This window comes from Xanthomonas sp. GW (assembly GCF_014236815.1).
Lineage (GTDB): Bacteria > Pseudomonadota > Gammaproteobacteria > Xanthomonadales > Xanthomonadaceae > Xanthomonas_A.
Genome location: NZ_CP051189.1, coordinates 4263114 through 4717397 on the forward strand (window position 1 = coordinate 4263114; position 454284 = coordinate 4717397).

Annotated in this window: 399 protein-coding genes, 2 tRNA genes, 2 pseudogenes and 1 riboswitch (2 of these 404 running past the window's edge); of the genes and pseudogenes, 201 read left to right on the forward strand and 202 right to left on the reverse strand. The window is 68.3% G+C overall.

The window, feature by feature from the left end:
* The 4 genes from HEP73_RS18370 to xerD all read right to left on the reverse strand — a co-directional run.
* On the reverse strand, positions 1 to 6337 hold the 5' portion of the coding sequence (locus tag HEP73_RS18370) for an ESPR-type extended signal peptide-containing protein (protein WP_185821036.1). It extends 1883 nt beyond the left edge of the window; 6337 of the gene's 8220 nt are visible here — the first part of the coding sequence; it begins with the start codon at positions 6335 to 6337; the stop codon falls past the left edge of the window.
* 1107 nt (positions 6338 to 7444) lie between these two features.
* Positions 7445 to 11500, reverse strand: a complete 4056-nt coding sequence (purL, locus tag HEP73_RS18375) for a phosphoribosylformylglycinamidine synthase (RefSeq protein WP_185821037.1) — start codon at positions 11498 to 11500, stop codon at positions 7445 to 7447.
* Between the two features lie 210 nt (positions 11501 to 11710).
* Entirely contained in the window at positions 11711 to 12517 is an 807-nt protein-coding gene (locus HEP73_RS18380) for a DsbC family protein (protein ID WP_185821038.1), read from the reverse strand.
* Positions 12518 to 12638: 121 nt separating this feature from the next.
* Positions 12639 to 13613, reverse strand: a complete 975-nt coding sequence (gene xerD / locus HEP73_RS18385; protein WP_185821039.1) for a site-specific tyrosine recombinase XerD — start codon at positions 13611 to 13613, stop codon at positions 12639 to 12641.
* Positions 13614 to 13742: 129 nt separating this feature from the next.
* On the opposite strand from xerD, the gene HEP73_RS18390 reads away from it, so the two are divergent.
* The gene (locus HEP73_RS18390) at positions 13743 to 14216 is read left to right on the forward strand and encodes an RDD family protein (RefSeq protein WP_185821040.1); all 474 of its coding nucleotides are present in this window, start codon (positions 13743 to 13745) and stop codon (positions 14214 to 14216) included.
* A 213-nt stretch (positions 14217 to 14429) separates the two neighbouring features.
* On the opposite strand, the gene HEP73_RS18395 is transcribed toward HEP73_RS18390, so the two are convergent.
* The 3 genes from HEP73_RS18395 to lptF are packed head-to-tail and all read right to left on the reverse strand — an operon-like array spanning position 14430 to position 16955.
* A complete protein-coding gene (locus tag HEP73_RS18395; RefSeq protein WP_185821041.1) occupies positions 14430 to 14762 on the reverse strand; it encodes a hypothetical protein in 333 nt (110 codons plus the stop codon).
* Between the two features lie 4 nt (positions 14763 to 14766).
* Positions 14767 to 15873, reverse strand: coding sequence for an LPS export ABC transporter permease LptG (gene lptG, locus HEP73_RS18400; protein ID WP_185813979.1), 1107 nt, complete (start codon positions 15871 to 15873; stop codon positions 14767 to 14769).
* Positions 15870 to 16955, reverse strand: coding sequence for an LPS export ABC transporter permease LptF (gene lptF, locus HEP73_RS18405; protein ID WP_185821042.1), 1086 nt, complete (start codon positions 16953 to 16955; stop codon positions 15870 to 15872). Before lptF ends, lptG begins: the two co-directional genes overlap by 4 nt.
* 108 nt (positions 16956 to 17063) lie before the next feature.
* Here lptF and HEP73_RS18410 point away from each other — a divergent pair, with 108 nt between their 5' ends.
* The 3 genes from HEP73_RS18410 (at position 17064) to HEP73_RS18420 (ending at position 22101) form a co-directional block, all read left to right on the forward strand.
* Positions 17064 to 18545 carry a leucyl aminopeptidase gene (locus tag HEP73_RS18410; protein WP_185821043.1) on the forward strand — a complete coding sequence of 494 codons (1482 nt, stop codon included), beginning with the start codon at positions 17064 to 17066 and terminating at the stop codon, positions 18543 to 18545.
* 114 nt (positions 18546 to 18659) lie between these two features.
* Complete coding sequence (locus tag HEP73_RS18415) at positions 18660 to 19085, forward strand: DNA polymerase III subunit chi (protein ID WP_185823483.1); 426 nt, start codon at positions 18660 to 18662, stop codon at positions 19083 to 19085.
* Positions 19086 to 19197: 112 nt separating this feature from the next.
* Positions 19198 to 22101 (forward strand): valine--tRNA ligase, encoded by a 2904-nt coding sequence (locus HEP73_RS18420; RefSeq protein WP_185821044.1) that lies wholly within the window; start codon positions 19198 to 19200, stop codon positions 22099 to 22101.
* A 202-nt stretch (positions 22102 to 22303) separates the two neighbouring features.
* Here the strand turns inward: HEP73_RS18420 and HEP73_RS18425 are convergent, their stop codons facing one another.
* From HEP73_RS18425 to pssA, 4 genes are all read right to left on the reverse strand, one after another.
* Entirely contained in the window at positions 22304 to 23455 is a 1152-nt protein-coding gene (locus tag HEP73_RS18425) for a pectate lyase family protein (protein WP_255423548.1), read from the reverse strand.
* A 589-nt stretch (positions 23456 to 24044) separates the two neighbouring features.
* Complete coding sequence (gene rimI / locus HEP73_RS18430) at positions 24045 to 24458, reverse strand: ribosomal protein S18-alanine N-acetyltransferase (protein ID WP_458309694.1); 414 nt, start codon at positions 24456 to 24458, stop codon at positions 24045 to 24047.
* Positions 24459 to 24532: 74 nt separating this feature from the next.
* Complete coding sequence (locus tag HEP73_RS18435; protein WP_185821045.1) at positions 24533 to 25042, reverse strand: alanine acetyltransferase; 510 nt, start codon at positions 25040 to 25042, stop codon at positions 24533 to 24535.
* Positions 25039 to 25815 carry a CDP-diacylglycerol--serine O-phosphatidyltransferase gene (pssA, locus tag HEP73_RS18440; protein WP_185821046.1) on the reverse strand — a complete coding sequence of 259 codons (777 nt, stop codon included), beginning with the start codon at positions 25813 to 25815 and terminating at the stop codon, positions 25039 to 25041. The genes HEP73_RS18435 and pssA overlap by 4 nt, the downstream gene beginning before the upstream one ends.
* 78 nt (positions 25816 to 25893) lie before the next feature.
* On the opposite strand from pssA, the gene HEP73_RS18445 reads away from it, so the two are divergent.
* From HEP73_RS18445 to HEP73_RS18455, 3 genes are all read left to right on the forward strand, one after another.
* Complete coding sequence (locus tag HEP73_RS18445; protein WP_185821047.1) at positions 25894 to 26286, forward strand: DUF4124 domain-containing protein; 393 nt, start codon at positions 25894 to 25896, stop codon at positions 26284 to 26286.
* A 101-nt stretch (positions 26287 to 26387) separates the two neighbouring features.
* Positions 26388 to 28082, forward strand: a complete 1695-nt coding sequence (locus tag HEP73_RS18450) for a proline--tRNA ligase (protein ID WP_185821048.1) — start codon at positions 26388 to 26390, stop codon at positions 28080 to 28082.
* Between the two features lie 281 nt (positions 28083 to 28363).
* Positions 28364 to 28840: an H-NS histone family protein gene (locus HEP73_RS18455; protein WP_185813986.1), complete on the forward strand. Its 477-nt coding sequence runs from the start codon at positions 28364 to 28366 to the stop codon at positions 28838 to 28840.
* Positions 28841 to 28940: 100 nt separating this feature from the next.
* Here HEP73_RS18455 and HEP73_RS18460 read toward each other — a convergent pair whose 3' ends face one another.
* The gene (locus HEP73_RS18460) at positions 28941 to 30200 is read right to left on the reverse strand and encodes a threonine/serine exporter family protein (protein ID WP_185813987.1); all 1260 of its coding nucleotides are present in this window, start codon (positions 30198 to 30200) and stop codon (positions 28941 to 28943) included.
* Positions 30201 to 30298: 98 nt separating this feature from the next.
* Between HEP73_RS18460 and HEP73_RS18465 the strand changes: the two genes are divergently transcribed.
* The 4 genes from HEP73_RS18465 (at position 30299) to HEP73_RS18480 (ending at position 33904) form a co-directional block, all read left to right on the forward strand.
* The gene (locus HEP73_RS18465; RefSeq protein ID WP_185813988.1) at positions 30299 to 31411 is read left to right on the forward strand and encodes an ABC transporter permease; all 1113 of its coding nucleotides are present in this window, start codon (positions 30299 to 30301) and stop codon (positions 31409 to 31411) included.
* A gap of 79 nt (positions 31412 to 31490) precedes the next feature.
* Positions 31491 to 32306: an ABC transporter ATP-binding protein gene (locus tag HEP73_RS18470; protein ID WP_185821049.1), complete on the forward strand. Its 816-nt coding sequence runs from the start codon at positions 31491 to 31493 to the stop codon at positions 32304 to 32306.
* Between the two features lie 3 nt (positions 32307 to 32309).
* On the forward strand, positions 32310 to 33236 hold the full coding sequence (locus tag HEP73_RS18475) for an MlaD family protein (protein ID WP_179568569.1): 927 nt from the start codon (positions 32310 to 32312) through the stop codon (positions 33234 to 33236).
* Positions 33233 to 33904 (forward strand): ABC-type transport auxiliary lipoprotein family protein, encoded by a 672-nt coding sequence (locus HEP73_RS18480; RefSeq protein ID WP_185821050.1) that lies wholly within the window; start codon positions 33233 to 33235, stop codon positions 33902 to 33904. The genes HEP73_RS18475 and HEP73_RS18480 overlap by 4 nt, the downstream gene beginning before the upstream one ends.
* Positions 33905 to 34242: 338 nt before the next feature.
* On the opposite strand, the gene HEP73_RS18485 is transcribed toward HEP73_RS18480, so the two are convergent.
* The gene (locus tag HEP73_RS18485; protein WP_185821051.1) at positions 34243 to 34824 is read right to left on the reverse strand and encodes an alpha-ketoglutarate-dependent dioxygenase AlkB family protein; all 582 of its coding nucleotides are present in this window, start codon (positions 34822 to 34824) and stop codon (positions 34243 to 34245) included.
* A 113-nt stretch (positions 34825 to 34937) separates the two neighbouring features.
* Here HEP73_RS18485 and HEP73_RS18490 point away from each other — a divergent pair, with 113 nt between their 5' ends.
* Both HEP73_RS18490 and HEP73_RS18495 read left to right on the forward strand, forming a co-directional pair.
* A complete protein-coding gene (locus HEP73_RS18490) occupies positions 34938 to 36581 on the forward strand; it encodes an electron transfer flavoprotein-ubiquinone oxidoreductase (protein ID WP_185821052.1) in 1644 nt (547 codons plus the stop codon).
* A 66-nt stretch (positions 36582 to 36647) separates the two neighbouring features.
* Positions 36648 to 39479 (forward strand): rhamnan synthesis F family protein, encoded by a 2832-nt coding sequence (locus tag HEP73_RS18495; RefSeq protein ID WP_185821053.1) that lies wholly within the window; start codon positions 36648 to 36650, stop codon positions 39477 to 39479.
* Between the two features lie 23 nt (positions 39480 to 39502).
* On the opposite strand, the gene HEP73_RS18500 is transcribed toward HEP73_RS18495, so the two are convergent.
* Positions 39503 to 40135 (reverse strand): CoA transferase subunit B, encoded by a 633-nt coding sequence (locus tag HEP73_RS18500; RefSeq protein ID WP_185821054.1) that lies wholly within the window; start codon positions 40133 to 40135, stop codon positions 39503 to 39505.
* 1 nt (position 40136) lies between these two features.
* Positions 40137 to 40874 carry a CoA transferase subunit A gene (locus HEP73_RS18505; protein WP_003466795.1) on the reverse strand — a complete coding sequence of 246 codons (738 nt, stop codon included), beginning with the start codon at positions 40872 to 40874 and terminating at the stop codon, positions 40137 to 40139.
* A gap of 133 nt (positions 40875 to 41007) precedes the next feature.
* On the opposite strand from HEP73_RS18505, the gene HEP73_RS18510 reads away from it, so the two are divergent.
* Positions 41008 to 42354 carry a phosphohexomutase domain-containing protein gene (locus HEP73_RS18510; RefSeq protein WP_185821055.1) on the forward strand — a complete coding sequence of 449 codons (1347 nt, stop codon included), beginning with the start codon at positions 41008 to 41010 and terminating at the stop codon, positions 42352 to 42354.
* 40 nt (positions 42355 to 42394) lie between these two features.
* Positions 42395 to 43798, forward strand: coding sequence for a mannose-1-phosphate guanylyltransferase/mannose-6-phosphate isomerase (locus tag HEP73_RS18515; protein ID WP_179568585.1), 1404 nt, complete (start codon positions 42395 to 42397; stop codon positions 43796 to 43798).
* Between the two features lie 81 nt (positions 43799 to 43879).
* Here the strand turns inward: HEP73_RS18515 and rfbD are convergent, their stop codons facing one another.
* Genes rfbD through rfbB form a run of 4 tightly spaced genes read right to left on the reverse strand, consistent with a single transcriptional unit; the run spans position 43880 to position 47348 of the window.
* A complete protein-coding gene (gene rfbD, locus HEP73_RS18520; protein ID WP_185821056.1) occupies positions 43880 to 44797 on the reverse strand; it encodes a dTDP-4-dehydrorhamnose reductase in 918 nt (305 codons plus the stop codon).
* Positions 44794 to 45351, reverse strand: a complete 558-nt coding sequence (gene rfbC, locus HEP73_RS18525) for a dTDP-4-dehydrorhamnose 3,5-epimerase (RefSeq protein WP_185821057.1) — start codon at positions 45349 to 45351, stop codon at positions 44794 to 44796. Before rfbC ends, rfbD begins: the two co-directional genes overlap by 4 nt.
* Positions 45348 to 46235, reverse strand: coding sequence for a glucose-1-phosphate thymidylyltransferase RfbA (gene rfbA / locus HEP73_RS18530; RefSeq protein ID WP_185821058.1), 888 nt, complete (start codon positions 46233 to 46235; stop codon positions 45348 to 45350). Before rfbA ends, rfbC begins: the two co-directional genes overlap by 4 nt.
* A gap of 57 nt (positions 46236 to 46292) precedes the next feature.
* Positions 46293 to 47348: a dTDP-glucose 4,6-dehydratase gene (gene rfbB / locus HEP73_RS18535; RefSeq protein WP_185821059.1), complete on the reverse strand. Its 1056-nt coding sequence runs from the start codon at positions 47346 to 47348 to the stop codon at positions 46293 to 46295.
* A 236-nt stretch (positions 47349 to 47584) separates the two neighbouring features.
* Here rfbB and HEP73_RS18540 point away from each other — a divergent pair, with 236 nt between their 5' ends.
* The 13 genes from HEP73_RS18540 to HEP73_RS18605 all read left to right on the forward strand — a co-directional run bounded on the left by HEP73_RS18540 (position 47585) and on the right by HEP73_RS18605 (position 63897).
* Entirely contained in the window at positions 47585 to 48331 is a 747-nt protein-coding gene (locus HEP73_RS18540; RefSeq protein ID WP_179568594.1) for an electron transfer flavoprotein subunit beta/FixA family protein, read from the forward strand.
* Complete coding sequence (locus tag HEP73_RS18545; protein ID WP_185821060.1) at positions 48331 to 49287, forward strand: electron transfer flavoprotein subunit alpha/FixB family protein; 957 nt, start codon at positions 48331 to 48333, stop codon at positions 49285 to 49287. Before HEP73_RS18540 ends, HEP73_RS18545 begins: the two co-directional genes overlap by 1 nt.
* 16 nt (positions 49288 to 49303) lie before the next feature.
* Positions 49304 to 50293, forward strand: coding sequence for a lysylphosphatidylglycerol synthase transmembrane domain-containing protein (locus HEP73_RS18550; RefSeq protein ID WP_185821061.1), 990 nt, complete (start codon positions 49304 to 49306; stop codon positions 50291 to 50293).
* Positions 50294 to 50400: 107 nt separating this feature from the next.
* Entirely contained in the window at positions 50401 to 51789 is a 1389-nt protein-coding gene (locus HEP73_RS18555; RefSeq protein WP_185821062.1) for a UbiA family prenyltransferase, read from the forward strand.
* Positions 51789 to 53096, forward strand: coding sequence for an FAD-binding oxidoreductase (locus HEP73_RS18560; RefSeq protein ID WP_185821063.1), 1308 nt, complete (start codon positions 51789 to 51791; stop codon positions 53094 to 53096). Before HEP73_RS18555 ends, HEP73_RS18560 begins: the two co-directional genes overlap by 1 nt.
* Positions 53097 to 53098: 2 nt before the next feature.
* Entirely contained in the window at positions 53099 to 53827 is a 729-nt protein-coding gene (locus tag HEP73_RS18565; RefSeq protein WP_185821064.1) for an SDR family oxidoreductase, read from the forward strand.
* A gap of 1 nt (position 53828) precedes the next feature.
* Positions 53829 to 54773: an NAD-dependent epimerase/dehydratase family protein gene (locus HEP73_RS18570; RefSeq protein ID WP_185821065.1), complete on the forward strand. Its 945-nt coding sequence runs from the start codon at positions 53829 to 53831 to the stop codon at positions 54771 to 54773.
* Positions 54774 to 54788: 15 nt separating this feature from the next.
* A complete protein-coding gene (locus tag HEP73_RS18575; protein WP_185821066.1) occupies positions 54789 to 56039 on the forward strand; it encodes a hypothetical protein in 1251 nt (416 codons plus the stop codon).
* Positions 56040 to 56342: 303 nt separating this feature from the next.
* Positions 56343 to 58490, forward strand: a complete 2148-nt coding sequence (locus HEP73_RS22670) for a hypothetical protein (RefSeq protein WP_255423550.1) — start codon at positions 56343 to 56345, stop codon at positions 58488 to 58490.
* Positions 58484 to 60709, forward strand: coding sequence for a hypothetical protein (locus HEP73_RS18590; RefSeq protein WP_185821067.1), 2226 nt, complete (start codon positions 58484 to 58486; stop codon positions 60707 to 60709). Before HEP73_RS22670 ends, HEP73_RS18590 begins: the two co-directional genes overlap by 7 nt.
* Before the next feature lie 76 nt (positions 60710 to 60785).
* A complete protein-coding gene (locus tag HEP73_RS18595) occupies positions 60786 to 62090 on the forward strand; it encodes an NAD(P)/FAD-dependent oxidoreductase (protein ID WP_185821068.1) in 1305 nt (434 codons plus the stop codon).
* Complete coding sequence (locus HEP73_RS18600) at positions 62087 to 62488, forward strand: GtrA family protein (protein ID WP_185821069.1); 402 nt, start codon at positions 62087 to 62089, stop codon at positions 62486 to 62488. The genes HEP73_RS18595 and HEP73_RS18600 overlap by 4 nt, the downstream gene beginning before the upstream one ends.
* Entirely contained in the window at positions 62485 to 63897 is a 1413-nt protein-coding gene (locus tag HEP73_RS18605) for a hypothetical protein (protein ID WP_185821070.1), read from the forward strand. Before HEP73_RS18600 ends, HEP73_RS18605 begins: the two co-directional genes overlap by 4 nt.
* Positions 63898 to 63942: 45 nt before the next feature.
* Here HEP73_RS18605 and HEP73_RS18610 read toward each other — a convergent pair whose 3' ends face one another.
* Entirely contained in the window at positions 63943 to 64488 is a 546-nt protein-coding gene (locus tag HEP73_RS18610; RefSeq protein ID WP_185821071.1) for a hypothetical protein, read from the reverse strand.
* A gap of 785 nt (positions 64489 to 65273) precedes the next feature.
* Here HEP73_RS18610 and HEP73_RS18615 point away from each other — a divergent pair.
* Positions 65274 to 66203, forward strand: a complete 930-nt coding sequence (locus tag HEP73_RS18615; RefSeq protein ID WP_185821072.1) for a methyltransferase domain-containing protein — start codon at positions 65274 to 65276, stop codon at positions 66201 to 66203.
* A 6-nt stretch (positions 66204 to 66209) separates the two neighbouring features.
* On the opposite strand, the gene HEP73_RS18620 is transcribed toward HEP73_RS18615, so the two are convergent.
* The 11 genes from HEP73_RS18620 to HEP73_RS18670 form a co-directional block, all read right to left on the reverse strand.
* Entirely contained in the window at positions 66210 to 66710 is a 501-nt protein-coding gene (locus tag HEP73_RS18620) for a hypothetical protein (protein ID WP_185821073.1), read from the reverse strand.
* A 43-nt stretch (positions 66711 to 66753) separates the two neighbouring features.
* On the reverse strand, positions 66754 to 69051 hold the full coding sequence (locus HEP73_RS18625; protein WP_185821074.1) for a glycosyltransferase family 2 protein: 2298 nt from the start codon (positions 69049 to 69051) through the stop codon (positions 66754 to 66756).
* Positions 69052 to 71367: a glycosyltransferase family 2 protein gene (locus tag HEP73_RS18630; protein ID WP_255423551.1), complete on the reverse strand. Its 2316-nt coding sequence runs from the start codon at positions 71365 to 71367 to the stop codon at positions 69052 to 69054.
* Positions 71346 to 73463 (reverse strand): class I SAM-dependent methyltransferase, encoded by a 2118-nt coding sequence (locus HEP73_RS18635; RefSeq protein WP_185821075.1) that lies wholly within the window; start codon positions 73461 to 73463, stop codon positions 71346 to 71348. The genes HEP73_RS18630 and HEP73_RS18635 overlap by 22 nt, the downstream gene beginning before the upstream one ends.
* A 37-nt stretch (positions 73464 to 73500) precedes the next feature.
* Positions 73501 to 74868, reverse strand: coding sequence for an ABC transporter ATP-binding protein (locus HEP73_RS18640; protein ID WP_185821076.1), 1368 nt, complete (start codon positions 74866 to 74868; stop codon positions 73501 to 73503).
* Positions 74858 to 75691, reverse strand: a complete 834-nt coding sequence (locus tag HEP73_RS18645; RefSeq protein WP_185821077.1) for an ABC transporter permease — start codon at positions 75689 to 75691, stop codon at positions 74858 to 74860. The genes HEP73_RS18640 and HEP73_RS18645 overlap by 11 nt, the downstream gene beginning before the upstream one ends.
* A gap of 1 nt (position 75692) precedes the next feature.
* The gene (locus HEP73_RS18650) at positions 75693 to 76880 is read right to left on the reverse strand and encodes a cystathionine gamma-synthase (RefSeq protein WP_185821078.1); all 1188 of its coding nucleotides are present in this window, start codon (positions 76878 to 76880) and stop codon (positions 75693 to 75695) included.
* A gap of 82 nt (positions 76881 to 76962) precedes the next feature.
* A complete protein-coding gene (locus HEP73_RS18655; RefSeq protein ID WP_185821079.1) occupies positions 76963 to 78333 on the reverse strand; it encodes a pyridoxal-phosphate dependent enzyme in 1371 nt (456 codons plus the stop codon).
* A gap of 202 nt (positions 78334 to 78535) precedes the next feature.
* Entirely contained in the window at positions 78536 to 78760 is a 225-nt protein-coding gene (locus HEP73_RS18660; RefSeq protein ID WP_009575526.1) for a YdcH family protein, read from the reverse strand.
* 337 nt (positions 78761 to 79097) lie between these two features.
* Positions 79098 to 79994: an OmpA family protein gene (locus HEP73_RS18665; protein ID WP_458309630.1), complete on the reverse strand. Its 897-nt coding sequence runs from the start codon at positions 79992 to 79994 to the stop codon at positions 79098 to 79100.
* Positions 79991 to 80383 (reverse strand): DUF4398 domain-containing protein, encoded by a 393-nt coding sequence (locus tag HEP73_RS18670; protein ID WP_185814022.1) that lies wholly within the window; start codon positions 80381 to 80383, stop codon positions 79991 to 79993. The genes HEP73_RS18665 and HEP73_RS18670 overlap by 4 nt, the downstream gene beginning before the upstream one ends.
* Positions 80384 to 80482: 99 nt before the next feature.
* On the opposite strand from HEP73_RS18670, the gene HEP73_RS18675 reads away from it, so the two are divergent.
* The gene (locus HEP73_RS18675; RefSeq protein ID WP_185814023.1) at positions 80483 to 81631 is read left to right on the forward strand and encodes a PilT/PilU family type 4a pilus ATPase; all 1149 of its coding nucleotides are present in this window, start codon (positions 80483 to 80485) and stop codon (positions 81629 to 81631) included.
* A gap of 99 nt (positions 81632 to 81730) precedes the next feature.
* On the opposite strand, the gene maiA is transcribed toward HEP73_RS18675, so the two are convergent.
* Positions 81731 to 82390, reverse strand: coding sequence for a maleylacetoacetate isomerase (gene maiA / locus HEP73_RS18680; protein ID WP_185821080.1), 660 nt, complete (start codon positions 82388 to 82390; stop codon positions 81731 to 81733).
* A gap of 89 nt (positions 82391 to 82479) precedes the next feature.
* On the reverse strand, positions 82480 to 83469 hold the full coding sequence (locus HEP73_RS18685; protein WP_185821081.1) for a fumarylacetoacetate hydrolase family protein: 990 nt from the start codon (positions 83467 to 83469) through the stop codon (positions 82480 to 82482).
* Between the two features lie 375 nt (positions 83470 to 83844).
* Between HEP73_RS18685 and HEP73_RS18690 the strand changes: the two genes are divergently transcribed.
* The 3 genes from HEP73_RS18690 (at position 83845) to HEP73_RS18700 (ending at position 86342) form a co-directional block, all read left to right on the forward strand.
* Positions 83845 to 85203, forward strand: coding sequence for a DEAD/DEAH box helicase (locus tag HEP73_RS18690; protein WP_185821082.1), 1359 nt, complete (start codon positions 83845 to 83847; stop codon positions 85201 to 85203).
* Between the two features lie 131 nt (positions 85204 to 85334).
* Positions 85335 to 85694, forward strand: coding sequence for a 6-carboxytetrahydropterin synthase QueD (gene queD / locus HEP73_RS18695; RefSeq protein WP_185821083.1), 360 nt, complete (start codon positions 85335 to 85337; stop codon positions 85692 to 85694).
* A gap of 276 nt (positions 85695 to 85970) precedes the next feature.
* The gene (locus tag HEP73_RS18700; RefSeq protein ID WP_185814028.1) at positions 85971 to 86342 is read left to right on the forward strand and encodes a phasin family protein; all 372 of its coding nucleotides are present in this window, start codon (positions 85971 to 85973) and stop codon (positions 86340 to 86342) included.
* A 333-nt stretch (positions 86343 to 86675) separates the two neighbouring features.
* Here HEP73_RS18700 and bioD read toward each other — a convergent pair whose 3' ends face one another.
* The gene (gene bioD / locus HEP73_RS18705) at positions 86676 to 87371 is read right to left on the reverse strand and encodes a dethiobiotin synthase (RefSeq protein ID WP_185821084.1); all 696 of its coding nucleotides are present in this window, start codon (positions 87369 to 87371) and stop codon (positions 86676 to 86678) included.
* A gap of 188 nt (positions 87372 to 87559) precedes the next feature.
* Between bioD and HEP73_RS18710 the strand changes: the two genes are divergently transcribed.
* From HEP73_RS18710 to btuB, 3 genes are all read left to right on the forward strand, one after another.
* Positions 87560 to 88042 carry a GAF domain-containing protein gene (locus HEP73_RS18710; protein WP_179568652.1) on the forward strand — a complete coding sequence of 161 codons (483 nt, stop codon included), beginning with the start codon at positions 87560 to 87562 and terminating at the stop codon, positions 88040 to 88042.
* Between the two features lie 7 nt (positions 88043 to 88049).
* Entirely contained in the window at positions 88050 to 88466 is a 417-nt protein-coding gene (locus HEP73_RS18715; RefSeq protein WP_185821085.1) for a TfoX/Sxy family protein, read from the forward strand.
* Positions 88467 to 88492: 26 nt separating this feature from the next.
* A riboswitch (cobalamin riboswitch) is annotated at positions 88493 to 88709 on the forward strand.
* Positions 88710 to 88819: 110 nt separating this feature from the next.
* Positions 88820 to 90691 carry a TonB-dependent vitamin B12 receptor gene (gene btuB / locus HEP73_RS18720; protein WP_185821086.1) on the forward strand — a complete coding sequence of 624 codons (1872 nt, stop codon included), beginning with the start codon at positions 88820 to 88822 and terminating at the stop codon, positions 90689 to 90691.
* Positions 90692 to 91122: 431 nt separating this feature from the next.
* On the opposite strand, the gene gph is transcribed toward btuB, so the two are convergent.
* Together gph and HEP73_RS18730 are read right to left on the reverse strand one after the other, a co-directional pair.
* Positions 91123 to 91776, reverse strand: a complete 654-nt coding sequence (gene gph, locus HEP73_RS18725) for a phosphoglycolate phosphatase (RefSeq protein ID WP_185814033.1) — start codon at positions 91774 to 91776, stop codon at positions 91123 to 91125.
* A gap of 44 nt (positions 91777 to 91820) precedes the next feature.
* Positions 91821 to 92723 (reverse strand): LysR family transcriptional regulator, encoded by a 903-nt coding sequence (locus HEP73_RS18730; RefSeq protein ID WP_185821087.1) that lies wholly within the window; start codon positions 92721 to 92723, stop codon positions 91821 to 91823.
* A gap of 102 nt (positions 92724 to 92825) precedes the next feature.
* Between HEP73_RS18730 and HEP73_RS18735 the strand changes: the two genes are divergently transcribed.
* Both HEP73_RS18735 and HEP73_RS18740 read left to right on the forward strand, forming a co-directional pair.
* Entirely contained in the window at positions 92826 to 93461 is a 636-nt protein-coding gene (locus HEP73_RS18735) for an NAD(P)-dependent oxidoreductase (protein WP_185821088.1), read from the forward strand.
* A gap of 143 nt (positions 93462 to 93604) precedes the next feature.
* Complete coding sequence (locus HEP73_RS18740; protein WP_185821089.1) at positions 93605 to 94552, forward strand: MBL fold metallo-hydrolase; 948 nt, start codon at positions 93605 to 93607, stop codon at positions 94550 to 94552.
* A 76-nt stretch (positions 94553 to 94628) separates the two neighbouring features.
* On the opposite strand, the gene dinB is transcribed toward HEP73_RS18740, so the two are convergent.
* A complete protein-coding gene (gene dinB, locus HEP73_RS18745; protein ID WP_185821090.1) occupies positions 94629 to 95690 on the reverse strand; it encodes a DNA polymerase IV in 1062 nt (353 codons plus the stop codon).
* Between the two features lie 206 nt (positions 95691 to 95896).
* Here dinB and fabA point away from each other — a divergent pair, with 206 nt between their 5' ends.
* Positions 95897 to 96412: a 3-hydroxyacyl-[acyl-carrier-protein] dehydratase FabA gene (fabA, locus tag HEP73_RS18750; protein WP_185814038.1), complete on the forward strand. Its 516-nt coding sequence runs from the start codon at positions 95897 to 95899 to the stop codon at positions 96410 to 96412.
* Positions 96412 to 97620, forward strand: a complete 1209-nt coding sequence (gene fabB, locus HEP73_RS18755; RefSeq protein WP_185821091.1) for a beta-ketoacyl-ACP synthase I — start codon at positions 96412 to 96414, stop codon at positions 97618 to 97620. Before fabA ends, fabB begins: the two co-directional genes overlap by 1 nt.
* A gap of 54 nt (positions 97621 to 97674) precedes the next feature.
* Here the strand turns inward: fabB and HEP73_RS18760 are convergent, their stop codons facing one another.
* From HEP73_RS18760 to HEP73_RS18785, 6 genes are all read right to left on the reverse strand, one after another.
* Positions 97675 to 98523: an SH3 domain-containing protein gene (locus HEP73_RS18760; protein ID WP_185821092.1), complete on the reverse strand. Its 849-nt coding sequence runs from the start codon at positions 98521 to 98523 to the stop codon at positions 97675 to 97677.
* A 310-nt stretch (positions 98524 to 98833) separates the two neighbouring features.
* On the reverse strand, positions 98834 to 100858 hold the full coding sequence (locus HEP73_RS18765) for a M3 family metallopeptidase (RefSeq protein ID WP_185821093.1): 2025 nt from the start codon (positions 100856 to 100858) through the stop codon (positions 98834 to 98836).
* Positions 100859 to 100919: 61 nt separating this feature from the next.
* Positions 100920 to 102023 (reverse strand): PLP-dependent cysteine synthase family protein, encoded by a 1104-nt coding sequence (locus tag HEP73_RS18770; protein ID WP_185821094.1) that lies wholly within the window; start codon positions 102021 to 102023, stop codon positions 100920 to 100922.
* 131 nt (positions 102024 to 102154) lie between these two features.
* The gene (locus HEP73_RS18775) at positions 102155 to 102367 is read right to left on the reverse strand and encodes a heavy-metal-associated domain-containing protein (RefSeq protein ID WP_009609530.1); all 213 of its coding nucleotides are present in this window, start codon (positions 102365 to 102367) and stop codon (positions 102155 to 102157) included.
* A 43-nt stretch (positions 102368 to 102410) separates the two neighbouring features.
* On the reverse strand, positions 102411 to 104858 hold the full coding sequence (locus tag HEP73_RS18780) for a heavy metal translocating P-type ATPase (RefSeq protein WP_185821095.1): 2448 nt from the start codon (positions 104856 to 104858) through the stop codon (positions 102411 to 102413).
* Positions 104855 to 105298, reverse strand: a complete 444-nt coding sequence (locus HEP73_RS18785) for a heavy metal-responsive transcriptional regulator (RefSeq protein ID WP_185821096.1) — start codon at positions 105296 to 105298, stop codon at positions 104855 to 104857. Before HEP73_RS18785 ends, HEP73_RS18780 begins: the two co-directional genes overlap by 4 nt.
* Positions 105299 to 105511: 213 nt before the next feature.
* On the opposite strand from HEP73_RS18785, the gene HEP73_RS18790 reads away from it, so the two are divergent.
* The 3 genes from HEP73_RS18790 (at position 105512) to HEP73_RS18800 (ending at position 109258) form a co-directional block, all read left to right on the forward strand.
* On the forward strand, positions 105512 to 105976 hold the full coding sequence (locus HEP73_RS18790) for a CopL family metal-binding regulatory protein (protein ID WP_255423553.1): 465 nt from the start codon (positions 105512 to 105514) through the stop codon (positions 105974 to 105976).
* A gap of 115 nt (positions 105977 to 106091) precedes the next feature.
* Complete coding sequence (locus tag HEP73_RS18795; protein WP_185821097.1) at positions 106092 to 107933, forward strand: copper resistance system multicopper oxidase; 1842 nt, start codon at positions 106092 to 106094, stop codon at positions 107931 to 107933.
* 392 nt (positions 107934 to 108325) lie between these two features.
* The gene (locus HEP73_RS18800; protein ID WP_255423811.1) at positions 108326 to 109258 is read left to right on the forward strand and encodes a copper resistance protein B; all 933 of its coding nucleotides are present in this window, start codon (positions 108326 to 108328) and stop codon (positions 109256 to 109258) included.
* A gap of 199 nt (positions 109259 to 109457) precedes the next feature.
* On the opposite strand, the gene HEP73_RS18805 is transcribed toward HEP73_RS18800, so the two are convergent.
* Positions 109458 to 109931, reverse strand: a complete 474-nt coding sequence (locus HEP73_RS18805; protein WP_046978691.1) for a hypothetical protein — start codon at positions 109929 to 109931, stop codon at positions 109458 to 109460.
* 336 nt (positions 109932 to 110267) lie between these two features.
* Positions 110268 to 110996 carry a TetR/AcrR family transcriptional regulator gene (locus HEP73_RS18810; RefSeq protein WP_185821098.1) on the reverse strand — a complete coding sequence of 243 codons (729 nt, stop codon included), beginning with the start codon at positions 110994 to 110996 and terminating at the stop codon, positions 110268 to 110270.
* A 100-nt stretch (positions 110997 to 111096) separates the two neighbouring features.
* Between HEP73_RS18810 and HEP73_RS18815 the strand changes: the two genes are divergently transcribed.
* Complete coding sequence (locus tag HEP73_RS18815) at positions 111097 to 112227, forward strand: FAD-dependent oxidoreductase (protein WP_185821099.1); 1131 nt, start codon at positions 111097 to 111099, stop codon at positions 112225 to 112227.
* 170 nt (positions 112228 to 112397) lie between these two features.
* Here HEP73_RS18815 and glmS read toward each other — a convergent pair whose 3' ends face one another.
* Positions 112398 to 114227 (reverse strand): glutamine--fructose-6-phosphate transaminase (isomerizing), encoded by a 1830-nt coding sequence (glmS, locus tag HEP73_RS18820; protein ID WP_185821100.1) that lies wholly within the window; start codon positions 114225 to 114227, stop codon positions 112398 to 112400.
* A gap of 379 nt (positions 114228 to 114606) precedes the next feature.
* Here glmS and HEP73_RS18825 point away from each other — a divergent pair, with 379 nt between their 5' ends.
* From HEP73_RS18825 to HEP73_RS18895, 15 genes are all read left to right on the forward strand, one after another.
* Entirely contained in the window at positions 114607 to 115878 is a 1272-nt protein-coding gene (locus HEP73_RS18825; RefSeq protein WP_185821101.1) for an efflux RND transporter periplasmic adaptor subunit, read from the forward strand.
* 133 nt (positions 115879 to 116011) lie between these two features.
* Entirely contained in the window at positions 116012 to 116728 is a 717-nt protein-coding gene (locus HEP73_RS18830) for an ABC transporter ATP-binding protein (protein WP_185814049.1), read from the forward strand.
* A gap of 29 nt (positions 116729 to 116757) precedes the next feature.
* Positions 116758 to 118080, forward strand: a complete 1323-nt coding sequence (locus tag HEP73_RS18835) for an ABC transporter permease (protein WP_185821102.1) — start codon at positions 116758 to 116760, stop codon at positions 118078 to 118080.
* 16 nt (positions 118081 to 118096) lie between these two features.
* Positions 118097 to 119311: an ABC transporter permease gene (locus HEP73_RS18840; RefSeq protein ID WP_185821103.1), complete on the forward strand. Its 1215-nt coding sequence runs from the start codon at positions 118097 to 118099 to the stop codon at positions 119309 to 119311.
* 13 nt (positions 119312 to 119324) lie between these two features.
* Positions 119325 to 120635, forward strand: a complete 1311-nt coding sequence (locus tag HEP73_RS18845) for an ABC transporter permease (RefSeq protein WP_185821104.1) — start codon at positions 119325 to 119327, stop codon at positions 120633 to 120635.
* On the forward strand, positions 120632 to 121873 hold the full coding sequence (locus HEP73_RS18850) for an ABC transporter permease (protein WP_185821105.1): 1242 nt from the start codon (positions 120632 to 120634) through the stop codon (positions 121871 to 121873). Before HEP73_RS18845 ends, HEP73_RS18850 begins: the two co-directional genes overlap by 4 nt.
* 13 nt (positions 121874 to 121886) lie before the next feature.
* Positions 121887 to 123185, forward strand: coding sequence for an ABC transporter permease (locus HEP73_RS18855; protein ID WP_185821106.1), 1299 nt, complete (start codon positions 121887 to 121889; stop codon positions 123183 to 123185).
* 64 nt (positions 123186 to 123249) lie between these two features.
* The gene (locus HEP73_RS18860) at positions 123250 to 124476 is read left to right on the forward strand and encodes an ABC transporter permease (protein ID WP_185821107.1); all 1227 of its coding nucleotides are present in this window, start codon (positions 123250 to 123252) and stop codon (positions 124474 to 124476) included.
* Positions 124477 to 124525: 49 nt separating this feature from the next.
* Positions 124526 to 125827: an ABC transporter permease gene (locus HEP73_RS18865; protein WP_185821108.1), complete on the forward strand. Its 1302-nt coding sequence runs from the start codon at positions 124526 to 124528 to the stop codon at positions 125825 to 125827.
* Positions 125828 to 125864: 37 nt separating this feature from the next.
* Positions 125865 to 127091 (forward strand): ABC transporter permease, encoded by a 1227-nt coding sequence (locus HEP73_RS18870; RefSeq protein WP_185821109.1) that lies wholly within the window; start codon positions 125865 to 125867, stop codon positions 127089 to 127091.
* A 39-nt stretch (positions 127092 to 127130) separates the two neighbouring features.
* Positions 127131 to 128459 (forward strand): ABC transporter permease, encoded by a 1329-nt coding sequence (locus tag HEP73_RS18875; RefSeq protein WP_185821110.1) that lies wholly within the window; start codon positions 127131 to 127133, stop codon positions 128457 to 128459.
* A 1-nt stretch (position 128460) separates the two neighbouring features.
* Entirely contained in the window at positions 128461 to 129693 is a 1233-nt protein-coding gene (locus HEP73_RS18880) for an ABC transporter permease (RefSeq protein WP_185821111.1), read from the forward strand.
* Between the two features lie 17 nt (positions 129694 to 129710).
* Complete coding sequence (locus tag HEP73_RS18885; protein ID WP_185821112.1) at positions 129711 to 130883, forward strand: FtsX-like permease family protein; 1173 nt, start codon at positions 129711 to 129713, stop codon at positions 130881 to 130883.
* A gap of 157 nt (positions 130884 to 131040) precedes the next feature.
* Complete coding sequence (locus HEP73_RS18890; RefSeq protein ID WP_185821113.1) at positions 131041 to 132378, forward strand: sigma-54-dependent transcriptional regulator; 1338 nt, start codon at positions 131041 to 131043, stop codon at positions 132376 to 132378.
* The gene (locus HEP73_RS18895) at positions 132375 to 133727 is read left to right on the forward strand and encodes a sensor histidine kinase (RefSeq protein WP_185821114.1); all 1353 of its coding nucleotides are present in this window, start codon (positions 132375 to 132377) and stop codon (positions 133725 to 133727) included. The genes HEP73_RS18890 and HEP73_RS18895 overlap by 4 nt, the downstream gene beginning before the upstream one ends.
* A 95-nt stretch (positions 133728 to 133822) precedes the next feature.
* On the opposite strand, the gene HEP73_RS18900 is transcribed toward HEP73_RS18895, so the two are convergent.
* Together HEP73_RS18900 and glmU are read right to left on the reverse strand one after the other, a co-directional pair.
* A complete protein-coding gene (locus HEP73_RS18900) occupies positions 133823 to 134779 on the reverse strand; it encodes a right-handed parallel beta-helix repeat-containing protein (protein WP_185821115.1) in 957 nt (318 codons plus the stop codon).
* Between the two features lie 121 nt (positions 134780 to 134900).
* Complete coding sequence (glmU, locus tag HEP73_RS18905; RefSeq protein ID WP_185821116.1) at positions 134901 to 136265, reverse strand: bifunctional UDP-N-acetylglucosamine diphosphorylase/glucosamine-1-phosphate N-acetyltransferase GlmU; 1365 nt, start codon at positions 136263 to 136265, stop codon at positions 134901 to 134903.
* A 144-nt stretch (positions 136266 to 136409) separates the two neighbouring features.
* Here glmU and HEP73_RS18910 point away from each other — a divergent pair, with 144 nt between their 5' ends.
* Positions 136410 to 136793, forward strand: coding sequence for a GtrA family protein (locus tag HEP73_RS18910; protein ID WP_185821117.1), 384 nt, complete (start codon positions 136410 to 136412; stop codon positions 136791 to 136793).
* Positions 136794 to 136953: 160 nt separating this feature from the next.
* Here the strand turns inward: HEP73_RS18910 and HEP73_RS18915 are convergent, their stop codons facing one another.
* From HEP73_RS18915 to HEP73_RS18960, 10 genes are all read right to left on the reverse strand, one after another.
* A complete protein-coding gene (locus tag HEP73_RS18915) occupies positions 136954 to 137526 on the reverse strand; it encodes a chorismate mutase (RefSeq protein ID WP_185821118.1) in 573 nt (190 codons plus the stop codon).
* Between the two features lie 328 nt (positions 137527 to 137854).
* Positions 137855 to 138277, reverse strand: a complete 423-nt coding sequence (locus HEP73_RS18920; RefSeq protein WP_145705148.1) for a F0F1 ATP synthase subunit epsilon — start codon at positions 138275 to 138277, stop codon at positions 137855 to 137857.
* A gap of 144 nt (positions 138278 to 138421) precedes the next feature.
* Positions 138422 to 139828 carry a F0F1 ATP synthase subunit beta gene (gene atpD, locus HEP73_RS18925; RefSeq protein ID WP_185821119.1) on the reverse strand — a complete coding sequence of 469 codons (1407 nt, stop codon included), beginning with the start codon at positions 139826 to 139828 and terminating at the stop codon, positions 138422 to 138424.
* A 122-nt stretch (positions 139829 to 139950) separates the two neighbouring features.
* Complete coding sequence (atpG, locus tag HEP73_RS18930; protein ID WP_185814064.1) at positions 139951 to 140814, reverse strand: F0F1 ATP synthase subunit gamma; 864 nt, start codon at positions 140812 to 140814, stop codon at positions 139951 to 139953.
* Positions 140815 to 140931: 117 nt separating this feature from the next.
* Positions 140932 to 142479 carry a F0F1 ATP synthase subunit alpha gene (gene atpA / locus HEP73_RS18935; RefSeq protein WP_179568766.1) on the reverse strand — a complete coding sequence of 516 codons (1548 nt, stop codon included), beginning with the start codon at positions 142477 to 142479 and terminating at the stop codon, positions 140932 to 140934.
* Positions 142480 to 142626: 147 nt separating this feature from the next.
* A complete protein-coding gene (locus HEP73_RS18940; protein ID WP_179568768.1) occupies positions 142627 to 143154 on the reverse strand; it encodes a F0F1 ATP synthase subunit delta in 528 nt (175 codons plus the stop codon).
* A gap of 1 nt (position 143155) precedes the next feature.
* Positions 143156 to 143626 carry a F0F1 ATP synthase subunit B gene (locus HEP73_RS18945; RefSeq protein ID WP_185821120.1) on the reverse strand — a complete coding sequence of 157 codons (471 nt, stop codon included), beginning with the start codon at positions 143624 to 143626 and terminating at the stop codon, positions 143156 to 143158.
* Positions 143627 to 143743: 117 nt separating this feature from the next.
* A complete protein-coding gene (gene atpE / locus HEP73_RS18950) occupies positions 143744 to 144043 on the reverse strand; it encodes a F0F1 ATP synthase subunit C (protein WP_046978353.1) in 300 nt (99 codons plus the stop codon).
* 77 nt (positions 144044 to 144120) lie between these two features.
* Entirely contained in the window at positions 144121 to 144915 is a 795-nt protein-coding gene (gene atpB / locus HEP73_RS18955; RefSeq protein WP_185821121.1) for a F0F1 ATP synthase subunit A, read from the reverse strand.
* Between the two features lie 27 nt (positions 144916 to 144942).
* Entirely contained in the window at positions 144943 to 145308 is a 366-nt protein-coding gene (locus HEP73_RS18960; RefSeq protein WP_104558638.1) for an ATP synthase subunit I, read from the reverse strand.
* 432 nt (positions 145309 to 145740) lie between these two features.
* Here HEP73_RS18960 and HEP73_RS18965 point away from each other — a divergent pair, with 432 nt between their 5' ends.
* Complete coding sequence (locus HEP73_RS18965; protein WP_185814068.1) at positions 145741 to 146568, forward strand: porin family protein; 828 nt, start codon at positions 145741 to 145743, stop codon at positions 146566 to 146568.
* Between the two features lie 178 nt (positions 146569 to 146746).
* Here the strand turns inward: HEP73_RS18965 and HEP73_RS18970 are convergent, their stop codons facing one another.
* The 3 genes from HEP73_RS18970 to HEP73_RS18980 all read right to left on the reverse strand — a co-directional run bounded on the left by HEP73_RS18970 (position 146747) and on the right by HEP73_RS18980 (position 150823).
* Complete coding sequence (locus HEP73_RS18970; RefSeq protein WP_185821122.1) at positions 146747 to 147022, reverse strand: hypothetical protein; 276 nt, start codon at positions 147020 to 147022, stop codon at positions 146747 to 146749.
* Between the two features lie 85 nt (positions 147023 to 147107).
* Complete coding sequence (gene lpdA, locus HEP73_RS18975) at positions 147108 to 148913, reverse strand: dihydrolipoyl dehydrogenase (protein ID WP_185821123.1); 1806 nt, start codon at positions 148911 to 148913, stop codon at positions 147108 to 147110.
* A gap of 131 nt (positions 148914 to 149044) precedes the next feature.
* Positions 149045 to 150823, reverse strand: a complete 1779-nt coding sequence (locus HEP73_RS18980; protein ID WP_185821124.1) for a dihydrolipoyllysine-residue acetyltransferase — start codon at positions 150821 to 150823, stop codon at positions 149045 to 149047.
* A 245-nt stretch (positions 150824 to 151068) separates the two neighbouring features.
* Here HEP73_RS18980 and HEP73_RS18985 point away from each other — a divergent pair, with 245 nt between their 5' ends.
* On the forward strand, positions 151069 to 151827 hold the full coding sequence (locus HEP73_RS18985) for a hypothetical protein (protein ID WP_185821125.1): 759 nt from the start codon (positions 151069 to 151071) through the stop codon (positions 151825 to 151827).
* On the opposite strand, the gene HEP73_RS18990 is transcribed toward HEP73_RS18985, so the two are convergent.
* On the reverse strand, positions 151828 to 152370 hold the full coding sequence (locus tag HEP73_RS18990; protein WP_185823490.1) for a DNA-deoxyinosine glycosylase: 543 nt from the start codon (positions 152368 to 152370) through the stop codon (positions 151828 to 151830).
* A gap of 188 nt (positions 152371 to 152558) precedes the next feature.
* On the opposite strand from HEP73_RS18990, the gene HEP73_RS18995 reads away from it, so the two are divergent.
* Positions 152559 to 153191 carry an OmpW/AlkL family protein gene (locus HEP73_RS18995; RefSeq protein WP_179568786.1) on the forward strand — a complete coding sequence of 211 codons (633 nt, stop codon included), beginning with the start codon at positions 152559 to 152561 and terminating at the stop codon, positions 153189 to 153191.
* A 69-nt stretch (positions 153192 to 153260) separates the two neighbouring features.
* Here the strand turns inward: HEP73_RS18995 and HEP73_RS19000 are convergent, their stop codons facing one another.
* From HEP73_RS19000 to HEP73_RS19020, 5 genes are all read right to left on the reverse strand, one after another.
* Positions 153261 to 153824, reverse strand: coding sequence for a DUF1453 domain-containing protein (locus tag HEP73_RS19000; RefSeq protein WP_185821126.1), 564 nt, complete (start codon positions 153822 to 153824; stop codon positions 153261 to 153263).
* A 13-nt stretch (positions 153825 to 153837) separates the two neighbouring features.
* Positions 153838 to 154641 carry a MetQ/NlpA family ABC transporter substrate-binding protein gene (locus HEP73_RS19005; RefSeq protein WP_185821127.1) on the reverse strand — a complete coding sequence of 268 codons (804 nt, stop codon included), beginning with the start codon at positions 154639 to 154641 and terminating at the stop codon, positions 153838 to 153840.
* Positions 154642 to 154839: 198 nt separating this feature from the next.
* Positions 154840 to 155535, reverse strand: a complete 696-nt coding sequence (locus HEP73_RS19010) for a methionine ABC transporter permease (protein ID WP_185814075.1) — start codon at positions 155533 to 155535, stop codon at positions 154840 to 154842.
* On the reverse strand, positions 155532 to 156539 hold the full coding sequence (locus HEP73_RS19015; RefSeq protein ID WP_185821128.1) for a methionine ABC transporter ATP-binding protein: 1008 nt from the start codon (positions 156537 to 156539) through the stop codon (positions 155532 to 155534). Before HEP73_RS19015 ends, HEP73_RS19010 begins: the two co-directional genes overlap by 4 nt.
* 105 nt (positions 156540 to 156644) lie before the next feature.
* Positions 156645 to 157541, reverse strand: coding sequence for a DMT family transporter (locus HEP73_RS19020; RefSeq protein ID WP_185821129.1), 897 nt, complete (start codon positions 157539 to 157541; stop codon positions 156645 to 156647).
* A 107-nt stretch (positions 157542 to 157648) separates the two neighbouring features.
* Between HEP73_RS19020 and HEP73_RS19025 the strand changes: the two genes are divergently transcribed.
* Together HEP73_RS19025 and HEP73_RS19030 are read left to right on the forward strand one after the other, a co-directional pair.
* Complete coding sequence (locus HEP73_RS19025; RefSeq protein ID WP_185821130.1) at positions 157649 to 158131, forward strand: YajQ family cyclic di-GMP-binding protein; 483 nt, start codon at positions 157649 to 157651, stop codon at positions 158129 to 158131.
* 72 nt (positions 158132 to 158203) lie between these two features.
* Positions 158204 to 158764, forward strand: a complete 561-nt coding sequence (locus HEP73_RS19030) for a DUF1415 domain-containing protein (RefSeq protein WP_185821131.1) — start codon at positions 158204 to 158206, stop codon at positions 158762 to 158764.
* 79 nt (positions 158765 to 158843) lie between these two features.
* Here the strand turns inward: HEP73_RS19030 and HEP73_RS19035 are convergent, their stop codons facing one another.
* Complete coding sequence (locus HEP73_RS19035; protein WP_185821132.1) at positions 158844 to 159560, reverse strand: pseudouridine synthase; 717 nt, start codon at positions 159558 to 159560, stop codon at positions 158844 to 158846.
* A complete protein-coding gene (locus HEP73_RS19040) occupies positions 159557 to 160630 on the reverse strand; it encodes a class I SAM-dependent methyltransferase (RefSeq protein WP_185821133.1) in 1074 nt (357 codons plus the stop codon). Before HEP73_RS19040 ends, HEP73_RS19035 begins: the two co-directional genes overlap by 4 nt.
* 143 nt (positions 160631 to 160773) lie before the next feature.
* Here HEP73_RS19040 and HEP73_RS19045 point away from each other — a divergent pair, with 143 nt between their 5' ends.
* Positions 160774 to 161037, forward strand: a complete 264-nt coding sequence (locus tag HEP73_RS19045) for a hypothetical protein (RefSeq protein WP_185821134.1) — start codon at positions 160774 to 160776, stop codon at positions 161035 to 161037.
* Positions 161038 to 161247: 210 nt separating this feature from the next.
* Here the strand turns inward: HEP73_RS19045 and HEP73_RS19050 are convergent, their stop codons facing one another.
* The 5 genes from HEP73_RS19050 to HEP73_RS19070 all read right to left on the reverse strand — a co-directional run bounded on the left by HEP73_RS19050 (position 161248) and on the right by HEP73_RS19070 (position 165977).
* Complete coding sequence (locus HEP73_RS19050) at positions 161248 to 162579, reverse strand: PQQ-dependent sugar dehydrogenase (protein ID WP_185821135.1); 1332 nt, start codon at positions 162577 to 162579, stop codon at positions 161248 to 161250.
* Positions 162580 to 162685: 106 nt separating this feature from the next.
* A complete protein-coding gene (locus HEP73_RS19055) occupies positions 162686 to 162976 on the reverse strand; it encodes a DUF3247 family protein (protein WP_185821136.1) in 291 nt (96 codons plus the stop codon).
* Between the two features lie 70 nt (positions 162977 to 163046).
* Positions 163047 to 165050 (reverse strand): PAS domain-containing hybrid sensor histidine kinase/response regulator, encoded by a 2004-nt coding sequence (locus HEP73_RS19060; protein ID WP_185821137.1) that lies wholly within the window; start codon positions 165048 to 165050, stop codon positions 163047 to 163049.
* Between the two features lie 189 nt (positions 165051 to 165239).
* Positions 165240 to 165488 carry a hypothetical protein gene (locus HEP73_RS19065; protein ID WP_185814085.1) on the reverse strand — a complete coding sequence of 83 codons (249 nt, stop codon included), beginning with the start codon at positions 165486 to 165488 and terminating at the stop codon, positions 165240 to 165242.
* An 18-nt stretch (positions 165489 to 165506) separates the two neighbouring features.
* Positions 165507 to 165977, reverse strand: a complete 471-nt coding sequence (locus HEP73_RS19070) for a hypothetical protein (RefSeq protein ID WP_179568814.1) — start codon at positions 165975 to 165977, stop codon at positions 165507 to 165509.
* A gap of 207 nt (positions 165978 to 166184) precedes the next feature.
* Here HEP73_RS19070 and HEP73_RS19075 point away from each other — a divergent pair, with 207 nt between their 5' ends.
* A complete protein-coding gene (locus HEP73_RS19075) occupies positions 166185 to 166754 on the forward strand; it encodes a DUF3016 domain-containing protein (RefSeq protein WP_185821138.1) in 570 nt (189 codons plus the stop codon).
* Positions 166755 to 167070: 316 nt separating this feature from the next.
* On the opposite strand, the gene alr is transcribed toward HEP73_RS19075, so the two are convergent.
* Positions 167071 to 168144 (reverse strand): alanine racemase, encoded by a 1074-nt coding sequence (alr, locus tag HEP73_RS19080; protein WP_185821139.1) that lies wholly within the window; start codon positions 168142 to 168144, stop codon positions 167071 to 167073.
* The gene (locus HEP73_RS19085) at positions 168123 to 169430 is read right to left on the reverse strand and encodes a D-amino acid dehydrogenase (protein WP_185821140.1); all 1308 of its coding nucleotides are present in this window, start codon (positions 169428 to 169430) and stop codon (positions 168123 to 168125) included. Before HEP73_RS19085 ends, alr begins: the two co-directional genes overlap by 22 nt.
* Positions 169431 to 169578: 148 nt before the next feature.
* Between HEP73_RS19085 and HEP73_RS19090 the strand changes: the two genes are divergently transcribed.
* Positions 169579 to 170058, forward strand: a complete 480-nt coding sequence (locus tag HEP73_RS19090) for an Lrp/AsnC ligand binding domain-containing protein (RefSeq protein WP_185821141.1) — start codon at positions 169579 to 169581, stop codon at positions 170056 to 170058.
* A 640-nt stretch (positions 170059 to 170698) separates the two neighbouring features.
* Here HEP73_RS19090 and HEP73_RS19095 read toward each other — a convergent pair.
* Both HEP73_RS19095 and HEP73_RS19100 read right to left on the reverse strand, forming a co-directional pair.
* The gene (locus HEP73_RS19095) at positions 170699 to 171076 is read right to left on the reverse strand and encodes a baeRF12 domain-containing protein (RefSeq protein ID WP_185821142.1); all 378 of its coding nucleotides are present in this window, start codon (positions 171074 to 171076) and stop codon (positions 170699 to 170701) included.
* Between the two features lie 175 nt (positions 171077 to 171251).
* Positions 171252 to 171650, reverse strand: coding sequence for a hypothetical protein (locus HEP73_RS19100; RefSeq protein WP_185821143.1), 399 nt, complete (start codon positions 171648 to 171650; stop codon positions 171252 to 171254).
* Between the two features lie 138 nt (positions 171651 to 171788).
* Between HEP73_RS19100 and msrB the strand changes: the two genes are divergently transcribed.
* From msrB to motB, 4 genes are all read left to right on the forward strand, one after another.
* Positions 171789 to 172253 (forward strand): peptide-methionine (R)-S-oxide reductase MsrB, encoded by a 465-nt coding sequence (gene msrB / locus HEP73_RS19105; protein WP_185821144.1) that lies wholly within the window; start codon positions 171789 to 171791, stop codon positions 172251 to 172253.
* A 265-nt stretch (positions 172254 to 172518) separates the two neighbouring features.
* Entirely contained in the window at positions 172519 to 172644 is a 126-nt protein-coding gene (locus HEP73_RS22675; protein ID WP_255423555.1) for a hypothetical protein, read from the forward strand.
* A 161-nt stretch (positions 172645 to 172805) separates the two neighbouring features.
* Positions 172806 to 173660, forward strand: coding sequence for a flagellar motor stator protein MotA (gene motA, locus HEP73_RS19110; RefSeq protein ID WP_185814093.1), 855 nt, complete (start codon positions 172806 to 172808; stop codon positions 173658 to 173660).
* Positions 173661 to 173670: 10 nt separating this feature from the next.
* The gene (gene motB / locus HEP73_RS19115; protein WP_185821145.1) at positions 173671 to 174903 is read left to right on the forward strand and encodes a flagellar motor protein MotB; all 1233 of its coding nucleotides are present in this window, start codon (positions 173671 to 173673) and stop codon (positions 174901 to 174903) included.
* 337 nt (positions 174904 to 175240) lie between these two features.
* On the opposite strand, the gene HEP73_RS19120 is transcribed toward motB, so the two are convergent.
* Positions 175241 to 176083, reverse strand: coding sequence for a hypothetical protein (locus HEP73_RS19120; protein ID WP_185821146.1), 843 nt, complete (start codon positions 176081 to 176083; stop codon positions 175241 to 175243).
* A gap of 279 nt (positions 176084 to 176362) precedes the next feature.
* Here HEP73_RS19120 and HEP73_RS19125 point away from each other — a divergent pair, with 279 nt between their 5' ends.
* Both HEP73_RS19125 and HEP73_RS19130 read left to right on the forward strand, forming a co-directional pair.
* Entirely contained in the window at positions 176363 to 176896 is a 534-nt protein-coding gene (locus tag HEP73_RS19125) for a hypothetical protein (protein WP_185821147.1), read from the forward strand.
* Between the two features lie 8 nt (positions 176897 to 176904).
* Positions 176905 to 177189: a DUF4031 domain-containing protein gene (locus HEP73_RS19130; protein WP_185821148.1), complete on the forward strand. Its 285-nt coding sequence runs from the start codon at positions 176905 to 176907 to the stop codon at positions 177187 to 177189.
* A gap of 730 nt (positions 177190 to 177919) precedes the next feature.
* Here HEP73_RS19130 and HEP73_RS19135 read toward each other — a convergent pair.
* Positions 177920 to 178465: a DUF6630 family protein gene (locus HEP73_RS19135; RefSeq protein ID WP_185821149.1), complete on the reverse strand. Its 546-nt coding sequence runs from the start codon at positions 178463 to 178465 to the stop codon at positions 177920 to 177922.
* A 146-nt stretch (positions 178466 to 178611) separates the two neighbouring features.
* On the opposite strand from HEP73_RS19135, the gene HEP73_RS19140 reads away from it, so the two are divergent.
* Positions 178612 to 178857, forward strand: coding sequence for a DUF3297 family protein (locus tag HEP73_RS19140; RefSeq protein WP_185821150.1), 246 nt, complete (start codon positions 178612 to 178614; stop codon positions 178855 to 178857).
* 66 nt (positions 178858 to 178923) lie between these two features.
* Here HEP73_RS19140 and HEP73_RS19145 read toward each other — a convergent pair whose 3' ends face one another.
* From HEP73_RS19145 to HEP73_RS19155, 3 genes are all read right to left on the reverse strand, one after another.
* Positions 178924 to 179685 (reverse strand): ABC transporter permease, encoded by a 762-nt coding sequence (locus HEP73_RS19145; RefSeq protein ID WP_185814100.1) that lies wholly within the window; start codon positions 179683 to 179685, stop codon positions 178924 to 178926.
* Positions 179682 to 180629 carry an ABC transporter ATP-binding protein gene (locus HEP73_RS19150; protein ID WP_185821151.1) on the reverse strand — a complete coding sequence of 316 codons (948 nt, stop codon included), beginning with the start codon at positions 180627 to 180629 and terminating at the stop codon, positions 179682 to 179684. Before HEP73_RS19150 ends, HEP73_RS19145 begins: the two co-directional genes overlap by 4 nt.
* 262 nt (positions 180630 to 180891) lie before the next feature.
* The gene (locus HEP73_RS19155) at positions 180892 to 182529 is read right to left on the reverse strand and encodes a Na+/H+ antiporter (protein ID WP_185821152.1); all 1638 of its coding nucleotides are present in this window, start codon (positions 182527 to 182529) and stop codon (positions 180892 to 180894) included.
* 251 nt (positions 182530 to 182780) lie between these two features.
* On the opposite strand from HEP73_RS19155, the gene HEP73_RS19160 reads away from it, so the two are divergent.
* On the forward strand, positions 182781 to 183449 hold the full coding sequence (locus tag HEP73_RS19160; RefSeq protein WP_185821153.1) for a class I SAM-dependent methyltransferase: 669 nt from the start codon (positions 182781 to 182783) through the stop codon (positions 183447 to 183449).
* Between the two features lie 354 nt (positions 183450 to 183803).
* The gene (locus tag HEP73_RS19165; protein WP_458309695.1) at positions 183804 to 184349 is read left to right on the forward strand and encodes a fasciclin domain-containing protein; all 546 of its coding nucleotides are present in this window, start codon (positions 183804 to 183806) and stop codon (positions 184347 to 184349) included.
* A gap of 129 nt (positions 184350 to 184478) precedes the next feature.
* Here HEP73_RS19165 and HEP73_RS19170 read toward each other — a convergent pair whose 3' ends face one another.
* From HEP73_RS19170 to HEP73_RS19180, 3 genes are all read right to left on the reverse strand, one after another.
* The gene (locus HEP73_RS19170) at positions 184479 to 185939 is read right to left on the reverse strand and encodes a UdgX family uracil-DNA binding protein (RefSeq protein WP_185821155.1); all 1461 of its coding nucleotides are present in this window, start codon (positions 185937 to 185939) and stop codon (positions 184479 to 184481) included.
* 476 nt (positions 185940 to 186415) lie between these two features.
* Positions 186416 to 187660 (reverse strand): putative DNA modification/repair radical SAM protein, encoded by a 1245-nt coding sequence (locus tag HEP73_RS19175; protein WP_179568856.1) that lies wholly within the window; start codon positions 187658 to 187660, stop codon positions 186416 to 186418.
* Between the two features lie 99 nt (positions 187661 to 187759).
* A complete protein-coding gene (locus HEP73_RS19180; RefSeq protein WP_185821156.1) occupies positions 187760 to 188566 on the reverse strand; it encodes a DODA-type extradiol aromatic ring-opening family dioxygenase in 807 nt (268 codons plus the stop codon).
* Between the two features lie 180 nt (positions 188567 to 188746).
* Between HEP73_RS19180 and HEP73_RS19185 the strand changes: the two genes are divergently transcribed.
* Both HEP73_RS19185 and HEP73_RS19190 read left to right on the forward strand, forming a co-directional pair.
* On the forward strand, positions 188747 to 189658 hold the full coding sequence (locus HEP73_RS19185) for a LysR family transcriptional regulator (protein WP_185821157.1): 912 nt from the start codon (positions 188747 to 188749) through the stop codon (positions 189656 to 189658).
* A gap of 126 nt (positions 189659 to 189784) precedes the next feature.
* Positions 189785 to 190354, forward strand: coding sequence for a flavodoxin family protein (locus tag HEP73_RS19190; RefSeq protein ID WP_185821158.1), 570 nt, complete (start codon positions 189785 to 189787; stop codon positions 190352 to 190354).
* Between the two features lie 91 nt (positions 190355 to 190445).
* Here the strand turns inward: HEP73_RS19190 and HEP73_RS19195 are convergent, their stop codons facing one another.
* Positions 190446 to 191348 carry a LysR family transcriptional regulator gene (locus HEP73_RS19195; RefSeq protein WP_185821159.1) on the reverse strand — a complete coding sequence of 301 codons (903 nt, stop codon included), beginning with the start codon at positions 191346 to 191348 and terminating at the stop codon, positions 190446 to 190448.
* Between the two features lie 108 nt (positions 191349 to 191456).
* On the opposite strand from HEP73_RS19195, the gene HEP73_RS19200 reads away from it, so the two are divergent.
* The 11 genes from HEP73_RS19200 to HEP73_RS19250 all read left to right on the forward strand — a co-directional run bounded on the left by HEP73_RS19200 (position 191457) and on the right by HEP73_RS19250 (position 203069).
* Positions 191457 to 192539, forward strand: coding sequence for an aldo/keto reductase (locus tag HEP73_RS19200; RefSeq protein WP_185821160.1), 1083 nt, complete (start codon positions 191457 to 191459; stop codon positions 192537 to 192539).
* A 244-nt stretch (positions 192540 to 192783) separates the two neighbouring features.
* On the forward strand, positions 192784 to 193779 hold the full coding sequence (locus HEP73_RS19205) for an aldo/keto reductase (RefSeq protein ID WP_185814111.1): 996 nt from the start codon (positions 192784 to 192786) through the stop codon (positions 193777 to 193779).
* A gap of 97 nt (positions 193780 to 193876) precedes the next feature.
* A complete protein-coding gene (locus HEP73_RS19210) occupies positions 193877 to 194578 on the forward strand; it encodes a glycosyltransferase (RefSeq protein ID WP_185821161.1) in 702 nt (233 codons plus the stop codon).
* 83 nt (positions 194579 to 194661) lie between these two features.
* Positions 194662 to 195108 (forward strand): GNAT family N-acetyltransferase, encoded by a 447-nt coding sequence (locus HEP73_RS19215; protein ID WP_221899356.1) that lies wholly within the window; start codon positions 194662 to 194664, stop codon positions 195106 to 195108.
* 110 nt (positions 195109 to 195218) lie between these two features.
* Positions 195219 to 196235, forward strand: a complete 1017-nt coding sequence (locus tag HEP73_RS19220) for a 3-oxoacyl-[acyl-carrier-protein] synthase III C-terminal domain-containing protein (RefSeq protein ID WP_185821162.1) — start codon at positions 195219 to 195221, stop codon at positions 196233 to 196235.
* A 1-nt stretch (position 196236) separates the two neighbouring features.
* Positions 196237 to 197214, forward strand: a complete 978-nt coding sequence (locus HEP73_RS19225; protein ID WP_185821163.1) for an NAD-dependent epimerase/dehydratase family protein — start codon at positions 196237 to 196239, stop codon at positions 197212 to 197214.
* 154 nt (positions 197215 to 197368) lie between these two features.
* Positions 197369 to 198217 (forward strand): MBL fold metallo-hydrolase, encoded by an 849-nt coding sequence (locus HEP73_RS19230; protein ID WP_185821164.1) that lies wholly within the window; start codon positions 197369 to 197371, stop codon positions 198215 to 198217.
* Positions 198210 to 199391 carry an ATP-grasp domain-containing protein gene (locus HEP73_RS19235; RefSeq protein ID WP_185821165.1) on the forward strand — a complete coding sequence of 394 codons (1182 nt, stop codon included), beginning with the start codon at positions 198210 to 198212 and terminating at the stop codon, positions 199389 to 199391. Before HEP73_RS19230 ends, HEP73_RS19235 begins: the two co-directional genes overlap by 8 nt.
* Entirely contained in the window at positions 199388 to 200497 is a 1110-nt protein-coding gene (locus tag HEP73_RS19240; protein WP_185821166.1) for a hypothetical protein, read from the forward strand. The genes HEP73_RS19235 and HEP73_RS19240 overlap by 4 nt, the downstream gene beginning before the upstream one ends.
* Before the next feature lie 381 nt (positions 200498 to 200878).
* The gene (locus HEP73_RS19245; protein WP_255423556.1) at positions 200879 to 201991 is read left to right on the forward strand and encodes a GGDEF domain-containing protein; all 1113 of its coding nucleotides are present in this window, start codon (positions 200879 to 200881) and stop codon (positions 201989 to 201991) included.
* 64 nt (positions 201992 to 202055) lie between these two features.
* Entirely contained in the window at positions 202056 to 203069 is a 1014-nt protein-coding gene (locus HEP73_RS19250; RefSeq protein ID WP_185821168.1) for a Rieske 2Fe-2S domain-containing protein, read from the forward strand.
* Here HEP73_RS19250 and HEP73_RS19255 read toward each other — a convergent pair.
* A complete protein-coding gene (locus tag HEP73_RS19255) occupies positions 203059 to 206106 on the reverse strand; it encodes a bifunctional diguanylate cyclase/phosphodiesterase (RefSeq protein WP_255423557.1) in 3048 nt (1015 codons plus the stop codon). The two genes, HEP73_RS19250 and HEP73_RS19255, sit on opposite strands and share 11 nt — an antisense overlap.
* A gap of 470 nt (positions 206107 to 206576) precedes the next feature.
* Here HEP73_RS19255 and HEP73_RS19260 point away from each other — a divergent pair, with 470 nt between their 5' ends.
* From HEP73_RS19260 to HEP73_RS19300, 9 genes are all read left to right on the forward strand, one after another.
* Positions 206577 to 208391 carry a DUF6077 domain-containing protein gene (locus tag HEP73_RS19260; protein WP_255423558.1) on the forward strand — a complete coding sequence of 605 codons (1815 nt, stop codon included), beginning with the start codon at positions 206577 to 206579 and terminating at the stop codon, positions 208389 to 208391.
* On the forward strand, positions 208388 to 209083 hold the full coding sequence (locus HEP73_RS19265; RefSeq protein ID WP_185821169.1) for a WbqC family protein: 696 nt from the start codon (positions 208388 to 208390) through the stop codon (positions 209081 to 209083). Before HEP73_RS19260 ends, HEP73_RS19265 begins: the two co-directional genes overlap by 4 nt.
* Complete coding sequence (locus HEP73_RS19270; RefSeq protein ID WP_185821170.1) at positions 209080 to 210009, forward strand: glycosyltransferase family 2 protein; 930 nt, start codon at positions 209080 to 209082, stop codon at positions 210007 to 210009. The genes HEP73_RS19265 and HEP73_RS19270 overlap by 4 nt, the downstream gene beginning before the upstream one ends.
* Positions 209990 to 210625, forward strand: coding sequence for a class I SAM-dependent methyltransferase (locus tag HEP73_RS19275; protein WP_185821171.1), 636 nt, complete (start codon positions 209990 to 209992; stop codon positions 210623 to 210625). Before HEP73_RS19270 ends, HEP73_RS19275 begins: the two co-directional genes overlap by 20 nt.
* A complete protein-coding gene (locus HEP73_RS19280; RefSeq protein WP_185821172.1) occupies positions 210622 to 211290 on the forward strand; it encodes an acetyltransferase in 669 nt (222 codons plus the stop codon). Before HEP73_RS19275 ends, HEP73_RS19280 begins: the two co-directional genes overlap by 4 nt.
* Positions 211291 to 211375: 85 nt before the next feature.
* Complete coding sequence (locus HEP73_RS19285; RefSeq protein ID WP_185821173.1) at positions 211376 to 211753, forward strand: EamA family transporter; 378 nt, start codon at positions 211376 to 211378, stop codon at positions 211751 to 211753.
* The gene (locus tag HEP73_RS19290) at positions 211746 to 213353 is read left to right on the forward strand and encodes a hypothetical protein (protein ID WP_255423559.1); all 1608 of its coding nucleotides are present in this window, start codon (positions 211746 to 211748) and stop codon (positions 213351 to 213353) included. The genes HEP73_RS19285 and HEP73_RS19290 overlap by 8 nt, the downstream gene beginning before the upstream one ends.
* Positions 213335 to 214555, forward strand: a complete 1221-nt coding sequence (gene rffA, locus HEP73_RS19295; protein ID WP_345776842.1) for a dTDP-4-amino-4,6-dideoxygalactose transaminase — start codon at positions 213335 to 213337, stop codon at positions 214553 to 214555. Before HEP73_RS19290 ends, rffA begins: the two co-directional genes overlap by 19 nt.
* Before the next feature lie 58 nt (positions 214556 to 214613).
* The gene (locus HEP73_RS19300) at positions 214614 to 215534 is read left to right on the forward strand and encodes a glycoside hydrolase family protein (RefSeq protein WP_185821175.1); all 921 of its coding nucleotides are present in this window, start codon (positions 214614 to 214616) and stop codon (positions 215532 to 215534) included.
* Positions 215535 to 215565: 31 nt separating this feature from the next.
* Here the strand turns inward: HEP73_RS19300 and HEP73_RS19305 are convergent, their stop codons facing one another.
* The gene (locus tag HEP73_RS19305) at positions 215566 to 216486 is read right to left on the reverse strand and encodes an oxygenase MpaB family protein (RefSeq protein WP_185821176.1); all 921 of its coding nucleotides are present in this window, start codon (positions 216484 to 216486) and stop codon (positions 215566 to 215568) included.
* 224 nt (positions 216487 to 216710) lie between these two features.
* On the opposite strand from HEP73_RS19305, the gene HEP73_RS19310 reads away from it, so the two are divergent.
* On the forward strand, positions 216711 to 217328 hold the full coding sequence (locus HEP73_RS19310; RefSeq protein ID WP_185821177.1) for a hypothetical protein: 618 nt from the start codon (positions 216711 to 216713) through the stop codon (positions 217326 to 217328).
* Positions 217329 to 217798: 470 nt separating this feature from the next.
* On the forward strand, positions 217799 to 219892 hold the full coding sequence (locus tag HEP73_RS19315; RefSeq protein WP_185821178.1) for a TonB-dependent receptor: 2094 nt from the start codon (positions 217799 to 217801) through the stop codon (positions 219890 to 219892).
* An 807-nt stretch (positions 219893 to 220699) separates the two neighbouring features.
* On the opposite strand, the gene HEP73_RS19320 is transcribed toward HEP73_RS19315, so the two are convergent.
* The 3 genes from HEP73_RS19320 to HEP73_RS19330 are packed head-to-tail and all read right to left on the reverse strand — an operon-like array spanning position 220700 to position 223190.
* Entirely contained in the window at positions 220700 to 221104 is a 405-nt protein-coding gene (locus HEP73_RS19320) for a hypothetical protein (protein ID WP_185821179.1), read from the reverse strand.
* Positions 221105 to 221146: 42 nt separating this feature from the next.
* Positions 221147 to 221914: a LytR/AlgR family response regulator transcription factor gene (locus HEP73_RS19325; RefSeq protein WP_185821180.1), complete on the reverse strand. Its 768-nt coding sequence runs from the start codon at positions 221912 to 221914 to the stop codon at positions 221147 to 221149.
* On the reverse strand, positions 221907 to 223190 hold the full coding sequence (locus HEP73_RS19330; protein WP_185823495.1) for a sensor histidine kinase: 1284 nt from the start codon (positions 223188 to 223190) through the stop codon (positions 221907 to 221909). The genes HEP73_RS19325 and HEP73_RS19330 overlap by 8 nt, the downstream gene beginning before the upstream one ends.
* Positions 223191 to 223422: 232 nt before the next feature.
* Between HEP73_RS19330 and HEP73_RS19335 the strand changes: the two genes are divergently transcribed.
* Complete coding sequence (locus tag HEP73_RS19335; protein WP_185821181.1) at positions 223423 to 224637, forward strand: FAD-dependent oxidoreductase; 1215 nt, start codon at positions 223423 to 223425, stop codon at positions 224635 to 224637.
* Positions 224638 to 224652: 15 nt separating this feature from the next.
* Here the strand turns inward: HEP73_RS19335 and HEP73_RS19340 are convergent, their stop codons facing one another.
* Genes HEP73_RS19340 through HEP73_RS22505 form a run of 4 tightly spaced genes read right to left on the reverse strand, consistent with a single transcriptional unit; the run spans position 224653 to position 226007 of the window.
* Positions 224653 to 224871 carry a hypothetical protein gene (locus HEP73_RS19340; RefSeq protein WP_185821182.1) on the reverse strand — a complete coding sequence of 73 codons (219 nt, stop codon included), beginning with the start codon at positions 224869 to 224871 and terminating at the stop codon, positions 224653 to 224655.
* The gene (locus tag HEP73_RS19345; RefSeq protein WP_185821183.1) at positions 224852 to 225301 is read right to left on the reverse strand and encodes a type II 3-dehydroquinate dehydratase; all 450 of its coding nucleotides are present in this window, start codon (positions 225299 to 225301) and stop codon (positions 224852 to 224854) included. Before HEP73_RS19345 ends, HEP73_RS19340 begins: the two co-directional genes overlap by 20 nt.
* Positions 225302 to 225311: 10 nt before the next feature.
* The gene (locus HEP73_RS19350; protein ID WP_185821184.1) at positions 225312 to 225734 is read right to left on the reverse strand and encodes a hypothetical protein; all 423 of its coding nucleotides are present in this window, start codon (positions 225732 to 225734) and stop codon (positions 225312 to 225314) included.
* Between the two features lie 33 nt (positions 225735 to 225767).
* Entirely contained in the window at positions 225768 to 226007 is a 240-nt protein-coding gene (locus tag HEP73_RS22505; RefSeq protein WP_221899358.1) for a hypothetical protein, read from the reverse strand.
* On the opposite strand from HEP73_RS22505, the gene HEP73_RS19355 reads away from it, so the two are divergent.
* Positions 226006 to 227598, forward strand: a complete 1593-nt coding sequence (locus tag HEP73_RS19355; RefSeq protein WP_185821185.1) for an APC family permease — start codon at positions 226006 to 226008, stop codon at positions 227596 to 227598. The two genes, HEP73_RS22505 and HEP73_RS19355, sit on opposite strands and share 2 nt — an antisense overlap.
* Positions 227599 to 227617: 19 nt before the next feature.
* On the opposite strand, the gene HEP73_RS19360 is transcribed toward HEP73_RS19355, so the two are convergent.
* The 3 genes from HEP73_RS19360 to HEP73_RS19370 all read right to left on the reverse strand — a co-directional run bounded on the left by HEP73_RS19360 (position 227618) and on the right by HEP73_RS19370 (position 230593).
* On the reverse strand, positions 227618 to 228160 hold the full coding sequence (locus HEP73_RS19360) for a hypothetical protein (RefSeq protein ID WP_255423560.1): 543 nt from the start codon (positions 228158 to 228160) through the stop codon (positions 227618 to 227620).
* 181 nt (positions 228161 to 228341) lie between these two features.
* Positions 228342 to 228920: a hypothetical protein gene (locus tag HEP73_RS19365; protein ID WP_255423561.1), complete on the reverse strand. Its 579-nt coding sequence runs from the start codon at positions 228918 to 228920 to the stop codon at positions 228342 to 228344.
* Between the two features lie 14 nt (positions 228921 to 228934).
* Entirely contained in the window at positions 228935 to 230593 is a 1659-nt protein-coding gene (locus HEP73_RS19370; RefSeq protein WP_185821186.1) for a M28 family metallopeptidase, read from the reverse strand.
* Between the two features lie 292 nt (positions 230594 to 230885).
* On the opposite strand from HEP73_RS19370, the gene HEP73_RS19375 reads away from it, so the two are divergent.
* From HEP73_RS19375 to HEP73_RS22855, 7 genes and pseudogenes are all read left to right on the forward strand, one after another.
* Complete coding sequence (locus tag HEP73_RS19375) at positions 230886 to 232355, forward strand: glycoside hydrolase family 5 protein (RefSeq protein WP_185821187.1); 1470 nt, start codon at positions 230886 to 230888, stop codon at positions 232353 to 232355.
* 329 nt (positions 232356 to 232684) lie between these two features.
* Positions 232685 to 235579, forward strand: coding sequence for a M16 family metallopeptidase (locus HEP73_RS19380; RefSeq protein ID WP_185821188.1), 2895 nt, complete (start codon positions 232685 to 232687; stop codon positions 235577 to 235579).
* Positions 235580 to 235917: 338 nt separating this feature from the next.
* The gene (locus HEP73_RS19385; RefSeq protein WP_185821189.1) at positions 235918 to 236391 is read left to right on the forward strand and encodes an SMI1/KNR4 family protein; all 474 of its coding nucleotides are present in this window, start codon (positions 235918 to 235920) and stop codon (positions 236389 to 236391) included.
* 96 nt (positions 236392 to 236487) lie between these two features.
* Positions 236488 to 237273: a DUF72 domain-containing protein gene (locus HEP73_RS19390; RefSeq protein ID WP_185821190.1), complete on the forward strand. Its 786-nt coding sequence runs from the start codon at positions 236488 to 236490 to the stop codon at positions 237271 to 237273.
* A 460-nt stretch (positions 237274 to 237733) separates the two neighbouring features.
* Positions 237734 to 239425 carry an alpha,alpha-trehalase TreA gene (treA, locus tag HEP73_RS19395; RefSeq protein ID WP_185821191.1) on the forward strand — a complete coding sequence of 564 codons (1692 nt, stop codon included), beginning with the start codon at positions 237734 to 237736 and terminating at the stop codon, positions 239423 to 239425.
* A gap of 51 nt (positions 239426 to 239476) precedes the next feature.
* A complete protein-coding gene (locus HEP73_RS19400; RefSeq protein ID WP_185814135.1) occupies positions 239477 to 240172 on the forward strand; it encodes an AIM24 family protein in 696 nt (231 codons plus the stop codon).
* Between the two features lie 155 nt (positions 240173 to 240327).
* A pseudogene (locus HEP73_RS22855) lies at positions 240328 to 240459 on the forward strand (AIM24 family protein); the annotation flags it as partial.
* Positions 240460 to 240674: 215 nt separating this feature from the next.
* Here HEP73_RS22855 and HEP73_RS19405 read toward each other — a convergent pair.
* The gene (locus HEP73_RS19405; RefSeq protein WP_185821192.1) at positions 240675 to 241448 is read right to left on the reverse strand and encodes a lytic transglycosylase domain-containing protein; all 774 of its coding nucleotides are present in this window, start codon (positions 241446 to 241448) and stop codon (positions 240675 to 240677) included.
* A gap of 459 nt (positions 241449 to 241907) precedes the next feature.
* Positions 241908 to 242810, reverse strand: coding sequence for a hypothetical protein (locus HEP73_RS19410; RefSeq protein WP_458309696.1), 903 nt, complete (start codon positions 242808 to 242810; stop codon positions 241908 to 241910).
* Between the two features lie 389 nt (positions 242811 to 243199).
* Between HEP73_RS19410 and HEP73_RS19415 the strand changes: the two genes are divergently transcribed.
* Positions 243200 to 243979 (forward strand): transporter substrate-binding domain-containing protein, encoded by a 780-nt coding sequence (locus tag HEP73_RS19415; protein ID WP_185821193.1) that lies wholly within the window; start codon positions 243200 to 243202, stop codon positions 243977 to 243979.
* Between the two features lie 130 nt (positions 243980 to 244109).
* Complete coding sequence (locus HEP73_RS19420; RefSeq protein WP_185821194.1) at positions 244110 to 244580, forward strand: hypothetical protein; 471 nt, start codon at positions 244110 to 244112, stop codon at positions 244578 to 244580.
* Between the two features lie 250 nt (positions 244581 to 244830).
* Here HEP73_RS19420 and HEP73_RS19425 read toward each other — a convergent pair whose 3' ends face one another.
* The 3 genes from HEP73_RS19425 to HEP73_RS19435 all read right to left on the reverse strand — a co-directional run bounded on the left by HEP73_RS19425 (position 244831) and on the right by HEP73_RS19435 (position 248515).
* Positions 244831 to 246924 (reverse strand): NHL repeat-containing protein, encoded by a 2094-nt coding sequence (locus tag HEP73_RS19425; RefSeq protein ID WP_185821195.1) that lies wholly within the window; start codon positions 246922 to 246924, stop codon positions 244831 to 244833.
* An 85-nt stretch (positions 246925 to 247009) separates the two neighbouring features.
* Entirely contained in the window at positions 247010 to 247561 is a 552-nt protein-coding gene (locus tag HEP73_RS19430; protein ID WP_185821196.1) for an RNA 2'-phosphotransferase, read from the reverse strand.
* Positions 247562 to 247615: 54 nt separating this feature from the next.
* Complete coding sequence (locus tag HEP73_RS19435) at positions 247616 to 248515, reverse strand: AraC family transcriptional regulator (RefSeq protein WP_185814141.1); 900 nt, start codon at positions 248513 to 248515, stop codon at positions 247616 to 247618.
* A 306-nt stretch (positions 248516 to 248821) separates the two neighbouring features.
* Between HEP73_RS19435 and HEP73_RS19440 the strand changes: the two genes are divergently transcribed.
* Positions 248822 to 249181, forward strand: a complete 360-nt coding sequence (locus HEP73_RS19440) for a hypothetical protein (protein WP_185821197.1) — start codon at positions 248822 to 248824, stop codon at positions 249179 to 249181.
* 31 nt (positions 249182 to 249212) lie between these two features.
* Here the strand turns inward: HEP73_RS19440 and HEP73_RS19445 are convergent, their stop codons facing one another.
* The 4 genes from HEP73_RS19445 to HEP73_RS19460 form a co-directional block, all read right to left on the reverse strand.
* Positions 249213 to 250124: a CorA family divalent cation transporter gene (locus HEP73_RS19445; RefSeq protein ID WP_185821198.1), complete on the reverse strand. Its 912-nt coding sequence runs from the start codon at positions 250122 to 250124 to the stop codon at positions 249213 to 249215.
* A gap of 156 nt (positions 250125 to 250280) precedes the next feature.
* Positions 250281 to 251660, reverse strand: coding sequence for a D-serine/D-alanine/glycine transporter (gene cycA, locus HEP73_RS19450; RefSeq protein ID WP_185821199.1), 1380 nt, complete (start codon positions 251658 to 251660; stop codon positions 250281 to 250283).
* Positions 251661 to 251807: 147 nt separating this feature from the next.
* Positions 251808 to 252155 (reverse strand): hypothetical protein, encoded by a 348-nt coding sequence (locus tag HEP73_RS19455; protein WP_185814145.1) that lies wholly within the window; start codon positions 252153 to 252155, stop codon positions 251808 to 251810.
* A gap of 203 nt (positions 252156 to 252358) precedes the next feature.
* Complete coding sequence (locus tag HEP73_RS19460) at positions 252359 to 253234, reverse strand: DMT family transporter (RefSeq protein ID WP_185821200.1); 876 nt, start codon at positions 253232 to 253234, stop codon at positions 252359 to 252361.
* Positions 253235 to 253540: 306 nt separating this feature from the next.
* Here HEP73_RS19460 and HEP73_RS19465 point away from each other — a divergent pair, with 306 nt between their 5' ends.
* A complete protein-coding gene (locus HEP73_RS19465) occupies positions 253541 to 254377 on the forward strand; it encodes a class I SAM-dependent methyltransferase (protein WP_185821201.1) in 837 nt (278 codons plus the stop codon).
* A 173-nt stretch (positions 254378 to 254550) separates the two neighbouring features.
* Here HEP73_RS19465 and HEP73_RS19470 read toward each other — a convergent pair whose 3' ends face one another.
* Positions 254551 to 255444 (reverse strand): LysR family transcriptional regulator, encoded by an 894-nt coding sequence (locus HEP73_RS19470; protein WP_185821202.1) that lies wholly within the window; start codon positions 255442 to 255444, stop codon positions 254551 to 254553.
* A gap of 84 nt (positions 255445 to 255528) precedes the next feature.
* On the opposite strand from HEP73_RS19470, the gene HEP73_RS19475 reads away from it, so the two are divergent.
* Both HEP73_RS19475 and HEP73_RS19480 read left to right on the forward strand, forming a co-directional pair.
* Complete coding sequence (locus tag HEP73_RS19475) at positions 255529 to 256368, forward strand: NAD(P)H-dependent oxidoreductase (protein ID WP_185821203.1); 840 nt, start codon at positions 255529 to 255531, stop codon at positions 256366 to 256368.
* A gap of 74 nt (positions 256369 to 256442) precedes the next feature.
* Positions 256443 to 257534 (forward strand): DUF1615 domain-containing protein, encoded by a 1092-nt coding sequence (locus tag HEP73_RS19480; RefSeq protein WP_185823499.1) that lies wholly within the window; start codon positions 256443 to 256445, stop codon positions 257532 to 257534.
* Positions 257535 to 257563: 29 nt separating this feature from the next.
* On the opposite strand, the gene HEP73_RS19485 is transcribed toward HEP73_RS19480, so the two are convergent.
* Complete coding sequence (locus HEP73_RS19485; RefSeq protein ID WP_255423563.1) at positions 257564 to 257812, reverse strand: hypothetical protein; 249 nt, start codon at positions 257810 to 257812, stop codon at positions 257564 to 257566.
* A gap of 349 nt (positions 257813 to 258161) precedes the next feature.
* Here HEP73_RS19485 and HEP73_RS19490 point away from each other — a divergent pair, with 349 nt between their 5' ends.
* Positions 258162 to 258695: a hypothetical protein gene (locus HEP73_RS19490; protein WP_185821204.1), complete on the forward strand. Its 534-nt coding sequence runs from the start codon at positions 258162 to 258164 to the stop codon at positions 258693 to 258695.
* A 101-nt stretch (positions 258696 to 258796) separates the two neighbouring features.
* On the opposite strand, the gene HEP73_RS19495 is transcribed toward HEP73_RS19490, so the two are convergent.
* From HEP73_RS19495 to HEP73_RS19505, 3 genes are all read right to left on the reverse strand, one after another.
* Entirely contained in the window at positions 258797 to 259117 is a 321-nt protein-coding gene (locus HEP73_RS19495) for a DUF3817 domain-containing protein (protein ID WP_185816706.1), read from the reverse strand.
* A gap of 133 nt (positions 259118 to 259250) precedes the next feature.
* Positions 259251 to 260012, reverse strand: a complete 762-nt coding sequence (locus tag HEP73_RS19500; RefSeq protein ID WP_221899359.1) for an AAA family ATPase — start codon at positions 260010 to 260012, stop codon at positions 259251 to 259253.
* 162 nt (positions 260013 to 260174) lie between these two features.
* Entirely contained in the window at positions 260175 to 262262 is a 2088-nt protein-coding gene (locus tag HEP73_RS19505) for a beta-galactosidase (RefSeq protein WP_185821205.1), read from the reverse strand.
* Positions 262263 to 262722: 460 nt separating this feature from the next.
* Between HEP73_RS19505 and HEP73_RS19510 the strand changes: the two genes are divergently transcribed.
* Positions 262723 to 263940: a glycoside hydrolase family 30 protein gene (locus HEP73_RS19510; protein WP_185814153.1), complete on the forward strand. Its 1218-nt coding sequence runs from the start codon at positions 262723 to 262725 to the stop codon at positions 263938 to 263940.
* Between the two features lie 642 nt (positions 263941 to 264582).
* Here the strand turns inward: HEP73_RS19510 and HEP73_RS19515 are convergent.
* Entirely contained in the window at positions 264583 to 265206 is a 624-nt protein-coding gene (locus HEP73_RS19515; RefSeq protein WP_185821206.1) for a DUF2076 domain-containing protein, read from the reverse strand.
* Between the two features lie 326 nt (positions 265207 to 265532).
* Here HEP73_RS19515 and HEP73_RS19520 point away from each other — a divergent pair, with 326 nt between their 5' ends.
* The gene (locus tag HEP73_RS19520) at positions 265533 to 266756 is read left to right on the forward strand and encodes an acetamidase/formamidase family protein (RefSeq protein WP_221899360.1); all 1224 of its coding nucleotides are present in this window, start codon (positions 265533 to 265535) and stop codon (positions 266754 to 266756) included.
* A 175-nt stretch (positions 266757 to 266931) separates the two neighbouring features.
* Here the strand turns inward: HEP73_RS19520 and HEP73_RS19525 are convergent, their stop codons facing one another.
* Together HEP73_RS19525 and HEP73_RS19530 are read right to left on the reverse strand one after the other, a co-directional pair.
* The gene (locus HEP73_RS19525) at positions 266932 to 267147 is read right to left on the reverse strand and encodes a hypothetical protein (RefSeq protein WP_185821208.1); all 216 of its coding nucleotides are present in this window, start codon (positions 267145 to 267147) and stop codon (positions 266932 to 266934) included.
* A gap of 102 nt (positions 267148 to 267249) precedes the next feature.
* Positions 267250 to 268215 (reverse strand): polysaccharide deacetylase family protein, encoded by a 966-nt coding sequence (locus HEP73_RS19530; RefSeq protein ID WP_185821209.1) that lies wholly within the window; start codon positions 268213 to 268215, stop codon positions 267250 to 267252.
* Positions 268216 to 268389: 174 nt separating this feature from the next.
* Here HEP73_RS19530 and HEP73_RS19535 point away from each other — a divergent pair, with 174 nt between their 5' ends.
* Together HEP73_RS19535 and HEP73_RS19540 are read left to right on the forward strand one after the other, a co-directional pair.
* Positions 268390 to 269394: an alpha/beta hydrolase gene (locus HEP73_RS19535; RefSeq protein ID WP_185823502.1), complete on the forward strand. Its 1005-nt coding sequence runs from the start codon at positions 268390 to 268392 to the stop codon at positions 269392 to 269394.
* The gene (locus tag HEP73_RS19540; RefSeq protein ID WP_185821210.1) at positions 269391 to 270800 is read left to right on the forward strand and encodes a M1 family aminopeptidase; all 1410 of its coding nucleotides are present in this window, start codon (positions 269391 to 269393) and stop codon (positions 270798 to 270800) included. The genes HEP73_RS19535 and HEP73_RS19540 overlap by 4 nt, the downstream gene beginning before the upstream one ends.
* Before the next feature lie 39 nt (positions 270801 to 270839).
* On the opposite strand, the gene HEP73_RS19545 is transcribed toward HEP73_RS19540, so the two are convergent.
* Together HEP73_RS19545 and HEP73_RS19550 are read right to left on the reverse strand one after the other, a co-directional pair.
* Positions 270840 to 271535 (reverse strand): DUF4142 domain-containing protein, encoded by a 696-nt coding sequence (locus HEP73_RS19545; protein ID WP_255423564.1) that lies wholly within the window; start codon positions 271533 to 271535, stop codon positions 270840 to 270842.
* Between the two features lie 186 nt (positions 271536 to 271721).
* A complete protein-coding gene (locus tag HEP73_RS19550; RefSeq protein WP_255423565.1) occupies positions 271722 to 272642 on the reverse strand; it encodes a hypothetical protein in 921 nt (306 codons plus the stop codon).
* A gap of 243 nt (positions 272643 to 272885) precedes the next feature.
* Between HEP73_RS19550 and HEP73_RS19555 the strand changes: the two genes are divergently transcribed.
* Complete coding sequence (locus HEP73_RS19555) at positions 272886 to 273695, forward strand: hypothetical protein (RefSeq protein ID WP_255423566.1); 810 nt, start codon at positions 272886 to 272888, stop codon at positions 273693 to 273695.
* A 28-nt stretch (positions 273696 to 273723) separates the two neighbouring features.
* Here HEP73_RS19555 and HEP73_RS22730 read toward each other — a convergent pair whose 3' ends face one another.
* From HEP73_RS22730 to HEP73_RS19600, 9 genes are all read right to left on the reverse strand, one after another.
* A complete protein-coding gene (locus tag HEP73_RS22730) occupies positions 273724 to 275562 on the reverse strand; it encodes an XVIPCD domain-containing protein (protein ID WP_185821211.1) in 1839 nt (612 codons plus the stop codon).
* A gap of 28 nt (positions 275563 to 275590) precedes the next feature.
* A complete protein-coding gene (locus HEP73_RS22685; RefSeq protein ID WP_255423567.1) occupies positions 275591 to 276082 on the reverse strand; it encodes a hypothetical protein in 492 nt (163 codons plus the stop codon).
* A 97-nt stretch (positions 276083 to 276179) separates the two neighbouring features.
* Entirely contained in the window at positions 276180 to 276314 is a 135-nt protein-coding gene (locus HEP73_RS22690) for a SymE family type I addiction module toxin (protein WP_458309631.1), read from the reverse strand.
* A 104-nt stretch (positions 276315 to 276418) separates the two neighbouring features.
* Entirely contained in the window at positions 276419 to 276907 is a 489-nt protein-coding gene (locus HEP73_RS19575) for a hypothetical protein (RefSeq protein WP_255423568.1), read from the reverse strand.
* A gap of 102 nt (positions 276908 to 277009) precedes the next feature.
* Positions 277010 to 277126, reverse strand: a complete 117-nt coding sequence (locus HEP73_RS19580) for a SymE family type I addiction module toxin (protein ID WP_185823509.1) — start codon at positions 277124 to 277126, stop codon at positions 277010 to 277012.
* Between the two features lie 237 nt (positions 277127 to 277363).
* On the reverse strand, positions 277364 to 277963 hold the full coding sequence (locus tag HEP73_RS19585) for an XAC0095 family protein (protein WP_185821212.1): 600 nt from the start codon (positions 277961 to 277963) through the stop codon (positions 277364 to 277366).
* Between the two features lie 275 nt (positions 277964 to 278238).
* Positions 278239 to 279099 (reverse strand): HNH endonuclease, encoded by an 861-nt coding sequence (locus HEP73_RS19590; protein WP_185821213.1) that lies wholly within the window; start codon positions 279097 to 279099, stop codon positions 278239 to 278241.
* 5 nt (positions 279100 to 279104) lie between these two features.
* Entirely contained in the window at positions 279105 to 280640 is a 1536-nt protein-coding gene (locus tag HEP73_RS19595) for an AAA family ATPase (RefSeq protein WP_185821214.1), read from the reverse strand.
* 104 nt (positions 280641 to 280744) lie between these two features.
* A complete protein-coding gene (locus HEP73_RS19600) occupies positions 280745 to 280957 on the reverse strand; it encodes a type II toxin-antitoxin system HicB family antitoxin (RefSeq protein ID WP_185821215.1) in 213 nt (70 codons plus the stop codon).
* Positions 280958 to 281497: 540 nt separating this feature from the next.
* On the opposite strand from HEP73_RS19600, the gene HEP73_RS19610 reads away from it, so the two are divergent.
* Entirely contained in the window at positions 281498 to 282361 is an 864-nt protein-coding gene (locus HEP73_RS19610; RefSeq protein WP_185821216.1) for a hypothetical protein, read from the forward strand.
* 32 nt (positions 282362 to 282393) lie between these two features.
* On the opposite strand, the gene HEP73_RS19615 is transcribed toward HEP73_RS19610, so the two are convergent.
* The 4 genes from HEP73_RS19615 to aceE form a co-directional block, all read right to left on the reverse strand.
* Positions 282394 to 283257, reverse strand: coding sequence for a TIGR02391 family protein (locus HEP73_RS19615; RefSeq protein WP_185821217.1), 864 nt, complete (start codon positions 283255 to 283257; stop codon positions 282394 to 282396).
* 151 nt (positions 283258 to 283408) lie between these two features.
* A complete protein-coding gene (locus HEP73_RS19620) occupies positions 283409 to 284377 on the reverse strand; it encodes a hypothetical protein (protein WP_185821218.1) in 969 nt (322 codons plus the stop codon).
* Positions 284378 to 284480: 103 nt separating this feature from the next.
* Positions 284481 to 286586 carry a P-loop ATPase, Sll1717 family gene (locus tag HEP73_RS19625; RefSeq protein ID WP_185821219.1) on the reverse strand — a complete coding sequence of 702 codons (2106 nt, stop codon included), beginning with the start codon at positions 286584 to 286586 and terminating at the stop codon, positions 284481 to 284483.
* Between the two features lie 76 nt (positions 286587 to 286662).
* Positions 286663 to 289353, reverse strand: coding sequence for a pyruvate dehydrogenase (acetyl-transferring), homodimeric type (gene aceE / locus HEP73_RS19630; protein ID WP_185821220.1), 2691 nt, complete (start codon positions 289351 to 289353; stop codon positions 286663 to 286665).
* 168 nt (positions 289354 to 289521) lie between these two features.
* On the opposite strand from aceE, the gene HEP73_RS19635 reads away from it, so the two are divergent.
* From HEP73_RS19635 to HEP73_RS19655, 5 genes are all read left to right on the forward strand, one after another.
* On the forward strand, positions 289522 to 291531 hold the full coding sequence (locus tag HEP73_RS19635) for a SpoIIE family protein phosphatase (RefSeq protein WP_458309632.1): 2010 nt from the start codon (positions 289522 to 289524) through the stop codon (positions 291529 to 291531).
* Complete coding sequence (locus HEP73_RS19640; protein WP_185821222.1) at positions 291528 to 291968, forward strand: ATP-binding protein; 441 nt, start codon at positions 291528 to 291530, stop codon at positions 291966 to 291968. The genes HEP73_RS19635 and HEP73_RS19640 overlap by 4 nt, the downstream gene beginning before the upstream one ends.
* Positions 291965 to 292351 carry an STAS domain-containing protein gene (locus tag HEP73_RS19645; protein ID WP_185814168.1) on the forward strand — a complete coding sequence of 129 codons (387 nt, stop codon included), beginning with the start codon at positions 291965 to 291967 and terminating at the stop codon, positions 292349 to 292351. Before HEP73_RS19640 ends, HEP73_RS19645 begins: the two co-directional genes overlap by 4 nt.
* Before the next feature lie 614 nt (positions 292352 to 292965).
* Entirely contained in the window at positions 292966 to 293526 is a 561-nt protein-coding gene (locus tag HEP73_RS19650) for a PadR family transcriptional regulator (protein WP_185821223.1), read from the forward strand.
* A gap of 83 nt (positions 293527 to 293609) precedes the next feature.
* The gene (locus tag HEP73_RS19655) at positions 293610 to 294401 is read left to right on the forward strand and encodes a siderophore-interacting protein (RefSeq protein ID WP_185821224.1); all 792 of its coding nucleotides are present in this window, start codon (positions 293610 to 293612) and stop codon (positions 294399 to 294401) included.
* Positions 294402 to 295027: 626 nt separating this feature from the next.
* On the opposite strand, the gene HEP73_RS19660 is transcribed toward HEP73_RS19655, so the two are convergent.
* Positions 295028 to 295666 (reverse strand): YceI family protein, encoded by a 639-nt coding sequence (locus HEP73_RS19660; protein WP_185821225.1) that lies wholly within the window; start codon positions 295664 to 295666, stop codon positions 295028 to 295030.
* Positions 295667 to 295754: 88 nt separating this feature from the next.
* Entirely contained in the window at positions 295755 to 296345 is a 591-nt protein-coding gene (locus tag HEP73_RS19665) for a malonic semialdehyde reductase (RefSeq protein WP_185821226.1), read from the reverse strand.
* A 132-nt stretch (positions 296346 to 296477) separates the two neighbouring features.
* On the opposite strand from HEP73_RS19665, the gene HEP73_RS19670 reads away from it, so the two are divergent.
* Positions 296478 to 297452 (forward strand): mitochondrial fission ELM1 family protein, encoded by a 975-nt coding sequence (locus HEP73_RS19670; protein ID WP_255423569.1) that lies wholly within the window; start codon positions 296478 to 296480, stop codon positions 297450 to 297452.
* Between the two features lie 98 nt (positions 297453 to 297550).
* Here the strand turns inward: HEP73_RS19670 and HEP73_RS19675 are convergent, their stop codons facing one another.
* The gene (locus HEP73_RS19675; RefSeq protein ID WP_185821228.1) at positions 297551 to 299431 is read right to left on the reverse strand and encodes a S53 family peptidase; all 1881 of its coding nucleotides are present in this window, start codon (positions 299429 to 299431) and stop codon (positions 297551 to 297553) included.
* Between the two features lie 302 nt (positions 299432 to 299733).
* Here HEP73_RS19675 and HEP73_RS19680 point away from each other — a divergent pair, with 302 nt between their 5' ends.
* The 5 genes from HEP73_RS19680 to HEP73_RS19700 all read left to right on the forward strand — a co-directional run bounded on the left by HEP73_RS19680 (position 299734) and on the right by HEP73_RS19700 (position 304752).
* A complete protein-coding gene (locus HEP73_RS19680; protein WP_185821229.1) occupies positions 299734 to 300006 on the forward strand; it encodes a hypothetical protein in 273 nt (90 codons plus the stop codon).
* A 79-nt stretch (positions 300007 to 300085) separates the two neighbouring features.
* The gene (locus tag HEP73_RS19685; protein WP_185821230.1) at positions 300086 to 302383 is read left to right on the forward strand and encodes a TonB-dependent receptor; all 2298 of its coding nucleotides are present in this window, start codon (positions 300086 to 300088) and stop codon (positions 302381 to 302383) included.
* 77 nt (positions 302384 to 302460) lie between these two features.
* Positions 302461 to 303537, forward strand: coding sequence for a glycerophosphodiester phosphodiesterase (locus tag HEP73_RS19690; RefSeq protein ID WP_185823510.1), 1077 nt, complete (start codon positions 302461 to 302463; stop codon positions 303535 to 303537).
* 198 nt (positions 303538 to 303735) lie between these two features.
* Positions 303736 to 304329, forward strand: a complete 594-nt coding sequence (locus HEP73_RS19695; RefSeq protein ID WP_185821231.1) for a queuosine precursor transporter — start codon at positions 303736 to 303738, stop codon at positions 304327 to 304329.
* Positions 304330 to 304374: 45 nt separating this feature from the next.
* A complete protein-coding gene (locus HEP73_RS19700; protein WP_185821232.1) occupies positions 304375 to 304752 on the forward strand; it encodes a hypothetical protein in 378 nt (125 codons plus the stop codon).
* A gap of 91 nt (positions 304753 to 304843) precedes the next feature.
* Here the strand turns inward: HEP73_RS19700 and HEP73_RS19705 are convergent, their stop codons facing one another.
* Positions 304844 to 305005 (reverse strand): hypothetical protein, encoded by a 162-nt coding sequence (locus HEP73_RS19705; RefSeq protein ID WP_185821233.1) that lies wholly within the window; start codon positions 305003 to 305005, stop codon positions 304844 to 304846.
* 127 nt (positions 305006 to 305132) lie between these two features.
* Here HEP73_RS19705 and HEP73_RS19710 point away from each other — a divergent pair, with 127 nt between their 5' ends.
* Positions 305133 to 305360 carry a hypothetical protein gene (locus HEP73_RS19710; RefSeq protein WP_185821234.1) on the forward strand — a complete coding sequence of 76 codons (228 nt, stop codon included), beginning with the start codon at positions 305133 to 305135 and terminating at the stop codon, positions 305358 to 305360.
* Between the two features lie 90 nt (positions 305361 to 305450).
* Here the strand turns inward: HEP73_RS19710 and glnE are convergent, their stop codons facing one another.
* Both glnE and HEP73_RS19720 read right to left on the reverse strand, forming a co-directional pair.
* Entirely contained in the window at positions 305451 to 308279 is a 2829-nt protein-coding gene (glnE, locus tag HEP73_RS19715; RefSeq protein ID WP_185821235.1) for a bifunctional [glutamate--ammonia ligase]-adenylyl-L-tyrosine phosphorylase/[glutamate--ammonia-ligase] adenylyltransferase, read from the reverse strand.
* 603 nt (positions 308280 to 308882) lie between these two features.
* Entirely contained in the window at positions 308883 to 311243 is a 2361-nt protein-coding gene (locus HEP73_RS19720) for a hypothetical protein (protein WP_458309697.1), read from the reverse strand.
* Here HEP73_RS19720 and HEP73_RS19725 point away from each other — a divergent pair.
* Complete coding sequence (locus HEP73_RS19725) at positions 311242 to 312762, forward strand: acetyl-CoA hydrolase/transferase family protein (RefSeq protein ID WP_185821237.1); 1521 nt, start codon at positions 311242 to 311244, stop codon at positions 312760 to 312762. The genes HEP73_RS19720 and HEP73_RS19725 overlap by 2 nt on opposite strands.
* Positions 312763 to 313007: 245 nt before the next feature.
* Here HEP73_RS19725 and HEP73_RS19730 read toward each other — a convergent pair whose 3' ends face one another.
* From HEP73_RS19730 to HEP73_RS19740, 3 genes are all read right to left on the reverse strand, one after another.
* Positions 313008 to 313292, reverse strand: coding sequence for a GIY-YIG nuclease family protein (locus HEP73_RS19730; RefSeq protein WP_185821238.1), 285 nt, complete (start codon positions 313290 to 313292; stop codon positions 313008 to 313010).
* 723 nt (positions 313293 to 314015) lie between these two features.
* A complete protein-coding gene (locus tag HEP73_RS19735; RefSeq protein ID WP_185821239.1) occupies positions 314016 to 315089 on the reverse strand; it encodes a 3-deoxy-7-phosphoheptulonate synthase in 1074 nt (357 codons plus the stop codon).
* Between the two features lie 344 nt (positions 315090 to 315433).
* Positions 315434 to 318256, reverse strand: a complete 2823-nt coding sequence (locus tag HEP73_RS19740; protein WP_458309698.1) for a TonB-dependent receptor plug domain-containing protein — start codon at positions 318254 to 318256, stop codon at positions 315434 to 315436.
* 443 nt (positions 318257 to 318699) lie between these two features.
* On the opposite strand from HEP73_RS19740, the gene HEP73_RS19745 reads away from it, so the two are divergent.
* Positions 318700 to 318930 carry a hypothetical protein gene (locus HEP73_RS19745; RefSeq protein ID WP_185821240.1) on the forward strand — a complete coding sequence of 77 codons (231 nt, stop codon included), beginning with the start codon at positions 318700 to 318702 and terminating at the stop codon, positions 318928 to 318930.
* Positions 318931 to 318960: 30 nt separating this feature from the next.
* On the opposite strand, the gene HEP73_RS19750 is transcribed toward HEP73_RS19745, so the two are convergent.
* From HEP73_RS19750 to HEP73_RS19775, 6 genes are all read right to left on the reverse strand, one after another.
* The gene (locus HEP73_RS19750; RefSeq protein WP_255423572.1) at positions 318961 to 320247 is read right to left on the reverse strand and encodes a ComEC/Rec2 family competence protein; all 1287 of its coding nucleotides are present in this window, start codon (positions 320245 to 320247) and stop codon (positions 318961 to 318963) included.
* A gap of 104 nt (positions 320248 to 320351) precedes the next feature.
* Positions 320352 to 323186 carry a TonB-dependent receptor domain-containing protein gene (locus HEP73_RS19755; protein WP_221899361.1) on the reverse strand — a complete coding sequence of 945 codons (2835 nt, stop codon included), beginning with the start codon at positions 323184 to 323186 and terminating at the stop codon, positions 320352 to 320354.
* 190 nt (positions 323187 to 323376) lie between these two features.
* On the reverse strand, positions 323377 to 324384 hold the full coding sequence (locus HEP73_RS19760) for a FecR family protein (RefSeq protein ID WP_185821243.1): 1008 nt from the start codon (positions 324382 to 324384) through the stop codon (positions 323377 to 323379).
* Positions 324381 to 324959, reverse strand: coding sequence for an RNA polymerase sigma factor (locus tag HEP73_RS19765; RefSeq protein ID WP_185821244.1), 579 nt, complete (start codon positions 324957 to 324959; stop codon positions 324381 to 324383). The genes HEP73_RS19760 and HEP73_RS19765 overlap by 4 nt, the downstream gene beginning before the upstream one ends.
* A 175-nt stretch (positions 324960 to 325134) precedes the next feature.
* On the reverse strand, positions 325135 to 326784 hold the full coding sequence (gene groL / locus HEP73_RS19770) for a chaperonin GroEL (RefSeq protein ID WP_185814197.1): 1650 nt from the start codon (positions 326782 to 326784) through the stop codon (positions 325135 to 325137).
* A gap of 137 nt (positions 326785 to 326921) precedes the next feature.
* Positions 326922 to 327209, reverse strand: a complete 288-nt coding sequence (locus HEP73_RS19775) for a co-chaperone GroES (RefSeq protein ID WP_003470504.1) — start codon at positions 327207 to 327209, stop codon at positions 326922 to 326924.
* 274 nt (positions 327210 to 327483) lie between these two features.
* Here HEP73_RS19775 and HEP73_RS19780 point away from each other — a divergent pair, with 274 nt between their 5' ends.
* From HEP73_RS19780 to HEP73_RS19795, 4 genes are all read left to right on the forward strand, one after another.
* Complete coding sequence (locus tag HEP73_RS19780) at positions 327484 to 329253, forward strand: endonuclease (protein WP_185821245.1); 1770 nt, start codon at positions 327484 to 327486, stop codon at positions 329251 to 329253.
* A gap of 352 nt (positions 329254 to 329605) precedes the next feature.
* Positions 329606 to 329938 carry a divalent-cation tolerance protein CutA gene (gene cutA, locus HEP73_RS19785; protein WP_185821246.1) on the forward strand — a complete coding sequence of 111 codons (333 nt, stop codon included), beginning with the start codon at positions 329606 to 329608 and terminating at the stop codon, positions 329936 to 329938.
* A gap of 4 nt (positions 329939 to 329942) precedes the next feature.
* Positions 329943 to 332228, forward strand: coding sequence for a protein-disulfide reductase DsbD family protein (locus tag HEP73_RS19790; RefSeq protein ID WP_185821247.1), 2286 nt, complete (start codon positions 329943 to 329945; stop codon positions 332226 to 332228).
* Positions 332225 to 332794 (forward strand): TlpA family protein disulfide reductase, encoded by a 570-nt coding sequence (locus HEP73_RS19795; RefSeq protein WP_185821248.1) that lies wholly within the window; start codon positions 332225 to 332227, stop codon positions 332792 to 332794. Before HEP73_RS19790 ends, HEP73_RS19795 begins: the two co-directional genes overlap by 4 nt.
* Positions 332795 to 332919: 125 nt before the next feature.
* Here the strand turns inward: HEP73_RS19795 and HEP73_RS19800 are convergent, their stop codons facing one another.
* Complete coding sequence (locus HEP73_RS19800; protein WP_185821249.1) at positions 332920 to 334317, reverse strand: FAD/NAD(P)-binding protein; 1398 nt, start codon at positions 334315 to 334317, stop codon at positions 332920 to 332922.
* A 251-nt stretch (positions 334318 to 334568) separates the two neighbouring features.
* Positions 334569 to 335198: a glutathione transferase GstA gene (gene gstA, locus HEP73_RS19805; RefSeq protein ID WP_185821250.1), complete on the reverse strand. Its 630-nt coding sequence runs from the start codon at positions 335196 to 335198 to the stop codon at positions 334569 to 334571.
* Between the two features lie 142 nt (positions 335199 to 335340).
* Between gstA and HEP73_RS19810 the strand changes: the two genes are divergently transcribed.
* The 5 genes from HEP73_RS19810 to accC all read left to right on the forward strand — a co-directional run bounded on the left by HEP73_RS19810 (position 335341) and on the right by accC (position 338831).
* A complete protein-coding gene (locus tag HEP73_RS19810) occupies positions 335341 to 335664 on the forward strand; it encodes a winged helix-turn-helix transcriptional regulator (protein ID WP_185821251.1) in 324 nt (107 codons plus the stop codon).
* A 323-nt stretch (positions 335665 to 335987) separates the two neighbouring features.
* Positions 335988 to 336434, forward strand: a complete 447-nt coding sequence (gene aroQ, locus HEP73_RS19815) for a type II 3-dehydroquinate dehydratase (RefSeq protein ID WP_185814205.1) — start codon at positions 335988 to 335990, stop codon at positions 336432 to 336434.
* A gap of 105 nt (positions 336435 to 336539) precedes the next feature.
* Entirely contained in the window at positions 336540 to 337019 is a 480-nt protein-coding gene (accB, locus tag HEP73_RS19820) for an acetyl-CoA carboxylase biotin carboxyl carrier protein (RefSeq protein ID WP_185814206.1), read from the forward strand.
* A gap of 77 nt (positions 337020 to 337096) precedes the next feature.
* Positions 337097 to 337474 carry a four helix bundle protein gene (locus tag HEP73_RS19825; protein WP_255423573.1) on the forward strand — a complete coding sequence of 126 codons (378 nt, stop codon included), beginning with the start codon at positions 337097 to 337099 and terminating at the stop codon, positions 337472 to 337474.
* Positions 337464 to 338831, forward strand: coding sequence for an acetyl-CoA carboxylase biotin carboxylase subunit (accC, locus tag HEP73_RS19830; protein ID WP_185814208.1), 1368 nt, complete (start codon positions 337464 to 337466; stop codon positions 338829 to 338831). The genes HEP73_RS19825 and accC overlap by 11 nt, the downstream gene beginning before the upstream one ends.
* 229 nt (positions 338832 to 339060) lie before the next feature.
* Here accC and HEP73_RS19835 read toward each other — a convergent pair whose 3' ends face one another.
* A complete protein-coding gene (locus tag HEP73_RS19835) occupies positions 339061 to 339951 on the reverse strand; it encodes an AraC family transcriptional regulator (protein WP_185814209.1) in 891 nt (296 codons plus the stop codon).
* Positions 339952 to 340051: 100 nt separating this feature from the next.
* Here HEP73_RS19835 and HEP73_RS19840 point away from each other — a divergent pair, with 100 nt between their 5' ends.
* On the forward strand, positions 340052 to 340795 hold the full coding sequence (locus tag HEP73_RS19840) for an SDR family oxidoreductase (RefSeq protein WP_185821252.1): 744 nt from the start codon (positions 340052 to 340054) through the stop codon (positions 340793 to 340795).
* Positions 340796 to 340902: 107 nt separating this feature from the next.
* Here HEP73_RS19840 and HEP73_RS19845 read toward each other — a convergent pair whose 3' ends face one another.
* Positions 340903 to 341256, reverse strand: coding sequence for a hypothetical protein (locus HEP73_RS19845; protein WP_185814211.1), 354 nt, complete (start codon positions 341254 to 341256; stop codon positions 340903 to 340905).
* The gene (locus HEP73_RS19850) at positions 341253 to 342197 is read right to left on the reverse strand and encodes a hypothetical protein (RefSeq protein WP_185814212.1); all 945 of its coding nucleotides are present in this window, start codon (positions 342195 to 342197) and stop codon (positions 341253 to 341255) included. The genes HEP73_RS19845 and HEP73_RS19850 overlap by 4 nt, the downstream gene beginning before the upstream one ends.
* A gap of 205 nt (positions 342198 to 342402) precedes the next feature.
* Between HEP73_RS19850 and prmA the strand changes: the two genes are divergently transcribed.
* Positions 342403 to 343323, forward strand: a complete 921-nt coding sequence (gene prmA / locus HEP73_RS19855) for a 50S ribosomal protein L11 methyltransferase (protein WP_185821253.1) — start codon at positions 342403 to 342405, stop codon at positions 343321 to 343323.
* A 48-nt stretch (positions 343324 to 343371) separates the two neighbouring features.
* Here the strand turns inward: prmA and HEP73_RS19860 are convergent, their stop codons facing one another.
* Positions 343372 to 343839: a hypothetical protein gene (locus HEP73_RS19860; RefSeq protein WP_185821254.1), complete on the reverse strand. Its 468-nt coding sequence runs from the start codon at positions 343837 to 343839 to the stop codon at positions 343372 to 343374.
* A gap of 186 nt (positions 343840 to 344025) precedes the next feature.
* Between HEP73_RS19860 and HEP73_RS19865 the strand changes: the two genes are divergently transcribed.
* The 3 genes from HEP73_RS19865 to fis all read left to right on the forward strand — a co-directional run bounded on the left by HEP73_RS19865 (position 344026) and on the right by fis (position 345854).
* Entirely contained in the window at positions 344026 to 344394 is a 369-nt protein-coding gene (locus HEP73_RS19865) for a helix-turn-helix transcriptional regulator (RefSeq protein WP_185814215.1), read from the forward strand.
* 172 nt (positions 344395 to 344566) lie between these two features.
* The gene (locus tag HEP73_RS22695; RefSeq protein WP_255423574.1) at positions 344567 to 345466 is read left to right on the forward strand and encodes a DUF3426 domain-containing protein; all 900 of its coding nucleotides are present in this window, start codon (positions 344567 to 344569) and stop codon (positions 345464 to 345466) included.
* A gap of 115 nt (positions 345467 to 345581) precedes the next feature.
* A complete protein-coding gene (fis, locus tag HEP73_RS19875) occupies positions 345582 to 345854 on the forward strand; it encodes a DNA-binding transcriptional regulator Fis (protein ID WP_003471008.1) in 273 nt (90 codons plus the stop codon).
* Positions 345855 to 346157: 303 nt separating this feature from the next.
* Here fis and HEP73_RS19880 read toward each other — a convergent pair whose 3' ends face one another.
* The 8 genes from HEP73_RS19880 to HEP73_RS19915 all read right to left on the reverse strand — a co-directional run bounded on the left by HEP73_RS19880 (position 346158) and on the right by HEP73_RS19915 (position 354176).
* On the reverse strand, positions 346158 to 347132 hold the full coding sequence (locus HEP73_RS19880; RefSeq protein ID WP_185821255.1) for a phosphatidate cytidylyltransferase: 975 nt from the start codon (positions 347130 to 347132) through the stop codon (positions 346158 to 346160).
* Positions 347129 to 347761 carry a lysophospholipid acyltransferase family protein gene (locus HEP73_RS19885; RefSeq protein WP_185821256.1) on the reverse strand — a complete coding sequence of 211 codons (633 nt, stop codon included), beginning with the start codon at positions 347759 to 347761 and terminating at the stop codon, positions 347129 to 347131. The genes HEP73_RS19880 and HEP73_RS19885 overlap by 4 nt, the downstream gene beginning before the upstream one ends.
* Entirely contained in the window at positions 347758 to 348411 is a 654-nt protein-coding gene (locus tag HEP73_RS19890) for a CDP-alcohol phosphatidyltransferase family protein (RefSeq protein WP_185821257.1), read from the reverse strand. Before HEP73_RS19890 ends, HEP73_RS19885 begins: the two co-directional genes overlap by 4 nt.
* Complete coding sequence (locus tag HEP73_RS19895; protein WP_185821258.1) at positions 348411 to 349934, reverse strand: TIGR04222 domain-containing membrane protein; 1524 nt, start codon at positions 349932 to 349934, stop codon at positions 348411 to 348413. Before HEP73_RS19895 ends, HEP73_RS19890 begins: the two co-directional genes overlap by 1 nt.
* 13 nt (positions 349935 to 349947) lie before the next feature.
* Positions 349948 to 350382 carry a hypothetical protein gene (locus HEP73_RS19900; RefSeq protein ID WP_185821259.1) on the reverse strand — a complete coding sequence of 145 codons (435 nt, stop codon included), beginning with the start codon at positions 350380 to 350382 and terminating at the stop codon, positions 349948 to 349950.
* Positions 350379 to 351716, reverse strand: coding sequence for a phosphatase PAP2/dual specificity phosphatase family protein (locus HEP73_RS19905; RefSeq protein WP_185821260.1), 1338 nt, complete (start codon positions 351714 to 351716; stop codon positions 350379 to 350381). Before HEP73_RS19905 ends, HEP73_RS19900 begins: the two co-directional genes overlap by 4 nt.
* Positions 351713 to 353473: a bifunctional alpha/beta hydrolase/class I SAM-dependent methyltransferase gene (locus tag HEP73_RS19910; RefSeq protein WP_185821261.1), complete on the reverse strand. Its 1761-nt coding sequence runs from the start codon at positions 353471 to 353473 to the stop codon at positions 351713 to 351715. Before HEP73_RS19910 ends, HEP73_RS19905 begins: the two co-directional genes overlap by 4 nt.
* An 88-nt stretch (positions 353474 to 353561) precedes the next feature.
* A complete protein-coding gene (locus tag HEP73_RS19915; RefSeq protein WP_185821262.1) occupies positions 353562 to 354176 on the reverse strand; it encodes a CDP-alcohol phosphatidyltransferase family protein in 615 nt (204 codons plus the stop codon).
* A gap of 78 nt (positions 354177 to 354254) precedes the next feature.
* On the opposite strand from HEP73_RS19915, the gene purH reads away from it, so the two are divergent.
* The 7 genes from purH to yccS all read left to right on the forward strand — a co-directional run bounded on the left by purH (position 354255) and on the right by yccS (position 365777).
* Positions 354255 to 355841, forward strand: coding sequence for a bifunctional phosphoribosylaminoimidazolecarboxamide formyltransferase/IMP cyclohydrolase (gene purH / locus HEP73_RS19920; protein ID WP_185821263.1), 1587 nt, complete (start codon positions 354255 to 354257; stop codon positions 355839 to 355841).
* Between the two features lie 20 nt (positions 355842 to 355861).
* Complete coding sequence (locus HEP73_RS19925) at positions 355862 to 356719, forward strand: hypothetical protein (protein ID WP_185821264.1); 858 nt, start codon at positions 355862 to 355864, stop codon at positions 356717 to 356719.
* Between the two features lie 28 nt (positions 356720 to 356747).
* Positions 356748 to 358037: a phosphoribosylamine--glycine ligase gene (purD, locus tag HEP73_RS19930; protein ID WP_185821265.1), complete on the forward strand. Its 1290-nt coding sequence runs from the start codon at positions 356748 to 356750 to the stop codon at positions 358035 to 358037.
* Between the two features lie 126 nt (positions 358038 to 358163).
* The gene (locus tag HEP73_RS19935) at positions 358164 to 358838 is read left to right on the forward strand and encodes a uracil-DNA glycosylase family protein (protein ID WP_185821266.1); all 675 of its coding nucleotides are present in this window, start codon (positions 358164 to 358166) and stop codon (positions 358836 to 358838) included.
* A gap of 236 nt (positions 358839 to 359074) precedes the next feature.
* Entirely contained in the window at positions 359075 to 361174 is a 2100-nt protein-coding gene (locus HEP73_RS19940; RefSeq protein WP_185821267.1) for a TonB-dependent siderophore receptor, read from the forward strand.
* A gap of 97 nt (positions 361175 to 361271) precedes the next feature.
* Positions 361272 to 363395, forward strand: a complete 2124-nt coding sequence (locus tag HEP73_RS19945; RefSeq protein WP_185821268.1) for a TonB-dependent siderophore receptor — start codon at positions 361272 to 361274, stop codon at positions 363393 to 363395.
* A gap of 159 nt (positions 363396 to 363554) precedes the next feature.
* Complete coding sequence (gene yccS / locus HEP73_RS19950; RefSeq protein ID WP_255423815.1) at positions 363555 to 365777, forward strand: YccS family putative transporter; 2223 nt, start codon at positions 363555 to 363557, stop codon at positions 365775 to 365777.
* Here yccS and HEP73_RS19955 read toward each other — a convergent pair.
* Positions 365722 to 366933 (reverse strand): MFS transporter, encoded by a 1212-nt coding sequence (locus HEP73_RS19955; RefSeq protein WP_185821270.1) that lies wholly within the window; start codon positions 366931 to 366933, stop codon positions 365722 to 365724. The genes yccS and HEP73_RS19955 overlap by 56 nt on opposite strands.
* A gap of 104 nt (positions 366934 to 367037) precedes the next feature.
* On the opposite strand from HEP73_RS19955, the gene HEP73_RS19960 reads away from it, so the two are divergent.
* The 7 genes from HEP73_RS19960 (at position 367038) to HEP73_RS19990 (ending at position 372131) form a co-directional block, all read left to right on the forward strand.
* The gene (locus HEP73_RS19960; RefSeq protein ID WP_185821271.1) at positions 367038 to 367925 is read left to right on the forward strand and encodes a LysR family transcriptional regulator; all 888 of its coding nucleotides are present in this window, start codon (positions 367038 to 367040) and stop codon (positions 367923 to 367925) included.
* Between the two features lie 211 nt (positions 367926 to 368136).
* Positions 368137 to 370059, forward strand: a complete 1923-nt coding sequence (locus tag HEP73_RS19965) for an MFS transporter (protein ID WP_185821272.1) — start codon at positions 368137 to 368139, stop codon at positions 370057 to 370059.
* Positions 370060 to 370164: 105 nt separating this feature from the next.
* Positions 370165 to 370452 carry a CD225/dispanin family protein gene (locus HEP73_RS19970; protein WP_225210070.1) on the forward strand — a complete coding sequence of 96 codons (288 nt, stop codon included), beginning with the start codon at positions 370165 to 370167 and terminating at the stop codon, positions 370450 to 370452.
* A gap of 55 nt (positions 370453 to 370507) precedes the next feature.
* The gene (locus HEP73_RS19975; RefSeq protein WP_185814232.1) at positions 370508 to 370789 is read left to right on the forward strand and encodes a CD225/dispanin family protein; all 282 of its coding nucleotides are present in this window, start codon (positions 370508 to 370510) and stop codon (positions 370787 to 370789) included.
* 85 nt (positions 370790 to 370874) lie between these two features.
* Positions 370875 to 371294: a DUF2752 domain-containing protein gene (locus HEP73_RS19980; protein WP_185814233.1), complete on the forward strand. Its 420-nt coding sequence runs from the start codon at positions 370875 to 370877 to the stop codon at positions 371292 to 371294.
* Between the two features lie 88 nt (positions 371295 to 371382).
* The gene (locus HEP73_RS19985) at positions 371383 to 371718 is read left to right on the forward strand and encodes a CD225/dispanin family protein (protein WP_185821273.1); all 336 of its coding nucleotides are present in this window, start codon (positions 371383 to 371385) and stop codon (positions 371716 to 371718) included.
* Between the two features lie 5 nt (positions 371719 to 371723).
* Positions 371724 to 372131 carry a DUF2752 domain-containing protein gene (locus tag HEP73_RS19990; protein ID WP_185821274.1) on the forward strand — a complete coding sequence of 136 codons (408 nt, stop codon included), beginning with the start codon at positions 371724 to 371726 and terminating at the stop codon, positions 372129 to 372131.
* 234 nt (positions 372132 to 372365) lie between these two features.
* Here the strand turns inward: HEP73_RS19990 and HEP73_RS19995 are convergent, their stop codons facing one another.
* The 5 genes from HEP73_RS19995 to HEP73_RS20015 are packed head-to-tail and all read right to left on the reverse strand — an operon-like array spanning position 372366 to position 375918.
* Positions 372366 to 373262: a hypothetical protein gene (locus HEP73_RS19995; protein ID WP_185821275.1), complete on the reverse strand. Its 897-nt coding sequence runs from the start codon at positions 373260 to 373262 to the stop codon at positions 372366 to 372368.
* A gap of 59 nt (positions 373263 to 373321) precedes the next feature.
* Positions 373322 to 374254 carry an NAD(+) diphosphatase gene (gene nudC, locus HEP73_RS20000; RefSeq protein WP_185821276.1) on the reverse strand — a complete coding sequence of 311 codons (933 nt, stop codon included), beginning with the start codon at positions 374252 to 374254 and terminating at the stop codon, positions 373322 to 373324.
* Positions 374255 to 374302: 48 nt separating this feature from the next.
* A complete protein-coding gene (erpA, locus tag HEP73_RS20005; protein WP_053836095.1) occupies positions 374303 to 374689 on the reverse strand; it encodes an iron-sulfur cluster insertion protein ErpA in 387 nt (128 codons plus the stop codon).
* Between the two features lie 31 nt (positions 374690 to 374720).
* Positions 374721 to 375176: a bactofilin family protein gene (locus tag HEP73_RS20010; RefSeq protein ID WP_185821277.1), complete on the reverse strand. Its 456-nt coding sequence runs from the start codon at positions 375174 to 375176 to the stop codon at positions 374721 to 374723.
* Between the two features lie 7 nt (positions 375177 to 375183).
* The gene (locus HEP73_RS20015; RefSeq protein ID WP_185821278.1) at positions 375184 to 375918 is read right to left on the reverse strand and encodes a DUF6776 family protein; all 735 of its coding nucleotides are present in this window, start codon (positions 375916 to 375918) and stop codon (positions 375184 to 375186) included.
* Between the two features lie 193 nt (positions 375919 to 376111).
* Here HEP73_RS20015 and HEP73_RS20020 point away from each other — a divergent pair, with 193 nt between their 5' ends.
* Genes HEP73_RS20020 through HEP73_RS20030 form a run of 3 tightly spaced genes read left to right on the forward strand, consistent with a single transcriptional unit; the run spans position 376112 to position 381158 of the window.
* Positions 376112 to 376744 (forward strand): DUF4126 domain-containing protein, encoded by a 633-nt coding sequence (locus HEP73_RS20020; RefSeq protein WP_185821279.1) that lies wholly within the window; start codon positions 376112 to 376114, stop codon positions 376742 to 376744.
* 41 nt (positions 376745 to 376785) lie between these two features.
* Positions 376786 to 378687 carry an EAL domain-containing protein gene (locus HEP73_RS20025; protein WP_185821280.1) on the forward strand — a complete coding sequence of 634 codons (1902 nt, stop codon included), beginning with the start codon at positions 376786 to 376788 and terminating at the stop codon, positions 378685 to 378687.
* Between the two features lie 2 nt (positions 378688 to 378689).
* Positions 378690 to 381158 (forward strand): hybrid sensor histidine kinase/response regulator, encoded by a 2469-nt coding sequence (locus HEP73_RS20030; protein ID WP_185821281.1) that lies wholly within the window; start codon positions 378690 to 378692, stop codon positions 381156 to 381158.
* A 201-nt stretch (positions 381159 to 381359) separates the two neighbouring features.
* Here HEP73_RS20030 and bfr read toward each other — a convergent pair whose 3' ends face one another.
* The 3 genes from bfr to HEP73_RS20045 form a co-directional block, all read right to left on the reverse strand.
* Complete coding sequence (gene bfr, locus HEP73_RS20035; protein WP_185814243.1) at positions 381360 to 381830, reverse strand: bacterioferritin; 471 nt, start codon at positions 381828 to 381830, stop codon at positions 381360 to 381362.
* Positions 381831 to 381943: 113 nt separating this feature from the next.
* Positions 381944 to 382153, reverse strand: coding sequence for a (2Fe-2S)-binding protein (locus HEP73_RS20040; RefSeq protein ID WP_185814244.1), 210 nt, complete (start codon positions 382151 to 382153; stop codon positions 381944 to 381946).
* 79 nt (positions 382154 to 382232) lie between these two features.
* Positions 382233 to 382844, reverse strand: a complete 612-nt coding sequence (locus tag HEP73_RS20045) for an RNA pyrophosphohydrolase (protein WP_179569149.1) — start codon at positions 382842 to 382844, stop codon at positions 382233 to 382235.
* Positions 382845 to 382964: 120 nt separating this feature from the next.
* Here HEP73_RS20045 and HEP73_RS20050 point away from each other — a divergent pair.
* Both HEP73_RS20050 and HEP73_RS20055 read left to right on the forward strand, forming a co-directional pair.
* Positions 382965 to 383041, forward strand: a tRNA-Met gene (locus tag HEP73_RS20050).
* Between the two features lie 44 nt (positions 383042 to 383085).
* Positions 383086 to 383159 (forward strand) — tRNA-Gln (locus tag HEP73_RS20055).
* Positions 383160 to 383606: 447 nt separating this feature from the next.
* Here the strand turns inward: HEP73_RS20055 and rpsI are convergent.
* Both rpsI and rplM read right to left on the reverse strand, forming a co-directional pair.
* Positions 383607 to 383999 (reverse strand): 30S ribosomal protein S9, encoded by a 393-nt coding sequence (gene rpsI / locus HEP73_RS20060; RefSeq protein WP_003470251.1) that lies wholly within the window; start codon positions 383997 to 383999, stop codon positions 383607 to 383609.
* 2 nt (positions 384000 to 384001) lie between these two features.
* Complete coding sequence (rplM, locus tag HEP73_RS20065; RefSeq protein WP_003470250.1) at positions 384002 to 384430, reverse strand: 50S ribosomal protein L13; 429 nt, start codon at positions 384428 to 384430, stop codon at positions 384002 to 384004.
* A gap of 216 nt (positions 384431 to 384646) precedes the next feature.
* Between rplM and coq7 the strand changes: the two genes are divergently transcribed.
* Both coq7 and HEP73_RS20075 read left to right on the forward strand, forming a co-directional pair.
* Positions 384647 to 385291: a 2-polyprenyl-3-methyl-6-methoxy-1,4-benzoquinone monooxygenase gene (gene coq7, locus HEP73_RS20070; protein ID WP_179569151.1), complete on the forward strand. Its 645-nt coding sequence runs from the start codon at positions 384647 to 384649 to the stop codon at positions 385289 to 385291.
* A gap of 194 nt (positions 385292 to 385485) precedes the next feature.
* Positions 385486 to 385998: a hypothetical protein gene (locus HEP73_RS20075; RefSeq protein WP_185821282.1), complete on the forward strand. Its 513-nt coding sequence runs from the start codon at positions 385486 to 385488 to the stop codon at positions 385996 to 385998.
* Positions 385999 to 386105: 107 nt separating this feature from the next.
* Here the strand turns inward: HEP73_RS20075 and HEP73_RS20080 are convergent, their stop codons facing one another.
* Both HEP73_RS20080 and speD read right to left on the reverse strand, forming a co-directional pair.
* Positions 386106 to 386423 (reverse strand): DMT family transporter, encoded by a 318-nt coding sequence (locus HEP73_RS20080; RefSeq protein ID WP_003470247.1) that lies wholly within the window; start codon positions 386421 to 386423, stop codon positions 386106 to 386108.
* Positions 386424 to 386542: 119 nt separating this feature from the next.
* On the reverse strand, positions 386543 to 387337 hold the full coding sequence (speD, locus tag HEP73_RS20085) for an adenosylmethionine decarboxylase (protein ID WP_003476431.1): 795 nt from the start codon (positions 387335 to 387337) through the stop codon (positions 386543 to 386545).
* 149 nt (positions 387338 to 387486) lie between these two features.
* Here speD and crp point away from each other — a divergent pair, with 149 nt between their 5' ends.
* Positions 387487 to 388176 (forward strand): cAMP-activated global transcriptional regulator CRP, encoded by a 690-nt coding sequence (gene crp / locus HEP73_RS20090; RefSeq protein WP_046979198.1) that lies wholly within the window; start codon positions 387487 to 387489, stop codon positions 388174 to 388176.
* Positions 388177 to 388224: 48 nt separating this feature from the next.
* Positions 388225 to 388983: a sulfite exporter TauE/SafE family protein gene (locus tag HEP73_RS20095; protein WP_185821283.1), complete on the forward strand. Its 759-nt coding sequence runs from the start codon at positions 388225 to 388227 to the stop codon at positions 388981 to 388983.
* 32 nt (positions 388984 to 389015) lie between these two features.
* Here the strand turns inward: HEP73_RS20095 and HEP73_RS20100 are convergent, their stop codons facing one another.
* From HEP73_RS20100 to HEP73_RS20160, 13 genes are all read right to left on the reverse strand, one after another.
* On the reverse strand, positions 389016 to 389756 hold the full coding sequence (locus HEP73_RS20100; RefSeq protein WP_185821284.1) for a haloacid dehalogenase-like hydrolase: 741 nt from the start codon (positions 389754 to 389756) through the stop codon (positions 389016 to 389018).
* On the reverse strand, positions 389753 to 390550 hold the full coding sequence (trpC, locus tag HEP73_RS20105) for an indole-3-glycerol phosphate synthase TrpC (protein ID WP_185821285.1): 798 nt from the start codon (positions 390548 to 390550) through the stop codon (positions 389753 to 389755). Before trpC ends, HEP73_RS20100 begins: the two co-directional genes overlap by 4 nt.
* Positions 390551 to 390813: 263 nt before the next feature.
* Entirely contained in the window at positions 390814 to 391725 is a 912-nt protein-coding gene (locus tag HEP73_RS20110) for a DUF7822 domain-containing protein (protein ID WP_185821286.1), read from the reverse strand.
* 233 nt (positions 391726 to 391958) lie between these two features.
* A complete protein-coding gene (gene trpD, locus HEP73_RS20115; RefSeq protein ID WP_185814249.1) occupies positions 391959 to 393017 on the reverse strand; it encodes an anthranilate phosphoribosyltransferase in 1059 nt (352 codons plus the stop codon).
* Positions 393018 to 393033: 16 nt separating this feature from the next.
* Positions 393034 to 393393: a hypothetical protein gene (locus tag HEP73_RS20120; protein WP_185821287.1), complete on the reverse strand. Its 360-nt coding sequence runs from the start codon at positions 393391 to 393393 to the stop codon at positions 393034 to 393036.
* Positions 393394 to 393395: 2 nt separating this feature from the next.
* Positions 393396 to 393974: an anthranilate synthase component II gene (locus HEP73_RS20125; protein ID WP_185821288.1), complete on the reverse strand. Its 579-nt coding sequence runs from the start codon at positions 393972 to 393974 to the stop codon at positions 393396 to 393398.
* Positions 393975 to 393984: 10 nt separating this feature from the next.
* Entirely contained in the window at positions 393985 to 394761 is a 777-nt protein-coding gene (locus tag HEP73_RS20130) for an SIMPL domain-containing protein (protein ID WP_185821289.1), read from the reverse strand.
* Between the two features lie 20 nt (positions 394762 to 394781).
* Positions 394782 to 395852 carry a threonine aldolase family protein gene (locus tag HEP73_RS20135; RefSeq protein ID WP_185823513.1) on the reverse strand — a complete coding sequence of 357 codons (1071 nt, stop codon included), beginning with the start codon at positions 395850 to 395852 and terminating at the stop codon, positions 394782 to 394784.
* A gap of 2 nt (positions 395853 to 395854) precedes the next feature.
* A complete protein-coding gene (gene trpE / locus HEP73_RS20140) occupies positions 395855 to 397330 on the reverse strand; it encodes an anthranilate synthase component I (RefSeq protein ID WP_185821290.1) in 1476 nt (491 codons plus the stop codon).
* Positions 397331 to 397907: 577 nt separating this feature from the next.
* On the reverse strand, positions 397908 to 398846 hold the full coding sequence (gene yegS / locus HEP73_RS20145) for a lipid kinase YegS (protein WP_185821291.1): 939 nt from the start codon (positions 398844 to 398846) through the stop codon (positions 397908 to 397910).
* Between the two features lie 324 nt (positions 398847 to 399170).
* A complete protein-coding gene (locus tag HEP73_RS20150) occupies positions 399171 to 399653 on the reverse strand; it encodes a GNAT family N-acetyltransferase (RefSeq protein ID WP_185821292.1) in 483 nt (160 codons plus the stop codon).
* A 1-nt stretch (position 399654) separates the two neighbouring features.
* Positions 399655 to 400323 (reverse strand): ribulose-phosphate 3-epimerase, encoded by a 669-nt coding sequence (gene rpe / locus HEP73_RS20155; RefSeq protein ID WP_185821293.1) that lies wholly within the window; start codon positions 400321 to 400323, stop codon positions 399655 to 399657.
* Between the two features lie 10 nt (positions 400324 to 400333).
* Positions 400334 to 400666, reverse strand: coding sequence for a J domain-containing protein (locus tag HEP73_RS20160; protein WP_145704749.1), 333 nt, complete (start codon positions 400664 to 400666; stop codon positions 400334 to 400336).
* A 143-nt stretch (positions 400667 to 400809) separates the two neighbouring features.
* On the opposite strand from HEP73_RS20160, the gene HEP73_RS20165 reads away from it, so the two are divergent.
* The 5 genes from HEP73_RS20165 (at position 400810) to HEP73_RS20185 (ending at position 406265) form a co-directional block, all read left to right on the forward strand.
* Positions 400810 to 401736 (forward strand): phosphoribosylaminoimidazolesuccinocarboxamide synthase, encoded by a 927-nt coding sequence (locus HEP73_RS20165; protein WP_185814258.1) that lies wholly within the window; start codon positions 400810 to 400812, stop codon positions 401734 to 401736.
* A 435-nt stretch (positions 401737 to 402171) separates the two neighbouring features.
* The gene (locus HEP73_RS20170; protein WP_458309633.1) at positions 402172 to 402699 is read left to right on the forward strand and encodes a hypothetical protein; all 528 of its coding nucleotides are present in this window, start codon (positions 402172 to 402174) and stop codon (positions 402697 to 402699) included.
* 13 nt (positions 402700 to 402712) lie between these two features.
* Positions 402713 to 403525, forward strand: coding sequence for a hypothetical protein (locus HEP73_RS22700; RefSeq protein ID WP_255423575.1), 813 nt, complete (start codon positions 402713 to 402715; stop codon positions 403523 to 403525).
* A gap of 50 nt (positions 403526 to 403575) precedes the next feature.
* Positions 403576 to 405348, forward strand: coding sequence for a peptidoglycan-binding protein (locus tag HEP73_RS20180; RefSeq protein WP_185821294.1), 1773 nt, complete (start codon positions 403576 to 403578; stop codon positions 405346 to 405348).
* 434 nt (positions 405349 to 405782) lie between these two features.
* Positions 405783 to 406265: an Mpo1 family 2-hydroxy fatty acid dioxygenase gene (locus HEP73_RS20185; RefSeq protein ID WP_185814261.1), complete on the forward strand. Its 483-nt coding sequence runs from the start codon at positions 405783 to 405785 to the stop codon at positions 406263 to 406265.
* Positions 406266 to 406293: 28 nt separating this feature from the next.
* Here HEP73_RS20185 and HEP73_RS20190 read toward each other — a convergent pair whose 3' ends face one another.
* Positions 406294 to 407217 (reverse strand): SDR family oxidoreductase, encoded by a 924-nt coding sequence (locus tag HEP73_RS20190; RefSeq protein WP_185821295.1) that lies wholly within the window; start codon positions 407215 to 407217, stop codon positions 406294 to 406296.
* Between the two features lie 185 nt (positions 407218 to 407402).
* Here HEP73_RS20190 and HEP73_RS20195 point away from each other — a divergent pair, with 185 nt between their 5' ends.
* The 6 genes from HEP73_RS20195 to HEP73_RS20220 are packed head-to-tail and all read left to right on the forward strand — an operon-like array spanning position 407403 to position 413318.
* Positions 407403 to 410234 (forward strand): monovalent cation/H+ antiporter subunit A, encoded by a 2832-nt coding sequence (locus HEP73_RS20195; RefSeq protein ID WP_185821296.1) that lies wholly within the window; start codon positions 407403 to 407405, stop codon positions 410232 to 410234.
* Positions 410234 to 410593: a Na+/H+ antiporter subunit C gene (locus HEP73_RS20200; protein ID WP_184412852.1), complete on the forward strand. Its 360-nt coding sequence runs from the start codon at positions 410234 to 410236 to the stop codon at positions 410591 to 410593. The genes HEP73_RS20195 and HEP73_RS20200 overlap by 1 nt, the downstream gene beginning before the upstream one ends.
* Positions 410590 to 412152, forward strand: coding sequence for a monovalent cation/H+ antiporter subunit D (locus HEP73_RS20205; RefSeq protein ID WP_185821297.1), 1563 nt, complete (start codon positions 410590 to 410592; stop codon positions 412150 to 412152). The genes HEP73_RS20200 and HEP73_RS20205 overlap by 4 nt, the downstream gene beginning before the upstream one ends.
* Before the next feature lies 1 nt (position 412153).
* On the forward strand, positions 412154 to 412654 hold the full coding sequence (locus HEP73_RS20210) for a Na+/H+ antiporter subunit E (protein ID WP_185814266.1): 501 nt from the start codon (positions 412154 to 412156) through the stop codon (positions 412652 to 412654).
* Positions 412651 to 412935 (forward strand): K+/H+ antiporter subunit F, encoded by a 285-nt coding sequence (locus tag HEP73_RS20215; protein ID WP_145704729.1) that lies wholly within the window; start codon positions 412651 to 412653, stop codon positions 412933 to 412935. The genes HEP73_RS20210 and HEP73_RS20215 overlap by 4 nt, the downstream gene beginning before the upstream one ends.
* Complete coding sequence (locus HEP73_RS20220; protein WP_185821298.1) at positions 412932 to 413318, forward strand: Na+/H+ antiporter subunit G; 387 nt, start codon at positions 412932 to 412934, stop codon at positions 413316 to 413318. The genes HEP73_RS20215 and HEP73_RS20220 overlap by 4 nt, the downstream gene beginning before the upstream one ends.
* 96 nt (positions 413319 to 413414) lie before the next feature.
* Here HEP73_RS20220 and HEP73_RS20225 read toward each other — a convergent pair whose 3' ends face one another.
* The 3 genes from HEP73_RS20225 to HEP73_RS20235 all read right to left on the reverse strand — a co-directional run bounded on the left by HEP73_RS20225 (position 413415) and on the right by HEP73_RS20235 (position 415961).
* Complete coding sequence (locus tag HEP73_RS20225) at positions 413415 to 414365, reverse strand: calcium/sodium antiporter (protein WP_185821299.1); 951 nt, start codon at positions 414363 to 414365, stop codon at positions 413415 to 413417.
* A gap of 265 nt (positions 414366 to 414630) precedes the next feature.
* Positions 414631 to 415200, reverse strand: a complete 570-nt coding sequence (locus HEP73_RS20230) for an imm11 family protein (protein ID WP_185821300.1) — start codon at positions 415198 to 415200, stop codon at positions 414631 to 414633.
* A 98-nt stretch (positions 415201 to 415298) separates the two neighbouring features.
* Positions 415299 to 415961 (reverse strand): lectin, encoded by a 663-nt coding sequence (locus HEP73_RS20235; protein WP_185821301.1) that lies wholly within the window; start codon positions 415959 to 415961, stop codon positions 415299 to 415301.
* 241 nt (positions 415962 to 416202) lie between these two features.
* Here HEP73_RS20235 and HEP73_RS20240 point away from each other — a divergent pair, with 241 nt between their 5' ends.
* A complete protein-coding gene (locus HEP73_RS20240; protein WP_185821302.1) occupies positions 416203 to 416706 on the forward strand; it encodes a hypothetical protein in 504 nt (167 codons plus the stop codon).
* 60 nt (positions 416707 to 416766) lie between these two features.
* Here the strand turns inward: HEP73_RS20240 and hmgA are convergent, their stop codons facing one another.
* The 3 genes and pseudogenes from hmgA to hppD form a co-directional block, all read right to left on the reverse strand.
* Entirely contained in the window at positions 416767 to 418077 is a 1311-nt protein-coding gene (gene hmgA, locus HEP73_RS20245) for a homogentisate 1,2-dioxygenase (protein WP_185821303.1), read from the reverse strand.
* Positions 418078 to 418095: 18 nt separating this feature from the next.
* Positions 418096 to 418486 (reverse strand): annotated as a pseudogene (locus HEP73_RS22860) (endonuclease domain-containing protein).
* Positions 418487 to 418568: 82 nt separating this feature from the next.
* Positions 418569 to 419681, reverse strand: coding sequence for a 4-hydroxyphenylpyruvate dioxygenase (hppD, locus tag HEP73_RS20255; RefSeq protein ID WP_458309634.1), 1113 nt, complete (start codon positions 419679 to 419681; stop codon positions 418569 to 418571).
* Between the two features lie 134 nt (positions 419682 to 419815).
* Here hppD and HEP73_RS20260 point away from each other — a divergent pair, with 134 nt between their 5' ends.
* Positions 419816 to 420304: a MarR family winged helix-turn-helix transcriptional regulator gene (locus HEP73_RS20260; protein WP_185821304.1), complete on the forward strand. Its 489-nt coding sequence runs from the start codon at positions 419816 to 419818 to the stop codon at positions 420302 to 420304.
* A 187-nt stretch (positions 420305 to 420491) separates the two neighbouring features.
* Here HEP73_RS20260 and HEP73_RS20265 read toward each other — a convergent pair whose 3' ends face one another.
* The 3 genes from HEP73_RS20265 to HEP73_RS20275 form a co-directional block, all read right to left on the reverse strand.
* Positions 420492 to 421100, reverse strand: coding sequence for a thioredoxin family protein (locus tag HEP73_RS20265; protein WP_185821305.1), 609 nt, complete (start codon positions 421098 to 421100; stop codon positions 420492 to 420494).
* Between the two features lie 16 nt (positions 421101 to 421116).
* A complete protein-coding gene (locus HEP73_RS20270; protein ID WP_185814275.1) occupies positions 421117 to 422640 on the reverse strand; it encodes a peptide MFS transporter in 1524 nt (507 codons plus the stop codon).
* Positions 422641 to 422838: 198 nt separating this feature from the next.
* Positions 422839 to 423753, reverse strand: coding sequence for a tryptophan 2,3-dioxygenase (locus HEP73_RS20275; protein ID WP_185821306.1), 915 nt, complete (start codon positions 423751 to 423753; stop codon positions 422839 to 422841).
* A gap of 166 nt (positions 423754 to 423919) precedes the next feature.
* Here HEP73_RS20275 and HEP73_RS20280 point away from each other — a divergent pair, with 166 nt between their 5' ends.
* The 5 genes from HEP73_RS20280 to HEP73_RS20300 all read left to right on the forward strand — a co-directional run bounded on the left by HEP73_RS20280 (position 423920) and on the right by HEP73_RS20300 (position 432250).
* Positions 423920 to 427483: a lamin tail domain-containing protein gene (locus HEP73_RS20280; RefSeq protein ID WP_185821307.1), complete on the forward strand. Its 3564-nt coding sequence runs from the start codon at positions 423920 to 423922 to the stop codon at positions 427481 to 427483.
* Between the two features lie 833 nt (positions 427484 to 428316).
* On the forward strand, positions 428317 to 429405 hold the full coding sequence (gene pdhA, locus HEP73_RS20285; protein ID WP_185821308.1) for a pyruvate dehydrogenase (acetyl-transferring) E1 component subunit alpha: 1089 nt from the start codon (positions 428317 to 428319) through the stop codon (positions 429403 to 429405).
* A complete protein-coding gene (locus HEP73_RS20290; RefSeq protein WP_185821309.1) occupies positions 429398 to 430477 on the forward strand; it encodes an alpha-ketoacid dehydrogenase subunit beta in 1080 nt (359 codons plus the stop codon). Before pdhA ends, HEP73_RS20290 begins: the two co-directional genes overlap by 8 nt.
* A 1-nt stretch (position 430478) precedes the next feature.
* The gene (locus HEP73_RS20295; protein ID WP_179569239.1) at positions 430479 to 430829 is read left to right on the forward strand and encodes an SH3 domain-containing protein; all 351 of its coding nucleotides are present in this window, start codon (positions 430479 to 430481) and stop codon (positions 430827 to 430829) included.
* Positions 430826 to 432250, forward strand: a complete 1425-nt coding sequence (locus HEP73_RS20300; RefSeq protein WP_185821310.1) for a dihydrolipoamide acetyltransferase family protein — start codon at positions 430826 to 430828, stop codon at positions 432248 to 432250. The genes HEP73_RS20295 and HEP73_RS20300 overlap by 4 nt, the downstream gene beginning before the upstream one ends.
* Before the next feature lie 51 nt (positions 432251 to 432301).
* Here HEP73_RS20300 and HEP73_RS20305 read toward each other — a convergent pair whose 3' ends face one another.
* Positions 432302 to 432844, reverse strand: coding sequence for a hypothetical protein (locus HEP73_RS20305; protein WP_255423577.1), 543 nt, complete (start codon positions 432842 to 432844; stop codon positions 432302 to 432304).
* Positions 432845 to 433667: 823 nt separating this feature from the next.
* On the opposite strand from HEP73_RS20305, the gene HEP73_RS20310 reads away from it, so the two are divergent.
* Together HEP73_RS20310 and HEP73_RS20315 are read left to right on the forward strand one after the other, a co-directional pair.
* Positions 433668 to 435239, forward strand: a complete 1572-nt coding sequence (locus HEP73_RS20310; RefSeq protein WP_185821311.1) for a M4 family metallopeptidase — start codon at positions 433668 to 433670, stop codon at positions 435237 to 435239.
* Between the two features lie 423 nt (positions 435240 to 435662).
* The gene (locus HEP73_RS20315) at positions 435663 to 436934 is read left to right on the forward strand and encodes a DEAD/DEAH box helicase (protein ID WP_185821312.1); all 1272 of its coding nucleotides are present in this window, start codon (positions 435663 to 435665) and stop codon (positions 436932 to 436934) included.
* A gap of 258 nt (positions 436935 to 437192) precedes the next feature.
* Here the strand turns inward: HEP73_RS20315 and HEP73_RS20320 are convergent, their stop codons facing one another.
* Positions 437193 to 437516 carry a DUF6172 family protein gene (locus HEP73_RS20320; RefSeq protein ID WP_185814283.1) on the reverse strand — a complete coding sequence of 108 codons (324 nt, stop codon included), beginning with the start codon at positions 437514 to 437516 and terminating at the stop codon, positions 437193 to 437195.
* A 199-nt stretch (positions 437517 to 437715) separates the two neighbouring features.
* Between HEP73_RS20320 and HEP73_RS20325 the strand changes: the two genes are divergently transcribed.
* On the forward strand, positions 437716 to 438477 hold the full coding sequence (locus HEP73_RS20325; RefSeq protein WP_185821313.1) for an SDR family NAD(P)-dependent oxidoreductase: 762 nt from the start codon (positions 437716 to 437718) through the stop codon (positions 438475 to 438477).
* Between the two features lie 749 nt (positions 438478 to 439226).
* The gene (locus HEP73_RS20330; RefSeq protein WP_185821314.1) at positions 439227 to 440522 is read left to right on the forward strand and encodes a carbohydrate porin; all 1296 of its coding nucleotides are present in this window, start codon (positions 439227 to 439229) and stop codon (positions 440520 to 440522) included.
* Positions 440523 to 440748: 226 nt separating this feature from the next.
* On the opposite strand, the gene HEP73_RS20335 is transcribed toward HEP73_RS20330, so the two are convergent.
* A complete protein-coding gene (locus HEP73_RS20335) occupies positions 440749 to 441381 on the reverse strand; it encodes a Rossmann-fold NAD(P)-binding domain-containing protein (RefSeq protein WP_185821315.1) in 633 nt (210 codons plus the stop codon).
* 512 nt (positions 441382 to 441893) lie between these two features.
* Between HEP73_RS20335 and HEP73_RS20340 the strand changes: the two genes are divergently transcribed.
* Both HEP73_RS20340 and HEP73_RS20345 read left to right on the forward strand, forming a co-directional pair.
* Positions 441894 to 442820 (forward strand): carbohydrate kinase family protein, encoded by a 927-nt coding sequence (locus HEP73_RS20340; protein WP_185821316.1) that lies wholly within the window; start codon positions 441894 to 441896, stop codon positions 442818 to 442820.
* A 431-nt stretch (positions 442821 to 443251) separates the two neighbouring features.
* On the forward strand, positions 443252 to 444850 hold the full coding sequence (locus HEP73_RS20345; RefSeq protein ID WP_185821317.1) for a GGDEF domain-containing protein: 1599 nt from the start codon (positions 443252 to 443254) through the stop codon (positions 444848 to 444850).
* A 95-nt stretch (positions 444851 to 444945) separates the two neighbouring features.
* Here the strand turns inward: HEP73_RS20345 and HEP73_RS20350 are convergent, their stop codons facing one another.
* Positions 444946 to 445842, reverse strand: a complete 897-nt coding sequence (locus tag HEP73_RS20350) for a DUF808 domain-containing protein (RefSeq protein WP_185814289.1) — start codon at positions 445840 to 445842, stop codon at positions 444946 to 444948.
* A 142-nt stretch (positions 445843 to 445984) separates the two neighbouring features.
* Between HEP73_RS20350 and HEP73_RS20355 the strand changes: the two genes are divergently transcribed.
* Positions 445985 to 447613, forward strand: a complete 1629-nt coding sequence (locus tag HEP73_RS20355) for a dihydroxyacetone kinase subunit DhaK (RefSeq protein ID WP_185821318.1) — start codon at positions 445985 to 445987, stop codon at positions 447611 to 447613.
* A gap of 127 nt (positions 447614 to 447740) precedes the next feature.
* Here HEP73_RS20355 and HEP73_RS20360 read toward each other — a convergent pair whose 3' ends face one another.
* Positions 447741 to 448901, reverse strand: a complete 1161-nt coding sequence (locus tag HEP73_RS20360; protein ID WP_221899362.1) for an XAC2610-related protein — start codon at positions 448899 to 448901, stop codon at positions 447741 to 447743.
* A gap of 185 nt (positions 448902 to 449086) precedes the next feature.
* Between HEP73_RS20360 and HEP73_RS20365 the strand changes: the two genes are divergently transcribed.
* Positions 449087 to 450778, forward strand: a complete 1692-nt coding sequence (locus tag HEP73_RS20365) for an ABC1 kinase family protein (RefSeq protein WP_185821319.1) — start codon at positions 449087 to 449089, stop codon at positions 450776 to 450778.
* Positions 450779 to 451234: 456 nt separating this feature from the next.
* Positions 451235 to 451897, forward strand: coding sequence for a TIGR02466 family protein (locus tag HEP73_RS20370; protein WP_185821320.1), 663 nt, complete (start codon positions 451235 to 451237; stop codon positions 451895 to 451897).
* Between the two features lie 70 nt (positions 451898 to 451967).
* On the opposite strand, the gene HEP73_RS20375 is transcribed toward HEP73_RS20370, so the two are convergent.
* Positions 451968 to 454284: the 3' portion of a DUF3772 domain-containing protein gene (locus HEP73_RS20375; RefSeq protein ID WP_458309699.1), read on the reverse strand. It continues 56 nt past the right edge of the window; only the last 2317 of its 2373 coding nucleotides appear in the window; its start codon lies beyond the right edge, outside the window; it ends in the stop codon at positions 451968 to 451970.

Sequence of the window (454284 nt, forward strand, 5' to 3'; positions counted from 1 at the left end):
CGCCGAGCGCGGTCGCATCCTCGCCGGTGGCGCGGGCGCTGTAGCCCAGCGCCGATGCATACGCGCCGGACGCGGTGCTGCCCCAGCCCAATGCCGAGGCGTAGTCGCCCGCCGCCTCGGCGCCGTAGCCGAAGGCGCTGGTGCGGGTGCCGCTGGCACTGCTGAACGCGCCGACCGCAGTGCTGTAGTCGGTCGTGGCTTCGGCCTTGTAGCCGTTGGCGGTGGACTGCACGCCGCTGGCCGTGGCGCCGGCGCCGCTGGCGCTGCTGAACGCGGCGGTGGCCTGCGCGCCCGCACCGAGCGCGGTGGCGCCGACTTCGCTGGCGGTGGTGGTGCCGTCGAGCAGCACGTTGCCGGCGTCGTCGGTGTAGTACAGCGAGCCGCCGATCGCGGTGCTGGACTCGCCGGTGGCGGTGGCGTTGTAGCCGGACGCGGTGGCGTACTGCGCACCGGCCAACGCGCCGCTGCCGAACGCCGAGGCGCCGGTGCCGAAGGCATTGGACGCCTCGCCGGCGGCGGTGGCGTAGTTGCCCTCGACATAGCTGCCGACATCGTCGGCCGGCGCTGCGCCGCCGCTGGCCTTGAACTGCTTGCCGGTGGCATCGGCGGACTGCTTGACCGCATCCAGCTGCGCGACATTGACCGCATCGGTGTCTTCAGTACCGGCGGCGACGTTGGCGATCTGCCGCTCGCTGCCGACGCTGCCCACCGACACGGTGTTGTCGCGATCGGCCTCGGACCCGGCGCCCAGCGCCACGCTGTTGCTGGCGGAGGCATAGGCGCCGTAGCCGAAGGCGCTGGAATCTTCGGCGCTGGCGTAGGCCAGGCTGCCGATGGCGGTGCTGAAGTCGGCGGTGGCGCCGGCGCCGGCACCGAATGCCGACGAGTTGGCACCGGAGGCCTCGGCCGGAATCAACCCGAAGAACGAGGTGCCGCCGACCGCGACGCTCTCCTCGCCGGACGCCACGCTGTACTCGCCCACCGCCACGCTGCTGGCACCGGAGGCGGTGGAGGCGACGCCGACCGCGGTGCCGTAGTCGCCGGCAGCGAGCGCGCCGTAACCCAGTGCCGAGGACAGGTAGCCGCTGGCTTCGCTGTAGCCGCCGAGCGCGGTGGCGCCGATGTTGGAAGCGCTGCTGCGGAAGCCGCTGGCGGTGGCCTGGTTGTCCGAGGCCACCGCTTCGCTGCCGGTGGCGGTGGAATAGGTCCCGCTGGCCTGCGCGCCGGCACCGCTGGCGGTGGCACCGATCTCGCTGGCCAGCGCACCGTTGCCGATGGCGATGCTGTCCTGGCCCAGCGCCTGGCTGTCGCTGCCGAGCGCGACCGCATCGCTGCCGCTGGACACCGCGTTGAAGCCGATCGCGGTGGCCCCGGCGGCCAGCGCATTGGCGCCGCCGCCCAATGCGGTGCTGCCGTCGCCGATCGCATTGGCCGCCTCGCCGGCGGCCAGCGCATTGTCGCCTTCGACATAGGCGCCGGCATCGCTGGCGTCGCTGCCGCTGGCCTGGAAGTACTTGCTGGTGGTTTCCGCCGCCTGCTTGACCGCATCGAGCTGGGCGACGTTGACCGCGTCGGTGGCGTCGGTGCCGGCGGCGACGTTGGTGATCTGGCGCTCGTTGCCGGCGCTGCCCACCGACACGCTGTAGGCGCGGTCTGCGACCGAACCCGCACCCAGCGCCACGGCGTTGGAGGCGGTCGCCTCGCTGCCGGCGCCGATCGCCACTGCGCTTTCCGCATCGGCCAGGCTGTTGGTGCCAAGGGCGATGGTGTTGACCTGGTTGCCCAGCGCCTGGAAGCCCATCGCCACGCTGTAGTTGCCGTAGCCGAACGCACCGCGACCCACCGCGGTGGCGCTGAGGCCCGGTGCCCAGCTGTTGAAGCCGATCGAGGTGGCGCCGCTGCCGCTGGCCCACGCCCCGGTGCCGAATGCCGAGGCATTGCTGCCGGTCGCCCAGGCCGAAGCGCCGAACGCCGAGGCGCCATCGGCGGTGGCCCAGGCGTAGGCGCCGCTGGCAGTGGCGTCGTCGCCGCTGGCCCAGGCGTTGTCGCCCTGCGCCAGGCTGTAGCTGCCGGTCGCACGCGCCTTGTAGCCGCCGGCGGTGCTGTGGTCGCCGGTGGCCTGCGCGCCGTAGCCGGTGGCGGTCGCCAGCGCACCGGTGGCCTGTGCGCCGGCACCGATGGCGGTGGCGTTCTCGCCGGCGTTGGCGCCGATCATCTGCGTATTGCCGTCGGCATCGGTGATCGGCTGGTTGTACTGGTCGAACGCCTGGCCCTGGCCGCCAATGGCAGTACTGCCGGCGCCGCCGGCGGTGCTGCCGTTGCCGAGCGCGACCGCGTCGCTGCCGATCGCGGCGGCGCCGCTGCCGTACGCGGCCGCGCCGTTGCCGTAGGCGTTGGCCGCATCGCCTGCCGCGACGGCGCCCTCGCCATCGGCGTAGGCGCCGACCGTGCCGCTGCCGCTGCTGGTGAAGAACTTGGAGGTGGTCTCGGCGGTCTGCTTCACCGCGTCCAGCTGTGCCACGTTGACCGCGTCGGTGGCCTGGCTGCCGGCGGCGACGTTGGCGATCTGCCGTTCGCTGCCCACATCGCCGACCGACACCGTGTTGGCGCGGCGCGCGACCGAGTTGGAACCCAGCGCCACGCTGTCGGCGGCGAGCGCGGTGCTGTAGTAGCCGATCGCGGTGCTGTTGGCGCCGCTGGCCCAGGACTCGGCGCCGAGCGCCGTGGCGAAGGCGCCCGGCGCATAGGCGAAGTAGCCCAGCGCGGTGCTTTCCAGACCGGAGGCCTCGCTGAGGCTGCCGCTGGCCAGGCTGTAATCGCCCGACGCGATCGCGCCGGCGCCGAACGCCGCCGAACTCTCGCCGCTGGCGTGGGTCTGCACGAACAGGCCCAGGCCCGGGATCAGGTCGGCCGGGCCGCCGACGGCGACGCTGCTGGCGCCGGTCGCCGCGCTCTGCGTGCCGATCGCGGTGGCGTAATCGCCGCTGGCATTGGACACCGCGCCGAACGCCGAGGCCTGCGCGCCGCTGGCATAGGCGCCCACGCCCACCGCCGAGGCGGCGAAGCCGCCGGCATCGGCGCTGGCGCCCAGCGCGGTGCCGCCGACGCCGGCGCTGGTCGCACCGGTATCCACCGCCACGCCGCCGTTGGTGATCAGCGGGTCGCCGTTCTCGTCGACCGCTACCCCACCCACGGCCACCGCCGCCGGGCCGGTGGCCTGCGCGTTGGTGCCGAACGCGGCGCTGTTCTGCCCCGCCGCGACCGCGCCGCTGCCCACCGCGGTCGCCCCGCTGCTCAACGCATCGGCACCGCCGCCGAGCGCGGTGCTGCCGTTGCCGATGGCATTGGCCGCCTCGCCCGCGGCCAGCGCATCGTCGCCTTCGACATAGGCGCCGGCGTCGCTGTTGCCGGCGCTGGCCTGCAGATACTTGCCCGCTTCCTGCAGCTGCGCGACGTTGACCGCATCAGTGGCCTCGGTGCCGGCGGCGACACTGGTGATCTGCCGGGTCAGGCCGCTGGCCACGTCGCCGACCGAGACGCTGTTGTCGCGGTCCGCGTAGGAATACGCGCCGAGCGCGACCGCGCTGGATGCGGAACGTTCCTGCGCATCCGCGAGCCAGCTGCTGACCCGCGCGCCGTAGCCGATCGCGGTCGCGTCGGTGCCGTTGGCCGCGCTGTTGGCACCGATCGCGGTGCTGCTGTCGTGGAACATCGAGGTCACCGCATCGGCGCCGAGAGCCACGCTGTTGGCGGTCCAGGCGGTGGACGCCTGGCCGATCGCCACCCCGCCCTCGCCTGCGGACAGCGCATGGGCGCCAAGCGAGACGGTGTGCGGCGCGAACGAACCGGCGCTGTGGCCGATCGCCACCGAGTCGGCGGTACCGTTTTCCAGGTTCGGGAAGACGTTGGCGTTGTAGCCCAGCGCGATCGCGTAATCGCCCTGGCTCTGCGCGCCCGCGCCCAGGGCGACGCCGCCGACGCCGGTCGCCGCGGCGATGCCGACGCTGTTGCCGGCGCTTTCGGCGGCGGTGCTGACGCCGCCGATGGCGACGCTGTCGGTGCCGCTGGCCAGGGCATTCATGCCCATCGCCACGGTGCTGGTCGCGGTCGCCCGCGCGCCGATACCGGTCGCGGTGGCGTAGTCGCCCGCAGCGCGCGAGCCGTAGCCCACCGCCGTGCCCAGCGCGCCGGACACTTCGGACAGGCCGCCGACCGCGGTGGCGCCATCCTGGAAGGTCTGCGCGTGGTAGCCCAGCGCGGTGCTCTGCACGCCGCTGGCGGAACTGCCGGTGCCGACCGCGGTGCTCAGCGCATCCAGCGCCTGCGCGCCGCCGCCGACCGCGGTCGCCGCGGTGCCCAGCGCCTGCGTGGTCTGCTCGCGGCTGCCAATGATGAAACCGTCGTCGTCGTAGTCGTAGACGGTGGCGACGCCGCCGATCGCGGTCGCCGACTCGCCATTGGCAGTGGCATTGGCGCCGAGCGCGCTGGCGTTCTGGCCATTGGCCACCGCGCCGCTGCCGATCGCAGAGGCGGCGGTGCCGCCGGCGAAGCTGCTGGAGCCGAGCGCGGTGGCGTAGTCGCCATCGGCCAAGGCGTTGGAACCGGAGGCGGTGGCGTCTTCGCCTTGCGCCAGTGCGCTGCCTTCGCCGCTGGCGGAGAACAGGCGCGCGGTGGTGTCGGCGACGTTGGCGACCGCATCGAGCTGGTCCAGGTTCACCGCATCGGTGCCCTCGGTACCGGCGGCGACGTTGGCGATCTGGCGTTCGTTGCCGGCGCTGCCGACCGACACCGTGTCGGCGCGGTCGGCGGTGGAACCCTGGCCGAGTGCGACGCTGCGGACGGCCGCGGCCTTGGCGCCGTAGCCCAGCGCGGTGGAGTCCTCGGCCTGCGCCCAGGAGGCGCCGCCGAGCGCGGTGCTGGAGTCGCCGTCGGCCGAACTCAGCCAGCCGATCGAGGTGGAGAACGCGCCGTTGGCCCAGGCGCCGGCGCCGAACGCCGAACCGCCTTCGCCCTGCGCTTCGGTCGTCAAAAAGCCGAGCACGCTGCCGCCGACCGCGGTGCTGGATTCGCCGCTGGCCAGGCTCGACTCGCCCACTGCCACGGCGCTGCCGCCGCTGGCATTGGCGCCGTAGCCGAACGCGGAGGCGAACTCGCCGCCGGCCTGGCTGAAGCCGCCGTTCGCGGTGCTCGCCAGACCGCCAGCTTCGGCAGAGAAACCGGTCGCAGTGCTCTGCACGCCGTCGGCGCGCGCGGCGGTACCGAGTGCGGTGGAGAACGCGCCGTTGCCCTGCGCCCCGGCGCCGAACGCGCTGGCGCCCTGCGCCGCGGCGCTGGTGGTGCCTTCCAGCAGCACCTCGCCGTTCTCGTCGACGATCGACAGCGCACCGCCGACCGCGGTCGCCGAAGCGCCGGTCGCGGTCGCGTTGCTGCCCACCGCGGTGGCATTGCCGCCGATGCTGGTGGCGCCGCTGCCGAGCGCGCTGCTGCCGTTGCCGATCGCATTGGCGGCTTCGCCGGCGGCCAGCGCGTTGTCGCCTTCGACATAGGCGCCGGCGTCGCTGTCGGCGCTGCCGCTGGACTGGAAATATTTGGCGGTGGTGTCGGCGGTCTGCTTCACCGCGTCCAGCTGGGCCACGTTGACCGCGTCGGTGGCTTCGCTGCCGGCGGCGACGTTGGTGATCTGGCGCTCGGCGCCGGCCTTGCCGACCGACACGCTGTTGTCGCGATCGGCGAGCGCATCGGCGCCCAGCGCCACGCTGTTCTCGCCCTGCGCCACGGCGGCATTGCCCAGCGCGGTGCTGTTGTAGCCGGTCGCGCTGGCGAAACCGCCGACGGCGGTGGCGAAGTCGGCATCGGCGGTGGCGCCCAGGCCGACCGCCGCGGTGGCGGTGCCGTTGGCGATGCTTTCGGCGCCGAGCGCGGTCGCGCCGATGCCGCTGGCGGTGCTGTAGTAGCCGAGTGCGGTGGATTCCAGGCCGTTCGCTTCGCTGAGCGCGCCGCTGGCCACGCTGCCGTCGCCGCTGGCGTTGCTGGCCGCGCCGGTGGCGGTGCTCTGTTCGCCGCTGGCGTTGCTTTCGGCGCCGACCGCGGTGGCGTAGTCGCCGCTGGCGCTGGCGCCGTCGCCGATCTGCAGCGCCTGCGCCTGTGCGGCCGAGGGCAGTACGGATCCGCCGGCGCCCAGCGCCATGGCGATCGCGGCCGACAAGGCCAGGCCCTGCGCGCGCCCAGCCCTGCCTTCGCGAACGAGCTGGCCGCGGGAATCGCCGCTGGCCAGTTCCGAGGCCACGGTCCACATCCCCAACGCCTTGTTCCAGACCTTGCGATAAATCCGATTCATCGAGTACTGCTCCTCAATAGGCTGGTTTTTGGTCAAAAAGCCACCCTCGCCCGGCATTCCAGCCGGCCGACCCCCTGTCGGTATTTGCGCCGCATCCCTGACCCGGAGCGCGAGAGGCGGGTGCCTGTCGCTGCGCGTCTGCCTTGATGAACCAAGACGAAATGCGGAACTGTCTGGAGTGTTAACCCCGTATCTTGAGTACGTCAAGTTTTTGACTTGAAACGGCAATAACAGTGATGGAAATCTCGGATTTACAACTTAATTGTTAATTTTTAGATAAATTTCAATCAAAACAAGACATTCCGCCAAATTCTCGGCACGGCACTTGCCATGCGTTGACATCAGGCGGAAGCAGCATTCGCTGTTGCGCCAAGGGTTTGACGCGAATCGGGGGTGATGGTGGAAAGCGGTTGCCGCCGGTCTGAGGGAGGGCCGCGTTCCGCCGTGCACAAGCGCAACTGCGCAGAACGCGGCCGTTGGCCGGCGGTAGAAGGCGATGGCCGGCAGTCGCCGGCGGGTGCGCATAGCGGGGGCTTCTTCAGCCGGTTGCAAGCTGCGGCGGCTGGCGGTCACTCGGCGATTCGGGACGGCTCCGGCAGTTCACCGAGGCTTCGCCCGTACCCTCATCCGGCCCTGCGGGCCACCTTCCCCCGAAAAGGGGGCCATGGTCCCGAGGGGAGAAGGGAACAGCCGAGCGCACATAGCCCCTCTCCCGCCGGGAGAGGGGTTGGGGTGAGGGTACGGCGCGCAGCGTCTCGCGGAGTTTGGGTGCACGAGGCTACGCCCGGACCCTCATCCGCCCCTTCGGGGCACCTTCTCCCGAAGGGAGAAGGGAACAGCCGAGCGCGCATAGCCCCTCTCCCACCGGGAGAGGGGTTGGGGTGAGGGTGCGGCGCGCAGCGTCTCGCGATGTTTAGGGTGCACGAGGCTTCGCCCGCACCCTCATCCGCCCCTGCGGGGCACCTTCCCCCGAAAAGGAGGCCATGGTCCCGAGGGGAGAAGGGAACAGCCGAGCGTGCATAGCCTCTCTGCGCCGGGCCGGCGCAGGGCGCGCTCGCTCGCATCACGCAACCGCGCCCGCCGATGGCGGGCGCGGCAGACGGGCGCTCAGCCCACCCACACCCGCGCGTTGCGGAACATGCGCAGCCACGGCGAAGCGTCCGCCCAGCCTTCGGGGTGCCAGCTGAGGTTGAGCGAGCGCGGGGTGCGCTCGGGATGCGGCATCAGGATCGTCACCCGGCCGTCGTCGCTGGTCAGGCCGGTGATGCCGTCGGGCGAGCCGTTCGGGTTCAGCGGATAGCGCGCGGCGACCTCGCCGTTGCCGTCGACGAAGCGCAACGCCACACGCGCGGCGGCCTGGTCCACGGCGTTGTCGAACTCGGCGCGGCCTTCGCCATGCGCCACCGCCACCGGGATCCGCGAGCCGGCCATGCCGCGCAGGAAGATCGATGGCGACTCCACCACTTCCAGCAGGCTGGTGCGCGCCTCGAACTGCTCGCTGCGGTTGCGCAGGAAGCGCGGCCAGTGTTCGGCGCCGGGAATGATGTCCTTGAGCTGGCTGAGCATCTGGCAGCCGTTGCACACGCCCAGCGCGAACGTGTCCGGGCGCGCGAAGAACGCCGCGAACGCATCGCGCAGCGCGGGCCGCTCCAGGATCGAGGTGGCCCAGCCGCGGCCGGCGCCGAGCACATCGCCGTAGCTGAAGCCGCCGCAGGCGGCCAGGCCGACGAAATCGGCCAGGTCCACGCGGCCGGCGATCAGGTCGCTCATGTGCACGTCGAAGGCGCGGAAACCGGCTTGCTCGAACGCGTTGGCCATCTCGATCTGGCCGTTGACGCCCTGCTCGCGCAGGATCGCCACCTTGGGCCGCTGCCCGCTGGCGACGAACGGCGCTGCCACATCCTCGGCCGGGTCGAACGCCAGCTTCGGCTTCAGCCCAGGCGCGGCGAAATCGCGCGCCACCGCGCGCTCCTCGTCGGCGCTGTCGGGGTTGTCGCGCAGCTTCTGCATGGCGTGGCTCACCGACCACCACGCGTCGAACAACTCCTCCCAGCGCCATTCGACCAGGGTCTTGCCGGCCAGCCCCACGCGCACCACCGCGGCGGTGCTGGGGCGGGCGATGCGCTGCGCGCACTCGGTCAGCGCGTGCCGCTCGATCAGATCGGCGAACGCGGCGCGGTCCTCGTTGGCGACCTGTACCACCGCGCCCAGTTCCTCGTTGAACAGGCTGCGGAACGGATCGTCGCCCCAGGCATCGAGATTGATCTCCAGGCCCTGGCGCGAGGCGAACGCCATCTCGCACAGGGTGGCGAAGGCGCCGCCGTCGCTGCGGTCGTGGTAGGCCAGCAGCAGCCCGGCCTCGCGCGCATCGCGGATCAGTTCGAAGAACGCGCGCAGGCGCTGCGCATCGTCCAGGTCCGGCACCGCGCCGCCGAACGCCGGCAAGCCGCCCTCGGCATGCACCTGCGCCAGCACCGACCCGCCCAGGCGCTGCTTGCCGCCGCCCAGCCCGATCAGCCACAACTCGCTCTCCGCCTCGCGCGCCAGCAACGGCGTCAGCTGCGCGCGCGCGTCGGCCACCGGGGCGAACGCGGTGACGATCAGCGACACGGGCGAAACGCTTTTATGCGTTTCGCCGGGACTGGAGAATGGGGAATCGGGAATCGCAGAAGCGGAGTCGTCGGTTGCGGAAACGTCGCGCGTTTCCCCATTCCCGATTCCCGATTCCCGATTCACGGCAGTCACCGCCCACTGCGCCTGCATCGACAACGAATCCTTGCCGACCGGAATGCTCAGGTCCAGCTGCGGGCACAGTTCCATGCCCACCGCCTTGACCGCCGCGTACAGCCGCGCGTCCTCGCCGGCGTGGTTGGCCGCGGCCATCCAGTTCGCCGACAGCTTGACCTGCGCCAGCGCCTCGACCGGCGCCGCGCACAGGTTGGTGATCGCCTCGCCGACCGCCATGCGCGCCGCCGCGGCGGCATCGAGCAGCGCCAGCGGCGTGCGTTCGCCGATCGCCATCGCTTCGCCGGCGTAGGTCTCGAACCCGGCCAGGGTGATCGCGCAATCGGCCAGCGGCAGCTGCCACGGACCGATCATCTGCTCGCGCGCGGTCAACCCGCCGACGCTGCGGTCGCCGATCGTGACCAGGAAACTCTTCGCCGCCACCGCCGGATGCGCCAGCACGCGCAACCCGGCCTCGCGCAGGTCCAGCGTGTCGGTGTCCAACTCGGGCCAACGCGGTGCCGGCGGCCGCCGCGCATCGCGGTGCATCTTCGGCGGCTTGCCGAACAGCACGTCCATGGGCAGGTCGATGGGGTGCCGGGATTGGGGATTGGGGATTGGGGATTCGTAAGAAGCGGACTCGGCTGGCTGTTCACCATTCCCGATTCCCGATTCCCCATTCCCGCCGCCGAAGACGCCATAGCCCACGATGAGCCGTTCCTCGGCGGTCGCCACGCCGACCGCGGCGAACGGGCAGCGCTCGCGTTCGCAGAGCGCGGCGAATTCGGCCAGGCGCGCCTGCGGCACGCCGAGCACGTAGCGCTCCTGCGATTCGTTGCACCACAGCTGCATCGGCGACAGCGACGGGTCGTCGCTGGGCACGCGGTCCAGGTCGATGAGGCCGCCCACGCCGGAGTCGTGCAGCAGTTCGGGAATCGCGTTGGACAGGCCGCCGGCGCCGACGTCGTGGAACCAGCGGATCGGGTTGTCGGCGCCCAGCGCCACGCAGCGGTCGATGACCTCCTGCACGCGCCGCTCCATCTCCGGGTTGTCGCGCTGCACGCTGGCGAAATCCAGATCCTCGGCGCTGTCGCCGGAGGCCACCGAACTGGCCGCGCCGCCGCCCAGGCCGATCAGCATCGCCGGGCCGCCGAGCACGATCACCGCGTCGCCCGGCTGCAGGCGGATCTTCTCGACCTGGATGCGATCGATCGCGCCGAGGCCGCCGGCGAGCATGATCGGCTTGTCGTAGGCGCGGGTCAGGTCCTGCGTCTCCGGCAGTTCGAAGCTGCGGAAATAGCCGAGCAGGTTGGGCCGGCCGAATTCGTTGTTGAACGCGGCGCCGCCGAGCGGAGCCTCGAGCATGATCTCCAGCGCCGGGGCCATGCGCGGGTTCAACGGGCGCTCGGCTTCCCACGGCTGCGGCAGGGTCGGGATGCGCAGGTGCGAGACGCTGAAGCCGGTCAGGCCGGCCTTGGGCTTGCCGCCGCGGCCGGTGGCGCCCTCGTCGCGGATCTCGCCGCCGGCGCCGGTGGAGGCGCCCGGGAACGGCGCGATCGCGGTCGGGTGGTTGTGGGTCTCGACCTTGATGCAGAACGCCGACGGCGTCACCGGCTCGCTGCGGTATTCGCCGCTGGCCGGATCCGGGCGGTAGCGCGCGGCCGGATGCCCTTCCACCACCGCCGCGTTGTCGCTGTACGCGCTGAGCGTGTGCTGCGGGGTCTGCTGGTGGGTGTGCTTGATCATCCGGAACAGCGAGCGTTCCTGCTCCTTGCCGTCGATGCTCCAACTGGCGTTGAAGATCTTGTGCCGGCAGTGCTCGGAATTGGCCTGCGCGAACATCATCAGCTCGACGTCGGCCGGATCGCGGCCGAGTTCGCCGAAGCGCTGGCGCAGGTAGTCGATCTCGTCCTGCGCCAGGGCCAGGCCCAGCCGCGCGTTGGCCGCTTCCAGCTGGTCCAGCGCGATGCGCTCGACGTCGCCGCGCGCCGGCGCCTGGAACAGCGCCTGCGCCTGCGCGGCGCCGTCCAGCAGCGACTGGGTCATCGGGTCGTGCAGCAGCTTGGCCAGCGCCGCCTGCTGGATGGCGTCTTCGGGCCAGCCGGCCAGGTCCAGGCGGGTGCCGCGCTCCACGCGGCGGATTGCCAGGCCGGCGCCGCGCACTAGTTCGGTGGCCTTGCTCGACCACGGCGAGCGCGTGCCCAGCCGCGGCACCACGTAGCGCGAGCGGGTACCCGCCTCGGCCTCGGCCGGCGCGTCCTGCGCCTGCAGGATGCGTTGCGCGGCGGCGGTATCCACCGCGCCGTCGGCGTCGCTGTCGATGAAGTAGACGTGCCAGGCGCCTGCGATGCGCAGACCGGGAACGACGGATTGCAGGCGGGTTTCGAGCCGAGCGCGACGGAACGGCGAAAGGGCGGAAGCGCCCTCGAGGACGATCATGTCCGGGGAACCGTGTGAGGTAAACGGGCTGCGTAGTGTAGCCGGGACTCGGGACCGGGGACTCGGGACTCGCAAACGCTGTTTTAAGGGAGCGGGAAAATTCCCAGAAATCAATAACTAACGCAGACGACACGAACGCCCGAATCAACGCTCACATGCCGGGGACGCGCGTTTGCGAATCCCCAATCCCCAATCCCAAATCCCGGCCGCTTAGCGACTACCGCCCGCCCGGCCCGCCTCGGCCGCGCGCTTGTCCAGCGCCTCGCGCAGCTGCGCCGGCGGCAGGTAGCCGCCGAGCTGGGTGCCGTCCGGGGCGAAGATCGCCGGGGTGCCGTTGACGCCCAGGCGCTGGCCCAGGTTGTACTGCATGGTCACCGGGTTCTTGCAGCTGGCCGCGCTCGGCACCTTGCCGTTGGCCTTGGCCTCGGTCAGCGCCTTCTTCTTGTCGGCCGCGCACCACACCGCGACCATGTCCTTGTAGTCCTGGCTACCCAGGCCCATGCGCGGGAACGCCAGGTACTCCACCGCGATGCCCTGCTTGTTGAGCTCGGCGATCTCGCTGTGCAGCTTGCGGCAGTAGCCGCACTCGATGTCGGTGAACACGCTGATGGTGTACTTCGGATTGGCCGGGGCGAATACGATGCGCTCGGTGCGCGGCGCCGATTCCAGCAGCTTGCGGCGGTAGTTCAGCAGGCCCTCGCTGGAGGCGAACTGCTTTTCCTGGATGTCGAACGGCTGCGCCTGGAACAGGTAGCGGCCGTCGTCGGACACGTACAGCACCTGCCCGCCGACCACCACTTCGCGGAAGCCCGGGAACGGCGCGGCGCCGATGAAGTCGGGCTTGAAGTTCGGATCCAGCTGCAGCAGCGCCGCACGCACGCGCTGGTCGCCCGGGGTGCCGGCAGGAGCGGCGGCCGGCTTGGCCGGGGCGGCGCCGGCGCCGGTGGGCGAAGCCGGCTGCGCGCAGGCGGAAAGGGACGTGGCGCCCAGCAGCGCAAAAAGAGCAAAACGGAGCATTGGCTATCCATGAGGGCTGCGAATCGGCTGGATTGTCGCATACCGATTGGTCCGCTCCATGTAGACAGGCTGAGCGGCCACGGCGCGGTCCGCGCAGGCGGACGGGGCACCGCCGGGGGCCTCAGCCGCGCGGATGGTGCTTGCTGTGCAGTTTCTGCAGGTGTTCGCGCGCCACCAGGGTGTAGATCTGGGTGGTGGACAGCGAGCTGTGCCCGAGCAGCATCTGCAGCGCGCGCAGGTCGGCGCCGCGGTTGAGCAGGTGGGTGGCGAAGCTGTGGCGCAGGCCGTGCGGGCTGACCGAAGTGGGGTCGATGCCGGCCAGCGCCGCATAGCGCTTGACCAGGCCCCAGAACTGCTGCCGGCTCAGCGGACGCCGCGCCGCATCGATGAACATCGGCACGGTGCCGTCGCTGGCCGGCACCGCCTGCCCCGCCGCCAGCGCCGGCCGCGCCGTGTCCAGATAGCGCTGCAGCCAGTGCTGCGATTCCTCGCCCAGCGGCACCAGGCGCTCCTTGCTGCCCTTGCCGGTGACGCGCAGCACGCCCTGGCGCAGGTTCACCGCATTCGCCGGCAGGTTCACCAGTTCGCTGACGCGCAGCCCGGCCGCGTACATCAGTTCGAGCATGGCGCGGTCGCGCAGGCCGGCCGGATCGGCGTCGTCCGGCGTCGCCAGCAGCGCGTCGATCTGGCTCTCGGCCAGCGCCTTGGGCAGGGAACGCGGCAGCTTGGGCGGGTCCAGCAACGCGGTCGGATCGTCGCTGCGCTCGCCGCGGCGCAGGCGCAAGGCGAAGAACGCGCGCAGCGACGACAGCCAGCGCGCGTTGCTGCGCTGCGAATAGCCCAGCCGGGTGCGCCAGGCCAGGTAATCGAACAGGGCCTGGCGATCGGCCCCGGGCAGGCCGCCGCCGGCGCCGTCGCGCCAGCGCGCGAAGCCTTCAAGGTCGCGCCGGTAGCTGTCCAGACTCTGCCGTGCCAGGCCCTGTTCGGCCCAGGCGGTGTCCAGGAACTGCTGGATCGCGGCGGCATCGGCATCGCGCAGCGGGGCGAGCCGTTGCGCCTGCTGGCGGCGTTCGGCGGGGGTGTGGAGGTCGGGCATCGGCAGAGCTTACGGGACTCGGGACTCGGGACTCGGGACTCGGCAAAGCCTAGCGCCCACTTCGCACGGCGCAATGCGGGGCGGCGCCAGCCGGTGACGCGCCGGTGGCGCTGCCGCTAAGCTGTGGCGATGACCGCCGCGTCCACCGCCACCGCTTCCCGTCCGCGCGCGCTGCTGCCGTGGCGGCTGCTGGCACTGTTCTACGATGCCTGGCCGGTGCTGGCGCTGTGGTTCGCGATCTCCGCGCTGTTCACCCTGGGCTACACCCTCGAAGGCCACGCGCCGCGCGAAAACATCCCTCCGTTCAGCGCCTTGCAGTGGCTGTTGTGGCTGTGCTGCTGGCTGGCGGCCGGGCTGTACGCGACCCTGAGCTGGCGCCGCGGCGGCCAGACCCTGGGCATGCGCCCGTGGCGGCTGCGGCTGCACGGCGCCGATGGCGGCACGCCGAGCTGGGGCGCGCTGTGGCGGCGCTACCTAGTCGGCACCCTGTCGCTGCTGCTGGGCGGGCTGGGTTTCTGGTGGGCGCTGTTCGATCGCGAACGGTTGACGTGGCACGACCGTGCCAGCGGCACGCGGCTGGTTCGACTTCCGAAGAAGCCCTGACCGCAACACATGGGCGCGCGGCGGCGCGGCGAACTCCGTTGGCCCTTCCAGGCCACTGCGGCGCGGCACGACCGTGCCAGCGGCACGCGGCTGGTTCGGCTTACGAAGCAAAAGCCCTGACCGCAGTGGCGGCGCGTCGACGCTGTAGGCGCTAAACCGCGTCAGGCCACCAGGATGCGTCAATTGCGGCCAGCGACAACGGCAGCCGCCATGTCACAGCCCATCGCCGCGCTTCTGCAGCGATGCTGCCCTGCGCAACGCGACGCTGCCGCGAATATGCCTTTCCAGGAACCGGCCCAGCCAATAGATCGCCCAGAACATGGGCACCAGCATCAGCAGATAGCCGACGACCTCCGGCAACCACTCGAAGGCGGGCATCAAGCCGAGTTGCCCCAGCGCAAGCAAGGGCGGCAGGATCGGGACTAGCCGCAAAAACATTCGGGCTTTGATATCGAGCTGCGGATCCTGTGCCAACCAATGACACCAGACGATCACTCCCACATACAGCAGGCAGAACACCAACCCGGTTGTACTCAACCGGCGCATCGACTCAACTGCTGCGTTTGCGGAACAACAGCCACGACACGGTCAGCATCACCAGCGGCGGCAACGCGTAGGCGATGCGGTAGTCGAACTTGAGCGCGCCGGCCATGCGCCCGAAGAACAGCTGCAGCAGCCAGAACACCAGCGCGAACAGGATGCCCAGGAACAGGCGCTTGCCCATGCCGCCGCTGCGCAGCGCGCCGAACGCGAACGGAATGGCGGCGAAGCACAGCGCCAGTACGTTGACCGGGTAGAACCAGCGGCTCCAGTACTGGTCCTCGTAATCGCGCGCGTCCAGGCCGTTGCGGCGGCGGTACTCGATGCTGGTGTGCAGGTCGTGCGCGGACAGGTTGCGCGGCTTGGCCAGGCCCGAGGCCAGCGCGGCGGCATCCAGCCGCGAGGCCCACGGCAGGCTGTCGAACTTCTCGCGCTGCACCGAACGCTCGGCGAAGGTATCGCGGTAGGCCTGCTTCAGGGTCCAGCCGCTGCTGCGGTGCTCGGCGGTGGTGGCGTGGGTCAGCGAGGCCAGGCGCCCGGCCTGATCCAGCGTGTACAGACGCACGTCGCGCAACTCCAGCCAGGTGCCGCCGTTGCCTTCCAGGTGTTCCTCGCCGGCCTGCGCGTTGAGAAAGGTATCGCCCTCGCGCGCCCACACCCCGGAATAGCGGGCCATGCTCATGTTGCCGTTGTACTTGGCGTTGGCCTTGATCGTGTCGGCCTGGTTCTGCGCCCACGGCGCCAGGGTCTCGCCGCTGAACACCATCGCCACGGTCAGCAGCAACATCGTCGCCGCCGCGGCCACGCTCAGCCGCGGCCGCGACAGGCCCAGCGCGCGCAGCGCGGTCAGCTCGGAGGTGGCCGCCAGCTGCCCCAGGCCCATCAGCACGCCGATCACCGCGCCGGTCGGGAACAGGGTGTAGGCGCGCCGCGGCACGGTGTAGGCGACGAACGCCACGGCGTGGCCGAGGCTGTAGCTGCCCTTGCCGATGTCCTTGAATTCGTTGGACAAGGCCATGATCACGTCGAGCCCGAGCAGGACCGCCCAGGTCAGCAGGACGGTGCCGAGCACGGCGCGGCCGACGTAGACGTCGTGCAGGTTCGGACGCAGCCTCATGCCGCCTGCCTCCGCGGCCGCGACAGCTGGCCGTCGCGCAGATAGGTCCACACCGCCAGCACCAGCAGCGGCACGGTCAGCCACCACAGGCCCAGCGCGCGCGGCAGCTTGTCGGTGCTCAGCCACTGGGTGCCGATGAACATCAGGTTGGTGCCGACCAGGTAGGCCAGGAACGCCAGCATGATCCGGCCGTAGCGCTGCTGCCGCGGCGAACTGCGCGACAGCGGCAGGGTCAGCAGGGCGAAGGCCAGCGCCAGCAGCGGCGGCGCGATGCGCGCGTGCAGCTGCGCATTGGCCTGCGGCCGCGGGTCGCCGATCAGCTTTTCGGTGGGCAGCAGCTCCGGATCGTCGTCCTTGCGCGCCTCGCTGCGGTCCGGCAGGGCCACGTCGTTGCTGACGTAGCGCATCAGCCGGTAGTCCATGTCGTCGCCAGCCAGCGGCCCTTCCACGCGGTAGCCGTCCTCCAGGCGCAGGTAGCGGTCGGCCCTGCCTTCGAAGAACATCGCGCCGCGCTGCGCGGTGACCACGTCCAGGCGGCCGTCCTTCTGCCGCTGCATGAACACCTTGCCCAGCTTGGTGCCGTCGCCGGACAGGGTGCTGATATAGACGATGCCGCCGTCGGAAAGCGGGGTGAAGCGCCCGGCCTCCAGCCCGGCCATCAGCAGGCTGCGGTTGGCTTCGTCGATCAGCCGGTCGGAGGTGCGGTCGGCCCAGGGACCCAGCCACAGCGAGCACAGCCCGACCAGGGTCACCACCGGCACCACCAGCATCAGGATCGGCCGCAGCAGGCGCCGCGGGCCGACGCCGATGGCGGTGATCACCGCCATTTCCGAGTCGCGGTACAGCCGCGCCAGCGCCAGCAGCAGGCCCAGCATCAGCGCCAGCGGCAGGATCAGCGGCAGATACACCACGAATTGCAGACCCAACTGGGAAAACAGCAACTTGGCCGGGATGCGGCCATCGGCGATGTTGCCCAGGATGTCGACCAGCACACCGCCGACGCTGACCACCAGCAGGACGATGAGGGTGGCCAAGAAGCTCTGGATGAAATCGCGCAGCAGGTATCGATCGAGCTTCGGCATGGGGGTGGGTTGATTTAAACTCTCGGATTCGTTCGCGGCGGAGCCAGCCTAACCCGGCTGGACGTAAACAGCCCGCGATTGTACGGATTTGCCAACGGAATCTGATCAATGGCCCTGGAATTCACCCTGAACCACGACGCCCCGGCTACTGCGGCGTTCGATTGCATCGTCGTCGGCGTGTTCGCCGACAAGCGCCTGTCGCCCGCCGCCCAGGCCCTGGATGCGGCCAGCGGCGGACGCCTGACGGCCCTGGCCGGCCGCGGCGACCTAAGCGGCAAGACCGGCGCCAGCGCGCTGCTGCACGACCTGCCCGGGGTGACCGCGCCGCGCGTGCTGGTGGTCGGCCTGGGCGAGGCCGCCAAGTTCGGCGTGCCGCAGTACCTGAAGGCGGTCGGCGACGCGGCGCGCGCGCTGAAGAGCGGGCCGGCGGCCAAGGCGCTGTTCACCCTGTCCGAGCTGGAGATCAAGGGCCGCGACCAGGCCTGGGCGATCCGCCAGGCGGTGATCGCCAGCGACCACGCCTGCTACCGCTACACCGCCACCCTGGGCAAGAAGAAGCCCGACGACAGCGGCCTGGCCAGCCTGGCCGTGCTCGGCGAGGATGCCACCGCGCTGGCCCAGGGCCAGGCCATCGCCGCCGGCGTGAAATTCGCCCGCGAGCTCGGCAACCTGCCGCCGAACCTGTGCACCCCGGCCTATCTGGCTGAAACCGCCGCGGCGTTCGCCCATGGCATCGAAGGCGCCGAGGCCGAGATCCTCGACGAGACGCAGATGCAGGAACTGGGCATGGGCTCGCTGCTGGCGGTGGCGCGCGGCTCGGCCAACCGCCCGCGGCTGCTGGTGCTGAAGTGGAACGGCGGCGGCGATGCCAAGCCCTACGTGCTGGTCGGCAAGGGCATCACCTTCGATACCGGCGGCGTCAACCTGAAGACCCAGGGCGGCATCGAGGAGATGAAGTACGACATGTGCGGCGGCGCCAACGTCATCGGCACTTTCGTCGCCGCGGCCACAGCACGCCTGCCGCTGAACCTGGTGGTGGTGGTGCCGGCGGTAGAGAACGCGATCGACGGCGACGCCTACCGCCCCTCCGACGTGATCACCAGCATGTCCGGCAAGACCATCGAAGTCGGCAACACCGACGCCGAAGGCCGCCTGATCCTGTGCGACGCGCTGACCTACGCCGAACGCTTCAACCCCGAGGCGCTGATCGACGTGGCCACCCTGACCGGCGCCTGCATGGTCGCGCTCGGCCACCAGACCGCCGGCCTGATGAGCAAGCACGACGACCTGGCCAACGAACTGCTGGCCGCCGGCGAACACGTGTTCGACCGCGCCTGGCGCCTGCCGCTGTGGGACGAATACCAGGGCCTGCTCGATTCCAGCTTCGCCGACGTCTACAACATCGGCGGCCGCTGGGCCGGCGCCATTACCGCCGGCTGCTTCCTGTCGCGCTTCACCGAAGGCCAGCGCTGGGCGCACCTGGACATCGCCGGCGTGGCCAGCGACGAAGGCAAGCGCGGCATGGCCACCGGCCGGCCGGTGGGGTTGTTGTCGCAGTGGTTGCTGGACCGCGTTGCGGCCGGGAATTGAGAATGGGGAATCGGGAATCGTGAAAAGCGCTCTGTCTGACCCCACCGCGCGCGGCGCATTCGCCGCCGCCGGCTGTTCCCATTCCCTATTCTCCATTCCCCGTTCCCCGCTCTTCTGATGCGCGCCGATTTCTACCTGATCGCCAAGCCGCGCTTCCTCACCGAGCCGCTGCGGCTGGTCTGCGAGCTGGCGCGCAAGGCCAACGACGCCAACCTGTGGACGTTGGTGCTGGCGCGCGACGAGGCGCAGGCCGAGGAGCTGGACGAGCTGTTGTGGGCGTTCGACCCGGATGCCTACATCCCGCACCAGATCGCCGGCGCCGATGTCGACGAGGAAGAGGCGCAGGTGCTGATCGTCCCGCCCGGCGTGGAAGCGCCGTCGCGCGCGCTGGTGATCAACCTGCGCGACGACGCCTACCTCGGTACCTGCGAGCGCGTGCTGGAAGTGGTGCCGGCCGACCCCGCCGCGCGCGAGCCGCTGCGCGAACGCTGGAAACAGTACAAGGCGCTGGGCTTCGAGGTCAGCAAGTACGACATGTGATGGAGCCGGGATTGGGCATTGGAGATTCGGGATGGATCCCTGCCCTGTCCCCCTTCATCGGCATGGCACCGCAACGAATCCCGAATCACGAATCCCCAATCCCGGCTCCCCAATGACCACCCTCGCCCCCAGCTACGACCCAACCTCCTTCGAATCGCGCCTGTACGCCCAGTGGGAAGCGGCCGGCTATTTCAAGCCGTCCGGGCAGGGCGAGCCGTACACGGTGCTGCTGCCGCCGCCGAACGTGACCGGCACCCTGCACATGGGCCACGCCTTCCAGCAAACGCTGATGGATGCGCTGGTGCGCTACCACCGCATGCGCGGCTTCGACACGCTGTGGCAGGTCGGCAGCGACCACGCCGGCATCGCCACCGAGATGGTGGTGTCGCGCAACCTGGCGCTGGCAGGCAAGGGCGAGACCCGCGACTCGCTGGGGCGCGAGGGCTTCATCGCCAAGGTGTGGGAATGGAAGGCGCAGTCGGGCGACACCATCGAGCGGCAGATGCGCCGCCTGGGCACCTCCAGCGACTGGTCGCGCAGTACCTTCACCATGGACCCGCAGCCGTCGGCGGCGGTGGTCGAGGCGTTCGTGCGCTGGCACGAACAGGGCCTGATCTACCGCGGCCAGCGCCTGGTCAACTGGGACCCGGTGCTGAAGACCGCGATCTCCGACCTGGAAGTGGAGAACGTCGAGGAAGACGGCTTCCTGTGGTCGATCGCCTACACGCTCGAGGACGGCGCCAGCTACGAGCACGTCGAGCACGATGCCGACGGCAACGAGACCCTGCGCGAGACCCGCGACTACCTGGTGGTGGCCACCACGCGCCCGGAAACCCTGCTCGGCGACACCGCGGTGATGGTGCACCCGCAGGACGCGCGCTACGCGCACCTGATCGGCAAGACGGTGACGCTGCCGCTGACCGGCCGCCAGGTGCCGGTGATCGGCGACGACTACGTGGACCGCGCGTTCGGCACCGGCGTGGTCAAGGTGACGCCGGCGCACGATTTCAACGATTACCAGGTCGGCGTGCGCCACAGCCTGCCGATGATCAACCTGTTCACCCCGACCGCGGCGATCAATGACAACGCGCCGGAGAAGTACCGTGGCCTGGACCGCTACGACGCGCGCAAGGCGGTGCTGGCCGACCTGGAAGACCTCGGCATCCTGGTCGAGACCAAGCCGCACAAGCTGCAGGTGCCGCGCGGCGACCGCACCGGCCAGGTGATCGAGCCCTACCTCACCGACCAGTGGTTCGTGAAGATGGACGCGCTGGCCAAACGCGGCCTGGAACTGGTCGAGTCGGGCCAGGTCACGTTCGTGCCGCCGAACTGGATCAACACCTATCGCCACTGGATGGACAACATCCAGGACTGGTGCATCAGCCGCCAGCTGTGGTGGGGCCATCGCATTCCGGCGTGGTTCGACGACGCCGGCAACTGCTACGTAGGCCGCGACGAGGCCGAGGCGCGCGCGAAGAATGGCCTTGGCAACGACGTCGCCCTGCACCAGGACAGCGACGTGCTGGAGACCTGGTTCTCCGCGCAGCTGTGGCCGTTCTCGACGATGGGCTGGCCCGATCCGCAGGCGATGGCCGAGCGCGGCTTCGAGCGCTACCTGCCGTCGAGCGTGCTGGTCACCGGCTTCGACATCATCTTCTTTTGGGTGGCGCGGATGATCATGGCCACCGACAGCTTCACCGGCCAGGTGCCGTTCCGCGACGTGTACATTACCGGCCTGATCCGCGACAAGGACGGGCAGAAGATGTCCAAGTCCAAGGGCAACGTGCTCGACCCGCTGGACATCATCGACGGCATCAGCATCGAGGACCTGGTCGCCAAGCGCACCACTGGGTTGATGCAGCCGCGCATGGCCGAGAAGATCGAGAAGGCCACGCGCAAGGAATTCCCCGAGGGCATCATCGCCCACGGCGCCGACGCGCTGCGCTTCACCATCGCCGCGCTGGCCAGCCACGGCCGCGACATCAAGTTCGACCTCGGCCGCGCCGAGGGCTACAAGAATTTCTGCAACAAGTTGTGGAATGCCAGCCGGTTCGTGCTCATGAACACGCGCCCCGAGGATCCCGCGGCGGCGACAGCGACAAACGCGTCGCCACGCGCCCAGATGGCGAACCATGCGGACACCGCTTTGCATCAGGCTACGGGCAAGCACGTGCCGGTCACCGATGCCGAGAAGTGGATCCTGGTGCGGCTGGACAAGGTCGCCGCCGAAGCGCAGGCGCACTACGCCGCCTACCGCTTCGACCTGCTCGCGCAGTCGCTGTACGAGTTCGCCTGGAACGAGTTCTGCGACTGGTTCCTGGAACTGACCAAGCCGGCCTTGAACGGCGACGACGCCGTCGCCGCCGACAGCACCCGCCACACCCTGCTGCAGGTGCTGGAGACGCTGCTGCGCTTGCTGCATCCGCTGACCCCGTTCGTCACCGAGGAACTGTGGCAGCAGGTGGCGCCGCGCCTGGGCATCGCCGCGCCGACCATCTCGCTGCAGCCGTATCCGCGCGCCGGCGACCTGGACGTGAGCGCCTACGCCGATGCCGAAGCCGACATCGAGTGGCTCAAGGCGATGGTCTCAGCGCTGCGCCGGGTGCGCAGCGAACTCAACGTGCCGCCGTCCAAGCTGGTGCCGCTGCTGCTGCAGGGCGGCCACGCCGAGGACCGAGCGCGGGTGGAACGCTTCGCCTCGCAGTTGAAGTTCCTGCTGCGGCTGGAGGCGATCCAGTGGCTGGACGCGGCGCAGGACGCACCGCCGGCCGCCGCGGCGATCGTCGGCGAGCTGCGGCTGCTGGTGCCGCTGGAAGGCCTGGTGGACCTGGACGCCGAGCGCACCCGCCTGGACAAGGAGATCGCCCGGGTCGGCGCCGAACAGGAAAAGAGCACGGCCAAGCTGGAGAAGTTCACCGACAAGGTGCCGGCGGCGGTGGTCGAGCAGGAACGCGTACGCCTGGCCGACTGGACCACGCAACTGGCCGGCCTGCGCGAGCAGCGCGCCAAGCTGTAGGACTCCGCCGGCGGCCGCCCCCCGCGTTCTTTCATACAACCTGTTTTCTTGCAACCTGTAGGAGCGGCTTCAGCCGCGACCGGGGCTTTCCCGGTAATGCGCGTCGCGGCTGAAGCCGCTCCTACAGTGGCGTTGTCTGAATCTACCAGGCACACGCAGCGCCGCCTGTGCCGCCGCCCATGCCGGGCGGCGGCACACTTCTTCAGAGCTTGCCGGCGCCCGCCTTGGACTTGACGTCGTTCGCCACCTGGTTCGCCGGCAACAGCGAATAGGTGTACGGCGGGGTCCAGCCGATGTTGTTGTTCCACGAGCAGGTCAGCGCCTTGCCGTTGAGCAGCGAGCCGAAATCGCGGTACACGCTGCCGCCGTAGTTGGCGGCGATCTTGTCGCAGCTGCTGACTCCGGCGATGTCGAAGGCGTTGTTCTCGGAGAAGATCTTCGATTCCTTGCCGACGCCGTGCGCATGCGAGAACGGATACACCGCATTGCTGGTGCTGCCGACATGGTAGTTGTTGTACAGATGCACCTGGCCGAAACGCACCCGCGGCGCGCGCGCGGAAATGTTCTCGAACAGCGTGTTGTGGATGGTCACCTTGAGCTTGCCGCTGTCGGTGCTGGAGGCGCTGTCGCTGGAGCCGATCAGGTTGTTCTTCTCGTGCGACTTGAACGCCGAATACGAGATGGTCACGTAGTTGGCGCCTTTCTTGACGTCCAGCGCGCCGTCGTGATGCTGCTTGGGCCGGCCGTTGGCGGTGCCGTTCTGCTCGTCGGTGCGGCGGCCGTCGGTGAAGGTGACATGGTCCACCCACACGTTGCTGGCGCCCTCGATGGTCAGGCCGTCGTACTCGGAATTCCAGTTGCCGGCGCTGCCGTCGTCCGGATCCCACACCGGCTGCGGATCCCACGGATTCTCGATTGTGAGGTTGCGGATGATCACGTCGTTGGCCTTGACGTACAGATAGCCCTCGCGGATCTGCGCATTGCTGCCGACACCGATCAGCGTGGTCTTGGTGGGGACATCCAGGCGCGCACGGCTCTTCATGTCCGCGGTGGTGCTGTACGGCGTGCCCTCACTGACGTCGATGATGCCGCTGATCTTGATGATGCGGCCGTTGCTGCCGACGCTGGCCTTCAGCGCGGTCTTCAGCTGCGCGGCGGTGCTGACGCTGTAGACGTTGGCCGCGGCGGCCTTGGAACCGCCCTTGGTGCCGCCGTTCTGCGTCGCCCACCCGGTACTGGCCACCTCCAGGCTGGCATCGGCGTAGGCGCTGCCGGTCGCGCCCGCCAGACAGACTGCAAGCGCAATCGCATGGGTGAGCGTGCGCGGGGATGCGATGAGTGACTGTGTCTTCATCCTGGAACCTCGTAAGCATGGGTGGAGTCGTCGCAGGCGCGGCGTTTTCCGCAGGCGGAAAACGCGGCAGCGCGAGCGCATTCGCTGTCCCCTCGGACAACTGCGCCTGATGCCATCGCACAGGGCAGCGCCGAAGAGGCGCGCACTGTAGGGAGCGCGTTCGGCTTGGGAAGAGACAAATGCGCTGCGCGCGGATCCAGCGCTGCGATATGGGGACGGCATCTAACAAACTGCGTTCGCGATGCGCCCGATACGCCGGCTACCGCTGCAGGACAACAACGCTGTCCCGACGACAAGTGGCGACATTGCGCAGACGCGCCGCACTCTTCGGAAAACCCTGGAAAAAATGCAGCCCCAACACTGCCGGACGCGAGATCGCGTGTAGTGGATGCACCGCGAGGCGGCGGCGTCGGATACTCGAACGGACGCGGACCTGACAACGCATGCGCCCAACGCTGGGCAGCCCACAGCGGGCGCAACGCTGCACCCTGCAACCATTATTTATAGTGAAGGAAAACGGCTCGCCGCAAAAAAGGCGAAGCATGCAGAAACCCTCGCCGGCACCGTGCCGGCGGCAAGCCGTCGGGCGCTACGACATGCCTTCGAAGAACAGCTCGATCGCCATCACCAGCGCGTCCTCGCGGCCGTTCGCCGCCGGGTAGTAGCGCGGGCGGCGGCCGATCTCGTTGAAGCCTTCGCTGTGGTACAGCGCGATCGCGCTGGGATTGGACGGGCGCACTTCCAGGAACACGCGACGCGCGCCCAGGTCGGCGCCGTACTTGATCAGTGCGCGCAGCAGCAGGCGGCCGTAGCCGCGCGATTGCCGTTCCGGCGCGACGCAGACGTTGAGGATGTGCGCCTCGTCGGCGGCGACGCTGATCACGCCGTAGCCGACGATCTGGCCCTGTTCCAGCAGCACCCAGCCCGGATAGCCGGCCTGCAGGCAGTCGCGGAAGATGCCGCGCGTCCACGGGAACGGATAGGCGCGGCGCTCGATCTCCATCACCGTGTCCAGGTCGGTCTCGCGCAACGTGCGCAGCGTCGCCGCCGCCGGCGAGGACGCCGAGCCCAGCGCGCTCACCGCGGCGCCTGCTTGCGCAGCGCGCGCAGCTGCGGCCACAGCGCGCGCTTGGCGGCAGCATTGCCGCGCAGCTCGGCCAGCGGCCAGGTTGCCATCAGCGTCTGCGTAGCCGGATCGTTCGGATTGCGCCCGGAGGCGCGCAGCAGCGCGATCTGCAGCCGATCGGGCAGCCGCAGACCGGCGCGGCGCGCAGCCGGCGCAGGCGCCGCGCGTTGCGGCTCCGGATCGTCCGCAGGCGCGGTCGGCGCGCGCCCGCGCGGCGACGGCTCCGCGGGCGTGGGTGCTGTAGCACGCGGCGCGTACGCCGGTGCTGCGTGTGCGGACACCGCTGCAGGCGCAGCTGCGGCGGCGGCAGGAGCATCGCGCTCCTCGGCCAGCGCCGGCTGCGCGACCACCGCGCCGACCTCGGCGTCGGCCCCGACATAGAGCGTATGGCCCAACGCCTGCAGCCAGCCGTGCTGCTCGGCCGACCACAGCGGCGCCGCGCTGGTTATTGCCTCGCTCACGTCGCGTCCGGCAGCTTGCGCCAGCGCCGCCACAGCCAATAGCAGGGGCCGGACAAGGCATACAGCACGCCGATCGCCAGCAGCGCGCGCGACAGGTCGATGACCAGCACCGCGATCACCACCGGCGCCAGCACCAGCATCAGGAACGGCACGCGGTCGGCGCGTGGGCCTTTGGCGGCGCCGCTCTTGAAGCTCCAGAAACGGATGCGGCTGACCATCAGCAGCGCCGCGACCACGGTCACGCCCAGCGCCACGTAGCGCAGTTGCTCGCCGTCCCAGCCGAGGTTGCCGTCGGCGAAGGCCCACACGAAGGCCATCATCAGCCCCGCCGCGGCCGGGCTGGCCAGGCCGACGAACCAGCGCTTGTCGACGGTGCCGACCTGGGTGTTGAAGCGGGCAAGGCGCAACGCGGCGCAGGCCGCGTACAGGAACGCCACCGACCAGCCGACCCGGCCCATCACGCTGCCATCGAACTTCAGCGCCGACAGCGACCAGTGGTACATCACCAGCGCCGGGGCCATGCCGAAGCTGACCAGGTCGGCCAGCGAGTCGTACTGCACGCCGAATTCGCTGCTGGTGCCGGTCAGCCGCGCCACGCGCCCGTCCAGCCCGTCCATCACCGCGGCGACGAACACCGCCACGCTGGCGTGCACGAACTGGCCGTTGGCGGCGGCGATGATGGCGTAGAAGCCGGAGAACAGGCCGGCGGTGGTGAACAGGTTCGGCAGCAGATAGATGGTGCGCGAACGGGGAGGCGGTCGGGATGGTTCCATGCCCGGCAGTTTAATCGACTTGCCAGGCCCGACGGCGGGTGCTGCAATCGGCCTTCGCCCGTACCCCTGGAGAACGTGATGCGCGCCCTGACCCGGCTTTGCTGCCTGTGCCTGCTCGCCGCCAGCGGCGTGGCCGGCGCCGCCACCCTGTACCAATGGAAGGATGCGCAGGGCGTCACCCACTATTCGCAGAGCCCGCCGCCGGGCGGCAAGTACCAGGCGCGGCGGGTCGACAGCCACGGCGGCGCCCCGGCCGAGGCCACCGAGGCCGCCGCCCCGGCGGAGAACCCCAACTGCCTGAGCGCGCGCAAGAACCTGGACATCCTCGGCAAGCCGGGCAAGGTAATGACCGACCGCGACGGCGACGGCAAGCCGGACGGGGAACTGGACGAGACCCAGCGCGACGCGCAGAAGGGCCTGGCCGAGGCCGCGATCAAGGCCTATTGCGCGCCGCCCGCCGCCGCGGAGTGAGCGCGACGCGGCCTGCGCGGGCACGGCGCAGGCCGCCTTCTGTTCCCGCAGCGCCGGCAATGACTGGCAAAATGGGCGCCCGCCGTTAGCGAAGCCCCTCGATGCGCCTTTCCCAGTTCCACCTGCACACCACCAAGGAAACCCCGGCCGACGCCGAACTGGTCAGCCACCGGCTGATGCTGCGCGCCGGCATGATCCGCAAGCTCGCCTCCGGCCTTTACACCTGGTCGCCGCTGGGTCTGCGCGTGCTGCGCAAGGTGGAAGCGGTGGTGCGCGAGGAAATGAACCGCGCCGGCGCAGTGGAAGTGCTGTTCCCGACCATCCAGCCGCGCGAACTGTGGGAAGCCACCGGGCGCTGGAAGAAGTTCGGCGGCCTGATGCTGCGGATGAAGGACCGCAAGGAGCAGGAATACTGCTACAGCCCCACCGCCGAAGAGGCCGCGGCCGATTTCGCGCGCCAGGAGCTGAGCAGCTACAAGCAGCTGCCGGTCAATTTCTACCAGATCCAGACCAAGTTCCGCGACGAGATCCGGCCGCGCTTCGGGGTGATGCGCGCGCGCGAGTTCCTGATGAAGGACGCCTATTCGTTCCACGTCAGCGACGAGGACCTGGCCCGCGAATACGAGAACATGAAGGCGGCCTACAGCCGCATCTTCACCCGCCTGGGCCTGCAGTTCCGCGCGGTGCAGGCCGATTCCGGCGACATCGGCGGCGACGCTTCGCAGGAATTCCACGTGCTGGCCGAGTCCGGCGAGGATTCGCTGGCGTTCTCCACCGGTTCGGACTACGCGGCCAATGTCGAGACCGCGGTCGCCGCCGACCCGGCGCCGCGCGCAGCGGCGCAGGAAGCGCTGCGCAAGGTCGCCACGCCCACCCAGAAGACCTGCGAGGCCGTGGCCGAGTTGCTCGGCATCGCGCTGCAGCGCACGGTCAAGTCGGTCGCGGTGATGGCCGGCGACGCCTTCGTGCTGGCGCTGGTGCGCGGCGATCACGCGGTGAACGAGATCAAGCTGGGCAAGGTCGCCGGCCTGGCCGGCTACCGCATGGCCAACGAGGCCGAGATCCGCGCCCACCTGGGCAGCGAACCGGGCTTCCTCGGGCCGCTGAACCCCAGCCAGCCGATCCGCGTGGTCGCCGACCGCGACGTGGCGGCGATGGCCGATTTCGTGGTCGGCGCCAACGAAGCCGGCTTCCATCTGGCCGGGGTCAACTGGGGCCGCGACCTGCCCGAGCCGGACACCGTGGCCGACCTGCGCAACGTGGTCGAGGGCGAGCGCGCGCACGACGGCGGCGAGATCCGCCTGGCGCGCGGCATCGAGGTCGGCCACGTGTTCCAGCTCGGCCGGCAGTATGCGCAGGCGCTGGACGCCACCGTGCTGGACGAGAACGGCAAGACCGTGGCGATGGCGATGGGCTGCTACGGCATCGGCATTTCGCGCATCGTCGCCGCGGCGATCGAGCAGAACCACGACGAGGCCGGCATCCGCTGGCCGCAACCGATGGCGCCGTGGTCGGTGGCGGTGTGCGTGATCAATCCCAAGCGCGATCCGGCGATCGACGCGGCCGGCGAGGCGCTGCTGGCCGAACTGCAGCAGGCCGGCCTGGACGCCGCGCTCGACGATCGCGGCCTGCGCGCCGGCGCGATGTTCGCCGACATCGAGCTGATCGGCATCCCGCACCGGGTGGTGGTGTCCGAGCGCGGGCTGGCCGCCGGCACCTTCGAATATCGCGCGCGCAGCGGCGGCGAGGCCGAGAACCTGGACCGCGCCGCATTGCTGGCGCGCCTGCAGGGTTAATCGGAAAGGCCGGGAATATATCCCGGCCTTTTTCTTGCTCCGCGATCTTCACGACACGGCCTCGACATTTGCCGGGTCAATATGCCGGTCGAATCAGCGGCGTTACCCGGCGTTGATTTGACAATCGGAATTCGGTGCGTATAAGTGACACCCACGCCGATCCAGCGATCGGCGCACCTATCGAAATACCCGGAATATTTGTCAATCCGATAAAGCGATATTATGATTCCGCTCTAGCCAGGGAATGGCTGCAGGTCCATCACCCATTTTCCGGAGTACAAATGACCATCGATCTCAGTGGCCTGTCGGCCAAGCAGTTGGGCGCTCTTATCAAGACGGCCAAGAAGCAACAGACCATCGTCGCCAAGCGCACGCCCATCGCCAAGGTCCGCACCCTGCTGGCACGCCTGGCCAAATCGCACGGTTACGGCATCGACGAAGTATTCGATGGCGCCGCTCCGGCCAAGCGCGGCCGCAAGCCGGCTGCCGGCAAGCCGGGTCCGAAGCCGGGCCGCAAGCTGGGCAAGGTGCCGCCGAAATACCGCAACCCGGCCAATGCCGCGGAAACCTGGACCGGCCGCGGCAAGCAGCCGCGCTGGCTGGCGGAGCAGGTTGCCAAGGGCAAGAAGGTCGACGACTTCCTGATCGCCGCGCCGGCCAAGTCCGCCGCGCCGGCCAAGAAGACGGCGAAGAAGGCCACCAAGAAAGTCGCCAAGGTCGCCAAGAAAGCCGGCAAGTCCGCCGCCCCGAAAAACTGATCGGAAAACCGATCCGGCAACGGGTCGGGGATCGGTAGGTTATTCAAGAAAACGCCGGCGCAAGCCGGCGTTTTTCATGCCTGCCGCAAGGGCGATGCCGCTAGAGATTCTTCCGCGCCGGCACCAGCAGATTGCCGAACAGCAGGCCGGCGACCAGCGCCATCACGATATTGGTCACCGCCAGCAGCGCCGACTGCCCGCCGGACACGTCGTGCTGCTGCACCAGGGTCAGCAGCCCGCGCAGGCTGGCGCTGCCGGGCACCAGCATGATGATGCCGGGCAGACGAATCAGCGCGCCCGGACGCTGCACCAGCCGGCCGAACAGATTGCCGGCGGCGGTCAGCGACATCGCCGACAGGAAGATCCCGACCGGGCTGCCCCAGGCCTCGCCGGCGAAGCGCGCGATCGCGTAGCCGGCCACCGAGGCGGCCATCACCCACGGATAGTCGCGGCCGTTGGCCTTGAACAGCAACGCGAACGCGTACGCCGCGACCAGCAGCGACGCCCATTCCACCCACACCGCCTGCGGCCGCGACGCGTGCACCAGCGGCTCCAGGCCCAGCAGCTGCGCCAGGGTCACCGCGATCACCGCGCCCACGGTGAGCTTGAGAATGGTGGTGACCGCGCCGGCGAAACGCGCCGTGCCGGACACCCAGTGCTGGCTGGTCAGTTCGTTGACCGCATTGGTCAGCGCCATCCCCGGCAACAGCACCACCAGCGAGGCGATGATCACCGAATTGAGGTTCAGCGGCGCCACGAAGGTCGCCACCAGTGCGGCGACGACGCCGGCCAGCAGCGCCGCCAACGCCTCGTTGGCCTCCTTGGCCGCCGGGCGCTTGTCGGTGAGCTGGGTCAGCGCGCCGATCAACAGGCCGATCGCGGCGGCGGTGGCGATGTCCAGCCACGGCAGCCGCCACAGCCCGGCCACGCCCAAGGCCGCCAGGCCGAAGCCGAGCACCTGCATCGCCTTCCAGCGCCGCCCGGGCGGGCGGTCCAGCTGGCGCAGCGCGGTATGGCCCTGGGCCACGCTCATGCGCCCGCTGGCGACGTCGTCGGCGATGCTGTCGGCGACGCTGAGCTTGTGCAGATCGTTGTCGCCCGGCGCCAGCCGCACCACCCGGGTGATATCGCTGGAGCCGATCGCCTTGGTCGGATCGCTGAAGCTGAGGATCAGCCCGGTCGGGTTGGACCAGGGTTCGCAATCCAGGTCCAACTGCTGCGACAGCGCCACCACCGCCGCCTCCAGGCGTTGCGCGGTGGTGCCGTAGGTGTGCAGACGGCCGGCGATCTCGGAGACGAAGGCGATCCGTTGCGCATAGGTGGCGCTGGCGGAGGGATTGGCGATGGGCGCGGCTTGCATGTCGGCTAGTATGGCGCGAACCCCGCGCACAGCCACCCTGTGGCGCACGACGACATTGCGGTGCAGGCGAAACAGGTATGCTCGCGCCCGGACGCCCCATGATCGAACCGCAACCGCCAACACTCAGCCAGGACGACCGAGACCCCTCGCGGGTGCGGCTGTCCGGCAGTTGGACGCTGGCCACCGCGCTGGCGTCGTCGGACGTGCTGCGCACGCTGCCGGCCGGCACCACCGGTATCGACGCCAGCGGCATCGCCCAGCTGGATTCGGCCGGCGTGCTGCAGCTGATGCGCTACGCCACCCGCAACGGCATCGCCCACGAGGCGCTGAACTTCCGCCACGACCACCAGGCGCTGGTCAGCACCATCGAGGACGTCGCCGACGACCGCCCCAAGCGCAAGCGCGACTACGGCTTCGCCGCGGCACTGGAGCGACTTGGCTATGCGGTACACCACAACGGCAAGGAAATCGTCAACCTGGTCGGCTTCCTCGGCGAGACCCTGGTCAAGGTGCTGCGCCTGGTGCACGAACCGCGGCGTTTCCGCCTAACCGCCACCGTGCACCACATGGAACAGGTCGGGCTGGACGCGGTGCCGCTGGTCGCCCTGCTGTCCTACCTGGTCGGCGCGGTGATCGCGTTCCTGGGTTCGACCATCCTGCGCGACTTCGGCGCCGAGATCTACGTGGTGGAACTGGTCAGCATCGCCTTCCTGCGCGAGTTCGCGGTGCTGCTGACCGCGATCGTGCTGGCCGGACGCACCGCCAGCGCGTTCACCGCACAGATCGGCGCGATGAAGGCGCGCGAGGAGATCGACGCGATCCAGACCCTGGGTCTGGACCCGATGGACCTGCTGGTGATCCCGCGGCTGGTGGCGCTGCTGGTGATGCTGCCGCTGCTGACCTTCGTGGCGATGATCGCCGGCCTGGCCGGCGGCGTCACCGTCGGCGCCTTCGACCTGGGCATCCCGCCGCAGATGTACCTGGCGCGCATGCACGACACCATCCAGTTGCGGCACATGCTGGTGGGGATGTCGAAGGCGCCGATCTTCGCGATCGTGATCGGCCTGATCGGCTGCCTGGAAGGCCTGCGCGTGGAAGGCACCGCGCAATCGGTCGGCGAGCGCACCACCACCAGCGTGGTGCAGACGATCTCGCTGGTGATCATCATCGACGCGATCGCCGCGCTGTGGTTCATGAACGTGGGGTGGTGATGGAGCCGGGATTCGAAATTGGGGATTGGGGATTCGTAGAAAGCGGGCGCCGTGCGCTGCCTCGTCGGGAGCCGTTGCTTTGACCAATCCCGACTCCCCAATCCCGAATCCCGAATTAGCCATCTCGGTGCGCGGCCTGCTCAACCGCTTCGGCACCCAGACCGTGCACGAAGACCTGGACCTGGACGTGCGCCGCGGCGAGATCCTCGGCGTGGTCGGCGGCTCGGGCACCGGCAAGTCGGTGCTGATGCGCAGCATCCTCGGCCTGCGCGAGCCCGACGCCGGCCACATCCGCGTGCTCGGCGTGGATACCGACTCCCGCCGCCGCGAAGACCGCCTGCACGTGGAGCGCAATACCGGCGTGCTGTTCCAGGACGGCGCGCTGTTCTCCTCGCTGAGCGTGGGCGAGAACGTGCAGGTGCCGCTGAAGGAGCACTTCGGCGAACTGCCCGACAGTTGGCATTACGAACTGGCGCTGCTGAAGGTGAAACTGGCCGGACTGCCGGCCGATGCGATCAACAAGCTGCCCTCGCAGCTGTCCGGCGGCATGCGCAAGCGCGCCGGGCTGGCGCGCGCGCTGGCGCTGGACCCGCCGCTGCTGTTCCTCGACGAACCCACCGCCGGGCTGGACCCGATCGGCGCGGCCGCCTTCGACCGCCTGATCCGCACCCTGCAGGAAGCGCTGGGGCTGACCGTGTTCCTCATCACCCACGACCTGGACACCTTGTACGCTATCTGCGATCGCGTGGCGGTGCTGGCCGACCGCAAGGTCATCGCCACCGCGCCGCTGGCCGAGATCGAGCAGGTCGACCACCCCTGGATCCAGGACTATTTCCACGGCCCGCGCGCGCGCGCGGCGCGCGACGCCAAAACCGCCTGGACCGAGACCCACTGAGCCATGGAAACCAAAGCCAACTACGTCCTGATCGGCGCCTTCACCATCGTGGCCGGGCTGGCCCTGCTGCTGTTCGGGCTGTGGGCCGCCAAGTATTCGTCCGACCGCACCTGGCAGGAATACCGGGTGGTGTTCCGCGAGGCGGTGACCGGCCTGTCGGTGGGCAGCCCGGTGCAATACAACGGCATCGCGGTCGGCTCGATCACCGAACTGACCCTGGCGCCGAACGATCCGCGCCAAGTGGTGGCGCGGGTGCGGCTGAACTCGACCACGCCAATCAAGAGCGACACCCGCGCCAAGCTGGGCATCACCAGCCTGACCGGGCCGTCGATCATCCAGCTCTCCGGCGGCACCCCGGAGGCGCCGTCGCTGACCTCCATCGACACCAGCGACGCGCCGATCATCCAGACCACGCCGTCGGCGCTGCAGAACATCACCGACACCGCCAACCGCATCGTCGAGCGCCTGGACGAAGTGCTCAGCGACCGCAACGTGGCCAGCATCACCGCCACCCTGCACAACCTGGAAACGATCAGCGGCTCGCTGGCCGACCGCGACGAAGGCATGCAATCGCTGATCCTCAGCGCGCGCGATGCCGCGCGCAATCTCGACGTGACCCTGAAGACCACCAACGGCACCATCCAGCGCCTGGACCAGAACCTGGTGCAGCAGCTGCCGCCGATCCTGGACAAGCTGGAAAGCACGCTGAGCAAGCTCGATTCGGCGTCCGGCAATGCCGACAAGATCCTGGGCGAGAACCGCGCGGCGATCAACAGCTTCGCCAACGACGGCCTGGGCCAGCTCGGCCCGACCCTGACCGAACTGCGCGGGCTGATCCGCGACCTGCGCCGGGTCAGCGACCGCCTGGACAACAACCCCGCGCGCTACCTGCTCGGCCGCGACGCCCCGAAGGAGTTCAAACCCAAATGAAGCCGACGCGCGCCCTCCTGCTGCTCGCCGTCCCGGCCCTGCTGCTCGCTGCCGGCTGCTCCGCGCTGACCGGCGGCAGCAAGGATCCGGTGACGATCTACGCGCCCAACGTGCGCGTCGCGCCGGATCCGTCATGGCCGCAGGTGACCTGGCAACTGGCGATCGCCAAGCCAAGCGCCGCGCGGGTGGTCGACAGCCCGCGCATCGCGGTGCGCCCCACCCCGGACGAACTGCAGGTCTATAGCGGCGTCAGTTGGGCGCAGCCGGCCACCGACATGCTGGAGGACACACTGGTCCGCGCATTCGAGGATTCCGGGCGCATTCCCGGCGTGGCCCGGCTCGGCACCGGCATCCGCGCCGACTACAAGCTGTTGCTGGACCTGCGCCGCTTCGAATCCGACTACGCCGGCCACGACGTGCCCTCGGCCACGATCGAGCTCAACGCCAAGTTGCTGTACACGCCCGACCAGCGCGTGGTCGCCTCGCGCACTTTCCTCGCCGCGCAACCGGCGGCCAGCACCGCGCAGGCGCAGGTCGCCGACGCCTTCAGTCAGGCGCTGTCGCAGGTGACCGGCGACGTGGTCGGCTGGACCCTGCAGCAGGGCCAGGCCGATGCGGCCACGGCCATGGCGCCAGTGCCGAAGCCCGCCCCGGCACCACGCCGCTGATCCAAAGCCCCTCTCCCACCGGCGACCGAAGGAAGTCCCGAGGGAGAGAGGGGTTGGGGCGAGGGTGCGGCGCGCAGCGACTCGCTGAGTTTGGGTGCACGAGGCTGCGCCCCGTACCCTCATCCGCCCCTGCGGGGCACCTTCTCCCGATGGGAGAAGGAAGCTCGACCTGCGCGGCCTGAGACGCTGGCTTAAGCCCCTCTCCCCCCGGGAGAGGGGTTGGGGTGAGGGTACGGCGCGAAGCGACTCGCTGAGTTTGGGTGTACGAGGCTGCGCCCGGATCCTCATCCGCCCCTTCGGGGCACCTTCTCCCGGGGAGAGAAGGGAATCTGTGTCCGCTAACCCGCGGCGATCTTCCGAAACGTCAGATTGATCCGCTCGCCGACCGGCTTCGCGGTCCGCGGCAAGGCATGCCGGTACAGGCGCTGGGTCTCCCCGCCCATCAACAGCAAGCCACCGGCGCTCAATTCCAGCGCCTGGCGCAGCGCCGGCTCCTGGCGATGGCGCAGCACGAAGCGGCGCGTGGCGCCCAGGCTCAGCGAGGCGATCAGCGGACGCGGCCCCAGTTCCCTCTCATCGTCGCTGTGCCAACCCATGGCGTCGCGACCGTCGCGATAGCGGTTGGCCAGTACGCTGTTGAACGCGACCCCGGTTTCCGCCGCCAGCCGTTCGCGCAGCGGCTGCAAGGCCGGCGGCCACGGATGCGGCGCGAAGCGGGTGCCGGAATAGCGGTAGCTCGCCTCCGGGTCGCCGATCCAGCAGCTCAGCCGCGGCGAATCGACCATCCGCCCGAACAGGCGGATGCGGTGCACCTCCCACTCCACCCCGGCCAGCAAGTGCGCCAACAGCGCCGCCGCCTCGGCCGGAGCGAGCCAGCCGGGCAGCCAGCGGACGTCGGCGCCGGGCAGATCGAGTTGCATCGCGCCACGCTAGCATGCCTGCCCGCACCATACGCCAGCGTGCGGAATTTGCCCCGTCACGCACAAAGCCTGAAAATGCAGACAGCCAGATCGAGCCAACGGGAGCGGACCAGATGACGGAATTGGAGGGCGGCGCCAGCGCGCCGGAGCCAGTGGAACGCGACGTCATGGAATACGACGTGGTCACCGTCGGCGCGGGTCCGGCCGGGCTGGCGTTCGCGATCCGGCTCAAGCAGCTCAACCCGGACATCTCGGTCTGCGTGATCGAGAAGGCCAGCACGGTCGGTGCGCAGATCCTGTCCGGCGCGGTGATCGAGCCGGCGCCGCTCGACGCGTTGCTGCCCGGCTGGCGCGACGCCCCGCCGCCGATCTGCGTGCCCGCCGGCGAAGACGAGTTCTGGCACCTGAGCAAGGACGGCGGGCGCAAGTTCCCGATCGTGCCGCCGGGCATGCGCAACCACGGCAACTTCATCGTCAGCCTCGGCGCACTGTGCGCGTGGCTGGCGCCGCAGGCCGAAGCGTTGGGCGTGGAGATCTATCCTGGCTTCGCCGCTGCGCAGACCCTGCATGCCGACGACGGCACCGTGCTCGGCGTGCGCATCGGCGACATGGGCGTGGCCAAGGACGGTTCGCACAAGCCCGGCTACACCCCCGGCATCGATATCCGCGCCAAGGTCACAGTGCTGGCCGAAGGCGCGCGCGGACACCTGACCAAGCGCCTGGTCAAGCGTTTCGCGCTGGACGCCGACAGCGACCCGCAGGCCTATTCGATCGGCATCAAGGAACTGTGGCAGTTGCCGGAAGGCCGCGTGGTGCCCGGCAAGATCGTGCATACCCTGGGCTGGCCGGCCGACAACGCCACCTATGCCGGCAGCTTCCTGTATCACCTGGAGAACAACCAGGTGGCGCTGGGCTACGTCAGCGGCCTGGACTACCACGATCCCGAATACCGGCCGTGGGAAGCGTTCCAGCAGTGGAAGAACCACCCGCTGATCAAGCCGCTGCTGGAAGGCGGCACCATCCTGTCGGCCGGCGCCCGCGCCATCGCCAGCGGCGGCTGGCAATCGTTGCCGAAGGTGGAGATGCCCGGCGCGCTGCTGATCGGCGACACCGCCGGCCTGCTCAACGTGCCCAAGATCAAGGGCACCCACCAGGCGATCCGCAGCGGCATGCTCGCCGCCGAACACCTGGCTGCCGGCGCGGCGCTGAACCCGGCAGGGTTCGACGCCAAGCTGCGCGGTTCGGAGGTCATGGCCGAGCTGCGCCAGGTGCGCAACATCAAGCCCGGTTTCAAGAAGGGCATGTGGTTCGGCCTGCTCAACGGCGCCTGGGAGACCCTGGTCAAGGGCGCTTCGCCGTGGACGCTGAAGGTGACCGCCGACTGGTCGTCGCTGGACCGGCTGGGCGAACACGAACAGCCCAAGCGCGACTACGTGCAGCGCGACCTGGCGCCGCGCGACCGCCTGCAGGGCGTCTACTTCGCAGCCACCGAACACGACGAGGACCAACCCGTGCACCTGCAGGTGCTGGACCCGCAGATCTGCGTGACCCGCTGCACCGAGGAATACGGCAACCCCTGCACCCGCTTCTGCCCCGCCGCGGTGTACGAGATCGTCGACGACGCGGCCGGCAAGCGCCTGCAGATCAACGCCGCCAACTGCGTGCACTGCAAGACCTGCGACATCAAGGATCCCTACGAAATCATCAACTGGGTCACCCCGGAAGGCGGCTCCGGGCCGAATTACCAGAACCTGTGAGCCGCACGCGTCCGACACGATGCTCTTGCTGCGCCGCAGCCGCGTTCTTCGCCACGTGACCTCGCGATGAGAGCCGCCTGGCGCAAGGCCGAGCGTGCCGCGCGTGCGGCTGTCGAGCGGCACGGCGGCGGCTGGCGCGGCCTGCTTGCCGTTGCCGAGCGCAGCTGGAAGGTGCTGCGGGCGCTGGGCCTTGCCGGTTTCGTGCGGCGCTTGCGCAATGCCGCGCATGCGCAAGCCTCGGTGCCGCCGCCATCGGATGTCGCGTTCCCCGCGCCGACGCCGATCGAGCGCGTACACCTGCGCGTGGGCGTGATGGCCCACGTTTTCTACCCCGACCTTCTGAGCGAATTGGCCGAGGCGCTGACCGCCATGCCGGTGCCGTACGTGCTGATGGTGTCGGTTATCGACGACGACGCGCAGGCCGCTGCGCAACAGCGCCTGTCGTCGTTGCCGAACCTGCAGACGCTGCACGTGCGCAAGGTCGCCAATCGTGGCCGTGACCTCGCGCCATTGATCGTGACGTTCCGCGAGGACGTCCTGGCGCTCGACGTCGTGGCGCACTGGCATAGCAAGAAATCGCTGTATACCGGCAACGAGCGCCAGGATTGGCGCAACTACCTGACCGCGTCCCTGTTCGGTTCGGCACAGCGTATCGGCTGGATTCTGGGCATGTTCGCCGCCGAACCGCGACTGGGCATCGTGTATCCGGAGAGCTTCGCCGGCGTGCCGCTGTGGGCGCATACGTGGCTGAGCAATCTGCAGGCCTGTCGCGAACTGGGCCAGCGCCTCGGCGTCGGCATCGATGCGACGGCCTACATCGATTTCCCGGCCGGCTCGATGTTCTGGGCGCGCGTGGAGGCATTGCGGCCGATCTACGCACTGGAATTGCACCTGCATGATTTCCCGGAAGAGCGCGGCCAGATCGACGGGACGCTGCAGCATGCCCTGGAGCGGATGTTCGTGGCGGTGGCGCGCCAGCACGGGCTGCTGGCCGGCATTCTGCCAGCGGACGGAACGCTCGCGCTGAGCACGGAAGGAAGCCGCAACTGGATGCAAGCCTTCCAGATGCCGTTGGCTACGCGCGTGGCGCTCTCGGCGATCGATGCAAGCGTGGTATCGCTGGACGTATTCGACACCCTGGTGACGCGCCCGTTCCTGACCCCTGCCGGCGCGCGCGCCTATCTCGCGCATCTGGCCGCCGAAACGCTGGGCGTCGCCGAATTCGCCATGTTGCGCGAGCGTGCCGAAGCGCGCGCGCGCGCAGCGGCCGGGCGCGATGTCGATCTGGACGCCATCTATGCCGCGATGGCGCACCTCGCGGAGGCGAAAGACCTGCCCCTGCACGCCCTGCAGAAACTCGAACTGGATACCGAAGCGCGCCTGTTGCGGCCGCGTCGGACGCTGGTCGCCGCTGCCACCGCGCTCGCCGCCAGCGGCCGGCGCCTGGTCGCCGTGTCGGACATGTACCTGGACAGCGCCGACCTGCAAAAGGTGTTGCCATCGGCAGTCCGCGGACTGCCGCAAGCCTGGTACGTGTCTTGCGAAACCGGCTGGCGCAAGGATGAGGACCAGGCCTGGGAACAGCTTCCGGCGCGCGAAGGCGTGGTGGCGCGGCACTGGCTGCACGTCGGCGACAACGAACAGGCGGACATCCAGCGCCCGCAGATGCACGGTTATCTCACGCCCGTGCATGTGCTGCGGCCATCGGCCTTGCTCGACGTGGTCCCGGCGTTGCGCCCGTTGCGACCTGCCGCAGGCGCATCCAGTCCCTGGCAGGATCAGTTGTGGCTGGGCCTGCTCAGTGGCCACCTGGCGGATCTGGCCGATACCCGGCCGGAGCAGTTCGGCCACTGTCTGCGCCTGGAGTCGCCGACCTCGCTCGGCTATCTGGTGTTTGGCCCGTTGCTCGCCGACTACCTGCTGTGGCTGTCGCGCGTGGCGCTGTCGCGCGGCATTGGCCAGATCCTGTTCCTGAGCCGGGAAGGCTATCTGCTGCAAAAGGTGTTTGCGCTGCTGCAGGCGGCCTGTCCGCCGCTGGCCGCGCTGCGCGGCCGTTATCTGCTGGCCTCGCGCCGCGGCACCGGCGTGCCGACGCTGCGCGAGGCCAACGACCTGGAGGCATTGCTCGGCAGCACCTATACCGGCAGCCTGCAGGATCTGCTGCAGGCACGGCTCGGCACCGCGGCGACACGCGCGGTCGCAGCGCAGCTCGGCGCCACAGACATGCGCGGCATGGTGATGCTGCCGGAGATGCGCGCCGCTTTGCTGCAAAAACTGGCGCCTGCGATGCCCGCGCTGCTCAAGGTCGCCGCGGTCGAACGCGAAGGCTATCTGCGTTACTGGCGCGCCACGGTCGAAGACGCACCAACCATGGTTGCGGACTTGGGCTACGCAGGCACCATCCAGGCGCAATTGGGCAGATTGACCGGAACCACGCTGGGCGGCGGCTATTTCGCGGTGAACGACGGCATCGCTCAGGTCCAGGCCGGCGGCTGGGCAGAAGCCCGTTACTTCGATGGCCGCAGCGCGGATGCGGGAACCTCGGCGATCCTGCAACACGACTTGCTGCTGGAAACCTTCCTGACCGCACCGGATGGCCAGTTCTCGCATTTCGCGTTGCGCGACGATGGCAAGGTCGACCCCGTCTTCGCCGACAACGAACTGGACTCCACGCACTTCGCCACGGTCGCCGCAGTCCAGCAAGGCGCGCTCAATTTCGTCGCCGACCTTTGCGCCATCGGCGGCAGCGAGACCTGGCAATTCGCGTTCGACCGCGAACTGATCCAGGCGCCATTGCGCTGCCTGGGCGAGGGCCGCTGGCAGGCCGGCGACTGGGCGCGCGGCCTGGCGGTCGGCGATGCGTTCACCGGCCGCGGCCGAGTCGCCGTGACCATCTGAGCGGCATCTCTGCCGCAGTAGCGTCAGGCTCTGCGGAAAGGCACCCCGGTCTTGGCAACGAGCTCCGCATCCTCCACGCCATCGGCCGCCTCGACCAGTACAAGGCCCTCCGCGCTCACGTCGAACACCGCCAGGTCGGTGATGATGCGGTCGACCACGCCCACGCCGGTCAGCGGCAGGTCGCACTCGGGCAGGAGCTTGTGGCTGCCGTCCTTGGCGACGTGCTCCATCAGCACCACCACGCGCTTGACCCCGGCGACCAGGTCCATCGCCCCGCCCATGCCCTTGACCATCTTGCCGGGCACCATCCAGTTGGCCAGGTCGCCGTGTGCGCTGACCTGCATCGCGCCGAGGATCGCCAGGTCGATATGCCCGCCGCGGATCATCGCGAAGGAATCGTGGCTGCCGAAATAGCTGGCGCCGGCGCGGGCGGTGACGGTCTGCTTGCCGGCGTTGATCAGGTCGGCGTCGACCTCGTCCTCGCTCGGGAACGGGCCGATGCCGAGCAGGCCGTTCTCCGACTGCAGCCACACGTCCACGCCCTCGGGGATGTGGTTGGCGACCAGGGTCGGCAGGCCGATGCCCAGGTTCACGTAGGCGCCATCGGTGAGTTCGCGGGCGGCGCGCTGCGCCATTTCGTCGCGGGTCCAGGCCATGTCAGGCGTCCTTCTGGCGCAGGGTGCGCTGTTCGATGCGTTTTTCGGGATGCGGGTTGTGCACGATGCGGTCGACGTAGATGCCGGGCAGGTGCACCTGGTCCGGATCGATGCTGCCGGTGTCGACGAGTTGCTCGACCTCGGCGATGCAGACCTTGCCGGCCATCGCGCAGGCCGGGTTGAAGTTGCGTGCGGTCTTGCGGAACACCAGGTTGCCGGCCGCGTCGGCCTTCCACGCCTTGACCAGGGCCACGTCGGCCTGCAGCGCGGTCTCCAGCACGTAGTGCTTGCCGTCGAACTCGCGCGTCTCCTTGCCCTGCGCGACGACGGTGCCGTAGCCGGTGGCGGTGAAGAACGCGGGAATGCCGGCGCCGCCGGCGCGCAGGCGTTCGGCCAGGGTGCCCTGCGGATTGAACTCCAGCTCCAGTTCGCCGGCCAGGTACTGGCGCTCGAATTCCTTGTTCTCGCCGACGTAGGACGAGATCATCTTGCGGATCTGCCGGGTCGCCAGCAGCTGGCCCAGGCCGAAGCCATCGACGCCGGCGTTGTTGGAGATCACGGTCAGGCCGGTCACCGCGCTGTCGCGCAGCGCGGCGATCAAGGCCTCGGGGATGCCGCACAGGCCGAATCCGCCGACCGCCAGGGTCTGGCCATCGCCCACCACGTCGGCCAGCGCCGTGGCCGCGTCGGGGAAAAGCTTGCCGCGCCGTCCGGTCGCCCGGGTAGAGGTGTCGCCCATTCGCCAGCTCCGAATCGGAAGTAGACAAGTAGTTTAGCCGCTCGCCGCGCGCGGCCTGCTGCGCACTGCCGCAATGACCGATTAAGGGCCGGAACGTTACACTCCGGGTTCCCCCATCCAAGGTCCCTCCCCTATGTCGCTTCCCGCATTCAAGGCCTACGACATCCGCGGTCGCGTTCCCGACGAACTGAACGAAGACCTGGCCCGCCGCATCGGCGTGGCCTTGGCGGGGCAGCTGGAAAGCGGGCCGGTAGTCGTGGGCCACGACGTGCGCCTGGCCAGCCAGGGATTGCAGGACGCGCTGTCGGCCGGCCTGCGCGCCAGCGGCCGCGAGGTCATCGACATCGGCTTGTGCGGCACCGAGGAAGTGTATTTCCAGACCGATCACCTCAAGGCTGCGGGCGGGGTGATGGTCACCGCCAGCCACAACCCGATGGACTACAACGGGATGAAGCTGGTGCGCGAGAATGCGCGCCCGATCAGCTCCGATACCGGCCTGTTCGCGATCCGCGACACCGTGGCCGCCGACACCGCGCCGGCCGGCACGCCGACCGCGGCCGAGCACAGCCGCCCGGACAAGTCCGCCTATATCGCGCACCTGCTGAGCTACATCGACATCGGCTCGTTGAAGCCGCTGAAGCTGGTGGTCAACGCCGGCAACGGCGGCGCCGGCGCCATCGTCGACCTGCTGGCGCCGCACCTGCCGTTCGAGTTCGTGCGCGTGTTCCACGAGCCGGACGGCCACTTCCCCAACGGCATCCCGAACCCGCTGCTGCCGGAAAATCGCGAGGCCACCGCCAAGGCGGTCAAGCAACATGGCGCCGACTTCGGCATCGCCTGGGACGGCGATTTCGACCGCTGCTTCTTCTTCGACGAGAACGGCCGTTTCATCGAAGGCTATTACCTGGTCGGCCTGCTCGCGCAGGCGATCCTGGCCAAGCAGCCGGGCGGCAAGGTCGTGCACGATCCGCGCCTGACCTGGAACACGATCGAGATGGTCGAGGACGCCGGCGGCGTGCCAGTGCTGTGCAAGAGCGGGCATGCCTTCATCAAGGAGAAGATGCGCAGCGAGAACGCCGTGTACGGCGGCGAGATGAGCGCGCACCACTATTTCCGCGAGTTCGCCTACGCCGACTCGGGCATGATCCCGTGGCTGCTGATCGCCGAACTGGTGTCGCAGTCGGGTCGCTCGCTGGCCGACCTGGTCGAGGCGCGCATGCAGAAGTTCCCGTGCAGCGGCGAGATCAACTTCAAGGTCGCCGATGCCAAGGCCGCGGTGGCGCGGGTGATGGAGCACTTCGCCACGCACGCGCCGGCGCTGGACTATACCGATGGCGTCAGCGCCGAATTCGCCGACTGGCGCTTCAACCTGCGCAGCTCCAATACCGAACCGCTGTTGCGCCTAAACGTGGAAACGCGTGGCGATGCGGCATTGCTGGAAGCGCGCACGCAGGAAATTTCCGACCTGCTGCGCGACTGATCTCCCCTCCCCCCAGACGCACTATGGAGTTCCCCCGCCCATGAGCGACGTCCTACCCATCATCCTGTCCGGCGGCTCCGGCACCCGGCTCTGGCCGCTGTCGCGCGAGTCCTATCCGAAGCAGTTCCTGCCGCTGGTCGGCGAACACAGCATGCTGCAAGCCACCTGGTTGCGTGCGGCGCCCGTCGCCGGGCACGCGCCGATCGTGGTCGCCAACGAAGAGCACCGCTTCGTTGCCGCCGAGCAATTGCAGCAGATCGGCGTCAAGCCGCAGTCGATCCTGCTCGAGCCCAAGGGCCGCAATACCGCTCCGGCCATCGCCGTGGCGGCGCTGGAGGCCACCCGCAACGGCGCCGACCCGCTGCTGCTCGTGCTGCCCTCCGACCACGTGATCCGCGACGAAGCGGCGTTCCAGGCCGCGGTACGCGCGGCCGCCGCGGCCGCCGAGCAAGGCAAGCTGGTCACCTTCGGGATCAAGCCGACCGCGCCGGAAACCGGCTACGGCTACATCAAGGCCGGCGCCGGCAACGGCGTCAGCGCGGTCGAGCGCTTCGTCGAGAAGCCGGACCTGGCTACTGCGCAGGGCTATCTTGCTTCGGGCGAGTACTACTGGAACAGCGGCATGTTCCTGTTCCGCGCCTCGCGCTACCTGGAAGAGCTGCGCCGCTTCCAGCCGGCGATCGCCGACGCCTGCAGCAAGGCCTGGGAAGCGTCCAAGCGCGACGCCGATTTCACCCGCTTGGACAAGGACGCCTTCGCCGCCAGCCCGTCGGACTCGATCGACTACGCAGTGATGGAGAAGACCGCCGACGCGGTGGTGGTGCCGCTCGACGCCGGCTGGAACGACGTCGGTTCCTGGTCGGCCTTGCTCGAAGTCTCGCCGCAGGACGCGCAGGGCAATGCGCACCACGGCGACGTGATCGAGATCGATTGCCGCAACACGTACGCCTACGGTTCGCGGCTGATCGCGATGGTCGGGCTGCAGGACGTGGTGGTGGTGGAGACCGACGACGCGGTGCTGGTCGGGCACCGCGAGCGCATCCAGGAGGTCAAGGAGATCGTGGCCAGGATCAAGGCCAGCGGCCGCTCCGAGGCCACCTGGCACCGCAAGGTGTATCGCCCGTGGGGTGCCTACGATTCGATCGACAACGGCCAGCGTTTCCAGGTCAAGCGCATCACCGTCAAGCCCGGCGCCACGCTGAGCCTGCAGATGCACCACCACCGCGCCGAGCACTGGATCGTGGTCAGCGGCACCGCCGAGGTCACCCGTGGCGAAGAAGTGCTGCTGCTCACCGAGAACCAGAGCACCTACATCCCGCTGGGCGTGACCCATCGCCTGAAGAACCCGGGCAAGCTGCCGCTGGAACTGATCGAGGTGCAGTCCGGCAGCTATCTGGGCGAGGACGACATCGTGCGCTTCGAGGACACCTACGGGCGCACTTGAGTCCTGCTGCAGCGCAAAGAAAAAAGCCGGGTCGATGCCCGGCTTTTTTCGTTTCCGCCTTTCAAGCCGGCGTGTGCCGCGCTATGCGGATTGTGGCGCTTGTGCGGCCAGTTCGCCGATCACCTGGCGCAGGCCATCGCGCCACTGCGGCAACACCAGCGAAAAATCGCGCTGCAGCTTAGCGATGTCCAGCCGCGAATACGCCGGGCGCTTGGCCGGCGTCGGATACTCGGCCGTGGCGATCGGCAGCACGCGCGGCGCACGCGCCAGCAGACCCGCGGCGAGCGCGTCTTCGAAGATCGCCTCGGCGAAACCGTGCCAGGTGGTCTCGCCGGCGGCGGTCAGGTGCCAGGTGCCCGATTGCGCAGCAGTGCGTTGCTCAAGGACTTGCGCGGTGACGTCGGCGATCAGCGCCGCCGGCGTCGGCGTGCCGGCCTGGTCGGCGACCACGCGCAGTTCGTCGCGCTCGGCACCGACGCGCAGCATCGTGCGCAGGAAGTTGCTGCCATGCGCGGCGTAGACCCAGGCGGTACGGAAGATCAGGTGCTGCGCACCGGAGGCGCGGATCGCCGCTTCGCCGGCGAGCTTGGTCGCGCCATAGACGCCCAGCGGCGCCGTCGGCGCGTCCTCCGGATAAGGGCGGCTACCCTGGCCGTCGAACACGTAGTCGGTGGAGTAATGCACCATCGGCACGCCATGCGCCGCACACCAGCCGGCGATCGCCGCGGGCGCTTCGGCGTTGGCACGCAACGCGGCGTCGTGCTCCTGCTCGGCGCGATCCACGGCGGTATAGGCCGCCGCATTGACCACGGCCGTCGGCTGCAGCCGGTCCAGCAAGGCGCCCAGCGTCTGCGGCTGGTCGAAGTCGGCGCTCTCGCAGGCGCTGCCGTCAGGCAGGCGGCCGCTGCGCGTGGTCGCCAGCAACGGCCCGCGTGCGCCCAGCGCGCGCAGCAGCTCCTGGCCGACCTGGCCGTTGGCGCCGAACACCAGCGTGGTCACGGCGCGTACACCGGCAAACGTTCGGCGGCGATGTCGGCCAGGAACGGCGCCACCGCATCCTTGGCCGACAGCACCGGCTGGCTGATCGGCCAGTCCACGCCGATCGCCGCGTCGTCCCAGCGCACGCCGGCGTCGGCTTCCTTCACGTACACATCGGTGCACAGATAGCTGAACACCGCACGCTCGGACAGCACCGCGAACCCATGCGCGAAGCCTTCCGGGATCCAGAACTGTTTCTTGTTCTCCGCGCTCAGCACCACCGCCGCCCAGCGACCGAAGTGCGGCGAGCCGCGGCGGATGTCCACGGCGACGTCGTAGACCTCGCCTTCCAGCACGCTGACCAGCTTGCCCTGCGGGCGCGGCCATTGGTAATGCAGGCCGCGCAGCACGCCCTTGGCCGAGGTCGAGACGTTGCTCTGCACGAAATTGGTCGGCAGCCCGTGCTGGCCGAAACGCTCGGCGTTCCAGGTCTCGAAGAAGTAGCCGCGTTCGTCGCCGAACACCGCCGGCTCGATCACCACGCAGCCGGGCAGATTGGTTTCAATCACTTTCACGGAACGATTCCTCGTACAGCCAGTTCATGCAGGTATTTGCCGTAGTCGTTCTTCAACAGCGGCGCGGCGAGTTTCTCCAGCTGCGCGGCATCGATCCAGCCCTGGCCGAACGCGATCTCCTCGGGACAGCACACCTGCAGTCCTTGCCGCGACTGGATGGTCTCGATGAAGTTGGAAGCCTCGTGCAGCGACTGGTGCGTGCCCGTATCCAGCCAGGCGTAGCCGCGGCCCAGCGGTTCCAGGTGCAGTTCGCCCGCGTCCAGATAACGGCGGTTGAGATCGGTGATTTCCAGCTCCCCGCGCGGCGAGGGCTTCAACGCGGCTGCGTGCTCGCTGGCCTGACCGTCGTAGAAGTACAGGCCGGTGACCGCATAGTTGGAGCGCGGCTGGGCCGGCTTTTCGGCGATGTCGATGACCTTGCCGGCCTGGTCGAACTCGGCCACGCCATAGCGCTCCGGGTCGTTGACCCAATAGCCGAACACGGTGGCGCCGTGCTGCCGCGCATCGGCGCGGCGCAGGGTCTCGGTCAGGCCATGGCCGTGGAAGATGTTGTCGCCCAACACCAGGCAGCTCGGCTTGCCGTCGATGAACTCGCGGCCGATCAGGTAAGCCTGCGCCAGTCCGTCCGGACTCGGCTGCACCGCGTACTCCAGGCGCATGCCCCACTGCGAGCCGTCGCCCAGCAGCGCACGGAACAAGGCCTGCTCGTGCGGGGTGTTGATGATCAGCACCTCGCGGATGCCGGCCAGCATCAGCACGCTGAGCGGGTAGTAGATCATCGGCTTGTCGTACACCGGCAGCAGCTGCTTGCTGACGCCCTTGGTGATCGGATACAGCCGGGTGCCGGAGCCGCCGGCCAGGATGATGCCTTTGCGTTGGGTCATGAGGTGCTTCCTAGGAAGTCCGCACATCGGTGTGCGGGCTCTTGCGAGGGACTCGCGTTATGCCGCCGTGCCGATACGTTCCAGCCGGTAGCTGCCGTCGAGCACGCCCTGCACCCAGGCCTGGTTGGCCAGGTACCAGTCCACGGTGATGGCGATGCCCTGCTCGAAGCTGTACTGCGGCTCCCAGCCCAGCTCGTTCTTCAGCTTGGACGCATCGATCGCGTAGCGCCGGTCGTGGCCGGGGCGGTCGGCGACATGGGTGATCTGGCTGGCGCGCGGCTGGCCGTCGGCGCGCGGGCGGCGCGCGTCGAGCAGCGCGCAGATCGCCTGCACCACCTCGATGTTCTGCTTCTCGGAGTTGCCGCCGACGTTGTAGGTCTCGCCGACCCGGCCCTTGGCCAGCACGGTGCGGATCGCCTCGCAATGGTCGCCGACGAACAGCCAGTCGCGCACCTGCTTGCCGTCGCCGTAGACCGGCAGCGGCTCGCCGGCCAGTGCCTTGGCGATCACCAGCGGCACCAGCTTTTCCGGGAAGTGGTACGGACCGTAGTTGTTGGAGCAGTTCGTGGTCAGCACCGGCAGGCCGTAGGTGTGGTGGAACGCGCGCACCAGGTGGTCGGAGGCGGCCTTGGAGGCCGAGTACGGCGAATTGGGCGCGTACGGCGTGGTCTCGGAAAACTTGCCGGTCTCGCCCAGGGTGCCGTAGACCTCGTCGGTGGACACGTGCAGGAAGCGGAATGCGGCGCGCGGTCCTTCCGGCAGCGCCTTCCAGTGGTCGCGCACCGCTTCCAGCAGGCCCAGGGTGCCGACCACGTTGGTCTGGATGAAGGCGCCGGGGCCGTCGATCGAGCGGTCCACATGGCTCTCGGCGGCGAAGTTCAGCACCGCGTCGGGCTGGTGCTCGCGCAGCAGTTGCGCCACCAGATCGCGGTCGCCGATATCGCCCTGCACGAAGACGTGGTCGGGATTGCCCTCCAGAGACGCCAGCGTGTTCAGGTTGCCGGCGTAGGTCAACGCGTCCAGGTTGATCACGCGCACCCCGCGCGACACCGCTTCCAGCACGAAATTGCCGCCGATGAACCCGGCGCCGCCGGTTACTAGCCATGTAGCCACTGTCACGTCTCCTGGTCGGCGCTGCGAGGCGCGCCGCTGCTCAAACCGCACAGGATATACGCTTTGCCGGGGATGGTCGCCTGCGCCTGCCGGGCCGGGTTCAGACTGAGGCAGCCGCCTCCGACCGCCACCATACGCCCTCGCATGGTCCATCGCCGCCGGTTAGAATCCACCGACTGCCCCGTGCCAGCCGCCGCGGCCGGGCCTTCCCGCACTGCTGAAGGATCTCGTACAAGATGAAAATCCTCGTCGCCTACAAGCGCGTGGTGGACTACAACGTCCGCATCCAGGTCAAGCCGGACGGCTCCGGCGTCGTGACCGAGGGCGTCAAGCTTTCCCCCAACCCGTTCGACGAAATCGCCCTGGAAGAGGCGCTGCGCCTGCGCGACGCCGGCATCGCCAGCGAGGTGGTGGTGGTCACCCTGGCTCCGGCCGATGCCGCCGCGCACCTGCGCAACGGCCTGGCGATGGGCGCCAACCGCGCCATCCACGTCGTCACCGATGCCGCGATCCAGCCGCTGACCGCGGCCCGCACCCTGCTCAAACTGGTCGAGCAGGAGCAGCCGGACCTGGTGATCCTGGGCAAGCAGGCGATCGACGACGACGCCAACCAGACCGGGCAGATGCTGGCCACGCTGTGGGGCCGCCCGCAGGCGACCTTCGCCGGCAAGCTGGTGGTCGCCGACGGCAAGGCCACGGTGACCCGCGAAGTCGACGCCGGCCTGGAAACGCTGGAAGTGGACCTGCCGGCGGTGGTCACCACCGACCTGCGCCTGAACGAGCCGCGCTTCATCAAGCTGCCCGACATCATGAAGGCCAAGAGCAAGCCGCTGCAGACCCTGGCCTTCGCCGACCTGGGCGTGGAGTCCAACGACAGCCTCGCCACCACCCACTACGCGCCGCCGCCCAAGCGCAGCCGCGGCGTGATGGTCAAGGACGCCGCCGAACTGGTGGCCGCACTCAAGCAGAAGGGGTTGCTGTAATGGCCAAGATCCTCGTCGTCGCCGAACACCTGAACGGCCAGCTCAACGCGGCCACCGCCAAGACGGTCAGCGCCGCGCAGGCGCTGTCGCCGGAAACCATCGACATCGTCGTGCTGGCCGCCGACCCGGCCGCCGTCGCCGCACAGGCCGCGCAGATCGCCGGCGTGAGCCGCGTACTCACTGTCGCCGATCCGGCCAACGCACACGCCATCGCGCAGGTGCTGGGGCCGCAGATCGCACAGCTGGCGCAGGGCTACAGCCACGTGTTCGGTCCCTCTACCACCTTCGGCAAGGACCTGATGCCGGTGGTCGCCGCGCTGCTCGGGGTCAACCAGATCTCCGACCTGATGGCGGTCGATGGCGACTATGCCTTCAAGCGCCCGATCTACGCCGGCAACGCGATCATCAGCGTGCAGGCGCCCGCCGACCAGACCGTGGTCGCCACCGTGCGCAGCGCCTCGTGGCCGGAAGCGGCCCGCTCCCGTGAAGGCGATAGCGGCAGCGCGGCAATCGAAGCGGCCAGCGTCAGCGCCACGCTGCCCACCCACACCCGCTTCGTCGGCCTGGCCGCGGGCAGCTCCGACCGCCCCGACCTGCAGAGCGCCAAGCGCGTGGTCTCCGGCGGCCGCGGCGTGGGCTCGGCGGAGAACTTCCAGATCATCTACAAGCTGGCCGACAAGCTCGGCGCCGCGGTGGGTGCCTCGCGCGCGGCGGTGGATGCCGGCTACGTGCCCAACGAACTGCAGGTCGGCCAGACCGGCAAGATCATCGCCCCGGACCTGTACGTGGCGGTCGGCATCTCCGGCGCGATCCAGCACCTGACCGGGATCAAGGACGCCGGCACCATCGTCGCGATCAACAAGGATCCGGAATCGCCGATCTTCGAGATCGCCGACATCGGGCTGGTGGGTGACCTGTTCACCTTGCTCCCGGAACTGGAAACGGCACTGGGTTGACGCCGATGCGGTTCCGATGACTTCGCTGCCGCCCTCCGGCGCCGACGGCATGCCGATGCCGCGGCGACGGCGCATGGACCACCTGGCCGGGTTCGTGCTGCTGTTGTGCGCGGGCTACGTGGCCACGCTGTTCTGGGTGGACCGCGGCAACGGCACGTTCTCGCGATTGAGCGAGGTCGGCCACCTGATGGCGCTGGCGACCTTGCCGGTCAGCGCCAGCTACCTGTTCCGGTACTGGCGCTGGCGCTGGCTGCTGCAGCGCTACGGCCATCCGGTCCCGTTGTTCGCCGGGCTGGCCGGCTATCTGGCCGGCTTCGCCTTGACCGCGACGCCGGGCAAGGCCGGCGAATTGCTGCGTATCCGCTATTTCGCCCGCATGGGCGTGCCCGCGCGGCGCACCATCGCCGTATTCGTGTTCGAGCGCGCGTCCGACCTGCTGGTCATTCTGGCGCTGTCGCTGCTGGCCGCTCCGGTGTTCCCTACGCTGGGCGTGCTGGCGGCGGTGGTCCTGGCCTTCGTCGGCCTGTTGTTCGGCGCGGCCGCCTGGCCGCCGCTGCTGGACCGGCTGACCGGCCTGGTGCGCTGGATGCCCGGACGCTGGCTGCAGCGCCTGGCCCAGTTTGCGCTGGCCGCGGCGCTGGAGCTGCGCGGCTGCCTCGGTGCGCGCCAGTTCGGCCAAAGCATGCTCGCCGGGTTGATGGCCTGGGGCCTGACCTCTTCGGTGTTCGTGGGCCTGTGCCTGGGGATGGGCCTGCAGTTGGACCCCATCGTGGCGTTCGGCATCTACCCGCTGGCGATGCTGGTCGGTGCGCTGTCCTTCGTGCCCGGTGGCGTCGGCACCACCGAACTGGCGATCGTGCTGATGCTCGACCGCCTCGGCATCGCCACCGCCGACGCGATCGCCGTGGCGGTGGCGGCGCGCCTGGTCACGCTGTGGTACGCCATTCTGGTCGGCGCGCTGGCGATGATCAGGGCCGAGTTCCTACCCCGCGACGAGAGTGCTTGATTCGCTAGGTATAATCGCGGCCCCGCAATGGACCGCCAGGCCATCGAATGTCCGCCCCTACCAGTTTCCCGCCCCACCATCCGGCAGTTTCGGGGCGTGCCCTGTGCGTGGATCTGGATGGCACCCTGCTGAACTCGGACATTCTCTACGAGTCGGTGCTGGCGCTGCTGGCACGCAATCCGCTGTACCTGTTCCTGCTGCCGCTGTGGTTGCTGCGCGGTAAGGCGGCACTGAAGCGCGAACTGGCCATGCGCGTCACCTTGCCGGCCGAGACCCTGCCCTACAACGAGAAAGTCCTGGAACTGCTGCGCACCACCACGCAGCGTCCGCGCGTGTTGTGCACCGCATCCGACGCCTTGCTGGTGACGCCGATCGCGGAGTATCTGGGCCTGTTCGAGCAGGTGATCGCCAGCGACGGCAAACGCAATCTCTCCGGGCGCAACAAGGCCGATGTCCTGGTCGAAACGTTCGGTGCCGGCAATTTCGACTATGCCGGCAACGGCAGCGTGGACCTGCACGTATGGGAGAAAGCCGGCGGCGCCTGGGTCGTCAACAATGGCACCGCGCTCAGCAAGGCCGCCGCGCAGCGCACCACGGTACATGCGCATTGGCCCGCGCCGCCGCGCGCGCGTGCTTGGCTGAAGGCGCTGCGGCTGCACCAGTGGCTGAAGAACCTGTTGGTATTCGTTCCGCTGCTGACCGCGCATCGCTTCCTGGATCCGGCGTCGGTGCTGCAGGCGGCGATCGCGCTGGTCGCATTCGGCTTGTGCGCCTCCGGTGTGTACGTGCTGAACGATTTACTCGATCTCACCCCGGACCGGCAGCACCCGCGCAAGCGCAAGCGTCCCTTCGCCGCCGGCCGCCTTCCCCTGCTGCACGGCCTGTTCGCCGCTCCGGCGCTGACCGTGGCCGGACTCGCGCTGTCGCTGGCCTGCAACCTGGAATTTACCCTGGTGCTGCTGGCCTACTACGTGATGACGCTGGCGTACTCGCTGCGGCTGAAGCGGATCGTGATGATCGACGTGGTGCTGCTGGCGGCGCTGTACACGGTACGCATCATCGGCGGCGCGATGGCGATCGACATCGAACTGTCGTTCTGGCTGCTGGCCTTCTCGATGTTCATCTTCCTGTCGCTGGCCCTGCTCAAGCGCTATACCGAGTTGCACGCGATGCTCAGCAGCGGCAAGACCAAGGCCAGCGGACGCGCCTACTCGGTGGAAGACCTGTCGCTGTTGCAGTCGATGGGCGCGGCCGCCGGCTACATCGCGGTGATGGTGATGGCGCTGTACATCAACAGCCCCGAGAGCATTGAACTGTACCGCCACCCGAAAGTGCTGTGGCTGGTGTGCCCGGTGTTGCTGTACTGGGTGAGCCGGGTCTGGGTGATCGCGCACCGCGGCGACATGCACGACGACCCGATCGTGTTCGCCGCCACCGACCGGGTCAGCCAGGTGGTGGTGGTGCTGTGCGGACTGTTCGCGCTGAGCGCCATCTGATGGCGGACGCGGGGCAATCCTGGGGACGCTATCCGAAGGCGAGGCAGGCGTTGCTGCCGGTCACCGACCGGGCAGCGGACCTGCCGGCATTCGACGGCCACGCGCTGCCGCGCGGCAACGGCCGCAGCTATGGCGACAGCTGCCTGGACCCGGACGGCAGCTTGCTGTGCACGCGTGGCCTGGACCGGTTCATCGCATTCGATCCAGCGACCGGCCTGCTGCGCTGCGAAGCCGGGGTCACCCTGGCCGAGATCATCGACCTGGCCTTGCCGCAGGGCTGGTTCCTGCCGGTCACCCCGGGCACCCGCTACGTGACGGTGGCCGGCGCCATCGCCAACGACGTGCACGGCAAGAATCACCACCGCACCGGCAGCTTCGGCCACCATGTGCACGCCTTCGAGCTGCTGCGCAGCGATGGCACGCGTCGCGTGTGCACGCCCGACGACGATGCCGAAGGCTGGTTTGCGGCCACCGTCGGCGGCCTCGGATTGACCGGCCTGATCACCTGGGCGCAACTCCAGTTGCGCCGGGTCGCGAGCGCGGCCCTGGAAACGGAGAACATCCGTTTCGGCTCGCTCGACGAGTTCTTCGCCTTGTCCGCGGCCTCCGCCGACAGCCACGAATACAGCGTCGCCTGGATCGACTGCCTGGCCAGCGGCCGCGCGCGCGGCCGCGGCCACTTCACCCGCGCCGACCATTGCCCGGGCCTGCAGGAAGAACGGCCCAAGCCCCCGGGCGCCGGCCTGCCGATGCCGCTGACGCCACCGTTCTCGCTGGTCAACCAGCTGTCGCTGCGGCCGTTCAACGCGCTGTACTTCTGGCGCCAGCCTGCGCCGCGCAAGCGCTCGGTCAGCCACTTGCTGCCGTTCTTCTATCCGCTGGACGGCATCCGCAACTGGAATCGCATGTACGGCCCGGCCGGTTTCCTGCAGTACCAGTGCGTGCTGCCGCCGGCGGCCTCGCGCGACGGCATCGATGCGTTGCTGGCGGAGATCGCACGCAGCGGCAGCGGTTCGTTCCTGGCGGTACTGAAGGAGTTCGGCGCCGCGCGCTCGCTCGGCATGCTGTCGTTTCCGCGGCCGGGCACCACGCTGGCGCTGGATTTCCCCAATAGCGGCCCGGAGGTATTTCGGCTGCTGGAGCGGCTCGACCGCATCGTCGACGCGGCCGGCGGCGCTCTGTACCCTGCCAAGGATGCGCGCATGGCCGCAACCTCGTTCCAGCGCGCCTACGGCCGCTGGCGGGAATTCGCCGATTATCTCGACCCACGTTTTTCTTCCGGCTTCTGGCGCCGGGTCACGGAGTAACCATGCAACGCGTCCTCATCATCGGTGCCACCTCGGCCATCGCCGAAGCCACTGCCCGACGCTACGCCGCACGCGGCGCGGCGATCCACCTGCTCGGCCGCCAGGCCGCGCGCCTGGAGGCGATCGCGGCAGACCTGACGGTGCGCGGCGCCAAGAGCAGCACTGGCGTGCTCGACGTCAACGACGGCGCGCACCATGGCGCAGCGTTCGACGCGGCATGGTCGGCCCTCGGCGGCGTGGACGTGATCTTGATCGCGCATGGCACCCTGCCGGACCAGGCCGCGTGCGACGCCTCGGTCGAGCTGTCGCTGCGCGAGTTCGCCACCAACGGCACCTCCACGATCGCGCTGTGCGCGGCGCTGGCGCCGCGCCTGGCGGCCGGCGCGACGCTGGCGGTGATCTCGTCGGTCGCCGGCGACCGCGGCCGCGCCAGCAACTATCTCTACGGCAGCGCCAAGGCCGCGGTCAGCGCCTATCTCAGTGGCCTCGGCCAGCGCCTGCGCCCGGCCGGGATCAACGTGCTGACGATCAAGCCGGGCTTCGTCGACACGCCGATGACCGCCGCCTTCAAGAAGGGCGCGCTGTGGGCCAAGCCCGACCAGATCGCCAAGGGCATCGTGCGCGCCGTCGATCGCCGGCGTGCCGTCGCCTACCTGCCGGGTTTCTGGTGGGCGATCATGTTCATCATCAAGTCCATCCCCGAATTCGTTTTCCGCAGGATCAAGCTCTGACATGACCGACAAACACGCCAAGATCGTCATCACCGGGGCCGCCGGGCTGGTCGGACAGAACCTGATCGTCGAACTCGAGGAGCAGGGTTACACCCAACTGGTGGCGATCGACAAGCACGCGCACAACCTGCAGATCCTGCGCGAACTGCATCCGGCGGTGCGCGTGGTGCATGCGGATCTGGCCGAGCCCGGCGACTGGGCGCGCGAGTTCGAAGGCGCCGCCTGCGTCGCCCAACTGCACGCGCAGATCACCGGCAAGACCACCGAGCTGTTCACCCGCAACAACCTGGTGGCCACCTCGCACGTGCTCGATGCCTGCCGCGCGGCCAACGTGCCGTACCTGGTCCACATCAGCTCCTCGGTGGTGAACTCGGTGGCCAAGGACGACTACACCAATACCAAACGCGCGCAGGAAGAAATGGTGGTGGCCAGCGGCCTGCGCCACTGCGTGCTGCGCCCGACCCTGATGTTCGGCTGGTTCGACCCCAAGCACCTGGGCTGGCTGTCGCGCTTCATGGCCAAGACCCCGGTGTTCCCGATTCCCGGCGACGGCAAGTTCATGCGCCAGCCGCTGTACGAGCGTGACTTCTGCCGCTGCATCGCCAAATGCATCGAACGCGAGCCCGATGGCGAGGTCTACGACATCGTCGGCGATACCCGGGTGGACTACGTCGACATCATCAAGACGATCAAGCGGGTCAAGAAGCTGCATACCCTGATCGTGCATATCCCGATCGGGTTCTTTGCCTTGCTGCTGCGGGTGTATTCGCTCTTCAGCTCCAAGCCGCCGTTCACCGCCGACCAACTCAAGGCGCTCAGCGCGGGCGACGACTTCAAGGGCATCGATACTGAAGCGGTATTCGGCGTGCGCCAGACGCCGTTCGAAGACGCGATCCGGGAGAGTTACACCGATCCGCGGTATAGCCGCATCGTGCTGCAGCGCTGAAGACACCCGACTTCGATGAACCCACGCAGCGACTACAGGATCGATCCGAGGCGATACGATTTCGGCCTATTCTTGCTTGCCTTTGCGCTGATTTGCCTGAAATCCAATGATGCCCTGGCGCATCCGCAGTTGTGGGCGGAAGATGCCGTTCTTTTCCTGAAAGACCAGATGGAGCAGCAGGGACTGCTGTTATTCAGGCCATACGCAGGCTATCTGCACGCAGCGCCGCGGTTGGTGGCATGGTTCGCGTCTTTCGTGAGTGCGGCCTATACGCCGCTCATCTACAACGCCAGCGCGATCGCGATCGCCGCTGGGTCGATTTTCATTTGCGCGAAGAATCTGCGCCCGCTGATTCCGCCGTTTCTGGTCCTTGGCGCGTTCTTGCTCACCCCGACCAATGGGGAAGTGTTTGGCACGATCACCAATATCCAATGGTTCCTGCAGTTTCCACTAATCACCTACTGCTTCATCGCCGCGAAAGCCAGCCATCCGATCACCAGACACGTGCTCAGGGGCGTCCTTGCTGTCGCCGCGTTGACTGGCCCTTTCTCGATCATCTGCATTGCGCTGATGGCGCTGAGCTTCTTTGGCTTTCTCGTCCTGCGCGTTACCAAGCGCTCGAATCTGCTTGCCATTGCTACCGCATACTTCGAACAGCGCGACTTCACTGCATGGGCGGTCGTGGCGGCGTGTGCAGTGATCCAACTGTCATTCCTGTATACATCCGCGCCAAGCCATCCCCAGATCACGTCCCTCGCCCACCTCATCGTCGGATCGCTCGGGCAAGCCGCTCCATTGCATATCCTGGGCTATAACCCGCTTCGCCCGGTGTTCTGGCCGATCGTTTACGCCGCAGTTGGCGCATATCTCCTGTTTTTCAGCAAGCTCGTCCCAGCAGCCCGTATTGGCGTGTTTCTCGCTCTGGCTTTCGCAATCCTCGAAGTCTTCGCCGCAGCCCACAAGTTTACCGTCGAGCCGATGCTGTCACTGCTCGACTGCGATCGCTATTTTCTCGCATTGAAGATCGTATTCTGGTGGACCTGCTTCGTCCTTCTGAAGGATCTGTTGCGCAGCGAGAGACAAAGCGCCGGATTCACGCTGCTATTCATGCTGTTTGTCAGCTTGTTGAATACCGACCACATGCTGCGGCCGCGCTTTGTCGACTACGGACCCGCCGCAGAACTGCGCAAACTCGACCAGCCGGGCTCGCATACCATCAAGTTCAACCCGGAGGGCTGGGAAACCACCATCACTACGAAGGAATGATGTCTGTCCCCCAGGGAAGCCGAAGGTGCGCCATCTTCACGATGCGCACGGCGCGCGGGCGGGTATCCGATAGCAGGAAGCGACAACGAATTGACCTGCATCTGCAGGGGAGCATGCCAATACCTGTTTGGACGGCGTACAAAGCCATTTTCATTGACTGTATATTCCTTTTTTGGGTCATGGACGCCGGCTGCTCCGGTCTCATCCGGATGCCGCCGGGAAACCCAATGCTTCGCACGCTGCGCGACGGCATCCGCGCACTTTGCCAGAACGCCTGTTCCCTCACTTTTCGAAGAAATGTCCATGTTCCGCCTATTTCGTAAATGGCATGCGATTGCCGTCCTGAGCATGTCGCTGCTCGCATGCCAGCAGTCTCCGCACCCTGATCTCGTGCAGGACGGCGGCTGCCCACCGCAGCAGTCGCCCTATCTCAAGCAGGCGCCGAGCGTCGACGGGCGCATCACCTACTGCGACCGAGGCGACGTTTCCACCGGCCAGATCAGGACAACGGCATACCCCGCCGGGACGCGCCGCGTCACCGTGATGATGGCCGGGTATCCCGCTACCGAGGGCGTCCGCGTGCTGGCGGTCGCCGCCGATGGCAGCTTCACTTCTGCATTGAAGGCGGACAATATCGGGGACAGCTGGAAGCCGGTCACCTTCCAATTGCCGGATGCGGCCCAGACGCACGCGTTCTACCTTCGGCTGGTCGACGACGCGACCGGCACGTTCGGCTGGGCAGGCCTGGGCTTCGAGCGTGCCGGGCTGGCCACGACGCTGCCGACCCACGCACTGCCGATGGCGTTGGCGATCCTGACCGCGCACCTGTGGCTGATCCTCGCCGGCTGGCTGCTGCCACGAACATGGGCTGTGCCGGCGCGGGCGCTGTGCGCGGTCCTGACGCTCGGCGCGGCATCCGGGTGCGTCATTGCGGGCTACATTGCATCTCCCATCCTCGGCGGAATCATCGCCTACGGCGCTGCCGCGCTGCCGCTGCTTGCGTTGCCGCTGCGGCTGCGCCGGGGACCGGTGCCGATGGCCGAGGCCGCCGCGCTGCACCGCTTCTTCTTTCCCTCGTTCCTGCTGGCATTGCTGATTCTCTGGATCGGCCTCTATCCGTTTTCATGGGACGGGCAGGACTGGCAGATCGCCGCCAATCGTTGGCGGAACCTGCCGATGGATTCGTGGCTGCCCCTTGTCTTCGCCAATATGGTCCACGGCGGTCGCCTGGACGTGCCGATGATCGGAGACTGGTTGAGCAGCGATCGGCCGCCGCTGCAATCGGGCCTTTACCTGCTTTTCTCTCACACCTGGCTACCGAAAGGCGGCTTGATCTATCAAGCCCTGTCGACCTGGGCACAAGCACTGGTCGTCGTGCCGCTGCTCGTCCTGGCTGGCACGCTGCCGCAGCGTTCGCAACGGGCCGCGATCGTGTTCGCGCTCGCGCTTTCCCCGCTGGTGCTGCTCAACGGCCTGTTCGTATGGCCCAAGCTCTTCGCGGCGACGTTTTGCGCGATTTTCCACATCGCCCTGTTCGGGCCGGCCAGCATCGCCAGGCCGGCGCGCTGGTCGATGGCCGGCCTTGCGGCAGCCTTGGCCATGCTGTCGCATGGCGGAGCGCTGTTCGCCCTGTTCGGATCCACCGCCGCCTTCCTGCTACTGAAGCGCGGGCAAGCATTGCCGGTGCTGATCAAGACCGGCGCTCTTGCCGTGGCGGCCTACCTGCCGTGGGTCGCCTACCAGCGCCTCATCGACCCCCCAGGCGACAGACTGTTGAAATGGCATTTCGCCGGGCACATCCCAGTCACCCAGGATTCGTTCTTGCACGTTCTGCGTGCGGCCTATGCCGATCTCGGCCTCGGGCAATGGCTCGCTGGGCGCGCCTCCAATCTGAACAGCCTGATGCACGGCAGCTTCACCTTTTTTGGCGACGCAGCGGCATTGTTCTGGAATCGCAGCCCGGCCGCGATCGCCACCGTCGTCGAGAACAGCTTCTTCTACGGCGCGTATTCGATGTGGTTCGCATCGCCGCTGTGGCTGCTGCCCTGCGTCGTCTATGCGTTCGCCAAACGCCGCAACCTGCGCCCCAACCTGCGCCCGGTGCGGTTTCCCTCCGACCTGGCGCTCGCCGCCGCACTGTCGTTCCTGTTCTGGATCCTGGTGATCTACGAGCCTGGGCAGACGGTCATCCATCAGGGCGCCTACTTCAGCTTCCTGATGAGCATGCTGGTGATACTGCTCATGCTGGCTCAATGCTTTCCGCCGGCGCTATATGCCGTCATCGCGCTAAACGTCGCGGTCGCTGCACTTGCCTATGCCTTCGACAGGCCCTTGGACGGCGCGTCCTCCGCGATCCATATCGGTACCACGCTGGTACTGACAGGCGGCTTGCTCGCCGCCTGCAGGCTGGCTTCACCGGAAACGATGGAAGACGAGAACCGCAGGTGTTGATTCCTTCATTGCGGCGCTCGGCGCTGCGCCTGGCACAGACAGCACTCGCGTTCGCGCTGCTGTGGTTCAGTGCGGGCACCGCCGCGGCGGTGGCGATACCGGCCATAGACGGGGGGTGCCCTGCCGCTTCGTCGGCAAGCCTGCGCCCGAGTGAGCGCGTGGCCATATCGGCCATCACCTATTGCGGACAAGGCGACGCCACGCGCGCGACGCTGGCGGTCACCGTCAAGCGAAAATCCCTGCAACGACTGCAACTGTTCACCGCCGGCTACGTCAAGGGCGATTCGGTGCGGCTTCTCGCGCAGCAAAGCGGCCAAGCGCCGATCGCGCTTCTGCCCGAGAAGGGCGACGACGAACAATGGCAACCCCTCTATTTTTCCGTGCCGCCCGGATGGGGACCGGGCGACATCACCTTCACCCTGACGGACGACGCGACAGGCGGGTTCGGCTGGGGCGGAATCGGCCTGGGCAAGCGTCGCCATCTTGCCGGCGACGCCAGCGCCTATGCCATCGTCGCCCTGCATGCGGTGGCGATCGCCGGCCTGCTGTTGCTGCCGGGCTTGCTGTGGCGATCGTGCATCGGCCCATTGCCGCTCAGCCTGCTGCCGGTTCCAGGCATCGTCCTGCTTGCGTTGAACGGTCTGGCTTTGTGGGTGCTGCCTGCATCGGCCGCGCAGTGGCTTCGCGCCTGCTTGGCAGGCGTCTATCTGCTCTTTGCCGTCGCCCTCTTGTACCGCCGTCGGATCGGTCGCGGCGGCTCCGGAACGCCAATGCCGGGAGATCGCATTTTCGTTGCCGCGATCGTGTTGGCCTTGCTCCAGGCGATCAGCATCGGCCTCAATCCCCAGGGTGTCGCGCAGGAATACGGCGGCGACGGCGAGCTTCCCGGCAGGATGGTCGCCTCTCCCCCGGACCATGTGATTCCTTACGGCACCGCCGTCTATCTCCTTCATCGCTACGATGGCGATAAAAAGAGATTCGAGTACTTTGGCGACTGGTCCATCGGCTCGCGCGGTCCGTTGGTGCCGCTGGGCATCAACACCTTGCTGCAGCTTTTCGGTGCCGCTCCGGGCGATCCACCGTCTTCGGCGCGAGTGCAATGGCCCGGGGTGGACTCGGGCGTGGATCTGGCGAGGCTCTTCGGATGGATGCTCAATGCGCTCCCCATCCTCGGCGCGCTGCACCTGATGTGCGCATTGAACGTGCCCGCCGAGCGGCGCCACCGCGCTGCACTCTGGCTGGCGCTGGCGCCATTGCTGACCATCAACGTGGTGTTCCTGTGGCCCAAGCTGCTGGCTGCCTACTTCGTCATGCTGGTCGTCGGCGACGTCCTGAATCGCCGTTATTCACGCGCAGGGATATTTGCGGCGCTCGCCTGGCTGAGCCATCCGGTGGGCGCATTGATGTTGCCCGCCATTGGCTTGCTGCTTGTCGCCCAGCAGCGCGGCCCTCGGTTCTGGCGAAGCAGCGCGGCGGCCAGCAATCGGTTCCTGGGCATGTTGTCGCTGGTGATGCTCCCCTGGCTTTACTACAAATGGCATTTGGGCCACGGCGATGCGTTCATGAGCTACGTATTTGCCGATGGACGCGGCATCAAGCCGGCGCTCGGAATAAGCAGTTGGCTAGCGGCGAGAGCCTCCAATCTGTGGATGACACTGACTCCCACCGCGTTCTTCTTTTCCGACGCCATGCACGACTGGATATTCGGCCCTGTGCAAGATTCCTTGCGCTGGACCATCCAGTACGCGAAATCGCTGCCTGGACAACTCGGCTTCGGCGCCTTTGGTTTCGCCTATGCCGCGCTGGTGCGCTCTCCACCGGATGTGGCCCTGCGCGACCTGCGCAACTGCATCGTCGGGGCCGGGCTGGCCACCATGCTGATCTATTGGGGATACAGCACCGATGGGCTGGGCAGAAATTGCCTGGAGGTGCTGACGCCGTTTGTGATCGTCTACGCCTGCGCCGCATGGCCCGTATCCAAGGCCGCCTTCGCCACGATGATGTCGATCGTCGCGCTTGAGTCGATATGGGTCGCCCTTTCCGGCTTCCTGCTGAATCCGGGGTTCCGCCTGGCGTCCATGGCGTGGGACGGCTGGTTCCTGTTCGGACTTAGCGCAGCCACCCCGCTGATCCTGGCCTTTCACGCCTGGCGCGCTCCATATGGCGACCCCGGTGCTGCGGACCCAACGCCCCCGCCAACGCATCCCCCATGGCGATGACACGCTAAACTTGCCTCCTGCCTGCCGCGCCCCCAGTGACTACTGGCGCTGGCGACCCTCTACTGAAGCCAATGACATGACCTCAAAGAAGAACTACGCGATCGTCGGCGCCGGCCCCATGGGCCTGATGGCGGCCGTTCGGCTCCTCGACGCCGGCCACAGCGTGGATATCTACGAACGCGACGACCGCATCGGTGGCATGTCCGCGACCTTCGATTTCGATGGTCTTCCCATCGAACGCTACTATCATTTCATCTGCAAAACGGACGATCCGCTGTTCGCTCTGCTGGGCCGTTACGGCCTGTCGGACAAGCTGCATTGGACGGATACCAAGATGGGCTATTTCTACAACGGAAAGCTCTACAAGTGGGGAACGCCGTTCGCATTGCTGGGCTTCCCGCATCTTGGTCCGATCAGCAAGTTCCGCTACGCGCTGCACGTCATGTACACCAAGGGCATCAAGGACTGGACCGCGCTGGACAAGGTCAATGCGACCACGTGGATCCGCAAGTGGATCGGCGACAAGGCGTACGACGTGATGTGGAAGGACGCATTCCGGCTGAAGTTCTTCGAGTACAAGGACAATCTTTCCGCCAGCTGGATCGGCACGCGCATCAAGCGCATCGCATTGTCGCGGCGCAGCCTCATGCACGAGAGCCTTGGCTACCTGGATGGCGGCTCGATGACCCTGCTGGACAAGATGGCCGCAGACATCACCGCCCGCGGCGGTCGCATTGTGCTGTCGCAGGGCATCGATGAAGTCGTCAGTGAAAACGGCAACGTCAGCGGCGTCCGCGTCGGCGGCCAGTTCCTGGCCTACGATGGCGTGATCTCGACGGCCCCCATCCAATACGTGCCGGCGATGGTGCCGGGCCTGCCGCCCGATTTCAGCGCCCAGATCCGCGCCATCGAAAATATTCCGGTTGCCTGCGTCATCCTGAAACTGAAGCAGCCGGTCAGCGAAAACTTCTGGATGAACATCAGCGACCCGAGCATCGCGATCCCGGGCGTGATCGAGTACAGCAACCTCAACCCCACCACACCGCCGGGGCAGAAGATCCTGTACGCCCCGTTCTACATGCCCAAGACCCATCCGAAATGGAGCATGAGCAACGAAGCGCTGATCGAAGAGGTGCTTGGCTATCTGCCGAAGCTGAATCCGTCATTCCAGCGCGACTGGGTCCTGGCAACCCACTGCCACCGCTATGAATTCGCGCAGACCATCTGCCCCCCAGGCTTCCAGGAACGCCTCCCGGCGATGCGGACCCCGCTGAACGGGTTTTTCATGGCCGACACTGCTTACTACTATCCCGAAGACCGTTCGATCTCCGAGAGCCTGCAAGCGGCGGACCGCCTGGCAGAAGCCGTGCTTCGCGCATGACCTCGCGCAAGTTCATCAAGTTCCTGCTGGCGGGAGGAACCGCTGCCGCCGCCAACTTCGGCTCGCGCATCCTGCTCGGCCATGTCATGCCGTACACAGGGTCGATCGTGGTGGCCTATCTCATCGGCATGCTCACGGCGTTCGTGCTCAACCGCATGTTCGTCTTCGAAGCCGCCAGTACCGGCCTGAAGCATCAGGCCATCTGGTTCACGCTGATCAATATCGCCGCCGTGCTGCAGACGCTCGCCTGCAGCCTGATCTTCGCACGCTGGATTTTTCCGGCGATGGGCATGCGCTTCCATCCTGAAACGCTGGCGCACGCGATCGGCGTCGCGGTGCCGGTCTTTACCAGCTACTTCGGCCACAAGGCCCTCACCTTCAAAGAGCGACCGGCATGAGCGGTATTGCCATGCGCCATGCAAGCGGCGACCTTGTCCAGAGCCGGCCCTATCCGGCCTGGTTGATAGCCGCGGCAGTAGGCTTGATCGCATTCGCCGCTCGCCTGCTTTACATCCAACACTTTGCCGTGAGCATGCCGTTCTGGGATCAATGGGACGGCGAGGGCGACAATCTACTCAAACCGTTGCTGTCGGGCTCGCTAGGCTTGGCCGATCTGTTGCATGCGCACAACGAACATCGGATTCTGCCGACGAAGTTGGTGACGCTGGCGAGCTACCTCGCAACCGGGCAGTGGAACAACATCTACGAAGCCAGGATCAGCGCGGCGATCTACGCAATGATTCCCGCCATTTTGGTCTGGCACGGCATCCGCATCGGCGCATCGCTGCGCTCGCGTTTCCTGTTGATTGCCGTGGCGATCTGCGCGGCAGTTCTGCCCTACTCCTGGGAGAACTTCCTGGTCGGCTTCCAGAGCCAGTTCTACTTCCTGATCCTGTTTGCCGTCTTGGCGGTCTCGCTCGCCGCGGCAATGCACGAAAATATCATCGCCATCGGCGGCGTTGTCTTGCTCTCCGTGATCAGCGTGCTCACGATGGCATCCGGCCTGCTGACGCCGGTCGCAGCGGCGGTCACGTATGCGCTGGCCGCCTGGCTGCTGCCCGGGCGCAGGTGGCCCTCCGTCCTGGCCATTTGCCTGCTGATGGCGATCGCCGTGGTGGCGTACAAAAGCATGCCGATCATTCCCGAGCATGCAGTCATGCGCTCGCAATCCGCGCTCGAGCTGTTCGGCGGACTGACGCGCGTGTTGAGCTGGCCGGTGCGCGGCATGCACGCGCCCGCGCTGCTGCTTTGGCTCCCGGGCGTGCTCGGCGTGGCGTTGATGCTCCATGCGCGGCCGGCCGGCAAGACGGACATCACGATGGCGGGCTTGCTGGCCTGGGGTGGCCTGCAGGCCGCCGCCATTGCCTACGGCCGTGGACACGACCTGGTGGAACTGTCCCCGCGCTATACGGAGATTCTCATTCCCGGGTTGTTCGCAAATGCCTGGTTTGCCATCCGCCTGGTGCAACTCCGTCATACGTTTCCTGCGATGGTCCAACGCGGCACTTACGCGGTTGCGGCGCTTTTCATGCTCACCCTGTTCGGTGGCTGGGCCGAGCGATTCCACGTCGATATGGAGGCGCTGCGCGCCCGCCACGAAGCTACGCAGGCTCAGGCGCAAAGCGTGCTGTACTACGTCGCCTCGAAGGATGACGCATCGTTCGAAAGCGGGCAGTTGCCGCTGCCTTATCCGAATTCGCAGCGGCTACACCAGCTCCTGCACGATCCCTATCTGCTCCAGGCGCTTTCCGGCAGCGACCGGCCCAGGCCGCTGGAGAGCTTCACCTCGCACAAAGATGTGCACTAGCGGCGGACTCGCCGCCGCCAGCAGTTGCGGCGCTACAGGCGACGCTCAAGGGTCGCCAGCGGCGAGCGTCCCCATTGCGCATGCCGAAGCGGCATTGTCGCTTCCATATACCAGGAAGACGCGATAGCTTCCGGGCGGGATAGCCGGCAACCATGCCCTGTGGTTGTAACCTGATCGCAGCAGCGCCGGCTTGCTGAAAACCTGCGCGACATCCGGCCGTTCTCCGCCAGCGACGATGGGAACCGCGTACGACGCCGCAGCGGAGTTCAGCACGAGGGTCGCCCCGTCCGGCACCGCATCCGCCGCATCGGCCATCCAGCCGCCGAACGTGACCCAGCTGCGCGGCCTGACGCGAGCCTGCTGTGCCGGCTTGCCGTCGACCGCATCCAGGCTGCAGCGCCCACCGGCAGGCAAGTCAGAAAGCGGCCCCGCATACGGTGCGAACGCCGGCTCGGTCGCCGCTGCGATGCCTTCGTCGGAAATCGGCGGCTGTCTGTGACACCCGGCGAGCGTCATGCCGACTGCCAGCGCAAACCAAGGCAGCCGGCGGCGACTCGTCCCGATGCTTGCGGCGCAACGTCGCGCGCTCATGCAAGCGCTCGACGCGAAGATTGCGGTTCCCAGGGCGCAGAGGATGGGCCAGTATGAACGGAGGCCCGCCACGCCGCAGCGTGCGCCGCCGTGGTGCGAAATTCGGGAGCCAGCGGCGCAATCTGCTGCAGCGGAGTGAGGCTAAGTGCGATCGTTTCGTACATCCGACTCTCGGGGAAAGTCCCCCGGGTCACCGGGGGCATTCACTCCACAGGATAAACGGGATGTGAATTTCTTGCCAACACCAATGCATGGGTGTCGGGGTCGGGGTCGAGCGAGAACGCGGGCGCTTCGAGCGACAGTCACGGACTATAAGCCGGGTCGTCACCGAGCATCTGCTGCCAACGCGACTGCATCGTGGCGACCTCGTCAGCAAAGCGTGCCGTACTCGCCAGCGAAATCGTGCGGCGCATGGGCGAAGGCATGTGGCGACGCCGCCAATGCCCAGCACGACACCTGCATGTTGCAGCGAACCGTCGAATAGAACAGTACGAAATTGGCAGGCAGATCGGGCGCGCTTGCTCCACAACAGCTCAGTACGCTGCAGTATCTACGTACCGGCAACCCAAAAGCATTGAACGCACCCCATTTCGAGATACCCTAGCCCAGTGCGGATCTTCTGCGCCAGATGCTCGACGACCCAACGTTGCGAAAAATCTTGCCCACCCAAGAAGACTGAGGCACGCTCGCAAGCCTAAGCCGCGATCAGATTTTGTACCAAGCCTTTCCAGGAAGAAGCCGTTCGACCTGTTTTTGCAACATTGCAATTGGTCATTGGAGGCAAGATGGATCGTACTGCATGGTTACGCCAAGGCGTCACAGAAAATTACTTGGGATTGGAGATTGGGCCGCTTAATCGACCCATCGTGGGCAGGCCGGGAGCGAAGATCCGCTATGCCGACCACCTGGGACGGGAAGCCCTCATTCAAAAGTATGCTGCCCATTCAGGGGTGGATCCAGCAGGCATTCCAGAGATCGATTACATCATCGGCCCGGGCGGACTACTTGAGGCGGTGGGTGAAGAGCAGTTTCGCTATCTCATCGCATCGCATGTCATCGAGCATGTCCCGAATCCGATCAAATGGCTGACCGACATTCACACGCTGCTGGAGGATGGAGGATGGGTGGCACTGGCGATACCGGATCGAGGACGCTGCTTCGACGCTCTGCGGCGGGAAACCACCGCTGGAGAATGGGTGGAGGCAGCGCTGCTGGAACATTCGCGCCCTTCGCCTGGTCGCATCTTCGATGCGCTCGCCAATGAAGTGAAGCTCGATGATAAAATCAGCTGGAACCATCAGCCAGCACTTGAGGAACTCAAACTCAGCCGCAAGCCCGACCACGCGTTGTCGATTGCCCGACATGTGCTGGCGAGCGGCGATTATTTCGACGTTCACTGCTGGGTTTTCACACCGGAATCCTTCTGCAATTTAATGCGCACTGTCGTGGCCGCCGGCATACTGGAACTTCATCTTCTCGAATTGCGCGGCACCGCGGAAAACGAATTTCTGGTACGGCTAGGCCGTGCCGACCAAATGGACAGGGCGTCGCGGATGGCCAGCTATCCTGCGGCAGGCGAGCGCTACCGCTCGCTGCCGGAAGGATTCGACGCCAACCTCTACTATGACCTCAATCCTGATGTACGCGCGGCCGGAGTGGATCCCAACGACCACTACGTCGAGTACGGACGTAGCGAGAGACGGCGCTGGCGCTGATTGCGATCAGTTGATGACGGTGAGTTCGACGTTCAGATTGCACTCGGTCGCAGGCTCTCCACCATTGACGATGGAAAGAGCGTACTTGCCAGGCGCCACCCCTCCAAGCGAAAGCGTGACGTTATAGCCGGACAGGGCCAGCCCCGGAGCGCCGAGTGCCGCCACCACATCCTGACGCTCGCCCCCCGCACGAAGCGGATACTGATAGGACTGCCCTTGTCCTTTGAAAATCAGCTCGGCTTTCTCGGGAACCTGCTTTTGCGCGTCGCCCATCCAACCTACGAACGATGAGCCGGTCCCGGTCTTGAGCGACGCATTCGCCGCCGGCGCACCGTTCACTGAATCCAATGCACAGTTGCCACCAGCTGCGAGTGGTTGTACGGGGATTTGGTATACCGCCGATTTGACTGCATCGGTGCTCGAATCTCCCGGGATCGGAGCTTCATGCTGCTTACACGCGACCAGCGATGTCAGCATCAGGGGAACAATCAAGGTAATCGGTCGCACGTCAGGACTCCAGAGTGATTGACACGATGCAAGAAGAAGCTACTTAACTCACAACGCGTGGCGGATAAGCTAACGTGAATGGCGTCGATTCGGTTGTCAAATTGACGTTGTAGTACGGATCCTGCTGCAACGCCTTGCCCCAGCGCGCCTTCATGAAGCTCTCCTCGCGCTTGAAGCGGGCGATCTTTTCCGGGGTTGTCTCGTAGCCACGCGAAGCCGATTCGTGGTGATAGAGCTCGGCGAACGGGGTCCACAGGTTGCGATAGCCGGCCTCGCGCACGCGCAGGCAGAAGTCGACGTCGTTGAAGGCCACTTCCAGCTGCTCGTCCAGGCCACCGACCTGCTCGAACACCGAACGGCGCACGATTGCACAGGCCGCGGTCACCGCGCTCAGGCTCTGCGCCAAGCCGCCGCGGTGTTTGTCGCCCGGCCAGCCACGCGCCATGCCCACATAGCAGTGCCCCGCCACGCCACCGATGCCGAGGATCACACCAGCGTGCTGGATCGTATTGTTGGGGTAATACAGCATCGCGCCCACAACCCCGATCTCGGGACGCAACGCGTGCCCGACCATCTCGTCCAGCCAATCGCGACTGATGACTTCGATATCGTTGTTGAGCAGGCCCAGCACCGTGCCGCGCGCAACGCGTGCGCCGGCGTTGTTGATCGCCGAGTAGTTGAACGGATGCGGATACGGCAACACGCGCACGCGCGGATCCTGCTGGACCTGCGCGAAATACTCCCTCGACGCTTCCTCCTGGGAGTCGTTGTCGATGACCACGATCTCGTAGTTCGAATAGTCGGTGCGTTCCAGAATCGAATCGATGCACTGCTTGAGCAGATCGATGCGATCGCGGGTGGGAATCAGCAGACTGACCAGCGGCGCTGGCTCGGGCAGCGGATAGGAAATCCGGAAATAGCCGCTGTAGCTCGCCATCTCCAGCACCTTCCCGCCGTTGCCGGTCCGGTCGAGATGCGCCTGGACGGCGCGTAGCGCGGCAAGATGCGCATACGACTTTTCACCCGGCGCCATCGCGGTGGAGCCGCTGATCATGCGCCAGTGGTACAGCACCAGCGGAAGATGACCGATCGCATCGTGAGGCAGCCTCTCGGCGACCCGCAACGTCAGATCCCAATCCTGGGCGCCCTCGAACCCCTCAAGGAAACCGCCAACCGCGCGCACCTGCTCGGCACGATAGACCGTCAAGTGGCAGACGCAGTTCTGCGAAAGGAACAGATCCGGATTCCAGTCCGACTTGAAATAGGGATCCGAACGCTTCCCTTCCACGTCGATCTTGTCTTCGTCGGTGAACAGCATCTGCCACTGCGGATTGTTCTCGAACGCGTGGACGCTCTTGAGCAGGGCCAAGGGATGCAGTTCGTCGTCGTGGTCGAGCAATGCCACGAACTCGCCCCCGGCCATCTGCAGGGCCGTGTTCGACGCTGCGGAAATATGTCCGTTCCGCTCTCGGCGCTGGAAGCGCACGCGATCGTCGAGTTCGGCATATTCGGCAAGCACCCGCGTCACCGCAGGATCGGTAGACGCATCATCGGCGATGCACAACTCCCAATTCGGGTAGACCTGCTCGCGCACGCTTTCGATGCAGCGCCGCAACCAGCGCTCGGGGGTGTTGTACGTCGGGACGATGACCGAGACCAGCGGCCTGTGCGTCAGCGAGGCGAGTTCCGCTTCTGCAGCCACCTTCCACGCGGCATCGCGGCAATCGTAGAACTCCTGCCACACCTCGTAGTCAGAGAAAGACCCCGAAAGCATGCGCGTCGCGTATTCGTGATAGAGCCGATCGGCCATCCTGCGGACGCCCTTGGTCAGCAGATCGATCGCCGTTCGCGCCAACAGCCGCAGCTTGTTCACGCCGCCTTCGCGGCGATCGAACGATGCGCCGAAGAGACGCCGCATGGCGTCGCCGCGCTCGATGCGCTGCAGGTGCAGAGCGGAATGACTGAAATCCATCGGCGCCACAGAAGGATCGAAGCGAATGCCGGTGGTCGACTCCACCAGACGGACCACGATCTCGAACCGCCGCGTTTCGCCGCTGGGGATGTTCAGAGGAAGATCGATGCGCTCGGCCTCGCCGCTGTGCCTGACCCGATAAGTCGGATACAGCACCGGCGCGAACATGCGCCCGCGATAGACCGACAGCTCGCCGGAGAGCAGGTACCAGCCGCCAACCAGGGCCTCGCCCTGCCAACGCAGCTCCACCTGCGGATCGCTGCCGGAGGCGCGCCACACCGCAACGTGCGCTGCCGTGACGGGAAATTCGGGAGCCAGCGGCGCAATCTGCTGCAGCGGAGTGACGCTAAGTGCAATCGTTTCGGACATCTAACTCTCGGGGAAAGCCCCTCGGGTCACCGGGGGAGCGTACTCTATAGGATAAACGGGATGTAAATCCCGTGCCAGCGCCAGCGCGTGACGGTCGGGATCTAGCGAGAACGCGGGCGCTTCGAGCGACAGGCATGGGCTATAGGCCGGGTCGTCACCGAGCACCCGCCGCCAACGCGCCTTCATCGTGGCGACCTCGCCGGCGAAACGTGCCTGTTTGACCGGATCGTCCTCGATGCCCCGGCTGGCCGATTCGTGATGGTAGGCCTGGGCGTGCGGCGTCCACGCATTGTCGTACCCGTGCGCGCGCAGCCGCAGACAGAAGTCGACATCGTTGAACGCCACCGCGATCGATTCATCCAGTCCGCCCACTGCGACATACGCCGCGCGTGTCACTGCCAGACAAGCCGCGGTGACCGCCGAGTAGCGTTGCGTCAGCAGAGCGCGTCCGTACTCGCCTGCGAAATCGTGCGGTGCGTGGGCGAAGGCATGTGCGGCGACACCGCCGATTCCCAGCACGACACCAGCATGTTGCAGCGACCCGTCCGGATAGAACAGCTTCGCGCCGATCGCCCCCGCCCCCGGGCGTGAAGCCAGCCGCACCAGTTCCTGCAGCCATCCCGCATCGGTGATTTCGATATCGTTGTTGAGCAAGATCACAATCTGCGCAGTGCAATGCGCCACGGCGTAGTTGTTAATCGCGGAATAGTTGAACGGGCGGTCGTAGCGCAATACCCGGACCCGCGGAACTTGGCCGATCGCCTCGAAATAGGCATGCGATTGCGCCTCGACCGAGCCGTTGTCCACCACCGTGATGCGATAGCGAGAATAGTCCGTCCTGGCGAGCAGAGTGGAAATGCACTGCTCGAGAAGATCGATGCGATCGCGCGTCGGGATGATGATCTCGACGTCCGGCTCGGCGTCCAGCGCGTATCGCACACGCAAGCGCTGCTGGTCCAGCACATGGATCCGCGCGCCTTGGGACTGCAGTGCCTGGCCGAGCACCCGCGCGCGCGCCATCGCATCTGCTTCGCTACGTGCGAACGGGGCACAGACCGGGCCGACGTCGCCGTTCACGTGACGCAACATGTGCGGCAAGTGCAACGGGATCGCGTCGTACTCATGGATCAGCGCGCACAGCAGCGAGAACCACGGCGCATCCGGATCGAGGCCATCGAGCAGGCCATCCACAAGTGCGTCCCTGCGCACGAAGGCGCTGCGCCCGAGATAGTCCTGCTCGTACCAGCGCAGGCGATCCCAAGCCGGCTTGAACAGCGGCGCGAAACGTCGCCCAGTTTCATCCACCCTGTCTTCGTCGCTGTAGACCAAGGCCGCCGCAGGAAGTGGGACCACCTCGGCGAGAACCTTGGCGATCATCGGATGGATGCGATCGTCCGCCGCCAACACTGCAACGTAGGCGCCTTGCGCAGCGCGCAGACGCGCACCCAGCAAAGCCGAAGCATCCACCACCTGCAGCGATGGCAGCCCACGACCCAAGGGCCAATCGCCCAGTTGCCGGGCATCGGCCACGATTTCGACTGCCTGACCCGTCAGGGAACCCAGCGCATCGAGGCATGCCGAAAAATCCGCTGCCGCTCGATCGTGGAATATCAGCGAGAGAACAGGCGCCTGGATACGCGTGTCGCTGTCTGGCGTCGATACCAGTTCGGCCAGTCGCCGATCCTCGCGCAGCACCCAGGTCGCATAGCCGGCATCACGCGCCGTCGTGTCCGCACGCCCCGTGCGCAATAGGGCATGCAACGACGCGCTCGCGCCCTGCTCGCGCCACTGCGACTGCGCATCATCGACCAGTTCCAGCGCTTCCTGCGGCGCATCGCGCAGCCGTTCACCGACACCGCCGCGCAGCAGCAACCAGAAGGCTTCGCGCTCGCTCAACCGGTAACACTCAAGCAGCCCCAACTCGAACCTCGCATAGGCATCTGTCGGGTCGAACCTCAGCGCCTGCAATGGCTCTGGGAACTGCACCACGACATCCAGGATGCCGCTACCAGCGACCAGCGCGAGATCGATTCGGGTGTCCTCGGCGATCCCGTTACCATAGTCCGGATAGAGGCAGGGGTTGGTCAGGCGCCCATCCAATTCGCGCAAGACACCACGCAGCCGGTACCAGCCTGCGGCGAGCGGCAGCATCGGCTGGGCCAGCGCGAACTGCGGATCGGGTCCGACAGATTCCCAGGTCGCGACCTCGCCAGAGGCTATACAGGCAAGATCGGCCAACGGCGTCGCATCCCAGCGCAGCCGCACCGGCGGTCGCTGGCTCGGATCCGCCACGGTCACCGCCGCAACTTCCACCATCTGCGTCCTTGCAACTGCGCAAGCGTGGCCATCTGCTGACTCTGGGCCGTGGCGAGCGCTTCCACCTTGGCTTCCAGCGCTACGCCTCGCTCCATCCGGTCCAGCGCGTCGCTGAGCCGGCTGGTCAATTCATCCTGCAGCGCACTCCAGTGCTGGATCGAATCGACCAGACGATCGTCGGTGGCGACGATTCGGTCGTGCAAGGCGCCCTGGCCCTCGGCCAACTGCTGGACGACGGCCTGAATCCGCTGCAACGCCGGTACCGTCTGCGCAAGACCGTCTCCAAGCGCAGTGTGCAGCGCTGCGATGGAGGCATACATGTTCACGCCATGCTGGCCAGCCAGATTGAGCGAGTGTTGAAGCGATGCGAACCCGTCGGCGATCTGTACGTGCTGGTGCCCGGCGGCAGCAACCGCCGCTGCGGCACGCGGCACGGGCGCATCGAGCATACCTTCGATCGCGTCGCGCTGGTCCTTGCCCGTGACCTCGTGCTGAAACGCCAATTCGCGATCGAGCCAGAGATCGAAACCGCTGTTTGCCGAGGGAGCGAACACCTCAGCCACGACATCCCGCAGCAGAGTCCGCAAATCGATCGGCTCGCCTTCCGCCATCGCCGCCACGACACTGCCGCCATAGGTGAACAACAGCGAGCGCAGCAGCAGCCAGCCGAGCGTCGGGCGCTCGGCGATCCACTCGCGGTCGAAGTAGACGATCCGGCCATCGACAGTACACAGCAAATTCGATGGCGTGGCGTCGAGATAGTCGTCGGGCAAAACGCTGTCGACGCTGTCCAGCGCAACGGCATGACCCTCGCCGTGCAGCACCTGCGCCAATGCCTGCAAATAGCGCCGCACTTCCGCGATCAGGTCGGCCTGGGTCCAGCCAGGCTGACTCAACACCGCGCGAATTGCGTCGACCAGCAGGGGACCCTGGAAATAGTCGGTATCGCTCTGCACCTGCAGACGTACCCCTGCCTCTGCCGAGGGCGAGTCGGACAACCTGCGCGCATGCACCCGCACCGATTGATCCTGCTCCGCCACGAAAAGCGTTTCCCGAGCGTAGGCGCCTAGCCGCTGCGTGCTGTAGTGATACGCCAGCGCCGATTGCTCGGCCATCGCCGAATCGTCGGCCACGGCTTCCACCAGGAACGAATTGGCCAGATCCAGCGCCAAGCCGTTGGCCGCGACCACCGGCCAGGCACGCTGAAGATTGAATGTCGTCGGCGTGAGCTGGGGATCGCGGCGAACCGCCTGCGCCGCCAGCGCGCCGGCATTGAACAGGGCGGGGTCGGCCGAGATGCCGCGCTCGGTCAGGATCGTGGCCGGCATCTTGTAATCGGGCAACGGCGCCGAGAAACGGCTGCGCGCATAGCCGGCGCGCCGGAGCAGCGAATCGAGCTCGTTGCGTCCGTAGGTGCGCGCGCCACGCGGTTGATAGCGATCCTCCAATCCGACCATCGGCTGCCCCAGATGGTCTTCCGGCACGCCGGCCAGATACTTCAGACCCAGCTGATTCTCGATGGCCAGAATCAGGCGCCCTCCTGGCGCCAGCAGCTGCTTTGCGGCCTGCAACATGTGCAGCGCAGGGTTCTGCGCGTCGGAGAACAGACTGGCGTACTCCAGCACGCCGATCAGGGTCACGACGTCGAAGCGCTGAGCCACGGAAAAATCCTGAAAGCGCTCGGCCACCACCACGACATTGCGCAACTCGCGAGTGCGCTCGCGGGCGATGCTTGCGCGCCGCAACGAACCCTCCAACGCCAGAACGTCCGCCCCGCTCTCGCCGAGATAGCGCGTGACCGCGCCGCATCCGGCGCCGATTTCGAGAACCCTCGCACCCGGCTGCAGATGCTGCGCGAACGGCCGCAGCAGGTTCGCGCGCTCCGTGGACAGGTGATAACGGCTCGGCCAATCGACGCACGCGGCCGCCAGCTCGGAAGAAAACACGCTGACGTCGGCAGCGGCGCGCAATGTCGCCAGCAACCCATCTTCGGAGTTGTCGCCATCGCTGTAGCCGATGCTGTCGTAGCCCTCGCGGCGCCATACGGCGACGTCCGCAGGCATGACATAGCCAGCGGCTGCCAATGAATCAATCATGCAATGCGTCCTCTCGAATCATCGTCGGCGTGATTGATCAAACAGCCTGGCGAGGACTTGCGACTTCCAGCCGCATGTCCAGCCCGCCCATACCGAAGAAATCGGCGTTGATCACCTTGAAATGAATGCTGTCGTAGCGCCTGTCGTGGGGCACCACATCCTCTTCGCCGCGGCTGGCCACGCCAACGGACAGAAAATAGTCGCCATCGGCCAAGTCGCAGCGGAAGGCGGCCACGACATCGACCGCGCTGCCGGCAGCGCCGCCAGCGGTGAACGCAGGCAGCGGTTTGTACTCGGTATTGGTCCCGTAAACGACGACACCCTCGGCCGTTTTCAAGGTGAAGCCGACGATCGGCTTGATCACCTCGCGCTCGAATACCATTCTGACCACGAGGCGCACTTCCTGGCCGCACTCGAGAATCGGCGGATAAAGCGTTTGCGCCGATCGCAACTCGAAGTCGGTGATGCGTACGGCACCGTCGCCCCAGCGGAATTCATGGGGATTGTAGTTGGGGCGCGATTCGTAACCACTGCCCTCGCCGGAGAACGGCACGCTCTCCTCGAACGGCGCGTCTGCGGCCCGCTCGCCTGCGTCGGGCGCGGGGGCATCGGTATCGCCGCTGCCGAACAGCAGGTTGTAGTAGGCGTTGACCACGTCCTTGGGCTTGCCTTGGCGCAGGACGCGGCCGCTATCGAGCAACTGCGCGAACTCACAATGCTGCACGATCTGATCGGCCGAGTGGCTGACCAGCAGGATCGAAGCGCCATCGTCCTTGAGCTGCTTCAGCCGCGCGAAGCACTTGGCCTGAAACTTCGCGTCGCCGACCGACAGGGCCTCGTCGACGATCAGCAGCTGCGGGTGCACCTGCGCCTGCACCGCGAACGCCAGGCGCACCACCATGCCGCTGGAATAGCTGCGGATCGGTTGGTCGATGAACGCACCGATGTCGGCGAACGCGAGGATGCGATCCAGGCTCGCATCCACTTCTTCCTTGCTCAAGCCGAGGATGGCCGCATTGAGATAGACGTTCTCGCGTCCGGTGAACTCGGGATTGAAGCCGCTCCCCAGTTCCAGCAATGCCGCCACGCGCCCCTTCACCTGGATGCTGCCCTCGGTCGGGGTCAGCGTGCCGGCGATCATCTGCAGGAAGGTCGATTTTCCCGAGCCGTTGCGGCCGATGAGGCCGACTGTCTGGCCACGGCGCACCTGCAGGTCGGCGCCGCGCAATGCCCAGAATTCACGGTAGTAGCGCCGCGAGCCGCCCACCAGACCCTGCAGCAAGCGGTGCGAAGGCCGGTCGTAGATGTGGTAGCACTTGCCGACGCCACGCGCGTCGACCACCAGGTCGGCGTCGCTGGACATCGGGCTGTCCGCTTGCGCTACGGTCAAGAGCTCAGAGGACATCGGCGAATCCCCGGCGCGTCTTCTGGAAGACGAAGTAACCGAAATAGGCGAACGCCAGCGCGCCGAGCGTATACATCCCCAAGCCCGCCCAATCAGGCGCGCGCCCCCAGAACGCGACGTCGCGCGCCTCGTCGATGATGAAGGTCAGGGGATTGAGGTGGAAGACGAACTGGTACTTCGGCGGCAGCGTGCTCACCGGAACGATGGCGGAAGACAGGAACAACGTCGCCGTGGCGATCACGCCGGTCATCTGGCCGATGTCGCGCAGGAACACGCTCAGCGAGGACAGCAGCCATCCCAGGCCGAGCAATCCGACCGCCAGCGGCAGGAACACGATCGGCAGGAAGATCAGCGTCGGGTGCATTTCATGCCGCACGATCAGGTTCAGCACGACGAACACCAGCGAATTGGTGCAGGCGTGGAAGAGCGCCGACAGCACCATCGTCCAGGGCAGGACATCGAGTGGAAACACGATCCGCTTGACTAGGTTCGAATTGCCGATGACCAGGGTGGGCGCACGCGTCAGGCATTCGGCGAACAGGCCATGCACGATCAAGCCGAGGAACAGCAGCATGGCGAAGTCGGCGATGTTGCCGCTGGTCCCCGGCCAGCGCGATTTCAGCACATAGCCGAACGCCAAGGTGTAGATGATCAGCATCATGAAGGGGCTGATCAGCGACCACAGCAAGCCGAAGCTGGCGCCGCGATAGCGTCCGAGCACGTCGCGCCGGGTCATCTCCATCGTCAGGCTGGGATAGTGCAACCAGGCATGGAACGGACCGGTCGGCGAAATGCGATTCGCCCGTTGCAGCACGTTGTGCATGTCAGCTCCGCAGCGCGCGATCGAGGTCGGCTTGCAAATCCCCCACATCCTCGACCCCCACGCTCAACCGCACCAGCGCATCGCTGATGCCGAGCTGGGCGCGCCGTTCCACCGGCACCGAGGCGTGGGTCATGACCGCAGGATGGTTGACCAGGCTTTCCACGCCGCCCAGCGATTCGGCCAGGGTGAACAGCTCGGTGCGTTCGCAGAAGCGCTTAGCCGCGTCGAAGCCGCCCTTGAGCACGATCGAGACGATGCCGCCGAAGCCGGACATCTGCCGCTGCGCCAGGGCGTGCTGCGGATGCGAGGCCAGGCCGGGGTAGATCACCTTGTCGATCGCCGGATGGGTGTCCAGCCACTGCGCCAGCTGCAGCGCGTTGTCGCAATGCGCGCGCATCCGCAGCGGCAGGGTCTTGAGCCCGCGCAGCGCCAGGAAGCTGTCGAATGGGCCCTGCACGCCGCCCACCGAGTTCTGCAGGAACGCCAGCTGCTCGGCCAGTTCGGGGTTGGCGCCGACCACGGCGATGCCGCCGACCATGTCGGAGTGGCCGTTGAGGTACTTGGTGGCCGAATGCACGACGATGTCCGCACCCAGTTCCAGCGGGCGCTGCAGCATCGGCGAGGCGAAGGTGTTGTCCACCACCACCAGCAGGCCGTGCTGGCGCGCGATGGTCGCGATCGCGGCGATGTCGACGATCTTCAGCATCGGGTTGGTGGGCGTCTCGATCCACACCATCTTGGTCTTGGACGTGATCGCGGCGGCGAACGCAGCCGGATCGGTCAGGTCGACGAAGCTGAAGTCCAGTGCGGCGGTGCGCCTGCGCACGCGCTCGAACAGGCGGTAGCTGCCGCCGTACAGGTCGTCCATCGCCACTACGTGGCTGCCGCTGTCCAGCAGCTCCATCACCGTGGAGGTGGCCGCCATGCCCGAGGCGAACGCGAAGCCGCGCGAGCCGCCTTCCAGCGCGGCGACGCAGCGCTCGTAGGCGAAGCGGGTCGGGTTGTGAGTACGCGAGTACTCGAAGCCCTGGTGTTCGCCGGGGCTGGACTGGGCGTAGGTGGAGGTCGCATAGATCGGCGGCATCACCGCGCCCGTGGACGGGTCCGGATGCTGGCCGCCATGGATCGCCAGGGTCGCCAGCGACAGCGCGCGGCCGTCGCCATTGGGGTTGGACGTGTGGTCCGTCATGAGGGGTTCCCGGAGAAGGGGCGTGATTCTAGCAGCGAGGTCTGAACGGCCCCCTGTATCGGGAGCCGTCCACGAGGCACCGTCACTGGACGCGGCGGCGTAGATAGTTGAGCAGGTCGATGCGGGTGATCAGGCCGAGGAAGGCGCCGTCGTTCATCACGATGGCGACCTGGCCGCGGTCGAACACCGGCAGCAGCGCTTCGATCGGCGATTTCACGTCGAGCCGGTCGAGCTTGCTGACCATGGCCGTGGAAACCGGATCGCGGAACCGTGCCTCGTCGCCATAAACGTGCAACAAGACGTCGCTTTCGTCGACGATGCCGACCAGTTGGTCGCCATCCATCACCGGCAGCTGCGACACGTCGTACAGCTTCATGCGCTGGTAGGCGGTGGTCAGCAGGTCGTTGGGGCCGACCACCACGGTGTCGCGCTGGCTGTAGGGGCGCAGGATCAGGTCGCGCAGGTCGCCGTGCTGCGGGCGCTCCAGGAAGCCGTTGTCCAGCATCCAGTAGTCGTTGTACATCTTCGACAGGTACTTGTTGCCGGTGTCGCAGACGAACACCAGCACGCGCTTGGGCTCGGTCTGCGCGCGGCAGTACTTGAGCGCGGCGGCCAGCAGGGTGCCGGTCGAGGAGCCGCCGAGGATGCCCTCCTTGGCCAGCAATTCGCGCGCGGTATGGAAGCTCTCGGCGTCGCTGATCGAATAGGCTTGCTTGACCCGCGAGAAGTCGGAGATGTCGGGCAGGAAATCCTCGCCGATGCCCTCTACCAGCCAGCTGCCGGACTTCTCGCTGACCGTGCCCTGCTCGATGTACTCGGTCAGGATCGAGCCGACCGGGTCGGCCAGCACCAGCTCGGTATGCGGCGAGGCGGCGGCGAACGCGCGCGACAAGCCGGTCATGGTGCCGGAGCTGCCGCAGCCGAACACGATCGCGTCCAGCTTGCCGTCCATCTGCCGCAGGATCTCCGGGCCGGTGCCGAACTCGTGCGCGGCCGGGTTGTCGGGGTTGCCGAACTGGTTGACGAAGTAGGCCCCAGGGGTCTCGGCGGCGAGGCGCGCGGCCAGGTCCTGGTAGTACTCGGGATGGCCCTTGGCCACGTCCGAGCGGGTCAGCACCACTTCGGCGCCCATCGCCTTGAGGTTGAAGATCTTCTCCCGGCTCATCTTGTCCGGCACCACCAGGATCAGCTTGTAGCCCTTCTGCTGGGCGACCAGGGCCAGGCCGATGCCGGTGTTGCCGGCAGTGCCCTCCACCAGTACCGCGCCGGGCTTCAGTTCGCCGCGGCGCTCGGCCGCCTCGATCATCGACAGGCCGATGCGGTCCTTGATCGAGCCGCCGGGATTGGCGCTTTCCAGCTTCAGGTACAGCTCGCACACGCCAGTGTCGAGCTTGCTGGCCTTGACGATGGGGGTGTCGCCGATCAGGTCGAGTACGGAAGAGTGAATGGCCATCGCGTCCGGATGCATCGCGCCGTCATAGCGGCTGGACCGGTGATTATCCGCGGTATGCGCCGGAATGTCAGACATAGCGCCAAACCGGCACGAAAAAAGCCGCGATCGCGGCTTCGGGAGGAGATGACGCGGACGGTGGCAAGCCGACGAGGAGGCCGGCCACCGCCCGCGACAATTGAACGCTTGTCGTGGGAGAGAGGAATCAGTGAGGCTTTTGCTGCTCGTCGTAGAGCCGCAACAGCTTTTCCTTGGCCGCGAGCTTTTCCCGCTTCATCTGCGACAGGGTGAGATCGTCGATCGGCAGCACGCCGAGCTCGGCGTCCATGCACTTCTTGTCCAGGGTCTTGTGGCGTTGGTAGAGCTGCTTGAATTCCGGATCGGACTTGATCAACGCGTCGATTTCGGTCTGCGGTTGCCCTTCGAACATAGGAATAGCCTCCTTCAGCTGGAAACAAGAACGCCCCGGCCGGAACGGCACGGGGCGTTGCCTGGGAGCGGAGTCGCGCGGGTCGCCAGCCACTCCACCGCAACGCCCGGGCCTGCTGCCCTTGGAACGTCTCGCTGCGGTGCGTGCCACTGCTTCATCGGCCCGGAGTCTCCGTGGAACCAGGCGACGATGTATCGCCTGGGAGTTCGACCCTACGCCTCCCCACCAGTTCCGGCAAGAGCAGCAGCGCGCGCTTTCCGCATTCAGTTGCTTGCCGCTCAGGCCCAGAGAAAAACCGCGTTAAACGGGCTCCAAGACCTGCAACGGCCAGCCCCGCTCAGGGCGCGATCACCACCTCGGCGGCACGCGCCTTGGTCGCCGGTGCCTTCTTGCCGACCGCCTGCAGGCGGCTCGCCGCGACGCCGCCAGCGACCAGCGCGTCGCGCAACGCGTCCGCGCGCTTCTGCGCCACGCCGGCATCGGCGTCGTAGGCTTCGATCCGCACCCGGCCCTTGGCGCCGATCTGCAGATACTGCGCCAACGCCTTGGCCTGGCCGGCGGCATCGGCCGACAGCGCCGCCTTGCCTGCGGCGAAGGCGCCGCCGGTGACGGTGAACACCTCCCCGCGCGGCTCGAAACGCGACGCCGGCAGCTTGGCCCCGGCGACCAGCTCGGCCTCTTCGCGGGCCAGCTTGGCCGACTTCTGCTGCGCGGCGCTGAGCTTGGCGGTCTGCTGCCCGGCGACGTTGGTCAGCGCCTGCTCGGCATCCTGCCGCGCCAGCTGCTCGGCCTCGGCGGCCTGGCGCAGGCTCTCGGCCTCTTCGGCCTGGATCTGCGCCTGCACCCGCAGCCGCTCGGCTTCCTGGCGCGCGCGCGCGGCCTCGCGCCGGCTAGCCTCGACCAGCAAGTCGCTGCGGGTCTTCTCCAACTGGTCGACCTGGCGCCGCGCCAGTGCCGCGCGTGCGGCGGTCTCGGCGATCTCGACGCGGCGCTCGGCGAGATAGCGTGCGTCGTCCTGCTCCTTGCGCTTGGCCGCGGCGAACGCGGCGACCGCCTGCTGCGCCTGCAGCCGCTCGTAGGCGGCCACGTCGGCACTCAGCGGATCAGCCTGCAGCGCGACCAGGCGCTGGTTCAGCACCGCCAGTTCCGGATCGTCGGCCGCGAACGCGGCCAGCGGTGCGACCAGCAACAACAGCGCGGCCAGGCGGCCGGCCATCCCCAGGTAGCGGCTCATGGACGGCCCTCCCCGGTGTTCAAGCTGCGCTCCAGCTCGGCCACTTCGGCCTTGCGCTGCTTGAGCTGCGCGTTCGCCACCGCCTCCTCGCTGCGCACCCGCGCCAGGTCGGCGTCGGCCGCCACGCGCAGCGCCAGCTGCGGTGCGGTCTTGCGTTGGCGGCGGTCCAGCGCCGCCTGTTGCGCCTGCTCCAGGCCCTGGCGGGCGGTGGCGATCAGGTCCGGGGCGTATTGGTCGGCGTCGGCCTGGATCGCGCGCTGCACCGCCTGCTGCGCGGTCTGCAGTTCCGGCGAGGCGACCTGGGCAAAGGCGGCGGGCGTGGCAAACAGCGCCAATGCGCACGCCATCACGTACTGCGGGCAACGGATTTGTGCGAAGCTAGTTTTCATCAAGGGGGGCCGTAGGCGGAGACGTCGAGCACGGCCATTGTCGGAAGCCTGTGGCGCGCTTGCAACGGGCTGCCGCGGATTGTTGGGGAACCATTGCGCATGGATATCGGCTACTTCCTGAAGCTGATGACCGAAAAGAACGCCTCGGACATGTTCCTGACCACGGGAGCACCGGTCTATATCAAGATCGAAGGCAAGCTGTACCCGCTCGGCGCCACCGGCCTGCCGCCGGGCATGGTCAAGAAGATCGCCTATTCGCTGATGGACGAGGGCCAGGTGCCGCAGTTCGAGCGCGAGCTGGAGCTGAACATGGCCATCGCACTGCAGGACGCCGGCCGCTTCCGGGTCAACGTGTTCAAGCAGCGCGGCGAAGTCGGCATGGTGATCCGCGCGATCCGCAGCAAGATCCCCAGCATCGAGGAACTGCACCTGCCGCAGGTGCTGAAGGACGTGATCATGACCCCGCGCGGGCTGGTCCTGGTGGTCGGCTCCACCGGCTCGGGCAAGTCCACCTCGCTGGCGTCGATGATCGACCACCGCAACAGCACCACCACCGGGCACATCCTCACCATCGAGGACCCGATCGAATACCTGCACAAGCACAAGATGTCGATCGTCAACCAGCGCGAGGTCGGCCTGGACACCCATGCCTTCCACAACGCGCTGAAGAACGCGATGCGCGAGGCGCCGGACGTGATCCTGATCGGCGAGATCCTGGACGCGACGACGATGGAGGCGGCGATCGCCTTCGCCGAGACCGGCCACCTGTGCCTAGCCACGCTGCACTCCAACAACGCCGACCAGACCATCGAGCGCATCCTCAACTTCTTCCCGGAAAGCGCGCACAAGAACGTGCTGATGAACCTGGCGCTGAACCTGCGCGCGGTCGTCTCGCAGCGCCTGGTCAAGGACAAGAACGAGCGCCGCCGCCCGGCCACCGAGGTGCTGCTGAACACGCCGATGATCCGCGACCTGCTGCGCCGCGGCCAGGTCCACGAGATCAAGGCGGCCATGGAAGAATCGCTGGAGGAAGGCATGGAGACCTTCGACCAGTGCCTGTTCCGGATGGTCAAGCAGGGCCAGATCGAGCAGGAGGAAGCGCTGCGCGCGGCCGACTCGCGCGACGGCCTGGCACTGAAGTTCCGCCTGTCCGAAGGCTCCAGCGGCGAACACGACCCTTACGCCGACTATGACGCCGGCGGCAGCGGCGGCGCCAGCTCGCCGCGGATCACGCACGGCTTCGGCTGAGACAGCCGTACCCCTGTAGGAGCGGCTTCAGCCGCGACAGGGTCTGCCGGATGATGTGTGTCGCGGCTGAAGCCGCTCCTACAAGGTTAGGCGCCAGGCTCAGCCTTGGGCGTCCGGCTGCCGCTCCGGGCGCGCCGCCTCGAATGCCGGTAGCGCCAGGCAGGCCTGCTCGATCCGCGCGATGGTCGGATACGCCTGCATGTCCACGCCGAAGCGGCGTGCGTTGAACGCCTGCGGCACCAGGCAGCAATCGGCCAGTCCCGGCTGTTCGCCGTGGCAGTAAGTGCCGGTATCCGGCGATTCGGCCAGCAACTGCTCCAGCGCATCGAAGCCCAGCACGATCCAGTGCAGCATCCACTCTTCGCACTCGGACTGCGGCACGTTCCAGACGGTCTCGAAGAATTGGGTCACGCGCAGGTTGTTGAGCGGATGCACGTCGCTGGCGATCAGTTGCGCCAGCCCGCGCACCCGCGCGCGGTCGATCGCCGCATCGGGCAGCAGCGGCGGCTCCGGCCAGCGTTCGTCCAGGTATTCCAGGATCGCCAGCGACTGGCGGATCGGCTGGCCGTCGTGGCACAGCGTCGGCACCAGTTCCTGCGGATTGAGCCGCGCGTACTCCGGCGAATGCTGTTGGCCGCCGTCGCGCAGCAGGTGCACCGGCAACGCCTGGTAGGCCAGCCCCTTCAGATTGAGGCCGATGCGAACCCGATAGGCGGCGCTGGAACGCCAGTAGGTGTACAGCTGCAACGCCTCTTCCACGCTCTGCACTCCGCATTCGGACGATCAAGATACCGGTGGACACCGGCGCAGCGGTACCGCCGGTCGTATGGGCAACGCCGCCGGCCGGGTCAGGGCCGGGACGCAGGTTCGATGCGCTGCTCGATCGCGCCGAAGATGCTCACTCCATCACGGTCCAGCATCTCGATCCGCACCACATCGCCGAACTTCATGAACGGCGTGCTCGGCTGGCCGTCGCGCAGCGTTTCCACCACGCGCAGCTCGGCGAAGCACGAAGCGCCGCGCGAGGTGTCCTGGTTGGCGATGGTGCCCGAACCGATCACCGCGCCGGCCGCCAGCGGCCGGGTCTTGGCCGCGTGCGCGACCAGCTGGGCGAAGTCGAACTGCATGTCCTCGCCGGCTTCCGGCGCGCCGAACCAGGCGCCGTTGATGTGGGTCAGCAGCGGCAGGTGCAGCTTGTTGTCGCGCCAGGCCTCGCCCAGCTCGTCGGGGGTGACGAACACCGGCGACAGCGCCGAGCGCGGCTTGGACTGCACGAAGCCGAAGCCCTTAGCCAGCTCGGCCGGAATCAGGTTGCGCAGCGACACGTCGTTGACCAGCCCGACCAGTTGAATATGCGCGGCCGCCTGCTGCGCATCGACCGCCATCGGCACGTCGTCGGTGACCACCACGATCTCCGCCTCCAGGTCGATGCCATAGTCCTCGCTGACCACCTTGACCGCCTCGCGCGGGCCGTAGAAGCCGGCGCTGACCGCCTGGTACATCAAAGGATCGGTGTAGAAGCTCTCCGGCACCTCGGCGCCGCGCGCGCGCCGCACCCGCTCCACATGCGGCAGGTAAGCGCTGCCGTCGAGGAACTCGTAGGCGCGCGGCAACGGCGCCGCCAGCGCGGTGATGTCCAGGTCGAACTGGCCGTCGGCGCTGCCGTCGTTGAGCGACTCGGACAGCGCATTCAGGCGCGGCGCCAGATTGCTCCAGTCCTCCATCGCGCGCTGCAGGGTCGCGGCGATGCCGGTGGCGCGCACGGCGCGGGTCAGATCGCGGGAAACGACGATCAGGGTGCCGTCGCGGCCGCCTTCCTTCAGGGAACCTAGCTTCATGTCCGTCCAATGCTGGGGAGCTGATCGGCGATTGTACGGCCAGACCGGATATTGGTTGCAACTGAAACGGAATCGCCGGCTGTCGGCTGGTTCACTGCGGCTTTTGTGCAACGCGCCAATTCAGCGTAGACTGGCTAGGTCTGCATGCGGCCGTCCGTTTCCCTTAGGGATCGCCGGCGAGGCCAGGATCGTTCCGATCCGCTCGCCCGCCCCGCCCGACGCCTTTCGTGGTGCCGACAAACCCGAGCGCTGTTCTGCTCCGGGTTGATCCACCCTCTCGCAGCGCGGTTCACGGGAACGCTCCGAGCCTCACCCTACTTGCGTCTGCACTCCGGGCACGTCCCGGCGACGGCGCGTTATCCGGAGCTTTCCTCGATGTCTTTCGAATCCCTGGGCCTGGCGCCCTTCCTGCTGCGTGCGTTGGCCGAGCAGGGCTATGAAACCCCCACCCCGATCCAGTTGCAGGCGATTCCGCTGGCGCTGGCCGGCCACGACCTGATGGCTGGCGCGCAGACCGGTACCGGCAAGACCGCCGCGTTCGGCCTGCCGCTGCTGCAGCATCTGGGCACCTCGCCGCAGCCGGTCGGCAATGGCGCACGCAAGCCGCGCGCGCTGATCCTGACCCCGACCCGCGAGCTGGCCACCCAGGTGCACGACAGCCTGCGCGGCTACAGCAAGTACCTGCGCATCCCCAGCACCACCATCTACGGCGGCGTCGGCATGGGCAACCAGCTCGACGCGCTGCGTCGCGGCGTGGACCTGCTGATCGCCTGCCCGGGCCGCCTGCTCGACCACCTCGAGCGCCGCAGCGTGGACCTGTCGGGCATCGAGATCCTGGTGCTGGACGAAGCTGACCGCATGCTCGACATGGGCTTCCTGCCCTCGATCAAGCGCATTCTGGCCAAGCTGCCCAAGCAGAACCGGCAGACCCTGCTGTTCTCGGCGACGTTCGAGGAAGGCATCAAGCAGCTGGCCCGCGAGTTCATGCACAACCCACAGGAAATCCAGGCCACGCCGAGCAATACCGTCGCCGACACCATCACCCACCGCGTGCACCCGGTCGACGGCACCCGCAAGCGCGAGCTGCTGCTGCACCTGCTGGCCGCCGATTCGCGCATGCAGACGCTGGTGTTCGCGCGCACCAAGCACGGCGCCGACAAGCTGACCATGTTCCTGGACAAGTCCGGGCTGAAGACCGCCGCGATCCACGGCAACAAGAGCCAGGGCCAGCGCCTGCGCGCGCTGAGCGACTTCAAGGCCGGCCGCATCACCGTGCTGGTGGCGACCGACATCGCCGCGCGCGGCATCGACATCGACCAGCTGCCGAAGGTCATCAACTACGACCTGCCGATGGTCGCCGAGGACTACGTGCACCGGATCGGCCGCACCGGCCGCAACGGCTCGCAGGGCGAAGCGGTGTCGCTGGTGGCGCAGGACGAGGCCAAGCTGCTGCGCGCGATCTCGCGCATGCTCAAGCGCGAGATGGACATCCGCGACGTGCCGGGCTTCGAGCCGTCCACGCCGATCCGCTGGGGCAACAACAATCCGGCCGACGAGCGTCCGGGCGGCCAGCGTCCGCCGCGCAAGAGCACCCACGCGCGCCGTCCGCACGGCGATGCGCCGCGCCCGCACGCGCACGCCGGGGCCAAGCCGGCCGGCGGTACCCAGCCGGGCGGCGCACGTCGCCAGGGCGAGCGCCGTCGCAGCGGTAGCCAGCCCAGCGCCGCACGCTAAGCGCAGCCGACCGCAGCACCACGAACGCCGCCTCCGGGCGGCGTTCGTGTTTTCGCGACGCGCCGTTATCGCGAGACCGCAGCAGGACCGGCGATCCGCCGGCCATTTCCCCCGCCACCTACAATGACGCCATGGATATCTTCAAGAGTTTTACCCTGGAGGCAGCGCACCGCCTGCCCAACGTCCCGCCCGGCCACAAGTGCGCGCGGCTGCACGGGCATTCGTTCCGGATCGAGCTGCACGTCAGCGGCGAACCCGGTGCCGACACCGGCTGGGTCATGGACTTCGGCGACATCAAGGCCGCATTCCGCCCGATCTACGACCGCCTCGACCACCACTACCTCAACGACATCGAGGGACTGGAGAACCCGACCAGCGAACGCCTGGCGATATGGATCTGGGAACAACTCAAGCCGGCATTGCCGCTGCTGAGCGAGGTGGTGGTCCACGAGACGTGCACCTCTGGGTGCCGGTATCGCGGGCCTGCTTGAGGCAGGGATTCGGGATTCGGGATTCGCAAGGGCGGCATGGCGGCGACTGACCGGTGCGGATGGACGGCCCTGTTCCTGGGTGCCCGCGGCGGCGCAACTGGCATCTGCCCGGTGTGTCCGCAGGCTAGGTTAGCGCCAGGCAGATCGCCTCCAACCCATTGATCCGAAAAGCTACTTAAACAAAGCCTGAGCAGCTTCAGAAAATAATGTTGCATTGCAGCAGAATGCGCGTATGTTGCACTGCAACAGCAATCGGCATTCCCTTGGAGTCGCATGATGTCCGCTCAGTTCAACGATCAATTCAGCAGCTACACCCAGCAGTTCGCCGCCGCCGCTTCGCGCGCCAACCGCCTGGCATTGGAAAGCGCTGAGAGCGTGTTCGGCGTGCAGCTGAAGACCTTCGAGAAGAACGTCGCCGCGACCACCGGCTTCCTCGGCGAGCTCACCGAAGCGCGCGACATCGGCAGCGTGCAGTCGCTGTGGCCGAAGGGCCTGCAGATCGCCCGCGACAACTTCGAGCGGCTGGCCACGGCCAACCAGGAAATGTTCGGCCTCGGCCTGAAGACCTCCGAAGCCATCGGCCAGCTCGCCAAGAGCCAGTTCGAGGCGGCCAGCGACCAGGCCGCGCCGAAGGCCAAGACCAAATAAGTCCACTGCGGCGCAGCCGCACGACTGACCAGTGGTACGCGCGGGTCCCTCCCCCCGCGCAGCCAAGACCCGGTAGATCCCTCCCTCTACCGGGTCTTTTTTATGGCCGGGATTTGGGATTCGGGATTTGGGATTCGGGATGGCCAGCCTGCGGCTGGCGAAGAGCGCGCGGGATTCGGGATTCGCAAGTGCGGGCGTTCCTGCGCTGCTTGCCAGGGCCTTGGGCCGAAGTTTTTCCAGTCCAGCATCCGGGCTGAAAGCCCCTCCGTCACAACAGCCCTTTCCTCGCGAAAGCGGCTATTGCGCTGCGTGCGCTTCCGGCCAGGCGCGGGCTCAGTCCTGCGCCATCTGCGCGCCCTGCCATGGGGTCAGCGACGCTGCAAGCGCAGCCGGGTCCGGCTGCGGCCGATACGGCAGCCGCCCCCAGCACGGTATCGGCAGCCGCTCCTGCAGCATGCGCATATTGGCGTCGATGCGCTCCATCGCCGGATCGATCTCGTTGCCGATCCAGCCGATGCAGCGCAGGCCGTCGGCGGCGATCGCCGCGGCGGTGAGCCGGGCATGGTTGAGGCAGCCCAGGCGCAGGCCGACCACCAGCACCACCGGCAGCGCCAGCGCGCGCGCCAGATCGGCCTGCTCCATGGTCGCCGACAGCGGCGCCGCCCAGCCGCCGACGCCTTCCACCACTACCACGTCGGCTTGCGCACGCAACCGCGCGAAGGCCTCGGCGATCGGCCCCAGTTCAACACATACCCCGGCGTCGGCCGCGGCCAGCTCCGGCGCCAGCGGCAGCGGCAAGGCGTAGGGATTGAGGTCGGCATAGTCCGGGCGCGGCATGCTCGCCGCCTGCAGCGCCAGTGCATCCTCGTTGCGCCAGCCGTCCGCGCTGCGCTCGCAGCCGCTGGCGACCGGCTTCATGCCCACCGCCGTCTGCCCACGCGCGCGCAACGCGTGCAGCAGCGCGGTGCTGGCGACGGTCTTGCCGATGCCGGTATCGGTACCGGTGACGTAGAAGGCGGGAAAGCGCATCGTGGCAGGATCCTCGAGGTCGGCGCATGCGGCGCGGGCGCGCAGGATAGCCGGCGCGCCGCGTCGCGTCAGCGCTGCCCGGCCTTTCGCCGGTGCGCTTGAGAATGGTGCCTCGGGATACCGCCCTGCCTCGCGTCTCGACCGGCGCTGGCGTACAGGCCGCCATCGGCCGCTGCTAGACTCGCGCGATGTTCGCTTCCTCTTCGCTCACCGGCAGCAAGCCGGAACAGTACGCCCAACTGCTCGCCCAGGCCCGTTCCCTGGTCAGCGGCGAGCCCGACCGCATCGCCAATGCCGCCAACCTGGCGGCGCTGGTGTACCACGCGCTGCCGCGGCTGAACTGGGTCGGCTTCTACCTGTACGACGGCAAGGAACTGGTGGTCGGCCCGTTCCAGGGTCTGCCCGCCTGCGTGCGCATCCCGCTGCACAAGGGCGTGTGCGGCGCCGCCGCCAGTACCGGCCAGACCCAGCGCATCGACGACGTCGAGGCCTTTCCCGGGCATATCGCCTGCGATGCGGCCTCGCGCTCGGAGCTGGTGGTGCCGCTGCTGCGCGCTGGCGAGCTGATCGGCGTGTTCGACCTGGACAGCCCGGACCTGGCGCGTTTCGACGCCGACGACCAGCACGGCCTGGAAGCGATCGCCCAGGTCTTCGTCGACGCGCTGCGATGAGCCGGCAATGAGCACCGAAAAACTGCGCAACATCGGTCCCAAGAGCGCGGCCTGGCTGCGCCAGGTCGGCCTGCGCACGCAGGAGGACCTGGCCACGGCCGGCGCGGTCGGTGCGTTCCTGAAGGTCAAGCGCGCCGGCTTCAAGCCCAGCCTCAACCTGCTGTATTCGCTGGAAGGGGCGCTGACCGGTTGCCATTGGCAGGAACTGCCCGAGGCGCGGCGCGCGCAGCTGCTCGGCGAGCTGGAAGCCGCGGCGGCGCAGCTGCCGGCGCAGCGCGGCCTGCCGGTGGCCGGGCCGGTGGCGACCACCCATTTCGACCGCGACGGCGACCGCAGCGACACGCCGTATGCGGAGGACGCGCACGACGCATCCGACGACCACGAACGCGACGACGGCCACGCCAGCGAGCGCGACGACGACTGATCCGCGCGCAACAGCGGCGATCGCGTACAATCGCGCCGCTTCAAGGTGACCTGCCGGCTCCGGCCTGCAGGTTGAAACGGGAAGCCGGTGCGTCTTGCGACAAGGCCGGCGCTGCCCCCGCAACGGTAAGCGATCCGCGCTGACGACTTGCGCCACTGTGCCTTGGGCATGGGAAGGCGTCGCAGCCGGGAGTCTGACTCCCAGATCGCCAGCCCGGAGACCGGCCTTGCAGTTCACTGGTTGCGATGCGGAGGGCGTCGCGGCGTGCCGCGCCGCGTCTGGCGCCGTCCGCTTGCACCCTCCGTTCGCGACTCCTTTGCCGTCACAGCGCGCCCGCGCGCCGGAGTTGCCCCATGTCGTTCCGCCTGCTTTCGGTCGCGATCGCGTCCGCCTTGTCCCTGCCCTCGCTCGCGCTCGCCGCCGATGCCGCCACCGACCTGGACCAGGTCCTGGTCACCGCCACCCGCACCCAGATCTCGGTCGAGGACAGCGTGGTCCCGGCGCAGGTGATCGACCGCGCCGAGATCGAGCGCAGCCAGGCCACGTCGCTGGCGCAGCTGCTGCAGGGCCGCGCCGGCATCGGCGTGTCCAACCAGGGCGGGCTGGGCAAGCTGACCACGCTGAGCCTGCGCGGCAGCGAATCGGACCACGTGCTGGTGCTGGTGGACGGCGTGCGCATCGGCTCGGCCAGCGCCGGCCTGGCCGCGTTCCAGGACCTGCCGCTGAGCCAGATCGACCGCATCGAGATCGTGCGCGGCCCGCGCTCGAGCCTGTACGGCTCCGATGCGATCGGCGGCGTGATCCAGATCTTCACCCGCCGCGGCGGCCAGGGCCTGCAGCAGAACCTGAGCCTGGGCGCCGGCAGCCATGGCCTGCGCGAGGCCAGCGCCGGTTTCAGCAACCGCGGCGAGCGCGGCTGGCTGTCGGTGCAGGGCGGCTACCAGAACAGCGACGGCATCAATGCCTGCAACGGCTCGGCCACCCTGTTCGCCGGCTGCTTCGTCGACGAGCCGGACCGCGACGGCTACCGCAACACCTCGCTCAGCGCGCGCGGCGGCTATGCGCTGAGCGACACGCTGCGCATCGAAGGCCAGGCGCTGAACATCGACAGCCGCAACGAGTACGACGGCGATGCGCTGTTCGCCGGCAACGAGGCCGACAACACCCAGCAGGTGTTCGGCGGCAAGCTCGACTGGACCCCGTCCGAGCGCGTGCATCTGGCCGCGCAGTTGGGCCGCAACACCGACCAGGCCGACAGCTACTACCACGCCGCCGGCAGCGACACGCGCAGCTTCGTCAGCACCTTCGACAGCCGCCGCGACACCGCCTCGCTGCAGGGCGACTTCGGCCTGGCCGAAGGCCACCTGCTCAGCGCCGGCGCCGACTGGCAGCGCGAGGAAGTCACCGGCACCACCGCCTTCGATGTGGACCAGCGCGACAACACCGGCGTGTTCGCCGAGTACCAGGGCCGCTTCGGCGCGCAGCAAGTGCAGGCCAGCGTGCGCAGCGACGACAACGAACAGTTCGGCCAGCACACCACCGGCAGCCTCGGCTGGGGCCTGGCGCTGGATGGCGGCTTCAAGCTCACCGCCAGCCTCGGCACCGGCTTCAAGGCGCCGACCTTCAACGACCTGTATTACCCGTTCTCCGGCAATCCGGAACTGAAGCCGGAGAAGTCCAAGAGCGGCAACCTGGGTGTGGCGCAGTACGCCGACAACTGGAACTGGACGTTCAACGTCTACGAGACCCGGGTCGACGACCTGATCTCCTACGATGCCGCCACCTTCCTGCCGGTCAACGTGGACAAGGCGCGGATCCGCGGCGCCGAGCTGACCGGCTACGCGACGCTGGCCGGCTGGGAACTGTCGGCGCAGCTCAGCCACACCGATCCGCGCAACCGCAGCGACGGCGCCAACCGCGACAACTGGCTGGCGCGGCGCGCGCAGGACACCGCGCGGCTGGACGTGGACCGCGGCTTCGGCCCGGTCAAGCTCGGCGTCACCGCGTTCGGCAGCGACCACCGCTACGACGACGCGGCCAACAGCGTGCGCCTGGCCGGCTACGGCACGCTGGACCTGCGCGTGGAATACGCGTTCGCGGCGGACTGGACGCTGCAGGCCAAGGCCAGCAACGTGTTCGATCGCAACTACCAGACCATCAGCTGGTACAACCAGCCGGGCCGCGAATACGCGCTGACCCTGCGCTACGCGCCGGCGGCGCGCTGAGTCGGGAAGGGCTGCGCCATTCGGCGCAGCCCGCTGCACGAACACGGTCCGTATTCCTGCGGTCTCGCCAACGCCGCTAAGCGCTTGGCGGTCGTGAACGCAACTTCCTCGATGCGCACGTGACAGTTACCGCGATGGTGTGGGAGCGACTTCCGTCGATCCCACAATTTTTTGTGCCTGCAGTTGCGTGAAAAACACTTCTGAAGAACGCTGCGGCCATACCAGATCGGCCACGCCGACGACCGCACCCCCAATGTCGGCAATTCGCATGCCGTGCATCGGCGGACGAGTGCAGAGGCTGCACGCCCCTGTAGGAGCGGCTTCAGCCGCGACAGAACGTATCGGTAAAGCCCGGTCGCGGCTGAAGCCGCTCCTACAGGGGTTGATCGACCGTCATGTCGATTGCAGCGGCACGCGTGCGATAGCCCGCATCACCCCAACGCCAGCAACTCGCGCATGTCGTCCATCAGCAGCACCACGTCGGCGGTGGCTAGGTCCAGGTCGCGCGGATAGCCGTAGCGCACCAGCGCGGCCGGCATGCCGGCGGCGTGCGCGGCCTGCAGGTCGGTGCCGGAATCGCCGACCATCAGGCAGCGCGCCGGCGGCTGCGCGAACTGCTGCGCCAGGTGCAGCAGCGGCAGCGGGTTGGGCTTGCGCTCGGGGAGGCTGTCGCCGCCAAGCGCCGCGGCGAACGCATCGGCCACGCCGAGATGGCGCAGCAGCGGCAGCACGAACGTCGACGGCTTGTTGGTACACAACGCCAGGGTGACGCCGCGCGTGCGCAACTGCGCCAGCGCCTCGGCCACGCCCGGATACAGGCGCGGGCTGCGCAGCAGGCATTCCTCGTAGTGGCGCATGAAGGTCGGCATCACCGTGTCGATCGGGGTGGCGTCGTGCGCATGCCGCCACGCGGCTTCGACCAGCTTGCGCACGCCTTCGCCGATCCAGCCGAGCACGGTGGCCTCGGGCACGCGCGCCAGGCCGAACTCGGCCAACGTGCGATTGAGCGCTTCGGCGATGTCGGCGCCGCTGTCCACCAGCGTGCCGTCCAGATCGAACACCACCAGCGCATACGGAAATGTCATGTCGTTCCTGGATGCAAGAGCAGCGCCCATTGTAGGCGCCGCGCTCAGTCGCGATCCCAGTACGGCACTTCGCCGAAACGCGCGACCAGGAAATCCAGGAACGCGCGCACGATCGTCGGCTGCTGCCGGCGCGATGCGTACACGCCGAAGATGTCCATCGTGTCCAGTTCGTGGTCGGGCAGCACGCGCTGCAATTCGCCGCTGCGCAGCAGCGCCGCGGCCTGGTAGGTCGGCAGCATGGCGATACCGGCGCCGGCGCGCACCGCCTCCAGCAACACGGTGGCTTCGTTGGCGGTGAAGTTGCCGCTCACCGCCACCGACACCGGTTCGCCGCGGTAGCGCAGCGGCCATTCGTGCTTGCCCACGTAATGGTGGCCCAGGCAGTTATGCGCGGCCAGGTCGGCGGCGCTGTCCGGCGCGCCACGCCGCTGCAGATAGGCCGGCGCCGCGCACAGCACCGAGCGGCACACGCTCAGGCGCCGCGCGATCAGCCCGGGGTCGACGCGATGGGAAATGCGCACCGCCAGGTCGATGCGCTCCTCGATCAGGTTGACCGTGCGGTCGGCCAGCAGCATGTCCACCCGCGCCTGCGGGTAGCGGGTCACGAACTCGGCCGCCGCCGCGGCCAGATGCGCCTGCCCGAACGAGGCCGAGGCGGTGACGCGCAGCTGTCCGTGCGGCTCCGGGTCGTCGCTGGCCAGTTCGTCGCGCAGCGAGGCGCCGATCGCCAGCATCGGCCGGAACCGCGCCAGCGCGGTCTCGCCGGCGCCGGTCAGGGTCACCCGCCGCGTGGTCCGGTGCAGCAGGCGCGCACCGAGCCAGCGCTCCAGTTCGGCCAGATGGCGCGAGACCATCGCCCGCGACAGGTCCAGCGCCTCGGCGGCCGCGGTGAGGCTGCCGCGCTCGGCCACTTCAACGAACACCGCGATCGCGGTCAGACGGTCCATTTGCTCGTTCCACGCAACAAATTGGCGACTTATACGCTGTTTATCGTGCTAATTGCCAGGACTAGGCTGTGCGCATCCCGTCACCCTCCCTGGAGAACCTCAATGCGCATCGCCCTGTTCGGCGCCACCGGCAATATCGGCCGCCATATCGCCCAGGAAGCCCTGCGCCGCGGCCACGCGGTCACCGCCCTGGTCCGCCGCACGCAACCGCTGCCGCCGGAACTGGACGGCGCCAGCATCGTGCTCGCGTCGCTGGACGAGCGCGCCGCCCTCGCCGCCGCGGTGCGCGGCCACGACGTGCTGGCCAGCGCCTACGGCCCCAGCGCCGCGGCCGCCGACACCATTCCGGCCGTCGCCCAGGCGCTGATCGAGGTCGCCCGCGACGCCGGCGTGCAGCGCCTGCTGGTGGTCGGCGGCGCCGGCAGCCTGGAAGTGGCGCCGGGCGTGCAGTTGGTGGACACGCCGAACTTCCCCGACGCCTACAAGCCCTACGCGCTGGCGCACCGTGCCGCCCTGCAGCACTTCCATGCCGCCGCCGACCTGGACTGGACCTTCTACGCGCCGGCCGCGCAAATCGGCCCGGGCGCCAAGCGCGGCGGCGTGCGCACCCAGGCCACCGCGCTGCTCGGCGATGCGCAGGGCCGTAGCGCGATCAGCTATGCCGACTACGCCAGCGCCTTCGTCGACGAGATCGAGCGCCCGCAGTACCTGCGCCAGATCGCCACTGCCGCGTACTGAGCGCAACGCCGGGCAGGCGGCTGCGGGCGTGCCGATGGCAGCGCGCGCAGTCGCACTCCCCCGCCGCGGCCGCAGCACGGTCGCGGCCCGATTGCCGCACGCCATGCCGATGCATGGCCTCGCCTTCTCCAATGGAGTTCCGCATGCCTAGCCTTTCGTTGTCGCACCTAAGCGCCGCGCTGATCCTTGCCCTCGGTCTCGCCGGCGCGGCGCATGCCGCCACCGGCACCGCCGCCCACGCCGCGGCTGCCACCGCCACCGCCACCGCGACACAGCCGGCCGCCGCGCCGCTGCAGGTGCAGGTCTACCACCCGGACGCGAACGCGATCTTCGGCGTCGCCTCGGTGCTGGTCAGCGGCGCCAAGGACGCGATCCTGGTCGACGCGCAGTTCTCCGCGGCCGATGCGCGCGCCCTGGTCGCGCAGATCCGCGCCTCCGGCAAGCGCCTGACCACGATCTACATCAGCCACGGCGATCCGGACTACTACTTCGGCCTGGACGTGCTGACCCAGGCGTTCCCGCAGGCCAAGGTGTTAGCCAGCCCGGCGACCGTCGCGCATATCCGCCAGACCCAGGCGCAGAAGCTGCAGGTGTGGGCGCCGAAGCTGGGCGCCGACGCGCCGCAGCGCATCGTGCTGCCGCAGCCGCTGCACGGCGACCGCCTGCTGCTGGAAGGCCGCGAACTGCGGATCGTCGGCCTGGACGGCGCGACCCCGGATCGGACCTTCGTGTGGATTCCGTCGATCAAGACCGTGCTCGGCGGGATCCCGGTGATGGCCGGCGAACACGTATGGATGGCCGATACGCAGACCCCGGCGTCGCATGCGCAGTGGCTGGCCACGCTGCAACGGATCCAGGCGCTGCAGCCGCAGCGGGTGATTCCCGGACACTTCGTGCCGGGCGCGGCGCAGGACCTGGCCGCGGTGCACTTCACCGCCGACTACATCCGCGCCTTCGACGAGGAAACCGCCAAGGCCAAGGATGCGGCCGCGCTGGTCGCGGCGATGCAGCAGCGCTATCCGCAGCTGGGCGGCGTGGACTCGCTTCAGCTCAGCGCGAAGGTCGCCAAGGGCGAAATGCGCTGGCCCTGAGCCGGCGCAATGCGTTGGCCATGAACGAACTGCCGGCGCGCGGCGGCGCACACGACCGCCCGCGTCGGCGCGCGGCTCAACGGAACAGCCGCCCCTGCGCCTGCCCCGGCTCGCGCTCGTGGAAGCCGGCCAGGCCCACGCCGACCAAGCGGTAGCGCGTGGCCGCGGGCAAGTCGACGCGCTGGCGCAAGGCCAGCGCGATGTCGGTCAGCACCTGCAGCGATTCCGGCGGTTGCTCCGGGGTGAAGCTGCGGGTCAGGATGCGGAACTGCGCGGTCTTCAGCTTCAGCACCACGGTGCGCGCGACGCGCTCGGTGCGGCGGGTCGCGTTCCAGGTCTTTTCCGCCAGTTGCCGGATCGCCGGCTCCAGCGCATCCAGCGCCAGGTCTTCGGCGAAGGTGTCTTCCGAAGAAATCGACTGCACCTGCTGGTCCGATTCCACCGGGCGCTCGTCGATGCCGCGCGCGCGCTGATACAGGCGCAGTCCGAAGCTGCCGAAGTGCGCTTCCAGTTCCGCTTCGGCGTGCGTGCGCAGGTCGCCGACAGTGACGATGCCCAACGCCGCCAGCTTGGCCTGCATCACCTTGCCCACGCCGTGCACCTTGCTGACCGGTAGCGGGGTCAGAAACGCTTCCACCTGGTGCGGGCGGATCACGAACTGGCCATCGGGCTTGCGCCAGTCCGAGGCGATCTTGGCCAGGAACTTGTTCGGCGCGATGCCGGCCGAGGCGGTCAGCGCGGTTTCCTCGCGGATCTGCGCGCGGATGGTCTGCGCGATCTCGGTGGCGGTGGCCAGCTCGCCCTTCGGCGCGGTGACGTCGAGATAGGCCTCGTCCAGCGATAGCGGCTCGATCATGTCGGTGTGACGCTGGAAGATCTCGCGCACCTGCCGCGACACGGCCTTGTAACGCGCGAAGTCCGGCGGCACGAAGATCGCGTCCGGGCACAAGCGCTCGGCGCGCAACGCCGGCATCGCCGAGCGGATGCCGAACACGCGCGCCTCGTACGACGCGGCGCACACCACCGAACGCATGCCGCGCCAGGCCACCACCACCGGCTTGCCGCGCAATGCGGGATCGTCACGCTGCTCCACGGACGCGTAGAACGCATCCATGTCGACGTGAATGATCTTGCGCATCGGCCCTGCACCCTACGCCAGCGAACGGTAGCCGCATGATAAGCCAGGCCTGCGCATGCGCTGCGAACGCATGCCTTGATTTCGCTCAGCGCGCCGCATTGCAGCACTGCCTACGCTACGCGTGCGTACGGATAAAACGTTTGATTGAAAGCGCGGGCGTCGTGCACGCTTGCGCGCCTCGACTGTCTGCCCTGGGAAATTCGCTCATGAGCCGCCTCACTTCGTATTCACGCGAACACCTCCTCGCCAGCGCGCGCGGCGAACTGTTCGGCGCCGAGGCCGCACGCCTGCCCAACGATCCGATGCTGATGTTCGACCGCATCACCCATATCGACGACAACGGCGGCACGTACGGCAAGGGCGTGGTCCGCGCCGAACTCGACGTGCGTCCGGACCTGTGGTTCTTCGGCTGCCACTTCATCGACGATCCGGTGATGCCCGGCTGCCTGGGCCTGGATGCGCTGTGGCAACTGACCGGGTTCTTCCTGACCTGGATCGGCGCGCCCGGCCGCGGCCGCGCGTTGGGCGTGGGCGAAGTGAAGTTCAGCGGACAGGTGCTGCCGACCGCCAAGCAGGTGGTCTACGAGCTGGACATCAGCCGGGTCATCAACCGCAAGCTGGTGATGGCGGTGGCCGACGGACGCATGTCGGTGGACGGCCGCGAGATCTACACCGCCAAGGATCTGCGCGTGGGCCTGTTCACCTCGACGGAGGCGTTCTGATGCGCCGCGTCGCGATCACCGGCATGGGCATCACCTCATGCCTGGGCAACGACCTGGACACGGTGTCGCGCGCGCTGCGCGAGAGCCGCGCCGGCATCCGCGCCAACCCCGAGGCGGCCGAACACGGCCTGCGCAGCCAGGTCGCCGGCGACGTGCAGCTGGACCTGGAGGCCTTGATCGATCGCAAGCTCAAGCGCTTCATGGGCGATGCGTCCGCGTACGCGTACTTGGCGCTGCGCGATGCGATCGCCGATGCGGGCCTGGACGAGGCCGTGGTCAGCGACGTGCGCACCGGCCTGATCGCCGGTTCCGGTGGCGGTTCCAGCCACTGGCAGGTGGAAGCGGCGGACCTGCTGCGCAACCGCGGCGTGCGCAAGGTCGGCCCGTACATGGTGCCGCGCACGATGTGCTCGGCGGTCTCGGCCAGCCTGGCCACCGCGTTCAAGATCAAGGGCGTGAGCTATTCGCTGTCGGCGGCCTGCGCGACCTCGGCGCACTGCATCGGCGCGGCCGCGGACCTGATCCGCCACGGCCAGCAGGACGTGATGTTCGCCGGCGGCGGCGAAGAGCTGGACTGGACCATGAGCCTGATGTTCGACGCGATGGGCGCGCTGTCCAGCGGCTTCAACGACCGCCCGGCGGTGGCCTCGCGCCCGTACGACGCCGAGCGCGACGGCTTCGTCATCGCCGGCGGCGGCGGCATGCTGGTGCTGGAGGACTACGAGCGCGCAGTGGCGCGCGGCGCGCGCATCCATGCCGAGCTGCTCGGCTACGGCGTGACCTCCGACGGCGCCGACATGGTCGCCCCGTCCGGCGAAGGCGCGGTGCGCTGCATGCAGATGGCGATGCAGGGCGTGGACGCGCCGATCGACTACCTCAACACGCACGGCACCTCGACGCCGCTGGGCGATGTCACCGAGCTGGGCGCGGTACGCGAAGTGTTCGGCGATGCGGTGCCGCCGCTGTCCTCGACCAAGGCGCTGTCCGGGCATTCGCTGGGCGCGGCCAGCGTGCACGAGGCGATCTACTGCCTGCTGATGATGCGCGACGGCTTCATCGCCGGCTCGGCCAACATCGATGCGCTGGACCCGCGCGCCGAGGGCTTCCCGATCGTGCGCGAGAGCCGCGAGGCGAACCTGCGCACGGTGATGTCCAACAGCTTCGGCTTCGGCGGCACCAACGCCGCGCTGGTGTTCGGCAAGCGCTGAGCGCGCCTGCGCACCGCAGCGGCAGGGGCGTCCTGCCGCTGATCACCGGCGACGTCAGCGTTCGAGTTGCTTGCCGTCGCGGCGCTTTTTCTCGTCCTCCTGCTGCGTCCGTTCTTTCTTGGGCGGCGGCGCGGATGGGGGCGGTGTCGGTGGTGGCGAAGCAGGCTTCGGTGGCGGTGGCGGTGAAGGCGTGTGCTGCGCTGCCTGCACCACCGTCTCCGGCTTCGGCGGCCACCATGGCGAGGCGGACGACGAGGGTTGCGACGGCTCGGGCGTCTGGTGCAGGGACTCGCGCCAGCGGCGATCCTCTTCGTCGCGCCGCTGCTGCTCGGCCAGTTCCTTGTTGCGCTTGGGGTTGAGCGCATCCGGCGGCGGCGCCTGGTACATGCGCTCGCCCGGCGGCACCCATTGCGACTGCATCGGCGCCTCCACGGCGGGCGGCGCCGGCTGGTAGCCGCGCGTGTCGGCGATGCGTTGCGGGATCAGCTGGCGCTTGAGCGCCTCGGGCATCGGCGCCGGCGCAGATGGCGAGGCCTGCGCTTGCTGCCGCCAGCGTGCGCGGTCGCGGGCCCAGGGCCGGCCACGGTAATGCGCGTCCCAATAGGGATCGATGGCGAACCCGATGGCCGGGGCGAAGACACCGTCGCGCGCGTCGAACTCGACCACGCCGGCCGGCAGCCATCCGCGCGACTCGCGCCAGCGCACGTCGCACCACGAAAAGTCGTTGACGCACCCGTAGACGGTGATGCTGTCGCCGCCCACCACCGTGGCGACGCGCGGATAGTCGTTGGCCGGGCCTGCGCGCAGATTGGCGCCGCTGCGGGCGAACCCGCCGTTGCTCTGCGCCAGCACCGGCGCGACAGCGGCCAGCAACAGCGGTGCGATCCAGATGCAGCGTTTCATGCCCAACCTCCTGTGCCTGGCCGGCCCCGTGGCCGGGGTTTCTTCCATGGGCTCGTGCGAGCCATCGTGTTCGGCAATGTTCTAGCACGCCGATGCGCTAAGGACCTGTTAACCCGCTCGGGTCGCGCCGTGCCTGGGCGCATGCGCGGCAGGAAGACAAGGAACCGTGCCACGAGCGACCGCGCACTCATGCTGCCGCGTGCGCGGCCAAGCGGATTGTCGGGTTGCTGCGCGCGACAAGCGGATGCCTGCGCCAGCGCATTCGGCACGTCGCCCCCGCGCCGCATGGATCGCGGCGCGGGGCCAGCGATCAGCCGGCCATGCCGCTGTGCCGCAGCAAGGCATCCAATTCCGGCGCGCGGCCGCGGAACGCGGTGAAGTTCTCCAACGCCGGACGGCTGCCGCCGCGCGCCAGGATCTCCTGCAGGAAGCGCGCGCCGGTGGCGGCCAGCTGGTCCGGCGCCTCTTCGAATGCGGCGTACGCGTCGGCGCTGAGCACTTCGGCCCACTTGTAGCTGTAGTAACCGGCGCCGTAGCCGCCGGCGAAGATGTGGCTGAACTGATGCGGGAAACGGTTCCATGCCGGCGGCCGGTTCACCGCAACCTCGTCGCGCACGCGTTCGAGCAGTTGCAGCATGCTGTCGCCGGCGGCGTCGAAGCTGTGATGCAGCTGCATGTCGAACAGCGCGAATTCCAGCTGGCGCACGGTGAACATGCCGCTCTGGTAGTTCTTCGCCGCGAGCATCTTGTCGAACAGCGCGCGCGGCAGCGGCTGCCCGCTGTCCACGTGCGCGGTCATCGCCTGCAGCCGCGGCCACTCCCAGCAGAAGTTCTCCATGAACTGGCTGGGCAGCTCCACCGCGTCCCATTCCACGCCATTGATGCCGGCCACGCCGAGTTCGCCGACCTGGGTCAGCAACTGGTGCAGGCCGTGGCCCATCTCATGGAACAGCGTGGTGACTTCGTTGTGGGTGAAGGTGGCCGGCTTGCCGTCGCCGCCGCGGCCAAAGTTGCACACCAGGTAGACCAGCGGCGTCTGTACGCCATCAGCGCGGTCGCGGCGGTTGCGGCAGTCGTCCATCCAGGCGCCGCCGCGCTTGCCCTCGCGCGCGTACAGGTCGAGGTAGAACTGTCCGATCAGGCGGCCGCGCGCATCGCTGACGCGGAAGAAGCGCACGTCCGGATGCCACACCGGTGCGCTGTCGGCCTGCACCTGCAGGCCGTACAAGTCGCCGATGACGCCGAACAGGCCGTCCAGCACCTTCGGCTCGGTGAAATACTGCTTCACTTCCTGCTCGGAGAAGCTGTAACGCGCCTGCTTGAGCTTTTCGCTGGCGTAGGCGATATCCCAGGCCTGCAGTTCGTCCAGGCCCAGATGCTCGCGGGCGTAGGCTTCCAGTTCGGCGCGGTCGCGCTGCGCGTAGGGCTTGGCGCGCGCGGCCAGGTCGCGCAGGAAACCCAGCACCTCGTCGGGGCTCTGCGCCATCTTGGTCGCCAGCGAATATTCGGCGTAGCTGGCGAAACCGAGCAGGCCGGCCAGTTCGCCGCGCAGCGCCAGGATGCGCTCGATCGCCGCGCTGTTGTCCAGCGCCGCGTCGCCGAACTCCGAGGCGCGGATCGCGTTGGCGCGGTACAGGGTCTCGCGCAATGCGCGGTCGTCGGCGTACATCTGCACCGGCAGATAGCACGGCATCTGCAGGGTCAGCTTGCAGCCGGCCTGGCCGTCCTTTTCCGCCGCCGCGCGCGCCGCGGCGACCACATCGTCGGGCAGGCCGGCGAGACGGGACGGCTCGTCGATGAGCAGCGACCACGCATCGGTGGCATCGAGCACGTTCTGCGAGAACTTCGCCGACAGCGCCGACAGTTCTTCCTGGATCGCGGCGAAACGCTGCTTGTCGGCATCGCCCAGTTCGGCGCCGCCCAGGCGGAAATCGCGCAGCGCGTTGTCCAGCACCTTGCGCCGCGCCGCGTCGTAGCCGGCGGCCTCGGGCGTGGCGGCCAGCGCGCGGTATTGCGCGAAAAGCGCCAGGTTCTGCCCCAGCGCGCTGGAGAAGCGCGTCACCTTGGGCAGGTTGGCGTTGTAGGCCTCGCGCAGTGCCGGCGTGTTGACCACGCCCTGCAGGTGGTTGACCTGGCCCCAGGCGCGCCACAGGCGCTCGGTGGCATCGTCCAGCGGCGCCACGAAGCTGTCCCAGCTCACCGGCGCGACCCGCTCGGCGTGCGCGACCGCGGCCTCGGCGGCGGCCAGCAGCGCGTCGATCGCAGGGCCGACGTGCTCAGGCTGGATCGCATCGAAGCGCGGCAGGCCGGAAAAATCGAGCAGGGGATTGGTCATCGCAGGCATCTCGGTAGCGGGGGAAGGGCCGGCGCTGCCGGCCTCGAAGGGGATATGGCGGTCAGGACAACGCGGCACAAGCCAGCGGCGGCAAGCCGGCGCCGGCCACCGCCGCGGCCAGTTGCGCGTCGGCCTGCTCCACATCGATGCCGTGCTCGCGGTACCAGTCCGGCCGGTAGTAGCTGTGTCCGTAGCGCTCGCCGCTGTCGCACAGGATGGTGACGATGGAACCGCTGCGGCCGTGCTCGCGCATCCGCGTCGCCGCCTGCAGCACGCCGACGAAGTTGGTGCCGGTGGAGCCGCCCACGCGCCGGCCCAGGCGCGCGCTCACGTAGCGCATCGCCGCCAGGCTCAGCGCATCGGGCACCTTGACCATCGCATCGACGCAGCTGGGGATGAAGCTCGATTCCACCCGCGGCCGGCCGACGCCCTCGATGCGCGAACCGCCGGTGCTGGTCAGGCCGGCGTAGTCGCGCCCTGCCAGCGCCTCGCAATAGCCTTCGAAGAACACCGACACTTCCGGATCCGCGCACAGGATGCGGGTGTCGTGGCGGCGGTAGCGCACGTAGCGCCCCAGCGTGGCGGCGGTACCGCCGGTGCCGGGGCTGCACACGATCCATTCCGGCACCGGATGCGGCTCTTCCTGCATCTGCCGGAAGATCGACTCGGCGATGTTGTTGTTGGCGCGCCAGTCGGTGGCGCGTTCGGCGTACAGGAACTGGTCCATGAAGTGGCCGCCGCTCTCGCGCGCCAGCTGCACCGAATCGGCGTGCAGGTCGCAGGCGCGCTCGACCAGGTGGCAGCGCCCGCCCTGGAACTCGATCGCGGCGATCTTCTCCGGCGAGGTCGTGGCCGGCATCACCGCGATGAACGGCAACCCCAGCAGGCGCGCGAAATAGGCTTCGGACACCGCCGTGGAGCCGCTCGACGCCTCGATCACCGGGCGCCCCTCGCGCAGCCAGCCGTTGGCCAGCGCGTACAGGAACAGCGAGCGCGCCAGGCGGTGCTTGAGGCTGCCGGTGGGATGGCTGGACTCGTCCTTGAAATACAGGTCGATACCGGGGAAACCGGGCAGGTCCAGCGGAATCAGGTGGGTGTCGGCCGAACGGTTGAAATCGGCTTCGATCTTCTGGATGGCGTTGGCCACCCAATCGCGATAGGTCATGGCGGTGCGCAGGACGGAAAAATCGCGTCAACGATACACGCCCGCCCCACGCCCCGGGGCTGCGCTGGGCGGCGAGGCGTGGCGACGTTCACTTGGCGGCGGTGGCTTTGCCCCAGGCGGCGCGCCGCCGCTTAGCGGGCAGCGACGCCGAAGCCGGCATCGACGATGGCGCGCTCGATCGCCGCGGCGTCGGTGCGGGCCTCGTCGTAATCCACGCCGACGCGCCCGCCGTCCAGCACCACCTCGGCCGCGGCGACTCCGGCGCTGGCGTCCAGCACCCGTTTCAGCCGCGCCGAGCAGCCGCCGCAGGTCATGCCCTGAACGGTCAATTCGAGATGGCGCATTGCAGTGTCCTCGTTTGGAAAGAGCGTTGCCGCCGCACCGCGCTCAGCGCGGCCGCCAGCGGTTCAGCAGCAGGGAATTGGCCAGCACCGAGACCGAACTCAGCGCCATCGCCGCGCCGGCGAGCACCGGATTGAGCAGACCGAACGCGGCCAGCGGGATGCCGAGCACGTTGTAGACGAAGGCGAAGAACAGGTTCTGGCGGATCTTGCGCAGGGTCGCCGCGGACAGGTCGATGGCGGTGGCCACGCCATCCAGGTCGCCATGCACCAGCACCACGTCGGCCGCCTCCACGGCGATGTCCGAGCCGGCGCCGATGGCGAAGCTGACGTCGGCCGCGGCCAGCGCCGGCGCATCGTTGATGCCGTCGCCGACCATGCCAACGTGCGCGCCGGGTTCGGCCTGCAGGCGCCGCACTTCCTCGGCCTTGTGCTGCGGCAACACCTCGGCCAGCACCCGCGCAATGCCGACCTGCGCGGCCACGGCCTGCGCGACATGCCGGTTGTCGCCGCTGAGCATGATCACCTCGATGCCGCGCGCCTTGAGCCGCGCCACCGCGTCGAGGGCACCGTCGCGCAGCGGATCGGCGATGGCGATGTAACCGGCAAGGCGGCCGTCCAGCGCGACCGCAACCACGCTCTGGCCCTTCGCCTGCGCCGCCTCGGCGCGCTGCAGCAGCGTCGCATCCGGCGCCTGCATGGACAGCTCGCGCAACCACGCCAGCGACCCCAGCGCCACCTCGCGAGTCTCGACGCGACCACGCACGCCCTTGCCGGGCACCGTCTCGACCGCCGCCACCGGCAGCGGCAGCGTCCCGCGCACACCGTCATCGGCGGCACGCCGCACGATCGCATCGGCCAGCGGATGCGCCGAACCGACCTCCAGCGCGGCGGCCAGGCGCAGCAGCGCCGTCGCATCGCCGCCTTCCGCCACGCCGATCGCAGTCACCTGCGGCCGGCCTTCGGTCAGGGTGCCGGTCTTGTCCAGCACCAGCGTGGTCAGCGCACGCGCGCGCTCCAAGACCTCGGCGTTGCGAATCAGGATGCCGGACCTCGCGCCCACGCCGGTGCCGACCATGATCGCGGTCGGCGTGGCCAGGCCCAGCGCGCACGGACAGGCGATCACCAGCACCGCCACCGCATGCACCAGCGCGGTGGCGAAACTGCCGCTGAGCCACCAGGTCGCGGCCAGGGTCAGCGCGGCGATGGCGATCACCGCCGGCACGAACACCGTGGCGATACGATCGACCAGGTGTTGGATCGGCGCCTTGGAGCCCTGCGCCGCATCGACCATGCGGATGATCTGCGCCAGCAGCGTGTCGGCGCCGACTCCGGTGGCACGCGCGCGGAGCATGCCGAACTGGTTCACGGTGGCGGCGAACAGGCGGCTGCCCGGCTCCTTGGCCACCGGCATCGCCTCGCCCGACAGCATCGCCTCGTCCACGCTGGAACGACCGTCGAGCACCTCGCCGTCCACCGGCACGCGCTCGCCGGCGGCGACCACGAACACATCGCCGACGATCAGTTCGGCGGCATCGATCTCCACGATCGCGCCGTCGCGCTCCACCCTAGCGGTCTTGGGCTTGAGGTCGAGCAGCGCGCGGATCGCCGAGGAAGTCCTGCGCCTGGCGCGCGCTTCCAGCAAGCGCCCTAGCAGGATCAGAGTGATGATCGAGGCGCTGGCCTCGAAATACACATGCTGCCCGGCCAGGCCGAACACGGTGACCGCGGCGCTGTACAGGTAGGCCATGCTGGTGCCGAGCGCGACCAGCACGTCCATGTTGGCGCGGCCGTTGCGCAAGGCCCCGAACCCGGCGCGGTAGAAGCGCGCGCCGAGCCAGAACTGCACCGGCGTGGCCAGCAGCAGCTGCAGCCAGCGCGGCAACGGCTCGGCGTGCTGGCCGCCGAGCGCATGTTCGATGGCGGAGACGTCCAGCATGCCGAACATCTGCACGAACAACGGCAGGGTCAGCAGCGCCGCCGCGGCGAACCGGCCCAGTTCGCGGTGCCAGGCGCGGCGCTCGGCCTGTTCGCGCGCTTGCAGCTGGGCCTGGTCCAACTCGCGCACGACGCTGGCGCCGAAGCCGGCGCTGCCGATCCGCGCGACGATGTCGGCCGGCGCGACCAGTTCCGCCACGTACTCCACATTCGCCTTGGCCGAGGCCAGGTTGACGCTGCCGGCGATCACCCCGGGCGTGTTCGCCAGCACCGCTTCGATCGCGGCCGCGCAGGACGCGCAGCTCATGCCTGTGAGGTCCAACGTCAGCATCTGCGTCGGCACCGTGAAACCGGCCTGGCCGATGCGCTGCAGCAGCGTCTGCGCATCCACCTGCTGCGGGTCGTAGTCCAGGCGCACGCGCGCGGCGGCGTAATTGGCCTGGGCGTCGACTCCGGGCAACTGCTTGAGCGCCTGTTCCAGGCCGACCGCGCAGGACGCGCAGCTCATGCCCTGCACCGGCAGGCTCACTGTGGTGGTGGTGGCCGTCGCGTTCATGGCTGCGGCTTGCCCGGCGCGGCGTCGCCGCGGATGTCGCCGAGGATCGGGCAGCATGCGGGTTCGCCGCTGCCCGGGCATTCGGCGACCAGCACGGCCAACGCATCGCGCATCTCGGTGAGATGCGCGATGCGCCGATCCATTTCGTGCAGACGCTTGCTCGCCCGCTGCTTGATGCCTTCCACGCCATGCAGGCGATCGTCCTGCAGCGCGAGCAGGTCGCGGATCTCCTCCAGCGAAAATCCCAAGTCCTTGGCGCGGCGGATGAAACGCACCCGCTCCACCGCGGCCGCATCGTAGTCGCGGTAGCCGGACGCGCGCCGCGGCGGCGCCGGCAGCAGGCCCTGGCGCTCGTAGTAGCGGACCGTGTCGATGGCGACGTCGGCCTGGCGCGCGAGCGCGCCGATGGTGAAGCGGGACGGAGTGGCGGCCGGATTCATGCGTGCAAGCTACTCCCTGGAGGCTGGTCCAGGGTCAAGCCATTGTCGCCGTTGCGCGCGAATTGTTCATTGGCCGCTCACGCTGGCGCCAAACCTTTGCCGCGCAGGCCTTCGCCAGGCATGGACGCCTGCCCTGGACCCGGCTCCAGGGTGCGCCGATGGCGCGCCGCCGCGCCTTCGCGGCGCTTGCCCGCCGCCATCGCTGCAGTATTCTTGACGTATCCCCTCGCGTGCCTTGCGTCCTCCGTGCCGATCTTCGCCTTGCTGACCCGCCTGTTGCTGTGCCTGAGCCTGCTGCTCAATGGCGCCGGCACGGCTGTGGCGATGCCGGGCATGGCAGAGGCGCCGCAGCGCACCGACGCTGGCGTCTCCCAACACCACGCCGCCGAGCACGCGCATGCCACGCGCGTCGCCGCCGCGGCGATGCCGTGTCACCACCATGAGGCCGCACCGCCCGCCGCGGAGCATGACGATGGCCATTGCCCCAAGCAGGCCGGCAAGCACGGCTGCTGCGGCACCGCGGCCGGTTGCCAGTGCCCGCATGCGCAGCCGCTGCCGGCGCTGATCGCGCTGCCGCTGGCACTGCCGATCGCCGCACAACCGCTGTTCCCGCGCGGCCGCCAGGATGGCCGCGGCGCGCCCGGCCTGCCGCGGCTGGAACGACCTCCCAGCGCCTGATCGCGACGCCGCCGCCCGCTCGGGCGGCGCCACGGCGACCGCGCATCCGCGCGCCGTCGCTTCTGCGCACGCACCGCCCACGCGGTCGCGCATCGCATCGCATCGAGGTTCGCTCATGAAACCACCTTCCTCCGGCCCTGCCCTGCCGTCGCGGCGCCGTTTCGTCACCGGACTGGCGCTTGGCGCCGCCGCCGGCATCGGCGGCCTGTCGCTGCGGCAAGCCCACGCCGCGGCGCTGGCGCGCAATGGCGCCGTGCCGTATCAGCTGCGCGGCACTGATTTCGACCTCAGCATCGGCAGCGCGCGGGTCAACTTCACCGGGCGCGAGCGTCCGGCCATCACCGTCAACGGCAGCGTGCCCGCGCCGATCCTGCGCTGGCGCGAAGGCGACACCGTGGAGGTGCGGGTCGCCAATCGCCTGCCGGGGCACACCCAGACCTCCGTGCACTGGCACGGCATCCTGCTGCCGGCGAACATGGACGGCGTGCCGAGCATGAGCTTCGACGGCATCTACCCGGGCGAGACTTACCGCTACCGCTTCGCCCTGCGCCAGTCCGGCACCTACTGGTACCACAGCCACTCGCTATACCAGGAACAGGCGGGCCTATACGGCGCGATCGTCATCGACCCGCTGCAGCCGCCGCCCTATCACTACGACCGCGAACACGTGCTGCTGCTGTCGGACTGGACCGACCTGGACCCGGCGGCGCTGTTCCGGCGGCTGAAGAAGATGCCGTCCTACGACAACACCTACCAGCGCACCGTCGGCGACTTCCTGCGCGACGCGCGCGAAGACGGCTTGCGCGCCACCCTCGCCGACCGCGGCATGTGGGGACGCATGCGGATGACGCCCAGCGACCTGTCCGACGTCAACGCCAACACCTACACCTACCTGCTCAACGGCGTCGCCCCCGGCGGCAACTGGACCGGCGAATTCCGTCCCGGCGAGAAGCTGCTGCTGCGCCTGATCAACGCCTCCAGCATGACCTACTTCGACCTGCGCATTCCCGGGCTGAAGATGACCGTGGTCGCCGCCGACGGCCAGTACGTGCACCCGGTGAGCGTGGACGAATTGCGCATCGCCGCGGCCGAGACCTACGACGTGCTGGTGGAACCCAACGGCCAGGACGCCTATACCGTGTTCGCCCAGGACATGGGCCGCACCGGCTACGCGCGCGGCACGCTGGCCGTGCGCCAGGGACTGCAGGCGCCGGTGCCGGCGAACGACCCGCGCCCGCTGCTGCGCATGCAGGACATGGGCCACGCCATGGGCGGGCACGCCGGCATGGAACACGGCGGCGCGGCCACGATGAAAGGCATGGATGGCGACTGCGGCGCCAGCATGGGCATGGGCATGGCCGGCATGGACCATGCCGCGATGGGCCACGGCACGATGGACCACAGCGCACATGCGCCTGGCGACGCCGGCGCTGCGCCCACGCATCCGCGCAGCGAACGCGGCAATCCGCTGGTGGACATGCAGTCCTCCGCCACCGCGCCGAAGCTGGACGATCCGGGCATCGGCCTGCGCGGCAACGGCCGCCGGGTGCTGAGCTACGCCGACCTGCACAGCCTGTTCGACGACCCCGACGGCCGCGAACCCGGGCGCGAGATCGAGCTGCACCTCACCGGCAACATGGAGAAGTTCGCCTGGTCCTTCGACGGCATCCCGTTCGCCAGTGCCGAGCCGCTGCGGCTCAACTACGGCGAGCGCCTGCGCATCGTGCTGGTCAACGACACGATGATGCAGCACCCGATCCACCTGCACGGCATGTGGAGCGACGTGGAGAACGCCGCCGGCCAGTTCCAGGTGCGCAAGCACACCGTGGACATGCCGCCGGGCACGCGCCGCAGCTACCGCGTGCGCGCCGACGCATTGGGCCGCTGGGCCTACCACTGCCACCTGCTGTACCACATGGACGGCGGCATGATGCGCGAAGTGCGGGTGGACGCATGAACGCCACGCCGCTCGCCACGCTGGCGCAGGCCATCGGTCTGGCGCTGCTGCTAGCGCATGGCGCTGCGGGTGCGCAGCATGTGCATGCGCCTGGAGCTGCCGACGCCGATAGCGCAGCTGCTGCTGCATCCACATCTACATCCGCACCTGCGGCATGCGCGTGTCCGCCGCCCGACGATGGGGCGCGTCTGCACACCCCGCCATCGCCGCCCGCCGTCGCCGACGGCGATGACGCAGCGATGGTACATGCCGGCATGGATCACGCGGCGGTGGGTCACGCCGCACACGTCGCGAATGTTCCGGCAGCGCCGACGACGAGCGACGGCGGCATGCAGCACATGGACATGGACCACGAGGCGCATGCCGACCATGCCATACCCGGCCATGCGGACATGCAGCACATGGACATGCAGCCGGCCACGATGGAGCACGGCACGCCAACCGCAGCGCAGGCCGATAGCGCCATACAGGACCACGCCGGGATGCAGTCGGGGACTGTGGAGCCGGGACCAAGGACCGGGGAGCGGAACCCCGGGAAAACAGAAGCGCGCCATGCTCACTCCAGCGCAGCGGCGACGTGTACCTGCGCCACTGCATCCGCTCCCACGCTACCGCGCGAGCCGATCCCAGCGCTCACCGACGCCGACCGCGCTGCCGCATTCCCGGTCCTGCGGACGCACGCGATGCTGCATGCGCCGTCGCGCACCGGCTACCTGCTGTTCGACCGGCTGGAAGGCTGGGACAACGACCACGGCAACGGCCAGGCCTGGGAAGCCAGTGCCTGGTACGGCGGCGACATCGATCGGCTGTGGCTGCGCAGCGAAGGCGAGCGCAGCGGCGGCCGCACCGAAGCGGCGGACCTGGAAGCGCTGTACGGCCACGCGGTTTCGCCGTGGTGGGACCTGCTGGTCGGGGTGAAACAGGACGTCGCCCCGGGCGATGCGCGCACCTCGGCCGCCTTCGGCGTGCAGGGCATGGCGCCGTACAAGTTCGAGGTCGCGGCCACGCTGTACGTCGGCGAAGGCGGCAGCGCCAGCGCACGCCTGGAAGGCGAGTACGACGTGCTGCTGAGCAACCGCTGGATCCTGCAGCCGCGGCTGGAAGCGCAGGCGGCATTCGCCGACGATCGCGCGCACGGCATCGGCAGCGGCCTGTCCACGGTCGAGGCCGGGCTGCGTTTGCGTTACGAGATCAGCCGCCGTTTAGCGCCGTATCTCGGCGTGGTCCACGAGCGCGCGTTCGGCGCGACCGCGGATTATCGGCGCGACGCGGGAGAAGCCGCGCGCGAGACGCGCGTGGTGGCCGGTGTGCGGGTCTGGTTCTGAGCGGCGGCCAGAGGATTCTTCCTGTCCGTTTTAACGGCAATTGGTTTTTGTAGGAGCGGCTTCAGCCGCGACAGGCTACCGATAGATCCTGTCGCGGCTGAAGCCGCTCCTACATCGCTTCGCCAACCGTACTGGCTCGACGCGCATCACGCGACACCACGGTGTCCAGCAACCGCTCACTCACACCAGTCCCGGCCGCTCAAGCGCGCAGCGAACCATCCTCACCGATTCGCCAGTCGCGCGGCGGACGCAGCGCGCCCAGCGTGCGCACCAGTTCCTGGTAGCTGCGCGCCAGCTGCCCGAACAACCCCGCATCGCTGGCGCGGGTCTCGGCCACTTCGTAGTAGGCGCCGCGGCCCAGGTCGATGAAGTAGTCCACGCTGACCCGGCGCCGCGCGGCCACGCCGGGAAACAGGCCGGCGATCAGCAGGCAGCCGTCGCCGACCTCGCGCAGCGCATCGGCGCGGGCGCGCCCGACCTGCTCCTGCGCATGCAGCCAGGCCAACGCCTGGGTACGCGACAGCAAGTGTCCATCGGCCTGGTAGCGCAGCAACACGAACACCAGATAGCTCTCGCGCGACTCGTCCAGCGGCCGGCCCAGCCGCTGCCCTGCTTCGTGCACCAGCGCCTGCCACAGTTCGGCCGGCGCCCCCTGTCTGAAAGACTCGTACATGCGTCCTCCTGCGTGGTGGGAACCCTCGCCAGGAGCTTATGCATAAGCTGGGCCATTGCGTTGGCAGCCGGCCGCGGCGGCTGCCAATCCGGCGTGCGTGTGCACGGCGAACGCCGTGGAGCCAGGCGGATACGCGGATGCCGCACGATGCCGCAATCACCGAACATGCGTGCATGAAACTGGTACGCCACATGCGCCGACGACCAGCGGCGATCCGGCAACCGTAGAGGCTCGCGACCGCAACGACGTCACATCACGTCACATGGCGCCAGCATCGTTGACCAGACCGGTCCGCTACACGCGCCGTGCCGACACCGCGACGCGACGACAACCCCGCTACTTCTTCCTGGTGGCGATCTTGCGGCCCGGCACGGCAGCCGGCGACGCCTGCGCGCGCCGTGCCGCCAGACCATGCAGGATCAGGTCGATGCCGGCCAGGAAATCCACCCGGTCGTCATGCGTGCGCAGCTGTGCGGCCATGCCGCGCACGAACGGGTACGTGTCCGCATCCAGCCGCGACCACGCCGTCGCCACCGCATCCAGGAAATCGGACCTGACGATGCCGCGCGTGCGCGCGAGCTGCGTGTTGGCCGCGTTCTGCCCGGCAACGCCGAGGATGTAGCTCAACAACGCGGAGACCGCGGCCCACTGCTCGTGGTCCGGCACGCCGAGCGCATGCACCTGCTGGCCGATGCGCTCGACGACGCGCACGATCGGCAATTCGCCGGGCGCGCGGGTGAGCGCCGACCCCATCCACGGGTGCGCATCGATCGCATCGAACATGCCCAGCGCCAGCGCGCGTAGCGCCGCCTCCGGCGTGGCATCGGCGCAGGGCGCATGCAGGGTGCGCGCGACGATGGCGTCGCAGGCGGCGGTCAGCAGGTCGCGCTTGTCGGCGACATGCCAGTAGAGCGCGCCGGGGCCGGTGGCGAGCCGTTCGGACAGCGCGCGGAAGGTCAGCCCGCCCTCGCCGCCGCTGTCCAGCAGCGCGATCGCCGCGTCTACGATCTGTTCGCGCGAGAGCGATGCCTCGCGTCGCGGGGTGCCGCGCGTTGTCTTGGCCATGCTTCATCTTGACATGGATGGAACGACATTCCAACATGTGGAACACCGTTCCATCCGTACTCGCGCCCGTCCCGACGCATCCACACGATCAAGGATTCAGATGCACACTCCCATCGCGATCATCGGCGCCGGGCTCGGCGGGCTCATGCTCGCCCGCGTGCTGCACGTGCACGGCATCGCCGCCACGATCTACGAAGCCGAGGCCTCGGCGGATGCCCGCCCGCAGGGAGGCTTGCTCGATATCCACACCTACAACGGGCAGCGCGCGCTCAAGGCCGCAGGCCTCTACGACGCCTTCCTCGGCCTGGTCCTTCCCGGTGCGGACGCAAAACGCATCGTCGACAGCCAAGGCGCCATCCTGATCGACAGGCCCGACACGGGCAGCGGCGCCAGGCCCGAAGTGGATCGCGGAAACCTGCGCCGTCTCCTGCTCGATTCGCTTCCCGCGGGCACCATCCGCTGGGGACGCAAGCTGGCCACGGCCGCTCCGCTCGGCGACGGGCGGCACCTGCTGCGCTTCGCCGACGGCGCGACCGTGACCACCGATCTGCTCGTGGGCGCGGACGGCGCCTGGTCGCGCGTACGTCCGTTGCTGTCGGCCGCAGTGCCCGCCTACGCCGGCACCTCGTTCATCGAGACCTGCCTGTTCGACGGCGACACGCGCCACCCCGCCAGCGCGCAGGTGATCGGCGGCGGCACGCTGATGGCGGTCGCGCCGGGCAAGGGCATCCTCGCCCACCGCCATGCCGATGGCACCCTGCAAACCTACGTGTCGCTGAACAGGCCGCAGGACTGGTTCGCCCGCCTCGACTTCGCCGACCCGGCGGCCGCACTGGCCCGCGTCGCCGCGGAATTCGATGGCTGGGCCCCGTCGTTGACGGCGCTCGTCACCGATGGCGATACCGACCCCGTGCTGCGCCCGATCCATGCCCTGCCGATCGAGCACCGCTGGGAGCGCACGCCTGGCGTGACCTTGCTAGGCGATGCGGCGCACCTGATGTCGCCGTTCGCCGGCGAAGGCGCCAATCTCGCGCTCCACGACGGCGCCGAACTCGGCCAGGCCATCGTCGCCAATCCCGGCGCGATCGAAGCCGCGCTCGCCGCGTACGAAAGCGAGCTGTTCCCGCGCAGCGCGGCCTTTGCCGAAGAGTCGGCGCAGAATCTGGCGATGTTCTTCGACGCCGATGCGCCGCAGGGCCTGGTCGCGTTCTTCGACGGCGTTGCCGTGTAGCCGAATCGGTTACGCAGCGGCAGGCGTGCCGCCTCGCGCCGGCGCGGCGGTGCCGGCATCGGCCATCGGCTGCGGCCGTCCCGAACCAGCGATGCGCCAGCGATCTCCCTGCGCGGCGCCGGCTGGCCTGCGAAGGCACGCAGGCCAACCATAGCGACGCACGCCCGCCGCTATTCCACCGTCACCGACTTGGCCAGGTTGCGCGGCTTGTCCACGTCGGTGCCGCGCGCCAGCGCGGTGTGATACGCGAGCAGCTGCACCGGGATGGTGTGCACCACCGGGCTGAGCAGGCCGGCGTTGCGCGGGGTGCGGATCACGTGCACGCCTTCGGATTCGCTGAAGTGGCTGTCCTGGTCGGCGAACACGAACAGCTCGCCGCCGCGCGCGCGCACTTCCTGCATGTTGGATTTCACCTTCTCCAGCAGCGCGTCGTTGGGCGCGATCACCACTACCGGCATGTTCGCATCCACCAGCGCCAGCGGGCCGTGCTTGAGTTCGCCGGCCGGGTAGCCTTCGGCGTGGATGTAGGTGATTTCCTTGAGCTTGAGCGCGCCTTCCAGCGCGATCGGATAGTGCAGGCCGCGGCCCAGGAACAGCGCGTTGTGCTTGTCGGCGAAACGCTCGGCCCACACCGCGATCTGCGGTTCCAGGTTCAGCGCGTGCTGCACGCTGCCCGGCAGGTAGCGCAGCTGTTCCAGGTACTCGGCTTCCTGCGCGGCGCTCAGCCGCCCGCGCAGCTTGGCCAGCACGCAGGTCAGCTGGAACAGCGCCGCCAGCTGGGTGGTGAAGGCCTTGGTCGAGGCCACGCCGATCTCGGCGCCGGCGCGGGTGTAAAGCACCAGCGCGCTGGCGCGCGGAATCGCGCTCTCGGGCACGTTGCAGATCGACAAGGTCTTGGCGTGGCCCAGCGACTTGGCGTATTTCAGCGCCTCCATCGTGTCCAGGGTCTCGCCGGACTGGGAAATGGTGACGATCAGCTGGCGCGGGTTGGCGTAGGCGGCGCGGTAGCGGTATTCGCTGGCGATCTCCACGCTGCATGGCAGGCCGGCGATCGACTCGATCCAGTAGCGCGCGGTCAGCCCGGCGTAGTAGCTGGTGCCGCAGGCGAGGATCTGCACGCCGTCGATGTCGGCCAGCTGCCCGGCATTGCGGCCGAACAGCGTGGTGTCGAAGCCGCCGGCGTCGAACAGCGCTTCCAGCGTGTCGGCCAGCGCGCGCGGCTGCTCGTGGATCTCCTTCTGCATGAAGTGGCGGTACGGGCCCAGTTCCAGCGAGGCCAGCGACACTTCGGACATGTGCACTTCGCGTTGCGCCGGCCGGTCTTCGGCGTCGTACACCTGCACCCCGCTGCGGCTCAGCTCGGCGGTGTCGCCCTCTTCCAGGAACATCACCCGGCGCGTGGCCTGGATCACCGCCGACACGTCGGAGGCGATGAAGTTCTCGCCCTCGCCCAGGCCGATCAGCAGCGGACAGCCCATGCGCGCGCATACCAGCACGTCCGGGCGCGACTTGCTGACCGCGGCCAGCGCATAGGCGCCGGTCAGTTCCTTGGCCGCGGCCTGCAGCGCCGCCAGCAGCGAAAGCCCCTGCGCGGCGTGATAGTGGATCAGGTGCGCGATGACCTCGGTGTCGGTCTGCGACTCGAATACATAGCCCAGCGCGCGCAGCCGTTCGCGCTGCTGCTCGTGGTTCTCGATGATGCCGTTGTGCACCAGCGCCAGGTCGCCATGGCTGACGTGCGGATGCGCGTTGGCCTCGGTGACGCCGCCATGGGTGGCCCAGCGGGTGTGGCCGATGCCCAGCGTGGCGTGCAGGTCCTCGGCCAGCGCCGCGCTTTCCATCTCCGCCACGCGCCCGGTGCGGCGCACCCGGCGCACGCCGTCGCCGGCGACCACGGCGATGCCGGAGGAGTCGTAGCCTCGGTACTCCAGCCGCTTCAGGCCTTCGATCAGCACCGGCACCACGTCCCGTTCCGCAATCGCACCCACGATCCCGCACATAGCCGCACCCTGCACCGAAAGATCGCCATTCTAGCTTTGTCCGCTGAATGTCCTATAGGACCTGCCGACGCGACTTGGATGCGCCATCGCATGCCCTGGCGGTACGGCTCGGATTGCGGCGAACCAGCACGAAGCTTCCGTATGTGGCGCGACCGAGTGGGGACCGCCGGACCTGGCCCCGTACACGATCCAGACGCGGATCGCGGCAGCGCGGCCTGTCCCGATCGTCCGGGAAGGCTGCGGACACGGTGTCCGCGAACGTGTCCGCGGACACGCGGACAGCCGCCCACCCCCATCGAACCGTAGCAATTTCAGTCACTTGCGATTGGCACGCGACGTGCTTTGGATTCGTTCATTCTCCACTGCGCCGACCCGACCGATGATCCGCGACACTTCCGCCCAGGACCAGGTTCTCGCCCGCCCCCGCTCCGCTGCCGCCTGGCGCCGCTGGTTCTGGCCCGCACTGATCGCGCTGGCGGTGCTGCTCGGCATCGCCTTCGCCGCGCGCGGCTGGATCGCCGGCAGCCGCTCGTTCGACGCGCAGCGCGTGCGCATCGCCACGGTCAGCCGCGGCGACCTGGTCCGCGACATCTCCGCCGACGGGCGCCTGATCGCCGCCAACAGCCCCACCCTGTACGCGATCTCCGGCGGCACCGTGAGCCTGAAGGTGGTCGCCGGCGACGTGGTCAAGCAGGGCCAGGCGCTGGCCGAGATCGACAGCCCCGAACTGCGCAGCAAGCTCGCCCAGGAAGAAGCCACGCTGGCCGGCCTGGAAGCCGAAGCCGGCCGCGCCGATCTGGATGCGGTGCTGGCACGCGCCAACGCCAGCAAGCTGGTCGACCAGGCGCAGATCGAGCGGCAGGCGGCCAGCCGCGACCTGGAGCGCTACCAGCGCGGCTACGACGGCGGCGCGGTGCCGGCGGTGGAATTGGCCAAGGCGCAGGACTCGCTGAAGAAGGCCGACATCGCGATGAGCCATGCGCAGAAGGATTCCGGCCTGCAGACCCAAGGCGCCGGCCTGGACGCACGCAACAAGCGCCTGCTCGCCGAGCGCCAGCGCGCCGTGGTCACCGAGGTGAAGCGCCAGGTGGACCTGCTCACCCTGCGCTCGCCGTTCGATGGCCAGGTCGGCCAGGTGCAGGTGTCGCAACACACCAACGTCGCCGCCAATGCGCCGGTGCTGGGCGTGGTCGACCTGTCCAAGTTCGAACTGGAGATCAAGGTGCCGGAAAGCTTCGCCCGCGACCTGGCGATCGGCATGCCGGCGCAGCTGACCAGCGGTGCCGGCGAACCGTTCGCCGGCGCGATCTCGGCGGTGTCGCCGGAAGTGGTCAACGGCGAGGTCAACGCGCGCATCCGCTTCACCGACAAGCAGCCGCCGGGCCTGCGCCAGAGCCAGCGCATGAGCGCGCGGGTGCTGCTGGATACCCGCAAGAACGTGCTCAAGCTCGAGCGCGGTCCGTTCGTCGAACAATCCGGCGGCCGCTACGCCTACGTGATGGACGGCAACTCGGCGATCCGCCGCCCGGTGGAACTCGGCGTCACCAGCCTGGGCGAAGTCGAGGTGCGTTCGGGCCTGCAACCGGGCGATCGCGTCGTGGTCTCCGGCAGCGACCTGTTCGGCGAGGCGCCGCAGGTGACGGTGCATTGAAGGCTGGGATTGGGGATTCGGGATTGGGGATTTGTAGGCCCCTGCCGTTTTCCTTCCCCGCTTGCTGATTCCGAATCCCGATATTCCCAATCCCCAATCCCCAATCCCCGCTTCACTGCCAAAGGACTACGTCATGCTCGAAATGCGCTCCGTCTCCAAGGTCTTCCGTACCGAACAGGTCGAGACGCACGCGTTGCGTTCGCTGGATCTGCATGTGCGTGAAGGCGAATTCGTCGCCGTCACCGGGCCGTCCGGCTCCGGCAAGACCACCTTCCTCAACATCGCCGGCCTGCTGGAGACCTTCACCAGCGGCCAGTACCTGCTCGACGGCCAGGACGTCAGCAACCTCAACGACGACGCGCGCTCGCGCATGCGCAACCAGAAGATCGGTTTCATCTTCCAGGGCTTCAACCTGATCCCCGACCTCAACCTGTTCGACAACGTCGATGTGCCGCTGCGCTACCGCGGCATGGCCGCAGCCGAGCGCAAGCAGCGCATCGAGGACGCGTTGGGCCGGGTCGGGCTGGGTTCGCGGATGAAGCATTACCCGTCCGAGCTGTCCGGCGGCCAGCAACAGCGCGCGGCGATCGCGCGCGCGCTGGCCGGCAGCCCGCGCCTGCTGCTGGCCGACGAACCGACCGGCAACCTGGACTCGCAGATGGCGCGCGGGGTGATGGAACTGCTGGAAGAGATCAACGCGCAGGGCTCGACTATCGTCATGGTCACCCACGATCCGGAACTGGCCGCGCGCGCGCAGCGCAACGTGCACATCGTCGACGGCCAGGCCACCGACCTGCAGCGCGAACCGGTGCTGGGGCATACCGGCCACGGCGCCGCGGCCAACGGCTGACGGCGCGGCGACGGCAGGCGAAGAACGGCATGTTCGGCTACTACCTTCAACTTGCGCTACGCAGCCTGCGCCGCAGTCCGGTGTTGAGCGCGTTGATGGTGCTGTCCATCGCCGTCGGCATCGGCGCGGCGATGACCACGCTGACGGTGATGCGGCTGCTGTCCGGCGATCCGTTGCCCGGGCGCAGCCAGCGGATCTTCTACCCGCAGCTCGATCCGCGCCCTGCCGGCAGCACCGGCCGGCAGCCGTTCGACAAGCTCGACTATCCCAGCGCGATGGACCTGTGGAAGACCGGGCGCGCCGATCGCCAGGCAGTAGTGGCCGAGAGCCAGATCAAGCTGCGCGCGCCCGAACGCGACGGCCCGGCGTTCATGGCGCAGATGCTGTCCACGCAAGCCGATTTCTTTCCGATGTTCCAGGTGCCGTTCGCCTACGGCAGCGGCTGGCGTGCGCGGGACGACCAGGACCACGCCCGGGTGGCGGTGATCTCGGCCGATCTCAACAACAAACTGTTCGAGGGCCGCAACAGCGTCGGACGCAGCCTGCTGTTGCGCGGCAATGCGGTACGCATCGTCGGCGTGCTGGCGCCCTGGCGGCCGTCGCCGCAGTTCTACACGCTGGCCGGCGGCAGCTTCTCCCACGGCGACACCGGCAGCTTCTATGGCAAGCCGCAGGACGTGTTCGCGCCGCTGTCCACCAGCCTGGAAATCAACGACGGCCACATCGAGCCATGGACCTGCTTCGGCACGCCGGCGCAGCCGCTGGACCTGCGCATTGCACCGTGCGTGTGGGTGCAGTTGTGGGTGCAACTGGATACGCCGGCCAAGGTGGCCGACTACCGGCGCCTGCTGGCCGACTACGCCGCCCAGCAGCAGGCGGCCGGACGCATCGGCCGCACCGACACGGCGCGCCTGTTGTCGTTGCCGCAGTGGCTGGACCACAACCGGGTCGTGCCCGGCGACGTGCGGCTGCAGAGCTGGCTGGCGGTGGCGTTTCTGGGCCTGTGCCTGTTCAACAGCGTCGGCCTGCTGCTGGCCAAGTTCCTGCGCCGCGGCGGCGAGATCGGCGTGCGCCGCGCGCTGGGCGCGTCCAGGCGCGCGATCTTCGCCCAGTGCCTGACCGAAGCCAGCGTCATCGGCTTGATCGGCGGCATCGGCGGATGGCTGCTGACCCTGCTGGGGCTGTGGAGCGTGCGCCAGCAGCCGGCCGCCTACGCCGATCTGGCGCGCCTGGACCTGTTGGCATTCGCCGGCACCTTCGTGCTGGCCGTCGGCTGCAGCGTGGCCGCCGGCCTGTTCCCGGCCTTGCGGGCAAGCCGGATCGCGCCGGCGCTGCAGCTCAAGACCCTGTGACCGGGCCCCCTCCATGATGCAGATCGCCCCCATCCTGCGCGCCCTGTCGCGCCACCGCATCGCCGCGACGCTGATCGCGCTCGAAGTCGCGCTGGCCTGCGCGGTGCTGTGCAACGCGTTCTTTCTGATCGGCAACCGGCTGGATCTGATGCACCTGGACAGCGGCGTCGACGAAGCCGCGCTGGGCCTGGTGTCCTTGTCCGGCTGCGACGGCTGCAACCATGCCGATCTCAATGCGCGCGTGCTCGATGCCGTGCGTCGCATCCCCGGGGTGCGCGCGGCAGGCACCATCAACACCGTCCCGTTCGCTCCGGCTGCAGGCAACAACGGCATTTGCCTGGACCAGGCCTGCACCGAGGTCGGCGGCGTGCCGCATTTCTATACGGCCAGCCCCGGCGCCGTTGCCGCCCTGGGCCTCAAGCCGGACAGCGGCCGCGCGTTCGACGACGCCGACTACCAGCCGTTCGAGCACTTCGCCCCGGACACGGCCGACGTGTGGGTCACCCGTGCCCTGGCCGACCACCTGTGGCGTGGCCAGGATCCGCTGGGCCGCGAATTCTGGGCCGGCGGCCACTACCGCGTGGTCGGCACCCTGCCGCACCTGGCCCGGCCCGATCCCGGCCGCAGCGAGGACGGCGCGATCGGCAGCGACTGGTCGGTGCTCATCCCGGTGCGCGAGGCGTCGCAATCCGGTGTCTATGTGCTGCGCGCCGATCCGCGCGAGCTGCCGCGCATCATCGAGCAGGCGCGCACCGCGGTGGCACGCGCGGCGCCCGACGCGGTCCTGGACGGCGAGTACAGCAAGCCGTTGAACGAACTGCGCCAGCGCTACTTCCAGAGCGATCGGGCCATGGCCAAGCTGCTGCTGGCAGTCATCGCCGCGATGCTGCTGGTGACCGCGCTGGGCATCGTCGGACTGGCCAGTTTCTGGGTGCAGCAACGCACCCGGCAGATCGGCATCCGCCGCGCGCTCGGCGCCACCCGCCGCGACATCCTGCAGCACTTCCACACCGAGAACCTGCTCATCGTCGGCGCCGGCGTGGTGCTGGGCATGCTGCTGGCCTACGCCGGCAACGTCCTGCTGATGCGCTTCTTCGAACTGGATCGGTTGCCAGCGACCTACCTGCCGGCCGGTGCCGCACTGCTGTGCGCGCTCGGCCAACTCGCCGTCCTCGGCCCCGCGCTGCGCGCCGCCGCCGTCCCACCCGCCACCGCCACCCGTAGCGCCTGACCCGAGACCCACGATGTTCGGTTACTACCTCCACCTCGCCCTGCGCAGCTTCGGCCGCAACAAGATCCTCACCACACTGATGGTGCTGGCCGTGGCGCTGGGCATCGGCGCCTCGATGACCATGCTGACGGTGCTGCATACGCTGTCCGGCGATCCCCTGCCCGGCCGCAGCGCCACGCTGTTCCATCCGCAACTGGACCCGCGTCCGCGCGACCTGCCGGGTGCCGACCAGGAGCCGCCCGACGAACTGACCTGGCAGGACGCGAACGCGCTGTACCGGCTGCACGCTGCGCCGGCGCAGACCATGACCAGCGCGAACTGGCTGCCGGTCCGCCAGACCCTGCCGAATAGCCCCTTGCGCATGCTCACCACCCGCGCCGCGACCGCCGACCTGTTCGCGATGTTCGGCATGCGCTTCCTCTACGGCAGCGGCTGGAGCCGTGGCGACGATGCGCAGCGCGCGCAGGTGGTGGTGCTGACCCGCACGCTCAACGACACCCTGTTCGGCGGCGCCGACAGCGTCGGCAAGACCTTGACCATCGCCACCCGCCCGTTTCGGGTGATCGGGGTGATCGACACCTGGGATGCGCAGCCGCGTTTCTACGATCTCAATTCGGGCGCGTACAAGGCGCCGGAAGCGCTGTACGTGCCGTTCGAGACCTGGCTGGACCTGCCCCAGGACTACGGCTATGGGCCGATGCAGTGCTGGGGCCGGGACCAGGAAGCGGGCCTGCACAATCCCAAGAGCGCGCAATGCACCTGGGTGCAGTATTGGGTGCAACTGCGCACGCCGGCGCAGGTCCAGCGTTACCGCATCGCACTGGACGACTACAGCGCGCAGCAACGCCAGTTGGGCCGGTTCGAACGCGCGCCCAACACACGCCTGCACGATCTGCTCGACTGGCTCGACTACAAGCGCGTGGTGCCGGCCACCGTGCGCATGCAGAGCTGGATCGGCTTCGGCGTGCTGCTGGTGTGCCTGCTCAATGCGGTCGGCCTGCTGGTCGCCAAGTTCATGCGCAAAGCCGCCGAGATCGGCGTGCGCCGCGCGCTGGGCGCCAGCCGCCGCGCGGTGTTCCTGCAATGCCTGGCCGAATCCGGGCTGATCGGCTGCCTCGGCGGACTGCTCGGCATCCCGCTGACCTGGATCGGCCTGTGGCTGGTGCGCCAGCAACCGGTGGCCTACGCCCAACAGGCGCATGCCGACCCCTCGCTGCTTGCGCTCGCGCTGGCCGTGGCGGTGCTGTCGGCCCTGGCGGCCGGCGTGTGGCCCGCATGGCGCGCTTCGCGCATCGCTCCCGCCCTGCAGGTGAAATCGCTATGACCGCGCTGAGACACGCACGCCCCATTCTTTCCGCGCTGGGCAGCCATCGTGCCGCGGTGGTGTTGATGGTCTTGCAGATCGCCCTGACCCTGGCGGTGCTGTGCAACCTGGTGTTCATCATCGCGCGCACCTACCAGCGGGTGGACACGCCGACCGGGGTGATGGAGCAGGACATCGGCCTGATCCAGAGCATCTCCGTGATCGGCGAGCAAGACAGCAAGAGCAGCGTCGGGCGCAGCCTGGATGTGTTGCAAGCGGTGCCCGGCGTGGAAGCGGCCGCCTTTGGCGCACCGCCGCTGTGGAATCCGAACCGGGTGCAACTGTTCCGGGAAGCGCAGTCGACGCAACCGGCGGCGCACGCGACGCTGTTCTCCGGCAGCCAGGGCCTGAACCGCGCCCTGGGCATCCGCATCGTCGCCGGCCGCGACCTGCACGACGCCGAGCTGCCGGCTGCCGCCGAGATGTTCGCGGAGAGCAACCATGGCGAGCGGCAGCTGCCGACGCTGATCACCCCGTCGCTGGCCGCCAAGTTGTTTCCTGGCGTTTCGCCGCTGGGGCAGAAGATCTACACCACGATGTGGAACCAGGCGGTACGGCTGGATGTCGTTGGGGTGATGGCACCGCTGCGTGGCGTGATCGCCGGCCACGACGACGATGCAGACGCGCTGCTGACCGAACTGCGCGTCGGCGCCGAAGGCTGGGGCGGCGGCTATCTGATCCGCAGCAAACCGGGGCAACTGCCGCAGGTCCTGCAACGCGCGGCGGCGGCGATGCAGCATGCCAACCCGACCTATGTGCAGCACCAGGTCGCCACCATGCAGGAACTGCGCGCGGACTATTTCAGGAGCGACAGCGCAGTGGCGCGCATGCTGCTGGCGATCATCGTGATCCTGCTCACCGTCACCGCGTTGGGCATCGGCGGGCTGGCCAGTTTCTGGGTGCAGCAGCGCACCCGGCAGATCGGCATCCGCCGCGCCATCGGTGCCACCCGCCGCGACATCATGGGCTACGTCCAGCTGGAAAACTTCCTGATCGTCGGCGGCGGCGCCGTGTTGGGCGCCGTCCTTGCCTACGTCATGAACCAATGGCTGATGCAACGCTTCGAACTGGAGCGGCTGTCCTCGCCCACGGTGCTCACCGGCATCGTGGCGGTATGGCTGCTCGGCCAGCTCGCCGTCCTCGGCCCCGCGCTGCGCGCCGCCGCCGTCCCACCCGCCACCGCCACCCGTAGCGCCTGACCCGGAGCCACCCATGTTCGGCTATTACTTTCGCCTCGCCTTGCGCAGCTTCCGCCGCAACAAGGTCCTCACCGCCCTGATGGTGCTGGCCATCGCGCTGGGCATCGGCGCCAGCATGACCACGCTGACCGTGTTCTACGTGCTCTCCGGCGACCCGATCCCGCAGAAGAGCGACAAGCTGTTCTACGTGCAGGTCGATGCGCAGCCGAAGGCCGGCTTCCAGCCCGGCGAGGAGCCGGACTTCCAGAACACGCGCTACGACGCCGAAACGCTGCTGCGCGAGAAACGCGCCAAGCGGCAAGCGATCATGACCGGTGGGTCGGCGGTGATCGAGCCGCTCAAGAGCGGGCTGAAACCGTTCAAGTCGGAAGTACGGCTTACCTCGGCGGATTTCTTCCCGATGTTCGACACGCCGTTCCTGTACGGCCACGGCTGGACCGGTACGGAAGACGAACGCCACGAGCGGGTGGCGGTCATCAGCAAGAAGCTCAACGAAAAACTGTACGACGGCGCCAACAGCGTCGGCCGCGAACTGCGCATGGACCAGAACACGTTCCGCATCGTCGGCGTGCTGGACACCTGGGCCCCCAATCCGCGCTTCTACGACATCACCAACACCTACGGTTCGGACGAACAGGCCTACCTGCCGTTCTCGGTCGCGATGGACCTGAAGATAGACCGCAACGGCAACATGAACTGCTTCGGCGACAGCAACGGCGATCAGACCTCGCTCAATGCGCCTTGCAACTGGATGCAGTACTGGGCGGAACTGGAGAGCCCGGCGCAGGCCGCCGATTACAAGGCCTACCTCGAGAACTACTCCAACCAGCAGCGTGCCGCCGGCCGCTTCGAGCGACCGAACAACGTGCGCCTGCGCAACGTGATGCAGTGGCTGGACCACAACGAAGTGGTGCCGGGCGACGTGCGCCTGCAGCTGTGGCTGGCGATGGGTTTTCTTTTGGTATGCCTGCTCAATACCGTCGGCCTGCTGCTGGCCAAGTTCCTGCGCCGCAGCGGCGAGATCGGCGTGCGCCGCGCGCTGGGCGCCTCGCGCCGTGCGATCTTCGCGCAGTGTCTGGTCGAAGCCGGCACCATCGGTCTGGCCGGCGGCATCGCCGGTCTCGGCCTGGCCGTGCTCGGCCTGTGGGCCGTGCGCCAGCAGCCCTCCGACTACGCCAAGCTGGCCCATCTGGACCCCACGATGCTGGCACTGACCTTCGCGCTGGCCCTGGCCGCCAGTCTGCTGGCCGGCCTGCTGCCGGCCTGGCGCGCGATCCAGGTGGCGCCGGCGCTGCAGCTCAAATCGTCCTGATCATCGCCCCCGCCGCACGGCGGCGGGCAGACCGCCAACGAAGGTCCCTCACAAGGTTATCGCCATGGACATCCGCCCCATCCTTTCCACCCTGCGCCGGCACAAGACCGCCGCCGCGCTGATCGTGCTGGAGATCGCGCTTGCCTGCGCCATCGTATGCAACGCGCTGTTCCTGATCGGCAACCGCATCGAAACCCTGCACCGGCCCAGCGGCATCGCCGAGTCGGAACTGGTGACGGTCTCGCTCGGCGGCATCGGCCAGCAGGTCAATGCGGCCGCGCGCACCCGTGAGGATCTGGCCGCGTTGCGCGCCGTGCCGGGCGTGCGCAACGCGACCGTACTCAACCAGGTGCCGTTCGTACACTACTCCTGGAACACCAGCCTGTCGCTGACCCCGGACCAGGAGCGGCCCACCCTCAACGCGGCGCAGTACATGGCAGAAGAAGGCACGCTGCAGACACTGGGCCTGCGGCTGGCGGCCGGGCGCGATTTCACGCCCGACGAATACCTGGATCTGGAGACCGCGCAAACCGACAAGGACGCGCAGAAAAAAGGTACCGCCATCATTCTCAATCGTGCCACCGCGGAGAAGATGTTCCCTGGGCAGAATGCTCTCGGCAAGACCCTCTATACCGGACAGATCCCGGTGCGCGTGGTCGGCATCGTCGACACGCTGGCGCGGCCGGCCGCGACCAGCGGCCTGGCCGAAATCGACTACGCGATGCTGCTGCCGCTGCGCCTGAACTACACCAAGGGCCTGTACGTGCTGCGCGTCACCGACCCGGCGCGGCGCCAGGAAGTGCTCGCCGCCGCGACCGCGGCGCTGATGAAGGTGGACAATAGCCGGCTGGTATTGAAGCAGCAGACCTACGCCGAAATCCGCGACGCCTACTTCCAGGGCGACCGCGCGATGGTGTGGCTGCTCGGCGCGGTGTGCGTGGCGCTGCTGATCGTGACCGCATTGGGCATCGTCGGCCTGGCCAGCTTCTGGGTGCAGCAGCGCACCAAGCAGATCGGCATCCGCCGCGCGCTCGGCGCCACCCGCGGGCAGATCCTGCGCTACTTCCAGACCGAGAACTTCCTGCTGGCCAGCACCGGCATCGTGCTCGGCATGCTGCTGGCCTACGCGATCAACCAGTGGCTGATGGGCAAGTACGAACTGCCGCGGCTGCCGCTGTACTACCTGCCGTTCGGTGCGATCACGCTGTGGCTGCTCGGCCAGATCGCGGTGTTCGCGCCGGCGCGCCGCGCCGCGGCGGTACCGCCGGCAGTGGCCACGCGCAGTGCTTGAAGCGTCCCCTTGGCCGGCGTCATGCCGGCCCTTTTTTCCAGGACTCCCGATGTTCGGCTACTACTGCAAACTGGCGCTGCACAGCTTCGGCCGCAACCGCCTGCTGACCGCGTTGATGGTGCTCGCCATCGCGGTCGGCATCGGCGCGTCGATGACCACGCTGACCGTGTTCCACGTCCTGGCCGCCGACCCGATCCCGGGCAAGAGCGCGCAGCTGTTCTACGTGGAGATGAACGTCTATCCGGACGAAAAGTACGAACCGGGCGCGACCGAACCGCTGCAGCTGACCCGCCGCGACGCCGAAGCGCTGTTGCGCGACAAGCGCGGCGACCACCAGGCGATGATGTCCGCCGGCGGCGTGAACGTGGTGCCGGTCAAGGCCGAACAGACGCCGTCCCACGTCGAAGCACGCTTCACCTCGGCCGACTTCTTTCCGATGTTCGCGATCCCGATGCGCTACGGCCACGCCTGGACCGCCGAGGACGACACGCGGCGCGCGCGCGTGGCGGTGCTCTCGCGCAAGCTCAACGATCAGTTGTTCGGCGACGTGGACAGCACCGGGCGCGACCTGCAGGTCGGCGAAAACATGCTGCGCATCGTCGGCGTTACCGAGGACTGGAGCATGAACCCGCGCTTCTACGACCTGACCAACACCGAATACGGCGACAGCGAGGACATCTTCATTCCGTTCTCGACCTCGCGCGACCTGCAGATGGGAGCGAGCGGCAGCATGGAGTGCTGGGGCAGCAGCGGCGATGGCCAAGACAGCGAGAACGCGCCGTGCGCGTGGATCCAGTACTGGGTGGAACTCGCCGACGCCGGCAAGCGCACCGCCTACCGCGATTACCTGGACAGCTACGCGCGCCAGCAACACGATGCCGGCCGTTTCAGCCATCCGGCCGATGCGCGCCTGAGCGACGTGATGACCTGGCTGGACCGCAATCATGCGGTGCCGGCCGACGTGCGCCTGCAGCTGTGGCTGGCGCTGGTGTTCCTCGGCATCTGCCTGCTCAACACCGTCGGCCTGATGCTGGCCAAGTTCCTGCGCCAGGGCGGCGAGATCGGGGTGCGGCGGGCGCTCGGCGCATCGCGCCGGGCGATCTTCGCCCAGCACCTGGTGGAAGCGGCAATGATCGGCGCAGTCGGCGGCGCGATCGGCCTGCTGTTCGCCTGGATCGGCCTGTGGCTGGTGCGGCAGCAGCCGGCCGACTATGCCGGGCTGGCGCACATGGACGGCAGCATGCTGCTGACCGCACTGGCGCTGACCCTGGGCAGCAGCCTGCTGGCCGGCGCGCTGCCGGCGTGGCAGGCCATGCGCGTGCAGACCGCGCTGCAACTCAAGTCGCAGTGACGCGCCGCGCACCCTCCTTCCCATCAGGAACGTTCCCGTGCATATCCGCCCCATTCTCTCCAGCTTGCGCAAGCACAAGATCGCCGCACTGCTCATCGTGCTGGAGATCGCCTTCAGTTGCGCCGTGGTCTGCAACGCGCTGTTCCTGATCGGCACGCGCCTGCACAACATCCAGCGCCCCACCGGCGCGGCGGAATCGCAGCTGGTCTACGTCAAGGTCGGCAACGTCCTCGGGCAAAACGATGCCGCCGCGCTCACCCGCGCGGACCTGGACGCGCTGCGGCGCATTCCCGGCGTGCGCAACGCCAGCGTCGTCAACCAGCCGCTGTTCGGCAGTTCGATCGGCTCCAGCGGCGTCTCGCTCGGCCCGGACCAGCAACGCGCCACGCTGAGCGCCACCAACTACTTCGGCGACGCGCAGCTGCTCGACACGTTGGGCCTGAAACTGGTGGAGGGCCGCCGCTTCAACGCAGACGAGGTCCTCGACTATGCGCACCTGATGGACCCGAACGACAAGGCGGTGGTGCCGTCGGTGATCCTGAGCCGGACTCTGGCCCAGCGCCTGTTCCCCGGGCAGTCGGCGATCGGCAAATCGATCTACGTGTACGGTCAGCAACGGGTGGTGGGCGTGGTCGAACGCCTGGTCCAACCCCGCGACTACGGCTCGGCGATGGACTACGAAAGCGCGATGCTGTTCCCGGTGAACATGCCATACACGCGCGGCACCTACGTGCTGCGCGTGGACGACCCGGCGCAGCGCGAGGCGGTGCAGCAGCAGGCGCGCAAGCTGCTGCTCGCGCACGGGCCGCGGCGCATGATCCGCGACCAGAGCAGCGTGTCCCTGGAGCAGGCGCGCGCGCACTACTACCGCAACGACCGCGCGATGGCCTGGCTGCTGGTCGCGGTGTGCGCGATGCTGCTGTTGATCACCGCGCTGGGCATCGTCGGCCTGGCCAGCTTCTGGGTGCAGCAGCGCACCAAGCAGATCGGCGTGCGCCGCGCGCTCGGCGCCACCCGCGGCCAGGTGCTGCGCTATTTCCAGCTGGAGAACTTCCTGCTCGCCAGCGCCGGCATAGGTCTGGGCATGCTGCTGGCCTATGCCGCCAACCTGTACCTGATGAGCGCCTACGAACTGCCGCGGCTGCCGCTGTGGTACCTGCCGGTCGGCGCGCTGGCGCTGTGGCTGCTCGGCCAGCTCGCGGTGCTCGGGCCGGCGCGCCGCGCCACCCGCGTGCCGCCGGCGGTGGCCACGCGCAGCGCCTGACCCATCGCAGACGACGACACGCAACCGAGGAACTTGCGGATGCTGTACTACTCCCTGACGATGGCCTGGCGCAGTCTGCTGCGCACGCCGATCGCCACCGCGTTGATGGTGCTGGCGATCGGCCTGGGTATCGGCGCGAGCATGACCATGCTGACGGTACTGCACGTGATGTCGCGCGATCCGCTGCCGGACAAGAGCGGCGTGCTCTATACCCCGCACCTGGATCCCTTGCCGGCCAACACGCCAGACAACCAGGAATGGGGCGACCCGGCGGACAATCTCACCTGGTTCGACGCCATGGCCCTGCTGCGGGCCAGCCGCGCTACGCATCAGGCGGCGATCGCCGGCGGACAGACGCTGCTATGGCCACCGCGCGCGAGCATGCCGCCGCTCGACCTGAGCGGCCGTTATGCCAGCACGCAGTTCTTTGACCTGTTCGGCGTGCCGCTGCAACGCGGACGCGGCTGGAGCGCACGCGACGATCAGGACCACGCGCGTGTCATCGTGCTGAGCCATGCTCTGGCCGATACCCTGTTCGGCACACGCGATCCGGTCGGCCAGCGGATCGCGCTAGGAGAAAAACGCATCGGTTTCCAGGTGATCGGCGTCGCCGGTGCGTGGAACCCGCAGCCGCTGTTCTACGCCGACCCGAACAGCAAGGGCGGTTTCGGCCAGCAGGACGATTTCTTCCTGCCGCTGTCCACGGCGATGGAACTGGGGCTGGGCACCAGCAACAGCGTCAGCAGTTGGGAAGCGCCCGCCAGCAACGCCCAGGCGCGGCTCAAGGATCCTTCCACAAGCTGGCTGCAGTTCTGGGTGCAGTTGGATACGCCGCAGCAGGTGTCGGCGTATCGACGCTTCCTCTACGACTATGCCGCGACACAACATGCCAGCGGACGTTTCCAACGCCCGCCGCAGCGCACGCGGCTGTATGGGTTGATGGACTGGCTGCGTCACCTGCGGATGGTGCCCGACGACGTGCGCCTGCAGGCGATGCTGGCGCTGGGCTTCCTGTGGATCTGCCTGGTCAATGTGATTGCGCTGTTGCTGGCGAAGTTCCTGCGTCGCGGCAGCGAGATCGGCGTGCGCCGCGCACTCGGCGCCCGGCGCGGCCACGTGCTGCTGCAGTTCGGCGGCGAAGCCGCATTGATCGGATTGCTCGGCGGCGTTCTGGGAATCGCGATCGCCGAACTGGGGCTGTGGAGCGTGCGCCAACGCCCGGACGACTATGCCAAGGTCGCGCGGATGGACCTGGAGATGCTGTTGGCCACCGTGGCGCTGGCGGTGATCGCCGCGCTGCTGGCCGGCCTGCTGCCGGCCTGGCGGGCCAGCCGGATCAACCCGGCCTTGCAGGTCAAGGACATCTGACATGAACCTGCCGATCCGTCCCATCCTCTCCAGCCTGCATCACCATCGCCTCACCGCCGCGCTGCTGATGCTGCAGGTCGCGCTGACCTGCGCCTTCGTCGCCAACGCAGTGTTCCTGATCGGCGGGCGGATCGAACGGCTACGGACCCCGAGCGGCCTGCCCGAGGACGAACTCGCATTGATCTCGGTCCGCGGCCTGCAGGGCGGCGACAATGCGCAGGCCCAGCAGCAGGCCGACCTGCTGGCGCTGCGCGCCATCCCTGGGGTCAAGGCGGCGACCGCGTTCGGCTTCAGCACGCCGCTGTCAGGCGGCTCCGACGACTATGGCGGTTGTGCCGACCGGCAAGCGCTGGAACGCGCGAGCGCGCAGCGCTCGATGGAGGCCGCTGGTTGCATCCAGGCTACCTACTACTCGGGCTCGCCCGGATTCGTGCAGGCCATGGGCGCGCGCCTGGTCGCCGGCCGCGACTTCCGTGCCGACGAATATTCCACCGCCTCCCCGAGCGCGCTGATCGTCACCCGCACGCTGGCGCGGCAGCTGTGGCCAGGCCAATCGGCCGTCGGCAAAACGCTGTATGGCGATGGCCAGGCCACCGTCGTCGGCGTCGTCGACGACCTGCTGCGACCGACTCTGCGCAGCGGAGCGGTCGATCATCTGGTCGCGCTGTCGCCGCAGCTTCCCGCGGGCAGCCAGACGCAGTACCTGTTGCGCAGCGCAGCGCAGGACCGCGACCGCGTGCTGGCCGCAGCGGCGGGCACACTGGCCAAGGCCGGTCCGTTGCGGCTGATTCCGAACGAGGGACGGCGCAGTTTTGCGCAGGTGCGGCAGCGCTACTTCCAGCACGATGCCACCATGATCGGGCTGCTGCTCGCCGCGACCACCGGCCTACTGTTCGTCACCGCCCTGGGCATCGGCGGACTGGCCAGCTTCTGGGTCCAGCAGCGCACGCGCCAGATCGGCATCCGCCGCGCCATCGGCGCGACCCGCCGCGACATCCTGCGTTACTTCCAGACCGAGAACCTGCTGATCGTGGGCAGCGGCAGCGTGCTGGGCATGGCGCTGGCAGTGCTGCTCAACCAGGCGCTGATGCGCCACTACGACCTGTCGCGTCTGCCGCCGGGCTACCTGTCGGCGGCGGCCATGGCCTTGCTTGCGCTCGGCCAGCTGGCGGTGCTGTGGCCGGCGCAACGCGCCGCCGCAGTGCCGCCTGCGGTCGCCACGCGCAGCGCCTGAGCGGATCGCCTCGGATCATGGATCGACTCCTGATCTCGCCGTACAGGCACCCGCTGCTGGCGGCGCTGATCGTGCTGCAGATGGCGCTCGGCTATCCGGTGCTGCTCGCGATGGGCACGCTGGCGTTGCAGGCGCATGCGCGGATGCACGCCTCCAGCGGCATCGACGACGACGCGCATCTGCTGACGCTGCGGCTCAACGGCCGCGTGTCCGCCGCGCAAGCGCAGCGTCAGGCCACGGCATTGGGTGCGATCCCCGGCGTCCTGCACGTGGCGGCGATCAATCAGCTGCCATTCGGACCCGAGCACTGGAGCACGCTGATGGGACCGCGCGCCGACGGTGCCGGCGGACAGTTCCGCGTGACCACCTACCTCGGCGGTACCGGACTGGTGGCCGCGCTGGGCCTGCGCCTGCAGCGCGGTCACGATTTCGCCAGCGACGAGTACCGCGACCTCACCTCGCCCACCGCGCTGGACCTGGCGCAGCGGGTGATCCTGACCCAGTCGCTGGCAGCGAGGCTGTTCCCGGGCCGCGACGCGGTGGGAGAGGCGGTGTATCTGGGCGGCGGGCCGCCGGCACGGGTGGTCGGCATCGTCGAGCGGCTGCGCGCGCCGGGCGCCGGCGACGAGGACGGCGCCATCCTGGCGTTGCGCCTGCGCGATGACGGCGACGCGCTGTATGTGCTGCGCGTCGCGCACGGCGATCCGATGCAGGTCCGCGCGCGCCTGGGGGCGGATGCGCAGCGGATCGCAGCGGGGCGGATGCATGAGCTGGGCAGCGCCGGCGAACTGCGCTCGCAGCAACAGCGCGTGCATCTTCAGCGGCTGATGCTGCTGGCTGCAGGTGCGGCGCTGTGGTTGCTCGCCACGACCGCGACGGTCTACGCCATCAGCGAGCTGATGGTGCGCCAGCGTTACCGGCAGATCGCGTTGCGGCGTGCGCTGGGCGCGCGCGCGGCGCAGATCCGCCGGCAGCTGCATCATGAGAACCTGCTGCTGTGCGGCCTGGGCGTCGCCATCGGCACGGGTGTCGCCGCGCTGCTGCGCCGGGTCCTGCCGGATGCCGCAGCGCTGTCGCCGCCGCCACTGTCCGCCCTGGCCATCGCGTTGCTGTTGCTCGCTGCCGGCTGGCTGGCGATGCGCGGGCCGGCCGTCCGCGCGGCGCGGCTGTCGCCTGCGGCGTATCGGTGATGCGCATGCGCGTGGTCGCCACGTCGCGCGCGCCCGCAGTGGCAGCGGCCGCATGCCGGCGGCAGCTGACGCACACGACAAGCCACACCGGGACTGCGATGATGCCGCTTCGTCCGGCATTCGCCCGTTCCGCCCAAGCCATCCGACAAGGTTCCCGATGCCCTGCATCCTGATCATCGACGACAACCCCGCCGTCGCCACCGCGCTGGAAGTGCTGTTCTCGCTGCACGACATCGAGACAGTGCATGCGGACAGCCCCGATGCCGGGCTGCAGCGCCTGGCCGAGGGCGATATCGACCTGGTGCTGCAGGACATGAACTTCACCGCCGACACCACCTCGGGCGAGGAAGGCGTGGCGCTGTTCGATGCGATCCGCGCGCGCCATCCGGACCTGCCGGTGATCCTGCTGACCGCCTGGACCCAGCTCAGCAGCGCGGTGGAACTGGTCAAGGCCGGCGCCGCCGACTACCTGGCCAAACCCTGGGACGACCGCAAGCTGCTGACCACGGTCAACAACCTGCTGGAACTGTCCGAGGCGCGGCGCGAACTGGAACGGCGCCGCGACGGCGAACGCCGCCACCGCCAGCAGCTGGCGCAGCGCTACGACCTGCGCGGCGCGGTGTTCGCCGACCCGGCCAGCGAGCGCGCCATCGCCCTGGCCTGCCAGGTCGCGCGCTCGGAACTGCCGGTGCTGATCACCGGCCCCAACGGCAGCGGCAAGGAGAAGATCGCCGAAATCGTCCAGGCCAACTCGCCGATGCGGCAGGGCCCGTTCGTGGCGCTGAACTGCGGCGCTATTCCGGCCGAGCTGATCGAAGCCGAATTGTTCGGCGCCGAGGCCGGCGCCTACACCGGCGCCAACAAGGTCCGCGAAGGCAAGTTCGAGGCCGCCGACGGCGGCACCCTGTTCCTGGACGAGATCGGCAACCTGTCGCTGGCCGGGCAGATGAAACTGCTGCGCGTGCTGGAAACCGGGCGCTTCGAACGGCTCGGCTCCAACCGCGAGCGCCAGGTCAAGGTGCGGGTGATCAGCGCCACCAATGCCGACCTGACCGCGATGATCCGCGAAGGCAGCTTCCGCGAGGATCTGTACTACCGGCTCAACGCGGTGGAACTGTCGCTGCCGGCGCTGGCCGACCGCCCCGGCGACATCCTGCCGCTGGCCGAGCACTTCCTGTCCGGCGCCAAGGCGCTGTCGGCCGGCGCCGCGCAGGCGCTGCAGCGGCATGCCTGGCCCGGCAACGTGCGCGAACTGCGCAACGTCGTCCAGCGCGCCGAACTGCTGGCCGGCGGCCGCCTGATCGAGGCCGCCGACCTCAACCTGCCCAAGCCCGCAGCGCAGCGTCCCGCGCCCGGCGCCGAACCGGACCGCGAGCGCATCGTCGCGGTGCTTGGCCGCGCCAACGGCGTCATCGCCCAGGCCGCGGCCGAATTGGGCATGAGCCGGCAGGCGCTGTACCGGCGCATGGACCGCTACGGAATCCCGCGCGAATGAAACTGCGCCGCTCCTTCACCGTCGGCCTGTTCCTGCGCCTGTTGCCGGTGCTGGCGCTGGCCGCGGCGATGCCGTGGCTGCTGGCGTACTGGATGGACCGCGGCTGGGAAGTGGTGACCTTGTCGGCGCTGTCTCTGCTGGCGCTGATGTGGTGGACGCTGCGCCGCGCCACCGCGCCGATGCGCTCGCTGTTCCGCGCCCTGGCCGGCACCGTCAGCAGCTACCGCGACGGCGAATACAACTTCGGCGTGCACTGGCGCGGCGACGACGAACTGGGCGAGATGGTCGCCGCGCACCGGCAGCTGGGCGATATCCTGCGCGAGCAACGGCAGGGCCTGGCGCAGCGCGAACTGATGCTCGACACCATGGTGCAGAACACCCCGGTGGCGATGCTGCTGACCTCCAACGGCGGCGACGGCCTGCGCCGCGTGGTGTTCTCCAACCTGGCCGCGCGCAAGCTGCTGCACGGCGGCTGGAAACTGGAAGGCCAGCGCCTGGACGACCTGCTGCTGGGCATGCCGCCGGCGCTGCGCGAGGCCGTGGCGCGCGGCGGCGACAGCCTGTTCACCATCGACGACGACGAGGACCCTGAAGAGGAGCAGGTCTACCACCTGTCGCGGCGCCGCTTCCGCCTCAACGGCCGTCCGCACGAACTGCTGCTGATCCGCCTGCTCACCGCCGAGCTGCGCCGCCAGGAAGTGCATACCTGGAAGAAGGTGATCCGGGTCATCAGCCACGAATTGAACAACTCGCTGGCGCCGATCGCCTCGCTGGCGCACTCCGGCGCCGAGTTGGTGCGGCGGCAGAAGGTGGAACGGCTGGAAGAAGTGTTCGGCACCATCGAGGAGCGCGCGCGGCACCTGGAAGGCTTCATCCGCGGCTACGCGCGCTTCGCCAAACTGCCGCAGCCGCAGTTGCAGACCGTGCACTGGGCGCAGTTCCTGGCCGGGCTGCAACAGCAGATCCCGTTCGCGCTGGAACTGGAAGCGCCCGACCTGCACAGCCGGGTCGATCCGGCGCAGCTGCAGCAGGCGCTGCTCAACCTGGTCAAGAACGCGCACGAATCCAGCCCCGAGGGCCAGGCGCCGGCCGACAGCGTGCGCATCCGCGTCTCCACCCGCCCCGAATGGCTGCGCATCGAAGTGCTGGACCGCGGCAGCGGCATGAACGAAGCAGTGCTGCACAACGCGCTGATGCCGTTCTATTCGACCAAGCGCAACGGCACCGGCCTGGGCCTGGCGCTGACCCGCGAGATCGTCGAAGCGCACGGCGGCCGCCTGTCGCTGCAGAACCGCGACGAAGGCGGGCTGTGCGTGGCGGTGCAGTTGCCGCTGGCGTCGGCGAGCTAGCGCCTCACGCCCCCTGTAGGAGCGGCTTCAGCCGCGACAGGTTCTACCGGAATGTCTGTCGCGGCTGAAGCCGCTCCTACAGGGTGCATACGGACTTACTCGTGTACGGTGCCGCTCTCGACGATGCGCGGCGTGCCCAGCGCACCGCAGGCGTCGTCGGCGCCCGTCGTGGCCGTGGCCGGAATCGCGCCGTAGTAACCGGCGCCGACCGTGTTGTCGACGAAGCGCCCGCCTTGCGACGGACATTCGCCTTGGTCCGGGTCGAACCAGTCGGAGAACGCGGCGTACTTGCCGGCGCGCACGAACTGGTTGCCACGCACAACGGTATCGTCGGAGGCATCGCGGGTGCGCACCACGTCGCCGTTGACGTCGGTGAAGCTGTTGCCCTCGACCGTATTGCCGGTCGAATGACGCGCCAGGTACAGCGCATGGATGTAACCGGAGGTTTCCTTGCTGTTCTCGATCGCGCTGAACTGGTTGTCGGCGATCACGTTGTCGCGCGAGTTCTGCAAGCGGATCGCCGCATACGAATACGCCGGATCGCCCTGGCCATGGATGCCGCCGATGCGGACGAAACGCATGCCGCGGATCTCGTTGCCGGCGTTGCCGTCGGCGGCCGCGTTGCTGCTGCCCAGGTCCATCGCCATCCAGTAGTCGCTGACTTCCAGGCCGACGAACTGCAGCTGGGTGCGCTGGTTGCCGCCGCCGCGCAGGGTGAACCAGGTGCCGCCGCCGCGTCCGTCGAAGTGCGGCAGCGTGCTCGCACCGGAGGCGGCGACGATGCGCAGCGGCGCGCCGTTGCGGAACGTCCAGCGCACCGACTGGCCCAGATAGGTGCCGGGCGCGACCACGATTTCCACCGCCGCCGGCGGCGGTTGCGCCAGCAGCCGTTGCTGCGCGGCGCTCAACGTCTTCAATGCGGTGGCGGCGCTGGTCCCGGCCGCGGCATCGTCGCCATCGGGCGCCAGGTACAGGCGGAAGGTCTGCGCGTGCACGCCGCCCGCCGCCACCAGCACCATCAAGACCCACCATCGCATGCGTCGTACCGACATCGAACACCTCCATGGAGCGTTGCGACGCTGGCGCCGGATCCGGCCAGCCGCGCCACCTTAGCGCGGCCCTGCGCGTGCGGTTGCGATGCCTGTCACGCGCCGCCCAGCGCCCCGCTGCCGGCTATTTCTTCTTCGGCCGCTTCCAGTCTTCGTGCGTGGCCTGCCGCGCCCGCGCCACGGTGAGCTGGCCGGCCGGCGCATCGCGCGTGATCACCGACCCGGCGCCGATGGTCGCCCCGGTACCGATCGTCAGCGGCGCCACCAGCGCGCTGTTGGAGCCGACGAAGACGTCGTCGCCAATCGTGGTCTGCGACTTGTTCACGCCGTCGTAGTTGCAGGTGATGGTGCCGGCGCCGATGTTGACCCCGCTGCCGATCGTCGCATCGCCCAGATAGCTCAGATGATTGGCCTTGCTGCCGACGCCGAGCACCACCTTCTTGGTCTCGACGAAATTGCCGATGTGCACGCCGTCGGCCAGCACCGTGCCCGGCCGCAGCCGCGCGAACGGCCCGATCATCACCGCGCCTTCGGTGACCACGCCTTCCAGGTCGCAGTGCGCGCGCACTTCGGTGCCCGGCCCCAGCACCACGTCCTTCAGCCGCACGAACGGACCGATGCTGACCCCGTCGCCCAGTTCCACCTCGCCTTCCAGCACCACGTTCACGTCGATGCACACGTCGCGGCCCACGCGCACGCGGCCGCGCTGGTCCAACCGGTTCGGATCGAGCAGGTGCGCACCCTGCTCGCACAGCGCGCGCGCCGCGCGCAGCTGCCAGGCGCGCTCCAGCTGCGCCAGCTGCCAGGGGTCGTTGGCGCCCTCGGCCTCGATCGGATCGGCCACCAGCACCATCTCCGCCGGGGTGAATTCGGCAGCGGCGGCGGCGAACACGTCGGTGAGGTAGTACTCGCCTTGCGCGTTGTCGCTGCGCAATTGCGCCAGCCAGCGCTTGAGCGCGGTGGATTCGGCGGTGACGATGCCGGTGTTGATGGCGCGGATGCGGCGCTGATCGTCGTCGGCATCCTTGTGCTCCACGATCGCCGCGACCTTGCCCGCCGCGTCGCGCACGATGCGGCCATAGCCGCTGGGGTCGTCGGGTTCGGCCACCAGCACCGCCAGCCGCCCCGGCGAGTGCAGCAGGCGCAACAAGGTGTCGGCGCGGGTCAGCGGCACGTCGCCGTACAGCACCAGCACGGTGGCCGCATCCGGCACCGCGGCCATCGCCTGCTGCACCGCATGCCCGGTGCCCAATTGCTGCGCCTGCTCGGCCCACAGCAGATCCGGCTGGTCGCCGAAGGCCGCGCGCACCGCGTCGCCGCCATGGCCATAGACCACATGGATCGCCGCCGGCTGCAACTGGCGCGCGGTTTCGATCACGTGGGCCAGCATCGGCCGGCCGGCGATGGGTTGCAGCACCTTGGGCTTGGCGGACTTCATCCGCTTGCCCGCACCGGCGGCAAGGATCACGACGTGCAGGGGCAGGCTCATGGGGAAGTTCCATTCCGGGTCTGACGGGGATTTTAGAGGCAGCCGCGTGTGCGTGCCGCAACGTCCGAAGCCTCGCGACGCCGCGGCATTTACATCTGCGTGGCAGACGCTAGCATGCGCGCTTGATCCCAACCCAGGGCTTCCATGAGTCTGCTGCGCCAGGGCGGTCAATTCGTGCTGATCGGATTGCTGCAACTGCTGATCGACTGGAGCGTGTTCGTCGCGGCCACCGCCGCCGGCATGCCGCCGATCCCGGCCAACGTGCTCGGCCGCGTGTGCGGCGCCCTGCTCGGCTTCTGGCTCAACGGCCGCATCACCTTCGCCAGCGACGACGGCGCGCGCCTGGGCTGGCAGCGCTTTGGCCGCTTCATGGCGATGTGGATCCTGATGACCCTGCTCAGCACCTGGCTGGTGTCGCTGTGCGTGGACGCGCTGGGCCTGCGCCTGGCCTGGCTGGCCAAGCCGGTGGTCGAGGGCGTGCTGGCGGTGCTGTCGTTCTTCGTCGGGCGGCACCTGGTGTACAGCTAGGCGCGCTAGGCGCTGGCTTCAACATGCACAGCCCCCCGTAGGAGCGGCTTCAGCCGCGACAGGCCCTATCGGGAAAGCCCGTCGCGGCTGAAGCCGCTCCTACAGAATTGACCGGATTGTGACCGCATCTGCGCGCAATCGGATTCCCGTGCGTACCCGCTCAGTGGCAGAAATCGCCCAGGCTGCGCACCAGCGCGGTGCGATGGACCTGGTCCAGCTGCCAGCGCAGCGCATAGGCCTCGGCCGCGCGCGCGGTCGCCGCCGGGCAGTCCGGCGCCTGCCGGGTCGCGGCGCTGGCCTGCAGGGCGTCCAGCATCTCGCCCTGCAACTGGTCCAGGCGCGCGCGCAGCGCGGTCAGGTCAGGGCGCGGCTGGTCGGGGGCGCGGCCGCGCAGGCGCCAACGCTCCAGCAACTGGTATTGCACCAGCTTGTTGGACTCGATCTGCATGCCGAAGAAGCGCGCCGCGTCGTCCGCATCCACGCCGTGCGCCGGCGCCTGCGCGCGCACGCTGGCCAGCACCGCGGCCTCGCGGGTGGCGTCCAGTACCGGCTTGCCGCTGTCCCACTTGCTCAGCGCGACCTGGTCGCCGATCGCGTTGCGTTCGACGATGCGGTCGAGCAGCGGCTCCAGCGGCGTGGCGCTGCGCGCGGGCATCGCGCAGCCCAGCATGGCGGTACCGGCCAGCAGCGCGCTCAGCACGCGCGGAAGTGTGGCAGCAGCGGAAGCGGTCATCGGGTCTCTCCTGAAAAACCGTCTGCGTGGGGGAAGGAGTCCGCAGATCGGGCCGCCATCTTGCACAAGCCGTTGGACGATTTCGTTGCAGCACGCCGCGGTTGCGACGCAAGCGCGCAATCGAGTCAGCGGCGATAAAGCCAGCGCCGTGCGCCATGTCACTGTTGCGCAGCGATGCCGGCATACGCGCGCTACGCCAGCTGCGCTCTTCGCCGCTGCATGACGGCGCCGCGCGGCAAGTGGCCAACCGCACCGCACAAACGAAAAACGCCGGCAGTTGCCGGCGTCTTCGTCGCATGCCTGCGCCAGGCGGCGCGTGCAGCGAGGCTCAGTGCTTGAGGTTCTTGCGCAGGCGTTCCAGCGCCTGCAGCTGCGCGGTGACTTCCGCCAGCTTGGCCTGCGCCTCGGCCACGTCGATGCCGTCGCCGCGGTTGGCGAGCATGCGCTCGGCTTCTTCCTTGGCCTTGCGCACCGACGCCTCGTCGATGTCCTGCGCGCGGATCGCGGTGTCGGCCAGGATGGTCACCACCTGCGGCTGCACCTCAAGGATGCCGCCGGAAATGGCGAAATCCAGCTGCTCGCCGCTGGCGGTGGTGACCACCACCTTGCCGGGCTTGAGCCGGGTGATCAGCGGCGCGTGCTTGGGCGCGATGCCCAGCTCGCCCAGCTCGCCGGTGGCGACCACCAGGGTCGCTTCACCGTGGTAGATCTCGTGCTCGGCGCTGACGATGTCGCAACGGATGGTGCTCATGGTTACCTCGCTGGCGCGAGGCGGGATTGGGGATTGGGGATTCGGGATTGGTCAAAGCGGTCGCGCCGCCTTGCCTTCACTCCGAATCCCTCGCCCTCGATGCCGCCTTGCGTATCCCTAATCCCGAATGCCGAATCCCGGCTGTTACGCCTTCTCGGCCATCTTCTTGGCCTTCTCGACCGCTTCTTCGATGCTGCCGACCATGTAGAACGCCTGCTCCGGCAAGTGGTCGTACTCGCCTTCGACGATGCCCTTGAAGCCGCGGATGGTGTCCTTCAGCGACACGTACTTGCCCGGCGAGCCGGTGAACACTTCGGCCACGTGGAACGGCTGGCTGAAGAAGCGCTCGATCTTGCGCGCGCGCGACACCGACTGCTTGTCCTCTTCGGACAGCTCGTCCATGCCCAGGATCGCGATGATGTCCTTCAGTTCCTTGTACTTCTGCAGGGTCATCTGCACGCGGCGCGCGGTGTCGTAGTGCTCGTGGCCGATCACGTTCGGATCCATCATGCGCGAGGTCGAATCCAGCGGATCCACCGCCGGGTAGATACCCAGCGAGGCGATGCTGCGCGACAGCGCGACGGTCGAGTCGAGGTGGGCGAAGGTGGTCGCCGGCGACGGATCGGTGTAATCGTCCGCGGGCACGTACACGGCCTGGATCGAGGTGATCGAGCCGGTCTTGGTCGAGGTGATGCGCTCCTGCAGCACGCCCATTTCCTCGGCCAGGGTCGGCTGGTAGCCCACCGCCGACGGCATGCGGCCCAGCAGCGCCGACACTTCGGTACCGGCCAGGGTGTAGCGGTAGATGTTGTCGACGAACAGCAGCACGTCCTTGCCCTTGCCGTTCTCGTCCTTCTCGTCGCGGAAGTACTCGGCCATGGTCAGGCCGGTCAGCGCCACGCGCAGGCGGTTGCCCGGCGGCTCGTTCATCTGGCCGTACACCATCGCGACCTTGTCCAGGACGTTGGAGTCCTTCATCTCGTGGTAGAAGTCGTTGCCCTCGCGGGTACGCTCGCCCACGCCGGCGAACACGGACAGACCCGCGTGCGCCTTGGCGATGTTGTTGATCAGTTCCATCATGTTGACGGTCTTGCCGACGCCGGCGCCGCCGAACAGGCCGACCTTGCCGCCCTTGGCGAACGGGCACATCAGGTCGATGACCTTGATGCCGGTTTCCAGCAGCTCGGTGGCCGAGGACTGGTCTTCGTAGCTCGGCGCGGCGCGGTGGATTTCCCAATGGTCGGTGGCCTGCACGTCGCCGGCCTCGTCGATCGGGCGGCCCAGCACGTCCATGATCCGGCCCAGCGTGCCCGGGCCGACCGGCACCGAGATCGCGCGGCCGGTATTGGTCGCCAGCAGGTTGCGCTTGAGGCCGTCGGTGGAACCGAGCGCGATGGTGCGCACGATGCCGTCGCCGAGCTGCTGCTGCACTTCCAGCGTGATGGCCGTGCCTTCGACCTTCAGTGCGTCGTAAATCTTCGGCACATCGGCACGCGCGAATTCGACGTCGACGACCGCGCCGATGATCTGAACGATCTTGCCCTGACTCATTTGGATAACTCCACTAATGTCTATTCGAAACTGGTGTCGGGAATGGGGAACGGGGAATCGGGAATGGGAAGATCAAGCGCTGCTGCCTCGACCATTCCCGTTTCTCCATTCCCCATTCCCGGCTACACAGCGGCTGCGCCGCCGACGATCTCGGAAATTTCCTGGGTGATCGCCGCCTGCCGCGCCTTGTTGTAGATCAGCTGCAAGGTGCTGATCAGCTTGTTGGCGTTGTCGCTGGCCGCCTTCATCGCGACCATGCGCGCGGCATGTTCGGAGGCCACGTTCTCCAGCACCGCCTGGTACACCAGCGACTCGATGTAGCGCGTCATCACGTGCTCCAGCACGGTCGCGGCATCGGGTTCGTACAGGTAGTCCCAGTCGTGGTGCGCGACCTGGTTCTCCGCCGCCGGCAGCGGCAGCAGCTGGTCGAAGCTGGCCTTCTGCGTCATCGTGTTCACGAAGCGGTTGTAGACCAGGTAGACGCGGTCGACCTTGCCCTCGGTGAACGCATCCAGCATCACCTTGATCACGCCGATCAGCTGCTCCAGCTGCGGCACGTCGCCGAGGTGGCTGACGCTGCCGACCATCTCGACCTTGAGCCGGCGGAAGAACACCGAGGCCTTCTGGCCGATGGTGACCACGTCGATGCCGGCGCCCTTGTCCTGCCACTGGCGCACTTCGCCCAGCATCTTGCGGAACAGGTTGTTGTTGAGGCCGCCGGCCAGGCCGCGATCGGAGGAGATCACGATGTAGCCGACACGCTTGACCTCGTCGCGCTGCACCAGGAACGGATGCGTGTAGTCGGTGCTGGCTTGCGCCAGATGCCCGATCACCTGCTTCATCGCCTGCGCGTACGGGCGCGAGGTCTTCATCCGATCCTGCGCCTTGCGGATCTTGGAGGCCGAGACCATCTCGAGCGCGCGCGTCACCTTGCGGGTGTTCTGCACGCTCTTGATCTTGGTTTTGATTTCGCGTCCGCCTGCCATGCTCTCGCTCGCTTTGCTCGCTTCGTGGGAATGGGGAATGGAGAATCGGGAATGGGCAAAGCCCGGATCCCGCTCCTACGATTCCCTATTCTCGATTCCCGATTCCCTGCAGCTGGATTACCAGCTGCCCGTGGTCTTGAACTCGCCGATGCCCTTCTTGAACGCCGCTTCGATCTCGCCGTTCCAGTCGCCGCTGTCGTTGACCTTGGCGATCAGCTCGCCGGCGGTGTTGGCGAAGTGCGCGTGCAGGCCTTCTTCGAACGCGCCGATCTTGTTGACCGGCACGTCGTCCAGGAAGCCTTCGTTGACCGCGTAGATCGACAGCGCCTGGTTGGCGATCGACATCGGCAGGTACTGCTTCTGCTTCATCAGTTCGGTAACGCGCTGGCCGCGCTCGAGCTGCTTGCGGGTGGCTTCGTCCAGGTCCGAGGCGAACTGCGCGAACGCCGCCAGCTCGCGGTACTGCGCCAGCGAGATACGGATGCCGCCGGAGAGCTTCTTGATGATCTTGGTCTGCGCGGCGCCGCCGACGCGCGACACCGAGATGCCCGCGTTCACCGCCGGACGGATGCCGGCGTTGAACAGGTCGGTTTCCAGGAAGATCTGGCCGTCGGTGATCGAGATCACGTTGGTCGGCACGAACGCGGACACGTCGCCGGCCTGGGTTTCGATGATCGGCAGCGCGGTCAGCGAACCGGTCTTGCCCTTCACTTCGCCGTTGGTGAACTTCTCCACGTAGTCCTCGGACACGCGCGCGGCGCGCTCCAGCAGGCGGCTGTGCAGGTAGAACACGTCGCCCGGATACGCTTCGCGGCCCGGCGGGCGCTTCAGCAGCAGCGAGATCTGGCGGTAGGCCACGGCCTGCTTGGACAGATCGTCGTACACGATCAGCGCGTCTTCGCCGCGGTCCATGAAGTACTCGCCCATGGTGCAGCCGGCGTAGGCGCTGATGTACTGCATCGCCGCCGATTCGGAGGCGGTCGCGGCGACCACGATGGTGTGCGCCAGCGCGCCGTTCTCTTCCAGCTTGCGCACGATGTTGGCGACGGTCGAGGCCTTCTGCCCGATCGCCACGTACACGCACTTGATGCCGGTGGTCTTCTGGTTGATCACCGCATCGATCGCCAGCGCGGTCTTGCCGGTCTGGCGGTCGCCGATGACCAGCTCGCGCTGGCCGCGGCCGATCGGGATCATCGCGTCGACCGACTTGTAGCCGGTCTGCACCGGCTGGTCGACCGACTTGCGCCAGATCACGCCCGGCGCCACGCGCTCCACCGGCGCGGTCTGCGAGGTGCCCAGCGGGCCCTTGCCGTCGATCGGCTCGCCCAGCGCGTTGACCACGCGGCCGAGCAGTTCCTTGCCCACCGGCACTTCCAGGATGCGGCCGGTGGTCTTGGCCACGTCGCCTTCGCGCAGGTTCTCGTAGTCGCCGAGCACCACGGCGCCGACCGAGTCGCGCTCCAGGTTCAGCGCCAGGGCGTAGGTCTCGTTCGGCAGTTCGATCATCTCGCCCTGCATCACGTCGGCCAGGCCGAAGATGCGCACGATGCCGTCGGACACGCTGGTGACCGTGCCTTCGTTGCGCGACTCCGCAGTGAGCTTGACCTGCTCGATGCGGTTCTTGATCAGTTCGCTGATTTCGGAGGGGTTGAGCGTGGTTGCCATCTTGGTTTCCTTCGGATCGTCCACCGCGCGAAGGCGGATGGCGACTTTTGGTTAGCTTCTTTGAGAATCGGGAATGGGGAATCGGGAATCGCTGGTGGCGTCGCCGCCGGGCCGGGTTCTCTTTTCTCTATTCGCCATTCCCGCTTCTTAGTGGGCCAGTGCGGATTGCAGGCGCGACAGCTTGCCTTTCAGCGAACCATCGATGACCACGTCGCCGGCGTCGATCACCGCGCCGCCGATCAGCGAAGCGTCCACCGCCGTGGTGATCTCGACCTCGCGGCCGAAGCGCTGCTTCAGCGCCACCTTCAACGAGGCCACCTCCGCGTCGCTCAGCTGGGTGGCCGAGGTCACGTTGGCCTTGACCACGCATTCGGCCTCGGCACGCAGCTGATCGTACAGCCCGGCGATCTCGGGCAGCAGCGGCAACCGCTGCCCTTCGGCCAGCAGGCTCAGAAAGCGCGCGTACTGCTCGTCGGCCACCTGCGGCGCCAGCAGCGCCACTGCCTGCTCACGCTGCAGCTGCGGGTTGTGCAGCAACGCCGCCACGCGCGGATCGGCGGCGACCTGGGCGGAGAACGCCAAGGCCTGCGACCAAGGCGCGAGCTTGCCGGCATCGCTGGCCGCGGCGAACGCGGCGCGGGCATACGGACGCGCCAGTGTGAGGGCCTGGCTCATCTCAGATCTCCGCCGCCAGCTCGTCGAGCAGCGCCTTGTGGGCGTTGGCGTCGATTTCGCGCTTGAGCAGCCTTTCCGCACCGCTCACCGCCAGCAGCGACACCTGGCGACGCAGTTCTTCGCGCGCACGGTTGGCCGCGGCGTCGATCTCGGCCTGGGCCAGATCCTTCTGCCGGTTGGCCTCGGCGATCGCCTCGTTCTTGGCCGCTTCGACGATCTGGTTGGCGCGCGCGTGGGCCTGGTCGATGATTTCGTTGGCCTTGACGCGTGCGTCCTTCAGCGCTTCGTTGACCTTTTCCTGCGCCTGCGCCAGATCCTTCTGGCTGCGATCGGCGGCGGCGAGGCCTTCGGCGATCTTCTGTTGGCGCTCTTCGATGGCCTTCATCAGCGGCGGCCAGATCTTGGTCGCGACGATCCAGATCAGACCGGCAAACGCCAGCGCCTGGGCAAAGAGGGTGAGACCGATATTCATTGGGTACGCTCAGCCAAAGTGACGGGGTGGACGCGCCGCCATCGCGGCGGGCGCGTCCGAACCTTCATCCGCAGCGGGGCGGCCGCATCGCTGCGGCCGTCCGCCGGTGCTACTGGATCAACCGCCCTGCGGCAGGCGCGACACGAACTCGCCGATCATCGGGTTGGCGAACGCGAACAGCAGGCCGACCGCGACGCTGATGATGAACGCGGCGTCGATCAGGCCGGCGGTGATGAACATGCGCACCTGCAGCACCGGGATCAGTTCCGGCTGGCGCGCGGCCGACTCCAGGAACTTGCCGGCCATGATGGCCAGACCGAGGCCGGCACCCAGCGCGGCCAGGCCGATCATGATGCCGACGGCGAGGACGGTGGAGCTCTGGACTTGGGCGAGGTTGGTCAGGACGGCGAAGTACATGGTTTTCTCCGAGAACAAAGTTGCTTGAGGATGGTGAATCGAACGAAGGGTTGCGTAAAACGCGTGAAGCAGAAACGTCAGTGGCTGTCTTCCGCCAGGCTCAGATACACGATGGACAGCATCATGAAGATGAAAGCCTGCAGCGGGATCACCAGCAGGTGGAACAGCATCCAGCCGAAGCCGAACGCGCCGCCGGCCAGGGCGCCGAAGATGCCGGCACCGCCCAGCACCCAGATCAGCAGGAACACGATCTCGCCGCCGAACATGTTGCCGAACAGTCGCATCGCCAGCGAGATCGGCTTGCTCACCCACTCGACGATATTGAGGATCAGGTTGAACGGCAGCATCCACTTGCCGAACGGGGCGGTCAGGAATTCCTTGGTCATCCCGCCCACGCCCTTGGAGCGCAGCGAGAAGAAGATCATCAGGAAGAACACGCTGATCGACATGCCCAGGGTGGCATTGACGTCGGCGGTGGGCACCGGCTTCCAGTAGTGAATGCCGGCCCAGGCTAGCGGGATCGCGATGAAGTCCGCCGGGATCATCTTGATGAGGTTCATCATCAGGATCCAGAAGAACAGGGTGATCGCGATCGGGGTCACCAGCTTGCTGGTGCCGTGATAGGTGTCCTTGGCCTGGCGGTCGACGAACTCCAGCAGGATCTCCACGAACGCCTGCCACTTGCCCGGCACGCCGGCGGTGGCCTTGCGCGTGGCGATCCAGAAGCCGAACACCATCAACAGGCCGGACAGCACCGACATCACCAGGGTGTCGACGTGCACCTGCCAGAACCCGCCTTCCTGCACCTGAAAGGTGAGGTTTTGCAGGTGGTGCTGGATGTAGGAGGTAGGGGTTGCTTCCTCGCCCGCCATGAGTCCTGAGCCTTTATCGTGATTCGATCAACGTCTGGCCAGAGCCAGAACCTGGAACATCAGCCCGACGGCAATACCCGCCAACAGGGCCAGAGGAGGCAGCCGCCACCAGGCAAAGCCCAGCGCCAGTACCGCGAACACCAACACCCACTTCAGCACCATGGCCACGATCAACCGCGCCATCGCCGCACCTGCCGCCTGCACGCCGCCGCTCAACGCGGTGCGTGCCGCCAGCCATCCTCCCGCCACCGTCGCCAGCCCGGTTGCGGCAGCGCCCATGGCGTACTTCGGCCCCAGCAGCAGGAACGCCAGGGAAACCACGGCCACCGCCACCAGCGGGTAAATCGCTGCGCGCAGCATCAGCCGCCGACCCGCATCAACGGAGTTCAGCACAGAAAATCCTGCAGTTGGTGGTGGGTTGAGGACGTCTTCGCGTCCGTCGAGCCGCGGAATTATAGCAATGGGACAATTTGCGAGACAACCGCCAAAGGTCGCGGCCGTCCCCCGATCGAGCCAAGCCGCCAACGATAGCACGTCGCGGACCCGCGCCGCGGCCCGCATTGATGCATCGCAACAGGGATTTGCGTGGGAACTTTTCATCCCGTCCCCGGTCCGATCCTGCAGGGACTGCGCCCATCCTCGTCGATTTGCAGCGCGGACCCATGGAGCCCCGGGCGACCGGGGCTCTTCTTTTTGCCTGCGATTCTGTGACCGATGCACCTCCATACCTTCACGGATGGTGGACATGGTTTTAAGGATAGTTGCGGCACGCGGTGGCGCTCGCCATCGGCGCATCCATCCCCAGATGACGGAGCTTCGCCCCCTATGAAACATTTGCTCGCCCTTGCGTTGCCGTGCGCGCTCGCCGCCGCCTACGCCCTCCCCGCCCACGCCGAAGACACCGACGACCGCTTCACCATCCGTCTCGGCGCGATGAACGTGGACAACGACAACACCCTGCGCGGCAACACCACCATCGCCGGCAACGAGATCTCCGGCTCGCAGGACTTCGACTTCGGCGGCAAGGAATGGGAGCCGCGCGTGGACGGCATGTTCCGCATCAGCACCCGCCAACGCCTGATCTTCGACTACTTCAAGTACGACAAGGACCGCCGCGAGGAACTGGGCGAGGACCTCAGCTACGACGGCGCCACCGTGCCGGCCGGCAGCTTCGTCAAGGGCGAGCTGAAGTACCAGGTCGCCAGCCTGGTGTACGACTACTCGGTCATCGACACCCCGCAGTTCAGCCTCGGCCTGCAGATCGGCGCCGAATGGGCCAAGGTGCAGGCCAATGCCTACGCCGACCTGGGCGACCTGTATTCGGGCACCTTCATCGACGAGAGCGAAGACGGCGCCGCGCCGGTGGTCGGCGTGCGCTTCACCGCACAGCCGAACGAGCACTGGCTGTTCAGCGCGCAGGGCCAGTACGTCAACACCAAGTGGGGCGATTTCGGCAAGTACGACGGCGACCTGAGCCGCGCCAATGCGATCGTCGAGTACCGCTTCACCCGGAACTTCGGCATCTTCGCCGGCTACGACTGGTTCAAGCTGGACGTGGACCGCGAGACCGACTCCAACTCCGCCTCGCTGACCAACGTCGGCCTGAAGCAGGAGTTCAAGGGCCCGGTGGCCGGCGTGACCTTCGCGTTCTGATCGCCCGACCTCCGTTGCACCCCGAGAAGGCCCGCCATGCGCGGGCCTTCTTGCGTCTGCAGGGAGCGCGTCGCGCTACGCGCCAGCGCGAGTGCGACGCACAGACGGATCGACCGGGCCGGGCCGGGCCGGGCCGGGCCGGCGCGACGCTGCGCCGCAGCCGCAGCCGCAGCCGCGGTCACGGCAGCTTGGTGGCCCCCGCAACCAACAAGTGCTTGTGCAGTTCGCAATAGCACTCGTCGTGCCAGCCGTAGTGCGGATCGCGGCATACCGAATGGCGCACCGTCGCAGGCAGATCGCCCACGGCGCTGCGCAGATCGTGCCGCAAGGCCACGAACACCGAACCGGACTCGGGCCAGTCGCTGCAATGTGGCGGTTCCTGCACGCGGTTGCCCTGGCCAAGTTCGCGGTCCAGCAACGCCTGCAGTTCGGGGCACAGCGGCATTTCGCGCATCGGGTTCTCCACAATCGCCACAGCGCAGACACGACGACGCCCCGCAGCGGCGGGGCGTCGTCGGTATCGCCAGGCGCGGGGCGGTTTACTTCTTCTTCGGGATGTACAGGTCGGTGATGGTGCCGTCGTAGACCTCGGCGGCCATGCCGACCGACTCGCTCAGGGTCGGATGGGCGTGGATGGTGTGACCGATGTCCTCGGCCTCCGCGCCCATCTCGATCGCCAGGCCGATCTCGGCCAGCAGGTCGCCGGCATGCACGCCGACGATGGCGCCGCCGACGATGCGATGCGTTTCCTCGTCGAAGATCAGCTTGGTAAAGCCCTCGGTGCGGCCGATGCCGATGGCGCGGCCGCTGGCCGCCCACGGGAACTTGGCCACGCCGACCTTCAGGCCCTTGGCCTTGGCCTCGGTCTCGGTGACACCAACCCAGGCGATCTCCGGGTTGGTGTAGGCCACCGACGGAATCACCCGCGCCACCCACTCCTTCTTCTCGCCGGCGGCCACTTCGGCGGCGAGCTTGCCCTCGTGCGTGGCCTTGTGGGCCAGCATCGGGTTGCCGACGATGTCGCCGATGGCGAAGATGTGCGGTACGTTGCTGCGCATCTGCCGATCGACCGGGATGAAGCCGCGCTCGGTGACGTTGACGCCGGCCTTCTCCGCGCCGATCTTCTTGCCGTTCGGCGAGCGGCCCACCGCGACCAGCACGCGGTCGTAGCTGGTTGCGCCCAGCGCCGGCTGCTCGCCCTCGGTCGCGGCTTCGAAGGACACGGTGATGCCCTTCTTGTCGGCCTTGACCTCGGTGGCCTTGGTCTTCAGGTAGACCTCCACACCCTGCTTCTTCAGGCGGTCGGCCAGCGGCTTGACCAGGTCCTTGTCGGCGCCCGGCATCAGCTGGTCCATGAACTCGACCACGGTGACCTTGCTGCCCAGCGCGCTGTACACGGTGGCCATTTCCAGGCCGATGATGCCGCCGCCGACCACCAGCAGGGTCTTGGGGATCTCCTGCAGCTCCAGCGCGTCGGTGGAGTCCATCACCCGCTTGTCGTCCCACGGGAAGTTCGGCAGCTTCACCGCCTGCGAACCGGCGGCGATGATGCAGTGCTCGAAGCGCAGCAGCTGGGTCTTGCCGTCGGCGCCGACGATTTCCAGCTCGTTGGGCGACACGAACGACGCCACGCCGGTGACGGTGCGCACCTTGCGCTGCTTGGCCATGCTGGCCAGGCCGCCGGTGAGCTTGCCGACCACGTTTTCCTTGTACGCGCGCAGCTTGTCCAGGGCGATCTTGGGCGCGCTGAAGGTCACGCCGAAGTCACCGGCATGGGCCACCTCGTCGATCACCGCGGCCGCGTGCAGCAGCGCCTTGGACGGGATGCAGCCGACGTTGAGGCACACGCCGCCGAGGCTGGCGTAGCGCTCGATCAGCACCGTGTCCAGGCCCAGGTCGGCGGCGCGGAACGCGGCGGTGTAGCCGCCGGGGCCGGCGCCGAGCACCACCATCTTGCATTCGATGTCGGCCGGCTTGCCGCTGGCCAGCGCCGGCTTGGGCGCCGGCGGCTCGGCCGGGGCGCGGTGCGACGGCGCCACCGGCGGCTTGCTGGCCGGCGCCTCGGCTTTGGCCGCCGCGGGCGCAGCGGCCGGCGCGGCGCCGGCGTCCTCGGTTTCCAGCAGCGCGATCACCGCGCCCTCGGACAGGACGTCGCCGAGCTTGACCTTCAATTCCTTGATCACGCCGGCCGCCGCCGACGGCACTTCCAGCGTGGCCTTGTCCGACTCCAGGGTCAGCAGGCCCTGATCCTTCTTCACCGTGTCGCCGACGGCGACCAGCACTTCGATGACCGGAACCTCGCTGTAGTCGCCGATATCCGGGACCTTGACCTCAATGACCGCCATGCAGCTTCTCCTGTGGCCCGGCCGGCGCGCCGGCGGGCGATTGCAGTTCTACGGCGGCGCCGCGATGGACGCGGCGCACGCAGGTGGGGGAAACACGGGCCGCGCCGGGCGCGGCGCCGTTGCGGCAGGACTTACAGCAGCACGCGGCGCATGTCCGCCAGCACCTGGCTCAGGTAGGTGGTGAAGCGTGCCGCCGCGGCGCCGTCGATGACCCGGTGGTCGTAGCTCAGCGACAGCGGCAGCATCAACTTCGGCGCGAATTCCTTGCCGTTCCACACCGGCTGGATCGCCGACTTGGACACGCCCAGGATCGCCACTTCCGGCGCGTTGACGATCGGGGTGAACGCGGTGCCGCCGATGCCGCCGAGCGAGCTGATCGAGAAGCAGCCGCCGCTCATCTCGGCCGGGCCGAGCTTGCCGTCGCGCGCCTTCTTGGCCAGCTCGCCGCTTTCGCGCGCCAGTTCGACCACGCCCTTCTTGTCCACGTCGCGGATCACCGGCACCACCAGCCCGTTCGGGGTGTCGGCGGCGAAGCCGATGTGGAAGTACTTCTTCAGGGTCAGGTTCTCGCCGGCCGCGTCCAGCGAGGCATTGAAGTCGGGGAACTGCTTCAGCGCCGCGGCGCTGGCCTTGAGCAGGAAGGCGAGCATGGTCAGCTTGATGCCGCTGCCCTTACCAGGCCCGCCCTCGTTCTCCTTGTTCAGCGCCACGCGCAGGGCTTCCAGGTCGGTGATGTCGGCCTGCTCGAACTGGGTGACGTGCGGGATCATCGCCCAGTTGCGCGCCAGGTTGGCGCCGGAAATCTTCTTGATCCGCGACAGCGGCTTGACCTCGACCTCGCCGAACTTGGCGAAATCGACCTTCGGCCACGGCAGCAGGTTCAGACCGTTGCCGGCGCCGGCCGACGGTGCGCCGCCAGCCGCTGCGGCCGGCACGCCGCCGGCCAGCGCGGCCTTGACGTAGCGCTGCACGTCGTCCTTGGTGATGCGGCCGCCGTGCTCGGTGCCGCTGACCTGGAACAGGTCCACGCCCAGTTCGCGGGCGAACACGCGCACCGCCGGGCTGGCGTAGGGCACCTTCTGCGGCAGCACGCTGTCGGCGTTGAACTCCACCGGCGGGCTGCTCGGGGTGCCGGCCGACGGCGCCGAGGCGCCCGCCTTGGCCGGCGCCGAACCCTGCACCTGGGCGATCTCGCGCTGCGCGAGCTTGTCCGGCGCGGCCGAGGCCGGCACCGGCTCCACCCCGCCGCCGGTCTCGGCGCTGGCCTGGATCGCACCGGCAGCCGGCGCGTCGGCGCTGGCGCCGGCCACTTCGATCAGCGCCACGACCTTGCCCTCGGACAGGCTGTCGCCGACCTTGACCTTCAGTTCCTTGACCACGCCGGCCACCGACGAAGGCACTTCCATCGTCGCCTTGTCCGATTCCAGGGTGACCAGGCTCTGGTCCTTGGCTACGGTGTCGCCGACCGCGACCAGCACTTCGATCACCGGCACGTCGCTGTAGTCGCCGATGTCCGGCACGCGCGCCTCGACGATGCCGCCGCCCGCAGCCGCCGCCGGCTTGGTCGACTGCTGCGCGGCCGGCGCAGGCTGGGCCGGTTCCTGCTTGGCCGGCGCGGGCGCGGCCTTGGCCGCTGCCGGAGCAGCTGCGGCGGCGCTGGCGCCGTCCTCGGCCACTTCGATCAAGGCCACCAGCTTGCCCTCGGACAGGCTGTCGCCGAGTTTGACCTTCAGCTCCTTGACCACGCCGGCGAACGGCGACGGCACTTCCATCGTCGCCTTGTCCGACTCCAGGGTGACCAGGCTCTGGTCCTTCTTCACCGTGTCGCCGACCGCCACCAGCACTTCGATTACCGGGACGTCGCTGTAGTCACCGATATCGGGGACAAGTGCTTCCTTGATTTCGGCCATGCGGGCAACTCCGGCAACTAATGAGGGGGAAACCCCTATTGTGGCGGCCCGCAGCCGCAGCGCCAACCTTTGCCGGGCAAAAAAACCCGCAGCGGCCGCGCGGCGGCGCCGAGAAGCGCCGGTCTGCGGCGTTCGCGGCGGACTGTACGCCTGCGCATTGTCCCGGCGTCATCGCCGTGGCAAGCGCCGCACCGCCTTCACGGGCGCGCGCCTAGGATGCGCCGCACCCTGATCGGAGTGCCGCCATGCGTGCGTTCGTGCTGTTGATGTCGCTGGCGATGCCGCTGGTCGCCTGGTTCGCGCAACGCGGCGCGTTCGGCCCGACCAATGGCGCGGTCTCCGACCGCTACCCCACCCTGGTCGTCGCCGCCGGCTACGCGTTCGCGATCTGGGGGCCGATCTTCCTGCTCGACCTGGCCTTCGGCCTGTGGCAGCTGTCGCCGCGGCGCCGGCGCGACAGCGCGCTGGCGCAGGTGCGGCTGCCGGCGGCGCTGGGCTTCGGCCTGACCGCGCTGTGGATGCCGGTGTTCTCGCAGCAGCATTTCCTGCTGGCGCTGGCGGTGATCTGGGCGGCGCTGGCGTGCCTGGCGCTGGCCGCGCTGCGCCTGTCGCGCGATCCGCGCGCCGAGCCGTGGCAGGCGCTGTGGGCCTGGCTGCCGCTGTCGTTGCACGCCGGCTGGCTGTCGCTGGCCGCCTTCCTCAACACCGCGCAGGTGATCGTCGCCTACCGCTGGCTGTCCACCGAACACATGCTGCCGTGGAGCCTGGTGCTGTTCGCACTTGCCGCGGCGCTGCTGCTCGGCCTGAACCGGGCGATGCGCGGCAATCTGGCCTATGTCGCCGCGGCGCTGTGGGCGCTGGCCGCGGTCTACGTCAAGCAGGCCGGCAGCGGCCTGGACGGTGCGCGCAGCGCGGCCTGGGTGGCGCTGGCGCTGGCCGCGGTACTGCTGGTGCAGACACTGTGGCTGCGGCTGCGCGCGCCGGGGCTGCGGACACGGCGCTGATCAGCGCTGCGCTGGTGCTGCAGGCGGCGGCATGAGCCAATCCTGCAGCGGCGCCCACGCCTGCTGCAGCCGCGACAGCGAAAACGCGGCGTTGGCCGGACTGGTCGAAGGCAGCGCCAGCACCGCCAGCGGCGGTACCCGCGGCGCCAGCTGCGGCTGCACGAAACGCGCGAACGCCTGCGCCGCCGCCGCGCCATTGCAGGCGATCGCGCGCAGCTGCGGCAATTGCGCGATGCGCGCCGGCAAGGGATTGGGCACTTCGCTACCGCGCACGATCGCCGTGTCCAGGCTGCCGCTGCGCCGGCACTGGCCGATCACGTCCCACAGCCCAACGCCGCAGGCCTGCATCGCCTGCAACCGCACTGCGTAATCCAGTTGCGGATCGAAGCCGCACAGCGCGCCCAGCAGCGGCCACAGGCGATTGCGCGGATGCGCGTAGTAGCGCGCGTGCTGCAGCGACATCGCGCCGGGCATGGAGCCGAGAATCAGCACCCGGCAATCGTCGCGAATCTGCGCAGGCAAGCCGTGCAACACGTCCTGCATCGTCACGTCGCACGCATCTGGGTAAACATCGGCAAGTCTTAAAACCTCGTTATTTCAAGCATCCAACGCCGGTGTCTGAACGATGCCTGCATCCATCCGACCGAGGTCGGCGTCGATTCATCTTCTCATCGATACGGTGTGCGCGCCCACTCCTGTGGCCCCACAAAAAAAAGATTGAGGAGATTCCCATGCGGTCCATTCAAATCCTGAGCCTGGCTGTCGTTTCCGCCCTTGCGTTCGCGCCTGCCGCATTTGCGCAGGACGGCGACACCGCATCCGGCAAGCGCTTTGCCGTCGTCGGCAGCGCGACCCTGCTCGACCCCCATTCCAAGCCTGCCAACGGCCTCGACGTCGACGGCGGCCCGGCGCCGACCATCAGCGCCAGCTGGCTGATCAACGACAACTGGGCCGTCGAGCTGTGGGGCGCCGCCGACAAGTTCAACCACCGCGTCAGCGCCAGCGGCGTGGGCAAGGTCGGCACCGTCGAGCAGCAGCCGATCGCGCTGAGCGGCCAGTACCACTTCGGCCAGGCGGACAACGTGTTCCGTCCCTTCGTCGGCGTCGGTTACTACGAGTCCAACTTCAGCAACGAGAAGATCGACGGCCTGTCGGCCAGCGGCCAGCACGTCGGCCTGGACACCGCCAAGGGTGCGATCGGCACCGTCGGCGTGGACATGAACATCAACTCGACCTGGTTCGCCCGCGCCGATGCCCGCTACATGCATTCGCGTCCGGAAGTGCAGGTCGCCGGCAGCGGCACCGGCCAGGACCTGAAGCTGGATCCGTGGCTGGTCAGCTTCGGCGTCGGCGCGCGCTTCTAAGCACGCCTGCACCGCGTCACATGCAAACGGGCCTTCGGGCCCGTTTGTTTTTGTGTCGCCGCTTGGCGCTCAGCGCGGCGAGCGGTCGTAGCCGCGATAGCGATCGAAGTGGCGCACGCGGCGCCGCAACAGCCACGCATACGCGCACGCGTAGCCGAGCAACAACGCCGCGGCGCCGAGCAGGCTGGCGTGGCTCATCCAGCCCTGCGCCGGCCACGCCGCACCCTCGCTCATGCTGCGCCAGCCCTGCAGCAGGCCGGCGCCGATCCGCGCCACCACCAGCAGCGTCAAGCCCAGCACCAGCCACAGGTTCGGCGTGTAGTACAGGCCCTGCGGCAGAGGTTCGAACCGGCTCAGCCAGATACCCAGCGCGCCCAGCGCCAGGCCCGCCACCCAGCCGATGCAGGCATACGTCGCCGCATCGGCCCACCAGTGCGCGGCGATCAGTGCGAAGCCCAGCAACACGATGCTCGACACCAGCGCCGACCAGAACTGCACGCTGGCCAGCCACGCCCGCGCCTGGCGCCGCGAGGTGCCGTAGCGGAAGCGCTGCAGCAGCGACAACGGCAACAGCACCGCGGTCACCGCCAGCGCGATCACGATCGCCAGGGGAATGGCCAGCAGCAACGGCATGCGCGCGCTCCGCTCAGAACGCCGGCAGGACGGCGCCCTGGTACTTGCGCTCGATGAAGGCCTTGACCTCGGGGCTGGTCAGCGCCTTGGCCAGCTTCTGCACGCGCGGATCGTCCTTGTTGTCGGCGCGCGCGACCAGGAAGTTCACGTACGGCGAGTCCTTGCTCTCGATCGCCAGCGCGTCGCGGGTGGGATTGAGCCCGGCGTCGAGCGCGTAGTTGGTGTTGATCAGCGCCAGATCGACCTGGTCCAGCACCCGCGGCAGCATCGCCGAATCCAGTTCGCGGAATTTCAGCTGCTTCGGGTTGGCGACGATATCGCGCTGGGTGGACAGCGCATTGCCCGGATCCTTGAGCTTGATGACCCCGGCCTTGTCGAGCAGGATCAGCGCGCGGCTGTTGTTGCTGGGATCGTTGGGGATCACCACGTCGGCGCCCTGCGGCAGTTCGGCCAGCGACTTGAAGCGGCGCGAATAGGCGCCGAACGGCTCGATGTGCACGCCGATCACGGTGACCAGGTCGCTCTTGCGATCGCGGTTGTAGGCATCCAGGTACGGCTCGGTCTGAAAGTAGTTCACGTCGATCTGCTTCTGCACCACCTGGTCGTTGGGCTGCACGTAGTCGTTGAACACGCGCACGTCCAGGGTCAGGCCCTCTTTCTCCAACATCGGCTTGACCACCTCCAGGATCTCCGCATGCGGCACCGCGGTAGCGGCGACGCTGAGCCGCGCGGTGTCGGTCGCGGGCGTGGACTTGCCGCAGGCGGCCAGGGCGAGCACGGCGGCGCCGAGCAGCAGACGGAGCGGGAGTTTGGTCATGGGCAGGAATCCGAGAACGTGGGGAAGAAGAGCGGCCAGGCCGCCATGCGGGCAAGCTAGCAGACCCGGGCGCTGCATGCGGCGAAGGGCCAAGGATGGCTTTTCTGTAGGAGCGGCTTCAGCCGCGACCGCTTCACCGATAGATCCGGTCGCGGCTGAAGCCGCTCCTACAGAAGAGCCATGCAAGGCACTGCGCGCTCAGCGCCGGCTGTAATGCGCGACCAGCCGATCGCCGAGCATCTGCAGCCCCTGCACCAGCAACAGCAGCACCACCACGGTGATCAGCGCCACGTCGGCGTGCGAGCGCTGGTAGCCGTCGCGATAGGCCAGGTCGCCCAGTCCGCCGGAACCGATCGCGCCGCCCATGGCGGTGAAGCCGATCAGCGCGATGGTGGTCACCGTGGCGCCGGCGATCAGCCCCGGCCGCGCCTCGGGCAACAGCACCCGCGTCACCAGCTGCCAGGTGGTCGCGCCCATCGCCAGGCTGGCCTCGACCACGCCGCGGTCCACTTCGCGCAGCGCCGTTTCCACCAGCCGCGCGTAGAACGGCGCCGCGCCCACCACCAGCGGCAGGATCGCGCCGCGCACGCCCAGCGAGGTGCCCATCGCCCACAGCGTCAGCGGGATCATCGCGATCATCAGGATGATGAAGGGCACCGAACGCAGCACGTTGATCGCCAGCGCCAGCGCGCCATACAGCACCGGCCGCTGGTGGGTCTGGCGCGGCCCGGTCAGGAACAGCAGCACGCCCAGCGGCAGGCCGATCAGCAGGGTCAGCGGCAGCGAGCCGCCGAGCATCAGCAGTGTGTCCAGCGTGGCGCGGCCGATCTCGGCCCATTTGCCGGCATCGAGATTGCGGAAGAAGCCGCTGGCGGCGGTGGCGAACGGGATCATCGGCGCAGCTCCTCGACATGCACGCCGGCAGCGACGAACCCGGCCTGCGCCGCGTCCAGATCGCCGCCGACCAGGGCCACGGTCAGCTGGCCGTACGGGGTGTCCTTGATCCGGTCGATGCGCCCGGACAGGATGTTGTAGTCCACCGCGGTCTCGCGCGCGATGCGCCCGAGCAGCGGGGCGTAGGTGTCGCCGCCGAGGAAGGTCAGCCGCAGGATGCGCCCGGCCACCGCGGTGAAGTCGCGATGCAGTTCGCCCTCGTCCACGTGTTCGGCCTCGGACACGAAGCGGCGCGTGGTCGGATGGCGCGGATGCAGGAACACCTCGGTGACCGGCCCGCTCTCGACCAGGTGCCCGGCATCGAGCACCGCCACGCGATCGCAGACGCGGCGGATCACTTCCATCTCGTGGGTGATCAGCACGATGGTCAGGCCCAGCTCGCGGTTGATCTGCGCCAGCAGGCTCAGCACCGAGGCGGTGGTCTGCGGATCCAGCGCGCTGGTGGCCTCGTCGCACAGCAGGATCTGCGGCCCGGTGGCCAGCGCGCGGGCGATGCCGACGCGCTGCTTCTGCCCGCCCGACAGCTGCGCCGGATACTTGTTGGCGTGCTCGGCCAGGCCGACCCGGGCCAGCAGCTCGGCCACCCGCGCCTCGATCTGCGCGCGCGGGGTGCCAGCCAGCTCCAGCGGGAAGGCGACGTTGCCGGCCACGCTGCGCGAGGACAGCAGGTTGAAGTGCTGGAAGATCATGCCGATGCGCCGGCGCAGCGTACGCAACCCGGCACGGTCCAGCGCGGTGACGTCCTCGCCATCGATCAGCAGGCGTCCGCCGCTGGGTTCCTCGAGCCGGTTGATCAGCCGGATCAGGGTCGACTTGCCGGCGCCGGAGTGGCCGATGATGCCGAACACCTCGCCGGCTCGGATTTCCAGGTCGAGCGGATGCAAGGCCACGACCGACTGGCCGGCAACGGGGTAGGACTTGTGCAGGTGCTCGAACTGGATCACCGCGCGGGGCCGGCAGCGAAGGGGGCGCAAAGCCTAGCAGGCCAGGCCTGCAGGCGTTATTCCATTCGATTCTAACGCTTGCGCTCGGAAGGCCGCGGCGGTGCCCTAGGGATGCGCCAGCGGCGGCGGGCGCACGGTGGCGCGGACCCGCTCGCGGTGCAGCATGTACAGGCCGCTGGCGACGATGATCGCCGCGCCCAGCCAGGTCCAGGCGTCGGGCAGCTTGCGCCACAGCAGCCAGTCCCACGGAATCACCCAGATCAGGCCGCTGTACTCCAGCGGCGCGATCAGCGAGGCGTCGCCGCGGCGGAACGCCTGGGTCAAGGCCACCTGCCCCAGCGCGCCGGCCAGGCCGAGCGTGGCGATCCAGCCGGCATCGGCCAGGCGCAGCGGGATCCAGGCCGGCCACGCCAGCGCGCCGGCGCCGAGCGCCATGATCAGCAGGAACCAGACCACCAACGACTGCGGCGTCTCGGTACGCGCCAGCAGGCTGACCAGCACCGCCGCGAGCGCATAGGCGGTGGCCGCCAGCAGCACCATCAACCCCGGCAACGAGACGAAGCCGCCCACGCCCGGACGCAGCACTACCAACACCCCGACCAGGCCGACGCCGATCGCGGCCCAGCGCCGCGGGCCGACCTGTTCGCCCAGCAGCGGCACCGACAGTGCCGTCACCAGCAGCGGCGCGACAAAGTAGATCGTGTAGGCGGTGGACAGCGGCAGGCTGCGCAGCGCCCAGGCGAAGCAGCCGATCATCGCGATGCCGAGTACGCCGCGCAGCAGATGCAGGCCCCAGCGCACCGGCAGGATCGAACGCGGGCCGGCGGTGGCCAGCACCCACAGCAGCACGAACGGCAGCGAGGCGCCGCCGCGCAGCGTGGCCACCTGCAGCGCCGGATAGTGCGCGGTCAGCAGCTTCATCGCCGCATCCATCAGCGCGAAGCAGGCGACCGCCGCGATCATCCAGGCGGCGGCCGCGGCGTTGGAACGGGAGGTGGGCATGCGCGGATTATCGCCGCGATCGGCGGCAGCGCCCAGCGGCGCGAACGCGACGGCAGCGGCGCTGCGGCGAGATCGGTAGGATATGGGGTCTTTCCCGAGGAACTGCCATGCCTTCCTTCGACGTCGTCTCCGAAATCGACAAGCACGAACTGACCAATGCCATCGACCAGGCGAACCGCGAGCTGTCGACCCGCTTCGACTTCAAGGGCGTGCAGGCCAGCTTCGAGCTCGACGACCAGGTCATCAACCAGGCCGCGCCGAGCGACTTCCAGGTCAAGCAGATGACCGACATCCTGCGCGCGCGGCTGATCGCGCGCGGCATCGACGTGCGCTGCCTGGAATTCGGCGACGTGGAGACCAACCTGGCCGGCGCGCGGCAGAAGGTCACGGTCAAGCAGGGCATCGAGCAGAAGCTGGCCAAGAAGATCGTCGCGACGATCAAGGACGCCAAGCTCAAGGTCGAAGCGCAGATCAACGGCGACAAGCTGCGCATCAGCGGCAAGAAGCGCGACGACCTGCAGGACGTGATGGCGCTGCTGAAGAAGAGCGATTTCGAGCTGCCGCTGCAGTTCGAGAATTTCCGCGACTGAGCCGCGCGCGGCGGCACACCCGCCGCAGCCGCTTCGCCCAATCGCCGCCCGCCCTCGCCCGCCGGAATCGCCTTGAACGACCTCGACCCCACCGCCGACCCGATCGCGCTGACCCGCCAATGGCTGGAACGCGCGGTGATCGGCTTGAACCTGTGCCCGTTCGCCAAGGCGGTGCATGTCAAGCAGCAGATCCGCTACGTGCTCAGCGACGCGACCACGCCCGAAGCCTTGCTGGAAGAGTTAAGCGAGGAACTGCTGTTGCTGCGCGACACGCCGGCCGAGCAGATCGACACCACGCTGATCGTGCATCCGCAGGTGCTGGGCGATTTCCTGGACTACAACGATTTCCTCGACAACGCCGACGCCGCGGTCGAAGCGCTGGACCTGCACGGCATCCTGCAGGTGGCCAGCTTCCATCCGCACTACCAGTTCGCCGGCACCGCGCCGGACGACATCGGCAACTACACCAACCGTGCGCCCTTCCCCACCTTGCACCTGTTGCGCGAGGACAGCGTCGAACGCGCCGTGGTCGCGTTCCCGGACGCGGACGTGATCGTGGAGCGCAATCTGCAGACGTTGGAGAAGTTGGGGCTGGACGGGTGGAAAAAGCTGTTCGAGAGCCGGGATTCGTGATTGGGGATTCGTGATTGGTAACGGCAAGGATCGCCAGAGCGCGCTGACCGCGCTTTTACCAATCCCCAATCCCCAATCCCTAATCCCGAATCCCGGCCCCCAACACCTGCGCCAGATCCGCCGCCCCCAGCGCGCGCCACTGCCCGGCCGGCAGCGTCTCGTCCAGGGCGAAGCCGCCGATGCGGCTGCGATGCAAGCTCGCCACGTGGTTGCCGACCGCGGCGAACATGCGCCGCGCCTGGTGGTAGCGGCCTTCGTACAGAGTGATGCGCGCCTGGCGCGGGCCGAGCACTTCCAGTTCCACCGGCAGCAGCGGCGTGGTCTCGCCGTCCAGCAGCAGGGTGCCGCTGGCGAACTGCGCCGCCTCGTCGCCGCGCAGGTCCTCGGCCAGGGTCGCTTCGTAGACCTTGGCCAGCTGCGATTTCGGCGAAACGATGCGGTGCAGTAGCGCGCCATCGTCGGTCATCAGCAGCAGGCCGCTGGTGTCGCGGTCCAGCCGCCCGACCGTGGACAGCAACGGCGAGCGCAGGCGGAAGCGCGGCGGCAGCAGGTCGTAGACGATGCGGCCCGGGTCCTTGGTCGAACAGGTGTAGCCGACCGGCTTGTGCAGCGCCAGGATCAGTCCCGGCGGCGGGTCCAGCGCCTCGCCGTCGACCCGGATCGCGGCATGCTCGACCTGGTCGTCGGCGTACAGCACCTCGCCGTCGGCGTCGGTGATGAGGCCTTCGCGGAACATCTGGGTGACCTGCTTGCGGCTGCCGTAGCCCAGGTTGGCCAGGTGTTTGACCAGCTTCACCGGCGCACCGTGGCGCGGGCGCGCACCGCCTGGATCAGCTTGAAGCCGTCGCGGGTGGCGATCACGCTGGTGTCGCCGAAGCTGGCGTCGAGCACCGCCTCGTACGGCAGGTGCCGGTTCGCGACCAGATACAGCTTGCCGCCGGGCTTGAGCGCCTGTGCGGCCACGGCGATGAAGCGGCGGCCGATGTCCGGGCGCTCCATCCGCCCCGGCGCGTGGAACGGCGGATTGGTGACGATGAAGTCGTATTGCGCCGGCAGCCCCGCGGTCACGTCGTGCCAGTGGTAGCCGATCTCCACCGCGACCGGCGCCTGCGCCAGGTTCGAGCGCGCCAGCGCCAGCGCGCGCGCATCGGCCTCAAACAGATCCAGCGCGGCGATCTTCGGGCAACGTGCCAGCAATTCCGCCGACAGATAGCCATAGCCGGCGCCAAGATCGGCGCCACGGCCGGCCAGGTCGGCCGGCAGGTGCTCGGCCAGCAGCGCCGAAGCCGGATCGATACGGTCCCAGGCGAACACGCCGGGCCGGCTGCGGAAACGTCCGTCCAGGATCGGCCGCGCCGCGTCCAGCTTGGCCCAGCGCTGCTGCAGCGCGGCGTCGTGGCCACCTTGCAGCGGCGCGGTCCAGTACACGCGGCAGTGGTGCTTGGTCAGCTTGCCGCCGAGGCCGGCCAGCTGCTGCAGGTCGTCCTCGCCGGAGCGGGCGCCCTCGTTGTTGGACTGGCAGGCGACCACGATGCCGCCCGGCGCGGCCAGCGCCAGCGCGCGCGCCAGCAGCGCCCGCGCCTCGTCGCGCTGCCGCGGCGGCAGCACCAGCACCTGCGCATAGCCGCCGGCGTCGTCGTGGTCGTCGGCGTCCTCGGCACGGACCTGCCAGCCGCCCTGCTCCAGGGCGGCGGCGAACGGGCGGTAGCCCTGCTCGCAGACCAGTTGCGCCGGCTGAGCGTGCTGGCGCAGCGCCCAGCCGTCGCGGGCGCGCAGGAACAGCACCTTGCCGGCCGGCCAGCGCAGCGCGCCTTGGGCGAAGGGCAGGAACAGGGTATCGAGGGGAGCGTCTTGCAGAGCCGGCATCGGGATCGGAATCGGTCGGGGAGCGCGCATTCTACCGGCAGCCCGGCGCCGGCCAGGTTTTGCGCCAAGTGAACGCATCATTGATGCAATGGCAACATTGCCGCGCCTAGGCTGCAGGTCAACCCGGACGGATGGAGTGGCATATGCGCGCAGTGTTCATCGGTGGCGTCGTCGACAACAGCGAAGTGGATCTGGAAGGCAGCCAACCGCCGCTGCACTATCCGGAAAACACCGGCACCGGACGCCCGCGCTACCGCCTGCACCAGCGCGGCGCGCGCGACGACGGCAGCGTGGTGTACGCGGTCTATGCCGCGCCGGAATTGGGCGACACCGAGGTGGAGCGCGTGTTCAACGAGCGCGGCTACGCACGCCGCTTCGGGGTGGAACCGGCGCCGGTGGAGCACTAGCCGCGCGCCGGATCGATCTCCATTGCAGCGAGATCCGCCCTAACCAGATGACGTGACGCAACTTGTAGGAGCGGCTTCAGCCGCGACAGGGTCTTCTCGAACACCTGTCGCGGCTGAAGCCGCTCCTACAGTGATATCCAAATATCTCCATCCTCGATCTTTCGAACGTGCCCGGTTCCCAGCAGAACCGGGCACGGCGACCGCAGCCGACTACTTCCCGGCCTTCGGCGTCACTCGCCAGATCACGTTGCCGACATCGTCGGCCACCAGCAGCGCGCCGGGCTTGTCCACCGCCACGCCGACCGGGCGGCCCTGGGCCTTGCCTTCGGCGTCGAGGAAGCCGGTCAGCACGTCCTGCGCCTTGCCGCTGGGCTTGCCGTTGGCGAAGGGCACATAGACCACCTTGTAGCCGGACGGCGGATCGCGGTTCCAGGAGCCGTGCTGGCCGATGAAGGCGCCGCCCTGGTAGGCCTGCGGCAGCAGCGCGCCTTCGTAGAAGGTCAGGCCCAGCGAGGCGGTATGCGCGCCCAGCGCGTAATCGGGCTTGATCGCGCTGGCCACCATCTCCGCATTCTGCGGCTGCACGCGTTCGTCCACGTGCTGGCCGTAGTAGCTGTACGGCCAGCCGTAGAAGCCGCCTTCGCGCACCGAGGTCAGGTAGTCGGGCACCAGATCGCTGCCGATCTCGTCGCGTTCGTTGACCACCACCCACAGCGAGTCCGCGCCGGGCTGCCAGGCCAGGCCCACCGGGTTGCGCAGGCCGCTGGCGAATACCCGGGTGGCGCCGCTGTGCGCGTCCACTTCCAGGATCGCGGCGCGATTGAGTTCGGCGTCCATGCCGTTCTCGGCGACGTTGCTGTTGGAGCCCACGCCGACGTAGAGCTTGTTGCCGTCGCGGCTGGCCAGCAGGCTCTTGGTCCAGTGATGGTTGATGCCGCCGGGCAGATTGGCGACGAAGCTCGGCGCGGCGCTGATCTGGGTGTCGCCGTCCTTGTACGGGAAGCTGACCAGCGCATCGGCATTGGCGACGTACAGGCGGTCGCCGACCAGGGCGATGCCGAACGGCGAATACAGCCCCTTGAGGAATTGCGTGCGCACCTCCGCCACGCCGTCGCCATCGGCGTCGCGCAGCAAGGTGATGCGGTTGGCGCTGGGCACGGTGGAACCGGCCTTGGCCATCATCGCGCCCTGGATCTTGTCGCGCAGGCCGCTGCTCTCTTTTTCCGGCGCCGGCGGCGCGGCGGTCTCGGCCACCAGCACATCGCCGTTGGGCAGCACGTACAGCCAGCGCGGATGGTCCAGGTCGCGGGCGAAGGCCTGCACCGCCAGGCCGGCGGCCGGCACCGGCGCGGCGCCTTCGGCCCAGCGCTTGACCTCGGCGACCTTCACCGTGGGGATCATGCGCTTGACCGGATCGGGCAGCACCGGATCGGGCCCCATCCCATCCTCGATGGAATGCTTGGCGGTATCGCCACAAGCGCTCAACGCGGCAGCGGACAGGAGACACAGTGCCCAACGGGCCGGGGACGAGGGAAGGCGCATCGCTGCTCAACTCTCCAGGGTGGCGACAGGACCACCGATGATGCACAGCGCGCGCTCGGCAAACGTGAAATAGATGTCAAATGCCGTTACGCGTCGCCTGCTGCGCTCATGAGGTTGGCGTCAATGGCTCGACCTCGCGGATGCGGTCCAGCCAGATGTAGTGCTGCTGCTCCGGATGCAGCAGGTCGTCCAGCCGCACCACGCCGTTGATGCCTTCATGCTCCTCGTGATCGCGAAAGGTCTGCAAGGTGGGACGCACCGAGACCGTGCCGCTGACCTGGCTGCCATCGACCAAGCGCAAAAGCACCTGCGCCTGGTCCGGCAATTTCGGCAGCCATGCCTGCAATGCGGCGATGGCCTCGGGATCGGTGTGCACCGCGTCGGCGTACTTGCTCATGCGCATCTCCAGCGAGGGAAAACCCGCACGCTAGCGGCCATCGCGTGAATGCACGGGAAAAACGCCGCGTTTATTCCTGACGCGCGAAACGCACCGCGGACACCAACTGCGCCACGCTGTACGGTTTGGCCAGATGCTCCTGGAAACCGGACTGCAGGGCGCGCTGGCGATCGTCGTCGCGCGCCAGCGCGGTCACCGCCACCGCCGGCAACTCGGCCGCCTGCAGGCCCATGTTCTCGCGGATCGTGCGGATCAGGCCGTAGCCGTCCATGCCCGGCATGCCGATATCGGTGACCATCACGTCGATGCGGGTGTGGCCGCCATCGTCGAGCACCGCCAACGCCTCGCTGGCGGAACCGGCCGCGACCACCTCGGCGCCCTGCTCTTCCAGCAGCCGCCGCAGGTATTCGAGCATGTCCGGCTGGTCTTCCACCGCCAGCAGGCGCATGCCCTTCAGCGCATACGCTTCCACCACCTGCTCGGCCATCGCGAACGCGCGCACCTCGCGCAACGGCCGCTTGCCCGGCGTGTCGCGGTGCAACGGCAGGCGCACGGTGAACACCGCACCGCAGCCGCGGCCCTCGCTGGCCGCGCTGACCTGGCCGCCATGCATTTCCACCAGCTGCTGCACGATCGCCAGGCCCAGGCCGAGCCCGCCGTGCAGACGCGTGGTGGTGCCGTCGGCCTGGCGGAACCGGCCGAACAGGTGCGGCAGGAAATCCGCTGGAATGCCGTCGCCGGAGTCGCGCACCGCCACCGTCACGTGCTCGCCATCGGCATCGAGGTCGATCGCCAGTTCGATCCGCCCATGCGCCGGGGTGAACTTGATCGCGTTCGACAACAGGTTCCAGAACACCTGCTGCAGGCGCGTGGCATCGCCCAGCACCAGGCACGGCTGCGCCGGCTCGCGCAGGCTCAACGCCTGGTCCTTGCCTTCGGCCACCGGCTCCTGCGCACGCAGCGCCTCGCGCACCTGTTCGGTCAGGTCCAGCGTCTCGATTTCCAGCTGCACCTTGCCCAGCAGCATGCTGCTCAGGTCGAGCATGTCCGAGATCAGCCGTTGCTGCGCGCGCGCGCTGCTGGCGATCACCGACAAGCCCTTGTTGCTCGGATCGCCCGGCGGCAACCGCTGCAGCAGCAGGTCGCTCCAGCCCAGGATGGTGGTCAACGGGGTGCGCAGTTCGTGCGACAGCGTGGCCAGGAATTCGTCCTTCAGCCGCGCCATGCTCTCGGCGGCATTGCGCGCGCTGCGTTCCGATTCCAGCAACTGCTCGCGGGCCAGTTCGATGTCGCGGCGCTCGGTGACGTCCGGGCTGCTGCCGGCCAGGCCGATGAACTCGCCCTCGGCCGAATAGCGCGGCACCGCGGTCATCTCCACCCAGCGCCATGCGCCGTCGTGGCGGCGCGCGCGCACCAGCGCGCGCAGGTTGCGTTGTTCGTCCAGCGCGCTGCGCAGCTCGAAGGCGAACACGCCGGCGTCCTGCGGATGCAGAACATCGCCCCAGCCCGGCCGCGCCTCGTCGGCCTGCAGGTCGATGCCGAAGAATTCGGCGTAGGCGGTATTGGTGAAACGCAACTGGCCGGTGGCGTCCAGCACCCAAACCGGCATCGGCAGGCCCTCGGCGAGCGCACTGAAGCGCGCCTCGCTCTCGGCCAGGTCGCGCTCCACGCGCTTGCGTTCGGTGATGTCGAGGAACTGCACGGCGACCAGGTGCCGTTCCGGCGCACCGACGCGGAACGCATCCACCGCCCACCAGCGGCCCAGCGCGGATGCGTAGTTCTCGAACTTGGCCGAGCGCCCGCTCAGCGCGACCTCGCCATACACGCGGAACCAGTGGTCCTCGTGGGTCGGCGACAACTCGCGCATGCGCCGGCCGATCACGTCGCGCATGCCGGTCTCGCGCTCGAACGCCGGATTGACCTCCAGGAACACGTAGTCGACCGCGCGTTGCGTGTCGTCGAACAGCACCTGCACCACACAGAAACCGGAGTCGATCTTGTCGAAGATCTCGCGGTAGTTCAGGCCCGACGCCTGCGTGGGCGACGTGGAGGAAGATTCGGTGCTGACATGCATGCGGGAATTTGCTCTGGAGACGGCCTGCGGTGGCAGAGGCGGCGACGCGCTCCGCGCCTGCGGCGCGATGACGATGGCTCAGGACCGGAAAATGCTCAGACCGGAACAGCGCGACGGACCCCGCATCTTGTTAAGCCGCTCCGCTGCCGTCAAGCCGGCCAGGCTGGCCAGCGCTGCAGCGACGCTGGGTCACCAGAGAAAAGCGACGACCAGCACGATCCCCAGCAGCGACAGCGCGATACCTGCGATGACACCCCATTGGGTCAGCCGCGCGCTGCGCAGCGCCTGCTCTTCCAGCCAGCGCTCGGCTTCCTGCCGCCACGACGGCGGCGGCGACTGGTCCAGCATCTGCTGCACCCGCGCCACGCCGAGTTCGCGGCATTGCTGCCGGCACTGTTCCGGCGCGGTGACGTCGTCGGGCGAGATTGCATACGACATGCGCGGTCTCCTTTTTCTCTAGCCCAGCGTGAAACGCGGGCTGTCGCTGGCCAGTTCGTGCTCCACCGCCATCCGCGCCAGGCGCGTGTAGTTGGCGCGCGGGCCGGCACCGCGGCCGACGATCAGGCCCAGGTATTCCAGGCCGGTCCAGACCCGCGCCTTCCACTCGACCCCGCTCTCGGCCAGGACCAGGGTCAACGAATAGCGGAACGCCTGCCCCTGCGGACTGCGGTAGGCATAGATCGGCGGGAACTGCACCGCCACGTCCTGCTGCTCGCCCAGCGAGGCCAGGTAGCGGCGCAGTTCCTGGCGCACGTCTTCGCCCGGGTTCAGGCGCAGGTGGCGCGCGGCCGCATCCAGGTCCGCTTGCTGATCGACGAAACTGGCCGCGCCGCTCGCCGGGCTGTGCCCGTGCCGCTTGGCCCAGTCGATGAACTGCAGGCGGACGTCCGACGCTGCGTGGGCTTGGTGGAACAGCGGCATCTTCATGCGATCGATCCCCGAATCGTGTTCATGTGCGAATGTGCGCATGGTCGCGCGGGCGGCGTGAAGCACGCGGCGACACAGCGTGAACCGCATGTCACATGCCCCGGCCCATGAACCGGCGGAGAACGATGGCGGCCGGTGGCCGCGTCGCGATTGCGGCGGCGCCCGCGCAGGCACACACTGGCATGGCCGTTTCCGTGGAGATCCGCGATGAAGATCCGATATGCCTGGACGGCGCTGGCCCTGGCCTGCCTGGTGGCAGGCGGCGCTTCCGCCGAAATCCGCAATGTCACCGATCCGCAGGCCGTGCGCAGCACCGAAGGCGACAGCCCGGTGCAGGTGCGCTGGACCGACCCCGCCGCTTTCAGCGAACTGCGCTACAGCCGCAATCGCTGGGAAGCGCAGCGCGGCGACTGGGTGCGCGATCTGGCCGATTACCTGCAGCAACGCGCCAGCAAGCAGCTGGCGCCCGGCCAGCGGCTGCAGGTGGAGCTGACCGACATCAAGCGCGCCGGCGACTACGAGTCCTGGCACGGTCCGCAATGGAACGATGTGCGGGTGATGCGCGACATCTACCCGCCGCGGATCAGCCTGAATTTCACCCTGTACGGCGCCGACGGACAGGTGCTGGAGCAGGGCGAGCGCAAGCTGCTCGACAGCAGCTACCTGATGAACAGCTCGATCGGCCTGAACACCGACCCGCTGCGCTACGAGAAGCGGATGTTCGACGATTGGCTGCGCCGCGAGTTCCGCGACAAGGCGGCGGTGGCCGAGCGCTGAGCGGGTGGCGTGCCTTCGGGTACTCGTTTGTCGCGGCTGAAGCCGCTCCTACAGATGAGCCGAGGACACGCTGCGGCGAGCCTCTCTGTGGGAGGGACTTCAGTCCCGACGCTGTCTGGTTGAGGCACATCCATCGCTTCGCTCGTCGCGACTGAAGTCGCTCCCACAGTCGCTTGCGGCACGCATGCGGGAGCACTGTAGGAGGGGCTTCAGCCCCGACGGTTTCCGAAGCCGAAGGTCTATCGCTCCGCTTGTCGCGGCGCGGCGCCGCTCCCGCAAAGCGCCGCGCGGCCCCGGACAGGCGCGGGCGCGCCGCTCAGCCGTCCAGGTACTGCCGCGGCGCGCGCTTGAGGCCGCACAGCAGGCGGTAGGCGCTGGAGCTGCAGCGCGCCGCCAGGGTGTCGATGCGCGGCTGCGCGCCCCACAGCTGTACCTCGCTGCCGAGTCCGGCCTGCGGGTGCTCGGTGAGGTCCACGGTCAGCATGTCCATCGACACCCGCCCGATCAGCGCGCCGGGCGCCCCGTCGATCAGCACCGGCGTGCCGTTCGGCGCGAACTGCGGATAGCCGTCTGCATAGCCGATCGCCACCACGCCGACCCGGGTCGGCCGCGGCGCGACGAAACGCGCGCCGTAGCCCACCGGCTCGCCGACCGCCAGTTCGCGCACCGCGATGACCCTGGACTGCAAGGTCATCACCGGACGCAGCTCACCCGGCAGCTCGGCACCGGCGGCGAACGGGTCGGCGCCGTACAGCATCAGCCCGGGGCGGCCCCAGTCGCTGTGCAGTTGCGGCCAGCCCAGCAGGCCCGGCGAATTGCACAGACTGGTCTCGCCGGCCAGGCCGGCGGTGGCCTGGCGGAACACCTCGGCCTGCTCCAGGGTGCGCGCGCTGTCCAATTCGTCGGCGCGCGCGAAGTGACTCATCAGCACCAGCCGTTCGACCTGCGGCAGCACGCTCAGCCGCGCATGCGCGGCACGGAATTCGTCCGGCGCCAGGCCCAGCCGGTGCATGCCGCTGTCCAGCTTCAGCCACAAGCACAGCGGCTGCGGTGCGGCATAGGCGGCGATCGCCTCCACCTGCCACGGCGAGGCCACCGCGCACCACAGCCGGTGCTCGGCGATCAGCGGCAGTTCGTCGGCATCGAAGAAGCCTTCCAGCAGCAGGATCGGCGCGGCGATGCCGGCCTGGCGCAGCTCCAGCGCCTCCTCGATGCAGGCCACCGCGAAGCCGTCGGCCTCCGCTTCCAGCGCGCGCGCGCAGGCCACCGCGCCGTGCCCGTAGGCATCGGCCTTGACCACCGCCAGCGCCTTGCCGCCGCCCAGTCGCCGGGCCAGGCGGTAGTTGTGGCGCAGCGCCTGAAGATCGATCAACGCACGGGCTGGACGCACGAACTTGCCTCTGCGACGGGCGCCGAGGCGCCGCGCGAATAACGGAAAATGTCCAGGCCCTCGCCGCTGATCTGCGGCTGGCGCTGGGCGATCAGGTCGGCCAGGTAGCGGCCGGAGCCGCAGGCCATGGTCCAGCCGAGGGTGCCGTGGCCGGTGTTGAGGAACAGATTGCGGTAGCCGGTGGCGCCGACCACCGGGGTGCCGTCGGGCGTGGCCGGGCGCAGCCCGGTCCAGAATTCGGCGCGGGCCAGGTCGCCGCCGCGCGGGTACAGGTCGTTCACTACGTTTTCCAGGGTGGCGCGGCGCCGCGCCGGCAGCGACAGGTCGAAGCCGGCCAGTTCGGCCATGCCGCCGACGCGGATGCGCTGGTCGAAGCGGGTGATCGCCACTTTGTAGGTTTCGTCGAGGATGGTGGACATCGGGGCCAGCGCCGCGTCGCGGATCGGCAACGTCAGCGAATAGCCCTTCAACGGATACACCGGCAGGCGGATGCCCAGCGGCGCGAGCAGCTGCGGAGAATAACTGCCCAGGGCGACCACGTAGCGGTCGGCGCGCTCCAGGCGGCCACCGATGCGCACGCCGTCGAGGCGGTCGCCATCGGCATGCAGGCCGTCGATGGTCTCGCCGTAGCGGAACTGCACGCCGGCCGCGGCCGCCAGCGCGGCCAGGCGCTGGGTGAACAGGCGGCAGTCGCCGGTCTGGTCGTTGGGCAGGCGCAGCGCGCCGACCAGGGTGGCCGGGGCGCTGGCCAGCGCCGGCTCGATGCGGGCGATGCCGGCGCGGTCGAGCAGTTCGTAGGGCACGCCGTACTCGCGCAGCACCTCGATGTCCTTGGCCGCGCCGTCCAGCTGCGCCTGGGTGCGGAACAGCTGGGTGGTGCCGAGCTGGCGGCCTTCGTAGGCGATGCCGGTGTCGGCGCGCAGCTGGTCCAGGCAGTCGCGACTGTATTCGGACAGCCGCACCATGCGCGCCTTGTTGATCGCATAGCGCTCGGCGGTGCAGTTGCGCAGCATCTGCGCCAGCCACAGGTACTGGTGGATGTCGCCAGTGGGGGTGATGGCCAGCGGCGCATGGCGCTGGAACAGCCATTTCAGCGCCTTCAGCGGCACCCCGGGCGCGGCCCAAGGGGAGGCGTAGCCGGGCGACACCTGGCCGGCGTTGGCATAGCTGGTTTCCAGCGCCGCCGCGGGCTGGCGATCGACCACCGTCACTTCGCAGCCGCTGCGCGCCAGATACCACGCCGTGGCCGTGCCGATCACACCGCTGCCGAGAACCAGAACGCGCATGCGCTTACCTCTGTCGGATCAAATCCCTGGCTGAATGGCGCCAGAGATGGGTTTAGGCGCAGTATATGGAGCGCAAGCCAGGATTTTCCGCTGATTTTCGAATACCCGGCAGGTCAATCCCCTGCCCCAGCCCGCCGAGACACGCCCCATGGCCACACGCACCCGCGAACTGGACAAGATCGACCGCAAGATCCTGCGCATTCTGCAGCAGGAAGGGCGTATTTCCTTCACCGAGCTGGGCGAGCGGGTCGGCCTGTCGACCACCCCGTGCACCGAGCGGGTGCGCCGGCTGGAACGCGACGGCGCCATCACCGGTTACTACGCGCGGCTGGACCCGCACTTCCTCAAGGCCAGCCTGCTGGTGTTCGTGGAGATCAGCCTGGCCTACAAGTCCGGCGACATCTTCGAGGAATTCCGCCGCGCCGCCTTGAAGCTGCCCAACGTGCTGGAATGCCACCTGGTCTCCGGCGACTTCGACTACCTGCTCAAGGCGCGGATCAGCGAGATGGCCTCGTACCGCAAGCTGCTCGGCAGCACCTTGCTGACCCTGCCGCACGTGCGCGAGTCGAAGAGCTACATCGTGATGGAAGAGGTGAAGGAAACGCTGAGCCTGCCGATCGCCGACTGAGCGTCATCCCCCTCTCCCGCCGGCGACCGAAGGAAGTCCCGTGGGAGAGAGGGGTTGAGGTGAGGGTATGGCGCGAAGCGTCTCGCGGAGTTTGGGTGCACTAGGCTTCGCCCGGACCCTCATCCGCCCCTGCGGGGCACTTTCTCCCGGAGGGAGAAGGAACCGCGGCTAACCCCTCTCCCTCCGGGAGAGGGGTTGGGGTGAGGGTAAGGCGCGAAGCGTCTCGTGGAGTTGGGTGCACGAGGCTTCGCCCGTACCCTCATCCGCCCCTGCGGGGCACCTTCTCCCGGAGGGAGAAGGAACCGCGGCTAGCCCCTCTCCCGCCGGGAGAGGGGTTGGGGTGAGGGTACGGCGCGAAGCGACTCGTGGAGTTTGGGTGCACGAGGCTGGGCACGTACCCTCATCCGCCCCTGCGGGGCACCTTCTCCCGGGGGGAGAAGGAACAGCCGCTAGCCCCTCTCCCGCCGGGAGAGGGGTTGGGGTGAGGGTCCGGCGCGAAGCGACTCGCGAAGTTTGGATGTGCGAGGCTACGCCCGTACCCTCATCCGCCCTTCGGCCACCTTCCCCCGAAAAGGGGGCCATGGTCCCAAGGGGAGAAGGAAGTAGGCGCATGCCAAATCGGCCTGCGCGACGGCCACGCTTACGCCAGCAGCTTTTCCAGCTCGTCGCGCGAGGTGTGCGCGTGGTTCTTGGCAAGTTCCGACACCACCCGCTTCTGGACTTCCTTGTGCAGCAGCGGCCGCAGCTGGCCCAGGGTCTGCGGATCGGCGACCAGCACCAGGTGTTCGAAGTCGCTGCGCAGTGCGCCCTGGTACAGCCGCTCGGCCAGCTGGCGGACGAAGCCGGCCTCGTCCATGGTCATCGGCCGGTCGCCGTCTTCGACGCCTTCGATCGGCGTGGGCGTCAGCACTTCGGTCTGCTCCAGCAGCGAGGTCTGGCCGGCCAGATTGGTGCGGAACAGGCGGGCGCTGGCGCGGTCGGCGACGACCACCAGGGTGTTGTCGGGAAGCTTGCTCATCGGTTCTCCTAGCGAAGGTGCGGCACAGGCACCGGCGGCACCTGCGTGCAGGCAGTCTAGGAACCGGTTCGTGAGGATTGCGGCCACGAAACGTTCGCCGCGCGTTCACGCCAGCGCAACGGATCGGCCCGGGCGCACGACACACCCGCTGTGCGGACATGCCTGCGTCGTCGAGCTACTCGTTGATGCGCTGGCCGTCGCCGCTGGGCACGGTGCTGTAGTAACGGCCGCTGCGCGTGTCCAGCACGCGATTGGGACCGACCTGTACCGCGCCGGGAATGACGCGGCCGCCGCGGTCGTAGAGCTTGACCGGCTGCCGGTCGGTTGCGGCATTGACGCCGTTGGCGGATGCCGGCTTGGCCTTGGTTGGCTTGTGCGCGGACGACTGCGAGGACTCCGGGCGGTCGTCCAGGCTGGAACGCACGGGCGCGGCCTTGGGCACCGGTGCCGATTCCAGCGCGGTCGATTGGCGGGTGGCGGTCGGCGACGACGGGGCCGGATTCAGGCTCTGCGCCGTCGCTAGCGCCGGGGCCAGCAACGCGATGGCGGCCATGCGAACGAGGGAAGGATGCACAACAGCTCCGTAGCACGGTGATCGGGAAGCCGACGCTAGCGCAACCAGGGCGCCACGTCGATGCCCCGCCGCTGCGGCTTGATCGCGGCAGCGGCGCCCTCATCTTGTGCCCATCCTTCCGCGCCACAGGCCCCTGCCATGAGCCGATTCGACCTCACGCCACCCTCGCCCGCCGAACGCGAGCGCCTGATCGCCGGGCTCAACGACGAGGAGCGGCGGGTGCTGCTGCAGCACGGCACCGAGGCGCCGTTCTGCGGCGTGTTCCTGGACAACAAGCTGGAGGGCGTCTACAGCTGCCGGGTGTGCGGGCTGCCGCTGTTCCGTTCCAGCGCCAAGTTCGATTCGGGCACCGGCTGGCCCAGCTTCTTCGCGCCCTACCATCCGGCCCACGTGCGCGAGATTCGCGACACCAGCCACGGCATGATCCGCACCGAAATCGTCTGCGCCCGCTGCGACAGCCATCTGGGCCACGTGTTCCCGGACGGCCCGCCGCCGAGCGGCGAGCGGCATTGCCTGAATTCGGTGTCGCTGCACTTCACCGAACAGGGCCAGGCGCTGCCGAACCCGTTGCAGCGCGGCGGCGGCGACACCGAACCGGCCTGAGCGGCGCCGGCCCCACGCCGCGCGATGCGGAGGGGACCATGGGCCCCTTCAGTTGTTTGCCGATCTTGCCGCGCAGCGCATGCGGGTACGGACCCACACCGCAACCCACTCGCACGCACCGCAGTCCTGCAAGCAGATGCGCTGCGCGTGCCATGGCACTGCGGCGATAGCGGCGCAGGCGCATTCGCTACGGCGCGCGAACGTGTGGCACTGCCGATGCACGGCCGTAGCCGGCGTTTGTAATCGAGTCGATACCGACGCTGCTGTGCGCAACGTCGAGGCTCAGGACAACGCGTATCGAGAACATCCGTGCGATACCGCCATGCTTAGCCTGTTCGAGCAACGCGATCCGCGCGAGGCAATGCACCAAGGCAAGGGCGCGATCGGCTGAGGCCAGGCCTCCAAACGCCGGCGTACGTCGCCGCAGCGGCGGCAAAAATGACGCCTTCACATGTGTCTTCACGCAAGCGCGGCCGCGCCGCCGCCTTCAGAAAGCCGCCGCCGGGCCGAAATGGAGGTATCCCCGTTCACGGCTCGCAGGCTGCTTCCGCCATGCTCATCATTGTTGGCTTCCTTGTCGTCATCATCAGCGTGGTCGGCGGCTACGTGCTCTCGCACGGCAAGCTCGGCGCGCTGTGGCAGCCCTACGAATTGCTGATCATCGGCGGCGCGGCGCTGGGTGCGTTCCTGGTCAGCACCCCCGGCAAGATCGTCAAGGCGACCTTCGTTGACATCGCCGGCGTGTTCAAGGGCCCGAGGTACAAGTCCGACGACTACCGCGCCACGTTGACCCTGATCTACGAACTGCTGAACAAGGCGCGGCGCGACGGCTTCATGGCGCTGGAAGATCACGTGGAGAAACCGGCCGAAAGCGCGATCTTCAGCAACTACCCGAAGGTGCTGGCCGACCACCACCTGCTCGACTTCATCACCGACTGCCTGCGCCTGATGATCGGCAGCAACATCGAGCCGCACGAACTGGAACCGCTGCTGGAACTGGAGCTGGAGAAGCATCACCACGAGGCGATGGCACCGGCGCATGCGTTGAGCAAGGTTTCCGATGGCCTGCCCGGCTTCGGCATCGTCGCCGCGGTGTTGGGCATCGTCATCACCATGGGCTCGATCGGCGGCCCGATCGAAGAGATCGGCCATCACGTCGGCGCCGCGCTGGTCGGCACCTTCCTCGGCATCCTGCTGGCCTACGGCTTCGTCGCCCCGCTGGCGGCGGCGATGGAAGCGCGCGCCGAACAGGACAGCCGCATCTTCGAGTCGGTGAAGACCGCCCTGTTGGCCTGCCTGCGCGGCTACAACCCGAAGATCGCGCTGGAGTTCGCACGCAAGACCCTGCCGAGCAACGTGCGGCCGAGCTTCGCGGACTTCGAGACGCACCTGAAGACGATCAAGTAGCGCTGCCGCCATGCCCGAAGCCAAAGCTACCGTCGTCATCCGCCGGGTCAAGAAGGTCCAGGGCGGCGGCCATCATGGCGGCGCCTGGAAGGTGGCGTTCGCCGACTTCGTGACCGCGATGATGGCGTTCTTCCTGGTGCTGTGGCTGGTCGCGGCCACCACCAAGGAACAGCGTATGGCGATCTCCGAATACTTCCGCAATCCCAGCCCGCTGGAGGGCAAAAGCCCGGCGCCGAGTCCGGGCATGGCCGGTCCCGGCGGCGCAAGCACCTCGATGATCAAGCTCGGCGGCAGCGCCGACATACAGCGCGGCAACAACAAGGATCCGTTCGGCAGCAAGAGCCTGACGGGCGACACGGAAAGCAAGACGGCGCAACGCGAGAAGGAAAAGCAGCGGCTGGAAACGCTGATGCAGGAGCTGAAGGAAGCGATCGACAAGAGCCAGGCGCTGGAACCGTTCAAGGACCAGTTGCTGCTGGACCTGACTCCGGACGGCCTGCGCATCCAGATCGTGGACAAGGAGAACCGGCCGATGTTCGACATCGGCAGCGCGGTGCTCAAGCCCTATACCCGCGACATCCTGCACGAGTTGTCCAGCTTCATCAACGAAGTGCCCAACCACATCAGCATCACCGGCCACACCGACGTCACCCAGTACAGCGGCAAGAACGGCTACAGCAACTGGGAGCTGAGCGCCGACCGCGCCAATGCGGCGCGGCGCGAACTGGTGGTCGGCGGCATGGGCGAGGACAAGGTCTCGCGCGTGGTCGGCCTGTCGTCCTCGATCCTGTTCGACAAACAGAATCCGGACAACCCGATCAACCGCCGCATCAGCATCGTGGTGATGACCAAGGACGCCGAGGATGCGGCGCTGGCCGGCAGCGATCACGCGGTGGCGCTGGGCCAGCGGCAGAACGATGCCGACACCAAGGTGCCGGACCTGAGCGCTGGCGCTGCCACTGCACTGCCGGTGCGGGCTGCGACTTCGACCACGGTTGCGACTGCAGTTCCGACTGCGACTCCGGCAGCGAATGCCGCTGCCCCGGCGGCAAACATCGCCAAGCAAGCGACGGTGACGATCGTACCGCCGCGCACCACTTCACCGGAGGCCGCAGCCGACGCCGCCCGCGAAGCGATCCGCGCGGTCAACAGCGTCACCGGCAACACGCCGCGCAGCAATGCCGTGCCGTCGCCGGCAACGGCCGCCGCCGCCGCCGCCGCCGAGAGTCCCGCGCAACGCTGAGGCTTTTCCTCTCGGGTTTACACGACCTGCTGAGCTCCGGCCACGGCCGGAGCTGTTCTGATCGAGCCAGGTCGCGAGCAACTCCTGCAAGAAGCTCGCGGCTATGGCGTCGCGGTTCCCGACTTCGCTCGTCGCGGCTGAAGCCTCTCCTACAAGAGCTCGCGGCGAACTTGCCGGGTGCGCTGTAGGAGGGGTTTCAGCCCAGACAGACAACCAGCAGCGTCGTGGTTCCCGACTTCGCTCGTCGCGGCTGAAGCCGCTCCTACAAGGGGCTCACGGCCAACTTGCCGGTGCACTGCAGGAGGATGGATAACCAGCTAAGCGCCCGCAGCGCGCCTCACTGCGGCAGCGGTTGCGCCACGCCCTGCGCGATCGCCTGGCGGGTGATGCGTTCGATGTCGCGTTGCAGCGCCGCGTTGGCGACCTGCTGGCGCTTTGCCAGCACTTCCTGTTGCTGGGCCAAGCCCTCCTGTTGCTCGGCCAATGCCGATTGGCGCGTTTCCAGAGCGGCCATCTGCTGCGCGAAGTCCGCATGCGCGGCATCGGTACGTGCCGCGGATCGGGCAGCGGCCTGGCCGCCGCTGGCGGCGAGCCGCGCCTGCTCGCTGGCGCGCCTGGCCTCCTCCATCGCCTGGCCTGCCTGGCCCTGTGCGATGGCACCCTGTTGCCGGCCGATCTCGCCCTGGCGCGTGCCCAGCCGCCCCTGCCGCTCGCCCAGTTCGCCCTGTTGCCGCCCCAGCGCTTCGACCGGCGCGTAGGCGGCCTTCAGCTGCTGGATCGTGGCCGCATCGCGCACCGCGTAGCGCTTGCCGTCCCTGCGGATCCACCACAGTGTCTCGTCGCCGTGGCGCGCGCGCCGCGCCTCGCGCAGGTCGTCGCTGCTGCCGTACATGTTGGTGCTGGATTGTTCGAACAACACCGACGCGTTGCGGCGATCGTCGGACAGGGTGATGGTGGAACTGCTCGTCACCCGATGCGCGCCGGCCACGGGCGCGGGCGGCACCGGTGGCACGGGCGGGACAGGCGGCGCTGCGGGCGACGCCGGTTCGGCCGGTTCGGCGATGTCGGTGGTTGCATCCTGGGCGCTCGCCGGCACGGACGCGATCGCACCGGCCGTGGCGCCGGCCAGGACCAGCAATGCGGCGCCGCGGCGCCAGAGCGGGATGTTCGAGTGCAGCATGGCGGATCTCCTTGTGGGCATGACGGATGGACGAAGCGATGGCCTGGGCCGTGGCGACCAGCGGCCCGAGCGGCGACGCGAACCGCGCGTTGCCGAGCTCCGCAGATGCACTTCTGCCGGGGCTGTGACTCCGCTGCTCGCGCAGCGGGCAACGGCGCCAGGGCCGAATAGCTACAGCTGTAGTCAAACTAGCCATGCCTACAAATGTAGTCAAGCCTGCCGAAGGTCATGCCCGGCCGCCCCGCTTACAATGGCGGTCACTCCGCGAGCGAGACGAACGTGTCCAAGCAATCCAAAGCCAAGCGCGACAAGCGCAAGAAGCAGCAACCCAAGCGCGCATTTGCCCGACTGGGCCGCGACCAGCCCATCGCCAACCACGCCGTGCTGCAGGACGAGAGCGGCCGCGTGCTGGCCGCGATCGGCCTGCAGGGCACCGAATGGCTGCTGTCGGTCGGCGGCCAGACCATGGGCAACGCCGACAACCCGGTGCCGATGCTGGCGATGCTCAAGCATCTGGCCAACGTGCAGGAGCAGGAAGGCAACACCATCACCCTGGACTATTCGACCCAGTTGCAGCAGATGATCGACGACCTTGCCGCCGACGAGGGCAAGACCGCGGCCGAGTATCTGGACGCGCTGGTCGCCGAGTTCGCCGAGAGCGATGGCGACGCGACCGAAGAAGAAGATGGCGTTGCCGAGGCGGGCGACGATGCTGCCGATGACGCGGATGCCGAGGCATCGGCGGGCAAGGCAGAAAGCGACGCGGTGGCGACCCCGGACGCCGACGCGGACGGCAAGCACAAGCCAGCCTGATCGGCGCGATGGCGGTCTACATCGACGATGCGGTGCATCCCTGGCGCGGCCAGCGCTGGGGCCACCTGCTTGCCGATACGCTGGACGAACTGCATGCGATGGCGGCGCGGCTGGGCATTCCCCGCCGCGCCTTCCAGAACAAGCTCAGCGGCGCGCACTACGACGTGCCCGCCGCCTTGCGCGACGAAGCGATCCGGCTCGGCGCGGTGCCGGTGTCCCGGCACACCGATCGCGTCCTGATGAAGGCGCTGATCCGCCAGGCCCGCGCGCAGGCGCGCGGCGAGGCCGATTGAATATTTATTGCGACATCGGAGTACGGCGCATGGCTGTGGCGCGGGCTTGCGGATGCGTTGGGGCGTCGCTTCGGGCAGCGGCCGTCGCGGTTGCTGCTCGCGGCTCCGCTCGTCGCGGCTGAGGTCGCTCCCACAGGGAGGTGCGGATGCTCGCTGGTGCACTGCTTCGGATGCCTGGCTGGTGTGCTGTAGGAGGGGCTTCAGCCCGACATTCGCCGAAAAAGCAGTGCAGTTCCTGGCTCCATTGTCGCGGCTGAAGCCGCTCCTACAAAGAGCTTGCGGCAAGCTGGCTGGGTGCACTGTGGGAGGGACTTCAGTCCCGACTGCATCCCAAACCGGAAAATCCACCGCTTCGCTCGTCGCGACTGAAGTCGCTCCCACAGGGAGCTGCGGATGCTCATTGGCGCACTGCTTCGGATGCTTGTCTGGCGCGCTGCAGGAAGGCCTTCAGCCCCGACATTCGTTGAAAAAGCAGTGCAGTTCCGGGCTGCATTGTCGCGGCTGAAGCCGCTCCTACAGGGGGCTTGCGGCAAGCTGCCTGGGTGCACTGTGGGAGGGACTTCAGTCCCGACGCGTTTAGGCGTCGGGACGCTCACCGCTCATTTGTCGCGGCTGGCGCCGCTTCTCCACGCGCTTGCGACAGACGACAGCGCGCTTCGCGATGTCACCGCGGTTCGCAATGCCACCGCTGCATACAGGGTCAGCAACGCCAATCCCTGGCCGACCGCGCCTAGAACGGATCGCTGCCCGGGCGCAGGTCGATGCCCAGGATCGCGGCCAGGCGCTGCATGTCCTCGTCGTCGCGGCTGAGCGCCATCCAGCCGGCGCGGTCGTCGTTGCCGGTGTCCCAGCACCAGATGCTGTAGCCGTATTCGCGCAGGCGGTCGTAGGCCACCGCCAGCAGCGAGGCGGTGTCGTGGGCGCCGAGGAAGTCCTCGTCGTCGATGTCGCCGCCCCAGTCCAGGCGCAGGTTCCAGCGCGCGGCCAGTTCGTTGATCGCGCCGATCAGCGCTTCGCGGTCGCCGCCGTCCACGTAGAAGCCGGAGGTCCAGTCGATGGCGTCCTTCAGCGTCCACAGCCAGCCGTCGCCGTCGCTCTCCACCTCGCCCGCCGCCTCGCGGTAGGCGTTGAACTGGCGCAGCGCGGTCTCGTCGTCGCCGGGATTGATCAGCAGCAGCAGGTTCCAGATCAGCCCCTGCTGGGTATCCGGATCGTCGTCGTCCGCGTCGCTGCTGAGGTCGTCGGGGTCTTCGTAGTCGGCGCTGTTGTCGGGCATGGCGGCGGATCGGGCAGTGCGGGACGCGCAGTGTGACGCGCCGGGCGCGGCGACGGAAGCGCGACGAAACTCGGCAGCGACGCCGCAGGCGTTTATCCTTCGCCCCCGGAAGACGGCGCCACCCGCCGCCAAGCGAACCCACGACGATGAGCGATACCCCTCCCGATCACCTGGCGATCAGCCCGCAGAGCCCGTTCCACAACGCCGAGGCGCTGGCACGCGGCGTCGGCATCCGCTTCAACGGCGTGGAGCGCGACAACGTGGAGGAGTATTCGCTCAGCGAAGGCTGGATCCGCGTGCAGGTCGGCAAGGCCCGCGACCGCCGCGGCAATCCGATGACGATGAAGATCAACGGCAAGGTCGAGGCGTACTACCTGGAAAAAACCGACTGAGCGCAGCTCACGGCCGGCGCGCTCGGCGATCCGCAGCGGGCGCGGCTGCCGAGCGCGACCGCCGGCTCAGGACTTGAGCCGGTAGCCGCTGCGGAAGATCGCCCAGACCACGAGCAGGCACAGCGCCAGGAACACCGCGGTCATGCTCGCGCTGACCGCGATGTGCACGTCGGCCTTGCCGAAGAACGCCCAGCGGAAGCCGCTGACCAGGTACACCACCGGGTTGAACCAGCTGATCTTCTGCCACAAGGGCGGCAGCATGCTGATCGAGTAGAAGCTGCCGCCGAGGAAGGTCAGCGGGGTCACCACCATCAGCGGGATCACCTGCAGCTTCTCGAAGCCGTCGGCCCAGATGCCGATGATGAAACCGAACAGGCTGAAGGTCAGCGCGGTCAGCACCAGGAAGCCGAACATCCACAGCGGATGGGCGATCTCGTAGGGCACGAACGCGCGCGCGGTGAGCAGGATCAGCAGGCCCAGCAGCACCGACTTGCTCGCCGCCGCGCCGACATAGCCGATCACCACCTCCCACCATGCCACCGGCGCCGACAGTACCTCGTAGATGGTGCCGGCCCAGCGCGGCATGTAGATGCCGAACGAGGCGTTGGACACGCTCTCGTTGAGCAGCGACAGCATCACCAGCCCGGGGATGATGTAGGCGCCGTAGCTGATGCCGTCGATGGCGCCCATGCGCGAGCCGATCGCCGCGCCGAACACCACGAAGTACAGCGAGGTCGACAGCACCGGCGAGGCGATCGACTGGGTCAGCGTGCGGAAGGTGCGTGCCATCTCGAAACGGTAGATCGCGGCGATCGCATGCAGGTTCATGCGCGCGCCTCCGTGCGGCCGGCGGCCGGGCGCACCAGGTTGACGAAGATCTCCTCCAGCGAGCTTTCGCTGGAATGCAGGTCCTTGATCTCCACGCCCTGCTCTTCCAGTTGCCGCAGCAGGCTGCCGATGCCGGTCTGCTCGGCCTGCACGTCGTAGGTGTAGGTCAGCACGGCGCCGTCGGCGGACAGTTCCAGCGGCTGCGCGGCCAGCGCCGCGGGCAGCGCCGGCAGCGGCGCCTGCAGGGTCAGCGCCAGCTGCTTCTTGCCGAGCTTGCGCATCAGCGTGCGCTTGTCCTCCACCAGCACCAGCTCGCCGCGGTTGATCACCCCGACCCGGTCGGCCATGTCCTCGGCTTCCTCGATGTAGTGCGTGGTCAGGATGATGGTGGTGCCTTGCTCGCGCAGGCGCCGCACCATCTGCCACATGTCGTGGCGCAGCTCCACGTCCACGCCGGCGGTGGGTTCGTCCAGGAACAGGATGCTCGGCTCGTGCGCCAGCGCCTTGGCGATCAGCACACGCCGCTTCATGCCGCCGGACAGGGTGGAGATCTTGCTGTCGCGCTTGTCCCACAACGACAGTTCGCGCAGCACCTGCTCCAGGTAGGCAGGATTCTTCGGCTTGCCGAACAGGCCGCGGCTGAAGCGCACCGTCGCCCACACCGTCTCGAACGCATCGGTGGCCAGTTCCTGCGGCACCAGACCGATCTTGGCGCGCGCGGCGCGGTAGTCGCGCACGATGTCGTGGCCGTCGGCCAGCACGGTGCCGGAGCTGGGATTGACCAGGCCGCAGACCACGCTGATCAGCGTGGTCTTGCCGGCGCCGTTGGGCCCGAGCAGGGCGAAGATCTCGCCGCGCTGGATGTCCAGCTCGATGCCTTTCAGCGCCTGAAAACCGCCGGCGTAGGTCTTGGTGAGCTGCTGGATGGAAATGATCGGCGACACACGAACTCCTTGCGCAGCGGTCGGGCGCTGCGAACGCCGACAGGGTAGAGGTCCGCCACGCTCCGATAAACCGCGTTAGGCGGAAGCAGTCTCCCGCATGCGGGATAGTGGTGAGGCCGGGATTCGGGAATGGGGATTCGGGATTGGAAAAGCCTAGCAGCAACGACGTCACGGACATGGCAAGCTCCAGCGTCCGCCGGCCGGGCCGGCATCCAGCGCGGCGCTCCTCAAATCCCCAATCCCGAATTCCCAATCCCGGCTCTCAATTTTTCCGCCGCGCCTCCAGCAGATCCAGATTGCGGATCAGCCGGCGCGCGATCTCGTCGGAGATCCTGCGCTGGCGGGTCAGCTTGAACAGCTCCTGGCGTTCGGCCTGCAGGCCGGCGTGGCGCAGCTGGCGCAGCACGTCGTCCAGCCGCCGCGCTTCTTCCGGGTCGCTCTCCATCGCCTCGCCGTGGTCGAGATGGCGCTGGTACAGGGCGCTGACCCGGATCGCCGCCTCGTTGTAGAGGTCGGCATGTTCGCTGTCGTGGACCAGCCGCTGGCGCAGTTTCTCCACCGCCACCAGCGCCGCGCGCGAGGATTCGCGCCGCGCCAGGTCCTCCTCCAGGCGGTCGCTGGGTTCCTCCGGCAGCTCCAGACCGCGCAGCAACCGCGGCAGCGTCACGCTGGCGACCAGCAGCGAGGTCACGATCACCGCGCTGGCCAGGAAGATCACCAGGTCGCGCGCCGGGAACGCGGCGCCGGTGGGCAGCAGCAGCGGCAGGGTCAGCACGCCGGCCAGGGTGATCGCGCCGCGCACGCCGGCCAGCGAGGCCGCCACCACGATCCGCCACGGCGGACTGAGATGCGCCTCGCCGCGGCGCCGCGCCTTGAGCAGATTCCAGCGCAGCGACAGCCACACCCACACGAAGCGCAGCAACAGCAGGCCGACATAGATCGCCAGCGCATAGCCCAGCAGCCACCACGGATTGAGGTGCCCGGCCTCGTCGATGTTGTGCACCGCGCCCTGCACGATCCCCGGCAACTGCTCGCCGAGCAGCACGAACATGATGCCGTTGAGGGTGAACTGGACCATGTCCCACACCGCCGAGCGCTGCACGCGCATGCTGCCCGGGGCGCGGCCGCTCAATTCCACGTAGCTCATGCTGATGCCAGCGGCGACCGCGGCGAGGATGCCGGAGGCGTTGATCGCCTCGGCCAGCAGGTAGGCGGCGAACGGCAGCAGCAGGTTGACCAGGATCGCCGCGCCGGGTTCCTCGCCGACCTGGCGCCAGATCCAGCGCTGCGCCAGGCTCGCGCCCAGGGTCACGCCGACGCCGGCGGCGACGCCGACCAGGGACACCCACAGGAAGGTCAGCGAGGCGTCGGCCAACGAGAACGTGCCGGTCATCGCCGCGGCCACCGCGAACTGGAAGCAGACCAGGCCCGACGCATCGTTGAGCAGCGATTCGCCCTCCAGGATATGCATCAGCCGCTTCGGGATCGGCGCCCGCGCCGCGATCGAGGACACCGCGATCGGATCGGTCGGCGACACCACCGCGGCCAGCGCGAACGCCACCGCCAGCGGCATCGCCGGGATCATCCAGTGGATCAGGAAGCCGGCGCCGACCACGGTGAACACCACCAGCCCCAGCGCCAGCTCCAGGATCGCGCCCTTGTCGCGGAACAGGCCCTGCTTGGGGATGCGCCAACCGTCCAGGAACAGCAGCGGCGGCAGGAACAGCAGGAAGAACAGCTCCGGCTCCAGCGCGTAGCCCTTCTTGAACACCCCGGCGATGACCGCACCCAGACCGATCTGCACCAGCGGCAACGGCAGCGAGAACGGCAGCACGCGCACCAGATAGCCGCTGGCCACCACCGCCAGCAACATCGCCAACACCACTTCGATCGAATGCATGCTCGTCCGGACGGCGGCGCCGCGCCAGGCGCGCACCATGAATGGGGGAAGCGGCAAGCAAAGCGCACCGCAGGCGCGATGTCCAGTGGCAGGCACACGCGGCATTTAGGCGGCGGCCCGGAACAACGCGGGCGCTACGCCCGGGTGGCGGGCAAACCTGCGCGATCCGGCGCCGCAGCGCGGCACGCGCTACCATCGAAGCGATCCGCACGCAGACCCGAACCCAGCGTGCCGCCGCCGTCGGAGACTCCATGCTCAGCATCCAAGAACTCAACCGTTTCATCGACGACCCGGCGGTGAGCGACAACGTCACCCAGGTCTGGAACCTGATCGGCGCGCATTTCGAACAGGCCCAGGCAAACCTGCCGGCCGAACAGGCGATGCCGCGGCGCGAACTGTCGTTCCACGACCACGTGCGGCTGTTGGGGTATCTGTGCCTGCTGCTGGAGGGCATCCCCGGCGACCTGGTGGAGATCGGCGTGTGGAAGGGAAAATCGCTGGTGCTGATGAACGAGATCAGCAATCGCCAGCGCCGGGTGATCGGAATGGATCCGTTCGCCTTGCCGAACCAGTTCGAGGAATTCAACCACTACCGCCAGCTGCTGCTGCCCAATGCGCAGTTCATCCGCGGCTACTCGGAGTTCTGCGCCCAGCACTTCTACAACATGAAACCCGAAGTGGCCTTGCTGCATATCGACGGCGGCCACACCGGACGCAACGTGCTGCTGGATTTCCTGCTGTATGCGCCCAGCGTGGTGACCGGCGGGTTCGTGGTGTTCGACGACTACGGCGACCACCAGCACTCGCCGGAAGTCGGCCCCGCGGTCGACCTGCTCCGGGCCACCGGTTACTTCAACGACTTCCATGTGCTGGGCTGCGCGCATGGGTTCGAGAACAGCTACGTGCTGCAGCGGCGCTGAGGCAACGGCGCTGTGTCCATCCGGCGCCTGCCAACCCTGGCAGGCGGCGCTGCCTGCGTGAGTACCCAACGCAACACCTGCGTTGCGGCATGACGCACGAGTCCGTCGCCGCGCGCGGTCCTACTGGCTGCTGCGGTGCGCTGCTTTTTCGCAGGCGCGCTTGACGGAAGTGCCCTTGGCTCGCGCGGCAATGCCCGCCCGCGACGCCCATTCATCATTATCTGGTTCGCGTGATGCAACCGCGCCAGCGCAATCGCCGTAAAGCCTGTGCTCGGTCGACTGGCCGGGCATTCCCTCAAGGAGCAACCCATGAAGATCCATTTGCTGGCCCTCGCCCTCGCTGGCCTCGTCGCGATGCCCGCCATGGCCGCGACCGGCCAAACCGCGATGCACGACCACGCCGCGATGACCGAGGCCAAGCCGAATCCGATGGTCGGCGGCGCCCCGATGTACGCGACCAAGGACATCATCGACAACGCGGTCAACTCCAAGGATCACACCACCCTGGTCGCCGCGGTCAAGGCCGCCGGCCTGGTGGACACGCTGAAGGGCGCAGGCCCGTTCACTGTGTTCGCACCGACCAACGCCGCCTTCGCCGCACTGCCGGCGGGCACCGTGGACACGCTGCTCAAACCCGAAAACAAGGACAAGCTCACCCAGGTCCTGACCTATCACGTGGTCGCCGGCAAGCTCGATGCGACGACGCTGCTGGCGCAGATCAAGGCCGGCGGCGGCAGCGCCAAGCTGACCACGGTGCAGGGCGAAACGCTGGTCGCCAAGACCCGCGGCGGCAAGGTCACCCTCACCGACGCCAAGGGCAATACCGCCCATGTCACCACCGCCGACGTGATGCAGAGCAATGGCGTGATCCATGTCGTGGACAAGGTTTTGATGCCGTAAGCACCCCTCGGGGAGTGCATTGGCATCGCGGGGACGGCTACGGCCGTCCTCGTTTTTGTGCCGTACGTTCGACCGGCAGCGGACGGCGCGGCCTGCCCACTTCAACGACGGACGAACTCGCACAGGCGGTCAGTCGCCGGCACTGGCTCCGCGCGGCGCCTGCATCTGCTCTGCCAGAACGCGCAAGTCGTACACAAAGCCTCGATAGGCGGCATCGGCCGCATCGCCGCCGTGCTGGCGCAGCACCCATGACGGATGCACGGTGGCCAACGCACGAGTGCCATCGGCCAGCGCCTGCCACTGCCCGCGCTGCGCCATCAGCGCAAAGCCGTTGCCCAGCACCGCGCGCGCCGCGGTCGCGCCCAGGCACAGCACGATGCGCGGGCGCACCCGCGCCAGCTCGCCGGCCAGCCAGAAGCGGCAGGCTTCCACCTGCGCACGTTCGGGATTGCGATGCAGCCGCGCCTTGCCGCGTTGCTCGAAGCGGAAATGCTTGACCGCATTGGTCACGTACAGCCCGGCGCGGGCGATGCCGAGTTCATGCAGCGCGCGATCGAACAGGCGCCCAGCCGGACCGACGAACGGCCGCCCGCTCAGATCCTCCTCGTCGCCGGGCTGCTCGCCCACCACCATCACCGCCGCATCGTGCGGCCCCTCGCCGAACACGGTCTGCGTGGCCGGTTGCCAGAGTTCGCAACGCCGACACTCGCGCGCCGCGGCGCGCAGCGCATCGAGACTGCCATCGGCATCGGCATCGGCATCGGCATCGACCGCGACCGGCAGCAGCGGCGCGGGAATACGCCGGCGCACTGGCTCCGGCGCGCGCTCGGCCATCTCGCGCACGCGCTGCCCGGCATCGCGGATCAGGCCCGGCAGCAACTGCGTCTCCGGCAGGTTCTTCCAGTACTTCTGCGGCATCTCCTGGCGCATCATGTCCGGGTTGAGCCGTGCCGGATTGAAGATGTTCGCGTAGTAGGTGCGCCACAACGCATCCTGCGCATCGTCGGCCGGCGCATCGGCGCGCTGCGCGCCAGCGCCGAACTGCAGCGCGGCACCGTCCCAGCGCACGCTGCGATACGGGGTCAGGATCGCCCAGCGCATGCCGGCGAAACGGCGCGCGAAGAACGGCGCGACGCGATCGACGATGTGATGTTCCGGCTCGAACCAGGCGACGAACGCCTCCTCCTCGCCGGGCACCTCGCGGAAGCGCACGAACGCCTTCATCTTGTGGCTATCGCGGCGCACCGCCTGCGCCCACTGCTGCGCCCGATGCACATCGGCATCAGTGACCCGCTGCAACAGCGCCCGCTCGCCCGACGCGATCCGCCACAACAGCCGATACAGCAACGCATGCCGCTGCGGATCGCGATGGCACAGCACCGCCCCCGCCAACGCCAGGAACTCCGCGGACACCCGCGGCGCCGCCACCGTGGCCGGCAATGCAGCCACATCGGCCCCGGCCAGCAACCCACCCTGCGCATCCCCCTCCCAGACCAATAACTCCGGCACCACCTGCGCACACCACGCCGCCCGCGCCGCCACCCGCCACGCCTCCAGACACCACGCCGGCACCACCTCAGCCCGAAACACAGTTCAACCCTCGCATCACCGCACCAACACCAACCCAACAGCCACCATCACCAAAGCAACAGCCGTTGCAGTTGCAGTTGCAGTTGTTGTTGCCTTTGCTGTTGCTGTTGCTGTTGCTGTTGCTGTTGCCGGTGATCTTGCCGTTAAAACTTCCCGCCTTAAAGCGAGCCGAGCACCGCAGCGGCGAGCGGCCGAAGAGGCGCCCCTGTTTGAGCGAAGCGAGTTTGGGCGCCGTGCCGCTCGCCGCGAGGAGCGCAGGGCACCGGTGCGGCTGTATCGCACCGGCTCGTGTCGGGCGGGAGCGGTTTTGGTTACTTTTGCCAAGACAAAAGTGACTCGCGCCGACCGGCGCGAAAGCTCTTGATCTTGCTCTTGCTTCTGCAACTTCCGTCGCCTCTGCAGTTGCAGTTGCAGTTGCAGTTGCAGTTGCAGCAATCATCGCAACAACCCAGCCACTACAACGCCACAGCACAGCGTCAATCAAACAACCCACCCTGCCGCGGCGCCGGCGCCAACTGCGCCCGCAACCGCTGCGGATCGTCCAAACGTTGGCGCGGATGATGATCCACCACACTGACGAACGGCAGCACCTTCTTCATCGGCATCCGCAACCGCGCCAGATCCCCGACCCGCAACCGCGCATGCCGCCGCGACAACAACAACCGCTCCACATTGCGCGTACCCAACCCCGGCACCCGCAACAACATCTCCCGCGCCGCCGTATTCAGATCCACCGGAAACCGCTCAGGATGCCGCAGCGCCCAAGCCAGCTTCGGATCCACATCCAGATCGAGCATGCCGCTGGCCGCCTCCGGCGCGATCTCCTCCACCGAGAAATCGTAGAACCGCAGCAGCCAATCGGCCTGGTACAGGCGATGCTCGCGCTGCAACGGCGGCGCCTGCAGCGGCAACTTCGACGATGCATCCGGAATTGGACTGAACGCGGAGTAGTAGACCCGCCGCAGCCGGTAATTGCCGTAGAGATTGTGGCTGGTGCGCAGGATCGCGCGGTCGTCGGCACCGTCCGCGCCGACGATCATCTGCGTGCTCTGCCCGGCCGGCGCGAAACGCGGCGGCTTGGCGCTGAGCTTGCGCTCGGCCTTGCGCGCCTCCTTGCTTTCCTCGATGCGCCAGCGCAGCTCGCCCATCGCCGCGCGGATGCCGCCGACGCTCTTTTCCGGCGCCAACTGGGTCAGCCCCTGCTCGGTCGGCAGTTCGACATTGATGCTCAGCCGGTCGGCATAGCGGCCGGCAGCGGCCAGCAGCTCCGGCGCCGCATCGGGAATGGTCTTGAGGTGGATGTAGCCGGCGAAGCGGTGCTCCTCGCGAAGCTGCCGCGCCACCTCCACCAGCTGCTCCATCGTGTAGTCGCTGTTGCGGATGATGCCGCTGGACAGGAACAGGCCCTCGATGTAATTGCGCTTGTAGAAATCCAGGGTCAGCTTGACCACTTCGGCCGGCGCGAAGCGTGCGCGGCGCACGTTGCTGGACACGCGGTTGACGCAGTACGCGCAATCGAACACGCAGAAGTTGGTCAGCAGGATCTTCAGCAGCGACACGCAGCGGCCGTCGGGCGTGTACGAGTGACAGATGCCCATGCCCTCGGTGCTGCCGATGCCGCCGCTGCGCAGCGAATGGCGCTTGTCCGCACCGCTGGAGGCGCAGGAGGCGTCGTATTTGGCCGCATCGGCGAGCACGGCGAGCTTTTCGAGGGTATTCACCCGTGGACGATGCCCGCTTGCCGTCTCAGCCTGTGAGACGGCGATGCGTTTTCGCCTTCACCGCGATGAACCGCTCAGGCCGTCGCGGCCGCCGCCGGCTCAGGCGGCGATGCGTTGCGCCCCGCCGTCGAACCGGTACAGGTCCATCGCGATCATCCCGGCATCGATCCCGGCATCGATGCGCTGCGCGCCCAGGCCCTGCTCGCCGGCCGCGCCCATCGCGAAATAGATCGGTAGCCAGTGCTCGTCGGTCGGATGCGCGCGCTCGGCGAACGGCGCCTGGCGGCGGTAGTCGAGCAAGGCCGGCAGATCCTCGCGCAGCAAGGCCTGTTCCACCCACTCGATGAACGGACGCACGTACGGCGCATCCTTGCCCTCGGCGTAGCGGCCGAAGTCGTGCAGGTTGTGGGTGATGCTGCCCGAGCCGACCAGCAGCACGCCGTCGTCGCGCAGTGGCGCCAGCGCGCGGCCCATCGCCAGTTGATGGGCAGGGCCCAGTTCCGGCTGGATCGACAGCGGCAGCACCGGGATGTCGGCCTGCGGGTACAGCAGCGACAACGGCACCCACACGCCATGGTCCAGGCCGCGGCGCTCGTCCACGTAGGGCTGCAGGCCGGCGCGCTCGAGCCGTTCGGCGACCTCGCGCGCCAGCGCCGGCGCGCCCGGCGCCGGGTATTGCATCTCGTGCAGCGCGCGCGGGAAACCGCCGAAATCGTGGATGGTCTGCGGCTGCGCCGCCGCGCCGACCAGCGGCCGCCGCGCCAGCCAGTGCGCCGACGCCACCACGATCGCGCGCGGACGCGGCAGCGTCGCCGCCAGTTCGGCCAGGCGCACGCCCACCAGACCCGGGTCCAGCGCGGTCATCGGCGAACCATGCGAGATGTACAGCGAGGGCAGACGGGGCATGACAGGTTCTCCAGGCGGATGGGGCGCGGCGTCGGCCGATCGGGACGTTGTCGGGGCAGGCGCCGCCGGCACGCGTGGCCGTGGATCACAGGGGCCATGGCGGCAGATCCACAGGGTATTCCCGCTATGAGGGGAGATAAATTACCCTGCAATCGGATATCTATTTCAGGAACGGCAACAATGGATACGCTGGAAGCGATGCGCGTGTTCGTCACCGTGGTCGACCGCAACGGCTTCAACGCCGCCGCCGACGCGCTGGGCATGTCCACCGCCAGCGTCACCCGGCAGGTGGCCTGGCTGGAGAAGCGACTGGGCCTGCGCCTGCTCAACCGCACCACGCGCCGGGTCAGCCCGAGCAGCGTCGGCACCGCCTACTACCAGCGCTGCCAGGTGCTGCTGGCCGAGTTCGACGACATGGAGGCGGCGGTCGGCGAGCAGGCGCTGACCCCGTCCGGCACGCTGCGCATCAACGCGCCCTTCAGCTTCAGCATCGCCCGGCTGGGGCCGCGGCTGGCCGGCTACCGCGCGCGCTATCCGCAGGTCGCGCTGGACCTGTCGCTGTCCGACCGCATGGTGGACATCGTCGAGGAAGGCTACGACATGGCGATCCGCATCACCCGCCAGGTCACCCCGACCCTGATCGCCCGCAAGCTCGGCGAGGTGCAGGCGTATCTGTGCGCCGCGCCGGCCTACCTGGAACGCGCCGGCACGCCGCGCCTGGCCGCCGACATCGCCGGCCACGAATTCCTGACCTACAGCTATTCGCCGATCGGCGACGAGCTCGCCCTGCAGGGCCCCGACGGCGAGACCCGGGTGCGGGTGAGCGGCGGGCTGCGCGCCAACAGCGGCGACGTGTTGCGCGAGGCCGCCATCGCCGGCATGGGCATCGTCCTGCAACCGGATTTCATCGCGCAGAGGGAACTGGAGGACGGGCGCCTGGTGCGGGTGCTGCCCGACCATCAGCTCGCCCCGATCGGCGTCTACGCGGTCTATGCCAGCCGCAGCCACCTGGCGCCGAAGGTGCGCAGCTTCATCGACTACCTGGTCGAGGTCGGCATCGAACGCGAGATGCACGCCACCGTGACGCCCTGAGCCGCGGCCGGCCGGCGCGCCGCGGCCATTGCTCGGACACAACATCCTGCACGTGGCGCTGATCGAAGCGACGGGGCATGCGCACAATGCCCGCGCTTCATCCCCCTTCCTTTCAGGAGTTCGCCCATGAGCAAGATCGCGATCGTCTATTTCAGCGGCTACGGCCATACCGTCAAGCAGGCCGAGGCGGTGCACGCCGGCGCCGCCAGCGTCGGCGAGGCCACGCTGTACCGCATCGATGAGGACGGCAACCTGCCGGAGAGCGCCTGGGACGCCATCGGCCAGGCCGATGCGATCGTCTACGGCAGCCCGACCTACATGGGCGGCCCGGCCTGGCAGTTCAAGAAGTTCGCCGACGCCAGTTCCAAGCCGTGGTTCTCGCAGGCGTGGAAGGACAAGATCGCCGCCGGCTTCACCAACTCCGCGTCGGTCAACGGCGACAAGTTCTCCACCATCGAATACTTCTGGACGCTGTCGCAGCAGCACGGGCAGATCTGGGTCGGCACCGGCCTGCTGCCGGCCAACACCAAGGCCCATGGCCCGGCCGACACCAACTGGACCGCCGGCTCGGGCGGCGCGCTGGCGATCTCACCGTCGGACGCCTCGCCGGAGGAAGCGCCGCGCGCCGGCGACCTGGAAACCGCCAGGCTGCTCGGCAAGCGCGTGGCCGAATACGCGGCCAAGCTGAAAGGCTGAGCCGCGCACGGCGTCGCCACCGCCATGTTGGCGACGCCGGTTGCGCGTTTGCGCGACCGCTGGCGGCGCCAAACACGAACGGACGCGGCGGCTACCCTGCCGCCGCGTTCGCCGCGCGCAGATGGTCGATGAACACGCGCAGTTTCGGCGCCAGGTGTTCGCGCGCCGGGTAGTACAGATAGAAGCCGGCGAAGGGTTGCTGCCAGTCGTCGAGCACGCGCAGCAGGCGGCCGGCGGCGACATCGGCGGCGACCACCGATTCGAAGCCCTGCGCCAGGCCCAGCCCCGCCAACGCCGCGGCGTGGGTCAGGCCGCTGTCGTTGAACACCAGGGTGCCGGTCACCTCCACTTCGAAATCGCGGCCGTCGCGGGTGAACTCCCAGGCCATGCGCCGGCCATTGCTCATGCGGTGCACGATGCAGTCGTGATCGACCAGGTCGGCCGGCGTCTGCGGCGGCGGATGGCGCCGGAAATAGCCCGGCGCCGCGCAGATCACCTGGCGCTGCATCGGCCCCAGCGGCACCGCGATCATGTCGCGCGCCAGGCATTCGCCCAGGCGGATGCCGGCATCGAAACCCTCGGCCACCACGTCCACCAGCGCCGGATCCACGCACAGTTCCACTTCGATCTGCGGATAGCGCGCCAGGAACGACGGTAGCCACGGCATCACCAGTTGGTCGGCGACCACCCGCGGCAGGGTGATGCGCAGGCGCCCGGCCGGGCGTTCGCGCACCGTGTCCAGGTCCAGGAACGCCGCCTCGATCTGCGCCAGGCCCGGTTTCACCCGTTCCAGGAAGCGCGCGCCGTGTTCGCTCAGCGCCACCCGGCGCGTGGTCCGGTGCAGCAGGCGCACGCCCAGCTGCGCTTCCAGCGCGCGCACCGTCTGCGACAGGGCCGAGGCCGAGACGCCGAGTTCGTCGGCGGCACGGGTAAAGCTGGCGTGGTGGGCGACGCGGGCGAAGGCGACCACGGCAGGCAGGGGGCTGGCAGCCATTGTGAAGCTCAACTTCAAGGAAGATGCAGACTATGCCAGTTTATCCGCCTGGTCGAGCGGCGCATCCTGCCATTCCCGCGGTCCGATCCGCTTGCCAGGAAGCTCCCCATGTCGCTCGACCACTACCGCCTGCTCGGCCGCTCCGGCCTGCGCGTCAGCCCCATTTCGCTGGGCACCATGACCTTCGGCAACGACTGGGGCTGGGGCGCCGACGAAGCCGAAGCCGGGCGCCTGTTCGCGCGCTACGTCGACCATGGCGGCAACTTCATCGACACCGCCAACACCTACACCAACGGCAGTTCCGAGACCCTGCTCGGCAAGTTCGCCGAAGGCCGCCGCGACCGCCTGGTGATCGCCAGCAAGTACACGCTCAACCCCTTCCCCGGCGACCCCAACGGCGGCGGCAACCACCGCAAGAACCTGCTGCAGTCGGTGGAGGCCAGCCTGAAGCGGCTGCGCACCGACTACCTGGACCTGCTGTACCTGCACATCTGGGACGACACCACGCCGGTGGAGGAAGTGATGCGCGGCTTCGACGACCTGGTCCGTGCCGGCAAGATCGTCTACGCCGGCATCTCCGACACGCCGGCCTGGCAGGTGGCGCGGATGCAGACCCTGGCCGACCTGCGCGGCTGGTCGCCGCTGGTGGCGCTGCAGATCGAATACAGTCTGGCGCAGCGCACGGTCGAGGCCGAACTGGTGCCGATGGCCGAGGCGCTCGGGCTCGCGGTGCTGGCCTGGTCGCCGTTGACCATGGGCATCCTGACCGGCAAGTACAGCCGCCAGGATCTGGCCGCGGTGCAGCGCCGCGCCGCGGACGGCCAGGCCAGCGCCGAACGCGGCGATGCCGCGCATGCGCACGAAATGCTGACCGAGCGCGCGCTGGACATCGCCGACGTGGTCAAGCAGGTCGCCGCGGAGATCGGCCGTTCGCCGGCGCAGGTGGCGCTGGCGTGGCTGCTGCAGCGGCCGGGCGGCGGCGCGATCCCGATCGTCGGCGCGCGCACCCTGGCGCAGCTGGACGACAACCTCGGCGCGCTGGAGCTGCAACTGGACGCGGCGCAGTTGCAGCGGCTGGATGCGGTCAGCGAAGTGGCGCATCCGTTCCCGCACGCGTTCGTGCGCCTGCCGATGCCGCGGCAACTGGTCTCCGGCGGCACCCGCCTGCGCCCGCGTACGCCGGCGATCTGAACCGCGTCGCCGACGCGTGCCCGAACGCGGCACTGACTTTGCGCAAACGTCGGCCATGGCATGGTCGGCATCTGCGTGATTCACGGCACGGCACGGCGCGTTTGCAGGATCGGACAAGGATCCTGCGCGATCGCGATAACGCATCGCCGCGCCGCGCTCGCATCCTCCCTGCCCCGCGACCACCGCGTCCGCGCCGCATCTTTTTCTTCCACGTCTCTTCCCGCTTTCCAACAGGAGTTTCCCGATGCAAACCCGCACTCTCGGCCGCAACGGCCCCCGCGTGTCCGCCCTCGGCCTCGGCTGCATGGGCATGAGCGCGTTCTACGGCGGCCGCAGCGACGACGCGGCCTCGATCGCGGTGATCCATGCCGCGCTCGACCATGGCGTCACCCTGATCGACACCGCCGACATGTACGGCCCGCACACCAACGAAGTGCTGGTCGGCAAGGCGCTGGCCGGGCGCCGCGACCAGGCGTTCCTGGCCACCAAGTTCGGCATCAGGCTCGACCCCAACGATCCCAGCGTGCGCGGCGTCGACGGCCGCCCCGAGTACGTGCAGGCCGCCTGCGAGGGCAGCCTGCAGCGCCTGGGCGTGGACCACATCGACCTGTACTACCAGCACCGGGTGGACCCGAACGTGCCGATCGAGGACACCGTCGGTGCGATGGCGCGGCTGGTGGAACAGGGCAAGGTGCGCTTCCTGGGCCTGTCCGAGGCGGCCGCCGGCACCATCCGCCGCGCGCATGCGGTGCACCCGATCACCGCGCTGCAGAGCGAGTACTCGCTGTGGTCGCGCGATCCGGAGAGCGACCAGGTGCTGGACACGGTGCGCGAGCTGGGCATCGGCTTCGTGCCGTACTCGCCGCTGGGCCGCGGCTTCCTGACCGGGGCGATCCGCTCGCCGGAAGACTTCGAGGCCGACGACTACCGCCGCCATTCGCCGCGCTTCCAGGGCGAGAACTTCGCGCGCAACCTGCAACTGGTGGAACAGGTGCGCACGCTGGCCCAGGCCAAGGGCGTGACGCCGGGCCAGTTGGCGCTGGCCTGGGTGCTGGCGCAGGGCGACGACCTGGTGCCGATCCCGGGCACCAAGCGCCTGGCCTACCTGGAAGAGAACCTGGGCGCGCTGCAGGTGACGCTGAGCGCCGAGGATCTCGCGCAGATCGAGGCGATCTTCCCGGTGGATGCCGCCGCCGGCACCCGTTACCCGCCGGCGATGATGGCGACGCTGCAGCGCTGACCCGCCGCTGCGCTCCGGCCGCGCCGCGCCTGCGGCCGGCCGGCACGCGGCGCGGGCCGATTTGCCCGCGCCGCGCCGGCATCGCATGATGCCGGACGTGATCTCGTTCATCGTTCCCGCCCACGACGAAGCCGCCCTGATCGGCGACACCCTGGCGTCGCTGCATATCGCCGCCGAAGCCTTGCGGCTGGACTACGAGACCCTGGTCGTCGCCGATGCCTGCAGCGACGACACCGCGCAGATCGCGCGCCGCCATGGCGCGCAGGTGCTGGACGTGCGCTTGCGGCACATCGCCGCCACCCGCAATGCCGGCGCCGCCGCCAGCCGCGGCCGCTATCTGCTGTTCGTCGATGCCGACACCCGCGTCAACACGCCATTGCTGGCAGCGGCACTGCGCGCGCTGCACACCGGCGCAGTCGGCGGCGGCGCGCAGGTGCAGCTGCTCGGCGCCGTCGCCTGGCACGAACGCGTGGCGCAAGCCGTGTTCGGCTGGTTGTTCCGCCGCACCGGCATCGCCCCGGGCTGCTTCCTGTTCTGCACGCGCAGCGCGTTCGACGCCGCCGGCGGCTTCGACGAACGCTATTACGCCGGCGAGGACGTGGCGCTGAGCCGCGCGCTGGCGCGGCGCGGGCGCTTCGTGATCCTGCGCGAGCCGGTGCACACCTCCGACCGCAAGCTGCGCAGCTTCAGCAAGCGCGAGCACCTGGGCCTGCTGCTGCAGTTGCTGCGCCGCGGCCGCGGCATGCTGCGCTCGCGCGATGCGCTGGGGTTCTGGTACGGGCAGCGCCGCGGCCGCTAGGGACACGTCGTGCATTTCCGTATCGGCTGCGTGGGTCTGTAAAGCGATTGCGCCCGACCCGGGCGACTTCCTACCATCTGTACATGGACGAAAACAGCAATCTGGAGATCAGGAGCGCCGTGATGGCGGACCGGCAGGCCATCGTGGCGTTGCTGGCGGCGCTGGACTATGCCGGAACCGAGGACTTCATCGAGGCGCGCCTGGCGCAGCTGCTGGCGCATCCGGACGAGGCCTTGCTGGTGGCCGCCGCAGAGGGTGACGTCGTGGGCGTGTTGTCGCTGCATTTCCTGCCGCAGTTGGCATTGGCCGGCGACATCTGCCGCATCAGCTATTTCTGCGTGGACGATCGCGCGCGCGGCGCCGGGGTGGGGCAGCGTTTGCTGGCGCAGGGCGAGGCGTTGGCGCGGCAGCGCGGCTGCGACCGCCTGGAGGTGCACTGCCATCGCCGGCGCGAACGCGCGCACGCCTTCTATCGGCGCGAAGGCTTTGTCGAAGCGCCCAAATATTTCGCCAAGTCGCTGCGCGAGTAAGCCGGCTGTCTGAGATCGCCGCGGCAGACCGCGGCGCGATCTTCCCGGGAGCGGTTGCCGGCGCCGATCCGCTGGCAGTACGCTGCGCCTCCTTTGCCCGAGCTTTGGCAGTGACCGTCGAACCCAGCAGGCCCATCGCGGTGCGCATCCTCGGCACGGGCGACTATCTGCCCGCGCAGCAGGTGACCTCGGACAGCTTCGACCAGCGCTGGGGCAAGCCCGCCGGTTGGACCCTGCGCCATGCCGGGGTCGGCGTGCGCCACTACGCCGGCGCCGAGGAACCGGCCTCGCTGATGGGCGAACGCGCCGCGCGCGCGGCGCTGGCGGCGGCGCAGCTGCAGCCGCGCGACGTGGATTGCGTGATCTCCGCCTGCAGCCTGATGGAGCAGGCGATCCCGTGCAGCGCCGCGCTGCTGCATGCGCGGCTCGGCCTGCAGGGCAGCGGACTGGCCGCGTTCGACATCAACGCCACCTGCCTGAGCTTCATCGCCGCGCTGGACCTGGCCGCCTGCGCGATCGCCGCCGGCCGCTACCGGCGCGTGCTGATCGTGTCCAGCGAGATCGCCAGCGTCGGCCTCAACGGCGAGGACATGGACACCGCGCCGCTGTTCGGCGACGGCGCCGCGGCGGTGGTGCTGGGTGCGGACAGCGGCGACAGCGGTTCGCAACTGCTGGCCGCGCACCTGGAAACCTATTCCGAAGGCATCGAGCATTGCCGGGTCCGCGCCGGCGGCACCCGCCTGCGCCTGGAACACGGCATCGACGCCTTGCGCGCCGGCTCGCTGTTCGAAATGAACGGCCGCGCCACCTACCGGCTCGCCGCCGCGAAGCTGCCCGGGTTCCTGCAGCGGCTGCTGGACAAGGCCGGCGTCGAACTGGAGCAGTTGCAGCGGATCGTGCCGCACCAGGCCAGCGCCAAGGCGCTGCGGCATCTGCAGGTCGCGCTGCGGCTGGCGCCGGACACGCTGGTCAACGTGATCGGCGAACGCGGCAACCAGATGGCCGCCTCGATCCCGAGCGCGCTGCATCAGGCCATCGCCGACGGCCGCATCGTGCGTGGCGACCTGATCGGCCTGGTCGGTTCCGGCGCCGGGCTGGCCTTCGGCGGCGCGGTGCTGAGGTACTGACATGGCGCGCATCCTGGTCACCGGCGCCTCCGGCTTCATCGGCGCGCACATCGTCCGCGCCCTTGCCGCCGAAGGCGCGCAGGTCCGCGCCAGCGGCCGCAATGCCGCCGCACTGGTCGCCTTCGCCGGCGACCCGCGCATCGACGTGGTCCGCGCCGACCTGTGCCGCGACGATCTGGCCGCCTTGCTCGATGGCTGCGACGCGGTGATCCACTGCGCCGCGCTGTCCGCGCCGTGGGCCAGCGCCGAGCTGTTCCGCCAGGCCAACGTGGTCGCCACCGAGCGCATGCTCGCCGCGGCGCAACGCGCGCGGGTGCGCCGCTTCGTGCACTTCAGTTCGCCGAGCATCTATTTCCGCTTCGCCGACCAGTACCAGGTGACGGAGGACTTCACCCCGCCGGCGCGCTGGATCGGCGGCTATCCGCAGACCAAGTGGGAAGCGGAGGAGAAAGTGCGTGCCGCCGCCGCGGCCGGGCTGCCGGCATTGGTGCTGCGCCCGCGCGCGGTGTTCGGCCACGGCGACAACGCGATCGTGCCGCGGCTGCTGGCGGTGGCGCAGCGCGGCTGGTTCCCGCTGGTGCACGGCGGACGCGCGATGATCGACGTGTGCTGCGTGGAGAACGCGGTGGCCGCGGCGCTGGCCGCGCTGCGCGCCGAACATCTCGGCGACGGCCGTGCCTACAACATCAGCAATGGCACGCCGATCGCGGTGCGCGACCTGCTCACAGAATTGTTCGCAGTGCTGCAGCTGCGCGTGCGCCTGCTGCCGGTGCCACGCCGGGTGGCCCTGGCGCTGGCCACGGTCGGCGAACAGATCGCGCTGCGCCGGCGCGGGCAACCGGAGCCGCGACTGAGCCGCTACGGCATCGGCGTGCTCGGCTATTCGCAGACCCTGGATATCGGCCGCGCCCGCCGCGAACTCGGCTACGCGCCGGTGCTGTCCACCGAGGCCGGGCTGGCGGCCCTGGCGCGCAGGTGAGGCAACCTCGGCAAGCTCCTGGCCAGCCCCCGGCCTACGCAGGCGCATGCGCTCTTACACGTGTGGGAGGGACTTCAGTCCCGACACGACTCGCCAGCCAAAGCGCTGCCGCCGAAACATCGCCCACGCATCGCGCGGCCGGACGCGAACGCACATGAGCGCACCGACGCTGCGCTGGCGGCTGTACGAAGCCGGGCACTGCACCCATCCCGAACGCGCCACGCGCCGCGGCGCAACGCTGACGCCGTGCCAGTTCCCGGCGCTGGCGGCGCTGCTGCAGCACCCGGTGCACGGCAACCTGCTGTTCGACACCGGCTACTCGCAGCACTTCCTCGATGCCACCGCGCGGTTCCCCGAGCGCCTGTACCGCGTGCTGACGCCGGTGCACCTGGCGCCGGGCCAGTCGTTGCGCGAACAACTGGCCCACGACGGCATCGACGCGGCGGCGATCGACTGGATCGTGCTGTCGCATTTCCATGGCGACCACGTCGGTGGCGTGGCCGATTTCGCGCAGGCGCGCATCGCCTGCGCGCAGCAGGCCTGGGACGATCTGCAACGGCGCGGGCGGCTGGCAGCGCTGCGCGAAGGCTTCCTGCCGGCGCTGCTGCATGGTGCGCGCGCGCGCATGCACTGGTTCGAGGCATTGCCGGCATGCGCGGCGCCCGCGGCGCTGCGCGGTTTCGGCACGCTGCGCGACCTGTTCGGCGACGGCAGCGTGCTGCTGGTGCCGCTGCCCGGGCATGCACCCGGCCACTACGGGCTGTGGTTCGGAGACGCGCACGGGCCGGTGTTCCTGGTCGCCGATGCGGCCTGGTCCAGCGCCGCGATCGCCGACGGCACGCCGCCGCCGGCGCTGGTCACCCACCTGCTCGGCGAGCACCGCGTCTACCGCGACACCTTGGCGCGGCTGCATGCGCTGCGTCTGGCCGAACCGGCGCTGCGCATGGTGCCCTCGCATTGCCGGCAATGGCGTCCGACCGCGCACGAGGACGTCGGTGCCTAGCGCGCCGGCGGTGCTGATCACCGGCGCACGTGCGCCGGTGGCGCTGGACCTGGCACGCCGTTTCGCCGCGCAGGGCTGGCGCGTGCACCTGGCCGACAGCGTGGCCTGCCGCATCTCCGGCTGGTCGCGCGCGGCCAGCGCCAGCCATCGCATCGCCTCGGCACGCTACGCCCCAGCCGCCTACATCGCCGACCTCAACGCGCTGGTCGCGCGCCAGCGCATCGCGCTGCTGCTGCCGACCTGCGAGGAAGTGTTCTACCTGGCCCGCTACCGGCAGGCGCTGCCGGCGCAACTGGACGTGCTGGTGGATGGCTTCGACACGCTGCGTGCGCTGCACAGCAAATGGCAGTTCCTGCATCTCGCCCGCACGCTGGATGCCGACGTGGACGTGCCGGACAGCGTGCAGGTGCGCAGCCTGGCGCAGGCGCGCGAATGGGCCGGTAGCGCGCCACTGGTGCTGAAGCCGGAATACTCGCGTTTCGGCGTGCACGTGCGCGTGCATCCGCATGGCCTGCCTGCAGACGCGCCGCCATTGTCGGAACAAGGCACATGGGTCGCGCAACGCTATTGCGCCGGCGAAGAACGCTGCTCGTATGCGGTGGCCCGCGACGGCGTGCTGCTGGCGCATGCGGTGTACCGCCCGCGCTACCGGCTGCAGCGCAGCTCCAGCTATTACTTCGACGCCGCGCCGGCGCCGCAGATCGAGCGCTTCACCGCGCAACTGGTGCGCTCGCTGCGCTTCAGCGGACAACTCTCCTTCGATTGGGTCGTCTCGGCGCAAGGCCGCTACAGCGTGATCGAATGCAATCCGCGTGCGACCAGCGGCCTGCACCTGTTCGCCGCATCCGACCCGCTGGTCGCCGCACTGGACGGCAGCCATCGCGACCCGGCCGCCGTCGTGCGCCCGGCACCGACACGCGCGGCGATGCTCGGCCCGCTGATGCTCGGCGTCGCACTGCCGGCGGCGCTGCGTCATGGCCGACTCCGGCAATGGCGCGAGGACTACGCCCGCGCCGACGATGTGCTCGCGCCGCGCGGCGACCGGCGTCCGCTGGCCGGCGCGCTGCGCGACCTGGGCAGCCATGCGCGGCTGGCGCTGGCCCAGCGCTGCACCATGCGCGAGGCGTCCACCCGCGATACCGAATGGGACGGCGAGGCCCTGCCGCCGCCATGAACGGCGCCGCCGAGGCCGGTACCGACTACGCCGTGCAGGCGCAGCGTTTCGCGGAACTGCATGCCGGCCGCGATGCGCAAAGCGTGGCCGGCAACCTGTACGCGCGCATCGACATGCTGCAGGCCGGCACGCTGTCGATGCCGGTCACGGTGAGCGAGGAGTGGGCGGGCAACGCCTGGGTGTGCTCGCCGCGCACCACCTATGCCGACTACGCCGCCGAGGAAGCCGCGCGCCTGTTGCCGCCGGCATTGGCCGCCCCGCTGCGCGGGTTGTGCGGCGGCATCGGCGCCTGGCTGGACTGGGCACGGATCGACCGCGCGGTCACCCTCAACAACTGGCTGCTGTCCACCAATCTGTATCCGCCACTTCCGCCCGAGGGGCTGGGCGGCCTGCTGGACGCCGCGCGTGCGCGCTGGCCGGACCACGCGCTGTGGTTTCGCTCGCTCAACCGGGTGGACACACCGCAGTGGCTGGACGCGCTGCAGGCGCAGGGCTTCACCCTGATCGGCAGCCGCCAGGTGTATCTGTACGACGACTGGCCGGCGCTGCTGCAGCACCGCGACCTGGCCCGTGACCTCAAGCTGACCGCGCGCACCGACCTGCAGCGCTGCGGCAACGACGCGATCGGCGAGGCCGACTACCCGCGCATCGCCGCGCTGTACGCGCAGTTGTACCTGGACAAGTATTCGCGCTGCAATCCGGCCTACCATGCCGACTTCCTGCGCGCCTGGCACCGCGCCGGGCTGCTGCGCTTCGATGGCTTTCGCGGCGAGGACGGCGAACTGGTCTGCATCACCGGCCTGTTCGGCGTGGGGCAGACGCTGACCGCGCCGATCGTCGGCTACGACCTGCGGCAGCCGCAGCGGCTGGCGCTGTACCGCACGCTCACCGCCTGCGGCTTCGAACATGCGCTGCGCCACGGCCGCCGGCTCAACCAGAGCGCCGGCGCGGCCAGCTTCAAGCGCCAACGCGGCGGCACCCCGGTGATCGAGTACAGCGCGGTGGACGCACGCCACCTGCCGCTGCGGCGGCGTCAGCCGATCGCCGCGCTCGGCGCGCTGACCGAACGCATCGGCGTGCCGCTGATGCGCCGCTATCGGCTGTGAACGACCGGCCTGCCTTTTCCACCATGGTGGCGGCGGCAAGGGACTAAAGGCCGCGCACCCGCCGCCGATACCGCGTCAAGCCAAGCTCCAGCGCCAGGAATCCGGATGGACCGCCCCCCTTCCTATCGACCTATGCCGCGCCTGCAAAACCAATTCGGCGGCCGCGCGAACGTCACGGTGTCCCGCAAGGTATCTGGAAACGTTTGCAACGCGAAAACCGCTGCAAACGGGCGGCTCGCATATTCTCGCGGCCTTATACTGGGCGGCATCTGAAAATCGTTTGCGGCGTGGATCGGGGGACCTGTGGAATGGATCGCACACCTGGCTCACGCTGGCACCTTGCTGATCGTCAACGCGTTGCTGGCGGCGGTCTCCGCGGCGATGTTCCTCGCCCTGCATTTGACCGCAGGGAAAGCCAGGAACACCCGGGGCTTGCTGCTTCTTAGCCTGAGCTACGGCACATTCGCCGCAGGCTTCGGCACCCTGCTGCTGCCGCGCGCATCGCCAGGGCACCCCGACGCGATGGGGTTGATCGGCAATCTGACCATCGATATCGCCACGGTATTGACCCTGTTCGCGGTGAACGCGTATCTGCGGCGGCCGCTGCTCCAGTTGTGGATCCTGATTCCGGTGGCGGCGATCGGCGCCGCGGAGATCTATTGCCTGCGCGGCGACGGCGACAATCTCAGGGTCATGGTGATCTGCGGCTGCACGCTGCGCGGCCTGCTGACGGTGGCCACGGGCGCGGCCCTGTGGCGCCATGCGGACGAAAGGATTCGAACCGCGGCGCGCTTCACCGCCCTCTTCCACCTCCTGTGGGCGCTGATGCTGCTGTTGCGCATCGCCTGGTGGTCGACCCATCCGTCCGCGGACGCGTCCTACGACCCGACCACGGCCTTCGGCCTGCTCTCGCGCATGGTGTTGACCGCCATCATCACGCCCGGATTCCTGTGGATGCTGACCCGCGAGATGCATGCGGAACTGGAACGCCACGCGTCCCAGGACGCCCTCACCGGCGTCGCCAACCGCCGGATCATGTGGGAAAAGGGCGAGTCGGCCACGCAGGAGGCGCGCGGCAGGAACGCGCCGATCGCGGTGCTGATGATCGACGTCGACAATTTCAAGTCGATCAACGACCGCCTCGGCCATGCGACCGGCGATCAGGTCCTGGTCGCCATCGCCGACACGCTGACGCGGCATATCCGCAGCCCGGACATGCTCGCCCGCGTCGGCGGCGAGGAGTTCATGGTGCTGATTCCGCAGGGCGAGGAATCGGTGGTGCGCGACATCGCCGAACGCCTGCGGCGCGTGGTCGAACGCCAGGAAATCGCACCTGCGGCCAGCGCCGCGCTGGTCTGCACGGTCAGCATCGGCTATTGCATCTCGGCGCAGGCGCAGATCGAGTGGCAGAAGCTGGTCGTCATCGCCGACCAGGCGCTGTACGCGGCCAAGCGCGGCGGACGCAACCGGGTGACCGGGACGGTCGTCGCGTAGTGCGTCGCCCGCGTTCGAGCGTGCATCCAGACATCGGCCCACCGCGCATGCGACGCTAGCGGCCATGAACGACTGGCATCCCTCGCTGTACCGACACTGGTTCGCCGTGGCCCGGGCCGACGCGCTGCGGCAGCGGCCGTTGGCGGTGACGGTCATGGACCGGCATGCGGCGATCGCACGCTGCGCCGACGGCAGTCTGCTCGCGCTGGAAGACCGTTGCCCGCACCGGCACGCGCCGCTGTCGGCCGGCTGCGCCAGCGGCGAAAGCCTCGCTTGTCCGTACCACGGCTGGCGCTTCGACCGCGACGGCGCGCTGCGCGAGATTCCCGGCATGCCGCCCGGACAGGCGCTGCCGGCGGTGCGGGTGCGCGCCTTCGCCGCGCGCGAACACGACGGCCTGATCTGGCTGCGCCCGGATCCCGACGGCGATGCGCACCCGGCGCAGCTGGTGCAGGACTTGCAACCGTCGGCGCGGCGCTTCCTGTGGCGCACGCGCTGGGAGGCGCACGTGGTCGATGCGCTGGAGAACTTCCTCGATCCGCTGCACACCCACCTGCTGCATCCGGGGCTGGTGCGCCGCGGCGGTGCGCGCAGCGCGATGCGTGCCAGCCTGCAGACTACGGACGAAGGCTTCCATGTCGACTATGCCGGCGCCGCCGCGCAGAGCGGCTGGCTGTACCGGTTGTTCGAATCGCCGCGCACGCTGGAGCGCGCGCATTTCGCCGCGCCCGGCACCGCGCAGATCGAATACCGCTATGCCCGTGGCGGCCGTGTGCGCATCAGCCTGCATTTCACCCCGGTCGGCATGCGCAGCACCGAGGTGTTCGCCAGCCTGCACGTGGACGGGCGCTGGGCGCCGGCATGGGCGGTGCGCTGGCTGGTGTGGCCGCTGCTGCGCAAGGTCGGCGAGCAGGACCGGCGCATGCTCGCGTTGCAGTCGCATAACCTGCAGCGCTTTCCCGGCGTGCGCGGCGCCTCGACCGCGCTGGACCTGGTCCGCGAACCGTTGCGCCGCTACTGGGACGGCGAGCCGCTCCCGGCACCGGGTGCGCCGCACTGCATCGACCTCATGCTGTGACCGCGTCCTGCGCGTCCTGCGCGTCGCGCGTGCCGAGCGCGGCGAGCACCTGCGCCAGCGGCGCCGGCCGGCCCAGCAGATAGCCCTGCACCTGGTCGCAGCCGTGCGCGCGCAGCCACTGCAACTGCGCGTCGTTCTCCACGCCTTCGGCGACCACCTGCAGGCCCAGGCTGCGGCCCAGCGTCAGCAAGGCGTCGCAGATCGAGGCGTTGCGCGCATCGCGATGCACGTCGGCGACGAAGCTGCGATCGATCTTCAGCGTGTCCAGCGGCAGGTCGCGCAGGTAGGCCATGCTGGAAAAGCCGGTGCCGACATCGTCCAGCGCCACGCCCACGCCCAGCGCGCGCAGCTGCCGCAGCACGTCCAATGCCTGCTGTGGTTGCCGCATCAGGCTGCTCTCGGTCAGTTCCAGGTGCAGGCCGTCGGCAGCCAGGCCGGCCGCGGCGCAGGCCTGCACCAGGTCCGCGACCAGGTCGCCGTCGAAGAACTGCAGCGCCGATACGTTCACCGCCACCGGCAGGTCGGCCCAGCCGTGCAGCGCCAGCTGGCGGCGCGCCTGCGCGGCGGCCTGCATCACCCAGCGGCCGAGCGGCAGGATCAACCCGGTGTCCTCGCACAGCTGGATGAACTGGTCGGGGGCGATGAAGCTGCCGTCGTCCTGCGGCCAGCGGATCAGCGCCTCGAGCAGCCGCGGCGCACCGGTATCGGCGCGCAGGATCGGCTGGAAATGCAGTTCGAACTCCTGCCGCGCGATCGCCTGATGGATGCGCCCGGCCAGGCGCAGGCGCTCGCCGATACGTGTGGACATGCTGCGCTCGAAGCGGGCGACGCTGCGTCCGTCGGCCTGCGCCGCATGCGCGGCCTGCGCGGCGCTGCCGATGGCGTCCTCGGCGCCCGCGGCGTCGTCCGGACACAGCGCCACGCCGATGTGCGCCTGCAGTTGCTGGGTGAAGGCGCCGCCCTGCACCGGCGTGGACATCGCCTCGAGCAGGGCCTGCAGCGCCTGCGGCAGCTGCTGCGGATCCAGTACCGCCAGCACGAAATCCTGCGACGGCTGATGCGCGGTCAGGCCGAAGCGTTCGCCCAGCCCGCGCAGCCGCGCCGCCACCGCGCAGCGCACCGCATCGCCGGCGGCGCGGCCCAGGGTGTCGCCGATCAGCGCCAGCCCGCGCACCTGCACGTACGCCACCGCATAGCCCGTCTGCCCACGCGCATCCAGCGCCTCGGCCAGCGCGCGCGGATCGAGCAGCCCGGTGGTGACGTCGTGGCTGGCGCGGAACGCCAGTTCGCGCTCGTGGGCGACGCGCTCGCTGACGTCCTCGGCCAGGATCAGGCGCGCCGGCACGCCGCCGAAGTCGACGTCCGCGCTGTGTACCCGCACCGACAGCAGGCTGCCGTCCTTGCGCCGGTGGGTCCACACGCTGGGCGCATCGAAGCCGTCGCGCGGCTTGCGTACGTCCGCCAGCAACCGTTCGGCCTCGCTGGGCGGGCGCAGTTCGAGCAGAGTCATGCCCAGGAATTCGTCGCGGCTGTAGCCGTACTGGCGGATCGCGGCCTGGTTCACTTCCAGGAAACGCAGGCTGTCCACCGCGAACAGCCAGAACGGCAGCGGGTTGCGCTCGAACACCAGGCGGAACTGACGCTCGGCGTCGAACAGCCGCGCCTGCGCCTCGAGCCGCTCGCTGACGTCCTGCACCGCACCGGTCATGCACAGCCCGTCGCGGCCCTGCACCCGCGCGCCGCGCGCGGCCAGCCAGCGCAGGCCGCCATCGGGCGAATGCATGCGGTACACCACGTTGTATTCGCCGTTGCCGTGCAGCGCCTCGTCGTACTGCTGCTGGACCCGCGCGCGATCGTCGTCGTGCACCAGGGCCAGGAACGCGCTCAGGGGCATGCGCAGCTGCGGCGCCCCGAACAGGGTACTGGTCTGTTCGACCAGCAGCAGGTGGCGCCGGTCGGCCTCGACCCGCCAGGTGCCGATGCCGCCCATCGCGTGCGCCAGGCGCAGGTCCTCGTCGCCGCGGCGCAGGCGCTCCAGCAACTGCCGCTGGCGGTCCTCGGCACGGCGCAGGCTGCCCAGCAGGAAAGCGAACCCGAGCAGATACAGCAGATACACCAGCGCCGCAGCGTCGGCGAACCACCACCACGGCGCCAGCGCTTCGCGCACCGCCAGCCCGGACACCGCCAGCAACGGATAGTCGCGCCCGCCGCTGACCGCCAGCATGCGTGGCTGCTGATCGAACACGCTGCGGTGCATGCCTAGCGCACTGCCCTGCGGCAGCCCCCGCACCAGGCCCAACGGCAGCAGCACGCGGGTGCCGGTGGCGCCGGCAGCGGGGCTGCTGGCCGCAAGCAGCAGGCCATGCGTATCGGTCAGCGCGACCACGCCGTCGCGGCCGGCATCGACCCCGCCGACGATGCGCTGCAATGCCGCGACCCGCCAGCTCGCCACCACCCAGTCGCCTGACGCCAGCGGCAACGCGAGGCGCACCACCGCTTCGCCATCGGCCAGGCGTTGATAAGGGCCGACGAACACCTGATCGCCATTGCGGCGCGAGCCCAGCGCCCATCCGCGCACGTTCGGATCGCCCTCTCCACCGTAGCGGCGTCGGCCCTGCGCATCCAGCAACGCAATGCCATGCAGTTCCGGATGACGCAGCAGCACGCCGTGCAGCGATTCCTCGATCAATGCCGGCGCGCGTGCCGGCGCGTCGGCCAGCAGCGCCTGCGCGCCCATGCCTTCGCCGCGCAGCGTCTGGCTTAGGTTGTCCAGCTCCAGCTGCAGCAGACGGTCGGCGCCCGTCGCCAGCGCCAGGCTCTGCCGCTGCGCGGCGGCCAGGCGGTTGGCGCGGTCCTGCACCAGCACATAGGCCAGCCCGCACGCCAGCAGCAGCGCCAAGCCCAGGCCCCAGACCAGGATCGCGCGCAACGGCGCACGCAACGCGCGCCGCAGGCGCTGCCTGAAGCGGACGTCGTAGAGCTTGTCGGCGGTGGAGAAACGGCGCTGCATGTGTTCTGGATAGAGCGGCTCAACCATGCCGATCTTGAATCGCTCCAGCATCCGGATCGGTACTTGCTAACCGACCGGAGGATCGGTGCGGTCCGGATATTGCGGCCATCCCGATGCGTCGACACAGGCGCACAGGAGGTGCGGCGATGCCGTCGCCATGTATGAACAATACAGCCCGTCGGCACGGCCCCCGCGCTCCTGTCAATGAGGCGCAATCAGGAGTTGGCGCATGTCGTGTCCTGTCACGCGTCAGTGGCGATATCGGCCGCATGCACCTGCTGGTCCGCTTTCCGCGTAGCGTTCCGCTCCCGGCTCCGCCAAGACCCAAAAAAGGCCGTGCATGACGGTAAAATGCGCAGGGAGGGTGCGGGGCCAGCAAGCGGCCCATTCGGCGGACGTAGTTGGCACAAGCGAGCGCATGACCTCCACGCCCCCCAATCTTTGGACTCCAAGCCGCAGTGGCAAGCCTTCAGCGCAACCGCCTCCCCTCCACTTTCGTGAACGAGAGTCACGAAGTCCTTGCAGCATGTCTCGGCGCCTTTGCGATCTTCCTGGCCGCGTCGGCAGCATCGCTGATGCTCGCCCAACAGCTCTCGCTGCGCTTTTCCGTCGCCGCTTGCATCATCGGCGGCCTGGCCGCGGCGACGCTATCGGTCACGGCTGTGCGGGTGATCGGCCGCTGTCGGCGCCTGCACCAGCCTGGCCAGCGCCTGCACCTGGTCGGCGCGCTGGCGCTTGCGCTGGCCGGGGGCTGGCTGGCGATGTCGATCAACCGCCCCGATATCGACGATTCCATCTATGTCCCGAAGGCGGTGTACTACATCGAGCATCCGGACGCCCCGGTCGATACCGGCGTGAACTGGCTGGCCGGTCTCGAGCGGACTCCCCAATCCGGCGTTTTCCCCTACTACGAACTCACCCAGGCAGCGCTTTCCTGGCTCAGCGGCCGTCCGTATCTGGACGTGTACCATGTGCTGTTCCCGGGAATCGTCGGGTTTTTGATGTGCGCCGCGGCGATCGTGCTCATCGGCCTGTTCGAAACGCGCCCCCGGACGATCCTGATCTGCGGCGCCTTCTACCTGTTGCTGTTGCTCGCGCTTGGGGAAACGCATCGTGCCTACGGCAATCTGAGCATCGCCCGCGCCTTCCATGGCAAGTACATGTTCCTGTCCGTGGGCGTTCCTGCGTGGATCTACTTCTCGCTGCGCCATCTGCGCCAGCCACAGTGGAGCACGTGGCTGATCCTCACCGCGCTGGGCATCGGCATGGCCGCCGCCACGCCAACGGCGATGGTGTTTCTTCCGTTCCTGGCGCTGACCCTGGCCCTGGCGTTCCATGTACAGGCGTCCGGATCCTTCGTCTCGATCGCGGCGCTGCTGCCGGCGCTGCGCTACGGCGCCTCGCTGGTGCCGGTGGTGCTGATGGCGATCGTGTTTCGCTTCTACGCAGTCGACAACATCGCCGCAGGCAGCCAGATCAACGCGGGCTTCCCGAAATCGTTCGCCGACCAGCTGCGCCTGATCGTGAATCCGGACTACCCGCTGACCCCGGTGCTGTTCGTGGCGTCACTGGCGCTGGTACTCGCGTTCTCCCCGTATCGACGCTTTTTCGCCGTCTGGGTGATGACGCTGTGCGTCCTGCTGCTGAATCCATGGGTGTCGCACTTCGTCATGCTCCACCTGACCACCGAGAACATCTATTGGCGGATGTTCTACCTGCTTCCGTTTCCGCTGCTCGCGGCGCTGGCGCTGGCGCCGCTGGCGAATGCCGGCCGCACCGGCCCGATCTGGGCGGGGCTGTGTCTGGCCGCCGCCGGCCTCTTGGCGACGATCGGGCCGACCTCGGTGCTGCGGCACGACAACGGTGCGACACTCGCCCTGCCAGGCTACAAGATAGGTGCGAACGACAGAGCCTCCGCACAGCAGTTCATTCGCGGCGCCGCACCAGGCTCGGTGTTCGCCCCGGTCCCGCTCGCCAGCAACATCCTGCTGCTGTCGTCGCACTTTCCGCAGTACTTCATGCGCGAAGACTATCTCGGCCTGATGATGGCCAGCGTCCCGGCGCATATTTCCTTCCAGCAGAGACTGGACGCCGCCTTCTATCTCTACAGCAATGGCGCCACGCCGGAAGCGGAGAATGCCTTCCGTGCCATGATCGCCGCGGCGGATGGGCCGCAGCATGTACTGGTTCCTGCCAACGCCGACAGATACGCCGCTATCGCCTCGCAGCTCGCCGCCGCAGGCTATCGTCGCGCATTCGCCGTGGCAGGCGGGTATGCGGTATTCAGCCATCCACCAAGGCACCAGCAGTGACCAAGAAAGTTGCCATCCTGCAATCCAACTACATCCCGTGGAAGGGCTATTTCGACCTGATCGCCGCGGTCGACGAGTTCGTGCTGTACGACGACATGCAGTACACCCGGCGCGACTGGCGCAACCGCAACCAGATCAAGACCCCGCAAGGCGCGCAATGGCTGACGGTGCCGGTCCTGACCAAGGGCAAGTACCATCAACGCATCGCCGATACCGAGTTGGATGGGAGCGAATGGGCGGAACTGCACTGGCGCGCGCTTGCGCAGAACTATCGCCGCGCCCCGCACTTCGACGAGATCGCTGCCTGGCTGCAACCACTTTACCTGGAACCGCATACCCGCCTGTCGCAGATGAACCGGCGTTTCCTGGAAGCGATATGCGGCTATCTGAAGATCGACACCGTCATCAGCAGTTCCGCTGACCATGCGCTCCTGGACGCGAAGACCGAACGCCTGGCCGACCTGTGCGCGAAGGTGGGCGGCACGACGTACATTTCCGGCCCCGCGGCGAAGGACTACATCGACGAAGACGTCTTCCGGCAATACGGCATCGAACTGGTCTGGTTCGACTATGCCGGCTATCCAGAATACCCGCAGCTATGGGGCGACTTCGTGCACGGCGTGAGCATCCTCGACCTGCTCTTCAATTGCGGCCCCGACGCTCACAGATACATGAGGTACGTGCATCCATGAAGCTGTCGATCGTCTCCACGCTCTATCAGTCGGCGCCGTACATCGCCGACTTCCATCGGCGCGCCAGCCTCGCGGCGCAAAGGCTGGTCGCGGACGACTACGAGATCATCCTGGTCAACGATGGCTCCCCGGACCACAGCCTCGAACTGGCGATCGCCTTGAGCGAAGCCGATCCGCACGTGGTCGTCGTGGATCTGTCGCGCAATTTCGGCCACCACAAAGCCATGATGACCGGCTTGGCGCATGCCGCCGGCGAACTGGTGTTCCTGATCGACAGCGACCTGGAGGAAGAACCCGAGTGGCTGGCCGCGTTCGCCGACGACCTGCATCGGCACGATGCCGATGTCGTCTACGGGACGCAGCAGCAGCGCAAGGGCAACGCATTCGAGCGCTTGAGCGGGCAGTGGTTCTATCGCGCGTTCAAGCTGCTGACCGGCATGGCGCTGCCGGAAAACGTGGTCACCGCACGCCTGATGCGCCGGCGCTACGTGCAGGCACTGGTGGCGCATCGCGAGCGCGAAGTGTTCATGGCCGGGCTATGGCACATCACCGGCTTCCGGCAACGCCCGTGGGCGGTCACCAAGCACAGCACTAGCCAGACCACGTATACGCTGCGCCGCAAGCTCTCGCTGCTGGTGAACTCGGTCACCTCGTTCAGCAACACCCCGCTGGTCGGCATCTTCTACGTCGGCGTAGCGATCTCCCTGATGGCGCTGATCTATAGCGCCTACCTGCTGGTGCAATGGGCGTTTCTGGCACGGCCGCTCAGCGGCTGGACCTCGGTGATGGCATCGATCTGGCTGCTCGGTGGCATGATCATCTCCTTCATCGGCGTCATCGGCATCTACCTGTCGAAGATCTTCTCCGAAACCAAACAGCGCCCCTATACGATCGTGAGACAGATCCATGCACAACGACACGACTGAGCTGCTCGCCGACGTCGCCGGCTACTACAGCGACAAGTTGGCCCAGCATGGGCAGACGGCGCGCGGCGTCGACTGGAACGGCGAGGACAGCCAGACGCTGCGATTCGCCCAGCTGTGCACGCTGGCCGGCAGCGACGGCGCATTCTCGGTGAACGACCTGGGCTGCGGCTACGCTGCGCTCTACGACTACCTGCGCGAACGCCACGCCGGCGTGGACTACGCCGGCTTCGACGTCTCCGCCGACATGGCCGCCGCTGCAGCCAAGCGGCACGAGGCCGACCCCAACGCCAGATTCGTCGTTGCCGCGGAACCGGACCGCGTTGCCGATTACGGCATGGCCAGCGGCATTTTCAACGTGCGGCTCGGCCACGACCCGGCGCGCTGGCAGTCCTACGTGGAAGCCACGCTGGATGTACTCGACCGCACCAGCCGCGCCGGCTTCGCGTTCAATTGCCTGACCAGCTATTCCGATCCTGAGCGCATGCGCGAGCACCTCTACTACGCCGATCCCTGTCGCTACTTCGATCTGTGCAAGCGGCGCTACTCGCGCAACGTCGCGCTCCTGCACGATTACGGACTGTACGAATTCACGATCCTGGTGAGGAAAACGCCGTGAGCAAGAAACCCCTGGTCATCTTCGGCGCCGGCGACATCGCACAGCTGGCGCACTATTATTTCAGCACCGACTCGGACTACGAGGTGGTGGCCTTCACGATCGACGCCGATTACATCACCGACAGCCATTTTTGCGGATTGCCGGTAGTGGCGTTCGATCTGCTTGCCGCGTCCTATCCGCCCGAACGCAACGAGATCTTCATCGCGCTGAGCTACTCCAAGCTCAATGCGATACGCAAGGAGAAGTATCTGGCGGCCAAGGCGGCCGGCTATCGGCTTGCCAGCTATATCAGCTCGCACGCCACCGTGCTCAACGACGGCCGCATCGGCGACAACTGCTTTTTGCTGGAGGACAACACCATCCAGCCATTCGTGCAGATCGGCGACAACGTCACGCTGTGGAGCGGCAACCATATCGGCCATCACTCGACGATCCACAGCCACTGCTTCCTCGCCTCGCACATCGTCGTGTCGGGCGGGGTGGAGATCGGCGAGCAATGCTTCATCGGGGTGAACGCCACGCTGCGCGACCACATCCACATTGGCGCCAGGACCGTGGTCGGCGCCGGCGCCCTGCTGCTGGGCGACGCCGAACCGGAAGGCCTCTATATCGGCACCGCCACGGAACGATCCCCGGTACCCAGCACGCGCCTGAGGAAGATATGACCTCCATGCGCGCAGCCAACGCGACATGCCGCGCCGCCGGCCTAGCCGAGTGCTGGCCGAGTCCCACCCTGCTGGAGCGCCACTGATGCCGCCACGGCCGTTGGACTATCTGTACATCGCCGCCACGATCGCCTTTACCGTGTACGGCCAATTGATCCTGAAATGGCGGATCGCCAAGCTGGGGCCCCTGCCGGCCGACGCGTTCGACAAACTCAAGTTCCTGGTGTCGTTGCTGTTCGACCCGGCGATCTTTTCCGGATTCGCCGCAGCGTTCCTGGCTTCGCTGGCATGGATGGCGGCGATGACCCGGTTCGAACTCAGCCATGCCTACCCTTTCATGAGTCTGAATTTCGTCATCGTGCTGTTGCTGAGCGGCTGGCTGTTGAGCGAACCGCTGACGCTGCAACGCGCGGCTGGCGTTGCGCTGATCGTGGCCGGGACCGTGGTTGCCGCTCGTGGCTGAGCCGCTCGCGCAGGCTCCCTCTTCCGAGTGGCGTCAGTGGCTGGGGGCGCTGCTGATGGTCCTGCTGCCCGTGCTGGCGCTATGTACGCTCTATTCGCCGCGCTGGGAAACCAACGACGACGTCGGCATGGCGATGCTGGCGCATGGTTATGGCATGTCGGCTGTCGGCTCGCCCAACCTGGTGTTCTCCAATGTCGTCTGGGGTTACATCGTGCGCCTGGTGCCCACGCTGGGCGGCATCGATGGCTATACGCTTGCGACATTCGCGGCGCTCGTGCTGGTCGGGACCACCCTGCTGCACTGCCTCAGGCGCCTGGGCAATGGCTGGATGGTGGCGGGCTGCGTTCTGTTTCTGGTGTTGCTGCGCCCAGTGCTGCTCCCGCAGTTCACCGTCAACGCTGGGCTGCTGGCGGTCGCTGCCGTGGCTTGCCTGCGCCTGTATGCCCATGCGCGGCGCGTTCCGGCGCTGTGGCTGGGCACCACGCTGTTGTTCCTGAGCTGCATGGTGCGCAGTCACGAATGCCTGCTGGTGGTGCTGATCGCGCTGCCACTGCTGCCTTGGCGCGCATTGACGCAAGGCCATGCGCCGCGCTGGGCCGCTGCGGCGCTGTGCGTGGCGTTGCTGGCCGCCGCGCTACTGGATCGGCATGCCTACGCCACGCCAGCATGGAAGGATTTCAACGACCTGAATCTGGTGCGGGCCGCGTTCACCGATTTCGGCGCCGGCGACTACCTCAACAAACGCCCCGACATCCTGGCGCGCCACGGCTATACGACGAACGACATCGAGCTGCTGAGCCGCTGGTTCTTCGCCGACCCGCGCATTGCCGATCCGGCCGCATTGAAAGCCATGTTGGCCGAAGCCGGAACGATGCCGCTGCGCGAAAACGGGTTGGCCACCGGTTGGCAAGGTATCCGCGCACTTTGGCACCCGAACCTGCTGCCCTTGCTGATTGCCGCGCTGTTGCTTGGCGTGCTGTTGCCTAATCGCAAGGTCGCCACTGCCTGGCTGCTTTGCGCTTTGGCCGTCTTCGTGATGGGCATGCTGGGCAGGCCGGGCGTCCTGCGCGTCTATGTGCCACTGATCGCCTTGCTGACCGTGGCGCCACTGCTCCTGGGCAACGCAGGCCGCACCGGCAGGCGCCCTGCGATCCTGGCTGTCGTGACGCTTGCGGCCTTGGCCAATGCGTGGCTCTCCGCCGCCGCATGGCAGACCGCGCAGCGCGCGGACGAGCAGGCGCGCAGCGACCTGGCATCCCTTCCGCACGGATCGATCGTGGTGTGGGGCGCCACCTTCCCCTACGAGGCCGTGTACCGGCCATTCACGCGTGCCGCCGAGCACGACAGGTACCGGCTGTACGCCCTGGGCGCCTTTACCCTGGTGCCGAACTCCGTCGCCAGGCACGAAGATCAGGCTGGACGCGGATTCGTCGGCCTACTGCAGCGGAACGAGGGAGTGACGATCCTCGCCAACGAGCAACGCCTGCAGTGGTTGGACCTGTATTGCAGGCAGCGCCTCCAAGGCGCGCCAGCGCAACTGCAGGCGTGGCATGCCGGCGCACTGCTGGCCAGCCGCCACCGATGCACGGCGGCGCGGTGACGGCCCACGGCTGCGCCGCTTCGCTTCGACCAGACCACTCCTTCAAGACCGCGGACACGTATCAAATGAGCAACGATTCCATCCCCTTCAACTGGCCGCATATGACCGGGAAGGAGCTGTACTACATCGCCGAGTCGCATTTCAACGGCCGCCTTGCCGGCGACGGTCCGTTTACGCGGCGTTGCCACGACTGGCTGCAGCGGCACACCGGCGCACGCGCGCTGCTGACCCACTCCTGCACCGCGGCGCTGGAAATGGCCGCCTTGCTGCTGGACATCCAGCCCGGCGACGAGATCATCATGCCGTCGTACACCTTCGTGTCCACCGCCAATGCCTTCGTCCTGCGTGGCGGCGTTCCGGTGTTCGTCGATATCCGCGAAGACACGCTGAACCTCGATGAGCGCCTGATCGAAGCCGCCATCACCTCGCGCACCCGCGCCATCGTGCCGGTGCACTACGCGGGCGTGGCCTGTGACATGGACGCCATCCTCGACATCGCCGCGCGCCATGGCCTGAAAGTGATCGAAGATGCCGCGCAGGGAGTGATGGCCAGCTACAAGGGACGCCCACTGGGCGCGATCGGCGACATCGGCGCCTACAGCTTCCATGAGACCAAGAACGTGATCAGCGGAGAAGGCGGCGCCCTGCTGATGCGCGACGCCGCGTTGGCGCAGCGCGCGGAGGTCATCCGCGAGAAAGGCACCGACCGCAGCCGCTACTTCCGTGGCGAAGTGGACAAATACACCTGGCAGGACGTCGGCTCCTCTTTCCTGCCGGGGGAGCTGACTGCCGCCTTCCTGTGGGCGCAACTGGAAGAGGCCGACCGCATTACCCAGGATCGGCTGCAAAGTTGGTCCCGCTATCACGCCGCGCTGGAAACGCTGGAACGCAGCGGCACCATCCGCCGCCCGATCGTCCCCGACAATTGCCAGCACAACGCGCACATGTATTACGTCCTGCTGCATCCGCAGGCCGATCGGCAGCGCGTGCTGGAAACGCTGCGCGCCGCCGGGATCGGCTCGGTCTTCCACTACGTGCCCCTGCACGACTCGCCGGCCGGCAAGCGCTATGGCCGAGCAGCGGGCGAACTACCGATCACGCAGCGGCAGTCCAGGCGCCTGCTGCGCCTGCCGCTTTGGACGGGGCTGAGCGCAGCGCAGCAGGACCGGGTGGTAGACGTCTTCACCCGCGCGCTCGGCTGAGCCGCTGCGCGCACGCGCCGACGCGCGGCCGGAGCCGCGCCTGACAACGGGAATCCACATGGCCGCGCACTGGAAGAAACTGGGACTGGTATTCAACGCGAACGGCCAGGCGCCTTGGCTGCATGCCTATGCCGCCGTACCGATTGCCGAGCGCCTCGGCGACAGCGATCTGTACCGGATCTATTTCAGCAGCCGCGACGCGGCGAACCGTAGCTTCACCTCCTGGGTCGTCGTCGATATCCGCCATCCGCAGCGCATCCTCGATGCCGCCACCGCGCCGGTGCTGCAACCTGGGGGCCTGGGCGAATTCGACGACAGCGGGGCGATGGCGACCTGGCTGGCGACGCATCGCGGCCGGCGCTACCTGTACTACATCGGCTGGAACCTGGGCGTGACGGTGCCCTTCCGCAATTCGATCGGCCTGGCAACGTCAGCTGGAGCCGAACAGCCGTTCGCGCGCCACTTGCCCGGGCCGATCGTCGACCGCTCGGCCACCGAGCCGCATTTTTGCGCGAGCTGCTGCGTGATCCCGGGCGACGATCTTTGGCGCATGTGGTATCTGTCGTGTACCGGCTGGGAACTGCACGACGGAAAGCCAAGGCACCGCTATCACCTCAAGTACGCCGAGTCCGACGACGGCATCGCCTGGCGCCGCAACGGCGAGATCGCGATCGATTACGCCGATGCCGACGAATACGCCATCTCCCGTCCCTGCGTGATCCGCGATCCCGACCGCTGGCGCATGTGGTACTCGTATCGCGGCGCCACCTACCGCATCGGCTACGCCGAATCCGCCGACGGCCGACGCTGGCAGCGACTGGACCATCTGGCGGGGATCGCACCGTCCTCCACCGGCTGGGATTCGCAGATGATCGAGTATCCCGTCGTGTTCGATCACGACGGCGAGCGCTACATGCTCTACAACGGCAACGACTATGGTCGCAGCGGATTCGGACTTGCGGTCCTGGAACGCGCTTAGGCCAGACACGCATCCGCGGCGAACGTTTCGCTCACTCCGGCCACTGCACCAACTGCTGCGAGGCGATGCCGACGCGGCGGCAGGCGCGCTGCGCGATGCCGTCGTTGAGCGCAATGCGGAACAGCGGCGCCAGCCCATGCAGCACCCGCGACGAGGCCGCGGCCTGCGCACGTTGCAGGCGCCCGTGCCCGAGCATCGCGCTCGCCCACGGCGGCAGCAGCGCCGCGCCGGCGCCGAGGAACAGCTCGCGCGACAGGCCCGCCGCCGGCACCGGCAGGCGCAGCCCGGCCAGCACCGCGAGCACCTCGCGCGATCGCGCATCCATCAACAGCTGTGGGCGCACCTGGGCGAAGTACTCCAGCACCTCGCGCTCGCTGGCCGGCACCGCCTGCGCGCCCAGCGCCTCGGCCACGCGCCGGCCCTCGGCGTAGTAGCGATCGGCGATGGCGACCGGCACCGCGCGGCAGTAGCGGCGATAGCCCTGCAGGAAGCCGTAGGCCTCGGTGACGTGGACCCAGGTCAGCAGCGCCGGATCGTCGGCGGCATAGGTGCGACCGTCGGGCGTGTGGCCGCGGATGTGCCCATGGATGCTGCGCACGCGCGCGATCAGGCGCTGCGCTTCGGCCACCGGCGCATAGCTGGTGGCGGCGACGAACTGGGTGGTGCGGCGCAGGCGCCCGACCAGATCCTCGCGGAAGTTGGAATGGTCGTAGACGCCGGCCAGCGCCAGCGGATGCAGGGTCTGCAGCAGCAGCGCGCACAGGCCGCCGGCGAGCATGCCGGGGAATTCGGCATGGATGCGCCAGGTGACGCTGTCGGGGCCGAACAGGCCGATATCGCCGAGCGGCTGGTCGTAGTCGATCCCGCCCTGGCCGCGCGGGAACACGTCCAGCACCCAGTTGCGGATCCGGGCGGCGGCGGGAGCGGTGAGGGTACGCAGCATGGCAGTCATCGCCGCATGGTAGCGGGCGGCGATGCATGCGCCGTGCAAACCAATGCACGCATGTTTGGCGACTGCACCCAGGGTTCCAGCTCGCAACAGCGCGTATAGGCATCGCCGCGTGCCGCCTTCATGTGCGCCTGCAACATGCCAATCCCGGCCATTGTGCTAGAAAGAAGCTGCTTCAAGATCACCGAGACACCGCCGTCCGCCACCGCATCTGCAGGGAGCCTGTCATGATCGCTTTGTTCAAGGGGTTGGGGTTGTTGCTGGAGGACAACGCGCTGCACCAGCGCTCGTTCCCGGAACAGGTCGCGCATTGGCAGCACAAGAGCGAGGCGCAGCTGCGCTCGGAAGTGGATCTGCTGGCCAAGGCCAAGCAGCAGTGGCTGGTGGTTTCGATCATCGGCTGGCAGGCGATCTCGCTGATCATCCTCGGCGTGATCACCAACCAGCTGTGGCAGCACGACTATCACCTGACCTTCTCGCGCATCGTCATCGTGGTCACGTCGTGGGTCTCGATCCTGTTCGTGATCTGGTTCATCGCCAACATGTTCGACCGCACCGCCGGTTTCGAGCGCTGGCTCACCGCCTTCAACAGCCGCGAACCGTTGTCGGCCGACGCGGATACGGTGGAGTGCGTCGCCGACGCGCTGAACATGGCACGCAAGTATCCGGAGATCCTCGAATACAAGCGCGAGGTGGTGGCCAACCGCGAACTGCGCCACGAGGACATCCGCATCATGCGCGAGATGGGCCGCATCCGCCTGCATGCCGAACTGGTCGCCGCGCTGATCCAGTTCGAGGGCGTGCCGCCTGGCGGCCAGAACGGCGTGCTCCGCGTCGCCGGCTGAGTTGGTGGCGCGTGGCGCGCGCCTGAATACAGCACGCGCTTTGCATCGACATCTACATCGGCGACAGGCGCGACAGTGCCTGCCGCCGTAGTGGCCACCGCCGCGCCCTGACGTCGTCAGCACAATTCACCGCCGCATCCCACCGCGACGCACGCAGCGCCGACATCGGCGTTGCAGTGCCTCAGCGCTGGCGTCATCCGCGCTGGAGCGCAGTCGCTTTCCTAGCGACAGTTCGGCGTTGCCTATCGACAGCGGCGCCCTGGATGCGTGCCGCTGTCGCAAGTGCCGACGCGGACTTATCGAGGGCCGCCACTGCGGCAAACGCCCTGGCTTGCCCGATCGCCTGCGTACCCCGGCCGCAGCTTGACTGTGCCCGGGGAGTACCCGCCGCCGCCGACCGGGTCTTCGCAATCGCCACATCGCGAAATATAATCATTCTCGATTAGCCCCTTCCCCACCCCACGGCCTCGATGAAACTGCACCCCCTCCCGCTCGCCTGCCTGCTCGGCATGGCGGCTTCCCCGGCTACGCGCGCGGCCGATACCGCCGATACCGCGCAAGCCACCGCACTGCCGACGGTGCAGGTCCGCGCCGAGGCGGCCGACAGCGGCTTCCGCAGCACCAAGCCCGCGCAGTCCGACAAGTCGGATACGCCGCTGGCGCAGACGCCGTTCTCGATCACCGTGGTGCCGCGCGCGCTGCTGGACAGCCAGCAGGCGCAGACCCTGGCCGATGCCTTGCACAACGTCTCCGGCGTGGTCGCCAACACCTATGGCCGGCGCGGCTGGGACGACCTGATCATCCGCGGCCAGACCGCGTCCGACTCGCTGTTCGTCGACGGCCTGCGCACCGCCTCCAACAACCGCGTCGCCGAGCAGCTGTTCGGCATGCAGCAAGTGGAAGTGCTGAAGGGCCCGGCCTCGCTGCTGTACGGCCAGGTGCTGCCGGGCGGGCTGGTCAACCTGGTCAGCAAGCGGCCCGAACCGGCGCCGCTGCGCCGCGCCGAACTGGGCATCGGCAGCGACGGCCTGCGCGAGGGCAGCTTCGACCTCAACCAGCCGCTGTCGGCCAACGGCAAGGTCGCGCTGCGGCTCAATGGCCTGGCGATGAATTCCGACGATCCCACCGACCACGTGTATTTCCGCAGCCGCTGGATCGCCCCGTCGCTGTCGCTGGACCTGGGCGAACGCACCGACTTCGTGCTCCTCACCAGTTACCAGGAACGCGACTACATCCGCCAGCAGGGCCTGCCCTGGGAAGGCAGCGCCGAGGCCAATCCGAACGGCAAGATCGATCGCTCGCTGTTCACCGGCGAACCTACCCAGCCGCCGTACCACAGCCACCAGAGCCGCATCGGCTACGTGCTGGAGCATCGCTTCGACAACGGCTGGACCCTGCACCACGCGGCGCGCTGGCAGGCATTCGGGTTGGACGGCTTCATCATCGCCAACAACGGCCTGGCCGCCGACCTGCGCACGCTGCGCCGTACCGCCACCGACCAGCACTACGACGGACGCACCTGGGTACAGGACACCTACCTGCAGCGCGGCTTCGCCACCGGCGCCTGGCAGCACACGCTGACCGCCGGCGTGGACGCGTTCAAGACCTGGGAATGGAACGTGCAGTCCACCTGCCGGGTCGGCACCCTGAACGTGTACGCGCCGGTCTATGGCGGCGCGGTCACCTGCCCGGCCACGCCCAGCCGCGACAACCTCAGCGTGGTCACCTCCGGCGGCCTGTACCTGCGCGACCGCATCCAGTTCACGCCCGACTGGCAGCTGCTGCTGGGCATGCGCCACGACCGCAGCCGCAACCTCAGCGAGGACCACCTCACCGGCACCAACACGCGCAACGACGCCAGCGCCACCACCGGCTCGGCCGCGCTGATGTTCGATGCCGGCGGCGGGCTGCATCCTTATGCCAGCGTCGCCACCTCGTTCTATCCCAACGTCGGCACCGACGCGCAGGGCGCGCAGTTCGATCCCGAGCGCGGCCGCCAGATGGAGCTGGGACTGAAGATGGAACTGGACGCGGGCACCAGTCTGAGCATGGCGCTGTACGACCTGCGCCGGCGCAACGTGCTGCAGACCGATCCGGTCAACGACGGCTACAGCATCGCGGTCGGCGAGCAGCGCAGCCGCGGCGTGGAACTCAATGCCGCCGCCGACCTGGGCAGCGGCGTCAGCCTGTTCGCCGGCTACGCCTACACCGACGCGGTGGTCACCGATGACGGAGAACAAAGCGCCACCACCGTCGGCGACCGTCTGTACAACGTGCCCAAGCACAGCGGCTCGCTGTGGCTGCAGTACGCGCCGCACGGCGTGGACGACGGCTGGACGTTCAGCGGCGGCGCACGCGCCGAAGGCGAGAAGATCGCCTATGGCCATCGCATTCCCGGCTATGCGGTGTTCGACGCAGGCCTCGCCTACCGCCAAGGCCATTGGCGTTACGCCTTGAACCTGAAGAACGCGTTCGACCGCGACTACTTCGCCGGCGGCCTGCAGCGCGCAGTGGCACTGGGCGACCCGCGCACGCTGCTGTTCTCGGTGGGCGTGGATTACTGAGCTACCGAGCGCGTGTTGCTCTTGGCAGGAAGTGCAGCCGTCCCGGCGGCGTGTCGCGGCTGAAGCCGCTCCTACAGTGGACCCGGCGAGTTGATTGCAAGTTCCCTGTAGAAGCGGCTTCAGCCGCGACGAACGAAGCCATCCAGCTATCCGGCTTCGGAAACAGTCGGGACTGAAGTCCCTCCCACAGTGCACCCAGCCGGCTGGCCGCAAGCCCCTTGTGGGAGCGACTTCAGTCGCGACGAGCGGAGCTGTCCGGTTGCCGGGGCTTCAGAAGCGATCGCGACAGATGGACCGAGGAAAGGTCCGGGTATCGCAGCGACTTAGGCAACCTGTCGCGGCTGAAGCCGCTCCTACAGTGCACCCGGCGAGTCGGCAGCAAGCTCCTGTAGGAGCGGCTTCAGCCGCGACGAGCGAAGGCAATCTGTTATCCGGCTTCGGAAACAGTCAGGACTGAAGTCCCTCCCACAGTGCACCCAGCCGGCTGGCCGCAAGCCCCTTGTGGGAGCGACCTCAGTCGCGACGAGCGGAGCTGTCCGGTTGCCGGGCTTCAGAAGCGATCGCGACAGATGGACCGAGGAAGGGGCCGGGTATCGCAGCGGCTTCCTTCGGCGACCTGTCGCGGCTGAAGCCGCTCCTACAGTTCATCTGGCGAGTCGGTAACGAGCCCCCTGTAGGAGCGGCTTCAGCCGCGACGAACGAAGCCATCCAGCTATCCGGCCTCGGAAACAGTCGGAACTGATGCGCGGACTCTGATCGGCGACGGTATCGGTAACTAGGTCCCAATCCCTCGACGCCAATCGCCCCTCAGCCCTGCGCGCACGGCTGCGGCGCAGCCGATATCTCGGGCGCGACGCATTGGCCGAAGTCGCGCGGCAGGCCGCCGATCTCGCGGCGCTGGCCGACCTGCAGGTCGAACTCCTGCAGCATGCGCGGTTCGCACGCCGCCGCCGCTGCATTGCCGGCGACCGCGGCCGACGCCGCGCAGGCGGCATAGACCTGGTAGTGGCAGCGCCCGCTGCGGCTGTCCATGCAGCGGAACGTGGCCAGTCCGCCGCGGTAGCTGGTACGGCTGAAGATCACCGCGGACCCGCGCTCGCTGCTATGCACCACCGTCTCGCGGTGGGCGTCGGTGGACAGGTCGAAGGTGGCGTGGCCCTGGCATCCGACGATGCCGAGCAGGCACGACCACAGCGCGGAGAGCAGACGCATGGCGAATTCCTTGTTCCAGTGCGGAGATGCGGGAGGCGGCGCTTACATGCCGCGAAACAGACTCATGTACGGCAAGCTGACGGTCAGCACTTCGTCGCGGTGGCGCAGCTTCATCCGGCCCTTGCCGGTGTCGTCGCGGACCACCGAGGCCACCGCTTTCAGATTGACGATGGTGGAACGGTGGATCTGCCGGAACGCGGCCGGATCCAGCACGTCCAGCAGTTCGCGCAGCGGCGTGCGCAGCAGCGCTTCGCCGTCGCGGGTCAGCACCGTGGTGTACTTGTTGTCGGCCTGGAAATAGATCACGTCGTCGAGCAGGATCAGCCGCGTCTCGCGGCCGCTGTTGGCGGTGATCCAGGCCAGCGGCGGCGGCGCGGCGGGCGATGGCGGGCGCTGTCCCAGGCGTTGCAGCAGCGCATCCAGCACCGCCACGTCCGGCCCCTGCGCGGCGCGCGCCTGCAGCCGCTGCACGGTCGCCTGCAGGCGCTCGCGCACGATCGGCTTGAGCAGGTAGTCCACCGCACCCTGCTCGAACGCATCGATCGCGTACTGGTCGTAGGCGGTGACGAACACCACCTGCGTGCGCGGGCTCAATTCGCCCAGCGCGCGCGCCACCTCGATGCCGCTCAGGCCGGGCATGCGGATGTCCAGGAAGGCCACGTCCGGCTGGTGCTCGGCCAGACGTTCCAGCGCGCTGGCGCCATCCTCGCATTCGGCGACGATGCGCAGCTGCGGCCAGACCTCGCCGAGCAGCCCGACCAATGCGGTGCGCAGCAGTTCCTCGTCTTCGGCGATGACGGCGTCAACCATGACCGGCTCCTGTCGGCGGCGGCGAGGGTGACGACGACGGCGGCGGAGACGGCAAGGTGATGGTCGCGGCCACGCCGCTGGGGAAGTTGGACACGATGGCGAACGTGGCCGCGCCGGCATAGGTCAGGCGCAGGCGCTCGCGCAGGTTCTTCAGGCCGATGCCGGTGCCGCTGGACTGGGTGTTGAAGCCCAGGCCGTCGTCGGCGACGGTGATGGTGACGTGGTCGTCGAACGCGCGCGCCAGGATCCAGACCGTGCCGCCGCCGGGCTTGGGTTCCAGGCCATGCTTGATCGCGTTCTCGACCAGGGTCTGCAGCATCATCGACGGCAGCGGCAGGCTCTTCATCGCCTCCGGCACCTGCAGTTCCAGCTGCAGCCGCGCGCCCATGCGGATCTTGAGGATCTCCAGGTAGGCCTGGGTGCGTTCCAACTCCTCGCCGAGCGAACTCAGTGCGTCCTCGGCGCTGGGCAGCGAGCGGCGCAGGTACTGGATCAGATAACCGAGCATCAGGTCGGCGCGCGGCGGATCGGTGCGCGCCAGCACCTGCGCGCTGGCCAGCGTGTTGTACAGGAAGTGCGGTTCGACCTGCGCGTGCAGCAGGTTCAGCCGCGCCACGGTCAGCTCCTGATCGGTGGCCGCCTGCTTGGCGGCGGCCTGCTCGTCGCGGCGCAACTCGGCAACGCGGCGCGCCACCGCGCGGCTCAGCGCCTCGGCGTTCTCGTAGTTGCTGCCCTCGTCGACCGCGAACAGGTCGATCCAGGCGCTGGCGTCGGGTTCCAGCAGCAGGGTCAGGCTGCTGGTGCCGGCGCCGGGGGTCAGCGTCGCCAGCACCTGGTTGCGCTTCACCGCGAAGCGCGCGGCCAGGTTCCAGCGCGACGGCGTGCGGCCGTTGTACGGGTCGATGCGGCGCACCTTGGCGCGCACCTGCAGGCTGTCGGCAGCGCTCTCGATCTCTTCCACCCGCGGCAGTTCGCGCACCGCCGCAGCGACCAGCGCGAACGCCTCGCGGGTGTCCAGCGGGATCTCGATCTGGCGGCGCTGGCGGCTGGACAGGGTGGCGTTGTCCAGCCGCCCGGCGATCAGCCAGACCCGGCGCAGATGGGTGATGCCGGCGACCAGCGCCGACAGTATCAGCAGCATCGCCAGCAGGCCGAAGAACCAGCCGGGCCGGTTTTCCATGCCGTAGAACAGGCCGCTCCAGACGAAGCCGGCGACGATCACCGCCGCCACCCAGGCGCACAGCAGGCGGAGGATCAGGGACACGCTGGAAAACATGGCGGCGGGGATCGATGACATGGCCGCGAGCATAGCCGCGGCAGCGCAGGCCGCCAGTCCCCTTGCGACAAAAACCCTGCAAGTGCGGACGGAACCTCGGATCGGCGGCGCCAACCGCGGCACCGGCGACGCTTCGGCGTTGCGTCTGCGCGTGCACCTATTGCCGGCCTGCGGAAGCGACGTGGACCTACACGCTCGCTTAGACTTCGGTCGTCACGATCAGGAGCCCGGCATGCACCGACGACACTTCCTGCGCAGCGGCGCACTGGCCGCCGCCACGTTCGGTGCCGGTCCTCTGCTCGCGCAGCCGCGGCGCGATGCCGCGATGCCGCAGCCAGCGCCGACCCGGCCGATCCTCCCCGCAACGCCCGCTCCCAGCGCCGCCTTCGCCGTGCCGGCGCCGCTGGCGCCGATCCGCGCCAGCGCCGACCGCATCGTCGCGCTGCACGCGTGCACGCGTCCGTTCCGCGCGCAAGGGCCGCGCATCGAGGCCGAGCGCATCGGCCGCAAGACCGTGATCCACAACTACGGCCATGGCGGCAGCGGCTGGTCGCTGTCGTGGGGATCGGCGGCGATCGCCACGCAGCTGGCGCGCGCCACCGGCCAGACCCAACTGGCGGTGATCGGCTGCGGCGCGATCGGCCTGACCACCGCGCTGGTCGCGCAGCGCGCCGGGCTGCGCGTGCGCATCTACGCCAGGGAGCGGCCGCCGGAAGTGCGTTCTTCCTTCGCCACCGGGGTGTGGTCGCCGGATTCGCGGGTGTGCACTAGCGCCTACGCCACGCCCGAGTTCGGGCGGCGCTGGGAACGGATGGCGCGCACCTCGTTCGACATGTACCAGAACCTGCTCGGCCTGCCTGGCGATCCGATCGAGTGGCGCGACGGCTACGTGCTGTCGGATGTGCCGTTCGACCAGCCCAGCGGCCATGGCGGCAACGGCGAACCCGACTACCCAGCGCTGGAGGCGCAGTATCTGGCCGACCTCGGCCCGCACTCGCAGCCGCTGGCGGCAGGCCAGCATCCGTTCCGGGTGGCGCATGTGCGCCGCTACACGCAACTGGTGTTCAACATCAGCGCCTATGCGCGGCTGCTGCTGGACGATTTCCTCGCCGCCGGCGGCGAGATCGAAACGCGCGAGTTCGCAAGCCCGCGCCAGTTCGCCGACCTGCGCGAGAAGACCCTGGTCAACGCCACCGGTTATGGCGCGCGCGCCCTGCTCGGCGACGACAGCCTGGTGCCGGTGCGCGGACAGACCGCGCGGCTGGTGCCGCAGCCGGAAGTGAACTACGGGCTGGTCTATCGCGGCCACAACCTCAACGTGGTGCCGCGCCGCGACGGGATCCTGGTGCAGGCGCAGGCCGACGGCGATTTCGGCAACCCAGATGCCACTCCGGATCGCGCCGCCTCCGAGGCGGCGGTGGCGCGGCTTGCTACGCTGTTCGCGTAACCGCGATGCCCCGCGCTACAGCCGACTGACGCTGCGGATGCGGATGTCGTCGCTGTCCACGCCGTGCCGCTGCGCCGCCTGCGCGCGCAGTCGTTGCAGCAGGCATTCCGGGTCCAGCGGCGCATCGTCGTCCCAGCTGTGCGCCAGCGTGCCCCAGGCCACGCGCTGACCGTAGCTGTAGGCGTCGTAGTCGGCCAAGTAGTGGCGCGCGGACTCAGGTGCCGACGTGGACATCGCCTTCGTAGCCGTTGCAGCCCAGGTGTTCCAGCGCGATCGACAAGGCCAGCGCGTAGCTCTGCGCGCAATAGCCGCCGACCTGGCCCACGCGCTGCCGCGAGGCCGCGCACAGGCAGGGTTCGCGCTGGTCGCAGGCATCGTCGTGCACTTCCACGTACGGCCGGCCCAGGTGCGCGACCGCCGCGGCGGTGGCGGCGCTGTCCGAGCACGCGCCCGGATCCAGCAGCAGCATTTCCACCGCCGCCGCGTCGGCTTGGGCCAGCGCATGCAGCAGTTCGCCCTCGCTGGCGCAGCCGCGCACCGCCAGGGTCTTGCCGGCACGGCCGGCATGCTCGAGCAATTGCCGCATCACCCGCGGCGCGATGCGCGCCGGGCGGCCGCGATGGCCGGCCACGCAGTCCGGGCCGCGCAACAACAGGATCGACATGGCGGCGCCCTCAGTTGGCCAGCGCCGCGCGCGCGCCGAGATGGCGCGCGGCCACGCCCAGCGCGATCGCGTAGCTGTCGGCGAGCGCGCCATTGGCGATCACCGTCAGCAGCGGCATGTGGCGCGGATGCAGCAGCGGTTCCAGCGCCTGCGCGCTGGCGTCGTGCACTTCGATGTAGGGATGGCCGAGCGCATCGAGCGCCTCGCGCAGCTGCACGCCGTGATCGGCCAGGTCCGCGGCCGGCAGTTCGCCGGAGTCCAGCAGTACCAGCTCGGTCTCGTCGTACGCGCCCTGCTGCAGCCGCGCCACGATCTGCGCCGCATCGGCGCAGGCCACCGGCACCACCTGGGCGCCGGACGCGCCGGCCAGGCACCGCGCAACGGCAATGGCCGGCGCATCGCGGTGCGGGCCTTGGATCACCAGAATCGACATGGAACACATCCAACGGAAAGGACGCTGCAGACTCTAGGCCTGTGCCGCGTAAGCGCGCCATTGCGCCATGACGTTGCCGCGTAAAGCTTGCGTAAGAAGTGCCGGGATTGGGAATTCGGGATTGGGAAAATCCAAGCCGGTCGCGCCCCGCTTCGCGACCATCGCCTTTACGAATCCCGCAATCCCGAATCCCGAATCCCGGAAGTGCGGCGCCGCCGCGCTTCTGCGATCATCCCCGGTTTCCCGCTGCCGACGCCGCCAGGAACCTTCCATGACCCAAACCGCCTTGCGCCGCGATGTCGGCCCGTTCGCCCTGATGCTGACCGGCCTGGGTTCGATCATCGGCTCCGGCTGGCTGTTCGGCGCCTGGCGCGCGGCCGGGTTGGCCGGCCCCGGCGCGGTCTGGGCCTGGCTGCTGGGCGCGGCGATCGTCACCACCATCGCCCTGGCCTATGCCGAACTGGGCGCGATGTTCCCCGAGTCCGGCGGCATGGTCCGCTACAGCCACTACTCGCACGGCTCGCTGGTCGGCTTCATCGCCGGCTGGGCCAACTGGATCGCGATCGTGTCGGTGATCCCGGTCGAGGCCGAGGCCTCGGTGCAGTACATGGCGTCGTGGCCGTGGCAGTGGGCGCAGGATCTGTACGTGCAGCAGCCCGGCGGCGCCGGCGAGCTGTCGGTGCCCGGCCTGTACATCGCCGCGGCGCTGGTGCTGGTGTATTTCCTGCTGAACTTCTGGAGCGTGAAGCTGTTCGCGCGCTCCAACAGCCTGATCACCGTGTTCAAGCTGGTGGTGCCGGCACTGACCGGCGTGGCGCTGATCGCCAGCGGTTTCCACAGCGAGAACTTCAGCGTCGGCCTGCATGGCGGCACGCATACGATCGATTTCGCCGCGGTGCTGACCGCGGTGGCCACCGCCGGCATCGTGTTCAGCTTCAACGGCTTCCAGAGCCCGGTGAACCTGGCCGGCGAAGCGCGCGATCCCGGACGCAGCATCCCGTTCGCGGTGCTCGGCTCGATCGCGCTGGCCACGGTGATCTACCTGATCCTGCAGGTGGCCTACATCGGTTCGGTGCCGCCGGAGCTGCTGGCCAAGGCCGGCTGGCACGGCATCGATTTCCGCTCGCCGTTCGCGCAACTGGCGATCATCGTCAACCTGCACTGGCTGGCGATGCTGCTGTACGTGGACGCCTTCGTCAGCCCCAGCGGCACCGGCATCACCTACACCGCGACCACCGCGCGGATGATCTACGGCATGGAGAAGAACGGCACCTTGCCGAAGGTGCTGGGCAAGCTGCATCCGCACTGGGGCGTGCCGCGCCCGGCAATGTTCTTCAATCTGGCGGTGTCCTATCTGTTCCTGTTCTTCTTCCGCGGCTGGGGCACGTTGGCGGCAGTGATCTCGGTGGCCACGATCATCTCCTACCTGACCGGCCCGATCAGCGCGATGGCGCTGCGCCGCCACGCGCCGGACATGCACCGTCCGCTGCGCATCTTCGGCCTGCCGGTACTGGCCGCCACCGCCTTCGTGCTGGCCACCGAGCTGCTGTACTGGGCGCGCTGGCCGCTGACCGGCGAAATCATCCTGCTGATGCTGGTGGCGCTGCCGGTGTACGCGTACTACCAGCACCGCCAGGGCTGGAAGGATTTCGGCAAGCACCTGCGCGGCGCCAGCTGGCTGATCGCCTACCTGCCGACCATCGCGCTGCTGTCGTGGGCCGGCAGCACCACCTTCGGCGGGCATGGCTACCTGTCCTACGGCCCGGACCTGATCGTGGTCGGCGTGGTCGCACTGGGCTTCTACTTCTGGGGCGTGCGCGCCGGCTGGCGCACGCCGTCGCTGCAGCAAGCCAGCGCCGGCTGAGGCCGGCGCCGGCGCGGGGTCAACGCAGCGCCTGCAGCAGGCGCGAGACCAGCGTGGCGCCGACGAATCCCGGCAGGCTGCACAGCAACGCCATGCTGAAGGTCTCGATGACATCGCGCTGCGTGCTCAGCACCGCGAACGCGATGCCGAGGCAGATCAGGGACGACAGAAATCCCACCAGGCCGATCCGCGCATGCGCGCGCCAGCCGCGCAATCGTGGCCAGTACCACGCGGCGATCGCGCCGGTCAGCAAGGCCGGCAACGCGCCGAACAGGTAGGACACCAACGCGATCGCCAGCGCGGCCAGCAGTGCATTGCCGAACGGCAGGCTGCCCCCCACCGATCCGATCAGCAGCAACGGCGCCGCCACCAGGAACGTGCCCAGCGGCGGACCGGCGATCAGGAAGGCCAACACCACGCCGGTGCGCACCAGGCCCGGATGCAATGGATCGATGGCATCGGCGGTGACGGCCCGATCGCCTTGCGGCATATCGGTGCCGGGCGCCTGCGCCGGTGCCGTCGGCGCGGCAGAGACGGTATCGGGTGGATCGTCGGTCGTCATGGATCAGTGCCGTTACGGTGTGGTTGGCGCGTCGTTGCGGTGGCGCCCGCTCTGCGACGACTGCGACATCTGGGAAACGCCGATCGCCATCGGCAGGCTGAGCAGCGGCAGGAGACGGGCGTGGCGACACCTCCAGCACCGCGAGTGCGATACCGGGTGGACACGGACCGCAGCAGTACGGCTATGCCGAGTCGGGCGCACGCGCGCGTGTCCCGCCGCGCAGCGCCTGCAGCAAACGCGAAACCAGCGTGGCGCCGACGAACCCCGCCAGCGCGCACAGGGCCAGGGCGATGGCGACCTCGTTGGCGGGCGGCGGCGGTCTGCGCAGCAGCGCGATCGCCGCGCCGACGCAGATCGCCGACAGCAGCGCGGCGGCCAGTCCCAGCCGCAGATGCGCGCGCCAGCCGCGCAGGCGTGGCCAAAACCGTGCGGCCAGCAAGCCGGTCAGCAGGGCCGGCAACGCGCCGAACACATAGGAAAACAGCGCCATCATCAGGGCCAGCAACAGGCTACTGACGGAGGGCCCGTTTCCCAACCACACGATGGCCACAGGAAGACCGACCACGACCGTGCCCAGCGGCGGACCGGCGATCAGGAACGCCAGCACCACGCCGGTGCGCACCAGGCCTGGATGCAGCGGATCGATCACGTCTGCCGCGCCGGGATCGGCGACGGCGGCCTCGACCGCCGTCGGCCACGACGATGCTGCGTCGTCCTGCAGCCGCGCCACCGGCACGGCGTCCGGCGGCTCGGTCGTCATGCCTCAGCCCCGGCCTATTGCCGCTGCGCCGCGCTGGCGTCGCGGGTGGCACGGAACTCAGAGTCGCTGCTCCAGTTCGGCCATTGCGGCGAGTTGGCCAGCTCGCTGCCCAGCGTGTACAGCACCTGCAGGTCGCGCGCGGCGCCGGCGAAGGTCCAGCTCGGCAGCCATTCGTCGCCGGGCTGGTGGTAGCGCTTGGCGGTGTAGTCGTCGGAAGCCGCCTTGCCGGCCTTGATCCCGCCGTCCACCCAGTCCTGCCCGGCCGCGAACGACAGCGCCGGCACGCCGCGCTTGGCGAAGGAGAAGTGGTCGGAGCGGAAGAAGTAGCCGGCTTCCGGCTTCGGGTCCGGCGTGTAGCGCAGGTCCCAGCGCTTGGCGACCGTCTTCAGGTCCTCGAGCAGGTCCAGCTTGGCGGTGCCGTAGATGCCGAAATCGCGCGACGGGCCGAACGGGCTCATGCCGTCCATGTTGATCACCGCCACCGTGCGCGCCAGCGGATACAGCGGCTTGGACGCGTAGTACTCCGAGCCGAGCAGGCCCTTCTCCTCGGCGGTGACCGCCAGGAACACCACCGAGCGCTGCGGCGCCGGGCCCTTGGCGAACACGCGGCCCAGTTCCAGCAGCGCGGCGGTGCCGCTGGCGTTGTCCAGCGCGCCGTTGAAGATGCGGTCGCCGTTGGCGTCGGGCGCGCCGACGCCGATGTGGTCCCAGTGCGCGGTGTAGATCACGCTGTCGTCCGGATGGGTGCTGCCGGGCAGCCGCGCCACCACGTTGTGCGAGGTGATGACCTCCGACTTCACCGCGTAGTCGGCATGCAGGCGCTCGCCCTTCAGTTCCACCGGCTTGAAGTCGCGCGATTGCGCCTGTTTCTTCAACGCCTCGAAATCCAGCCCGGCGCGCTTGAACAGGTCCACCGCCAGGTCGCGCTGGATCCAGCCTTCGAGCGTGGGATGGGCGGCCTTGGGATCGTCGCGAACCACGTCGAACATGCTGTTGGTGTTGGAGCTGGCCACCGTGGCCCAGCCGTAGGAGGCCGGGGCGGTCTCGTGCACGATCAGCACGCCGGCCGCGCCCTGCCGCGCGCCCTCTTCGTACTTGTAGGTCCAGCGGCCGTAGTAGGTCATGCCCTTGCCGTCGAACGCGCCCTTGCCGGTCTCGAAGTCCGGGTCGTTGATCAGCACCACCGCGATCTTGCCCTTCAGGTCCACGCCCTTGAAGTCGTCCCAGTCGCGCTCCGGCGCCTTGACCCCGTAGCCGACGAACACCAACGGCGCGCCGTCGATGGCGACCTGGGTGCTGCCGTCGAGCGCGGCGCGCACGGCGATCTGCTGGCCCTGGGTCAGCGCCTGGCGCTGGCCGCCGGCCTCGACCGCCACCTGCGGCGTGCCGACGATGTCGGCGCGGCGCAGCGGCACCGCCTGCGTCCACAGGCGCTTGCCGTCCTGCAGGTCGCCGCCCGGCTGCAGGCCCGCGGCCTGGAACTGCGCGCTGAGGTAGGCCACGGTCTTGTCCTCGCCCGGCGTGGCCGGCGCGCGGCCCTCGTAAGCGTCGGAGGACAGCGTCTTGACGTCGGCGGAAATGCGCTTGGTGTCGAAACTCGGTGCGGACGGCGGCGCCGCCATCAGTGCGCCGGAAATCGCCAGCGCCAGCATGCCCATGATCGGTCGCTTCACTCTTGCCCCTTGGATGGATGTACCCGCCCGAGTGTAGCGACGCCCGCGACGGGCGGCCAAGCGGGGCCGGCAGCACCCAGGAAGATGTGACACACCGCTCAAATTGCCATCTGCGCATGCTCTAATCACCGCGCTCGCCAAAAGCGCATCGCAGCGTCGTGGACAAGCCGCCCTTCTGTGTCGGCAATCACGACGCCCGCCGCATCGGCTTCCGATGATGGCCACCATGCGCCTACGCCCCCACCTTTGGGCCGCTCCGTCTTGGGCCGGCCGCTTTCGGAGAACCAGAGAGATGTCGACGTCGAAGAAATCCCGCATCACCCGCTGCCTGCTGGCCGCGGCGCTGTTGGCGGCCAGCGGTTCGGCCTGGAGCTATGCCATCAATGGCGGCAAGGTGGTGGACGACAGCGGCAACGCGGTGCAGCTGCGCGGCGTCAACTGGTTCGGCTTCGAGACCAACGTGCACAGCGTGCACGGCCTGTGGGCGCGCAACTGGAAGGACATGATCACGCAGATGCAGGGTCTGGGCTTCAACGCCGTGCGCCTGCCGTTCTGCCCGCAGACCTTGAACGGCACCGCGCCGAGCAGCATCGACTACGGCCTCAATCCGGACCTGCAGGGCCTGAGCGCGCTGCAGGTGATGGACAAGGTCATCAACGAACTCAGCAGCCGCGGCATGTACGTGCTGCTCGATCACCACACGCCGGACTGCAACGCGATTTCCGAGCTGTGGTACACCTCCTCCTACAGCGAGCAGCAGTGGCTCAACGACCTGACCTTCGTCGCCAAGCGCTACGCCAGCGTGCCGGGCGTGATCGGCCTGGACCTGAAGAACGAGCCGCACGGCGCGGCCACCTGGGGCAGCGGCAACGCCGCCACCGACTGGAACAAGGCCGCCGAACGCGCCTCGGCCGCGGTGCTGAAGGTGGCGCCGAAATGGCTGATCGTGGTCGAAGGCATCGGCGAGAACGCGAACTGCTCCAGCAGCGGCGGCCACTTCTGGGGCGGCAACCTGGAGCCGCTGGCGTGCACCGCGCTGAACATTCCGGCCAACCGCTTGTTGCTGGCACCGCACGTGTACGGCCCGGACGTGTTCATGCAGCCCTACTTCAGCGCCTCCAATTTCCCGGCCAACATGCCGGCGATCTGGGAGCAGCACTTCGGCAAGTTCGTGCAGTCCGGCCACGCGCTGATGCTCGGCGAGTTCGGCGGCAAGTACGGCCAGGGCAATGCGCTGGACGTGAAGTGGCAGAACGCGCTGGTCGACTATCTGGTCGGCAAGGGCATCCACAGCGGCTTCTACTGGTCGTGGAATCCCAACAGCGGCGACACCGGCGGCATCCTCAACGACGACTGGAAATCGGTGCGCACCGACAAGGTCACCCTGCTGAAGAAACTGTGGGGCGATTCCAGCGGCTCCACGCCGACGCCTACTCCGACGCCGACGCCGACGCCCACTCCAACACCCACACCGACGCCGACGCCGACCCCCACGCCGACTCCCGGCAGCGCCAGCTTCAGCACCAAGACCGTGGTGGACAGCGACTGGAACGCCGGCTATTGCCACCGCGTGCAGGTGACCAACACCGGCAGCGCCAGCGGCAACTGGGCAGTCACGCTTTCGATCAGCGGCACCGTCAACAACCTGTGGAATGCCAGCTGGTCGCAATCCGGCAGCACGCTCAAGGCATCCGGCGTGGACTGGAACAAGACCCTGGCCCCCGGCGCCATGGCCGAATTCGGCTTCTGCGCCGCGCGCTGATCGCGTGCAATGAAAGCGTCGTCGCGCGCACCGCGCGGCGACGGCGGCAACGGCAGCGTCGCGCGACGCTGCCGTTCGCATTTCAGGCCATCACTGCGTCGTGGCGCGGGGCGATCCGGATGGCGATCGCTGCGGGAGCGGACCCGTGCCGTCTCGAAGCATCTGGCACAACGGGGTTTCTCGTCGGCGCCGATCGCCACTGAAATCGCTCCCAGCGTCCGCCGATCGGCAAAGCCGCGCGGCCAGACATCGCCTCCGTGCCATAAGTCACGTTCCGGGTCCGGCACGTGGCCACTATGCTGGCCGATTCTCCTGATCAGGCCCGGCCCATGCTTCGACCCCTGTCGTTGTTGATTTCCAGCATCCTCACCCTTGGCGTCGGCGCCGCCATCGCACCGGCCAGCGCCGCGCCGCCGGCGCTGGCGGCCAAGGCCACCGTGCCGGAGATCGCCTACACCCGCTTCACCCTGCCCAACGGCCTGACCGTGGTGGTGCACGAAGACCACAAGGCGCCGGTGGTGGCGGTGAGCATCTGGTACCACATCGGCTCCGGCGACGAGCCGGCAGGCAAGACCGGCTTCGCCCACCTGTTCGAGCACCTGATGTTCTCCGGCTCGGAGAACAACAAGGGCACCTATTTCCAGCCGTTCGAAAAGGTCGGCGCCACCGACATGAACGGCACCACCTGGTTCGACCGCACCAACTACTTCGAGACCGTGCCGACCACCGCGCTGGACATGGCGCTGTGGATGGAATCGGACCGCATGGGCCACCTGCTCGGCGCGATCGGGCAGAAGGAACTGGATACGCAGCGCGGTGTGGTGCAGAACGAGAAGCGCCAGGGCGAGAACCGCCCGTACGGGCGCGTGGACGAGAACATCCTGGCCAACATCTTCCCGGCCAACCACCCGTACCAGCACGACACCATCGGCTCGATGGCCGACCTCGACGCGGCCTCGCTGGACGACGTCAAGCAGTGGTTCCACGACAACTACGGCGCCGCCAACACCACCCTGGTGCTGGCCGGCGACATCACCGTGGCCCAGGCGAAGGCCAAGGCCGAGCAGTACTTCGGCGACATCCCCGCCGGCAAGCCGGTGCCGCGCCAGCAGCCGTGGATCACCCCGCTGGCCAAGCAGACCCGTGGCGTGCAGCACGACCATGTCGCGCAGCCGCGCATCTACCGCACCTGGGTGGCGCCGCAGCTGGGCAGCGACGACGCCGTGCAGCTGGACCTGGCCACCACCGTGCTCGGCGGCGGCAAGACCAGCCGCCTGTACCAGCGCCTGGTGTATCGCGACAACCTGGTGGACGACGTCTCGGCCAGCATCCAGCCGTTCGCGCTGGCCAGCCAGCTGCAGATCAGCGCCGACGTGAAGGACGGCGTGGACCCGGCCAAGGTCGAGGCCGCCATCGCCGACGAACTGAAGAAGTTCCTCGCCGAAGGCCCGAGCGCCGACGAACTGCAGCGCGCGCAGGTCAACTACCGCGCCGGCTTCGTGCGCGGCCTGGAGAAGGTCGGCGGCTTCACCGGCAAGGCCGCGATCCTGGCCGAGGGCCAGGTCTACCGCAAGGATCCGGGCGCCTACCAGCACGACCTGCAGCGCGTCCAGGCCGCCACCGCGGCCAGCGTGCGCAAGGCCGCCGACACCTGGTTCGGCAAGGGCGACTACCTGCTGACCGTGCTGCCGGCCGGCGACGGCTTCGACCCGGTGGCCGAGGACAAGGCGGTCAAGCCACTGCCCGCGGCCGACGGCAAGCCCGCACCCGCGCTGCCGGCCAAGGCCAGCTACAGCGTCGGCAAGAACCAGGTCGATCGCGCCGCCGGCATCCCGGAGACCAGCCAGTTCCCGAGCCTGAGCTTCCCGCAGCTGCAGCGCGGCAAGCTCAAGAACGGCATCGAGGTGGTGCTGGCCGAGCGCCACACCATCCCGGTGACCCAGGTCGAACTGCTGTTCGACGCCGGCTACGCGGCCGACAAGGGCGGCAAGCTCGGCACCGCCAACTTCACCGCGGCGCTGATGAACGAGAGCACCCGCAGCCTGGATTCGGTGGAAGTGGCGCAGCGCCGCCAGCGCCTGGGCGCGATCACCAGCGTGGCGTGCGAGCTGGACAGCTGCGCCGCCTCGCTCGATGCGCTCAACGACCAGCTGGCGCCGTCGCTGGCGTTGTTCGCCGACATCGTGCGCAACCCGGCGTTCAAGGCCGAGGACATCGAGCGCGTGCGCGGCCAGTGGCTGGCCTCCATCGCGCAGGAGAAGACCCAGCCGCAGGGCCTGGCGCTGCGCACCCTGCCGCCGCTGCTGTACGGCCCGCAGCATCCCTACGGCGTGCCGCTCACCGGCAGCGGCACCGAGAAGGCGATCAAGAGCCTGAGCGCGAGCGACCTGACCGCGTTCCAGAACGGCTGGCTGCGCCCGGACAACCTGCGCATCCTGGTTGCCGGCGACACCACCCTGGCGCAGATCATCCCGCAGCTGGACGCGGCGTTCGGCGACTGGCAGCCGCCGGCGGCCACGCGCCCGAGCAAGACCCTGTCGCAGGTCGCCGCGCAACCCAAGCCGCGCGTGTTCCTGATCAACCGCGCCGACGCGCCGCAGTCGCTGATCCTGGCCGGCCTGCTGGCGCCGTCGACCAAGGCGCCGAACAACCTCGCCATCGGCGTGGCCAACGGCGCCTTCGGCGGCACCTTCACCTCGCGGCTGAACATGAACCTGCGCGAGGACAAGCGCTGGGCCTACGGCGCCAACAGCTTCATGCTGGATGCGCAGGGCCAGCGCCCGTTCCTGTTCTTCGCCCCGGTGCAGACCGACAAGACCGCCGAGTCGGCCGCCGAGATCCTGAAGGAAGCCAAGGCCGTGGTCGGCGACAAGCCGCTGACCGCCGACGAGATCGCCAAGATCAAGAACCAGCGCATCCGCGCCCTGCCGGGCAGCTTCGAGACCACCGGCGCGGTGCTGGGCGCGGTCGAGAGCATCGTCCAGTACGGGCGTCCGGACGACTACGTGCAGACCCTGAAGACACGCCTGGAAGGTATCGACCAGAACGCGGCGGAAGCGGCGATCAAGGAAATCGTCGCGCCGCAGGCGATGACCTGGGTCATCGTCGGCGATCTCAAGCAGATCGAGGCGCCGGTACGCGCGCTGAAGCTGGGCGAGGTGCAGGTGCTGGACAGCGACGGCCAGCCGGTCAAGGCGAAGGCCAAGGCCGCCGCCAAGCAGTAAGGCGACACGCGCATGGCCGGGAGATCCCGGCCATGCGTTGCAAGGCGGCGTGCGAGCGGATCGCCCGCGACGCCGGAACGTCTTTGCCTCGCGACGCGCGCGCAGTGGTGCACACGCTGCCCGATCCCCAGTCTCGCGTTAGAGGCACGCGCACAAGCGCGTTGCCTGCAGCCGCCATCGTTGCGTGCTGCACGCATCGGTTGCTCGACATGCAAGCAGTGCAAGGTCGGGACGACGGCCACGAGCCGGTCCTTGTGGTTTCCGGGAAAGCCGGCTGATCGAGCATCCTCCTAGAAGTAGACTCGCCTCCTGGACGCGGCTGCCGATCAAAGATCGCAATGCTTGAGAACACATTCTCGGATGGCGAAGCGGCCATCACCCCAACGGACCTGGATCACCTGGAATCGGTGATTGGCAGAAAGCTGCCGACTCCCTTCAGGGAGCATTACCTCAAGTACAACGGCGGTATGCCTGAGCGAGCGTATTGGGTCGGCGAAGATGATTACGAGCCGATCGAGGTCGCCACTTTCAAACCGATCGCGCATGGCGACTACACGCTGCTGTCCAGCTACCGGTTGATGCTGCAGAAACAGGTTCTGCCCGCACGCCTGCTGCCGTTCGCGAACGACTGCGGCGGCAACTTCTTTTGCCTGGATCTGGACACGGGAGCCGTCCGCTATTTCACCACCGACACCTTCGACAGCGAGCTCAGCCCGGAACAGAACCAGGCCCACTCCGAAAGGCCGCTCTGCCCAGATTTCCTCCAGTTCGTCCAAGGGCTGATCGACGAGGAGGATGCGGAAGAGGAATGAACCGGGCAGAAAAGCGCGCATGGCCGGCAATGTCCTTCACGGCTCTTGGCCGCAGCGCTTGCTATCCCGGACACCTGTCCTCGCCTGCCACCGCCGATGCCGACCGCCTCGCCCCGCCGCCGCGCCGACGCCGCACCGCGCATCCGCGTCGGCTGCGCCGGCTGGTCGATCGCCAGCACCCAGCGCGCGCTGGTCGGCGACGGCGCAAGCCAGTTGGCGCGCTATGCCACGCGCTTCGATGCGGTCGAGATCAACTCCACGTTCTACCGCGCCCACCGCGCGAGCACCTACCAGCGCTGGGCCGACAGCGTGCCGGCGGAGTTCCGCTTCTCAGCCAAGCTGCCGCGCAGCATCACCCACGACGCGCGCCTGTCCGGCGTGGTGCCGCTGTTGCAGGCCTTTCTCGATGAAGTGGGCCACCTCGGCGAAAAGCTCGGCTGCCTGCTGGTGCAACTACCGCCGAGCCTGGCCTTCGATGCGCGCACCGCCGCCACCTTCTTCGCCATGCTGCGGCGCCGCTGGCACGGCGGCATCGCCTGCGAGCCGCGCCACGCCAGCTGGTTCTGCGCACGCGCCGAAGTCCTGTGGCAGCGCCACCGCATCGCCCGCGTCGCCGCCGATCCGGCGCTGAACGCCAGCGCCGCGCAGCCCGCCGGCACCGCGACGCCGGCCTATTGGCGATGGCACGGCACACCGCGCATCTACTACAGCGACTACGCCGACGACACGCTGCGCGGCCTGGCCGAACGCGTCGTCGCCGCCACTCCACACACGGACGAAGCCTGGGTGATCTTCGACAACACCGCGCTCGGCCACGCGCTCGACAACGCCGCCACGCTGCAGGCGCAGCTGCGCACGCTCGGCGCCGCCGCAGCCGGCTGACCGCCTCGGCGCGCCGTTTGCGCGACGAGAGCCCCTTGGAACTAGACACTCATTCGCCGCCCCTGTAGGAGCGGCTTCAGCCGCGACAAATCGTGTGTCGGCACGACACTGCCGCCGATGCAAGGCGCTCCGCTTTCGTGCACCAGCTCGGCAGGCGCATGCCAGCAGCCGACATCAGCACACTCCGCCGTCCCGCCAGCAGCCGCGGCGCCAAGCCCGACGGGCGGCAGCACCCGATTGGCCCCGCTCTTGCATCGCTTCCGGCATGCCTCCGCAATCCGCTCCGATTCAAGCCCACCGGCGCATGGCCGATATCGCCAGATCGGCCGATGGCGTCGCGCCCCGGCCGGACCGCTCCGCGCTTCCGGGTTTCGTCGGCACGCGGCCGCCACAGCCGCCAGTCACCCGCCCCCTCCTTCGGTCGTTTACCATGCCGCACGCATCCTGCTCTGGACCCGAGATGAGCCATGCCGCTCCTCCCTGTTGCACGCCGCTGCTGAGCCTGTCGCTGGGCCTGCTGCTGGGCAACTACGACACCGCCTCGGCGCAGCCCGCGCCGACCGCGATGCAGACCGCGCCCGCGCCGGCACCGCTGACTCCGGATCTGGCCTACCCCGAACTGTTCCAGGCCGTGCAGCGGCAGGAACTGTTCGACGACCAGAAGCACTTCGTCGATGCGCTGCCGCTGCGCGACCCGGCCCTGATCAACGCCGATTACCTGGCCCAGCGCCAGCAGCCGGGCTTCGACCTGCGCCGCTTCGTCGCCGCCAATTTCGAGGAATCCGGCCCGGTGCAGACCGAGGCGATCCGCCAGGACACCGGCCTGCGCGAGCACATCGACGCGCTGTGGCCGCTGCTGGTGCGGCGCCAGGTGGACGTGCCGGCGCACAGCAGCCTGCTGTCGCTGCCGCAGCCCTACGTGGTGCCGGGCGGGCGCTTCCGCGAGGTCTACTACTGGGATTCGTACTTCACCATGCTCGGCCTGGTCGAGAGCGGCGAGCGCGAACGCAGCCGGCAGATGCTGGACAACTTCGCCTACCTGATCGACACCTACGGGCACATCCCCAACGGCAACCGCAGCTACTACCTGAGCCGCTCGCAGCCGCCGTTCTTCTCGCACATGGTGCAGCTGCAGGCCAAGGTGGAAGGCGACGCGGCCTATGCGCGCTACCTGCCGCAGCTGCAGAAGGAATACGCGTACTGGATGCAGGGCGCGCAGGCGCTGGCGCCCGGCAGCGCGCAGGCGCACGTGGTGCGGCTGGCCGACGGCAGCCTGCTCAACCGCTACTGGGACGCGCGCGATACGCCGCGCCCGGAAGCCTGGCTGCACGACGTGCGCACCGCCGCCGAGGCCAAGGACCGCCCCGCCGCCGAGGTCTACCGCGACCTGCGCGCCGGCGCCGAGAGCGGCTGGGACTATTCCAGCCGCTGGCTCGGCGACCGCAAGACCCTGGCCACGATCCGCACCACCGCCATCGTCCCGGTCGATCTCAACAGCCTGCTCTACCACCTCGAAACCACCCTGGCCCTGGCCTGCGCCAAGAACCCGGGCGCGGCCGGCTGCGACACCGACTATGCGGCCCTGGCCAGCGCGCGCAAGATCGCGATGGACAAGCACCTGTGGAGCGACGCCGGCTACTACGCCGACTACGACTGGCAACAGCGCCGGCTGCGCGACCAGGTCACCGCCGCGGCGCTGTATCCGCTGTTCGTCGGCATCGCCTCGCCGGCGCGCGCCAAGCGCAGCGCCGACACCGTGCAGGCGCAGTTGCTGCGTCCCGGCGGCCTGGCCACCACCCGCCTGCATACCGGCCAGCAATGGGACGAGCCCAACGGCTGGGCGCCGCTGCAGTGGATCGCGGTCGACGGCCTGCGCCGCTACGGCCAGGACGCGCTGGCGCAGCGCATCGGCAGCCGCTTCCTGGCGCGGGTGCAGGCGCTGTTCGCGCAGCAGCACAAGCTGGTGGAGAAGTACGGCGTCGACGCCAAGGCCCAGGGCGGCGGCGGCGGCGAATACGCGCTGCAGGACGGCTTCGGCTGGACCAACGGCGTGACCCTGCTGTTGCTGGACCTGTACGCCAAATCGGCGCCCTCCGCGGCGGTGGCGCCGGCCGCGCAGCAGGCGCGGCAACCGGAGCCGGCCACGCCCTGAGTCGGCGGCCGGCGGGTATGCTGCGATCCTTGCCCATACCAAGGATCGAAGATGAGCGTACGTACCCTGGCCGAATTCCTGTCGGCCTCGCGCGAGAAGGATGCTTCCGCCGACGCGTTCGAACTGGAAAGCCCGCACCTGCTGGAAGTGCGCCTGGACGGCCTGGTCTGGGCCAAGGCCGGGGCCATGGTCGCGCGCAAGGGCGCGGTCAAGTTCACCCGCCAGGGCCTGCTGGAACAGGGCCTGGGCAACCTGTTGAAGAAGGCGGTCAGCGGCGAAGGCATGCAGCTGATGAAGATCGAGGGCCAGGGCCGCGTCTACCTGGCCGACGCCGGCAAGAAGATCACCCTGCTGCGCCTGGCCGGCGAGTCGATCTTCGTCAACGGCAACGACGTACTGGCCATCGAGGCCGGCATCGACAGCCAGATCACCATGATGCGCAGAGTCGCCGGCATGCTCTCCGGCGGCCTGTTCAACGTGCGCCTGAGCGGCCACGGCATCGTCGCCATCACCTCGCACTACGAACCGCTGACGCTGCCGGTCAATGCGCAGAGCGGCCCGGTGTTCACCGACCCCAACGCCACCGTGGCCTGGTCCGGCGGGCTGACCCCGGAGATCGTCGCCGACGTCAGCCTGGGCACGCTGCTCGGGCGCGGCTCCGGCGAGAGCATCCAGCTGCGCTTCGCCGGCGAGGGCTGGGTGGTGGTGCAGCCGTACGAGGAAGTGGCGCTGCAGGCCAAGAGCTGAGGTCGGACGCCGGAGACCGGCGCCGGCGTCGCCTGGACGCGCTGCTTGGCTGCGGCTCCGGTGAGAGCATCCAACTGCGTTTCGCTGGCGAGGGTTGGATGATGGTGCAGCCGTACGAGGAAGTGGCGCTGCAGGCAAAGAGCTGAGGCCGGGCGCCGGAGACCGGCGCCGGCGTCAGCCTGGGCACGCTGCTTGGCTGCGGCTCCGGTGAGAGCATCCAACTGCGTTTCGCTGGCGAGGGTTGGGTGGTCGTGCAGCCGTACGAAGCAGTGGCGCTGCAGGCCAGGCGCCGAGTCCTGGCACACACGGCCAGCGGCTTGCCAATGGAATGGCCGGATGCCGCGCAATGGCCGCCGGGTCGGTGCGCCCCATGCCCATGCGCTGCCGCACGCTGCGCGGACGCACCGCGGCGGCATGCGTGCGGATCCCAGGTTCGATCCTGCGTGCGTCGGCAGCGACGCGCGCGACCACGCGACCGGCAAGCGCCCGATCGCAACGCGCACTACTGCGCCGGCGTCTCCGTCTTGATCCCCATCGCCTCGCGGTAGCGCTGGTACAGCGCCATCACCTTGTCGATGTAGTCGCGGGTTTCCGCGTAGGGCGGCACGCCACGGTAGCGCGCCACGGTGCCGATGCCGGCGTTGTAGGCGGCCGCGGCGAGCGTGCGGTCGCCCTGGTAGCGGCGCAGCAGCGACTGCATGTAGCGCGCGCCGCCGGCGATCGACTGGTCGGCGGCGAACGGATCGGCCACGCCGTATTCCTTGGCCACCTCGGGCATCAGCTGCATCACGCCCTGCGCGCCCTTCGGCGACACCGCTGCCGCATCGAAGCCGCTTTCGGCATGCGCGATCGCGCGCAGCCACGGGTCGTCCACGCCGGTGGCGCGCGCCGCGGCGCGGAACTGCTTGGCGTGCATGTTCAACTGCGGCGCGCCGACCTTGCCCAATCCCGGATGCGCCGCCTCGCCCGGCGGAGTGACCGCGGTGAAGCGCAGGTACGGGCGCGACCCCGGCAGGTTGCGCGTGGAATACACCAGGCGCCCGTCCTGCTCGCGCTCGTACAGGGTGCCGCTGAACACGCCCATGCTGCCCCACAGGTTGGGCGTGGCGATCGCGGCATCGTCCAGTTCCTTGGCGGTGCAGCGCGACCCCGGCTCCGGCGCGGTCGCCAGGCTGACCGTGCCGTCGCGCACGCAGCGGTACACCGTGCGCGCCTGCGCCGCGGCGACGACGCCGCAGCACAGCAGCAGGCTCAGCAGCGTTCGGGACCAGGACATGGGGCGGCAGACAGAACCGGCGAAGGCGGGCGCGCATCATCGCGCACCGGGCGTCGGCGCGGGTGAGGACCGGCCAGCCTGCTCGTTTTGACGCGCGCCCTTGTAGGAGCGGCTTCAGCCGCGACAGGTTGCCCAAGCCGCTGCAGTCCCGGCCCCGCTCGTCGCGACTCCAACTCCGCTCGTCGCGGCTGAAGCCGCTCCTACAGGAGACTTGCGGCGAGCCGGCCGGGTGCACTGTGGGAGGGACTTCAGTCCCGACTGCTTATCAAATCGGATAGACGACCCACGCCGTTTGTCGCGGCTGAAGCCGCTCCTACAGGAGACTTGTAGCGAGCCGGCTGGGTGCACTGTGGGAGGGACTTCAGTCCCGACTGCTTCCGAGATCGGATAGCCGACCCACTCCGCCTGTCGCGGCTGAAGCCGCTCCTGCAACGGCGCGCAGCCGGGAGAGCGCCACCGCTACGGCGCGCACGCCGCCAGTTTCTGGTCGGCGTACCACAGCGCGCGCCGCGCCAGGTCGTAGGCGCTGTCGGCGGCGCGCGGCAGGGTCTGCTGCGCCAGGACCGGATCGGCGCCGTGGGCCATGGCGTTTTCCACGCGCTGCAGGTCGCCCAGATTGTCCAACACCGGCTGCAGCAGGCGGCTGCGTTGCGCCGCCGGGCAGGCCGCACGGCGCTGCTCCAGTTCGCCGATCGCCTTGCGGATGCGGCGGCTGGCTTCGCCGTCCAGGCCCGGCGCCTTTTCCAGCGCGATCGGCGCGGCCTTGTAGGCGTCGCCGGTGGCCTCGCTGCCGAGGTCGCCCGGGCGCTCGTGCAGCGCCGGGTCGAAGCGCACGTCCGGCGGCGGCCGCGCCACCGCCGACTGGTGGGTGCTCTTGGGCAGCATCTTCTTCATCGCATCGCCGATGCCCTGCATCGCCACGTCGCCCAGGGTGCCGCTGGTGGCCCAGTCCTTGTCGAAGCGGGTGCGCCGGTAGTCGATCGGGTTCGGGCGCTCGAGCAGGCGCTTGGCCTTGGCCAGGTCGCGCGGGTTGGTGGTGCCCGGCGGCGTGCCCTGCGCCTCGGCGAACGGATCCACCGCCACGCCGTCCGGCAGCCGCGCGCTGCCGTCGCGGGTGTACAGCGTGGCGCTCATCGGCGCGGCCTGGGTGGCCACGGGGGCGGCGCTGCGGGTCGGTGGCGGCAGCGGCGCTTGCGCCGCGCGCGCGGCGGCCGGCGCGCGCCGTGCCGCGGCATGCGGCGCGGACGGGGCGGCCTGCGCTTGCGGCGGCGGTGCGGCGACCGGGACCGAGCGCGGCACGAACACCAGCCGCATCGCGTCATCGGCGCGCGGCGGCGCCGCTGCCGGCGCGATCAACAGCAGGCGGCCCAGCAACAGCAGGATCAGCAGGGTGGTGGCGGCCGCGCCCAGGCGCAGCAGCCGGTCTTCCGCAGGCGCAGACGTCACGACGATCGAGATTCCATAGCGAGGTATGCGTCCACCGGAGGATTGTCTCCGGACTCCGCTATGGTGCCGTGAGTTCCTGTGCCGCAACGTGTCGGTCGGCGTCCAACACGGTCATCCACAGCCACGCGCCGCCGGACTGCAGGTGCAAAACCCCTGCCACGCTTGACGCTGCGCCCTATCGCGAGGAAACCGGCTAAGGTGGCCGGCGCTGCTGCGCCGACAGCCGGCGTACAGCCAGCGCGCACCGCTGCCCCTGTTTTTTGGAGAACGCCTGTCGTGGAAACGCATCTGCCATGCAACACCCAATGATCCGATGGCTGGGCGCCTGCCTGCTGAGCGCCGCCGCCGCACTGCCGGCCATGGCCGCGCCGTCGCACCTGGACAGCATCGCGCAGCGCGGCACACTGCGCGTGTGCACCACCGGCGATTACCTGCCCTACAGCCTGCTGCGCGCGGACGGTGGCTACGAAGGCATCGACATCGCCCTGGCGCAGTCGCTGGCGGCCAGCCTGGAGGTGCCGGTGACCTGGGTGCCCACGCGCTGGGCGACGCTGCTGCCGGACCTGCTCGCCGATCGCTGCGACATCGCCGTCGGCGGCATCTCGGTGTCGCTGCCGCGGCAGCGCCATGCCTGGTTCAGCGCCGTGCTCGACGTGGACGGCAAGATCCCGCTGCTGCGCTGCGCCGACCAGGCACGCTATCGCGACATCGCGCAGATCGATCGCGCCGAGGTGCGGGTGATCGAACCGCGCGGCGGCACCAACGAAGCCTTCGCCCGCCGCGAACTGCCGCAGGCGCGGCTGACCCTGTCCGACGACAACACCGCGATCTTCCGCGAACTGCTCGAAGGCCGCGCCGACGTGATGATCACCGACGCCTCCGAAGCGCGCTTCCAGCAGCGCCGCGTGCCCGGGCTATGCGCGGTGAATCCGCAACAGCCGCTGCAGTACAGCGAAAAAGCGTTCCTGCTGCCGCGCGACGACATGGCCTGGAAGGCCTACGTGGACCAGTGGCTGCACCTGAGCAAGGCCAGCGGCGAGTACCGCAAGGCGCAGGCGCCGTGGTTGGGGGATGCGGCGGACTAGCTTGCCGCGTGTCGCCCGCAGCCGCATTGCGCAGTACCCGCCCCCCGCGGCGATGCCATCGGTAAGGCGCTATGCTGCCAGTGCCGGCGGCGATCGCCCCGGCGGAAAAGGACATCAACAAGGGGACATCATGAAGAACCTATGGAGCGCGCTCGCGTTGGCGGGCGTCATGCTGGTGGCCGGCTGCTCGACCAATAGCGTCGTGCGACAGAGCTACAAGGCCGCGGCACCGGAGACCTACTGGTACCAGATCAAAGGCAACGAAGACACCGACGCCGAAAGCCTGGGCATGTTCCAACGCCAGCTCGACGAAAAGTTGGGCGAGGCGCATCTGCGCGGTGCCGAAGGCAGCGCCGACGCGCGCAAGATGACGATCACCATCGACCACTACTACATGCGCAGCAACGGCGCGCGTTTCTGGGCCGGCATCATGGCCGGGCGCGACAAGATCAAGAGCAAGGTCGAGGTCGCTGGCGCAGATGGCAAGACCGCCGCGCGTTTCGATGTCGAGTCGACCAATACCAGCGCCTGGGGCACTTCCGAAGGCCTGGTCGGCCGCCACGCCGAAGAAATCGTCGAACGGCTCAAGCAGTTGCAGTAAGTCGGCGTGTTCTGCGGAGGCGCAACTGGTGTCCTCCGCAAGCGATAGCTGTGCCAGACCACTTGCCATTCGCAGTGTTGTGGAAGTGACTTCAGTCGCGACGGGGTTTATCGGTAATGCCCGTCGCGCCTGAAGTCGCTCCTACAAGGGGTTGATGCCTGCAAGCCGATAAGCGCATCGGCTCCAGGCTCGTCTTCGCAGTCGGCTCAGCTGCCGTCGTGCGCGCGCATCTCGCCATGTTCCCGTGCGCCTATTCCAGCGTCACCCGCAGATCGCGATTGGCGATGGCCTGGTTGCCGCTGTAGTCGCTTGCGGTGATGCGGATCAGGTAGTCGCCGGCGGGCAGCGCGTCCGGCTGCCATCGTCCTTCGCCGATGTGGCCGTCGCGCACGGTGTTGGTCACCACGTAGCGGAAGCGGGTCGTGGCACTGCCGTGCACGGTAATGCCGCTGTCGGCGGCGTAGGCCACCTTCACTGCGTCGGCATCGGCGGGCATGCGGTCGAACTGGATGCTCGGCTGCGGCGGCTCGGCACCGGGCAGCGGCCGGCCTTGCGCATCGAGCACTTCGTAGCCCAGCGCATACAGACCGAGGCGCCGGCGCGGCAGGTTGCGATCCACCTGGTCCCAGGCCTCCACCACGATCTGCACGCCGCCGTTGCCGCGCGCCACCCGCACCCGTCCTTGCGTCGCCGGCAATGCCTGGCCGGTGCCGTCGAACAGTTCGATGCGCTGGATCTGCGGCGGGTAGTGATCGGCGTAGTCGCGGAAGCCGAGCAGCACCGCATTGCGTTCGAAGCCGTTGGCGCCAACGCTCAGGTGCACGTGCGCCATCGCGTTGATCGTGCCCAGCGCGTCGCCGGCGGCGAAGCGGGTGCCGCGCAGCACGCGCACCCGTTCCGGCGCGCCGCTGTCGTCGGCGAGCAGGTGGAAGCGCTGCGGATCCAGCGGCGTGCCCTGCGCGGTGCGGCCCACGCGCATGTGGATGTAGCCGAGCTGGTCCAGCGCCATGCCTTCGCCGAGCTTGCCCAGCGCCCAGGTCGCGCTGGCGCTGGCGACCTTGGCATCGGCGATGGCGTAGACCGTCTGCCCGACATCGCCGCGGATATCCAGGCCCGCATGCAGATGGTCGCGGCTCTCACCCTGGTAGTTGCCGCGCACCTCGCCGAGCGTGCCGACCACCTCGTGCCAGCCGTCCTGCGGGCGCAGCGGCCAACGGCCGTGGGTGGCCGGCAGCGGCTGTGCGGCGGCGGGTCCGATCACCGCGGGCGCGGCGGCGGCAGCGGCCTGCGGCGTGGTCGGCAGCAGCCGGTGCACCCGCGCGCTGCCCGCATCGGTGACGTAGACCGCGCCGTCCGCGGCCACGGTCACGCCGGCCGGACGCGCCAGGCTGGTGTCGCTGCGCTCGCCGGACAGCACCAGCACGTGCCCGGTCGAGGTGACCTGCAGCACGCGGCCGTCGTCGCTGCCGACGTAGCCGTGACCATCGAAGGTCAGGCCCAGGCTCAGCGGCCGCGATAGCGGCGAGGCCTCGCTGGCGCCGGCCAGGGTGATCACTCGCCCGTCCGGCAGCAGCTGGCGGATCGCGTTGTTGCGCAGGTCGGCGATCCACAGCACGCCGGCGCGGTCCACCTTCAGGTCGGTCGGCGTATCGAAGCACGCCTCGGCGCCCATGCCATCGGCATAGCCCGGACGTTCGCCGCCGGCGAGCGTGCGCACCTGGCCATCGCGCTCGATCACGCGGATGCGGTCGTTGTAGGTATCGGCGACGTAGACGCGCCCCTGCGCATCCACCGCCACGCCCATCGGGCCGTTGAAACGCGCCTGCGCGGCCGGGCCATCGCGGAAACCGGCGGTGCCGTCGCCGGCCAAGGTGCTCACCACACCCTGTGCGGTGAGCTTGCGGATCGCATGGTTGCCGGTATCGGCGATGTACAGCGTGCCCGCCGCGTCCACGGCGATGCCCGAGGGCGTCGCGAAGCGCGCCGTGCCGGCAGGGCCGTCCACGAAGCCTTCAGCGCTGCCGGCGATGGTGGACACCACACCGTCGCGGGCGATGCGGCGAATGCGGTTGTTGTCGCCGGCATCGGCCACGTACAGCACGCCGTGCGCATCGACCACGATGCCGTAGGGATCGGCGAAGCGTGCGCGCCCGGCGGCGCCATCGGCCAGGCCGCGCACGCCGTCGCCGGCTACCCACTGCAGCTGCGCCAGCCAACCCAGTGGTGTCGGCGCCGGCGCGCTGGAGGTGCGCGCCGCGCTGTGCGGATGTTCGCTTCGCCACCACGCCAACGACGCGAGCGATACCAGCGCCAGCAACAGCAACCACACTCCGGTCTTTCTCATGCCCTGCCCGCGCAACGAATGGTCAGGCACCTTAGGACAAAGCGCGCGGCACAGGGAAGCGCTCGCGCGCGTGTCTGGCGGCCTCCTAAGCGGCCGCACCTGCGAACTCGATGAACGGCACTGGCACCTGCGCGGTCAGCCAGACGCCGTTGTCGGCGCGATAGAACGCATGCCCGGCCTCGGCCATGGCCTGCGCGCGCACCGTCAGCACCACGGCCTGCCCGTAGCGCTGGCCGACCTGCAACGCCGTGTCGGGCGACACGGACAGGTGCACGTGCTGGCGCTGGCCCGGCAGCAACCCGTCGTGGCGGATCGCGTCCACGAACCGGGTCGCCGTGCCGTGGTACAGCTGCGGCGGTGGCTCCGCGGATGTCAGGCCCAGGTCCACCGGCAGCGAATGCCCCTGATTGGCGCGGATGCGCAGGCCATCGGCGCTGATCGCGAAACGCTGCTTGTCGCTGTGCGCCACCACCCGCTGCAGTTGCGCATGGGTCAACGGATGGGTGGGCTGCGCCAACCGCAGCAGCTCGTCGATCGAGGCCCAGCCCTGCGCATCGAGCTGCAGCCCGATCGCCTGCGGCTGGTGTCGCAACACCCAGCTCAGGAACTTGCTTGCGGTCTCGTCGGAACCGTCCATCGCAGCGGCCTCGGCCTGCACTCGGGCCGGGCACGATAGACCAGGCCGGCGCGGTCAGCCACCCAGGCCGAGCTGTTCGGCCAGGTCGTTGCGTGGCGAGCGGCCATACAGGCGGCTGTATTCGCGGCTGAACTGCGACGGGCTCTGATAGCCGACGCGATAGCCGGCCGAACCCACGTCCATCCGCTCCACCACCATCAGCCGCCGCGCCTCGCGCAGGCGCAGCTGCTTCTGGTATTGCAGCGGGGTCATCGCGGTCACCGCGTTGAAATGGTGGTGCAGCGACGAGGCGCTCATGTTCACCTGCCGCGCCAGGTCTTCGATCCGTATCGGCTCGGCGTAATGCTGGCGCAGCCACGCGATCGCCTTGGCGATGCGGTTGCTGGGGCTGTCCTCCTGCGCGATGCGCAGCAGGTTCGGGCCGCACGGACCGGTCAGCAGGCGATACAGGATTTCCTGCTCGATCAGCGGCGCCATGGCGGCGATGTCGTCCGGCTGTTCGAGCAGCCGCAGCATGCGCAGCGTCGCATCCAGCAGCGCTGCGCTGGCGGTGTTGACCGACACGCCGCGCACGCAATCGGCGCTGGCCTGCGCCGGCAACGGAATGCGTTCGAGCAGGTCGCGCAGCCTGTCCGGGCGGATCGCCATGGCCAAGCCCAGCAATGGCTGCTCCGGGCTGGCCTGGGTGATGCGCGAGACCACCGGCAGGTCCAGCGCCACCAGCAGATAGGTGCCGGCCGCGTAGTGGTATTCCTCGGCGCCCAAGCTCAGGCACTTCTCGCCCTGCACCACCAGGGCGAAGCACGGCCACTGCGCGGTGTGCGTCTTTGGCGAGGGCGCGGTGCGGTACGAACAGTACAGGCCGTCAATGGCGGTATCGCCGTCGCCGTCGGGGACGGCCAATCGGGCAATGAGGGCGGCGATTTCTTGATAGCGGTCGGCAAGCGCGGTCATCGGCGTCGGCGCGGTGGCGGGCAATCCAGGGACATACAGCTTGCCTGATGCTGCGACGGCGCGTTCGCCGCCGCGGCACGGTTTGCAGGATCGGACAAGAATTCCGCGGGATCGCGATAACGCGGCGCCGCGCCACGCTCGCATTCTGTGCAGGCCGGATCCCCCGTCGCGTCTACCGGAGTGCTCCCATGCCCGTCCTGCTCCCCTCCTCCCCCACCTGCGCGCCGATCGCCGCCGCCGCGCCCTGCCGCACCCGCACCCGTTCCCTTCACTGCGCCGCGCCGCGCAAAGCGCAGGGCTGAGCCGATGCAAGCGCATAGCGAAGCCCTGGAAATCACCACCTTCCGCCTGCAGGACTGCACCTGGCGCACCTTCCTGCGCGCCAACGCCGAGGTCGATGCCTGGCTGCAACGCCAGCCCGGCTTCCGCTCGCGGCGCATCGCGCGGCGCCGCGACGGCACCGTGGTCGACATGCTGCTGTGGGACAGCGTGGCGCACGGCACCGCCTCGGCGCGGCGGCTGATGCGCGAACTGCGCGGCGCCGCGATCCACGCGCTGATCGATCCGGACACGGTGTCCTGGGACATCGCGCCGGTGCAGCACGTCAGCGGCGAAGAGCGCGGCGACAGCGAGGCGGAAGCCGAAGCGGACAGCCTCGCCGCCTAGCAAGCGTGAGCGCCTGCACCCGCGGCCGCGCTCACACCCAGCCGCGGCGACGGAACCACGCCAGCGGCAGCACCACGCTCAGCGCGATCACGCCCAACGCCCAGTAATAGGCGTCGTGCCACTTGAGTTCGGGCATGTGCGCGAAGTTCATGCCCCAGATGCCGACCAGCACCGTCGGCGGAATGCCCACCACCGACGCCACCGCCATCACCTTCATCACGTTGTTCTGGTCCATGTTGATCATGCCCAGCACGCTGTCGAGCAGGAACTCGACGCGGTCGTCCAGGTGCTGCTCGAACTCGCTCAGGGTGACCAGGTCCTTGTGCAGCAGGACGATGCGCTTGGCCGCATCGGCGCCGAACCAGTCCGGCGCGGCACCGTCCAAATAGGTGGCCAGGCGCAGCAGGCCCTGCCCGGCGTTGTGCATGCCGCCGAGCCGCCGCCCCATGCCGCCAACCGCATTCAACATCCGCTCCAGGTCGCGCGACTTGTGCGGTTCGTCGAAGGCCATGCGGGTGGTCTCGGTGATCTCCGCTTCCAGCGCTTCCAGCCGGTCCGCCAGGCGGCCGACCACCTGATCGAGCAGGCGCAGCAGCAGATCGTCGCTGCTCCGGCACGGGTTCTTCTCCAGTTGCGCAGCCACCGCCTGCAACGAACCCATGCGCTGCTCGCGCTGGGTCACAAGCATCCGCGGCGACAGCGCGAAGCCCAGCGGCGCGGTCGGGCCGTCGTCGTCCTGGAAACGCGGCACGTTGAGGAACAGCACGTCGCCCTCGGTGCGCACCCGGCTGCTGAACTCGATCTCGCCGATCGCCGCCCGCGTGGGCAGGGCGAACCCCACCTGCCGGTCGGCCTCGGCCAGTTCCTCGGCGCTGGGCTGGCACAGGTCCACCCAGCAGAACGGTTGCGCGGGCGTTCCGGCAATGCGGTGGATCGTGATCATCGGGATCGGCTTGATGGCGGGAGGGCGCGAGCATCCTCCGCCGCGGCTGAAGCGAACGTCAACGGCGCAGGCACGCGCCGCGGCCGCCCACGCCGCGACACTGCGCCGAACAGCGCCATCGCCGCGCTATGGCCCGCCCTCGCCATGCGGCCGCGCTCAGGCGCGCGCGCCACCGCGACGCTTCAACGCATAGCCGATACCCAGCAGCAGGAACCAGGCCGGGCTGGCCAGCAACGCCTGCCGGGTGTCGTCCTGCAGGGTCAGCAACGCCAGCACGAAGGCAAAGAACGCCAGGCACACGTAGCACATGAGCACGCCGCCGGGCATCTTGAACGCCGAGGCCGCATGCAGCTGCGGGCGCTTGCGCCGGTAGGCGATATACGCGCACAGGATCAGCGACCAGACGAACATGAACAACACCGCGGCCAAGGTGGTGACCAGGGTGAAGGCGGTGACCAGGTTCGGGATCAGGTACACCAGCAGCGTGCCGCCGAGCAGGCACGCGCAGGAGAACAGCAGCCCGCGCGCCGGCACCGCCGCGCGCGACAGCCGGGCGAAGCCGCGCGGCGCATGCCGCTCCTCGGCCAGGCCGTACAGCATGCGGCTGGTGGAGAAGATGCCGCTGTTGGCCGAGGAGGTGGCCGAGGTCAGCACCACGAAGTTGATCAGGCTGGCCGCGGCCGGCACCCCGGCCAGCACGAACAGCTCCACGAACGGGCTCTTGCCCGGCACCACCTCGCGCCACGGCGTCACCGCCATGATCGCGATCAGCGCCAGCACGTAGAACACCAGGATCCGCACCGGAATCGAATTGATCGCCTTGGGCAGGTTGCGCTGCGGGTCGGCGGTCTCGGCGGCGGTGGTGCCGACCAGTTCGATGCCGACGAAGGCGAACACCGCGATCTGGAAGCCGGCGAAGAAACCGCCGATGCCCATCGGGAACATGCCGCCGTCGTTCCACAGATTGGCCAGCGACGCCACGTGCCCGGACGGCGACTGGAAGCCCCAGGCCACCAGCCCGGCGCCGGTAAGGATCAATGCGCAGATGGCGACGATCTTGATAAGCGCGAACCAGAATTCCATTTCGCCGAACAGCTTCACCGTCACCAGGTTCAGGCTCAGCAGCAACAGCACGCACAGCATCGCCGGGATCCACGGCGCCAGGCCGGGGAACCAGAACTGCGCATAGGCGGCGATCGCGATCACGTCGGCGATGGCGGTGATGATCCAGCAGAACCAGTAGGTCCAGCCGCAGAAGAACCCGGCCCACGGACCGAGCAGATCGGTGGAGAAGTCGATGAACGACTTGTATTCCAGGTTCGACAGCAGCAGTTCGCCCATCGCGCGCATCACGAAGAACAGCATCGCGCCGATGATCAGGTACACGAACAGGATCGACGGACCGGCCAGGCTGATGGTCTTGCCCGAGCCCATGAACAGGCCGGTGCCGATGGCGCCGCCGATCGCGATCAATTGCAGGTGGCGGTTGGACAGGCTGCGCTGCAGATGGTCGGGCTGGGCGGACGGGTCGGACATGGGCGCGGCCATCGGCAGGGGGCAATCGGACAACATAGTGGACCCGGCCAGCGTCCGCCAGTAGCGGCGCATTGCATGCCACCGCACGGCGGCAACCGCGGCCGCACGCTGCCATGCACCGCGCAGCGCCCGGCCGCGGTATCGCGATCACACCGGCTTGGCGCCCTGGCCCAGCGCCACGAAACTGAAGTCGCGATCGGATTGCGCGCCGTTGCCGTCGCCGGTCTTGATCAGCACCTGCCGTGCGTCGATGCGGATGATGACCGCGTTGTCGCGGGTGTCGCCGTCGCCGCCGTAGATCTGGGTGATGGCGGCGCCGCCCAGGGTCTCGAACGCCGGCTGGAACGACAGCAGATAGTGTCCGGTGCCGGTCCGCGCCACCGAGAAGCCGCTGCCGTTGCGGATCTGGCCGTTGCCCGCCACCACGCCTGCCACCACGCGGCCCGAAGGCCCCTGGACGAAGCCGATCGCCTCGCCCGCCAATTCGTTGATCATGAAAATCTCCAGATTCGATGGAAGAAAAGAACCGGCGCCGCGCGCCCATGCCGTGCCTCGTCCGTGAGAGGCCAGCATCGGCACGGCGCGCACGGCGCACCATCGGGGATTTGCTGATCGCGTGCGGTCTGCGCACTGAGGCGGTGCGGCGCAGCGCCGCAGCGGAGCGAGCGCCAGCGCGGACCGCGCGCGGCGCCGGCGGCTCACACGATCTTGGTGCGCCGCCACCACTGCGTGACTTTTTCCTCGCGCACCAGGGTGAACAGGCCGGCGCCCAGGATCAGCGCGATGCCGACCAGCATCGGCCAGTCAAGGTGATCGTGGAACAGCAAGTAGCCGAAGCCGATCGCCCACAGCATCTGGCTGTACTGGGTCGGCGCCACCGCGCTGACCGGCGCCAGCCGCGACGCATACATCAGGAAGATCGCCGCCAGGCCGGCGAGCAGGCCATAGCCGGCCAGCAGCACCCATTGCTGCCAGGTCGGCCACACGAAGGTCGGCAGCATCAGCAGCGCGCCCATCAGCAACGGGCCGAGCACGCCGGCGCCGTACAGGGTCAGGCGCTTCTCGCCCGGCCCGGCCATGCGCAGGCTGATCACCGACACCGCTCCGACCAGGCCGCAGACGATGGCCGCGACATGGCCCTGGCTCAGATGCCGGAAGCCGGGCCGCAACACGATCAGCACGCCGACGAACCCGACGATCACCGCCAGCCAGCGCCGCCAGCGCACTTCCTCCTTGAGCAGCAGCACCGACAGCACGGTGACGAAGATCGGCATCAGGAAGATCAGCGCGAACGCCTCGGCCATCGGCAACAGGGTGAACGCGGTGACCGCCGACAGATTGCCGACCGCGCCGGTGAACGCGCGCAGCAGCCAGATGCTGGGACGCTGCGCCACCACCACCTCGCGCCAGCGGTCGCCGCGCTTCTTCAGGAACGGCAGCGCGGCGAGCATCAGCAACGCGCCGAAGAACACCACCTCGTAGGCCGGCAGCGTGCCCTCCAGGCCCTTCACGAACGCATCGCTGATCGAATAGGCGGCATAGCAGGCGAAACCGAGCAGCACACCTTTGAGCATCGCGGATCCTGGCAGCTGGCGCCGCGCGCGGCGTCGGCCATTGGGGGGGAGGACGGCGCCATTATGCGTCGCCATCGCCACGGCCACCATGACGGTTCGCCGCAACTAGCACGCGCGCGAGCCACGTGCCGCTGCGGATTGCGCCGTCGTTGCCGACGAGTACTGTGCGACGCATTCCGACGCCGCATGCCTGGCACGCCACGGCCGCGCCGGCGCAGGACTTCGCCGCGGGCCTCGGTTACGATGCCCTCCCCCGTACCGACGACCCGGCCTCGCGCAGCGCGCGCTGGCATCGCCTCCCTCGACGTGACCCATTCCTCCGGCCCCCTGCTGACCCGCCCGCTCGCCGACGCGCTGCTTGCCGCACGCGATGGCGGCGCCGCCACCTGGACCGGGTCGCTGGATCTGCAGCGCAGCGAAGGCCAGGCCGTGCTCGACGCGGAAAGCTGGCAGTGGCGCGGGCAGGCGTATCCGTATCCGCCCAAGCTCAAGGACCGCACGATCTACCATTGGGATGGCGAGGACTTCGCGCCGGTGTCGCGCTTCGGCGGCGCGCTGATCAAGCTGGTTCCGACCGAATGGGGCGCGCCGACCTTCGAGATCGACGGCATCAAGATGCTGCCGAGCGCGCAGCTGTCGCCGTTCGAGGACGCGCGGCGCAAGGTGGCGCTGATCGAGCCGCGTGGCAAGCGGGTGCTCGACACCTGCGGTGGGCTGGGCTATTTCGCCGCCTGCGCGCTGGAGGCCGGCGTGGCGCAACTGCACTCGTTCGAGAAGAACGCCGACGTGCTGTGGCTGCGCACGCTCAATCCGTGGTCGCCGGATCCGGCGGCCAGCGAGGGTCGCCTACAGCTGACGCATGCCGACGTCGCCGAGGCCATCCTCGCCATCGCCAGCGATTCGATGGATGCGCTGCTGCACGACCCGCCACGCTTCGGCATCGCCGGCGAGCTGTACTCGCAGGCGTTCTACGACCAGCTCGCGCGGGTGCTGCGCCGCGGCGGGCGACTGTTCCACTACACCGGCAGCCCGAACAAGCTGACCAGCGGCCGCGACGTGCCGCGCGAGGTGGCCAAGCGCCTGGAGAAGGCCGGCTTCCGCGCAGAACTCGCGCTGGACGGCGTGCTGGCGACACGCCGCTAGCCCATCCCGATTCGGTTGCAGAAGCGGCCGGCTCATTCTTGCGACACCCGCAAGCTAGCCGCACGCCCTTGTAGGAGCGGCTTCAGCCGCGACAGACACCCCATCGCGATCGATGCCCCGGCACAGCTCCACAACACATAAACCGCCGAAAGAACGCCACCAACAGTCGATCCTCACACCGAAGCAGCAATCCGCTCGCGCAACCAGCGATGCGCCGGATCGCGGTGCACGCGTTCGTGCCAGAGCATGGCCATCTCGTAACCGGCCACGGCGACCGGCGGCGCGCAAACCTTCAGCCCGGAATGCGCGCGCACCAGCCGCGACGGCAGCATCGCCACCAGATCGGTACGCAGCAGCGCGTCGATGACGAACAGGAAATGCGGCACCGACAGCACCACCCGGCGCTGCAGCCCACGCGCGTGCAGCGCCGCGTCGGTGACACCGCTGAAACCGCCGCCGTCCGGCGACACGATTACATGTTCGAGCTTGCAGAATTGCGCCAGCGTCGGCCGCCGCTGCAGCCGCGGATGTCCAGCGCGACCGACCAGCACATAGTCTTCGGCGAACAGCGTGCGTTGGCGCAGGTTCGGCGGCGCGCCATCGCGGGTATGCAGGGCCAGGTCGATCTCGCCCTGCTCGGCCTGGCGCGTGATCTGCAACGGCGCCATTTCCAGCACCGCCAATCGCGTGCCCGGCGCCTCGCTGCGCAGCGCGGCCAGCGCCGGCAGCAGGATGGTCGATTCGCCATAGTCGGTCGCGGCCACGCGCCAGCTATTGCTAGCCTGCGCGGGGTCGAACGGCGCATCCGCCGCCACCGCGCGCTGCAGCGCCTCCAGCGCCTGCCGCAGCGGCGCGCGCAAAGCCTCGGCGCGTGCGGTCGGGCGCATGCCGCGCGGCCCGGGCAGCAGCAGCGGATCGTCCAGCGCCTCGCGCAGCTTGGCCAGATGCACGCTGACCGAGGGTTGCGACAGATGCAGGCGCTCGGCGGCGCGGGTCACGTTGTGCTCGGCGAGCAGCGCGTCCAGGGTCAGCAGCAGGTTCAGGTCCAGGCGTCCGAAATTAAGCATGGTTATAGCTGGAATTCCTGTAATTCATTTCAACTATAGCTGGCTACGACCTACCTTGGCTGCATCCCATTGCCGAGGTCGCCCATGAACGTGTTGCTGGTCTATGCCCATCCCGAACCCACATCGCTCAACGGCGCGCTCAAGGACTTCGCCGTGCAACGCCTGCAGGCCGCCGGGCACCATGCGCAGGTATCGGACCTATATGCGATGCAGTGGAAGCCGACGCTCGACGCGCAGGACAGCCTGGACGGCGCGTCCGGCGACCGCTTCGATCCGTCGCTGGACTCCCAACGCGCCTTCGCCAACGGCCGCCAGAGCGCCGACATCGCCGCCGAGCAGGACAAGCTGCGCTGGGCCGACGCCGTGCTGCTGCAGTTCCCGCTGTGGTGGTTCTCGATGCCGGCGATCCTGAAAGGCTGGGTGGACCGCGTCTATGCGTATGGCTTCGCCTACGGCGTCGGCGAACATTCCGACCTGCGCTGGGGCGACCGCTACGGCGAGGGCACGCTGGCCGGCAAGCGCGCGATGCTGATCGTCACCACCGGCGGCTGGGAATCGCACTACGCGCCGCGCGGCATCAACGGCCCGATCGACGATCTGCTGTTCCCGATCCAGCACGGCATCCTGCATTACCCGGGTTTCGACGTGCTGCCGCCATTCGTGGTCTATCGCAGCAGCCGCATGGATGCGGACCGGTTCGCACAGATCCGCGACACGCTCGGCCAACGCCTGGACACGCTGTGGAGCGCCGCGCCGATCGCGTTCCGCAAGCAGAACGGCGGCGACTATGCGATCCCGGAGCTGACGCTGCGGCCGCAGGTCGCCCAGGGCCAGGCCGGGTTCGCGGCGCATGTGATGGGACCCGAGCAAGAGCGTGCCGCAGCGGCAGCGCCCGCGCACGACCAGCGGATCGCTCAGACATGAAGCGCAGCGTGGGACGGTAGGATGGCGCGTGCGGCGAATGCGCCGCGCCTGCCTTTGGAGCTCAGCTGCACGTGATCGCATCCACATCCGCCCGCCTGCTCGCCCTGTGCGCCACCCTGCTGCTCGGCGCCTGCGCCACACAGACACCGCGCGCGCCCGAGCGCACGCCGACCGAGATCAAGGCCGACATCGCACGGCGCATCCCGGCCGCGATCCCCGACCGCAGCGGCTGGGCCAACGACGTGTACGTGGCGCTGTCCTCGCAGGAACTGGCCACCAGCGCCGACAACATCTGCGCGGTGCTGGCGGTGATCGAACAGGAATCCACCTACCAGGCCAACCCGCCGGTGCCCGGCCTGGGCAAGATCTCGCGCGCCGAACTCGGCCGCCGCGCGTCGGCATTGCATGTTCCTAAGTTCATGCTCGACGCCGCGCTGGCGGTGAATTCACCGAATGGCCGCAGCTACGGCGAACGCATCGCCGCCGCGCGCACCGAACAGGAACTGAGCGCCATCTTCGAAGACTTCGCCAGCAGCGTGCCGCTGGGCCAGCGCCTGTTCGGCGACCTCAACCCGGTGCATACCGGCGGGCCGATGCAGGTGAGCATCGCCTTCGCCGAGGCGCATACCGATGGCTATCCGTACCCACTGCAGGACACGGTACGCCACGAGGTGTTCGGCCGCCGCGGCGGCGTGTGGTTCGGCACCCGTCATCTGCTCGGCTACCCGAGCGACTACGACGCGCTGCTGTATCGCTTCGCCGACTTCAACGCCGGCTGGTACGCCAGCCGCAATGCGGCGTTCCAGGCGGCATTGGCGAAGGCCAGCGGAAGCACCCTGGCCCTGGACGGCGATCTGCTGATTCCCGGCAGCGACCTCGACCAGCCCGGCGCCACCGAACGTGCGGCACGCAGCCTGGGCTCGCGCCTGGCGCTGGACGACAAGGACATCCGCCGCGCCCTGCAGCGCGGCAACGCCGCCGATTTCGGCGACACCGCACTCTACCGCAAGGTGTTCGCGCTGGCCGAACGCAACGCCGGCAAGCCGCTGCCGCGCGCGATCCTGCCCGGCATCACCCTGGAAAGCCCGAAGATCACCCGCACCCTCACCACCGCCTGGTTCGCGCAGCGCGTCGCCGAACGCTGGCGCCGCTGCATGGGCAAGTGACCGCAGCGGCATGTCCCGCCGCCGGCGCGCTATTTCGGCTTGTCCAGCACCAGGAACACCCACGCGATGGCCACGGCCAGCAACAGCAACAAGACGGTGAAAACCCCGTCCCATGCCATCCAGAACCAATAGCGCCCGGGATCGACGTCCAGCAGATACACCTGGGGCGAGCCGAAGCGCGATCCGCTCGTGTACACGCCGCTCAGCAACGCCTTCACCAGCAGGTAGAGCTTCAACAAGGCGCTCGCCGCCGCCAGCGCGACGACCAACAGCGACACCGGCCAACGCAACCAGGCGGGCAGACGGCGGCCGGATCTGTGCGCAGCTGCGCTCCCATGTTGCCGTCGTCGACGCTTTCCCATCTTTTCCACTGCCTGCGTTGATGGCCTGCATTCTAGAGCCGCCGCAGCGGCTGGCGCGCGCAAACTGCGCCGGCGCAGCGATGCCGCTATACTTGCCGCGCATCGCTTGCGCAGAACGCGTTACCGGCCCGGACTGCCGCCATTGCACCCATCAAGGATGATCGCGCCGGCCTCGCCCCGGCATGCCGCACGCGTCGATTTCCTTGCCTTGCGCTCCCATGCCGGTCGCCCAGCGGGTAGCGCGTTCCCACCAAGGAAACTCCTCTTGAAAAATCTCCTCACCCTCGTCCTGCTGGCCCTGTGCGTAGCTGCGCTGTCCGCCTGCGATCCCACCACCGGCAAAAAGAACATGTCGCCGGAGGACTACCTGACCTACAACGTCTCGGCCTGGAACGGCGTCACCTCGGTGACCGAGCCGTGGATCGGCGGCGAGCGCGGCGAGCAGCTGCTGGCCGATGCGAGCGAACTGAAGTCGATGCAGCCGCACCGCAACGCGCTGAACAATCCGCGCAAGCAGGTCGCAAGTTCCAACACGGGCTACGAAGGCTTCGGCATTCCCGAAGACGCGCAGGACATGGACGCCAAGCTGAAGGCCTACTACAAGAAGACCGACACGGTGCTGGCGACGCTGCAGGAAATAACCGCGCTGCCCGACGGTTACACCGAAGCGCAGGTGCAGCCGCTGCTGGAACGGCTGAACACCGAATCGGACGCCCTCGACAAGGAAGCGACGGCGCTGGACGCCGCGCAGAATGCCTACGCCAAGAAGCACCGCATCCATCTGGTGACCAGCGGCTGAGCCTGCGGCGCCAATGGACAAGAAAAAAGCGGCCTCCGGGCCGCTTTTTTTGTTTGCGCCGAGCAGAAGAGCCGAGCGGCGCGTGATCGGCACTATTGCCGCTATCGCACCACGCCCTGCCGCGGCAAGCCGAGCAAACCGATGCGGCGGAACCACATTTCCAGCGGCACCGTGACCAGCGGCGGCAATGCCGCCAGCAGACTCAGCAGCCACGCCCACCACGGCCAGCGCAGGCGCACCGCAGCGATCACGCTCGCGACCAGGTAGACCAGGAACGCCACCCCGTGCAGGCGGCCGAACAGCCACACGCCCAGTTCGGTGGTCTGGGTGCCGTACTTGAGCAGCATGCCGAGCAGCAGGCCGGCCCAGGTCAGGCCCTCGAAGAAGGCGGCGGCGGCGAACAGCCGGCCGACAGGCGAAATCGGATGGGAAGGCACAGGCAACTCCAGTGGGAAGGAAGACGCCGCGACGCGATGGCGGCGGCGACGCCCGCTGGCGCCATCATTCTACAGGCCCGGCGCCGGCCCTCGGCGCTTGGCCGCGGCGAATACGGCTTCACTCGTCGTCGAGCAGCGTGTCCAGCATGCGCTGCGGTTGCTCCAGGAACGCGCGCGTCAGCCGGTAGTGCTCGGTGTCGCGGTATGCCACGCGCTGCAAGCCATCCTCGCCGATCTGCAGGATGTCCGCGTGCGGGTACGCCATCAGGATCGGCGAATGCGTGGCGATCACGAATTGCGAGCGCTGTTGCACCAGCTGATGCAGCCGCGTCAGCATCGCCATCTGCCGCGACGGCGACAAGGCCGCCTCCGGCTCGTCCAGCACATAGAACCCGTTGCCGCCGAAGCGGTGCAGCATCAGCGCGAAGAACGACTCGCCGTGCGACTGCGCGTGCAGCGATACGCCGCCGTAGCTGTCGATGACGGGAGCACCGAACGATGGCGCCCCATCCAGGCGCTCGATCTCACTGGCCACATTGTAGAAACTCTCCGCGCGCAGGAAAAACCCATCGCGCGCACGGCGGCCGCTGCGGCCCAGGCGCAAGGCGTCGTGCAGGTTGGAATGCGACGCCAGCGTGCTGAAGTTGAAATTCCTGGTCCCGCCCTCGGCATTGAAACCCCAGGCCACCGCGATCGCTTCCAGCAGGGTCGACTTGCCACTGCCGTTCTCGCCGACGATGAAGGTCACCTTCGGATGGAAGCGCAGCACGCCCAGGTTGCGCACCGCCGGCAGCGAATACGGCCAGGCCTGCATCGAGGGCACGCGGTCCTCCTTCAGCGTGACATCCATCAGATAGTGCTCGGCATCGATCGCGCGCACGGGTTCCCTCCCGGCCGGCGGTAGGCCGGCACCACCGCGCCAAGTGTCGCGGCGACGCGCGCTGCGTGCAATGCGCGCGCACCACCAGGGCCGTTCCTTGCGCCGATCCGCGCTACGCGCACGGATCGGCCGCACGGCGTCAGCCGTGCATCGCAACCGCGCTCATCGGCGATCGTCCAGCACCGCCACGCCCTCCGGCGCCAGCTGCACCACGTCGCTGGCCGCACCCGCGCCCAGCAGCGAGCGCATCGGCGCCGGCAGACGCACCTGCTGCGCATCGCTGCCATGGTTGATCAGCACCAGCACGTGGCGGCGGCCGTCGCTGCGCACGCCGACCTCCACGTCCTCGGGCACGTCCGCCAGCGGCGCGCGCACCTGCGCATCGCGCAGCCAGTCGCTGGTGAGGCGATCCAGGGTGGCGTCGTCGAGCCAGGCGCCGACATAGCTGATACGGCCCTTGCCGACCCGCCGGGTCAGCACCGCCGGCTCGCCGTCCAGCCAGCCGTTGGCCTGGCCGTAGCGCAACGGCACCTCGGTCTGCGCCGTACGCGCCTGCAGCTGCTCGGCCCAGATCTTCGCACTGCCCTCGCCCGCCGCACCGGCGACCGGGATCGGCTTGTCCAGCGCATAGAACTGCTGCACGCGGCCACCGAGCAGCTCGCCGAGCGGACCGGGCTGGCGCTGCGGCTGCAGGCCGTTGTCGGCGTTCTTCATCGCGCTGCGCGGGCCCAGCACCAGATGCCCGCCGCGTTCGACATAGGCCTTCAGCCGCTGCGCCTGCGCCTCGCTGAGCACGTTGAGCGACGGCGCGACTACCAGCTTGTAGCCGTCCAGCGGCGCCAGCGCCGAGACCACATCGACCACCTGCGCCTGCTGCCGCAGCGGCCGGTAGAACGACTTCATCTGCACGACCGGATCGAAGTCGGCCGAATGCTTCTGGAAACCCAGCGCCCAGCGGCTGTCGAAGTCGTTGATCAGCGCCACGTCCGCGTGCGGCGTGGTGCCCGCCAGCGCCGCGCCGGCCTTGGCGAACTCCGCGCCGACCTGCTGGATCTCCGCATACACCGGCACCGGCTCGCCATCGGCGCCAACCAGGGTACCGTGGTATTCCTCCTGCCCGTTCGGCGCCGCGCGCCACTGCCAATATGCGACCGCATCGGCGCCATGCGCCACCGCCTGCCAGGCCATCGCCCGCACCTGGCCCTTGCGCAACGCCACGTTGGTCGCGCGCCAGTTGACGAAGCCCGGCTGCGTTTCCATCACCCAGTAGTTGCGCTGCTTGTAGCCGCGGGTGAGATCGTGGCGCGCCGCGTTGTCCACCCAGTCGTAGCGCTCGCCGGCGACGTAGTCGTCCCACGCGGCGATGTCGAGCACATCGTGCACCTTGTACGCGTCGAAGCCGGCGAACCAGCCCATGGTGTTGGTGGTGATGAACTGGCGCGGATCGGCATGTGGGCGGATGGCGTCGATCTGGTTGCGCGAGTAGTCCGTCCAGGTGTCGCTGACGAAGCGCTTCCACTCCAGCAGCAGCGCCGGATTCTGCCCGTCCTCGTGCACCGGGATCTGCACGAAGTCGTTGTAGGTCTGGCTCCAGTACGCGGCGGCCCAGCGCCGGTTCAGTTCCTCGATGCTGCCGTACTTGCGCTGCAGCCAGGCATGGAACTGCGCCTTGGCCTCCGGATCGAACGAGGCCTGCGCGTATTCGTTGTCCAGCTGCCAGCCGACCACATGCGGATTGCGGCCGTAGCGCTGTGCCATCTGCTCGGCGATGGCATGGGCGAAACGGCGATAGCGCGCACTGGCGAAGGAGAATTGCTGGCGGTTGCCGTGCTCGTCGCGCACGCCGTCCTGGCCGACGCGCAGTGTGTCCGGATAGGCCTGGGTCAACCACGCCGGCGGCGCCGCGGTCGGCGTACCGAGCACCACCACGATGTGGTGCCGCGCGGCCGCGGCGATGGCGCGATCCATCCAGGCGAAATCGTATTGGCCCTCGCGCGGCTCCATGCGACTCCATGCGAACTCGCCGATCCGCACCACGCGCACGTGCGCCGCCTCCATCAACGCCAGGTCGTGCTCCCACTGCGCCTCCGGCCATTGTTCCGGATACCAGGCCACGCCCAGCAGCAACGGCGCGGCATCGGCGTAGCGCGTGGCCTGCGCATGCGCAGCGGGAATCGCCGCCGCAAGAGCGAACAGCGTGCCGAACGACAGCGCGATCGCGCGCTGCAGAAACCAGGAAGGCGATGGCATAGACAGACTCGTCGATAGAGGGAAGGACGGCCGGTGAAACGAGCGGCCGCCAACAGCCATTGTGCACGCATGCACTACGCGCGCACTTGCGCAACTTGCCGAACCTGGATGCGCAACTGTGCACAAAATCGGCAGTACCGCGGTTTTGCGCGGCACAGGATTGCGCGGCGCAGCATCAGGCGTCTTGCAAAGCTCCGGCATGCACACGCACACATGATGCCTCGCAGATAGGCACGCACCATGCTCAGCCTGTGCAGCAGTCGCGGCATCTCCGATCGGCATGCACGTGTCCTGAGACAAGCGCGCGACTGTCTTGCGCCTTCGCGAATGCAATCCCTGCCTCCCTGCGCGTTGTATCTCAGTTGCCGCAGTTGGCGCATGCACCGATTGTCTATGTCATGTCGACGGCGTAGGGTCACGCCCTGTCACACACCCCTGTTGCATTCCCCCGGAGACACACATGAGAACACCACGGATCCTCGCCACCCTGCTGGCGATGACCACAGCGGTCCTTTCGGCCGCGCCCGTCCTGGCACAGAACGTCACCGTCACCCCGAGCCAGACCTACCAGACCATCCAGGGATTCGGCGGCATGAGCGGCGCCGGCTGGATCGCCGACCTCACCCCGGCCCAGGTCGATCTGGCCTTCGGCAGCGACAACGGCCAGATCGGCCTGTCGATCATGCGCATGCGCATCGACCCCTCCAGTTCGGGCTGGAGCCAGCAGGTCCCGGCCGCGGTGCGCGCGCGCTCGCATGGCGCGGTGTTGCTGGCCACGCCGTGGTCGCCGCCTGCGTACATGAAGTCGAACAACAGCCTCAACAACGGCGGCAAGCTGCTGCCGCAGTACTACGGCGCCTACGCCAAGCACCTGCTGGACTTCTCCAGCTACATGTCGAGCAAGGGCGCGCCGCTGTATGCGCTGTCCGTGCAGAACGAGCCGGACTGGCACCCGGACTACGAGTCGGCGGAATGGAACGGCAGCGATTTCACCAATTTCCTCAGCGCCCAGGGCGCCAGCTTCGGCAACCTGAAAGTGCTCGCGGCCGAGTCGTTGAACTTCAATCCCAACCTGACCGATGGCTTGCTCAACAGCAGCGCCAGCCAGCACGTGGACATCATCGGCGGCCATCTGTACGGGGTGCAGCCGAAGGACTATCCGCTGGCGCGCAACAAGGGCAAGCAGCTGTGGATGACCGAGCACTACACCGACAATACCGACGCTAACGCCTGGCCATCCGCGCTCGGCGTGGCCAGCGAGCTGCACAAGAGCATGGCGGCCAACTACAGCGCCTACATCTGGTGGTACATCCGCCGCAGCTACGGCCTGATCACCGAAGGCGGCGCGGTCAGCAAGCGCGGCTACGCGATGGCGCAATACGCCCGCTTCGTGCGTCCCGGCGCCAAGCGGATCGGCGCCACCGCCGCGCCCTACAGCGATGTCGCCGTCACCGCCTACAAGCGCGCCGACAACAAGATCGTGCTGGTCGCGGTCAACACCGGCACCCAGTACCGCGAACTGAAGGTCACCCTGCCCAGCGGCAGCGCCGCCAGCTTCACCAAGTACAGCACCTCGGCCAGCGTCAACGTCGGCTACGGCGGCGCGTACCAGGTCAGCAACGGCCAGACCGCGTTCTACGTCGATCCGCAGAGCGTGGCGACGTTCATCAGCAACTGATTGTTGGTGTCACGGCGCCCGGACCGATCGTCCGTTCGCCACAGCGCACGATGCAAGGAGGATCTGCGGCCCGATGGGCCGCAGATTCGTCCGGCCACGCATGCCGCGCGTTGTGTGGCGATCGTGCCGCAACCTCACGCGTCGCATTTCGCGTGCACACGATTTCTGCATGCAGACGGATGGATACGCGCTCGTTTCTTATCGGCCTGGCGACATGCACAGGCAGCTGCGTTGGCGCCGACGCCCCGCTGCCCCGCATCAGCGGTCAACTCGCGGAGCGGGGAGCGTCCATGAGGCTCGATTGAATAGATTCATGAATAGATAATCCAACAAATCTAGCTGCCTATTACTATATTTATCAACTACTTCCTTAAAAAATTTCCCGGCTAAAAAAGAAAAAGTGAATAGATAAAGATTGGATTCATGCCTTGTCGCCGGCATAAGACTGGGACCCGCGGCAAGTCCGGCCCGGCATCCGCCAAGGCAGCATCCACGCTGGACAGCGGAACGTGGCCATACGGCGACAGCCTGATGAAGAGCAGGGAAAGTGTCACGGGCTGACAGACATCGCAGGCGTAATTACGCTACAAGGTCCGCTCGGTGGCCCCATCAAGATGCCTGCCGAGCGGAACGCCCAGATCCCTAGGTCCAGTTGTCGTCGCCATCCAGGCTGGTGTCGTCCGAAAAGTCCTGGCCGGCATCCTGCCGCGGCGCATCGTCGTAGTAGTTGTTGGTGACGTTCTCGACCACGGTGGGCTGCGACGACCCGCCGCCCAGGAAGCCGCCGTGGTGGCCGCCACCGAGCAGGCTCTCTACGCCTTCGAACAGGAACATGCCGCCGGCCACGCCTGCGGCCGTGGTGGCCGCGGTGCCGAGAAAACTCGAACCGCGCGCGACTGGCGCGGCCTGCGCCTGGTCCGGCACGCTGGCGCCACCGCCGAACAAGCGCTCGCGCCAACCCGGCGCGGCCTGCGGCGCGGGTGCCGGCGGCAACGGCGGCGGTGCCGCGTTGAATCCCTGGCCCAGAAAACTGGCGGCCGGCGGCGGCGGCGGCGCGGCCTGCTGCAGCTGCGCGATCTGCGCCTTGGCACTGTCCAGTGCGTGTTCGAGCAGCAAGGCCCGCTGCACCAGCAGATAGGCCGCATCCGGCTGGCCGGCCAGGCGCTCGCGGATCAGCGCATCCGCCTGCGGATCCATCGCCACGCCGCCGGCGCTGCGCACGCGGGCCAGGAAATCTTCGAGGAGCTGTTGTTCTTGCGGAGTCATACCAATACCTGGAGGAGGTGACCGGCTCGATGCCGGCAGGCACAGCATGGGCACGGACGCGCCGCCGCCAAGGGCGGCTGCTTAGCCTGGTGCGGCGACATTCATCAAAGCCACGAGGCCGGCACGCTCGCACCAGGGCGCAATCGACGACATCCACGCCGATTCCGGCATGACTTCCGGCATTTCCGCCGCAATCGCCGATGACTACACTTGTAGTCAAATACAGCTACGCAAGGTAAACGACGATGCAGCGGCGAAGGATGCGATGGATACCGGCGCTGGCATTGCTCGCATCGGCGCCGGCATGGGGCGGCGAGCAATGGATCGTGGCCACGAATCTGTGGGGCAACCGCAGCTATCAGACGCTCGAGCTGGATGCGACCGGCCCGCAACTGCAGGGCCGGCTCGACAACGATCCGGTTCGCGGCACGCGCCATGGCGATGCGCTCGCCTTCGTGGCCACCTCCACCGACGGCAGCGTCTACCGCTTCGACGGCCGCGTCGAGGGCGAACGCATGCGCGGCCGCAGCGACCAGCCGGATCCCAATGCCGCCAAGGTGCGCGCCGACCATGCCTTCGACGCATGGCGCGTGCCGACCCGCGACACCGCCGCGCCGCGCACCCACGACTTCGTGCCCAGCGACTACGCCAATACCTTCAGTGCGGATCGTCCCCCCGTGCTGATGCTCTGGCCGGGCGATACGCTCTGCACAAAGACGCTGGATTCTGGCGGCGTGGATGCGGGCGACGTCACCCGCGCGCTGTTCGGCAATCCGCAGGTCGGGCCGTTCTTCGTCGTCGGCGCCGAAGCGGGCGATACGCTCGCCATCCACGTGGTCTCGCTGCGGCTCAACCGCGACTCCGCCGACAGCCTCGACGGCCTGGTCGGGCGCCTGCAGACCCCGCGCGTGGCCGCGCAGGCCGCCGCACTCGGCAAGCACGTGCGCTGGCGCCTGGACCGCGATGCGGCACTCGCGCATCCCATCGACGGCGAAGGACCGATGAAGCACTTCGCGATCCCGCTGCGACCGATGCTCGGCGGCCTGGCGCTGGCGCCCGGCTTCGGCAGCGCCGCCCTGTCCACCGGCGATACCGGCGCGAGCGGCGGCAACATGGACTTCAACGCGGTGGTCCAGGGCAATACCGTGTACCTGCCGGTGCAACAGCCGGGCGCGTTGCTCTATCTCGGCGACGGCCATGCGCTGCAGGGCGATGGCGAGACCACGCAGTGGGCGCTGGAGACGTCGCTGGACGTGGAACTGCGGGTCGAATTGATCAAACACCGCGCGATCGCGATGCCGCGGGTCGAATCGCCCGAGCAGATCATGACCCTGGGCCAGGCCGGCTCCAGCGACGACGCGCTGCGCGTGGCCACCTCCGGCATGCTGCAGTGGCTGCAGCAGGACTACGGCCTGTCGCTGGCGCAGGCCACGCAAGTGCTGGGCGTGGCAGTGCAGTACCGGGTGGCCAATCTCGCCGGGCGCAGCATCGGCGTGGCCGCCAGCATCGACAAGTCGGTGTTGCGCACGCTGGATGCGCCGACGCGCTGAAGCGCACACGCCGACGCAGCTACAGCCAGCACCGTAGTTGTAGGAGCGACTTCAGTCGCGACGCGCGCTACCGAAAATGTCTGTCGCGCGCGATGCCCCAAGAGCGAACGGCACCGCTGCCAAATTCCACACCGCGACTCGCTTCATCCGCTGCAACCGTATGCGCAGGCGGCGCCTATTTCTCCGCGTCGTCGTCCGCCACGGTCTCGTCCGCCGCAGCCTCGCCGCGCGGCAGACGCACCGCCCACATGTTGTCGATCAGGTTCGGATACGGACGGCCGTTCTCCTCCGCGCGCTGCCGCGCCGCGGCCTTTTGCGCAGGCGACAGCGGTTGCGAACGCTGGCCGCGTGGCTTGGGTTTCTTCCAGGGCGGTGTCTTGGAGGTAGGCATGGGTACTGACGGGAAGCGCGAAGCGGGCAGCGTGAAGCACAACGGCTCGCGGAAAAGTGAACGCCGCGAGCGCGCCCCCAGGCCGACCCGACCCGACCGCCTCTATTCCGAATCGATCCCGGCCAGCGCGAACACCCAACCCGGCACCGCCGGCTCGCCGGCGTAGAAGTCCTTGGGCTTGTGCTCGGCCATGGCCCAACGGTGCAACCAGCTGATGCCACCGCCGCCGGTATAGCCCTCCGCGTGCCGGTAGGCCGGGTCGCGCAGCGCCGCGTCCAGGGTGACGAACGCATAACCGCGGCGGCGCGTGGCGGCGATCAGTGCCGGGAACGCGACGGCGTTCAACTCGTTGGCATGCATCAGCCATACCTGCGCGATGCGGCGGCCGAACAAGCGCTGCGATTGCGCCTCGAAATAATCCAGCTTGTTGAGCATGTACGGCACATAGCCCTTGCGCAGCCGCAGCAGCGTGGCCTCGCGCGCCGCACCGTCCGGCTCGGTCTCCAGCACCCGCGCATAGGCGAAGGCCCACACCCAATCGCCGTTGTCCACGGTGACAGGCGCGATGCGGTAGCCACGCGCGGCGACGAAGGCGACCACCGCCTCGCGATCGGCATCGCTGCGGCCGGTCGCCAGATAGGGATGGCGGAACCAGCGCAGCGGCTGCCCGTACTCGGCCAGCAGCGGCCGCAGCGTGCGTTCGCCGCGCACGATCGCGTCCTCGTAGGCCGGCAACCCCACCTCGTGCAGATTCACGTGGCCGTAGGTGTGATTGCCCAGTTCGTAGCCCGCATCCAGCCAATCGCGCAGCATCGCTACCCGCTGCGGTTGCGGCTGGCCGTCCTGTTCGAGTTTGTCCTCGTTGACGAAGCCGACGATCGGCACGTTCGCCTGCCGCAACGACGCCATCAGCTGCGCGTGGAACGCCGGCACCTGCGCGGCCGGCGTCTTGCCCATGCGCTGCCACGGCAGATCGTCGATGGTCACTGCGATACGGCGATCGTCTTGCGCCTGCGCGACACCGAACACGGCCAGCAAGGCCAGCAACACGAAGCGGTAGCGGTTCATCGGCCTCACCAGATTCCGGAGAACGCAAGTCTAGCGGCTGCGGTCGCTTCCATGCCCATGGCGCGCGTACCGCGCCGATCGCTGGCGCAGCTTCCGCGCCGTCGTCGGCTTGCCGAGCTCTTCGATCGAAAACAGCGGGGCAGCGTTGCGGCATGGCATGATCCGGCCCTGTCCATGCGTTGGACCAATCGAGCCAATGCGGCCAGGAGATCGAAATTGAGCAAATCGTTGTCGGTGGGATTGCTTGCAGTGCTTCTGGTGGCGTGTGCCGATACATCGCAGGCACCGGCGCCGACGTCCGCGCAACAGGCGGCGAAACAAGCGCCAGTTGCGCGCGCGACGGCGTCCTTCGCGGGCGCGCAACGCGGCGAAGGAAAGCCTTACGAAATCGCGGACAGCCAGGTCTGGAACGTGCCCGACCCGGTTTCAGGCCGCGACTATCAAGTATTCGTCGCGCTGCCGCGTTCCTATGCCGACGACCCCGGCCGCCGCTATCCGGTGCTCTACGTCACCGACGCCGACTATTCCTTTCCTCTGGTCCGGCAGATCGCACGGCGCTTGAACGGCGAAGGGCCGGCCATCGACGATTTCATTCTGGTCGGCCTTTCCTACGCGATCGGCGACGAGCCCATGCCGAGCCGGCGACGCGACTACACCCCCACGCCGGAAGGCGGAGCGGACGCAGCGCCGAACGCGACGCATGGCAAGGCGGACGCCTACATCGCCTATCTGCGCGACCAGGCGTTGCCGTTCGTGGCGCAGCGCTATCGCACCGACGAACACCGGCGCCTGTTCCTCGGCCACTCCTACGGCGGCCTGCTCGGCGCGCAGATCCTGCTGACCGCGCCGGACATGTTCTCCGGCTACATCCTGGGCAGCCCGTCCTACTGGTACGGCGAGCACGCCATGCAGGCCCAGGAAAAAGCTTTCGCCACCACGCACAAGGACTTGCCGGCGCAGGTCTACATGTACGTCGGCGAATACGAACAGCGGCGTTATGGACAGAACTACGACATGGTGTCGGATGCGCAGGAGATGACGCGAACGCTGCGAGCGCGGGGCTATCCGTCGTTGCAGCTGCAGTTGGACGTGCTCAACGACGAAGACCACCTGAGCGTGGCGCCGCGCGGGCTCACCCATGGGCTGAAATATCTGCTGAGCACCAAGGAACCCCGATGACACGACCGCCACGCCGGCGGGCGAACCGGTACGCACGCGCGGCATTGGTTGCCCTGGCCGCCGCATCGGCTGCCGCGGGCGCGGCGGTACCGCCAGTGGCGCCGGCGCCGGGGACGGGATTCGAGGTCGAACGCTACGCGGTGACCCTGCATCCCGATCTGGTGACCACCGCCGTCGCCGGGACACAGAGCATCACCCTGCGCGGCACGCAGCGGGTGTCGCAGCTGGTGTTCTCTCCCAACGCGTTGCGGCTGCACGCAGCGACGCTGGACGGGCGCGCGGTGACGGTGGTCAGGCGCGCCGACGGCATTGTCTTCGACCTGCCCGTGCCGCTGCAGAAGGGTGCGACCGCCACGCTCCGCTTCGCGCTGGAAGGCGTGCCGGCGCGCGGCCTGATCCGCGCCGGCGACGGCGTCTACAGCAGCTATTTCGCCTGCGACTGGATGGTCTGCCTGCAGGACGCCCCCGGCGACAAGGCCGAGTTCGCGCTCGACCTGCTGCTGCCAGCAGGCGCGGCCTCGCTGGGCGTCGGCAAGGCGTTGCCGCTGCGTGCACGCCGCGACGGCCTGGTCCTGCATCGCTGGCGCTCCACCCGGCCCTACTCGGCCTACCTGTTCGGCTTCGCCGCGGGAACCTTCGCCAAGGCCACGGTCAAGACCGACGTCGGCGAGCTGGTATACATGGACGCCACCGGGCAAGGGAACGACCTAACGGCAGCATTCGCACAGGCGCCGGGCATCGCGCGCTTCCTGGCCGACAAGGCCGGCATCGCGCTGCCCGACCGGCGCTACACCCAATTGCGGGTGCCGGGACAGGAAGCACAGGAAGCCGCGACGTTCTCCCTGATCGGCCAGGAGGCACTGGAAGAGGACAATCAGGCACCGTCAGAGGCGTGGATCGTGGCCCACGAGATGGCCCACCAGTGGTGGGGAAATCTGGTGACCTGCGCGTCGTGGCAAGACTTCTGGTTGAACGAAGGGATCACCACCTTCATGACCGCAGCCTGGAAGGAACAGGCGGTCGGCGCGGACGCCTACCGGCAGGAGCTGGAACAGGCGCAGCGTCGGCTCGAGCGCGCCCGCGTCGCGGGATTCGACAAGCCGCTGGCCTGGTCGGGCAGCTATCCCTCCCTCGGCATGCGCCGCGCGGTCCAGTACAGCAAGGGTGCGCTGTTCCTCGCACATTTGCGCGAGCGCCTGGGCGAGCAGGCCTTCTGGAACGGCATCCGTGGATTCACCCGCGGCCATGCCGGAAAGACCGTCACCAGCCGCGATTTCCAGGCCGCGATGGAGCGCGCCAGCGGCCAGAACCTGTCGGCCGTCTTCGCCGAATGGGTCTACGGCGCCACGGAGCCGGCGCCAGCCGCGATGCCGCCCGCGACGGCAACTGCTGCGCCGACCCGATGAGCAAGGCGTGGCAGATCGACGACCTGCCACGCCTCGCGCTCACATCGCTTTCTTGATCGCTTCCGCTTTCGCCAGATGCTGCTCGACGTGGGTCTTGGTCTCGGTCAGGTGCGCCTTGACTGGTTCCGTCGAGGCCGCCGCCATCATCTGTGTGTCGATCAACTGCAAAGCCTCCTTGTGCCCGGCGATCATCGCGTCGATGTAGGCCGCGGCGTAGTCCTTGCCGGATTTCTGGCCCAACGTCGTCAGCTCCTGCTCGCCCTTGTTCTCGAGTTGCTTGACGTCGGGCGTCTCGGCCAGCGTGCCGAGCGCCTTGGTCTTCTCCAGGTTCTCGGAGTGCTCTTTCTCCATCATCTTCGCGTACTCGAGCACCGCGCCGGTCACCTTCTTTTCCTGCGCCTGCTTCGCCGCGGCGATTTCGTTCTTGTCGACCGTCCCCAGCAAACCCAAGGCGATGTCGTCGCCGGAACTCGCGCGCGCCGCGCCTTCCGGCGCCGGACTCGCCTCGCCGACCGGCGGCGTGGTGGGGGTGGCGGCGCCGCCCACCGGCGTCGGCTCGGTGCTCGCGGCCGGCGTGTCGGCCGTGGGTGCCGGCGCGTCGTTGTCCTTGTTCGGCTTGCAGCCCGCGATGGCCAGTGCAGCCGCGATGGACAGGACCAACAGTGAATGTTTCATGTGCGATTCCCTCTTGGATGGGAGCATCAGCATCGCGCCACGCAGGTGAAGAAGGCTCATGCAATTTTCCTGAATTCTTCAGTTCGCCGCTTCACGCAATGCGCACTCGGCGGATTGCACGTCGGCGTATCGCCACCTCCGGACGGACGGCGGCGAGCGGCGACATCGCGCTCCCGACACCGCCGCTCTTCGTGATGCGCTGCACGTCGATCGTCAGGATCGATCGCATGCCTGCGCGTACATCACTCAGTACTTGAGCGCATCCACCGCAGGCGCAAGCGGCGCGAACCGTGCGCTGGTGAAATCGTGCAACAAACGGAAAGCCGCTTCGCCTTCCTGCGCATAGCGCCGGAAATCGCTTTTGACGAGGCGGTACAGGCAACCGTTGCGGGCGAACACCAGATCGCCGCCATCCCAATCGGCCCAGTCGGTGCCGGGCAGGTCCAGCAGCACGGCGCCGTCGCGGTCCAGCACACGATGGTCCAGGCTATACCACGCTTCGTTTTCGCGGCCGATCGCGTGCAGCAGCGATTGCAGCCGGCGTCCGCTGGCGCCGGCCTTCTCCCATACACGCGGCCAGTTGAAGCGATAGAGCGTGGTGGAACTCATGCCGCCGGTTTCGCCCTCACCTGCATCGATCGCCTGCCAGCCGTCGCGCTGCCGCAGCACGCCATCGATCGGCTGGTCTTCGCCGCCGCCCGAGCCATGGCCGAAAGGCCGGACCTGCATGTCATGCGGCAACTGGAAGCCGGTCGGCAGCGGAAAGGGATCGCGGCCTTGCTGCGGGCGATGGTTCAACAGCAGCGTCCGCTCGCCCTCGAACATGCCGCCGCCGCCCCAGCAGTCGCCCTTCGGCCACAGCGCCAGCGCGGTGAAGAACGGCGGACGCGACAGCGCCGTCCACGTGACGAAATCACCGTGTTGCTTTGAAGCGAAATACACGAGCAGCCGGCCCGACGGCGACAGATCGCAGCGCCGCTCGTAGATGCGGCCCTTGAACCATTGCCCGTGTTCGAAGCTGTCGTCGCGCAGGTCCCAGCGGATCAGCTGCACCTGCTTGCTGGGCCCGCGGCGGAAAATCACGCCGCTGCGCGCGTCGCGCGCCAGCAGCGCGTAGAGCCGCGTGGCCGGGGGACGCTGTTCCTGGTCGTTCTGCATCAGTCGCATGCCATCGCTTCCATCAAAGCGCACGCTGCACGAACCTCGCGCGCATGACAAGCCTGGCACGCATTGCGCCACCAGCCTGAATAAGATGCACGTTCGCCCCCCAACGATCTAACCGAAGACGATGTGATAGCGAACAAGCGGAATTGGCTGCGCGGCGCCGGTACGCGCATGACACTATCGCGTTGGAATTGGCGCCGCGTGGTGGGTTTGTCGGTTATCTGAAAGCGGAGTGAGAGACCAAGCATGGCGAAGACGCATCATTCCCTGAAGCTAAAATGGCTCGCCTGCGCGGCGATCGCGGCGCTATGTAGCGCGGCTTGCTCGGCGCAGCCGCTTGCGGCAGCCTCCAAGGCAAGACAAAGCAACGCGCAACCCGCGTCGCCCGCAACATCGGGGGAAACGTTGAAGCCCGGCGAATACCTGACCGAAAAAGGATGGGGGCGGCTGCTGCTCGACAAGCAGAACGGGACGTTGATGTTTTCCCTGGAAAGCACCTCCGGGGGAGACATGTGCCTGCTGGATGGAGCGATCCAAGGCGACCACGGCATCGCAAAGGGCGACGCTGGCGTTCCTTCCTGCAGCGTGAAGTTCACGGCCAATGCGCAAGGCATCGAGGTGACGGCGGCCACACCTACTGAGTGCAAGGCCTTCTGCGGCTACAACGCGGGCTTCGAAGCGCCCTACCTGCGGGTGGCCGAAGGGTGCGGCCGGGACGACCTCGATCGCACGCGGTCTGCATTCCAGCGCCTCTATGACGGCAAGAACTACAAAGCGGCGCTGAGCACCTTGTCTCCAGTGCTGGCGAGGTGCTTGCCGACGCTGGAATGGGAAGAAGAGGGAGCCATCCGCAACGACCTGGCCATTGCCCAGTACAAGAACGGGCTGTACGCACAATGCCTCGGCACACTCGACCAGTACGCAGGCGATGCCGATCTGGACGACGATGCGGTGACGGACAACTGGCCGCCAATGCTGGCGGACCGTCACTTGGCAATCGTCCGCGCGGCGAGAACCAACATCGGCTTGTGCCGTAAAGCCTTGGCAAAAAAATAGGCAAAAAGAAGCCGCAGAGTGGCAGCAACTATCCGATGGATTGACCTTGGCTTCGTGACTGCTCTCGCTGCTGAGTCAATGCCAATTCCTGGGAGATCGACTGATTTGCCACTGCAAGCTTGGCATCGGACTGCTCGACAGGCGTTTGCATAGCCTCCTGTACCGGAACATGCGCACGAAGCTGTGCAGGATCATTGAGTGCCCCCTGCACGGCAAAGATCCGCTCAGGTCCAGCAACCACATGATCCACGCGCGTCAGGGCATTGCCCGACATCGAATAGCCACCGACATCAGGATACTGATCCCGGTTGTCCTTGCATGCCGCCAAAAGGCTCCTGCACAGACGTTCGCTATTCTCATCGAATGGCACCCCTGTTTGGCTGCCAAGCCGTTGAACGCCATCCCTTATCTGCAACAGCATGGCGTGATTGGGATGCGCGGGGTTGTCGGGTCCCACGCGATCAGGCTGACCCTGCTGCTGGTTCAAGTTGAGTTCCGTCGCGCCGGTATCATTTCGCACACGCGCCTCACCTAATTCGATGCCGAGACTACCAGCTTGATAGTCCTTGACTGTCAAGGTTTGACCCTGCTCGTTGCCAATCAACAGGTCCGCACCTTGCAAACGGTAGGTGTGCTGGCCATCCGCACTTCGAAACATACCTTCTGGATCTTCTGCTTGTCGCGTGCCACCCGTGAGCCGCTGGCCGCTCCAGAAGATTTGCCCATTGCGATCGGCATCTTGGACCACATCACCATCACCAACGACATAGGTGTCGCTACCGGCACCGCCACGTAGTACGTCGCGACCTTCTCCACCGATCAGAACATCATCCCCTCGTCCTCCGATCAGCGTGTCATCCCCGCCCTGCCCTAGCAGCAGATCGTTATTCGCAACCTCGTTTCCATTACGAGTCCGCGTTGCATCCAATGTCGCGGCATGATTGGCGTCCACCACCACACGCGCCGAGTCCCGACCAGGATCGACATAAATTGAACCCGCATTGAATGCGCTATCGGTCAGGCGATCGGCGATCTCCGGATGTTGCTCGCGCAGGTCGGACAGCAATCGGACGCGGGCAGGCTCCAAGGATTGCGCCAGCGTCTGCACCTCACCTCGGCCAGCCAGCAAGGCGGCGTAGTCGCGGTTCGCTTCTGCGATCAGGTTGCGTTGGCCAGGATTTCCGTCCACGTCAACACCCCAGCGTGTCTCGTCTCGATTGATCCGATCCCGATGTTGTTGGTAGGTGCGGTACGTCGACAACGCCTCCTCGGCCGTCACGTTGTTCGGATCGTTGTAGAGACCGAACAACTCCGACTCCATCACCCGGCGCTTGCGCAGGCCGGCCTCGGCGGTCGCATTGCTGCCCCACGCGTTGTAGCGCATTTCGAACCAGGCCTCGGCACGATCCCCAGCGGCAACCGCATCCCGAAATGGCTGCATGTTGGCGTTGTAGGATCCGGCACCGCGGTTGTAGACCAGCGACACCAAGGCCGCGCGCTCCTGCGACATCGGCATGTTCAGGCCAGCGATCGGCCGCTCGTACTCCGGCATGGAAGCCGAGAGCAGCCTGTCGCCCTCGGCGGCATTGAGCGTCCTGTCGAATTGCAAGCCCAACCCTGTACGGTCATCCGGAGCAGCCGCATCGATTGCGCCGAGCTGGCGCCACTGTGCATCGGTGAGTGCGATTCCCGAATTGCGCCAGAGCTCAGTGTTGTTGGAACGATTGAAGGTATACCCATATCCGATGGTGGCGCGGCCATCTCCCACATTTTGCGACCGGGCATGCAAGCTTTCAGTCAGTTTTATCAGGTCACCGGTCAGCGTGTTGTACTGATCCTGGTTGAGTTCGCGATAGGCGATAGGCATACGTGATCTCCATATCAAATACGAGCAACTACATGATCTTCGAGTAGTCCCCTATCTCATTACAGACTTCCGTCGGAGGATTACTCACCTTCACCAGCCGCCGCTTGTGAGCAGCTGTATCGTCCTTGGGAGCGACAATGCGGTAAAGCAGATAGAGGCTGCCCCGCGACTCCCACAGCCCGAAAGTTGAGAGTTCCGAGAACTGATAGGTCGCCCCGTCGGCTTGAAGCACCTTGATCTCGCACTCGGCGTAGCTACCCCAGCCACATGTGGCGTCCAAGGATCGGATTCCACCGCCACGCCCGTCAAGATCGAAATGGTAGGAACGCCCGCTGCTGTCCTCGACCACCCGGGGAGCAACCTGGCTTGCTGGCGACGATGTACTGCTCGCCCAGCCACGTGATTGTTCACATATAGAGACACCCGTTGACGCGGCGTCTTTACCGCCAGCCGACACGGAAGCACACCCTGTCGTCAGGGCCAGGGTCAAGAAGAGACACTGAAAGAACTTGGTTTTCATGCATGCTCTCCTTGCGTTAACGGGACACTGGCCACGCGCCGATATGCTTGAGGTCCGCTGTGCGAAAAGTAGCTCACCCACCTGCCGCTCGTCCACGTCAATCGCGATCCAGATTTGCAAGCTCCATCACCAATCTGCCGTCTCGGCAGGTGATCTGAACCTTACGGCCGATGGCAAAGCCCAGTTGCTCCAGCCACAGGCCGCTCAGGCGCAGGCCGGGGCGCGGGGTCACCGATGTGGGGTTGCTTGCCGGGATAGGAGTCGTAGCCGATCTTGTAGTGCGTGGACTAGCGCAGGACGCGAGCGTTGCACGCGACTGCTGATCCGTCAGCTTGCTCACGGGCTGTCCTCCATGTCCATGCAGTCTTTGTCAAAAGGCACTTCCTTTCCGGGACGGTCAGGATGAAGGGCAACGCCACGCCGATAGCTAGAACCGTATTTTTGATAGCGAACCAGCGTTTCCTGTTCAATCAGGAAATAGTCCTCCGCTCCCGAATATTCAGGGCAGACCGCATAGCCAACCTCTCCATCGTCGCTGCAGTAGCGGACGTAGAGCTTGTTCCCGCGCACCCGCCCTTCCAGCCTTCCGTCGCTTCCACGTGCGTTGGTCCCCTCGCTCCAATCACCGCTCACGCGATCGCCGCTTTGCTGGAGATCCAGACCCAGGTAATGCCCTAAATCACACTTTTTGGCATACCCCCACTTTCCAGCAAACGGGGGGACTTTGGCAGCGGATGCGGCGCTAGAGCATGCAGCGGTCAGCACGGTCGCCGCGAAAAACAGGACGCCCAGCAGCCGAAGCCCATAGTTCCCCGAGCCAATCATCAGCAACTCCTTTGATGCGTCGTCACGGGCTGTTATGCGTGAAAGACGATATCAACAAGACGACCAGCGTGCCACGAGGGGAGACGCTGGCGTTTCCTCCACTCAAGAACCATCGCGTCGCCCTTCTGCGACGTCCGCTCCTGCGACCGACACCACCACCTCTTCAGCACGCACGGTGATCCGCACCTTGCTACCGATAGCGAAGCCCAGCTGTTCCAGCCATCGGCGCTCAGGCGCAGGGCCGGGACGCGGCTAGCGCAGGTGTGGGGTGCAACACGGAATAGGCCGGGGGCGCAATGAATGGGCTAGCTGGTCGCATGACCGCCGCTTATTCCCTCAGGCGCCTCACTCCCTTTGCTCGCGCACTGACGTTCGCTGCATCCCAGGGCCGGCCCCGCACCACGAGGCCAGCCCTCTCCGGCGACGCATCCCTGCCGCATCCCGCCAATTCCGCGATCAATGCAGCCGCCCGCCTCCCGCAGGCGGCGTCTCCCACTCCACCGCATAGACCGCCCGCTCCTCGCGTACGCCGTTGGGCGTTGGTTCGTGCAGCGGCTGGCGCTCGATCTGCTGCAGCAGTGCCCGCATCGCGTTCGCTGCCTCGCAGAGCGTGTCGCCCACCTCTGGCAATGCCTGGCCGGCGCGCGCGGTTGCGTCGCCGGCCGCCACCACCCGGGCATGGGCCGAGACGGTCTCGGCCAGCAGGGTGAGTTGGTCGAGTTGCGCCAGCGTGACGCGGAAGGCGCCGCCGCCCACGTCCGGCGCCACCTCAACGGTGGCAGCGGGCCGGGCGCCGGGCGTCGTGTCGGTCCGCTGCGCAGGATAGGACAGCGCGTCCAGCACCAGCTCCACCTGGTCGGCCAACAACTCCAAACAGACCGCCAGCTCGCCCATGCGCACCTTGGGCTCGGCGGCACGCTCCTCGTCCGGCGTGCGCGGCTGCGCCAGCCGGACCAGGAACCTCACGTGATCGCGCAGCTTCGCCAGCCGGAACTGGCTCTCCTCCGGCAGGAAATAGCCGGGCATGTCTTCATCGTCCAAACGGTCGTACGACATCGTTGCCTCCTCGTTCCATGAAGGGTCCGCCCGCCACGCATGGCGGACGGGAAGTCGGGAGGTTCGAAACCGCTAACAGACGGCGGGCGTATTTCCCCGAAGGGTGTTGTATTAGCCGCCCTCCCGACACAGGCATCGCGTCGGCTTGCGCCCGAGCCTCGGGCACAAAAAACCCACCGGTTTGTCGGAGGTGGGTACCGCTGTTAGAGGAGTTTCGACGCTCCTTGATGTAGAGAGTGCTACCGCGATGCGTGGCCTGTCAATAGCGAAAAGCATCAAATCACTGGCGCAGTGCAATACCAACTGTCGTCCGCAAGCGCATTGTAAAATGCAGACTGCCATGAGTTGACGCAGTTTCGAGCATGCCCATTTGCCTGCAGCCGAAGTATTATTTCAATGTCCATGAATTGACCAGCCGCCCTTAGATCTGCGACGGTTTCGTTGACCGATACGAGTTCACACGCCGCCTCGATTGCGAATCGCTTAGCCAGATGATGGGCGGCAAAGTGCGCTTCGACCCTGGCTTTCATCGCGCTTGGCCAAAGCGCAGGAGGATCCACATAAAACTCAACACTCATTGTAGACGCACGTAATAACCTAGCCCGTAGCCAAGACTGACTAAAAAAAGCCGGACTATCGAAATACGGATGAAGTGTCTGGGTAGTTTTATTTACAGCATAATCCCTTCCTTTTTTGGACTGGCAGTCCCTGCAAGAAGGAACGAGATTTGCCACTGAAACAGAGAACTGAGGAAATCTTGATTTTGGCAGATAGTGGTCCAGGGTAGTCGCCTGCCCCAGGCTACAATATGGGCACTTCTTATACGGAGGCGACAGAAGGATCTGGTCATAGTGATCTCGTGCAGCCTGACGTTGACCAACCATATTGACCTCATATAGATCCTTAAGATCTTTTCGGGTCAACGCCCCTCGCACAACATCTTCCAATCGAGATTTTACAGCAGGAATGAGATACAGATTTGAGGCCCGCGCTAAAAACTCATAGTTAGCGTTTTCAACTTGCAGCCCAGCCAATGCCGCATTGTAGTTGCCCGCTTTTACAAGATCACTTACGCCTGCGACGCAGCTTTTGTACACATCGGAAAATGTCTTGCTATAGATAGCCACCTGACGCATAAAAATTACCCTTCATCACGCGACCGGATCATAGACATCAGAATAGCCTGACCTTCCATGCCAAGCTTCCCCCCATATTGATCCATAATTTCTGCGAACCCCCCTCCTCTGGCAACCGATTCAGCCAAGAGTGCGTGAAACCCTGATTTAGATACTTCAAACTTAAAAACCTCTCGCGTTAACACGCCTAAGTTTTCACCGAAAGTCTCGATTGAAGGCCTATCCACATCACTGATCAGACGTGACCGCGATAGAATCCATGCGCATTGCCGAGGAATCTCCTGAAGCAATACTGGAGAATGAGTCGCAACGATTGCTACGGCATTTTCAGAGGAAAGAAGCTGAGATAGTGCTCGCGTGAAAGCAGAAAGAAGCGGAGGATGTAGATGACTCTCTGGCTCGTCAATGAGGACGAGAGTTTTCTCCCCTACGGACTCGACAAGCTTCGTCATGATGAGCAGAACAATCGCGTGTCCAGAGCTCATTTTTTCATGGAAAAACTCTACGACTCTAGATTCATGTTCACGCTTGACTTCAGAAAGTGCTGAAAGCCCCATTTCCGCAAAGTTGGGGTCGGACTCAAGAATAGAAATGCATCTCAACCACTGGCCGCTCTTTTTTGCTTGGCTCATGCAAACCATCAGACTTTCAAAGAAGTCCTTAGCCAGATTCTTCATGTCGCGCGGGGTTGAATTGTTTGCGCTACCCGTATTGTCTTTCAACCCTATATAAGAGTACCGAATCCCCGCATCTCGCTGCACATTGTTTGGCGGCGGATTGAATGGATCAAAGGCGCTGAACGAGACGGACACTATGCCGCTAAAGTACTTTTCATCTATGGGCGTCACAGACCAGCCGACATGTCCGAAAAATCGACCATACTCAGCGAAACCAGGCGACGGCACTAGAGCACCAGTGATCATTCCATTTAAAATCTTTGTCTTTCCAACACCGTTCCTACCAATAAGCACGTGAATGTTGGACGGAGGCTTGGACTCTGGTGAAACCTCAAACCTAAGCGATACTCCAGATAGCCGATCACTTGGTTCGCGAATAAACTCAAAATCGTATGCAGTCAGCGCAGCCATCCCGGCCAAGATTCTGGCAAACTGCTGCTCAATGACGGCAACACTTACTGTCCTAGTCAGCGAATCAACAAATACTTTTTGCTCGTACGCCACCAACCTACGCTGAGGAAGCGCAGCTAGATCACCGAGGCGCTCGAGCCAAATCGGCGAAAAATTCGGCAACCCTCTTATCGTTTCATAGTACTGAGTACTTTGCCCAATAGAAAAGAACTCAGACGGCAATGCCTCGAAGCTTTGAGGAATCTTCTCTGACGTCCAACCATGCACCTGCCCTTGGTACCCGATCTTAACCTCACCAATTTCTAGATAGTTGCCAGATGAGTCATAGAAGGCAAGCCGAAACATCGTTTTGAAAGAATAGTCATCCCAACCATCCTCTCTCAAAGTAAAACAACCCTTAAGTCCTGACGGACTGGATGCCGAACGCCCAATTTTTAAGAATCTAACATCCATACCGCATTGATTCCTTAAAATTTTTGATAGACTCAAACCACATAAGCTAGATCCATATTACTATTTCTTGCCACGCGCGTTCATAGTGCACGAACCCTGCCCCATTACACCGCCACATCCACATACTCGATCTGACTCGACGGCAGCGGAATCGCTCCCCCATCCTCTCGCATACCTGCCAGATGTAGTTCGATCACTCCGCGGATCAACCCTTCCACCTCTGTTGCACTCTCGCCCGTAGCCACACAACCCGGCAGATCAGGCACGTAGGCAGAGTAGTTGTTACGCGTTTTCTCAATAACGACGGCGTAGCGCATGGCGATTACCTGTTCAGGCCAACCAGTTTTTAGGATGCTAGTCAGGGCCAAGGAGCACATCATCGCTCGGCCTCCCAGCTACTGTCACGCGGCCTCGTAGACAGGATGTTTGAGATGGCCTGCCCGACTTGCTGCCTACCTGTGCCCCTGAGTTGTTGCAGCAGGTCGCGGATTTCAGGGTACGCGCGGTCCTTGCGAAAGCGAGGCCGGCCAAAGGAAGACCTCTAATCTCCAACCGGATTCGATTTTGCTGCACAAAGTGGACAGCCATTCCGCGCCATGGTCGAGGCCAAGACCCACCGCTTCGCTGGCGTCAGGCCCGCCCATCGGCCACGCAAATCCACCACCACTCAATAAGTCAACCTGACCCCGTTACTCAGTTTGGCGGGAAAGCGAGCGCTGAAATGCCTTGTGGGGATGTACAGGAACGCAATGAAATGTGAATCTTGTCACACGTCGCCTCAAGCTTTATTAAGCGAAGTCATCTAGGGGCCGATAGCAGAAGAGGCATCGGCCGGTGCGATCCTAGGGAAGTGAAGCATGCAGCACGCAAGACAGGCGGGAGAAAGCAAGGTATGGGAAGCAAATGAATTCTCTCGGCTCCCTGAGGCAGAGTTAGAAGTTAAGCGCCGCAGCCTCGAATGCGCAGAGTGTGGTGAGTTTGCTTGGTTCCGCAAGGAGAGTCGGCACGGACATCCGCCACACTTCTGCTCGCATCACGCGGAGAACTGCGGATTAAAAGTTCAATACGAAGTCGTTGGCGAAAGAGCTCCTGGCATTCATGAGCAGGACCAAATCGCCGCTGGAAATACGATCGTCGTTCGTTTAGATCTTGAGGACGCTCGCCAGGTCGACGTTCTAGCTGCTCCAGCTTCGAATGGGGCGGAGGGCGGACGAGAGGGTGGAACCCGTTTCGTAGGAACAGCCGGCAATCGACTCTCTAGTCAGCACTTCACGCTTCGTAGAATCCTCTACCGTTTAGTGCAAAGCCCGTCTTTCAGAACATCTCGCGAACTTGTTTCATTGTATAGAAATGAGAATGAAGTTCTTATTCAAGGCGCAGTGAACGACGTCACGCACGAGTTCAGCTCGCTCTCTCGGGAGGTCCACCACGACAAGCTTGCACTTTATTGGGGTGCAGTTGCATCTGCTGGACGCACTTCAGATGGAAAATTGTGGTTGAACTCCTCGCTCACACGAGGCGGCGCAAGCATTGCCATTTTCGATGACATCGCAAAGAAATTTCTAGACGCGTTCAAAGTAGAAGACCTAGAAGATCTAGCCGGTGCACATGTACTTATTGCAGGCCGTTGCTGGTTCTCTGATTCAGGCAAACCCGTCATCCGATGCAGCAGCGTGAAGTTCATCGTCATTCGTCGCTATAAGGAGTCCTTGAATCCTTGATTTGGAAAGGAGGTTCGGCTCACGAACCCCTTTCACACTGGACCACGGTCGACAGATGCCCTCGGAACCGCTTCCGCCTCTAGGAGGAATAGTTCGTTAGCCACTAAGAATTCCCGTAGAGCATTTCGAAGGTCATGATTACCTCCGCGATGAGCGCGGGCATTTCGAAAAGCGGAATAGGCACCTTCGAATAGTTGAGCTCGGCCATCAGCCTCTGCTTGATGCATTCCGCGCCACTCCAGAATTGAGCCGCCACCACGAAATGCGCGTTTAAAAACGCTTAGTCCATGGAGCTCTATGGCCAACGAGCAACGCTGCTTTACGATCTCCTCCAGATCGCGAAAAGCTCTAAATACGGCCATATCCGGATCAGACTCCATATCCAATGCCAGCTCTATCAGGCGCCCATCCAAGATAGCCCACGGAATCACCATAGGCTGCCGGCTGCGCAACGCATCTTCCCACTTTCCCCTTCCAGCCATTCCATCGTTCGCATAATCGTAAACGCGAGTTGGGCGCCGCAGTGTTGACTCGCGAATAGCCTCGATATCACTATGCGTCAAACTACACCTATCCAGTCTTGCCATCAATCCAAAACTGACATCGCATTCTTCCACATCGATACGATGGCGCTGTAAAAGACGTATAGCTAGTGCCAGACCAGCTGAACCCTCACCGGAGTACCCTGATGCGAAGCCCGACTTTATGCATGCAGGTGAAGGATCACTAAACTCAAGGTAGAACGCATGACGATTCGTACACGTCAGAATTCGAGCCAATCGAACTCCCCCCGCCTCTACCAACCTAATAATCGCCTTTAAGCATGATTGAGTGGTATTGGCCGAACCATGATACTGAATATCTGGATTATTTGAAGTTTGTAACATTTCGCTCATCATTGGCAGTTAAACAGGGCATAGCATAAGCAGCATGTGACACCATAGTTCACCTACTAAGCGCCCTATATGGCCCGCACACTGACCACGGCCGCCCACCAATAAGTCAATCTGACCCGATTATTGCCACCCGATTATTGCGTCCCCTTGCTCATTTCGCTAACCCCATTCCTCGCATGTCAAGTCCGCGCGTAGAAGCCTCTTCTAGGAAATGTGCCCAGCGCTCCATAAGTGGCTCAATCTCCACTAGCTGCCTACGCGGACCACCCTTGGTGAAATATGGAGACAGATCCACAAAGGATTGGTGTCCGAACGCGCGGACAGCATTATCATCCAACTGCGCCAAGTATGGGTTGGCGCGATAGTTCGCTCGCCAGCGCTCCTCTTTCGTCATGGGCCCTATGTGATGCTCGGACTTACGCGTCAAAGGCAGATCAGCTAAGAGCGTGGATTTTCCGGAAAACATTGGGCTGTTATTGAAATGCGCCCAGCGTTCGTTCAAGCTAGTGAGGAAATCCCCACCCCAGTGAAAGCGATCAACCCTGTCACCTTCTATAATTATGCAAGGCATGGCGCCTCCGATGAAATGCGCCTCTGACAGTAGCCATACTACATCCACTGCCCACATGTCTTTTTGCCGTGTCTGTATGAGGCGACTAACCTCCTTTCCTACACTGATCGGATCCAGCGCTTCGATGTCGGGGTTCAAAAGCGCTAAGATACCTAGTGCATCTCCCAGTTCTAAAATCCGCTTGGTATTGGCGATCTGGCGTTTAGCATCTCGGAAGGCGCCCTCCACGGACCGCATAACTTTTTGATTGAGGCGTCGCATTTGCTCATCGCCATCCGGCAGATGCGCCAGCACTTTGTGGACCTCTACCGCGCCGAAGATCACAGGGAAGTCATTGCGCCTACTCAGTTCATCAAACGTGCTGTCCACCTTGGATTGGGGATCAGCACGAAGGACTTTCAATTCAGTAATAACGGACCGACCCCGCCACAGGTAGTCGGCGCGCTGGCCCTGATCCGTGCTCTGCAGCAGCTTGTCGATCGACTCCGCGCCTTCAATCGTCATGGCAAAAGTGGCGAAGCGAGACTCCATCTCGTGAATCACCGTCATGCCCTCTCCTATGAACGTGTCAACCCTAATCCATAACTCAGATCACCGAGATCAACTAATAAGGCAATCTTGCCCCATTATCCCTCGCCATTACGCGGCAGTACTACTTGCGGATTTTTCTTCTCTTTCTTGTGCTAGACGAGCTGGGCACATCGCTCTGACCAGAGGCGTACATTCGAACGTATGTGTCTAACAATCGCTCAACAGCCAAGTCACCCGCATCAATCTTCTCTGGACTTCTGAGTTTTGAAAGAATGGTAACCAACTGTTGTGCCGGAAACTTAATTATAACCCGCCCTTTATTGTAGAACTCCCGAAAAGCTTCGAGTTCAGCGCCTTTACGAAGTCCAAACTCCGCATCTCGACAGATAATGAATGCAAGCTCACCATACTCTCTACCGAGATAACTAAAAACCTGCCTGAACTCATCAATTCCAATTTTTGCATAATTCTTTACTTCGAATACCACTTGCCGCGTCTTATAATCGTCGAGAACGCGCCTCCAAACACCTCCTCCTTGATTAGTCGCCACAATATCACGCCGTTGCGTAGCGTTAGCATTCGGCCTCAACTGAATATTCGTTAGCTGTTTGGAAAAAGCGATCTCCACTGCTTTCTTACACCAAACTTCAAACTGAGCTGCGCCAGCCAATCCTTCCGGAATCGAATTTAGCTCAGACATCAGCTGACCGAGAATATGCTTTCGCTGCTCTCCACTCTGGGATTCGATCGCTATTTCGTACTCGTCATAAATTTCCTCCGCCTCACCTTGCGTAAGTTCGAAGCCACTTATATTGAGTGCCGGCCAATAGCACGGGTGTATCATGAGAATGTCTTCAGAGGTCAATGACTTCTGAAACCTTTTCCCATCATGGGAGTAGACAAAGCTAGTAATTTGCTTGTCATAAATTCCAATAAAACCGATACCATATAAGGCCTTAAGTACTTCTTGCGGGCTGCCGAGTATCTGGAAGTGCTGGGATTCCGCGACAGTAAGAGCCGAATTACTCATAACCGATGAGATTCTGTCTTGGACCTCAACCAATTTTAGCTTTGCTTCACCACCAGAGAACGAAGACACTAAAGCGCGCAACCCCGGGAAAACAGCTTCATATTCCTTCCCGAGATCATTGAAACGAGTCATAGAAATATTCTTAGCCGACTCGTCAAAGTCAGCTTCAATCAACGTTTTTCGTCCTTGGCGCTGCGCTTGGTAGTATGCAGTGTTGAGCAACGCAATTACATCTCGCGGCCGATACAGAGTCAGTCGCAGACATCTTTTAAACCCTTCCCTGCCATGAAGCTCATTAGCAGTGATGGCATTCCAAACCCTCACATCACTTTCTTTCGATATACCAAAGGCGTATCTAATTCTATTGGCCACCATATAAAATAGTTCTTGGGGATCCCAATGAAGCCTCAAAACCTGAGACTCTAGATTGCGCGTAAAATCTTTGTCTTCTGCCTCAATTGCTCGAAGCATGTTGTCTCGAATAAAGACGATAGCCCTAAAATGGCCAGAAAGAGAAGAACGGATCTCGTCCGTCCCATAGAGAATGCCATCAATGATACTAGTACCAACAATATCTGGCTCGTAACCCTCGTCGAGGCGATCTACCAGCAGTACGTATTCCTGACCAGAAAGCGACAAGATTTCAAGTATCTCATTTGTCAGCCGCTCAACTGAAAGAAATGCGGGCAACTCAGCGATTCGCTCATCCTCGCCACCCACCTGAATTTTAAATTCTTTAAGAACAGACCTAATTCTTTCTACGGGAGTACCTGCGCGGCGCTGCCAGTCAGAAACGTTGTTCGCAAGATCAGGCTTCGCTTCCACATGACTTTTGAGCTTATAGTCCGCAAGGAGCTCAGATGCGATCTCCATCAGGATGGTGTACTTCCACGCAATTTTTACTCCCGCTCGCATTTTGGACAGGCTGTCACCAAAGATCTTGGCTAAAGGACGCAACCCGATCATCTGCTCCTCAACAGGAGCGATTTTGATCACGGGAGTCTTTCGACTAGCCCATATTTTACTCAGACGATAGGTAATTGCGCTTTTTCCTGTTCCGCGACGTCCAACTACGATGAACCGATCGACGCTCTCAAACAGGGTTCTATAGTCCTGCCATTCATAAAATGACTCATCGAGCGCTTTGTGGTCATTTTCTCCGCGCACATCGCCAAACATATTAGGTTTTGCGGCCATCCCATCCCCCCATTACCTAAAGCGTAGATTCCATTCAAAAAAAAGGGGCAGCTTAAGCTGCCCCCTTGATCGTGACTCAAACCCCAACCGGATTCGACTTCTCCGGATCGATCTTGTACTGCTTGATCGCCCGAGCCACATCCTTGCCGGTCATCTTCCCATCCTTCGCCAGCGCCGCAATCGCGGCATGCGCGATGTAGTACCGGTCCACTTCGAAGAACCGGCGCAGGTTCGCACGCGTATCCGAACGGCCAAAACCATCGGTGCCCAGCACGGTGTAATGCGTCGGCACGAACGCACGGATCTGATCGGCGAAGGCACGCACGTAGTCCGTGGCGGCGATCACCGGCCCCTGGCGCCCTTCCAGCAGCTGGGTCACGTACGGCTTGCGCTGCTCGCCTTCCGGATGCAGGCGGTTCCAGCGCTCGGCGTCGAAGCCGTCGCGGCGCAGTTCGTTGAAGCTGGGGCAGGACCAGATGTCGGCGGTGACGCCGAAGTCCTTGTCCAGCAGCTCCGCGGCGGCGATGGCTTCGCGCAGGATGGTGCCCGAGCCCAGCAGCTGCACGCGCAGTTCGCCCTTCTTGGGCTTGCCTGCGTCGGTCAGCAGGTACATGCCCTTGATGATGCCGTCCTCTGCACCGGCCGGCATTTCCGGGTGGGTGTAGTTTTCGTTCATCAGGGTGATGTAGTAGTACTCGTCCACCTGCTCTTGCATCATCCGCTTCATGCCGTACTGCATGACCACGGTGACTTCATAGCCGAAGGTGGGGTCGTAGCTGCGCACGTTGGGGATGGAGCCGGCGATGACCTGGCTGAAGCCGTCTTCGTGCTGCAGGCCTTCGCCGTTGAGCGTGGTGCGGCCGGCGGTGCCGCCGAGCAGGAAGCCGCGGGTGCGCATGTCCGCCGCCTGCCAGGCGATGTCGCCCACGCGCTGGAAGCCGAACATGGAGTAGTAGATGTAGAACGGCAGCATCGGCACGTTGCTGACCGAGTAGCTGGTGCCGGCGGCCAGCCACGAGGAGATGGCGCCCGGCTCGCTGATGCCCTGCTGCAGCACCTGGCCGGACTGGTCCTCGCGGTAGAACATCAGCTGGTCCGCGTCCACCGGCTTGTACTTCTGGCCGAACGGGGCGTAGATGCCGATCTGGCGGAACATGCCTTCCATGCCGAAGGTGCGCGCTTCGTCGGCCACGATGGGCACGATGCGCGGGCCCAGGTCCTTGTCGCGCAGGGCGATGTTGAGGCTCTGCACGAAGGCCATGGTGGTGGAGTAGCTGCGCTCGCCGCTGGACTTGAGCAGGCGGTCGTACTTGTCCAGGCCGGGCACGGTGAAGGACTGGTCGGCCTTGCGCCGGCGCTGCGGCAGGTAGCCGCCGAGCGAGGCGCGGCGTTCCTGCAGGTACTGCACTTCCGGCGAGTCCGGGCCGGGGTGGTAGAACGGCACCTGCTCGGCGTCGGCCAGCTGCTTGTCGCTGAGCGGGATGTTGAAGCGGTCGCGGAACGCGCGCACGGCGTCGTCGTCCAGCTTCTTGGTCTGGTGGGTGGGGTTGAGCGATTCGCCCGAGGAACCCATGCCGTAGCCCTTGACGGTCTTGGCCAGGATCACGGTGGGCATGCCCTTGGTGTTCACCGCCTGGTGGTAGGCGGCGTAGACCTTGTGCGGGTCGTGGCCGCCGCGGTTCAGGCGCCAGATGTCGTCGTCGGACAGGCCGGCGACCATGGCCGCGGTCTCCGGGTATTTGCCGAAGAAGTTGGCGCGGGTGTAGGCGCCGCCGAAGGCCTTGCAGTTCTGGTATTCGCCGTCGACGGTTTCCATCATCAGCTTGCGCAGCACGCCGTCGGTGTCGCGCGCCAGCAGCGCGTCCCAGTAGCCGCCCCACAGCAGCTTGATGACGTTCCAGCCGCCGCCGCGGAACACGCCTTCCAGCTCCTGGATGATCTTGCCGTTGCCGCGCACCGGGCCGTCCAGGCGCTGCAGGTTGCAGTTCACCACGAAGATCAGGTTATCCAGGCCTTCGCGGCCGGCCAGGGCGATGGCGCCCAGGGTTTCCGGCTCGTCCGACTCGCCGTCGCCGATGAAGCACCACACCTTGCGGTCGGACTTCTCGATCAGGCCGCGGTGCTCCAGGTACTTCATGAACTGCGCCTGGTAGATGGCGCTGAGCGGGCCCAGGCCCATCGACACGGTGGGGGTCTGCCAGAAATCCGGCATCAGCCACGGGTGCGGGTAGGAGGAGATGCCCTGGCCGTCCACTTCCATGCGGAAATGGTCGAGCTGGGTCTCGTTGATGCGGCCTTCGAGGAAGGCGCGGGCGTAGATGCCCGGGGCGCTATGGCCCTGGATGTACAGCAGGTCGCCGGGGTGCTTGTCGGACGGGGCGCGCCAGAAGTGGTTGAAGCCCACGTCGTACAGAGTGGCGGCCGAGGCGAAGGAGGCGATGTGGCCGCCCAGGTCGCCGGGCTTGCGGTTGGCGCGGACCACGGTGGCCATGGCGTTCCAGCGGATGATCGAGCGGATCTTCCACTCGATGGCCGCATCGCCCGGGCTCTTGGCCTCGTTGGCGGGCGCGATGGTGTTGACGTACTCGGTGGTCGGCGAGAACGGCAGGTAGGCGCCGGAGCGGCGGGTCAGTTCGACCATGTCCTCCAGCAGCTGATGCGCGCGTTCGGGGCCCGCGACATCGATGACGGCCTTGAGCGATTCGATCCACTCCTGGGTCTCAGTGGGGTTCGGATCGTTCTGCAGCACCTCGTTCAACCAGTTCATAGCGCTCCCGTAGGTCGCACGCACGCGCGCGATTGCATGTGTTTTTCGAAGCCTCCAAGTGTAGCGCAACCGCCCCGCCGGACCTCGTACGCCAGCGTATGGAACGGACTGTCACATTGGCCCGGGACCGCGCGCGCCCCGGATGCGCGGCGGGGCGCGGCTGCGCTTATGATCGGGGCCGACTCCCGCGGAAACGCCGCCATCGCCGCTCTCTCGCCAGTGCAGGACGCTTCAGCGGTGGCCTGGCGGCACAGCCTGCGCACCCGGCTGATGCTGTGGGGCAGCCTGATCCAGGTGGCGCTGCTGTTGGGCCTGGCGGTGCTGTTCTACCTGGGCGCGCGCCAGGTGGTGGTGCGCAATGCGCGCGAGGAGGTGGCCGGGCTGGCGCAGCAGACCGCGCGCAGCCTGGACGCCACGCTGGGGTCGGTGCAGGTGAGCGGGCGCACGTTGGCCGCCGGCGCCTCGGCGGTCGGGCGCCAGCCGTTCAACCTGCGCAGCCTGCTGCACGCCACCCTGGAGGGCGATCCGGACATCGCCGGGGCGCTGCTGGTGATCGAGCCGGGCGCGCTGAAGGGCGACGACCGCGGCTTCGCCTGGCACCTGCGGCGGGCCAACGGCCGGGTGACCGAGCAGCCGGCCGATGCGCTGGGCTACGACTACCACACCATGCCCTGGTACCGGCGCACGCTGGCGGCGTCGGCGCCGTGGTGGTCCGAGCCGTACAGCGACGCGTCCACCGGCGGCGATTACCTCACCACCTACAACCTGCCGCTGCGCCTGCCCGGCGACGATACGGGGGCGCCGGCGATCGGCATGGTCAGCGTGGATGTGCCGCTGAAGCGGCTGCAGGCGATCGTCGGCGAGTTGCCGGCCAGCGCCGGGTTGCAGCCGATGCTGCTGTCGCCGGACGGGCTGTTCGTGCTGCATCCGGACCCGGCGCTGCGCTTCCGCCGCACCCTGGAGGCGCACGTGGCGCGGGCGCGGCCGGACCTGTCGCCGCTGGCCGCCGCAGTGGCCACGCATACGCCGGTACGCTTTTCCCACACCGCGCCCGACGGCGAGCGCTACCTGACCCAGAGCGCGGCGGTGGGCGACACCGGCTGGACCTTCGCGCTGACCGTGTCCGAGCGCTACATCGTGGCCGGGCTCAACCGCATCGCGCTGTGGGTGGGGCTGGGCGGCGGCACCGCGTTGCTGCTGTGGCTGTGGCTGCTGCACCGCTACACCGCGCGGCTGGCGCGGCCGATCGAGGACCTGACCAACTCGGCCGGGCATTTCAGCCAGGGCGAGTTCGACTATCCACTGCGGCATGTGGAGCGGCACGACGAAGTGGGGGTAATGGCGCGCGCGTTCGACAGCGCGCGCGGCTCGATCAAGCTGCAGCTGGAGGAAATCGCCACGCTGGCGCAGGCGCGGCAGCGGATGCAGAGCGAGCTGTCGATCGCGCGCGACATCCAGCAGGCGATGCTGCCGGACGGGCGTACGTTCGACAGTGCGCACAAGCATCTGGAGACTTATGCGCTGCTGGAACCGGCGACGATGGTCGGCGGCGATTTCTACCAGTTCTTCGAGACCGAGCCGGGGCTGCTGTGGTTCGTGGTCGGCGACGTGTCCGACAAGGGCGTGCCGGCGGCGCTGTTCATGGCGCGAGCGATGACCGTGCTGGAAGTGGCCGCGCGCCGCCACACCCGGCCGGACGCGATCTTGATCGCGGCCTCGCAGCGCATGGTCGAGGGCAACGACACCTGCATGTTCGCCACCGTGCTGTGCGGCTTGATCGACGTGCACAGCGGCGACTACTGGCTGTCCAGCGCCGGCCACGAGCCGCCGGTGCTGCTCGACGCCGACGGCCGCGCGCAGCTGCTGGCGGTGGAATCGGGGCCGCCGCTGGGGATCGAGCCGCAGACCCGCTACCCGGTGGTGCGCGGTCGCCTGGCCGCCGGCGCCACGCTGCTCAGCTACACGGACGGCATCAGCGAGGCGATGGACGCGCAGCAGCAGGCCTACGGCGCCGAGCGGTTGCTGGCCGCGCTGCAGCCCGGCATCGACGCGCAGGCACAGTGCGCGCGAGTGCTGGCCGACGTGCACGCGTTCACCGCGGCCGCACCGCAATCCGACGACATTACGTTGCTGGCGATCCGGTTGCGCCAGGATCCGACCCGGGAGGGAAGCCCATGAAACTCCGGCTACAGATGGTGCCGGCGCTGGACACCCTGGCGCAGCTGAGCGACACGCTGGAGGCCGCGCTGCTGCGCCATGGCGTGGTCCTGGAGCACGTGCACCGGGCGCGGCTGATCGTGGAGGAACTGGCCTGCAACACGCTCGAGCACGGCCACCTGGCCAGCGAACAGCCGCCGGTGGAAGTGCTGTTGCAGGTGGACACCGGCGCGCTGGTGCTGGAATTCCACGACAGCGGCCCGGCCTTCGACCTGCGCGTGGCGCCGGCGCCGGACCTGGACGCGGACATCGCGCAGCGCCCGATCGGCGGCCTCGGCCTGCATCTGGTGCGGCAGCTCGCCGACCACATCGACTACCGCCACGACGCCGGCCGCAACGTCGTGTGTATCACCTTGCTGCACCCCTTCGGCCCCATCCCCCAGGAGTTTCCCGCATGACCACGTTGAGCCTGCAGATCGACCCGACCCAGGACAGGCGCCAGCGCATCACCCTCAGCGGGCGCCTGGACACCCACACCTACCAGGCGCTGGACGAGGCGCTGGCGCCGCTGCTGGCCACCCAGATCACCACCTTGGTGCTGGACCTGTCGCACCTGGACTACATCAGCAGCGCCGGTATCCGCTCGATCTTCAAGGCGCGCAAGGTGCTGGCCACGCGCGATGGCCGGGTGCTGGTGGTCAACCCGCAACCGCAGATCCGCAAGGTGTTCGACGTGGTCAAGGCGGTGCCGTTGAACGAGATCTTCACCTCGGTACAGGAACTGGACGAGTACCTGGACGAGATGCAGCGGCGGGTGTTGGAGGAAGGCGACGGCGGCTGAATTCGACGAGGTGTTCGCCTGCGTTGCGGCTGGCTGGGTGCACTGTGGGAGGGACTTCAGTCCCGACGGCTTTCGGAGCCGGAAAGCCGAACGGCTCCGCTCGTCGCGGTTGAAACCGCTCCTACAAAAAAACCGCGCGACCAATCCACTGGCTGCACTGTCCGCTGACTGCAATGCCCACTGGCTGCACTGTAGGAGGGGCTTCAGCCCCGACAGGTAGGCACCGAAGCCTACTCACCGACCCACCCCGCGTCGCGACTGAAGTCGCTCCCACAACAAGCAGTCGCTCCCACAAAACGCGCAATAGCCGACGCGGTACCGACAGAGAAGCCGCCGCCTTGCGGCCAGCTGGCACGACGCTGTGCAGCATCCTTGTGGGAGCGACTTCAGGGCACCTCTAATAACCTCGATTCCCAGAATCGCACGCTAGGCACATCAATCGCTTGCGAACGCTTAGGCCGAGCTTTTCGGGTTATTAGAGGTGCCCTTCAGTCGCGACGCGACCAACCCAAACGCGCCGCGCCCACCACGCGCGCCACTAGCTGCCTGCCAGCAACCTTGCCCACCACCCAAATTCGATATATCGTTTCGAACCACTTAGACATATCGAAACGATGCCGCGCCTAACCGACCCCAGCCACCGCCACCCGCGCCGCCTGTTCGACGACGACAGCCCCGGCCGCGGCCAGCATGGCCGCGGCGGCGGACGCGGCAGCCGCCCGCTCGGCCATGGCGACCTGCGCCTGCTGCTGCTGGCGATGATCGAAACCCAGCCGCGCCACGGCTACGAGCTGATCCGCGCAGTCGCCGACCTGTTCCATGGCCTGTACACGCCCAGCGCCGGCACCATCTACCCGACCCTGGCGCAATTGGAAGCGCAGGGCCTGGTGCAGGCCAATGCCGGTGCCGCGCGCAAGCGCTACGCGATCACCGCCGACGGCCTGGCCTTCGTGCAGGCGCAGCGCGCGCAGCTGGACGCGGCGGTGGAACGCACCCATCACAGCGCCCGCGCGCTGGTCCGCGCGAATGTGCCGGCCCCGGTGCGCGAGGCGATGCGCCGGATCAAACATGGCCTGCTGGCCCGGCACGGCCGCTGGACCGAGGCGGAGATCGAACGCGTCGCGCAACTGCTGGCACAGGCCGCCGACGGCATGGAACGCGACGGCGATGGCTGAGCGCTGCACGCGCGCCGCCGCCAACCGCCCTTCCTCTCCGCTGGCGCAACGCGCCGCCCCCCCTTCCCCCAAGGATTTTCCGCATGAACACCCATGAAAACCGCCTGCTGCGCCATCCACTGCGGTTCCGCCACCTGCAGGTGCTGCGCACCCAGCCGCTGACCCCGCACATGCGCCGCATCGTGGTCGGCGGCGCGGAGCTGGACGGCTTCGTCAGCGCCGGACCCGACGATCACGTCAAACTGTTCTTCCCCAACGCCGATGGCGCATTCGTGCTGCCGACGATGACCGACAGCGGCCCGGTCTACCCGGCCGACACCGCGCCCTCGCCGGCGCGCGACTACACCCCGCGCCACTACGACGCCGCGGCACAGGAACTGACCCTGGATTTCGTGCTGCACGGCGATGGCCCGGCCTGCCGCTGGGCGGCGCAGGCCAACCCGGGCGACCCGCTGGTGGTCGGCGGCCCGCGCGGCTCGTTCGTGGCCGCCGACGACTACGACACCTATGTGCTGATCGGCGACGAGACCGCGCTGCCGGCGATCGGGCGTTGGTTGGAAGAATTACCAGCCGGCGCGAATGTGGAGGCCCTGATCGAGATCCCCGGCTTCGCCGACCGGCAGGCATTGCCGTCGCGCGCGCAGGTGCGCATCACCTGGCTGGAACGCAACGGCGTGCCCATGCTCGGCAGCCAGTTGCTGGAAGACGCGCTGCGCGATTTCGAGGCGCCGGAGGGCGATGCGTTCTACTGGATCGCCTGCGAATCGGCGCGCGCGCGGATGATGCGCAAGTTCGTCGAAGGCCGGCTCAATGTGCCGAAGGACTGGATCCGGGCGACCGGGTATTGGAAGTCCGGGCGCGAGGAGGAGGCATAATTTTGGTGATTACGCACCCGAGGTGGATGCGGTTGTTTTTTATGCGTCGGGACTGAAGTCACTCCCACAAAAAGCGTGCTTCCTTGCGGGCTCCTGTAGGAGCGGCTTCAGCCGCGACACTATTTCTTGGCTCGATCGATCCAGCCGCTTCATTCTCCGGTCGCGGCTGAAGCCGCTCCTACATAAGCGCTTGGCGATGCGGAAATCGCGGGGTTCATGCGTCGGGACTGAAGTCCCTCCCACAAAAAGCGTGCTTCCTTGCGGGCTCCCTGTAGGAGCGGCTTCAGCCGCGACACTTTTCTTGGCTCGATCGATCCGACCACTTCATTCTCCGGTCGCGGCTGAAGCCGCTCCTACAGGGAACATATGACGCTTCGGAAAGCCGGGTATCGCTCGTCGCGAATGAAGTCGCTCCCGCACAAGTGATAGCCCCCTTGTGGGAGGGACTTCAGTCCCGACTGCATCCAATTGAAGCGCTAGCAGTATCGCACTCGCCACCTACCCCATCATCAGCGCAGACATGTTCATCCATACTGCCGTAAACGAAAACGCCCGCCGAATGGCGGGCGTTTTCCTCGAAAGCGACGGCCAAGTTCAGGCCGCCGCTTTCACCGCAGTGCGCAGGCTTACTTCGCGTCCTGCAGCGCCTCGGTGGTGATGCGGATCTTGACCTCGTCGCTGACGTTCGGCACGTACGCGCCCAGGCCGAAGTCGCTGCGCTTGATCGTGGTGCTGGCGTCGAAGCCCAGCGCCGGCACCTTCTTCATCGGGTGCGGACCGGCACCGTTGAGCGTCACCGCCAGCACTACCGGCTTGGTGATGCCCTTGATGGTCAGGTCGCCGGCCACGCTCAGCTTGTTGGTGCCGGCGGCGGTGACCTTGGTGCTCTTGAAGGTGGCGGTCGGGAACTTGGCGGCGTCGAAGAAGTCGCCGCTCTTCAGGTGCTCGTCGAACTTGGCGGTGAAGCTGTTGAGGCCCGACAGCGGCAGGGTCACCTGGACGCTGGACTTGCCCACGTTCTCGGCGTTGTAGACCAGGGTGCCGTCGACGTCGCCGAAATGCGCGCTGGGGTTGGAGAAGCCGAAGTGGCTCCACTGCACCAGCACGTCGGTGTGCGAGGGGTCGAGCTTGTAGGTGCCGGTGGTGCCCTTGATCGCGGTGGCGGCCGCGGCGGCCGGCGCGGCGAAGGCGGTGGTGGCGGGCTGGGCGACGACGACGGCCAGCGCCAGGGCGAGCGGAAGCAGCAGTTTGCGGGTCTTGTTCATGGGCGGAGCTCCTGAAGAAATCGGTGGTTGGGAAACTGCGGCAAGCGCAGGCACAGCGGTGTGAGGGTGAAGCGGAAAACGATTCGGCTTACTCGATGCGCGCGGCCTCGTCGAAACTCAGCCGCGGCAGGCGCGGGAACAGGCCGGCCGGATCGCCGTGGCCCAGGTTGACCAGGAAGTTGGACTTGATCGCAGTGCCGGCGAAGAACGCCGCATCGACCTTGGCGTTGTCGAAGCCGGACATCGGGCCGGCATCCAGGCCCAGCGAACGCGCGGCCAGGATCAGGTAGGCGCCCTGCAGCGAGCCGTTGCGGAACGCCGACTCGCTGCGGCCTTCGCGCGGGCCGTCGAACCAGCTCTTGGCGTCGGCATGCGGGAACAGATACGGCAGCTTCTCGTGAAAGTCCTCGTCGTGGGCTACGATGACCGTCACCGGCGCGGCCAGGGTCTTGGCCAGGTTGCCTTCGGACAGCGCCGGCTTGAGCTTCTCCTTGCCCGCGGCCGAGGTCACGAACACGAACCGCGCCGGGCTGCTGTTGGCCGCGGTCGGGCCCCACTTCAGCAGGTCGTACAAGGCGCGCAGGGTGTCTTCGCCGACCGGCGTGTCGCGGAAGGCATTCTGGGTGCGGGCGGTACGGAACAGTTGATCCAGGGCGGCATCGTGCAGAACGTCGGACATGCGGAGGTACCTTTTGTCGTCGGAGGAAGGCCGATGCCCACCCACGGTGGGCGGTTTCGGCGCAAGGCGGCCAGTGTAGAGTGGCACGATAGCCGCAACACCCAGCCGCAATGCAACGGATTACTACCAAACGTGAAACGATCGGGCGCGCCCTGGGCGATTAGCGACGGCCGCGCCGGCAACGCGCGCCAGGCCGAGGCGCTCGCCGCGGCGCTGGCCGGACCCGCCGCAATGCCGCCCGCCCCGGCGCTGGTGCTGCAACCGCACACGCCCTGGCGCTGGCTGGCGCCGCGGCGGCTACCCGGCGCAGCGCAGGCTTATGGCCCCGCCTTCGCCGAGCTGCTGCGGCAACCGCCAGCACTGGCGATCGGCTGTGGCCGCCAGGCGGCGCTGGCGACGCGGCTGCTGCGCGCGCGCGGCAGCGTGGTGGTGCAGGTGCTGGATCCGCGCCTGTCGCCGCGGTACTGGGACGTGGTGGTGGTGCCCGAGCACGATCGCCTGCGCGGCGACAACGTGCTCACCCTGCTCGGCAGCCTGCATCCGATCGACGATCCCTGGCTGGCCGCCGCGCGCGCGGCGTTCCCGCAGTTCGGCGCGCTGCCGTCGCCGCGCACTGCGGTGCTGGTCGGCGGCCCCGCCGCGCTTGCGCCATGGACGGCCGACGCCGCGGCGGCGGTGTTCGGACAATTGGCGACGCAGTTGCGCGACAGCGGCGGCAGCGTGCTCGCCAGCACCTCGCGACGCACGCCGCCGGCGGTGGCCGCCGCGCTGCGTGGCGCGTTTGCCGGTGTGCCCGGCGTGGTGTGGTGCGGCGACGGCGACGGCGCGAACCCCTACGCCGGCCTGCTGGGCTGGGCCGAACGCATCGTGTGCACGCCCGATTCGGTGAACCTGCTGTCGGAAGCCTGCGCCACACGGGTGCCAGTGGCGGTGGCGATGCCGACATCGGCACGCGGCCGCGCACGCGACTTTCATGCGGCGCTGCGCGCGCGCGGCCGCCTCGCCGATGCATCGGTTGCGCATGGCGCCGCCGAAGGCACCATCGAACCGCTGCGCGAAACCGCACGCATCGCCATGCGCATCCGCAAGCGCCTGCAACTGGATTGAAGCAAGGCCGCCTGCAGGCCATGCCTGCGCAAACGCAACGGGGCCGCAGGCGCGCCGGCATCGGCGCACCTGCGGCCCCGTCGTTGCGTCACGTCAGGTCAGGGATTGCTGGGCGAACGCGGCGCGCCGGCCGGAGCCGCGTCCAGCGCACCGATCAAGGCGCGCACGATCGGCGTCCCCAGGCCGGCCGTGTAGTTGTACCTGCCCTTGAGCGGCACGTTGTTGTCGACGACGCCGTTGTTGCCCGGAATATCGCGATGGAACGCCTGCGGGTAATTGGCCGCCAGCCGATACAGGTAATCGTTGAGATTGCCCTGGCGCCCCTGCTTCTCCACCAGCAGTGCGGCCACGCCAGCGAACTCGGGCGCGGCGACGCTGGTGCCGATCGTCGAATAGAACTCGCCCTTGTACACCGACAGCACCGAACTGGCATACAGCCCCCTGCCTTCGCGGCACGGCTGTTTCGCGTCACCGGGGCAGCCGCCGACCAGCATGCCGACATCGGGCAATGCGCGCATCGAGGTGCGGGTGCCGCCCAGCGCACGCAGCTGATAGGCCGGGCGCTGGAACAAGGTGCTCACCCCGCCGCCGGCACCCCAGTAGCCGCCGGCCAGCAGTGCGCCCACCCCGTAGTAGTCCTGGGTCAGCAGCGGATCGGCATAGGCGCTCTCGGACCGGTAGCTGGAGTCCGGCGATCCTTGCTTGTAGTTGGTGGACAGATTGCCGCCCCCCACCGCGGTCACATACGCATCGGCCGCGGGATGCTCGACGCCGGCGACGAAGTTGCCGTCCTTGCCCTCGACCGCATAGTGCGTATCCGCGCAGGCGACGCCGGCGTTGTCGCCGCTGGAGGCGATGAAGGTGATGCCTTGCGCGTTGCCCTGCTTGAAGATCGCATCCATGGTGTGGAAGGGCGAGGTGAGATCCTTGCCGTCGTTGTAGGCCTTGGTGTAGTACAGCTCGCAGGCGCCGAACGAGGAAGTGACCACGTCCGCCTCGTTGTCCTGCACGATCTGCCGGTAGCCCGCGGCGAGCGATGCGTCGGTCAGGTCGGGAATCACGTACAGCAGCACATGCGCGCCCGGCGCGCCGGCCAGCGCCATCTCCACGTCCAGCGCCGCTTCGCCTCCCGCGCCGCCCTCTTCGTTGATCCCTGGCTTGGCGCCGGCCACGTAACGGCGTGCGAACAGTTTCGGATTGACGTGACCGGCGCCATAGCGGCTGAATTTTTCTTCGTTGAACAGCGCATCCACGTCCGAATCCAGCACGTCGCTGGAGATCAGCACCGCGATGGTGGTGCCGGTCCCGTCGAGGCGGCGCTGCTGGCCCGGCGCGCCGATCATGCTCTGGTAGGACGGATAGCCGTAGGCCTGCTTGAGATCGTTGTACGCGTAGACGCCGAGGCGGCCATTGCGATTGGCCGGATCGACCTGCCGCAGCCTCTGCGAATGGACATGGTGCAGCGGCAGGCCGCCGGTCAGGCCGGTGACCACGGCGCCGCTCTCGCGCAACGCGGCCGGCAGCTGCAGCGTGCCGGCGGCGGCGGCGAGTTTGGCATGCCCGCCTTCGGGCAGGTCCACCGCCAGCGGCGCGGAGAACAGACGCTCGACGTTGTCGGCACTGGCGCTCACATGCAGGCTCGCGCCCTCCTGGGTGATGGTCATGTGCGCGGCCTGCAAGGCCGAGCGCACGCGCTCGACCTGCGCAGGCAACGGCGCGAAGCGGCGCTCGAACTCGGCGCGCGACAGCCAATGGTGGTACTGCGGCGACACCGGATCCTGGATGTCCGCCAGCAATGCGTCCAGGCCGGCCTGGTCGCGCAACGGCAGGTGCACGTCGAAGCTGACGGGCGCGGTGCGCAACGTGGCGGACATCGCGGCGAGCGTGGCGTCCTGCGCGGCATGGGCATTGCCGAACACGAGCGCGCACCCGGACAACGCGGCGGCCAGCAGCGGCTGGCGGCGAATACGATCGATCATGCATCTCTCTCCTTGGATGGAACGATAGGGCGTCGCCTGCAAGCGGTTGCAGGCGGCGTCGCGTGGAAACGAAATGGACGCAGACGCGCAGCGGCCGCTACGCGCCACAGCAACTTGCGATCGACTAGCGCATCTGCACGGCCACCGCGGCCGCACGCAGGTACGGTGAGGACTCCCCAGCGAATGCGCGCCGCATTCGCGTGTGCAACGGGCTTGCTGGCGGCAATGCCATCCGGTCATCCGATACCTGTTTCGGCAATGTCACGAGCGAAGTCCAAACGATGACGTGGCCGCAATCATTGATGAAGCCACGCGTCGAAACTTTGACGTTGCACCGCATTTTCGATCCTGAAAAGAAATGCATCGGCAATGTTTCATCGGCATCGTCGAAGCACGTGTGCGCTGCTGAAAAATGTGCGGGCGATGCGTGTTTTTTGCCGGAAAACGCAGGCATGCGCCGCGTCGCTCTCGAACGGTCGCATACGCCGTTTTGCGGCCGTTTAGTTTTCACGCAGCGACGCCAGGCCACCTCAGGCGACTTGGGCAAATGTGTCGCCTGTGTCGGCATTGCATGACAACCGCAACATGCGTGACGCGATCCTGAAACCTCGCTGTCGCATCTTCGCCCGACCTCCTTTAGCGAATTTTTCACGCATGCCTACCCATCACTTGCTGAGCGCCGCGATCCTTGCCACGTTGCTGACGCCGCTGGCGGCGCACGCGGCAGACGCGCCGGCCGACGGCGCGACCGGCGATGCCCACCAACTCGATACGGTGTCGGTGATCGGCCAGGGCGAGACCCGCCAGGTGCAGCGCATCGCCCGCCAGGACATTGCGGTACTGCCGCCGGGTACCAGCATCCAGAAACTGCTCAACCGCATTCCCGGCGTCAACGTGCAGTCCAACGACGCGTTCGGCGCCAACGAGGAATCGCAGACGGTGAGCCTGCGCGGCTTCAACGGCACGCGCCTGGGCTATACGCTCGACGGCCTGCCGCTGGGCGACAACGCCTACGGCAACTACAACGGCTTGAACATCAGCCGCGCGCTGATCGCCGAGAACTTCGGCGGCGTGGAACTGGCCTCGGGCATCGGCAGCCTGGGCACCGCGTCCACCAGCAACCTCGGCGGCACCGTGCAGTACTTCTCGGACGATCCGTCCACCGAAACCGGCGTGCGCCTGTCGCAGACGGTCGGCTCGGACCAGAACCGCCGCACCTACCTGCGCCTGGACACCGGCGAGCACAACGGCTTCTCGGCGTATCTGTCCGGCGTCTACGCCAGCGCCGACATGTGGGCCGATCCGAAATCGCCGACCAGCACCGCGCAGTTCAACGGCAAGGGCGTGTACCAGTTCGAAGGCGGCAAGATCACCGCCTTCGTCGATACCTCGCGCACCTCGCAGGCCGACTACGCCTACCTGTCCAAGAGCGGCCTGCACCGCGGCCTGGGCTGGGACTGGAACCTGTACGCGCCGGACTGGCAGCGCGCGCTGGCCGCGGCCTACTGCGCGCCGGCCACCCGCGACGCCAGCCGATGCGCCTACAGCGGCGGCGTGGACAACACCGACGACGCCTACTACCAGAGCCGCGCGCTGCGCAACGACGACCTGTATTACCTCGCCGGCGACTTCCAGCCGTCGGACGCGGTGAGCGTGCACACCCAGGTCTACCACCACGAGAACGAAGGCCAGGGCCATTGGTGGTCGCCGGGCCAGGCCTCGAATCCGGGCACGCCGCAGGCGCTGCCGATCTCGATCCGCAGCACCAACTACACCATCAACCGCACCGGCGGCATCGCCTCGCTGGGCTGGGATCTGGGCCCGCATCACCTGGAAGCCGGCGTGTGGTACGAGCGCAACAAGCATCACGTGGAGCGCAACTTCTACTGGATCGACGGCCCGATCGACGACGACCTGTTCCTCAGCGGCCCGGACCGCCGGCTGTTCTCGCAGGACTACACGATCACCACCAAGCAGGCCTATGTGCAGGGCACCTTCAAGCTGCTCGACGAGCGCCTGACCCTGGACGTGGGCGCGAAGAGCCCGCACACCACGATGACCGCGCGCGAGACGCCGGGGATCGCGGTGGAAGCGCCGGTCGCCAACGGCACGCTCAAGGCCAGCGAAGCGCTGCTGCCGCAGGCGGGGGTGAGCTATCGCCTGGCCGAAGGACAGGAAGTGTTCGCCTCCTACGCCGAGAACATCGCCGCGTTCCAGGGCGGCGGCGCCGGCGGCCCGCTGCTGGTGACCCAGGCTTCGTTCGACGCCAGCGTCGGCGCGCTGGAGCCGGAGAAGTCGAAGACCTTCGAGGCCGGCTACCGCCTGGTGCGCGACACGTTCGAAGCCTCGCTGGTCGGCTACGACGTGACCTTCGACAACCGCCTGCTCTCGCTCAACCCCTGCCCGAGCATCCAGCAGGGCACCACCCCGGCGTGTACCACGCGCTTCTTCAACGTCGGCTCGGTCAGCAGCCGCGGCGGCGAGCTGACCTTCATCTGGAAGCCGACCGCGCATCTGCAGTGGTACAACTCGGCGTCGATCAACCGCTCCACCTACGACGACAACTACGTGCAGAACGGCGTGACCATTCCCACCGCCGGCAAGTACACGGTGGACACGCCCAAGCGCATGGTCACCAGCGAGATCAGCTGGAACTACAACGGCTGGAACGCGAACCTGCGCGGCAAGTACACCGGCCAGCGCTACTACACCTACACCAACGACCAGGGCTTCGGCGGCTACACCGCGTTCGACGCTGGCACCGGCTACGACTTCGGCGCAGTGTCGTTCCTGCAGGACCTGAAGCTGTCGCTCAACGTGACCAACCTCACCGACAAGCGCTACGCCTCAAACCTCTCCGCCTTCGGCAACAGCGATCCGAACGGGCGTTCGCTGGCGTTCCATGCCAGCGCGCCGCGGCAGGTGTTCCTGACCCTGGACGCGCGCTTCTGAACGCGCGCATCCTGCCCCCACCTGGCCGCCGAGCGCATGCGATGATGAAACCCATGGTCTGGATGCTGGGATGTTCGATGGCGCTGTCGTCGCTGACCGCCGCGGCCGACACGGTCGCGGCGGCGGGTACGCACAAGCCGCTGGTGATCGGTCACCGCGGCGCCAGCGCGCTGCGCCCCGAGCACACGCTGGCGTCGTATGCGAAGGCCATCGCCGACGGCGCCGATTTCATCGAGCCGGACCTGGTCTCGACCAAGGACGGCGCACTGGTGGCGCGGCACGAGAACGAGATCGGCGCCACCACCGACGTCGCCGCGCATCCGGAGTTCGCCGCACGCAAGACGGCCAAGCAGATCGACGGTCAGCGCGTGGAGGGGTGGTTCACCGAAGACTTCACCCTGGCCGAGTTGAAGACGCTGCGCGCGCGCGAGCGCCTGCCGCAACTGCGCAGCACCGCCTTCGACGGGCAGTTCCAGTTGCTCACCTTCGACGAGATCATCGATTTCGCCGCGGCCGAAGCGGCCGCGCGCGGGCGCACGATCGGGCTGATCCCGGAGATCAAGCACGGCACCTATTTCCAGGCGCTGGGCCTGGCGATGGAGGACAAGGTGCTGACCACGCTGGACGCGCATGCGTACACGCGCAGCGCGCCGGTGATCGTGCAGTCGTTCGAGATCGGCAACCTGCAGTCCCTGCACCGCAAGCTCGGCAAGGACCATCAGAACGTGCGCCTGGTGCAGTTGCTGGGCGACCCGAAGGAACGCCCGGGCGACCAGCTGCGCGACGGCCCGACCTATGCGCAGATGGGCAGCGCGCAGGGCCTGCGCGCGATCGCCGAGTATGCGCAACTGGTCAGTCCCAACCTGCGCACCATCATCCCGGTCGATGCCGACGGCGCGCTGGCCGCGCCCACCGCCTTCATCGCCGACGCGCATGCGGCCGGGCTGCAGGTGGTGCCGTACACGTTCCGTCCGGAGAACTACTTCCTGCCCAAGCGACTGCAGGACGCGCGCGGCCCGGCGGCGGTGAACGCCGATGGCAGCATCGCTGAGATGCGCGCGTTCATTGCCGCGGGCGTGGATGCCTTCTTCACCGACGACCCGGCGCTGGGCCGGGCCGCGGTGGATGGGACAGCGCCGCCGCAAGAACGCTGAGGGCGCTTTCCTCGGCGGCTCGCCCTTTGTAGGAGCGGCTTCAGCCGCGACCGAAACCCTACCGGTACCGCCCGGTCGCGGCTGAAGCCGCTCCTACAGGGAGCAACGGCGTCGCGGCCAGCGCGCCGTGCTGCTGGCCGCGACGCCGCCGCATCGCGATAATGCGCCGCTTCGCCTTGCCCGCCGCGCAGCCGCCCAATGCCTCCGCCGTCCTCGCCATCGCCTACGTTCGCCGCACTGACCCCGCGCGCCCTGCTGTTGGCGGTGCTGGCGATGGGCGCAGTCGTACTGCTATCGAACGTGCTGGTGCAGTTCCCGATCAACGACTGGCTGACCTGGGGCGCCTTCAGCTATCCGGTGGCGTTCCTGGTCAGCAATCTGATCAATCGCCGCTTCGGCCCGCGCGCGGCACGGCGCGTGGCCTGGTGCGGCTTCGCGCTGGCGGTGCTGCTGTCGATCTGGATCGCCACCCCGCGCATCGCCGCCGCCTCGTGCCTGGCGTTCATCGCCGCGCAGCTGCTGGACATCGCGGTGTTCGACCGCCTGCGCCGCGGCCGCTGGTGGCGCGCGCCGATCGTCGCCACCACCTGCAGCGCGACGCTGGACACGGCGATCTTCTGGTCGGTCGCCTTCGCCGGCTCGGCGCTGCCCTGGGTCAGCTGGGCCACCGGCGACCTGGCGGTGAAACTGGGCATCGGCGTGTTCCTGCTGGCGCCGTTCCGCGCGCTGCTGTGGCGGATGGCGCCGCCGGCCGCGACCGGCGCCGCGGCCGCGCGGCCGCGGCAGCGTTAGGACGCAGCACAATTCAATTGGCGGCCGCAGACAAGGACAAAGATCATGGGAGATTGGAACACGCAGCCGTGGGCCAACGATGAGGCGGCGGATTGGTTTCAGCGGTTCTGGAAAGCACATGACATTTCGCTCCTGATCGACGAGATCAATGGGTTCGACCCGAGCCAGGAGCGCTACGACTCGATCAGAGCCGCCAGCTACCTGTTGCAGACGCTGGGCATCGCCTATGTCTGGCCCTCCCGCTATCTGGAAGACTTGAAGCCGCTTCTCGAAAGCGCCATCGAGATCTTGAGCAACATGCTGGATCCCCCCGATGCCACTTGGGGATTCATCGACATGTGGGGAGACAATCCGCAGGTGATGGAGGCCGTGCAGGAGCAAATCGCAGCACTCAAGGTGCGACTGGGCGACTTGGTTGCGTAGACATGGCGGTGTGCATACGCTGCTGCCGCTTACCCACCATCTCACGTCCGGCCAAAACTGGCCGCTGCTCAACCACCGGCCGTGCAGCGATCTATCGCTCGCTGCGCTCCGGCTCGAACGACAGTCCCCTGGCCTGCGCCGCGGCGGTGATCGCCGCGCGCACGCGCACGACGGTCTCCGTGCTCGCGGTCAGGCGCAGCCGCCGGTCCAGCGTGCAGCTTAGGCCGGCGCCGACCCCAGCGGCACTCGCCACGCCAGGTCGACTTCGGCAACATCGTCGCCGAGCCCGTGCGACGGATCGAACTATGCTGCTACGTGCTGTCGCGCACGTGACTCGGATCCAACACAAGCCTCAAAAAAACGAAAGGAAGCGAAGACAGATGACATCGAACCACAGGCGCATGCTCCGCGATCCACTGCTGCTTCCGTTATTGCTCGCCTCGCTTTTGAATGCGCTTTTCGCAGACGTTCTTTGGCAGAAAATTGCGGCCGCATGCGACCTCGGCGCCGGCTGGCCGGAATTGCTGCAAGGACTCTGCGGCTTTCTTCTGCTTGTGCTCATGCTCATCAGGGCGCTTTGGCTCAAGAAGCGAGCCACCCCCGGATGACGGGCACGCCCCATGTTCACCTCAGGGGCGTGCCATCCACTTCCGGGCAGGCCGGGTGGGATCCGGCGGGCCGGCGGCGGACCAGCCGCGCTATCGCTCGCCGCGCCCCGGCTCGAATGCCAGCCCCTTGGCCTGCGCCGCGGCAGTGATCGCCGCCCGCGCCTGCGCGATCGCGTCGGTGCTCGCAGTCAGCCGCGGGCGCCGGTCCAGCGTGCAGGCCAGGCCGGCGTCGACCAGCGTTGCGTGCGCCTCGTGCAAACGGGCGGCAGTCGGCGCATCGAACCATGCGCTGGCCGCCAATGCGTCGATCAGCGCCGGCGTAGCGCGCGGCACGGTCAGCTCGGGATGCTGCGCGGCGCCGAGCAACACCCCGGCCTGCAGCAGGAATTCCAGATCGACCAGGCCGCCAGCACCCTGCTTCAGGTCGAAGCGGGCGGCATCGCTGCGGTCCAGTTCGGCGCGCATGCGTGCGCGCATCTTCAACACTTCCTCGCGTAGCTGCGCCGCGTCGCGCGAACGCGCCAGGGTCTGCGCGCGCACCTGCTCGAAGCGTTGCAGCAACACGGCATCGCCGGCCACGCCGCGCGCACGCACCAGTGCCTGGTGCTCCCAGGTCCAGGCGCGCTCGCGCTGGTACTCGGTATAGCTGGCCAGCGACGACACCAGCGCGCCCTTGCCGCCGTCCGGGCGCAGGCGCACGTCGATGTCGTACAGGCGGCCGCCGCCGGTGACCGCACCGAGCAGCGCGATCACCTTCTGCGCCAGGCGCGCGAACCAGCGCCCGCTCTCCAGCGGGCGCGGTCCGGCGGAGGTCTCCGCGCCGGCGGCATGGTCGTACAGGAACACCAGGTCCAGGTCCGAGCCGATGCCCAGTTCGATGCCGCCGAGGCTGCCGTAGCCGACGATCGCGAAACTGCCGCTCGCCACTTCGCCATGGGCTGCGACCAGCTCGGCGCGCGCCAGGCGCAGCACGGTCAGCACCACGCCTTCGGCCAGCTCCGCGAGCTGGCGGGCGCTGTGCACCGCCGGCTGGCGCCGATCCAGTGCGGCCAATGCGATACGGAAACTCAGCGCCTGACGCGCTTCGTTGAGGCCGCGCAGGGCGGCTTCCGGATCGTCGCCGGCGGCGGCGACCGCGCTGTCGCACAGCCGCTGCATCGCCACCCGATCCGGCATCGGCCCGGCGACGCGGCTATCGAGCAGTTCGTCGAGCAGCAACGGATACGCGACCAGGCGTTCGGACAGGAACGCACTGCGCGCCAGCACATCGACCAGCCGTGCAAGCGCGCTGGGCTGTTCGTCGAGCAAGGCGAGATAGCTGGCGCGGCGCAGGATCGCCTGCAGCAGGCCGAGCACACGGTGCAACGCGGCGTCGGCCTGCGGCGAGCGTGCGGCGGCGTGCAGCAATGCCGGCAGCACCCGGTCCAGCCGCGCGCGCGCCGCGTCCGACAGCGTGCGCACGCCCAACGACTGCACGAAGCCGCGCAGCGCCTGGTCGGCACCCTCGGCATCGGCGAAGCCGGCGGCGGCCAGCACCTGCGCGCCGGCTTCGTGCGGCAAGCCGCGCCAGTAACTGGCCAGCGCATCCGGCGCCACCGCCTGCACCCGCGGCGCCAGCAACTCGGCGAATTCGGCGGCGACACGGTCGCGCTGCACCTGCAACGCGACATACAGCTGCGTCCAATCGGCGTAACCGAGACCGAGCGCGATGCGCGCGCGGTCCAGCGCGTCTTCCGGCAGCGCATGGGTCTGCGCGTCGCGCAGCATCTGCAGGCGGTTCTCGGCCTGGCGCAGGAAGCGGTACGCGTGGGCCAGCGCCGCGCCATCGGCGGCCGCGACCTGGCCGCCGGCGACCAGCGCCTGCAACGCCGGCAGCAAGCGCGGCTCGCGCAGCGCCGGCTCGCGGCCGCCACGGATCAGCTGTAGCGACTGCACCAGGAATTCGATCTCGCGGATGCCGCCGGGACCGCGCTTGATGTCGTCGAGACGATCGTGCCGCGCGACTTCGGCAGTGATCGCCGCCTTCATCTCGCGTAGCCCGTCGAGCGCGGTGAAGTCGAGGTAGCGCCGGTACACGAACGGACGCAGCGTCTGCAGCCAGTCTTCGCCGGCGGCGATGTCGCCGGCCACCGCGCGCGCCTTCAGCCACGCGTAGCGCTCCCAGTCGCGGCCCTCGCGCTGGAAGTAGTGGTCCATGCCGGCGAACGACAACGCCACCCGCCCGGCGGTGCCGAACGGACGCAGGCGCAGGTCCACGCGATGCGAGAAGCCGTCGGCGGTGGTCTCGTCCAGCAGCCGCGCCAGGCGCTGGCCGAGGCGCGCGAAATATTCCTCGGCGGCGAGCGCACGCGCGCCATCGGATTCGCCGCCCTGCGGATAGGCGTAGACCAGGTCCACGTCCGAGGAGAAGTTCAGTTCGCCGCCGCCGAGCTTGCCAAGGCCGAACACCACCAGCCGCTGCGCGCTGCCGTCGGCGGCGCGAACCACGCCGTGGCGCGTGGCGAATTCGCCTTCCAGCGCCTGCAGCGCGATATCGAGGCAGATCTCGGCCAACTGGGTGCTGCCGGCCAAGGTCGCGTCGACATCGTCCAGGCCCAGCACGTCGCGCCACACCAGCCGCGCCGAGGCCGCCGCGCGATAGCGGCGCAGTTGCGCCGGCCACGCCGCCGGCTGCGCCGGATCCAGCTGCGGTACCGGCAATGGCGGCGGATCGGGCTGCGCCAGGTATTCGAGCAACGCCGGTTGCCGGCACACCGTGTCGAGCAGGAAATCGCTGGCGAGCACCGCGCGCTGCAGGTCGGCGTCGAAGCCGGGACGATCGGGCCAGGGTCGCGCGCCGACGGCCTGGCGCAAGCGCGCCAGGTTGCGGTCGAGCAAGGGTTGCACGGAGTCGGGGACAAGCGGAGAGGATGCGGGCATCCGTCGATTCTGGCATCCCGGCGCGTCGGCAGACAGGGGCCGCGCAGCGCACCGACAAGGCGATTGGCCAAGCCGCAGGCACGATCAGGCGATGGCGCGTGGTACACGATTGGCGTCCATGCCTGGCGCCGTACGAAAAGCACTGCCTGAAAAGGCGACGCAGCGTCCTGGGTTACCCAAACTCGAGGCAAAAAAAAGCCCGCTTGCAGCGAACTGCCAGCGGGCCTTGCTCCCTCCCCCACGTCGGGATGCAGGTTGATCTTGGGCGCTTTGTTTGCACATTGCACGCTGCACTGCAAAATGAAACTGGGCGGTACATTCTGCTGCAATGCAGTATGCGGCGACGTCTCGTCTTCACAGACTACGCGTATCGACACAAGGTGCGCGACATCGGCGCGCAGGCGTCACGTGATCACGCATGGGCACGTGCTGCGCCTGGTCGATGCGATCGCGACGCGCTTTCATCGTCGCGACCCATTGCCCAGGCGATCCGTAGTCGCTCCATATGAACACGGCTTGCCTGGCGACGAAGGCGCGATTCGAGAACAGGCTGGCGCGCCTGCGTAAACGTAACGCCGCGCGAAGCACGCACCGCCTTGCGGCTCAGGGCGACAACGGCGTCGGTGCCGGAGCGGGCAGCGTGTCCGACAACCACGCCGGTTGCCGCTCGTACCACTCGCGTGCGCCGAGCAGATGCCATTGCCGCTGCTCGCCACGCAGCGCCACGCCGACGCCGAGCACGCCCCAGCGCGCATACAGGTCACCCTGAGTGCCGGCATCACCGACGCGCAGCCGCGCGCGCAGCGACACGCGCTGGTTTTCCGCCTGCAAGCGATCCAGCCACAGCGCGTCCTTGCGCCAGCGCAACTGGCCGCTCGCCTCCAGCTGCCCGGCATCGGCCAGCTTCAGCAGCCAGGCCGGCGCATCGCTGCGCTGCGCGAACACCGCCAGCACCGGACCGGCGTCGCGCATCTGGATCTGCACCTGCGCATCGGCTTGCGTGGCCGGCGTTGCGGCGATGCGCCCCTGCGGCACGCGCAGCGTGGCCCACCAGTCGCGCTGCTTGGCGCCGTCGCCGTAGCGCACGCCCTGCAGGCGCAGCGTGCTGCCGCTCAGGTCGAAGCGCTTGCCCTGCAGTTCCGCGCGCCGCAGCCGCGCATCCAGATCCAGGTCGCCCGCCAGCGCCAGTCCGGCCGCCTGCAGCTGCGCCTGGCGGCCGCGCATGCGCACATTGCCTTCGCCCACCTGCCCGGCCGCGTCCAGGTGCAGATCGCCACTGAGCGATCCGCTGCCGCCGAGCACGCGCACCTGCGATGCCGGCAGGTAACGGTTGTAGGCGCGCAGGTCGGGCACGCGCGCATCGTCGAAACGCAGGCGCGCCTGCAACGATTCCTTCAACGTCGCCAGCGCGCCGTCGCCCTGCAGGTCCAGGCGCAGGTTCTCGCCCTGCACGAAGATCGCCTTGGGTTCGGCCAGCGGCGCCAGCGCGAATGTATGCATGCGCACGTCGACCTCGGTACGCGGCTGCGCGGCAGTGCCGACGATGCGCCCGACCGCCTGCGCCTGGCCGCGGATGCGCAACCGCAGCACATCGGCCGTGGCCTGCACGTCGGGCACGTCGAGGCGACTGCCCGGCTGCAGCGCGCCATGCGCCAGACGCAGATCGGCGGACACGTCGCCGCCGCCGTCGAGCCGGAACCACGGCTTGCGCACCAAAAGGTCGCTGATCCAGTTCAGCGATTCGAAATGCCAGCGTCCCTGCACCGTGCCGGACAGGCGCGGCAGCAACGCCGCGGGATCGGCGAACGGTACGTTGCGCCCGGCGATGCGCACGTCGGCGTCGAGCATGCTGCGCGGATCGACCTGCCCAGGCAGGCGCGCGCGCAGCCGGATGTCGCGATCGACGTCGAGCAGCAGCGCCAGCACGCCGCGATCGGTGGCGCCCACGCCGGCGTGCAGCGGCACGCGCCAATTGAGCTTGCTGCCCGGCTGCAGTTCGCCGCGCAGCATGCGCAGGTTGGCGTCGAGGTGGCCGAGCCCGGGTTCGGTGCTCAGCTGCGTATTCGCCCCGGCAGTGTCGATGCGCAGCGCCACGCTGCGCCCGTGCAGCTGCAGCGCCAGGTCGGTGATGCCGAGCTTGCGCAGGCCCGGCGCCTGCGCGCGGTAGTGGCGGGGGAACGAGAAGCGCGCGTCCAGATGCGCCTGGTCGGCGATCTGGCGCTTGCCGTAGCGCACGCTGGCCTCGTCGAACACGATCTGCGACGGGAACAGTTCCGACGGCCCGCCCTTGAGTTGTTTGAGGAACCCCACCGTGCCATGGCCCTTGCCTTCGATCGCCAGTTCGCCGAAGCGCGCGCGGCGCAGCGTGCCGCTGTGGATCGCGTCGAAGCGCAGGGTCCAGCCCTGGTCGCTCTGCGGCGGCGGCGGGATGGCGTCGGCGACGCGGTCGATCTCGCCGATCACGTTCACCGCCTCCATCCATGGCAGGCGCACCTCGCGGTGCAGCAGCGGCAGCAATGCGATGCGCGCGCTGGCGCGGTCGGCGCGCAGGTGCCATACGCTGCGCTGCACATGTCCGCGCATGCGCACGTCCCACGCCGTGACGAAGCCCGGCAGCACGGTCAGCGCCGGCCCGGTCTGCATGCGGAATTTCTCCGGCTTGCGATTGGTCGCCATGTCGAACAGCGGCGTGTTGAGGAACACGTTGCCGAGCAGCAGGTACAGCAGATAGGCGATCAACAGCCCGCGCAGCAGCAGGCGCAACGGCCGCGGCCAGCGCCGGTAGCGTTCGAGGGCGGCGTTCGGCGAGAGGCGGGCGAAGGGCGGCACCGACGCACTATCGCTGTGGCGCGGCGTGGGGCGCGTGAAAGCCACAACGCCGCCACTGCACCATCGGCGCAAAGCCGCGACCGGCGCGATCCGCGATAATCGGCCTCTCCCCTGCCCCCATGGTTGTTGCCCCATGTCCGCCGAACGCATCCTCCACCCGCGCCTGCGCGAGCGCATCGTCACCGCCGAGGCCGCCGCCGCGCTGATCCAGCCCGGCGAGACGGTGGCGATGAGCGGCTTCACCGGCTCGGGCTACCCGAAGGCGGTGCCGATCGCGCTGGCGCAGCGCATCGAGGCCGCGCACCTGCAGGGGCAGGCGTTCAAGATCCGGCTGATGACCGGCGCCTCCACCGCGCCGGAGTTGGACGGCGCGCTGGCCAAGGCCGAGGGCATCGCCCTGCGCATGCCGTTCCAGACCGACCCGGACGCGCGCCAACGCATCAACGCCGGCACCCTGGACTATATCGACATCCACCTCAGCCATGTCGCCCAGCACGTGTGGTTCGGCTTCTACGGGGAGATCGACACCGCGGTGGTGGAAGTGGCCGGCATTCGCGAGGACGGCAGCCTGATCCCGTCCACGTCGATCGGCAACAACAAGACCTGGCTGGACCTGGCCAAGAAAGTGATCGTCGAGGTCAACGACTGGCAGCCGGCCGGCATCGACGGCATGCACGACGTGTACTACGGCACCGCGCTGCCGCCGCAGCGCAAGCCGATCCCGCTGCTGCACGCCGACGACCGCATCGGCGAGCCGTCGCTGCGCTGCGATCCGGACAAGATCGTGGCGGTGGTGCGCACCCATGGCCCCGACCGCAACAGCCCGTTCACCCCGGCCGACGCCACCAGCGAGCGCATCGCCGCGCACCTGATCGACTTCCTCAAGCACGAAGTGAGCAAGGGCCGGCTGCCGGCCAACCTGCTGCCGCTGCAGTCGGGCGTGGGCAATATCCCCAACGCGGTGCTGGCCGGCCTGGCCAGCAGTGGCTTCCGCGACCTGAGCGCCTTCACCGAGGTGATCCAGGACGGCATGCTCGACCTGCTGCGCAGCGGCGTGCTGAAGGTGGCCTCGTGCACCGGTTTCGCGCTGAGCCCGGAGGCGAACGAGGAGTTCAAGCGCAACATCGATTTCTACCGCGAGCGCATCATCCTGCGCACGCAGGAGATCTCCAATCATCCGGAACTGGTGCGGCGGCTGGGCTGCATCGCCATGAACGGCATGATCGAGGCGGACCTGTACGGCAACGTCAATTCCACCCACGTGATGGGCAGCCGCATCATGAACGGCATCGGCGGCTCCGGCGACTTCGCCCGCAACAGCTTCCTGTCGATCTTCCTCAGCCCCAGCACCGCCAAGCACGGCAGCATCTCGGCCATCGTGCCGATGGTCAGCCACGTGGACCACACCGAGCACGACGTCTCCATCATCGTCACCGAACACGGCCTGGCCGACCTGCGCGGCCTGCCGCCGCGGCACCGCGCGCGGCAGCTGATCGATCATTGCGTGGACCCGAGCTACCGCGCGCAGCTGGAGGACTATTTCGACCGCGCGCTGCACGACAGCTACGGCAAGCACACCCCGCACCTGCTACCCGAGGCGCTGTCCTGGCACCAGCGCTGGCTGGATACCGGCACCATGCACGTGGCGGATTGACCCATCCAGCGCGCTACGCAGCGCCATCGCCGCGGCTCCCGCGCGCTTTTGTAGGAGCGACTTCAGCCGCGAGAGCGAGCCCGGACCGCAGCCGTTTCGGTGATCGGTCGGGGCTGAAGCCCCTCCTACAGTGCACCAGCAAGCGCCCCGAAAGCTCCCTGTAGGAGCGGCTTCAGCCGCGACGAACGAAGCGGCGATGCTGGCCGGCTTCGGATGCGATCAGTGCCAAAGCGTCCACCACACCGCTATGCATCGATGGGCGAGAACACCGGGTCGGGCTCACTGAGAAAAGCCAGCTTGCGCGCGCGCGGCAACTGCTTGAGCGCGTATTCGGCGCGCGAGGCGGCGGCGCGGTCGGGGTAGGCGCGACTGGCCAGCAGCCGCAGCGGCGGGTTGGCGCGGGTGTACTTGGCGCCGGTGCCGCGCAGATGCGCCTGGTAGCGCGCCTGCAGATCGATGGTGATGCCCGCGTAGTAGCTGCCATTGCGGCATTCGAGCAGGTACAGGAACCAGGGCGGAGAGTCGGCCATGCGCGCATTATCGGTCAGCGCGCGAAATGCGCCAGCCAACATGCGACGGCACGCGCAGCCAGAGCACCGACCGAGTGCGAGCGCCGGGCGCATCGCATGCAGCGCATTGCCGGCCAGCCTCGACGCCGCCTGCTGCGATCGCGCTGACGCGCTGAACCGCCACGAAACCGGCTTTAACGCAACCCGAACACCTTGCCAATCGTTGGCACACAACGGCAAACCGCAGCCACGGCACGGGCGCATAAATTCACCACCGGCCGGATGCCGTCGATGAAGAGGCTCTCTCCCTTTGGATTCGACGGCACGGCCGGGTCTTTTTTGGGTGATGCGCAACGGACACCTTGGGCCTTGCCTGCAGCCCGCCACCGGATCGACACCGCTTCGACAGCCCGCGCCTGGTGCCGCATCGGATGCGCCTCTCCAAGCCTTTGCTGACAACGCCGGCTGTCGCAGCTGAAGCTGCCTACAAAGACCTGCGCTCCCTGCTACGCGCGTTGTAGAAGAAGCTTCATCCCTGCTGTCACCGGAGTTGGAGCGATCGCGCCTTCGCTCGTCGCGGCTGAAGCCGCTCCTACAGAAGAGCGGCATGTGTGCATAACAGCGGCGCGCGTGCTGTGGTGCTTGCCGCTTCGCTCGGGCCGCCGCGGGCATCGGGATAACCGCGAGTCTTTCGGGCGACAGGCATCTGGCTGCAGCCCGCTGCCTGTCGCTGCGCTGCGCCGCTCAGGCCGCCTGCGACAACCGAGCCTGGCGCCGCGCGCGCACCGCCTGCGCCAGGCGCTCCAGCACCTGCACCGAGCTGTCCCAATCGATGCAGCCGTCGGTGATGCTCTGCCCGTAGACCAGCGATTGGCCCTCCACCAGTTCCTGGCGGCCGCCGACCAGGTGGCTCTCCACCATCGCGCCGACGATATGGGTCTGTCCGGCTTCCAGCTGCGCGGCGATGTCCTCGATCACCTTCGGCTGGTTGTCCGGGTTCTTGCCGCTGTTGGCGTGGCTGGCATCGACCATCAGCCGTGCCGGCAACCCGGCCTTCTCCAGCACCTGGCCGGCGGCGGCGACGCTGGCCGCATCGTAGTTGGGCAGCTTGCCGCCGCGCAGGATCACGTGGCAATCGGGGTTGCCGGTGGTGGTGGCGACCGCGGTCTGCCCGTCCTTGGTCACCGCCAGGAAATGGTGGGGATGCGAGGCCGCGCCGACCGCATCGACCGCAATCTTGACGTCGCCGCTGGTGCCGTTCTTGAACCCGACCGGGCACGACAGGCCCGAAGCCAGTTCGCGGTGCACCTGGCTTTCGGTGGTGCGCGCGCCGATCGCGCCCCAGGCCACCAGGTCGGCGATGTACTGCGGCGAGATGATGTCGAGGAATTCCACGCCGGCCGGCAGGCCGAGGCGGTTGATGTCGCGCAGCAGGCCGCGCGCCAGGCGCAGGCCCTTGTTGATGTCGAAGCTGCCGTCGAGATTGGGATCGTTGATCAGGCCCTTCCAGCCGACCGTGGTGCGCGGCTTCTCGAAGTACACCCGCATCACGATCTCCAGCGCATCGCCGTAGGTGTCGCGCAGCGGACGCAGACGTTGCGCGTACTCCATCGCCGCCACCGGATCGTGGATCGAGCACGGGCCGATCACCACCGCTAGGCGGTCGTCGCGGCCATGCAGGATTTCGTGCAGCGCCGCGCGCGAGGCGGCGACGGTCTGCGAGGCTTCTTCGTCGCAGGGCAGCAGCGACAGCAGGTGGGCGGGCGGGGTCAGCGGTTCGATCTTGCGGATGCGCAGATCGTCGGTATGGGGGGGCATGGGAATCTCTCGTCGGGTTCTGGGTCGGGGGCCAGGTCCGGCGGCATGAAAAAAGCCGCCAGGTTCGCTGGCGGCTTTCGGGGATGCGGCTGAAGTTTCCTTCAGGGTGAACGCATTCCTTCCTCCGCCAGCGGCATCGGAAAACCGTAGTACCAAAAATAAAAGCTGCGGTTGGCGTTCATGGGTTGCATTGATAGCACAGGATTTTGGGGGGCGCCACAGTTGCATTGGCAACTGGATGGAGCCGGGATTCGGGATTGGAGATTGGGGAGTCGCAAAGCCCGAAGGCCCAAGCGATCCGCTACGTCTCCCAATCCCGAATCTCGAATCCCCAATCCCGGCCTCTAGAAATCGAACACATACTCCGCAGCCACCTCGCGCCCGATCGCGTCGTACAGCGTGGTGTTGTAGAACTGGTAGCCGTAGTAGCGTTCCTTGTTGTCGTAGCCGGTGGTGTTGAGCACGTTGTTGACGTACAGGTTCACTTTCATCTTCGGGGTGATGCGGTAGCCGGCGGTCAGGTTCCAGTACACCACCGGGCCGACCCGGCCGAAGTAGCGCGTGGTGCTGTCGCCGAAGTGCGGGTTGGCGCTGTCGGTGACCAGGCACTCGTCCGACGGGCTCGGCTGGTAGCCGTCGTCGAAGCGCGTGCAGGTGCCCCAGTTCACCGCTTGGGTGGAGCCGAAGCGCTTGGCGTAGACGGTCAGGTCCAGCGGGCCGCCGTTCTCCCAGTGCACGCTGCCTCGCAGCTTGCTGCGGATCTTCTGGTCGCGCAGGTTCTTGTAGTCGTCGGTGCGGTAGGTCTGCTCGCGATAACTGATCAGGTTGTTGTAGTCCAGGCCGAAACTGAAGTTGCCCCAGCGCGCGGTGGTCACCCGGTACTTCAGCGAGGCATCGACGCCGGAGACCTGCATCTGCGCGATGTTGATCGGGCCCTGCTCGATGCCGGTCACGCGGCCGGCCGCATCGCGCGCCACCCGCGAGACGATGCGCGCGCAGTATTCGGCGCCGCCCGGGTTGACCCATAGCCCGCCGGCGGTGGTCAAGCCGGTACGGCAACCCGCTTCGGCGGTCAGGATCTCGTCGCGATTGATGTCCTTGATCATGTCCTGCAGGCGGATCTTGTAGTAATCGACGGTCAGCGACAGGCCGTCGGCGATGTCCCACACGAAGCCGGCGGTGGCCGAGCGCCCGTGCTCCGATTCCAGGTCCGGGGTGCCGCGGCGGTTCACCTGCATCAGGTAGTAGACGTCGGCATTTTCGGCGCTGCAGCCGCCGGTCAGGTAGTAGCCCTGCTGGATGCAGCGGTACTGGTCGATCACGGTCTGCTGGGTGGAACTGGGTTCGCCGAGCACGTAGTGCATGTCCGGGGCGCGGAAGCTGGTGGCCAGGCTGCCGCGCAGCAGCAGCGTGCTCAGCGGACGCCACTCCAGGCCGGTGCTCCAGGTGGTGTCGCTCTGCTTGCCGATCGCCGAACCGAGATCGCTGCTGTACGACTTGTAGTCGCCGTAGCGGTCGTGGCGCGCGGCCAGGCTGGCGTTGAGCGAGGACAGCAGCGGCACGTCGAACTCGATGCCGCCGGAATAGCGCAGGCGCTCGCCGCCGCCGTAGTCGACCACGTCCAGCGGATAGCAGGTGTTGGCGCAGGGATCGGGATCAAGCCGGTAGCCCTGCTTGGCCACCTCACCGACCGCGGCAAACTTGATTGGCCCGGCCCAGCCCTGGAACAGTTCGCCGGTGATGTTGGCGCTGGCCTGGTTGACCCACGAATCAGCCTGGTTGTGCGCCTTCACCGCCAGGTCGTTGTACTGCGCGCCGCTGAGCGGCTGGTACCAGCGCTCCTCGTTGAGGTCGTAGATCGGCGTGCCGTCGGCGGTGCTGCCCAGTTGCGGCCCGAGGAAATAGGCGGTGGCCTTCTGCGTGTCCACGGTGCGCACGTATTCGTCGGTGGTGTAGCGCGCGCGGCCGAGCGCGATTTCCCAGTCGAAGCGATCGGCCAGGGTGCCCTTGAGGCCGGCGCTCAGGTCCCAGGACAGTTCCTTGGTGGTGTTGGCCAGGTTCTTCCAGCCGCCGGATTCGTAGCGGGTCAGCTGGCGGATCGCGTACAGGTTGCGGTCGGTCCCGGTGTCGTGGAACGGGCCCAGGTAGACGTATGGCGGATCGTAGGTCCAGTAGCCGGTGCTCTTGTTCACCGACAGCGTGCTCCAGGCCTGCATGCCGTTGTCGAAATCGAAGGTGCCGTACAGATACGCCGAGCCGCTGTCGCCGCCGCTGGCGGCGAGCCAGTCGGCGTAGTCGTGGGCCATGCCGCAATAGCCACCGAGGTTGGTGAGCGTGTCGCTGTTGTAGTCGTAGCTCAGCCGCTGCGAATCGATGTACTGGCCGCCGAAGCGCGCGCAGGTGCCGCTGGGCGGGGCCAGGCGCTGGTTGGTGTCGGCGTCGAGCAGGGTCAGGCCGGTGTAGGAATTGAAGCCGTACTTGCGCGCCTGCGCGGTCCAGTTGCTGTAGGACTCGTCGTCCTGGTCGTCCATCTTCGGGCGCTCGCCGACCGACAGCGGATCGCGCCGCGTCCACTGCAGCGCATAGGTCAGGTTCCACCTGTCGCCGCTGGTGCCGCCGACCCAGGACAGGTCGAACACGTCGCGGCCGCCTTCGGTGGCGGTGCCGCCGCGCAGCCGCACCTGGTTGCCCTCGTAGCCCTTCTTCAGGATCACGTTGATGACGCCGGCCACCGCATCGGAACCGTAGATCGCCGAGGCGCCGCCGGTGAGGATCTCGATCCGCTCCACCGCCGCGGACGGGATGCTGCTGTAGTTGGCGAAGTTGCTCTCGCCCGCGTAGGGCTGCGGATAATCGGCGACGCGGTGGCCGTTGACCAGCAGCAGGGTGCGGCCCGGGCCGAGGTCGCGCAAGCTCACCGGCGATGCGTTGGGCGTGTGCGAGCCGTACTTGGTATCGGCCTCGACGCCACCCTGCTGATTCAGCGTATTGAGCACGTCGTACACGGTGAGGAAACCTTCCTGCTGGATCTGCTGCGCGCTGATCACCACCACCGGTTCGGCGCCTTCCACTTCCGAGCGCTTGATCCGCGATCCGGTGACCACGACCTCGCCCAGGTCCGTGGCGGCGGCCTTGGGCGCGGCATCGCTTGCAGTGTCCTGCGCCAGCGCGTCGGGCGCGCCATGCAGCGCCAGCACGATGCCGAGCGCGAGAGTGGTGAGGTAATGACGAGGCATGCGGATCTCCCTGCTGCAGGCTGGCGCGGAAACGCCGACGGACGCCGGCGCAACGGTGCGCGTCTTCAGTTCCGCCACCACACGAGGTATCCCGTGTCGTTGCCCACGGCGCAGCCGCACGCATGCGATGGCATGCGCTGCGTTGCGCCGCATCGGCGCGCAGAAGGAAGACGAGCGTGCGAGCGCGTATATCCCCTGACGTACTCGCGGACCTAACCTGCAATGCGTCGACAACGTTGTCAACACGTCGCCACAGGGATCTTGTAGACGATCCCGCTTTATGCGCGATTCGTTGCGCAACGCGTCGATTTGCGCAGAGTCCGCATCGCATCTCCGTGGCGGCGACGGCGCCTGAATACATTGCAGGACACGCCTTGCTGCGGACGTCCGGCCATCGATGCAAGACCTATTGCGGTACGGCGCAGGCAGCGGTGCCGGCCTCGCGCTTCGTCAACCGCGGCAAGGCCGGATGCGGCCGCGTCCAGGCGAGCGATGCCGCGCTGGCGCCCTTTTTTCTGCCGGGCATTTGCAGCTTTTGCAGCGAGGCTTGGCGATCTCGGGCAATCGAGCCGACCGGCGCTGAAGGCAATGCTTGTCGCGGCTGAAGCCGCATGCACACGGCATCGTCTCTGCCGCTAGCCGCCCACCGCCTCGCGCCGGCCGCTGGCATACGGGCCGTGCACGGCCAGCACGCGATCGGATTCGTCACTGTTATCCAGCACCACGATGCGGTACCGCGCGCCGCCCGGCTCGACCCGCACCACCACGTGCCCGTTGAGGCTGGTCATCTCGCGCACGCGCTTGTTGGCGATGATGTTCTCCGGCTTCATCGCGGTGGCGTAGATATCGCGCGGGCCGGGATACAGGCGCTGGCTGAGCATGTTCTCCAGCGGCGTGATCGACGGATGCGCCGAATCGTTACTCAGGATCACGAAGGCGCGCGGGCGCAGCGCACGCACGCACGCCGGCCCCATCGCATCGGCGTACGCATGGTGGTTGGCGACGGCCACGTCGACCGGCCCGGCGATCTGCGCCGCTGGCGTTTCCACGTCGCGCCAAGGGTCGTCGCCGTAGTAGTTGGTGGTATTGCTGACGTCGCCACCGCTGTAGTACTTGAACGCGCCGTAGTCCATGCGCAACGCCAGCGAGCACTGGTTCTCGGTCGGCACCGCTCCGGGCGGAAACAGGTTGCGGGTGCGTTCGCCCTCGCCGGTCCACACTTCGCCGTTGACCATCAGGTTGCGCACGGCGAAGCCGGGATATGCGGCGGGCCTACGGCGCAGCCGCAGCTGATCGCCCGCCCCCGCGCGGAAACGCTCGACCGCTGCGCCGCGTGCGCGCTCGGCCTGGATGAAGGCGCGGTAGTTGAGCTGGTTCGGGTCGTCCAGCGGTGCGGGAAAGTCGTAGTCGGGAAAGCCGCGATCCAGGTAGCGGCGGATCGGCACGATCTGCGCCACGTCGATCAGGCCGGTCAGTGCGTACTTGCCGTTGCTGGCCATCGGCGTGTCCGGCAGGCGCTCGCCCATGTGGTCGCGGTGGAAATGGGTCAGCACGAAATCGTCGATCTCGTGGCGGCCGGCCTGCGCCAGGTGGCGTCGCACGTAGCGCCCCACCCATTCGCCGGCGCGCCGCGAGTCGTTGGGCAGCTCGTCGATCAGGTATTTGTCCAGGCCGTCGATCGCGCCGGCGTCGATCATCATCGAGGTGCCGTCCGGGCACACGATCAGGGTGGCGTTGCCGCGGCCGGTGCCGATGTGGTGGATGTCGAGCATGCCGGGCGTCCAGCCGCTCAGCGGCTCGCGCAGCCGGTCGGCGGATGCGGCCGCCGCGGCGGAAGCCTGCGCCCAGGCAGGCATCGGCAGCATGCCCGCGGCAAGCGTGGTGCCAAGGCCGCCGAGGAAGCGGCGGCGGGTGATATTCATGGAATGCATGCGTGTGTCCTTTGGGCGGAACCGGAGGCCGGTACGACGCGTTGCCGTGCCTGCGCCGTCGGCGCTGGCGCACGCACAGCATCGCTAGCGACGCGCTACCAGGCCCACTGCAGCGAGGCGACGTAGCTGCGGCCGAAGATCGGCCGCCCGACCGTGGCGTCGGCCTGCACCAGATCGCCGGACACGCCCGGCGCGCGCGCATTGCCTTCGGTCAGGCCGTGCGAATCGGTCACGTTGGTGCACAGCAGCTGCGCGCTGAAGTTGGCGTCCAGCTGCAGGTGCACGCCGACATCGAGCGTTCGGTAGGCCGGCAGCACGCTGGCGTTGGTGAAGTCCTGGAAGCGCCGGCCGATGCCGAACCAGGTGGCATAGACGCGTGTCTCCACCTCGCCGGCCTGGAAGCGATAGCTCGGCTGCAACGACCAGCTGTACTTGGGCACGCGCGGGATCTCGTTGTCGACCAGGCTGGCGCCGGACAGGCCGCTGAAGGTGTCGGCACCGCTGATGCGCGGATCCTGCACGGTGACCGAGCCGGCGATCTCGAACGCGTCGGTCGGCCGCCAGGTGCCTTCCAGCTCCACGCCCTTGGTGCGCGTGTCGAGCATCAGCGGCACGTTGACCAGCAGGCCGCTGGCATTGGCGACATAGGTGCTGGAATTGAGGTTCTTGAAGTCGCTGTAGAACCCGATCAGCACCAGGTCCAGCGGCCGCGAACCGTACTTCAGGCCGATCTCCGCCTGGCGGATCGGCGTCACCGGCGTGGCGCTGCCGTCGGGCATGCGCCCGCCGACGCCGTTCACCACATTGCCCCATTGCTCGCTCAGGCGCGGGAAACTGAAGCTCTCGGTGTAGCGCGCGAATGCATTGAACGGTTCGGAAAATTTGTAGGACGTGCCCAGCGTCCACGAGGTGCCGGCCATGTTCTTCTGGTAGGGCACGCTGCCGACCAGACCAGTGATGCTGCGTGCGGCAAGCGGGCCGCTGCTGGCGATGGTCTGGGTGCCGATCACGCCACGGTTGCCTTCCTCGCGGCGCCACACCCGGCGCAGGCCGGCATCCACTTCCCAGGCATCGGCCAGCTTCCAGGTATCGGCCGCGTACAGCGCGGTGGCGGTGCCGTGGCTGTCGCCGATCAGGTCGCCGCTGCCATAGGACGTGAAGCCGTTCTCGGTGACGTTGCCGAGCACCTGCCCGCCGGCGTTCAAGGCCTGGATGTCGAGCGCGTCGGGATTAGTCTTGACGTCGGTCAGCAGCGCATTGCCGAGCTGCTGTTGCTGCAGGTCGAAACGGCTGAAGCTCAGCCCCAGCGACACGTCGTGGCTGCCGCCGCCGGCGGTATCGAACAGCCGGCCCAGGCGCAGGTCGTTGACGAAGTCGCTGTAGTGGGTCTGCGTGCTCGACCAGGTGTTGATCATGGTCAGCCCGGCGGTGGAGGCCGGATCGAACGGCGTGTTGGTCCCGGCCAGCACGTAGCGCAGCGCCGCGGTGCCCGGGAACGCGGCGCGCGCGGCGGCCAGGCGGCCGCTCAGGGTACTGGCCGCATCCACCGCAGACCCGTTGAGCAGCGCATTGAAGCCAACGTCGCCATCGACGTAGCGGGCCTTGTCGCTGAGCCGCCAGCCGTTGGCGAACTCGGTCTCGCCGCCCACGGTCAGGGTGCGCGTGACCGGATGCACGCCATCGGCCAGGTCGCGCGTCTGCACGCGGTTGCCGCCCTTGCCGTCCAGCGTGCGGATGCTGACGTTGCGGAAGCTGTCGCTGTTGAGCGTGCCGGTGGACGGGTCGATCAGGTCGCCGAGCGAATCGCCGTTGCGTGGATCGGCCAGCGGGATCGCGCTGTAGAACACCCCGCGGTCGTTGAGGTATTTGAAGTCGGCGAAGATCTTGCCGAAGTCGAACTTGTAGGTGCCGCCGAGCTTGATCTGGCCGCCCTGGTTGCCGTTGCCGAAGCCCGGATCGCGCAGGCCGTCGCTCTGTCGGTAGAAGCCGCTGACCGCATACAGCAGATTGTCGTTGCCCTTGACCGGCCCGGAGGCGGTGGCGTCCATGCGGCCCAGCGCGTTCGACCCGCCGGTCAGCTTTACCGCGCCCTTGGGGATGTCGGTGCCGTGGTTGGTGATGAAGTTGAGCACGCCGCCGGAGGCGTTGTTGCTGTAGATCGGCGCGGTCCCGCCGCGCACGACTTCCGCGCCGGTGGTGCCCAGGTCCAGCCGGTACACCTCGTCGATCTGCAGCTGGCGCTCGTAGTTGGACTCGAACAGCGGCAGGCCGTCCTCGAGCACGTCGAGCAGGCGGAAACCCGACCACGGCAGACCGCGGATCACCACGTTCTCGCCGCCGGCCTCGCCACCGGAATTCTCCACGGTGACGCCGGGCACCGAGCGCAGCATGTCGACCATGCTGCGCGGCGCCTGGCGCGCGATCGCTTCGGCGCCGATCGTGGAAATGGCGTACGGGGCGAGGAACTTCGGCTGCTGGGTGGCGGTGCCGGTGACCACGATCTGGTCCAGGTCGATCGCTTCGGCCGCGGCCGGCGCCGCACTCGCCTGTGCTGCGTCGGCGTCGGCATTGGCATCGGCGCTGGCGGACTGCACGATCACCGTGTCCCCGTCCAGGCGGAAGCCCAGGTCGGTGCCGCGCAGCAGGTGCGCCAGCGCTTGCCGTGCATCGCCGGCGACGCTGCAGCCGGGGCTGCGCTTGCCGCGCAGCAGGCTCGGGTCGGCGATCACCTGCAGGCCGGTGGCGCGCGAGAACGCATTCAGGGTGTCGCCCAGATCGCCGGGCGGCAGCACCGCCGCGGCGCCGGACGCGGCAGCCGGGGCGGGCTGTGCGGCGAGCGGCGCCGCCGCCACGGCGACCGCAAGTGCCACGGCCAACGCGGTGACCGGAGGGAAGCGGGAAGAACAACGGAACGGGATACGGGGCGGCATGAGCGTCGTCTGTCTGGTTGCCAACGTGGCGTGGCGAACATCCAAGACGACGCACAGCGACGATCCTGACAAGCAATCGCCATGAAATTTTTATGACGCGTCGCAATGCGGGTTGCGACCGACGTCTTATCCCGGAAATTCGCTGCCTACCTGGGAGCGGCACCGCCCGCGGCAGCAAGCGTAGCGGCGTCTACTGGTGAACGGCGGTGTCGCCGGTCAGCGTGATGCCCGTTGCCGTGCGCTGGATCCGCAGCGGATACAGCCGTGCCAGGTGCGCCAGGGTCTGCTCCGGCTGGTCCAGGCGGAAGCGCCCGGACACCTGCAGCGCGCCCACCGCCGGATCGGCGATGGCGATCGACTGCGGCGAGCGGCGGTTGAGCCGTTCCACCAGCCGCGACAGCGGGATGCCGGCGGTCTGCAGCCAGCCTTCGCGCCAGTCGCCGGCGTCCGGGTCGAAGCGGGCCAGCGCGCCCAGGCCATCGCCCACGGCGTCGATGCGCATGCCCTGGGCCAGCACCTGGCGTGCGCCGCGGCTGACGATCTCCACCCGTCCCGAGTACACCGACAGCTCGCTGGTGGCGCCATCGCGCGCAAGGTTGAACACGGTCCCCAGCACCCGCACTCGGGCCGTGCCCAGGGCGACCTCGAACGGGCGCCGCGCGTCGTGGGCGACGTCGAAGAACACTTCGCCGGCTTCCAGCGCAACCTCGCGCCGGTGCGCACGCAGCTGCACGCGCACGCGGCTGGCGCCGTTGAGGGTGAGCACGCTGCCGTCGTCGAGCGTGAGCACGCGCACCTGTCCCGGCGCGGTGGCGGCCAGCAGCGGCGCCGGGTCCGGACGCAGCCATGGCCACGCCAGCACGGCCAGCAACGCCAGGCTGGCGGCCAGCGCCACCGCCGCCGGCCAGCGCCGCCGGCGCCGTGGCGGCGCCGCCGCGGGTCCCGATGCGGAGGCGGACAGCACCCGCGGCATCGCGGCCGGCGTATCGAAACCGGCCAGCGCCTCCAGCAAGGCCGCATCGTGCGCCAGCGCCCACAGCGCATCGAACGCGGCGCGATGCGCCGGATCGGCGGCCAGCCAGCGCTGCAGGCCGGGCGGATCGGCGCCGTCGCCGGCAAGCTTGCGTGCCACCCAGTCCGCGGCGTCGCAGGGAGCCTGTGCGCGATCGCCGGGGGGCAAGGCCGAATCCCGGCTCATGCGTCGTCGTCCTGCGCCGGGCCGCGCTGCGCAGCGCGCGCCGCGGCGCCCGCGGCAACGGCCGGCGGCCGCGTGGCATCGGTCCGCGCCACCGCCTCCTGCAGCCAGCGCAGCCCGCGGCTGACGTGCTTTTCCACCGCGCCCTCGCTCAGGCCCAGCGCCTCGGCGATCTCGCGATAGCTCTGCCCGCGCACCCGGCAACGCACGAACACCTCGCGGCGCAGTGGCGGCATGCCCTGCAGCGCGCGGGCGAAGCTCTCCACGCGCTCGCGCTGCATCGCCGCCTCCTCCACGCCCACGGCCGGGCTGGGCACGTCGTCGCTGATCGATTCGGTGCGTTGGCGCTGGCGCCGGCGCAGATGGTCGTTGAGCAGGTTGAGCGCGATGGAGCGGGCCAGCGCCGCCATATCGGTGACCACATGCTCGCGCGCGTACACGACCAGGCGCAGGAAGGTCTCCTGCACCAAGTCCTCGGCCAGCGACCAGTCGCCGGTGCGCCGGAACAAAAACCGATGCAACGCCGGCCGGTGCTGGTCCAGCCGATGCTGATCGAGGTGGCAGACCGGTGTGACCATGGCTTCCCATGCATGGCGATGCGTGCGCAGCTTATAGCGCATCGGCATGCAACCGGCATGACCTGTGCGGCGCTGTCCCTGCGCCGGCGCCACGCAAGCGCACAAAAAAAGAGCCCCGCATCGCTGCGGGGCTCCTTTCGATTGCGTACTGCAGGTCGGCTTGCGCCGGTGCGGATCAGAAATCCATACCGCCCATGCCACCCATGCCGCCGCCCATACCACCGCCACCGCCGGCCGGCTCGTCCTTCTTCGGCGCTTCGGCCACCATCGCTTCGGTGGTGATCATCAGGCCGGCGATCGACGCGGCGTTCTGCAGCGCCGAACGGGTCACCTTGGTCGGATCCAGGATGCCGAACTCGACCATGTCGCCGAACTCGCCGTTGGCGGCGTTGTAGCCGAAGTTGCCGGTGCCTTCCTTGACCCGGTTCAGGATCACCGACGGCTCTTCACCGGCGTTGGTGACGATCTCGCGCAGCGGCGCTTCCATCGCGCGCAGCGCGATCTGGATGCCGTGGGTCTGATCTTCGTTGGCGCCCTTCAGCTCGCCGATCGCGGTCAGCGCGCGCACCAGGGCCACACCGCCGCCCGGGACCACGCCTTCTTCCACGGCCGCACGGGTCGCGTGCAGGGCGTCTTCGACGCGCGCCTTCTTTTCCTTCATCTCGATCTCGGTCGAAGCACCGACCTTGATCACCGCCACGCCGCCGGCCAGCTTGGCCACGCGCTCCTGCAGCTTCTCGCGGTCGTAGTCCGAAGAGGTCTCTTCGATCTGCGCCTTGATCTGCTTGATGCGCGACTCGATCGCCGAGCTGTCGCCAGCGCCGTCGATGATGGTGGTGTTCTCCTTGGAGACCTGCACCTTCTTGGCGCGGCCCAGGTCCTTGATGGTCGCCTTCTCCAGCGCCAGGCCCACTTCCTCGGAGATCACGGTGCCGCCGGTCAGGGTGGCCATGTCTTCCAGCATCGCCTTGCGACGATCGCCGAAGCCCGGCGCCTTGACCGCGACGACCTTGACGATGCCGCGGATGGTGTTGACCACCAGGGTCGCCAGCGCTTCGCCTTCGACTTCCTCAGCCACGATCAGCAGCGGCTTGCCCGACTTGGCCACGCCTTCCAGCACCGGCAGCAGGTCGCGCACGTTGGAGATCTTCTTGTCGTGCAGCAGGATGAACGGGTCGTCCAGGTCGGCCGACTGGCTCTGCTGGTTGTTGATGAAGTACGGCGACAGGTAGCCGCGGTCGAACTGCATGCCCTCGACCACGTCCAGCTCGTTGTCCAGGCCCGAGCCTTCTTCAACGGTGATGACGCCTTCCTTGCCGACCTTCTTCATCGCGTCGGCGATGATTTGACCGATCGACTCGTCGGAGTTGGCCGAGATGGTGCCGACCTGGGCGATCGCCTTGTCGTCGGCGGTGGGCTTGCTGATCTTCTTCAGCTCGACCACGGCGGCCTTGACGGCCTGGTCGATGCCGCGCTTGAGGTCCATCGGGTTCATGCCGGCGGCGACCGCCTTGGAACCTTCGCGGATCAGCGCCTGCGCCAGCACGGTGGCGGTGGTGGTGCCGTCGCCGGCGTTGTCGGAGGTCTTGGACGCGACTTCCTTCACCATCTGCGCGCCCATGTTCTCGAACTTGTCGGCCAGTTCGATTTCCTTGGCGACGGAAACGCCGTCCTTGGTGATGGTCGGCGCGCCGAAGCTCTTCTCGAGCACGACGTTGCGGCCCTTCGGGCCCAGGGTGGCCTTGACGGCATTGGCGAGAATGTTGACGCCGCGCACCATGCGCGAACGAGCGTCTTCACCGAAACGGATATCTTTGGCAGCCATGTGTGTAACTCCGGGATTCGTGATTGGGGATTAGGGATTGGCCAAGAGCGGAATTCGGGGGAGACCCGGGACCGCGCCGCGGCGAGCGCAGCGCGAATCCCGAATCCCCACTCCCGAATCCCGCGATCGGCGGCGTTTTAGCCGACGATCGCGAGGATGTCGTCTTCGCGCAGCACCTTGTACTCGACGCCTTCGGCCTTGTAGCTGGAGCCGGCGTACTGGCCGTAGATGACCTTGTCGCCGACCTTGACCGCCGGAGCGCGGACGCTGCCGTTGTCCAGCGGCTTGCCGCTGCCGATGGCGACGATCTCGCCCTTGGTGGACTTTTCCTTGGCCGAATCCGGGATCACGATGCCGCCGGCGGAAATTTCATCGGCTTCGATCGGCTTGACTACGACGCGGTCGTGAAGCGGCTTGATGCTCATTGAGAGAGACCCTCTTAAGTGATTGATTGGTCTAGGAAAGGCTGGCGATGTTAGCACTCGCATGTGACGACTGCCAGCAACGCTCGCGAAAAAACCCGGTACTCCGGGATGCGCAAGATGTGGTGCTGGCCGGCGCCCTTTCAAGGGCTGACGGCAAAAAAATTTCGCTTCGGCGCCCGTCCGGCCGCGGAACTGGTACCCGGATTCCGCAACGCTGTCACAGGGGCAGGCTAGGCTCGCAGACCCAGGGGGGACCATCCAAAAGGAGTTGTCGATGAAGCCATCCGCCGTTGCCTTACCTCTCGCCTGTCTGCTGGCCCTGGCCGGCCACGCCCAGGCCGCCGTATTCATCAATGAATTGCACTACGACGATGCCACCGCCGCCGGCGATACCGGCGAGGGCGTGGAGATCGTCGCCACCGCCGGCGAGAGCCTGAGCGGCTACAAGGTCTACCTGTACAACGGCAGCAACCCCGGCGCCGCCGCCGTCTATGCCACGACCTCGGTGCCGGCCGGCAGCCTGGTCACCTGCGGCGGGCAGGTGCGCATCGCCACCGTCGGCTATGCCAGCAACGGCGTGCAGAACGGCCCCAACGACGGCGTGGCGCTGGTCGATGGCAGCGGCCAGGTGGTGCAGTTCCTCAGCTACGAGGGCGCGATCACCGGCGGCGGCGGCCCGGCGGCCGGCCTGGGCAGCCAGAACCTGCCGGTCAGCGAAAGCAACAGCACCGCTGCCGGCACCTCGCTGCAGCTGCGCGGCAGCAACGGCAGCGCCGCGGCCGACTTCAGCTGGGCCGGCAGTTCGGCCAGCAGCTTCGGTGCCTGCAACAGCGGCCAGACCTTCAGCGGCGGCAGCAGCAATACCGCCCCCTCGGTGACCGCGACCACGCCGGCGCAAGGCGCCAGCAACTTCCCCGCCGCCGGCGACCTGGCGGTGACCTTCAGCGAAGCGGTGACCCTGGCCAGCGGCGCGTTCGGGCTGAGCTGCAGCCAGTCCGGCACGGTGGCGCTGAGCTACCCGAGCAGCGGCAGCCAGTTCGCGATCTCCACCAACACCGCCCTGGCCGCCGGCGAAAGCTGCAGCCTGAGCATCCTCGCCGCGCGCGTCAGCGACGCCGGCGGCGCGCACCCGGCGCAGGACAGCAGCATCGCCTTCAGCGTCGCCAGCGGCAGCGGCGGCGGTACCGGCGGCTACTACTCGCGGGTCAACACCTCCAACGCCAGCCAGTTGCGCTGCTCGCTGCACGAGACGATCAAGGGCCACACCGTCTACCCGTACAGCAGCAGCTCCGGCACCAGCACCTGGACCATCCTGGAGATCGCCGACGAGGACCCGAACAACAGCGGGCGCATCCTCGACGCCTACCGCAACCGCAGCTACGCCAAGGTCACCGACCGCGCCGGCAGCGGCAGCGGGCTGAAGTACAACCGCGAGCACAGCTGGCCGAACTCGCTGGGCTTCGGCACCGCCAGCGGCGACAAGGGCCTGCCCTACGCGCCGTACACCGACACGCACATGCTGTACCTGACCGACTCCACCTGGAACGCCGACCGCGGCAACAAGCCGTACGCGAACTGCGACAGCAACTGCGGCGAGCGCATCACCGAGGCCAACGCCGGCTTCGGCGGCGGCAGCGGCAGCTACCCGGGCAACTCCAACTGGGTGCGCACCCCGGACGGCAACGGCGGCAGCTTCGAAGTGTGGAACCACCGCAAGGGCGACATGGCGCGCGCGGTCATGTACATGGCGATCCGCTACGAAGGCGGCACCGACGCGGCCACCGGGCAGTCCGAGCCGGACCTGGAACTGACCGACGACCGCAGCAAGATCGTGCAGACCTCGGCCTCGCCGGCCTACATGGGCCTGCTGTCGACGCTGATCGCGTGGAGCCAGCAGGATCCGCCGGACGACGCCGAGCGTGCCCGCAACGAAGTGGTGTACAGCTTCCAGGGCAACCGCAATCCGTTCATCGACCACCCGGAGTGGGCGACCTCCTCGCTGTTCACCTCGGCCAAGCCGGCGACCTGCCAGCTGCTCAACTGAGCCGGATCTCCGGCGCGCCGACGGCGGCGCGCCGGAGCATCCAGCGCGCGATCCGGGTGGCCTCGGGCCATCCGGCATCGCTCGCGCATGCAGTGGGCGCTCGGCGGTAGCTGGGCATCGCCACCGTGCGAACGCCGGCGCAGTCGCGCCCCTGTTTTCCTACTCGCCCCCCTGCATCGCCGCCAGGCTGGCATGCATGTCCCGCGACGCTTCGGTTCGCTGCAGGACGGCCTTGCGCCATGACCAACCCGCGCCACCCCGCACAGGCCTGCAACCGCACGCCCGCGGGCGCGCACTCATGCCCGAACCAGGCCCGGCAAAGCCCTGCCGGCGTCCCTATACTGTCGGCCGCATGTCTTCGCCCCCACTCCGTTTGCTGTTCAGCACCTGCCCCGATCCGGCCAGCGCCGCACGGATCGCCCAGGTCTTGGTCGAAGAACGGTTGGCCGCGTGCGTGAGCCGCCTGCCCGGCGTGCACGCCACCTATCGCTGGCAGGATGCCGTGGAGCAGGCCGAGGAAGTGCTGCTGCTGATCAAGACCGCCGCCGACCGCATCCCCGCGCTGCAACAGCGGCTGTGCGAACTGCACCCCTTCGACGTCCCCGAACTGATCGAGGTCGAGGTCGCCGGCGGCCTGCCCGCCTACCTGCAGTGGGTGTACGCCGAAACCCGTGAGGAACCGTAAGCCGATGACCGTGCTGCACCGTATCGCCGCCCTGTGCCTGCTGGCCCTGGCCGCCTTCCCCGCCCTGGCGATCAGCGAAAAGGATCTGCTGCCGGTCGATCAGGCCTTCGTGCTGAGCGCGCAGGCGCCCGAGCGCGGCCGCATCGAGCTGCACTGGAAGATCGCCGACGGCTATTACCTGTACCGGCACCGGATCGCGGTGCGGGTGCTGAGCGGCTTCAAGGCCAACCCGACCGTGCAGCTGCCGGCCGGGCACAAGAAGACCGACCCGTACTTCGGTGAGGTGGAAACCTACCGCGGCGAATTGAACGCGGTGCAGAGCGGCGTGGCCGATGCCACCACGACCAGCCTGCAGGTGGAGGTGCGCTACCAGGGCTGCGCCGACGCCGGCGTGTGCTATCCGCCGCAGAAGCGCGTGCTCACCGTGGCGCTGCCGGCGGCCGAGGCCGGTGCGGCGACGACCGCGTCCTCGCCGCTGCCGGGCAGCGCGCCGGGCGCGGCCGGCCCGGCCGCCAAACCGTTGTTCGGCGCCGGTGCCGGCGCCGTGCAAGGCCTGCCGCTGCCGTCGGACCAGGCGTTCGGCTTCGAAGCCATCGTCGGCGACGGCAACACCCTGCTGCTGCGCTTCACCCCGGCACCGGGCTATTACCTGTATCGCGACCGCACCGCGCTGGCGCTGGAAGGCGCGACCGGCATCCGCACCGGCATGCCGCACTGGCCGCAGGGCCGCTCGCACCAGGACGAGCACTTCGGCAACGTGGTGGTGTATTTCGACCAGACCGAGGTCAGCGTGCCGCTGCAGCGGCAGCGCGCCGATGCCGCCGACGCGACCCTGGTCGCCACCTTCCAGGGCTGCCAGACCGACGGCATCTGCTATCCGCCGATGACCCGGCGGGTGAAGCTGTCGCTGCCCAAGGGCAAGCTCAGCCCAACCGACCAGGCCGAAGTGACGCCGCTGCTGGTGACGCCGCTGGACAGCCGCCAGGCCGACGCCAGCGCCGCGGCGGCCGACGCGGCCACGCCGGTGACCGCGCCCGACGCGGCGAGCGTGCCCGACGCCTCGGTGCACAACGCCGCGCGCAGCACCGCGCCCGCGGCCGAGCCGCAGAACCTGCTGTGGGTGTTGCTGGCGGCGCTGGGCGGCGGCCTGATCCTGAACCTGCTGCCGTGCGTGCTGCCGATCCTGTCGCTGAAGGTGCTGGGCCTGGCGCACAGCGGCGAAAGCCATGCGCGCGCCCGCAGCCATGCGCTGTGGTACACGCTGGGCGTGCTGGCGTCCTTCGCCGTGGTCGGCGGCATCGCCGTGGCCGCGCATCTGCTGTGGGGCTTCCAGCTGCAGCGCCCGGGCTTCGTCGCGGTGCTGGCCTACCTGATGTTCGCGATGGGCCTGAGCCTGTCCGGCGTGTTCACGCTCAGCGCCAACCTCGGCGGGCTCGGCCAGTCGCTGTCCTCGCGCAGCGGCCCGGTCGGCGACTTCTCCACCGGCGTGCTGGCCTGCGTGGTCTCCAGCGCCTGCGTCGGCCCGTTCATGGGCCTGGCGCTGGGCTATGCGTTCGCCGCGCCGCCGGCGATCGGCATGCTGGTGTTCCTGACCATGGGCCTGGGCCTGGCGCTGCCGTTCCTGCTGGTCGGCTTCATCCCCTCGCTGGCCAAGCGCCTGCCCAAGCCCGGCCCGTGGATGGAGACGCTCAAGCAGGTGCTGGCGTTCCCGATGTACCTGACCGCGATCTGGCTGCTGTGGGTGCTGGGCAAGCAGCGCGGCGTGGATGCGGTGGCGCTGCTGCTGGTCGGCGCCACGCTGCTGGCGCTGGGCCTGTGGTGGATCGAGCGCGCGCGCTGGCGCAGCCACACGCTCGGCTTGCGCCTGGCCTCGCTGCTGGTGCTGCTGGCGCTGCTGCCGGTGTGGGGCGTGACCCGGCTGGCGCCGCCCAGCGTGACCGCAGAGCGCAACACCGTGGCCTTCTCGCCGGAGATGCTGGACCGGCTGCGTACCGACAACCGCGTGGTGTTCGTCAACATGACCGCCGACTGGTGCGTGACCTGCAAGGCCAACGAACGCAACGTGCTCGGCAGCGACGCCTTCCGCGACACGCTCAAGCGGGTCGACGCGGTGTACATGAAGGGCGACTGGACCAACGAGGACGCGCGCATCAGCGCCTTCCTGGCCGAACACAAGGCGGTGGGCGTGCCGCTGTACGTGGTCTACGGCCCGGGCGCACCGCCGACCGTGCTGCCGCCGGTGCTGAGCCAGGCGGTGGCCGAAGACGCCCTGCTGCGCGCGGCGCGATGAACGCCACGCCGCCGCGCCTGCTCGCGGTGGCGGCGATCGCGGCGGCGCTGGGCATTGCCGCCGCGCAGGTCTGGTGGCGCACGCCGGCGACAGCGCCGTCGGCGCCGGCCACCGGCAACGCGATGCCGGCCGGCGTCGCCGCGGCCCGCCCCGGCGATCCGGCACCGGCGCTGCGCCTGCCCACCCTCGACGGCGGCAGCCTGACCCTGGCCCAGTTCCGCGGCCGCCCCTTGTTGGTCAATGTCTGGGCCAGCTGGTGCGAACCGTGCGTGCGCGAGATGCCGGAACTCGATCGTCTGGCACGCGCGCAGCCGGCCGGCGGCCTGCAGGTGCTCGGCATCGCCCTGGACCGCCCGGAGGACGTGCGTGCGTTCCTGCAGCGGGTGCCGATCGGCTACCCAATCGCGCTGGAAACCCCCGGCCCGGCCGACGCCAGCGTGCGCCTGGGCGACACCCAGGGCCTGCTGCCCTACAGCGTGCTGATCGACGCCAACGGCCGCATCGTGCGGCAGAAGCTGGGGCCGTTCGCACCGGGCGAGGCGGAGCGCTGGGCGCAGTTGCCGTAGGCGCTCTCGTTGTGTACTCGCCCCTGTAGGAGCGGCTTCAGCCGCGACACGAACTTGCCGAAGGTATCTGTCGCGGCTGAAGCCGCTCCTACAGGGATCGGAATCGTCGCCTGGGCCGGCTTGCGCTATACCGCCTGCCGCTGCGCCTTCCTGCCGGCGCCGCCGCCGGCAACCCGCGCCGGCCCCAGCGCCGCCAGTTCCGCGGCCAGAAGTTGCACGCCGGCACGCAATTCCGGCACCGCGGTGATTTCCCACAGGCCGCCGCGCAGCAGCGGTCCCAGGCAGTACAGCCCGGGCACCGGATGGCCGCTGCCGTCGCGCACCTGCAAGCGCGCGTCCACCACCAGACCCAGGCCCAGCGGATCGGGCTGCAGCAGGCCCGCATCGCGCATCGTCGCGACCAGCGGATGGCTGGTGCGGGCGACGTCGGTGTCCAGCCCGGTGGCGCGGATCAGCACGTCGAAGTCTTCGGTGCGCGCGCTGTTGCTGGCGCGGTCGCGGATCACCGCCTCCACCGCGTTCTCGCCCAGCCGCGCACGCAGCAGGCGCCCGGCGCGGATGCGCAACTGGCCCTGCTGCTGCATCTGCGCCAGCGCCGTGGCCGCGGCCGGCGCCAGCCGATGCCGCGCCGCTTCCCAGTACGGGCGCAGATGGCGCAGGAAACGCGCGCGCGCCGCCGGCGCCAGGCCTTGCCAGAACGGCTGCAGATGCGGACGCAGCGCATCGACCACGCAGCGCCAGTCCTCCACCACCGTGGTCAGTTGGCGCAGGCTGCGCACCAGGCCGGTGAGGTCGTGGTTGCGCAGCGCCTGCGCCACGCTCGGCGGCAGCGTCACCGGCGCGCCCGGCTGGGCCAGATGTGCCTGCGGCGCCAGGCCGCGCCGCGACAATGCGGTGATCGGACCGCGATGGCCGCGACGGCGCAGGGTCAGCGCGACATCGGCCATGGTCAGGCCGGTGCCGACCAGCAACAGCCGCGCCTGCGGCGGCACCTCGTCCAGCACCCCGTCCTGCCACGGCCAGCCGATGTAGCGCCGGTGCACCGCCAGCCGCGGGCCGATGCCGGGCAGCGCCGCCGGCGGCAGCGCGCCGATCGCCAGCACCACCACGTCGCTGACCACATCCGCGCCGTTGGCCAGGAAGATGCGGAAGCCGTCCGGCCCGCGTTCCACCGCCACCGCCTCTTCGCTGACCCGCGCCACTTCCACCGCCGAGGCGGCCAGCGCCGCGTCCAGGTGCTGCTCCAGGTAACGGCCGTAGCGCAGCCGCGGCAGGAATTCCAGGCGCTGCGCGGCGTCGAGCTGCAAGGCGTCGGCGAAGCCGCCCGGATCCTGCGGGTCCACGCCCAGGTCCTTGGCGCGCACGTTCAACAGATGCTCCGGCCGCGCCGCGCCATAGGCGATGCCGCGGCCGAAGGTGTCGGCCACGCCGATCAATGTCAGCCGGCTGGCCGTTCCCTGCCTGGCCAGGGCCGCGGCCAGCAGGTTGCCGCAGAATCCTGCGCCGATGATCGCAATTCGCATGGCTGACACTCGTGGCCGGTCGGGGCGTCCTTTGTGCCCGGGATGCCGGCCGCGGGTGTAAATCGCCGGTTAATGCGCGGCATATGGCGCATGCCGATCGGGAATCAGCAGATGCGTTTGTTCCATAAGCGGCGTGCGCCGGACCTTGGCGATGGAGTCGCACGATCGTCGCGCGATGCTGGAATGGCCAGCGCGACGTGGGGCATTCCCTCAGTGGAAACGCAGCCACGATGAACGTGCGCGCGATCGCCTCACTGAAGCCCTTCCTCGCTCAGCGCCCGCTGCACCGAAGGCCGCGCGTGCACGCGCCGGTACCACGCCTGCAGGTTCTGCAACGCGTCGAAGTGGATGTCCGCCTGGTAGTGCGAGATCAGCCAGGACGCCTGGCCCCAGCCGGTCAGCGCGTAGAGATAGGCATCGGCGACGGTGAAGGCATCCCCCATCAGGAACTGTCGACCGGCGAGCTGTGCGTCGATCCAGGCGAAGCGCTGCTCCAGCTTCGGCCGCGCGGTGTCCACGTACTGGCCGGCGAGCCGCGCGTACAGCAGCGGAATGAAGCCCTTGTGGATCTCCGTGGCCAGGAAGTTCAGCCATTCCTGCAAGCGGTAGCGTTGCATGCTGCCGTTGGGCGGCACCAGGCCGAGTCCCGGCTTGCGGTCGCCCAGGTACTGAACGATGGCCGACCCTTCGCGCAGCACGCTGCCATTGTCGAGTTCGAGCGCCGGCACGTAGCCCATCGAATTGACCCGATGGAAATCTTCTCCATCCTCAGTCAGGTGCTTGCGGTGATCGACCCTCACCAGCGCCGCCTCGAGGCCGAGCTCGTTCAGCACGATATGCGGCGCGAGGGAGCAGGCGGCCGGGATGTAGTACAGCTTCATTGCGATCTCCAGAAAGTGGGCGCAGCTCTAGGGCGAGCAGCCCGACGCATTCTAGAAACCAGGTATAGAAAAGGAAGAAGGCACTATAATGTTGTCTAGGTACAAAATTTATACCTAGCGTGCGCACAGCGAGGAGCCTGCGATGAAGGACAACGTGTCCGGCTGTTCCGTGGAAGAGGCCATGCGCCTGCTGGGCGGAAGATGGCGCCTGTTGCTGGTGTCGTACCTGCTCGACGGACCCAAGCGGTTCAACGAACTGCGCCGCGACGTTCCGGGCATTTCGCAGCGCATGCTGACCCTGGACCTGCGCGCCCTGGAAGAAGCGGGGCTGATTCAGCGCACCGTCTATCCGACCGTGCCGGTCAAGGTCGAATACGCGCTGACCGAGGACGGGCGGCGCCTGGAACCGGTGGTGGCGGTGATGAAGGAGTTCGGGCTGTGGGTCAAGGCGCGGTCTGCCGGCTGAGCGTCGCCGGCTCGGGACCGGAAGGCATGTCCGGGGCCTCAGAAACGCATGCGCGAGCCGGCTTCGGAATGCAGCCAGGGCCATGCGGCGTCGCACATCGCGCACCGCAACAGTCTCCGCGCAAGAAAGCGCCTCGACTGACCTCGCTCTGGACGGGCTAGGATGCGAGCAGGGCAACTGCGACCAAGCCGCCTCGCGCCTTGCACTGCCCGCGCCGCACGCCGCAGAACCAAACATCCGTTTAAAACACGCGCAACTTCGCCGAACTGGACAGTAATCCCGGCTTCGCGCAGACTGCCGCCCTTTCCGCTGCTTTGTCTTCCATGGCGCGACTGCTGCTGTTGCATGGCCCCAACCTCAACCTGCTCGGCACCCGCGAGCCGGGGGTCTATGGGCACACGACGCTGGCGCAGATCGATGCGGCGCTGCTCGCGCAGGCCACGGCCGCCGGGCACCAGCTGGACAGCCTGCAGTCCAACGCCGAGCACGTGCTGGTGGAACGGGTGCAGGCCGCGCGTGGCGACGGCACCGCCTTCATCCTGATCAACCCGGCCGCGTTCACCCACACCTCGGTGGCGCTGCGCGACGCGTTGGCGGCGGTGGCGATCCCGTTCATCGAGATCCACCTGTCCAACCCGCACAGCCGCGAGCCGTTCCGCCACCACAGCTATTTCAGCGACCACGCGCTCGGCGTGATCTGCGGCTTCGGCGCCGACAGCTACCGCTACGCGATGGACGCGGCGCTGGCCCGGCTGGGAGCCGGCGCATGAGCGGTACCCCCGGCTTCAGCGCGCGTCGCGCGGCGCTGCGCCACCCTCTCCGTGTTCGCCGGGCCGCGTGCCCGGTCATTTCCCGATTCACCTCAAGAGGCCGTTATGGATCTCCGTAAAATCAAGAAGCTGATCGACCTGCTGGAAGAGTCCAATCTCGCCGAGATCGAGATCAAGGAAGGCGAGGAAAGCGTGCGCCTGGCGCGCACGCCCAAGGGCATGATCGCCAGCGCCCCGCAGTACGCCCCGGCCCCCGTCGCCGCACCGCCTGCGGCCGCGCCGATGCCGATGAGCTCGCCCACCGAGGCCTCCACCGGCGGCACCGCCAAGCCCGGCAACGCCCTGCCCGAGGGCCACGTGCTGCGCGCGCCGATGGTCGGCACCTTCTACACCTCGCCGTCGCCGGACAAGCCGGCCTTCGTCACAGTCGGCCAGGCTGTCAAGGCCGGCGAGACCCTGGCGATCATCGAGGCGATGAAGATGTTCAACCCGATCGAAGCCGACGTCTCCGGCACCATCGTCGCGATCCTCAGCGACAGCGGCGTGCCGGTGGAGTTCGATCAGCCGTTGTTTGTGATTGGCTGAGCGGCCGGGATTGGGGATTCGTGATTTGGGATTCGCAACAGCGGCCGCACGAGCGCCTCACGGTGTGGCGCGATGCGATGGCGTTGGTCGAAGCGATCTACCATCTCACCCAGAATTTCCCCGATGCCGAACGCTTTGGACTGACCGCACAGATGCGGCGCGCGGCGATCAGCGTTCCCTCCAACATCGCGGAGGGCGCCGCGCGGCGGTCCACTGCCGAGTACCTGCGCTATCTGTCGATGGCGCGAGGCTCGCTGGCCGAATTGGATACGCAGATGCAGATCGCGACACGGCTGCAGTTCGGTTCGCCGGACGCGGCGACCCTCGATCTCTTGAACCGCACCTTTTCCAGGCTCAACGCATTGATCCGCACGCTGGACGATTCGCGACATCTGCGCGAGCCCGGCGCCCTCTACGAATCCCCAATCTCGAATCCCGAATCCCATGCTCGATAAAGTCGTCATCGCCAATCGCGGCGAAATCGCGCTGCGCATCCTGCGCGCGTGCCATACGCTCGGCATCCGCACGGTCGCGGTGCATTCCACCGTCGACCGCAACCTCAAGCACGTGGCCATGGCCGACGAGTCGGTGTGCATCGGCCCGGCGTCCTCGGCCGAGAGCTACCTCAACATCCCGGCGCTGATCGCCGCGGCCGAGGTCACCGACGCGCAGGCCATCCATCCCGGCTACGGTTTCCTGTCGGAGAACGCCGACTTCGCCGAGCGCGTGGAGCAGTCCGGCTTCATCTTCATCGGGCCCAAGGCCGACACCATCCGCCTGATGGGCGACAAGGTCGAGGCGATCCGCGCGATGAAGGCCGCCGGCGTGCCATGCGTGCCCGGCTCGGGCGGCCCGCTGGGCGACGACATCGTCGCCAACACCAAGGTCGCGCGCGAGATCGGTTATCCCGTGATCATCAAGGCGGCCGGCGGCGGCGGCGGCCGCGGCATGCGCGTGGTGCATTCGGAGGCGGCGCTGAAGGCGGCGATCGAGACCACCAAGTCCGAAGCCAAGGCCGCTTTCAGCAACGACCAGGTGTACATGGAGAAGTTCCTGGAGAATCCGCGCCACGTGGAGATCCAGGTGCTGGCCGACGGCCAGGGCAACGCCATCCACCTGGGCGAGCGCGACTGCTCGATGCAGCGCCGCCACCAGAAGGTGGTCGAAGAAGCGCCCGCGCCCGGCATCACCGAGCAGCTGCGCAGCGAGATCGGCAAGGTCTGCGTGGATGCCTGCGTGCGCATCGGCTACCGCGGCGCCGGCACCTTCGAATTCCTGTTCGAGGACGGCCGCTTCTACTTCATCGAAATGAACACCCGGATCCAGGTCGAGCACCCGGTCACCGAGCGCATCACGGGCATCGACCTGGTCTGCGAACAGCTGCGCATCGCCGCCGGCCACAAGCTGAGCATCAAGCAGAGCGACATCGTGCTGCGCGGCCATGCGATCGAGTGCCGCATCAACGCCGAGGACCCGGAAACCTTCATGCCCAACCCGGGCCTGATCACCGGCTTCCACCCGCCCGGCGGCCCCGGCGTGCGCGTGGACACGCACATCTACAGCGGCTACAGGGTGCCGCCGAACTACGACTCGATGATCGGCAAGCTGATCGTGCACGGACCGGACCGCGACACCGCGATCGCGCGCATGCGCGTGGCGCTGAGCGAGATGGTGGTGGACGGGATCAAGACCAACATCCCGCTGCAGCAGCGGATCATGCGCGACAAGGGCTTCCAGGCCGGCGGGCAGAACATCCACTACCTGGAAAAGCGCCTGGCCGAGCGCAAGAACAAGTCGATTGCGTTGGTTTGAGAGCCGGGATTGGGGATTCGGGATTGGGGATTCGCAAATGCGGGGTCCGGGTCGCGATCCCTTCCTGGTGATGGCAGGCGACCGGTTCTAGTCGCTGCCAGGACGCGTCTTGGGCAAGCGTCGCCGGATGCGCGTCGCGCGGCACATTGCGGATCGCATCCGGCCGCTTCGGATTGCTCGCAGATGGCGTTGCAAAATCCTGCCGTCGGCATCGCCGCCGCGTTTTCCGTCAGCGCTTGGCGTAGTGGCTGGGCGCTTCGCCCACGTGGCGGCTGAAGGCGACGCTGAAGCTGCTGGTCGAGCCATAGCCGACGCGTTGCGCCACCTCGGCCACGTTCGATCCGCGCCGCAGCAGGTCCTTCGCCAGCTCCATGCGCCAGGCCAGCACGTACTCCATCGGCGGCACGCCGACCGTGCGGGCGAAGCGGTCGAAGAACGTCGAGCGCGACAGCGCGGCCGCCTGCGCGAGTTCGCCCACGGTCCAGGCGTGATCGATGCGGGCATGGATCCGCGTGAGCGCCGGCGCCAGCCGTTCGTCGCCCAGACCGCGCAACAGGCCCGGCGGCGCATTTCCCGCCGTCGTCCAGCGCATGGCCTCGACCAGCAGCATCTCGACCAGCCGCGACAGCATGTAGTCGTTGCCCGGCTTCCTGTCGTGGTACTCCTCTCCCACCATCTGCACCAGTTGCATCAGCCGGCCCACGCCGCGCACGTGGACCACCGCCGGCAGCAGCGAGACCAGCAGCCCGGCATGGGCGCTGTCGAACAGGAAGGCGCCGCCCAGTGAGCGCATGTCCGGCGCGCCGTCGGGTTCGCCGTGGCGCCGCTCGCCCTGCCCGCCGGGAACGACCTTCGGATCGATGAACACCGGCGGCCCCGGTACCAGGCTGGAGAGCGTGAACGCCGGCGTGGTCGGCAGCAGCACGAAATCGCCGGCGCCGATCGCGAGCGGCGGATGCCCGTCCACCGCCAGCACGGCGCTGCCTTCCAGCACGATGCAGAACCCCGGCTGCCCGTACTCGGCATAGCGCACCGCCCAGTTGCCCTTGCCGCTGATCAGGTTGGCGAACACCGCGCGAGGGTGGAGCAGGCGGACGAGCTCGGAAAGCGGATCGTGCATTTCGGACTTTCGCTAAAACAAAACGGATTCCGCATTATCGATCATCCGAGACAGCTGGCCTATCGTTTCCTCCCGAGTCCACTCACTCCTGGAGAACGCAATGAAGACCGTCCTGATCACTGGCTGCTCCTCCGGCTACGGCCTGGAAACCGCGCGCCACTTCCTGGCCCAAGGCTGGAACGTCGTCGCCACCATGCGCCAGCCCCGACCGGCGCTGCTGCCGGCCTCGCCCGACCTGCGCATGCTGGCGCTGGACGTGACCCAGCCCGACAGCATCGCGCTGGCGCTGGAGGCGGCCGGCCCCATCGACGTGCTGGTCAACAATGCCGGCATCGGGCTGTTCGGCGCGTTCGAGGCCACGCCGATGGCGACCGTGCGCGAGGTGTTCGAGACCAACACCTTCGGCGTCATGGCGATGTGCCAGGCCGCCATTCCGCGGTTTCGCCAGCGCGGCGCGGGCGTCATCGTCAACGTGACCTCCAGCGCCACGCTGGCGCCGTTCCCGCTGGTGGCCGCGTACACGGCGAGCAAGACCGCGGTGCAGGGCTTCACCGCATCGCTGCGCCACGAACTGCAGGCGTTCGGCCTGCGGGTCAAGCTGGTGGAGCCCGGCTACGGCCCGTCCACCCAGTTCACCGCCAACGGACAGCAACGCATGCAGGGCCTGATCCCGGACGCCTACGCACCCTTTGCCCGCGAAGTGTTCTCGCACCTGGGCCAGCCGGCGGCGGTAACCATGGCCAGCGACGTCGCCCAGGCGATCTGGCAAGCGGCCAACGACGTTTCCGAGCGGCTGCATTTCCCGGCCGGCGCCGATGCCGTGGCGCTGTCCGAACAGCGCTAGGTGCGCCGCACGTCCGCCGCGAAGCGCTGAAATATCGGGTCGCACCAACAGATCGGGACCGAAGACTCGCCCTTTACCAATCCCAAATCCCCAATCCCAAATCCCGGCTACTTCGCCTGCGTCCCCGGCACCGGTTCGGCGCCCAGGGTCGAGGTCGGGCTGACGATCATCACCGTCTCGGTGGAGCCATCCGGCCACACGATCTGGAAGGTGCTGCCCGGGCTCAGGGTGGAGAACGGCATGCCGCTGCGGGCACGGTAGATCGCCGCCACCTGTGCGGCGCCGGCGCGGCGCAGGTCTGGGTCGGCGTGCGTGGTGGTCAGTTCGACCTTGGACAGGCCGCGGTAGCGCTGCTCGGCCGTGTCGATCAGCAGCAAGCCGGCCGCCGCCGCCGAATAGGCAACCAGGGCCAGCACCCAGAACCAGAACTTGGCGCCGTGCAGCCATCGCCGGTAATTCATGAGCCCGCTCCTGTCGTATCCACCAGACGGTTGACCATGTCGTTCATCGTGTCCGTGCCTTGCCGCGGCACCGCGGCGTCGTAAACAAAACTGCTGAAATCCTGGGTCGGGTCCTGCGAACAGATCCCGCCGTTGGCGCAATAGCGGGTCATCAACTCGCTGTTCGGGCCGCAATCCAGCCCCAGCCGGCAAGCGGCCAACTGCCAGGCCAGTTCGGTGAAGGCGGTGCCGGCGATGCGCTCGTCCAGGCTGTCGTCGCCGCTGGCGGCCAGGCCCATCGCCGGTGCCAGCGCCATGTAGGCGTCCGGATCGCCGGAGGCGCGCACCCGTTCGACCAGGTCGCGCTTGTAGCCGGCCGAGGACTGCAGCGGCTGTCCAAGCGTCAGCAACGCCGCCTCCGCGGCCAGGTTGCCGCCGCGCGCGGCCTGCACGCGCTGGGCGACGATGGCCTGGCGGGTGAGGCCGTCGCCGGGCACGAAGCCGGCGCAGCGGCGGCCGACCCGCGCGCGCGCATCGACCATGCGCCCCGAGGTCGGCAACTGCGCCGCATCGATCGCGCGGGTGTCGGCGGCATAGCCGGCCGGATTCATCGCATAACCGGCGCAATAGTCGTAGATGCGGCTGAGCAGCCAGGACGCATCGGCATCGCCCTGCGCGGCGGCGGCGGACAGTTGCTGCGCGGTGCGGTACAGGTCGGGGCTGCGTTCCAGCGCGGTGCGGCGGTCGGGCGACGCCGCCGGCAATGCCTGCACCGAGCTGCGCCTGCGCTGGTCCTGCCCCGACACGTCCGCGATGACCGGGGTGGCCACAGCGGCACCCGCGGTCACCGGCAGCGCCGGCGCCGCCGCCAGCAGCAGCAGCGCGCGATAGCCGACCACGCCCAGCAGCAGCGCAGCGGGCGCCAGCAACAGCCAGGTTTTCCGGGACACGGCGAAGGGCATGCGCGTAGGCGATCGGGGCAGCAGGCGAGGAGGGCGGCCGCGTCCGCTGGAACCCGGGGCCGCCGCAATGTCGCAGTCTAACGCAGCCGATGGCGGGCCACGGCAGACAATGGCGGCCGTGGTCGCGGCGCGCGCGGCCGGCGCCGGTTCGGGCCGCCGCGGCGGTCGTCTAAGATGCGCGGTCATTCCTCCTTGTGCCCGACCGATGCCGTTCCTCGAACTGACTGTGCGCTGCACCGACGCCACCCAGCCCCGCTACGAGAACGCGCTGGAGGACGTCGGCGCGCTGGCGGTCACCCTGCTCGACGCCGAGGCCGACACCAGCAACGAGCGCGCGATCCTGGAACCGGGGGTCGGCGAGACCCCGCTGTGGGGCACGCTGGTGCTCAGCGCGCTGTTCCCCGCCGAGCAGGACGCGTTGCTGCTGCTGGCCGCGCTGGAAGCGTTCGATCCGGGCCTGGACTGGGCCCAGGCCACGTTCCGCAAGGTCGACGACCAGGACTGGGAACGCGCCTGGCTGGACCAGTTCCAGCCGATGCGCTTCGGCACGCGCACCTTCATCGTGCCGTGGAACCACGACCTGCCCGAGGACGCGCGCGGCGCCGATGCCGCCGTGGTGCGGCTGGACCCGGGCCTGGCGTTCGGTTCCGGCACCCATCCGACCACCGCGCTGTGCCTGCGCTGGCTCGACGCCCTGGCCACCGACGGCGCGCTGGCGCAGGCGCGCGTGCTCGACTTCGGCTGCGGCTCCGGGATCCTGGCGCTGGCCGCGCTGAAGCTGGGCGCGGCGGCGGCGGTGGGCGTGGACAACGACCCGCAGGCGCTGCTGGCCACGCACGACAACGCCGAGCGCAATGACGTCGGCGCGCGCCTGACGGTGCACCTGCCGGCCGACGAGCCGGCGGCCACCTATCCGGTGGTGGTCGCCAACATCCTGGCCTCGGCGCTGGACGCGCTGGCGCCGACCCTGGCCGAACGCGTCGCGCCGGGCGGGCGCATCGCCCTGTCCGGGATCCTGCATGGCCAGGAACAGGAGCTGTTGCAGCGCTACGCGCCGTGGTTCGAGCAGCTGCGCAGCGAACAGGACGGCGACTGGATGCGCATCGACGGCGTGCGCCGCGCCTGAGTCCGCGGACCGGCGGGTCCGCGCACGCGGTAGCGCCGGATCCAACACTCACCCGCGGCCTGCGGCCAGGCTGCGGATCGCCACGGTCAGCAACGCCGCCTCGGCATGGATCGCCAGCACCCGGGTCCGCGGCCGCCAGCCCTGCGCGCGCAGGCGGCGCTCGTGCCAGCGATGGCCGCGCCGCGCCCGCGGCAGCCGCCAGGCCAGTTCCAGCAGCACGCCGATCAGTGCCGACGCACCCAGGGTCTGCACCAGCGCCACCCAGCCCGCGGCGTGCGCCAGCAGCCACAGCAGCGTGGGCACCCACGACGGCGGCGCGGGCGGATACGGCAGCGCGAACACCTGCCACGACCAGCCCTGCCTGACCGCGCAGCGGCCGTCGCCGGCATCGGCCCAGATCCGGTAGCGGTGCGCGCCAATTCCCGGCGGCGGCCGCGGGCGGCTGTGCGTGCGCAGCGGGGCGATCGCGAAACGAGCGTGGTGGGCATCCTGCAGCGGGGCATCCTGCGTGTGCATCGGCGCGTCCTGGTCCATGGCAGCGGGTCGGGCGGCGGCGGCAGAAACGTCGCGAACGGTGCGGCGTCTTCACTGCGCACAGCCATCGCCGACGACAGTATCAACAACAAAGCCATCATTGAAAGCCGTACGAACCAACTTTCCCAGTCGGCGCGGCTATATCTCGCCTCCCCCGCGGAGGTGAGTGTGAACAGCAGGCTGTACGAACGGGTGCGCGAAGCGCGCAAGCTGACCGGTCTCACCCAGGAAGCCCTCGCGCTGGACCTGTCGGTGACCCGCAGCGCCGTGGCGCAGTGGGAGATGGCCGACGGCACCGCGCCGGCGGTGGAGCACCTGATCGCCCTGGCCCGCCGCAGCGGGCTGACCTTCGAATACCTGGCCACCGGCCGCGGCGAACGCGTGTTCGGCGAACCGCTGTCCGTCGCCGAAGAAGCCGCGCACTACCGGCAGCTGTCCGACCAGCAGGCGCGCCTGCTCGACAGCTTCGAGACCCTGAGCCCACGCCAGCGCGCCGGCCTGCTGGACCTGATCGGCACCGGCAAGCACCGGCGCTGAGCAGGGACCCGATGTCCCTGTAGGAGCGGCTTCAGCCGCGACAGGAACTTACCGAAGGTGCCTGTCGCGGCTGAAGCCGCTCCTACAGAAGCCCACGAAGGCCACGAGCGCACTGCAGCCCGCTCCCGCGCGTGCTTGAATAGGGGTCTCGTTGCCGCCGTCGCCTGCACGCATGCCCGATCCCACCCCGCCCCGTCCCAGCCTCGCGACCTTGCTGCGCCAGCCCCAGCAGCCGGTGCCGGAACAGGCCGATGCCGCCGAGACGGCAGGTCCCGCTGCAGACGCGGCGGCCGGCCCCGCCGAGACGGGCGATACCGGTAACGGCGCGGCGCCGCGTGCCGATGCCCCCGGCGCGCCGGAGTCCGAGCCAGCGTCGATGCCGGAGGCGGACGCCTCGCGCGCCGCCGGGGTCGCAACGCCGCCCGCCGCGGCGACCGGCGAGTCGATCGCGCCTGCCGGACTCGAACCGCAGTCGGAACCCGAATCGGAACCGGCGCTGGCGCCGCCGCCGGAGCAGGAACCGGACCTGACCACCGCAGCGACCGCCACCACCAGCGCCGCGCCCAGCTTCATGCAGCCCAGCGCGCCACGCCGGCCGGTGCTGCGCGCCGCGCCCTGGCAGTGGATCGCGCTGGTCGGGCTGGGCCTGCTGCTGGCGCTGCAGATCCTGGTCGCCGACCGGCAACGGCTGGGCGCCGACGCGCGCTGGCGGCCGTGGGTGGCCGGCGTGTGCCAGGCGCTGCGCTGCAGCCTGCCGCCGTGGCGCGAGCCGAGCGCGTTCACCATGCTCAGCCGCGAGGTGCGGCCGCTGCCCGGCCGCGCCGGCACCCTGCAGATCCAGGCCACCTTCCGCAACGACGCGCGCTGGGCGCAGGCCTGGCCGCTGCTGCAGCTGTCGCTGGCCGACGCCGACGGCCGCACCATCGGCAGCCGCGTGCTGCTCCCGGAGGAGTACCTGGGCCGCACCCGCCCGGATGCGGCGACGCTGGCGCCCGGACAGAGCGCGCAGGTGGCGTTCCAGGTGCGCGAACCGGCCGCGGGAACCGCTGCATTCAGTTTCGACTTCCACTGAAACGCTGTGACATCACGATCCGGCATGGCAGCGAGGCAGGCCACGCGCTAGACTCGTCCCCCCGCGCCGGCCCTCCAACCTTCCGGCGCCGACGTCATCCGGGGACCCGCCGAACTTGAACGCTGCCACCACTCGTCCTGACTCCAGTCGCGGCGCGCCGAAGCCGCCGCTGCGCGAACACGTGGCGCAGTCCGTGCGCCGCTACCTGCGCGACCTCGATGGCTGCGACGCCGACGACGTGTACGAGATCGTGCTGCGCGAGATGGAGATCCCGTTGTTCGTGGAAGTGCTCAACCACTGCGAAGGCAACCAGAGCCGCGCCGCGGCGATGCTGGGCATCCATCGCGCCACGCTGCGCAAGAAGTTGAAGGAATACGGGTTGGCTTGAGGCGGGACTCGGGACTCGGGACTCGGGACTCGGGACTCGGGACTCGGGACTCCAGGATCACGCTCTCGTGCAAATCGTTGTCAAGCGACTCGATGAAAAAAGCCGCCTTTTCTGCAGAAAAGGCGGCTTTTTCATTTCAGCCCGGGCGCTTTTCTGTAGGAGCGGCTTCAGCCGCGACGCCTTACCGGTAACGCGTCGCGGCTGAAGCCGCTCCTACAGAAAGCGGCCCGCTCGCGCGAATCCCCAATCTCCAATCCCGAATCCCCGCTTTTCCACAGCCGCATGGCTGGTCATCCCGGCCCCTCACACCCACCCATAGCGGATCAGGTGGAAGAACACCGGCGCGGCGAAGCACACCGAGTCCAGCCGGTCGAGCACGCCGCCATGGCCTTCGATCATGTGGCCCCAGTCCTTGATGCCGCGGTCGCGCTTGATCGCCGACATCACCAGACCTCCGAAGAAGCCCATCAGGTTGGCCACCAGCGCCAGCGCGAACGCCTGCAGCGGCGAGAACGGGGTGATCCACCACAAGGCCGCGCCGAGCAGGCTCGCCGACAGGATGCCGCCGACGAAGCCTTCCACGGTCTTGGACGGCGACAGCTTCGGCGCGATCAGGTGCCTGCCGATCAACTTGCCCCACACGTACTGCAGCACGTCCGAGGACTGCACCACGATCACCAGGAACGCGAACAGCAGCAGGTTGCGGCCTTCGTAGCCGGGGATCTCCAGGTTCAGCAGCGCCGGCACGTGCGAGATGCAGAACACGCAGATCATCAGCCCCCACTGCACTTTGGCGGTGCGCTCCAGGTAGCGCGTGGTGTCGCCACCGATGGTGGCCAGGATCGGCAGCACCAGGAACGCGTAGACCGGGATCAGCAGCGTGTACAGCCCGTACCAGCCGCTCCACACCAGCCAGTACTGCCACGGCAGCACGATGTAGAACGCCACCAGCAGCGCGTAGTAGTCGCCACGCCGGGTCGGTGCCAGGGTGATGAACTCGCGCAGCGCGAACAGCGACACCAGCGCGAACAACACGATCACGCCGATGCGTCCGAACACGAACGCCAGCGCCACCACCGCGGCCATCACCCACCACGCGCGGATCCGCGCCACCAGGTTGTCGAGCACCGCGCTGGGGCGCCCGCGCGCGCGCCAGCGCAGCGTTTCGGAAATCAACGTGGCCAGCAGCAGCACCGCGGCGATGCCGAGGAACAGCCAGATGGTCTGCTGCCGCAGCGAGGACTGCTGCAGGTGGTCGCTGAAGGCGATCGCGTTCATCGTGCGGCCTCCATCTGTTCCGGCGACAGCGCCAGCAGCGCCGTACGCGTGCGCTCCAGGAATGCCTGCTTGTCCTCGCCAGCGCCCAGCCGCAACGGCTCGCCGAAGGTGGTGGTGCACAGCAACGGCAGCGGCAGCCACTTGCCCTTGGGCATCACCCGCTTGAGGTTGTCGATCCACACCGGCACGAACTCCAGTTCCGGGCGGTTCCGCGCCAGGTGGTAGATGCCGCTCTTGAACGGCAGCACGCCTTCCTCGGTGTTGCGCGTGCCTTCCGGGAACAGGATCAACGAACCGCCGCCATCGACCGCCTCGCACAGGCACTCGATCGGATCGCGACTGCGCTGCGCGGCCTCGCGCTCGATCAGCACGCCGTTGAACACCGAGTGGATCAGGTAGCGGCGCAGCGCGTCGCGCTGCCAGTACTCGGCCGCGGCCACCGGCCGCACCTCGCGCCGCAGCGCCGCCGGCAACGACGACCAGATCAGCACGAAGTCGCCGTGGCTGGCGTGGTTGCCGTAGTACACCCGGTGCTCGCTGGAGGGAATGCAGCCGCGCCAGAACGCACGCGCGCCGGTCAGGATGCGGATCGCGGCACTGCAGCCGCGGGCGATCAGGCGTTCGATCATGTCCACTCCAGTTCGCGCACGATGGCGCGCAGACGCATCACGATGGTCAAGGCCGCGCCGCCGATCAGCAGCGCCATGGTCGCGACCAGAATCATTTCGGCGACGGCCGTGTATTGCAGCAGCAGCGCGCCGGCCGTCAGCAACGCGGCCAGCGACAGCCAGCGCATGCGCTGCACGCGCGCCATCGGCCCCTGCACCGGCTCGCTGACGCCGCAGGCCAGTCCGAGCATGCGCACGTAGGCGGTGCCCACGCACAGCAAGGCCGCGGCCCAGCCCAGCTCGGCGCCCCAGCTCAGCACGTGCTGCAGGCCGTAGCCCACGCCCAGGCACACCACGACATCGGACAGCCTGTCCGGCGCTTCGTTGTAGACCTCGCCGGCGCGGCCGATCATCTGCGCCTGCCGCGCCATCAGCCCGTCCAGGCGGTTGCACAGCAATCGGCCCTGCAGGGCGAGCGCGGCCAGCAGCAGCAAGCCGGCCGCATCGCGCGGCGGCTCGCGCCAGGCGCAATAGAACATCAGCGCCGCCAGCGCGGCGAAGCCGGTGGCGGTCCAGGACAGGCCATTGGGGGTGGCGCCGCGGGCGCGCAGCGTCTTCGCCAGGCGCGCGCGCCACTGCGCGCGGCGTTCGCTGATCGTCGGTCGTGCCATCAGTCGCCGCCTCCGCCGCCGCAGCCGCCACAACCGCTGCTGCAACTACTGCCGCCGCCTCCATCGCCGCCGCCGCTGCCGCTGCCGCTGGTGCAGTTGCTGGTGCTGGTGCAGCTGCTGCCGCCACCGTTGCCGCTGCTGGCGACGATCGGCGTACGCAACGCGTGGTACTCCACCCATGGCGTCCCCAGCAGCACGCCGGTGCCGGCCAGGGCCAGGGGCGATGCCAGGTGCAACGCCTGCGGCGCGGGCGCCGCTCCGGCGCCTGCGCGCCATGCCTTGTCGCGCTCGGCGAGCAAGCGCTCGCCGGCGACGCTGCGCCGCGGCGGCGTCAACAGGAAGCCGAGCGCGAGCATCGTCACCAGCACCATCGCCGCGACCAGGAAGCCGACCGGGCGCTGCAACTGCAGGCCGATGTCGATCTTCAGCGCGCCGGCGATCCACAGCGCCAGCAGCGGCGCGGCGCCGAGCAGACGCGCGCACCAGGCCTGGCCGCGGCCGAGCAGCAGGCGCTTGCCGATCAACGCCTCATGCAGCGGCGACGCATCGTCGCGCAATGCCTGCAACGCCAGCGGCAATTTCGGGTTGGCGCGCACCAGCAGCAGGGCGCGCTGCAGCGCCGCCGGCACTGCAGCGTCCGTGACCTGCAGCTGGGCCGCGTCGCGGTGGCTGCCACGCAGGCTCGACGGCGCCAGCTGCAACTGCACCGCGTCGCACGCCAGCAGCAAGGCCAGTTGCATGTCCGCCACGCGCTCGCTGCCGCCGGCCAGGAACGCCAGTTCGGCGTTGTCCACCTGCCGGACCGCGCGCTGCTGGCCGAGGCCGCGCACCGCGCGCCGCAGCCGCGCGGCCGATGCGCAGGCCAGCCCGATCGCCACCAGGAACAGCAGCAGGAACGAACCGCCGCGCCAGTGCAACGGCGACGCGGCAGGATTGATCGAACTCAGCCACCCGCCCAGCAGCAGCGTCGCCAACAACCACAGCCACAGCGCCTTGCCGTTCTCGCGCGGCATCGGCCAACGCCGCGCCGCGACATCGCTGCGCAGCCGCGGTTGCGGCGCTGTGGTGTCGCCCGGCGCCGGCCAGCACGCCGCCGGCGGATCGCCGAAATGGCGGCGGTAGTGCGCCAGGGTGGTCCGGTACTGCAGCGCGTGGCGGTCTGCATCGGCGGCGTCGCCGCGCCCGGGCCGATGGTGCAGCGTGGTCTGCAACACCTGCGGGCAGAAGCGCTGCCAGTATTCGTGGGTATCGGTGAGGTGGGTATGCCAGACCTGGTCGATCAGCGTGCTGGGCGTGACCTCGGCGTCGGCGCTGCTGCAGGCCAGGAAGCAGAAGCGCCGGTATTCCTCCACCGCCTGCGCGGCTTCGGCCAGGGAGACCTTGGCTTCCTTGGCCACGCGGCGCACGAACACCGGCAACGCGTCGTCCTGCTCGCCGAAACGATAGGCCTGCAGGCGCTGCCACAATGCCTGTTGCGCGGCATCGGCGTCGTGCAGCGGCGCCGGATCGGCGGATGCGGTCATGGTCTGCGTTCCGTCATGCGAACTGCGCCGCGATCGGCGCCGCCAGCAGCGCCAGCAGTTGCAGCGCCAGGCTGGCGATCTGCCGCAGCAGCAAGCCGCGCATGCCGCGCCAGCGCGCCTGCCAGTCGCGCGGCGGCGGCAGGCGCCGCAGCAGGCCGAGCCGGTGCAGCGCGGCGTCGAGATCGGCGCCGGCCTGGTCGAGGTCGGCTTCGGCCAGCACCGCGTCGAGCAGCGCTGCATCAAGGCCGACGCGCGCGGCCCAATAGCGTTGCAGCACGCCGGCGAGCACGCTGAGCAGGCACGCGGCCAGCGCCACATGCGCGCCGGCGCTGCCGTACCAGACGCCCAGCAGCAGCGCGACGGCGAGCAACGCCAGCGACAGCCGGTCCAGCGGCGATGCCTGCCGCAGCAGCGCGGCCATCGTGCGCAGTTCCAGCGGCGTGCTCATGCCGGCAGCTCCAGGGCGTGCGGCGGAGCGGCCGGAGCGGCGCACGAGGCGGCGATGGCATCGCGCTGCGCAGACCCCAGCACGACCCGCGCTGCGCGTGCACGCAGCAGCGCGAGCGCGGCATCCAGATCGGCGGCGCGACCGCTAAGCAACAGCCAAGTGGCGACCGCGGCGGCGCTGCGCGAATAGCCCAGCGCGCAGCACACCAGCACCGGACCATGGCGGCGGGCGGCCTCGATCGCGGCGGCGGCCTCGCGCAATGCATCCGCGGGCGGCGCGACCAGGTCCAGCATCGGCACGCTGCGATCGTGCGCACCGGCATCGCGCAGCGACAGTTCGGCGCAGACATCGACCACCGCGGCGAATGCAGCGCGCTCGCCGCGGCCGGGAAGGCGCCCCAGCCAGACGCCGTCGGCGATCTCGCGCGGCGCCGGATCGCGCCGGGTCCAGGCGCGCGCATTGAGCCAGGCCGCGGCCAGGTACGGCGCATACAGCCAGCGCGCGGCCAGGCTGAGGCGGCCATCGGCACGCTTCTGCAGGCCGATCGCGCCGAGCAGCGCGTAGTCGAACGCGACCAGCAGCAGCGACAGCGCCGGCCACAACAACCACCACGCTGCGCCGCCGGCAACCCAGGCCAGCGCGACGCAGACGGCGCTGCCGCACAGGTAGGCGCCGGCCAGGCGCCAGCGCGCTGGATCGCGCGCCACGGCCAGCGCGCTCCACGGCGCCGCCACCCGCTGCGGCCACAGCCACACGCACAGCCAACCCGCGGCCAGGCCGGTGGGAATGTCGAGGAAATGGTGCTGGTAGGTGGTCAGCACCGACAGCCCGATCAGCGCGAACCAGACGTGCAGCGCGCCGCGCGCGAGACCGTGCAGATGCTGCGCATAGCGCACCCACAGCACCACCAGCAGCACGATGTGCAGCGACGGCGCCTGGTTGAACGGCTTGTCGAAGCCCAGCAGCACCGCGAACAACCAGCCGAACACGCCGTCGCTGGGCGGCCGTTCGAATCCGAAGCGCAGCGGCCACAGCAGGAAGCAGCCCACCGCCAGCAGCTGCGCGGTCAGCAGCCGCCTGGCATGCGTGTCCAGTTCGGCGCGCGTGCGGCAGACGAAGAACGAGATCACGTAGAACAGGTCGATCGACCAGTACGGCACGATCGTCCACGGCCAGAACGGGATCTGCGTTTCCCACGCGAACGGCAGCGACGGTACGTAGGCGCGGCGCTCGGCCAGCGTATTGGCCAGGCCGTAGCTGAGGAAGAAAAACGGCCCCAGCAGCGCCAGCCACGCCAGCGCCCGCCGCCACGGCCGCGGCGCCGCTTCGCTCACGGCGCGATCCGCTGCGCCAGCGACACGGTGAAGATGCCCCATTCGTCGATGCGCTGCTCCAACTTGCGGAAGCCGGCCGCACGCACCAGTTCGTCCATCTCCTGCTGGGTGCGGCGGCGCATCACCCAGGCCGCGCCGCCGCGGTGGCTGGTCAGCGCGCGGGCGATGAATTCCAGCTGCGGGTGCCAGGGCTGGCCGGTGTAGGCGAGGTAGCCGCCCGGTTCGACCGCGGCGGCCACGCCCTGCAGCGAACGCAGCACCTGGTCGTTGTCGGGAAACAGTTCGTACAGGCCCGACACCACCGCCAGCGTCGGCCGCGGCTGCAGCGCCGCCAGCGCGTCACGGTCGAAGGCGTCGCCCTGTTCGAAGCGGGCGATGTCGGTGGCGCCGAGTTCGGCGATCAGCGCGCGCCCGCGCTCCACGTTCAAGTCGCTGAAATCGCGCAGCGCGATCGCATCGGCACGCTGTTCGCCACCGGCCAGCGCTTCCAGCACGTAGCGGCCGTGGCCGGCGGCGATGTCGAGCACACGCACCGGCGCGCCAGCGTCGCGCAGGCGCTGCATGGCCAGGCGCAGCAGTTCGTGCAGATGGGTGCGGCGCACGCGGATGCCGCGCCAGCCGATCGCATCCAGGTAGTTGCGGTCGATGAAGCGGCCCAACGGGCCCTTGCCGGCGGCGCGGTCGCGATACACGTAATCCAGCGTGCTGCCGGAATCGAAGCCGGTCTGCAGGCCCAGCGCCACGCCCTCGGACAAGGTGCCGCCGAAGCGCAGGTTGGCGCGCACGAAGCGCCAGCGCAGGTCCTGCAGGCTGTATTTCTGCGGCGGCCAGGACAGCCGCTCGGCTTCCTCGAAGGTGGGCCCGCGGCGGTGCGCCTGCAGCAGGCTCGGCAGTGCCGGCGCTTCGGCGAAGCGCTCGCGCACGAAACGGCGGATCTGCGCCAGCGCCGGCGCGCGGTCGCGCTCGCCCAGGGTGTCGTGGAAGAACCCGGGCAGCAGGTGGCGCTCCTTCACCGGCGAGGACAGCCGCTCGTAGAAGCGGTCCTGCGGGCCGCGGTGCACCACGAAATCGTCGCCGGACACCAGCAACTGCACCGGCACGGTGATCGCCTGCGCGTCGCCGACCACGCGGTCGGCCGCGGCGTACACGCCCAGCAGCACCCGCACCGAGATCGGCCGGGTGATCAGCGGATCGTCGCGGTAGCTGGCCACGCGCGCCGGGTCGTGGGTCAGCCACTGCGGTTTGACGTAGCTGTTGACGAAGAAATTGCCGCGCAACTTGTGCATCAAGGCCAGCCCGGGCCGCGCGAACGGCACGTACAGCTTGACCTTGAACGCCGGCGAAGCCAGCACCAGCGCGCGCAGCGGCGGCGCGTAGTCGTGCACCCAGGTGCTGGCGATCACCGCGCCCACGCTCTGCGCGATCACCACGATGTCCTGCACCGCGATGCCGTACGTGGCGCCGATGTAGGCGATGAAGCTGTCCAGGTCGCGCACCAGCGCCGGGAAGCCGGGCGCATCGCCGCGCACGCCGGGCGAGCGGCCGTTGCCGCGCGCATCCCAGGCGAACATCGCGCAGTCGTCCAGGCCCAATTCGTCGGCCAGGTGCACGACCCGCCCCGAATGTTCGTGGCCGCGGTGCAACAGCACCACCGCGCGTGGCGGCGCCGCCGGCGCCGTGGCCGTGGCCGGCCAATGCCGGTAGAACAACCGTGTTCCGTCGAAACTGCAAAACTCGCTTTCGCTGACCTGCCGCATCCGTTGCCGATTCCCTGTCGTCGTACTTGCCGTTGCCGTGAGTACCGCTACCGCTTCCGTGTCGTTGCCGCGGCCCGCGCCGCGCGGCTCAGCGCGGCGCGCCCTCGCGCAGGCCGGCGGCCACGCGCCGCAGCACCGTCGCCGCGCACAGCAGCGCCAGCACGATCGCGAACCCGTCCACCGTCTTCGCCCCCACCCAGCCGCCGGCCAGCAGCAGCCCCAGCAGGCCGATGGCGAAGGCGCGATCGCTCTTGCCCATCGGTCCGTCGTAGCGCCGTCCGGCGCCGACCATCAGCCCCAACACCCCGGCATACTCGGTCAATGCCGCCGTCAGCGCCAGCGCCCATAGCCAGCCGGCCCCCGCGCCGGGCACGCTGGCCAGGCTCAGGTACAGCGCCGCATCGGCGATCACGTCGCTCAGTTCGTTGAGGTAGGCGCCGAGCCTGGACTGCTGGCCGAACTCGCGCGCCAGCATCCCATCGACCGCGTTCAAGGCCATGCGCAGCAGCATCCATGCCGGCAGCAGCGCGTACCACAGCGGCTGCGCCGGACCGCGCCAGAACACCCAGGCGGCGACCAGCAGCGACACCGCGGCCGCGCCCACGGTGACCTGGTTGGCGGTCACCCCGAGCCGGTACAGGCCGCGCACCCCGGGCCGCAGCAGGTCCTGGAAGCGTCCTTTCAATGCGTAGATCGAAACCATTGCGGGGTCCTGAGGGTCCATGCCGGGGCGGCGCAGCCTACAATATCCACTCCCCGCTCCGATGTGTGCCCTGCCCCCATGTCCTCCGATTTCCTGCCCGTGCGCCGGGCATTGCTGTCCGTTTCCGACAAGACCGGCCTGATCGACCTGGCCCGCGCGCTGGCCGCGCGCAACGTGGAGCTGCTGTCCACCGGCGGCACCGCCAAGGCCATTCGCGAGGCCGGGCTGGCGGTCAAGGACGTGTCCGAGCTGACCGGCTTCCCGGAAATGATGGACGGCCGGGTCAAGACCCTGCACCCGCTGGTGCACGGCGGCCTGCTCGGCCGCGCCGGCACCGACGACGCGGTGATGGCCGAACACGGCATCGCCGCGATCGACCTGCTGGTGCTGAACCTGTATCCGTTCGAAGCGGTCACCGCCAAGGCCGACTGCACGCTCGCCGAGGCGGTGGAGAATATCGACATCGGCGGCCCGGCGATGCTGCGCTCGGCGGCGAAGAACTTCGCGCGCGTGGCGGTGGCCACCGATCCGGCGCAATACGCCGACCTGCTGGCCGAACTGGAGGCGCACGACGGCCAGCTGTCGGCGGCCAAGCGCTTCGCGCTGTCGGTGGCCGCGTTCAACCGCGTGGCGCAGTACGACGCGGCGATCAGCAATTACCTGTCCACGGTGACCGACCCTGCGAGCGAGGTGCCGGTGCGTGCCGCGTTCCCGGCGCAGGCCAACGGCACCTTCGTCAAGGTAATGGACCTGCGCTACGGCGAGAACCCGCACCAGCACGCCGCGTTCTACCGCGACCTGTGCCCGGCGCCAGGCTCGCTGGCCACCTTCCAGCAGTTGCAGGGCAAGGAGCTGAGCTACAACAACATCGCCGACAGCGACGCGGCCTGGGAATGCGTGCGCCAGTTCGATGCGCCGGCCTGCGTCATCGTCAAGCATGCCAATCCCTGCGGCGTGGCGGTGGGCGCGGCCTGCGGCGATGTCTACGAACTGGCCTACGCGACCGACCCGACCAGCGCCTTCGGCGGCATCCTCGCCTTCAACCGCACGCTGGACGCGGCCACCGCCAAGGTCATCCTGGACCGCCAGTTCGTCGAGGTGCTGATCGCGCCGGACTACGAAGAAGGTGCGCTGGAATACGCGAAGAAGAAGGCCAACGTGCGCGTGCTGCGCATTCCGCTGGCGCCGGTGTCCGGCGGTTTCGTCGACACCAAGCGCATCGGCTCGGGCCTGCTGATGCAGAGCGCCGACGACCGCGTGGTGACCCGCGACGAACTGAAAGTGGTCACCCGGCTGGCGCCGACCGAGGCGCAGTTCGCCGACCTGCTGTTCGCGTGGAAGGTGGCCAAGTACGTCAAGTCCAACGCCATCGTCTACGCCAAGGACCACCGCACCATCGGCGTCGGCGCCGGGCAGATGAGCCGGGTGTATTCGGCGCGCATCGCCGGCATCAAGGCGGCCGATGCGGAGCTGGTGGTGCAGGGTTCGGTGATGGCCTCCGACGCGTTCTTCCCGTTCCGCGACGGCATCGACGCCGCGGCGGCGGCCGGCATCAAGGCGGTGATCCAGCCCGGCGGCTCGATGCGCGACGGCGAGGTGATCGGCGCCGCCGACGAACACGGCATCGCCATGGTGTTCACCGGCGTGCGCCACTTCCGCCATTGAGCGGCCAAGGAATCGGAACGATGAATCGCACTCCATTGCGCCACGGCCTGCCGCTGCTGCTCGCACTCGGCATGGCCGCGTGCAAACCGACCGCGACGCCGACACCGTCCGCGCCGGCGGCCACAGCAGCGCCGGCCGCCACACCGGCACCGACTGCGCACGTGCCGCGCACCGAACGCCTGCAGGCCTTCCTGCAGACGCGCTACGGCAAGCAGGCGCGCCTGTCGGAGAGCTGGTCCGGGCAGGCCGACGGCAACGCGGTGCAGAGCGAAGTCTGCGCCGAACAGCCGGTGGTGGTCGGCGACCAGATCCAGGAACTGCTGGCGGTCTGCCACCGGCTCAGCGACGGCGGCCATGCCAATCCGGGGCTGATCGATTTCCTGATCCTGCGCGACACCGGCCAGGGCCTGGCGGTGGTGGCCGAGAAGCTCGGCGACGGCTTCGGCAGCGACGGCGACCCGGGTGCGGTGGACATCCTGCGGCTGGGCAGCGATTTCTACGGCTTCGTGGTCTACAGCGACTGGATGGGGCAAGGCACCGTGCTGCAATCGCAGGACCTGGTGCTGCCCGGCCCCAAGGGCCTGGTCAACGCCGGCTCGGTGCGCGAGCACATCGACAACCATGGCGCACTGGATTGCAGCGACGACGGCCGCGATCCGCAGCAGACCGCCGAACAATGCCAGGCGCAACTGTTCGACGTGGACTTCAAACTCGACGTGGACGACAGCGACCGCGCCGCGCGGGTATGGCCGGTGACCATCGAGGAACGCGGCATCTCCTGCGGCAAGAAGCTCGGCACGACCCAGGTGTTCGCCTTCGACGCCAAGCGCTGGGCCTATCCGTTCCCCGAATCGATGCAGCGCGAAGCCTGCGAATAGTCCTTCCTTCGACCTCACGAGACACGCCTTGAAAATCCTCGTCATCGGCGCCGGCGGCCGCGAACACGCCCTGTCCTGGAAGCTGGCCCAATCCCCGCGCGTCAGCGAAGTGCTGGTCGCCCCGGGCAATGCCGGCACCGCCACTGAACCCAAGTGCCGCAACGTGGCGGTCAAGGTCGACGACCTCGACGGCCTGCTCAAGCTGGCGCAGGACGAGGCGGTGGCGCTGACCGTGGTCGGCCCGGAAGTGCCGCTGGTGCTGGGCGTGGTGGACCGTTTCCGCGCCGCCGGCCTGCGCATCTTCGGGCCCAGCGCCAAGGCCGCGCAGCTGGAAGGCAGCAAGGCCTTCGCCAAGGAATTCCTCGCCCGCCACGGCATCCCGACCGCGTTCTACGAAGTGCATACCGAGGTGGACGCGGCGCTGGCCTATGTGCGCGACAAAGGCGCGCCGATCGTGGTCAAGGCCGACGGCCTGGCCGCGGGCAAGGGCGTGATCGTGGCGATGACCCTGGACGAGGCCGAAGCGGCCGTGCGCGACATGCTCTCCGGCAATGCCTTCGGCGATGCCGGCGCGCGCGTGGTGATCGAGGAATTCCTCGACGGCGAGGAAGCCAGTTTCATCTCCATGGTCGATGGCGCCACCGCGCTGCCGATGGCCACCAGCCAGGACCACAAGCGCGTCGGCGATGGCGACAACGGCCCCAATACCGGTGGCATGGGCGCGTATTCGCCGGCACCGGTGGTCACGCCCGAGGTGCACGCGCGGGTGATGCGCGAGGTAGTGGAGCCGACCGTGCAGGGCATGATCGCCGACGGCGTGCCGTTCACCGGTTTCCTGTATGCCGGGCTGATGATCGACGCCAGCGGCGCGCCGAAGGTAATCGAATTCAACGTGCGCTTCGGCGATCCGGAAACGCAGCCGGTGATGCTGCGCCTGCAGTCGGATCTGGTGGAGCTGATCGAGGCGGCGATCGACGGGCAACTGCACGCGACCCAGGCGCAGTGGGATCCGCGCCCGTCGCTGGGCGTGGTGCTGGCGGCGGCGCCGTATCCGGAAAAGCCGATCACCGGCGAAGCGATTTCCGGCCTGGACCAGGTGCCGGCCAGCGCCAAGGTGTTCCATGCCGGCACCGCGCTGGACGACCAGGGCCGCGTGCTCAGCGCCGGCGGCCGCGTGCTGTGCGTGGCCGCGCTCGGCGACAGCGTGTCCGACGCGCAGCGCAATGCCTATGCCGGCGTGGCACAGATCCGGTGGCCCAGCGAATTCCATCGCAGCGACATCGGCTGGCGCGCGATCGCGCGCGAACGCGGCGAATAGGGCGCACGCCGCCCTCTTGTAGGAGCGGCTTCAGCCGCGACAGAGCCTATACGCAGGTCGCCATAGGATCTGTCGCGGCTGAAGCCGCTCCTACAGGTTGCACCATCGGCATTCGAGGGACTTTGCATGGCACTGGATCCCGACCTGCGCAAACAATTCCGCGCGCTGGCGGCGCAGACCGACGGCATCGACACCAAGGTCTACGCCGACTACGCCAAGGATCCGCTCGAGCCGATCATCGGCCTGGGCCGCCGCACCGCGCGGCTATGCTTCTTCGGCCGCGATCCGGGCCGCAGCGAAGTCGAACACGGCGAACCGTTCGTCGGCAGCGGCGGACAACTCGTGCGCAAGGCGTTGTACCGGCACCTGCACGACGGCCAGCCGATGCCGGACTTCGCGGCCTCGCTCAAGGTCGGCCGCGCCTTCTTCTGGATCAACACCGTGCCGTACAAGCCGATCGGCAACAAGGCCTGGTCGATGCAGGCCAAGCGGCGTTTCCATCCGCTGATGCGGCGCCTGTTGATCGCGCAATGGCGCGGCCACGAGATCGTCACCCTCGGCCGCGAAGCCTTCCTGTGGTTCGGCATCGACCAGCCCAAGGACGTGCGCGCGCAACTGGATGCGTTCTGGGCCAGCGAATCGCGCTTCAGCGCGCACACCGAGGTCCGCCTGCAGACCGAAACCGGCGCGGCGCGACGCTTCACGCTATATCCGCTGCCGCACCCCTCGCCACTCAACCAGACATGGTTCAAACGTTTCCCTGCGCTGCTCGAAGCGCGCTTGCGGCAACTGTCGGTGTGAGCGCGAACGCCCGCACGCCCTCGTGCCGGCCGCCATATCCAATCGCGTCAGGCAACGATCCGTTGACCTGAGCTTCACAAAAGAGAACAATTCGCGTTAGCCAGCGCATGGCTCCGCGTCGACGGAGCCAGTTTCCCGCGTCCGGGACATCCAGCGGTCAGCCATCCCCTTTCCTCTCCCACCGCTTTCGCCGATCGCGGGCGGCACGCTGTTGCCCGCAGAAAAGGATGCTGCCGATGTCTTGTCCGTCCGCGCTCGCCGCGCATGTTCTCCCCTGCCGATTCCATCGCGGCGTGCGCCTGGCCGCGCTCGCCGCCGCGCTGCTGCTGGCCTGCAACGCCTACGCCGAAGACACCGAGACCGAGACCGACCAGGCCACCGAACTGGACGCGGTCAGCGTGACCGCGGCGCGTGTGCATGCCAACGCCGGAGCGCTGGGCGAACGCAACATCCAGGACACGCCGTTCGCGATCCAGGTGCTGGACCGCGAGGACCTCGACAAGCGCCAGGTGGTGTCGCTGGGCGATGCGTTCTTCAACGATCCGTCGGTGGTCACCCAGGTCGGCGCCTATTCCAGCGGCTGGAGCTCGCCGATCATCAACCGCGGGCTCGGCCTGAGCTACGACAGCTACCGCGTCAACGGCCTGCAGGTCTCGTCCTGGGGCAGCGAGTGGCCGCTGGAAGCGATGGAGCAGGTGGAACTGCTGAAGGGGCCTGCCGGTTTCCTGTACGGCTTCGGCCAGCCCGGCGGCCTGGTCAACTACCTGACCAAGAAGCCGACCGACGACACCACCCTGTCGGCCAGGCTCGGCTGGCGCTCGGATGCCGTGGCCAGCGCCCAGCTCGACGCGGGCGGGCGCTTCGGCAACCAAGACATGTTCGGCTACCGCCTCAACGTCTTCCGCGAGAAAGGCGAGACGTACAACGGCGGCGAGGTGGATCGCAAGGTCGTCTCGGCCGCACTCGACGCGCGCCTGAGCGATCGCCTCACCTGGACCGCCGACCTGGTCTACCAGAGCCGCCAGCTGTCCGAGGAAGCGCCGCAGTACTACTTCATCGGCCTCAGCGCGGTGCCGCGCGCGATCGGCGGCGACGCCGACCGCTCGGTGACCGGCTCGTACTACGACACCCGCTCGCGCCTGCTGTCCACCGGACTGGAATGGCGCTTCGCCGAGGGCTGGAAGGCCAGCCTGAACTATGGCGTCACCACCTCGTGGAACGACGTCAACAAGATCTTCGCCTACATCGACGACGCCAACGGCGACTACGACGTCAACGCCTACGAGCTGGGCGGCAGGAGCGAGTGGAAGCTGGTGCAGCTGATGCTGCAAGGAAATTTCGCCACCGGGCCGCTGCGCCACCAGCTGGTGGCCGGCGCCTCGCGCCAGGACGCCACCGGCTGGGACCGCCCCTACGTGTGGCAGACCATCGGCCGCGGCAACCTCTACGACTGGCAGGGCATGACCCATTACAGCAGCGCCTCGCGGGTGATGACCCGCAGCAGCGAGACGCTGCAGAAGGCGCTGTTCGTCAGCGACACCATCGCCTTCGCGCCGGGCTGGTCGCTGCTGGCCGGCTGGCGCTACAACGACTACGAGCAGATCGGCACCTACCACACCTATCCGGTGACGCCGACCTATGCGCTGATGTACAAGCCGGCCGATGCGGTCACGCTGTATGCCAGCTACATCGAATCGCTGGAAGCCGGCGGCCGCGTCGGCGACGACTACATCAACGCCGGCCAGGTGCTCGACCCCACCATCAGCAAGCAGTACGAGATCGGCGCCAAGATCGCCTATCCGCGCTGGAACGCCAACGCGACCGCGTTCCGGCTGCAGCGCGGCGCCAGCATCGACCGCATCACCGCCACCGGCAAATATCTGGAGCAGGACGGCGTCACCCTGTACGACGGCATCGAACTGAGCGGCGACTACCGCCTCACCGAGCAACTGAGCGTCGGCGGCGGCGCCACCTGGCTGGATCCGCGCTACGACAAACTTTCGCCGGACAACGCCGCCGACCAGGGCCACCGCGTCAGCTTCGCGGCGCGCTGGCAGGGCGTGGTGCACGTGGACTACGCATTCCCCGGCATCGACGGACTCAGCGTCTACGCCGCGCTGCGCTACTTCGGCGACGCCTGGTACGACAGCGCCAACACGCTGAAGCTGCCGGACTACACGCTGGCCAACCTGGGCGCCGGCTATCGCATGCGCATGCACGGGCATCCGCTGACATGGCGCGCCAGCATCGACAACCTCACCGACCGCAAGTACTGGATCACCAACAGCATGGGCGCACCGCGCACCTATGCGCTGAGCGTGCAGTTCGAACTGTGAACCGCGCGGTGGCCTGCGCAGCGGCCGCCGCGTTTTTCGTCCACCCAGCCTCAACGGCAAGGCACGGCACCCTCTTCCCCGACCAACGGAACCCGTCATGCCCACCCGCCTCCCACGCCATTCCCTGCTGCCGCTCGCGCTGGCCGCCGCGCTCTGCGCTCCCGTCCATGCCGCAGCGGCCGAGACCGACGCCGACGCCGCCCCCGCCGAGCGCAAGGCCACCGAGCTGGACGCGATCCGGGTCAACGCCGAACGCGCCGAGGCGCCGGCAGGTGCCCTGGGCGAACGGCCCGCGCGCGACACGCCGTTCTCGATCACCCGCGTCGATGCCGAAGACCTGCAGGAACGCCAGGTCAACTCGCTGGCGCAGATGTTCATGACCGATCCGTCGGTCTCCGGCAACGTCGGCGCCTACAACAGCAGTTGGTACACCACCATCCAGGTGCGCGGCCTGCCGGTCAGCTACAGCAACGGCTACAAGCTCAACGGCATGCCGCTGTACACCTACGGCGCCGAGTGGCCGAGCGAGAGCATGGAGCAGGTGCAACTGCTCAAGGGCGCCAGCGGCTTCATGTACGGCTTCGGCGCGCCCGGCGGCATCGTCAACTACCTCACCAAGAAGCCCACCGACACGCCGCTGCTGGACCTGAGCGTCGGCTACCGCGACGGCGGCGTGTACAGCGCGCAGCTCGACAACGGCCGCCGCTTCGGCGCGGACGAGCGCTTCGGCTACCGCCTCAACCTGCTGCGCGAACAGGGCGACACCTACAACGACACCCACGTCGAGCGCACGCTGGCCTCGCTGGGGCTGGATGCGCGGCTGAGCGAGGATCTCACCTGGACCGCCGACCTGCTCTACCAAGACCGCAAGCTCGAGAACGAAGCGCCGACCATCACCTTCTACGGCTATGGCGACAGCGCGCTGCCGCGCCGCCTCGACCCGCGCCGCGACCGCGCCATCCGCGACACCTTCTTCAACACCGAGATGCAGTCGGCGATGACCGGCCTGCGCTGGCGGATCGACGACGCCTGGAATGCGCGCCTGGACCTGAGCTACAGCAAGTTCCGCAGTTCGATCAACAATATCTGGGACTACGTGCTCAACCGCGAGGGCGACACCAACACGTATATCTACGACCTGGGCAACCTCGCCGAGAACTACCTGGCGCAAGGCCTGCTCGAAGGCCGCTTCAGTACCGGTCCGATCGACCACCAGGTGGTCGCCGGCGCGAGCTGGCAACAGGCCGACAGCGGCTGGGCCAAGCAGAACCTGTGGTACCAGCTGGGCACCTCCAACCTGTACCAGGACAGCGCCCTCAGCTACCACAGCACCCATTCGCGCGACACCTACCGCAGCGACCGGGTCGAGCAGAACGCGCTGTTCGCCAGCGACACGCTCAGCGTCGGCACGCACTGGTCGCTGCTGCTGGGCCTGCGCCACACCCGCTACGAACAGAACGGCTGGGACGTGGACGGCACGCATACCGCGCGCTACCGGAAGTCGGTCAATACCCCGACCGTGGCGCTGCTGTTCAAGCCGCGCGAAGACCAGACCGTGTACGCCAGCTACGTGGAATCGCTGGAGCAGGGCAGCACCGTCGGCCAGCTCTACGAGAACCGCAACACGCTGCTGCCGCCGCTGGAAAGCAAGCAATACGAGCTGGGCTACAAGCTGGAGCGTGCGCGCTGGGTGCTGGACGCGGCCTGGTTCCGCATCGAGCGCGGCGCCGAATACGGCAATGCCGCCAACTACTACGTGCAGGACGGCGAGGTGCGCTACCAGGGCTTCGACCTCAGCGGCCACGTGCAGGCCACGCCGAACTGGCGCATCGGCGCCGGCGCGACCTGGGTCGACGCCGAGTACCTGCGCAACGAGGCCGCCGCGGTCGGCCGCACGCCCGCCGGCGTGGCCAGGTTCCAGGCCACGCTCGACACCGCGTACGCGTTCGACGCCGTGCCCGGACTGAGCGTGCACGCGGCCGCCAAGCACTACGGCTCGCAGCCGTACGGCGCGTCGATGTGGAACGACCTGTACGACCTGAAGCTGCCCTCGTTCACCCTGCTCGATGCCGGCCTCGGCTATCGCACGCACTGGGGCGCCACGCCGGTGACGCTGCGCGGCGAGCTCACCAACCTCACCGACCGCCGCTACTGGACCAACGACGGCAACGGCTACGGCCAGCCGCGCACCTGGTCGCTGAACGCCACGTTCGAACTGTAAGCGCAGCCCTGCGCCTTGCCGCGGCATGCCCGCGGCAAGGCGCAGCGGCAACGGCAGCACAGCGACGACCGCAGCGCATTTGCGGCGCCGATGCTCGCCGACCTGCGTCGTCATCGTCGGCAAGCATCATCGCGGCCAGCGTTGCGTTATCGTGTCGCGGTGCCGAAATCCTCGATCGAATCGCGCCTCAGCCGCCTGTGGGCCCACGAAAAGGCCAGCTACGGGCTGCGCGTGTTCATCGCCCTGGGCGTGGCGATGGGCGTGTGCTGGCAGCAACAGCAACTGACCGCGCTGCCGGCGATCTTCCTCGGCGCCATCGCCAGCGCCATCGCCGAGACCGACGACAACTGGCTGGGCCGGATCAAGTCGGTGCTGCTGTCGCTGCTGTGCTTTGCCGCCGCCGCGGCCGCGGTGGTGCTGCTGTTCCCGTATCCGCTGGCGTTCGTCGCCGGCATGGCGTTGTCCACCTTCGCCCTGACCCTGCTCGGCGCGCTCGGCGAACGCTACGCCTCCATCGCCCAGGCCACCGTGGCGCTGGCGATCTACGCGATGATCGGCATCGACCATGGCGGCCGCACCGGCCACGTCGGCGGCAACGCCTGGCACGGCATCGCGCTGCTGATGCTCGGTGCCGCCTGGTACGGGCTGCTGTCGATCCTGTGGACCCTGCTGTTCGCCAACCGCCCGGTGCGCGAGCGGCTGTCGCGGCTGTTCTTCGAACTCGGCCGCTACCTACGGCTGAAGGCCGCGCTGTTCGAACCGGTGCGGCAGAGCGACCTGCATGCGCGGCGGCTGGCGCTGGCCGAACAGAACGCGCAGGTGGTGGCGGCGCTGAACGCGGCCAAGACCGCGATCATGAGCCGCTTCGGCCGCTCCGGCCGGCCCGGCGTGCAGTCCGGCCTGTACTTCCGGCTGTATTACATGGCGCAGGATTTCCACGAACGCGCCAGCTCCTCGCACTACCCCTACGAAGCGCTCACCGACGCCTTCTTCCACAGCGACGTGCTTTACCGCTGCCAGCGCCTGCTTGCCCTGCAAGGCAAGGCCTGCGCCGCGCTGGGCGAGGCGATCCGGCTGCGCCAGCCGTTCGAATACGGCGAGCAGACCCAGCAGGCCACCACCGACCTGCGCCAGTCGCTGGATTTCCTGCACGCGCAGGCCGATCCGCGCCATGCGCGGCTGCTCGGCTCGCTGGAACTGCTGGTCACCAACCTGCAGAGCATCGAGCGGCGGCTGTCCGAATCCGCGCAGTCCGACACCACCAGCGACACCCTCGACACGCGCCTGCGCGACTCCTCGCCACACACGCTGCGCGAGATGCTGGTGCGCGTCGGCCAGCAGCTGACCCCCGGCTCGGTGCTGTTCCGGCACGGGCTGCGCATGGCGATCGCGCTGGTGGTCGGCTACGCCGTCATGCAGTCGATCCACGCCAGCAACGGCTACTGGATCCTGCTCACCACCGCCTTCGTGTGCCGGCCGAACTACGGCGCCACCCGGCTGCGCCTGGCGCAGCGCATCGCCGGCACGCTGATCGGGCTGATCGCGACCTGGGCGCTGATGCAGCTGTTCCCCGGCACCGAACTGCAGCTGCTGTTCGCACTGTTCGGCGCGCTGCTGTTCTTCGTCACCCGCACCGACCGCTACATGCTGGCCACCGCCGCGATCACGGTGATGGCGCTGTTCTGCTTCAACCTGCTCGGCGACGGCTTCGTGCTGATCTGGCCGCGCCTGGTGGATACGCTGATCGGCTGCGCGATCGCCGCGGCGGCCTCGTTCCTGATCCTGCCCGACTGGCAGGGCCGCCGCCTCAACCAGGTGATGGCCACGGTGCTGGCCAGCTGCGCGCGCTACCTGGCGCAGGTGCTGGAGCAGTATCGCAGCGGCATGCGCGACGACCTGCCCTACCGCATCGCCCGGCGCGACATGCACAACGCCGACGCGGCGCTGTCGGTGGCGCTGTCCAACATGCTGCGCGAACCCGGCCGCTACCGCCGCAACCTGGATGCGGGCTTCCGCTTCCTGGCGCTGTCCAACACCTTGCTCGGCTACCTGTCGGCGCTGGGCGCGCACCGCGCCGCGCTGGCGGGCGAGGCCGATCCGGCCATCGACCGCGCCGGCGGCTACCTGCAGGACACCCTGGGCGCGATCGCCGACGCGCTGGCGCAGCGCCAGGCGCTACCGCCGGCCGACGAATCGGCCGAGGTGGGCATGGCCGATGCGCTGGAGCACGAAGACGGGATCGACGAAGCCAAGCGGCGGCTGGTGCGCAACCAGCTGGCGCTGACCCTGCGCCTGCTGCCCAAGCTGCGCGCCGCCGCGCATGCGGTCACCGCTCCGGCAGCGGCGCCGGCGCCGCCGCCGGCCGTGCCGGCCGCACGCTGATCCCCATCCACAGCAGCGCGGCCAGCGCCAGCGCGGCGCCGCCGACCACCACCCCGTGCCAGCCGGCGTAGGCGTAGGCGGCGGTGCCCAGGCTGGAACCGATCGCGCCGCCGATGAAGTAGCAGGTGACGTAGGCCGAGGTGATGCGGTTGCGCGCCTTCGGATCCAGTTGGTAGATCACGTGCTGGTTGCCGATGTGCACGCCCTGCACCGCCACGTCCAGCAGCAGCACCCCGGCGATCAGCAGCCACAGCGAGTGCGGCGCGGCGGCCAGCAGTAGCCACGACAGCAGCAGCATGGCCAGCCCGCCCCAGCCCACCCAGTGCCCGGCGCCGCGGTCGGCGAGCTTGCCCGACAGGTTGGCGGCGAACGCGCCGGCGGCGCCGATCAGGCCGAACAGGCCGATCGTCGCGGTGCCGTAGCCGTAGCTGGGGCCGGACAGCAGGAACGCCAGCGTGGTCCAGAACATGCTGAAACCGGCGAAGATCAGCCCGCCCAGGATCGCGCGCGAGCGCAGCACCGGTTCGTCGCGCAGCAGCGCCAGCACCGAACCGATCAGGTGCGGATAGGACAGCCGCGGATTGCCCGGATGCCGCGGCAGCGCGCGCCACAGCAACGCCGCCACCAGCAGGATCAGCGCGGCGGCCACCCAGTACACGACATGCCAGCCGCCGATGCCGGCCAGCAGCCCGGACACGGTACGCGCCAGCAGGATGCCGAGCAGCAGACCGCTCATCACCGTGCCGACCACCCGCCCGCGCTCGTGCGGCGCGGCCAGGGTGGCGGCGAACGGCACCAGGATCTGCGCGGCCACCGAACTGAGGCCGGTGACCAGGGTGCCGAGCAGCAGCAGCGCGAAGCTGCTGGAGGCGGCGCTGATCAGCAGGCCCACCGCACTGAGCGCGTACAGCCCCACGATCAGGCTGCGGCGCTCGAAGCGGTCGCCCAGCGGCACCAGCAACAGCAAGCCGGCGGCGTAGGCCAGCTGCGCGGTGGTGACCACCGCGCCGGCGCTGCGCACGTCGATCGCGAAGGTCTGCGCCAGCACTTCCAGCAGCGGCTGCGCGTAGTAGTTGCTGGCCACCGCCAGGCCGGTGGCGGCGGCCATCAGCAGCACCAGGCCACGGTGCATCGGGGGGTGCGGGGAGCTTTCCATGAGTGGAATCCAGGGGGTGCGGTAGGAATGGCGCCAGTCTGGGCAAGCGCCATCGATCTTTCCAATGTATTGTTTTCACTCGAACCATCTTGTTTGCAGATGCCATGCTGACCCTGCGCCAACTCGAATTCGCCGTCGCCGTGGCCGAGGAAGGCAGCTTCACCGCCGCCGCGCGGCGCTGCCACACGGTGCAGTCGGCGCTGAGCCACCAGATCGCCAAGATCGAGGAAGCGCTGGGCGCGCGGCTGTTCGAGCGCGGCGCGCGGCAGGTGCGGCTGACCGCCGCCGGCGAGGTGTTCCTGCACAACGCACGCGCCACCCTGCGCGCCGCCGAACGCCTGCACGAGGAGATGGCGCAGGCGCTGGGCACCGTGCGCGGGCGCCTGCACATCGGCCAGATCTCCTCGCTGACCACGGTGCAGGTGCCGGCCCTGCTGCGCCGCTTCCGCGCCGCGCACAGCGCGGTGGACGTGCACCTGCGCACCGGCATGAGCGATGCGCTGCTGCTCGAGCTGGGCGAAGGCCGGCTGGACGTGGCCCTGGTCGGGGTCGGCCCGCATATCGTCCTGCCCGAGCAGCGCCTGCTGCTGCACGAGGAGCCGCTGGCGCTGATCGCCGCACCCGGCAACCGCTTCGCCGCGCGCGCCGAGGTGTCCCTGCAGGAACTGGAGGACGCGCCGATGGCCGGGCTGATCGCCGGCGCCGGCGTGCGCGGCATCATCGACCGCGCCTTCGCCGAGGCCGGCCTGCGCCAGCGCTTGCAGTACGAGGTCACCCATGCCGATCTGCAGCGGCAGTTGGTGGTCGAGGACCTGGGCCTGGCGATCGTGCCGCAGAGCATGGCCGCGGCGATGCACGGCGTGGCGGTGATCGCGCTGCGCGAGCGCTTCCGCTTCCTGACCTACGCCACCTGGCGCTCGGACCCGACCCCGGCCGCACGCGCGCTGATCGCGCTGCTGCGGCAGCAGGCAGGCGCGGACGAAACCGGCTAGCCGCACCACGTCGCACCGCCCCCTGTAGGAGCGGCTTCAGCCGCGACGAACGAAACACGCCACCCTCCCGCGCCTCCAAAAACGGCAACACGCGCAAACCCCGCAGACCCCACCACCGACACACCCCGTACCGCGGCACGCCCCGCTCCGCGGCGCCGCCTCCGCCGCGCAACGAACCTGCTAGGCTGCGCGCGTTCGCCAAGGAGCCTGCATGTCCGGCCATAGCCAGTTCGCCCTGCTGAAACAGCGCCGCTTCCTGCCGTTCTTCGTGGTCCAGGGGCTGGGCGCGTTCAACGACAACGTCTACCGGCAGGCGATCATCGGCCTGCTGTTCTATCTTGGCGTCACCCCCGAGCAGCGCACGCTGTACACCAACCTGGCGCCGGCGCTGTTCATCCTGCCGTACTTCCTGTTCTCGGCATTGGCCGGGCAGATCGCCGAGAAGCTGGAGAAATCGCGGCTGGTGGTGATCACCACCACGATGGAGATCGCGATCATGTCGCTGGCCGCGGTCGGCTTCCTGACCGAGAACATGGCGGTGCTGCTGGTCGCGCTGTTCTGCACCGGCCTGCAGTCCACGCTGTTCGGCCCGGTGAAGTATTCGATCCTGCCTTCGGTGCTCAAGCCGGAAGAACTGACCGGCGGCAACGGCCTGGTCGAGATGGGCACCTCGATCTCGATCCTGTGCGGCATGATCCTGGGCGGGCTGATCTTCCAGATCGCCGGCAGCCATGGCCCGGTCGCCGCGGCCACCGCGGTGATCGCGCTGGCGGTCACCGGCAACCTGGTCGCGCGACTGATCCCGAAGGTCGATGCCGGCGCGCCGGAGCTGAAGATCAACTGGAATCCGCTGCCCGAGTCGCTGGCGATCATGCGCCTGACCCGGCGCCAGTTGGCGGTGCGCAACGCGGTGCTCGGCGTGTCCTGGTTCTGGTTCATCGGCACGGTGCTGACCGCGCAGTTGCCGACCTACGCCGAACTCAATCTCGGCGGCGCGCAGGACCTGTACATCTTCGCCCTGGCGCTGTTCTCGATCGGCACCGGCACCGGCTCGCTGCTGTGCGAAAAGCTGTCCGGGCGCACCGTGGAAATCGGCCTGGTGCCGCTGGGCGCGTTCGGCATCAGCGCGTTCATGCTCGACCTGTATTTCGCCCGCCCCGGCGGCGCGCTGCAGGCCGGGCTGGGCATCGGCCAGTTCGTGCACCAGGCCGGCAGCTGGCGGATCATGCTCGACCTGGTCGGCATCGGCCTGTGCACCGGCCTGTTCGTGGTGCCGCTGTTCGCGCTGATCCAGAGCCGCACGCCCAAGGCCGAGCTGTCGCGGGTCATCGCCGGGCTCAACATCCAGAACTCGATGTTCATCGTCATCGCCGCGATGGTCGGCATCGCGCTGCAGATGCAGCAGCTGACCCTGTTCGGCGTGCGCGTGCCGATGCCCGGGCTGAGCATCCCGCAGGTGTTCCTGGCGCTGGCCATCGCCAACGCGGTGGTGGCGATCTGGATCTTCAGCATCGTCCCCGAATTCCTGATGCGCTTCCTCAGCTGGGTGATGGTGCGCGCGCTGTACCGGCTGCGCCTGCACGGCATCGAGCGGCACGTGCCCGACGAGGGCGCGGCGCTGATCGTGTGCAACCACGTCAGCTACATGGACGCGCTGGTGCTGGCCGCGTCGATCCCGCGGCCGGTGCGTTTCGTCATGTACTACCGCATCTTCAACATCCCGGTGATGCGCTGGATCTTCCGCACCGCCAAGGCGATCCCGATCGCCGGCGCGCGCGAGGACCCGGCGCTGATGCAGCGCGCGTTCGACGAGATCGACGCGGCGCTGGCCGACGGCGAGCTGGTGTGCATCTTCCCTGAGGGCGCATTGACCAAGGACGGCGAGATCGCCAAGTTCAAGTCGGGCGTGGAGAAGATCGTCGAGCGCCGCGCGGTACCGGTGCTGCCGATGGCGCTGCGCAACATGTGGACCAGCATGTGGAGCAAGCGCGACTCGCGGCTGCGGCGCATGCGCGTGCCGCGGCGCTTCCGCGCGCACGTGGAGGTGATCGCCGGCGCGCCGGTGGACGCCGCCGAGGTCAGCGCGGAACTGCTGGAAACGCAGGTGCGGCAGTTGCGCGGGGACGCCGCGTGAACCTGCGGGGTGCCTGAAAACGCCGCTTCGGGTAGATTAGGCGCCGGGGAGACGCCTGCGTACTGCAGCGGCGTCCATTTCAGGGGTCGATCAGTGAGTCAGGTATTGCCGCCACCACCGCCCAACGGCGCGGGCATCTACGTCCCCAACAATCTGGTGTGGGCGATCCTGTCCACGCTGTTCTGCTGCCTGCCGCTGGGCGTGGTGTCGATCGTCTATGCCTCGCAGGTGGACGGCAAGCGCGCCGCCGGCGATGTGGCCGGCGCCCGCGACGCCTCGCGCAAGGCCGGCCTGTGGGCGATGTGGTCGGCGCTGGCCGCGCCGATCCTGCTCGCACTGTGGTTCCTGCTGTTCGGCGGCATCGCGATCCTCAGCAGCGCGCTGGGGCAGTGAGCCGACCCGCTTTCTCGTTTTTTCTTCGTTCCACCACGCAACCGGAGTAACACGGATGAATACCACCGCACCGCAAGTGTCCAACAATCTGGTCTGGGCGATCCTGAGCACGCTGTTCTGCTGCCTGCCGCTGGGCATCGTCTCGATCGTGTTCGCCGCCCAGGTCAACACCAAGCTCGCCGCCGGCGACGTCACCGGCGCCCGCGAATCGGCCGACAAGGCCAAGAAGTGGGCGATCTACTCGGTCGTCGCCTGGGTGGTGCTGGTCGTGCTGTACCTGATCTTCCTGTTCGCCCTGGGCGGCATGAGCATGATGCAGCAGTCGGCCACGGCCTGATCGAAGATCCGGGCCGCCGCTGCCGCGCGCAGCGGCGGCCCTGTTCGATCGCTCCACGATTCCGTTACCCACGATTCCGTCGCCGATGTTCCTGCGCGGACGCCCCCTGCCCCGCTGGCTACCGCTGGCCGCGCTGAGCGGCGCCGCCGTGGTCGCGACACTGGTGCTGCGCCGGGTCGATCCCAATGTGCCGGGCAATCCCTTGCCTGCGTGCCCGTTCTACGCGCTCACCGGCCTGTATTGCCCGGGCTGCGGCAGCACCCGCTGCCTGCACGCGCTGGTGCACCTGGATCTCGCCCATGCCATGGCGACCAATCCGCTGCTGGTGGTGGCCCTGCCGCTGCTGGCGATCATGGCGCTCAATGCCGCCGGGCTGCGCATGCGCGTGCTGGCGCCGCTGCTGAAGATCCTCGCCGATCCGCGCCTGTGGCTGTGGCTGCTGCTCGGCTACGCGGTGCTGCGCAACCTGCCGTGGTACCCGTTCACGCTGCTCGCGCCGCACTGAGCGCGGCGCCGAAAGATGGAGGCGCGGCGGCCACCTCGTCTAGACTTGGTCCCATGCCCAGCGCATAGCCCCTCAAGGAGATCCACACATGAGCACCGTCAGCCCCGTCACGCCGCCGTCCGCCCCCGGCGCGATTCCCAATCATCTGGCCTGGGCGATCATCGCCACGGTGCTCGGTTTCTGCCTGTGCTGCCCGTCGATCATTCCGGGCATCGTCGCGATCGTGTTCTCCAGCAAGGTCAACGGGCTGCTCAACCAGGGCGACCTGGACGGCGCACGGCGCGCCTCCAACAACGCCAAGACCTGGTGCTGGGTGACCACCGCCATGGCCATCATCGGCGTGCTGCTCAACATCGGCATGGTCGCCACCGGCGGCATGCAGAAGTACATGGAATACGTGAACCAGATGCAGCACATGAGCTGATCGGCATGCGCGCCTGGCAACGACGGGCGTGCCTCGGCGCCGCCACCGCCCTCGCGGCGGCTGGCGGCGCGCTGCTGTACCGGTTCGACCCCAACGCCGTGGACAATCCGTTCGCGCCGTGTATGTTCCATGCGCTCACCGGCTACTACTGTCCCGGCTGCGGCATGACCCGCGCCCTGCACGCGCTGGTGCACCTGGATCTAGTCGGTGCCTTCGCGATGAACCCCGGCGCGATGCTGGGCCTGGCCGTGCTGCCGGGCCTGATCGCCTGGAAGGCGGGCTGGCGCGCGGCGTGGTTCGCGCCGGTGGTCGCGCTGCTGTCGCGGCCGAATTTTTGGCTGCTGGCGCTGCCCGGCTACTGGATCGCGCGCAACCTGCCGTGGCTCCCGTTCACCCTGCTCGCGCCGACTTAGGGCGTGTCATCAATCCCCGAGCAGCTCGCGCCGCTCTCGCGCATGCGCGTTCATGTCGGCGCTGGCACGGCAGCGTGCACGCGCAAGAGTGGCCCTACGGGTTGGGTCTGTCAGGCCGCCAGCCGGCACCGCGCGGCTTGACCTGACCGCCAGTCAGGCGCTGCGCCACGCAGCACCGGCTGGCAACCTGACAGACCCAACGCGACCTACTCGGGAATCGATGACACGCCCTAGTCAGCTGACCCAGCCGGCGATCACCAGCAACGCCAGTACCACCAGCCACAGCAGCAACACCCGCCAGATCTGGCTCATCGCATCGCGCAATTCCGGCAGGCGCCGCAGCACCGGCACCGCCATGCCGGCATCGCTGTAGTCGTGCGCCTCGTCGTCGAGTTCGCCACGCACGCTGGCGCAGGCCACCGGGCCGAGGAAAGCGCTGTCCAGCTGCCAGCGATTGCCGCCGGCCGCGCGCCAGGCGCCGAATACGGTCTCGAAATTGCCGACCAGCGCCAGCGAGAAGGTCATCAGCTGCGCCACCGGCCATTCCATCGCGGCCAGCACTGTGCGCGCGCCGAGCGCGGTGGCCAACGGCAGCCGCGGCGCGTACGGGCCGACCGCGGCCAGCGCCAGCAGGCGGTAGCCGAGCGCGCCGAACGGCCCCAGCAGCAGGAACCAGAACAGCACCGCGAACCAGCGCCGCAATGCGCTGACCGCCACCGCCTCCACCAGTCCCGCCGGATCCTCGCGCGGCGGCCCGCCATCGGCATGCAGGTGCGCGACCGCCACCCGCCGCGCGGCGACGTCGTCGGCCTCGATCACCGCTTCCACATCGGTATCCAGATCGCGCGGACCCCAGCTGAAGGCCAGCACCAGCACCCCGAACAGCAGCGCCAGCAGGCCCAGGTGCGGCGCGGCCAGCAGCCACTGCAGCAGCCCTACCAGCAGCAAGGCAGGCAGCAGTGCCAGCGCGATGCCGTAGCGGCCGCGCCAGCCGCTGCCTTCGCCTCCGTGCGCATCCAGCCACGACAGCCAGTCGCCATATGCATCGAAACGGCGCAGCGAGGCCACCATGCCGGGCGCGATATGGCCCAGCACCAGGGCGACGATCACAGCGACGAGAGTAGTGAACATGCAGGTCCTCCGGGACCGTTCTGAAGCGTGTGCGGCGGACGCCGGCGGGGCCTGGCGGTCTACGCGTGCGCGCCGCCGCGGCGGTACCAGTCCACCACCAGCGCGCGCGCGATGGAGATGCCCGGCGGCAGGCGCAGGCCATGGCCGTCGTCGGCGCTGTCGCCCTGTTCCGCGGCGCGCTGCAGGGCGGCCCCGATCTCGTCGCGCTCGAACCAGCGCGCGTCTTCCAGCTCGCCATCCACCTGCGGCGCGTCGGGCTCGGCCAGCGCGCTGAAGCCGAGCATCAGCGCGCCGGGGAACGGCCATGGCTGCGCGCCGTAATAGCGGCAGCTGCCGGGCCGCACCCGCACCTGGGTCTCCTCGGCCACTTCGCGCGCCACGGTCTGCTCCAGCGACTCGCCCGGCTCGACGAAGCCGGCGATCACCGAATAGCGCCGCGCCGGCCAGCTCGCCTGGCGCCCCAGCAGCAGCCGCGTGCCATCGCTGACCGCCACGATCACCGCCGGATCCACGCGCGGATAGTGTTCGCTGGCGCATTGCGCGCACACGCCGAGGAAGCCGCCGCGGCGGAAGCCGATGGCGCCGCCGCAGACGCCGCAGAAGCGGGTGCGCGATTGCCAATGCAGCATGCCGCGGGCATAGGCGAACAGGCCGGACGCGAATGCCGGCCACTCGGCGGCGGCGCGGCGCAGGTCCATGCGCTGCGGCGGGTCGAGGTCTGCGTCGAGCATGCTCGCCGCCACCGCGAACCAGGCCTGGCCATCGCGCAGGCCGAGAAAGATCGCCTGCTCGACCCTATCGCCCAGCGCGGCGCCGGTCAGCGCCAATGGCTGGCCGTGCGCATCGGCGTAGGCGTTGCCGTCGGCATCGAGCAGCAGCAGGTGCGCGGCGGGCCAGGCGCGGCGCAAGGCCTCGGGATCGTTGCGCAGCGCATCGGCGCGGTCGATGACCGCGTCGGCGAACGCGAAGGAAACAGGCGTCAGTTCGGGCATGCGGCGCAGGGTGCAGGCAAACCGCGCATCCCGCAAGCCGCAGCGTGTCTACACGCTGAAGCTGCTGCCGCAGCCGCAGGTGGTCTTGGCGTTGGGGTTGCGGATCACGAACTGCGCGCCGTGCAGGCCTTCGCTGTAATCCACTTCCGCACCCATCAGGTACTGCAGGCTCAGCGGGTCGACCAGCAGGGTGACTTCGTCGGTACGTACCGACAGGTCGTCCTCGGCGCGGTTCTCGTCGAACTCGAAGCCGTACTGGAAACCGGAACAGCCGCCGCCCTGGATGTACACGCGCAACGCCAGCGCATCGTTGCCTTCCTCGCGGATCAGCTCGCGCACCTTGGCCGCGGCGGCCTGGGTGAAGTTCAGCGGCCGCTCCAGCGACTGGTAGTCGGGGGCGGGCGCGGCGCTGGGCAGGGAAACGAGAGTGCTCATGGCTGCAGGATGGGGGCGGCCGGGAGCCGAATCAAGCATCCGCCGCGGTCAGCGCGCGCTGCGCAGGCGCGGCCTGCGGTTCCTCGTGCGACGGCTCCGGCGGCGCCAGCGCGGCCATGCTGCCGAAATGGATCAGCCGTCCGGTCAGCTGCGCGCCGGCGTTCATCTCCACTACCTGGTAGTGCACGTTGCCCTGCACCCGCGCCTTCGGCGCCAGTTCCACGCGCTCGGCGGCATGCACGTCGCCGGTCAGCTGGCCGTTGATGATCACGATCGGCGCGCGCACCTCGCCCTCGATGCTGCCATGCTCGGACAGGGTCAGCGTCGCCGGCGCGCCGTCCTCGGCCAGCACCTTGCCGAGGATGCGCCCTTCCACGTACAGGCCGCCGCTGAACACCAGGTCGCCCCGGATCACCACCTGCGCGCCGATCAGGGTATCCACCACGGTCTGGCCGCTGCTGCGGCCGTTCTTGTTGCTTCCGAACATAAGCTGCCTACTCCCCTTTGCCGTTGCCGGCCAATGTCCAATCGAAACTCTGGGTGACCGGCGCCCCTCCGCCGGACAGCGATACTCGCACCCGTTGCGGGGTGAAATCCTTGGGCAGGATCACGCTGCCGTCCAACTGCTGGAAATAGCGGAACGAATAGTCCTGCCCGGGCACGCCGCTCTTCTGGTGCAGTTCGTCCCAGCCCACGCTGGTCAGCTTGCCGCCGCGCACGCCTTCCACCGTCAGGCGCATCTGCCCCTGGCTGATCGCGCCGCGGTTGAGGTTCTGGGTCAGCACCACATTGTAGTGCCAGGTGCCGCCGGCCTCGGCCGAGAACTCGGCCGAATGCACGGTCAGGCCCTTGCGCTGGCTGGTGGCGCCGACCAGGCGCTCGTAGAAGGCCACGTCGGCGCGCAGCCCGGCGATCTCCTCGTCGCGCTCGGCCAGCGAACTCTGCACCTCGTTGTTGGCGGCGCGGCTGATCTGGTCGGAGCGGGCCAGGGTGGCCTGGCGCTGGTTGAGCGTGTCGATCTGCCGCTGCTGCGCCTGCAGCTTGGCGTCGGCCTGGCGCAGTTGCGTCCTCACCTCGCCCAGTTCCGGCGCGGCCTGGCGGCTGGCCAGCAGCCAGGTTCCCGCCAGCGACAACAGCCAGACGATGACGATCAGCAGCCACAGGCCGCGTCCGCGCACGGGCGCGGCGCCGTTGGGCACGATCTGGAAACGGGGGACGGGTCGGTTCATCGTCAAAGCCGCGCCACCGAGGCGGCAGCGGCGTCGATCCTCGCGGGGGGTCGGCCGGCCGGCTAGTGTAAGCCACGCGCCGTAGCTTGCCGTTGCCGGCAGCGGCGGCGCGGGCGGCGGCCTGTGCGCTGGCCTTCGCCGCACGCTTGGCCGATAGTGGCCGCCACCCGCGCATCTGCAGGAGCGCCTCGCCATGACCGACGCCCACCTCTTCGTAATCGGCATCCTGCTGGCCTGGCTGGCCGGCATCCGCGTCTACCTGACCGTGTTCGGGATCGGCGTGGCCGGCCTGCTCGGCTGGCTGGACTTGCCGCCGGCGCTGCAGGCCACCGAGTCGTGGTGGGTGCTGGGCACCTCCGGCGCGCTGGCGCTGGCCGAGTTCTTCGCCGACAAGATTCCCGGCGTGGATTCGGTCTGGGACCTGCTGCAGACCCTGACCCGGATCCCGGCCGGTGCGTTCCTGGCCGCGGCCACGCTGTCCCAGGACGGCCAGCTGGGCGCCGGCGCGCTGGCCACCGGTGCTGGCGTCGCGCTTACCAGCCATGTGCTGAAGGCCGGTTCGCGGGCCTTGCTGAATACCTCGCCGGAACCGGCCAGCAACTGGATCGCCTCGCTGACCGAGGATTCGGTGGTCCTGGCCACGCTCGCGCTGGCCCTGGTGCATCCGTGGCTGGCGCTGGCCGTATTGCTTGGGGCGAGCGTGCTGGGTGCGCTGCTGGTGTGGTGGGTGTGGCGCACGCTGTGGCGCGGCGTCCGCCGCCTGCTGGCGGTGCCCGCGGACGCCGCCGTTGCCGGTCCGGGCCACAAGGGCTCCCTGTCTTCGTGAACTTCATCGCATAATTGCGCGCGCACCAGGATAAAGACGCGATGGCCGCAAGAGACACCGCACCACTTTCCAGCCGCGACGATCCGCGTTCGCGCAACGTCCGTGCCGAGACCCCGCCACCGCACTACTGGCGGCGCTGGGCCGCCGACGCCGTGCCCGACGCGCCAGAGCCGGCGCCCGACCTGGCCCTGGCGCCGAGTGCGGAAGACGGCACAGCTGCCGCTGCCGCCGGCCACGACACCGCCCCCCCCGCAGCGCCGAGCGCGGCCAGCGACGCGGCTGCGCCGCCGCAACCGCTGGACGCGCCGTACCGCATCCTGATCGTCGAGGACGACCGCTCGCAGGCCTTGTTCGCGCAGAGCGTGCTGCACGGCGCCGGCATGCAGGCGCAGGTGGAGATGCAGGCCGAAGGCGTGCAGCAGGCGATCGCCGAATACCGCCCCGACCTGATCCTGATGGACCTGCACATGCCCGGCCTGGACGGCATGCGCCTGACCGCGCTGATCCGCCAGCAACCGCAGCACCAGTTGCTGCCGATCGTGTTCCTGACCGGCGACCCGGATCCGGAGCTGCAATACGAAGTGCTGGACAGCGGCGCCGACGATTTCCTGACCAAGCCGATCCGCCCCCGGCACCTGATCGCCGCGGTCTCCAACCGCATCCGCCGCGCGCGCCAGCAGGCGCAGCAGAGCGCCAGCGACGGCGCGCCGCTGAACAATCCGGAGACCGGCCTGCCGACCCGCACCCACGTGCTGCAGTTGCTCGGCGAGTCGCTGCGCACGCGCGCCGGCGGCGGCCTGTTCTTCATCGAGATCGCCAGCGCGCTGGGCCTGCGCGAACGCTACGGCTACGCCGCGTTCGAACGCCTGATGACCCAGGCCGGACGCCGCCTGGCCAGCGTCACCGCGCCGCAGCCGCTGGCCCGGCTCAACGACAACAGCTTCCTGTTGCTGGCCCAGGACAGCGACCTGGACGCGCTGCGGCAGCGCGCCCAGGCCTTGCGCGAAGCCCTGGCCAGCCACGCGTTTCCGCTGCGCGACGACGAAGCCGTGCACCTGCGCTGCGCGATCGGCTATGCCGACCTGGCGCAGGGGTTCGAAGACGCCGGCAGCGCGCTGGAAGCGGTCGAGCGCACCGCGCTGCAGGCGCGCCTGCACCCGCAGGGCGTGGCCGCGTACGCGCCGCCGCGCGAGGAAGAGGACCTGGGCCGCATCGCCATGTTCGAAGGCCAGCTGGAGCCGGCCTACCAGCCGATCGTCGCCGTCGCCGGCGGCGATACCGCGCAGTACCAGGTGCTGCTGCGCCTGCGCCAGCGCGACGGCACGCTGCTGTCGGCCGGGCAGGTGCTGCCCGCGGCCGAGGCCGGCGGGCGCATCGCCGACCTCGACCAGCAGGTGCTGGACCACGCGCTCGGCCTGCTGCACCTGTACCAGCACGCCACGCCGCCGCTGCGCCTGTTCGTGTCGCAGTCCTCGCGCACGCTGGCGCGCGGCGCCTTCGCCGACTGGCTGGTCGAGGCGATCGGCCGCCGCGGCGTCACCGGCACCTCGCTGGTGATCGACCTGCGCCTGGACGACGCGCTGATCCACACGGTGACGCTGCAGCAGTTCTGCGCCCGGCTGATGCCGCTGGGCGTGCAGTTCTGCCTCAGCCAGTTCGAGCCCGGCGCCGAGGCCGAGGCCTTGCTCAGCCAGTTGCCGCTGGGCTACCTGCGCCTGTCGGCGCGCTTCGCCAACGCGCATGCCGATGCCGCACTGCGCGACCAGCTGCGCGCCGCGATCGACCTGGCGCACCGCGCCGGGCTGCTGATCATCGGCCAGCAGATCGAGGAAGCGCAGGCCGCCGCGGCGATGTGGATGGGCGGAGTCGATTTCATCCAGGGCAACCTGGTGCAGTCGGTCGGCGACGAACTGAACTTCGACTTCCAGAACGCGGTGCTGTAGCGATGCCCGCACGCCGGCGCCGGCCCCTGCCGTGGCTGGCCGCGTCGAGCGCGGCGAGCGCGGTCGTCGGCGCGCTGCTGGCGGTGCCGGTGTTGGCCCCGCCGCCGCCCTGGCATCTGCTGGCCCCGCTGTGCATCGGCATCGCCGCGCTGCTGGCGGTGGTGGCCGGTTGGCGCGCGCGGCAGCAGGCCGGCGCACTGGACGCGGCGCTGGCGCGCGCCGCACTGGCCGAATCCGAACGCGACGCGCTGCAGCGCGACGTGCACCTGCGCGAACGGCTGGAGCGGGAGCTGGTGCAGGCCAAGCAGGCCGCCGAGGCCGCGGCGATGGCCAAGGGCGAATTCCTGGCCACCATGAGCCACGAGATCCGTACCCCGCTCAACGGCATCATTCCGATGCTGGAACTGATCGCGCGCGGCCAGCTCGGCACCGAGCAACGCGAGATGCTGCGCGCCGCCAACGACTCCTCGCTGCAGCTGCTGCGCATCGTCGACGACATCCTCGACTACTCCAAGCTGGAAGCGAACCGGCTGGAGCTGGAGATCACCAGCTTCAACCTGCGCGACCTGCTCGACGGCGTGCTGCAGCTGATGCAGCGCTCGGCCGAGGCCAAGGGCCTGCGCGTGAACCTGCAGCTGGATCCGGCGGTGCGCTTGCCGGTGCGCGGCGACCCGGTGCGGCTGCGCCAGGTGCTGAGCAACCTGATCGGCAACGCGATCAAGTTCACCGCGCGCGGCAGCGTGGAGTTGCGCGTGCGCCGCCTCGGCGAGACCCCGGCGCAGCACCTGCTGCGCCTGGAAGTGCGCGACACCGGCATCGGCATCAGCGCCGAGCAGCAGGAACGGCTGTTCCGCTCCTTCACCCAGGCCGATGCCTCCACCACCCGCCTGTACGGCGGCACCGGCCTGGGGCTGGCGATCTGCAAGCGCATCGTCGACTTGATGGGCGGGCGCATCGGCGTGGAATCGGGCAGCGACCAGGGCGCCACGTTCTGGTTCGAGATCCCGCTGCTGAAGGTGATCGGCGACCTGCCGCAACTCCAGGGCGGCCTGCCGCGGCTGCACGCGCTGCTGGTCGGCGCCGACCTGCGCCTGTACCAGCGCCTGAAAGCGCTACTGCCGAACTGGGGCGTGCAGCTGAGCAAGGTCGACTCGACCCAGGAAGCGCTGGAGCGGCTGCGCGCCGCCGGCCCCGCGCTGCCGCCCTACGACCTGGTGATCGGCGACCTCGACGGGCTGCGCCAGAGCGCACGCGCGCTGCAGCGTGCCGTCGGGCGCCTGCCGGCGCCGCATGGCGTACGCCTGATCTGGCTGTACGGGGAAGTGGAGATTCCCGACGAGATCCGCGCGCACGGCGCGCTGCTGTCGCGGCAGGCGGCGGACCTGGACCTGCGCGGGATGCTCGCGCTGGCAGCGGCGGCCCCCGCTGCCAGCGTCGAGCCGGCCTCGCCCGATGACGCGCTCTACCCCGCGCACGCCGCCGAACCAACCCCAACCTCGGCGATCGCCACCGAACCGGAGCTGGACACCGCTGCCGGCCCGGCCTCGCCGCCCGCCGACTACCGCCTGCTGCTGGTCGAGGACAACCCGGTCAACCTGCTGGTCGCGCAGAAGCTGCTCGATGTGCTCGGCTATCGCAGCGACAGCGCCACGGACGGCGCCGCCGCGCTGGCGCGATTGGACGCGCAGCCCTACGACCTGGTGCTGATGGACTGCCAGATGCCGGTCGTGGACGGCTATGCCGCGACCCGCCAGTGGCGCCAGTCCGAAGCGGCGGCGGGACGGCCGCGGCTGCCGATCGTGGCGATGACCGCCAACGCCATGGCCGGCGACCGCCAGCGCTGCCTGGAGGCCGGCATGGACGACTACCTGTCCAAGCCGGTCAACCGCGAACTGCTGGCGGAATGCCTGCAGCGCTGGCTGCCGCACCGTGCCGCCAATGCCATGCCGGTGAATGCCGCGCTGGCGGATGTCGCGCTGTCGGCGGACGCGGAAGAAGCGACTGCAGAAAACGCGGCAGCGCCGACACCAACCGCCGCTGTCGCCGCCACGCCCGCTGTCAGCGTCGCCGACACAGCGCCGATGCTGCCGCCGACCCCGTTGCCGGTGCTGGATATCGCGGTGCTAGACGAATTGCGCGAACTCGCCGGCGGCGCGACCACCGCGCAGATCGTGGAACTGTTCCTGGACGATGCGCCGCAGCTGATCCAGCGCCTGGAGCAGGCAGCCGCGATCCCGCAACTGGACCCGTTGCGCGACGCGGCGCATACGCTGAAGTCCTCGGCCGCCAACGTCGGCGCACTGGCGCTGTCGGCCGCCGCCGCGCGCATCGAGGCCGGCGTGCGCGCCCATCAGTTGGAGCGCCCCGCGGTCGCGGTGGCGCTGGTCATCGCCGAATTCGCGCGTGCGCGGCTGGCCTTGAAGGGCTACCGCAACACCTTGCGCGACGCCGCGGAAAGCACCGCGCCGTAGACGGCCGCCCCCCGCCCTGTAGGAGCGGCTTCAGCCGCGACAGATCCTGTGGGCACCTCCGGATAGAGCCTGTCGCGGCTGAAGCCGCTCCTACAGGGATGCCAGCATCCGTGGCTACCTGATCCTGGCCCGAGTGCGGACCACAACACGGCCAGGCGGCAACGCGTGGCGCCTGTGGACAGGCGCCGGCAGAAGCCCGGCTCAGTCCTCGAGCTTGGTCAGCAGATAGTTCGGCTCGCCGATGCGGCCGATCAGATCGAGCTGGGTTTCCAGCCAATCGATGTGCTCTTCCTCCGACTCCAGGATGTCGGCCAGCAGCTGGCGGCTGACGTAGTCCTGGATCGACTCGGCGTAGGCGATGCCGTCGCGCAAGGTGGTGGTGCCGTCCTGCTCCAGCGCCAGGTCGCACTCGAGGATTTCCCTCGGGTTCTCGCCGATGCGCAGCTTGCCCAGCGCCTGGAAGTTGGGCAGCCCCTCGAGGAACAGGATGCGATCCGCCAACTTGTCGGCGTGCTTCATCTCGTCGATCGATTCCTTGTACTCGTGTTCGGCCAGTTCCTTCAGCCCCCAGTTCTTCAGCATCTTGGCGTGCAGGAAGTACTGGTTGATCGCGGTCAACTCGTTGTAGAGGACCTTGTTGAGGAACTCGATGACCTTGCTGTCGCCCTTCATCGCAGTGCTCGCTAATACGTGGAAAGCGCAGACTTTAGCGAATCGGCCGTAGCCGTGAAGGAACGCGAATCGTGATCATCCCGCTGCGCATCCGCGCCGCGGGGACGCCGCTTTCAGGCGGCGCGGGCCATGCCGCCCAGCAGGGGCAACGGCAACTCGCGCAGCAACGCGCGTTGCAGCAGGTCGCCGGCCATGTCCAGGCAGGAACCGCAGGTGGCACCGCAACCGGTGCGCATGGTCAACTCGGACACGCTTCGGCAGCCGGCGTCGGCGGCTTCGCGGATCTGGCGATCGGTAACCCCATTGCAGATGCAGACGTACACGATGGCGTTGGCGGCGGACGGCGCGGACTGCGCCTGCCGCCATTCAACCCAAAGTGAGAATGGTTGTCAATTCCGACCGTTAATCGTTATTAATACGGGCGACCAGGGGACCGCCGCGCTTGCGCGGCCGCTTGCGCGGGCGCTCGTGGCCGGCGTTGTTGCCGGGCATCCACGCTTCCTGCGCCAGGGTCGGCATGGCGCGGATGCCCGGCCCGGCGATGCTCTGCGCCAACGGCGCCAGGTGGCGCAGCGCGCGGGCGTACACGCCGCGCTTGAACAGCACCACATGCTCCACCGGATACCAGAAGTCGACCCAGCGCCAATGGTCGAATTCCGGGGTCTCGGTCAGCTCCAGGTTCAATTCGCTCTCGTCGCACTGCATGCGCAGCAGGAACCAGACCTGTTTCTGGCCGATGCACACCTGGCGTTCGTTGCGGCGGATGGCGCGGCTGGGCAGCCGATAGCGTAGCCAGCCAGGCGTCGCACCGAGCACTTCGACGTGCTCGGGCAACAGCCCGGTCTCTTCACGCAACTCGCGGTACATGGCCTCGACCGGGGTCTCGTCGGTATTCATGCCGCCTTGCGGGAACTGCCAGCCATCCCGGCGCACGCGACGTGCCCAGAACACCTGACCGTCCGGCCGCATCAGCACGATGCCCACGTTCGGTCGATAACCGTCCGGATCGATCACGATGCGGACTCCTGAAAAATCTACTGGGTCCGACTCTGCCATGGCTGCGTCCGGCCCACAAGCGCGGCAAAAACCCGTTGACAGCCGCCCCATTTCCTATAAGAATTGGCGGTTCACCAAGGCTATGTAGCTCAGCCGGTTAGAGCACAGCACTCATAATGCTGGGGTCGGTGGTTCGAGTCCACCCATAGCCACCATGGTGTCCACGCGGCAAGCGTGCGATAATTGCGATCTGCGACATTGCCCCGTCGCCAAGCGGTAAGGCACCTGACTCTGACTCAGGCATCGGTGGTTCGAATCCATCCGGGGCAGCCAAACACCAAAAAAAAGGCCGATCTTTCGATCGGCCTTTTTTTTGGTGTTTGGCTGCGGGTTTGCGCAGGCGCTTTGCGCCTGCGCCCCACACCTTGCTGCGCAAGGTGCGGGCCCCGGCCTTCCCTCTCCACATCCCCGCGCCTGTCGGCGCGCCCCTTTGGACTCCAAGGGGGCTTTTCACCAGACGCTTTGATGCAGGTTGGCGGTAAAGCCTTGACCTGCGGGCAGGCCGCGCTCGATTGACGATATTGTTGAATGACGCATTACCTTGGGCACTGCAATCGACGTGGGCAGTCCAAAGCCACCACCATCCTTTGGACCTACCACCTCGATAGCGCTTACCCGCCAAGACCAAACTAAAGCCCAAAACGACAAAAGCCCGGCCGGAGCCGGGCTTTTGCGTACTCCCAGGGGAATCCCGAAGGATTCCTCGCCAGGCGCGGTGGATCAGCGCTTGGAGAACTGGGTCGCGCGGCGGGCCTTGTGCAGACCGACCTTCTTACGCTCGACTTCGCGGGCGTCGCGGGTCATGAAGCCGGCCTTGCGCAGCTCGGACTTCAGGGTTTCGTCGTACTCGACCAGCGCGCGGGCGATGCCCAGGCGGATCGCACCGGCCTGGCCGGTGGTGCCGCCGCCGGCGGCGGTGACGAAGATATCGAAGCTCTCGGTGTTCTTGGTCAGCTCCAGCGGCTGGCGCACGATCATGCGCGCGGTCTCACGGCCGAAGAACTCGTCCAGCGGACGGTTGTTGACGGTGATGTTGCCGGTGCCCTTGCGCAGGAACACGCGGGCAGTGGAGGACTTGCGGCGGCCGGTGCCGTAGTTTTGCGTGATAGCCATGATTAGATATCCAGAACTTGCGGCTGCTGGGCGGTATGCGGATGCTCGGAGCCCTTGTAGACCTTGAGCTTGCGGTACATGGCGCGACCCAGCGGACCCTTCGGCAGCATGCCCTTGACCGCGATCTCGATGACGCGCTCGGGATGACGCTCCAGCGCCTGCGCCAAGGTCTCGGTCTTCAGGTTGCCGATGTAGCCGGTGAAGCGGTGGTACTTCTTGTCGTTGAGCTTGTTGCCGGTGACCGTGATCTTCTCGGCGTTGATCACCACCAGGTAATCGCCGGTATCGACGTGCGGGGTATAGACCGGCTTGTGCTTGCCGCGCAGACGGCGGGCCAATTCGGTGGAAAGCCGGCCCAGCGTTTTGCCGGCGGCGTCGACGAGATACCAGTCGCGCTGGACGGTCTCGGACTTAGCGGTGAAGGTGCTCATTAAGAAGACTCGGTTGGTCGGGCGGATTCCGGCAGCACGCTGCCTGAACTTTGCCACGCGTTGTGACTTGCAAAAACGCAAGAGGCGTAATTCTACGCGCCAGCAGAGGCACGCGCAAGTCCGCCCCCTGTGTGGGATGCCAGCGCCGGCCGGCGCTTGGCATCGCGGCGAGCCGGGGCGAAAATCGAGTCCCCCACCGTTCCCAGGCCCCTCGCGATGACGGCTCCCCGCCTGCATACCCCGCTCGACCGCGCCCTGGTCGAGGCCCAGCGCGCGCTGGAAACGGTGTTCGGCAATCCGCCGGCGCAACGCCCCTACCCGGCCGCGGCCACCGCCGACGTGGTGCTCGCGCCGGACGAACGCCGCCACGCCGCCGGGCTGATGCGCATCAACCATGTCGGCGAGGTCTGCGCGCAGGGCCTGTATTTCGGCCAGGCCGCGGTCGCACGCGACCCGGCGACCCGCGCGCACCTGCTGGAGGCGGCGCAGGAAGAGACCGACCACCTGGCCTGGTGCGCGGCGCGGCTGCGCGAGCTGGACAGCCGCCCGAGCCTGTTCAATCCGGTCTGGTACGCCGGCAGCTACGCGATCGGCACCCTGGCAGGGCTGCGCGGCGACGGCTGGAACCTGGGCTTCGTGGTGGAGACCGAACGCCAGGTCGAGGCGCACCTGGACGAGCACCTGCAGACCCTGCCGCCGGCCGACCTGCGCAGCCGCGACGTGCTGAAGGTGATGAAGGCCGACGAGGCGCGCCATGCCGAGCACGCCGAACAGGCCGGCGCGCGGCGCTTGCCGGCACCGATTCCGAGCCTGATGGCCGCCGCCTCGCGGCTGATGAAAGCGGTCGCCTACCGGCTCTGAGCACGGTGCGACAGGCATGCCGCGAACGGTCGCGCTGGCATTGCCGGCGCATTCGGGTTAAAGTGAACGAAAGCTGACTGATTCCACGTCGGCTTGCCCTGTTCCAGCGACCGGCGGTTCCATCCCGGCATCGCCTTTATCCGCTGCACCACTGCGCCGAGCCATGCCGCTTGCGCGCGCTTTTCCGACCCGACATGCCCGCACGCTCCACCCACATCGCTTCGCCACGGACCCGCTGGCTCTCGCGCCTGCTGTTCGCCAGCCTATTCGCGCTCGGCGGCGGCGCGTTGCTGTACCACCTGCTCGGCGACTACCGCCATGCCAGCGCGATCCTGTCCGATCACTCGGTGGCCACGGTGCCGGTGATCGCCGACGGCGCCTTCGGCGTGCATGCCGAGCCGCTGGTGCATTACCGCTTCCACTATGTCTTCGAGAGCAAGGGCCGGCTGCACCGCGGCACGTTCGAGGCCAGCGGCGCCGAGGCCGCGCCGCTGCTGCTCGACGGCGCCACGGTGGAGATCGCCTACGCCAATGCCGACCCGTCGCGCTTCGGCCGCCTCGACCAGTTGCAGCACGCCGGCAACCTCGGCGGCGTGCTGACCCGCCTGGCGATCGCGCTGTCGATCGTCGCGCTGCTGGCCGCCGCCGCGCATCAGGTGCTGATCGGACGCGTGCTCGGCATGCGCCGCCGTCCCGCCGTGGCCTGAGCACCGAGCGTTCGGACCACGCGCGCCGGCACAGGCGCCGCTGCGCCCACCCCAAGCGTTACGGCTACGGCATGAGCTTGCTTCTCAGGCTGCGAACCGGGCAACGCTCAGGACTGGACCAGCTTCAGGCCGATCACCCCGGCCACGATCAGGCCGATACAGGCCAGCCGCGCCGGCGAGGCGCTGTCGCCGAACAGCGCGATGCCCAGCGCCGCGGTGCCCAACGCGCCGATCCCGGTCCAGATCGCATACGCCGTGCCCAGCGGGATGTGCTTCAGCGCCTGGGTCAGCAGCCACAGGCTGATGCCGGCGCCGGCCAGCGTGCCCAGGGTCGGCCACAACCGGGTGAAGCCTTCGCTGTACTTGAGGCCGAGCGCGAAGCCGATTTCGAACAGGCCGGCGAGCAGCAGGTAGATCCATGGCATTGTCTGTCTCCGTAGACAAATAAAAACAAAAACGGCCCGATGTCTGCACATCGGGCCGCCGTCGGCAGGGGTCGCAGCGCAAACGCCGCGTGGCGGGCCGTCCCGCCGAATGTGACGTGCTACTCGGCCAGATTGCGACCGTGGAACAGTTCCTCGATCTCGCGCTTGAGCAGCGCCTCGATCCGCATGCGCTCCTTGAACGAGAGATTCTTGGCCTTTTCCTCGAACAGGTACTGGTCCAGGTCGAAGTCCTTCAGGTGCATCTTGGTGTGGAAGATGTTCTCCTGATAGACGTTGACGTCGAACATCTCGTAGCGCGCCTTGATGTTCTTGGCCAGGAAGTTCTGGATCGAATTGATCTTGTGGTCGATGTAGTGCTTCTTGCCCTTCACGTCGCGGGTGAAGCCACGGATGCGGTAATCCATGATCACGATGTCCGATTCCAGCCGCTCGATCAGGTAATTGAGCGCCTTCAGCGGCGAGATCACCCCGCAGGTGGCGACGTCGATGTCGGCGCGAAAGGTAGCGATACCGTGCTGCGGATGGGTTTCCGGGTAGGTATGGACGGTGATGTGGCTCTTGTCCATGTGCGCGACCACCGCGTCGGAGATGATCTCCTTGCCGGCCAGCTTCTTGTCGATCACCGGCTCTTCGGAGATCAGGATGGTCACCGAGGCGCCCTGCGGATCGTAGTCCTGGCGCGCGATGTTGAGGATGTTGGCACCGATGATCTCGGCCACATCGGTGAGGATCTCGGTCAGGCGGTCGGCGTCGTACTGCTCGTCGATGTACTCGATGTAGCGCTGGCGCTCCTCTTCGGAGACCGCGTAGCAGACGTCGTAGATGTTGAAGCTCAACGCCTTGGTGAGGTTGTTGAAACCTTGCAGCCTCAGGCGAGGCAACGGCTTGACCACGGGCGTGAATCCTCTAAAAGATGGATGGGGTAGAAAGGGCAGCAATTATGGGCCAAACGCGCCCGTAGCGAAACGTGGGGTCTGGCGCTCGTTTGCCGCAGACAACGCGTCCCGTTAAGCTTCGGGACTCACGTAGTAGCGAAGCCGCCATGAGTCCCGGAAACACCTCCACTGCAACACCTGTGCGCATCGCTCCAAGTCCTCTGACGTTGGACACCGCCACCATCGACCGCTTCCTGGCGCACAGCCATCGGCGTCGCTATCCGGCGCGGACCGACGTGTTCAGGCCCGGCGATCCGGCCGGCACCCTGTACTACGTCGTCAGCGGCTCGGTCAGCATCATCGCCGAGGAAGATGACGACCGCGAGCTGGTGCTGGGCTATTTCGGCAGCGGCGAGTTCGTCGGCGAGATGGGCCTGTTCATCGAATCGGACCAGCGCGAGGTGATCCTGCGCACCCGCACCCCGTGCGAACTGGCCGAGATCAGTTACGAACGCCTGCACCAGCTGTTCCTGGGCTCGCTGTCGGCGGATGCGCCGCGGGTGCTGTACGCGATCGGCGTGCAGCTGTCCAAGCGCCTGCTCGACACCTCGCGCAAGGCCAGCCGCCTGGCGTTCCTGGACGTCACCGACCGCATCGTGCGCACCCTGCACGACCTGGCGCAGGAGCCGGAGGCGATGAGCCACCCGCAGGGCATGCAGCTGCGCGTGTCGCGGCAGGAGCTGGCGCGGCTGGTCGGCTGCTCGCGCGAGATGGCCGGGCGGGTGCTGAAGAAGCTGCAGGTCGACGGCATCCTGCACGCCCGTGGCAAGACCGTGGTGCTGTACGGCGCGCGCTGAGCGCAAGGCCGCGACCGCGCGCCGCGCTAGCGGCGGCGGTCCACCGCGATGGTTCTGAGCGAGACGTTCTATTGGTTCGTGCTGGTCGGCCTGGCGGCGCAGCTGGTCGATGGTGCGCTGGGCATGGCCTTCGGCCTGGTGTCCTCGTCCGTGCTGCTGAGCATGGGTCTGCCGCCGGCGGCGGTCAGCGCCAGCGTGCACAGCGCCGAAGTGTTCACCACCGGCGCCTCGGGCCTGTCGCATCTGGCGCTGGGCAATGTCGACAAGCGCCTGTTCCTGCGCCTGGCGCTGCCGGGCATGGCCGGCGGCATCCTCGGCGCCTACGTGCTGACCCAACTGCCGGGCGACGTGATCCGCCCGCTCGTGCATCTGTATCTGCTCGGCCTGGCGGTGTTGATCCTGTTGCGCGCCGCCGGCCGCGCGCTGCCGCGGCAGCAGGTGCAGCGGGTGCCGTTGCTGGGCTTCGTCGCCGGCCTGCTCGACGCCAGCGGTGGCGGCGGCTGGGGGCCGGTGGCGACCTCGACCCTGCTGGCGCGCGGCGGCCAGGCGCGCACCACGATCGGCACGGTCAACGCCGCCGAATTCCTGGTGACGCTGTCGATCTCACTGACTTTCCTGCTGACGATGGGCATCCAGCACCTGGACATCGTGCTCGGACTGCTGGTCGGGGGCATGCTGGCCGCGCCGCTGGCGGCGCTGCTGGTCAAGCGGGTGCGCGAACGCTGGGTGCTGGTGGCGGTGGGCCTGCTGGTGCTCGGGATCAGCCTGTACCAGATCGGCAGCACGCTGCATCGCTGGTGGACTTAGGCCTGCCGACGCGCTCGTGCTGGGGATGAGCCCTAGTTCTGCGGCGCGGCCAATCCGGTCGCCGCGTCGCCGGCGCGGTCGCGGCAACCCCAGTTCAGGATCGGCGTGCCCGAGGGCAGTTCGCGGCGGAAGCGGGCCACGGCCGAGGCCTTCGGATTGACCACCACCGGCACCGCGGCGGCCTGCAGCAGCGGCAGGTCGGCGGTGCTGTCGGAGTAGGCGGTGGCGATCTCGCCGTAGCCCAGCTCGCGCAGCATGCGCATCTTCTCTTCGTTGTGGCAGTGGCGGGTGGCGGTGACCGCGCCCAGCCGCGGGCCGATCAGGCTGCCGACCACCGGCACGTCCTGGTGCGCGACGAAGCCGAGGATGGCGCGCGCCAGCTCCGGCGGCGCGCCGGTGGCGACCACCACCCGGTCGCCGGCGGCGCGGTGCCGGGCGAACACCTCCAGCGCGTGCGGCAGCAGGCGCTGGCGGATCCGCGCCTCGTGCTGCAGCACGTACTGGTCGATCACCCGGTTGAACTCGCGCGCGCGGTGCAGGCCGAAGCTGGCGATCCACACGTAGCCGGAGATGCCGGTACGCCGGGTCGGCAGCATCGCCACCAGCGGCCCCAGCAGCGGCGTGGCCAGCAGCGCGGCGGCCAGGCGCACGGGATTGCGCCGGATCAGCCAGGCGAACAGGTGGCTGCCCGAGTCGCCGTCGTACAGCGTGTGGTCGAAATCGAACACCACCAGCGGCGCATCGGCGCGCGGCGCGGGATAGGCCTCGCTCATGGTTCGAAGAACAGCTGGCGCAGCGCCTCGCCGGGTTCCTCGGCGCGCATGAAGGCTTCGCCGACCAGGAACGCGTGCACGCCGGCCGCGCGCATCGTCGCCACGTTGGCCGGGCCGAGGATGCCGCTCTCGGTGACCAGCAGGCGATCGCGCGGCACCGCGTCCTGCATCGTCAGCGTGGTCTGCAGCGACACCTCGAAGGTGCGCAGGTTGCGGTTGTTGATGCCGATCAGCGGCACCGGCACCTGGATCGCGCGTTCCAGCTCGTCGATGTCGTGCACTTCGACCAGCACGTCCATGCCCAGCTGCAGCGCCAGCGCCGACAGCTCGGCCAGCTGCAGATCGTCCAGCGCGGAGACGATCAGCAGGATGCAGTCGGCGCCGAGCACGCGCGCCTCGTACACCTGGTACGGATCGATGATGAAGTCCTTGCGCAGCACCGGCAGCGTGCACGCCTCGCGCGCCTGCTGCAGGTAGCGGTCGTGACCCTGGAAGAAGTCCTCGTCGGTCAGCACCGACAGGCAGGCGGCGCCGCCGAATTCGTAGCTGACCGCGATGTCGGCCGGATGGAAGTCGGCGCGGATCACGCCCCTGGACGGGCTGGCCTTCTTGACCTCGGCGATCACCGCCGGATCGCCGGCGGCGATCGCGGCCTGCAGCGCACGCGCGAAACCGCGTACCGGCGGCGCCGTCTCGGCGCGCGCCATCAGCTCGGACAGCGGCACGCGCGCGCTGCGCGCGGCGATCTCTTCGGCCTTGCGGGCGAGAATGGTGCGGAGGATGTCGCTGCTCATAGGGCTTGGATCCTGGGGGACGGGCATTATCGGTCAAGACGGTGAAGGCCGGGGTCATGCGGCCGGATTGGAGATTCGGGATGCGGTCAGCCGCATGGGCGTCGGTTTTTCGGGGCCGGCAGGCGCGAGCGGATGGCTGCCGCGTGCATCTATGTGCCTCTCCCGCGCCGGTTCGGTTGTGGCGCCGCCTGCTGCCGTGGCACCGCGGCGACAGCCGCGCCGCATTCGCGGCCAATCGCAACGTGCGGCGGGGGCCTGCGGCGTCAGTCCCTGGCCTCGCCCGCGCCGGACTCCTCCTGACCGGACAATTCGAAGTACAGCACCTCGGACCAGTTGGTGAGTCCCAGCGGCCGTTCGGTGGCGCCGGTGCGCACGCTGTCGCAGTCGTCGTCGAAGCGCAGGCCATGGAACACATCGAGCGGCGGTGCGCCCTCTTCGACCGCCAGGCGGCGCAGCAGGCGCGCCGCCTCGTCGGTGTCGGCCGGCAAGGCCTCGAAGGCGGCGCCGACGGCACGGCAGCGTTCGATCTCCTCCTCGACGCATTCGCGCAGGTCCGCTTCTCCCATCGCCGACATCATGTCCAGTTCGACGGTCTCCAGCAGCAGGAACGCGTCGCGGTTCTCTTCCAGGAAGACGATCGTTTCGTCCAGCCAGCCCGGCAAGTGCTCGACCGTCGCCGGCGCCTGCACTGGCGCCTCGACCGGTGCCGGTGCCGGTGCCGGCGCAGACAACAGCCGTGCGAGACGCCCCAGCAAGGACGCCGGTGGTGGCGCGGCGATCGGCGCCGGAGCGGGCGGCGCGGCAGGCGCAGCCATCGCGATCGCCTTCACGATCCCGGCGAAACGCCGGACCCGCTCCAGGCCCGGCGCGAACGGACTGCTGATCGCATGCAGGCGCGGAGGCTGGTCTTCGTCTTCGTTTTCTTCTTCGCCCTCGTCGGCTTCCTGATCGCCAGCCTCGAGCGCATCTTCGCCTTCGTTCTCGTCGTCGTCCTCGTCGTCATCCAGGCCTTCCGCCACGAGCGAGGCGCACAACTGGGGATCGGCCGACATCAGCAGCCGGTACACGAACGGCACGTCGTACGCCCACTCCGAGAGGCTGGAAATGGTCTCGGGCCGGTCGTAGTACGACGTCGGCCGGTTGCCGAGGCTGTAGAGATAGGATCGGTTGGCCATGCAAATCCTCGTGTCGTGGTGCGCCGCCGATGCGCAGCGGAAGGCAGCTTAGCGCGCCGGCCAACGCAGCGGCCCTGCGCAATCGCCCTGCCCTCGCATCGCTACCGGCACATTCGCGCATCCGCGTGACGCGCGAACGACATGGCGATACGCGCCAAGCCTGCATTGCCGACGGCATGGATGGACGCGGCGACGATGCGGGATCGCCGACCGCTTTTTTCCGATCCGACGCGTCAGCCGGCAGCGGGCGCTACGTCCTGCAGATCCACCAGGCGCCGCGTATACGCCACATACGCATCCAGCTTGGCGCGGGCGCGGCCGTCGGCGATCGCCGCGCGCGCCAACCCGATGCCGGCGCCGATATCGGCCGCCACGCCGGCCACGTACAGCGCCGCGCCGGCGTTGAAGGCGACGATGTCCAGCGCCGGACCGGGCACGTTGTCGAGCACGCTCAGCAGCATCGCCATCGATTCGGCGGCATCGGCCACCTTGAGGTTGCGGCTGGCCGACATGGCGATGCCGAAATCCTCCGGATGCACTTCGTACTCGCGCACTTCGCCGTCGCGCAGTTCGCCGACCAGGGTGCCGGCGCCGAGCGAGAGTTCGTCCATGCCGTCGCGGCCCCACACCACCAGCGCGCGCTCGGCGCCCAGCTCGTGCAGCACGCGCGCCTGGATGCCGACCAGGTCGGGATGGAACACGCCCATCAGGATGTTCGGCGAACCGGCAGGATTGGTCAGCGGTCCGAGGATGTTGAAGATGGTGCGCACGCCCATCTCGCGCCGCACCGGCGCCACCACCTTCATCGCAGGGTGATGCACCGGCGCGTACATGAAGCCGATGCCGGTGGCGTCCAGGGCCTGCGCCACCTGCTCTGGCTGCAGCTCGATCGCCGCGCCCAGCGCTTCCAGCGCGTCGGCGCTGCCGGACTTGGAGGAGACGCTGCGGTTGCCGTGCTTGGCCACCTTGGCGCCGGCCGCAGCGGCCACGAACATCGCGCAGGTGGAGATGTTGAAGGTATGCGAGCCGTCGCCGCCGGTGCCGACGATATCGACCATATGGGTGCGGTCGGCGACCTCGACGGTGCGCGAGAACTCGCGCATCACCGCGGCCGCGCCTGCGATCTCGCCGATCGTTTCCTTCTTCACCCGCAGCCCGGTGAGGATCGCCGCGGTCATCATCGGCGACACTTCGCCGCGCATGATCTGCCGCATCAGCCCGACCATCTCGTCGTGGAAGATCTCGCGGTGCTCGATGGTGCGTTGCAGGGCTTGCTGCGGGGTCAGCGTCATTGCGGTTCCTGGACGTTCAAAGACTGGCGTGCTCGAGGATTTCCTGGCCCATCAGCACGCAGTCGCCGTCGCGCATCGGGTAGTAGAGCAGGCGCATGCGGTACTCGCCCTTGTAGATGGAGCCCCACACCTGCAGCACCTCGAAGCGCTGCTTGGGGTTGGCCGGATTGACGATGGACGGCAATCGCTCGACTTCCTCGCCGACCTCGGCGCGCTCGTCGTTGCCGGAATGGAAGGCGAGCAGCTTGGCGGCCTGCTTCAGCGCCTCCGCGGCGCACTGCGGCGCGGCCTGCTTGGCGGCGGCAGGCGCCGCGAAACACGGAGCGCAGGTCAGCAATGCGATCGCCGCAAGCACCGGACGTAAAGGCAGACGCATACTCATCGCTCCAAAAAGTTCTTGAGCAGGGCGTGGCCGTGCTCGGTAAGGATGGACTCGGGATGGAACTGCACGCCCTCGACCGGGAACTGGCGGTGGCGCAGGCCCATGATCTCTTCCATGGTGCCGTCTTCGTTTTCGGTCCAGGCGGTCACTTCCAGGCAGTCCGGCAGCGTGCTTTTCTCCACCACCAGCGAGTGGTAGCGGGTGGCCTCGTAGCGGTCCGGCAGGCCGGCGAACACGCCGCGGCCTTCGTGGCGGATGCGCGAGGTCTTGCCGTGCATGATGGTGCCGGCGCGGACCACGTCGCCGCCGTAGGCCTGGCCGATGCTCTGGTGGCCCAGGCACACGCCCAGGATCGGCGTGCGCTGGCCGAGCCGCTCGATCAGCTGCAGCGACACGCCGGCCTCGTTCGGCGTGCACGGGCCGGGCGAGATCACGATGCGCTCCGGCGCCAGCCGCTCGATCTCGTCCACGCTGAGCGCGTCGTTGCGCACCACCTTGACCTCGGCGCCGAGCGCCTGCAGGTACTGCACGAGGTTGTAGGTGAAGCTGTCGTAGTTGTCGAGCATCAGCAGCATGGCGAAGGACTCATTGCGCGATCAGGAAGACCGCATAGACGTTTTCGGAAAGGGTGAGGCTGCCGGCTTCGAGGGATTCGGCCACGCGATCGGCGGCGCGCGGTTCTGCGAAGTGGAATCCCGGTCCAGCAGCTCCACTCACCAATTGCAGAGTGGCCGGTTCCGATGGCCAGCGGCCGGCCTGGATGCCGTAGGCGAAGTTCGGCGCCACTTCCGAGATGGTGTACAGGCCTCCCAGGCGCACGCCATAGGCCTTGGCCAGCGCCTGCGCCGACGTGCGGGTCTGCTCGGCCGCCTGGCGCTTGAGCTCAGCGCGCAACGCAGTCTCGCCGCTGTAGTGAGGCGTGACACCCGACACCTGCAGTTCTTCGCTGGTGCTCAGCTTACCGAGCAGGCCGCGTACGTCGTCCAACGTAACGAAGTCGGCGGACAGCGTGCGTTGCACGCGCGTGCCGCTGAAGACTTGCTTGTTGTCTTCGTAGCGCTGCTCTGGCTGGATCGACAGCGTCGTCGCCTGCACGCTGTCGGCCAGCGCATGCTGCTGCTTGAATGCGGCCAGCACGCTCGCCGCATTGGCCTGCACGCGCTTGCGCGCCGCACCCGGGTCGGCATCCACCGCGCTCAGGGTGATCTTGAGCCCGAAGCGATCCGGCAGGACTTCGCGCTGCGCCTCGCCCTTGACCAGCAGGTGCGGCTGCGACGGCAGGCTGTTGACCTGCGCGCTGGCGAACGCCGGCACTGCCAGCAATACGGCGATGACCCAGCGACCTAGCGTGTTCGTCTTCATCTTCCTCTCCTTGGCGAATGTCAGCCGGCCGCGCGTCGCGCGCCGGGATGCGAAAGCGCGGCGAAATCGCGGCACAGCGCCTCGACCGCATCGGCCTCCGTGGCCCACGAAGTCACGAAACGGATCACCCAGCGGCCGTCGGCCAGCACCTGCCAGCGCTCGAAGTCGTAGCGCTGCGCCAGCACCTCGACGGCGTCGGCCGGCAGTGCCACGAACAGCTGGTTGGTCGGCGACTCCGACGCGAACTGCGCGCCGGCATCGGCCAGGCCCTCGCGCAGGCGCGCGGCCATGCGATTTGCATGCGCGGCCAGCTCATAGAACAGGCCATCCTCGAACAGCGTTGCGAACTGCGTGCCCAGCACCATGCCCTTGGCCAGCAGCGCACCGCGCTGCTTGAGCAGGTAGCGGAAATCCGCTTGCAACGCCGGGTTGACGATCACCAGCGCTTCGCCGAGCAGCGCGCCGTTCTTGGTGCCGCCGATATAGAACGCGTCGGTCAGCGCGGCGACATCGGCCAGGCGCAGGTCGTTGCCCTCGGCGGTCAGCGCGCTGCCGATGCGCGCGCCGTCCAGGAACAGCCACAACCGATGCGCATCGCAGAACGCGCGCAAGGCCTGCAGTTCATGCCTACGATAAACGGTGCCGAGCTCGGTGGTGTTGGACACGTACACCAATCGCGGCTGCACCATGTGCTCGTTGCCGTGTTCGGCCAGCAGCGGCGCGATCCGTTCGGGACTGAGCCGGCCATCGGCCGCGTCCACGGTCAACACCTTGTGCCCGGTAGCCTCGATCGCGCCGGTTTCGTGGGTGGCGATATGCCCGCAGGCGGCGGCGATCACCGCCTGGTGCGGGCGCAGGAAGGCGCCGATCGCGGCCAGGTTGGTCTGGGTACCGCCGACCAGCAGGTGCACGTCGGCGTGGTCGCAGGCGCATTCGCGGCGGATCAGTTGCGCGGCGCGTTCGCTGTGCCGGTCCAGGCCGTAGCCGCCGTTCTGCTCGGCGCTGGCCGCAGCCAATGCGGCGAGCAGGCGCGGATGCGCGCCTTCGCTGTAGTCGTTGCGGAAGCCGATCCGCGCGGCCGGTGCGGACACGCTCACAGCCCCTTCGCCGCCTCGGCCACCGCGCGGAACAGCGCGCGGCCCTTGTTCATGGTCTCGTCCCATTCCTTCTGCGGATCGGAGTCGTAGACGATGCCGGCGCCGGCCTGCACGTGCAGGCGGCCGTGCTTGATCACCGCGGTGCGGATCGCGATCGCGGTATCGGCATCGCCGTGCCAGCCGAGATAGCCGATGCTGCCGGCATAGACGTTGCGCTTGATCGGCTCCAGCTCGCGGATCACTTCCAGCGCGCGGATCTTCGGCGCGCCGCTGACGGTGCCGGCCGGGAACGTGGCGCGCAGCACGTCGGCGTAGCTGAGCCCGGGCAGCAGCGTGCCGGTGACTTCGCTGACGATGTGCATGACGTGGCTGTAGCGCTCGATCACGAAGCGCTCGCCGACCGCGACGGTGCCCGCCTGCGACACGCGGCCGGCGTCGTTGCGGCCCAGGTCGATCAGCATCAGGTGCTCGGCGCGCTCCTTCGGATCGGCCAGCAGTTCCGCTTCCAGCGCCAGGTCCTCTTCCACGGTCTTGCCGCGCGGGCGGGTGCCGGCGATCGGGCGCACGGTGACCTGGCCCGCTTCCAGCCGCACCAGGATCTCCGGCGAGGAGCCGACCACCTGGGTGTCGCCGACGTCGAGGAAATACATGTACGGCGACGGGTTCAGCGCGCGCAGCGCGCGGTACACGTCCACCGGTCGGGCGCTGAACGGCACGCTCAGGCGCTGGCTCAGCACCACCTGGAAGATGTCGCCGGCACGGATGTATTCCTTGGATTTCTCCACCGCGGCGATGAAGCCGTCGCGGGTGAAACCGGACACGAAGTCGCTTTCGTCGAGCACGTCGCGCGCCAGCGGCACCGGGTAGCCGGCGCCGGGCTGGCGCAGCGTGGCGGTCAGCGCGTCCAGCCGCGCCTGCGCCTGGTCCCAGGCGTCGGCGTCGCGCGGATCGGCGTGCACGATCAGGTACAGGCGGCCCTTGAGGTTGTCGAAGACCGCGACCTCTTCGGACAGCATCAGCAGGATGTCGGGCGTGTCGAGCTCGTTGCGCTTGTCGCCGCTGGCCAGGCGCGGCTCGATGTAGCCGATGCATTCGAAGCCGAACCAGCCGACCAGGCCGCCGGTGAAGCCGGGCACGCCGTCGAGCTTGGGCACCGAATGCGCCGAGCGCAGCGCCTCGACCTCGGCGAACGGATCGGCGACCTCGCGCTGCTCGATCAGCTCGCCGTGATCGCGCACTTCCAGTGTATGCCCGCTGAAGGTGTACACGCGCCGCACCGGCAGGCCGATGATCGAGTAGCGACCGAAGCGTTCGCCGCCTTCGACCGATTCGAACAGGTAGGTATGCGGGGCGTCGGCGAGCTTGAGATAGACCGACAGCGGCGTGTCCAGGTCGGACAGCACTTCGCGGACGACGGGGATGCGGGTGTGGCCTTCAGCGGCGTAGCGCTGGAACAGCTCGCGGGTGATCAAGACGACTTTCCTTCCGGGACTCGGTGGCGGGGCGGACGACGGCTACAGGCCACCATCGCCACGCACGGCGAGCGGAAGTGAAGGAACGCTGGGTCGTCAGGCTGGACACGGCGGCTACTTTACCGCAACTGCGGCGACTGGCAACGGTTGCAGAAGGGACCATCGGCGCTGCGCTGCAGGCTATCTATTGCGCAGCCTGGAAAGCGCCTGGACTGCCTGGGCTTGATGCAGTCGGGACTGAAGTCCCTCCCACAGTGCACCCAGCCGGCGCGCCGCAAGTCCCATTGTGGGAGCGACTTCAGTCGCGACGCGGCATTTCCTCCGGCAAGTGATAGCCGCGCCGCTACCCCCCGGCCGCGTAGCAATCCAGAATCGGCCGGCAGGTGCAGAAGCGACTATCGGCGCTGCGCTGCAGGCTATCTATTGCGCACCCTGCAAAGCGGCAGGCCTACCTGGGTTGGATGCAGTCGGGACTGAAGTCCCTCCCACAGTGCACCCAGCCGCCGCGCCGCAAATCCCAATGTGGGAGCGACTTCAGTCGCGACGCGGCAACCCTTGAGGCCAGCGACCGGCGACGCTACCCCGCCCGGCCACGCAGCAACGCCGAATCGGCCGGCAGGTGCATGCGCAGGCGGCCGGCGACGCAATCGATGCGGAAGTGCCGCGAGGTCTCCGGTTCGCCGTCCAGGTTCAAGGTCAGCGGCATCGACGCCTCGATCCGCACCCACGGCAGCTGCGCGCGCACCGCGACCCGCTCCAGCGCGGCCTGCTTGCCGGAGGTGACCAGCGTGCCCAGGGTCGCGGCGACTTCGCCGCTCATCTCCGGGACGATGGTCAGGTCGAGCAGGCCGTCGTCGAGCAAGGCGTCCGGGCACAGCGCCTGGCCGCCGCCGGCCTGGCGTCCGTTGCCCAGGCCGAGCGCGATGAATTCGCCTTCCCAGGCGAACTCCGGCCCCTCGAAGCGCGCCTGGATCGGATCGATCTGGCCCAGCTTGCCCATGCCGGTGATCAGGTAGGCCAGGCCGCCGAGCATCTTCTTCAGGCCCTCGTCGGTTTCTACCGTGACCTGGGTGCCGAAGCCGCCGCTGGCGACGTTGGCGCACCAGTGCGGCCCGTGCTCGGCTTCGATGCGCAGCAGGTCGATGGGCACCGCCGGCGCCTGCGCGACCAGTTCCAGCGCCGCCAGCGCGGTGTCGGGAATGCCGGCGGCGGTGGCGAAATCGTTGGCCGTGCCCAACGGCACCAGGCCCAGCGCCGGCAGCGCCGCAGCCGCGGCGTCGTGGTGCGCCAGCGCGCTGGCCACCTCGCTCAAGGTGCCGTCGCCGCCGGCGGCGACGATGCAGTCGGCGCCGTCGGCCACCGCTTCGGCCACGTAGCGTTCGGCATCGCCCTCCTCCCAGGTCACCCGCACCTGCAGCTGGATGCCGCGCGCGCGCAGCGCGGACACGGCGGCGCGCAGCGGCTCGTCGCCCGCCGACTTGCCATTGAGGATCAGACGCCAGTGCGGTGCTGCCATGCGGACCTTCCCGAGATCAGGCCTGCAGCCTAGCCGGCGGCGGATGCGGAGATCGTGAATGCGCGACGTGCCGGTACGCAGCCATGAACACTGCGCCCGGCACGCGCCATGCCTGGCCATCGGCACTGGCCGACCGGCCGTCATTTGTTGCCGACGCAGCGCCCGGCAAGCAGCGCGATGTCGACCACGCTGTCATACCTGCGTCACCGATCGCCCGGAACATGGAAGGCCATAGCAAGGACGACGGATGGAGGCAGGATCAGCCTCCGATTTCTCCCAGGGGCCGCACTGGCGACAGTGCGGTTCTTTCTTTTGCGCCGCCGCTCAGCCGGCCGCGAACCTGGCCAGCGCCTCGCCCTGCAGGCGGTACACGGTCCACTCGTCCTGCGCCTGCGCGCCGGCGGCCTGGTAGAAATCGATCGCCGGCTGGTTCCAGTCCAGCACCGACCATTCGAAACGGCCGCAGCCCTCGGCCAGCGCCTGCCGGGCCAGATGCCGCAGCAAGGCCTTGCCGGCGCCGCTGCCGCGGTGTTCCGGTGCCACATACAGGTCTTCCAGGTACAGGCCGTTGCGGCCGAGCCAGGTCGAGTAGTTGTAGAAGTACACCGCATAGCCGATCGGCTGCGCGTCGGCCTCGCAGATCAGCGCATGCGCAGTGGCGCCGGGGCCGAACAGGCTGGCGCGCAGGCCGGCGGCGTCGGTCTGCACCGCGTCCTCGGCGCGCTCGTAGCGGGCCAGGTCGCGGATCAGGCGCAGGATCAGCGCGGCATCGTCAGGGGTGGCCGGGCGGATGTGCAGCGCGGCCATCTCAGCGTGCCGCCACCGCGGCGCGCATCTGCGCGATCACCGCGGCATAGTCGGGCGCATTGAAGATGGCCGACCCGGCAACGAAGGTGTCGGCGCCGGCGGCGGCGATCGCGGCGATGTTGTCGGGCTTGACCCCGCCGTCGATCTCCAGCCGGATCGGCTTGCCGCTGGCATCGATCCTGGCGCGGATCGCGCGCAGCTTGTCCAGCGCCGAGGGGATGAAGGCCTGCCCGCCGAAGCCCGGATTGACCGACATCACCAGCACCAAGTCCAGGTCGTCGAGCACCCAGTCGAGGATGTCCACCGGCGTGGCCGGGTTGAGCACCAGCCCGGCCTTGCAGCCGTGCGACTTGATCAGCTGGATCGTGCGGTGCACGTGGCGGCTGGCCTCGGGGTGGAAGCTGATGAGGCTGGCGCCGGCCTCGGCGAAATCCGGGATCAGCCGGTCCACCGGCTCGACCATCAGGTGCACGTCGATCGGCGCGGTGACGCCGTGCTTGCGCAGCGCCTGGCACACCATCGGGCCGATGGTCAGGTTCGGCACGTAATGGTTGTCCATCACGTCGAAATGGATCCAGTCGGCGCCGGCCTTGAGGACGTTGTCCACTTCCTCGCCGAGGCGGGCGAAATCGGCGGACAGGATGGACGGGGAGATGATGCAATCGGACATGGCGAAGGTCTCAGCGCTTGCGCAGGGTGCGGATACGGTCGTAGGCGGTGTTGAGCTGGCTGGCCTTCTTCTCGGCCCGCGCACGCAGCTCCGGGCTGGCGCCGGCGACCTTGTCGGGGTGGTACTGGGAGATCAGCCGGCGGTAGGCCAGTTCGATCTCGGCATCGGTGGCGTCGCGGCGCACGCCCAGCTCGCGGTAGGGGTCGTCGCGCTGGCCAAGCTTGAACCAGTCAGCATCGAAGGCGTGCCCGACCAGCAGCCCCAGCACCGCGCCGAACACCGGATTGGGCCGGAACAGCAGCGCCCCGGCGATGGCGCCGAGCAGTTTTCCGTACCAGTGCATGGGCGAGGGCGGGCTCGGCGGACAAGGCCTCGCATTTTACGGCACAGCGGGGCTTTCCGGCCGTACACTACGCGGCCCGCTGTCGAGCCGCGGGCCCGCCGGGTCCCGGGACAGCCGCCATTGCGAAGTCCGTAGGAGTGCCTGTGTCCACCACGCTGTTGCAATCCGATCTGCCCGGCCTGCCGTTGCGTCACCGGGGCAAGGTCCGCGACGTATTCGATATCCCCCGCGACCGCCTGCCTGCCGACGCCCCGCCCGGGGACTACCTGCTGATGGTCGCCACCGACCGCCTGTCCGCGTTCGACGTGGTGCTGCCCGACCCGATTCCCGGCAAGGGCGAGATGCTGTGCCAGGTCTCCAACTTCTGGTTCAAGAAGACCGAGCACCTGATGCCCAACCACCTGACCGGCATCGATGTGGCCGCGGTGCTGCCCGCCGGTGTGGACGCGGCGCTGTACGCCCGGCGCGCGGTGGTGACCAAGAAGCTCAAGCCGGTGCCGGTGGAAGCGATCGCCCGCGGCTACCTGATCGGCAGCGGCTGGAAGGACTACCAGCGCACCGGCAAGGTCAGCGGCATCGAGCTGCCCGACGGCCTGCGCCAGGCCGAGAAACTGGCCGAGCCGATCTTCACCCCTTCGACCAAGGCCGCGGTCGGCGACCACGACGAGAACATCGACTTCGACGCGATGGTCAAGACCGTCGGCGCCGAACTGGCCGAGCGCGTGCGCGACGCCACCCTGCGCATCTACCGCTTCGCCGCCGACTTCGCCGCCGAACGCGGCATCCTGCTGGCCGACACCAAGTTCGAGTTCGGCACCGATGCCGACGGCCGCCTGTACATCATGGACGAGATGCTGACCCCGGATTCCTCGCGCTACTGGCCGGCCGACGAGTACGAAGTGGGCACCAGCCCGCCGAGCTACGACAAGCAGTTCGTGCGCGACTACCTGGAGACGCTGGACTGGGGCAAGACCGCACCCGGCCCCAGCCTGCCGCAGGACGTGATCGACCGCACCCGCGCCAAGTACGCCGAAGCGCTGCAGCGGCTGGCGGGAATTTCGATCGACTGACCGCAGCACCCGCGTGGCGCGTGCTGCGACGGGCTTGGCCATGCTGGACAAGCCCTCACCGCAGACATGCGGCCAAGCGCACATGGGCACCCGCTTTGTCGCAGCCCGCACCTGCGCAAGGCGGGTACTCCATCGACGCAGCGGCCGCAATCACGCAGTGCTCGGTTCGTTTTTCTTCTCCGCAGCCTGTGACCGCGCGTCAGATTTGTGCAAAGCAGTTCGTCTGCATATGAGGCATTGCCCGCGTAGGCCAGAACCCGCTCTACCCGATACCAGACGATGCCAGCTTGTGCAGGGGGCGATGGTGAAGTCCACTCGCTGGCGCTCGCCGGGCGCGGCGGCGCCCTTCTCCTGCGTCAGGAGGAAAGCGCCGACGGTTGCGCCGCACTGCCATCAGCCGGATTTTCACCGGTCGTTTACCCTGCCTTCCTAAACTTGCCTCTCAAACTGGGTCATGCCATCCAACCAGATCAGGAGGATCCGTTGGTCTTCGCGCGCGCTCTTTCGACCACTCTCGTGCTTGGTCTGATGCTTGCCGCATGCAAGCCCCAGGGCGAAACCAACGCCGTCGCATCGCTGCCGTCCACCGCGGTCGCCGCCCCGGTTGCAGCAGCGTCGCGTTGCCCGGATGCCGATTTCGACAGTTTCCTCAAGCGTTTCAGCGCCGACATCAAGGTCCAGGAAAAGGCCACGGCCAACCCGCTGACGATGATCCGGCTCGACCCGGGTGCCCAGCCCGAGCCGAAACCGGTGCACCGCGAGGTCCCGCTGGCGGAAGTTGAGTGGCCGGTGATCCCGAATCTGGACGCAGCCCGCAATGGTGGCCGCGAGGTCGTCTTCTCCCATAACGCCGACGGCCGCCAAGTCCTGGTCCGCACAGCCGACACCAGCGATCAGCAGGTTTATCACTTCGTCCAGCGTCCGTGTTGGACCTTGGTAAAGGTGGACGATCAGTCGCTATGAACCGGCGCAGGCCATGCAAGCTCCCTTGGTGCCGCAGGCCGCAATACGCACACATGCGCCAAACGCCCGACGCGACACGAAAACCACTCAACTGCCCCGCAGCTTGTCGCCGATTTCTCCCTTCATCTCGAATTGCCTGTTTCCTATGAGCAACTTGTTCGACTCCAGCTCCTTTCGCGGCACTCTCCTTCCGGCCCTGTACCTGCTGGCCATTGGGCTGGCCGGATGCAGCCAACCCGCAACCACCAACGCCACCACCCCCGCGCAACCGGACATGAAAAAGGCGGCGCGCGCGCCAGCAGTTGCATCATCCACCGATACGCCGCAGGACGACGACCTCGCCACTTTCGCAAAGGGCTTGGGCGCCCATTGCGATGACGCCCCCAAAGGGCATGGCTGCGTCCTGGGCAACATGGACGCCGGCGATTTCTACGACATCGAGTTGTCCCCGGACTGCGGTCCGGAGGGCTTCTTCGCAGGAGTCTCCGAACGCGATGCGCCGCTGCTGGACACGCTGCCCGTCACCGGTAGCAAGGCCAAGATCAATGCCCGGCTCTCCGATGGGCAATTCGTTTGCGTACAGGCAACGGCGCGTGTGGGTCAGCAAGCGAATTACTATTACGTAGTTTCCATCCCCACCTCCAGCGTCGCCGCGTGCCAAGGCAAGCCCATCTGCAACCAATATGGCGATCGCCCGATCACCTTTGTTGCGCAACAAAATAGCGGCAAGGCATGTGCGCTGACGAGTAGTGGCCGCCCTCGAGGCGATTGTGCCCGAGGTTGGGTGGAACCTCAGAAACTGGATGTGTTCTCGAACGGAATCTGACTGTAGCGCCCCTGAAATTCCCACCACAGAGATAGACAAGGACTTCCATCATGCCCGACCAAAGAATTGTTCGACTCGTCAGTACTGAGGGTAAGAACCGCACCCTCGAGCTGGAAGACGGGAGCGTTGTGGTGCGCTCGGAAGGATCGGTTTCGTGGCGCAACAACAACCCAGGCAATTTGAAGTTCGAATTCGCAGGCAGTGCCGACAGGACCGTTACCAACACCAGAACCCGCGAAGATGCACTGGCGTCAGCCCAGCACCGCTTCCAGGGCGTCGTCGACCTGGATCAATGGGGTAACGCGGTCTTTGAGAGCTACGAAGCCGGCCGTGCGGCCAAGATCCAGCTTCTCGAACGCAGCCATGCCAACCATACGGTCGAACAGCTGCTGCCCAGCTATTCGCGTGCCGACTACAGCGGCCAGACCAACCACTCGGCTCAGGCGGCCGCCATTTTCGCCGAAGGGGATCGGCAAGGAGTGGATCTGCGCAGCAAGACCGTGGGCCAGATGAGCCAAGCCGAGCGCGCCGCGCTGGCAGACGGAATTCGGCGTTTTGAGGGCTGGCAAGCAGGCGAGACACAGACGATAAGGGCTCCCACATCGGCACAGGCGACGCCGGCGGCCGGACAGCAAGCCACGTCACTCGACCATCCTGGCAGCGCGGCAATCTATAGCGAGGCGCGCCGGCACTTCTTCGACGAGGGCCGCCACTACGAATATGGGCGTCCGGATGCTCCACGCCCCGGACGCGACGCCAGCCGACTGGAGCGGGATCTCGACGGCGACGGTCGCCTCGGCGTGGACTGCTCGGCCTTCGTCTGGCGCGGCCTGAAGAACGCCGGCTACGACGTGCCTGGCAATAGCGCGGATGGGTTCACCACATCGACGCTCTTCAACGGCTCTCGCACTACCGCTTACGCCCGCGAACATTTCGACGTGACGTCCGCGTCCGATGCTCGCCGTCCCGGAGGAAACCTGCAGCAGGGCGACATCCTCATGTTCTCGGGAGCCGGCGGGCAGCATGTCGGAATCTTCAAGGGATACGACGCCCAGGGGCGAATCCAGTTCATCGGTTCGCAAAGCTCGAGTGGCCCGGACGAAGTGACGATCAAGCCGGGCGGCTATTGGGACGGCGGCACCATGAATATTGTCGGGGCGCTGCGCGCGAAACCGGAATTCCAGGTGCGTGCGCCACAACATGGTGGAGATGCTCTACCAACCCGCACAGAGCCCACCGCACAGCCCACCAACCTCCTGCTTCACGGCGACCGCGGCGAGGGCGTGCGCACGCTGCAACAGCAACTCAACCAGCTCGGCGTACGCGATGCGCACGGGAAGCCGCTGACCGAAGACGGCCGCTTCGGCGACAACACGCGCGATGCGGTACGCAGCTATCAGCAGACGCATGGGCTGCTGGTCGACGGCAAGGCCGGGACGCAGACGCTGGGCAGCCTGCGCGAGCAATTGCGTGCATCGCAGGAGCAGGTACAGGCGCCACAGCGCCAGACGCCGGCCGAGGCCGATCCATTGGTCAAGGCGGTACGCGAGCGCATGCCGGCCGGCACCACGCCGGAGGTCGCCGCCAACGTCGCGTTGCAGGCCAAGCAGAGCGGTATCGACAGCGCCGAGAAGCTGCACAGCATCACCGTGCAGGATGGCAAGGCCTACGTGCTCGGCACCACGCCCGGATTCCGCGCGGTGGTGGACATGCAGCAGCCGGCGCCACCGCTGGAACAGACCAATGCGCAACTGCTGGCCAGCCAGGCGGCACAGCAACAGAACGTGCAGGAAGAGCAGCGGGTCGCCATGGGCGGACGCTGACCCGCGCGCGGTGCATGCCTGCAACTGGCGCGCATGCACCGCGCAGTCGGCCCATGCGGCGTCCCGGCAAACCACCAGTCCTGGGGCATGCGCGGCGTGGCGTGATGCCACGCTGCGCTCACAGGTGCTGCGCAGCGCCCGCCTCACCCGATCATTGGACGCCTTCCTGGACTATGCCGATCGCTTCGTTTCCAGCGAATGCGGCAACGCAGTATTCACGGCAGCCCGCGCGCGAGTGCGGTCGATGCTGCAGCCTCCGGCTTGCTTGCAGGAGGAATCTTGAGGTTCCGAGGCTTCCGATCGCGCGAATCCACCGCTTCGCGCGTCGCGACTGAAGTCGCTCCCACAAGACGCTCGTGCGGTTGCCGCCTGCTCCGCTGTCTCCGCATCGCCGCGCCGATGGCGCTATCCTGGCCCGACTCCTGGGAGGGACGATGGATACCACCGCCTACGCGCGCCCGATCGACCGCTATTTCGCCAGCTATTCCGACGATCACCGCAATGTCGCCAACCAGCGCATCCATGTGCTGGCGGTACCGGCGATCCTGTGGTCGGTGGTGGCGCTGCTGTGGTGCATCCCGGTCGGCGGCAGTTGGTTCCAGAGCGGGCTGTGGGCGGCACTGGGCATGTTCGCGGCGTGGATGTTCTACAACCGGCTGTCGCGGCCGCTGGGCTACGGCATGCTGGCCGCGTTCTTCTTCTGCGGTTGCCTGTGCCGGCTGCTGGAGGCGCGCCTGGGCCTGCACGGCCTGCTGTGGCTGGCCATCGGCGTGTTCGTGGCGGCCTGGATCGCGCAGTTCGTCGGGCACAAGCTGGAAGGCCACAAGCCCAGCTTCCTGACCGACCTGGTGTACCTGCTGATCGGGCCGGCCTGGGTGCTGGCCAAGCTCTATCGGCGCATGGGCTGGCGCTACTGAACCTGCCGCCGGGCCTGCTGCCCGCGCCTCAGCGCGGTTCGCCCAGCATCGCCGCATCCGGTGCGAAGGCGCGCGGCGCGTAGCCGAAATCGCGCTGCGCCGGCGCCAGATCGAACACCAGGTCCTCGTTCATGCGCTGCAGCGCGGCACGGTTCATGCCGCGCAGGCGGCCGCCGGCATGGGCGATGCGCAGGGCCAGCGCGAACAGGGCATGCGGCAGCGACAGCAGCCGCGCCGGCGGCTGCAGCGCGGCCAGCACCCGCCGCACCATCTCGCGGTAGCTGAGCACTTCGCCGCCGCCCAGCGCATAGCTGCGGCCATGCGTGGCCGGATGCGCCAGCACCGCCAGCGCCGCATCGGCCAGGTCCTGCACATGCACCGGCTGGCGCAGGCCGCGCGCGCTGCGCGGCAGCACGAACCAGCCGCTGCGCCGCGCCAGCGTGGCGATCGCGCTCAGCGTGCGGTCGCGGCCGGCGCCGTAGACGAGCGTCGGGCGCAGCACGGTCACCGCGGCGCCGCGTTCGGCCGCAGCGGCGAACAAGGCCGCCTCGGCCTCGCGCAGGCGCCGGGCGACGTCGCGTTCGGCGGCGTCCAGCGAATCGCGCTTGACCTCCAGGCTGGTGGAACCGAACGCGACCACGCGCGAAGCGCGCAACGGCGTGCGCCGGTACCAGTCGGCGAACGCATCCAGCGGGCCGCAGCTGAAGATCGCCTCGGCCTGCACCGGCGGCGCCTGCAGCTGGCTCAATTCGCCCGGATGCCAGTGCAGGCCGTCGCGCGGCGCTTGCGGCATGCGCGAGAACGCATGCACCTGCCAGCCGGCGGCCAGCAGGCCGTGCAGCAGGCGCTCGCCGATCTGGCCGCTGCCGCCGAACAGCAGCGCCACGCGCGCTCCCGCGGTGGGCGTAGGCGTCGTGGCGGCGGCAGCGGTGACAGGAGGCGCATCGGTCATCGCGCAAGCATAGCGAGCGCACGCCGCCACGCCCAATCCCGCGGCCGCCGCGCGCTCGCAAGCGCATCACCCGGCCTGCGCTATCGTGCAGCGATGACCTTGCATGCGCCGACCACCATCGCAGGCCAGCGCCGGGAAGCGCCTGTTACACTCGGGCACCTGCTCGCGAATCTCGTATTCCCTGCATGATCCCCGTTCTGGACATTCTGCTGGCCTTGCCGTTCCTGATGGCGGCGGCCGTCATCGCCCTGCGCCACCGTTCGCGCGCCACGCTGGCCTGGGTCGCCGCGGCGGCGCCGTTGGCCGGGCTGATCGTGCTCGGCACGCTGACCCCGACCGTGCTCGGCGGCGGCATCGTGCGCGCCGACCACGCCTGGCTGCCGCAGATCGGACTGCAGTTCTCGCTGCGCCTGGACGGACTGGCGTGGATGTTCGCCGGGCTGGTGCTGGCGATCGGCGCGCTGGTGGTGATGTACGCGCACTACTACCTCAGCGCGCGCGAGAACGCGGCGCGCTTCTACGGCTACCTGCTGCTGTTCATGGGCGCGATGCTGGGCATGGTGATCGCCGGCAATCTGCTGTTGCTGATGGTGTTCTGGGAACTGACCAGCATCAGCTCGTTCCTGCTGATCGGGTTCTGGTCGCATCGCAAGGATGCGCGCGACGGCGCGCGCATGGCGCTGGTGATCACCGGCGGCGGCGGCCTGGCGCTGCTCGGCGGGGTGCTGCTGCTGGGGCGCATCGTCGGCAGCTACCAGCTCGATGCGGTGCTCGCCGCCGGCGATGCGATCCGCGCCAGCGCGCTGTATCCGTGGGCGCTGGGGCTGATCCTGCTCGGCATCTTCACCAAGAGCGCGCAGTTCCCGTTCCATTTCTGGCTGCCGCATGCGATGGCCGCGCCGACGCCGGTATCGGCGTATCTGCACTCGGCAACGATGGTCAAGGCCGGCGTGTTCCTGCTGGCGCGGCTGCATCCGGCGCTGGCCGGCAGCGACCTGTTCTTCTACACGGTCAGCGGCATCGGCGCGATCACCCTGCTGGCCGGCGCCTGGCTGGCGATCTTCCAGCACGACCTGAAAGGCCTGCTGGCGTATTCGACGATCTCGCACCTGGGCCTGATCACCATGCTGTTCGGGCTGTCCACGCCGATGGCGGTGGTGGCCGGGGTGTTCCACATCCTCAACCACGCGGTGTTCAAGGCCTCGCTGTTCATGGCCGCCGGCATCATCGACCACGAGACGCATACCCGCGACATGCGCCGGCTCGGCAACCTGCGCCGCTGGATGCCGTTCACCAGCGCGCTGGCGATCATCGCCTCGCTGTCGATGGCCGGCATCCCGCTGCTCAACGGCTTCCTGTCGAAAGAGATGTTCTTCGCGCAGGCGCTGGACGCCGGCGGCCCAGCGGCGATGCGCGTGTTCACCGCCACCGCGGCGCTGCTGGCCGGCGTGTTCGGCGTCGCCTACAGCCTGCGCTTCGTCTACGAGACCTTTTTCGGCAACGGCCCGCGGCAACTGCAGGCGATGCCGCACGAGCCGCCGCGCTGGATGAGAATCCCGGTGGACATCCTGGTGCTGCTGTGCGTGGCGGTCGGCGTGATACCGGCGCTGACCGTGGCGCCGGTGCTGCGCACCGCCGCGCGCTCGATCCTCGGCGATGCGCTGCCCGCCTACAGCCTGGCGGTGTGGCACGGCTGGAACGCGCCGCTGGCGATGAGCCTCGCCGGCTTGGTCGGCGGCGTGGCGCTGTATTTCGGCCTGCGCCGGCTAACCGCGCTGTATACCGAAGTGCGCCGCTCACTGGGCAAGCGCGTGTTCCACTGGCAGGTGGACGCGCTGTTCGGCATCGCCGCGCGCTTCACCCGCCTGCTGACCAACGGCAGCCTGCAGCGCAGCCTGCGCTGGCTGCTGCTGAGCGCGGTGGTGGTCGCGGCGGCGCCGTTCGTCGCCGCGCCGCCGCTGTGGAGCCAGTGGCCGGCGCCGCAGCCGATGCCGCTGCTGGGCTGGGCGCTGTGGCTGCTGATCGTCAGCTGCGCGTTGGCCACGCTGTTTTTGTACCGGCAGCGCCTGCTGGCGGTGCTGGTGATCGGCGGCAGCGGCCTGGGCGTGAGCCTGGTATTCGTGTTCCTGTCGGCGCCGGACCTGGCGCTGACCCAGTTGCTGGTGGAGATGGTCACCCTGGTGCTGATGCTGCTGGCGATGAACTACCTGCCCAAGGCCTCGCCGGTGGAGCCGCAGCGCTGGCGCAAGCTGCGCGATGCGGCGCTGGCGATCGCCGCCGGCACCGGCATGGCCTTGCTGGCGTATTCGGTGATGACCCGGCCGGCGGCGACGATGGCCGGCGAACTGCTGCAGCGCGCGCTGCCGCAGGCCTATGGGCGCAACGTGGTCAACGTGATCCTGGTCGATTTCCGCGGCTTCGATACCTTCGGCGAGATCACCGTGTTCGGCATCGCCGCGCTGGTGGTGCACGCGCTGCTGCGGCGCGCGCGGATGGCCCCGGAAAAAGTGATGCCGGGGCCGCCGATCAAGCTGCCGGTGCCGGCCGACCTGGCGCAGCTGATGTTCCCGCTGACCCTCACCGTGTCGATCTTCCTGTTCCTGCGCGGGCACAACGCGCCCGGCGGCGGCTTCATCGCCGGGCTGGTGCTGGCGGTGCCGCTGCTGATCCAGTACGTGATCCAGGGCGCGTCCTCGGTGGAATCGCGCTTCGGCTTCGACTACATCCGCTGCATCGGCCTGGGCCTGTTGCTGGCCGCGCTCAGCGGCATGGCCTCGATGCTGTTCGGGGTGCCGTTCCTGACCAGCGGCCACTACGACCTCTACGTCCCGCTCATCGGCGACATCCCGCTGGCCAGCGCACTGGGCTTCGATACCGGCGTGTACCTGGTCGTGTTCGGCGGCACCATGCTGACCCTGTCGATGATGGGCACGATCAAGCCCTCGCGCACGCGCGAGTCGCAGCGCGGCGAGATCGATCCGGCACAACGTTCGGCCCGCACCGGGGAGATGCGCTGATGGAATTGGCATTGGCGAGCGCGATCGGCGTGCTGACCGCGGTCGGCGTGTACCTGCTGCTGCGTGCGCGCAGCTTCGATGTGATTCTGGGCATGACCGTGCTGTCCTATGCCACCAACCTGCTGATCTTCGCCGGCGGGCGGCTGGTGCAGGGCAAGGCGCCGGTGCTGCGCGACGGCGTCGCGCCGACCCTGGCCGACTACACCGACCCGCTGCCGCAGGCGCTGGTGCTGACCGCGATCGTGATCGCCTTCGCGATGACCGCGGTCAGCATTGTGCTGGCGATGCGCAGCCGCGGCGACAACCGCAGCGACCACGTCGATGCGCGCGTCGATCACGACGGCGACAGCGCGCTATGAACCATCTGGTGATCCTGCCGATCCTGATCCCGCTGCTCGGCGCGGCCCTGTCGCTGTTCGTGGAGCACCGCCGCTACGGGCGCCACGTGCGCCGCGCGGTGGCCTGGACCGCGATGGCGGCGCTGGCGGCGGCGGTGATCGTGCTGTTCGTGCGCGCCGGCGATGGCCAGGTGCAGGTCTACCTGCTCGGCGACTGGCCGTCGCGGCTGGGCATCGCGCTGATGGCCGACCGCCTGTCGGCATGGATGCTGTTGACCACCACCCTGCTCGCCGCGGCCTGTCTGCTGCACGCCTGCGCCGGCTGGGACCGGCGCGCGCCGCACTTCCATGCGCTGTTCCAGTTCCAGCTGGTCGGGCTCAACGGCGCGTTCCTGACCGGCGACTTGTTCAACCTGTTCGTGTTCTTCGAGGTGATGCTGATTGCCTCCTACGGCCTGCTGCTCAGCGGCGGGCGCGGCCTGCGCCTGCGCGTGGGCTTCCACTACGTGGTGTTCAACGTCACCTCCTCCACGTTGTTCCTGATCGCCCTGGGCCTGCTGTACGCGCTGCTCGGCTCGTTGAACATGGCCGAGCTGTCGCAGCGCATCGCGCAGGCGCCGCCGGAGAACCTGCGCCTGATCAAGGCCAGCTTCGGCCTGTTGCTGCTGGTGTTCTGCGCCAAGGCCGCGCTGCTGCCGCTGTACCTGTGGCTGCCGGAAACCTATGCGCGCGCGCCGGCGCCGGTGGCGGCACTGTTCGTGATCATGACCAAGGTCGGGCTGTACGCGGTGCTGCGGGTGAGCACGCTGATCCTGGGCAACCAGGCGCAGGCCTTGGACGGCTACGGCCGCGATTGGCTGCTGTGGCTGGGTATCGGCACGCTGCTGCTGGCCGCGCTCGGGGTGCTGGCCGCGGTGCGCCTGCGGGTGCTGGTCGGCTACCTGGTGATCGTGTCGGCGGCGACGCTGTTCATCGCCTTCGCGCTGGACGCGCCGGGCACGCTCGGCGCCGGCCTGTACTACCTGGCGCACAGCAGCTTCGTCGCCGCGGCGCTGTTCCTGATTGCAGACCTGATCCGGCGCCGCCGCGGCGATGCCAGCGACCGCAAGGAAGTGATCGCGCCGCTGCCGGGCAAGACCGTGCCCGGCGCGCTGTTCCTGATCGCCGCGGTCTCGGTGGCCGGGTTGCCGCCGCTGTCCGGGTTCCTGGCCAAGGTCGCGATCCTCAGTGCCACGCCCGCGGCGAACGCCGGGCCGGTGTGGGCCGCGGTACTGATCAGCAGCCTGATGGTGATCATGGGCCTGACCCGCGCCGGCGTGCGCCTGTTCTGGCGCGTGCCGGGCGACCAGCGCATCGACGATGACAGCCTAGAACAGCTGCCGCTGCCGCAGCCGCGCAAGGCGCGCGCACGGCCGCTGGAAACCGCGGCGACGCTGCTGCTGCTCGGCTACGGCGTGGCGATGACCATCGCCGCCGGGCCGATGCTGCGCTATACCGAGGCGGCCGCCGCGCAGTTGCTGCGTCCGGCCGATTACGCCACCGAGCTGCGCGCGACCGCGCCAGCGCTGCGGGAGCCCTGACATGCGCCGTCCCTGGTTGCGCCGCCTGTTTCCGTCCTGGCCGCTGAGCGTCACCGTCACCGTGTTCTGGCTGTTGATGAGCGACAGCTTCGGCCTGGGCCAGCTGCTGTTGGGCGCGGTGCTGGGCGTGGCGGTGCCGCTGTTCGCCGCGCGCCTGGACCGCGAGTTCGCGCGCATCGGCTCGCTGCGCTCGGTGCCGAAGATGCTGTGCGTGGTCGCCTGGGACATCGTGCGCTCGAACGTGGTGGTGGCGCTGCAGGTGCTGGGCCCGGAATCGCGGATCCACCCCGGCTTCATCTGGGTGCCGCTGGACATCGCCAATATCCACGGCATCGCCGCGCTGACCAGCATGATCACGCTGACCCCGGGCACGGTGTCGGCGGCGCTGTCGGACGACCGCAAATACCTGTTGGTGCACGTGCTGCACCTGGACGATGCCGAGACCGTGATCCGGCAGATCAAGACGCGCTACGAAGCGCCCCTGATGGAGATCTTCCCATGACCGGCCACATGTTCATCGAGGGCACCATCGCCGTATGCATGCACGTGGTGGCGCTGGCGATGCTGCTGGCGCTGTGGCGGCTGCTGCGCGGGCCGACCGTGCCCGACCGCATCCTGGCGCTGGATACGCTGTCGGTGACCGCGATCGCCGAGCTGATGCTGTTCGGCATGTACCTGGATTCGCCGGTGTACTTCGAAGCGGCACTGGTCATCGCCATGCTCGGCTTCGGCAGCACCGTGGTGCTGAGCAAGTACGTGCTGCGCCGGGACATCGTCGAATGATCGGGCTGCTGCAAGTGGGGCTGTCGCTGCTGCTGATCGTCGGCTGCTTCTTCATCCTGCTCGGCGCGCTGGGGCTGGTGAAGCTGTCGGACTTCTTCAAGCGCCTGCACGCGCCGACCAAGGCCAGCACGCTGGGCGTGGGCTGCGTGCTGCTGGCCTCGGTCGGCTACCACCTGTTCCTGGGCCAGGACCCGCAGCCGCGCGAACTGCTGATCACCGCGTTCCTGTTCATCACCGCGCCGATCAGCGCGCACATGATGGCCAAGGCGGCGCTGTCGCTGATGATGGAGCAGCGGCCGCAGGTGCCCGACAGCCGAGATCATGCCGACCAGGAAGGGCTGCCGCCGCCGGCGCAGCAGGACGACGAGGGCGCAGTCCCGTAGGAGCGGCTTCAGCCGCGACCGGGCCTTGCCGGTAACGCCCGGTCGCGGCTGAAGCCGCTCCTACAGGTGGCAGCGTCTGCATGGCGGGCTCCAGCCTCACCCCACCAGCGCCACTTCCAACCCGATCCAGGCCAGAAACGCGACCAGCAGCACCGCGCCTTCGCCGCGGCTGATGCGCATGTCGCCGCGCAACATCGGATACAGCACCACGCTCAGCGCCACCGCCGCCGGCAGCTCCAGGCGCACGAACGAGGCCGGCAACGGCAGCGGGCGCAACGCCGCCATGCCGCCGATCACCACCAGCAGGTTGAACAGGCTGGAGCCGAGCACATGCCCGACCACCATGTCGCCCTGCCCGCGGCGCGCGGCGGCGATCGCCGCGGCGGCTTCCGGCAGCGCGGTGCCGATCGCCACCGGCAACAGGCCCACCAGCAGCGGCGACAGGCCCCAGGCGGCGCCGAGCCGCGGCGCCGCATCGACCACGAGCTTGGCGCCGAAATACAGCAGCACGATCGCGATCAGCAGGCGCAGCAGGTTCAGGCCGAGCGCGGTGCGGGTCACCGCATAGCCGGACAGGCCGAGCTGGCGCGCCGCATCCTCGCCGCGGGCGCGGCGCAGCAGGAACACCACCACGCCGACGAAGCCCAGCAACAGCAGCACGCCTTCCAGGCGCGAGATCGCCCCGTCCAGGCCGAACCCGATCAGCGCCAGCGTCGCCACCGCCAGCACCAGCAGCAACGGCGCCAGCATCCGCGTGCGCACCAGCAGCGGTGCCGCCAGCGCGGCCAAGGCCAGGGTCAGGCCGAGGTTGGCGATGTTGCTGCCGACCGCATTGCCCAGCGCCAGGTCCTGCGCGCCGACAATGTAGGCGCGCGCATTGACCGCCAGTTCCGGCAGCGAGGTCCCGAACGCCACCAGCAGCAGGCCGGCGACGAACGGTGAGGCACCGAAGCGTTGCGCCAGCCCCGACGCCGCCTTGACGATCGAATCGCCGCCCAAGGCCAGCAGCAGCAGTCCCACCAGCACCAAGCCGATCGCGCTCGCCATTGCCCATCCCCTCGCCATTACGATGCGCGATTCTATGCGCAGCGCGGATGATGCGGCTGTCATCGTGGCGACCGGGCGGGAAACGGCTGGCTGGCCAGGCGGGTTTCGTCAGCGGAACCGGGTGCCGGCGGCGTGGATCGCGACCGCCACCACTGCACCCGCAAAAGCCTGCGGATCGGCGAGCCGGTGAAGATCGCGGCCGAGTTCCTGAAGGAAACAAAAAGGACGACGAGGCCCTTTTACCAACGAATTCGCCTTACTTGTCTCACACCCGAATACCGTTGGAGCAGTCCACAAATCGCAAGCCTCCAAGCCTGGACGCCTCGCATTGCTGCTTTAGCTGCTGGGAAACGAAAATGCGCTGCGAGCTTTCCTTGGCCCGGACGAGGTGGTGACCAGCCAAAGCCGCAGGCGGCAGGCTCTGAAGCGTTGAGAATCTCAGTGGCCCATCAGGCATAAAGCCGAACATGGGGGCATGTTGGGAGCGTTCGAGGTCGATGCAAGGCAACGTCTGGATCACATTGAAGACGTAGAAGCCCTCCAGCCTTTCCTCTTTGAGGTAGACGTCGGCTGGAAACAATTGGACGTCATCAGGATATTGGCGCAACACCTCAGCCATTGCCTGGCTGACGAATTCGAGCGTGTCGCTTTGGAGGAGATCGAACGCCAGCAAGCGGGACCTGCTTACTTTCTTGTTGTTTCTGAAGGTCGGAGTGGCGGCAATGGTCGATTGCGTTTCGCCACTGATGAACAGCAGGTGGTCGGGCGAGAGCTTCTGGTCGTATTTGAACCAGAAAATTTCCGAGTAGCTCTCGCTGATGTCCAATAGATACATGGCATTCCCTGCAGCGACCTGCACGAGTTGATCTTTATGCAGCGGGCATGCCCAGTACGTAACTGCCCTGCGCGCTGACAATCGGCTTGACGCCTGCGCTAGCCGCAGCCTTCCACGTAGTCCACCTGCGGCGGCAGGCCGACGCGCCAAGAGGTGGCCTTGCCCGCGGCGTCGGCCTCGAACACCAGCACGCCAGGGTGGTCTGCACCGCTGCGGATACGCAGCACCTTGCCGCCTTCGATGTACTTGTGCGGCTGCTCTTCCACGCGTCCGGCGTACAGCGTGCGCAATTGCGCCAGGTCCATGCCGACCTTGCCGCCGCCCGGCGCGGTTTCCTTGGCGGCGCGCACGTCGTAGCGCACCAGCTTGTCGGCCTCGAACATCAGGCCGAAGTCGTTGCTGCCCTTGACCCAGCGCGGCCTGAGGACGTAGCAGCCGCCCGCTTCGCCGGGCTGCCCATCGAGTTCACCGCCCCAGGCTGCGCGCGCCTGCGCCGCGCTCATGCCCAGGCGCAGGTCGCCATAGCCGTCGTCGCGCGCCAGCTGCCGCTCCGCCGGGGCCATCTCCGGCGGCATCGCCGCCGCGGGGGCCTGCGCCGGGGGCACGTCGGTGTCGGGCTGGTCCAGCGCCGGCGGCGGCAAGCCGCCGTCGTCCGCCGTGCCGGCCGCAGGGGTCGAAGTCGGTTGCGGCGGCGGCGGCGCCTTGTCGCAGGCGCTCAGCGCGAACAGCAGCAATGCAGCGGCGGGCAGGGTCGGCTTCATCGCAGTTCCTCGCAAGAGCAGCGCATAGGCTAGCGCGCGCGCCGTGCGTATGCACTGACTGGCGTTGCGGAATCGCGATGCAGGCCCGTCATCTCATCGCCATCGCTCGCAGTGGCAGTGGCTGCGTCAGAGCCCCATCGCGTCGCGCCGTACGAACTCGCCTCCAACAGGCGACGCGCACCGCCTGTCATCAGTGTTTCACCGCCGACCGCCAAGCTTCTTCCCTTCCGGCACCACTGCCATGCACCCGCGCAAGACCGCCCTCGCCCTCGCGGCACTGCAATCCTATGCCGCGCCGCTGGACATGCGCCAGCGCCGTGTCCTGATCCTGGCCGACGGCCAACGCAGCGTCGAGGAACTGGCCGCGCTGGGCGGCAGCAATGCCGCGGCGATCGTGCAGGCGCTGTTGCAGCAGGGCTATCTGGACGACGGCCGCGTCGCCGCCCCGCCGCCGGCTGCAGCACCGCCAGCGCCAGCCGTCGCGGCGCCGGTGGATCCGCGCCGCGCGCTGCTCAACGCGCGCATGTACCTGCTGGATCTGCTGCAACTGCAGCGCCACCCCGCCTCGCGTCCGCTGCAGCAGCGGTTGCGCGAGGCGCGCGAGGATGTCGCCACGCTGCAGGCGATCGCCGACGCGCTGCGCGCGATGCCGGAGATGACCTCCGAGCGCTATGCGCAGCGCATCCGCGAGCGCCTGCTGGAAGTGCTGCCGACGCCGCTGCACGCCTCGCTGGAAGCGGCCTGAGCCCATTGCCGTAGGTGCCGCGCCTGGGCGGCGCGGGCTGGATGCCGCGCGCCGCGGCGCTCAGGGCGCGCGGAAGTTGCGCCGCAGCCCCTGCCAGCACTGCTGGTAATCGCGCTGGCGATGCGCGGCGGCCAGCGCCTGCGCGGTCGGGCGCAGCACCGCGCGCGTCTCGAACATGAAGGCCATGGTGTCGGCGATCACGTCCGGCCGCGACAGGTCCGCCTGCGAGGCCTTGTCGAAGGTCGCCGCGTCCGGACCATGCCCGCTCATGCAGTTATGCAGCGAGGCGCCGCCGGGCGCGAAGCCTTCGGCCTTGGCGTCGTAGACGCCGTGCACCAGGCCCATGAATTCGCTGGCCACGTTGCGGTGGAACCACGGCGGCCGGAACGTGTGCTGCGCCACCAGCCAACGCGGCGGGAAGATCGCGAAGTCCAGGTTGGCGGTGCCCGGCGTGTCGCTGGGCGCAGTGAGCACGGTGAAGATGCTCGGGTCGGGATGATCGAAGCTGATCGAGCCGATCGTGTTGAAGCGGCGCAGATCGTACTTGTACGGCGCGTAGTTGCCGTGCCAGGCGACCACGTCCAGCGGCGAATGCGCGATCGGCGCCTGCCACAGGTGGCCCTGGAACTTGGCGATCAGCGCGAAGTCGCCTTCGTCCTCCTCGTAGGCGGCCACCGGGGTCAGGAAATCACGCGGATTGGCCAGGCCGTTGGCGCCGATCGGGCCCAGGTCGGGCAGCCGCAGCAGCGCGCCGAAGTTCTCGCACACGTAGCCGCGCGCTTCCGCGTCGAGCAGCGCGACGCGGAAGCGCACACCGCGCGGGATCACCGCGATCTCCTGCGGTTCCAGCTCCAGCGTTCCCAGTTCGGTGCACAGCTGCAGCCGACCCAGCTGCGGCACGATCAGCAGTTCGGCGTCGGCGTTGTAGAAGAAGCGACCCTGCATCGACGCGTTGGCCGCGTACAGATGCACCGCTACGCCGTGCTGCGCCTCGGCCGAGCCGTTGCCGGCCATGGTGTACAGGCCATCGACGAAATCCACCGGGGTCTGCGGCAGCGGCAGCGGCAGCGGCAGCGGACTCCAGCGCAGTTGGTCGGGCGATACTGGCCCGGCATTGAAGTCGTTGTGGAAGTCGCCGGCCTGGGCGTACGCGGCGAACGTGCCATGCACTGCCGCCGGACGGATCCGGTACAGCCAGCTGCGCCGGTTGACGCCGCGCGGCGCGGTGAACGCGGTGCCGGACAGCTGCTCGGCGTACAGGCCATGGGCCACGCGCTGCGGCGAATTCTGCCCGACCGGCAGCGCGCCCGGCACGGCTTCGGTGGCGAATTCGTTGCCGAAGCCGGACATGTAGCGATCATTGTCATGCATGCACTTAGGCCTTCGAAATCAAGCGCCTCTCCCATCGGGAGAGGGGTTGGGGTGAGGGTACGGCGCCGCCGTAACGTGGCAAATTGCCTGGATCACAGCATCCGTCGACAGCAGCACATCGTTGTTCCAGAAGCGGACGACTCGCCATTCTTGCGACTCAAGCCAACGTGTTCTTGTGGCATCGCCAGGCGCGCTATGTTGCGAGCCATCAAGCTCGACGATCAACTTCGACGCCACAGCAAAAATCAGCGACATAGGGAGGAATGGGATATTGGCGCCGGAACTTGAAGCCTTGCAACTGGCCGCCTCTCAGGCAACTCCACAGTTTGTGTTCGGCGTCGGTCATGGTCCGTCGCAGCAGGCGTGCGTTTTCCAGTGTTGAGGTGGGTAGCGGCGGTTTGACTCTCATTGAGCCACCGTACCCTCACCCCAACCCCTCTCCCGATGGGAGAGGGGCTTATGCGCTTATCGGCATTTTCCGCGACTTAGCGTCAGAGCACGCCGCGCTTCATCTGGTCGCGCTCGATGCTCTCGAACAGCGCCTGGAAGTTGCCTTCGCCGAAGCCTTCGTTGCCCTTGCGCTGGATGATCTCGAAGAAGATCGGGCCGATGCAGTTCTGGGTGAAGATCTGCAGCAGCTTGCGCTGCTTGGTCTCCGGGTCGGCGTCGATCAGGATCTTGTTCCTGGCCAGCCGCGCCACGTCTTCGCCGTGGTCGGGAATGCGCTGGTCGATCACTTCGAAGTACGCGTCCGGGGTGTCCAGAAACTCCACGCCGGCCGCGCGCATCCGCTCCACGGTCTCATAGATGTCGTCGGTGAAGCAGGCGATGTGCTGGATGCCTTCGCCGTGGTAGGCGTCCAGGTATTCGTTGATCTGGCTCTTCGGGTCGGAGGACTCGTTGAGCGGGATCCGCACCACGCCGTCCGGCGCGGTCATCGCCTTGGAGGTCAGCCCGGTCTTGGCGCCCTTGATGTCGAAGTAGCGGATCTCGCGGAAGTTGAACAGGCGCTCGTAGTAGTCCGACCAGCGCTGCATGTTGCCGAAGTACAGGTTGTGGGTCAGGTGGTCGATGAAGGTCAGACCGAAGCCGGCCGGATGCGGCTCGGCGCCCGGCACCGGCTCGAACTCGGCGTACACCGAGCCCTTCTCGCCATAGCGGTCGACCAGGTACAGCATGCAGTCGCCGATGCCCTTGACCACCGGCGCCGGCACCGCGCGGGTGTCGGCTTTGTCGGCGATGGCTTCGCCGCCGTTCTCCAGCACCTTGGCGAACACTTCGTCGGCCGGATGCCGGAAGCGGATCGCGAAGCCGCAGGCGCAGGGACCATGCGCGGCGGCGAAGTCGGCGGCGAACGAATCCGGGTCCTCGTTGACCAGGAAGTTGACCCCGCCCTGCCGGTACACGGTGATCGCGCGGCTGCGATGGCGCAGCACCGCGCTGAAGCCCATGCTGCGGAAGTAGGCGTGCAACCGTTCGCCCTGCCCGGCCGGCGCGGCGAACTCGACGAATTCGAAGCCGTCGATGCCCATCGGGTTCTCGAAGGTGGTGACCTGCATGCCCAGGTTGGCCGGCTGGGACGGATACTGCGGTTGTGCACTCATGGCTCGTCTCCTGGAGGACGCGGGCAGCGGCCGACCGAAATTTCGGATGCGGACGGACGCCAGACTCGCGAGAATGGACAGTAGTCTCCTCCGTTATAGTTACAAATGAAACCACCAGCAAGGTGCAATGCAACATGACGTCGATCGCCCCTCACGCCCCGCCCGCTCCCGAGCAGCCTTCGCTCGACCTGGAGCAGTTCCTGCCTTACCGCATCAGCGTGCTGTCCAACCGGATCAGCAGCAACATCGCCCGCGTCTACGGCGAGCGCTACGGCATGGCGGTGACCGAATGGCGGGTGATGGCGGTGCTGGCGCTGTACCCGGGGCTGTCGGCCGGCGAGGTGTCCGAGCGCACCGCGATGGACAAGGTGGCGGTGAGCCGCGCGGTGGCACGCTTGCTGGAACGCGGCTTCATCCAGCGCGAGACCCATGGCGACGATCGCCGCCGCTCGGTGCTGCACCTGTCCGAGGCGGGGGTGGAGGTCTACCAGGTGATCGCGCCGATGGTGCTGGAATGCGAGCGCCGCCTGCTGGCGCCGTTCAGCGAGGAAGAGCAGCGCGTGCTGAACCGGCTGATCGATCGCCTGGCGGCCGAGGGGCTGCCGAGCATGACCGGCAAGTGAGGCGCAGCGCCCGCTCGCAGCGGGCGTGGCGGCGATGCGGCGCTGCCGGAACTAACCATGCGCGCCGCAAGGCATGTCCCTGTAGGAGCGGCTTCAGCCGCGACAGGCATTGTCGGTAGGTAATGCCTGTCGCGGCTGAAGCCGCTCCTACAGGATTCGAGCGACTTTCAGCAGTCTGCCGCTGCGCTCAGGTCTTCGGCGGCGCCCACTGCTTGAGGAAGTCGAAGAACTTCTTGCGGTCGTAGCCCTTGCCCTTTTCCAGCTCGCCGGTGAACTGCGAGTGCAGCAGCTTGCCGTCGGCATCGAGCACCAGCAGGTGCGGATAGGCCTCGATCTTCGGGTACTGGGCCAGGAACGCCTCGTTCTTGTTTTCGTCGCTGTAGTTGACCTTGACCCACACGTAGTTGGCGTCGCGGAAACTGCGCACCTCGGCGTCGCCCTCGATGAAGTCGTCGAGGATGTGGCACCACGAGCACCACTCGCCGCCCACGTCGAGCAGGATGCGCTTGCCGCCGCGCTTGGCTTCCACTTCGGCCGTTTCCAGGTCGTTGGCCGGATCGCGGTTCGGATCGAACTGCGCGCCCAACGCCGCCGCGGCGGCTACGTCGGCAGCGGCGGGCGTGTTGCCCGAAGCCACCGGCTGGTTCGGATCGGCCACCGGCGGCTTCTGCACCGAGGTGTCCAGCGGCTTGGCCGGCGCCTGTTCCGGTTCCGGCGCAGGCGCCTTGTTGCAGCCGCTCAGGGCCAGCATCAGCGCCGCCGCGCTGCCTATCGTCTTGATCGTCTTGTTCGACATTGCGATCTACCTCACGTCATTTGACACCGTGCATCAACTTGTTGATCAACGGTGCAATCAGGAACAACAACACACCCGAGCCGAGCAGGGCCCAGAAGCCGAAAGTGTAGCCCTTCAGCGCCGAGTCCACGGTCATGCCGGTCTCGCCGCTGACGCCCGCGGCGAAGATGCCGGACAGGTTGTTGCCGATCGCGGTGGACAGGAACCAGCCGCCCATCGCGAAGCCCACCACCTTGGTCGGCGCCAGCTTGGTGGTCATCGACAGGCCGATCGGCGACAGGCACAGCTCGCCCACGGTCTGGATCACGTAGACCATGAACAGGGTCCAGAACGGGATCTTGCCGGAGCCGTCGACCAGCGAGGACAAGGCAAACATCAGCAGCGCGAAGGCCAGACCGTTGAAGATCAGGCCCAGGCCGAACTTGCGCGGGATCGACGGGTTGGACGACTTCAGCGCCACCCACAGCCACACGAACACCGGGCCCAGCACCAGGATCGCCAGCGTGTTGACCGACTGGAACCAGCCGACCGGGAACATCCAGCCGCCCAGGTCGCGCTCGACGATGTTCTGCGCGAGGAAGTTGAACGAACTGCCGGCCTGCTCGAAGAACATGAAGAACATCACGTTGAACACGAATACGATCAGCATCGCGATCGAACGGTCGCGCGGCACGCGGCCCTCGCGGATGCCTTCGACCAGGATCATCGCGCACAGCGCCACGAACAGCGCGGTGAGGATCCAGCCGAGGATGCCGGCATCGATCAACAGCAGGCCGTAGGCCACCGGGATCACCACCAGCGTCGCCAGCAGCACCCCGATCGTGCGCCCCATGCCCTCGCCGCCGGCCGGCGGCCGTCCGACCGCGCCAAGCTGGCGGCGGCCGATCCAGAACCACACCAGGCTGATCAGCATGCCGATGCCGGAGGCGATGAACACGTACTTGTAGGCCGGCATCGCTTCGGTGCCGAACAGCTTGTCGGCCAGCAGGCCGGTCAGGATCGGCGCGAAGAAGCCGCCGGCGTTGATGCCCATGTAGAAGATGGTGAAGCCCGAATCGCGGCGCGGATCGTTGAGCGGATACAGCTTGCCGACCATGGTCGACACGTTCGGCTTGAACAGGCCGTTGCCGGCGATGATCGTGGCCAGGCCGATCTTGAACACCTCTTCGTTCGGCACCGCGATCAGGAACAGGCCCACCGACATGACCACCGCGCCGATCAGCAGCGAGCGCTGGTAGCCGATCAGCCGGTCGGCGACGAAGCCGCCGAACAGCGCCGAGGCGTAGACCAGCGCCAGATAGGCGCCGTACAGCCGGTTGGCCGGCGCCTCGCCCGCGCCGGAGCCCTGGAAGAACTCGGCCACGATGTACAGGGTCAGCGCCCAGCGAATCCCGTAGAACGCGAAGCGCTCCCAGAATTCGGTCATGAACAGCATCCACAATGGCCGTGGATGGCCCAGCAGGGTCTTGAATTCGGGCGGTTGCGCTGGCGGCTGCGGCGGTGAGGCTGGGGGGTGCGACGCGACGTCGTCAACGCTCATGCGGTGTTCCCTTGCGTATTCAGTATGGGCTGGGGCGATTCCCGGCCGGGCCGGGGAACGGGCGAGCATCACCGAGAGTTGGCGCTGGCGTCAAATGGCCGGGATTCGAGATTGGGGATTGGGGATTCGCAAGTGCCCCCTCGGCCTGCGGCGGGTCATGCCGCCCGGCCACGCGCGTGCCTGGGCCGGCGTGGACGCTCAGGCCCCGGAGTCCGCACTGCCGGCGGCCGCTCCCGGCAGCGCCGCATCGCGCCCGTCCGGCAGCCCCACCGAGGTGCGCACCTCGAACAATTCCGGGAAGAAGGTCAGCGCCAGCGCCTGCTGCAGGAAGCCCACGCCGCTGGAGCCGCCGGTGCCGCGCTTGAAGCCGATCACCCGCATCACCGTGCGCATGTGGCGGAAGCGCCACAGCTGGAACTGGGTCTCCAGGTCCACCAGGTCCTCGCACAGCGCATATTCGCGCCAGTAGCGGTCGGTGTTCTCGTAGATGCGCTCGAACACCGGCCGCAGCAGCGGATCGCTGACATGCGGCTGGCGCCAGTCGCGCGCCCGGTACTGCTCGGGAATCGCATGCCCGAAGCGGGTCAAATAGCGCAGGAATTCCTCGTACAGGCTGGGCGCTTCCAGCACCGCCTGCAATGCCGCCTGGCCGTGCGGGTCGTGGCCGAACACGCGCAGCATCTGTTCGTTCTTGTTGCCGAGCAGGAATTCGATGGTGCGGTACTGCAGCGACTGGAAGCCCGACGCCGGGCCGAGCACGTCGCGGAAACCCATGTATTCGGACGGGGTCAGCGTCTCCAGCACCGACCACTGCTCGGTCAGCTGGCGCAGCACCTGCTTGCTGCGCGCCAGCACCTTGCGGCATTGCCAGACCTCGTCGCGCTGCAGGTGCATGATCGCCGCGCGCAACTCGTGCGCCAGCAGCTTCAGCCACAGCTCGGAGGTCTGGTGCTGGATGATGAACAGCATCTCGTCGTGGTGCGGCGGGTCCGACAGCGGCTGCTGCGCGGACAGCAACTGGTCCAGCCGCAGGTAGCCGCCGTAGGTGACGCGGCCTTCCAGGTCGGTGTGGATGCCGGCTTCGAGCGGGCGCTGGTTCTGTTCGACGGGCATGGGCGGGGGACGGCGATCCGGGGCCGGCAAGGGTACCGCAGCGACGCTTGTCACATCCCGGTCAGCGGCGCGCGGCAAACTCGGGCAGAATCGAGTCGGCGCTTTGGGGAGCGCCGTCCGTCATCGCTGTCACTTGCGTCTTCAAGGATTGGGGAGAGTCTTCGTCATGCGAACCATGCTGCTTCGTGCTGCAGTGTTGTCGTGCGCGCTTGCCTGTGCCGGCACCGGCCAGGCCCAGGTCGTCATCAGCCAGGTCTATGGCGGTGGCGGCAACAGCGGCGCCACCTACAAGAGCGATTTCGTCGAACTGCACAACAACGGCAACCAGGCGGTGAGCCTGGCCGGCTGGTCGGTGCAGTACGCCTCGGCCGCCGGCAGCAGCTGGCAGGTCACCACGCTGGCCGGCAGCATCCCCGCCGGCGGCTACTACCTGGTCAAGCAGGCCGACGGCAGCGGCGGCAGCACCGCGCTGCCGACCCCGGACGCCACCGGCACCACCGCGATGAGCGGCACCGCCGGCAAGATCGCGCTGAGCAACACGGCGACCGCGCTGAGCGGCGCCTGCCCCGCCGGCAACGTCGATTTCGTCGGCTACGGCAGCAGCGCCAGCTGCGCCGAAGGCAGCGCGCCGACCACCGCGCCGAGCAACACCCTGGCGGTGCTGCGCGGCAACGGCGGCTGCAGCGACAGCGACAACAACAACGCCGACTTCGCCACCGGCGCGCCGACCCCGCGCAATACGGCCGCGGCCGCCAACCTGTGCGGCGGCGGCAACCAGCCGGTGGCCAGCGTGGCCAACGTCAGCCGCGGCGAAGGCGACAGCGGCAGCACCGCGTTCGTGTTCACCATCGCCCTGAGCCAACCGGCCGGCAGCGGCGGGGTGAGCTTCCGCGTCGCCACCCGCGACGGCAGCGCCAGCGCCGGCAGCGACTACCAGGCCGTGGCCGCGACCGACGTGACCATTGCCGCCGGCGAGAGCAGCGCGCAGATCAGCGTGCTGGTCAACGGCGACACCGCCAACGAACCCGACGAGACCTTCTACCTCGACATCACCGGCATCAGCGGCGCCCTGCCGGCCACGCTGACCGCCAGCGGGGTGATCCTCAACGACGACTTCAACCTGGTGCCGATCCACAGCATCCAGGGCAGCGGCGCGCGTTCGCCGCTGGTCGGACAGATCGTCGCCACCAGCGGCATCGTCACCGCGCGGCGCAGCGCCGGCTTCTTCCTGCAGGCGCCCGACGCCCAGGCCGACGCCGATCCGCAGACCTCCGAAGGCATCTACGTCTACACCGGCAGCGTGCCGCCGGCCGAGGCCGCGGTGGGCAATGCGGTGCGGGTGCAGGCCACCGTGCTCGAATACGTGCCGACCGCCGACCCGACCCAGCCGCCGCTGACCGAGTTGGGCACCCCGACCGTGCTGCTGCAGTCCACCGGCAATCCGCTGCCGGCCGCGGTGACGCTGACCACCAGCTTTCCCGACCCGAACGGCGCCTACGACCAACTCGAACGTCTGGAAGGCATGCGCGTGACCGTGCCCAGCCTGACCGTCAACGCGCCCACCGGCGGCAGCGTCAACGAGACCAACGCCAGCGCCAGCAGCAACGGCGTGTTCCATGCCGTGGTCACCGGCCTGCCGCGCGCCTGGCGCACCGCCGGCGTGCAGCAGCCCGACCCGCTGCCGGCCGGTTCCCCGGCCGACGTGCCGCGCTGGAACACCAACCCGCAGGTGATCGCGGTGGGCAGCGCCGGCCTCGGCGGCGAGCGCATCGACGTGGCCGGCGGCTGCGTGGTGCTCGGCGTCAGCGGCCCGCTGGACTACAGCTTCCGCCGCTACACGATCTATCCGGAAACCGCGCCCACTGTGCAATGCAACGGCGCCGACCAGCCCAAGCCGGCTCCGGCCCCGCAGGCCGACGACGTCAACGTCGCCACCTACAACATGGAGCGCTTCTTCGACGACCAGAACGACCCGGCGATCGGCGAACCGGTGCTGACCGCGGCCGCCTACCAGGCGCGGCTCAACAAGGCCTCGCTGGCGATCCGCAACTACCTCAACACGCCCGACATCCTGGGCACGGTCGAAGTGGAAAACCTGAGCGTGCTGCAGACCCTGGCCGCGCGCATCAACAGCGATGCGGTGGCCGCCGGTCAGCCCGATCCGCAGTACGTGGCGTACCTGCAGGAAGGCAACGACGTCGGCGGCATCGACGTCGGTTTCCTGGTCAAGACCGCGGCCGTCGGCGCCGGCATCGCCCGCGTGGAAGTGCTCTCGGTCAGCCAGGAAGGCAAGGCCACCACCTGGACCGAGCCGGCCGGCGGCAGCAGCCTGCTCAACGACCGCCCGCCGCTGCTGCTGAAGGCGATCGTGCATTTCGCCGACGGCCGCACGCTGCCGCTGACCGTGGTCGAGGTGCACCAGCGTTCGCTCAACGGCGCCGAGACCGACGACGCCAGCGGCCTGCGCATCCGCGCCAAGCGCCAGGCACAGGCGGTGTTCCTGGCCAACCTGCTGCAGGCGCGGCAAGTGGCCGATCCCGGCGAGCAGTTGCTGGTGATGGGCGACTTCAACGCCTTCGAGTTCAACGACGGCTACGTCGATGCGATGGGCACGGTGACCGGGCTGCCGTCGGCCGACGCGCAGACCGTGGTCGACGGCGACGGCGCCGACCTGGTCACGCCGGACCTGTACAACCTGACCCTGCTGTCCACGCCGGACCAGAGCTATTCGTACGCCTACGACGGCAACGTGCAGTCGCTGGACCACATCCTGGCCAACCGCGCGCTGATGAACTCGGCGCAGGTCGCCACGCTGAGCGAAGGCCATGCGCGGCTCAACGCCGACTTCCCGGCCACCGCGCGCAACGACGCCAACTCGCCGGCGCGGCTGTCCGACCACGATCCGGCGGTGGTGTTGCTCAAGCTCAAGCCGCTGCAGCGCGCCGACCTGAGCGTGACCGCGAACGCGGCCAATGCCGCGGTCTACGCCGGTGACACCATCCGCTACAGCGTCGAGGTCGGCAACGCCGGCCCGGATGCGGCGCGCTTCGCCGCGGTCGCCTTCGCCCTGGATGCAGCGGTGACGCCGACCGTGACCGCCGCCCCCGGCTGGGACTGCGCCGCCCCGGACGTGGCCGCGCAGACCGTGGTGACCTGCACCACGACGCAACTCGTCGCCGGTGCCGCACCGCGCTTCGAGATCGCGGTGCCGGCCACGGCCGACCTGGTCGGGCGTACGCTGACCCTGGCCGCCTCGGTCGCCTCGCAGACCGAGGACCCGAACGGCGGCAACAACGGCGCCAGCGCCGCGGTGGCGGTGCAGGCCGCGCCCGCCGGCAACCTGGCGCTGCGCATCGAAGGCCCGGCGACGCTGCCGCTGATCGCGTTCAGCGCCAACTACCGCATCGCCCTGGTCAACCACGGCAATGCGCCGGTCAAGCACGCCAGCCTGAGCGTCAGCGGCAACACCCTGTCGGTGCTGTCGCTGCTGGTGCCGCCGCGCGGCTGGCAGTGCGTACGCCAGGCCCACGGCCTGCGCAGCGCGCAATACCAGTGCAGCACCCGCGCCGACCTGGCGCCGGGCGCGAGCACCGCGTTCACCCTGACCACCGCGACCCGCCCGCTGCCGGCCGACCGCAGCATCGTGATCGAAGCCAGCGCCAGCTCGGCCTCGCCCGATGCCGATCCGTCCGACAACACCGCACGCTTCAGCACCCGCATCGGCCGCTAAGCGCAACCGCCTTCGGGCAGAACAAGGGCGCGGCCACAAAGCCGCGCCCTTTTTCTTTTGCCAGCGCTCCTGCGTCCGCCATCTCCTGAGACTGCGTTAGCCCTCGAAGTCTGCGCTGTCGAAGCCCCTCTCCCCCCGGGAGAGGGGTTGGGGTGAGGGTACGGCGCGAAGCGTCTCGCAGAGTTCGGTACACGAGGCTTCGCCCGTACCCTCATCCGCCCCTACGGGGCACCTTCTCCCGACGGGAGAAGGGAACAGTCGACAGGCCGCTCTTGAGCCTTTGCTGTTGCTGTTGCTGTTGCCGTTAGCTGTCGCTCCTAAAAAACTTCCCGCCTTAAAGCGAGCCGAGCACCGCAGTGGCGAGCGGCCGAAGAGGCGCCCTTGTTTGAGCGAAGCGAGTTTGGGCGCCGTGCCGCTCGCCGCGAGGAGCGCGGGGCACCGGTGCGGCTGTATCGCACCGGCTCGTGTCGGGCGGGAGCGGTTTTGGTTACTTTTGCCAAGACAAAAGTGACTCGCGCCGACCGGCGCGAAAGCTCTTGATCTTGCTCTCGCCGTCGCCATTGCTTTTGCGCAATCGCTCCAACGCCACGGCAGCCGACATCACGCCCAACCCCAAACGTCCACCGATGGACATCCGCAACCACCGCGCAGCCAACCACCGCAACGCAACAATCGCCCAAGTGAACGCCAGCAATGCGCAAAGCCCTCAAAGCGCAAGTTTTTGCTGCAATCCAGCAAGATACCGTGCTGCGGTGCAGGACGGCTTTTGTGCACACCGTCCTTAACATGCCGAGTCATATCATTTGAAACTTGTTGTCGAGAGTGCCGCTGTCATGACCATCGCCGCCCAGTTCGAAATCGAATACCTGCAGTACCTCGACGCGGACGGCCAACCGGCCCGCGACGCCCTCCCGGCCGACTCGGCCAACCCGCAGACCCTGCTGGCGCTGTTCAAGCAGATGCTCTACGTGCGCACCTTCGACAGCAAGGCCGTGGCCCTGCAACGCACCGGCAAGCTCGGCACCTACGCCTCCTGCCTGGGCCACGAAGCCACCCACATCGGCATCGGCGCCTCGATGCGCAGCGGCGACGTGCTGGCGCCCAGCTACCGCGAATACGGCGCCATGTTCATGCGCGGCGTGCGCCCGCGCGAAGTACTGCTGTACTGGGGCGGCGACGAACGCGGCAGCGATTTCCTGCGCGAGTCCGACGCCGCCAAGGACTTCCCGATCTGCGTGCCGATCTCCACCCAGTGCCTGCATGCCGCCGGCTCGGCGCTGGCGTTCAAGCTGCGCGGCGAAGGCCACGTGGCGGTCGCCACCTGCGGCGACGGCGGCTCCTCGAAGACCGATTTCTATGCCGCACTCAATTCCGCCGGCGCCTACCAGCTGCCGCTGATCCTGTGCGTGATCAACAACGGCTGGGCGATCTCGGTGCCGCGCGCGGCGCAGACCGGCGCGCAGACCCTGGCGCAGAAGGGCCTGGCCGGCGGCCTGCACTGCCTGCAGGTGGACGGCAACGACCTGATCGCGGTGCTGGAAGCGATGCGCCAGGCGCGCGAGCGCGCGCTGAGCGGCCAGGGCGGCAGCGTCATCGAATTCATGACCTACCGCCTGTCCGACCACACCACCGCCGACGACGCGCGCCGCTACCGCGACGAGACCGAGGTCAAGCAGGCCTGGGAGCGCGAGCCGCTGACCCGGCTGCGCACCTGGCTGACCGCGCAGGGCCTGTGGAACGAGGCCGAGGAGGCGGCGTGGAAGCAGGAATGCGCGCGCCTGGTCGACATCGAGGTCAATGCCTACCTGGCCACCCCGGTGCAGCCGGTGGAGGCGATGTTCGACTACCTGTATGCCGATCCGCCGCCGGACCTGCTCGCGCAGCGTGCCGACGCCATCGCCCTGGAGCAGCGCCATGGATGAGCTCAGCCCTCGCCTTGCCGATACGGCCGCCACGCATGCGGCCGGCACCGCCCACAGCGCGGCTACAGCGCGCGGAGACCAGTCCATGACCAGCACCCCCATCACCCTGATCGAAGCCGTCACCCAGGCCCTGGCCTGGGAACTGCAGCACGACCCGTCGGTGTTGGTGCTGGGCGAGGACGTTGGCGTCAACGGTGGCGTGTTCCGCGCCACCGCCGGCCTGCAGCAGCGCTTCGGCGCGCAGCGCGTGCTGGACACCCCGCTCGACGAAACCACCATTGCCGGCCTCACCGTCGGCCTGGCCGCGCAGGGCATGAAGCCGGTGGCCGAAGCGCAGTTCGACGGCTTCGTCTACCCGATGGTCGATCACCTGATCTGCCACGCCGCGCGCCTGCGCAACCGCACCCGCGGCCGCCTGCACTGCCCGATGGTGCTGCGCGTGCCGTGGGGCGGCGGGATCCGCGCGCCGGAGCACCACAGCGAGGCCAACGAGGCCATCTTCACCAACGTGCCGGGCTTGCGCGTGGTGCTGCCGTCCTCGCCGCAGCGCGCCTACGGCCTGCTGCTAGCGGCGATCCGCGAGCCGGATCCGGTGATCTACATGGAGCCCAAGCGCCTGTACCGCCAGTACAAGGAAGTGGTCGCCGACGACGGCGAGGCGCTGCCGCTGGACGTGTGCTTCGTGCTGCGCGAGGGCAGCGACGTGACCCTGGTGGCCTGGGGCGCACAGGTCAAGGAAGCGCTGGAAGCGGCCGACAAGCTGGCCGCCGACGGCATCAGCGCCGAGGTCATCGACGTGGCCACGCTGCGCCCGCTGGACTTCGACACCATCGCCGAATCGGTGGCGCGCACCGGCCGCTGCGTGATCGTGCAGGAGGCCCCGCGCAGCGCCGGCTTCGGCGCCGAGATCGCCGCGCGGCTGGCCGAGCAGTCGATGTACGACCTGGTCGCGCCGGTGCAGCGGGTGACCGGCTACGACACCCACATTCCCCTGTTCCGGCTGGAGATGAAATACCTGCCAAGCGTGGACAAGATCGTCGCGGCGGCCAAGCGTGCCGTGGCCGCAGGCTGACATGCAGGCGCGCCTGCTCAGCGACTACCGCGCCGCCTACCCGCACCCGATCCGCTTCGCCGCCGGCGAGCGGGTGGTGCTGGGCGTGCGCGACGAGGAATGGCCCGCGTTCGTGTGGACCACGACCGCGGCCGGCAACGCCGGCTGGGCGCCGCTGGCCTGGCTGCGCGCCACCGGCGACGGCCACGCCGAAGCGCTGCGCGACTACGACGCGCGCGAACTGGATGCCGTGCAGGGCGACACCGTGACCCTGCATTACGAATACGGCGACTGGTGGTGGGCCGAGCGCGCCGATGGCGTGCAGGGCTGGCTGCCGGCGCGCGACCTGGAACTGCTGGAAGAGACCACATGAGCCAAACCAAGAACTTCAATCTGCCCGACCTGGGCGAAGGCCTGCCCGACGCCACCATCGTCGAATGGTTCGTCAAGGAAGGCGACACCATCCAGCTCGACGAGCCGCTGGTGTCGATGGAAACCGCCAAGGCGGTGGTCGAAGTGCCCTCGCCGGTGTCCGGCAAGGTGCTGAAGCTGGCCGGCGCGCCGGGCGACATCGTCGTCACCGGCAGCATGCTGGCGCAGTTCGCGCCCGACGCCAACATGCCGCAGCGCGCCGAAGGCCAGGACACCGGCCATCACCACGGTGGCGCCGCGCCGACCAGTCCCGGCAAGGGCGCCGGCGCCGATGCGCCCGGCGACAACGACCGCGTCATCGCCTCCGACGACGGCGGCGAACTGCGCGATGCCGACGCGGCGCCAGGCGATGGCGCACGCGACGACGCCGGTACCGTGGTCGGCGCAATGCAGAGCTCCAACGCCGTGCACAGCGAGCGCAGCGTCTCGGTCGGCGGCGTGCGCGCGATGCCGGCGGTGCGCGCGCTGGCGAAGAAACTCGGCGTGGACCTGGCGCGGGTGCGCGCCAGCGGCGGCGACGGCGCAGTGACCCTGGCCGACGTAAAGCAGGCCGCCGCCGACGGTACAGCCGTTGTAGGAGCGGCTTCAGCCGCGACCACACGCCAATCGCAAGCCGCGGCTGAAGCCTCTCCTGCACCGGCACCAACACCAGCAGCACCCTCGCGCACGCCACTGTCCACCACCGGCAAGCCCATGCGTACCCAGCCGCCCGGCACCACCGCGCACGGCCAGCCCGAGCCGCTCAAGGGCGTGCGCCGCAACATGGCGCGGGTGATGGCGCAGGCGCATCGCGAAGTGGTGCTGACCACGCTCAACGACGACGCCGACGTCCACGCCTGGGCGCCCGGCAACGACATGACCGTGCGCCTGGTGCGCGCGATCGTCGCCGCCTGCCAGGCGGTGCCCGCGCTCAATGCCTGGTTCGACGGCGACGCGCTGACCCGCACCTTGCACGCGCAGGTCGACATCGGCATCGCCGTGGACACCGACGACGGCCTGTTCGTGCCGGCGCTGCGCAACGCCGACATGCTCGATGCGCGCGGCATCCGCGAAGGCGTCAACCGCCTGCGCCAGCAGGTGGAGACGCGCAGCATCGCCGCCTCCGAACTGAGCGGCTACACCATCTCGCTGTCCAACTTCGGCATGTTCGCCGGCCGCTACGCCACCCCGATCGTGGTGCCGCCGTGCGTGGCGATCGTCGCCGCCGGCCGCGCCCGCCACCAACTGGTGCCGGTGATGGGCGGCGTGGAAACGCACAAGCTGCTGCCGCTGTCGCTGAGCTTCGACCATCGCGCCTGCACCGGCGGCGAAGCGGCACGCTTCCTGCGCGCGATGATCGACGACCTGGCCCTGCCGGGCTGAGCGAACTGCGCCGCCGCCTCGCAACGAGGCGGCGGCAGCCGTGATGCCGAATCAGTTGCGCTCGTCGAAGGCCTGGATCACCTGCAGCGCCACCTCGGCCACGCCGCGGGCCTGCTGCAACTGCACCAACGCCGCATGCGCGGCCTCGACCGAGCCGTAGCCGATCACCGCACTGCCGTCGATAGCCGAGGCGTAGACCAGGGTGCCGCCGGTCCGGTGCGCCAGCGCTTCGACCACCGCCGGCGTGGTGCCGAACAGCTTCAGCTTGGGCGCGACCAGCACGGTCTGCTCGGTCAGCTCGTTGATCGCCGCGACCAGCCGTTCGTCCTGCGTGGAAGGATCGCGCGACGCCGGCGCCGCGTTGTGCGCATCGCGCCCGAGCAGGATCGCGTACGGACCGATCTGCGCCACCACCCCGTCGGCGACAGGCGCCGTGCGCCGATCGCGCAGGCCATCTTCGGCGCGCAGCCGCACCACCGCGCCAGGGATCAGCCGATAGGTGGAATGGCCGAAGCTGAAACGCGCGCCGGTGGCGGCCTGCCGCAGCGCGCGGATATCCGGCGCCTGCGCCGACAGCGGTGGCGCAGCCAGCACGACAACGGCACACGCTATACCCAGCACGCTGCGCGCGAGGCATCCGCGCAGACGACGGCGCGCCGCGGCGATGGGCCAACGCCGCTGCCGGTACGCGCGCACCGCCGCGGCGAATGCAGCCGAGCTCGGTCGCAGGGGCGAAGAGGTCATAGCGTTGCGATCCCGGGGGAGGAAAGACACGCGTCGGCACCCAACACCGTGCCGACTAAACGCGGCCGATATATAGCAATCCGCACTCCGCGATGGCAATCGCCAATACTCCCAAAGGTGACTCGCCACGCATTTTGGATCGCCCATGTCTACCGATTAACTGCATTCCCACCGCGAAGGCCGTACGCCAACCTTTTTACAGTACGCGAAAGTACGTAAATCAAGCTTCCGCACTGTGCGCAATTCGCCGGGAAACAGCTGATTTTCTGCATTTTTTGCGACCTCCCAAAAGCTCACCTCGATCACACTGCAGCGCCGCTTGTGTATCTACCGAATGAAGGTAGCCGGATTATCTTTTTCAGCGCTTTTGCGCACTAACCTTGGGTTTGTTTGGCACAGATGCAGCCACACCGTTGACGCCGCACGCTCGGCACGCGTGCCGCCTTGGCGCGCGTGAGAGCCGCACACCAGGCTCGCCATCCCAGATCGAAAGCCTGAACAAACGCTGTCTACCACGGCCCGTAACCACGTCGTTATGGTCGTTGCCAGGGGGACGGCACCGCGCCATTGGCCGCAACGCCGACGCACTTCCGCACACAACCGCAACCACCCGTGGCCGCCATGCGCAGCCGCGCCGGCTCGACATTCCCTATCACTTGCGAGGAACACGAAGATGCCCCAGTCCATCCGCCACCGCCCGCTCGCGCTGCTGTCGCCGTTGCTGCTCGCCCTCGCCGCCACCTCCGCCACGGCGGCCGAGCGCGTGGACCTGCACGGCAAGGATCTCGGCACGCTCAACGTGCAGCACAAGGCCGCCACCACCAGCCTTGGCGGCGTTCCCGCCGCGGCCGCAGTGCGCCACGCCGAACTGATCGGCCTGGATGCCGAGTCCGCGCTGACCCTGCTGAGCAGCAGCACCGACGACGACGGTACCGTGCACAGCCGCTACCAACAGACCTTCCGCGGCGTGCCGGTCTGGGGCGAGCATGTCGTCGTCAGCGAGCGCGGCGACGGCAGCGTGCGCAGCCTGTTCGGACGCTCGGTGGCGGGCCTGGCCAGCGAGCTGCCGGCCACGACCACGGCCGCCGCCAACGCATTGTTGCCGGCCAGCCGCGCGCTGGACGTAGCCAAGCGCGCCGCACTCGGCGATGCGCTGGCCGCGCGCCGCATCGAGCGCGCGCAGGCGCCGCAGATGGTCTACCTGGACGATGACGACCGCGCGCACATGGCCTACGTGGTGTCGTTCTTCGCCGACGCGCCGCAGGGCGGCGAGCCGACCCGGCCGTTCGTGATCGTCGATGCGCGCAGCGGCGCGATCCTGCGGCAATGGGACGGCCTGACCACCCGCGATGCCACCGGCCCTGGCGGCAACGCCAAGACCGGGCAGTACGAATACGGCACCAGCGGCAGTATCCACGGCTTCCTCGAGGTGGACAACAACTGCCGCATGCAGAACAGCACGGTCAAGTCGGTGAACCTAAACGGCGGCACCTCCGGCAGCACCGCCTACCAGTTCGCCTGCCCGCGCAACACCTACAAGGCCATCAACGGCGCCTACTCGCCGATCAACGACGCGCACTACTTCGGCGGCATCATCGAGAAGATGTACCGCGCCTATGCCGGGGTGGCGCCGCTGAGCTTCCAGCTGGTGATGCGGGTGCACTACAGCACGCGCTACGAGAACGCGTTCTGGAACGGGTCGACGATGACCTTCGGCGACGGCAACACCCGTTTCTATCCGCTGGTCAGCATCGACGTCGCCGGGCATGAGGTCTCGCATGGCTTCACCGAGCAGAATTCCGGCCTCACCTACTCCGGCCAGTCCGGCGGCATCAACGAGGCGTATTCGGACATCGCCGGCGAGGCCACCGAGTACTACCTCAAGGGCAGCAACGATTTCCTGGTCGGCCCGGAGATCTTCAAGTCCAACGGCGCGCTGCGCTACATGGCCAATCCGCCGCAGGACGGATCCTCGATCGACAACGCCGCCAACTACCGCAGCGGGCTGGACGTGCACTACTCCTCCGGTGTCTACAACAAGGCGTTCTACAAACTGGCCACCACCTCCGGCTGGAACACGCGCACCGCCTTCGAGGTCTTCGCCCGCGCCAACCGCCTGTATTGGACCCCGAGCACCAGCTTCAACAGCGGCGCCTGCGGCGTGCGCACCGCGGCCAGCGACCTGGGCCGTCCGGTGGCGGCGGTGACGGCCGCGTTCAGTGCGGTCGGCGTGACCTGCCAGTAAGCGCGGCGCCGGTACTGCCTGCCGCACGGCCACCCCAGGTGGGTGACCGTGCGGCGGCATGGCAACGCGGCGTTGCAGGCGAGCCCGCGCACTGCGTGATCGCCGATGCGCATGGCGAGGTGCATGCGCGCCTCGCTTCCACGCACGACCGGTTCGGCAATGATCGAGGGCACGACGCCAGGTTTTCCGCGCGTCGCCTTGCCCGCGAGCAGCGGTTGGCGCGGCCGTTTCCCGCACGACGCCAGGGCATGCCGCAGCTGCCCGCTACCCCGGACTGACCATCTCTCGAATAGCGGCCATCGGACACCCGCAGGCGCGTGCGCCTCGCATAGGCGTGCGGCTGCGGGTAGGCTGCGCGGCTACGTCCGCCGCGGAGCATCGCGGCGACATCGGTTTCGCCGCCCACCTTCCGGACCTCGCTGCATGCCATTCACCACGCTGGGCCTCGCCCCCGAGCTGCTGCCCGCGTTTTCCCGCGCGCTCGACGCCGCCGGCTATACCGCGCCCACCGCGATCCAGGCGCAGGCGATCGCGCCGATCCTGCGCGGCGACGACCTACTGGCCTGCGCCGCGACCGGTTCGGGCAAGACCGCGGCCTTCGCGCTACCGCTGCTGCAGCGCGCGGCGCTGGCGCCGGCCAGCCGCCGCGTGCGCGGCCTGGTGCTGGTACCGACCCGCGAGCTGGCCGCGCAGGTCGGCGACACCTTGCAGGCGCTGGGCCGCTACCTGCCGCGGCGGGTCAAGGTGTCCACAGTCGCCGGCGGCGCCTCGATCAATCCGCAGATGCTGAAGCTGCGCGGCGGTGCCGACATCGTCGTGGCCACCCCGGGCCGACTGCTCGACCTGGTCGCGCACAACGCCGTGGATCTGGGCGCGGTGGGCACCCTGGTGCTGGACGAAGCCGACCGCCTGCTGGCGCTGGGCTTCGAAGCGGAACTGGGCCGTATCCTGGCGCTGTTGCCGCGGCGTCGGCAGACCCTGCTGTTCTCGGCCACCTTCCCGGCCGAGGTGGAAGTGCTTGCGCAACGCCTGATGCGCGGACCGCGACGCATCGGCGAGGACGCGGCCGCCGCGGCCCCGGCGACGATCCGCCAGCGTGCGATCGAAGTGGACAGCGGGCAGCGCACTGCGCTGCTGCGGCACCTGCTGCACAGCGAGGCCTGGCCGCAGGCGCTGGTGTTCGTGGCCAGCCAGCGCGGCGCCGACAATCTGGCCGAGAAGCTGGGCAAGGCCGGCGTGCTGGCGCAGCCGTTCCATGGCGAACTGAGCCAGGGCCGCCGCAACCAGGCGCTGGCCGGCTTCCGGAGCGGCCAGGTGCAGGTCCTGGTGGCCACCGACGTGGCCGCGCGCGGCCTGGACATCGCGCAGCTGCCGGTGGTGGTCAACTACGACCTGCCGCGCGCCACCGCCGACTACACCCACCGCATCGGCCGCACCGGGCGCGCCGGTGCCGACGGCCTGGCGGTGAGCTTCGTCGATGCGGCCAGCGAGGCGCACCTGCGCCTGATCGAAAAGCGCCAGCACCTGCGCGTGCCGCGCGAGCGCATCGCCGGTTTCGAACCGACGCACACGGCCGCGCCCGCCGCCGAGGCAGCGCCGCAGACCGGCGGCATCAAGGGCAAGCGCCCGAGCAAGAAAGACAAGCTGCGTGCGGCGACTGCGCAGGGCGGCGGTGGGCTGCCAGCGAAGGGGTGAGCGCGTTCGCGGCGCTGGTCGCGTTCGGTGGTCCGAGATGCGCGCTGTTTCGCACAGCGCTGGTCGCGAGCTGTTTAATGCATTGCGCGCGTCGATCCTGTCGGTCGCGGCTGAAGCCGCTCCTACAGTTCCTTCGGCCAGCTTCTGTAGGAGCGGCTTCAGCCGCGACAGCAACCGAACGCCCCCGTATCAATCACCGCGGCCGATGACCCGAAGGCCACCCGCATCCACTCCAAACAGGAGCGGCGCGACCCACGTTCAATCGTCGAACGGATCGGCCACCGCGGCATCGCCCTGCGGCCGCGGCGTGCGCTTGCCCGGCTTGCTGCGGATTTCCACATAGAACTGGGTGCCGCCCGTGGCGACCAGCGCGTCGATCGAACGCAGCAACTCGGCCGGCGGCACCACCGCGGCGCTGGCTTCCTCGGCGCCGAACAGCGTGTCGAAGTCCCAGTAGTCGGCGCCGGCCGGCAAGGCCTTGCGGCGTTCGCGGCGGATGTACTTGCGGATGTCGTGCTTGCTGGCGTCGAGCAGGCGGTCGGGGTGCTTGCCTTCGATGCGGAGCTGGTAGGTCTTCTTCACTGCGGGGAGGATCCTGAAAAGAGGGAACGCGGCGGCCGGCATGCGCGGCGCTGGCCGCGGGCGGCGGCGCGTGGGCAGGCCCTGCGGCCGGCCGCCTGCATGCGCGGCGGGCCGCCATGGTGCCAGAACCCGGCCCCGCGCTGCGGATTGGCCGATAATCGGTGCCCGGCGCATGCCGGCGCCGCCGCAGGAGCTGCCGATGACCGACCCTTCCGCCTTCGCGGGCTGCCGCGTCCTCGTCGCCGGCGCCAGCCGCGGCATCGGCCTGGCGATCGCCGACGCCTTCGCCCGCCACGGCGCCGCACTGGCGATCTGCGCGCGCAATCCCGCCGGCCTGACCGAGGCGGCCGAGCAGTTGCTCCGCCACGGCCATCCGGTGTCGCGGCTGACCTGCGACCTGGCCGATCCGGCGCAGATCCAGCGCTGGGTGGCACACGCGGCCGACACCCTGGGCGGCATCGACGTGGTGGTCAACAACGCCTCCGGTTACGGCCATGGCGACGACGACGCCAGCTGGCAGGCCGGGTTCGACATCGACCTGATGGCCGCGGTGCGCTGCAACCGCGCCGCGCTGCCGCTGCTGCGCGCCAGCAGCCGCGCCTGCATCCTCAACATCAGCTCGATCAACGCACTGCGGCCGACGCCGCGGGTGCCGGCGTACTCGGCGGCCAAGGCCGCGCTGAACTACTACACGACCACCCTGGCCGCCGAACTGGCGCGCGAACGGATCCGGGTCAATGCGATCGCGCCCGGCTCGATCGAATTCCCCGGCGGGCTGTGGGACCAGCGCCGCGCGCAACAGCCGGAGCTGTACCGGCGCATCCGCGCCGCCATTCCGTTCGGCGACTTCGGCGCGCTCGAGGACGTCAGCAACGCCGCACTGTTCCTGGCCTCGCCGCAGGCGCGCTGGATCACCGGGCAGGTGCTGGCGGTGGATGGCGGGCAGTCGCTGGGCGCCTGAACCACGCTGCGGCGTCGGCCGGGCAAGCGGCTCCGCGCTGCAACGCATCTCCAACAGCGGCACCGCTCGTGCGGCAGGAAGACATTGCCAGGCGGATGCGGCGGTGGGCCGACCCGGCAGGGATGACAGACGCCAGCAACCCGGCCCTGCAGCAGCCGTCGTGGAGGTACGCCACACAGCCCGCGCCATCGCGGCGGCTTCTGCGCCCATTCCGGACGCTGCGATGCAGCAAAACATGCCCCGCGCCGCCCCTCCCCGAAGCGGCAGCGGCGATAAGCGAAAGTCGCAGCGCACCCCACTCGAGCGCCAGGAACCCGCGCCACGCAAGGCACGACGGGGCAGAGGACCACGCACGGGATTTGGCGATCGCCGCCAATCCTGAACAAAGAAAAACAAGAAAGTTCTAATTCGAAAAATAACGAACATCAAACGAACGTGGCGACGCTATGCTCCGGTCACAGGGGTTGTATCCACGTTCATCCAGCCCAGCGCAGCGCGTCGCGATGGGCGACCGGGAGGCCATGTGTTCCATCCGTGCACCGACACCGTCATCCGTAAAGCTTCCCGCCTCCAACGGCATGCCCGCGGATCCTGTCGCCCTGCACACCTCAACCTCAGACCACGCACCGCCACGACCGCCGCCATCCAGGTGCCGTTCGCCGCCCTGTGCCGCGCGGCATCCGCCGCGCCGGCGTCCTCTCCATGACCGGCCGCGCGCACCCGCCGGCCCCGCACAAAGCGAGTCGCCCATGAACAAGAAGACCCCATGCCTCACCCTGGCGGCGCTGTCGGCAGCGCTGTGCTGCGCGCAGGCCGCGGCGCAGGATTTCGATCCGGCCAAGACCCTGACCGGGGATTGGGGCGGCGCGCGCACCCGGCTGGTCGACAGCGGCGTGGACCTGCGCCTGTCCTACACCGGCGAATTCGCGCACAACAACTCCGGCGGCAGCCGCGACGATACCTACGCCTATGCCGACCAGTTCTTCCTGGCCGGCACCTTCGACCTGGACAAGCTGTGGGCCTGGCGCGGCGCCACCTTCAAGGTCGAAGTGGCCAACCGCAACGGCGACTCGCTCAACGACACGGCCGGCTTTCCCAACCTGCTGGCGGTGCAGGAGATCCACGGCCGCGGCTCGGTGACGCGCCTGAGCCAGTTCTCGCTGACCCAGGACCTGTTCGACGACCGCCTCAGCATCAAGCTCGGCCGCCTCTACGCCAACGGCGATTTCTTCTCGTTCTCCTGCAAGTTCCAGAACCTGAGCTTCTGCGGCGGCCTGCCCGGCTACGTCAGCAACGGCTGGTACGTCGATCCGATCAGCCAGTACGGCGCGGTGGTCGCGTTCAAGCCCAACGACGCCTGGCGCTTCAAGCTCGGCGCCTACGACGTCAACCCGAACAACCTGGACCGCGACCAGGGCCTGAAACTGCGCACCGACGGCGACAGCAAGGGCACGCTGGTGGTGGCCGAGATCGAATACCTGCCCAGCTTCGGCGACGGCCTGCAGGGCCACTACCGCGTCGGCGGCTGGCGCAACAGCGCCGACTACCGCAACACCGTCACCGTCAGCGGCCTGCCGTCGGACATCAGCGCCAACGCCACCGCGACGATGGACAGCGAAAGTGGCTACTACGCCATGGCCGAGCAGGTGTTGTGGCGCGCGCCCGGCGGCGGCACGCTGCGCCTGTTCGGCAACTGGGTGCAGGCCGACAAGGACACCGACCGCATCGACCAGATGCTGCAGCTGGGCGCGTGGCTGGACGCGCCGTTCGCCTCGCGTCCTTACGACCGCATCGGCTTTGCCGCCGGCCGTACCCGCGTCAGCGAACGCCTCGGCGCTGCGCAGCGCCGCTACAACGCCGCGCTGCCGGCCGGCGCGGCGGCGGTGGGCGTGCAGGAATACGAATATCCGCTGGAACTGAACTACCAGTACGCCATCACCCCGGCGCTGTCGCTGATGCCGAACCTGCAGTACATCCGCAACGCCAACGGGATCAAGGACAACAATGGCGTGGTCGGCGGCCTGCGCGTCAGCATGAACTTCTGATCGCCGCGTGCCGCGCCGCGTCGATGACGACGTTGCGCGGCGCCATGACGGCGCGGCACGCGCGAGCGGGAGCCGTGGGAGCACGGCGACGCTACCTGCATGGAAGGCCGCCGCCGCATCGCACTTCGGTCAGTGCGATGCGGCGGCATCGCCTGCGGGTCGCGGCACAGCGCACGGCGACATGGCCTACCTCGATAGCGTTGACGGGCCGTAGCCCGCCTCGCAATCAGACCAGTCGTTCGGAACCGATCACCTGGCAGCCGACCTGCGGCCGCAACGCGCTGTCCACCAGCGCGGCGGCGATGCGCGCGGCGGGGTTGATCCGGTAGCGCCGCGGCAGCAGCGGCCCGAGCATCCCGAGCACGACGGCGGCGGCGCGCTCGGCCGCACGCGGCTGCGCGCGCTCGCCGCCGATCAGGCCCGGGCGTACCAACGTGAGCGAGGCGAAGCCCAGCGCCTGCAGGTCGCGCTCCAGTTCGCCCTTGACCCGGTTGTAGAACAGGCGCGAGCGCGGATCGGCGCCGAATGCCGAATTCAGCGCGAACGCGGTGGCGCCGTGCTGCCGCGCCAGCCGCGCGATGGCCAGCGGGTAGGCGTGATCGACGCGGCGAAACGCCTCGCGCGAGCCGGCCTGCTGCATGGTGGTGCCGAGCGCGCAGATCGCCGCGTCAACCTGCCACCACGGTGCTTGCACCGGCAAGCGCTCGAAATCGACCAACGGGTTGTCCAGCTTGGCGTGCACGACATCCAGCGCGCGCCGGGTCGGCGCGACCACCGCACTGCATTCCGGCGCGGCAAGCAACTGCGCCAGCACATGCGAGCCGACCAGGCCGGTGGCGCCGGCGAGCAGGATCTTCATCGAAAGCGCCCTTGCGCGATGGATGGATGAAACTACGCCGATCGCAGGCGCATGGGCAAGGTGCGGTCGGGGCGCGCGTGCGAGCGGTGCCCGGATCCACGAGACGCTTCGCGCCGTACCCTCACCCCAACCCCTCTCCCGACGGGAGAGGGGCTAGTCGGCTGTTCCTTCTCCCATCGGGAGAAGGTGCCCGAAGGGGCGGATGAGGGTACGGGCGTAGCCTCGCGTACCCACACTCCGCGAGACGCTTCGCGCCGTACCCTCACCCCAACCCCTCTCCCGGCGGGAGAGGGGCTAAGGCGGCTGTTCCTTCTCCCATCGGGAGAAGGTGCCCCGAAGGGGCGGATGAGGGTACGGGAGCAGCCTCGCACCCCGGCACAAAAGCAGCATGCCTACACAAGCAGCCACCAGCCCGCAGCGCCGTACATGGTCGCCGCGCCGCAGCTTGTACGCCACAATAGCCGCCCATCGCGCCGCCCCGGCGCCGCTGCAGCCAACCGAGGAGCCGTTCGATGTTCGTGGTGTGTGGAGAGGCCCTGTACGACATCTTCATCGACGGCTACGCCGGCACCTCGGTCGGCATGACCGCGCGCCAGGGCGGCTCGCCGTTCAACGTGGCGATCGGCCTGGCCCGGCTCGGCACGCCGTCGGCGCTGTTCACCGGCCTGTCCACCGACCCGCTCGGCCGCCAGCTGCGCAGCACCCTGGAACGCGAGGGCGTGGCGCTGCAGCACTGCATCGACAAGCGCGAGGCGACCACCCTGGTGATGGTCGCGCTGGACGCGCAGGGCGTGCCCAATTATTCGTTCTACGGCACCGGCTGCGCCGACCGCGCGCTGACCGCGGCCGACCTGCCGGCGCTCGATGCTACGGTCGGCGGCCTGCATTTCGGCTCCTACACCCTGGTCGCCGAGACCACAGCCAGCACCTTCCAGGCCCTGGCCGAGCGCGAACGCGCGCAGCGGCTGATCTCGCTGGATCCTAACGTGCGGCCGACGGTGGAGCCGGACATGGCGGTGTGGCGCGCGCGGCTGGCGCGCTGGATCGCGCTGGCGCACGTGGTCAAGGTCAGCCAGGAAGACATCGAGCTGCTGTATCCGCAGCAGGATCCGTTCGCGATCGCGCGCAGCTGGCTGCAGCAGGGTCCGTCGCTGGTGGTGATGACCCTGGGCGGCGATGGCGCAGTGGCCTGGCGCGGCGACGCCGAGGCGCGCGTGGCCGGGCGCGCGGTGCAGGTGGCCGATACCGTCGGCGCCGGCGACAGCTTCCAGGCCGCGCTGCTGCACCAGTTGCCCGACCTGGCCGCGCTCGCCGCGCTGGACCCGTCGGCGCCGGCGCTGCAGCGCTTGCTGGACTTCTGCGTGGCCGCGGCGGCGATCAACTGCACCCGCGCCGGCGCCAACCCGCCCAGCCTGGACGAGGTCCGCGCCGCGCTCTAGGGCGCGCCACCGAACCCCGCGCAGGGCCGCGTGGGATCTGCCGGGATGCCAGCCGGTGCTGCATGCGCAGCGCCCGATCGATGGTCAGGTCGGGCCGCGCGCCTGCTGCCGCCCTGAACAGGCGCGCCCCGCAGGGCCGCGCTTGTGCACCCGCGGCGCTACGTCATCGCCCGAGCGTAGACATTTCGCACATCCCGGTTCTCTCTTGCCTCGTGCACGCGCAGGAACGGCGCGATGGGAGATGCCTGCAGCGCTTGGCGTCTACGCGGCAAGAAAGCGAGCAAGTGGACATTCGTCCACGCCGGGACGATCGTAGGGCGCGCGCCGCCGGCTCAAGCGCACGCCGCCAGCGCCGATATCCTGTTCCTGAGTATCGCCATGGGCGCCGCGTTTGCGGCAGGGCGGTGCGTTCTCTTGGAGGAAGCGTCCGCATGCCGGATCAACGCGACGAGCCGCCGACGGGCGGGCTGCGCAAGCTGTTGTCGCCGCGCCGGCGCGAACCGGCGGCACCGGCCGCTTCCGCGGTGGCGCGGCATGGCGCGCATGGCGCGCATGGTGCTGCGCAGGCGGCGCCGGGCGAGCACGCCGATCCGGCCGCGGCCACCGCGGCGCTGATCCGCCTGTTCAACCACGCCCACCAGCCGCTGGAGCTGCTCGGCGCCTTCGCCGACGGCATGGCCGGCCTGCACGGCGAACTCGGCGACATGGGCCGGCGCCTACAATCGGCGGCCGCCAGCGGCGACTGGCCCAGCTACGGCCGCGCGCTGCGCCAGCTGATCGACAAGTACATCCGCACCATCGACGTCGGCGATCCGCTGGCCGGGCCCAGCGACACCGAACGCCTGCGCGACCTGCTGCGCCAGGCGATCGCCGGCGCGCTGGCCTCGCTGCTGCACAACCTGCCGGAACTGGCCAACGAATCGGAGGCCACCGGCGAGGCGCTGCGCCAATGGCGCCCGGGCCTGCCGCTGGAGCCGGTGGCGCAGCGCGTGCGCGAGCTGTGCCACCAGATCGCGCTGCGCGCCAGCGACAGCCAGGAGCAGCAGACGCTGCTGCTGGGCCTGTTCGACCTGCTGCTGGAAAACGTCGGCGAACTGCTCGACGACACCAGCTGGCTGCAGGGCCAGATCGCGGTGGTGCGCGACATGATCAGCGGCCCGCTGGACCGCTATTCGATCGAGGAAGCGCGCGGCAGCCTGCGCGAGGTGATCTACAAGCAGGGCCTGCTGAAGCAGGGTATCGCCGAATCCAAGGAGGCGATGAAGGACATGATGGTGTCCTTCGTCGAGAACCTGGACGGCATGGCGATCAGCACCAGCGAGTTCCACGACCGCATCGCCGACTACTCGCAGACCATCCGCGACGCGCGCAGCATCGGCGACCTCAACCGCCTGCTGCAGGAAGTGCTGCAGGACACCGGCCACGTGCAGCAGCAGGCGCTGCGCGCGCGCGACCACCTGATCGCCGCACGCCAGGAAGTGGACGCGGCCGAGCAACGCATCCTGCGCCTGGAACAGGAGCTGCAGGATGTCAGCGGACTGGTGCGGGTGGACCAGCTCACCGGCAGCCTCAACCGGCGCGGGCTGGACGAACTGTTCGCGCGCGAGCTGGTGCGCACCGAGCGCAGCGACCAGCCGCTGTGCGTGGCGATGCTGGACCTGGACGATTTCCGCAAGCTCAACGAGATCTACGGCCATCCCGGCGGCGACGCCGCGTTGCGCCACGTGGTCGAAGTGGCGCGCACCACCTTGCGCGGTAGCGACGCGATCGCGCGCTTCGGCGGCGAGGAATTCCTGCTGCTGATGCCCGACTGCACCATCTTCGAAGCGTCCGCGGCGGTGACACGGGTGCAGCGCGCGCTGGCCCAGCGCGCGGTGGTGCACGAGGACCAGCGCGTGTTCGTCAGCTTCAGCGCCGGCGTGGCAATGCGCCGCCCCGGCGAGACCCAGGACGTGCTGATCAAGCGCGCCGACCGCGCCCTGTACGAGGCCAAGAAGGCGGGCAAGAACCGGGTGGTTTCAGCGGATTAGTGCCGGCGCATGCGCCGGCACGGGATTGGGGATTGGGCATTGGGGATTCGCAAAAGCGAGTGAGCTGCTCTTTGCGAATCCCCAATCCCGAATCCCTAATCCCGGATTTTCTTAAACAGCAATACCGCCCCCAGCACCAACGCCCCGGCGACGATGCCGACCAGCGCATTGCCCAGGTTGAGCACCACGCTGCCCCAGGCGCCCTGCGGTGCGATGCCTTCGAGGGCGTGGTGCAGCGGGCCGATGCTGTGCACTAGGATGCCGCCGCCGACCAGGAACATCGCCGCGGTGCCGGCGATCGACAGCACCCGCATCAGCCACGGCGCCAGCCATAGGATGCCGCGGCCGATCGCCGCGGCGGCGGCGCCCTTGCGGGTCAGGTACAGGCCCAGGTCGTCGAGCTTGACGATGCCGGCGACCAGGCCGTACACGCCGACCGTCATCGCCAGCGCGATCGCCACCAGCACCATGACCTGCTGGGAGAACGGCACCCCGGCGACCACGCCCAGCGACAGCACGATGATCTCCGCGGACAGGATGAAATCGGTGCGGATCGCGCCCTTGACCTTGTCCTTCTCCAGCGCGACCACGTCCACCTTTTCGTCGGCCAGCGCCTGCAGCTGCTGCGCGTGGCGCTGCGCATCCTCGTCCTTGGAATGCAGGAAGCGGTGCGCCAGCTTCTCCACACCCTCGAAGCACAGGAACGCGCCGCCGATCATCATCAGCGGGGTGATCGCCCACGGCAGCCAGGCGCTGATCGCCAGCGCCGCCGGCACCAGGATCGCCTTGTTGAGCAGCGAGCCCTTGGCCACCGCCCACACCACCGGTAACTCGCGGTCGGCGTTGACCCCGGTGACCTGCTGCGCGTTCAGCGCCAGGTCGTCGCCGAGCACGCCGGCGGTCTTCTTCGCCGCCACCTTGGTCAGGATCGACACGTCGTCGAGCAGCGAGGCGATATCGTCGAGCAGGGTGAACAGGCTGGCGCCGGCCATGCGGGGATTCCATTCGGGGGTGAGTGGGGATTCTCGCCGATTCCGCGCGCCCGGTGCGTGATCGCCGCCGCCGGCCTCAGCCGCGCATAACGTCGGCTCGGCTACCGTGCGCGACAGACCCGCCGCTCCGCCAAGGACCCCCATGGACCAGTTCCTCACCGCCCCCCGCGCCATCGTCGACGACGTGCTCGACGCCGTCGCCGCGCTGCAACCGCTGCTGCGCTCGGACCCGGCCAGCGGTACCCGCATCGTGCTGCAGGCCCAGCGCGACCCGGCCCAGGTCGCAGTACTGTCCGGCGGCGGTGCCGGCCACGAACCGGCGCATGCCGGCTTCGTCGGCCCCGGCATGCTCAGCGGTGCGATCGCCGGCGACCTGTTCGCCTCGCCCGGCGTGGAAGCGGTGCTGGCCGCGATCCGCGCCTGCGCCGACGCGCCCGGAGTGCTGCTGGTGATCAAGAACTACACCGGCGACCGGCTCAACTTCGGCCTGGCCGCCGAGCGCGCCCGCGCCGAAGGCATCGACGTGGCCAGCGTACTGGTCGCCGACGACATCGCCCTGCCCGACGCCGCACAACCGCGCGGCATCGCCGGCACCGTGCTGGTGCACAAATACGTCGGCCACCTGGCGCGCGAGGGCGTGGCGCTGGCCGAGCTGGCCCGGCGCGGCCAGGCCTTCGCCGACCGCCTGCTGTCGCTGGGCATGGCCCTGTCCAGCTGCACCGTGCCCGGCCAGCACGCCGGCCGCCGCGCGCCGGAACTGGGCCTGGGCATTCACAACGAGCCGGGCACGCGCAAGGTGCAGCCGGCCTCGGTCGAGGAAGCGCTGACGCTGGTGCTGGACCCGTTGCTCGAACAGGCCGACGCGCGCTACGGCGCCGATGCGCCGCTGCTGCTGATGCTCAACGACCTGGGCGGCTGCTCCACCCAGGAACTGGGCGTGCTGACCCGACTGGCGGTGCAGCGCATCGGCACCGAGCGGATCGCGTTGATGACGCTGCCGGCGGCGCTGATGACCTCGATGGACATGCACGGCTTCTCGATCACCCTGGCACCGGCCGACGCCGACGTGCTCGCCGCGCTGCGATCGCCGGTGCAGACCCTGGGCTGGCCGGGCGTGCGTGTGCCGCACGCGCCCACCCACTTCACTCCGGCGTTGTCGCGCAGCGACGCGCACCGGCACGGCGCCCGCGACCCGCAACGCGGCGCGGCCCTGGCACGGGTGGCGCAGGCGCTGATCGGCGCGCAGGCGGAGCTGGACGCGCTCGATGCGCAGACCGGCGACGGCGATGCCGGCAGCACCTTCGCCGCCGGCGCCCGCGCACTGCAGCAGGCGCTGGACGAGGACGCGCTGTCGACCGGCGAGGCCGCGCCGCTGGCGCACGGCCTGGCGGCGACGATCGAACGCAGCATGGGCGGCTCCAGCGGCGTGCTGCTGTCGATCCTGTTCACCACCGCCGCCACCGAACTGGAGGCCGGGCACGGCTGGGTGCCGGCGCTGCAGGCCGGCGTGGCGCGGATGCAGCACTACGGCGGCGCGCAACTGGGCGACCGGACCATGCTCGACGCGCTGCTGCCAGCGCTGGAGGCCCTGGCGCGCGGCGGCAGCACCGACGACGCGGCGCGCGCTGCACGTGCCGGCGCCGACGCCACCGCGCAGCTGACCCAGGCCCGCGCCGGCCGTTCGGCCGCGGTGCCGGCGGACGCGCTGCGCGGCGTGGTCGATCCGGGTGCAGAGGCGGTGGCACGCGCCTTCGCGGCGTGGGGCCCGTAGCCGTCTTGCTGTTGTAGGAGCGGCTTCAGCCGCGACAGGCACTCTCCGGGAAGACCCTGTCGCGGCTGAAGCCGCTCCTACAGGGAACATCGATGCGCGCCAGGAACATCGATGCGCGGCGCCCGCCTTACTGCGCCGCAGCGGCCTGTGCGGCGCTCAGTGCCTGCGCCACCGCCTGCAACGATCCATGCACCGAGCCGGGCTGCAGGGCCAGCGGCTGGGTCTTGCCGCGTACGATGACCTCCATGCGCTGCGGCACGCCCTGCGCATCGCCGATGATGCGGTAGGTGGTGTCGCCGCGGCCGAAGCCGAGCACGTGCCGGTCGGCGTCGTAGTCGAAGCCTTCGCCCGCGTCGTCCGGATACAGCAGGTCCACCCGCTGCTGCGCGCCGATCGCCGCGTAGTACGGGATTCCGGCCTCGCCGTCGCTCGCGGCGGCGAATACGACGATGCGCTTGCCGGCGGGGGCGAGGCGAAATTCGAGCAGGATCTTGTGCGGCAACATCGCCATGCTGTCGTCCTCGTCCCACAGGTAGTGCTGCTCCGCCACGCGCTTGCCGCCCTGGTCGCGGTAGCGCGTCTCCTGGGCCAGGCCCGGCGCAGCGCCGGTGGCGTCCTCGACCAGTTCGCGCTCCAGCAGCAGCTCGCCGTTGCGCACCGTGTACACCGCCGACTGGTGCCAGCAGCAGCCATCCTTGGTCATGGTGTGGATCTCGCGCGCCTTCGCATCCACCTCAAACAGGCCGCAATTGCTCTGCGCCAGTTCGGTGAACTCCGAACTCAACTCGAAGCCATCGGCAGTACCCAGGTACACCTGGTACGACGGGCCGTGGTAGCAGCTGTTCTGCCCGTCCATCAGCGCCAGGTCCTTGATCCCGTCGAAATTGAAATCGTCATAGACCAGCACGCTCTGCTCGCCGTACGGCAGTTCGTGCACGTTGGCCTTGACCTTGCCGCCTTTGGCGTCGGTGTCCAGCACCAGCTCGGGCGAGGCCACCTCGATCAGCGGCGTGGTGCCGCCGCGCGCGAACACACGAATGATGCCGGGGCGGAATACCTCCTCGTTCGCCTCCACCTCCAGCGTCGCCCGGTAGCGCTCGGAAAAATCCTGGACCTTGTAGGTGACGCGTTCGCTGCCGGCGAACGCCTGCGCATCGAACCCCTCGTCGGCATAGCGGTCCGTCTCGGCAGCCGCCGTCGCCGACAACAGCGCGCCCAGCAAGACCAGGCCGCAGCGCCACACGGCACGCGTGGGAACGGGAACGGCGCGCGCAGAGGGAAACAGCATGACGAGTCCTGGGAAGTGGCAGCCTGTGCCTGGAGGCGGAAGTCTAGAGCAGCAACTACGCTTGCGCCGGCACACTCCCGGCTCCCGGTCCCCCAATGCCGCCGCACCACCGGCAGATTCACCGGGCGACGACCCGGCCCCGGCCACACTGGCCTCCGCATTCCCTGCCTATCTGGAGCCTGACCTTGAGCGCGACGCCCGACGCTGCGGAGACCACCCAGGTAGTCGGCGGCCTCAGCCGCCGCACCCAGATCCTGCGCCTGCTGCTGCGCTACCGCAGCTCCGGGGTGTTCTCCGGCATGGACATGGAAAGCGCCGACGGCGTGCACGAGTTGCCGCCGGAAGGCACGCCCGAGCAGTTCGTCACCGACCTTGAAGCGCTGGGCCCGACCTTCGTCAAGCTCGGGCAGATGCTGTCCACGCGCCCGGACGTGGTGCCGCCGGAATTCGCCACCGCGCTGGAACGGATGCAGGAAAACACCGCGCCGATCCCGGTGGAACGCATCCGCGAGATCGTCGAGGCCGAACTCGGCGTGGCGGTCAACAAGGCCTTCTCCGCGTTCGACGACACGCCGCTGGGCACCGCCTCGCTGGCGCAGGTGCACCGCGCCGCGCTGCGCGACGGTACGCCGGTGGCGATCAAGGTGCAGAAGCCCGAGGTGGCCGCGCAGGTGCGCTCGGACCTGGAGGTGCTGAAGAGCTTCGCCAGCGCCGCCGACAAGCTGACCGGGCTGGGCCGGCGCATCCGCTTCGCCGACTGGCTGGCCGAGTTCGGCAAGGCGCTGCTGGCCGAGCTGAACTACGAAGCCGAAGCGGAGAATCTGGCGCGCTTCGGCGACCACCTCAAGCCGTTCCCGCAGCTGTGGGTGCCGCAGCCGATCTGGGACCTGAGCAGCCGCAAGGTGCTGACCATGCAGCTGGCCGAAGGCGTGCGCGTGGACAAGATCTCCGGGCTGCGCCGCACCGAGCAGCCGATGGACGACCTGGCCGCGGCGCTGGTGCGCGGCTACCTGGACCAGATGTTCGTGCACGGCGAGATCCATGCCGATCCGCACCCGGGCAACCTGCGCGTGCTGAGCGACGGGCGCCTGGCGATCTTCGACCTGGGCATGGTCGCGCACGTGCCGCCGAAGTTGCGCGAGCGCCTGCTCAAGCTGCTGTTCGCCGCGGTGGATGGCCGCGGCGAGGAAGTGGCCGAGGAAACCATCGCGCTGAGCACGCGGCTGGAAGATTTCGACGAGGATCACTACCAGCGCGAGACCGGGCAGATGATCGCGCGCTACGCCGCGCACGACGCCACCTCCGAAGGCCGCGTGGTGCTGGACCTGGTGCGCATCGCCACCGCCTACGGGCTGCGCACGCCGCCGGAACTGAGCCTGCTCGGCAAGACCCTGCTGAACCTGGAGGCGGTGTGCCGCACGCTGTCGCCGGGCCTGGACACGCGCAGCGTGGTCGAGGACCAGTTGCAGCACGTGATGCGCGCGCGGCTGAAGAAATCGCTGTCGGCGGCCAACCTGGCCAGCGAGGCGATGGAAATGCAGGCGCTGCTGCGCGAAGGCCCGCGCAAGCTGTCGGACATCCTGACCCTGGCTGCGGAGAACCGCCTGCAGGTGCGCGTGGCCGGGCTGGAGGAATCGCGGCTGATGGAAAGCCTGCAGAAGATCGCCAACCGCGTCGCCGCCGGCATCGTCACCGCCGCGCTGATCCTGGCCTCCACGCAGATGATGCGCATCGACACCGGCGCCAAGCTGTTCGGCTATCCGGCCATCGCGATGGTGCTGTTCCTGCTCGGCGTGGCGCTGGGCCTGGGCATCGTCGCCAGCGCGGTGCTGTTCGACCGGCGCGCGCACGCCCGCGAGGAGCGCGGGCGGCGCTAGGGCCCGGCGCCGATGCCCGGCCAGGCCATGCCGGGCTTGTCGGGTCGCCAGCCGGTGCGGTGCGGCTATCGCCTGAGACGGGCGGGTCGAGCCGCGGCGGCGGTGGACGGCCGCATCCTGGCCCGGCATGGGCACGCCGTTCGCTCTTCTTTTTTGCCGCATCCGTGCGGCAAGCGTGGCGCGATCTGCGCGAGGCTGGATGTGACACACGCCACCGGAACGATGCCGCTAGACTGAGCCCGGCGCATTGCTGCCGGAACGGTTTAGATCGCGACGACCGTTACGGCTTCGCGTGAATCAATGGGCAGCAGATCAACGCTCGTGGACGAAGCAGTGAAGCGGCCTATGCACGAGCGATGGGGAAAACGAGGTTCCCCATGCCATGCGAGGAAGCGCCAGCAACACCGCAAGGCTCACGTAGCGAAAAACGGCCAGCAGATACCAGAAACTTCGAACATGTCACTTCATTCGAAACTCGTTGTCCCCGAGCAGATCGAGATACACCGGTTGTTTGCCACCCCCGTCGCTCACATCGCGCACCCGGCGGCCGAACGTCTCAATGCGGTGCTGAAAGAAGAAATCGATCGGAACAGGGCCGAAAACCCGGCCGGCGTGCGCCACAGCAATTCGGGGGGATGGCAGTCCAGTGCGGATTTCAACGCGTGGGGCGGCGAAGGCGCCATGGCGCTGACCGCGTACGCCAGAGAACTGGCCTACGCGTTGACCGCCGTCTACCATCCGGAGCATGGATTGGTCGTGCCCGAGTTCGAGTGGAAGATCAATGCCTGGGCAAACGTCAACAATGCCGGGGATTCGAACGCGCAACACGCGCATCCCGGCGCCTTCTGGTCGGGCGTCTACTGGGTGGACGACGGTCGCGACGATGGCCAGGAAGTTGGCGGAGAACTCCAGTTTCTCGACCCGAGAGGGGTCATGCCTTCTCTCTACAATCCGGAACTCAAGATCCGCATCGCAGGCTGCCTGAGCGCGGGATTGACCACCTCCATCGCTCCCGAGAGCGGCACCCTGGTCATGTTCCCTGCCTGGCTTCTGCACTCGGTCAGCGTATTTACCGGTTCGCGGCCGCGCATCTCGGTCGCGTTCAACTTCAGCATCTGAGCGAACGCAGCCGTTCCCGGCCGGGCGGCGCATCGGACCCGCGCACGCCTAAAAAAGCCGCCGCCCGCGCTCACGGCTCCTTGCGCAGCAGCCGCACTTCCTGCGGCGATTCCAGCGCGATGCCCTCATCGGCCAGGCGCTGCAGCAGGCTGAAGAACAGATCGCTGCGGATGCCGTAGACCAGCCGCGGGTTGCCGACGTAGGCGAAGCTGTTGAGGGTGACGTGGCCGCTGGCGATGGAGTCGATGAACACTGACGGCGCCGGATCCTCCAGCACGCCCGGATGCGCCGCGTAGAGTTCCAGCAGCAGCGCGCGCAGCTTGGCCATGTCGGTGCCCAGCGACACCGCGAACTGGATCTGCACCCGGCCCAGCGGCCCGGCCAGGGTCATGTTGCGCAGGGTCTTGGTGATCAGCTCGGAGTTGGGCACGATCAGCGTGGAACGGTCGCCGACCTGGATCTCGGTGGAACGCACGCTGATCTTGCGCACGTCGCCTTCCTGGTCGCCGATCTTGACCCAGTCGCCGATCTTGACCGGGCGCTCGGCCAGCAGGATCAGCCCGGACACGAAGTTCTGGATGATCGACTGCAGGCCGAAGCCGATGCCCACCGACAGCGCGCTGACCACCAGCGCGATCTGCGCCACCTCGATCCCCGACGCCGCCAGCGCGCACAACGCGGCCAGCAGGATGCCGACATAGCGGGCCACCGTGCTGACCGAATTGCGCGAACCGTCGTCCAGTTCGGTCTTCGGCAGGTAGGTCCCGGTCAGCCAACGATGGATGTACTGCATCGCCAGCATGCCCAGGCCCAGCACCAGCAGCGCGCGCAGCACGGCGCCCGGATACAGGTGGCTCTTGCCGATCGGGATGCCCTGCGACAGCAGCGAGAACCAGTCGGTGAAGGTCGACACGTTGGTGCCGAACGGCATCAGCAGCGCGCCCAGGCCGATCAGCAGCAGCGCCACCCGCACTACCGCCGAGGTCAGCACCCCCGCCTGCTCCAGTTGACTGGGGCGCACGCCGAACGCGCCGTTGGCGGCGCGACCGATGCGGCCTTCGCTGGCGAACAGCCACAGCGCGAAATCGTCGGCGAAGGTCATCAGCAGGCGGATCGCGCCGACGATCATGGTGATCCAGATGATCTGCCGGGTGATGAACAGGCCCAGGTACAGATAGCCCAGCAGCGAGGCCAGCAGCGCCACCACCACCACCACCCGCACCAGCACCCCGACCAGCGCCAGCGCGCCGCCATGCTGTCCCGGCGGCGGCGGCTGGCCGTTTTCCAGCGCCTGCGCCGCGGCCTCGGCGTACTGGCGCCGGCGCAGCCGCGACAGGCTGGTCAGGATCGCCAGGATCAGCACCGCGTAGGCCAGCGCGATCACGCCGTCGGCGGCCACCGTGGCCGACGCGCTGGTGTGGCTGGCGCGGTTGATCACCAGCAGCATGCTGCTGACCCAGGCCAGCGTCGCGGTGGCCCAGGTGTACTTGCGCAGGCGCCGCGCGGTGGCGTCGTCGATCGGGAACAGCCGCCACGACGGCTGGTTCGGCAGCAGCACGCTGGCGCCCAGCGAGCCCATGAACGCGGCGGCGAAGCTGTACACGACGAAGCCGCGCAGCACGCTCTCCAGCGCGGTCGGCACCGCGCCGATGCTGCGCAGGGTCTCGGCCAGCACCAGCGCGGCCAGGCCGGGGGTCAGCGTGCCCAGCAGCAGGAACCACAACGCCAGGCCGGAGCGGCGCAGGCGGCTGCCCGGCGCGCGCGACACCGCGTAACGCTTGCCCAGCCAGCGCAGCAGGTAGCGCAGCGGGAACAGCAGCACGAACGCGATGGCCAGGCCGATGCCGAGCGCGCCGCTGCCGTTTTCGGCGATGGCGTCGTCGAGCGCCTTTGCGCCCAGCTGGTACAGGGCGAGCAGGCGATCGCGGTCGGCGGGGAAATCGCTGGCGATCTGCCGCCACAGCGACGGCGACAATGGCGAGGTCGAACGCAGCGACAGCTCCTGGCTGAAGTGCTCGGCCTGCACGTTTTCGATTTCCTCGCCGAGCTGCTTGGCCTCCACCGCCAGCAGCTTGCCGCGCTTGATTCCCGAATCCAGCGGCGCGCGCTGCTTGGCCAGATCCTTGCGCTGCGCGGCGATGTCCTTCGCCTCGCCATCGGCGGCCGGGCCGAGCTGCTGCAGCCGCGCATCGACCTGGGCCAGTTGCGGGGTCAGCGCCGCGACCGCGGCCTCGGCATCGCGCTGCGCATCGGCTACCTGCCCGATCAGCTTGCGCAGCGACTCCTGGTCGTCGGCGTTGTCCACGCTGCGCCGCGCATCCTGCAGGGTCTGCTCGGCGCCGCTCAGCAAGGCCTGCGGGTCGGGCGCCTGCGGCTCGTCCTGCGGC

Excerpts from the sequence above, each read along its gene's own strand:
- purL (WP_185821037.1), bottom strand. The coding sequence starts at position 11,500 with ATGATCGTCCTCGAGGGCGCTTCCGCCCTTTCGCCGTTCCGTCGCGCT.
- HEP73_RS18380 (WP_185821038.1), bottom strand. The coding sequence starts at position 12,517 with ATGCTCCGTTTTGCTCTTTTTGCGCTGCTGGGCGCCACGTCCCTTTCC.
- xerD (WP_185821039.1), bottom strand. The coding sequence starts at position 13,613 with ATGCCCGACCTCCACACCCCCGCCGAACGCCGCCAGCAGGCGCAACGG.
- HEP73_RS18390 (WP_185821040.1), top strand. The coding sequence starts at position 13,743 with ATGACCGCCGCGTCCACCGCCACCGCTTCCCGTCCGCGCGCGCTGCTG.
- HEP73_RS18395 (WP_185821041.1), bottom strand. The coding sequence starts at position 14,762 with ATGCGCCGGTTGAGTACAACCGGGTTGGTGTTCTGCCTGCTGTATGTG.
- lptG (WP_185813979.1), bottom strand. The coding sequence starts at position 15,873 with ATGAGGCTGCGTCCGAACCTGCACGACGTCTACGTCGGCCGCGCCGTG.
- lptF (WP_185821042.1), bottom strand. The coding sequence starts at position 16,955 with ATGCCGAAGCTCGATCGATACCTGCTGCGCGATTTCATCCAGAGCTTC.
- HEP73_RS18410 (WP_185821043.1), top strand. The coding sequence starts at position 17,064 with ATGGCCCTGGAATTCACCCTGAACCACGACGCCCCGGCTACTGCGGCG.
- HEP73_RS18420 (WP_185821044.1), top strand. The coding sequence starts at position 19,198 with ATGACCACCCTCGCCCCCAGCTACGACCCAACCTCCTTCGAATCGCGC.
- HEP73_RS18425 (WP_255423548.1), bottom strand. The coding sequence starts at position 23,455 with ATGAAGACACAGTCACTCATCGCATCCCCGCGCACGCTCACCCATGCG.
- rimI (WP_458309694.1), bottom strand. The coding sequence starts at position 24,458 with ATGGAGATCGAGCGCCGCGCCTATCCGTTCCCGTGGACGCGCGGCATC.
- pssA (WP_185821046.1), bottom strand. The coding sequence starts at position 25,815 with ATGGAACCATCCCGACCGCCTCCCCGTTCGCGCACCATCTATCTGCTG.
- HEP73_RS18445 (WP_185821047.1), top strand. The coding sequence starts at position 25,894 with ATGCGCGCCCTGACCCGGCTTTGCTGCCTGTGCCTGCTCGCCGCCAGC.
- HEP73_RS18450 (WP_185821048.1), top strand. The coding sequence starts at position 26,388 with ATGCGCCTTTCCCAGTTCCACCTGCACACCACCAAGGAAACCCCGGCC.
- HEP73_RS18455 (WP_185813986.1), top strand. The coding sequence starts at position 28,364 with ATGACCATCGATCTCAGTGGCCTGTCGGCCAAGCAGTTGGGCGCTCTT.
- HEP73_RS18460 (WP_185813987.1), bottom strand. The coding sequence starts at position 30,200 with ATGCAAGCCGCGCCCATCGCCAATCCCTCCGCCAGCGCCACCTATGCG.
- HEP73_RS18465 (WP_185813988.1), top strand. The coding sequence starts at position 30,299 with ATGATCGAACCGCAACCGCCAACACTCAGCCAGGACGACCGAGACCCC.
- HEP73_RS18475 (WP_179568569.1), top strand. The coding sequence starts at position 32,310 with ATGGAAACCAAAGCCAACTACGTCCTGATCGGCGCCTTCACCATCGTG.
- HEP73_RS18480 (WP_185821050.1), top strand. The coding sequence starts at position 33,233 with ATGAAGCCGACGCGCGCCCTCCTGCTGCTCGCCGTCCCGGCCCTGCTG.
- HEP73_RS18485 (WP_185821051.1), bottom strand. The coding sequence starts at position 34,824 with ATGCAACTCGATCTGCCCGGCGCCGACGTCCGCTGGCTGCCCGGCTGG.
- HEP73_RS18490 (WP_185821052.1), top strand. The coding sequence starts at position 34,938 with ATGACGGAATTGGAGGGCGGCGCCAGCGCGCCGGAGCCAGTGGAACGC.
- HEP73_RS18495 (WP_185821053.1), top strand. The coding sequence starts at position 36,648 with ATGAGAGCCGCCTGGCGCAAGGCCGAGCGTGCCGCGCGTGCGGCTGTC.
- HEP73_RS18500 (WP_185821054.1), bottom strand. The coding sequence starts at position 40,135 with ATGGCCTGGACCCGCGACGAAATGGCGCAGCGCGCCGCCCGCGAACTC.
- HEP73_RS18505 (WP_003466795.1), bottom strand. The coding sequence starts at position 40,874 with ATGGGCGACACCTCTACCCGGGCGACCGGACGGCGCGGCAAGCTTTTC.
- HEP73_RS18510 (WP_185821055.1), top strand. The coding sequence starts at position 41,008 with ATGTCGCTTCCCGCATTCAAGGCCTACGACATCCGCGGTCGCGTTCCC.
- HEP73_RS18515 (WP_179568585.1), top strand. The coding sequence starts at position 42,395 with ATGAGCGACGTCCTACCCATCATCCTGTCCGGCGGCTCCGGCACCCGG.
- rfbA (WP_185821058.1), bottom strand. The coding sequence starts at position 46,235 with ATGACCCAACGCAAAGGCATCATCCTGGCCGGCGGCTCCGGCACCCGG.
- HEP73_RS18540 (WP_179568594.1), top strand. The coding sequence starts at position 47,585 with ATGAAAATCCTCGTCGCCTACAAGCGCGTGGTGGACTACAACGTCCGC.
- HEP73_RS18545 (WP_185821060.1), top strand. The coding sequence starts at position 48,331 with ATGGCCAAGATCCTCGTCGTCGCCGAACACCTGAACGGCCAGCTCAAC.
- HEP73_RS18550 (WP_185821061.1), top strand. The coding sequence starts at position 49,304 with ATGACTTCGCTGCCGCCCTCCGGCGCCGACGGCATGCCGATGCCGCGG.
- HEP73_RS18560 (WP_185821063.1), top strand. The coding sequence starts at position 51,789 with ATGGCGGACGCGGGGCAATCCTGGGGACGCTATCCGAAGGCGAGGCAG.
- HEP73_RS18565 (WP_185821064.1), top strand. The coding sequence starts at position 53,099 with ATGCAACGCGTCCTCATCATCGGTGCCACCTCGGCCATCGCCGAAGCC.
- HEP73_RS18570 (WP_185821065.1), top strand. The coding sequence starts at position 53,829 with ATGACCGACAAACACGCCAAGATCGTCATCACCGGGGCCGCCGGGCTG.
- HEP73_RS18575 (WP_185821066.1), top strand. The coding sequence starts at position 54,789 with ATGAACCCACGCAGCGACTACAGGATCGATCCGAGGCGATACGATTTC.
- HEP73_RS22670 (WP_255423550.1), top strand. The coding sequence starts at position 56,343 with ATGTTCCGCCTATTTCGTAAATGGCATGCGATTGCCGTCCTGAGCATG.
- HEP73_RS18595 (WP_185821068.1), top strand. The coding sequence starts at position 60,786 with ATGACCTCAAAGAAGAACTACGCGATCGTCGGCGCCGGCCCCATGGGC.
- HEP73_RS18600 (WP_185821069.1), top strand. The coding sequence starts at position 62,087 with ATGACCTCGCGCAAGTTCATCAAGTTCCTGCTGGCGGGAGGAACCGCT.
- HEP73_RS18605 (WP_185821070.1), top strand. The coding sequence starts at position 62,485 with ATGAGCGGTATTGCCATGCGCCATGCAAGCGGCGACCTTGTCCAGAGC.
- HEP73_RS18610 (WP_185821071.1), bottom strand. The coding sequence starts at position 64,488 with ATGAGCGCGCGACGTTGCGCCGCAAGCATCGGGACGAGTCGCCGCCGG.
- HEP73_RS18615 (WP_185821072.1), top strand. The coding sequence starts at position 65,274 with ATGGATCGTACTGCATGGTTACGCCAAGGCGTCACAGAAAATTACTTG.
- HEP73_RS18625 (WP_185821074.1), bottom strand. The coding sequence starts at position 69,051 with ATGTCCGAAACGATTGCACTTAGCGTCACTCCGCTGCAGCAGATTGCG.
- HEP73_RS18630 (WP_255423551.1), bottom strand. The coding sequence starts at position 71,367 with ATGGTGGAAGTTGCGGCGGTGACCGTGGCGGATCCGAGCCAGCGACCG.
- HEP73_RS18635 (WP_185821075.1), bottom strand. The coding sequence starts at position 73,463 with ATGATTGATTCATTGGCAGCCGCTGGCTATGTCATGCCTGCGGACGTC.
- HEP73_RS18640 (WP_185821076.1), bottom strand. The coding sequence starts at position 74,868 with ATGTCCTCTGAGCTCTTGACCGTAGCGCAAGCGGACAGCCCGATGTCC.
- HEP73_RS18645 (WP_185821077.1), bottom strand. The coding sequence starts at position 75,691 with ATGCACAACGTGCTGCAACGGGCGAATCGCATTTCGCCGACCGGTCCG.
- HEP73_RS18650 (WP_185821078.1), bottom strand. The coding sequence starts at position 76,880 with ATGACGGACCACACGTCCAACCCCAATGGCGACGGCCGCGCGCTGTCG.
- HEP73_RS18655 (WP_185821079.1), bottom strand. The coding sequence starts at position 78,333 with ATGGCCATTCACTCTTCCGTACTCGACCTGATCGGCGACACCCCCATC.
- HEP73_RS18660 (WP_009575526.1), bottom strand. The coding sequence starts at position 78,760 with ATGTTCGAAGGGCAACCGCAGACCGAAATCGACGCGTTGATCAAGTCC.
- HEP73_RS18665 (WP_458309630.1), bottom strand. The coding sequence starts at position 79,994 with ATGAGCCGCTACCTGGGGATGGCCGGCCGCCTGGCCGCGCTGTTGTTG.
- HEP73_RS18670 (WP_185814022.1), bottom strand. The coding sequence starts at position 80,383 with ATGAAAACTAGCTTCGCACAAATCCGTTGCCCGCAGTACGTGATGGCG.
- HEP73_RS18675 (WP_185814023.1), top strand. The coding sequence starts at position 80,483 with ATGGATATCGGCTACTTCCTGAAGCTGATGACCGAAAAGAACGCCTCG.
- HEP73_RS18685 (WP_185821081.1), bottom strand. The coding sequence starts at position 83,469 with ATGAAGCTAGGTTCCCTGAAGGAAGGCGGCCGCGACGGCACCCTGATC.
- HEP73_RS18690 (WP_185821082.1), top strand. The coding sequence starts at position 83,845 with ATGTCTTTCGAATCCCTGGGCCTGGCGCCCTTCCTGCTGCGTGCGTTG.
- queD (WP_185821083.1), top strand. The coding sequence starts at position 85,335 with ATGGATATCTTCAAGAGTTTTACCCTGGAGGCAGCGCACCGCCTGCCC.
- HEP73_RS18700 (WP_185814028.1), top strand. The coding sequence starts at position 85,971 with ATGTCCGCTCAGTTCAACGATCAATTCAGCAGCTACACCCAGCAGTTC.
- bioD (WP_185821084.1), bottom strand. The coding sequence starts at position 87,371 with ATGCGCTTTCCCGCCTTCTACGTCACCGGTACCGATACCGGCATCGGC.
- HEP73_RS18710 (WP_179568652.1), top strand. The coding sequence starts at position 87,560 with ATGTTCGCTTCCTCTTCGCTCACCGGCAGCAAGCCGGAACAGTACGCC.
- HEP73_RS18715 (WP_185821085.1), top strand. The coding sequence starts at position 88,050 with ATGAGCACCGAAAAACTGCGCAACATCGGTCCCAAGAGCGCGGCCTGG.
- btuB (WP_185821086.1), top strand. The coding sequence starts at position 88,820 with ATGTCGTTCCGCCTGCTTTCGGTCGCGATCGCGTCCGCCTTGTCCCTG.
- gph (WP_185814033.1), bottom strand. The coding sequence starts at position 91,776 with ATGACATTTCCGTATGCGCTGGTGGTGTTCGATCTGGACGGCACGCTG.
- HEP73_RS18730 (WP_185821087.1), bottom strand. The coding sequence starts at position 92,723 with ATGGACCGTCTGACCGCGATCGCGGTGTTCGTTGAAGTGGCCGAGCGC.
- HEP73_RS18735 (WP_185821088.1), top strand. The coding sequence starts at position 92,826 with ATGCGCATCGCCCTGTTCGGCGCCACCGGCAATATCGGCCGCCATATC.
- HEP73_RS18740 (WP_185821089.1), top strand. The coding sequence starts at position 93,605 with ATGCCTAGCCTTTCGTTGTCGCACCTAAGCGCCGCGCTGATCCTTGCC.
- dinB (WP_185821090.1), bottom strand. The coding sequence starts at position 95,690 with ATGCGCAAGATCATTCACGTCGACATGGATGCGTTCTACGCGTCCGTG.
- fabA (WP_185814038.1), top strand. The coding sequence starts at position 95,897 with ATGAGCCGCCTCACTTCGTATTCACGCGAACACCTCCTCGCCAGCGCG.
- fabB (WP_185821091.1), top strand. The coding sequence starts at position 96,412 with ATGCGCCGCGTCGCGATCACCGGCATGGGCATCACCTCATGCCTGGGC.
- HEP73_RS18760 (WP_185821092.1), bottom strand. The coding sequence starts at position 98,523 with ATGAAACGCTGCATCTGGATCGCACCGCTGTTGCTGGCCGCTGTCGCG.
- HEP73_RS18765 (WP_185821093.1), bottom strand. The coding sequence starts at position 100,858 with ATGACCAATCCCCTGCTCGATTTTTCCGGCCTGCCGCGCTTCGATGCG.
- HEP73_RS18770 (WP_185821094.1), bottom strand. The coding sequence starts at position 102,023 with ATGACCTATCGCGATTGGGTGGCCAACGCCATCCAGAAGATCGAAGCC.
- HEP73_RS18775 (WP_009609530.1), bottom strand. The coding sequence starts at position 102,367 with ATGCGCCATCTCGAATTGACCGTTCAGGGCATGACCTGCGGCGGCTGC.
- HEP73_RS18780 (WP_185821095.1), bottom strand. The coding sequence starts at position 104,858 with ATGAACGCGACGGCCACCACCACCACAGTGAGCCTGCCGGTGCAGGGC.
- HEP73_RS18785 (WP_185821096.1), bottom strand. The coding sequence starts at position 105,298 with ATGAATCCGGCCGCCACTCCGTCCCGCTTCACCATCGGCGCGCTCGCG.
- HEP73_RS18795 (WP_185821097.1), top strand. The coding sequence starts at position 106,092 with ATGAAACCACCTTCCTCCGGCCCTGCCCTGCCGTCGCGGCGCCGTTTC.
- HEP73_RS18800 (WP_255423811.1), top strand. The coding sequence starts at position 108,326 with ATGCAGCACATGGACATGCAGCCGGCCACGATGGAGCACGGCACGCCA.
- HEP73_RS18805 (WP_046978691.1), bottom strand. The coding sequence starts at position 109,931 with ATGTACGAGTCTTTCAGACAGGGGGCGCCGGCCGAACTGTGGCAGGCG.
- HEP73_RS18810 (WP_185821098.1), bottom strand. The coding sequence starts at position 110,996 with ATGGCCAAGACAACGCGCGGCACCCCGCGACGCGAGGCATCGCTCTCG.
- HEP73_RS18815 (WP_185821099.1), top strand. The coding sequence starts at position 111,097 with ATGCACACTCCCATCGCGATCATCGGCGCCGGGCTCGGCGGGCTCATG.
- glmS (WP_185821100.1), bottom strand. The coding sequence starts at position 114,227 with ATGTGCGGGATCGTGGGTGCGATTGCGGAACGGGACGTGGTGCCGGTG.
- HEP73_RS18825 (WP_185821101.1), top strand. The coding sequence starts at position 114,607 with ATGATCCGCGACACTTCCGCCCAGGACCAGGTTCTCGCCCGCCCCCGC.
- HEP73_RS18830 (WP_185814049.1), top strand. The coding sequence starts at position 116,012 with ATGCTCGAAATGCGCTCCGTCTCCAAGGTCTTCCGTACCGAACAGGTC.
- HEP73_RS18835 (WP_185821102.1), top strand. The coding sequence starts at position 116,758 with ATGTTCGGCTACTACCTTCAACTTGCGCTACGCAGCCTGCGCCGCAGT.
- HEP73_RS18840 (WP_185821103.1), top strand. The coding sequence starts at position 118,097 with ATGCAGATCGCCCCCATCCTGCGCGCCCTGTCGCGCCACCGCATCGCC.
- HEP73_RS18845 (WP_185821104.1), top strand. The coding sequence starts at position 119,325 with ATGTTCGGTTACTACCTCCACCTCGCCCTGCGCAGCTTCGGCCGCAAC.
- HEP73_RS18850 (WP_185821105.1), top strand. The coding sequence starts at position 120,632 with ATGACCGCGCTGAGACACGCACGCCCCATTCTTTCCGCGCTGGGCAGC.
- HEP73_RS18855 (WP_185821106.1), top strand. The coding sequence starts at position 121,887 with ATGTTCGGCTATTACTTTCGCCTCGCCTTGCGCAGCTTCCGCCGCAAC.
- HEP73_RS18860 (WP_185821107.1), top strand. The coding sequence starts at position 123,250 with ATGGACATCCGCCCCATCCTTTCCACCCTGCGCCGGCACAAGACCGCC.
- HEP73_RS18865 (WP_185821108.1), top strand. The coding sequence starts at position 124,526 with ATGTTCGGCTACTACTGCAAACTGGCGCTGCACAGCTTCGGCCGCAAC.
- HEP73_RS18875 (WP_185821110.1), top strand. The coding sequence starts at position 127,131 with ATGCTGTACTACTCCCTGACGATGGCCTGGCGCAGTCTGCTGCGCACG.
- HEP73_RS18880 (WP_185821111.1), top strand. The coding sequence starts at position 128,461 with ATGAACCTGCCGATCCGTCCCATCCTCTCCAGCCTGCATCACCATCGC.
- HEP73_RS18885 (WP_185821112.1), top strand. The coding sequence starts at position 129,711 with ATGGATCGACTCCTGATCTCGCCGTACAGGCACCCGCTGCTGGCGGCG.
- HEP73_RS18890 (WP_185821113.1), top strand. The coding sequence starts at position 131,041 with ATGCCCTGCATCCTGATCATCGACGACAACCCCGCCGTCGCCACCGCG.
- HEP73_RS18895 (WP_185821114.1), top strand. The coding sequence starts at position 132,375 with ATGAAACTGCGCCGCTCCTTCACCGTCGGCCTGTTCCTGCGCCTGTTG.
- HEP73_RS18900 (WP_185821115.1), bottom strand. The coding sequence starts at position 134,779 with ATGTCGGTACGACGCATGCGATGGTGGGTCTTGATGGTGCTGGTGGCG.
- glmU (WP_185821116.1), bottom strand. The coding sequence starts at position 136,265 with ATGAGCCTGCCCCTGCACGTCGTGATCCTTGCCGCCGGTGCGGGCAAG.
- HEP73_RS18910 (WP_185821117.1), top strand. The coding sequence starts at position 136,410 with ATGAGTCTGCTGCGCCAGGGCGGTCAATTCGTGCTGATCGGATTGCTG.
- HEP73_RS18915 (WP_185821118.1), bottom strand. The coding sequence starts at position 137,526 with ATGACCGCTTCCGCTGCTGCCACACTTCCGCGCGTGCTGAGCGCGCTG.
- HEP73_RS18920 (WP_145705148.1), bottom strand. The coding sequence starts at position 138,277 with ATGAGCACCATCCGTTGCGACATCGTCAGCGCCGAGCACGAGATCTAC.
- atpD (WP_185821119.1), bottom strand. The coding sequence starts at position 139,828 with ATGAGTCAGGGCAAGATCGTTCAGATCATCGGCGCGGTCGTCGACGTC.
- atpG (WP_185814064.1), bottom strand. The coding sequence starts at position 140,814 with ATGGCAGGCGGACGCGAAATCAAAACCAAGATCAAGAGCGTGCAGAAC.
- atpA (WP_179568766.1), bottom strand. The coding sequence starts at position 142,479 with ATGGCAACCACGCTCAACCCCTCCGAAATCAGCGAACTGATCAAGAAC.
- HEP73_RS18940 (WP_179568768.1), bottom strand. The coding sequence starts at position 143,154 with ATGAGCCAGGCCCTCACACTGGCGCGTCCGTATGCCCGCGCCGCGTTC.
- HEP73_RS18945 (WP_185821120.1), bottom strand. The coding sequence starts at position 143,626 with ATGAATATCGGTCTCACCCTCTTTGCCCAGGCGCTGGCGTTTGCCGGT.
- atpE (WP_046978353.1), bottom strand. The coding sequence starts at position 144,043 with ATGTACTTCGCCGTCCTGACCAACCTCGCCCAAGTCCAGAGCTCCACC.
- atpB (WP_185821121.1), bottom strand. The coding sequence starts at position 144,915 with ATGGCGGGCGAGGAAGCAACCCCTACCTCCTACATCCAGCACCACCTG.
- HEP73_RS18965 (WP_185814068.1), top strand. The coding sequence starts at position 145,741 with ATGAAACATTTGCTCGCCCTTGCGTTGCCGTGCGCGCTCGCCGCCGCC.
- HEP73_RS18970 (WP_185821122.1), bottom strand. The coding sequence starts at position 147,022 with ATGCGCGAAATGCCGCTGTGCCCCGAACTGCAGGCGTTGCTGGACCGC.
- lpdA (WP_185821123.1), bottom strand. The coding sequence starts at position 148,913 with ATGGCGGTCATTGAGGTCAAGGTCCCGGATATCGGCGACTACAGCGAG.
- HEP73_RS18980 (WP_185821124.1), bottom strand. The coding sequence starts at position 150,823 with ATGGCCGAAATCAAGGAAGCACTTGTCCCCGATATCGGTGACTACAGC.
- HEP73_RS18985 (WP_185821125.1), top strand. The coding sequence starts at position 151,069 with ATGCGTGCGTTCGTGCTGTTGATGTCGCTGGCGATGCCGCTGGTCGCC.
- HEP73_RS18990 (WP_185823490.1), bottom strand. The coding sequence starts at position 152,370 with ATGCAGGACGTGTTGCACGGCTTGCCTGCGCAGATTCGCGACGATTGC.
- HEP73_RS18995 (WP_179568786.1), top strand. The coding sequence starts at position 152,559 with ATGCGGTCCATTCAAATCCTGAGCCTGGCTGTCGTTTCCGCCCTTGCG.
- HEP73_RS19000 (WP_185821126.1), bottom strand. The coding sequence starts at position 153,824 with ATGCCGTTGCTGCTGGCCATTCCCCTGGCGATCGTGATCGCGCTGGCG.
- HEP73_RS19005 (WP_185821127.1), bottom strand. The coding sequence starts at position 154,641 with ATGACCAAACTCCCGCTCCGTCTGCTGCTCGGCGCCGCCGTGCTCGCC.
- HEP73_RS19010 (WP_185814075.1), bottom strand. The coding sequence starts at position 155,535 with ATGATCCCGTTCGCCACCGCCGCCAGCGGCTTCTTCCGCAATCTCGAT.
- HEP73_RS19020 (WP_185821129.1), bottom strand. The coding sequence starts at position 157,541 with ATGCCCACCTCCCGTTCCAACGCCGCGGCCGCCGCCTGGATGATCGCG.
- HEP73_RS19025 (WP_185821130.1), top strand. The coding sequence starts at position 157,649 with ATGCCTTCCTTCGACGTCGTCTCCGAAATCGACAAGCACGAACTGACC.
- HEP73_RS19040 (WP_185821133.1), bottom strand. The coding sequence starts at position 160,630 with ATGCCGGCTCTGCAAGACGCTCCCCTCGATACCCTGTTCCTGCCCTTC.
- HEP73_RS19045 (WP_185821134.1), top strand. The coding sequence starts at position 160,774 with ATGCGCGCAGTGTTCATCGGTGGCGTCGTCGACAACAGCGAAGTGGAT.
- HEP73_RS19050 (WP_185821135.1), bottom strand. The coding sequence starts at position 162,579 with ATGCGCCTTCCCTCGTCCCCGGCCCGTTGGGCACTGTGTCTCCTGTCC.
- HEP73_RS19055 (WP_185821136.1), bottom strand. The coding sequence starts at position 162,976 with ATGAGCAAGTACGCCGACGCGGTGCACACCGATCCCGAGGCCATCGCC.
- HEP73_RS19060 (WP_185821137.1), bottom strand. The coding sequence starts at position 165,050 with ATGCATGTCAGCACCGAATCTTCCTCCACGTCGCCCACGCAGGCGTCG.
- HEP73_RS19065 (WP_185814085.1), bottom strand. The coding sequence starts at position 165,488 with ATGTCGTATGCAATCTCGCCCGACGACGTCACCGCGCCGGAACAGTGC.
- HEP73_RS19070 (WP_179568814.1), bottom strand. The coding sequence starts at position 165,977 with ATGAAGATGCCGCTGTTCCACCAAGCCCACGCAGCGTCGGACGTCCGC.
- HEP73_RS19075 (WP_185821138.1), top strand. The coding sequence starts at position 166,185 with ATGAAGATCCGATATGCCTGGACGGCGCTGGCCCTGGCCTGCCTGGTG.
- HEP73_RS19085 (WP_185821140.1), bottom strand. The coding sequence starts at position 169,430 with ATGCGCGTTCTGGTTCTCGGCAGCGGTGTGATCGGCACGGCCACGGCG.
- HEP73_RS19090 (WP_185821141.1), top strand. The coding sequence starts at position 169,579 with ATGGCCACACGCACCCGCGAACTGGACAAGATCGACCGCAAGATCCTG.
- HEP73_RS19095 (WP_185821142.1), bottom strand. The coding sequence starts at position 171,076 with ATGAGCAAGCTTCCCGACAACACCCTGGTGGTCGTCGCCGACCGCGCC.
- msrB (WP_185821144.1), top strand. The coding sequence starts at position 171,789 with ATGAGCCGATTCGACCTCACGCCACCCTCGCCCGCCGAACGCGAGCGC.
- motA (WP_185814093.1), top strand. The coding sequence starts at position 172,806 with ATGCTCATCATTGTTGGCTTCCTTGTCGTCATCATCAGCGTGGTCGGC.
- motB (WP_185821145.1), top strand. The coding sequence starts at position 173,671 with ATGCCCGAAGCCAAAGCTACCGTCGTCATCCGCCGGGTCAAGAAGGTC.
- HEP73_RS19120 (WP_185821146.1), bottom strand. The coding sequence starts at position 176,083 with ATGCTGCACTCGAACATCCCGCTCTGGCGCCGCGGCGCCGCATTGCTG.
- HEP73_RS19130 (WP_185821148.1), top strand. The coding sequence starts at position 176,905 with ATGGCGGTCTACATCGACGATGCGGTGCATCCCTGGCGCGGCCAGCGC.
- HEP73_RS19135 (WP_185821149.1), bottom strand. The coding sequence starts at position 178,465 with ATGCCCGACAACAGCGCCGACTACGAAGACCCCGACGACCTCAGCAGC.
- HEP73_RS19140 (WP_185821150.1), top strand. The coding sequence starts at position 178,612 with ATGAGCGATACCCCTCCCGATCACCTGGCGATCAGCCCGCAGAGCCCG.
- HEP73_RS19145 (WP_185814100.1), bottom strand. The coding sequence starts at position 179,685 with ATGAACCTGCATGCGATCGCCGCGATCTACCGTTTCGAGATGGCACGC.
- HEP73_RS19155 (WP_185821152.1), bottom strand. The coding sequence starts at position 182,529 with ATGCATTCGATCGAAGTGGTGTTGGCGATGTTGCTGGCGGTGGTGGCC.
- HEP73_RS19160 (WP_185821153.1), top strand. The coding sequence starts at position 182,781 with ATGCTCAGCATCCAAGAACTCAACCGTTTCATCGACGACCCGGCGGTG.
- HEP73_RS19165 (WP_458309695.1), top strand. The coding sequence starts at position 183,804 with ATGCCCGCCATGGCCGCGACCGGCCAAACCGCGATGCACGACCACGCC.
- HEP73_RS19180 (WP_185821156.1), bottom strand. The coding sequence starts at position 188,566 with ATGCCCCGTCTGCCCTCGCTGTACATCTCGCATGGTTCGCCGATGACC.
- HEP73_RS19185 (WP_185821157.1), top strand. The coding sequence starts at position 188,747 with ATGGATACGCTGGAAGCGATGCGCGTGTTCGTCACCGTGGTCGACCGC.
- HEP73_RS19190 (WP_185821158.1), top strand. The coding sequence starts at position 189,785 with ATGAGCAAGATCGCGATCGTCTATTTCAGCGGCTACGGCCATACCGTC.
- HEP73_RS19195 (WP_185821159.1), bottom strand. The coding sequence starts at position 191,348 with ATGGCTGCCAGCCCCCTGCCTGCCGTGGTCGCCTTCGCCCGCGTCGCC.
- HEP73_RS19200 (WP_185821160.1), top strand. The coding sequence starts at position 191,457 with ATGTCGCTCGACCACTACCGCCTGCTCGGCCGCTCCGGCCTGCGCGTC.
- HEP73_RS19205 (WP_185814111.1), top strand. The coding sequence starts at position 192,784 with ATGCAAACCCGCACTCTCGGCCGCAACGGCCCCCGCGTGTCCGCCCTC.
- HEP73_RS19215 (WP_221899356.1), top strand. The coding sequence starts at position 194,662 with ATGGACGAAAACAGCAATCTGGAGATCAGGAGCGCCGTGATGGCGGAC.
- HEP73_RS19225 (WP_185821163.1), top strand. The coding sequence starts at position 196,237 with ATGGCGCGCATCCTGGTCACCGGCGCCTCCGGCTTCATCGGCGCGCAC.
- HEP73_RS19230 (WP_185821164.1), top strand. The coding sequence starts at position 197,369 with ATGAGCGCACCGACGCTGCGCTGGCGGCTGTACGAAGCCGGGCACTGC.
- HEP73_RS19240 (WP_185821166.1), top strand. The coding sequence starts at position 199,388 with ATGAACGGCGCCGCCGAGGCCGGTACCGACTACGCCGTGCAGGCGCAG.
- HEP73_RS19245 (WP_255423556.1), top strand. The coding sequence starts at position 200,879 with ATGTTCCTCGCCCTGCATTTGACCGCAGGGAAAGCCAGGAACACCCGG.
- HEP73_RS19250 (WP_185821168.1), top strand. The coding sequence starts at position 202,056 with ATGAACGACTGGCATCCCTCGCTGTACCGACACTGGTTCGCCGTGGCC.
- HEP73_RS19255 (WP_255423557.1), bottom strand. The coding sequence starts at position 206,106 with ATGGTTGAGCCGCTCTATCCAGAACACATGCAGCGCCGTTTCTCCACC.
- HEP73_RS19270 (WP_185821170.1), top strand. The coding sequence starts at position 209,080 with ATGAAGCTGTCGATCGTCTCCACGCTCTATCAGTCGGCGCCGTACATC.
- HEP73_RS19275 (WP_185821171.1), top strand. The coding sequence starts at position 209,990 with ATGCACAACGACACGACTGAGCTGCTCGCCGACGTCGCCGGCTACTAC.
- HEP73_RS19285 (WP_185821173.1), top strand. The coding sequence starts at position 211,376 with ATGCCGCCACGGCCGTTGGACTATCTGTACATCGCCGCCACGATCGCC.
- rffA (WP_345776842.1), top strand. The coding sequence starts at position 213,335 with ATGCACGGCGGCGCGGTGACGGCCCACGGCTGCGCCGCTTCGCTTCGA.
- HEP73_RS19300 (WP_185821175.1), top strand. The coding sequence starts at position 214,614 with ATGGCCGCGCACTGGAAGAAACTGGGACTGGTATTCAACGCGAACGGC.
- HEP73_RS19305 (WP_185821176.1), bottom strand. The coding sequence starts at position 216,486 with ATGACTGCCATGCTGCGTACCCTCACCGCTCCCGCCGCCGCCCGGATC.
- HEP73_RS19310 (WP_185821177.1), top strand. The coding sequence starts at position 216,711 with ATGATCGCTTTGTTCAAGGGGTTGGGGTTGTTGCTGGAGGACAACGCG.
- HEP73_RS19315 (WP_185821178.1), top strand. The coding sequence starts at position 217,799 with ATGAAACTGCACCCCCTCCCGCTCGCCTGCCTGCTCGGCATGGCGGCT.
- HEP73_RS19320 (WP_185821179.1), bottom strand. The coding sequence starts at position 221,104 with ATGCGTCTGCTCTCCGCGCTGTGGTCGTGCCTGCTCGGCATCGTCGGA.
- HEP73_RS19325 (WP_185821180.1), bottom strand. The coding sequence starts at position 221,914 with ATGGTTGACGCCGTCATCGCCGAAGACGAGGAACTGCTGCGCACCGCA.
- HEP73_RS19330 (WP_185823495.1), bottom strand. The coding sequence starts at position 223,190 with ATGTTTTCCAGCGTGTCCCTGATCCTCCGCCTGCTGTGCGCCTGGGTG.
- HEP73_RS19335 (WP_185821181.1), top strand. The coding sequence starts at position 223,423 with ATGCACCGACGACACTTCCTGCGCAGCGGCGCACTGGCCGCCGCCACG.
- HEP73_RS19340 (WP_185821182.1), bottom strand. The coding sequence starts at position 224,871 with ATGTCCACGTCGGCACCTGAGTCCGCGCGCCACTACTTGGCCGACTAC.
- HEP73_RS19345 (WP_185821183.1), bottom strand. The coding sequence starts at position 225,301 with ATGTCGATCCTGTTGTTGCGCGGCCCGGACTGCGTGGCCGGCCATCGC.
- HEP73_RS19350 (WP_185821184.1), bottom strand. The coding sequence starts at position 225,734 with ATGTCGATTCTGGTGATCCAAGGCCCGCACCGCGATGCGCCGGCCATT.
- HEP73_RS19355 (WP_185821185.1), top strand. The coding sequence starts at position 226,006 with ATGACCCAAACCGCCTTGCGCCGCGATGTCGGCCCGTTCGCCCTGATG.
- HEP73_RS22505 (WP_221899358.1), bottom strand. The coding sequence starts at position 226,007 with ATGGAAGGTTCCTGGCGGCGTCGGCAGCGGGAAACCGGGGATGATCGC.
- HEP73_RS19360 (WP_255423560.1), bottom strand. The coding sequence starts at position 228,160 with ATGACGACCGACGATCCACCCGATACCGTCTCTGCCGCGCCGACGGCA.
- HEP73_RS19365 (WP_255423561.1), bottom strand. The coding sequence starts at position 228,920 with ATGACGACCGAGCCGCCGGACGCCGTGCCGGTGGCGCGGCTGCAGGAC.
- HEP73_RS19375 (WP_185821187.1), top strand. The coding sequence starts at position 230,886 with ATGTCGACGTCGAAGAAATCCCGCATCACCCGCTGCCTGCTGGCCGCG.
- HEP73_RS19380 (WP_185821188.1), top strand. The coding sequence starts at position 232,685 with ATGCTTCGACCCCTGTCGTTGTTGATTTCCAGCATCCTCACCCTTGGC.
- HEP73_RS19385 (WP_185821189.1), top strand. The coding sequence starts at position 235,918 with ATGCTTGAGAACACATTCTCGGATGGCGAAGCGGCCATCACCCCAACG.
- HEP73_RS19390 (WP_185821190.1), top strand. The coding sequence starts at position 236,488 with ATGCCGACCGCCTCGCCCCGCCGCCGCGCCGACGCCGCACCGCGCATC.
- treA (WP_185821191.1), top strand. The coding sequence starts at position 237,734 with ATGAGCCATGCCGCTCCTCCCTGTTGCACGCCGCTGCTGAGCCTGTCG.
- HEP73_RS19400 (WP_185814135.1), top strand. The coding sequence starts at position 239,477 with ATGAGCGTACGTACCCTGGCCGAATTCCTGTCGGCCTCGCGCGAGAAG.
- HEP73_RS19405 (WP_185821192.1), bottom strand. The coding sequence starts at position 241,448 with ATGTCCTGGTCCCGAACGCTGCTGAGCCTGCTGCTGTGCTGCGGCGTC.
- HEP73_RS19415 (WP_185821193.1), top strand. The coding sequence starts at position 243,200 with ATGATCCGATGGCTGGGCGCCTGCCTGCTGAGCGCCGCCGCCGCACTG.
- HEP73_RS19420 (WP_185821194.1), top strand. The coding sequence starts at position 244,110 with ATGAAGAACCTATGGAGCGCGCTCGCGTTGGCGGGCGTCATGCTGGTG.
- HEP73_RS19425 (WP_185821195.1), bottom strand. The coding sequence starts at position 246,924 with ATGAGAAAGACCGGAGTGTGGTTGCTGTTGCTGGCGCTGGTATCGCTC.
- HEP73_RS19430 (WP_185821196.1), bottom strand. The coding sequence starts at position 247,561 with ATGGACGGTTCCGACGAGACCGCAAGCAAGTTCCTGAGCTGGGTGTTG.
- HEP73_RS19435 (WP_185814141.1), bottom strand. The coding sequence starts at position 248,515 with ATGACCGCGCTTGCCGACCGCTATCAAGAAATCGCCGCCCTCATTGCC.
- HEP73_RS19440 (WP_185821197.1), top strand. The coding sequence starts at position 248,822 with ATGCAAGCGCATAGCGAAGCCCTGGAAATCACCACCTTCCGCCTGCAG.
- HEP73_RS19445 (WP_185821198.1), bottom strand. The coding sequence starts at position 250,124 with ATGATCACGATCCACCGCATTGCCGGAACGCCCGCGCAACCGTTCTGC.
- cycA (WP_185821199.1), bottom strand. The coding sequence starts at position 251,660 with ATGTCCGACCCGTCCGCCCAGCCCGACCATCTGCAGCGCAGCCTGTCC.
- HEP73_RS19455 (WP_185814145.1), bottom strand. The coding sequence starts at position 252,155 with ATGATCAACGAATTGGCGGGCGAGGCGATCGGCTTCGTCCAGGGGCCT.
- HEP73_RS19460 (WP_185821200.1), bottom strand. The coding sequence starts at position 253,234 with ATGCTCAAAGGTGTGCTGCTCGGTTTCGCCTGCTATGCCGCCTATTCG.
- HEP73_RS19470 (WP_185821202.1), bottom strand. The coding sequence starts at position 255,444 with ATGCTTAATTTCGGACGCCTGGACCTGAACCTGCTGCTGACCCTGGAC.
- HEP73_RS19475 (WP_185821203.1), top strand. The coding sequence starts at position 255,529 with ATGAACGTGTTGCTGGTCTATGCCCATCCCGAACCCACATCGCTCAAC.
- HEP73_RS19505 (WP_185821205.1), bottom strand. The coding sequence starts at position 262,262 with ATGCCATCGCCTTCCTGGTTTCTGCAGCGCGCGATCGCGCTGTCGTTC.
- HEP73_RS19510 (WP_185814153.1), top strand. The coding sequence starts at position 262,723 with ATGAGAACACCACGGATCCTCGCCACCCTGCTGGCGATGACCACAGCG.
- HEP73_RS19515 (WP_185821206.1), bottom strand. The coding sequence starts at position 265,206 with ATGACTCCGCAAGAACAACAGCTCCTCGAAGATTTCCTGGCCCGCGTG.
- HEP73_RS19525 (WP_185821208.1), bottom strand. The coding sequence starts at position 267,147 with ATGCCTACCTCCAAGACACCGCCCTGGAAGAAACCCAAGCCACGCGGC.
- HEP73_RS19530 (WP_185821209.1), bottom strand. The coding sequence starts at position 268,215 with ATGAACCGCTACCGCTTCGTGTTGCTGGCCTTGCTGGCCGTGTTCGGT.
- HEP73_RS19535 (WP_185823502.1), top strand. The coding sequence starts at position 268,390 with ATGCGTTGGACCAATCGAGCCAATGCGGCCAGGAGATCGAAATTGAGC.
- HEP73_RS19540 (WP_185821210.1), top strand. The coding sequence starts at position 269,391 with ATGACACGACCGCCACGCCGGCGGGCGAACCGGTACGCACGCGCGGCA.
- HEP73_RS19545 (WP_255423564.1), bottom strand. The coding sequence starts at position 271,535 with ATGAGCCTTCTTCACCTGCGTGGCGCGATGCTGATGCTCCCATCCAAG.
- HEP73_RS19550 (WP_255423565.1), bottom strand. The coding sequence starts at position 272,642 with ATGCGACTGATGCAGAACGACCAGGAACAGCGTCCCCCGGCCACGCGG.
- HEP73_RS19555 (WP_255423566.1), top strand. The coding sequence starts at position 272,886 with ATGGCGAAGACGCATCATTCCCTGAAGCTAAAATGGCTCGCCTGCGCG.
- HEP73_RS22730 (WP_185821211.1), bottom strand. The coding sequence starts at position 275,562 with ATGCCTATCGCCTATCGCGAACTCAACCAGGATCAGTACAACACGCTG.
- HEP73_RS22685 (WP_255423567.1), bottom strand. The coding sequence starts at position 276,082 with ATGAAAACCAAGTTCTTTCAGTGTCTCTTCTTGACCCTGGCCCTGACG.
- HEP73_RS19575 (WP_255423568.1), bottom strand. The coding sequence starts at position 276,907 with ATGATTGGCTCGGGGAACTATGGGCTTCGGCTGCTGGGCGTCCTGTTT.
- HEP73_RS19585 (WP_185821212.1), bottom strand. The coding sequence starts at position 277,963 with ATGTCGTACGACCGTTTGGACGATGAAGACATGCCCGGCTATTTCCTG.
- HEP73_RS19590 (WP_185821213.1), bottom strand. The coding sequence starts at position 279,099 with ATGCGTCAGGTGGCTATCTATAGCAAGACATTTTCCGATGTGTACAAA.
- HEP73_RS19595 (WP_185821214.1), bottom strand. The coding sequence starts at position 280,640 with ATGGATGTTAGATTCTTAAAAATTGGGCGTTCGGCATCCAGTCCGTCA.
- HEP73_RS19600 (WP_185821215.1), bottom strand. The coding sequence starts at position 280,957 with ATGCGCTACGCCGTCGTTATTGAGAAAACGCGTAACAACTACTCTGCC.
- HEP73_RS19610 (WP_185821216.1), top strand. The coding sequence starts at position 281,498 with ATGCAGCACGCAAGACAGGCGGGAGAAAGCAAGGTATGGGAAGCAAAT.
- HEP73_RS19615 (WP_185821217.1), bottom strand. The coding sequence starts at position 283,257 with ATGAGCGAAATGTTACAAACTTCAAATAATCCAGATATTCAGTATCAT.
- HEP73_RS19620 (WP_185821218.1), bottom strand. The coding sequence starts at position 284,377 with ATGACGGTGATTCACGAGATGGAGTCTCGCTTCGCCACTTTTGCCATG.
- HEP73_RS19625 (WP_185821219.1), bottom strand. The coding sequence starts at position 286,586 with ATGGCCGCAAAACCTAATATGTTTGGCGATGTGCGCGGAGAAAATGAC.
- aceE (WP_185821220.1), bottom strand. The coding sequence starts at position 289,353 with ATGAACTGGTTGAACGAGGTGCTGCAGAACGATCCGAACCCCACTGAG.
- HEP73_RS19635 (WP_458309632.1), top strand. The coding sequence starts at position 289,522 with ATGATCGGGGCCGACTCCCGCGGAAACGCCGCCATCGCCGCTCTCTCG.
- HEP73_RS19640 (WP_185821222.1), top strand. The coding sequence starts at position 291,528 with ATGAAACTCCGGCTACAGATGGTGCCGGCGCTGGACACCCTGGCGCAG.
- HEP73_RS19645 (WP_185814168.1), top strand. The coding sequence starts at position 291,965 with ATGACCACGTTGAGCCTGCAGATCGACCCGACCCAGGACAGGCGCCAG.
- HEP73_RS19650 (WP_185821223.1), top strand. The coding sequence starts at position 292,966 with ATGCCGCGCCTAACCGACCCCAGCCACCGCCACCCGCGCCGCCTGTTC.
- HEP73_RS19655 (WP_185821224.1), top strand. The coding sequence starts at position 293,610 with ATGAACACCCATGAAAACCGCCTGCTGCGCCATCCACTGCGGTTCCGC.
- HEP73_RS19660 (WP_185821225.1), bottom strand. The coding sequence starts at position 295,666 with ATGAACAAGACCCGCAAACTGCTGCTTCCGCTCGCCCTGGCGCTGGCC.
- HEP73_RS19665 (WP_185821226.1), bottom strand. The coding sequence starts at position 296,345 with ATGTCCGACGTTCTGCACGATGCCGCCCTGGATCAACTGTTCCGTACC.
- HEP73_RS19675 (WP_185821228.1), bottom strand. The coding sequence starts at position 299,431 with ATGATCGATCGTATTCGCCGCCAGCCGCTGCTGGCCGCCGCGTTGTCC.
- HEP73_RS19680 (WP_185821229.1), top strand. The coding sequence starts at position 299,734 with ATGAAGCCACGCGTCGAAACTTTGACGTTGCACCGCATTTTCGATCCT.
- HEP73_RS19685 (WP_185821230.1), top strand. The coding sequence starts at position 300,086 with ATGCCTACCCATCACTTGCTGAGCGCCGCGATCCTTGCCACGTTGCTG.
- HEP73_RS19690 (WP_185823510.1), top strand. The coding sequence starts at position 302,461 with ATGGCGCTGTCGTCGCTGACCGCCGCGGCCGACACGGTCGCGGCGGCG.
- HEP73_RS19695 (WP_185821231.1), top strand. The coding sequence starts at position 303,736 with ATGCCTCCGCCGTCCTCGCCATCGCCTACGTTCGCCGCACTGACCCCG.
- HEP73_RS19700 (WP_185821232.1), top strand. The coding sequence starts at position 304,375 with ATGGGAGATTGGAACACGCAGCCGTGGGCCAACGATGAGGCGGCGGAT.
- HEP73_RS19710 (WP_185821234.1), top strand. The coding sequence starts at position 305,133 with ATGACATCGAACCACAGGCGCATGCTCCGCGATCCACTGCTGCTTCCG.
- glnE (WP_185821235.1), bottom strand. The coding sequence starts at position 308,279 with ATGCCCGCATCCTCTCCGCTTGTCCCCGACTCCGTGCAACCCTTGCTC.
- HEP73_RS19725 (WP_185821237.1), top strand. The coding sequence starts at position 311,242 with ATGTCCGCCGAACGCATCCTCCACCCGCGCCTGCGCGAGCGCATCGTC.
- HEP73_RS19720 (WP_458309697.1), bottom strand. The coding sequence starts at position 311,243 with ATGGGGCAACAACCATGGGGGCAGGGGAGAGGCCGATTATCGCGGATC.
- HEP73_RS19730 (WP_185821238.1), bottom strand. The coding sequence starts at position 313,292 with ATGGCCGACTCTCCGCCCTGGTTCCTGTACCTGCTCGAATGCCGCAAT.
- HEP73_RS19735 (WP_185821239.1), bottom strand. The coding sequence starts at position 315,089 with ATGCCCCCCCATACCGACGATCTGCGCATCCGCAAGATCGAACCGCTG.
- HEP73_RS19750 (WP_255423572.1), bottom strand. The coding sequence starts at position 320,247 with ATGAATATCACCCGCCGCCGCTTCCTCGGCGGCCTTGGCACCACGCTT.
- HEP73_RS19755 (WP_221899361.1), bottom strand. The coding sequence starts at position 323,186 with ATGCCGCCCCGTATCCCGTTCCGTTGTTCTTCCCGCTTCCCTCCGGTC.
- HEP73_RS19760 (WP_185821243.1), bottom strand. The coding sequence starts at position 324,384 with ATGAGCCGGGATTCGGCCTTGCCCCCCGGCGATCGCGCACAGGCTCCC.
- HEP73_RS19765 (WP_185821244.1), bottom strand. The coding sequence starts at position 324,959 with ATGGTCACACCGGTCTGCCACCTCGATCAGCATCGGCTGGACCAGCAC.
- groL (WP_185814197.1), bottom strand. The coding sequence starts at position 326,784 with ATGGCTGCCAAAGATATCCGTTTCGGTGAAGACGCTCGTTCGCGCATG.
- HEP73_RS19775 (WP_003470504.1), bottom strand. The coding sequence starts at position 327,209 with ATGAGCATCAAGCCGCTTCACGACCGCGTCGTAGTCAAGCCGATCGAA.
- HEP73_RS19780 (WP_185821245.1), top strand. The coding sequence starts at position 327,484 with ATGAAGCCATCCGCCGTTGCCTTACCTCTCGCCTGTCTGCTGGCCCTG.
- cutA (WP_185821246.1), top strand. The coding sequence starts at position 329,606 with ATGTCTTCGCCCCCACTCCGTTTGCTGTTCAGCACCTGCCCCGATCCG.
- HEP73_RS19790 (WP_185821247.1), top strand. The coding sequence starts at position 329,943 with ATGACCGTGCTGCACCGTATCGCCGCCCTGTGCCTGCTGGCCCTGGCC.
- HEP73_RS19795 (WP_185821248.1), top strand. The coding sequence starts at position 332,225 with ATGAACGCCACGCCGCCGCGCCTGCTCGCGGTGGCGGCGATCGCGGCG.
- HEP73_RS19800 (WP_185821249.1), bottom strand. The coding sequence starts at position 334,317 with ATGCGAATTGCGATCATCGGCGCAGGATTCTGCGGCAACCTGCTGGCC.
- gstA (WP_185821250.1), bottom strand. The coding sequence starts at position 335,198 with ATGAAGCTGTACTACATCCCGGCCGCCTGCTCCCTCGCGCCGCATATC.
- HEP73_RS19810 (WP_185821251.1), top strand. The coding sequence starts at position 335,341 with ATGAAGGACAACGTGTCCGGCTGTTCCGTGGAAGAGGCCATGCGCCTG.
- aroQ (WP_185814205.1), top strand. The coding sequence starts at position 335,988 with ATGGCGCGACTGCTGCTGTTGCATGGCCCCAACCTCAACCTGCTCGGC.
- accB (WP_185814206.1), top strand. The coding sequence starts at position 336,540 with ATGGATCTCCGTAAAATCAAGAAGCTGATCGACCTGCTGGAAGAGTCC.
- HEP73_RS19825 (WP_255423573.1), top strand. The coding sequence starts at position 337,097 with ATGGCGTTGGTCGAAGCGATCTACCATCTCACCCAGAATTTCCCCGAT.
- accC (WP_185814208.1), top strand. The coding sequence starts at position 337,464 with ATGCTCGATAAAGTCGTCATCGCCAATCGCGGCGAAATCGCGCTGCGC.
- HEP73_RS19835 (WP_185814209.1), bottom strand. The coding sequence starts at position 339,951 with ATGCACGATCCGCTTTCCGAGCTCGTCCGCCTGCTCCACCCTCGCGCG.
- HEP73_RS19840 (WP_185821252.1), top strand. The coding sequence starts at position 340,052 with ATGAAGACCGTCCTGATCACTGGCTGCTCCTCCGGCTACGGCCTGGAA.
- HEP73_RS19845 (WP_185814211.1), bottom strand. The coding sequence starts at position 341,256 with ATGAATTACCGGCGATGGCTGCACGGCGCCAAGTTCTGGTTCTGGGTG.
- HEP73_RS19850 (WP_185814212.1), bottom strand. The coding sequence starts at position 342,197 with ATGCCCTTCGCCGTGTCCCGGAAAACCTGGCTGTTGCTGGCGCCCGCT.
- prmA (WP_185821253.1), top strand. The coding sequence starts at position 342,403 with ATGCCGTTCCTCGAACTGACTGTGCGCTGCACCGACGCCACCCAGCCC.
- HEP73_RS19860 (WP_185821254.1), bottom strand. The coding sequence starts at position 343,839 with ATGCACACGCAGGATGCCCCGCTGCAGGATGCCCACCACGCTCGTTTC.
- HEP73_RS22695 (WP_255423574.1), top strand. The coding sequence starts at position 344,567 with ATGCCCGATCCCACCCCGCCCCGTCCCAGCCTCGCGACCTTGCTGCGC.
- HEP73_RS19880 (WP_185821255.1), bottom strand. The coding sequence starts at position 347,132 with ATGAACGCGATCGCCTTCAGCGACCACCTGCAGCAGTCCTCGCTGCGG.
- HEP73_RS19885 (WP_185821256.1), bottom strand. The coding sequence starts at position 347,761 with ATGATCGAACGCCTGATCGCCCGCGGCTGCAGTGCCGCGATCCGCATC.
- HEP73_RS19890 (WP_185821257.1), bottom strand. The coding sequence starts at position 348,411 with ATGGCACGACCGACGATCAGCGAACGCCGCGCGCAGTGGCGCGCGCGC.
- HEP73_RS19895 (WP_185821258.1), bottom strand. The coding sequence starts at position 349,934 with ATGACCGCATCCGCCGATCCGGCGCCGCTGCACGACGCCGATGCCGCG.
- HEP73_RS19900 (WP_185821259.1), bottom strand. The coding sequence starts at position 350,382 with ATGAGCACGCCGCTGGAACTGCGCACGATGGCCGCGCTGCTGCGGCAG.
- HEP73_RS19910 (WP_185821261.1), bottom strand. The coding sequence starts at position 353,473 with ATGCGGCAGGTCAGCGAAAGCGAGTTTTGCAGTTTCGACGGAACACGG.
- HEP73_RS19915 (WP_185821262.1), bottom strand. The coding sequence starts at position 354,176 with ATGGTTTCGATCTACGCATTGAAAGGACGCTTCCAGGACCTGCTGCGG.
- purH (WP_185821263.1), top strand. The coding sequence starts at position 354,255 with ATGTCCTCCGATTTCCTGCCCGTGCGCCGGGCATTGCTGTCCGTTTCC.
- HEP73_RS19925 (WP_185821264.1), top strand. The coding sequence starts at position 355,862 with ATGAATCGCACTCCATTGCGCCACGGCCTGCCGCTGCTGCTCGCACTC.
- HEP73_RS19935 (WP_185821266.1), top strand. The coding sequence starts at position 358,164 with ATGGCACTGGATCCCGACCTGCGCAAACAATTCCGCGCGCTGGCGGCG.
- HEP73_RS19940 (WP_185821267.1), top strand. The coding sequence starts at position 359,075 with ATGTCTTGTCCGTCCGCGCTCGCCGCGCATGTTCTCCCCTGCCGATTC.
- HEP73_RS19945 (WP_185821268.1), top strand. The coding sequence starts at position 361,272 with ATGCCCACCCGCCTCCCACGCCATTCCCTGCTGCCGCTCGCGCTGGCC.
- HEP73_RS19955 (WP_185821270.1), bottom strand. The coding sequence starts at position 366,933 with ATGGAAAGCTCCCCGCACCCCCCGATGCACCGTGGCCTGGTGCTGCTG.
- HEP73_RS19960 (WP_185821271.1), top strand. The coding sequence starts at position 367,038 with ATGCTGACCCTGCGCCAACTCGAATTCGCCGTCGCCGTGGCCGAGGAA.
- HEP73_RS19965 (WP_185821272.1), top strand. The coding sequence starts at position 368,137 with ATGTCCGGCCATAGCCAGTTCGCCCTGCTGAAACAGCGCCGCTTCCTG.
- HEP73_RS19975 (WP_185814232.1), top strand. The coding sequence starts at position 370,508 with ATGAATACCACCGCACCGCAAGTGTCCAACAATCTGGTCTGGGCGATC.
- HEP73_RS19980 (WP_185814233.1), top strand. The coding sequence starts at position 370,875 with ATGTTCCTGCGCGGACGCCCCCTGCCCCGCTGGCTACCGCTGGCCGCG.
- HEP73_RS19985 (WP_185821273.1), top strand. The coding sequence starts at position 371,383 with ATGAGCACCGTCAGCCCCGTCACGCCGCCGTCCGCCCCCGGCGCGATT.
- HEP73_RS19990 (WP_185821274.1), top strand. The coding sequence starts at position 371,724 with ATGCGCGCCTGGCAACGACGGGCGTGCCTCGGCGCCGCCACCGCCCTC.
- HEP73_RS19995 (WP_185821275.1), bottom strand. The coding sequence starts at position 373,262 with ATGTTCACTACTCTCGTCGCTGTGATCGTCGCCCTGGTGCTGGGCCAT.
- nudC (WP_185821276.1), bottom strand. The coding sequence starts at position 374,254 with ATGCCCGAACTGACGCCTGTTTCCTTCGCGTTCGCCGACGCGGTCATC.
- erpA (WP_053836095.1), bottom strand. The coding sequence starts at position 374,689 with ATGAGCACTCTCGTTTCCCTGCCCAGCGCCGCGCCCGCCCCCGACTAC.
- HEP73_RS20010 (WP_185821277.1), bottom strand. The coding sequence starts at position 375,176 with ATGTTCGGAAGCAACAAGAACGGCCGCAGCAGCGGCCAGACCGTGGTG.
- HEP73_RS20015 (WP_185821278.1), bottom strand. The coding sequence starts at position 375,918 with ATGAACCGACCCGTCCCCCGTTTCCAGATCGTGCCCAACGGCGCCGCG.
- HEP73_RS20020 (WP_185821279.1), top strand. The coding sequence starts at position 376,112 with ATGACCGACGCCCACCTCTTCGTAATCGGCATCCTGCTGGCCTGGCTG.
- HEP73_RS20025 (WP_185821280.1), top strand. The coding sequence starts at position 376,786 with ATGGCCGCAAGAGACACCGCACCACTTTCCAGCCGCGACGATCCGCGT.
- HEP73_RS20030 (WP_185821281.1), top strand. The coding sequence starts at position 378,690 with ATGCCCGCACGCCGGCGCCGGCCCCTGCCGTGGCTGGCCGCGTCGAGC.
- bfr (WP_185814243.1), bottom strand. The coding sequence starts at position 381,830 with ATGAAGGGCGACAGCAAGGTCATCGAGTTCCTCAACAAGGTCCTCTAC.
- rpsI (WP_003470251.1), bottom strand. The coding sequence starts at position 383,999 with ATGGCTATCACGCAAAACTACGGCACCGGCCGCCGCAAGTCCTCCACT.
- rplM (WP_003470250.1), bottom strand. The coding sequence starts at position 384,430 with ATGAGCACCTTCACCGCTAAGTCCGAGACCGTCCAGCGCGACTGGTAT.
- coq7 (WP_179569151.1), top strand. The coding sequence starts at position 384,647 with ATGACGGCTCCCCGCCTGCATACCCCGCTCGACCGCGCCCTGGTCGAG.
- HEP73_RS20075 (WP_185821282.1), top strand. The coding sequence starts at position 385,486 with ATGCCCGCACGCTCCACCCACATCGCTTCGCCACGGACCCGCTGGCTC.
- HEP73_RS20080 (WP_003470247.1), bottom strand. The coding sequence starts at position 386,423 with ATGCCATGGATCTACCTGCTGCTCGCCGGCCTGTTCGAAATCGGCTTC.
- crp (WP_046979198.1), top strand. The coding sequence starts at position 387,487 with ATGAGTCCCGGAAACACCTCCACTGCAACACCTGTGCGCATCGCTCCA.
- HEP73_RS20095 (WP_185821283.1), top strand. The coding sequence starts at position 388,225 with ATGGTTCTGAGCGAGACGTTCTATTGGTTCGTGCTGGTCGGCCTGGCG.
- HEP73_RS20100 (WP_185821284.1), bottom strand. The coding sequence starts at position 389,756 with ATGAGCGAGGCCTATCCCGCGCCGCGCGCCGATGCGCCGCTGGTGGTG.
- trpC (WP_185821285.1), bottom strand. The coding sequence starts at position 390,550 with ATGAGCAGCGACATCCTCCGCACCATTCTCGCCCGCAAGGCCGAAGAG.
- HEP73_RS20110 (WP_185821286.1), bottom strand. The coding sequence starts at position 391,725 with ATGGCCAACCGATCCTATCTCTACAGCCTCGGCAACCGGCCGACGTCG.
- trpD (WP_185814249.1), bottom strand. The coding sequence starts at position 393,017 with ATGACGCTGACCCCGCAGCAAGCCCTGCAACGCACCATCGAGCACCGC.
- HEP73_RS20120 (WP_185821287.1), bottom strand. The coding sequence starts at position 393,393 with ATGCGTCTGCCTTTACGTCCGGTGCTTGCGGCGATCGCATTGCTGACC.
- HEP73_RS20125 (WP_185821288.1), bottom strand. The coding sequence starts at position 393,974 with ATGCTGCTGATGCTCGACAACTACGACAGCTTCACCTACAACCTCGTG.
- HEP73_RS20130 (WP_185821289.1), bottom strand. The coding sequence starts at position 394,761 with ATGAAGACGAACACGCTAGGTCGCTGGGTCATCGCCGTATTGCTGGCA.
- yegS (WP_185821291.1), bottom strand. The coding sequence starts at position 398,846 with ATGGCAGCACCGCACTGGCGTCTGATCCTCAATGGCAAGTCGGCGGGC.
- HEP73_RS20150 (WP_185821292.1), bottom strand. The coding sequence starts at position 399,653 with ATGGCCGCGCTGCACATCCGCCCGGCCACCCCTGACGATGCCGCGCTG.
- rpe (WP_185821293.1), bottom strand. The coding sequence starts at position 400,323 with ATGTCCGATTGCATCATCTCCCCGTCCATCCTGTCCGCCGATTTCGCC.
- HEP73_RS20160 (WP_145704749.1), bottom strand. The coding sequence starts at position 400,666 with ATGCACTGGTACGGAAAACTGCTCGGCGCCATCGCCGGGGCGCTGCTG.
- HEP73_RS22700 (WP_255423575.1), top strand. The coding sequence starts at position 402,713 with ATGCAAGCTCCCTTGGTGCCGCAGGCCGCAATACGCACACATGCGCCA.
- HEP73_RS20180 (WP_185821294.1), top strand. The coding sequence starts at position 403,576 with ATGCCCGACCAAAGAATTGTTCGACTCGTCAGTACTGAGGGTAAGAAC.
- HEP73_RS20185 (WP_185814261.1), top strand. The coding sequence starts at position 405,783 with ATGGATACCACCGCCTACGCGCGCCCGATCGACCGCTATTTCGCCAGC.
- HEP73_RS20190 (WP_185821295.1), bottom strand. The coding sequence starts at position 407,217 with ATGACCGATGCGCCTCCTGTCACCGCTGCCGCCGCCACGACGCCTACG.
- HEP73_RS20195 (WP_185821296.1), top strand. The coding sequence starts at position 407,403 with ATGATCCCCGTTCTGGACATTCTGCTGGCCTTGCCGTTCCTGATGGCG.
- HEP73_RS20200 (WP_184412852.1), top strand. The coding sequence starts at position 410,234 with ATGGAATTGGCATTGGCGAGCGCGATCGGCGTGCTGACCGCGGTCGGC.
- HEP73_RS20205 (WP_185821297.1), top strand. The coding sequence starts at position 410,590 with ATGAACCATCTGGTGATCCTGCCGATCCTGATCCCGCTGCTCGGCGCG.
- HEP73_RS20210 (WP_185814266.1), top strand. The coding sequence starts at position 412,154 with ATGCGCCGTCCCTGGTTGCGCCGCCTGTTTCCGTCCTGGCCGCTGAGC.
- HEP73_RS20215 (WP_145704729.1), top strand. The coding sequence starts at position 412,651 with ATGACCGGCCACATGTTCATCGAGGGCACCATCGCCGTATGCATGCAC.
- HEP73_RS20220 (WP_185821298.1), top strand. The coding sequence starts at position 412,932 with ATGATCGGGCTGCTGCAAGTGGGGCTGTCGCTGCTGCTGATCGTCGGC.
- HEP73_RS20225 (WP_185821299.1), bottom strand. The coding sequence starts at position 414,365 with ATGGCGAGCGCGATCGGCTTGGTGCTGGTGGGACTGCTGCTGCTGGCC.
- HEP73_RS20230 (WP_185821300.1), bottom strand. The coding sequence starts at position 415,200 with ATGTATCTATTGGACATCAGCGAGAGCTACTCGGAAATTTTCTGGTTC.
- HEP73_RS20235 (WP_185821301.1), bottom strand. The coding sequence starts at position 415,961 with ATGAAGCCGACCCTGCCCGCCGCTGCATTGCTGCTGTTCGCGCTGAGC.
- HEP73_RS20240 (WP_185821302.1), top strand. The coding sequence starts at position 416,203 with ATGCACCCGCGCAAGACCGCCCTCGCCCTCGCGGCACTGCAATCCTAT.
- hmgA (WP_185821303.1), bottom strand. The coding sequence starts at position 418,077 with ATGCATGACAATGATCGCTACATGTCCGGCTTCGGCAACGAATTCGCC.
- hppD (WP_458309634.1), bottom strand. The coding sequence starts at position 419,681 with ATGAGTGCACAACCGCAGTATCCGTCCCAGCCGGCCAACCTGGGCATG.
- HEP73_RS20260 (WP_185821304.1), top strand. The coding sequence starts at position 419,816 with ATGACGTCGATCGCCCCTCACGCCCCGCCCGCTCCCGAGCAGCCTTCG.
- HEP73_RS20265 (WP_185821305.1), bottom strand. The coding sequence starts at position 421,100 with ATGTCGAACAAGACGATCAAGACGATAGGCAGCGCGGCGGCGCTGATG.
- HEP73_RS20270 (WP_185814275.1), bottom strand. The coding sequence starts at position 422,640 with ATGAGCGTTGACGACGTCGCGTCGCACCCCCCAGCCTCACCGCCGCAG.
- HEP73_RS20275 (WP_185821306.1), bottom strand. The coding sequence starts at position 423,753 with ATGCCCGTCGAACAGAACCAGCGCCCGCTCGAAGCCGGCATCCACACC.
- HEP73_RS20280 (WP_185821307.1), top strand. The coding sequence starts at position 423,920 with ATGCGAACCATGCTGCTTCGTGCTGCAGTGTTGTCGTGCGCGCTTGCC.
- pdhA (WP_185821308.1), top strand. The coding sequence starts at position 428,317 with ATGACCATCGCCGCCCAGTTCGAAATCGAATACCTGCAGTACCTCGAC.
- HEP73_RS20290 (WP_185821309.1), top strand. The coding sequence starts at position 429,398 with ATGGATGAGCTCAGCCCTCGCCTTGCCGATACGGCCGCCACGCATGCG.
- HEP73_RS20295 (WP_179569239.1), top strand. The coding sequence starts at position 430,479 with ATGCAGGCGCGCCTGCTCAGCGACTACCGCGCCGCCTACCCGCACCCG.
- HEP73_RS20300 (WP_185821310.1), top strand. The coding sequence starts at position 430,826 with ATGAGCCAAACCAAGAACTTCAATCTGCCCGACCTGGGCGAAGGCCTG.
- HEP73_RS20310 (WP_185821311.1), top strand. The coding sequence starts at position 433,668 with ATGCCCCAGTCCATCCGCCACCGCCCGCTCGCGCTGCTGTCGCCGTTG.
- HEP73_RS20315 (WP_185821312.1), top strand. The coding sequence starts at position 435,663 with ATGCCATTCACCACGCTGGGCCTCGCCCCCGAGCTGCTGCCCGCGTTT.
- HEP73_RS20325 (WP_185821313.1), top strand. The coding sequence starts at position 437,716 with ATGACCGACCCTTCCGCCTTCGCGGGCTGCCGCGTCCTCGTCGCCGGC.
- HEP73_RS20330 (WP_185821314.1), top strand. The coding sequence starts at position 439,227 with ATGAACAAGAAGACCCCATGCCTCACCCTGGCGGCGCTGTCGGCAGCG.
- HEP73_RS20335 (WP_185821315.1), bottom strand. The coding sequence starts at position 441,381 with ATGAAGATCCTGCTCGCCGGCGCCACCGGCCTGGTCGGCTCGCATGTG.
- HEP73_RS20340 (WP_185821316.1), top strand. The coding sequence starts at position 441,894 with ATGTTCGTGGTGTGTGGAGAGGCCCTGTACGACATCTTCATCGACGGC.
- HEP73_RS20345 (WP_185821317.1), top strand. The coding sequence starts at position 443,252 with ATGCCGGATCAACGCGACGAGCCGCCGACGGGCGGGCTGCGCAAGCTG.
- HEP73_RS20350 (WP_185814289.1), bottom strand. The coding sequence starts at position 445,842 with ATGGCCGGCGCCAGCCTGTTCACCCTGCTCGACGATATCGCCTCGCTG.
- HEP73_RS20355 (WP_185821318.1), top strand. The coding sequence starts at position 445,985 with ATGGACCAGTTCCTCACCGCCCCCCGCGCCATCGTCGACGACGTGCTC.
- HEP73_RS20360 (WP_221899362.1), bottom strand. The coding sequence starts at position 448,901 with ATGCTGTTTCCCTCTGCGCGCGCCGTTCCCGTTCCCACGCGTGCCGTG.
- HEP73_RS20370 (WP_185821320.1), top strand. The coding sequence starts at position 451,235 with ATGTCACTTCATTCGAAACTCGTTGTCCCCGAGCAGATCGAGATACAC.